This is a genomic window from Rhizobium sp. R711 (assembly GCF_002211365.1).
Lineage (GTDB): Bacteria > Pseudomonadota > Alphaproteobacteria > Rhizobiales > Rhizobiaceae > Rhizobium.
Genome location: NZ_LOKZ01000023.1, coordinates 1 through 393,020 on the forward strand (window position 1 = coordinate 1; position 393,020 = coordinate 393,020).

General features: G+C 59.0%; 345 protein-coding genes and 27 pseudogenes. 216 read left to right on the top strand and 156 right to left on the bottom strand.

All coding sequences use genetic code 11. The features are described 5' to 3' along the window. Positions 1 to 185 precede the first annotated feature (185 nt). The gene (locus ATY80_RS18180) at positions 186 to 1,103 is read left to right on the top strand and encodes a recombinase family protein (RefSeq protein WP_088693760.1); all 918 of its coding nucleotides are present in this window, start codon (positions 186 to 188) and stop codon (positions 1,101 to 1,103) included. Positions 1,104 to 1,166: 63 nt separating this feature from the next. After that, a pseudogene (locus ATY80_RS18185) lies at positions 1,167 to 1,901 on the top strand (site-specific integrase); the annotation flags it as partial. Positions 1,902 to 2,426: 525 nt separating this feature from the next. Here the strand turns inward: ATY80_RS18185 and ATY80_RS18190 are convergent. Further along, positions 2,427 to 2,840: a type II toxin-antitoxin system VapC family toxin gene (locus tag ATY80_RS18190; RefSeq protein WP_088693761.1), complete on the bottom strand. Its 414-nt coding sequence runs from the start codon at positions 2,838 to 2,840 to the stop codon at positions 2,427 to 2,429. Next, positions 2,837 to 3,085 carry a type II toxin-antitoxin system VapB family antitoxin gene (locus ATY80_RS18195; protein ID WP_088693762.1) on the bottom strand — a complete coding sequence of 83 codons (249 nt, stop codon included), beginning with the start codon at positions 3,083 to 3,085 and terminating at the stop codon, positions 2,837 to 2,839. The genes ATY80_RS18190 and ATY80_RS18195 overlap by 4 nt, the downstream gene beginning before the upstream one ends. A gap of 386 nt (positions 3,086 to 3,471) precedes the next feature. Here ATY80_RS18195 and ATY80_RS18200 point away from each other — a divergent pair, with 386 nt between their 5' ends. The 9 genes and pseudogenes from ATY80_RS18200 to ATY80_RS18240 all read left to right on the top strand — a co-directional run. Next, the gene (locus ATY80_RS18200; RefSeq protein ID WP_088693763.1) at positions 3,472 to 3,690 is read left to right on the top strand and encodes a hypothetical protein; all 219 of its coding nucleotides are present in this window, start codon (positions 3,472 to 3,474) and stop codon (positions 3,688 to 3,690) included. Between the two features lie 111 nt (positions 3,691 to 3,801). Next, positions 3,802 to 4,044, top strand: a complete 243-nt coding sequence (locus ATY80_RS18205; RefSeq protein WP_088693764.1) for a hypothetical protein — start codon at positions 3,802 to 3,804, stop codon at positions 4,042 to 4,044. 456 nt (positions 4,045 to 4,500) lie between these two features. Continuing rightward, a complete protein-coding gene (locus ATY80_RS18210; RefSeq protein WP_088693765.1) occupies positions 4,501 to 5,334 on the top strand; it encodes a transporter substrate-binding domain-containing protein in 834 nt (277 codons plus the stop codon). A gap of 24 nt (positions 5,335 to 5,358) precedes the next feature. Further along, on the top strand, positions 5,359 to 6,105 hold the full coding sequence (locus ATY80_RS18215; protein ID WP_088693766.1) for an amino acid ABC transporter permease: 747 nt from the start codon (positions 5,359 to 5,361) through the stop codon (positions 6,103 to 6,105). Between the two features lie 41 nt (positions 6,106 to 6,146). After that, the gene (locus ATY80_RS18220; protein ID WP_088694066.1) at positions 6,147 to 6,884 is read left to right on the top strand and encodes an amino acid ABC transporter permease; all 738 of its coding nucleotides are present in this window, start codon (positions 6,147 to 6,149) and stop codon (positions 6,882 to 6,884) included. A gap of 13 nt (positions 6,885 to 6,897) precedes the next feature. After that, on the top strand, positions 6,898 to 7,686 hold the full coding sequence (locus ATY80_RS18225; protein WP_088693767.1) for an amino acid ABC transporter ATP-binding protein: 789 nt from the start codon (positions 6,898 to 6,900) through the stop codon (positions 7,684 to 7,686). Positions 7,687 to 7,691: 5 nt separating this feature from the next. Then, positions 7,692 to 9,050: an MmgE/PrpD family protein gene (locus ATY80_RS18230; protein WP_088693768.1), complete on the top strand. Its 1,359-nt coding sequence runs from the start codon at positions 7,692 to 7,694 to the stop codon at positions 9,048 to 9,050. A 14-nt stretch (positions 9,051 to 9,064) separates the two neighbouring features. Continuing rightward, positions 9,065 to 10,375, top strand: coding sequence for an LLM class flavin-dependent oxidoreductase (locus ATY80_RS18235; RefSeq protein ID WP_088693769.1), 1,311 nt, complete (start codon positions 9,065 to 9,067; stop codon positions 10,373 to 10,375). A gap of 125 nt (positions 10,376 to 10,500) precedes the next feature. After that, positions 10,501 to 10,755, top strand: a pseudogene (locus tag ATY80_RS18240) (IS630 family transposase); the annotation flags it as partial. A 480-nt stretch (positions 10,756 to 11,235) separates the two neighbouring features. On the opposite strand, the gene ATY80_RS18245 reads toward ATY80_RS18240, so the two are convergent. Next, positions 11,236 to 12,294 carry a GSU2403 family nucleotidyltransferase fold protein gene (locus tag ATY80_RS18245; RefSeq protein ID WP_245306894.1) on the bottom strand — a complete coding sequence of 353 codons (1,059 nt, stop codon included), beginning with the start codon at positions 12,292 to 12,294 and terminating at the stop codon, positions 11,236 to 11,238. Positions 12,295 to 12,462: 168 nt separating this feature from the next. On the opposite strand from ATY80_RS18245, the pseudogene ATY80_RS18250 reads away from it, so the two are divergent. From ATY80_RS18250 to ATY80_RS18280, 7 genes and pseudogenes are all read left to right on the top strand, one after another. Further along, positions 12,463 to 13,776: pseudogene (locus ATY80_RS18250) on the top strand (coniferyl aldehyde dehydrogenase); the annotation flags it as partial. Between the two features lie 153 nt (positions 13,777 to 13,929). Beyond that, the gene (locus ATY80_RS18255) at positions 13,930 to 14,130 is read left to right on the top strand and encodes a type II toxin-antitoxin system VapB family antitoxin (RefSeq protein WP_088693771.1); all 201 of its coding nucleotides are present in this window, start codon (positions 13,930 to 13,932) and stop codon (positions 14,128 to 14,130) included. Further along, positions 14,127 to 14,510, top strand: a complete 384-nt coding sequence (locus tag ATY80_RS18260) for a type II toxin-antitoxin system VapC family toxin (RefSeq protein ID WP_088693772.1) — start codon at positions 14,127 to 14,129, stop codon at positions 14,508 to 14,510. The genes ATY80_RS18255 and ATY80_RS18260 overlap by 4 nt, the downstream gene beginning before the upstream one ends. A 159-nt stretch (positions 14,511 to 14,669) precedes the next feature. Next, positions 14,670 to 14,927, top strand: a pseudogene (locus ATY80_RS18265) (hypothetical protein); the annotation flags it as partial. 58 nt (positions 14,928 to 14,985) lie between these two features. After that, a pseudogene (locus tag ATY80_RS18270) lies at positions 14,986 to 15,346 on the top strand (type II toxin-antitoxin system RelE/ParE family toxin). After that, complete coding sequence (locus tag ATY80_RS18275; protein WP_088693773.1) at positions 15,336 to 15,659, top strand: DNA-binding transcriptional regulator; 324 nt, start codon at positions 15,336 to 15,338, stop codon at positions 15,657 to 15,659. The pseudogene ATY80_RS18270 and the gene ATY80_RS18275 overlap by 11 nt, the downstream one beginning before the upstream one ends. 151 nt (positions 15,660 to 15,810) lie before the next feature. After that, positions 15,811 to 16,086 (top strand): annotated as a pseudogene (locus tag ATY80_RS18280) (CoA transferase); the annotation flags it as partial. A gap of 118 nt (positions 16,087 to 16,204) precedes the next feature. On the opposite strand, the gene ATY80_RS18285 reads toward ATY80_RS18280, so the two are convergent. The 3 genes and pseudogenes from ATY80_RS18285 to ATY80_RS18295 form a co-directional block, all read right to left on the bottom strand. After that, positions 16,205 to 17,428 (bottom strand): ATP-binding protein, encoded by a 1,224-nt coding sequence (locus ATY80_RS18285; RefSeq protein ID WP_088693774.1) that lies wholly within the window; start codon positions 17,426 to 17,428, stop codon positions 16,205 to 16,207. A 353-nt stretch (positions 17,429 to 17,781) separates the two neighbouring features. Continuing rightward, positions 17,782 to 18,102: pseudogene (locus ATY80_RS18290) on the bottom strand (IS30 family transposase); the annotation flags it as partial. 144 nt (positions 18,103 to 18,246) lie between these two features. Beyond that, a complete protein-coding gene (locus ATY80_RS18295) occupies positions 18,247 to 19,401 on the bottom strand; it encodes an AraC family transcriptional regulator (protein WP_245306869.1) in 1,155 nt (384 codons plus the stop codon). On the opposite strand from ATY80_RS18295, the gene ATY80_RS18300 reads away from it, so the two are divergent. Then, positions 19,283 to 20,020, top strand: a complete 738-nt coding sequence (locus ATY80_RS18300) for an SDR family oxidoreductase (protein WP_088693776.1) — start codon at positions 19,283 to 19,285, stop codon at positions 20,018 to 20,020. The genes ATY80_RS18295 and ATY80_RS18300 overlap by 119 nt on opposite strands. A 204-nt stretch (positions 20,021 to 20,224) precedes the next feature. Here the strand turns inward: ATY80_RS18300 and ATY80_RS18305 are convergent. Both ATY80_RS18305 and ATY80_RS18310 read right to left on the bottom strand, forming a co-directional pair. Beyond that, a pseudogene (locus ATY80_RS18305) lies at positions 20,225 to 20,742 on the bottom strand (aldehyde dehydrogenase family protein); the annotation flags it as partial. A 104-nt stretch (positions 20,743 to 20,846) separates the two neighbouring features. After that, a pseudogene (locus ATY80_RS18310) lies at positions 20,847 to 21,071 on the bottom strand (aldehyde dehydrogenase); the annotation flags it as partial. 297 nt (positions 21,072 to 21,368) lie between these two features. On the opposite strand from ATY80_RS18310, the gene ATY80_RS18315 reads away from it, so the two are divergent. From ATY80_RS18315 to ATY80_RS18330, 4 genes and pseudogenes are all read left to right on the top strand, one after another. Further along, a complete protein-coding gene (locus tag ATY80_RS18315) occupies positions 21,369 to 21,653 on the top strand; it encodes a type II toxin-antitoxin system prevent-host-death family antitoxin (RefSeq protein ID WP_088693777.1) in 285 nt (94 codons plus the stop codon). Next, complete coding sequence (locus ATY80_RS18320; protein ID WP_088693778.1) at positions 21,650 to 22,027, top strand: PIN domain-containing protein; 378 nt, start codon at positions 21,650 to 21,652, stop codon at positions 22,025 to 22,027. Before ATY80_RS18315 ends, ATY80_RS18320 begins: the two co-directional genes overlap by 4 nt. Before the next feature lie 6 nt (positions 22,028 to 22,033). Then, positions 22,034 to 22,291 (top strand): prevent-host-death family protein, encoded by a 258-nt coding sequence (locus ATY80_RS18325; RefSeq protein WP_189637203.1) that lies wholly within the window; start codon positions 22,034 to 22,036, stop codon positions 22,289 to 22,291. Further along, positions 22,288 to 23,055: pseudogene (locus ATY80_RS18330) on the top strand (site-specific integrase). Before ATY80_RS18325 ends, ATY80_RS18330 begins: the two are co-directional and overlap by 4 nt. 144 nt (positions 23,056 to 23,199) lie before the next feature. Here the strand turns inward: ATY80_RS18330 and serA are convergent. From serA to ATY80_RS29685, 3 genes and pseudogenes are all read right to left on the bottom strand, one after another. Continuing rightward, complete coding sequence (serA, locus tag ATY80_RS18335) at positions 23,200 to 24,438, bottom strand: phosphoglycerate dehydrogenase (RefSeq protein ID WP_088693779.1); 1,239 nt, start codon at positions 24,436 to 24,438, stop codon at positions 23,200 to 23,202. A gap of 128 nt (positions 24,439 to 24,566) precedes the next feature. Then, positions 24,567 to 25,127: pseudogene (locus tag ATY80_RS29680) on the bottom strand (hypothetical protein). Between the two features lie 70 nt (positions 25,128 to 25,197). Then, a complete protein-coding gene (locus ATY80_RS29685) occupies positions 25,198 to 25,686 on the bottom strand; it encodes a hypothetical protein (protein WP_245306870.1) in 489 nt (162 codons plus the stop codon). A gap of 298 nt (positions 25,687 to 25,984) precedes the next feature. Here ATY80_RS29685 and ATY80_RS18345 point away from each other — a divergent pair, with 298 nt between their 5' ends. Next, positions 25,985 to 26,509, top strand: coding sequence for a DUF305 domain-containing protein (locus ATY80_RS18345; RefSeq protein WP_245306871.1), 525 nt, complete (start codon positions 25,985 to 25,987; stop codon positions 26,507 to 26,509). A gap of 671 nt (positions 26,510 to 27,180) precedes the next feature. Here the strand turns inward: ATY80_RS18345 and ATY80_RS18350 are convergent. Next, the gene (locus ATY80_RS18350; RefSeq protein WP_088693780.1) at positions 27,181 to 28,476 is read right to left on the bottom strand and encodes an MFS transporter; all 1,296 of its coding nucleotides are present in this window, start codon (positions 28,474 to 28,476) and stop codon (positions 27,181 to 27,183) included. Positions 28,477 to 28,780: 304 nt separating this feature from the next. Here ATY80_RS18350 and napE point away from each other — a divergent pair, with 304 nt between their 5' ends. The 6 genes from napE to ATY80_RS18380 are packed head-to-tail and all read left to right on the top strand — an operon-like array spanning position 28,781 to position 33,426. Next, positions 28,781 to 28,975 (top strand): periplasmic nitrate reductase, NapE protein, encoded by a 195-nt coding sequence (gene napE, locus ATY80_RS18355; protein WP_088693781.1) that lies wholly within the window; start codon positions 28,781 to 28,783, stop codon positions 28,973 to 28,975. 9 nt (positions 28,976 to 28,984) lie between these two features. Beyond that, a complete protein-coding gene (locus ATY80_RS18360) occupies positions 28,985 to 29,482 on the top strand; it encodes a ferredoxin-type protein NapF (protein WP_088693782.1) in 498 nt (165 codons plus the stop codon). Next, on the top strand, positions 29,475 to 29,759 hold the full coding sequence (locus tag ATY80_RS18365; RefSeq protein WP_088693783.1) for a chaperone NapD: 285 nt from the start codon (positions 29,475 to 29,477) through the stop codon (positions 29,757 to 29,759). The genes ATY80_RS18360 and ATY80_RS18365 overlap by 8 nt, the downstream gene beginning before the upstream one ends. Further along, positions 29,734 to 32,241, top strand: coding sequence for a periplasmic nitrate reductase subunit alpha (napA, locus tag ATY80_RS18370; RefSeq protein ID WP_088693784.1), 2,508 nt, complete (start codon positions 29,734 to 29,736; stop codon positions 32,239 to 32,241). The genes ATY80_RS18365 and napA overlap by 26 nt, the downstream gene beginning before the upstream one ends. Next, positions 32,208 to 32,711 carry a nitrate reductase cytochrome c-type subunit gene (locus ATY80_RS18375; RefSeq protein WP_088693785.1) on the top strand — a complete coding sequence of 168 codons (504 nt, stop codon included), beginning with the start codon at positions 32,208 to 32,210 and terminating at the stop codon, positions 32,709 to 32,711. The genes napA and ATY80_RS18375 overlap by 34 nt, the downstream gene beginning before the upstream one ends. Positions 32,712 to 32,718: 7 nt before the next feature. Continuing rightward, positions 32,719 to 33,426, top strand: coding sequence for a NapC/NirT family cytochrome c (locus ATY80_RS18380; protein WP_088694069.1), 708 nt, complete (start codon positions 32,719 to 32,721; stop codon positions 33,424 to 33,426). 326 nt (positions 33,427 to 33,752) lie between these two features. Here ATY80_RS18380 and ATY80_RS18385 read toward each other — a convergent pair whose 3' ends face one another. After that, positions 33,753 to 38,000, bottom strand: a complete 4,248-nt coding sequence (locus tag ATY80_RS18385) for a hypothetical protein (protein WP_245306872.1) — start codon at positions 37,998 to 38,000, stop codon at positions 33,753 to 33,755. A 791-nt stretch (positions 38,001 to 38,791) separates the two neighbouring features. On the opposite strand from ATY80_RS18385, the gene ATY80_RS18390 reads away from it, so the two are divergent. The 3 genes from ATY80_RS18390 to glf are packed head-to-tail and all read left to right on the top strand — an operon-like array spanning position 38,792 to position 43,336. Next, positions 38,792 to 40,846 (top strand): hypothetical protein, encoded by a 2,055-nt coding sequence (locus ATY80_RS18390; RefSeq protein ID WP_088693786.1) that lies wholly within the window; start codon positions 38,792 to 38,794, stop codon positions 40,844 to 40,846. Positions 40,847 to 40,876: 30 nt separating this feature from the next. Continuing rightward, the gene (locus tag ATY80_RS18395) at positions 40,877 to 42,130 is read left to right on the top strand and encodes a hypothetical protein (protein ID WP_088693787.1); all 1,254 of its coding nucleotides are present in this window, start codon (positions 40,877 to 40,879) and stop codon (positions 42,128 to 42,130) included. A 54-nt stretch (positions 42,131 to 42,184) separates the two neighbouring features. Beyond that, positions 42,185 to 43,336 (top strand): UDP-galactopyranose mutase, encoded by a 1,152-nt coding sequence (gene glf, locus ATY80_RS18400; RefSeq protein ID WP_088693788.1) that lies wholly within the window; start codon positions 42,185 to 42,187, stop codon positions 43,334 to 43,336. Between the two features lie 81 nt (positions 43,337 to 43,417). Here the strand turns inward: glf and ATY80_RS18405 are convergent, their stop codons facing one another. Then, the gene (locus tag ATY80_RS18405) at positions 43,418 to 43,699 is read right to left on the bottom strand and encodes a hypothetical protein (protein WP_088693789.1); all 282 of its coding nucleotides are present in this window, start codon (positions 43,697 to 43,699) and stop codon (positions 43,418 to 43,420) included. 309 nt (positions 43,700 to 44,008) lie between these two features. On the opposite strand from ATY80_RS18405, the gene ATY80_RS18410 reads away from it, so the two are divergent. From ATY80_RS18410 to ATY80_RS18450, 9 genes are all read left to right on the top strand, one after another. After that, a complete protein-coding gene (locus ATY80_RS18410) occupies positions 44,009 to 44,284 on the top strand; it encodes an acylphosphatase (protein ID WP_088694070.1) in 276 nt (91 codons plus the stop codon). Positions 44,285 to 44,437: 153 nt separating this feature from the next. Then, a complete protein-coding gene (locus ATY80_RS18415) occupies positions 44,438 to 45,088 on the top strand; it encodes a Rieske (2Fe-2S) protein (RefSeq protein ID WP_088693790.1) in 651 nt (216 codons plus the stop codon). Next, entirely contained in the window at positions 45,088 to 45,933 is an 846-nt protein-coding gene (locus ATY80_RS18420; protein WP_088693791.1) for an aromatic ring-hydroxylating dioxygenase subunit alpha, read from the top strand. The genes ATY80_RS18415 and ATY80_RS18420 overlap by 1 nt, the downstream gene beginning before the upstream one ends. Next, complete coding sequence (locus ATY80_RS18425; protein ID WP_088693792.1) at positions 45,930 to 46,586, top strand: glutathione S-transferase family protein; 657 nt, start codon at positions 45,930 to 45,932, stop codon at positions 46,584 to 46,586. Before ATY80_RS18420 ends, ATY80_RS18425 begins: the two co-directional genes overlap by 4 nt. Position 46,587: 1 nt before the next feature. Continuing rightward, positions 46,588 to 47,967 (top strand): amidohydrolase, encoded by a 1,380-nt coding sequence (locus tag ATY80_RS18430; protein WP_088693793.1) that lies wholly within the window; start codon positions 46,588 to 46,590, stop codon positions 47,965 to 47,967. A 24-nt stretch (positions 47,968 to 47,991) separates the two neighbouring features. Next, entirely contained in the window at positions 47,992 to 49,089 is a 1,098-nt protein-coding gene (locus ATY80_RS18435) for a BMP family ABC transporter substrate-binding protein (RefSeq protein WP_088693794.1), read from the top strand. A 4-nt stretch (positions 49,090 to 49,093) separates the two neighbouring features. Further along, a complete protein-coding gene (locus tag ATY80_RS18440) occupies positions 49,094 to 50,614 on the top strand; it encodes an ABC transporter ATP-binding protein (RefSeq protein WP_088693795.1) in 1,521 nt (506 codons plus the stop codon). Beyond that, positions 50,611 to 51,708, top strand: a complete 1,098-nt coding sequence (locus ATY80_RS18445; RefSeq protein WP_088693796.1) for an ABC transporter permease — start codon at positions 50,611 to 50,613, stop codon at positions 51,706 to 51,708. Before ATY80_RS18440 ends, ATY80_RS18445 begins: the two co-directional genes overlap by 4 nt. Further along, positions 51,705 to 52,622 (top strand): ABC transporter permease, encoded by a 918-nt coding sequence (locus tag ATY80_RS18450; RefSeq protein WP_088693797.1) that lies wholly within the window; start codon positions 51,705 to 51,707, stop codon positions 52,620 to 52,622. The genes ATY80_RS18445 and ATY80_RS18450 overlap by 4 nt, the downstream gene beginning before the upstream one ends. A 262-nt stretch (positions 52,623 to 52,884) precedes the next feature. Here the strand turns inward: ATY80_RS18450 and ATY80_RS18455 are convergent, their stop codons facing one another. The 5 genes from ATY80_RS18455 to ATY80_RS18475 all read right to left on the bottom strand — a co-directional run bounded on the left by ATY80_RS18455 (position 52,885) and on the right by ATY80_RS18475 (position 58,129). Next, a complete protein-coding gene (locus ATY80_RS18455) occupies positions 52,885 to 53,679 on the bottom strand; it encodes an ABC transporter ATP-binding protein (protein WP_088693798.1) in 795 nt (264 codons plus the stop codon). A gap of 1 nt (position 53,680) precedes the next feature. Further along, a complete protein-coding gene (locus ATY80_RS18460; RefSeq protein WP_088693799.1) occupies positions 53,681 to 54,529 on the bottom strand; it encodes an ABC transporter ATP-binding protein in 849 nt (282 codons plus the stop codon). Beyond that, a complete protein-coding gene (locus ATY80_RS18465; protein WP_088693800.1) occupies positions 54,522 to 55,433 on the bottom strand; it encodes an ABC transporter permease in 912 nt (303 codons plus the stop codon). Before ATY80_RS18465 ends, ATY80_RS18460 begins: the two co-directional genes overlap by 8 nt. Before the next feature lie 4 nt (positions 55,434 to 55,437). Continuing rightward, positions 55,438 to 56,439: an ABC transporter permease gene (locus ATY80_RS18470; RefSeq protein ID WP_245306896.1), complete on the bottom strand. Its 1,002-nt coding sequence runs from the start codon at positions 56,437 to 56,439 to the stop codon at positions 55,438 to 55,440. 85 nt (positions 56,440 to 56,524) lie between these two features. Next, the gene (locus tag ATY80_RS18475) at positions 56,525 to 58,129 is read right to left on the bottom strand and encodes an ABC transporter substrate-binding protein (protein ID WP_088694071.1); all 1,605 of its coding nucleotides are present in this window, start codon (positions 58,127 to 58,129) and stop codon (positions 56,525 to 56,527) included. A 121-nt stretch (positions 58,130 to 58,250) separates the two neighbouring features. Between ATY80_RS18475 and ATY80_RS18480 the strand changes: the two genes are divergently transcribed. The 3 genes from ATY80_RS18480 to ATY80_RS18490 are packed head-to-tail and all read left to right on the top strand — an operon-like array spanning position 58,251 to position 61,029. Beyond that, on the top strand, positions 58,251 to 58,961 hold the full coding sequence (locus tag ATY80_RS18480; protein ID WP_088693802.1) for a GntR family transcriptional regulator: 711 nt from the start codon (positions 58,251 to 58,253) through the stop codon (positions 58,959 to 58,961). Positions 58,962 to 58,969: 8 nt separating this feature from the next. Then, positions 58,970 to 59,878, top strand: coding sequence for a dihydrodipicolinate synthase family protein (locus ATY80_RS18485; protein WP_088693803.1), 909 nt, complete (start codon positions 58,970 to 58,972; stop codon positions 59,876 to 59,878). An 11-nt stretch (positions 59,879 to 59,889) separates the two neighbouring features. After that, positions 59,890 to 61,029, top strand: coding sequence for a mandelate racemase/muconate lactonizing enzyme family protein (locus ATY80_RS18490; protein WP_088693804.1), 1,140 nt, complete (start codon positions 59,890 to 59,892; stop codon positions 61,027 to 61,029). Between the two features lie 186 nt (positions 61,030 to 61,215). Here the strand turns inward: ATY80_RS18490 and ATY80_RS18495 are convergent, their stop codons facing one another. Next, positions 61,216 to 62,268: an S-adenosylmethionine:tRNA ribosyltransferase-isomerase gene (locus tag ATY80_RS18495; RefSeq protein WP_088693805.1), complete on the bottom strand. Its 1,053-nt coding sequence runs from the start codon at positions 62,266 to 62,268 to the stop codon at positions 61,216 to 61,218. Next, positions 62,265 to 62,984, bottom strand: coding sequence for an SDR family NAD(P)-dependent oxidoreductase (locus ATY80_RS18500; protein WP_088693806.1), 720 nt, complete (start codon positions 62,982 to 62,984; stop codon positions 62,265 to 62,267). The genes ATY80_RS18495 and ATY80_RS18500 overlap by 4 nt, the downstream gene beginning before the upstream one ends. An 86-nt stretch (positions 62,985 to 63,070) precedes the next feature. Here ATY80_RS18500 and soxR point away from each other — a divergent pair, with 86 nt between their 5' ends. Then, on the top strand, positions 63,071 to 63,505 hold the full coding sequence (soxR, locus tag ATY80_RS18505; RefSeq protein ID WP_088693807.1) for a redox-sensitive transcriptional activator SoxR: 435 nt from the start codon (positions 63,071 to 63,073) through the stop codon (positions 63,503 to 63,505). A 308-nt stretch (positions 63,506 to 63,813) separates the two neighbouring features. On the opposite strand, the gene ATY80_RS18510 is transcribed toward soxR, so the two are convergent. Next, complete coding sequence (locus ATY80_RS18510) at positions 63,814 to 64,269, bottom strand: VOC family protein (protein WP_088694072.1); 456 nt, start codon at positions 64,267 to 64,269, stop codon at positions 63,814 to 63,816. A gap of 385 nt (positions 64,270 to 64,654) precedes the next feature. On the opposite strand from ATY80_RS18510, the gene ATY80_RS18515 reads away from it, so the two are divergent. Beyond that, positions 64,655 to 66,799, top strand: coding sequence for a hypothetical protein (locus tag ATY80_RS18515; protein ID WP_088693808.1), 2,145 nt, complete (start codon positions 64,655 to 64,657; stop codon positions 66,797 to 66,799). 21 nt (positions 66,800 to 66,820) lie between these two features. Here ATY80_RS18515 and ugpC read toward each other — a convergent pair whose 3' ends face one another. Both ugpC and ATY80_RS18525 read right to left on the bottom strand, forming a co-directional pair. Further along, a complete protein-coding gene (gene ugpC, locus ATY80_RS18520; RefSeq protein WP_088693809.1) occupies positions 66,821 to 67,969 on the bottom strand; it encodes a sn-glycerol-3-phosphate ABC transporter ATP-binding protein UgpC in 1,149 nt (382 codons plus the stop codon). A 257-nt stretch (positions 67,970 to 68,226) separates the two neighbouring features. After that, a complete protein-coding gene (locus tag ATY80_RS18525; protein ID WP_088693810.1) occupies positions 68,227 to 69,429 on the bottom strand; it encodes an ROK family transcriptional regulator in 1,203 nt (400 codons plus the stop codon). Positions 69,430 to 69,584: 155 nt separating this feature from the next. Here ATY80_RS18525 and ATY80_RS18530 point away from each other — a divergent pair, with 155 nt between their 5' ends. The 3 genes and pseudogenes from ATY80_RS18530 to ATY80_RS18540 form a co-directional block, all read left to right on the top strand. Beyond that, entirely contained in the window at positions 69,585 to 70,577 is a 993-nt protein-coding gene (locus ATY80_RS18530; protein WP_245306873.1) for an ROK family protein, read from the top strand. Beyond that, complete coding sequence (locus ATY80_RS18535; RefSeq protein ID WP_088693811.1) at positions 70,574 to 72,343, top strand: GH116 family glycosyl hydrolase; 1,770 nt, start codon at positions 70,574 to 70,576, stop codon at positions 72,341 to 72,343. Before ATY80_RS18530 ends, ATY80_RS18535 begins: the two co-directional genes overlap by 4 nt. After that, a pseudogene (locus ATY80_RS18540) lies at positions 72,301 to 72,690 on the top strand (IS481 family transposase); the annotation flags it as partial. The gene ATY80_RS18535 and the pseudogene ATY80_RS18540, both read left to right, overlap by 43 nt. 104 nt (positions 72,691 to 72,794) lie before the next feature. Here ATY80_RS18540 and ATY80_RS18545 read toward each other — a convergent pair. The 3 genes from ATY80_RS18545 to ATY80_RS18555 are packed head-to-tail and all read right to left on the bottom strand — an operon-like array spanning position 72,795 to position 75,801. Beyond that, complete coding sequence (locus ATY80_RS18545; RefSeq protein WP_088693812.1) at positions 72,795 to 73,613, bottom strand: carbohydrate ABC transporter permease; 819 nt, start codon at positions 73,611 to 73,613, stop codon at positions 72,795 to 72,797. Next, positions 73,610 to 74,563, bottom strand: coding sequence for a sugar ABC transporter permease (locus ATY80_RS18550; RefSeq protein ID WP_088693813.1), 954 nt, complete (start codon positions 74,561 to 74,563; stop codon positions 73,610 to 73,612). The genes ATY80_RS18545 and ATY80_RS18550 overlap by 4 nt, the downstream gene beginning before the upstream one ends. Next, positions 74,560 to 75,801: an extracellular solute-binding protein gene (locus ATY80_RS18555; RefSeq protein ID WP_088693814.1), complete on the bottom strand. Its 1,242-nt coding sequence runs from the start codon at positions 75,799 to 75,801 to the stop codon at positions 74,560 to 74,562. Before ATY80_RS18555 ends, ATY80_RS18550 begins: the two co-directional genes overlap by 4 nt. A gap of 217 nt (positions 75,802 to 76,018) precedes the next feature. On the opposite strand from ATY80_RS18555, the gene ATY80_RS18560 reads away from it, so the two are divergent. After that, entirely contained in the window at positions 76,019 to 77,320 is a 1,302-nt protein-coding gene (locus tag ATY80_RS18560; protein ID WP_088693815.1) for a glycosyl hydrolase family 28 protein, read from the top strand. Positions 77,321 to 77,341: 21 nt separating this feature from the next. Here ATY80_RS18560 and ATY80_RS18565 read toward each other — a convergent pair whose 3' ends face one another. The 5 genes from ATY80_RS18565 to ATY80_RS18585 all read right to left on the bottom strand — a co-directional run bounded on the left by ATY80_RS18565 (position 77,342) and on the right by ATY80_RS18585 (position 81,377). Continuing rightward, on the bottom strand, positions 77,342 to 78,253 hold the full coding sequence (locus tag ATY80_RS18565; protein WP_088693816.1) for a homocysteine S-methyltransferase family protein: 912 nt from the start codon (positions 78,251 to 78,253) through the stop codon (positions 77,342 to 77,344). Between the two features lie 92 nt (positions 78,254 to 78,345). Next, positions 78,346 to 79,035 carry an ABC transporter permease gene (locus ATY80_RS18570; RefSeq protein ID WP_088693817.1) on the bottom strand — a complete coding sequence of 230 codons (690 nt, stop codon included), beginning with the start codon at positions 79,033 to 79,035 and terminating at the stop codon, positions 78,346 to 78,348. Positions 79,036 to 79,047: 12 nt separating this feature from the next. Further along, positions 79,048 to 79,767: an ABC transporter permease subunit gene (locus tag ATY80_RS18575; RefSeq protein WP_088693818.1), complete on the bottom strand. Its 720-nt coding sequence runs from the start codon at positions 79,765 to 79,767 to the stop codon at positions 79,048 to 79,050. A gap of 12 nt (positions 79,768 to 79,779) precedes the next feature. Beyond that, complete coding sequence (locus ATY80_RS18580) at positions 79,780 to 80,553, bottom strand: transporter substrate-binding domain-containing protein (protein WP_088693819.1); 774 nt, start codon at positions 80,551 to 80,553, stop codon at positions 79,780 to 79,782. A gap of 44 nt (positions 80,554 to 80,597) precedes the next feature. Beyond that, on the bottom strand, positions 80,598 to 81,377 hold the full coding sequence (locus ATY80_RS18585; protein ID WP_088693820.1) for an ATP-binding cassette domain-containing protein: 780 nt from the start codon (positions 81,375 to 81,377) through the stop codon (positions 80,598 to 80,600). Between the two features lie 164 nt (positions 81,378 to 81,541). Here ATY80_RS18585 and ATY80_RS18590 point away from each other — a divergent pair, with 164 nt between their 5' ends. Both ATY80_RS18590 and ATY80_RS18595 read left to right on the top strand, forming a co-directional pair. After that, positions 81,542 to 82,021, top strand: a complete 480-nt coding sequence (locus ATY80_RS18590; protein ID WP_088693821.1) for an Lrp/AsnC family transcriptional regulator — start codon at positions 81,542 to 81,544, stop codon at positions 82,019 to 82,021. A gap of 572 nt (positions 82,022 to 82,593) precedes the next feature. Further along, complete coding sequence (locus tag ATY80_RS18595; RefSeq protein ID WP_088693822.1) at positions 82,594 to 83,232, top strand: hypothetical protein; 639 nt, start codon at positions 82,594 to 82,596, stop codon at positions 83,230 to 83,232. A 93-nt stretch (positions 83,233 to 83,325) separates the two neighbouring features. Here the strand turns inward: ATY80_RS18595 and ATY80_RS18600 are convergent, their stop codons facing one another. Continuing rightward, on the bottom strand, positions 83,326 to 83,763 hold the full coding sequence (locus ATY80_RS18600; protein ID WP_088694075.1) for a hypothetical protein: 438 nt from the start codon (positions 83,761 to 83,763) through the stop codon (positions 83,326 to 83,328). A 290-nt stretch (positions 83,764 to 84,053) separates the two neighbouring features. On the opposite strand from ATY80_RS18600, the gene ATY80_RS18605 reads away from it, so the two are divergent. Both ATY80_RS18605 and ATY80_RS18610 read left to right on the top strand, forming a co-directional pair. After that, on the top strand, positions 84,054 to 84,578 hold the full coding sequence (locus ATY80_RS18605; RefSeq protein WP_189637206.1) for an ATP-binding cassette domain-containing protein: 525 nt from the start codon (positions 84,054 to 84,056) through the stop codon (positions 84,576 to 84,578). Positions 84,579 to 84,895: 317 nt separating this feature from the next. Further along, positions 84,896 to 86,113, top strand: a complete 1,218-nt coding sequence (locus ATY80_RS18610; protein WP_088693824.1) for an SfnB family sulfur acquisition oxidoreductase — start codon at positions 84,896 to 84,898, stop codon at positions 86,111 to 86,113. 71 nt (positions 86,114 to 86,184) lie between these two features. On the opposite strand, the gene ATY80_RS18615 is transcribed toward ATY80_RS18610, so the two are convergent. Together ATY80_RS18615 and ATY80_RS18620 are read right to left on the bottom strand one after the other, a co-directional pair. Continuing rightward, a complete protein-coding gene (locus ATY80_RS18615) occupies positions 86,185 to 87,384 on the bottom strand; it encodes an acyl-CoA dehydrogenase family protein (protein WP_088693825.1) in 1,200 nt (399 codons plus the stop codon). Between the two features lie 72 nt (positions 87,385 to 87,456). After that, a complete protein-coding gene (locus tag ATY80_RS18620; protein WP_088693826.1) occupies positions 87,457 to 88,500 on the bottom strand; it encodes a substrate-binding domain-containing protein in 1,044 nt (347 codons plus the stop codon). Positions 88,501 to 88,731: 231 nt separating this feature from the next. Here ATY80_RS18620 and ATY80_RS18625 point away from each other — a divergent pair, with 231 nt between their 5' ends. From ATY80_RS18625 to ATY80_RS18655, 7 genes are all read left to right on the top strand, one after another. Continuing rightward, positions 88,732 to 90,207 carry a sugar ABC transporter ATP-binding protein gene (locus ATY80_RS18625; RefSeq protein ID WP_088693827.1) on the top strand — a complete coding sequence of 492 codons (1,476 nt, stop codon included), beginning with the start codon at positions 88,732 to 88,734 and terminating at the stop codon, positions 90,205 to 90,207. Beyond that, the gene (locus ATY80_RS18630; RefSeq protein WP_088693828.1) at positions 90,204 to 91,256 is read left to right on the top strand and encodes an ABC transporter permease; all 1,053 of its coding nucleotides are present in this window, start codon (positions 90,204 to 90,206) and stop codon (positions 91,254 to 91,256) included. The genes ATY80_RS18625 and ATY80_RS18630 overlap by 4 nt, the downstream gene beginning before the upstream one ends. A 116-nt stretch (positions 91,257 to 91,372) precedes the next feature. Next, a complete protein-coding gene (locus ATY80_RS18635; protein ID WP_088693829.1) occupies positions 91,373 to 92,383 on the top strand; it encodes a sugar ABC transporter substrate-binding protein in 1,011 nt (336 codons plus the stop codon). Positions 92,384 to 92,443: 60 nt separating this feature from the next. Then, positions 92,444 to 93,991 carry a sugar ABC transporter ATP-binding protein gene (locus tag ATY80_RS18640; protein WP_088693830.1) on the top strand — a complete coding sequence of 516 codons (1,548 nt, stop codon included), beginning with the start codon at positions 92,444 to 92,446 and terminating at the stop codon, positions 93,989 to 93,991. Continuing rightward, on the top strand, positions 93,981 to 95,000 hold the full coding sequence (locus tag ATY80_RS18645; RefSeq protein WP_088693831.1) for an ABC transporter permease: 1,020 nt from the start codon (positions 93,981 to 93,983) through the stop codon (positions 94,998 to 95,000). Before ATY80_RS18640 ends, ATY80_RS18645 begins: the two co-directional genes overlap by 11 nt. Before the next feature lie 2 nt (positions 95,001 to 95,002). After that, complete coding sequence (locus tag ATY80_RS18650) at positions 95,003 to 95,980, top strand: ABC transporter permease (protein ID WP_088693832.1); 978 nt, start codon at positions 95,003 to 95,005, stop codon at positions 95,978 to 95,980. A 35-nt stretch (positions 95,981 to 96,015) separates the two neighbouring features. Next, entirely contained in the window at positions 96,016 to 97,407 is a 1,392-nt protein-coding gene (locus ATY80_RS18655; RefSeq protein WP_088693833.1) for an LLM class flavin-dependent oxidoreductase, read from the top strand. A 48-nt stretch (positions 97,408 to 97,455) separates the two neighbouring features. On the opposite strand, the gene ATY80_RS18660 is transcribed toward ATY80_RS18655, so the two are convergent. The 6 genes from ATY80_RS18660 to ATY80_RS18685 are packed head-to-tail and all read right to left on the bottom strand — an operon-like array spanning position 97,456 to position 101,685. After that, entirely contained in the window at positions 97,456 to 98,259 is an 804-nt protein-coding gene (locus tag ATY80_RS18660) for an IclR family transcriptional regulator (protein WP_088693834.1), read from the bottom strand. 14 nt (positions 98,260 to 98,273) lie between these two features. Continuing rightward, complete coding sequence (locus ATY80_RS18665) at positions 98,274 to 98,663, bottom strand: RidA family protein (RefSeq protein WP_088693835.1); 390 nt, start codon at positions 98,661 to 98,663, stop codon at positions 98,274 to 98,276. Positions 98,664 to 98,680: 17 nt separating this feature from the next. Beyond that, positions 98,681 to 99,451, bottom strand: coding sequence for an amino acid ABC transporter ATP-binding protein (locus ATY80_RS18670; RefSeq protein WP_088693836.1), 771 nt, complete (start codon positions 99,449 to 99,451; stop codon positions 98,681 to 98,683). A gap of 12 nt (positions 99,452 to 99,463) precedes the next feature. Beyond that, positions 99,464 to 100,123: an amino acid ABC transporter permease gene (locus ATY80_RS18675; protein WP_088693837.1), complete on the bottom strand. Its 660-nt coding sequence runs from the start codon at positions 100,121 to 100,123 to the stop codon at positions 99,464 to 99,466. 4 nt (positions 100,124 to 100,127) lie between these two features. Further along, positions 100,128 to 100,790 (bottom strand): amino acid ABC transporter permease, encoded by a 663-nt coding sequence (locus ATY80_RS18680; RefSeq protein ID WP_088693838.1) that lies wholly within the window; start codon positions 100,788 to 100,790, stop codon positions 100,128 to 100,130. 55 nt (positions 100,791 to 100,845) lie between these two features. Next, positions 100,846 to 101,685 (bottom strand): transporter substrate-binding domain-containing protein, encoded by an 840-nt coding sequence (locus ATY80_RS18685; protein WP_088693839.1) that lies wholly within the window; start codon positions 101,683 to 101,685, stop codon positions 100,846 to 100,848. A 460-nt stretch (positions 101,686 to 102,145) separates the two neighbouring features. On the opposite strand from ATY80_RS18685, the gene ATY80_RS18690 reads away from it, so the two are divergent. The 10 genes from ATY80_RS18690 (at position 102,146) to arsH (ending at position 111,333) form a co-directional block, all read left to right on the top strand. Next, a complete protein-coding gene (locus ATY80_RS18690) occupies positions 102,146 to 102,457 on the top strand; it encodes a metalloregulator ArsR/SmtB family transcription factor (RefSeq protein ID WP_088693840.1) in 312 nt (103 codons plus the stop codon). Between the two features lie 95 nt (positions 102,458 to 102,552). Beyond that, complete coding sequence (locus tag ATY80_RS18695; RefSeq protein ID WP_088693841.1) at positions 102,553 to 102,957, top strand: PAS domain-containing protein; 405 nt, start codon at positions 102,553 to 102,555, stop codon at positions 102,955 to 102,957. A gap of 245 nt (positions 102,958 to 103,202) precedes the next feature. Next, the gene (locus tag ATY80_RS18700; protein ID WP_088693842.1) at positions 103,203 to 104,375 is read left to right on the top strand and encodes an efflux RND transporter periplasmic adaptor subunit; all 1,173 of its coding nucleotides are present in this window, start codon (positions 103,203 to 103,205) and stop codon (positions 104,373 to 104,375) included. After that, positions 104,372 to 107,530, top strand: a complete 3,159-nt coding sequence (locus ATY80_RS18705; RefSeq protein ID WP_088693843.1) for a multidrug efflux RND transporter permease subunit — start codon at positions 104,372 to 104,374, stop codon at positions 107,528 to 107,530. The genes ATY80_RS18700 and ATY80_RS18705 overlap by 4 nt, the downstream gene beginning before the upstream one ends. 283 nt (positions 107,531 to 107,813) lie before the next feature. After that, entirely contained in the window at positions 107,814 to 108,173 is a 360-nt protein-coding gene (locus ATY80_RS18710) for a metalloregulator ArsR/SmtB family transcription factor (RefSeq protein WP_088693844.1), read from the top strand. Then, positions 108,161 to 108,601 (top strand): arsenic resistance N-acetyltransferase ArsN2, encoded by a 441-nt coding sequence (arsN2, locus tag ATY80_RS18715; protein WP_088693845.1) that lies wholly within the window; start codon positions 108,161 to 108,163, stop codon positions 108,599 to 108,601. The genes ATY80_RS18710 and arsN2 overlap by 13 nt, the downstream gene beginning before the upstream one ends. A 16-nt stretch (positions 108,602 to 108,617) precedes the next feature. Beyond that, positions 108,618 to 109,145 (top strand): arsenate reductase ArsC, encoded by a 528-nt coding sequence (locus ATY80_RS18720; RefSeq protein ID WP_088693846.1) that lies wholly within the window; start codon positions 108,618 to 108,620, stop codon positions 109,143 to 109,145. A 1-nt stretch (position 109,146) separates the two neighbouring features. After that, positions 109,147 to 110,205 (top strand): ACR3 family arsenite efflux transporter, encoded by a 1,059-nt coding sequence (arsB, locus tag ATY80_RS18725; RefSeq protein ID WP_088693847.1) that lies wholly within the window; start codon positions 109,147 to 109,149, stop codon positions 110,203 to 110,205. Continuing rightward, positions 110,202 to 110,630: an arsenate reductase (glutaredoxin) gene (gene arsC / locus ATY80_RS18730; RefSeq protein ID WP_189637207.1), complete on the top strand. Its 429-nt coding sequence runs from the start codon at positions 110,202 to 110,204 to the stop codon at positions 110,628 to 110,630. Before arsB ends, arsC begins: the two co-directional genes overlap by 4 nt. Next, positions 110,623 to 111,333, top strand: coding sequence for an arsenical resistance protein ArsH (arsH, locus tag ATY80_RS18735; RefSeq protein ID WP_088693849.1), 711 nt, complete (start codon positions 110,623 to 110,625; stop codon positions 111,331 to 111,333). The genes arsC and arsH overlap by 8 nt, the downstream gene beginning before the upstream one ends. 2 nt (positions 111,334 to 111,335) lie before the next feature. On the opposite strand, the gene ATY80_RS28675 is transcribed toward arsH, so the two are convergent. Further along, positions 111,336 to 111,521, bottom strand: a complete 186-nt coding sequence (locus ATY80_RS28675; RefSeq protein WP_141105574.1) for a hypothetical protein — start codon at positions 111,519 to 111,521, stop codon at positions 111,336 to 111,338. A 272-nt stretch (positions 111,522 to 111,793) separates the two neighbouring features. Here ATY80_RS28675 and ATY80_RS18745 point away from each other — a divergent pair, with 272 nt between their 5' ends. The 8 genes and pseudogenes from ATY80_RS18745 (at position 111,794) to ATY80_RS29700 (ending at position 118,359) form a co-directional block, all read left to right on the top strand. Beyond that, the gene (locus tag ATY80_RS18745) at positions 111,794 to 112,060 is read left to right on the top strand and encodes a hypothetical protein (protein WP_088693851.1); all 267 of its coding nucleotides are present in this window, start codon (positions 111,794 to 111,796) and stop codon (positions 112,058 to 112,060) included. Continuing rightward, positions 112,047 to 112,769: a LuxR C-terminal-related transcriptional regulator gene (locus tag ATY80_RS18750; protein ID WP_088693852.1), complete on the top strand. Its 723-nt coding sequence runs from the start codon at positions 112,047 to 112,049 to the stop codon at positions 112,767 to 112,769. Before ATY80_RS18745 ends, ATY80_RS18750 begins: the two co-directional genes overlap by 14 nt. 560 nt (positions 112,770 to 113,329) lie before the next feature. Beyond that, positions 113,330 to 113,539, top strand: coding sequence for an SMP-30/gluconolactonase/LRE family protein (locus tag ATY80_RS29690; RefSeq protein WP_245306874.1), 210 nt, complete (start codon positions 113,330 to 113,332; stop codon positions 113,537 to 113,539). A gap of 63 nt (positions 113,540 to 113,602) precedes the next feature. Further along, the gene (locus tag ATY80_RS29695; protein ID WP_280950696.1) at positions 113,603 to 113,866 is read left to right on the top strand and encodes an SMP-30/gluconolactonase/LRE family protein; all 264 of its coding nucleotides are present in this window, start codon (positions 113,603 to 113,605) and stop codon (positions 113,864 to 113,866) included. Positions 113,867 to 114,660: 794 nt separating this feature from the next. Then, positions 114,661 to 115,293: pseudogene (locus tag ATY80_RS18765) on the top strand (ferric iron reductase); the annotation flags it as partial. Continuing rightward, a pseudogene (locus ATY80_RS18770) lies at positions 115,290 to 116,520 on the top strand (MFS transporter). The pseudogenes ATY80_RS18765 and ATY80_RS18770, both read left to right, overlap by 4 nt. Further along, complete coding sequence (locus tag ATY80_RS18775) at positions 116,517 to 117,677, top strand: ABC transporter substrate-binding protein (protein ID WP_088693854.1); 1,161 nt, start codon at positions 116,517 to 116,519, stop codon at positions 117,675 to 117,677. The pseudogene ATY80_RS18770 and the gene ATY80_RS18775 overlap by 4 nt, the downstream one beginning before the upstream one ends. Positions 117,678 to 118,020: 343 nt before the next feature. Continuing rightward, on the top strand, positions 118,021 to 118,359 hold the full coding sequence (locus tag ATY80_RS29700; RefSeq protein ID WP_245306875.1) for an iron chelate uptake ABC transporter family permease subunit: 339 nt from the start codon (positions 118,021 to 118,023) through the stop codon (positions 118,357 to 118,359). A 514-nt stretch (positions 118,360 to 118,873) separates the two neighbouring features. Here ATY80_RS29700 and ATY80_RS18790 read toward each other — a convergent pair. The 5 genes and pseudogenes from ATY80_RS18790 to ATY80_RS18810 form a co-directional block, all read right to left on the bottom strand. Then, positions 118,874 to 121,015, bottom strand: a complete 2,142-nt coding sequence (locus ATY80_RS18790; RefSeq protein WP_088693855.1) for a TonB-dependent siderophore receptor — start codon at positions 121,013 to 121,015, stop codon at positions 118,874 to 118,876. Positions 121,016 to 121,577: 562 nt separating this feature from the next. Beyond that, positions 121,578 to 121,993 (bottom strand): annotated as a pseudogene (locus ATY80_RS18795) (NUDIX hydrolase). A 135-nt stretch (positions 121,994 to 122,128) separates the two neighbouring features. Continuing rightward, a complete protein-coding gene (locus tag ATY80_RS18800; RefSeq protein WP_088693856.1) occupies positions 122,129 to 122,965 on the bottom strand; it encodes an inositol monophosphatase family protein in 837 nt (278 codons plus the stop codon). A 31-nt stretch (positions 122,966 to 122,996) separates the two neighbouring features. After that, positions 122,997 to 124,049 (bottom strand): annotated as a pseudogene (locus ATY80_RS18805) (ABC transporter ATP-binding protein). After that, positions 124,012 to 124,462: pseudogene (locus ATY80_RS18810) on the bottom strand (iron ABC transporter permease); the annotation flags it as partial. The pseudogenes ATY80_RS18810 and ATY80_RS18805, both read right to left, overlap by 38 nt. A gap of 510 nt (positions 124,463 to 124,972) precedes the next feature. On the opposite strand from ATY80_RS18810, the gene ATY80_RS29040 reads away from it, so the two are divergent. After that, entirely contained in the window at positions 124,973 to 125,332 is a 360-nt protein-coding gene (locus ATY80_RS29040) for a hypothetical protein (RefSeq protein WP_189637208.1), read from the top strand. A gap of 437 nt (positions 125,333 to 125,769) precedes the next feature. On the opposite strand, the gene ATY80_RS18825 is transcribed toward ATY80_RS29040, so the two are convergent. The 4 genes from ATY80_RS18825 to ATY80_RS18840 form a co-directional block, all read right to left on the bottom strand. Continuing rightward, entirely contained in the window at positions 125,770 to 126,591 is an 822-nt protein-coding gene (locus tag ATY80_RS18825) for an oxidoreductase (RefSeq protein WP_088693858.1), read from the bottom strand. A gap of 558 nt (positions 126,592 to 127,149) precedes the next feature. Beyond that, a complete protein-coding gene (locus ATY80_RS18830; RefSeq protein WP_088693859.1) occupies positions 127,150 to 127,794 on the bottom strand; it encodes a TetR/AcrR family transcriptional regulator in 645 nt (214 codons plus the stop codon). Positions 127,795 to 127,823: 29 nt separating this feature from the next. Next, positions 127,824 to 130,937, bottom strand: a complete 3,114-nt coding sequence (locus tag ATY80_RS18835; RefSeq protein WP_088693860.1) for an efflux RND transporter permease subunit — start codon at positions 130,935 to 130,937, stop codon at positions 127,824 to 127,826. Continuing rightward, a complete protein-coding gene (locus tag ATY80_RS18840) occupies positions 130,937 to 132,046 on the bottom strand; it encodes an efflux RND transporter periplasmic adaptor subunit (protein WP_088693861.1) in 1,110 nt (369 codons plus the stop codon). Before ATY80_RS18840 ends, ATY80_RS18835 begins: the two co-directional genes overlap by 1 nt. A gap of 96 nt (positions 132,047 to 132,142) precedes the next feature. Here ATY80_RS18840 and ATY80_RS18845 point away from each other — a divergent pair. Next, positions 132,143 to 132,726: pseudogene (locus ATY80_RS18845) on the top strand (TetR/AcrR family transcriptional regulator). A gap of 70 nt (positions 132,727 to 132,796) precedes the next feature. Next, positions 132,797 to 133,010 (top strand): annotated as a pseudogene (locus ATY80_RS30160) (beta-ketoacyl-[acyl-carrier-protein] synthase II); the annotation flags it as partial. A 353-nt stretch (positions 133,011 to 133,363) separates the two neighbouring features. Here the strand turns inward: ATY80_RS30160 and ATY80_RS18850 are convergent. The 3 genes from ATY80_RS18850 to ATY80_RS18860 form a co-directional block, all read right to left on the bottom strand. Next, complete coding sequence (locus ATY80_RS18850) at positions 133,364 to 134,386, bottom strand: ABC transporter permease (protein ID WP_088693862.1); 1,023 nt, start codon at positions 134,384 to 134,386, stop codon at positions 133,364 to 133,366. Next, the gene (locus ATY80_RS18855; RefSeq protein ID WP_088694076.1) at positions 134,370 to 135,890 is read right to left on the bottom strand and encodes a sugar ABC transporter ATP-binding protein; all 1,521 of its coding nucleotides are present in this window, start codon (positions 135,888 to 135,890) and stop codon (positions 134,370 to 134,372) included. Before ATY80_RS18855 ends, ATY80_RS18850 begins: the two co-directional genes overlap by 17 nt. A gap of 161 nt (positions 135,891 to 136,051) precedes the next feature. Beyond that, positions 136,052 to 137,038: a sugar ABC transporter substrate-binding protein gene (locus ATY80_RS18860; RefSeq protein ID WP_088693863.1), complete on the bottom strand. Its 987-nt coding sequence runs from the start codon at positions 137,036 to 137,038 to the stop codon at positions 136,052 to 136,054. A gap of 330 nt (positions 137,039 to 137,368) precedes the next feature. On the opposite strand from ATY80_RS18860, the gene ATY80_RS18865 reads away from it, so the two are divergent. Then, a complete protein-coding gene (locus tag ATY80_RS18865; RefSeq protein ID WP_088693864.1) occupies positions 137,369 to 138,379 on the top strand; it encodes a LacI family DNA-binding transcriptional regulator in 1,011 nt (336 codons plus the stop codon). Between the two features lie 121 nt (positions 138,380 to 138,500). Here ATY80_RS18865 and ATY80_RS18870 read toward each other — a convergent pair whose 3' ends face one another. The 8 genes from ATY80_RS18870 to msuE form a co-directional block, all read right to left on the bottom strand. Then, positions 138,501 to 139,748 (bottom strand): SfnB family sulfur acquisition oxidoreductase, encoded by a 1,248-nt coding sequence (locus ATY80_RS18870; protein WP_088693865.1) that lies wholly within the window; start codon positions 139,746 to 139,748, stop codon positions 138,501 to 138,503. Positions 139,749 to 139,773: 25 nt separating this feature from the next. Further along, entirely contained in the window at positions 139,774 to 140,550 is a 777-nt protein-coding gene (locus tag ATY80_RS18875; protein ID WP_088693866.1) for an ABC transporter ATP-binding protein, read from the bottom strand. Between the two features lie 70 nt (positions 140,551 to 140,620). After that, on the bottom strand, positions 140,621 to 141,955 hold the full coding sequence (locus ATY80_RS18880; RefSeq protein ID WP_088693867.1) for an ABC transporter substrate-binding protein: 1,335 nt from the start codon (positions 141,953 to 141,955) through the stop codon (positions 140,621 to 140,623). Positions 141,956 to 142,054: 99 nt separating this feature from the next. After that, positions 142,055 to 143,095: a branched-chain amino acid ABC transporter permease gene (locus ATY80_RS18885; RefSeq protein ID WP_088693868.1), complete on the bottom strand. Its 1,041-nt coding sequence runs from the start codon at positions 143,093 to 143,095 to the stop codon at positions 142,055 to 142,057. A 1-nt stretch (position 143,096) separates the two neighbouring features. Next, positions 143,097 to 143,993 carry a branched-chain amino acid ABC transporter permease gene (locus tag ATY80_RS18890; protein ID WP_088693869.1) on the bottom strand — a complete coding sequence of 299 codons (897 nt, stop codon included), beginning with the start codon at positions 143,991 to 143,993 and terminating at the stop codon, positions 143,097 to 143,099. Further along, positions 143,993 to 144,922, bottom strand: coding sequence for an ABC transporter ATP-binding protein (locus ATY80_RS18895; protein WP_245306877.1), 930 nt, complete (start codon positions 144,920 to 144,922; stop codon positions 143,993 to 143,995). Before ATY80_RS18895 ends, ATY80_RS18890 begins: the two co-directional genes overlap by 1 nt. 102 nt (positions 144,923 to 145,024) lie before the next feature. Beyond that, positions 145,025 to 146,128: a dimethylsulfone monooxygenase SfnG gene (sfnG, locus tag ATY80_RS18900; protein WP_088693871.1), complete on the bottom strand. Its 1,104-nt coding sequence runs from the start codon at positions 146,126 to 146,128 to the stop codon at positions 145,025 to 145,027. Between the two features lie 24 nt (positions 146,129 to 146,152). After that, a complete protein-coding gene (msuE, locus tag ATY80_RS18905; protein ID WP_189637210.1) occupies positions 146,153 to 146,746 on the bottom strand; it encodes an FMN reductase in 594 nt (197 codons plus the stop codon). 309 nt (positions 146,747 to 147,055) lie between these two features. Here msuE and ATY80_RS18910 point away from each other — a divergent pair, with 309 nt between their 5' ends. Together ATY80_RS18910 and ATY80_RS18915 are read left to right on the top strand one after the other, a co-directional pair. Further along, entirely contained in the window at positions 147,056 to 149,350 is a 2,295-nt protein-coding gene (locus ATY80_RS18910; RefSeq protein WP_088693873.1) for a bifunctional diguanylate cyclase/phosphodiesterase, read from the top strand. Between the two features lie 142 nt (positions 149,351 to 149,492). After that, complete coding sequence (locus tag ATY80_RS18915) at positions 149,493 to 149,789, top strand: hypothetical protein (protein WP_088693874.1); 297 nt, start codon at positions 149,493 to 149,495, stop codon at positions 149,787 to 149,789. A 275-nt stretch (positions 149,790 to 150,064) separates the two neighbouring features. Here ATY80_RS18915 and ATY80_RS18920 read toward each other — a convergent pair whose 3' ends face one another. Then, entirely contained in the window at positions 150,065 to 150,928 is an 864-nt protein-coding gene (locus ATY80_RS18920; protein WP_088693875.1) for a DMT family transporter, read from the bottom strand. A gap of 87 nt (positions 150,929 to 151,015) precedes the next feature. On the opposite strand from ATY80_RS18920, the gene ATY80_RS18925 reads away from it, so the two are divergent. Next, positions 151,016 to 152,431, top strand: a complete 1,416-nt coding sequence (locus tag ATY80_RS18925) for a PLP-dependent aminotransferase family protein (protein ID WP_088693876.1) — start codon at positions 151,016 to 151,018, stop codon at positions 152,429 to 152,431. A gap of 36 nt (positions 152,432 to 152,467) precedes the next feature. On the opposite strand, the gene ATY80_RS18930 is transcribed toward ATY80_RS18925, so the two are convergent. Then, on the bottom strand, positions 152,468 to 153,244 hold the full coding sequence (locus ATY80_RS18930; RefSeq protein ID WP_088693877.1) for a DUF1194 domain-containing protein: 777 nt from the start codon (positions 153,242 to 153,244) through the stop codon (positions 152,468 to 152,470). A 264-nt stretch (positions 153,245 to 153,508) separates the two neighbouring features. On the opposite strand from ATY80_RS18930, the gene ATY80_RS18935 reads away from it, so the two are divergent. Beyond that, on the top strand, positions 153,509 to 154,474 hold the full coding sequence (locus ATY80_RS18935) for a trypsin-like peptidase domain-containing protein (protein ID WP_088693878.1): 966 nt from the start codon (positions 153,509 to 153,511) through the stop codon (positions 154,472 to 154,474). Positions 154,475 to 154,609: 135 nt separating this feature from the next. On the opposite strand, the gene xdhC is transcribed toward ATY80_RS18935, so the two are convergent. Both xdhC and ATY80_RS18950 read right to left on the bottom strand, forming a co-directional pair. Beyond that, positions 154,610 to 155,464, bottom strand: a complete 855-nt coding sequence (gene xdhC / locus ATY80_RS18940; protein ID WP_088693879.1) for a xanthine dehydrogenase accessory protein XdhC — start codon at positions 155,462 to 155,464, stop codon at positions 154,610 to 154,612. 519 nt (positions 155,465 to 155,983) lie between these two features. Further along, on the bottom strand, positions 155,984 to 156,991 hold the full coding sequence (locus ATY80_RS18950) for an AraC family transcriptional regulator (protein ID WP_088693881.1): 1,008 nt from the start codon (positions 156,989 to 156,991) through the stop codon (positions 155,984 to 155,986). 150 nt (positions 156,992 to 157,141) lie between these two features. Here ATY80_RS18950 and ATY80_RS18955 point away from each other — a divergent pair, with 150 nt between their 5' ends. The 8 genes from ATY80_RS18955 (at position 157,142) to ATY80_RS18990 (ending at position 165,874) form a co-directional block, all read left to right on the top strand. After that, the gene (locus ATY80_RS18955; RefSeq protein WP_088693882.1) at positions 157,142 to 157,909 is read left to right on the top strand and encodes a 3-hydroxyacyl-CoA dehydrogenase; all 768 of its coding nucleotides are present in this window, start codon (positions 157,142 to 157,144) and stop codon (positions 157,907 to 157,909) included. A gap of 25 nt (positions 157,910 to 157,934) precedes the next feature. Next, positions 157,935 to 159,122 carry an acetyl-CoA C-acyltransferase gene (locus ATY80_RS18960; protein ID WP_088693883.1) on the top strand — a complete coding sequence of 396 codons (1,188 nt, stop codon included), beginning with the start codon at positions 157,935 to 157,937 and terminating at the stop codon, positions 159,120 to 159,122. A gap of 21 nt (positions 159,123 to 159,143) precedes the next feature. Next, entirely contained in the window at positions 159,144 to 160,271 is a 1,128-nt protein-coding gene (locus ATY80_RS18965) for an acyl-CoA dehydrogenase family protein (RefSeq protein WP_088693884.1), read from the top strand. A 70-nt stretch (positions 160,272 to 160,341) separates the two neighbouring features. Further along, positions 160,342 to 161,574, top strand: coding sequence for a 3-methyl-2-oxobutanoate dehydrogenase (2-methylpropanoyl-transferring) subunit alpha (locus ATY80_RS18970; RefSeq protein WP_088693885.1), 1,233 nt, complete (start codon positions 160,342 to 160,344; stop codon positions 161,572 to 161,574). 1 nt (position 161,575) lies between these two features. After that, complete coding sequence (locus ATY80_RS18975; RefSeq protein WP_088693886.1) at positions 161,576 to 162,589, top strand: alpha-ketoacid dehydrogenase subunit beta; 1,014 nt, start codon at positions 161,576 to 161,578, stop codon at positions 162,587 to 162,589. Between the two features lie 3 nt (positions 162,590 to 162,592). After that, positions 162,593 to 163,849 carry a dihydrolipoamide acetyltransferase family protein gene (locus ATY80_RS18980; protein ID WP_088693887.1) on the top strand — a complete coding sequence of 419 codons (1,257 nt, stop codon included), beginning with the start codon at positions 162,593 to 162,595 and terminating at the stop codon, positions 163,847 to 163,849. 5 nt (positions 163,850 to 163,854) lie between these two features. Continuing rightward, complete coding sequence (gene lpdA, locus ATY80_RS18985) at positions 163,855 to 165,252, top strand: dihydrolipoyl dehydrogenase (protein ID WP_088693888.1); 1,398 nt, start codon at positions 163,855 to 163,857, stop codon at positions 165,250 to 165,252. A gap of 94 nt (positions 165,253 to 165,346) precedes the next feature. Further along, positions 165,347 to 165,874, top strand: a complete 528-nt coding sequence (locus tag ATY80_RS18990) for a hypothetical protein (protein WP_088693889.1) — start codon at positions 165,347 to 165,349, stop codon at positions 165,872 to 165,874. Between the two features lie 50 nt (positions 165,875 to 165,924). Here ATY80_RS18990 and ATY80_RS18995 read toward each other — a convergent pair whose 3' ends face one another. Together ATY80_RS18995 and ATY80_RS19000 are read right to left on the bottom strand one after the other, a co-directional pair. After that, positions 165,925 to 167,685: an acyltransferase gene (locus ATY80_RS18995; RefSeq protein WP_088693890.1), complete on the bottom strand. Its 1,761-nt coding sequence runs from the start codon at positions 167,683 to 167,685 to the stop codon at positions 165,925 to 165,927. 312 nt (positions 167,686 to 167,997) lie between these two features. Then, the gene (locus tag ATY80_RS19000; RefSeq protein ID WP_088693891.1) at positions 167,998 to 169,014 is read right to left on the bottom strand and encodes a LacI family DNA-binding transcriptional regulator; all 1,017 of its coding nucleotides are present in this window, start codon (positions 169,012 to 169,014) and stop codon (positions 167,998 to 168,000) included. A gap of 441 nt (positions 169,015 to 169,455) precedes the next feature. On the opposite strand from ATY80_RS19000, the gene ATY80_RS19005 reads away from it, so the two are divergent. The 10 genes and pseudogenes from ATY80_RS19005 to ATY80_RS19050 all read left to right on the top strand — a co-directional run bounded on the left by ATY80_RS19005 (position 169,456) and on the right by ATY80_RS19050 (position 178,095). After that, complete coding sequence (locus ATY80_RS19005) at positions 169,456 to 170,349, top strand: PaaX family transcriptional regulator C-terminal domain-containing protein (RefSeq protein WP_088693892.1); 894 nt, start codon at positions 169,456 to 169,458, stop codon at positions 170,347 to 170,349. Between the two features lie 286 nt (positions 170,350 to 170,635). After that, positions 170,636 to 170,827, top strand: a pseudogene (locus ATY80_RS19010) (3-oxoadipyl-CoA thiolase); the annotation flags it as partial. 25 nt (positions 170,828 to 170,852) lie between these two features. Further along, positions 170,853 to 171,857: a 1,2-phenylacetyl-CoA epoxidase subunit PaaA gene (paaA, locus tag ATY80_RS19015; RefSeq protein WP_088693893.1), complete on the top strand. Its 1,005-nt coding sequence runs from the start codon at positions 170,853 to 170,855 to the stop codon at positions 171,855 to 171,857. Positions 171,858 to 171,913: 56 nt separating this feature from the next. Continuing rightward, positions 171,914 to 172,198: a 1,2-phenylacetyl-CoA epoxidase subunit PaaB gene (gene paaB / locus ATY80_RS19020; protein ID WP_088693894.1), complete on the top strand. Its 285-nt coding sequence runs from the start codon at positions 171,914 to 171,916 to the stop codon at positions 172,196 to 172,198. After that, positions 172,198 to 172,977: a 1,2-phenylacetyl-CoA epoxidase subunit PaaC gene (gene paaC / locus ATY80_RS19025; protein WP_088693895.1), complete on the top strand. Its 780-nt coding sequence runs from the start codon at positions 172,198 to 172,200 to the stop codon at positions 172,975 to 172,977. Before paaB ends, paaC begins: the two co-directional genes overlap by 1 nt. Positions 172,978 to 172,992: 15 nt before the next feature. Beyond that, complete coding sequence (paaD, locus tag ATY80_RS19030; protein WP_088693896.1) at positions 172,993 to 173,517, top strand: 1,2-phenylacetyl-CoA epoxidase subunit PaaD; 525 nt, start codon at positions 172,993 to 172,995, stop codon at positions 173,515 to 173,517. 26 nt (positions 173,518 to 173,543) lie between these two features. Continuing rightward, the gene (gene paaE / locus ATY80_RS19035) at positions 173,544 to 174,620 is read left to right on the top strand and encodes a 1,2-phenylacetyl-CoA epoxidase subunit PaaE (RefSeq protein ID WP_088693897.1); all 1,077 of its coding nucleotides are present in this window, start codon (positions 173,544 to 173,546) and stop codon (positions 174,618 to 174,620) included. Between the two features lie 25 nt (positions 174,621 to 174,645). Continuing rightward, positions 174,646 to 175,401 carry a Phenylacetic acid catabolic protein gene (locus tag ATY80_RS19040; RefSeq protein WP_088693898.1) on the top strand — a complete coding sequence of 252 codons (756 nt, stop codon included), beginning with the start codon at positions 174,646 to 174,648 and terminating at the stop codon, positions 175,399 to 175,401. A gap of 16 nt (positions 175,402 to 175,417) precedes the next feature. After that, a complete protein-coding gene (gene paaZ / locus ATY80_RS19045) occupies positions 175,418 to 177,475 on the top strand; it encodes a phenylacetic acid degradation bifunctional protein PaaZ (protein WP_088694077.1) in 2,058 nt (685 codons plus the stop codon). A gap of 5 nt (positions 177,476 to 177,480) precedes the next feature. Beyond that, positions 177,481 to 178,095 (top strand): transferase hexapeptide repeat family protein, encoded by a 615-nt coding sequence (locus tag ATY80_RS19050; RefSeq protein ID WP_088693899.1) that lies wholly within the window; start codon positions 177,481 to 177,483, stop codon positions 178,093 to 178,095. Positions 178,096 to 178,378: 283 nt separating this feature from the next. Here the strand turns inward: ATY80_RS19050 and ATY80_RS19055 are convergent, their stop codons facing one another. The 6 genes from ATY80_RS19055 to ATY80_RS19080 form a co-directional block, all read right to left on the bottom strand. Next, positions 178,379 to 179,386 carry a ScyD/ScyE family protein gene (locus tag ATY80_RS19055; protein WP_088693900.1) on the bottom strand — a complete coding sequence of 336 codons (1,008 nt, stop codon included), beginning with the start codon at positions 179,384 to 179,386 and terminating at the stop codon, positions 178,379 to 178,381. Further along, a complete protein-coding gene (locus ATY80_RS19060; RefSeq protein WP_088693901.1) occupies positions 179,365 to 180,105 on the bottom strand; it encodes an SUMF1/EgtB/PvdO family nonheme iron enzyme in 741 nt (246 codons plus the stop codon). The genes ATY80_RS19055 and ATY80_RS19060 overlap by 22 nt, the downstream gene beginning before the upstream one ends. A 16-nt stretch (positions 180,106 to 180,121) precedes the next feature. After that, on the bottom strand, positions 180,122 to 181,183 hold the full coding sequence (locus tag ATY80_RS19065) for an ABC transporter ATP-binding protein (RefSeq protein WP_088693902.1): 1,062 nt from the start codon (positions 181,181 to 181,183) through the stop codon (positions 180,122 to 180,124). A 5-nt stretch (positions 181,184 to 181,188) separates the two neighbouring features. After that, positions 181,189 to 182,064 (bottom strand): carbohydrate ABC transporter permease, encoded by an 876-nt coding sequence (locus ATY80_RS19070; protein ID WP_088693903.1) that lies wholly within the window; start codon positions 182,062 to 182,064, stop codon positions 181,189 to 181,191. Beyond that, the gene (locus tag ATY80_RS19075) at positions 182,061 to 182,984 is read right to left on the bottom strand and encodes a sugar ABC transporter permease (RefSeq protein ID WP_088693904.1); all 924 of its coding nucleotides are present in this window, start codon (positions 182,982 to 182,984) and stop codon (positions 182,061 to 182,063) included. The genes ATY80_RS19070 and ATY80_RS19075 overlap by 4 nt, the downstream gene beginning before the upstream one ends. A 122-nt stretch (positions 182,985 to 183,106) precedes the next feature. After that, a complete protein-coding gene (locus ATY80_RS19080; RefSeq protein ID WP_088693905.1) occupies positions 183,107 to 184,366 on the bottom strand; it encodes an ABC transporter substrate-binding protein in 1,260 nt (419 codons plus the stop codon). Positions 184,367 to 184,804: 438 nt separating this feature from the next. Between ATY80_RS19080 and ATY80_RS19085 the strand changes: the two genes are divergently transcribed. Together ATY80_RS19085 and ATY80_RS19090 are read left to right on the top strand one after the other, a co-directional pair. Next, positions 184,805 to 186,208, top strand: coding sequence for a nodulation protein NfeD (locus ATY80_RS19085; RefSeq protein WP_088693906.1), 1,404 nt, complete (start codon positions 184,805 to 184,807; stop codon positions 186,206 to 186,208). Positions 186,209 to 186,233: 25 nt separating this feature from the next. Beyond that, positions 186,234 to 186,995 (top strand): slipin family protein, encoded by a 762-nt coding sequence (locus ATY80_RS19090; protein WP_088693907.1) that lies wholly within the window; start codon positions 186,234 to 186,236, stop codon positions 186,993 to 186,995. A 90-nt stretch (positions 186,996 to 187,085) separates the two neighbouring features. On the opposite strand, the gene ATY80_RS19095 is transcribed toward ATY80_RS19090, so the two are convergent. From ATY80_RS19095 to paaG, 4 genes are all read right to left on the bottom strand, one after another. Beyond that, complete coding sequence (locus ATY80_RS19095; protein ID WP_088693908.1) at positions 187,086 to 187,682, bottom strand: TetR/AcrR family transcriptional regulator; 597 nt, start codon at positions 187,680 to 187,682, stop codon at positions 187,086 to 187,088. A gap of 107 nt (positions 187,683 to 187,789) precedes the next feature. After that, positions 187,790 to 189,100, bottom strand: coding sequence for a phenylacetate--CoA ligase PaaK (gene paaK / locus ATY80_RS19100; RefSeq protein WP_088693909.1), 1,311 nt, complete (start codon positions 189,098 to 189,100; stop codon positions 187,790 to 187,792). A 30-nt stretch (positions 189,101 to 189,130) separates the two neighbouring features. Continuing rightward, on the bottom strand, positions 189,131 to 189,580 hold the full coding sequence (paaI, locus tag ATY80_RS19105) for a hydroxyphenylacetyl-CoA thioesterase PaaI (RefSeq protein WP_088693910.1): 450 nt from the start codon (positions 189,578 to 189,580) through the stop codon (positions 189,131 to 189,133). Next, positions 189,577 to 190,371 carry a 2-(1,2-epoxy-1,2-dihydrophenyl)acetyl-CoA isomerase PaaG gene (paaG, locus tag ATY80_RS19110; RefSeq protein WP_088693911.1) on the bottom strand — a complete coding sequence of 265 codons (795 nt, stop codon included), beginning with the start codon at positions 190,369 to 190,371 and terminating at the stop codon, positions 189,577 to 189,579. The genes paaI and paaG overlap by 4 nt, the downstream gene beginning before the upstream one ends. A gap of 217 nt (positions 190,372 to 190,588) precedes the next feature. Here paaG and ATY80_RS19115 point away from each other — a divergent pair, with 217 nt between their 5' ends. Further along, positions 190,589 to 192,649 (top strand): 3-hydroxyacyl-CoA dehydrogenase NAD-binding domain-containing protein, encoded by a 2,061-nt coding sequence (locus ATY80_RS19115; RefSeq protein WP_088693912.1) that lies wholly within the window; start codon positions 190,589 to 190,591, stop codon positions 192,647 to 192,649. A gap of 80 nt (positions 192,650 to 192,729) precedes the next feature. Here ATY80_RS19115 and ATY80_RS19120 read toward each other — a convergent pair whose 3' ends face one another. Then, positions 192,730 to 196,368 carry a hydantoinase B/oxoprolinase family protein gene (locus ATY80_RS19120; protein ID WP_088693913.1) on the bottom strand — a complete coding sequence of 1,213 codons (3,639 nt, stop codon included), beginning with the start codon at positions 196,366 to 196,368 and terminating at the stop codon, positions 192,730 to 192,732. Between the two features lie 89 nt (positions 196,369 to 196,457). On the opposite strand from ATY80_RS19120, the gene ATY80_RS19125 reads away from it, so the two are divergent. The 6 genes from ATY80_RS19125 (at position 196,458) to ATY80_RS19150 (ending at position 200,361) form a co-directional block, all read left to right on the top strand. Further along, positions 196,458 to 196,979: a winged helix DNA-binding protein gene (locus ATY80_RS19125; RefSeq protein ID WP_088693914.1), complete on the top strand. Its 522-nt coding sequence runs from the start codon at positions 196,458 to 196,460 to the stop codon at positions 196,977 to 196,979. A 316-nt stretch (positions 196,980 to 197,295) separates the two neighbouring features. Beyond that, positions 197,296 to 197,664, top strand: coding sequence for a hypothetical protein (locus tag ATY80_RS19130; protein WP_348626649.1), 369 nt, complete (start codon positions 197,296 to 197,298; stop codon positions 197,662 to 197,664). A 165-nt stretch (positions 197,665 to 197,829) separates the two neighbouring features. Then, a complete protein-coding gene (locus ATY80_RS19135; RefSeq protein ID WP_088693915.1) occupies positions 197,830 to 198,342 on the top strand; it encodes a copper chaperone PCu(A)C in 513 nt (170 codons plus the stop codon). A 50-nt stretch (positions 198,343 to 198,392) separates the two neighbouring features. Continuing rightward, positions 198,393 to 198,761, top strand: coding sequence for a copper homeostasis periplasmic binding protein CopC (gene copC, locus ATY80_RS19140; protein WP_088693916.1), 369 nt, complete (start codon positions 198,393 to 198,395; stop codon positions 198,759 to 198,761). Then, entirely contained in the window at positions 198,758 to 199,636 is an 879-nt protein-coding gene (copD, locus tag ATY80_RS19145) for a copper homeostasis membrane protein CopD (protein ID WP_088693917.1), read from the top strand. The genes copC and copD overlap by 4 nt, the downstream gene beginning before the upstream one ends. A gap of 122 nt (positions 199,637 to 199,758) precedes the next feature. Next, positions 199,759 to 200,361 carry a HupE/UreJ family protein gene (locus ATY80_RS19150; protein ID WP_088693918.1) on the top strand — a complete coding sequence of 201 codons (603 nt, stop codon included), beginning with the start codon at positions 199,759 to 199,761 and terminating at the stop codon, positions 200,359 to 200,361. Between the two features lie 36 nt (positions 200,362 to 200,397). Here ATY80_RS19150 and ATY80_RS19155 read toward each other — a convergent pair whose 3' ends face one another. Together ATY80_RS19155 and ATY80_RS19160 are read right to left on the bottom strand one after the other, a co-directional pair. Further along, the gene (locus ATY80_RS19155; protein WP_088693919.1) at positions 200,398 to 201,183 is read right to left on the bottom strand and encodes a glucose 1-dehydrogenase; all 786 of its coding nucleotides are present in this window, start codon (positions 201,181 to 201,183) and stop codon (positions 200,398 to 200,400) included. Between the two features lie 27 nt (positions 201,184 to 201,210). Then, positions 201,211 to 201,888, bottom strand: a complete 678-nt coding sequence (locus ATY80_RS19160; RefSeq protein ID WP_189637211.1) for an FCD domain-containing protein — start codon at positions 201,886 to 201,888, stop codon at positions 201,211 to 201,213. Between the two features lie 119 nt (positions 201,889 to 202,007). Here ATY80_RS19160 and uxuA point away from each other — a divergent pair, with 119 nt between their 5' ends. Next, positions 202,008 to 203,195 (top strand): mannonate dehydratase, encoded by a 1,188-nt coding sequence (gene uxuA, locus ATY80_RS19165; protein WP_088693921.1) that lies wholly within the window; start codon positions 202,008 to 202,010, stop codon positions 203,193 to 203,195. A gap of 25 nt (positions 203,196 to 203,220) precedes the next feature. On the opposite strand, the gene ATY80_RS19170 is transcribed toward uxuA, so the two are convergent. After that, positions 203,221 to 203,637 carry a response regulator gene (locus tag ATY80_RS19170; RefSeq protein ID WP_088694079.1) on the bottom strand — a complete coding sequence of 139 codons (417 nt, stop codon included), beginning with the start codon at positions 203,635 to 203,637 and terminating at the stop codon, positions 203,221 to 203,223. Between the two features lie 546 nt (positions 203,638 to 204,183). Here ATY80_RS19170 and ATY80_RS19175 point away from each other — a divergent pair. From ATY80_RS19175 to ATY80_RS19185, 3 genes are all read left to right on the top strand, one after another. Continuing rightward, positions 204,184 to 209,661 carry an alpha-2-macroglobulin family protein gene (locus tag ATY80_RS19175; protein ID WP_088693922.1) on the top strand — a complete coding sequence of 1,826 codons (5,478 nt, stop codon included), beginning with the start codon at positions 204,184 to 204,186 and terminating at the stop codon, positions 209,659 to 209,661. Next, positions 209,658 to 211,739, top strand: coding sequence for a penicillin-binding protein 1C (gene pbpC / locus ATY80_RS19180; protein ID WP_088693923.1), 2,082 nt, complete (start codon positions 209,658 to 209,660; stop codon positions 211,737 to 211,739). The genes ATY80_RS19175 and pbpC overlap by 4 nt, the downstream gene beginning before the upstream one ends. Before the next feature lie 589 nt (positions 211,740 to 212,328). Then, positions 212,329 to 213,582, top strand: coding sequence for a polysaccharide pyruvyl transferase family protein (locus tag ATY80_RS19185; protein ID WP_088693924.1), 1,254 nt, complete (start codon positions 212,329 to 212,331; stop codon positions 213,580 to 213,582). Here the strand turns inward: ATY80_RS19185 and ATY80_RS19190 are convergent. The 5 genes from ATY80_RS19190 to ATY80_RS19210 form a co-directional block, all read right to left on the bottom strand. Next, entirely contained in the window at positions 213,565 to 214,536 is a 972-nt protein-coding gene (locus ATY80_RS19190; protein WP_088693925.1) for a glycosyltransferase, read from the bottom strand. The genes ATY80_RS19185 and ATY80_RS19190 overlap by 18 nt on opposite strands. A 17-nt stretch (positions 214,537 to 214,553) precedes the next feature. Beyond that, positions 214,554 to 216,020 (bottom strand): oligosaccharide flippase family protein, encoded by a 1,467-nt coding sequence (locus ATY80_RS19195; protein WP_088693926.1) that lies wholly within the window; start codon positions 216,018 to 216,020, stop codon positions 214,554 to 214,556. Between the two features lie 219 nt (positions 216,021 to 216,239). Next, a complete protein-coding gene (locus ATY80_RS29240) occupies positions 216,240 to 216,419 on the bottom strand; it encodes a hypothetical protein (protein WP_210190817.1) in 180 nt (59 codons plus the stop codon). Positions 216,420 to 216,421: 2 nt separating this feature from the next. Next, the gene (locus tag ATY80_RS19205) at positions 216,422 to 218,848 is read right to left on the bottom strand and encodes a glycosyl hydrolase family 28-related protein (protein ID WP_245306879.1); all 2,427 of its coding nucleotides are present in this window, start codon (positions 218,846 to 218,848) and stop codon (positions 216,422 to 216,424) included. A gap of 182 nt (positions 218,849 to 219,030) precedes the next feature. Then, positions 219,031 to 220,269, bottom strand: coding sequence for an MraY family glycosyltransferase (locus ATY80_RS19210; protein ID WP_141105575.1), 1,239 nt, complete (start codon positions 220,267 to 220,269; stop codon positions 219,031 to 219,033). A 426-nt stretch (positions 220,270 to 220,695) separates the two neighbouring features. Between ATY80_RS19210 and ATY80_RS19215 the strand changes: the two genes are divergently transcribed. Further along, positions 220,696 to 220,935, top strand: a complete 240-nt coding sequence (locus tag ATY80_RS19215; protein WP_245306880.1) for an alpha-hydroxy-acid oxidizing protein — start codon at positions 220,696 to 220,698, stop codon at positions 220,933 to 220,935. 55 nt (positions 220,936 to 220,990) lie between these two features. Here the strand turns inward: ATY80_RS19215 and ATY80_RS19220 are convergent, their stop codons facing one another. Both ATY80_RS19220 and ATY80_RS29045 read right to left on the bottom strand, forming a co-directional pair. Continuing rightward, positions 220,991 to 222,187, bottom strand: a complete 1,197-nt coding sequence (locus tag ATY80_RS19220; protein ID WP_088693929.1) for a glycosyltransferase family 4 protein — start codon at positions 222,185 to 222,187, stop codon at positions 220,991 to 220,993. Positions 222,188 to 222,430: 243 nt separating this feature from the next. Further along, positions 222,431 to 222,748 carry a hypothetical protein gene (locus tag ATY80_RS29045; protein ID WP_088693930.1) on the bottom strand — a complete coding sequence of 106 codons (318 nt, stop codon included), beginning with the start codon at positions 222,746 to 222,748 and terminating at the stop codon, positions 222,431 to 222,433. Between ATY80_RS29045 and ATY80_RS29710 the strand changes: the two are divergent. Both ATY80_RS29710 and ATY80_RS19235 read left to right on the top strand, forming a co-directional pair. Then, positions 222,714 to 223,125: pseudogene (locus ATY80_RS29710) on the top strand (dienelactone hydrolase-related enzyme); the annotation flags it as partial. The gene ATY80_RS29045 and the pseudogene ATY80_RS29710 overlap by 35 nt on opposite strands. Before the next feature lie 10 nt (positions 223,126 to 223,135). After that, the gene (locus tag ATY80_RS19235; protein ID WP_245306881.1) at positions 223,136 to 223,417 is read left to right on the top strand and encodes a hypothetical protein; all 282 of its coding nucleotides are present in this window, start codon (positions 223,136 to 223,138) and stop codon (positions 223,415 to 223,417) included. An 8-nt stretch (positions 223,418 to 223,425) separates the two neighbouring features. On the opposite strand, the pseudogene ATY80_RS19240 reads toward ATY80_RS19235, so the two are convergent. Together ATY80_RS19240 and ATY80_RS29715 are read right to left on the bottom strand one after the other, a co-directional pair. After that, positions 223,426 to 223,748 (bottom strand): annotated as a pseudogene (locus ATY80_RS19240) (conjugal transfer protein TraH); the annotation flags it as partial. Between the two features lie 114 nt (positions 223,749 to 223,862). Beyond that, positions 223,863 to 225,410, bottom strand: a pseudogene (locus tag ATY80_RS29715) (GMC family oxidoreductase); the annotation flags it as partial. A gap of 172 nt (positions 225,411 to 225,582) precedes the next feature. Between ATY80_RS29715 and ATY80_RS29720 the strand changes: the two are divergent. The 5 genes and pseudogenes from ATY80_RS29720 to ATY80_RS19265 all read left to right on the top strand — a co-directional run. Next, positions 225,583 to 225,946, top strand: a pseudogene (locus ATY80_RS29720) (transposase); the annotation flags it as partial. Between the two features lie 450 nt (positions 225,947 to 226,396). After that, positions 226,397 to 227,221, top strand: coding sequence for a response regulator transcription factor (locus ATY80_RS19250; RefSeq protein ID WP_245306882.1), 825 nt, complete (start codon positions 226,397 to 226,399; stop codon positions 227,219 to 227,221). Between the two features lie 253 nt (positions 227,222 to 227,474). Further along, positions 227,475 to 228,842 (top strand): glutamate-1-semialdehyde 2,1-aminomutase, encoded by a 1,368-nt coding sequence (locus ATY80_RS19255; protein ID WP_245306883.1) that lies wholly within the window; start codon positions 227,475 to 227,477, stop codon positions 228,840 to 228,842. Between the two features lie 150 nt (positions 228,843 to 228,992). Beyond that, complete coding sequence (locus tag ATY80_RS19260; protein WP_088693932.1) at positions 228,993 to 230,042, top strand: NAD(P)-dependent oxidoreductase; 1,050 nt, start codon at positions 228,993 to 228,995, stop codon at positions 230,040 to 230,042. 9 nt (positions 230,043 to 230,051) lie between these two features. Continuing rightward, on the top strand, positions 230,052 to 231,386 hold the full coding sequence (locus ATY80_RS19265) for a DUF4910 domain-containing protein (RefSeq protein ID WP_088693933.1): 1,335 nt from the start codon (positions 230,052 to 230,054) through the stop codon (positions 231,384 to 231,386). Here ATY80_RS19265 and rfbC read toward each other — a convergent pair. Next, on the bottom strand, positions 231,383 to 231,925 hold the full coding sequence (gene rfbC / locus ATY80_RS19270) for a dTDP-4-dehydrorhamnose 3,5-epimerase (RefSeq protein WP_088693934.1): 543 nt from the start codon (positions 231,923 to 231,925) through the stop codon (positions 231,383 to 231,385). The two genes, ATY80_RS19265 and rfbC, sit on opposite strands and share 4 nt — an antisense overlap. 298 nt (positions 231,926 to 232,223) lie before the next feature. Here rfbC and ATY80_RS19275 point away from each other — a divergent pair, with 298 nt between their 5' ends. The 10 genes and pseudogenes from ATY80_RS19275 to ATY80_RS19315 all read left to right on the top strand — a co-directional run bounded on the left by ATY80_RS19275 (position 232,224) and on the right by ATY80_RS19315 (position 241,054). After that, positions 232,224 to 233,519, top strand: coding sequence for a class I SAM-dependent methyltransferase (locus ATY80_RS19275; RefSeq protein ID WP_088693935.1), 1,296 nt, complete (start codon positions 232,224 to 232,226; stop codon positions 233,517 to 233,519). Further along, positions 233,516 to 234,322, top strand: a complete 807-nt coding sequence (locus ATY80_RS19280; protein ID WP_088693936.1) for a sugar phosphate nucleotidyltransferase — start codon at positions 233,516 to 233,518, stop codon at positions 234,320 to 234,322. Before ATY80_RS19275 ends, ATY80_RS19280 begins: the two co-directional genes overlap by 4 nt. After that, entirely contained in the window at positions 234,319 to 234,972 is a 654-nt protein-coding gene (locus ATY80_RS19285; protein ID WP_189637212.1) for a PIG-L deacetylase family protein, read from the top strand. The genes ATY80_RS19280 and ATY80_RS19285 overlap by 4 nt, the downstream gene beginning before the upstream one ends. A 129-nt stretch (positions 234,973 to 235,101) precedes the next feature. After that, positions 235,102 to 235,809 carry a response regulator transcription factor gene (locus ATY80_RS30050; protein WP_189637213.1) on the top strand — a complete coding sequence of 236 codons (708 nt, stop codon included), beginning with the start codon at positions 235,102 to 235,104 and terminating at the stop codon, positions 235,807 to 235,809. Between the two features lie 47 nt (positions 235,810 to 235,856). Then, a complete protein-coding gene (locus tag ATY80_RS29245) occupies positions 235,857 to 238,058 on the top strand; it encodes a polysaccharide biosynthesis tyrosine autokinase (protein WP_088693938.1) in 2,202 nt (733 codons plus the stop codon). Between the two features lie 89 nt (positions 238,059 to 238,147). Then, positions 238,148 to 238,390 (top strand): annotated as a pseudogene (locus ATY80_RS29730) (polysaccharide biosynthesis/export family protein); the annotation flags it as partial. After that, positions 238,391 to 239,338 carry an SLBB domain-containing protein gene (locus tag ATY80_RS19300; RefSeq protein ID WP_245306900.1) on the top strand — a complete coding sequence of 316 codons (948 nt, stop codon included), beginning with the start codon at positions 238,391 to 238,393 and terminating at the stop codon, positions 239,336 to 239,338. It begins immediately after the preceding pseudogene. A gap of 327 nt (positions 239,339 to 239,665) precedes the next feature. Then, on the top strand, positions 239,666 to 239,971 hold the full coding sequence (locus ATY80_RS19305) for a hypothetical protein (RefSeq protein WP_141105576.1): 306 nt from the start codon (positions 239,666 to 239,668) through the stop codon (positions 239,969 to 239,971). Positions 239,972 to 240,241: 270 nt separating this feature from the next. Next, positions 240,242 to 240,526, top strand: a complete 285-nt coding sequence (locus ATY80_RS19310; protein ID WP_245306884.1) for a hypothetical protein — start codon at positions 240,242 to 240,244, stop codon at positions 240,524 to 240,526. A 141-nt stretch (positions 240,527 to 240,667) separates the two neighbouring features. Then, positions 240,668 to 241,054: a PIN domain-containing protein gene (locus ATY80_RS19315; RefSeq protein WP_245306885.1), complete on the top strand. Its 387-nt coding sequence runs from the start codon at positions 240,668 to 240,670 to the stop codon at positions 241,052 to 241,054. Positions 241,055 to 241,347: 293 nt separating this feature from the next. On the opposite strand, the pseudogene ATY80_RS19320 reads toward ATY80_RS19315, so the two are convergent. From ATY80_RS19320 to gmd, 3 genes and pseudogenes are all read right to left on the bottom strand, one after another. Further along, a pseudogene (locus ATY80_RS19320) lies at positions 241,348 to 241,704 on the bottom strand (transposase); the annotation flags it as partial. 230 nt (positions 241,705 to 241,934) lie between these two features. Beyond that, complete coding sequence (locus ATY80_RS19325) at positions 241,935 to 242,915, bottom strand: GDP-L-fucose synthase (protein ID WP_088693940.1); 981 nt, start codon at positions 242,913 to 242,915, stop codon at positions 241,935 to 241,937. Next, the gene (gene gmd, locus ATY80_RS19330) at positions 242,899 to 243,969 is read right to left on the bottom strand and encodes a GDP-mannose 4,6-dehydratase (protein ID WP_088693941.1); all 1,071 of its coding nucleotides are present in this window, start codon (positions 243,967 to 243,969) and stop codon (positions 242,899 to 242,901) included. Before gmd ends, ATY80_RS19325 begins: the two co-directional genes overlap by 17 nt. A gap of 309 nt (positions 243,970 to 244,278) precedes the next feature. Between gmd and ATY80_RS19335 the strand changes: the two genes are divergently transcribed. From ATY80_RS19335 to ATY80_RS19345, 3 genes are read left to right on the top strand one after another with little or no spacing between them, the layout of a single operon-like run. Next, entirely contained in the window at positions 244,279 to 245,538 is a 1,260-nt protein-coding gene (locus ATY80_RS19335) for a glycosyltransferase family 4 protein (protein ID WP_088693942.1), read from the top strand. Next, a complete protein-coding gene (locus ATY80_RS19340) occupies positions 245,535 to 246,791 on the top strand; it encodes a glycosyltransferase family 4 protein (RefSeq protein WP_088693943.1) in 1,257 nt (418 codons plus the stop codon). The genes ATY80_RS19335 and ATY80_RS19340 overlap by 4 nt, the downstream gene beginning before the upstream one ends. Before the next feature lie 52 nt (positions 246,792 to 246,843). Continuing rightward, entirely contained in the window at positions 246,844 to 248,001 is a 1,158-nt protein-coding gene (locus ATY80_RS19345; RefSeq protein WP_088693944.1) for a glycosyltransferase, read from the top strand. Here the strand turns inward: ATY80_RS19345 and ATY80_RS29735 are convergent. The 3 genes from ATY80_RS29735 to ATY80_RS19360 all read right to left on the bottom strand — a co-directional run bounded on the left by ATY80_RS29735 (position 247,983) and on the right by ATY80_RS19360 (position 250,501). After that, complete coding sequence (locus ATY80_RS29735; RefSeq protein ID WP_245306886.1) at positions 247,983 to 248,336, bottom strand: putative colanic acid biosynthesis acetyltransferase; 354 nt, start codon at positions 248,334 to 248,336, stop codon at positions 247,983 to 247,985. The two genes, ATY80_RS19345 and ATY80_RS29735, sit on opposite strands and share 19 nt — an antisense overlap. A 238-nt stretch (positions 248,337 to 248,574) precedes the next feature. Beyond that, positions 248,575 to 249,873, bottom strand: coding sequence for an O-antigen polymerase (locus ATY80_RS19355; protein ID WP_348626652.1), 1,299 nt, complete (start codon positions 249,871 to 249,873; stop codon positions 248,575 to 248,577). 31 nt (positions 249,874 to 249,904) lie between these two features. Next, a complete protein-coding gene (locus ATY80_RS19360) occupies positions 249,905 to 250,501 on the bottom strand; it encodes a YdcF family protein (RefSeq protein ID WP_189637214.1) in 597 nt (198 codons plus the stop codon). An 814-nt stretch (positions 250,502 to 251,315) separates the two neighbouring features. Here ATY80_RS19360 and ATY80_RS19370 point away from each other — a divergent pair. From ATY80_RS19370 to ATY80_RS19415, 8 genes are all read left to right on the top strand, one after another. Then, entirely contained in the window at positions 251,316 to 251,948 is a 633-nt protein-coding gene (locus ATY80_RS19370) for a sulfatase-like hydrolase/transferase (protein ID WP_245306888.1), read from the top strand. Positions 251,949 to 252,480: 532 nt separating this feature from the next. Further along, positions 252,481 to 252,735, top strand: coding sequence for a type II toxin-antitoxin system Phd/YefM family antitoxin (locus tag ATY80_RS19375; RefSeq protein ID WP_088693948.1), 255 nt, complete (start codon positions 252,481 to 252,483; stop codon positions 252,733 to 252,735). Beyond that, positions 252,735 to 253,142: a type II toxin-antitoxin system VapC family toxin gene (locus ATY80_RS19380; protein WP_088693949.1), complete on the top strand. Its 408-nt coding sequence runs from the start codon at positions 252,735 to 252,737 to the stop codon at positions 253,140 to 253,142. Before ATY80_RS19375 ends, ATY80_RS19380 begins: the two co-directional genes overlap by 1 nt. Beyond that, on the top strand, positions 253,139 to 253,321 hold the full coding sequence (locus ATY80_RS30165) for a hypothetical protein (RefSeq protein WP_088693950.1): 183 nt from the start codon (positions 253,139 to 253,141) through the stop codon (positions 253,319 to 253,321). Before ATY80_RS19380 ends, ATY80_RS30165 begins: the two co-directional genes overlap by 4 nt. A gap of 227 nt (positions 253,322 to 253,548) precedes the next feature. Continuing rightward, entirely contained in the window at positions 253,549 to 254,202 is a 654-nt protein-coding gene (locus ATY80_RS19395; protein ID WP_245306889.1) for a hypothetical protein, read from the top strand. 319 nt (positions 254,203 to 254,521) lie between these two features. After that, a complete protein-coding gene (locus tag ATY80_RS19405) occupies positions 254,522 to 255,061 on the top strand; it encodes a sigma-70 family RNA polymerase sigma factor (RefSeq protein ID WP_088693952.1) in 540 nt (179 codons plus the stop codon). Beyond that, positions 255,048 to 255,815, top strand: a complete 768-nt coding sequence (locus ATY80_RS19410; RefSeq protein WP_088693953.1) for an anti-sigma factor — start codon at positions 255,048 to 255,050, stop codon at positions 255,813 to 255,815. The genes ATY80_RS19405 and ATY80_RS19410 overlap by 14 nt, the downstream gene beginning before the upstream one ends. A 23-nt stretch (positions 255,816 to 255,838) precedes the next feature. Further along, positions 255,839 to 256,555, top strand: coding sequence for a Bax inhibitor-1/YccA family protein (locus ATY80_RS19415; RefSeq protein WP_088693954.1), 717 nt, complete (start codon positions 255,839 to 255,841; stop codon positions 256,553 to 256,555). Between the two features lie 135 nt (positions 256,556 to 256,690). Here the strand turns inward: ATY80_RS19415 and ATY80_RS19420 are convergent, their stop codons facing one another. The 3 genes from ATY80_RS19420 to repA form a co-directional block, all read right to left on the bottom strand. Next, on the bottom strand, positions 256,691 to 257,815 hold the full coding sequence (locus tag ATY80_RS19420; RefSeq protein WP_088693955.1) for an RHE_PE00001 family protein: 1,125 nt from the start codon (positions 257,813 to 257,815) through the stop codon (positions 256,691 to 256,693). A gap of 169 nt (positions 257,816 to 257,984) precedes the next feature. Then, positions 257,985 to 258,968, bottom strand: coding sequence for a plasmid partitioning protein RepB (repB, locus tag ATY80_RS19425; RefSeq protein WP_088694085.1), 984 nt, complete (start codon positions 258,966 to 258,968; stop codon positions 257,985 to 257,987). Beyond that, entirely contained in the window at positions 258,965 to 260,161 is a 1,197-nt protein-coding gene (gene repA / locus ATY80_RS19430) for a plasmid partitioning protein RepA (RefSeq protein WP_088693956.1), read from the bottom strand. The genes repB and repA overlap by 4 nt, the downstream gene beginning before the upstream one ends. A gap of 196 nt (positions 260,162 to 260,357) precedes the next feature. On the opposite strand from repA, the gene cobF reads away from it, so the two are divergent. From cobF to ATY80_RS19455, 5 genes are all read left to right on the top strand, one after another. Continuing rightward, complete coding sequence (gene cobF, locus ATY80_RS19435) at positions 260,358 to 261,125, top strand: precorrin-6A synthase (deacetylating) (protein WP_088693957.1); 768 nt, start codon at positions 260,358 to 260,360, stop codon at positions 261,123 to 261,125. Between the two features lie 67 nt (positions 261,126 to 261,192). Next, positions 261,193 to 262,554, top strand: a complete 1,362-nt coding sequence (gene cobG / locus ATY80_RS19440; protein WP_088693958.1) for a precorrin-3B synthase — start codon at positions 261,193 to 261,195, stop codon at positions 262,552 to 262,554. 2 nt (positions 262,555 to 262,556) lie between these two features. Beyond that, a complete protein-coding gene (locus ATY80_RS19445; RefSeq protein ID WP_088693959.1) occupies positions 262,557 to 263,189 on the top strand; it encodes a precorrin-8X methylmutase in 633 nt (210 codons plus the stop codon). Beyond that, positions 263,186 to 263,917, top strand: a complete 732-nt coding sequence (locus tag ATY80_RS19450; RefSeq protein WP_088693960.1) for a precorrin-2 C(20)-methyltransferase — start codon at positions 263,186 to 263,188, stop codon at positions 263,915 to 263,917. The genes ATY80_RS19445 and ATY80_RS19450 overlap by 4 nt, the downstream gene beginning before the upstream one ends. Continuing rightward, positions 263,914 to 264,678 carry a precorrin-3B C(17)-methyltransferase gene (locus ATY80_RS19455; RefSeq protein ID WP_088693961.1) on the top strand — a complete coding sequence of 255 codons (765 nt, stop codon included), beginning with the start codon at positions 263,914 to 263,916 and terminating at the stop codon, positions 264,676 to 264,678. The genes ATY80_RS19450 and ATY80_RS19455 overlap by 4 nt, the downstream gene beginning before the upstream one ends. Here the strand turns inward: ATY80_RS19455 and ATY80_RS19460 are convergent. Then, positions 264,642 to 265,412 carry a cobalt-precorrin-6A reductase gene (locus ATY80_RS19460; protein ID WP_088693962.1) on the bottom strand — a complete coding sequence of 257 codons (771 nt, stop codon included), beginning with the start codon at positions 265,410 to 265,412 and terminating at the stop codon, positions 264,642 to 264,644. The genes ATY80_RS19455 and ATY80_RS19460 overlap by 37 nt on opposite strands. Between ATY80_RS19460 and cbiE the strand changes: the two genes are divergently transcribed. Further along, positions 265,411 to 266,643 carry a precorrin-6y C5,15-methyltransferase (decarboxylating) subunit CbiE gene (gene cbiE / locus ATY80_RS19465; RefSeq protein ID WP_088693963.1) on the top strand — a complete coding sequence of 411 codons (1,233 nt, stop codon included), beginning with the start codon at positions 265,411 to 265,413 and terminating at the stop codon, positions 266,641 to 266,643. The two genes, ATY80_RS19460 and cbiE, sit on opposite strands and share 2 nt — an antisense overlap. Before the next feature lie 10 nt (positions 266,644 to 266,653). Beyond that, positions 266,654 to 267,415 carry a precorrin-4 C(11)-methyltransferase gene (cobM, locus tag ATY80_RS19470; protein ID WP_088693964.1) on the top strand — a complete coding sequence of 254 codons (762 nt, stop codon included), beginning with the start codon at positions 266,654 to 266,656 and terminating at the stop codon, positions 267,413 to 267,415. A gap of 14 nt (positions 267,416 to 267,429) precedes the next feature. Here cobM and ATY80_RS19475 read toward each other — a convergent pair whose 3' ends face one another. Continuing rightward, positions 267,430 to 268,242, bottom strand: a complete 813-nt coding sequence (locus ATY80_RS19475; protein ID WP_088693965.1) for a TIM barrel protein — start codon at positions 268,240 to 268,242, stop codon at positions 267,430 to 267,432. A 678-nt stretch (positions 268,243 to 268,920) separates the two neighbouring features. Between ATY80_RS19475 and ATY80_RS19480 the strand changes: the two genes are divergently transcribed. Continuing rightward, positions 268,921 to 269,697: a response regulator transcription factor gene (locus tag ATY80_RS19480; RefSeq protein ID WP_088693966.1), complete on the top strand. Its 777-nt coding sequence runs from the start codon at positions 268,921 to 268,923 to the stop codon at positions 269,695 to 269,697. 302 nt (positions 269,698 to 269,999) lie between these two features. Here ATY80_RS19480 and ATY80_RS19485 read toward each other — a convergent pair whose 3' ends face one another. Further along, entirely contained in the window at positions 270,000 to 271,010 is a 1,011-nt protein-coding gene (locus ATY80_RS19485; RefSeq protein WP_088693967.1) for a sterol desaturase family protein, read from the bottom strand. Between the two features lie 33 nt (positions 271,011 to 271,043). Here ATY80_RS19485 and ATY80_RS29050 point away from each other — a divergent pair, with 33 nt between their 5' ends. From ATY80_RS29050 to ATY80_RS19530, 9 genes are all read left to right on the top strand, one after another. Beyond that, the gene (locus tag ATY80_RS29050; RefSeq protein WP_189637215.1) at positions 271,044 to 271,196 is read left to right on the top strand and encodes a hypothetical protein; all 153 of its coding nucleotides are present in this window, start codon (positions 271,044 to 271,046) and stop codon (positions 271,194 to 271,196) included. 844 nt (positions 271,197 to 272,040) lie between these two features. Next, a complete protein-coding gene (locus ATY80_RS19490) occupies positions 272,041 to 273,432 on the top strand; it encodes a nucleotide sugar dehydrogenase (RefSeq protein ID WP_088693968.1) in 1,392 nt (463 codons plus the stop codon). 109 nt (positions 273,433 to 273,541) lie between these two features. Beyond that, a complete protein-coding gene (locus ATY80_RS19495; RefSeq protein ID WP_088693969.1) occupies positions 273,542 to 275,212 on the top strand; it encodes a glycosyltransferase in 1,671 nt (556 codons plus the stop codon). Then, positions 275,209 to 276,339, top strand: coding sequence for an HlyD family efflux transporter periplasmic adaptor subunit (locus tag ATY80_RS19500; RefSeq protein WP_088693970.1), 1,131 nt, complete (start codon positions 275,209 to 275,211; stop codon positions 276,337 to 276,339). Before ATY80_RS19495 ends, ATY80_RS19500 begins: the two co-directional genes overlap by 4 nt. A gap of 80 nt (positions 276,340 to 276,419) precedes the next feature. Then, positions 276,420 to 280,160 carry a NosD domain-containing protein gene (locus ATY80_RS19505; RefSeq protein WP_088693971.1) on the top strand — a complete coding sequence of 1,247 codons (3,741 nt, stop codon included), beginning with the start codon at positions 276,420 to 276,422 and terminating at the stop codon, positions 280,158 to 280,160. After that, positions 280,157 to 281,323: an alginate lyase family protein gene (locus ATY80_RS19510; protein WP_088693972.1), complete on the top strand. Its 1,167-nt coding sequence runs from the start codon at positions 280,157 to 280,159 to the stop codon at positions 281,321 to 281,323. Before ATY80_RS19505 ends, ATY80_RS19510 begins: the two co-directional genes overlap by 4 nt. After that, complete coding sequence (locus tag ATY80_RS19515; RefSeq protein WP_088693973.1) at positions 281,320 to 284,262, top strand: SEL1-like repeat protein; 2,943 nt, start codon at positions 281,320 to 281,322, stop codon at positions 284,260 to 284,262. Before ATY80_RS19510 ends, ATY80_RS19515 begins: the two co-directional genes overlap by 4 nt. Before the next feature lie 270 nt (positions 284,263 to 284,532). Further along, positions 284,533 to 287,406 (top strand): SEL1-like repeat protein, encoded by a 2,874-nt coding sequence (locus ATY80_RS19525; RefSeq protein ID WP_088694086.1) that lies wholly within the window; start codon positions 284,533 to 284,535, stop codon positions 287,404 to 287,406. Between the two features lie 23 nt (positions 287,407 to 287,429). Then, positions 287,430 to 288,722, top strand: coding sequence for an SEL1-like repeat protein (locus ATY80_RS19530; RefSeq protein ID WP_088693975.1), 1,293 nt, complete (start codon positions 287,430 to 287,432; stop codon positions 288,720 to 288,722). A gap of 34 nt (positions 288,723 to 288,756) precedes the next feature. Here ATY80_RS19530 and ATY80_RS19535 read toward each other — a convergent pair whose 3' ends face one another. Then, entirely contained in the window at positions 288,757 to 289,914 is a 1,158-nt protein-coding gene (locus ATY80_RS19535) for a hypothetical protein (RefSeq protein ID WP_245306890.1), read from the bottom strand. A gap of 127 nt (positions 289,915 to 290,041) precedes the next feature. Between ATY80_RS19535 and ATY80_RS19540 the strand changes: the two genes are divergently transcribed. The 8 genes from ATY80_RS19540 to ATY80_RS19575 all read left to right on the top strand — a co-directional run bounded on the left by ATY80_RS19540 (position 290,042) and on the right by ATY80_RS19575 (position 298,259). After that, positions 290,042 to 290,413, top strand: coding sequence for a hypothetical protein (locus ATY80_RS19540; RefSeq protein ID WP_088693977.1), 372 nt, complete (start codon positions 290,042 to 290,044; stop codon positions 290,411 to 290,413). A 365-nt stretch (positions 290,414 to 290,778) separates the two neighbouring features. Next, positions 290,779 to 291,816, top strand: coding sequence for a LacI family DNA-binding transcriptional regulator (locus ATY80_RS19545; RefSeq protein WP_088693978.1), 1,038 nt, complete (start codon positions 290,779 to 290,781; stop codon positions 291,814 to 291,816). Positions 291,817 to 292,109: 293 nt separating this feature from the next. Further along, complete coding sequence (locus ATY80_RS19550) at positions 292,110 to 293,144, top strand: Gfo/Idh/MocA family oxidoreductase (protein ID WP_088694087.1); 1,035 nt, start codon at positions 292,110 to 292,112, stop codon at positions 293,142 to 293,144. Positions 293,145 to 293,155: 11 nt separating this feature from the next. Further along, a complete protein-coding gene (locus tag ATY80_RS19555; RefSeq protein ID WP_088693979.1) occupies positions 293,156 to 294,061 on the top strand; it encodes a sugar phosphate isomerase/epimerase in 906 nt (301 codons plus the stop codon). 61 nt (positions 294,062 to 294,122) lie between these two features. After that, entirely contained in the window at positions 294,123 to 295,355 is a 1,233-nt protein-coding gene (locus ATY80_RS19560) for a sugar ABC transporter substrate-binding protein (protein WP_088693980.1), read from the top strand. Positions 295,356 to 295,465: 110 nt separating this feature from the next. Continuing rightward, a complete protein-coding gene (locus ATY80_RS19565) occupies positions 295,466 to 296,368 on the top strand; it encodes a sugar ABC transporter permease (protein WP_088693981.1) in 903 nt (300 codons plus the stop codon). Continuing rightward, a complete protein-coding gene (locus ATY80_RS19570; RefSeq protein WP_088693982.1) occupies positions 296,365 to 297,192 on the top strand; it encodes a carbohydrate ABC transporter permease in 828 nt (275 codons plus the stop codon). Before ATY80_RS19565 ends, ATY80_RS19570 begins: the two co-directional genes overlap by 4 nt. Continuing rightward, positions 297,189 to 298,259 carry an ABC transporter ATP-binding protein gene (locus tag ATY80_RS19575; RefSeq protein WP_088693983.1) on the top strand — a complete coding sequence of 357 codons (1,071 nt, stop codon included), beginning with the start codon at positions 297,189 to 297,191 and terminating at the stop codon, positions 298,257 to 298,259. The genes ATY80_RS19570 and ATY80_RS19575 overlap by 4 nt, the downstream gene beginning before the upstream one ends. A 40-nt stretch (positions 298,260 to 298,299) precedes the next feature. Here ATY80_RS19575 and ATY80_RS19580 read toward each other — a convergent pair whose 3' ends face one another. Genes ATY80_RS19580 through ATY80_RS19590 form a run of 3 tightly spaced genes read right to left on the bottom strand, consistent with a single transcriptional unit; the run spans position 298,300 to position 303,098 of the window. Then, complete coding sequence (locus tag ATY80_RS19580) at positions 298,300 to 299,331, bottom strand: aldo/keto reductase (protein ID WP_088693984.1); 1,032 nt, start codon at positions 299,329 to 299,331, stop codon at positions 298,300 to 298,302. A gap of 49 nt (positions 299,332 to 299,380) precedes the next feature. Continuing rightward, complete coding sequence (locus tag ATY80_RS19585) at positions 299,381 to 301,279, bottom strand: ABC transporter ATP-binding protein (protein WP_088693985.1); 1,899 nt, start codon at positions 301,277 to 301,279, stop codon at positions 299,381 to 299,383. Continuing rightward, on the bottom strand, positions 301,272 to 303,098 hold the full coding sequence (locus ATY80_RS19590; RefSeq protein ID WP_088694088.1) for an ABC transporter ATP-binding protein: 1,827 nt from the start codon (positions 303,096 to 303,098) through the stop codon (positions 301,272 to 301,274). Before ATY80_RS19590 ends, ATY80_RS19585 begins: the two co-directional genes overlap by 8 nt. 448 nt (positions 303,099 to 303,546) lie before the next feature. On the opposite strand from ATY80_RS19590, the gene ATY80_RS19595 reads away from it, so the two are divergent. Next, positions 303,547 to 304,953 carry an FAD/NAD(P)-binding protein gene (locus ATY80_RS19595; RefSeq protein ID WP_088693986.1) on the top strand — a complete coding sequence of 469 codons (1,407 nt, stop codon included), beginning with the start codon at positions 303,547 to 303,549 and terminating at the stop codon, positions 304,951 to 304,953. Here ATY80_RS19595 and ATY80_RS19600 read toward each other — a convergent pair whose 3' ends face one another. From ATY80_RS19600 to cyoA, 5 genes are read right to left on the bottom strand one after another with little or no spacing between them, the layout of a single operon-like run. Next, positions 304,954 to 305,709 (bottom strand): SURF1 family protein, encoded by a 756-nt coding sequence (locus ATY80_RS19600; protein WP_088693987.1) that lies wholly within the window; start codon positions 305,707 to 305,709, stop codon positions 304,954 to 304,956. Between the two features lie 44 nt (positions 305,710 to 305,753). After that, complete coding sequence (gene cyoD / locus ATY80_RS19605; protein WP_088693988.1) at positions 305,754 to 306,155, bottom strand: cytochrome o ubiquinol oxidase subunit IV; 402 nt, start codon at positions 306,153 to 306,155, stop codon at positions 305,754 to 305,756. Continuing rightward, complete coding sequence (gene cyoC, locus ATY80_RS19610; protein WP_088693989.1) at positions 306,152 to 306,772, bottom strand: cytochrome o ubiquinol oxidase subunit III; 621 nt, start codon at positions 306,770 to 306,772, stop codon at positions 306,152 to 306,154. The genes cyoD and cyoC overlap by 4 nt, the downstream gene beginning before the upstream one ends. A gap of 4 nt (positions 306,773 to 306,776) precedes the next feature. Next, positions 306,777 to 308,780: a cytochrome o ubiquinol oxidase subunit I gene (gene cyoB, locus ATY80_RS19615; RefSeq protein WP_088693990.1), complete on the bottom strand. Its 2,004-nt coding sequence runs from the start codon at positions 308,778 to 308,780 to the stop codon at positions 306,777 to 306,779. A gap of 46 nt (positions 308,781 to 308,826) precedes the next feature. Next, the gene (cyoA, locus tag ATY80_RS19620; protein WP_088693991.1) at positions 308,827 to 310,002 is read right to left on the bottom strand and encodes a ubiquinol oxidase subunit II; all 1,176 of its coding nucleotides are present in this window, start codon (positions 310,000 to 310,002) and stop codon (positions 308,827 to 308,829) included. A gap of 381 nt (positions 310,003 to 310,383) precedes the next feature. Between cyoA and ATY80_RS19625 the strand changes: the two genes are divergently transcribed. Beyond that, on the top strand, positions 310,384 to 311,715 hold the full coding sequence (locus ATY80_RS19625) for an MFS transporter (RefSeq protein WP_088693992.1): 1,332 nt from the start codon (positions 310,384 to 310,386) through the stop codon (positions 311,713 to 311,715). A gap of 75 nt (positions 311,716 to 311,790) precedes the next feature. Here the strand turns inward: ATY80_RS19625 and ATY80_RS19630 are convergent, their stop codons facing one another. From ATY80_RS19630 to ATY80_RS19675, 10 genes are all read right to left on the bottom strand, one after another. After that, positions 311,791 to 312,261: a cyclic nucleotide-binding domain-containing protein gene (locus tag ATY80_RS19630; RefSeq protein ID WP_088693993.1), complete on the bottom strand. Its 471-nt coding sequence runs from the start codon at positions 312,259 to 312,261 to the stop codon at positions 311,791 to 311,793. Between the two features lie 92 nt (positions 312,262 to 312,353). Next, a complete protein-coding gene (locus ATY80_RS19635; RefSeq protein WP_088693994.1) occupies positions 312,354 to 315,068 on the bottom strand; it encodes an ABC transporter ATP-binding protein in 2,715 nt (904 codons plus the stop codon). 196 nt (positions 315,069 to 315,264) lie between these two features. Beyond that, a complete protein-coding gene (locus ATY80_RS19640; RefSeq protein ID WP_088694089.1) occupies positions 315,265 to 316,398 on the bottom strand; it encodes a glycosyltransferase in 1,134 nt (377 codons plus the stop codon). Next, positions 316,395 to 317,642 carry a glycosyltransferase gene (locus ATY80_RS19645; protein ID WP_088693995.1) on the bottom strand — a complete coding sequence of 416 codons (1,248 nt, stop codon included), beginning with the start codon at positions 317,640 to 317,642 and terminating at the stop codon, positions 316,395 to 316,397. The genes ATY80_RS19640 and ATY80_RS19645 overlap by 4 nt, the downstream gene beginning before the upstream one ends. A 12-nt stretch (positions 317,643 to 317,654) precedes the next feature. After that, complete coding sequence (locus ATY80_RS19650) at positions 317,655 to 318,863, bottom strand: glycosyltransferase family protein (protein WP_088694090.1); 1,209 nt, start codon at positions 318,861 to 318,863, stop codon at positions 317,655 to 317,657. A 91-nt stretch (positions 318,864 to 318,954) separates the two neighbouring features. Continuing rightward, positions 318,955 to 320,127, bottom strand: a complete 1,173-nt coding sequence (locus tag ATY80_RS19655; protein ID WP_088693996.1) for an ABC transporter permease — start codon at positions 320,125 to 320,127, stop codon at positions 318,955 to 318,957. Continuing rightward, entirely contained in the window at positions 320,128 to 321,126 is a 999-nt protein-coding gene (locus tag ATY80_RS19660; protein WP_088693997.1) for an ABC transporter permease, read from the bottom strand. Between the two features lie 3 nt (positions 321,127 to 321,129). Further along, positions 321,130 to 323,040, bottom strand: coding sequence for an ABC transporter substrate-binding protein (locus ATY80_RS19665; protein ID WP_088693998.1), 1,911 nt, complete (start codon positions 323,038 to 323,040; stop codon positions 321,130 to 321,132). Further along, positions 323,034 to 324,926, bottom strand: a complete 1,893-nt coding sequence (locus ATY80_RS19670; protein WP_088693999.1) for an ABC transporter ATP-binding protein — start codon at positions 324,924 to 324,926, stop codon at positions 323,034 to 323,036. The genes ATY80_RS19665 and ATY80_RS19670 overlap by 7 nt, the downstream gene beginning before the upstream one ends. 153 nt (positions 324,927 to 325,079) lie before the next feature. Then, positions 325,080 to 326,426 (bottom strand): adenylate/guanylate cyclase domain-containing protein, encoded by a 1,347-nt coding sequence (locus tag ATY80_RS19675; RefSeq protein WP_088694000.1) that lies wholly within the window; start codon positions 326,424 to 326,426, stop codon positions 325,080 to 325,082. Between the two features lie 431 nt (positions 326,427 to 326,857). Here ATY80_RS19675 and ATY80_RS19680 point away from each other — a divergent pair, with 431 nt between their 5' ends. Beyond that, positions 326,858 to 328,210 carry a nucleotide sugar dehydrogenase gene (locus ATY80_RS19680; protein ID WP_189637216.1) on the top strand — a complete coding sequence of 451 codons (1,353 nt, stop codon included), beginning with the start codon at positions 326,858 to 326,860 and terminating at the stop codon, positions 328,208 to 328,210. Here the strand turns inward: ATY80_RS19680 and ATY80_RS19685 are convergent. Then, the gene (locus ATY80_RS19685) at positions 328,200 to 329,378 is read right to left on the bottom strand and encodes a DUF3095 domain-containing protein (protein WP_088694002.1); all 1,179 of its coding nucleotides are present in this window, start codon (positions 329,376 to 329,378) and stop codon (positions 328,200 to 328,202) included. The two genes, ATY80_RS19680 and ATY80_RS19685, sit on opposite strands and share 11 nt — an antisense overlap. A 125-nt stretch (positions 329,379 to 329,503) precedes the next feature. Here ATY80_RS19685 and ATY80_RS19690 point away from each other — a divergent pair, with 125 nt between their 5' ends. Further along, a complete protein-coding gene (locus tag ATY80_RS19690) occupies positions 329,504 to 329,983 on the top strand; it encodes a class I SAM-dependent methyltransferase (RefSeq protein WP_088694003.1) in 480 nt (159 codons plus the stop codon). On the opposite strand, the gene ATY80_RS19695 is transcribed toward ATY80_RS19690, so the two are convergent. Together ATY80_RS19695 and ATY80_RS19700 are read right to left on the bottom strand one after the other, a co-directional pair. Next, a complete protein-coding gene (locus tag ATY80_RS19695) occupies positions 329,984 to 330,862 on the bottom strand; it encodes an FkbM family methyltransferase (RefSeq protein ID WP_088694004.1) in 879 nt (292 codons plus the stop codon). Continuing rightward, the gene (locus ATY80_RS19700) at positions 330,859 to 332,580 is read right to left on the bottom strand and encodes an adenylate/guanylate cyclase domain-containing protein (protein ID WP_088694005.1); all 1,722 of its coding nucleotides are present in this window, start codon (positions 332,578 to 332,580) and stop codon (positions 330,859 to 330,861) included. The genes ATY80_RS19695 and ATY80_RS19700 overlap by 4 nt, the downstream gene beginning before the upstream one ends. A gap of 187 nt (positions 332,581 to 332,767) precedes the next feature. Here ATY80_RS19700 and ATY80_RS19705 point away from each other — a divergent pair, with 187 nt between their 5' ends. Together ATY80_RS19705 and ATY80_RS19710 are read left to right on the top strand one after the other, a co-directional pair. Then, positions 332,768 to 333,856 (top strand): glycosyltransferase family 4 protein, encoded by a 1,089-nt coding sequence (locus ATY80_RS19705; protein ID WP_088694006.1) that lies wholly within the window; start codon positions 332,768 to 332,770, stop codon positions 333,854 to 333,856. Next, entirely contained in the window at positions 333,853 to 334,602 is a 750-nt protein-coding gene (locus ATY80_RS19710) for a polysaccharide deacetylase family protein (protein WP_088694007.1), read from the top strand. The genes ATY80_RS19705 and ATY80_RS19710 overlap by 4 nt, the downstream gene beginning before the upstream one ends. On the opposite strand, the gene ATY80_RS19715 is transcribed toward ATY80_RS19710, so the two are convergent. From ATY80_RS19715 to pcaD, 11 genes are all read right to left on the bottom strand, one after another. Continuing rightward, a complete protein-coding gene (locus ATY80_RS19715; RefSeq protein WP_088694008.1) occupies positions 334,599 to 335,429 on the bottom strand; it encodes an MBL fold metallo-hydrolase in 831 nt (276 codons plus the stop codon). The two genes, ATY80_RS19710 and ATY80_RS19715, sit on opposite strands and share 4 nt — an antisense overlap. Positions 335,430 to 335,778: 349 nt before the next feature. After that, positions 335,779 to 336,495 carry an ABC transporter ATP-binding protein gene (locus ATY80_RS19720; protein ID WP_088694009.1) on the bottom strand — a complete coding sequence of 239 codons (717 nt, stop codon included), beginning with the start codon at positions 336,493 to 336,495 and terminating at the stop codon, positions 335,779 to 335,781. Beyond that, entirely contained in the window at positions 336,476 to 337,240 is a 765-nt protein-coding gene (locus ATY80_RS19725; protein ID WP_088694010.1) for an ABC transporter ATP-binding protein, read from the bottom strand. Before ATY80_RS19725 ends, ATY80_RS19720 begins: the two co-directional genes overlap by 20 nt. Next, positions 337,237 to 338,247, bottom strand: a complete 1,011-nt coding sequence (locus tag ATY80_RS19730) for a branched-chain amino acid ABC transporter permease (protein WP_088694011.1) — start codon at positions 338,245 to 338,247, stop codon at positions 337,237 to 337,239. The genes ATY80_RS19725 and ATY80_RS19730 overlap by 4 nt, the downstream gene beginning before the upstream one ends. Position 338,248: 1 nt before the next feature. Continuing rightward, complete coding sequence (locus ATY80_RS19735; RefSeq protein ID WP_088694012.1) at positions 338,249 to 339,112, bottom strand: branched-chain amino acid ABC transporter permease; 864 nt, start codon at positions 339,110 to 339,112, stop codon at positions 338,249 to 338,251. 100 nt (positions 339,113 to 339,212) lie between these two features. Continuing rightward, complete coding sequence (locus ATY80_RS19740; RefSeq protein ID WP_088694013.1) at positions 339,213 to 340,385, bottom strand: ABC transporter substrate-binding protein; 1,173 nt, start codon at positions 340,383 to 340,385, stop codon at positions 339,213 to 339,215. 126 nt (positions 340,386 to 340,511) lie between these two features. Beyond that, on the bottom strand, positions 340,512 to 341,564 hold the full coding sequence (locus ATY80_RS19745) for a 3-carboxy-cis,cis-muconate cycloisomerase (RefSeq protein WP_088694014.1): 1,053 nt from the start codon (positions 341,562 to 341,564) through the stop codon (positions 340,512 to 340,514). Positions 341,565 to 341,637: 73 nt separating this feature from the next. Beyond that, complete coding sequence (gene pcaG / locus ATY80_RS19750; RefSeq protein ID WP_088694015.1) at positions 341,638 to 342,252, bottom strand: protocatechuate 3,4-dioxygenase subunit alpha; 615 nt, start codon at positions 342,250 to 342,252, stop codon at positions 341,638 to 341,640. Then, positions 342,252 to 343,001, bottom strand: coding sequence for a protocatechuate 3,4-dioxygenase subunit beta (gene pcaH, locus ATY80_RS19755; protein WP_088694016.1), 750 nt, complete (start codon positions 342,999 to 343,001; stop codon positions 342,252 to 342,254). The genes pcaG and pcaH overlap by 1 nt, the downstream gene beginning before the upstream one ends. A gap of 12 nt (positions 343,002 to 343,013) precedes the next feature. After that, positions 343,014 to 343,418: a 4-carboxymuconolactone decarboxylase gene (gene pcaC, locus ATY80_RS19760; RefSeq protein WP_088694017.1), complete on the bottom strand. Its 405-nt coding sequence runs from the start codon at positions 343,416 to 343,418 to the stop codon at positions 343,014 to 343,016. Further along, complete coding sequence (gene pcaD, locus ATY80_RS19765) at positions 343,415 to 344,224, bottom strand: 3-oxoadipate enol-lactonase (protein ID WP_088694018.1); 810 nt, start codon at positions 344,222 to 344,224, stop codon at positions 343,415 to 343,417. Before pcaD ends, pcaC begins: the two co-directional genes overlap by 4 nt. Positions 344,225 to 344,373: 149 nt before the next feature. Between pcaD and pcaQ the strand changes: the two genes are divergently transcribed. The 3 genes from pcaQ (at position 344,374) to ATY80_RS19780 (ending at position 347,612) form a co-directional block, all read left to right on the top strand. Then, positions 344,374 to 345,300, top strand: a complete 927-nt coding sequence (gene pcaQ / locus ATY80_RS19770; RefSeq protein ID WP_088694019.1) for a pca operon transcription factor PcaQ — start codon at positions 344,374 to 344,376, stop codon at positions 345,298 to 345,300. A 69-nt stretch (positions 345,301 to 345,369) separates the two neighbouring features. After that, positions 345,370 to 345,798 (top strand): lipocalin-like domain-containing protein, encoded by a 429-nt coding sequence (locus ATY80_RS19775; protein WP_088694020.1) that lies wholly within the window; start codon positions 345,370 to 345,372, stop codon positions 345,796 to 345,798. A gap of 221 nt (positions 345,799 to 346,019) precedes the next feature. After that, a complete protein-coding gene (locus ATY80_RS19780; protein ID WP_088694091.1) occupies positions 346,020 to 347,612 on the top strand; it encodes an adenylate/guanylate cyclase domain-containing protein in 1,593 nt (530 codons plus the stop codon). 87 nt (positions 347,613 to 347,699) lie between these two features. Here the strand turns inward: ATY80_RS19780 and pobA are convergent, their stop codons facing one another. Beyond that, positions 347,700 to 348,872 carry a 4-hydroxybenzoate 3-monooxygenase gene (pobA, locus tag ATY80_RS19785; RefSeq protein ID WP_088694021.1) on the bottom strand — a complete coding sequence of 391 codons (1,173 nt, stop codon included), beginning with the start codon at positions 348,870 to 348,872 and terminating at the stop codon, positions 347,700 to 347,702. A 110-nt stretch (positions 348,873 to 348,982) separates the two neighbouring features. Here pobA and ATY80_RS19790 point away from each other — a divergent pair, with 110 nt between their 5' ends. After that, positions 348,983 to 349,870 (top strand): helix-turn-helix domain-containing protein, encoded by an 888-nt coding sequence (locus ATY80_RS19790; RefSeq protein ID WP_088694092.1) that lies wholly within the window; start codon positions 348,983 to 348,985, stop codon positions 349,868 to 349,870. Here the strand turns inward: ATY80_RS19790 and ATY80_RS19795 are convergent. From ATY80_RS19795 to ATY80_RS30170, 3 genes are all read right to left on the bottom strand, one after another. Further along, positions 349,867 to 350,622, bottom strand: a complete 756-nt coding sequence (locus ATY80_RS19795) for an IclR family transcriptional regulator C-terminal domain-containing protein (protein ID WP_088694022.1) — start codon at positions 350,620 to 350,622, stop codon at positions 349,867 to 349,869. The genes ATY80_RS19790 and ATY80_RS19795 overlap by 4 nt on opposite strands. 473 nt (positions 350,623 to 351,095) lie before the next feature. Continuing rightward, positions 351,096 to 352,910 carry a chloride channel protein gene (locus ATY80_RS19800; protein WP_245306892.1) on the bottom strand — a complete coding sequence of 605 codons (1,815 nt, stop codon included), beginning with the start codon at positions 352,908 to 352,910 and terminating at the stop codon, positions 351,096 to 351,098. A gap of 279 nt (positions 352,911 to 353,189) precedes the next feature. Further along, entirely contained in the window at positions 353,190 to 353,507 is a 318-nt protein-coding gene (locus ATY80_RS30170; RefSeq protein ID WP_348626654.1) for a hypothetical protein, read from the bottom strand. Between the two features lie 402 nt (positions 353,508 to 353,909). Between ATY80_RS30170 and ATY80_RS29055 the strand changes: the two genes are divergently transcribed. The 6 genes from ATY80_RS29055 to pcaF all read left to right on the top strand — a co-directional run bounded on the left by ATY80_RS29055 (position 353,910) and on the right by pcaF (position 358,742). Further along, positions 353,910 to 354,062 carry a hypothetical protein gene (locus ATY80_RS29055; protein WP_189637217.1) on the top strand — a complete coding sequence of 51 codons (153 nt, stop codon included), beginning with the start codon at positions 353,910 to 353,912 and terminating at the stop codon, positions 354,060 to 354,062. A 391-nt stretch (positions 354,063 to 354,453) separates the two neighbouring features. Next, on the top strand, positions 354,454 to 354,711 hold the full coding sequence (locus tag ATY80_RS28690; RefSeq protein ID WP_141105577.1) for a hypothetical protein: 258 nt from the start codon (positions 354,454 to 354,456) through the stop codon (positions 354,709 to 354,711). A gap of 236 nt (positions 354,712 to 354,947) precedes the next feature. Then, positions 354,948 to 355,370 carry a helix-turn-helix domain-containing protein gene (locus ATY80_RS19815; protein WP_088694024.1) on the top strand — a complete coding sequence of 141 codons (423 nt, stop codon included), beginning with the start codon at positions 354,948 to 354,950 and terminating at the stop codon, positions 355,368 to 355,370. A gap of 742 nt (positions 355,371 to 356,112) precedes the next feature. Beyond that, a complete protein-coding gene (locus ATY80_RS19820) occupies positions 356,113 to 356,820 on the top strand; it encodes a 3-oxoacid CoA-transferase subunit A (protein WP_088694025.1) in 708 nt (235 codons plus the stop codon). Further along, the gene (locus ATY80_RS19825) at positions 356,817 to 357,521 is read left to right on the top strand and encodes a 3-oxoacid CoA-transferase subunit B (RefSeq protein WP_088694026.1); all 705 of its coding nucleotides are present in this window, start codon (positions 356,817 to 356,819) and stop codon (positions 357,519 to 357,521) included. The genes ATY80_RS19820 and ATY80_RS19825 overlap by 4 nt, the downstream gene beginning before the upstream one ends. Positions 357,522 to 357,536: 15 nt before the next feature. Further along, on the top strand, positions 357,537 to 358,742 hold the full coding sequence (pcaF, locus tag ATY80_RS19830; protein WP_088694027.1) for a 3-oxoadipyl-CoA thiolase: 1,206 nt from the start codon (positions 357,537 to 357,539) through the stop codon (positions 358,740 to 358,742). A 59-nt stretch (positions 358,743 to 358,801) separates the two neighbouring features. Here pcaF and ATY80_RS19835 read toward each other — a convergent pair whose 3' ends face one another. The 5 genes from ATY80_RS19835 to ATY80_RS19850 all read right to left on the bottom strand — a co-directional run bounded on the left by ATY80_RS19835 (position 358,802) and on the right by ATY80_RS19850 (position 361,548). Beyond that, positions 358,802 to 359,596, bottom strand: coding sequence for an SDR family NAD(P)-dependent oxidoreductase (locus ATY80_RS19835; protein ID WP_088694028.1), 795 nt, complete (start codon positions 359,594 to 359,596; stop codon positions 358,802 to 358,804). A gap of 93 nt (positions 359,597 to 359,689) precedes the next feature. Beyond that, positions 359,690 to 360,421: a glutathione S-transferase gene (locus ATY80_RS19840; RefSeq protein WP_088694029.1), complete on the bottom strand. Its 732-nt coding sequence runs from the start codon at positions 360,419 to 360,421 to the stop codon at positions 359,690 to 359,692. A 28-nt stretch (positions 360,422 to 360,449) separates the two neighbouring features. Continuing rightward, positions 360,450 to 360,764, bottom strand: coding sequence for a plasmid stabilization protein (locus ATY80_RS19845; protein WP_088694030.1), 315 nt, complete (start codon positions 360,762 to 360,764; stop codon positions 360,450 to 360,452). Between the two features lie 119 nt (positions 360,765 to 360,883). After that, the gene (locus tag ATY80_RS29060) at positions 360,884 to 361,057 is read right to left on the bottom strand and encodes a hypothetical protein (protein ID WP_189637218.1); all 174 of its coding nucleotides are present in this window, start codon (positions 361,055 to 361,057) and stop codon (positions 360,884 to 360,886) included. A 239-nt stretch (positions 361,058 to 361,296) separates the two neighbouring features. Further along, positions 361,297 to 361,548: a DUF2934 domain-containing protein gene (locus tag ATY80_RS19850; RefSeq protein WP_088694031.1), complete on the bottom strand. Its 252-nt coding sequence runs from the start codon at positions 361,546 to 361,548 to the stop codon at positions 361,297 to 361,299. Positions 361,549 to 361,792: 244 nt separating this feature from the next. On the opposite strand from ATY80_RS19850, the gene ATY80_RS19855 reads away from it, so the two are divergent. The 10 genes from ATY80_RS19855 to ATY80_RS19900 all read left to right on the top strand — a co-directional run bounded on the left by ATY80_RS19855 (position 361,793) and on the right by ATY80_RS19900 (position 371,624). Beyond that, positions 361,793 to 363,256, top strand: a complete 1,464-nt coding sequence (locus ATY80_RS19855) for a phospholipase D-like domain-containing protein (RefSeq protein WP_088694032.1) — start codon at positions 361,793 to 361,795, stop codon at positions 363,254 to 363,256. Positions 363,257 to 363,348: 92 nt separating this feature from the next. After that, on the top strand, positions 363,349 to 364,179 hold the full coding sequence (locus ATY80_RS19860; protein ID WP_088694033.1) for an endonuclease/exonuclease/phosphatase family protein: 831 nt from the start codon (positions 363,349 to 363,351) through the stop codon (positions 364,177 to 364,179). Positions 364,180 to 364,309: 130 nt separating this feature from the next. Beyond that, entirely contained in the window at positions 364,310 to 365,395 is a 1,086-nt protein-coding gene (locus ATY80_RS19865; protein WP_088694034.1) for an alpha/beta hydrolase, read from the top strand. 232 nt (positions 365,396 to 365,627) lie between these two features. Beyond that, on the top strand, positions 365,628 to 366,050 hold the full coding sequence (locus tag ATY80_RS19870) for an acetyl-CoA carboxylase biotin carboxyl carrier protein subunit (protein ID WP_088694035.1): 423 nt from the start codon (positions 365,628 to 365,630) through the stop codon (positions 366,048 to 366,050). After that, positions 366,050 to 367,450, top strand: coding sequence for an acetyl-CoA carboxylase biotin carboxylase subunit (locus ATY80_RS19875; RefSeq protein ID WP_088694036.1), 1,401 nt, complete (start codon positions 366,050 to 366,052; stop codon positions 367,448 to 367,450). The genes ATY80_RS19870 and ATY80_RS19875 overlap by 1 nt, the downstream gene beginning before the upstream one ends. Continuing rightward, complete coding sequence (locus ATY80_RS19880) at positions 367,437 to 367,904, top strand: acetyl-CoA carboxylase biotin carboxyl carrier protein subunit (protein WP_088694037.1); 468 nt, start codon at positions 367,437 to 367,439, stop codon at positions 367,902 to 367,904. Before ATY80_RS19875 ends, ATY80_RS19880 begins: the two co-directional genes overlap by 14 nt. Further along, complete coding sequence (gene pxpB, locus ATY80_RS19885) at positions 367,901 to 368,611, top strand: 5-oxoprolinase subunit PxpB (protein WP_088694038.1); 711 nt, start codon at positions 367,901 to 367,903, stop codon at positions 368,609 to 368,611. The genes ATY80_RS19880 and pxpB overlap by 4 nt, the downstream gene beginning before the upstream one ends. Further along, entirely contained in the window at positions 368,608 to 369,600 is a 993-nt protein-coding gene (locus ATY80_RS19890) for a biotin-dependent carboxyltransferase family protein (protein WP_088694039.1), read from the top strand. Before pxpB ends, ATY80_RS19890 begins: the two co-directional genes overlap by 4 nt. A 9-nt stretch (positions 369,601 to 369,609) precedes the next feature. Continuing rightward, positions 369,610 to 370,377 (top strand): 5-oxoprolinase subunit PxpA, encoded by a 768-nt coding sequence (locus ATY80_RS19895; RefSeq protein WP_088694040.1) that lies wholly within the window; start codon positions 369,610 to 369,612, stop codon positions 370,375 to 370,377. Between the two features lie 44 nt (positions 370,378 to 370,421). Further along, the gene (locus ATY80_RS19900; protein WP_088694041.1) at positions 370,422 to 371,624 is read left to right on the top strand and encodes a pyridoxal phosphate-dependent aminotransferase; all 1,203 of its coding nucleotides are present in this window, start codon (positions 370,422 to 370,424) and stop codon (positions 371,622 to 371,624) included. Here the strand turns inward: ATY80_RS19900 and nac are convergent. After that, positions 371,621 to 372,532: a nitrogen assimilation transcriptional regulator NAC gene (gene nac, locus ATY80_RS19905; protein WP_088694042.1), complete on the bottom strand. Its 912-nt coding sequence runs from the start codon at positions 372,530 to 372,532 to the stop codon at positions 371,621 to 371,623. The two genes, ATY80_RS19900 and nac, sit on opposite strands and share 4 nt — an antisense overlap. Positions 372,533 to 372,681: 149 nt before the next feature. Between nac and ATY80_RS19910 the strand changes: the two genes are divergently transcribed. From ATY80_RS19910 to ATY80_RS19955, 10 genes are all read left to right on the top strand, one after another. Next, on the top strand, positions 372,682 to 373,440 hold the full coding sequence (locus ATY80_RS19910) for an SDR family oxidoreductase (protein ID WP_088694043.1): 759 nt from the start codon (positions 372,682 to 372,684) through the stop codon (positions 373,438 to 373,440). Then, positions 373,437 to 374,144, top strand: a complete 708-nt coding sequence (locus tag ATY80_RS19915) for an amino acid ABC transporter permease (RefSeq protein ID WP_088694044.1) — start codon at positions 373,437 to 373,439, stop codon at positions 374,142 to 374,144. Before ATY80_RS19910 ends, ATY80_RS19915 begins: the two co-directional genes overlap by 4 nt. Then, positions 374,141 to 374,899: an amino acid ABC transporter permease gene (locus tag ATY80_RS19920; RefSeq protein ID WP_088694045.1), complete on the top strand. Its 759-nt coding sequence runs from the start codon at positions 374,141 to 374,143 to the stop codon at positions 374,897 to 374,899. Before ATY80_RS19915 ends, ATY80_RS19920 begins: the two co-directional genes overlap by 4 nt. Next, entirely contained in the window at positions 374,896 to 375,663 is a 768-nt protein-coding gene (locus tag ATY80_RS19925; RefSeq protein WP_088694046.1) for an amino acid ABC transporter ATP-binding protein, read from the top strand. Before ATY80_RS19920 ends, ATY80_RS19925 begins: the two co-directional genes overlap by 4 nt. Before the next feature lie 111 nt (positions 375,664 to 375,774). Next, positions 375,775 to 376,524, top strand: coding sequence for an ABC transporter substrate-binding protein (locus ATY80_RS19930; protein WP_245306901.1), 750 nt, complete (start codon positions 375,775 to 375,777; stop codon positions 376,522 to 376,524). A gap of 92 nt (positions 376,525 to 376,616) precedes the next feature. After that, on the top strand, positions 376,617 to 377,291 hold the full coding sequence (locus ATY80_RS19935) for a 4-carboxy-4-hydroxy-2-oxoadipate aldolase/oxaloacetate decarboxylase (RefSeq protein ID WP_088694048.1): 675 nt from the start codon (positions 376,617 to 376,619) through the stop codon (positions 377,289 to 377,291). 10 nt (positions 377,292 to 377,301) lie between these two features. Continuing rightward, the gene (locus tag ATY80_RS19940) at positions 377,302 to 378,249 is read left to right on the top strand and encodes a 2-hydroxyacid dehydrogenase (RefSeq protein WP_088694049.1); all 948 of its coding nucleotides are present in this window, start codon (positions 377,302 to 377,304) and stop codon (positions 378,247 to 378,249) included. Positions 378,250 to 378,257: 8 nt separating this feature from the next. Then, positions 378,258 to 379,289: an L-idonate 5-dehydrogenase gene (locus ATY80_RS19945; RefSeq protein ID WP_088694050.1), complete on the top strand. Its 1,032-nt coding sequence runs from the start codon at positions 378,258 to 378,260 to the stop codon at positions 379,287 to 379,289. 10 nt (positions 379,290 to 379,299) lie between these two features. Beyond that, positions 379,300 to 380,055 (top strand): SDR family oxidoreductase, encoded by a 756-nt coding sequence (locus ATY80_RS19950; protein ID WP_088694051.1) that lies wholly within the window; start codon positions 379,300 to 379,302, stop codon positions 380,053 to 380,055. Position 380,056: 1 nt separating this feature from the next. Next, on the top strand, positions 380,057 to 380,560 hold the full coding sequence (locus tag ATY80_RS19955; RefSeq protein WP_245306893.1) for a gluconokinase, GntK/IdnK-type: 504 nt from the start codon (positions 380,057 to 380,059) through the stop codon (positions 380,558 to 380,560). A 250-nt stretch (positions 380,561 to 380,810) separates the two neighbouring features. On the opposite strand, the gene ATY80_RS19960 is transcribed toward ATY80_RS19955, so the two are convergent. Both ATY80_RS19960 and ATY80_RS19965 read right to left on the bottom strand, forming a co-directional pair. Further along, on the bottom strand, positions 380,811 to 381,521 hold the full coding sequence (locus ATY80_RS19960; protein ID WP_088694052.1) for a CBS domain-containing protein: 711 nt from the start codon (positions 381,519 to 381,521) through the stop codon (positions 380,811 to 380,813). 229 nt (positions 381,522 to 381,750) lie between these two features. Further along, a complete protein-coding gene (locus tag ATY80_RS19965; RefSeq protein ID WP_088694095.1) occupies positions 381,751 to 382,308 on the bottom strand; it encodes a threonine transporter RhtB in 558 nt (185 codons plus the stop codon). 128 nt (positions 382,309 to 382,436) lie between these two features. Here ATY80_RS19965 and ATY80_RS19970 point away from each other — a divergent pair, with 128 nt between their 5' ends. Then, positions 382,437 to 382,655 carry a hypothetical protein gene (locus tag ATY80_RS19970; protein WP_088694053.1) on the top strand — a complete coding sequence of 73 codons (219 nt, stop codon included), beginning with the start codon at positions 382,437 to 382,439 and terminating at the stop codon, positions 382,653 to 382,655. A gap of 674 nt (positions 382,656 to 383,329) precedes the next feature. On the opposite strand, the gene ATY80_RS19975 is transcribed toward ATY80_RS19970, so the two are convergent. From ATY80_RS19975 to ATY80_RS19990, 4 genes are read right to left on the bottom strand one after another with little or no spacing between them, the layout of a single operon-like run. Further along, on the bottom strand, positions 383,330 to 383,749 hold the full coding sequence (locus ATY80_RS19975; RefSeq protein WP_088694054.1) for a hypothetical protein: 420 nt from the start codon (positions 383,747 to 383,749) through the stop codon (positions 383,330 to 383,332). Further along, on the bottom strand, positions 383,746 to 384,675 hold the full coding sequence (locus ATY80_RS19980) for a U32 family peptidase (RefSeq protein WP_088694055.1): 930 nt from the start codon (positions 384,673 to 384,675) through the stop codon (positions 383,746 to 383,748). Before ATY80_RS19980 ends, ATY80_RS19975 begins: the two co-directional genes overlap by 4 nt. Before the next feature lie 4 nt (positions 384,676 to 384,679). Continuing rightward, a complete protein-coding gene (locus tag ATY80_RS19985; RefSeq protein ID WP_088694056.1) occupies positions 384,680 to 385,657 on the bottom strand; it encodes a peptidase U32 family protein in 978 nt (325 codons plus the stop codon). Then, the gene (locus ATY80_RS19990) at positions 385,648 to 386,154 is read right to left on the bottom strand and encodes an SCP2 sterol-binding domain-containing protein (protein WP_088694057.1); all 507 of its coding nucleotides are present in this window, start codon (positions 386,152 to 386,154) and stop codon (positions 385,648 to 385,650) included. The genes ATY80_RS19985 and ATY80_RS19990 overlap by 10 nt, the downstream gene beginning before the upstream one ends. 102 nt (positions 386,155 to 386,256) lie before the next feature. On the opposite strand from ATY80_RS19990, the gene ATY80_RS19995 reads away from it, so the two are divergent. Both ATY80_RS19995 and ATY80_RS20000 read left to right on the top strand, forming a co-directional pair. After that, positions 386,257 to 387,765 (top strand): UbiD family decarboxylase, encoded by a 1,509-nt coding sequence (locus ATY80_RS19995; RefSeq protein ID WP_088694058.1) that lies wholly within the window; start codon positions 386,257 to 386,259, stop codon positions 387,763 to 387,765. Continuing rightward, entirely contained in the window at positions 387,749 to 388,405 is a 657-nt protein-coding gene (locus tag ATY80_RS20000) for a UbiX family flavin prenyltransferase (protein WP_088694059.1), read from the top strand. The genes ATY80_RS19995 and ATY80_RS20000 overlap by 17 nt, the downstream gene beginning before the upstream one ends. On the opposite strand, the gene ATY80_RS20005 is transcribed toward ATY80_RS20000, so the two are convergent. After that, positions 388,343 to 389,023: an NnrU family protein gene (locus tag ATY80_RS20005; protein ID WP_088694060.1), complete on the bottom strand. Its 681-nt coding sequence runs from the start codon at positions 389,021 to 389,023 to the stop codon at positions 388,343 to 388,345. The two genes, ATY80_RS20000 and ATY80_RS20005, sit on opposite strands and share 63 nt — an antisense overlap. A gap of 308 nt (positions 389,024 to 389,331) precedes the next feature. On the opposite strand from ATY80_RS20005, the gene ATY80_RS20010 reads away from it, so the two are divergent. From ATY80_RS20010 to ATY80_RS20025, 4 genes are read left to right on the top strand one after another with little or no spacing between them, the layout of a single operon-like run. After that, positions 389,332 to 389,874, top strand: a complete 543-nt coding sequence (locus ATY80_RS20010; RefSeq protein WP_088694061.1) for an iron transporter — start codon at positions 389,332 to 389,334, stop codon at positions 389,872 to 389,874. Continuing rightward, positions 389,874 to 390,218: a cupredoxin domain-containing protein gene (locus ATY80_RS20015; protein WP_088694062.1), complete on the top strand. Its 345-nt coding sequence runs from the start codon at positions 389,874 to 389,876 to the stop codon at positions 390,216 to 390,218. Before ATY80_RS20010 ends, ATY80_RS20015 begins: the two co-directional genes overlap by 1 nt. Next, complete coding sequence (locus ATY80_RS20020) at positions 390,215 to 391,066, top strand: FTR1 family protein (protein WP_088694063.1); 852 nt, start codon at positions 390,215 to 390,217, stop codon at positions 391,064 to 391,066. Before ATY80_RS20015 ends, ATY80_RS20020 begins: the two co-directional genes overlap by 4 nt. After that, positions 391,063 to 392,448, top strand: a complete 1,386-nt coding sequence (locus tag ATY80_RS20025; protein WP_088694064.1) for a 4Fe-4S binding protein — start codon at positions 391,063 to 391,065, stop codon at positions 392,446 to 392,448. Before ATY80_RS20020 ends, ATY80_RS20025 begins: the two co-directional genes overlap by 4 nt. A 60-nt stretch (positions 392,449 to 392,508) precedes the next feature. On the opposite strand, the gene ATY80_RS29745 is transcribed toward ATY80_RS20025, so the two are convergent. Next, positions 392,509 to 392,730: a DUF454 family protein gene (locus ATY80_RS29745; protein ID WP_088694065.1), complete on the bottom strand. Its 222-nt coding sequence runs from the start codon at positions 392,728 to 392,730 to the stop codon at positions 392,509 to 392,511. A 69-nt stretch (positions 392,731 to 392,799) separates the two neighbouring features. Beyond that, positions 392,800 to 393,020 (bottom strand): annotated as a pseudogene (locus ATY80_RS29255) (hypothetical protein); the annotation flags it as partial.

The window sequence follows — 393,020 nt, forward strand, 5'->3', positions numbered from 1 at the left end:
GGATTTTCCGCCACAGAAGCCCACTGACGCGCGTTTGCCACTGCGGATGCTCCATTGCTCGTCCGCGATGCCATTTCGAGTCCAACGGGCCGCTATTCGGTGCCTAAAACACGCTTGCAACTGACCGATTTCTCGCGCATTCCTTATCTGTACAAATCACCTCGAAATGGGCCGTTAAAAGCGCGATGGCGAAGCGACAAACAGTTAACGTCCAACGGCCTCTAAAGCGGCTGATAGGCTATGCCCGCGTCTCGACGGACGACCAGGTCCACGATGCCCAGATCGACGAGTTGCGAGCCGCCGGCTGCCACCGGATCTATCAGGAGCATGGCTCCGGGGCATCACGTGCCAGGCCAGTCTTGACGCGACTGCTCGGAGAGCTCACCGCGGGAGATGTCCTCGTCGTTGTCCGCCTCGATCGATTGGCCCGATCGGTGAGCCATCTCTTGGCAGTGATCGAGGATCTCGAACAACGAGGGGTTCATTTTCGATCTATCCGCGATCCGATCGACACCTCGACTCCGCAGGGCATGTTTTCCCTCCAGGTTCTCGGTGCGGTCGCGCAACTCGAGAGAGCGCTGATCGCCGAGCGCACCAAAGCCGGCATCAGGGCGGCGAAGGCGCGCGGCAAGCTTCCTGGAAACCCTGGCCTGCGAGAACGACGACCTGAGGCAATCAAGGCAGTCTCAAACGCACGCGAGAAACTCTATCTCGATGAGCTCATTGCGTCCGCGCAGACGTGGCTGCCGATGGTGCGGCAACTCCGGCCCCAGCACAGTTGGGACAACGTCGTGCGGGTGCTCAATCGCCGCGGCCACGACTGGACCGTCGAGCGCCTTCGTCGCGCCGTTCATCGCCTGGTCCGCGAAAAGCTCGCAGAAAAAGAACTCTTGGCCCGGTCCCCTCGCCGCGCGCCCGAAGACCATCTGATGAAGTTGGTGGCGGCGATCGCTATTGCCGATCCCGATCTGTCGCTTCGCGACATTGCCGCTCAACTGGACCAGATGGGAGAGCGCCCAGCTCGCGGCGGGCGCAGGTGGCAGGCATCTTCTGTTCGCCATCTCCTGGACGAGGCCCGTCGGTTTGGCCTCATCCGTTACTGAGAACACGGTTCAGCAGTTGTCGCTTTAGGCTTCAAATAGTACGGCTGCATAGTCAGTTACGTGCTGGCCAGCTGGTCGACGCTGACCCAATGGTGTGGCCTTCACGGCGCCTTCGCCTCCCCTGCCCTGAAGGCGGCACTTCGTCTTGCCGTCCGCGCTGTGCCGCGGCAACGCCGCCGCAAGAGCGCGAAAGCGGTGACAGCAGATGTGCTGACCAGACTATTGGCGACCTGTGGCGGCGACAGCCTGCGCGATCTGCGCGATCGCGCCATCCTGATGGTTGCCTTTGCCTCCGGCGGTCGCCGGCGCAGCGAAGTGGCCGGCCTCCGGAAGGAGCAGCTGACGAGCGAGCCGCCGGCGACCGGCGAGGGCGGAAGCCCCCTCCCCTCGCTGTCGATCCATCTCGGCCCCACCAAGACGTCAGGCGCCGACCAGGATGAGATCGTCTATCTCACTGGTCGGCCCGTCGAGGCGCTGAACGCCTGGCTGGCCGCCGGCAAGATCGATAGCGGCAATGTGTTTCGGGCGATTGATCGCTGGGGCAACATCTCCCGCCGGGCGCTCGATCCGAAAGCGGTCAATGACATCGTCAAGCAGCGCGTGAGAATGGCGGGTCTCGAGCCGGCGGAGTTTTCGGCGCACGGGCTGCGATCGGGCTATCTCACTGAAGCGGCCAATCGCGGGATACCGCTTCCTGAGGCAAGGGAACAGTCGCGCCATAGATCGGTCCAGCAGGCATCCAGCTATTACAGCAACGCGACGCGGAGAAGCGGTCGTGGGGCTCGTATGCTCGCGTAGGAAAAACAGCCGCGTTACTTACAGTATTGACAAAGTGCCGAAGTAGGCCGTGGAACCTGACTGTACTTGCGAAAAATTGGACCCTGTTTCCTGCCCCGCGGATCTGACCCGGGATCGCTATGGTCGACCTGGCAAATACAGCGACAAGAGGACCGTCGAAGTCTCACGGCTATGCTCGGCCGGACTTGATGGTGTCGATCCCACAGTTTGCGGATGCATTCAACACCTGGCTAGAGGAGCGATGCCGCCACCGTCAGCGCCACAGGTTCTGGAGCGAGAGCGAGCCGATCGGAGAACGGCAGCGCAATCAGCAAGCTACTGCAACGACGCGACACGCCGCAGCGGTCGGACGGCCCGCATGCCTTGAACTGCATGACCCGCTCAGTGATTGATCTCCTGTCGCAAAAAGGCGAAAGTCGCCTTGGAATACAGGCAGCAAAGAGTTCAAAGAAAAGGCTGTCGCCTATTCTCCAAGGGAGCAAGCGTCGCAAATGCGGCCAACGAAAGCTGATCCATTCGAATGGGTTAAAAATCCCACGGATTGAGGAGGCTAAGACCTGTCGTTTCGAAATCCTTGAGATTGCGCGTGGCCAAGCGTCCGCCGTTCACGCGCGCTATTGCAGCGATCATTGCATCGGGCGCTGACATTGCCTTCCCCTGACGAGCCGCCTGCCCCATGATTTCACCGTAAGCGAGCGCGGCTTCTTCTGTGAGACCAAACATTCGCTCGGCAAATCGACGACGCCACTCCGCCAGCCCCTGTTCCAAACGCTCGGCCCTCTGGTGCGGCCTGATCTTTTGAATGCCGAAAGCAATCTCGGCAATTGTCACTGTGGGCAATGCCAACTCCGCGTCGAACCGAATCAGCCAAGCCATGACAGCTTCGTCAGGATCCTTCCGCAATGTCTCCGAGACGACGTTCGTATCAAGAAAGATCAAAGCTCAATGCCCTGGTGAGGGCGACGGCTTTCACGGATGACGGTTTCCAAATCGATATCCGTGGCAGCCTGCGCGTTGACGCGCGCGTAGAAGCTTGCCGCTGGTTCGCGACCCGCCTGGCGCGTCTCGTAAGCTTCAAGCGCCCGTTCGACCACTTCGGCAATCGAACGGTTTTCACGGCGCGCCAGTCGATGTGCGAGATCCTTTGCCTTGGAACTTCGAACTGAGAGTTGAGGTGCGGCCATTTCAGTCTCCTTTGCGAAAAATATAAGCTCTTAGTGGGCTGCCATCAAGATGGCAGATGCGTGCTTGCCATCGCGCGGGCCACCTTGACCAGTTTCCCCCGGCGAAAAACCGGCGCAAGGCCGCTTGGATCATCCGCTGCTCGGTCACACTATAAGCACCACCGCGCTCAGGGATGACGATTCGCCAAAAAGATCCTACTCGCCGAAATTCTTTGCGAGATTTCAAATCGTCAGAACGACCCGAAACGGAAGCCCGCTGCCGCCATCGCGCTAAAAATCGCCTATGGAGTTGATCGTTTCGGTCGGTTCAGGTAGCGCCTACGCAAACCCAGTGCGCTGGCGCCCCTAGCCAGTCAACTCTGACAAATTTTTGGAAGGAAACTGCCATGGAAACCGACACCGTCACCATTGCAGGCCGCAATGATTTTGCCCAATGGGCGATCGAGCGGGCTCGGGCGATCGTCGCCGAGCAAGGCGGGAACCTGGCCATCGCGGCTCGCGACATGGATGAAAAGGCGATTGCCGAGAGCGGAAATGCGCTCGGCGCAGCAATTACCGAGGCCCTCCTCGAGGTCTTTGACGGCCTCATGCCCGAAAGCGACTAGACGAACTCGACCCGTGTGCAGCCTTGCCGGTCGCCCACGACGGAGAAGCCTTCCGAGTTCGTTTAATCCCCTTGCCCATGAACCAAGCGAGAAGAGACCGTGGAGCACCGCATGAAGTCAGGTTTGGGGACCATCACCATTGCTGATGATGGCTACGGCGAACATGTCGCCTACGAGCTGTCCGAACGCTCCGGTCTGCTATTCGCACGCCAGGAATTCCTGATCCGGGCAAAAGGCGCGAAGGACGTCCGCCTGTCGCTTCTGACAGCCCGAACCGAGTATGTGATCCGCATTGGCAGTGTCGAGGCAAGCTGCGCTAATTTTTCTATCCTGCGGGATATCAATCCGTCCTAACCAGGACGCCAGCGCCGTTTGTGCCTACGAAACCGTTGCAAGCTTCGCTTACCCCATTTCCGCCTTGCCAGATTCTCGTCCCGATATACTTTGCGGGAACTGGGCTTCGCGTGAAGTGTCGAAGACGGTACTTACGGCGAGCAAAACCGATGCCAGCAATGCCTTCTTGCCGCATCCGATCAGCGTTTTAGCGGCAACGAAACGCTGATCCGGTCCCGACCGTTTGCCCTTGTACGACAGACCTCTCCCTCTTGGGGCCAGTCTCCATGACGGCCCTGCCGCTGGAAGCAGACACCCGGCGCAGCCAGATATTTCCAGCACCTCAGCATAACATATTTTCTATGGATTTAGCGCATTACAGGATAGCAGTTTCGCTCTCACCTCGAAGAGAGGATGCAATTGCTCGTGGCAACGGAGGGGCTCCACTAGGTTCTTGGTCGAATAAAGGAGCCCAGAATGTCATCCACCAAACTCACCAAGTTATTCTTCGGACTTGCTCTCTCAATCTCCGCACTAACGTCGCAGGCGTCTGCGGATGACACATTGGACCGCATCAAGGGCCGCGGCACGCTGACCGTCGGCGTGATCCTGTCCGGTGCGCCGTTCGGCTATATCGATCCTAAGACCCAGGCGCAGAAGGGTTTCAACCTCGACATCGCGCAGGCGCTGGCCGACGACCTCGGCGTCAAGCTGGAGACCGTCACCGTAACACCGCCGAACCGCGTGCAGTTCCTGCAGCAGGGCAAGGTCGACATCCTCATCGCCAACATGCAGTACACCGAGGACCGTGCCAAGATTCTCGACTACGTACCAACGCCCTATGACCGCAGCGGTGGCGCTGCCGTGGTGCGCAAGGACAGCGGCCTGAAGGACTGGGTGGACCTGAAGGGCAAGCCGGTCTGCGTGTCGCAGGGTTCCAACTACACGCAGCCTCTGATGGAAGAATACGGCGCGGTGGTGAAGGCGTTGCCGAGCCAACCGGAATCGCTGCTCGCACTGCAGGGCGGCAATTGCGTTGCGGCCGTGCATGTCGGCGCGACCGTCGGCCTTCTACTGCAGGATCGCGCGGAAGAATGGAAGGACTATGCCATTCCCTTCCCCACCGAGCTGATCCCATCGGATTCGGTGATCTGGTTGCGCAAGGGCGAGAAGGACACGCAGGCTGCCCTCGACGCCGGAGTCAAGAAGCTACACGCGTCCGGCAAGCTCCTGGAATTCGCCAAGATCAATCGCCTCCCGAACACCGAATACCTGCAGGAGCAGAACAAAGTGCTCTCCGCCAGCAAGTAAGTCGGAAGGGACCGGTAGAACGACATGCAGGACATAAACCTGACCGCCCTGTTCGTCAGTCTGACGGGCCGGCTCGGCCTGAACTACGAGTTCCTGGCGACGGGATACGAGGCGCAGATCTGGCGTGATGGCTTTCTAACCACGCTCTATCTTGTCGTCCTGCTTATCCCCGTCAGCCTGATTTTCGGCCTGCTGTTTGCCACCTGCCTGACGTCTGGGAGGCTGTGGCTTTCGGCGCCGGTCAGGGCCTTCGTGGAGATCACCCGCAACACGCCGACGCTGGTGCAGCTGATGTTCAGCTTCCTGGTCCTCAACACGGTCGTCTCGAACCTCGTGGGCGGGGCGCAGAATAATCCGCTATCCCCTTTCTTCTGGGTGGTCGCGGTGGTCGGCCTGCATATCGCCGCCCTGCATGCGGAGGCGATCCGCGCCGGCATCGAGGCGGTGCCGGTCTCCACGGTGGAGGCGGCGCGCGGCATCGGCTTCAGCCAGCTGCAGATTTTGCGATACGTCGAGGTGCCGCTGGCCTTGCGGGCATCTTTGCCGTCGATCGTCAACAACCTGATCAATCTCGTGAAGCTGACGACGGTGGGCAATGCGATCGCCGTAAGCGAGATCACCTACGCCTCGATCATGGTCTGGACGCAGCGCGACAATGTCGTATCGCTGATGATCGTCATCCTGTTGTTCTTCAGCATTATCAACCTGGTCGTTGCTCGCGTCGGCCTTTGGGTGGAGCGTAAGCTCGCCGTTCCGGGGTATGGCTTGTGACGACTGCGACACTTCTTGAACCGCTCAAGGGCAGCGATCTTCTGCGCAACATCGGCTTCGTGGCGCTGCCGCTCGTCATCCTCGTCTGGTCGCTCGTCGATCTGACGCTGGGCCGCGAACTGATGGAATGGATCCCCTATCTCGCCTCCGGTTTCGCGATGAACATCGTCATCAGCCTCTCCGCGATGGCGCTCGGGACCGTCGTGGGTACCACGTTCGGCATCCTGGAACTCGCGCCCTACCGGCTGGTACGCTATCCGGTCGTCGCCTATGTGCAGGCTTTCCGCAATGCCCCGCATCTCGTGCTGATCTTTGCGACGACCTACATCTTTCCCTTCGAGATCGTCCTGTTCGGCAACTACCTGGCCTTCCCGGACTGGGTGAAGGCGGTGATCGGCCTCGCCATTCCGGCCAGCGCCTACGTTGGCGAGATCACACGCGGCGCCATTCTCTCCATTCCGACTACGCAATGGGAGGCGGCGCAGGGGTTGGGTTTTTCGCGCGGGCACGCACTGCGCTGGATCATCCTGCCGCAGTGCCTGCGGCGCTCCCTGCCGCCGTGGATGAACGTGCTCGCCTCGATCACCATGGGCACGGCGCTCGCCTCGCTGGTGGGCGTGCATGAACTGCTGCATGCCGCCACCGATGCCAGCACGGCAGTGCGCCGGCTCGATTTCACGATCATCGCCTATATCGTTGTGATGGCCGCCTTCTTCACGCTTTGCTACCCCATCGCCCGCTTGACCCGCCGCCTGGAACGCCGGTTCAACGCGGCCTGAGGATTTCGAGACGATGCATACATTCGCCAACAACGTGATCGTCCGACTGGAAGACGTGCACCTGTCCTTTGGCCAGACGGAGGTGCTGAAGGGCATCAACCTGACCGTCAACAAGGGCGACGCCGTTTCGATCATCGGCCCGTCCGGCTCTGGCAAGTCGACCATCCTGCGCTGCATCAATGCGTTGGTGACGCCGCAGAAAGGCCGCATTACCGTCGATGGTACCCGCGTCGACCAGCTGACCAAGGAGAGCGAGCGCATCGCACTGCGCAAGCGCGTCGGCATTGTATTCCAACAGTACAATCTCTTTCCGCATCTGACGGTGCTGGACAATATCGTACTGGCGCCGACCCGCATTCTCGGTGTCGAGCGGCGCGATGCGGAGAAGTTCGCCCGCGAACTCCTCGATAAGGTGCGCCTTTCGGAGAAAGCTAACGCCTATCCAGGCCAGCTGTCCGGTGGCCAGCAGCAGCGCGTGGCGATTGCCCGGGCGCTGGCGATGAAGCCGGAACTGGTGCTGTTCGACGAAGTCACCTCGGCGCTCGATCCCGAAACCGTCGGCGAAGTACTGTGGGTGATCCGCGATCTCATTCGCGACGGCATGACCAGCATTCTCGTGACGCACGAAATGCGCTTTGCCGAGGAGATCAGCGACACCGTCGTGTTCACCGAAAACGGCCGCATCGTCGATCAGGGCTCGCCCGAGCAGATTTTCAGCACCTCCGACAACCCCCGCATCCGCCAGTTCGTCGGCGGGCTTTCCGGGGCGCGCGGTTCGGTGCGCAACGGCGAGGGTATCTAGTAGAAATGACGACCGCACCCGCCCCGCTGACCCATGGCTTTGCCCAGGCGATCATCACGTCGGACCCGAAGAAGGATATTGCCGCGATGGATGCGGGACGCACGGCGATCATCGATTTTCTCGCCTGCACGATCGCAGGTTCCCGTGACCGCATGACCGACCTCCTTGCCGAGGCCGTTGGCGCCAAACTGCCAGGAGAGGCGATCCTGGTCGGCGGCGCGCGCCGCACTGATCCGCTGGTTGCCGCCGTGGTCAACGGCTATGCCGGCCATGTGCTCGACTACGATGACGTGCACGCCAGCGTGCGCGGTCATCCGACGACGGTGATCATTCCGGCGCTTCTGGCACTAGCCGCCGAGCGGGAGTTCTCGGCTGAAACGCTGGTAGCGTCCTATGTCGTCGGGCTGGAGGCTATGGCGCGGCTGGGTCTCTCGATCGGTTCGAAACACTACGAGAATGGTTTCCACGCGACGGCAACGCTCGGCACAATCGGTGCAGCGGCGGCGATTTGCCATCTGATGGGTGTTTCGGTTCAAGAGACGGCGGTCGCGCTCGGTCTTGCGGCAACGCATTCCTCCGGCCTGAGATTGCAGTTCGGCTTCGACGCGAAGCCGTATCACGCCGGCATGGCATCGCGTTCCGGGCTGTTGTCGGCGCGGCTGGCAGCCGCGGGTTTCGGTGGTGCGCCGGACTTTCTCGACAATCCGATCGGTTTCCATTTGGCCTATTCCTTCGGCGCCGTTCGGCTGCAGGCCGTGACGGAGAACTGGGGTGCACCGTGGCAGATCGTGGCGCCCGGGCTGACGCTGAAGGCCTATCCCTGCTGCACCGCCAGCCACCCGGTCGCCTCTCTTGGCATCGAACTTAGTCGCGAGGGGCTGGCAGCGGATACAATCGAGACCATCACGTTCACCTATCCGCCGGGCGCCGATGCCGCCCTGGTCGTCAGCAAACCGACCAACGGTATCGAGGCGCGCTTCAGCCCCGAATACGTATTTGCCGCGGCCCTCATCGACGGCGCCCTGCGGCTCGATCATTTTGACGACCGGCCGGTCGAGCCGCGCCTGATGGCGCTTGCCGGGCGCGCCAGCCGCCGCCATGACAACAGTGCGCCACGCATGTCGAGCGATCCCAAAACCCGGTTCGTGGTTCTTGATGTTGCACTGCGCGACGGCAGCACGCTCACCCGCCGCTTCGATGGTCTTCCCGGCGTGATCGATCCGACGACAAAATTCCGCGACGCAACCGCCGGCCATCCGGCCTTCGCCGACATTCCCTCGCTCGTCCGCACCATGAGCAGTCGCGCCGACCTTCGCCGGTTGCTCGCACTTCTCAATCAGGACGCCATCCAGATCCACGCTTGACGAAAGACTTTGCCATGACCCGCAAGAGAGAAATCCATCTGGGCCTGTTCCTGCAGGGAGCCGGTCATCACGTATCCGGCTGGCGGCATCCGCATGCAGAGGCTGGCAGCGAGAATTTCGATCTTCTGCGCCGCGTGTCGCAGATCGCCGAGGCGGCCAAGTTCGACATGGTGTTCCTGGCCGACGGACTTACCAGCGGTGTTGACGCCCATCCCTCGACGATCGCCCGATTCGAGCCGCTGACGCTGCTATCGGCGCTGGCGCTGGTGACCGACAAGATCGGACTGGCTGCGACATCGTCGACGACCTATGGCGAGCCCTATCACACTGCCCGCGCTTTCTCCTCGATCGACCACCTGAGCCAGGGCCGCGCCGCCTGGAACATCGTCACTACCTCCTATGCCCGCACCGCCAGCAACTTTTCGAAGTCGCACCCAGAGCATGACGAGCGTTATGCCGTCGCGGAAGAGTTCGTCGACGTGGTGCGCGGGCTGTGGGACAGTTGGGACGACGACGCGTTCGTCAAGGACAAGCAGAGCGGCGTCTATGCCGACCCGACCAAGCTCCGAACTCTCGACCACAAGGGCAGGTATTTCTCCGTCAAAGGGCCGCTGAACATTCCGCGCCCCCCGCAGGGCCACCCGATCCTGATCCAGGCCGGCTCGTCCGGGCCGGGCCAGGATCTTGCAGCCCGCACCGCCGACGTGGTGTTCACCGCGCAGCAGAGCCTCGAAGAGGCGCAGGCTTTTTACATAAGCCTCAAGGGACGTGTTGCTCGTTTCGGACGCCAGCCGGACGAAGTCGCCGTCATGCCGGGCTTCCTGCCGGTGATTGGACGCACCGCCAGAGAAGCCGCCGACAAGCTTGCAGAGCTCGACAAATGGACGGACATCAAAAGCGCCATGCCGCTTCTGGAAGAACGCATCGGCCATAGCCTTGCCGAGTACGACCTCGACGGGCCGCTGCCCGATCTTCCGATCTCTGATCAATTGCGCAGCCGCGCCGAACTGCTGACCGCGCTGGCAAGACGCGAGAACCTGACCATCCGACAACTCGCGCTGCGGGTTGCCGCCGGCCGCGGCCACCATATCGTCCTCGGCACGCCGGTCGAAATCGCCGACAGAATGCAGCAATGGTTCGAAAGCCGCGCCGCCGATGGCTTCAACGTCATGCCACCCTTTTTCCCCGGAGGCCTGGAAGACTTCACGCAGCTGGTCGTGCCGATCCTGCAGGAACGCGGCCTGTTTCGCACCGAATATAGCGGCTCAACTCTGCGTGACCATCTCGGACTTGCCAAGCCCGCGCTAGTTCGCCCAGGGTCATGAGCATCCGATATGAGGGACCTGACATCGCTGTTGAAAAGCGTGGATCCGAACTACACCCGAGTTGCATGGTCTCGACAAATAACAAACCGTTGGCGCTGCATTTTGATCGAATACTCGGCGCTGACCGCAACGGCACGACATCCCTGTTCGCCGTGATCGGCCAGTACTACCCACCTCACCGGGCGACTGAATCCCTCGACATCTTGAAGCGGATTGACGCCGAGATGCCCAAGGGACCGGACGCGCGTTTGGTGATGGACAAACTATGCGACCCACAAGACGCCGAGGATCAAGGCCTGGCTCGCACGCCGCCCGTCACACAAACGACCACCTCCTGGATCAATGAGGTCGAGCGGTGGTTTGCAGCGCTGACACGCAAGTAGTTGCAAAGCGGCGTGCATCGCTCCACCGCAGAACTACCACAGGCGCCCTCACCATAGGTTGTAATAACATTTAATTCAATACCTGCGCTTTATTTCACGCACTGGATTTATACAGGGATCGTATGCACTTGAAATGGATCAAGGTTGCGCGCCAATCGATACGGACCCTACTATCGCGCCCAAACCGACAGCTCGCCAATCAATGTGTCGCGATACCGATACCATCCTCTGGACGACGTCGCCTTGATGGGATACGAACTGGCGACCTGCACGTTTCTCGCGCGTAAGTGCGCCTGATGTCGTGCAACAGCACCATGGTCGCTTTCTTCCGCAGGACAAGTCAGCATTGGCCGCCACGATTTCGAACTAGGTCCAGAAAGCAGCGTGAAGAGCTGAGTCAGACAAAACTTAGGCCCAGCGCAACCTGATGCGAATGAGCGTTGTCATATGGCCTGCCTTTTCAAGCGGGCCTAACCTTTATCTCTTGAGAATGCCAACCATTCGATTGATAGCGCCCCAATATTCCTTGTGCATGGTTTCGGCTGCTTCCGAGATCGCCAGCTTCCACGCAGGCCCGCGATCCCATGCCTCTTCCAGAGCGTAAACCAGTGAAGGCCCATGGCCCGTGACCGGCAGGGCGTCGAATAGCATTCCTGCCTGTCTGAGGTCTTTATCCCGTTTGGCCTGGCCGCCGGCGTCATTTTGACGGCGACCGGCAATGATAAGCTTGTGCACCGCGTACCTGCAAGGATCAGGGATGACAACTGAGATACCGGCACCATGTAGCAAGATCGAACGAACGGGATCGCGGATCAAGAAATCCATGAATCTTAGCGGTTCGGCTGACGCACCACCGAGAGCGGGCATCTTGGCGGGTTTGTCCGAATATTCTTCGGCTCCCCTGTTAGTCGTCATGAACTCGACCCTGTAACCGGTTTGATTTCGGAAGGCATGAGATCGAGAGCTGCCGCTGATATGCGGCACGGCGCGGAACGTTGGATCAAGCCCTTTTAGGAGATCGAGGATCGGCGGCAGCGAATCCGCCACCTCAGCGGAGATCGCGAAATCCTGGGCTATGTCTGCATCACCTGTTAGGATCGCCGCCGAAGGCAGACGGATGCCAAGATATGCCGAGTAGCATTGAAAAGCGACGGTGCCGATAAGAACACCGCGCAGCCGGAAGAGACCGGCCTTGGCAAGCGCCTGCACTATATCGCCGGTAAAGTGATCAGCGGCAATCAAACCGGCTTCGCGCGTTAGCGTGGAAACGAACTTGCGGCGAGCCTTATAATCTGACTTCTTACCCTTGAAGGTTTCGACCCGTTCCGAAATCAAGGGATCGTCGGCAGGTCCGACATACCGGCGCTTCTGCCCACCCCCACCATCTGGTTGGTCGAAATACCAATAACGCCGACCATCGACTGCCACCGGCACGAATCTACCCGATGGGGGAAAATCTTCCGCCCAATCATCGTCAAATGCCCGCTGCTGGAGTTCCGCGACCATGGTGCGGAACATGAGATCAATCTGCTTAATCACGGCGGCCTCTATATCATTTTCACAAATATAGTATAGGTACGACCTGCAAGCAAGCTTGGCGGCTTTTGCCCCGTGGACGCTGCCCGCCCTCTCCTCGAATAACAGTCATTCCCACTCGATCCTAATTATACTAATTTTCAAAATCTAGTATAGCGCGGCTGTTGAGACCGCGTCATCGCCCTTCTCGTCGATCATAAGGATGCGATTTGCCGCGGCGCTGTCGGAGGATTTCAGCAGCCGCAGCGTCGAGGCGAGCCTGCTTCTCGATGTCTTCACCTGCATCGGCTCGCTTAAATACGCCAAGGCCCACCTTGCCGATTGGCTGAAGCCGGAAGAGCACGAGGCCCTGTTCCCGGATGCGGTGGCCGAGTGATCTATCAGCCGAAGGGTGTCGTCGGCATCCTGAGCCCCTGGAATTTTCCCTATCAGCTCGCACTTGCGCCGCTCGCCGGCATTCTGGCCGCCGGCAACCGCGCGATGATCAAACCGTCGGAGGTGACGCCGGCGGCCTCCGCGCTGATGGCAGAGCTGATCGCCCGCACCTTCGAAGAAACGGAGATCGCCGTCGTGCAGGGCGGCCCGGCGACGGGCACTGCCTTCACATCGCTTGCTTTCGACCACCTGATCTTCGCCGGCGGCACCGCAATCGCTCATCATGTCATGCGGGCTGCGGCGGAAAACCTGACGCCGCTCACCCTCGAACTCGGCGGCAAATCGCCCGTCGTCGTCGGTCGCTCCGCCGATCTCGCGGACGCGGCGCGCCGCGTCATGACCGTCAAGACGCTGAACGCCGGCCAGATCTGCCTTGCGCCTGATCATGTCTATGTGCCCGAGGAAAGCGTCGAAGCCTTTGCCGAACATGCGGTGGCGGCGGTCGGCGCGATGTATCCTACGCTGAAAGAAAATCCCGACTACACCTCGATCGTCAATGTCCGTCATCACGCCCGCGTCCAGGGCTTGATCGATGACGCCAGGGCCAAGGGCGCGCATGTCATGGAGATCAATCCGGCGGCGGAGAACTTCTCTCAGCAATCGGCCCATCGCATAGCGCCGACTCTGATCCTCGATCCCACCGACGACATGCGCGTGCTGCAGGAGGAGATCTTCGGGCCTGTGCTGCCGCTCATTGCCTATCGCGATATCGCCGAGGTCGTCGATCGCATCAATGCCGGGACGCGCCCGCTCGCCCTCTATTATTTCAGCCAGGATCGGGAAGAGGAGCGCCGCGTCCTCGACAATACGACCTCCGGCGGGGTGACGGTCAACGACTGCATGAGCCACGTGACGGCGGAGGGCCTGCCCTTCGGCGGTGTCGGCCGCTCCGGCATGGGCGCCTATCGCGGCAAGTTCGGCTTTCTCGCCTTCTCGCATCCGCGCGCCGTCTATCACCAGAGCAAGTTGGTGGAAGCGGAATATATGATGCGGCCGCCCTATGGCGACGCGATGCGCGGCTTCCTGGCCGCGATGATCTGCAAGTAATCCCAAGAAATCCGTCCAGGGCGCCGCGACCGGGCAAAATATCACGTTGCTGGATTTGCACATCCGACAGCGGACGTATCAGAGTGGAGACCAGGCGTAGATTTCATCACCAAATGGTGCTATCTATAACACCAAAATCAGGAAACCCAAACGATGCGATCGACTATCAATCTCGACGACGCCCTCATGGAAAGGGCTAGGTCCTTAACCGGCACGAAAGAAACCGCCACTCTGGTCCGCCAAGCGTTGGAGACGCTTGTTCGTGTGGAGTCGGGAAAACGCCTCATCGCCCTCGGCGGAACTATGCCGGATGCGGAGGCAGCCCCACGCCGCCGGAGCGCAGCTGCCAAGTGATACTTGCCGACACTTCCATCTGGATCGATCATTTCCGGCATGCCGATTTAGAGCTGGGTAGAATTATTGAGGACGATCGTCTCTTATGCCATCCAGCCGTGATCGGAGAGCTCGCACTTGGTAGCCTTCGGGATCGCAGTAGCGTAATAGCTTTCCTGGTGGCCCAGCGCGCAGCGTTCGTCGCGACGCACGACGAAGTCATGATGATGATTGATCGCCACGCCATTTTCAGTATGGGCATTGGCTACACAGATGCCCATTTGATGGCCTCAGTTCTCCTCGATCAACGAGCGGCCTTATGGACCAGGGACAAGCGTCTGCGGGCAGCGGCCGAAAAGGCGGGAGCTTCACTGCACACCCCTGCCAACGCGCGAAACTAACTGCAGTATCGAAGTGCTCATGCTGGTCGTGAGCCCGCCGAAGCGCAGAGTTCCCATCGATACATTATGCGACCATTTTGGCGCCTAGAACATCAACAACCTGGCAACACGCCGTGCAGCGGCGCCGTAAACCGCCGTCTCGCGGTTTCATTGAAAATTTGGCGGACCGCGATCCAACGCTATGGGATCTACAATCCGTACACTGGCCGTGGCGCCATCAAGGGTTTGCTGCCGCATGGCCCCCACAATGTCCGAGACGTTCTTGCCACCCATGTCCTCAAGCAGACCGGATCCTATGAGCAGGCGAGCTACGCAATCCAGGACACACCGGAGATGGTCGCTAGTCACTACGGTCGGTTCCTGCCCCAGGCAGCGCTTGCCGCCCGGATTTTGAATCAGGTACGGGAAGCGGCGTAGTCAAAGCGATTCTACCCGAGCAACTTGATAGGCGTAGCACTAAGTGCTATATGACGCGATCTCAGAACGGACTTTCAAAACGGCCTGGTTTTCCAAAGCAGCGAAGAAAGCGCGGATCTCCGACAAAGCCCTTTTGCAAGGCGATTGCGCAAGTCGCACGCGGACAGGCTGATGATCTCGGTGGCGGCGTGTTCAAGAAGCGGCTCAACGACAACATGCATCGTTCGATCGTTCTGGCGAAAGCCGGTGAGTACTGGGTGTTCGCGTATTTGTTCGCAAAAAAGGATCGCGCAAACATCGATGACGACGAGCTCCTGGCTTTCCGGAAGCTCGCCGATCTTTATCGGCGCAAGACGCAGGCCGAGCTTGATGTCGAAATCGAGACCGGCGCGTTATTGGAGATTTGCAATGGCAACTAAGCGCAAGTTTAAGAGCGATGCCTTTGAGGCGATCCATAGCGCCGTCGAAGACATGTATAGGGCAGGCACGATCGATAAGGCGACCATGAAGACCTTCGATGACACTTGCCTGTCCATCCCGCAGGAACTGACGCCAAGCGAGATCAAGACGCTGCGCGAGAACAATCATGTCAGCCAGCCAGTGTTCGCGCGCTATCTAAATACCAGTGAATCGACGGTGCAAAAGTGGGAAACCGGCGCCAAACGGCCAAGCGGCCCAGCATTGAAGCTACTTTCAATCGTTCAGAAGCACGGTCTCGAAATGCTGTCTTAGGATACAGCCGCGAACACCAGCGCTCGCGGTTGCAGTCGATACATTATGCGATCTTTTCGGCCCAGAGGGTGAACATCACAGCAACAAGGCTTGCAGGGCTCGTGGAAGCACAGTTCGCGTCCACGCTTAGGTCTACAAATGGCCGAAAGCAGAACTGATCGTTGCACTCGAAAGGGCGGGTATTCCAGGAGGGCCGATCAATAGCGTCGCCGAGGCGATCGACGATCCGCAGATCAAGGCACGTGGGCTCAGGATCGCTCCGGAGGGCTTGCCCGGTTTAAGAACGCCAATTGGCTTCTCCCGCAGCCCCCTCACGCTCGACGGGGCCTCGCCGATTTTGGGTGCGGGAAGCTGGAGGTTTTCTCCGAAAAGTCGGAAACAGACACGAAATGACGATCGAAGCATCGGAAGGCTGATGTCAGATTAGTATAGCCTCATTCAAATCGCACGCCTTGAAGGAAATCGAACCTGGTCGCATTTTTTATCGAAACGTCGAAGTTCCAAGGATGCTCGGTGGCTGGAGACTGAAGCGAAAGTCCGACAGGCTAGCGCCACAATGCCGATATTGGAACAGCGGACAAACGTTCCCCGAATGGGATCACCTTATGATGATCATACAAGACCATGCCGGAAACAAACCGTTCTCCGCATGCTTCGGCCAATATTCGCAGCCCCGAAAAATCGGAATTCGACACGGATGCTGCCGCCTTTATCTCGATACCGACGATCCGTCCTCTTCTATCTTCGATGACGATATCGACTTCGTTCTGCTGCTTGTCACGAAAATGCGAAAATTCGAAGCGGGTTTGCCCGCCGCTGGCGAGTTTAAGGATCTCGCTAAATACGAAAGTCTCTAGCAATGCGCCGAACTGACCCCTGTCGTCGCGCAGGCGGTCGAGAGAGAGGTCACGAAGGGATGCGAGAAGACCAGAATCGAGGAAGTGTATTTTCGGCGTCTTGGTCAGGCGTTTCAGTTTGTTCGAAAACCAGGGTTGCACGGTTCGAGCGAGGAACAGGTTCTCGAAGATGCCAACGTATTTTTGCGTTGTGATGTGGTTCATTCCGATGGCGGCGCCAATCCCGGAATAGTTCACGAGCTGTCCAGAATGTTCTGCCAGAATGCGTAACAGGCGCGGCATTTGAGCGATCTGCTCGATGTGCGCGACATCGCGAACGTCACGTTGAACGATCGCCTGGACATAATCCGCATACCAGTCCTGTCTGCGGCTCAAGGTTTTGCGAGCCGCAGCCTCGGGATATCCACCTGCCAGAACCACGGCCATCAGGTCGTCTCCGACGATTGGCTCTCCGGCCTTGGCTTCGTTTCGAAAGGCGTCGCGCAGGAAGTTGCTTCCGGCGGTTCTGATCTCGCTTTGTGCAAGCGGCAGCAATCGAACGACCTCCATGCGCCCTGCGAGCGAATCCGCCACGCGTGGCAGCGTCATGAGATTGGCCGAACCGGTCAGGAGGAAACGCCCTGGACGCTGGTCCGTATCCACACTTTCCTTGATCGCCAGCAACAGCTCGGGAGCGCGCTGAATTTCATCGATGATGGCGCGATGCATACCTCTTACAAATCCAACTGGATCCTGTCGCGCTGCGTCCAGGGTCGTGGCATTATCCAGCGTGTAATACTCCATCCCCTCGTTGGCCATTTTCTTGGCCAATGTCGTTTTTCCTGCTTGTCGCGGACCTACGATCAGTACGACCCGCGTGTCTGACATGGCGTCGGCAACGCCTTGCTCAACGAGCCTTGGATATAGCGCCACAGCTTCCTTCCCTTCGATGACTGTTTGAAACTACGACTGCGACCAATTGAAAGTCAAGGAATGACCATTTGAAATCTATATGGCGGCGGATTGAAACGAGAAAGTCAATGTCGTGCCAGCTTGCGGCATGAGGAAGGCGAGAGGCCGCGCAGGCGCTGCTGAACTTTCACTGATTGGCCTCTGGAGTTGACCCAGCTGATCCTCAACGGAGGGGTATCTGATCAGGAGCGTAGCAAAAGCGAATTTGTGTATATCTCCATCACATCGCCAGAACGGAATGCAGTCTTGAATAGAACCATTGACCGTATTGGAGAAGCTAACCCAAGTGCATCATGCCGTCATGCGGAGTAGGATCATGCGCCTTCCAGCAAATGCGTGGCAAAAACTTCTGCGGGAGTTCTGTATCCGAGGCATTTTCTTGGCTGGTCGTTGAGCATGCGCGCCAGTTGATTGAGGGTTGCTTGTGACAGGAGAGCGAGGTCTGTATGTGCGGGCAGGAAGCGACGAATGCTTTTGTTAGCGTTCTCGACAGCCCCTTTCTGCCAGGGCGCACTGGGAACGCAGAACCAGCTGCGCGCACCGATGCCATCTTCCAAAGCCCTGAATCCGGCAAACTCGGTTCCGCGGTCAAAGATAAAGCTTCGGCGGGCGAAAGCGGGTAACGGCGCATAGGCCGGCTAGTATCGCCGCAGTGGCTAAGCAATTGCATATCCGAGGGCGTCACATGAAACGGACACAGCATACGCTAAGGGTCTCGGGTGTCTCTGAATCACCCATTTTTCGCACATCAACGAGATCGGCAGCATTGGACTGAGCCGCTACTCCCGTTCGCCAGTTGAATGCACAGATTGTCTTGTCGCGACTTTCGGGGAGCAACCTTTGATGCGCTTGAAAGCAGTTCCGAATGCACTCTGAGATGCATAGCCAAGCGTTGCAGCGACGTCAGCGATGCCCAAACCTTGATGAATGAGATCTTCACCGACTTGCATCCGCCACCGGGTGACGTAATCGATCGGGGTCTGCCCGATCGCGGCATGGAAGGCGTCTGCGAAGGACGTACGGGACATGCCGGCGACCTCGGAGAGCGCCTTCACGGTCCAGTGTCGCCCGGGTTCAGCATGGATGCGGTCAAGCGCCGCGCCGAGACGTGGATCGGTCAGCGCGCCGATCCAGCTCCGGTCCGGCGGCCGCCGATCCATGCCCTGCACGTCGCGCTCGGCAAAGGCGCGTAGCATCTGCACGAGCAGCATATCAGCGAGATGGCGCCTGATCAGGTCCGATCCCATCCGGATCTGACGGAACTCGCCTTCCATGATCTCCAGGGTCCGGCTCACCGTCGATGCTGCCGGGACATCCCGAGGCAGGAGCATCAGATGCGGCAAGGCCTCGGTCAGCAAGCGTTCGTGCAGCGGGTTCACGCGAAAACTGCCGCCCAGCAGCACCGTGTCTGCCCCGCCGTAGCGCCCAACGTCCGAACCTTCCCAGTCGATCACCTTCGCGCCGTCTTCTGGAACAAGCTGCGGATCGCTCGCCAGAATATAGGCGGGGGTCTGGGACAGCAGGAACACGTCGCCCTGCGCCATCTTCACGGGGGGATGATCGGGATGCAGCATCCAGCACTCGCCCTGGATCACAGCTGCGAATTTCAGTGCCAGCTTCTCGGGAAATCGCAAGGACCAGGCGCCCGCCGCTTCGAGCCGTGTGCAGCGGGCGCTGCGCAGATCGAGGAGACTGAAGATCGAGGTCAGGGCATCCGGCATATTTCGGACGATCTCAACAAAAACACGGATCGAACGATATAGATAAGCCGCATCGCAGGCAATACCTTTGCTCCAGTCGAAATGGAGAACGGCGATGGAAAACGTAAAGAGCAAAGTGATCGCAATCACAGGGGCGAGCAGCGGGATCGGACGTGCCACTGCTTTGCGGCTGGCCTCCCACGGGGCAATGCTGGTGCTTGGCGCGCGCCGCACCGAACAACTCGAAGCCCTTCAGCGTGAGATTGAGGCGGCCGATGGAAGCGCCACCTTTCGCCAGACGGATGTGCGGGACCGCACCTCGATGCAGGCGCTTGTGGACCTGGCCTGCAATGAATTCGGGCGCCTCGACGTGCTGGTCTCCAACGCCGGTATCGGCCCGATTTCCAAGCTCGACGAATTGCAGCTGGACGATTGGGACGCGATGATCGACATCAACTTCCGCGGCGTGCTCTATGGCATCGCCGCTGCCTTGCCGGTCTTCCGGCGCCAGAAGGCGGGGCAGTTCGTGACCATCATCTCAACAGCGGGCCTACGGATCGTGCCCGGCCAGGCGGTCTACGCTGCGACGAAGAACGCCGTGCGCACGCTGCTGGAAGGGTTGCGTCAGGAAGCCGGACCGAAACTGCGCGTCACCGGCATTTCCCCAGGCTACGTGCGCTCGGAATTTGGCAACAGCATTCGCGATCCGGCGCTGCGCGACCAGGTCGCGCGTGGGGTGGAAACAGTGGCGCTCGATCCGGACGCGATCGCGGGCGCTGTGGAGTTCGCCATCGCCCAGCCCACTGACGTAGACGTCGGCGACATCGTAGTGCGTCCAACAGCCCAAGGATAGGCGAATGGCTAGCTCCGCTAGGTGCGGCCGTTTTCGCGTTGATTGGCGAAGAGCCGGGATTGGTTATCGTATATTGCGTGTCTCATCGGTTGACGACCGGCAGTCGGTCGACCTGCCGCCTTGAACGGATCAGAACTGGCGGTCCCGCTTCTAACCACGCGATATCAATGACCTACGGAAACTTGGCAAAGACAGGGGGCAGGATCAACTAACGCCGTTGAATACCACCATCTTGTCGTCGGCCATCTCTTCCATCGTCCATGGAATGCCCCCGACACCATATCCCGACTGCCTGCGTCCGGCGAAAGGCATCCAGTCGGTGCGAAAGGCTGTGTGGTCGTTGACGAGCACCGCGGATGCATCGAGATGCCTTGCAGCCTTGAGAGCGACGGCTATGTCGGAGGAAAAGACACTCGCCTGAAATGCATACGGCAGCGAGTTGGCTATACGGATCGCCTCGTCAACGTCGCAATAGCCATAGACACAGGTCAGCGGTCCGAAGACCTCGAGCCGTGATACCTTGGCGTCCACCGGCGGATCGAGCAGGACGGAAGGCAGAAGCGTGGTCTCAGACAGTCGCCCTCCCCCGAATTGCCTTGCTCCCGCATCGGTCGCTTCCTTGATCCAGCTTGCAACGCGATCCGTCTCGCGCGGCAGGATCAGCGGCCCGACCTCCGTCTCCTTCGCGTGGGATTACCCACCTGGAGGCTTGCCACCTTGGCTATCGAACACCCGCCGAAGTCTTTCGTCAAAAACTGCTCGCCCAGATCAGACGTACTGGTTAGGCTCTGAATGTCCGCAAGTCGCGGTTGAGCATGAACTCACGGCCGACGATCGCGTCGACCTTTGCACTGCGATCGGCGATGACAGGAGCTGCTCCGCCGTGTTCCAGCGCGCATCGCATGCCGGGAGGCAGCTTGCCTTTCAGATACCAGCCGACTTTCGCCGAGTCGATGAAGCTCATGAAGGCAAAACGCTGATCCGTGGCGAAGCTCGCGGCAAGAGCGTTGTCATCGGTGATGAACGTCTGGCACCAGCGCACGTCCAGTCCAATCGTATGGCCAGTGCGTTCGAGCACGATGATTTGCAGCGAGCGCTGGCCCGATGACGAGAACCCTCCTCCACAGTTTCGATCCGCCCTCGGCCAGCCGATCACCGGCGCGACCGTCGACTTCGATGTCGCGGACATCGTCCCAATCCGCTTCATAGACCAGCGGATTGCGCTCCGTCGCGCGGCAACCTTTAACTGTCGATAAGCACGGCTCATCGGAAGTGAGGTGTACATCATAGTTGTACGTTCGCTGATACGGTGCTATAAAGCCGCCAGGAAGGCGTATCGGAGGGCTCGATGCCCCAGACCAGCTACAAGATCAGCGAAGCGCGAAAAAATTTCGCCGAGGTGCTCGCGCGCGCCAACCAGGGCGAGGAAATCGTCATCATGCGCGGTAACGAGATCTATGCCCGCATCGGCCCGGCCGACGGCGGCAAGCGCCCGTTCGGCCTGCTGCGCCAGCGGGGCTTGCCGGATGATCTGTTCGACGACAGCGATACGGACCAGGCCGCGATCGACGCCGGCGACTGGAATGACGACGTCGGTGTCTGGCAGGGCGGGCATTCCGAGACAAAGGCGTGAAAGTTCTGCTCGACAGTCACGCGGTCTACTGGTGGACGATCGGCAGCGACCGGCTTTCCTTAAAGGCCCGAGCCCTGATCGAGGACAAGATGAACACCGTTCTCGTCAGCGCCGTCTCCTTCTACGAACTCGACAACAAGATGCGGCTGAAGAAGCTCGACCTAAAGCCGCAGGAATTGCGGGCGGCAGTGGCTGCCAGCGGCCTGCAGACGCTCGCCATCAGTGATCTGCACGCCGAACTGGCGGCAAGCTTCGATTGGGAGCACCGCGATCCCTGGGATCGGATCCTTGCGGCGCAGGCGCGCCTGGAACATTGCCACTTCGTCTCCACCGATCTCGCATTCGACACGATTTTGCATGAGCGTATCTGGTAGAGCGCAATGGCGATGACGATTGGGGTCGACATTGCCGAGGCAGCGGAGCGACTGGATGAATTGATCGACCTTGCCCTGAGCGACGATGAGGTTGTCATCTGTTCTAACGGACGCCCCGTCGCTGTCATCGAGACAATGCCTGGGAGGGGTCAAGGCAGGACCGATGCCGTTCGTTTTGACACTGGCTGCCGAAACTCACCCGACGATCACTGGCAGACCTCAAATCACGAATACGTCCATGACCTGAATGGGCTGCCGAAATGAGCAAGTCGTATTCGAGTTCGATCGAGAAACGCGCCGAGGAACTCGACACGATCGCTGCGGTGCTGCCGATCGAGCGCCGCGACGAACTTGCCGAAATGCTGACCGATCAGGATGTGGAAACGCTACGGCATCCCGTCAACGCCAACGCCGCTGTAAGAGCGCCAAGGCGGTGACCGGTGACATCCGGCGAAGCTGTTGGCGACCTGTGGCGGCGACAGCCTGCACGATCTGCGCGTCGCGCCATCCTGATGATCGCCTTTGCCCGGCGGTCGCAGGCGCAGCGAAGTGGCCGGTCTCCGGAAAGAGCAGCTGACCAGCAAGCCGCCGGCGACCGGCGAGGAGGGAAGCTCCCTCCCCTCGCTCTTGATCCATCTCGGCCGCACCAAGACGTCAGGCGCCGACCAGAATGAGATCGTCTATCTAACTGGTTCGCCGGTCGAGGCGCTGAACGCCTGGCTAGCGGCCGCCAAGATCGATAGCGGCAGTGTGTTTCGGGCGATTGATCGCTGGGGCAACGTCTCCCGCCGGGCGCTCGATCCGAAAACGGTCAATGACATCGTCAAGCAGCGCGTAAGAATGGCGGGTCTCGAGCCGGGGGAGTTTTGGCGCACGGTCTGCGATCGGGCTATCTCACGGAAGTTGCCAACCGCGGCATCCCTCTCCCCGGGGTGATGGAGCAGTCGAGGCATCGATCCGTTCAGCAGGCGTCGAGCTACTACAACAATGCCACGCGGCGAACTGGGCGCGAGGCCCGGCTGCTATAATGAGTGAGGCGTTTCACGTTCGATGCGGGGTCGATCCAGACCTTAGCACCTCACATCGAACATCTATGGTCTTTTCCTACGAAAAGCCTCCCCTCGCCCACCTTCGATATCAGTCACCCAGACAACGCAGCACTGCTCAATGCATCAATAGAGCAACCGCGCCCTGATCGTTCCCGGTATGCCACGTAGCGCCTGCAGGATCTCGTCGGCTGTACCGGACATGTTCTCGACTTCGATGACCACATAACCTGTATCACCATGGGTCTGCAGGAATTCGGCAACGATGTTGAATCCGCGCGAAGAAAAGATCTCGTTCAGCTGGATGAGCATGCCGGGACGGTTTTCGTGAACATGAATAAAGCGCGTGCCGTTTGGGCGCTCGGGCAGTTGAACTTGTGGGAAGTTGACGGCACCCATCGTAGATCCGATGTCGGAATACTCGACCAGCTTTCTTGAAACTTCCCCACCGATGCGTTCCTGGGCCTCCTCGGTGGAACCGCCGATATGCGGTGTTAGGATTACGTTGCTCAAGCCCTGCAGCGGCGTTTCGAAACGGTCCCTATTCGATGCTGGTTCCTTCGGAAACACGTCGACGGCAGCACCTGCCAAGTGGCCTTCTTTCAGCACTTTCGCAAGCGCATCGAGATCGACCACAGTTCCACGGGAATTGTTGATGAAGATGGCGCCCTTCTTCATACGGCGGAGTTCCGCTTCGGCAATCATATTTTGGGTCGATGCCGTTTCGGGAACATGCATTGTCACGTAATCCGAAATCTCGAGAAGCTCACCGAGTGTAGCCATCGATTCTGAATTGCCTCGGCGCAGCCGATCGGAAAGATCGAAATACCGAACCACCATCCCCATGCTCTCCGCAAGAGCACTCAGCTGCGAGCCGATATTGCCATAGCCGACGATGCCGAGTGTTTTTCCGCGGACTTCGCGGCTGCCGACAGCGGATTTCTCCCAGCCGCCCTGATGCGCGGACGCCGAACGCGGGAAGATTTGCCGGGTCAGCATGATGATCTCGCCGATCACAAGTTCGGCCACCGAGCGCGTGTTCGAATAAGGTGCGTTGAAGACAGGTATGCCGCGGCGGCGCGCCGCCTCCAAATCGACCTGGTTTGTGCCGACGGAGAAACAGCCGACGGCAATCAGCTTCTTGGCGGATTCGAAAATCTCGTCCGTCAGCTGCGTTCGGGAGCGAATGCCGATGACATGGGCATCGGCAATATGGCTTTTGAGATCCTTGTCGTCGAGCGCCGTCGGCAGGTGAACGAGATTGGTGTATCCACACGCCCCAAAGTAATCCACTGCGCTCTGACTGATGCCTTCGAGCAGAAGTACAGAAATCCGGTCGCGGGAGAGGGAGAGTTGGCGGGTCATGATGAGACTTTCGATTTCCGATTAAAGCTGGCCAAAATCGTTTCGAGGCCACTGCGGCGCTCTACAACATGGCTTTGCGGCTATCCGACAAACAGTGCAAGCACAAATACTATTATTGTCCGCTTCTCTCAGACGTTCCTCACTCCCATCAGTTGCTGCGCAAGGCCGACGGCGGTCCTTCGGATTGAGACCGAGATCGCGCACTGCTCTTCGCCTACGGATTCCGACCATGACCAGATGCCGGAGGAAAGCGACTTGATCAGGTCCTCGGGCAGTTCGAGCTCCTTGCCGACATCGCGAATGGCGCCTTTGGCGCGATAGTGGGTCACCATGGAACATAGGGCGGCCTTGTCATGCCCGTAGGTCTTCTAGATCCACTGGATTACCTCATGCTTTCATGTTCGAAATCGACATCCATGTCGGGCGGCTCGCCCCTGAGAGACGAAGCGCTCGAAGAGCAAGTCCTTGGTTTCGCGGTCGATCGAGGTGATGCCGAGCACGTAGCAGACGGCGGAATTCGCCTCCAATCCCTGCCCTGGCAGAGAATGCCCCTGCGATCGGTCATAGCGGACAATGGAGAATACGGTAAAAAAATAGGGGGCGTATTTCATCGTCTCGATCAGATCAAATTCATGCCGGATCGTCTTCTCGACATGCGCCGGCAGCCCTTCCGGATAGCGCGTCTTCACGCCTTCCCCAATTATAATGCTCAAGCGACTGTTGCGCCGTCATGCCCGCGACCAGCGCTTCCTCCGGATACTAATAGACAAGCTCTTCCAGACTGAACCTGCAGCGCTCGACGATTTCCATAGTGCGTGCCAGCGCTTCCGGGTAGCGGGGAAACAGACGCGACATTTCTTCCGATGGTTTGAGAAAGCGATCGGCGTGCCACTCGTGCTCGAAGCCGACATCGTCGATGGTGGTTGCGAATGCAGGTGACGACATCCTGCAGCTGCCGCCTGCCGGGCTCGTGAACCAGCACGTCATTGGTGACCACCGTCTCACCCGGTGCTGTGCCGCGAGGTTTGACACAACCAATGCAGCCGCCTCTGGTCGGCTGCTGGCAAGACAGAGCGAAACATGGGCCCGGTCACCGAAGATTTCTGCCATCTTCCTGAGCTGCACGGCGAAGGTATCGTGCGGCATATCCGGGACCAGGATGCCGATCAGGGCCTCGGAATAGAGCACCACGTCATCGAAATGAAGAATGCAGTTTGCCTTCCCGCCCCCGCCCTTGCCCAAGGTCAAGAGCCGCGTCAGCCGCTATTCGGAATTTCTTTCCCATAACAGATCCAAACCGTGGGGCTTAATTCAGGTTTCGCGCTATGTGCTGCGTCGGCCTGCAGCAGCAGGTCACATCAACGGGTGAGTGGCATCAGAGTTGGCAGGCTATCGGTGGTGCCCCTGTCCTGGCCTGCAATTCAGGGTAACAGGAACCAAACTGGCCAAGCGATGTTAGGATAAAATACCCCCTAAAACTGGGCGCTGCCCACCCAAAAGCTTGCCACACCACGGCCCGGTGCCCGCGACCCGAAGGAGGTCCACAATGCGCGATCACGAACCTGCGGGATATGACGGGATGAAAAGGCATCCCTATGCCATGTTCGCCATCAATATGGTTCTCAGCCTGATCGTCATGTATTTCGTGATGTTCTCGATGATCGACGGATGGAACGATTTCCGCAACAACTTCAATATGCTCTACATGGCGCTGACGATGGTGGCTCCGATGGGCATCATCATGCTGACAACCATGGGGCACATGTACAGCAACAAGAGGCTGAACACCGGAATTTGTCTCATCCTGGTGATCCTGTTCGCCGCCGCTTTCGCTGGCACGCGCAGTCAGGCCTTTATTGGCAATCGCCAATTCATCGCCTCTATGGTCCCCCATCATTCCGGTGCGATCCTCATGTGCCGCGAGGCATCGCTAGGTGATCCGGAATTGGTCAGGCTATGTTCCGATATCTCGCAAAGCCAGCGCCGGGAAATCGAACAGATGAATGCGATTGAAGCTCGCCTCGCACGTCAGCTGCCGGACCGAGAGAGAACTGAACCGTTGCTTGCATAGGCCAGAACACTCGGATTGCGTCTGAAGATTGGCGCTGAACCTTGGCCCTGCAGCCAGCATCAAAGTCGCTACACGTCGTCTCGTTCGGGTATCTGTTCGGCGGCAAGCTGCACTCCGGGTCGACCGACAGGATCCGCGCAATCTGTTCGACGTGAAGCTGCTCTACGAGAACGAGGGGCTGACAGACGCGCTGTCCTCCCCATCCACGTGGCAAGCTCCGGGCGCCCGCCGCATGAGCTGGTCAGGCCCTGCCTCGCCGAAATTGACGACGCGTTCGTCAAGAGTTCAAGCACGACGAACGAGCCGGTGGGCCTGGAAGACCTGAAGACGGCAAGAAACGAAGCTGACGAGTGACCTGCTATACGGCTCGCCGGCAAGGCGATGCGCTTCTTGCTGTCGCTGCACGACGGTGAACCGGACTTCGAGGCAAGCGGCCAACCTGCCTGCTGTTCGCTGGAAGATGCTCAACGTCCAAAAGCTGAAGCAGCAGAGCCCCGCGAAACTTGCTGAGCAACGGCAAGAGATGGAAGGACTCTTGGCCCGGCTCTGTCGGCGGCGCCTGTCGAGCAATTGCAAAGGGATCGGAATCTGGACAACAATGCCGCGAAGATTCACAATCGATCTATCCATCAAATGCCGGAGACGACGCAGACAAACCTCTTTGAGCTTTTCTACACGATGACTTTGGAATCGTGAGAAGTTGCCGGCGGGCCCAAGATCTGCCCAACGATCAGGACGAGAACCGCAGCCAACGTGAGACAAAAGGCGAGGAAGAACATCGGCGCAATTGTGCTGCCGGTTGTATCCTTGATCCAAGGGACAACGTTTTGTGCTATGAAGCCTCCGAGATTCCCCACCGAGTTGATGGCGGCAAGTCCGGCCGCTGCCCCCGCGCCCCGCAGAAACCTTGATGGCAGGCTCCAGAACACCGGCTGCCCCGCGAAAATCCCAGCCGCCGCCATACATAGAAACAGGAATTGCACCGTGTGATTAGGGACGATTGCCGACAATACAAGGCAAATGGCACCCACGAGCGCGGGAATGACGATATAGGGTGTCTTCGACGCTGCTCGGTCGGCAGCGGCAGGCACGGCATAAAGAGCAATGGCGACCAGGACCCAGGGGATGATATTTAACAGACCATTGGTGGTGTTGCTGACGCCAAAGCCCTTGACGATCGTTGGGAGCCAATAGCTCAAACCGTAGGCTGCGAGGGGAAAACCGATGTAGCATAGCGACATCAACAGGACACGCGGGTTGATCAGCGCTTTGAATCCGTCGCCTGACGACTCTTCCATGCCGGCATTTTCCTTGGCGAGACGGTCTTTCAGCCAAGTCTTTTCCGCATGGCTGAGGAACGGCGCATCGTCGGGTCTGTCTGCCAGGTAAAACAGGGTCACAACGCCCGCAATAACGGCCGGTATTCCCGTTGCAATGAAGACCCATTGCCATCCCGCAATTCCATAAAGCCCGTCCAGATCCAGCAACACACCACCCAATGGTGCGCCGAGCGCATTGGCGATGGCGCTGAAGATCATGAACAGACCAACCATGGTCCCGCGATAGGCTGAAGGATACCACAGTGTCAGCAGATAGAGGACACCAGGAAAGAACCCTGCCTCGCACGCTCCAAGCAGGAAGCGAAGAATGTAAAACATCGTCGCATTCTGCGTGTATGCAAGAGCCATTGTGACCGCGCCCCACGAAACGAGAATGCGGGCAAACCACCTGCTGGCACCAAATTTGTCGAGAAGGAGATTGCTCGGGACCTCGAATAGGAAATATCCGACAAAGAACAGAGATGCGCCCAGCCCGTAGGCGTATTCGCTCATTCCAAGAGCCCCGACCATATCGAGCTTGGCGAAGCTCACGTTCTGGCGGTCGATGTAGGCAATCAGATATAACACGCCAAGAAACGGCATGAGCCGCCAAGTTATCTTGGAAATAAGTTGCTTCTCGACAATCACGCAGCTTCCTCCCTTTTCGATGAGTGACATAGCAAAGATAGAGCGCCAGCACGTTTATCAACCCAAAAGTGCGTCTATCAGACAACATTCGAGGGTGCGCACAACCTTATGAAGATACCCGCTGCAATTTTACCTCGGATTTCAGCGCAACGACCATGCGATTGCGCAGGGCTAGCGACCACGAAGGGCGCTGCCTTACGAGAAGCTCGGCGCCACCTCACGGGTTCTCATGGAATGACGAATTACAAGCAGGGCTACCCATGATGACATTGCCATGATATCGTCGGTTGCGAGGGGAGTAGCTATGTCTGAGCTTTTGCAAAGAGCCCCAAACAGTGACGGCCCGCGTTCGCGGCGACGACTGGAATTGCTGACTTTTCTTATACTGGCGTTCGGAATCTGGCCCTTGGTCGCAGTCGGCGTCGTAGGCGGCTACGGCTTCATCGTTTGGATGTTCCAAGTCGTATTCGGCCCCCCCGGGCCACCAGCAGCGCACTGAGGCGGCGCCATGAGCCCGATCTTGAGACGCCAATTCCTTTCTGGTCGCCGGGTACCTGCATATGTCGGCCCTTGCCCGCCCGGTGCGTCCGGCGCCACAATCGCAGACGCATGTACGGGTTGCGGCAGATGCGCGCAGCGATGCCCGACGGGGATAATAAGCATGGCAGGCGGTCTGCCATTCCTGGACTTCTCGCAAGGCGAATGCACGTTCTGTGGGGAATGCGCTCAAGCATGTCCAGAACCAGTCTTTTCGGCCAAGCGCGTATTCCGACTTCCCCAGGTCGCGACAATAAGCAATGATTGCCTCGCGCAGCGATGCATCACATGCCAGTCCTGCGGCGAAGCATGCCCAGAACAAGCCATTCGTTTCCGTCCCCGTATCGGCGGTCCCTTCGTGCCGGAGCTCGACAATACAAAGTGCACTGGATGCGGTGCATGCCTCAGCATCTGTCCGGCGGACGCGATTTCGTTTCAGGCGCTCACCGCGGAGGCGACGAATGTCTGACGGGCGGTCACATTATCACGTATCAAGTGCTGTTGTTGCCACCGTGCCACCCAGCACCGAGCGTGTGCTTGCCGCGCTCGGCAAGATGGAGAATGTGGAAATCCACGGCCATTCCGGCGGCAAGATTATCGTTGTCATCGAAGGAACGAGTACTGGCCAACTGGGTGCGTGTCTGTCGCAAATTTCTCTGCTGGACGGAGTGATCGCGGCAAACATGGTGTTCGAGCATGTCGAGGAGGAGACGCAGTTCAATGACGGGAGAATTGACAAGGCGTGACATTCTGAAAGCTCAGGCTGCGGCCATGGCTGCTGCTGCAGCGGGCATTGGGCTTCCTGCTTCAGCCCAGCCCGTGCCTGGCGGCGTCAGCGCTCTACAGATCAAATGGTCGAAGGCTCCATGCCGTTTCTGTGGGACTGGCTGCGGCGTCATGGTCGGCGTCAAGAATGGCCAGGTGGTCGCGACCCATGGTGACATGCAGGCGGAGGTCAACCGCGGCCTGAACTGCATCAAGGGCTACTTCCTGTCGAAGATCATGTACGGCGAGGACCGGCTGAAAACGCCGCTTTTGCGCAAACGCAACGGTGTCTATGCCAAGGACGGCGAGTTCGAACCCGTGAGCTGGGACGAAGCCTTCGACGTAATGGCCGCACAGTGCAAAAAAGTGCTGAAGGAAAAGGGGCCGACGGCCGTCGGCATGTTTGGCTCGGGACAGTGGACAATCTTCGAGGGTTACGCAGCCACAAAGCTCATGCGGGCGGGGTTCCGTTCCAACAACCTCGACCCCAACGCACGGCACTGTATGGCGTCGGCCGCCTATGCCTTCATGCGCACTTTCGGCATGGACGAACCGATGGGCGTCTATGACGATTTCGAAAATGCCGATGCCTTTGTGCTTTGGGGATCGAACATGGCGGAAATGCACCCGATCTTGTGGACACGCGTCGCCGACCGCCGGCTCGGGCAGCCGCATGTCCGCGTCGCAGTGCTTTCGACCTTCACCCATCGCAGCATGGATCTCGCCGACATCCCGATCATCTTCAAGCCGGGAACCGATCTTGCTATCCTCAACTACATCGCCAATCACATCATCCAGACTGGTCGCGTCAACCAGGACTTCGTCGAGCGGCATACACGGTTCGTGCGCGGCGTCACCGACATCGGCTATGGCCTGAGGCCAGATAACCCGTTGGAAGTGGCCGCTAGCGGCGCTGCCGATCCGACGAAGGTGGAACCGATCGACTTTGACGCCTTCAAGACATTCGTTTCCGAATATACGTTGGATAAAACGGCAAAACTGACGGGGGTCGATTCAGGTTTTCTCGAGCAGTTGGCGGAACTTTACGCCGATCCCAGCCGCAAGGTGATGTCGCTCTGGACCATGGGCTTCAACCAGCATGTACGTGGCGTCTGGGCCAATCAGATGATCTACAATATTCACCTTTTGACAGGCAAGATATCCGAGCCCGGCAACAGCCCGTTCTCCCTGACTGGCCAGCCGTCCGCCTGCGGTACCGCACGCGAAGTCGGAACGTTTGCACATCGTCTTCCAGCGGACATGGTGGTAACCAATCCCGAGCATCGCAAGCGGGCAGAAGAGATCTGGCGCATCCCGCACGGCATCATCCCCGACAAGCCGGGCTACCACGCCGTGCAGCAGGATCGCATGCTCAATGACGGCAAACTCAATTTCTACTGGGTGCAGACCACCAACAACGTTCAGGCCGCCCCCAACACAAGCAACGAGACCTGGAAGGGCTATAGAAACGCGGACAACTTTATCGTCGTCTCCGATGCCTATCCAACGATTACTGCGATGAGCGCCGACCTGATCCTGCCGGCGGCCATGTGGGTGGAAAAGGAGGGGGGGTTCGGCAATGCGGAGCGCCGCACCCAACTCTGGCGCCAGCTCGTCCAGGCTCCCGGAGAGGCGCGCTCGGACCTTTGGCAAATCGCGGAATTTTCAAAGCGCTTCACGACCGACGAGGTCTGGCCTGCAGACATTCTTGACGCAAATCCGGATTATCGCGGCAAGACGCTCTATGACGTGGTCTTCCGCAACGGCGAGGTGGATCGCTTTCCGCTTAGCGACACCGATCCCGGCTACGACAACAGCGAAGCCAAGGCCTTCGGCTTCTACATCCAGAAAGGCCTGTTCGAGGAATATGCCACCTTCGGGCGCGGTCACGGCCACGATCTTGCGCCCTTCAACATGTACCACGAAGTGCGCGGACTGCGCTGGCCGGTGGTCAACGGCAAGGAGACGCTCTGGCGTTATCGCGAGGGATTCGATCCTTTTGTGCAGCAAGGCGAGGGCGTGAATTTCTACGGTCAGCCGGACGGCAAGGCGGTCATCATCGCCGTGCCCTACGAGCCACCGGCCGAATCGCCGGACGAGGAATTCGACTTCTGGCTTGTCACCGGCCGCGTCCTCGAGCACTGGCATTCCGGGTCGATGACGATGCGGGTACCCGAGCTCTTCAAGGCCTTCCCTGGCGCGCGCGTCTTCATGAACGCCGATGACGCACGCAAGCGCGGCATCAACCAGGGTGCGGAAGTCCGCATCATCTCACGCCGCGGCGAGATCCGCTCGCGTGTCGAAACCCGCGGTCGCAACCGCATGCCGTCCGGGGTTATCTTCGTCCCCTGGTTCGATGCCAGCCAGCTCATCAACAAGGTTACTCTCGACGCCACCGATCCTATCTCCAAACAGACGGATTTCAAGAAATGCGCGGTCAAGATTGTTCCCGTGGCCGTCTGAGGCGGCCTGAATGGATGACGGTCGCGGCAGGTTTGCTGTTGTTTCTCGCAACAGCCGCGATTGCTCAGGTGATATCCACGACGGCACCCCAGCTGGTCGGACGGACGCCCTCGATGGCGTTGGGTCCGGCTGCACCCTTGCCGAAATGGATTGTTGACGACCAGCGCCGAATGCGCGCCTATCCCGACCAGCCGCCGATCATCCCTCATTCGATCGAGGGCTACGAACTGTCGGTGAACGCCAACCGATGCATGTCCTGCCACAAGCGCGAGTTCACCCAGGAATCGGGGGCGCCGATGATCAGCGTGACGCACTACATGACGCGTGACGGCCAGATGCTCGCCGACGTTTCGCCACGGCGCTACTTCTGCACCGCCTGTCACGTGCCGCAAGCCGATGTGCGGCCGCTGGTAAACAATGTCTTCAGGGACATGAGCGAGATGGGCGTAAAGCCCACCGGAAGCGAGTGACGCCATGATCACGAGGATCTGGAAAGTCTTGCTCCAGGCGTGGCGGATCATGACCACGCCGGCCGCGACAATCGGTCTTGGCGTGCTGACGCTCGGCGGGTTCATCGGCGGCGTCATGTTCTGGGGCGCGTTCAACACTGCGCTCGAACTTACCAACACGGAGACGTTCTGCGTCTCCTGTCATGAGATGCATGACAACGTCTATCAGGAGCTTTCGCGCACCATCCATTTTTCCAACCGCTCTGGGGTGCGCGCGACCTGTCCCGACTGCCACGTACCGCACCAATGGACGGACAAGATCGCGCGGAAGATGCAGGCGTCAAAGGAAGTCTGGGGCAAGATATTCGGCACGATCAACACGCGGCCGAAGTTCCTGGAGAAGCGTCTGGAACTCGCCCAGCACGAGTGGGCCCGCATGAAGGCCAATGACAGCCTTGAATGCCGCAACTGCCATTCCTCGGTGGCGATGGACTTGCAGAAGCAAACGCAACGTGCAGCGCAAATACACACTCAATATCTTCTGTCCGGTCGGGCGACATGCATAGATTGCCACAAGGGCATCGCCCACGAGCTACCAAACATGGAAGGGATCGATCCTGGCTGGAAGATGCCGAAGGAACTTGAAGGCAACAAAATGGTAAATTCTACACCGATCGACGATCTACAGGACGCAATTGCGAGAGCCCATAATTCCTCGGCTGTGGTCTTTGAGTAGCATGGTCAAGATGGGTATTCACGTAGAAGCGATTGCACTGACGCTTTGGTAGGTACTCGAAGCGTGGTCGTCGAATACTCCGTGCTGGTGGGAGCTGTTAAACAGCTGCATGGTTAGCGAGGGGCAGCCAAGGCAAGACCGGTCTTGTGTGTCGTAGCGCAGCTTGTCCTTCGATCCATGGCTTTGAACTGACGGCCAAAGAACGGGAGCTTGCTGCAGCTGCTTTCGCATGCTCCCAGGTGCGGCGCAGGCAATAGAGCCGCAGACAGATGCCAAATGAGATGAGCGGGGCGATCATGACCATGATCGCCCCGCTCCGCCATATCTTAGATCGCGTGGTATGCCGCGATAATCGCTTCCACCTGAGAGGTGTTAAGTGCTGACACCTGCGTCGTGGTGACGGCCAGTAGCTGGTCGCTGGACAGATGCGCGATGTCGTCTGTGGAAAGACCGGCCATCGCGCTCGACTTGATCGCCGCAATATCGGCGGTCGAGAAGGTCGCAATATCATCGGTGGACAAGGCGGCGATCTGTGCCGAGCCGAGCGCAGCGACCTGTCCGGTGGTCAGGGCCTCGGCCTGAGCCGTGCTCAGAGCACCGATCTGAGTGGTCGTCAGCGAACCGACTGACTTGGTGTTCAGCGCGGCGATCTGATCGGTCGACAGGGCTGCGAGATCGTCCGTGCTCAGTACCGACACCTGGGCGCCGGACAGGGCATTGATCTGCGACGAACTCAAGGCACCGATCTGAGCGGTGGTGAGCGCCGCGATCTGGGTGGTCTTCAGTGCGGCAACCTGGGTGGTCTTCAGCGCCGCAGCCTGATCGGTCGACAGGGCTGCGAGGTTGTCAGTCGAGAGCCCCGCAAGCGCAGTGGCTGTGATTGCAGCAACATCGCCCGTCGAGAAGGTAGCGATGTCTGCGGAAGACAGCGCCGCGATCTGTGCCGATCCGAGGGCAGCGACCTGACCGGTGGTCAGGGCCTCGGCCTGGGCCGTGCTCAGAGCACCGATCTGAGTGGTTGTCAGCGAACCGATGGCCTTGGTGTTTAGCGCGGCGACCTGATCGGTCGACAGGGCTGCAAGATCATCCGTGCTCAGGGCCGCCACCTGCGTGCCGGACAGAGCATTGATCTGCGACGAACTCAGGACGCCGACCTGGGCGGTCGTCAGCGCCGCAACCTGGGCCGTCTTCAGCGCGGCAATCTGGGTGGTCTTCAGCGCTGCAGCCTGATCCGTCGACAGGGCTGCGAGGTTGTCGGTCGAGAGCCCCGCAAGCGCAGTGGCGGTGATTGCAGCAACATCGCCCGTCGAGAAGGTGGCGATGTCTGCGGACGACAGCGCCGCGATCTGTGCCGATCCAAGCGCCGCCACCTGACCGGTGGTCAGGGCCTCGGCCTGGGCCGTGCTCAAAGCACCGATCTGAGTGGTTGTCAGCGAACCGACAGACTTGGTGTTCAGCGCGGCGACCTGATCGGTGGAGAGTGCGGCAAGGTCGTCGGTGCTCAGGGCCGCGAGCTGCGTGCCGGACAGAGCATTGATCTGCGACGAGGTCAGGACGCCGGCCTGGGCGGTCGTCAGAGCCGCAACCTGGGCCGTCTTCAGTGCGGCAATCTGCGTGGTCTTCAGTGCCGCAGCCTGATCGGTCGACAGCGCTGCAAGATTGTCGGTGGAAAGGCCCGGCAGGGCAGCCACCGAGATCGCCGCAATATCGGCGGTCGAGAAGGTGGCAATGTCAGCGGTAGACAGGGCGGCGACTTGCGCCTGGGTCAAGGCGGCGACCTGTGTCGAGGTGAGAGCCTCGACCTGAGCGGTGCTCAGGGCGCCGATCTGAGTGGTCGTCAGCGAGGCCAGGGATCTGGTGTTCAGCGCGGTGACCTGGTCGGTCGACAAGGCTGCGAGATCGTCGGTGCTCAGGGCCGCGAGCTGGGTGCCGGACAAGGCACTGATCTGCGACGAGGTCAGGACGCTGGCCTGGGCGGTCGTCAGCGCCGCAACCTGCGCCGTCTTCAGTGCGGCAATCTGGGTGGTCTTCAGCGCTGCGGCCTGATCCGTCGACAGGGCTGCGAGGTTGTCGGTGGAAAGACCCGCCAGGGCACCAGCCGAGATCGCCGCAATGTCGGCCGTCGAGAAGGTGGCGATGTCTGCGGAAGACAGCGCTGCGATCTGGACGGAGCTCAGTGCTCCGACAAGGGCAGAGGTCAGGGCCTCGGCCTGGGCCGTGCTCAGCGCACCGATCTGAGTGGTCGTCAGCGAACCGATGGCCTTGGTGTTTAGCGCGGCGACCTGATCGGTCGACAGGGCTGCAAGATCATCCGTGCTCAGGGCCGCCACCTGCGTGCCGGACAGAGCATTGATCTGCGACAAACTCAGGACGCCGACCTGGGCGGTCGTCAGCGCCGCAACCTGGGCCGTCTTCAGTGCAGCAATCTGCGTGGTCTTCAGTGCCGCAGCCTGATCGGTCGACAGGGCTGCGAGGTTGTCGGTGGAGAGCCCCGCAAGCGCAGTGGCGGTGATTGCCGCAATATCGGCCGACGAGAAGGTGGCGATATCTGCGGAAGACAGCGCCGCGATCTGTGCCGATCCGAGGACAGCCACCTGACCGGTGGTCAGGGCCTCGGCCTGGGCGGTGCTCAAAGAGCCGATCTGAGTGGTCGTCAGCGAACCGACAGACTTGGTGTTCAGTGCTGCAACCTGATCGGTGGAGAGGGCGGCAAGATCGTCCGTGCTCAGAGCCGCCACCTGGGTGCCGGACAGGGCATTGATCTGCGATGAGCTCAGGACACCGACCTGGGCGGTCGTCAGCGCCGCAACCTGGGCCGTCTTCAGTGCGGCAATCTGCGTGGTCTTCAGTGCCGCAGCCTGATCGGTCGACAGCGCTGCAAGATTGCCGGTGGAAAGACCTGCCAGGGCAGCAGCGGAGATCGCCGCAATATCGGCGGTCGAGAAGGTGGCGATGTCTGCCGAAGACAGGGCTGCGATCTGTGCCGAGCCGAGCGCAGCGACCTGGGCGGTCGACAAGGCTTCGGCCTGGGCCGTGCTCAGAGCACCGATCTGGGCGGTCGTCAGCGAGCCGATGGCCTTGGAACTCAGCGCGGCGACCTGATCGGTGGAGAGTGCGGCAAGGTCGTCGGTACTCAGGGCCGCGAGCTGCGTGCCGGACAGAGCACTGATCTGCGACGAGGTCAGGACGCCGACCTGCGCTGTCGTCAGCGCCGCAACCTGGGCCGTCTTCAGTGCGGCAATCTGGGTGGTCTTCAGCGCTGCGGCCTGATCCGTCGACAGGGCTGCGAGATTGCCGGTGGAAAGGCCTGCCAGGGCAGCAGCCGAGATCGCCGCAATGTCGGCCGTCGAGAAGGTGGCGATGTCTGCGGAAGACAACGCCGCGATCTGTGCCGATCCGAGGGCAGCGACCTGTCCGGTGGTCAGAGCCTCGGCCTGGGCCGTGCTCAGAGCGCCGATCTGAGTGGTCGTCAGCGAACCGATGGCCTTGGTGTTCAGCGCGGCGACCTGGTCGGTGGAGAGCGCGGCAAGATCATCCGTGCTCAGGGCCGCCACCTGCGTGCCGGACAGAGCATTGATCTGCGACGAACTCAGGACGCCGACCTGGGCGGTCGTCAGCGCCGCAACCTGGGCCGTCTTCAGCGCGGCAATCTGGGTGGTCTTCAGGGCTGCAGCCTGATCCGTCGACAGGGCTGCGAGGTTGTCGGTCGAGAGCCCTGCCAGGGCAGTCGCGGTGATCGCCGCAATGTCGGCCGTCGAGAAGGTCGCGATGTCTGCGGAAGACAGCGCCGCGATCTGGACGGAGCTCAGTGCGCCGACAAGGGCAGAGGTCAGGGCCTCGGCCTGAGCCGTGCTCAGCGCACCGATCTGGGTGGTCGTCAACGAGCCGATGGCTTTGGAACTCAGCGCGGCGACCTGATCGGTGGAGAGTGCGGCAAGATCGTCCGTGCTCAGCACTGCCACCTGGCTGCCAGACAGGGCATTGATCTGCGACGAACTCAGGACGCCGACCTGGGTGGTGGTCAGCGCTGCGATCTGGGCGGTCTTCAGTGCGGCAACCTGCGTGGTCTTCAGTGCCGCAACCTGATCGGTCGACAGGGCTGCGAGGTTGTCGGTGGAAAGGCCTGCCAGGGCAGCAACGGAGATCGCAGCGATATCGGCAGTCGAGAAGGTCACAACGTCATCAGTGGACAGGGCCGAGATCTGCGCCGAGGTCATGGCACCGACCTGCGAAGAGGTCAACGCTTCGACTTGGGATGACGTCAACGCGGCAACTTGTGTTGAATTCAGTGCCGCAACCTGAGTCGACGCCAGGCTTTCGATCTTCGTGGTGTCGAGAGCTGCAAGCTGGCTGAGCGTCAAGCCAGCGACCGAGGTGGCCGCAATGGCGCTCATCTGCCCGGTGGAGAAGGCCGCGATATCGTCGGTGCTGAGCGCCGCGATTTGGGCCGAGGAGAGAGCCTTGACCTGAGTGGTCGTCATCACCGCGATGTCGCTGGTGGTCAGCGAGGCGATCGTGATGGTCGAAAGGGACTTGATCTGATTGGCGCTAAGGGAGCTGATGATGGAAGTCATGGACGCGAGCCTTCGAGGTTGATCGTTTGTGGACATCACCGGTGCTGCCGACCACGAGACAAACGCGGCGACCCCCTCGTCCGAGGCTCAGCTACGTAATGCGCGTGCCATATGCGGCGCCCGTTCATCTCGACGCGAAAACTTCGATCGCTAAAGCGTCCCGATGAACGGAAATGTCGGATTGAGGACATGGCTCGCAGGAGCCCTAGCGCAGGAAGGCTTCATGCAGACAGGACAAAAGCATCCTGCTTCCTACGCCCACGAATGAGGTCCCCTCCTGAAAGGATTGGTCCATTCATTTTGCCGAAGTCTCACCCAGTTGCAAACTGTGGACTTCTGAGAGAAGAGGTAGCGGCCAAGGTTAAATTTTGAGTTAACGGGCCGAATCCAAGGACAAATTTGTCTCAGACTTGGACAGGGCAAATTCTGTTGGATCGAGAAGGTTCAAGCAAAGGCTTGCTTCCGACACGGAGCTAAGCCGCTGACCCGATTTGGCAACATATCGGCGAGACGCAGGCGTCGAAAGTCTTCCATAGGACCTCAGATGCACGATTCCCCCTGCTTCGAGAGCCAAAAAGCCAGATAAAACAACTTGATGGTATCTGCGCTTCGCGGGATGACGACTTCCTGTGTTCTATTCGGGGGCGGGCACTGCGAATGATGCCGGTCCCTGACGGAATAGAAGAGGCAAAACTGCGCGAGCAATGAAAGCACAAGCCCAAAGCAAGCTAACGCGACTATGACCCTTCAAAACATGTTCTCAGTGTCGGCCGCCTGTCATCGGAATTTCTATGAACATCAACACAAATCTTGCCTCAGAGCCTCTTTTGCCATTCCCTTCTCTACTTGAACGCGCACGACAACAGCAACTTTCGGTGACGGAGCTGTTTCAGTGTGCCGAGAGCTTGAATTCCGCCGGACAGAGGGAGCAAGCCGGGGAACTTTACAGGTCTTGGATTGCGTACAACGATTCCAACCCCCTACTGCATCTGGTCTACTTCAATTATTCCGTTACGCTGCGGCAGCTGGGCGATCTGAGCGGCTCGATCAATGCGTTGCGCGCTGCATTGAAGATCGAGCCGCGATTCGGGCAGGGCCATATCAATCTTGGCCGCGCCCTTGAGGATGCCGGACTGACCGGACAGGCAATCCAGCAATGGCAGGCCTTTGCAGAGATGACGGCCGAGATCACACCCGAACGCGTTGGCCATCGTCTGATGATTCTGCAGCATATTGGTCGCGTGCTCGAGAACGCAGGGCTTATGGAAGAGGCGGAAAAGACCCTTTGGCAGGCAATGGAGTTGCGGCCCGAAAAGATCGAATCAGGTCAGCATTGGACCTCTTTGCGGCAACGCCAGTGCAAATGGCCGACATTGGTCCCTTCGGAACACGTCTCCGCGCGACAACTCTTGGACGCGTTGTCGCCCCTGACCCTCGCCTGCTATGCCGACGATCCCATTTTCCAGCTTGCCAAGGCGTATCGCTATTGCACGTCGCTTGTCGGTCGGCCCGACTTGACAGGGTTTGCGCGCATTGCCCCTCGTCAAAAATCCAATACCGCGCAACGGTTGCGTATTGGATATGTGTCGTCTGATCTGCGCGACCACGCGGTCGGCTTTGCCCTCAGCGAGGTCTTCGAGACGCACGACAAGAGCACCGTCGAGATCTACGCCTATTATTGCGGTGAAGCGCGCACGTCGGATGCAACACAATCGCGCATAATGAATGCCGTCGATTGCTGGCGTGATATTTCGATGATCGGCGACGAAGATGCCGCAAGGCAGATCGTCGCAGACGAGATCGACATTCTTGTCGATGTCAACGGCTACACGAAGCATGCGCGTACCAAGATCTTTGCCTATCGGCCGGCGCCAGTGATCGTCGCCTTCTGTGGCTATCCCGGAACCATGGGCAGCCCATTCCACCAATACATCATCGCCGACGAGCACATCATCCCGCCGGGCCACGAGATCTATTATTCGGAAAAAGTGCTGCGGATTCCTTGCAACCAGCCCGTCGACCGCCAGAGGCAGATCGCACCTCGGCCGGACCGTGCGGACGTAGGCCTTCCCGAGGATGGGTTCATATTTGCCTGCTTTAACGGTATGCAGAAGATCACCGCGGCCTGCTTTGCTCGTTGGATGGCTATCCTTGCGGCAACACCGAACAGCGTCCTCTGGTTGCTCAGCGGAGGCGAGAATGTCGATCAGCGGCTCAGGCAGACGGCCGAGCAACACGGGGTGTCGTCGGAACGGTTGATTTTCGCGCCCAAGGCTCCCAACCCGAAGCATCTCGCCCGCGTTGGGGTGGCCGATCTCTTCCTGGACACCTTTCCTTACGGAGCGCATTCCACGGCAAGCGACGCCGTTACCATGGGATTGCCTGTCCTAACCTTCCCCGGCAATGGCTTCGCATCGCGCTTCTGTGCCAGCATCGTCGCTGCGGCCGGTGTGCCGGAACTCATATGCGATGGGCCGGACGACTACGTTGTAAAAGCTATCGCTTTTGCGAAGGACCGTGAGGCCCTTACCGCGGTAAGGCAGTCCTTGGAGCGGCAGCGCGACGCCAGCGTTCTTCGCGACATCCCGGCTCTCGTTCGCCGTCTCGAGCAATTGTATTGGCAAATACAAGGCGAGTGCGAGCGTGGCGAAACACCCGTGCCCGATCTGAGAAACCTCGACGTCTACTACGAGGTCGGGGTGGAGATCATGAACGAGAACATCGAGTTCGAAGACAGCGCCGCCTACCGGCAGCGTTATTTCCAGAAACTGGCAAACTGGCACGCCTTTTCCCCGATCCCGTATGACGGCCGTCTGTGGACGCCAGAAACTGCTCCTATTCGATGAGCACAACCAACTCCAGGAAACGAGGCTGAAATGGCTCCAGTTATACTTGTCACCTTTGCAGGCAGACAGAAGAGAATGGAAATCCTGACCCGATACATTCACTCGGCCATGGATGCCGGAATCATAGACGAGTGGCATGTCTGGGATTTCACACGCTCTCAAGAAGACCACGAATGGGTCACGCGTGAATTTGGCCCGGTTCGTTTCATGGGGGCGGACGCTGCGTATCAATCGAAGGGGTCGGTGGCGCCCAATCAGCCGCTACGCCTCAGCGCAACGATCACCAACGACCTTCATATCGCAATCATTCCCAATGACGGTGGCGAAGACTATTTCGAGCTGGTGGTCGGCGGCTGGAACAATTCGCACTCCGCCTTGCGCAAGCTGCCGCGCAGCGCGCTTACGAATTTCGATCGTGACGGTATTCCTGCACTCTGGATGAGAGCGACCCCCGGTATTCTGTCGCCTGGCACTCCAAACCAGATCGTGCTCAACGTCGATGCGGCGGGTGCTCCTTCGCTCCATGTCAACAATGTGGCGATCGGGAGCTGGAGTGACCTTAATATCTCTGCCGGTGCGTCGATCATGGTGCGCGGCGGCTGGGGTGCCTCCCTGGAGCTCGGGAACGTACGGTCGCGGATACAACGCTTCGTGGGGAACCCGAACGAGCATATCCCCTATTGGCAAGCCTATAACTTCTACGCGACCCGGCTGCAGGCGTTCTCGGAGTCGATATTCCTGAAATGCGACGACGACATCGTCTACATGGATATCGAAAAACTCAGCGATTTCATCGAGTTCCGGAGAACAAACCCAAAATACGTGATCGTTTCGGCCAATGTGGTGAATAACGGGGTCTGTGCTCACTGGCAGCAACTGGCCGGCTCCATTCCCGAATATGTCGGTCATTTCGAGCGGCCGCCAGGTGGGTTCGGTGGAAGCCTGTGGCAAAGCGCGGAGCGCGCCAACGAGCTCCACGACTACTTCCTGCAGACCAACAGCAAGCATCTGCCGTTGCCGAGTAAAGTGATCGAATGGAAGGAACGTCAGTCGATCAACTTCATTGCCTGGCTTGGCAAGGATCTCGTGCATATGGCCCTGCCGAAGGGCGACGACGAGCGCGCACTGACAGTTGATCTGCCGGAACTTCTAGGCCGCCCGACGGCGATTTATTCCGATTTCACGGTCAGCCACCTCAGCTTCGGCCCCCAGGAGCAGGGCCTGGCTTTGGATCGTTTGATCGGTGCTTACGACGAACTGATGCGCAGCTCGATTGCGGCGTAACACCTTTGGCTGTCCCCCTAGAGTTTTCTCGATACGAGACTGGAGCGTCCTGGAATGCGGGTAAATGGAAGAATTGGCATCGTTGGCGCAGGATTGTCCGGTGCGATCATCGGCCGGGAACTTGCGGTGGCGGGCCATCAGGTCGAGATCTTTGATATGCGCGCCCATATTGCGGGAAACTGCCATACCGAGCGCGACCAGGAAACGGGGGTGATGGTGCATGTGTACGGCCCGCATATCTTCCATACGGATGACATTGAAGTCTGGGAGTATGTGAACCGGTTCCAGACCTTCATGCCCTATAAAAACCGGGTGAAGACAACGTCGAAGGGCAAAGTCTATTCATTGCCCGTCAATCTGCACACGATCAATCAGTTCTTCGAGAAGACCTTCCGGCCGGACGAGGCCCGTTCCTTTATCGAGACCCAGGCCGACAAGACGATCGAGGACCCGACAACCTTCGAAGAACAGGCACTCCGCTTTGTTGGCAACGACCTCTACGAGGCATTTTTCAAAGGATATACGCAAAAGCAGTGGGGTTGCTCGCCAACGGAATTGCCGGCGTCCATTCTCAAACGGCTTCCCGTGCGCTTCAATTACGACGATAATTACTTCGCGCATAAATACCAGGGAATGCCTGAGAACGGTTATACCGATATGGTCGGCCGAATTCTGGACCATCCCAACATCCAGGTGAGCCTCAACACCCACTTTCTCCGCACGCAAAAAGAAGATTTTGCGCATGTGTTCTACTCCGGCTCGCTCGACGGCTATTTCGATCACGAATTCGGGCCATTGGGATATCGAACGCTTGACTTCGAGCGCTTCGACTATGACGGCGATTACCAGGGCTGCGCTGTCATGAACTATGGCGACGTGTCCGTGCCTTACACGCGCATCACCGAGCACAAGCATTTCTCACCCTGGGAGGAACATAAGGGTTCCGTTTGTTATCGAGAATTCTCCCGAACCTGCGGCGATGAGGACATCCCCTACTATCCAATCCGGCTCGTCAAAGACAAGGAACAATTGGCTCAGTATGTTCAACGTGCAAAGGACGAAACATCCATCACCTTTGTTGGGCGGCTTGGAACCTACCGTTATCTTGATATGGATGTGACTATTCGTGAAGCGCTCGATACTGCGCGGCTTTACCTCAGCGGAGTGTCAGAGCGGATGCCTGTCTTCTATCACTCGCCGATTTAAAGCCACGGGCCGTCAAGCGGTCACCTGCGAGCCGGCTGCACAATCGCCACCCAAGTGCCCGGCGGCAACGTCACCGCACGCCTAATTCCGGGTCCTTCCACGATGCATCCGATCCTCGAACGACGCCACGAGCGAGATCCCCTGCTCCAGGAGGATGGTCGCCGCCCTCAGCTCGTGTGGCGACAGATCGCTGATAAGCCCGCGGATCGTGTTCGCAAGACAGGTCGAATTGTCAACGTAACGGATGTCGCCAATTTCCTGGGCCTGTCCTGCGGTCACTTCCAGTGCTTCGGCGACCATCGACATAATACTCGATCGTTCGCGCAGCGTCATTTCATCAAGCGTCTTACCAGGTTCCTGCATCGAGAACTCCCAAACGGGCAGGCCGCGAGGCGACCTTTCAGCACTGCACAATCCTTCTCACGGGCCGGCATTTTTAGGCGAGATCGCCTGCCCCATAGATGGACACCACGGCGCATTGAGACAAGGCATGGCTTCCATGCAGGCGGCGCATGTCAAGTCCCGCGGCCACAGCGAGATCGCCGCCGTCGATGCGTGAGGGGTGCCAAGGCAGGTGGGTCGCCACCGCGGCTGCAGACAGGCTCGTCCTGGGGGCTTTCGCAAGTTTACCCAGGCGCTATGCTGTCATTGAGGCAAAAGCGCGAGACCTTCATCATGGAACAGCATCAAAGCCACCCGCAAGAAAGGATGACGATCCTTGGCGATCTTGAGGCGGCCTCCTTCATTCCCTGGATTCGCCGTCACGCGGCAAAGCTTGGCCTGTCGCAAGCCATATCTTACAGCAGTGCCGATCGGGTCGAGCTGGAGGTTGCCGGGCCGGCGGAATTGATCGACATGATGGAGATGGGCTGCTCGCTCGGCCCGATCGATGTCTGGGTGGAAACGATCCTGCGCACGCCCGTCGTGATCGACGCAAAACAGCGGTAGGGGTACTCGTCCATCTTTCCAATGCCTTTTATTTAATCAGCGTTGCCAATGCGAAACTATTATGCAAACGTGATGCCCGTCTGCGACGAGCCAAGGATTCCAATATCACGCGTAGCGCAGGCAATATATTGATAATGCTAAGAAAGTTTAGCCATGCGATCCGATACGACGGGCATCTGGACGCCAGTCGCCCTTTCCGCGGATTTGCCGTCAGGAACGGTCATGCCGGCCCGCACGCCAGCCGGCCCCATCGCCTTATGGAGAAGTGCATCGGGGCGCCCAGCAGCAGCGGCAGATCGCTGTCCTCATCGTGGCATGCGATTGTCCCACGGCTTTGTCCGCGGCGAAGCACTGTCTTGCATCTATCACGGCTGGAGTTACACAAGGGCAGGAAACTGCCTGCGTATTCCTGCGCATCCGGGCCTCGTGCCGCCCGACACAATCCGCGTAACGACGCAGAATGTGGAGGAAGTCGACGGCGTGATCTGGGTGGCCGCTGGAGAAACGACGGAGCGACCGCCGCGATTTGAAGATCTCATTCCCCTGCGTTCGCTGACGGCAAATGCCGGCATTGGCGCCATTGAAGCGGTTGCCGGCGCCAAGACCGGCACCGACGGCCTTCTGCGACCATCCCGCAAGTGGCCAGACCTGGGATTGTTGGTTGTTTCACAGGAGCAAGATCAGACGCTTATCCATATCCTGCTCAAGGGTGATGTTTCTACATCCCAGCGCATCTCGGCATCACGGAGCACCGAAGCCTTGCGGCGGGCGGCAGAAGACGTTCAGGCAAGAGGGCTCGCGTGATGGAACTGGGAGCGATGCTCAACGAATGGTATCCAGTCGGCCTCTTCAGCCAGCTCGACGACAGTGCATATGAAACCGCCTTGATGGGCGAACCAGTGGTGGTCTCGCTCGACGCCGACGGCAAGGCCAGGGTGGCATCTCAAGGCGGGCGCGAACTGCCTGTTTGTGTTCGTTATGGACACGTTTGGTCCTCGATCGGCACGCCTCAAAAAGAACTGTTTGCAATACCCGAGGCTGACCAGCCCGGTCGCCGGTTTGTCGATGTCGGCGTCGTTCGCGTGCGCTGCTCGCCGCTTCGCGCCGTCGAGAACTTTCTCGACATTGCGCATTTCCCGTTCGTGCACACAGATATCCTTGGCGCAGAGCCCCACACGGAGGTTCAAAACTACAAGGTCGAAATCCGGGACGTCGAGGACGAGGTCTGGGCAACGCAGGTCAAGTTCTATCAGCCACAGGCTGCAAAGTCCGCAAGCGGCGGCATCACGACGGAATACATGTACCGCGTGCCGGCTCCCACCTGCTCCGTGCTCTACAAGACCTGCCCGCCCCACCCCAGCGAGTGGGATGTGATCACCCTTTTCGTGCAGCCGCTGGCTGAGGATCTATGTGACGTATGGCCATGGATGGCGCTGTTTGACGACGTCACCCCGATGACCGATCTGATCCACTTTCAGCAGACGATCTTCCTTCAGGACCGGTCGATCCTGGAAAACCAGATTCCGCGACTTCTCCCACTTGATCCAGGGATGGAGATACCCACGCGCGCCGATCTGACCTCCGTGGCGTATCGACGCTGGCTGAAACGCCACAACTACACCTATGGGGCACAGCTGGTGGCGCAATGAAGCTCTACGATTACATACTCTCTCCAAGTTGCTACAAAGTGCGACTGATGGCGGCTCTTGCGGGTGTCAGGCTTGATCTCAGGCCAGTGGACTTTCACCCTGGTGGCGAGCATCGCGGGCCCGAGCTCCTGGCGCTTAACCCGGCCGGCTCCATTCCGATCCTGGAAGACGCAGATCTCCTGCTGACCGAATCGTCGGCCATGCTCGTTTATCTTGCCGCAAACAACGCTCCGGAATGGCTCGGCTCGACAGCCGAGGAAGCCGCACGAGTGCAGCAGTGGCTTTCCTTTTCACATCGGCTGACTGCAAACCTCGGAGGCGCACGTCTTCACGAGATGTTGCACCGTCCGGGAGATATTGCCCTCCTGCAGACACAAGGAACCGCTGCGCTGCGCGAGTTGGAGGCCGGGCTCGTTGAACAAAACCTGCGCGGCAAGTCGTTCCTCGCATCAGCGCGTCCGACAGTGGCCGATATTGGCTGCTTCCCTTACGTGGCGCTTGCACCAGACGGTGGCGTCTCGCTCGATCCCTACCCCGCGATCCGCCTCTGGTCGCGCGCCATACGCGCGCTCGACGCGTTCATCGAGATGCCAGGCATCCACCGGCTGCACGAATTGAAGCCCGAGCCGCAGATTGCTCCGGAAGACGAATAAGATGACCGGCTACCTCCTGAAGAACTGCGCAGCCGTGATTGTCGACGAGGGGATGGGACCGACAGTCCGGCGCAACGTCGATGTTTTGACGACCGGCCCGGCGATCCGGGCGATCGGCAATCACCTTGACCAAGACAAATTGCCTGTTGGCACCGCGATCCAAGACGCCACCGGCTGGTTCGTCTATCCTGGACTCGTCAATACGCACCACCACTTCTTCCAATGCTTTGTGCGCAACCGTGCAGATCTCGACTGGACGAAGCTTTCGGTTATCGAGTGGCTCGAGCGCATCTATCCGATCTTCTCGCGGCTGAACGAGGATTGCTTTTATCATTCCTCGGTAACGGCGATGGCCGAGATGATCAAGCATGGCTGCACCACGGCCTTCGACCACCAGTATTGTTTCCCGCGGCATGCCGGAAAGCGACTGATCGACCGCCAGTTCGACGCAGCCGACCTCATGGGCATGCGCTTTCATGCCGGTCGAGGCGGCAACACCCTGCCAAAGTCTGAGGGATCGACGATTCCGGATTCGATGCTGGAAACGACCGACGAGTTCATCGGTGATTGTGCGCGCCTGATTGACACCTACCACGACGCCAAGCCTTTCAGCATGCGCCAGGTGGTGGTGGCGCCTTGCCAGCCGGTCAATTGCTACCGCGAGACCTTCGTCGAATCGGTCGCATTGGCACGCGATCGCGGCGTCCAGATGCATACGCATGTTGGCGAGGGTGAAAGCCCGGCCATTGAAGCCCGCCATGGAATGCGCACGGTCGATTATTGCGCCGAACTCGGTTTTGCCGGATCAGATGCCTTCTACGCCCATTGCTGGGAGTTGACGCATGACGAACTCCGCAAGATGGCGGCAAGCGGCACCGGCGTTTCACATTGCCCCGAGCCGGTCTATCTCGTTGGCGCCGAAGTGACCGACATCCCGGCCATGTCCGCCTTTGGCCTGCGGGTCGGGCTCGGCTGTGACGGGGCTGCATCAAATGACAACTCGAACCTGATGAATTGCGTGCACTCAGCCTATATGCTCCAGTGCCTGGCCGCATCGAGGCGCCAGCACTGCGTTCCGCCTCCGGTCGATTTCCTTGGCTATGCGACCACAGGCGGGGCAAGCCTGCTAGGGCGTCGCGACATCGGTCGACTTGCACCGGGCTTGGCTGCGGACCTTTTTGCGATCGACACACGGCGCATGGACTATGTGGGCACGCGACACGATCCGTTGAGCCTGATTGCCAAGGTCGGCATCGGAATGCCGACCGATTTGACCATGATCAATGGCCGTATCGTCTGGCACAAGGGCGAGTTCACGGGGCTCGATGAAGCCAGGCTGTTTGCCGAGGCTGAAGCCGCTCTCGCCACTGTGGAATTTTAAGCCACCAAGAAGGGGAACCAAGACATGACAAAGATTTCTCGCAGAAGATTGATGCAAGGGGCCGCAGTTGCGGGTCTCGCTGGTGCCCTTGGCGGGCGTTCAGCGATCGCTGCCGGCGGACCGCTCGGCATCACCCTCGTTGTTCCCTCTCCCATCGGTGACGTCGGCTGGGGCCGGGCGCTGCAGGACGGCCTCGAGCCGGTCAAGGCCGCCTATGGCGACAAGGTGAAGGTCACCGTGCTTGAAAACATCGCCGAAGGCCCGGACGCCGACCGCATCATGAACAAATCTGTTGCGGACGGGAACAACTTCCTGATCGCCGGTTCCTTTGGCTATCAGAACGGCGCCCTGCAGATCGCCCGCCGCAACCCGAAGGTCACCGTGCTGCATGCCTCCGGCTTCCAGGTTGCGCCGAACTTCTCGCCCTTTGCGGCGAAAAATTTCGAAGGCACCTACCTGCTCGGCATGGCGGCCGCCGCTGTCTCAAAGACCGGCAAGCTCGGCTCGGTATCCGCATTTGCAATCCCGGAACTGATTGCCTCGATCAATGCGTTTACGCTCGGCGCCCAGGCAGTCAACCCGAAAGCTGAAGTCTCCGTGGTCTGGGTGAATTCGTGGTTCGATCCGGCCAAGGAACAGGAAGCGGCCAAGGCTCTGATGGCGCAGAGCTGCGACGTGATCTTTTCCAACGCACAAGATACGCCGTCGGTTGTTTCGGTTTGCGAAGCGGCCGGCATCTATGCCTGCAACCTGAACTCGTCGATGAAGAAATACGCCCCGAAATTCTACCTCGGCTGCGCCGCGACCGACTGGTCGCCCTTCTTCAAGGCTTCGGTCGATGCCCATGTCGCCGGCACCTTCAAGGGCGCCAACGCGTTCCTTGGCATGAAGGAGAAAGTCGTTCATATCGCTGACTGGAGCCCTGATGTCCCGCCAGACACGATGACTAAGATCAAGAGCATCGAAGCCAAGATCGCAGATGGCAGCGGCTCGCCATTCGCAGGTCCGGTCACCAAGGCCGACGGCAGCGAGTTTGTGGCCTCCGGTGCGACCATGAGCGATGCCGACATCATTGCCATGGACTGGCACGTCAAGGGCGTGACCACGCCGCTGCCGAAGTAAGCTCGTGACCGTCCCGCTCCTATCGCTCCGCGGCATTTCGAAATCCTACGGCCAGATCAATGCCAACCGGTCTATCGATCTGGATGTGGATGCGTGCTCGATCCATGCCATCCTTGGAGAAAACGGGGCGGGCAAGTCGACGCTGATGAAACTCATCTACGGCGTCGAGCAGCCAGACGACGGAACCGTCGTCTGGAAAGGGGAACCGCTTGCCTTTGGCTCCCCTGCGGAGGCCAGGCGTAACGGCATCGGTATGGTCTTTCAGCACTTCTCCCTGTTTGAGACACTGACGGTCGTGGAAAACATCCAGCTCGTGGTACCCGGCAAGAAGGCTGATCTCGTCGGCCGTATCCGTACGCTCGGGCGCGACTTCGGCCTCGAGGTCGATCCGCTTGCTTATGTGCATGCACTATCCGTCGGCGAACGGCAGCGCGTCGAGATCATCCGATGCTTGATGACCGATCCGAAGCTCCTGATCCTGGACGAACCGACCTCCGTCCTACCACCGCAGCTGGTCGACAGGCTCTTCGACACCTTGCGGCGTCTTCGCGACGGCGGGGTGTCCATCCTCTTCATTTCCCATAAGCTCGAGGAAATCCGGGCGATCTGCGACCGGGCAACCATCCTGCGCGCGGGCCGCGTCACCGGCAATGTCGACCCACGCGAACACGACGCCCACGATCTCGCCCGCATGATGATCGGCCGCGACATGCCGGAGCCGATGCCAGCTGTGCCCCATTCCGGCGGGGAAAAGCGCCTTGAGATCGTTGCTCTCGACCACCATCCGGACGATCCCTTCGGCGTGGCTCTTTCCGGCATAAGTCTCACGGTGCGTGCCGGCGAGATCCTGGGAATCGCCGGTGTTTCGGGCAACGGTCAGAGCGAACTCGCCGCACTGATTTCCGGCGAGCAGATGCTTTCGCGCTCGCGTGAGAAGATCTTCATGATGGGCCAGGATGTCGGTAGGCTCGATGCGGCCGCCCGCCGTCGGCTTGGCTTTGCCTTCGTGCCGGAAGATCGTCTTGGACGCGGTGCGGTGCCGGAGATGTCGCTCGTTCTCAACAGCCTGTTGACCGCCCATCCGCTAAACCTCTTGCGACACGGGCTAGTCGACAAGGCACAGGCAACAGGCTTCACCAACGATTGCATCCGCCAGTACGATGTCCGCACACCGGGCCCTGATGTCGAGGCCGGATCGCTGTCGGGCGGCAATCTGCAGAAATTCATCGTCGGGCGCGAGATCATGTTGTCGCCGAAGCTGCTGTTCGTCGCTCAGCCGACATGGGGTGTCGACGTCGGCGCCGCTTCGGCAATTCGCCGCAGACTGGTTACACTGCGCAACGAGGGCATGGCCATCCTCGTCATTTCCGAGGAGCTCGAGGAGCTTTTCGAACTCAGCGATTCTATTCAGGTGCTCTATCACGGCACCTTGAGCAAGCCGCTCATCCCACGAGACACGAAGCCCGAGGAGATCGGCCGATACATGATTGGGGCAAAGGCATCACCAGAGAAGGCCCTGGCATGAGCGTCTCGTCCGCAGCCTTCCTTCCGACCCTCGTGCGACGGGAGCGCGCCTCGCTCGTCGCCACACTTTTGGCGCCCGCAATCGCGCTCATCGTCGCCACGGCTCTCAATCTTTGCCTTTACGTGCTGATGGGCCGCGACCCGGCCGCCGTCGTCTATGCCATGCTGCTCGAACCTTTCCTGTCCTTCGCCTCCTTTTCGGAAGTGCTCCTGAAGTTCGCACCACTTCTGCTCATTGCCCAAGGGCTTGCGATCGGCTTTCGTGCCAAGGTCTTCAACATCGGTGCCGAAGGTCAGTTTATCCTCGGGGCCATCTTCGCCTCCGCCATCCCGATCTACTTCCCGCAGGCGACAGGCCAGTGGATCTGGCCGGTGATGCTATTGCTTGGTGCGCTCGGCGGCGCGCTGTGGGCGTCGCTGACCGCCTTCTGGCGCGTTCGCTTTAACGCCAACGAGATCCTCGTCTCGCTGATGCTGAGCCTCGTCGCGGCACAATTGCTCTATTACCTGCTCCTTGGTCCTTGGAAGGATCCGAACGGGTTCAATTTTCCCCAATCCGTGATGTTCCAGTATGACGCCATGGTGCCGCTCCTGATCGAAGGCACACGCGTCAACGTCTCACTGCTCTTGACGCTGGCGCTTTCGCTTGCCGCCTTTGTCTTCATGCAAAGAAGCTTCATCGGATACAAGCTGCAGGTGGGTGGTCTCGCGCCGCGCGCGGCCGGCTACGCCGGTTTCAGCGAAGGCTCCGCGATCTGGCTTTCCCTTCTCATAGGCGGTTTCGCCGCAGGTCTTGCCGGTGCCGCTGAAGTCGCCGGACCGCTTGGCCAGTTGCAGCGCTCGATTTCCACCGGTTATGGCTACGCCGCCATCATCGTTGCCTATCTCGGCGGGCTGCATCCAATCGGCATCGTTTTCTCCGCACTGATCATGGCCGCGCTTTATATCGGCGGCGACAATGCCATGGTTTCCGCAAACCTGCCGATCGCCGCAGTTCGCGTCTTCCAGGGGAGCCTGCTGCTCGCCTATCTCATCGCCATTGCCTTCGTTCGCTATCGCCTCGAATGGCCGCGCGCGCACCGGAGCCCATCATGAGCGCCATCGAGTTCATCCTGTCCGGCATGCTTGCAGCCGCGACCCCGTTCCTGCTTGCCGCCCTCGGTGAGCTGGTGGTCGAACGCGCTGGTGTCTTGAACCTGGGAGTGGAAGGTTTGATGGCCTTTGGCGCCGTTCTTGCCTTCATCATCGTCTATCAGGGCGGCGGCCATTTCCTTGGCTTCATCGCCGCCGGGGCGGGTGGCGCCATCCTGTCACTGATATTCGCCTTTATCGCACTGGGGCTCAGAGCAAACCAGGTGGCGACGGGGCTCGCCATCGGCATTCTCGGCCAGGGTCTCTCCGCACTTTTCGGCAAGAGCTACGAGGCGCTGACCGTTACCGGCATTACGAAGATCGCCATTCCGGGGCTCTCCAAGATACCGGTCATCGGCGGCCTGTTCGTGCAGGACGTCGTCGTGTGGCTGTCGCTGGCTGCCACCCTCGCCATCTGGGGTATGTTTTCCTACACGAAGACCGGACTTGTCGTTCGGGCAGTCGGTGAAAATCCCAAGGCTGCCCACGCCATCGGATACAGGGTGCTAGCCGTGCGCGTCGCCACTGTCGCCTTCGGTGGAGCAATGGCCGGTTTTGCCGGCGCCTACGCCTCCGTGGTCTACACGCCACTGTGGGCCGATGGCATGATCGCCGGACGTGGCTGGATCGCCATCGCGCTCGTCGTCTTCGGCACCTGGCTCACGGGTCGCATCTTTCTCGGCGCCTGCCTCTTCGGCGCTGTCTCGCTAATGGGACTTGCCGGCCAGGCCGTAGGCGTGAACCTGCCCTCACAACTTCTCTCCAGTTTGCCCTATCTCGTCACGATCATCGTGCTCGGCGTCATTTCCGCAGACCGTCGCCTGCTCAAGCTGAATGGTGTCGCCTCGCTCGGAGAACCCTTCGAACGCTCGCCCTGACGCAAAGCGGCTTGTTGCAAAATACGGCACCTTGACGGATGCGAACCGCCGACCTGACCAGAAATCGGTTAGCAAACAAAGCTGCTTTTCTGGCCTGGCGAGCTAAAGCCAGTGATCGCTTTGCTGGGCATGCTCGGCAAGCGACTTCTACTCACCGCGACAGGCGTGGATGACGAACATAGCACGCAACCATAAACCGACGATCCCGGTCGCGAATGAATTATCGATCGGAACAGCGATCGAGACGTTCGGCTCCTAGGTTTCAGCCTTTAGCGACATTGGGTTCAACATTACGAGTGCGGATCGGAGCGATATATCCACGGCTCCCATCGAGCAGCATCTGCGTATAAGGGTGGCGGACATTGTTCGACAGCAGTTGATCCCGCGTCGCGATCTCCACGAACATACCGTCCTGCATCACCGCGACGCGATTGCACAGGTGCGCGATGACAGCCATGTCGTGACTGACAAGGATATAGGTCAGCTTCTCGCGCTCACGCAAATCCTTGAGCAGGTTCAGGATTTCAGCCTGGATCGAGACGTCGAGCGCCGAGGTTGGCTCGTCCAACAGCAAGATGCGCGGTTTCAGGATCAGTGCTCGCGCAATTGCGACGCGCTGCCGCTGCCCGCCGGACAACTGATGCGGGAAGCGATGTCTGAAGCGGTGCGGCAGACCGACGTCCAGCAGGACCTGCTCGACGCGATGCTGTCGATGGTCGAGGCCATGGATTTCAAGCGGTTCCAGCAAGGTGCGCCCGATCGTATGACGCGGATGCAAGGAGCCGAACGGGTCTTGAAACACCATCTGTTGTTTGGCGAGCTGCGAGCGGGACCGCTTCGGACCGACCGTCTCGCCGTCGATCGAAACCGAACCGCTCCATCCCTTGATACGGCCGGCCAGCGCACCGAGCACCGTCGACTTGCCACAACCGCTTTCGCCAACGAGGCCGAAGGTCTCGCCCGGCGTAACCTCGAAGGCGACGCTCTTGACGACCTGCTTGAAGTCATTGCCGCTGCCGAAAGAGATGGCGAGATTGTTTACCGATATGATGGACATGTCACGCCTCCGCCCAGCTTGCCTGACGCTGCAGTACTTCCAGACGATCCCGCGGATGATCAAGACTGGGCAGTGCCGCCAGAAGGCCGCGGGTGTAGGGATGCGTGGCCTCCTCAAGCCTTGCGGCTTCGAGTGTTTCGACGATCCGGCCCGCATACATGATGATGACGCGATCGCAGAAACTCTTCACGAGGTTGAGGTCGTGCGAGATGAAGATCAGGCCAATATCACGCTCGATGATCAGATCATCAAGGATAGACAGCACTTGCTGGCGCACGGTGACGTCGAGGGCCGAAGTCGGCTCGTCGGCGATGATCAGCGAGGGCGAGGAAATCAGCATCATCGAGATCATGATGCGCTGCCCCATGCCGCCCGAGACCTCATGCGGATAAAGATTGAAGACGCGCTGCGGATCGCGGATATTGACCCTGTCCAGCATGGCGAGCGAACGCTCGCGCGCCTGGCTCTTTCCGATCCGCTCATGCAGGATGACGGTTTCGGCGATCTGCTCGCCGACGGTCATCACCGGATTGAGCGAGTATTTCGGATCCTGCAGGATCATCGAAATACGGCTGCCGCGAATTGAGCGCATCTTAGCCTCGCTGGCAGCCAGAAGATCGATATCCTCGAAGCGCATCTCGTCGGCGACGACACGAGCGGTTTGCGGCTGCAGCCGCATGATCGCGCGTCCCGTCGTGCTTTTGCCCGACCCGGATTCGCCGATGATGCCCACTTTCTCGCGGCCGACATCGAAGCTGACATTCTTCACGGCGTTGACCACACCGGACAGCGTCGGAAACTGCACCGACATGTTCTTGACCGAAAGGATCGGTTTTGACTGTTCAGGCATTGCGGGGATCCATGATGTCGCGCAGTCCGTCGCCAAGCAGGTTGAAGGCGAGACTGACCAGAAGAATGGCGATGCCTGGAACCGTCGTCAGCCACCAGGCATCGAGGAGATACTGCCGGCCGGAAGCGGCCATGGCGCCCCATTCGGGCATGGGCGGTTGCGCGCCAAGCCCTAGGAAGCCAAGGCCGGCAGCCGTCAGGATGACGCTCGACATGTTGAGCGTCAGACGGATGATGATCGAAGGCGCGCAGAGTGGCACGATATGGCGAAACAGAATGCGTCCCATTCCCGCCCCCTGCAACTCGGCGGCGATGACAAAATCGGCAGCGCGGAAGGTCAGTGTTTCGGCGCGGGCCAAGCGCGCGATCGGCGGCCAGACGGTAAGCGCAATGGCGATGACCGCATTTTCGATCCCCGGACCGAGGCCGGCGGAAAAGGCAAGGGCCAGCACGAGACTGGGAAAAGACAGGAAGATATCGGTAATGCGCATCAGCACAACATCGATCCAGCCGCCGAGATAGCCGGCGGTCGCACCGATGGCAAAGCCGATCGGCGCCACGATGACAGTTACGAGAACGCTGATATAAAGCGTCGTGCGGGCGCCATAGACGAGGCGGGAGTAAACGTCGCGCCCAAATTCGTCAGTGCCGAACCAGTTGACCGACGACGGCGACTTCAGTGCCATCGTGAGATCCTGCAGGATTGGGTCGTGGTTAGCCAGGAGTGGCGCCAATCCCGCCACCAGCACCAATACCAGGACCACCAACAAGCCTGCGAAGGCCAGCGGATTGGCGATCAGGTTCAGCCAGAGGACATACGCCTTGTGAAGGCGCGCCTGGCGCATCGAGGAAAATTCCTCGTTGATCAACCAGTTGTGGAGATTGTCGAGATAGCGCGTCGCCATGGTGTCACCGGGTGCGCGGATCGAGGAACCGATAGGTCAGATCCGACAGAAGATTGATGGCAATCGAGATGATGCCGATGAGGAGTACGCTGCCGAGCACCGCGTTCATGTCGGCGAAAAACAACGCCGAGGTGAGGTACTGGCCAAGGCCCGGCCATGCAAAAACCGTCTCGATCAGAACGGTACCATCTAGTAGACCGCAATAGGCGAGCGCGATGATTGTCAGAAGCTGCACACGGATGTTGCGGAACGCATGGCGCCAGACGATCGCACGCTGATCGAGGCCCTTGGCCTTGGCGGTCAGCACATAGTCCTGGCGCAACTGCTCGAGCATGAAGCTGCGGCTCATGCGGCTGAGGTAGGCCATCGCGGCATAGCCGAGGATCAGTGCGGGCGCTGCGACATGCAGCAGCGCATCCCAGAATACCTCCCACTCGCCGGCGAGGATTGCGTCGACAAGGATGGAGTTCGTCGGCCCTTCGACAAGCCCTTCGTTATAGACATCGAGACGACCGCTGCCGGGAATGAGGCCGAACTTGGCGTAGAAGACGAGAATGACGATCGTGCCCAGCCAGAAGATCGGCGTCGAGTGGCCAAGCAGGCCGACGATGCGGGCAAGGTGATCGACCCACGTGCCCTTGCGAACCGCGGAGATGATACCGAGAGGGATACCGAGGCCGGCACCGATGATCGTCGCCAGCGTGGCGAGCTCCAGCGTTGCCGGGAATACGCGGGCAAGATCGCTGGCGACTGGATTTTTCGTCACATGCGACTGGCCGAAATCCAGATGCGCGACATCGCCGAGATAGGTGGCGAACTGTACATAGAGCGGCTGATCAAGCCCCATCTCCTTGTAGACGCGCTCATAGGTCTCGTGATCGGCCTGGTCACCGATAATGGCGATAACGGGATCGGCCGGCACCATGCGACCGACGACGAACGTGATCACGAGGAGGCCGAGCAGCGTTGTCAGGATGACGGCAAAGGATGCCGTCACCTTGCCCAGCGCGCCAAGCGCTGCGCTGGCGCCTGCTTTCGCGTTTCCATATGTCTGCGGGATACTCAACGTCATTCTCCTCGACGGGAAGAGCTTATTCGCCCTTCGAGACGGTGTCCCAGCGGGTGAGCCAGGTCGAATGACCGACATAGCCCTTGACTTCCTTGCGCACCGCTTTCGCATCGGTACGCTGGAAGGAGGTGATGAGAGCCGGCGAAGCGCCAAGGTAGGCCTTATTGATTTTGGCGTAGAGATCGGCGCGCTTCTGCTGGTCGGTTTCATGCGCGGCCGCCCTGACCATGTCCTGGATGTCCATTGGAACCTCCCAGGCGGAGCGCCAGGCGATCAGGCCCGAAAGCTTGGCATCGTCGGCATTGTTCGGGTTTGTCGCATAGGATGCTAGAACCGCATGTGGGTCGGGCAACCGTTCGCCGGTGCGCGCCGAAAATATCTCGAATTCGCGGTTGCGGAACTTGCCGATGTGATCGCCGCCCTGCAGATCAAGCTTGATGCCGGCCTTGGCCGCATTGGCCTGCAGCGACTGCGCCACTTCGTATTCCGGCGTGACTGGCGTTGCGTAATAGACCTTGGAGAAGCCGCTTGGATAGCCCGCTTCCGTCAGAAGTTGCTTGGCCTTGTCGATATCGAGCTTGTAGGGATTGTCGGCGCTGGCGGCGCCTGGCAGACCGCCGGGGATGATCGTCTGCTGCTTGATACCGTAATATTTCATCACCGTGTTGGCGAGACCGTCATAGTCGATGAGGTAACGGAAGGCCTCGCGGACTTTCGGGTTGGAGAGGATCTCGTCCTTCTGATTGAGCGCCAGATAATAGAAGCCGAAGCCCGGCGTCTTCTGGATGTCTGCCTTGCCACTGGCTTCGATCGCCGCCAGGTCGGTTGAAGAAAGACGCGTCGCGACATCGACGTCGCCGGCTTCCAGCTGGAGTCGCTGGCCGGACGATTCCGGCATATGGCGAAGAATCACCCGGCGCATTTTCGGTACGCCCTGCCAGTAATCCTTGAAGGCATCGGAAATCAGCAGGTCGTTGACGCGCCAGGTTCTCAGCGAATAGGGGCCGGATCCGGCATCATTGGTCTGAAGGTATTCACGGCCCATGTCGCCGTTCTTCTCATTTTCTGCGAGAAGCTTGCTGTCCAGGATCGAGGTCGAGAAGCTGGCAAGCGAGAACAGGATCAGGTTCGGGTTCCAGACCTCGGGCGTCTGCAGCACGACGGTCGCATTGTCCGTCGCCTTGATCAGTTCGTCGGCATTCTTGTCGGTGATGCCCCATTGGCGCAGATCGACCGATGGCGCGAGGCCGAGCTTCACCAGACGGCGAAGCGACCACTCGACATCCTTGGCCGTCAACTTGTTTCCGGAATGAAATGTGACACCGGAGCGGATCTTGAACGTGAATGTCTTGCCGTCATCCGACACAGTCCAGCTTTCGGCAATGCCCGGCTGCGGTTTGGCGATGTCTTCGGCGGAAAGCACGATCAGCCTCTCGTAGAGGTTGGCGACGATTTCCGCCGATTCCAGCTGGTTCAATTCATTTGGATCCAGGCCGCGCATCGAGGACATATTGGTGGCGATCACCAGCTGGTCCTTCGGAGTGGCCGCAGTTGCGGCAAGCGGCATCATCAGGCTTACGCCTACCAGCGCCGACGAGATCAACAGCGCGCGTCTGCGGATTGTCATTTCCATTCCCTCCCATGTCTGTGATCGCGTCAGAACGATTTTTCATATCGACATCGATCTGAAATCTGGTATATCAGATCTCACAAAATGATTTTGTCGTCAACGGGAGAATTTTCGACCTATGGGAAATCAGCTGGAGAGCGGCGCAGGCGACGACCGCATCGAAAAGATCGATCCCCGGTTCCTGACGACCCTTCGCGATCATGTTCACAAGACATTGCGGGCAGCGATCCTGTCCGGCCGCTTTCGCGCCGATGAGCGCGTCAACGAGCGCCAGCTCGCCGAGCAGCTCGGCGTTTCTACCACTCCGATTAAGGAGGCTCTCCGGCAACTCGAGACCGAAGGGCTTGTCGAGACCTTGCCGCGGCGCGGCGTGCTGATCCGTTTCAATGCCGGATGGGCGGAAGAAATGATCCTGGCGCGCGCTGCGCTGGAATCGATGATTGCCCATCTCGCCGCCAAGCGGATCACCAAGGATGAGGCATTGAAGCTCGGTGAGACGGTTGCATTGATGAACGCCGCCACGGAAAACGGCGGTGCGGACGACCTCATTGCACTAAACGAGACCTTTCACGAAAAGATCCATGTCGCTTCGCGGTGCCAGTATCTCTCGCGCATGATCGAGCGTCAGCAATTCTACGACGCGAGCATTCGTCGCGTCATCCATTCTGACACCAAGGAACGCGACAAGGCTCTCGCCGAACACACCGCCATCGCCGCCGCCATCGTCTCAAACGACAGCGACCGGGCCGAACGGATGATGCGCGATCATGTCGTGCGCTCCGGCGAAACTTACCTCAGCATCGTATTCAGGAAAAAAGAGGACATTTGACCGTGACAATGGACAGAATTCGCAAGGCGCTGACCGGGATTTCCGGCGTGCCCGTAACCCCCTACAAGGCGGATGGCAGCATCGATCTTGCAAAGCTTTCCGCATTGATCGCCGGCCTCGCCAATTCCGGGGTCCACAATCTCATGGCAGCCGGCAATACGGGCGAATTCTTCACCCTGACGATGGACGAGATTAAGGCAGTTCATGCGGCCACGATCAAGGCTGCAGATGGCAAGTCGCTGATCAGTGCGGCCGTCGGTCGGTCGTTGACGGAAGCCAAGGCACTCGCCCGTCACGCGATTGCCGAGGGCAGCGACGCGATCATGGGTCACCATCCTATGGATCCCTTTGCCGGGCCGAGTTACCAGGCGAAATACTTTCTCGAGCTCGCCGAGACGTCGACGGTACCAGTGATTGCCTATGTACGCAGCGATACGTTCTCGGTCGCCGACTTCCGTAAACTTGCCCTGCATCAAAACATTGCCGGGATCAAGTTCGCTTCCGGTAACCTGATGCTGCTTGCCGAGGTGATCCGCTGCACGAAGGATGCGCCGGCGATCTGGGTCTGCGGTCTTGCCGAGGGCTGGGCGCCAGCCTTTTACGCCATGGGGGCGCGCGGCTTCACCTCAGGCCTTGTCAATGTCTTCCCCGAGCGCTCGCATGCCATTCATCGGGCTCTGGAGGCTGGCAACTACGCGGCAGCACGCGCACTGATCGATGACATTGCCGGTTTCGAAGCGCTGCGCACCAAATATCTCAACGGCGCCAATGTCACGGTCGTCAAGGAGGCGCTTGGCATGCTGGGAACCGATGTTGGCCCGGTGCGTCTGCCTGGTGTCGAAAGCCTGACCGAGGCGGAGCGTTCCGAGCTGCGCGGCATCGTCGACAATGTCAGGACCAAGAGCCGCGCCGCCTGAGGAAGAAATTCATGCAGATAACCGGCTTCAAAACCTATATGCAGCGCGTCGACGACCGTCCGCGCCTGCTTTTGAAAATCGAAACGAGCGAAGGTATCTCCGGTTGGGGCGAATGCTACAATCATGGCCCCGACTGGGCCCTGCCACCGCTTTTCGATTACCTCTTCCACCAGATTGCGGGCGAAGATCCTCGCCGCGTGGAATTCCTGGTGCTCAAACTCAATCAGCAATGCCGATTTCCGCCTGGTGCGCTGGGACTTGCGGCGATTTCTGCGATCGATCACGCGCTTTGGGACATAGCCGGCAAGGCGGCCGGCCTTCCCGTCTACATGCTTCTCGGCGGCAATGTTCGCGATCGGGTACGCGTCTATTGCGGCGTCTATACCGCCCCTGATCCCCAGGCCGCACAGGACCAAACCCTCGAACTCAACGAGATGTACGGCTACACGGCGTTCAAGCTCAGCCCCTATCGCCGCGATCTGCATGCGGGCCGCTGGGGCGAGCTTGTGAAGGAAACCGGCGATTGGTTCGCAAGGATCCGCGAGATTACCCCGTCGCATTTCGAGTTTGCCTTCGATGCCCATGCAAAGATCTTCGAACCCTATCAAGCAGTGCAGCTTGCTGCGGCCATCGCGCCGAACGATCCGCTCTTCTACGAAGAGCCGATCCGGCCGGAGCATATTCCGGCATGGGCGGAGCTGAAATCAAAAATCACCGTTCCACTGGCGACGGGGGAATCTCTCTATAACCGCTTCGAATTCCTGTCACTGCTGTCTGCCCGTGGCGCCGATATCATCCAGCCCGACATCTGCGTCGTCGGTGGGATCACGGAAATGCGCAGGATCGCGGCAATCGCCGAAGCCCACTATGTAACGGTTGCGCCGCATAATCCGATGGGGCCGCTTGCGACAGCCGTCAACGTCCACTTCTGCGCCGCACAGCCGAATTTCAAGATCCTGGAATTCAAGCCGCATGTGCATGCACCCTGGGCTGCCGATCCCTACATGCCCGTCGACGGCCACATGGAGTTGCGGCCCGACCGCCCGGGCTGGGGGCTGGAAATCGATGAGAAGGCACTCAAGACGCAGGACTACATTCACTGGGAACGGAAAGTCACCCGCAAGCCAGATGGTGCAACAGCATATCCGTAATCCACCGACGCCCATGCTTTCGCGGAACTTGGACCATTTAGCACGGCATTCAGCCGAAATGACCGGCTGCATCGATTGGATGCGTGTGCAGGGCTGCCGCTCGGTCGATTGGTGACCGGCGCGGCACTGCCACCGCTACTTGTCTCGCATCGGCGGGATTCTTTTGAGCGACATCGGGCGAAAAGCTCACAACTGGCCGGCTTGAACGGATGCGAAACGCTGGCGATTGACCAGCATGGAATCGCCGAACTCATGCGCGCGGTAGCGGTTCGCGGCGAGGATTGTGGAGGCCCTGGCAAGGAGAGCATCGTCGACGAATGCACGCAGGAGCTCGAAATGGCTTTCGCCGGGCTGGTGGATGCCTGTGACAATCGCATCGGCGACGCGAAGCGGCGTGTCGCGCCCGATCCGGCCCGTCGCAATACCATTTCCAGCACGCACGCTGCCATCGGGATTGGCGGCTGCCTCAAGCGCACGCACGACGCTCGTTCCGACCGCGATGATGCGGCTGCCACAAAGCTTTGCCCGCGCGACCTCTGCCGCGGCATGCTCAGGGATGCGATACGGCTCATCGAAGGGAAGGTTCAAATCGAGCACCGGATCGCCGGTGGAAGAAACGCCTGCGGCATGTGTGAGTGTTACGAAACCAACGGCGCGCCGATGAAAGGCTTGAAGCGTGCGCCAGTCGAGTGCGAATCCCGCCGATGGCGCTTCGAACGCGCATGGTCGGGCGGCAATCTTCGTCCAAATATCCCACGGTGCCAATGGTTCGGGAACATGGGTGTATTGGATCGGCCGACCGTATCGCGCCAATTTTGCTAACACCGCTGCGCGGCTGCCTCGGAAGCGCAGTTCAAGAAGGCGCGGATGGCGGACAAGGCCCTCTATAACGGCTTCGAGCGGGCCGAGCCTGAGACGATCTCCTGCTGACAACGGAGGTGGCGGTAGGCGGTCTTCCGTACGTGTGCGGTGATCGCCCGAGCCGAAAGCAATTGCTAGGAAGCGGGTAGGATCGAAAGGTGACAGCCAGCCTGCCAGCCGGATCTCTATTGCCTCGTCGCTGGGCAGATGCCTCCCGTGCAGGCTCGCAGGCAAGGTCGCGGCGTCATTGGCCACCACGAGATCACCAGGGTCAAATAACGTCTCGAGATCAGCACGGGCCAAGTCGCGCATCCCGCCGTCCGCCTGGACGACGAACAGCCTGGCGGAGCGCCGATCGTAACCGTCGTCGGAAATCATGCCTGTTCTCCGTCGAGAAGCCTTGCGCCTACCGGCACGTCGAGCATCTTTTCGATGATCTCGGTGGCGGCCAGCTCGGGCTTTTTCAAGGTCGACGGATCGGCGTCAGGAAGCGCCAGCGCATGCAACGGGGTATCCATATCTCCTGGGTCGAGCGCTAGGAACCTTACGCCGTGGGCTTTTGCCTCCTCGTCCCAAATCGCCGTCAGGTGGGCGAGAGCGGCCTTGCTTGCCCCATAGGCGCCCCAGCCGGGATAGGCATTGACCGCCGCATCGCTTGAGATGTTGATCACGAGGGCGCCGTGGCCTTCGCGTGCGGACGCGGCTAGCGCACCGAAAAGCGCTTTCGTCAGCCGGAACGCGCCGACGAGGTTGACCGCAAGCGCCGCTTCCAGCTCCTCGCACTCGGTATCGGCAAGAAGCGCCAGAGGAGCAGGACCAAGGCTCGACGCATTGTTGATCAGGACGTCGACCCCGCCAAGAATGGCCGCAATCTGCATCGCTACCGGGTAGATGTCCTCCTTCTTGCCGACGTCGCCAACAATCCCGTGTGCGCCCGTTTTGTCAGCGACGCGTTCGATGTTCGCAGCGGTTCGAGCGACGAAGGCGACGCACGCGCCACTTGCGGTGAGCTGTCGCACGAGCGCCAGTCCTAGGCCAGACGTGCCACCGGTGACCGCCACGCGAAGTCCCTGAAGATCGATATTCTTGTGCATCGTCGCTGCTCCTTCAGTCGGGAAAGAGCCATTGCTACAAGTTCAAGTTAACTTGAAGTCAAGAGGAATTCGTGCTTTCCTGATGCATGGATTCGATGCTGACCATAAGCGATGTGTCGCGACGCGCCGGCGTCGCCTCGTCAGCCTTGCGTTTCTACGAGGAGCGCGGGCTGATCGCGTCCGAACGGGCCGGGTCGGGGCACAGGCGCTTTCACCGGTCCGTGTTGCGCCGGATCGCATTCATTGTCTTTGCGCAGCGCATTGGTTTGACGCTTGAGGAGATCGGCGCCGAACTCGGCAAGCTGCCGGTTGATCGCCTGCCATCACGTCGGGATTGGTCGAGGTTGTCAGGTGCGTGGGCAAAGCGCATAGACGAGCGCATCGCCGAGTTGCAGCGACTGCGCTCCGGGCTTACCGAGTGCATCGGTTGCGGTTGCTTGTCGATCGACCGGTGTAGTCTGGCAAATCCTGCTGATGTGGCAGGGCGCAGAGGGCCCGGACCGAGATATTGGCTTGGGTGAATGGGGCATCGACGACACGGGTGCCACTCGCATGACTGAGCAACTACCAACGGGTATCACGAATGCAGGCAGGCCTGGAGGTTGCCTGCCTGGCGAATGTTGTTCTGTCAGGGGCAGGTGGCAAAAGCGGGACGCTTATGGCCCGTCTACTGAACCATTATAGCGCAAAGAGATGAGAAGGACGACCAAACGGAGCCAATTGCAAACCCCAACGCGAATCATGGGCGGCGTTCTTGGTAGGAGTGTTCTAAATGACTTTATGCAGCTGGCGGCTTACGATTTATGAAACCTGCGGGTAGATGCATGGATCATTCGCTCCCACCGGTCCTGCTAACGGTGATTAGACTCCGCCAACTATGTTCCGATTCCAGATCCCGGGGGCGATACGCGGCTGTATTTGGTTCAAACAGTTCAATCAAATTCCGCGACGGATCTTCCAGCAATATCTGCTTCTGACCGACGCCCTGGATGGCTTCGTTGCGGAAGCGGCAGCCCGCCGACTTCAGCTCTTCGACCACTTTGTCCAAGTTCCCGACGGTGAGGTGAATGCGGTTCCAGCCGCCCGGCACCTGCTGTTCTCCCGAGGGCATGGAAGCGCCGCCGCCCCTTGGACCTGGCTGACTGAAATAAAGATGCATGTCGCCGTGTGAAATTTCTGCGAACGACGGCGCAGGATGCATTTCGAACTTAAAACCCAAATGTTTGATGTAGAAATCAATCGCGGCAGCGACATCCTCGACGATGTATCGGAAGCATGCGGCCATGATCTGCGCCTGCGCCGTTGTTGTCGCTTTCAGCTTACGTCTCAACGGAAAAATCGCAAGCAGGCAGCCAGCTGGCAACCAGGTGCAACCCCAGCGAGGCGGCTTTCTCGCGCTTGAGAGGAATTTTCACCACGAATCGCGCGGGAGCTCGACGAGCCGTCGTGCCGGCGTTTGATCTTGCGCGTTCGGTCGCCAATTCGCCGCTTGCGATCCCGCATTGCGTGTAGCGGCCTCAATTCCCTTTAACCGGCATTTTGCAACAAGACCGATATAAGCGCAGGTCGCTCTCGTGAAACTTGCAAAGCGCGCGCCACCTCGTTAGTCAGGGCAACGAACCGTTGTCAATTTTGATGGTGAAAGGACGAAAACCGTGCGGCAGTCGCAAATGAGGACCGGCAGTGTTGGTCGCAAAACGTTTTGGTCCATTGCGGCGGTGATCGCGCTGACGCTTGTTGGGGTGACCGCCGGCAAGTTCATGCTCGAAAAGGCGGTCGACAGCTTCCTTGTCGCGCGCGGCGGCAAGGCGAGCTCGGTCGAAGCGGACCTTCTCGGACGCATTCACATGCGTGACGTTACGCTTCCGACGGCCAGCGGCGGCAATGTCCGCGTCGCGGCGATCGATGGCAGGCCAACGCTCTTGTTTCTGAAAGGCAAGCTCGAGGTGAAAGGTCTTGAGCTCGACATGGCAATGGGCAAGCTGTCGGTGCCGCAAGCAAGCGTCGAGGAACCCGATTTTATCGCTGCCGCTCTGATCGAGAGCGGCGGTCAAACCAACCTCACGCTGCTCAAGCGCATTGAACGGTTTGCCGCAAAGCGTGTCATGGCGCCGGAGGTTGCGGTCAGCCAGCTCGCCGCCGGTTCCGAACAAAAGACAGTCTACAAGGATGTTGCTTTGGAAGACATCGCCGGCGGTCGCGTCGCGCGTTATTCCGCCAGTGGGGCGAGCTTCAAGTTTGCGCTGGATCTTCCGGACGGCGAGGGCGCAACGAAGCGGGAGGAGATGAACGGTTCGATGGGCGCCGTCACCGGAAAGGATTTTGACGCAGCCTATCTCGTTCGGATGTACGTAGAAAAGGCCGGTCCCGACAACCGGGAGCCTCAACCGCTCTATGGCCCGATGTCCGTCAGGAACATTAGCTTTTCGGACAACAAGTCGCGCTTCAGTTACGACGAGGTGCGTAGCAACGGCTTGAGTGTTCGCATGCCGAACGAGCCACTTCTTGAAACGCTTCAGAAACTGCAATCGGCCAATCCCGAGGCACTGCCGCCGGGCGAACGCCAGGCATTTTTCAAACGTGTCCTGTCGCTTGCTGATATCATTGGCAAGGCCGACATCGAGATGCTCGGTCTCAAGATGGAAGTCCCCGAAAAGATCAATGGTGGCGACGGCAAGGCGGTCAAACTGACCGTCGACAAGATGGCATTCCAGCTTGACGGCCGTACCTTCGACGGCGCCTTGCACGGCGTTTTTATGGGCGAAGGTGCCGATTACGCCAGGTTCTCAGAGGCGAGCATCAAGGGTTTCTCCTGGGATCCGACGATGGAGGCGCTGACGAAGATGGCTGGATTGGACGAAGATCAGATCGAGAATTTTCCTTTCGCGACGCTCATGCCAAGTTTCGGAACGATCCGGGTGGCGGGGCTGGACGTCGACATGCCTGGGTCGGAAGCGGCAAGTGCGTTGAACAGCGAAATCGGCGAGGACGAACAAAGCGCAAACGGCAGCGAGACGGATCCATCTTTAAGCACCGGACCGTCGCCGGACGCGGGTTTGACGAACGAAGCCGACAACCAGGACGCTCCGTTGAGCGAGGCACAAGTCGACCAGGCGACCCTTCCCGCCGTTCCAGAACGTATCCGGTTCACGCTCGACAATTACGAGCTCGCATTGGGCAAGCCTTACAACGGCATCCCGACCGATATTCGCATCAGCTATCGGGACCTCAGCGTGCCGATCCCCTCCGACACCAAGGACGAGGGCTCCGAGGCGCTGCGCAAACTTGGCTTTGACAAGCTCGTCCTTTCCTCCAACGTAGAACTGGCTTGGGATGAGCCGAACGAGAACCTCCTCGTCAAGGAGATTTCATTGAGCGGTAAGGACCTGGGCGGCTTTTCCTTCTCTGGGCGTATGGGCGGTGCGACGAAGGACTTTTTCTCCGGCGACATGACTGCTGTGCAGATGGCCCTGTTCGGCCTGACGGCAAGGGAAGCCAAACTCAAGATCGAGGACAAGGGAATCGTGGCCAAGGGCATCAAGCTCTATGCCGATGAGAACAGCATGACGGAAGACAGCGTGCGCGGCATCCTTGTCCTGATGGTGACTGCCGGCTTGCAGCAATTTGCATCTACCGAGCCGAAGCTGCAGGAGGCTGCGACCGCACTTTCGCAGTTCATCACCAAGCCCGGAACCTTCACTCTGACGGTCAGGGCCAAGGACGCAGCTGGCATCGGAGCGCTCGAGCTGGCCGGGGCCACGGAGAACCCCGCACTTCTCCTCGACAAGGTCGATCTCGAAGCGACCGCACAATAAGGTCAACTGGCCGGTGAGGCTCTATGCTCTGGCGTCAATGGCCTTGACGAGATTCTCCGCGACGAGTGGCAATTTCGCAAAGGAGCTGCCGGTTTCGGCTCGAAACAGATGAAAGCGCGCGGGTTCGACGATAAGGCCAAGCGATGACTGGTCTTTGACCGAGACGTGATCCGGCAGATGGACGATCGTTGCCGTCCGGCTACCCTCGACCACTCCATATATATAGGTGTCGGTGCCGATGCTTTCTGCATAATCGACGTCCAGCCGGATCGGATACCCGTTTGTGCCGTTGCCTTTACCCAGTTCGAAATGACTGGGCCGTACACCAAGGATCACAGCCTCGCCGACAGCCGCCTCCCCGAGCTCGACTGGAATTTTCAGACGGCCGAAGCCCGGCACATCGACGGCGACATGACCCGGACCCGCGTCGGCAAGCGTTCCGTCGAAAAAATTCATCTGAGGTGAGCCGATGAAACCTGCGACGAACTTGTTGGCCGGAGCTTCGAAGAGCTCCAGCGGAGTGCCGACCTGCTCGACCCGTCCGGCATTGAGGACAACGATGCGATCCGCCATGGTCATCGCTTCGATCTGATCGTGTGTGACATAGATCATTGTCGCGCCGAGCCGTTTATGAAGACGGCTGATCTCCCCTCGGGTCTGAACGCGAAGCGCGGCATCCAGGTTGGACAGCGGCTCGTCAAAAAGAAACAACTTGGGGTTCCTGACGATCGCTCGGCCGATCGCCACCCGCTGCCGCTGGCCGCCTGAGAGTTGCTTCGGCCGTCGGTCCAGAAGCGGCTCGATTGCCAGCATTCTTGCCGCTTCGATCACGCGTTGGTCGATCTCGCTCCGGCTCATCTTTAGGTTCTCGAGACCGAAGGAAAGATTCTTCGCAACGGTCATATGCGGGTACAGCGCATAGGATTGAAAAACCATCGCGATGCCGCGATCACCAGGTGATGCGACCGTCACATCGCTGTCACCGATGATGACTTGGCCGGCGGTCACGCCCTCGAGCCCGGCAATGAGGCGAAGCAACGTCGACTTACCGCAACCGGAAGGGCCGACAAGGACGACGAATTCGCCCTCGCCGACATCGAGATCCACACCGTGAAGGATCGCGTGATGGCCGAAGCTTTTCTTGACGTCCTTCAACTTGAGACCGGCCATGTATCCATTCCTTGTCCTGCATCTGGGCAACCACGGGCGCACCGAGCGCTCAAATGCCGTTCCTTTTTGTCGAGCGCAGTTTGCGTGGAAGCAATTAGTTCGTCAAGATGACGAACGTAATTTTCTATGGCGCGGGTCGGACCCGTCCATCCTCTGCGGACAGGATTTTCTCCGGCGCCGGCACTGGCAAAGTCATTAAGAAGATTGCTACCGGCACCGAGAGCGGCTTTGACGAGCACGTATCGCGAGCTAGACAGTCACAGCGGCGGCGGCGGGAGACGCCGCTGCTCCGGCAAGGTCTGCGGCGAAAAGAGCAGATTGTGGACATGGTTCAGACCAATCGCCAACGCCCCCAGGAGTGTCGCCTTGCCACCTAGCACACTGGCCTTGACGTCGATTGCGCGGCGGCTGGCCTTTGCAATGCCTTGGCGAACACGTTCGGCGATCAGCGGATGGCGCCCGATACTACCGCCGAGAACGACGGTCTTCGGATCGACGATCGCGTTCACTGAAACGACGAGGAGCGCAGCGATGTCAGATATTTTGCCGATGACATCGACAGCGATCGGGTCGTCATTTTCGGCAAGCGCCAGGATGTCGCGAACCGATGTATCCTTTGCGCCCCCTGTGCGGGCATAGAGCTCGCTGATCCCTTGGGCGGCGATCGCGCACTCCAAGGCGCCGCGCTCAAGGCTGTCCTCGGCGTATGGATCTGCTCCGAACGGCATGTAGGAAATTTCGCCGGCCGCCCCGCTTGCGCCGCGCATCAGCTTTCCATCCTGCAGCACACCCAGCCCGATACCTGTTCCCAGTGAAATGAACGCCACGGAATCGATTGCGGTTGCGCATCCCTGCCAGGACTCGCCGATGACGGCTGCGTTGACATCGTTTTCAAGGACGACAGGACAGCCAAGCCTGTCACTTAGCGTCCTGCCGATATCGATCCCTTCGATATCGACCAGATTTGGCGCCATGGAGAGAGCGCCGGTAGTCGGATCGACGACGCCCGGCGTCGCGATTGCCGTTACAAGCACCCGTTCTCGGGCGATACCCATGTCGCCAAGCGTTTTCGCCAGCATCGCGTCCACCTGATCGATCAGGTGGTAACCGCCGCGGCGGTCGGAGGGATAATCGATTTCACCGACGATGCTTCCGACAATATTGCCGAGCACGATACGTGTCGTCGTCGCGCCCATGTCGATTCCGACAGCATATCCGGCCTCGCCATTGACCTCATAGGTAATGGCGGTTCGGCCGATGCGCCCGCTTGTGACGCCCTTTTCTCGAACCCACCCGGCTTCTTCCAGCGTCCGGATGACCTCAGACATCGTCTGCTTCGAGAGGCCCGTAATCTTGGAGAGCTCCGCTCGCGACGTGGGGCCTGCGTGAAGCAGAACATCCATGACGGCGCGGACCGAGATCTGCCGCAATACGGGAGGCGCGTTTTCGGTTAGTGCCATGGTCGAGCCATCCCGCCAGATCCGTCTTTATCATTGTATCGGTGATTTGCTTCTTCCATGAAAGCTCGCCGATTTCAAACTGCTTGTTGACAGTCTTCTGACGTACCCATAATAAATTCGTCAACCTGCCGAACAAATATCGCAGAGGACTGAGTTTGTCAAACATTTCAACCATTGCGTCTGGCTTGCGACAGGCACATCACGCCCATCGGGCCGACGGCGCGGGCATCGTTGCGGGCGTCGATCTCGGCGGGACGAAGGTGCTTGTCGGCCTCGCCAATCTTGAAGGCCGGATTTTGGCAAAGGCCCAAGAACCGACCGAACATGGCTCTGATGCACCGGTATTGAGGCAAATTCCTCGGATGATAACGTCCCTATTGCAACAGCATCGGGACCTTGGGCCTCTGCTGAAGGCAGTGGTCGGCGTACCGAGCGCCGTTTCCCCGTTGACAGGGCTGGCTTCACTTTCTCCGCATCTGGCAATCCCCGCGGATCGGCCACTTGCCGGGCTTCTTGGGAGGGCCCTGCCCTGCCCTGTCATGGTCGAGAACGATGTTAACCTGGCAGCTTACGCCGAGGCCACGCTTGGCAAGGGCCGCAATAGGGATTCTCTCGCATTCATTGCCTTTGGAACCGGTGTCGGAATGGGGCTTGTTGTCGGTGGCATGCTTTTCCGTGGTCGACATGGGCGGGCGGGGGAACTTGGCTTGCTGCCACTTGGTGCCAATCCGCATCAAACAGCACCGCAGGCCCGCGCTGGCCTCTTTGAGGACCAGGTCGATTCACCGGCAGTGCGCAATCTCTATGGCGACGGCACCGTGTCGGTGGCCGAGATCTTCGCTCGCGCCGCAACCGGAGAGGCTCAAGCTGCCGCAGTCATAGAGACCCTCGCGAGATCGGCTTCGGTTGGCATAGCTTCCGTGCAAGCTCTCCTCGATCCCGCGGTCGTCGTGCTGGGAGGCGGCATTGGCTCGCGGCTTGAATTTGTCAGCGCGGTGACACGGCACCTATCGGTTCTGCTGCCATTTGCGACACAGATAGAGGCAACTGGCATTGGTCCAGAAGCCGGCATGCTTGGCGCTCTCATGCTTGGTCTCAACGATCCCGCAAGCAGTGACAATCTTGAACAACGGGAGGCGCTCCAATGAGCGAGCCACAAGCAAACCCACAGGTTCTGACACCGCTCGTCGATGGACAGCTTCGTTCAACGGAAGCGTTGCTCGTTCCCTTCATGGCTCCGCGCCTGCAGGGCGACTGCCGGCCGACGGGCAAGCTCGAGCTTTCGCTATGGGGCTCCGGCAAACTGGCAAATCTGACATTTACCGGATGGAACGCCCCGTTTACCTATGCCCCGAACCGCATTGAAGCGGATGGTGGTGGGCTCTATGTGGCCCAATCGGCGCCAGCAGTTTTCCTGAAGGGCGCAAGGCTCAGGACCTTTATTCCCACCAGGCGCTGCGCCTGGTGGGGCAGCGTGGCGAAACGCGAACCGGTGGAGCGGCAGGGCAATCGCCGCATTGCCCGCACCGGGTGGGGTGTTGCAATCGCCGAGGAGAGATCGAGCGGGATATTCGTGACCGCCGGCGCGACGATCGAAGAAGCCGAGACGGCTCTCAAGCTGGACGAGACACAACTGATCTCCGAGGCGCACGCCTATGTGGGGCGCTGTGATGCAATGCCGGAGGCGGATCCTTTGATGCGCAGCATGATCTCGCAGAGCCTGCATGCGGCCCTGTCCAGCATACGGCGGGACGAGCATGGCGCCTTTGCCGGCCTTGCGGCCGGCCAGGCCTATAGCGCGCCGGCTCGTACATACTATCGTGACGGCTATTGGACACTCCAGGCGCTTCTCAGCCTGGAGCCCGAGGCGGTCCGCGCTCAGATCGATCTTCTCGCACGGGGCGTCCAGCCGAACGGAGAAGCGCCGAGCGGCGTCATCCTGACGGGCAAAGGACAGGCTGAAGCATGGGAGAAGGTGCGGCAAACGCATCCAAGGATCAAAGAGGAGCACCTTCGGCCCGGAGATTGGTGGAGCGATCACTTCGACAGTCCGCTCTTCTTTATCCTGACGATCGGAGACTATATCAGGGCAACCGGTGACCGTGCCCCCCTTTCTCTCTATTGGGACAAGGTGGTGACCATCTTCAATCGCTATTGCGGCTTTGACGGGGCATCAAATGGCTTGCCGATGAAGCCACGGCACGACCGCGACTGGGCCGATAACGTCTACCGCCATGGCTACGTTGCCTATGACCTCGGCTTGTGGATCGGCGCGCTCGACGTCATTGCCCAGCATGGCTCGTCGCTTGATCAGGCAGTTGCATCAAGTGCGGCTGCCAAGGCACAACAGGCGCGCGCTTCGTTGGACGAGGCGCTGTTACAGCCGAGCGGCACCTACGCAGACTACGGAACAAAGTCGGATTTCGTCGAGGATCACCTGACGCTTGACAGCTTGACGCTGCTTCGTTTCAAAGCAGTCTCCGTTGAGAGAGCAAGGAGCGTGCTCACCCGCGTCCGGGAGACCCTGGAAAGCCGCAACAACAGCCAACAGCCCTACGGCGACTGGGGCGTTCTTTGCGCCTTCCCTCCATTCAAGCGTGCGAAAGATACCCGTGAGAAGTCCTATTTCGCCTACCGCTACCATAATGGTTCGGATTGGCCCTATCTTTCGGGCCTTTATGCGGAGCAACTGCTAAACTATGGCATGGATGGCGCGGACTACCCGCTTTTGCGCTGGTGGAAGACCTGCCTCGAGGAGGGCTGGGTGGGCGCTGTCGAATATTTCTCACCTCCCTGGGGGCGCGGCTCGCTGCTTCAGGGATGGAGCAGCATGCCGGCAGCTGTAGCACTTTCCTGCAAGGACAAATTGCCTTCATCGATCCGACCGGTGATGGCTGGACACCAGAAGATATAAAGATCATGCGCCGGGACAACGCGCCCTTTCGCTACCATTCGTTCGAACTGGCATGTGCTGATCTCGATATCGAGCATCGCCTGACGAAGCCACCGCATCCATGGACCAATGGTCAGGTGGAACGGATGGTTCCCATCATCAAGGACACGACGGTAGAGCTTTCAAACGAGGACGACGATCAGCGACGCAGGTATATGACCGACTTTATTGACGCCTGCAACTTTGGCCCTCGGCTGAAACCGCGGCGGGGTCGAACACCAGACGAATTCGTCTGCAAAATCTGGACAACAAAGCCGCAAGGATCCACAATCGATCCCATCCGTCAAATGTGGGGACTAGACATTTAGGTTTCCCCGACTGGCCGCCCCCAGGGGCGGCTTTTTTTGTCGGAGTGTCACGGTCAAAAAGCCGCCTTGAGGACGGGTCTTGACGTTTGCTCGGAGGCGCAATCCTATTCCTTTGTCGCGCCCGCCATCAGGCCGCTCATCAGCATGCGCTGCAATGCCGTAAACATCACAAGAACGGGCAGCACCGACAGCACCGACATGGACAAAAGCCGCGGCCAGTTGATACCGAAGCGCCCGACAGTATTGGCAAGTGCTACCTGGACAGTCCATTTATCCTGATCGCTGATGATGAGGAATGGCCAGAGATAGTCGTTCCAGCGCCATACGAGATTGAAGGCCAGCAGCGTGCCGATTGCGGGTATGGCAAGCGGTACAATGATCCGCCACAGGATTCGCCACTCCGGGGTCCCGTCAAGGCGCGCCGCCTCCAGAAGACTGTCTGGAATGTTGGTGATGTATTGGCGCATGAGGAAAACTCCGGTCGGGGTTGCCGCCGGCGCGATAATAATGCCTGCCAAAGTATCAAGAAGATTGAGATCCCGCAGCACCAGAAAGACCGGAATCATGACGATCTGCAGCGGCACCATCAGCGACGACATGATGAGCAGGAAGAAAAGCGTATCTCCCTTGAACCTGAACTTCGCGAGCGCATAGCCGGCCATGACGCTGATGGTGACCGAAAGAAACGCCGAGAGCACTGAGACAACGGCGGAATTGCGAAAGAAAACAAGAAACTTCGCGCGCGACACGGTGTCGATGAAGTTCTGCAGCGTCGGCTGCGCCGGAAAAATGGTCGGCGGCCACTGGAAGATCTCCTGCTGCGACTTCAACGACGACAGGAACAGCCAGGCCGGCGGCATCACGAAGACGAACAGCGTCAGCGCAACGAAGATCAATCGCCAGGGCGTGTAGATGCGCGTCATTTTTCACCCCGCGATATGCGTAGCTGGAAGATCGTCAGAAGCAACAGGATGATGAACAACACCATGGACTGGGCGGCCGCGACACCGGCCTGCATGGGCTTCTGGAAGGCAGTGTCGTAGATTGTCTGAATGAGATAGACGGTCGCCTTGCCTGGACCGCCGCCGGTCAAGGAAACGACGAGTTCATAGACCTTGAAGGCCTCGATCGAGGACAGCACCAAAACGACTGCCAGCGTCGGCTTGAGGAGCGGAAGGGTGATATGGGTGAACTGCCGCCACTTGCTGGTGCCGTCGATCGAGGCGGCTTCGTAATAGTCGATGGAAATTGCCGTCAAGCCGGCGATGAAGATCATCATATTGAACCCGGCTTGCGCCCAGACCCAGGCTATTACGACGGCGACCTGGGCCATCGTGTCCTGCTCCAGCCATGGCACTGGGGCAATTCCGACCAGCGAGAGCAGGTAGTTGACCAGGCCGTTGTTGAGTCCGAAGAGCCACCGCCAGGCAACTCCGATGATCAGCAGGCTGATCATGGAAGGGAAAAAGACAATTGTGCGCACGACCGCAAAAAGCTTGGTCTGGGGCGACAGAAGAAGAGCCAGCGCCAACGAGACGACAATGTTCAGCGGCACTGCAATGACAACGAAAAGGACTGTCTTGAGCAATGAATTCTGGAAATCGGCATTGCTTAGGAGCCCAACGAAGTTTTCCAGCCCGATATATTGCGGAATGGTACTTGGCACCTGTGGAACAACGACCACGCCGCGCTTGAAAAAGGCCATGAACAGACCCTGCACCAGCGGATAGAGCGTGAAGGTGACGAGGAGTGCCAATGTGGGCAGCATGAGCAGGTACGGCCAACTTAGGCTCGCCAGGCTGCCTCGCAGGCCTTTCGGCACCGGGTGGGAACCCGGTGCCGGACGGCTATCTTCCAGCATGGCCGTCGTCATTTTCCGGCCTCAAGCGAGGCATCGGCTGCCTTCTTGATCTGCGATACGGCGTCTGCGGAGGAGATCTGGCCAGCGACGGCCTGAGTAACGGCGGTCTTCACCGTACCCCAGACAGCCTGCATTTGCGGCCAGGCCTGGTCGGTTGCCGCGTAGGCTGGGCTGGCGTTCAGCTCGTTCTGCATTGCCTTGATCGCTTCGGTCGCCGCCGGATTGTCATACTTGACGGCAGGCGCCTTCAGATTGGCCGGGATCATGCCGAAGGTCTTGGCATACTGGGCCTGAATGTCCGGCGACGTGATCCATTTGATGAACTCAACTGCTTCCGGAAGGTGCTGGCTCGTATTGAAGGCCACAATATAGTCGCCGCCGTAGATCGACGACGCAACGGTGCCGCGCGGTGTCGGGCCGGCCTGCCACGCAAAATGAGCATTGTCGGCCAATCCGGCGATTTGCCAGCTTCCCGACATATAAGCTACAGCCTGACCGGCTGTGAAGATTTCCTTCGGATTGTCGGAGCTTGCGCCGGACCAAAGACCGGGCGGCATCGCAGCCTTGGTGATGTCGATGAACTTGTCGAGCGTGCTCGTCCACGCTGCCTCGTCCATAATCACCTTGACTGGTTCTTTCTCGGTATAGATGTGATTGCCGTACTGGTACTCGTGAACGATCCAGCGACTGGCCGAGACGTCCCATACCAGAGGATAACGGGTCCCTGACTTTTCGGCGACTTCCTTGATCTTCGGAATGAATTCATCCCAGGTCCAGCCGGTCGCCTGATCCGGGATCGCAACGCCGGCCTTCTTGAAGGCATCGGCGTTCAGAAAGATGCCGGTCGAGGTTACGCGCAGCGGCGCGGCGATGACCTTGTCGCCGAGCTTGGCGCCGTCGCCCCAGCCTTTTACGAAGTCCTTGATCCAGTCAGGACCGATCTCCTTGCTGAGATCGACGAGGAATGGACGGATGACCGGTTCCATCGATGAGGTCAGTGACAAATCCGGCATGATGCCTGATGCCGCATATTGTTGGAATTTCTGGATCATTCCATCATACGGAGTGATTTCGAGATCGAACGTGGTATCGGGATGCAGCTTGGTATATTGTTCAAGCAGGGCACGCGTGTTGGCCTCTTCCTGGTCGTTGTCGACGTACCAGACGATCTTTAGTTCGGATGCTGCCGCCAGCGAGATCGTCATCGCCATTGCAGCTGCTGTCATCATCAATGTCTTGAGCGGTTTCATAGGGTTCCCCTTCTTGGCTCCTCACTTTTCACGAACTCTGCGAACGATCGGCCCATAATTCACTCCCACTGGGCGGACATTTGTTCGTAACCATGACGAATTAAATACGAGTTTTCGGCGGAGTCAACACAAACAAACTTGCACCGCCGAATTAGTTCGTCCTGTTGACGAATAAAGTCGTGTACCCTAGTTAGTGAAGAAAATAAGAGGACGCGCAATGGATATTTCCGTCGAACCAAATGACGCTGATCTGCAGCCATACATAGACAGACTGGCTGCCGTCGGCGGGGGAACGCTTCTGTTGCAAGCGGGCCGGCATGTTTCGGGGCCGATCCGGCTTCGCAGCGGCATAACCTTGTCTCTTGATACAGGCTCAACGCTCGAGTTCGTTCCAGACTATCAGCTTTATGCCCGAAACTCGGTAAGCGTCATCGCGGAGGGATCCGATCGCGCATATATCGTGGCGCAGGACGTCGATAACATTGCGATCCTTGGCAAAGGGAAGATTGTTGGGTCGGCATCCGCCTTCAACACCGGCTTCGACGAGACCGTCGGCACCTACACACCGAACGAGAAGCGCCCAAGGGTCATTGTGCTCGAAGATTGCAGCAACATCAGGCTCGAGGGCGTCACCATCGAGGAATCCCCGATGTGGACTGTTCACCTCGTCCGCTGCAATGATGTGATCATCACTGGCATAAAGGTGCTCAATAATCGGCAACTCCCGAACACGGACGGTGTCGTTATCGACAGCTGCGTCGACGTTGCAGTGAGTAAAGTCGTCATCAGCACGGCTGACGACGGCATCTGCCTTAAGACCAGTCGGAGCGAAAAGGGCACCGGACGTTGCGAGAATGTCGACGTCTCGGATTGCCTCGTCGAAAGCAATAGCTGTGCGTTAAAGATCGGCACTGAGAGCTTTGGCGACATCCGCAATGTTCGGTTCATGCGCTCCAAAGTGCAAGAATCGAATCGAGCGCTCGGCATTTTCTCGCGCGACGGCGGAACCATCGAAAACGTGGTCTTCTCGGATATCGAGATGGACTGCCACGAGACGGTCGATGGCTTCTGGGGCTCAGGGGAGCCGCTAACGATTACCCAGCTTGATCGGCGCCCGGAGGTTCCTGCTGGCGTCGTCAGGAATGTCAGCGTCGAAAACCTCAAAGGTCGCAGCCACGGCCCGATCAACTTCTTCGCAGAGCGAAGCGGTGGGATCGCCGGAATAACCCTGCGCAACGTGCAATTGACGATCCAGGAAGGCCCACTGGGAACCGCCAGGCAATATGACCTGCGTCCCACGAATGCCGACCTGTCCCCACCCAAGGGCATCGAGGGTCGAGGTAATGCCTGGCTGCGCGGCACCGATGGAAGGATAATCGGCCTGGTCGATTATCCGGGAGGCATGCCCGCCGTCTTTGCGCATAATACGTCAGACCTCATACTGGAGGGCCTTGATGTCGTGCGTCCGGCCCCCCTTCCAAAAGGCTGGAACAGCATGGCCCTTTGCATTAACGACTGAACGCCGCGCCGCTCATCGTGATCATTCGTTCCTTAAGGCTCTACGCAGACGGTGAATATGCCCAGCGCCGATCCCACAACAACCGCCGACCATGGTTGCGCCGGCCTCCACCCATGAACAGGCAAAGCGCGAATAGATGTCGTCGTCAAGGTCGCTCCGGGTCTTATGAAGGCCTTGGTTGGCCGCAGCATCTGCTTGCTCGCCTTCGAAAGCATTCGCATATACGCCTATTTTGATGGGCGAGGCGTGAGCCTTGAGGATCTGGGCTGCCGCGTCGACGGCCGCGCGCATGACTTCAGGCTTGCTACAGTTGAAGAGGAGCGCCTCAGCACCCGATTGCACCGCCCATGATACAGCCTGCTCGACCAGTTCCCCCGAGCGCAGTTTTGGCGAGCCACCCCCTGTCTGTGCGGTATCATCGCTCAAGGTGAATGAGATCCAGAAAGGTTTGCCGGTCTTGATGACCGCGGCACGAACGGCATCCCCCTCGGCGATGAGGCTCAGTGTTTCGCCGAGCCAGATATCAACAAAAGGTGCGAGATTTTGCACGAATACAGCGAGATAGTCCTGTACCCGCAAAGGGTCAAAATTTTGCGGTTCATAGGAGCCGAAGATTGGCGGTAGCGATCCGGCAACCAGGACCTTGCGATCGCTGCAGGCATCGGCAGCCTCACGGGCAAGCGTCCCCGAGCGGGCGAGCAATGCAGCGCCCTGCTCCCAAAACCGGTCCTCTCCGATGTGGAATGGCACGAGAGCATAGCTGTTGGTCGTAATGACGTCGGAGCCGGCGGCAACGAATTCATCATGGACCTTGCGGACAATGTCAGGCGAATCGATGAGCGCAAGAGCCGACCATTCCGGTTGCTTCAACTCTGCGCCAAGGCGCAGAAGTTCGCGGCTCATGCCGCCGTCGAGGATGCAGACTTTATTCATTTGAGCGTTCCGAACCTGGATCAGGGGGTTGTCGGGAGAGAGCGGCAAACATCCTTACAGCCGCTGGAAGTCGAAAGGACATGTGCCTCTTGTTACCGTCGCACTGGCACCTCTGCCTCAAGGCGGCGGAAAAAGCGGGCAATCATGGCGGTTAGAATGAGATAGAACACCGTCACCACGATCAGTGGCTCATAGACGAGCAATGTGTCCTGTCGGACTTTGGTTGCGACCGCATAGAGATCCATTACCGTAACGGTGAAGGCAAGCGGGGTCGCTTTCAACTGCATGACGATTTCACCACCGATTGTTGGCAATGCGATGCGGATGGCCCGTGGCAGCCAGACGCGCCGGGTCAACGTGAAGCGCGACATTCCGAATGCGCGGCCTGCTTCCAATTCGCCTTTGGGTACAGCAAGCAACGCGCCGCGCAAGATCTCCGCCTCATAGGCGGCGTAGTTCAAGGTGAAACTGACGGCTGCAAAGAAGAACCCCTCGCGCAGCATGGGCCAGAACAGGCTCTGACGGATACCGGGGATCATCGGGAGCAGCGAACCGACACCATAGTAGAGAAGCCAGAGCTGGATGAGCAGGGGCGTGCCACGCAAGAAGGTGCAATAGCCCTTGGAAAAATACTTGATGATGGGGCCCCCGCTTGTCTGCGCAAAGGCAAGGCCGATCGCAAGTGCAAAGCCGAAAACAACCGAAATCACCAGGAGCAGAACGGTCTGCGCGGCACCTGCAAGGAGAAGCGGCCAATAGGAGGCCATCCATATGAATGTCATGCTGTGCACTCCTCAGGCTGGTTGGGCGCGCCGTACATGACGTTCGATCAGGCCGAAAACGACGTTGGAGACAAGTGTGATGGCGAGGTAGAGGAGCGCTGCCGCCAAAAAGAAGATGAAATAGTGCTTGGTGCTTGCGCCGGCCAGTCGGGTGGCGAGCGCGAGCTCCTGGTAACCGACGACGGCAACCAGCGCGCTGTCCTTGGTAATCGACATCCACAGATTGGCAAGGCCCGGTAAAGCGTTCGGCAAGAGGGCCGGCAGGATGATGCGCCGAAAACGCAATTGCGGTCCCATGCCGAAGGCCTTCGCTGCCTCGATTTCGCCCGCGGGAATGGCGAGGATCGCTCCCCGCAGCACTTCCGTCATGTAAGCACCCTGCACAAAGCCGAGCACTGCAACGGCGACGACGAAGCCATTCACCTCGATCACCGGCAGGCGAAATGTTGCCATGAACCGATTAAGCCCGTCGATGCCGGCATAATAGAGCCCGACGATTAAAATGAGTTCCGGAATAGCTCGAACAGCCGTTGTATAGAGGTTGAGCAGCAGGCCAAGCGGTCGGTTGCCGGAGAGCTTGCCAAGAGCGCCTCCCGTCCCGAGCAGAAGCCCGATCAGGAAGGCGCCCGCAGAAATCGCGATCGTGGAAGCGGCACCGGCGAGCAGCGTCCCACCCCATCCGGGTGGATAGGGTGAAAGAAGCTCGAAGATCCCCTGTCGGGCCGCCGCCATCGTCGGGACCGCCTACTTTGCGCCGTAGATATCGAAGTCGAAGTACTTCTTGGTGATCTCGTCGTACTTGCCGCTGGCGCGTACCGCAGCGATCGCGGCGTTGAGCTTTGCCTTCAGCTCGGCCTCGTCCTTGCGTAGGCCGCCGGACACCCCTGCCCCGAGAATCTCCTTGTCATCTACAACATCACCGGCCTTGCCGCAGCAATCCTTGCCGCTATCGCTTTTCAGGAAGGCATCGAGCGCAAGCGAATCGCCAAATACGAAATCGATGCGTCCGGCAGCGAGGTCCTGGAACGCCTCATCGAGCGTCTGATAGGTCTTCTCGTCTGCGACACCGGCAAAATACTTCTTGAAGTAGTCCGACTGAATGGTGGAGACTTGGATGCCGATGGTCTTGCCTTTCACATCGTCTGCGCTTGCGCCGACTTTTGCATCCTTTGGCCCGATCAGCGTGCTGGGCGTGTTGTAATATTTGTCTGTGAAATCGATGACCTTCGAACGCTCAGGCGTGTTCGACATGGACGACCAGATAACGTCGAACTTCTTGCTCTGCAGGGCGGGAATGAGGCCATCCCAGGACAGCTCTACAATTCTGCATTGCTCTTTCATCTCTTCGCATACGGCATTCATAAGGTCGATTTCCCAGCCTTGCCATTGGCCGGAGGCATCCTTGGCGAAGAATGGCGGATAAGATTCGTTCATGATGCCAAAACGGACCTCAGCCTGAGCGGTGATGGCCGAACAAGCCAGCGCAGCGCTGGCAAGAAGCATGGGGAGCAGTTTCATTTTCAATTTTCTCCTGATGTTGTTGTAAGTGAAAGCGCCAGGGATCAACGGGTCAGCATGCCGGTGAACTCGCGGCAGCGCGCGCTAAGGGGAGCGTCGAAGATCTGCTCCGGGCGTCCCTCTTCCTCGATCCGCCCCTGGTGAAGGAAGAGGACGTGGCTCGAGACATCGCGCGCAAAACGCATTTCGTGGGTAACGATCAGCATGGTTCGCCCCTCCTCGGCGAGGTCGCGTATGACTTTGAGCACTTCGCCGACCAGCTCCGGGTCGAGTGCGGACGTCGGCTCGTCGAAGAGCATCACGGACGGCTCGATGCAAAGTGCACGGGCAATCGCCGCTCTTTGCTGTTGGCCACCGGAGAGAAAAGCGGGATAAGCATCGCGCTTGTCGTAAAGACCTACCTTGGCGAGGAGCGCTTCTGCCTTCTCGATCGCCTCCCGGCGCGCAACGCCAAGGACATGAACAGGAGCCTCGATAATGTTTTCGAGCACTGTCTTGTGTGCCCAAAGATTAAAACTCTGGAAGACCATGCCGAGGCCAACGCGCATACGCTCGATCTGTCGCCAGCTCTTTGGCTGCAATTGCCCCTGATGCCTCCGCTTCCAGACGACTTCCTCCCCATTCACGACGATACGACCGCGGTCGGGAACCTCCAGCAGATTGATGCAGCGCAGAAAAGTACTCTTTCCCGATCCGGATGAACCAATGATTGAGATCACGTCGCCCCGACATGCCTTGGCCGAAACGCCCTTGAGGACTTCGTGCGAGCCGAAGCTCTTGTGTAGATCATCGACACGCAGTGCCTGGGAGGACGGTTCTGTCATTCACAATTCCATAAGCAATCTGGGCAGAATATCTCGAAAGTTCGCGATTTTTGCGCGCAAAGCCAGACCAAATTGCATATTGTGCGCAAAAATCTCTTCTCATTGCGGGTTTTCGGATAGAATGAACGAAACAGTTTGTGGCTCGATCGTCGAAGGAGACAAAATTGGAAAAACCGGATCACTTTGATCGCGACATTCTCGAGCTCGTCCAGCGCAACTGCCAGCTCACGGCCGAGAGCATTGCCGAAGAGGTCGGCCTTTCGACCTCGGCGGTTCAACGGCGGCTGAAGCGCCTGCGCGAAGAGGGGGTCATCAAGGCCGAGGTTGCGATCGTCGAGCGCAAGGCGACCGGCACGCCCATGGTGTTCATCGTCGGCATGGAAATCGAACGGGACAATTACGACGCACTGGCGAAATTCCGGCTTTGGGCGGAAAAACAGGATCACATCCAGCAGGTCTACTATGTCACGGGAGCCGTGGATCTGATTGCAATTATCACCGCGCGTGACGTCGAGCACTATGACGACATCGCAGCCCTGATCATGGCGGAAAACCCTCAGATCCGGCGCATGCATACCAACGTGGTGCTTCGCGATGTCAAGCTCGGTCTCTTTGTCCCGCTTTCTGCTCACGCCGGAGACTGATTGGGAACTGCGCGCATGTGGCATTCGTTGCAAGTTGTCAAATGAGCGGCGTAGACATCGTCTCCGGTGCTCGTGCGTCCGCTTACCGGACGGATAAAACGACGACGATCGATCAAGGCAAACAGGCAATAATACTGCGGCCGCCTCCTGGCGATCGCGCGTGGAGTATGACATCAAAACCAGTAACGCATCCTGGTTGTCGCCTTTCCGCGGTGAAAAGCATATTTCACGCCTTTGACAGATCTTAAAATCAGGGTTTACCCTTTCCCTCAGGGGAACAGCTGACGAAGGCCGACCTGTGCTTGCTGCCACACCCTGTGCGATCGATGATATGCGTAAGATCGCTGGCTCTGCCCCCATCGGCAGACCTGCCGGCTCTTAAAAAACTCGAGGCCCATGCGGTCGTTTGCCCGATCCGATGTCGCTCGCTACGCAGGAATTGCAATCTCACTGAACGCCAGGCCCGGGCGAAAGGCTGTGGAAAGTCATCCTGCCACACCCTATCTACAGCTATGCCGGGTTTCCGATGCCCGATGCTGTGATATTGCCCGATCTCATTCGGGAGAGATTCGATGGCCTTGATCGATATTCTGACGTCCGTGGCTCTCGCGGCGACTGCAACCGTCACCGCGTCCATTTCACCGGCTCAGACGTCAACTCCTACCTTCCGTCCATTCGGCGTTTCACAGGACGCCCTGCCCTCCGCGCTCGGCTGCAAGCCGATCTACGGCAATCAGCCGGACACGACAGGACAATATACGTGCAGCAGCTTGCCGGCCGGAAACGACCTATTCGACCAATATGTCCTCGCCTATGTCAGCGGGATGGGGATCTGCAACGTCGTTGCCGTTTCTCGCTACATCGACGATGATCAGCGTGGCACGACGACGCGGCAAGTCTACAAGGAAGCTGCTTCCTTGCTCGCATCCCAATTTGGTCCCGCAGACGAGAAGATCGATCATGTCGCTACGTCCAAGTTCGGGAAGGACGGAATGTTCAAGGAAGCGGTTATTTCCCAGGAGCGGCAGATCTTCGAGCAATGGGACAACCTGAGCACAAGGTTTCAAAATGCCCAATCTGCTAGCGTTACCATTTCGGGAAGCGAGGACGCGGGGTTGGCCGTCTACAGCATTCTCCGCTTCTCCCACAACGATGCGTGCCTTGCCAATCTTGAGCAGCAGACGGGGCTGTCCGGAGACGATGCGCAGTAATTGGTGCTGGCGAAAGGCTTGAAAAAAGGCCGCCAACTGGCGGCCCAAGGCGAAACAGCTCAGGCGTCCAATCGAGCCCGACCACGTTCCTGGTCAGGATATGAACAGTGCCCGCAAGCGAGAGAATAAACCCGGCCGTTCAGCACCGAGAATTCCGCGCACATGATGGGCTGCCGTTGCGGCGTTGACCGTCGCGCCGAAATGGCAATAGCAAAGAATATTGTGTAGTTCACCGTCGGTGAGACTGAAGAATTTTCTGGCCTGACCGTAGGTGTCATCTTCCAATCCGGCAGCCCGCAGGAGCGGATCTTCGAAGGCGACCGAAATCGGCGAGTTTTCACTTCGCAGGAGCGATAAGACTGACGTCGGCTGATGCTCCGTCTGATAGAGGGTCGCCAGCCGCCGATGCGGGTTCAACTCGAGAAGCTCCACCCAGCGCTCGAGACGTTCGGTTCGCGACATGATGCGGTGCGGATATGTTTGGTCGATATCCGCAATATTTTGCAGTTGCTCCAATGTCTGATGTTTCATGGCGGACTCCATTCGGCTGAAATCTGCGCAGCCCCATTCACGCGTACGCTCTGTATAATTGAGCTAGGGGAGGCGAAAGCCCAATCAAGATAGCTTCGAAAGGATTTATGCAGACCGAAGCAAGTTGAATGACAGGCTGACTTGATGCGACACGCTGCTTACTGGCGCACGCGGCTGGCGACCGGCTCTTTGGTCCGGCTAATCGGTCCAAAGCAGCCCACGTTGTCGGAAACGAGGCGACTGAAAGCCGCACGGCGCATGATGTTACTGCGGCGGAGATTGACCTGACATTGGAGAGCGGACGCGTCTATGGACTCGTGGGGCAAAGCGGCAGCGGCAAGAGCACAAGACAGATCGCGCCGACAGCGGGTACCATCGACCTGAAAGGAGAGGTGCCTGCACGCTGGGGCGGCAGAACCTTTGCCCGTCAGATTGCCTACATGCCGCAGTTTTATGCCGACAACCGACGGCATGACGGTTCGCGAACTGGTGGCGCCCGGCCGCTTTCCCTGGCATGGAACGCTCGGCCGGTTTACCGGCAAGATCAAAAACTGGCCGATGAAACCATCGACCGCACCGGTCTTAAGCGTTTTGCCGACAGCTCGGTCGCCCGTAGTCCGGCGACGAGAGGGCAGCGCGCCTGGATTGCCATGATGCTCGCGCAGAATGCGCAATGCCTGCTTCTCGATGAGCCGACCTCGGCGCTTGACGTTCTGCACCAGGATGGCGTTCTGGCGCTGTTTCGTGAACTCAGCCACGAGCGCCGGCTGACAGTCGTCGTCCTCCACGATATCAATCTCGCCGCCCGCCTTTAGCGATGAAATTGTGGCTTTGAAGAATGGCCGCGTCCTGCCATGCGGTGCGCCTACCAAGATCGTGAATTGCGACATCGGTGAAATCGGTCTTCGATCTCGAGATGGGCGTCGTTGCGCATCCGCTTAGCAACGAGCCGATCACCTACATTCATTAATCAACGGCGTGCGTGTTCCACCGCCCCCGTCGAAGGTAAAAGTCTATTTATTTTATCGATTAAGAAATTCGCTGGCGTCACGGCCGCCAAATAGGAAAAGTCTTGCCTCGAAGCCGCTTTCCCGATGCTGCATGGTGACGCTGAACAGAACGGGAGTAAGCCATGAACGCGCAACTGCATCACCTCGTACCGGACCGATCCGCAGCAATTGCTCTTGAGAATGAACACCAGGCGATCGCTGTCGCGCAGGAGCTGGCGAAACGGTTTCAGACAAGCGCATCAAGGCGAGATCGCGAGAGGTTGCTCCCTTTCGCGGAGCTCGACGCCCTGTCGCAATCCGGCCTGCTCGGCATTACGGTTCCGGAGCAGTATGGCGGGCTTGACGTGTCCAATTCGGTGTTGGCCGAGATCACTGCCATTCTTTCCGAAGCAGACGCATCGATCGGTCAGATCCCACAGAACCATTTCTACATCTTGGAGGCGCTGCGCACCGACGGAACGGAAGAGCAGAAGCGCTTTTATTTCAGCCGCGCACTTGCCGGCGACCGCTTCGGCAATGCTCTTTCAGAGCGCGGAACAAAGACTGTCGGCCACTACAATACCCGCATCACGCGCGAGGGCATCGGCTACCGCATCAACGGGCAGAAATACTACTCGACGGGCGTCCTGTTTGCAGACTGGATCGCGATCTTCGCGCTTAATGAGGAAGAGCAGCTGGTCATGGCCTTGGTGGCGAAGGGCATTGGGGGTGTAGAGATCATCGACGACTGGGACGGCTTTGGTCAGCGCGTCACCGGCAGTGGCACGACCGTTCTCGACGACGTCCATGTCCGCGCTGATTGCATCGTACATCATCAAAAAGGATTTGAGCGTCCGACGACCATCGGCTCTGTCGGACAGATCATTCATGCCGGCATCGATCTCGGCATAGCTCGCGCCGCCTTCGGAGAAACGCTCGATTTCGTGCGCAGCAAGTCTCGCCCCTGGACAAACAGCGGCGTCGACCGCGCCTCGGACGATCCTTTGACGATCGCCAGGATCGGCCAGATCGCCATTCGGCTGGAGGCGGCAGCCGCGACGATCGAACGGGCCGGCCGTAAAGTCGACGCGGCACAGATCGACATGACGGAGGAGAAGGTCGTGGCAGCGACGCTTGCGGTGGCGGGTGCAAAGGTTCTTACGACCGAAATCGCCCTTGAAGCCACCAATACCCTCTTTGAACTGGCCGGGACAGCTTCGGTGAAGCTGGAACTCAATCTCGATCGGCACTGGCGCAATGCACGAACCCACACCCTGCACGATCCGGTGCGTTGGAAGAACCATGTCGTAGGCAACTATCACCTGAACGGTGTCTTACCGCCAAAAAGTGGCGCCTTGTAATTGGATCAGTCAAAGCAGAACCCCATTTCCACACCGAAATGGGGTTTGTCGTTTCATGAAGGCGACGCCTCTCAGCTGTAGAGGCTGACCTCGGGCAACCTGTCATTTAGAACGAATTCACCGACTTCCTTGGCCTTGTAGAATACCGGGTCATGGAGTGTGTGCGTGCGCACGTTTCGCCAGAATCGATCGAACCGATATCGCTGCGCCGTCGAGCGCGCACCTGTCAGCTCGAAGACGCGCGACGTGATATCGAGCGAGACATGGGTCGCGTGGACCTTGGCGGCGTAGGCTTCGGCTGCCGCTTCGCCGCGCTCGCGCTCCGTCACGTGATGCCCCTTGGCAAGGCCCGTCTGCACGGCTGTCGCGGCAGCGTCCGCCAGTGCAGCCGATGCTTTGAGCGCTGCCGTAAACTCGCCGATGCGCTCGAGAATGTAGGGGTCGTCGGCAGCGCGCTCGACGCCTGACGTCACCCACGGTCGGGTCGTCGTTTTGACGTAGTCGATCGCTGCCTGCAGCGCTCCTTCGGCCGTACCGAGATAGAAATTGACGAAGACCAGCTGAATCAGCGGCGTATTGAAAGTGGCAAGCACGGGCGACGCTTTACCCGGCGCGTCGACGAAATCCTCCTCGTAGATGGGGAAGTCGTGAAACTCGACGCTGCCACTGTCGGACAGGCGCTGGCCGAAATTGTCCCAGTCGTCATTGGCGGTGTAGCCCGGGCGGTTAGTCGGAACCGCAAAGCCAACGATCTTATCGTCCAGGCTTGCATTGGCGTTGATATAATCAGAGATGTGCGCCGCCGTTGAGAAGGACTTGCGACCGTTGAGCACATAACCGCTGCCGCGACGCGTCAGCACAAGGCCGGGATCGCGCGGATTGACGGCGGCTCCCCAATACAGGTTCTTGGCGGTCGTCTCCGCCCCTAGACTGCGGGCGCGGGCTTCGTCGAATGCCCAATAGACGTACTGGCTGTTGACGAAGTGATAGCCAAGCAGCTGGCCAACTGAGCTTTCGCCGCGTGCGAGAATGCGCGTGAGCCGCAAACCGTCCACCCAGTCCAGTCCGCCGCCGCCGATCTCTGACGCATGGAGGGCATTCAAAAGGCCAGAACTCTTGAGTTTGACGATCTCGGCAAGCGGTGGGCGCCCCTCGCGATCAAGATCGGCAGCGCGCCTGGAGAGATCGGCGGAAACGATCTCGGCGCGGGAGAATAGATCCTCTCGGCTGATACTGCGATTGGTGGCAAAAAGCACCTTGGGCTGGCTCATGGGGCGGACTCCGTTTCTTGAGGTGGCACCGGCGGGGCATCATTGCCCCGCCGAGGGATCGAGGCGGGCGACCTAAAAGAGCTTGTCCGGAATCCAGCTTGCGCTCGCCGCGTCGCTCGTGCTGAAGGCAGGCACCTTCTGCGCCAGGTCCTCAATCGTCTTGACGCCGGCCGCGCGCAGGCTTTCCTGGGTCAGTAATGTCGGCTTGACGGTGATCCGATGGGGAATTTCCTGGCCCGCGACCTGCAACGCCGCGGTACGAACGGACACGGCCCCGACGACTGCAGGATTGGTCGCAACGGTTGCCACCCAGGGGCTGCCCTCTTCCGTGATCTCCTGAATGTCTGCAGTGGAAACATCGGCGGAATAGATCTTGAGCCTGTCGGCAATGCCCAGATCATTTGCCGCCAGCTTCACACCGCGCGCGAATTCGTCATATGGCGCGAAGACGACCTTGATGTCGGGATTGGCGGAAAGGACGGCCTTCGCCTGATCAGCTGTCGAGGTGGCTGTCGTATCGTTGACGACACCGAACCGCGCCTTTTCCACGACACCGGAATTGTCCGATTTGAACTTCTCCCAAACCTCGTTGCGCCGATCGAGCGGCGCGAAGCCGGCAACATAGGCGTAACCGGCCTTGAAACTCTTGCCATTGTCTTTGGCCGCCTGATCGAGGGCAAGTTGCGCAAGTTCGTGATCGCTCTGCTCGACCTGAGGGATCTTCGGATTATCGAGATTTACGTCGAAAGCGACGACCTTGATGCCCTTGTCGAGCGCCTGCTGGGCGACGTCACCTAAAGATTCCGGCAGGCCGTGATCGAGAACGATGGCCGATACGCCGAGGTTGATTGCCTGCAATACCTGTTCACGCTGTTTTGCTGCATCCTGGCGGCCGGGAAAGACACGCAGATCGACATCAAGCGACTTCGCCTGCGCTTCGGCCCCTGCCTGATAGGACTGGAAGAAGTCGCCAGCGGAAATGTAGCTGATCAGGGCAATCGTGACGCCGCCCTTGTCGAAGGGAGCGGGCGCACCGGCGAGGCCGCCGGCAAGGGCCGCCTCGCAGACGAAGAGTGGGATGGCAGCGCTCAGGGCCAGCCGGGCAAGACGTTTCATCGTCACATTCCTCTAAACAATCGCAAGCGTCGTCTGACGGAGGGGAGTTTTTCTGCGACGCTCAAATAGTTAGTTATAAACTCTATGTTTTTAGTAGACAAATTTATCCGAATTGTCGGTCTTCCAGAGATTCTTTGTTTCACCGGGACGCCCTGCCCGACAAAGGCCTGCCTGGAAGTTCGCCCATCCTCCAGGCCAATATCAGCCGCCAACAGCTGATCGGTACCCACGATGCCACTCCTTCACATCGAAAACCTCACCCATAGTTTCGGCGCCACGCGCGCGCTGAGGGGGCTAGATCTTTCGATCGAGCGGGGAGAAATCGTCGCATTGATGGGCGCTAACGGTGCCGGAAAGTCGACCCTGGTAAAGATCCTGTCAGGCGTGCTTGCTGCAGATGGTGGCAAGATCAGCCTCAACGGGCATGCCTTCGCTCCCCGTACGCCTTCCGAGGCCAGCAGTGCCGGTATAGGGACCGTTCATCAATCGACGGATATTGTTGGCGCTCCGGGACTGACGGTCGCGGATGCGCTGCTCCTGCATCGCTTCGCCGAACCCAGTACACCGTTCTTCGTCTCGCGCAGCAGCCTGCGTCGCCAGGCGCAGGCAATGCTCGATGCTGCGGGCTTTTCGCTGCCGCTCGATCGCGACTTCGGCGATCTACTTGCGGCGGATCGCCAGCTTGTGGCCATCGCTCGCGCACTCTCGGGCAGGGCTGATCTGTTGATCCTCGACGAGCCGACTGCCGGTCTTTCTGGCGACGAAAGCCGACGACTATTCGATATACTCCGGCAACTGCGTTCAACGGGGCGTGCGATCCTCTACATATCCCATCGCACCGCCGACCTCGAAGCCGTCGCAGATCGAGCCCTTGTCATGCGCGGCGGCCGGGTGGTCCGCAGCTTTGGCCGACCGATCGACTTCACGAGCGCCATCGAGGCGATGATCGGCCGTCGACTGCAAGCGGCACGTCCAGACGCGCGCCGCCAGGCTGGAGGGCTGGTCCTTGAGATGCGTAACGCGCGACTTATGCCGACAAGCGTGCCCTTTGATCTGGCGATCCGGGAAGGAGAGGTCGTCGCAGTCACCGGGGCACTTGGTGTCGGCAAGAGCCGGCTGCTGTCGGCCATCTTCGGCGTGCGCCCGCTGGCAGGCGGCAAGATGCTGCTCGACGGGCAACCGCATGCGCCGAGATCACCGGCAGAGGCGATTGCATCTGGCGTCGCAATGGCTGCGGAAGACCGCCACCGCTCATCCTTGATGCCCGCCGGTTGGCCGGGGCAGTCGCTTGCGGCCACGATCAGCCTTCCGCATCTGAAGAAATGGTATCGCTGGGGCTTTCTCATCAGCGAGCGCGAACGGCGCGAGGCAGGGCAGGCAATTTCCCGTCTCGGCATCAAGGCTTCGGATCCGTTCGCCTCCGTCTGGAGCCTTTCCGGTGGCAACCAGCAGAAAGCCGTGATCGCCCGCTGGCAGGCCGAACCAAGCCGACTGCTTCTTCTTGACGAGCCTTTCCAGGGCGTCGATGTCGGCGCGCGCAGCGATATCATTGCAGCGCTGCGAGCCAGCAACGACCGCGCCACACTGATCGCAACCTGCGATGAGGAGGAGGCCTACGAGGTCGCCGATCGGATCCTGAGCATCGATCGCCATACTCTGCAGCCAATCGCGACCGCCAACAAAGCCAATTCAGGGGAACACGCATGACGATGATCGGTGAGACTGGCCTGTCAAAAGAAGCAGACAGGCCCGGAGACAATCATCGAGGTGACCGCAGCGCCGGCGCCATTCTGCGCTCGGGCGCGGTTTTCATCTTGCTCGGCCTTATGCTTGTCGGCTTTGCAATCGCGCAGCCAGCCTTCATCACCATCGCCAATCTAATGAGCATCCTGCAGGCAGTCTCCGTCGTCGCGATCCTCGGAGCCGGCGTCACGGTCACATTGGCTGTCGGCGGCTTCGATCTCTCGATCGGCGCCATCGCCGCCTCGAGCGTCATGGCGGCAAGCTACGCCATGATCGTCTGGCAGCTTGATGCCTTTGCGACGGTACCGCTTGTGCTGACCTTCGGTGCTGCAATCGGACTGATCAACGCGGTCCTGATCGTACGCCTGCGTGTACCAGATCTGCTGGCGACGCTTGCCACCATGTTCCTTTTGTCCGGCTTGCAGCTCATTCCGACGGCAGGCCGCTCGATCTCGGCCGGTCTGGTTCTGCCGGATGGCTCGAAGACGGCAGGCGCCTATGATCCAGCCTTTCTCCTCATCGGTCGTTACCGCGTCCTCGGCACCTTGCCCGTCTCGGTCCTGCTGATGGGGCTTGTGGCCTTTGTTCTTTTCATCCTCACCGAGCGCACCCGCATCGGCCGCTTGCTGTTTGCAACCGGCGGCAACGAAGTGGCGACCCGGCTGGCGGGCGCATCGCCCGCGCGGTTGAAGACGTTTGCCTATGTGATTTCAGGCGCGCTTGCCTCCCTTGGCGGTATCGTGATCGCTGCCCGCGTCGGGCGTGGGGATGTTTCCTCGGGCGGTTCCCTGCTGATGGATGCGGTGGCTGCCGCTCTGATCGGCTTTGCCGTCCTCAACCTTCGCCGTCCCAACGTGATTGGAACTCTGGTGGGGGCCGTCTTCGTCGGTGTGCTCTTGAACGGACTGACGATGCTGAATGCGCCCTATTACACACAGGACTTCGTTAAGGGTGCGGTGCTGATCGGCGCCCTTGCACTCACCTACGGCCTTGGCCGCGACCAGGATCGCTAAAGGACGGGTTGCGGCCTTCCGAAATTTTCCCGACAGGGTGTGCTTTTGGAATGACGTTCCTCCTTAATTATTTAAATCCATATATTTTGTGGATTAACAACGAGAGGGCTATTTCCATGACCGAAGAAACTGTATCCGGCTTCGGCCGCCGCGAGATCTTGAAGCTTGCGGCGGTCGCCGGAGCAACATTTGCAGGCGCTGGCGTTTTTGCTTCGTCATCAGCCAGCGCTGTGGAAGACGGGCTTTCGCTGAAAGGCAAGCGCGTCGCGATCAGCGCTACCGGCACAGACCACTATTTCGATCTGCAGGTCTACAACGCCCAGATCGAAGAGGTGAAGCGGCTTGGCGGTGAGCCGATTGCCGTCGATGCCGGTCGCAACGACGGCAAGCTGGTTGCTCAGCTGCAGACGCTGGTGGCACAGAAACCGGATGCGCTGGTGCAGATTCTCGGCACGCTCAGCGTCATTGACCCGTGGCTGAAGAAGGCTGGCGACGCCGGCATTCCAGTGCTGACCGTCGATGTCGGTTCGACCAATTCGCTCAACAACACGACCTCGGACAACTGGGGTATCGGCAAGGATCTCGCCCTCCAACTTGTGTCCGACATCGGCGGGGAAGGCAACATCCTCGTCTTCAATGGCTTTTACGGCGTAACGCCGTGTGCCATCCGCTACGACCAGCTGGTCAACGTCATCAAGTACTTCCCGAAGGTGAAGATTCTTCAACCGGAACTGCGCGACGTCATTCCCAACACCGTCCAGGACGCGTTCACCCAGATCACTGCGATCCTCAACAAATATCCGCAAAAGGGTTCGATCAAGGCCGTCTGGTCGGCCTGGGATATTCCGCAGCTCGGCGCAACGCAGGCGATTGCCGCGGCCGGTCGCAACGAGATTAGAACCTACGGCGTCGACGGCAGTCCCGAGGTTCTGCAGCTCGTTGCCGACCCCAAATCTCCGGCAGGTGCTGACGCCGCCCAGCAGCCAGCAGAGATCGGGCGCGTCGCCATCCGCAACGTCGCCAAGCTGCTTGCCGGACAAACACTGCCACGCGAAACCTACGTTCCGGCTCTTCTCGCAAACAAGCAGAATGTCGGTGAGATCACCAAGAGGCTCGGCATCGGCTGATACCTGTCTCGCGGTGCGGCCAGGCCACATCGCATTTTTATCCTGTGAAGAGCGAACAACATGACCGCACCTGCTGCTGCTGAACAAGCCGGGCACGACGACATCATTCGTTTTGACCGGATCGTAAAAGGCTTTGGAGGCGCGCAGGCGCTTAAAGGCGCCTCGCTTGCCGTGCGACGTGCCACCGTGCACGGCCTCGTGGGCCAGAACGGGGCCGGCAAATCGACACTCGTCAAGATCCTTGCCGGCCTGCATCGGCCGGACGAAGGGCGCATCGAAGTCGAAGGGCGCAGCTATGAAAGCCTGACCCCGCATCTGTGCGAAGAGCTTGGCATCCATTTCATCCATCAGGATCGGCTGCTGGTGCCGACCTTCACCGTCGGAGAAGCGCTTTTTCTCGGCCGCGAAGCGCGCCTAGCCGGTACGCCCTTTCTTGATCGCCGTGCCATGCAGCAAAGAGCAGACGAAACCCTTCTCAATTATTTCGGAGTGCGGCTGCCGAAAGATGCCCTGATCAGCGAGCTTTCCACCGCCGAACGGCAGATCGTGCAGATTACCCGCGCCCTGCTCAACCAACCGAAAGTACTCGTCTTCGACGAGCCGACGGCCGCGCTGGTGCGTCGTGAAGCCGAAACGCTTTTTCGGCTGATCCGACGCCTTCGCGCTGAGGGCGTCACCATCATTTATATCTCCCACTATCTTAACGAGATCGAGGAACTATGCGACCAGTTGACAATACTGCGCAACGGGCTAGACGTCGCCTCGCTGGAGATGGCTCAAACCTCGGCGAAGGCCATCACCGGCCTGATGATCGAGCGCGACATCACCGAGATGTTCCCCAAGTCACATGTCGGGCCGGGCGCTGAGATCCTCAGGGTCGAGGCTCTTTCGGCACAGAACCGTTATGACAATGTGGGCTTTACGTTGCGTCGCGGCGAAGTGCTTGGCGTCACCGGCCTGCTTGGATCCGGAGCCAAGGATCTCATCCGAACGCTCTTCGGGCTCGAACAGCCGGCGTCCGGCACGATCGAAATAGACAACACGTCTGCGCAGTTAAAAAGCCCCACCAAAGCCGTCAAACGAAGCATCGCGTTGGTGCCGGAGGATCGCCGTGGTCATGGAGTGGGTCTTGATCTCAGTCTCTGCGAGAATATCACGCTATCGAGCCTTGCCCGATATACCCGTTTCGGCTTCCTGAAGCGGAAGCGCCAACGCTCGGACACCGACGATCACATCCGGCGGCTGCAGATCAAGACCACCGGGCGCGAGGCTCTGGTACGCACGCTTTCGGGGGGCAACCAGCAGAAGGTCGCAATCGCCAAATGGCTGAGCCGGCGATCCGAAATCTATCTCCTGGACGAACCGACGGTGGGCGTCGATATCGGCTCAAAAGTGGAGATCTACGCACTGATTGGAGAGCTGGCCGCCGGCGGTGCCGGCGTCATCGTGTTGTCGTCTGATCTGCCCGAGCTTGTCGGCATTACCGATCGGATCCTCGTTTTCTTCCGGGGCCGCGTCGTGCGCGAACTCGTCTCCTCGGATACCACAACGGATGAAGTGCTGGCGGCATCGACAGGCGTTTCGGAAGGGGTTTGCCATGTCGGCTGATATTCAGTTCGCTTCCCTGAGTGCCGTTGCCGACAGCAACACGCAAAGATCGAAGGGCAATCTTGCAGCCGCAGCCCTTCGCTTCGGCTCGTTGCTCGTCTTCGCCTCCATTCTTGTCGCCTTCTCGCTCACGGCCCCCTATTTCCTTTCGATCGGCAACATTGGCAATGTTCTCGGTCAGTCGGCCATCGCAGGCGTTCTTGCGATCGGCTGGACGATTGTGCTGATTGCCGGCGGTTCAAACGTCGTCACTGGCGGCATCGATCTCTCGCTTGCCGCCAATATGGGCCTCAGTGCAGCGCTCTACGCCTCGCTCCTTCGGCTCGGCTACGGCGATGCGACTGCCGCCGCAGGCGCAATCCTCACCGGGCTTGCTATCGGTGCCGTCAACGCTGCCGCGGTGGTGCTAGCTGGCATCGTGCCGCTTCTGGCAACGCTTGCCGTGATGAATGTTGTCGCCGGCCTTGAACTGGTTCTGACCGAGAATACCGTGATACCGGCCTCCACCGACGTACTGACCGCGATTTCGACGTCCGACCCCTTCGGCGTGCCCATCCTCGCCTATATTCTCATCGGCTTCACCGCGTTTGTGACAGCTGTCATCCAGTATACGCCGCTCGGCCTGCGGCTTTATGCGGTCGGTGAATTTCCGGACGCAGCCCGTGCGGCGGGCCTTCCCCTCAAGCGTCTTGTCGCCGGTGCGTTTATCGCAAGCGGTCTTTGCGGCGGCCTTGCCGGTATCCTCTCGGTGTCCTACCTCAGCGGCAGTACGACTGGTTCGGGCGAAATGCTCTTGCCCGTTGTCGTCACCGCCCTGCTTGGTTCGGTGTTCTCGCGCCGCCTTGTGCCGACCATCACGGGCACGCTGCTATCGGCGCTCTTCGTTGGCTTCCTCGTCAACGGCTTCCAGCTTCTGAACCTTCCGAGCACCCTCGTCAGCGGCGTGCAGGGTCTCCTGATCCTCATCGTCGTCTCCGCCACGACGCTGCTGCGCAAACGAAAGATCTGACCGTGTCTGCCCCTAATCCCGCCGGACGACCGCTCGCCAGGCTCTCCCGGTACGGCCTGATATTGGCCCTCGTCAGCGTTTTCTCGATCTTCTCTGCTGCCGCTCCGAGCTTCCTGACGCCAGGCAATCTGCAGAGCATTCTCGTCAACAACGTCACGCTTCTTGCCATCGTCTCGATTGCCATGACGCTTGCGGTATCCGCCGGCGGGATCGACCTGTCGGTCGGCACGGCAGCCGACTTTGCAAGCTTCGCCTTTGTATCGCTGGTCCTTGCTGGAAAGCCCGTGGCTCTGGCGCTGCTTACAGCCCTTTTGGCCGGCGCCCTGGTTGGAGCCTTCAACGCGATCCTCATCTGCGCGATCGGCGTCTCGCCGTTCCTGGCAACGCTTGGCACCCTATTCATCGGCCGCAGTATCCAGCAGCTGCTGACGAATGGCGGCAACCCTGTCTACCTACCGCCAACCGGCGTCCCAGATGCCTTGCGTTGCCTGGGCCACGGAACGATTGCCGGCATCCCCGTTTCACTGCTGGTCGCGGTGGCCGTCATGGCGGGCGCCGCCGTGCTGTTTTCCCTCACCCGTTTCGGGCGGGTGGTGCTCTCGATCGGGATCCAGCCGAGCGTCGTGCGCTATTCCGGCATCGGCCTTGGCTCGCATGTCGCCGTTATCTTCATTCTTGCGGGCACGGTCGCGGCAATCGCCGGCATCATTTTGACATCGACAGTCACGGTCTACATCCCCTCCTCAGGCAATGCTTTCCTGCTGAATGCCATTGGCGCCACATTCATCGGGACAACTTTCTCGCCATTTGGACGGCCGAATGTCGCCGGTACCGTACTCGGTGTTCTGCTTCTTAGCGTCGTCGCCAACGGCCTGCTTCTGACCGGACTGAGTTTCTATTGGCAGCAGGTCTTCACCGGCAGCCTCATATTCGCAGTGCTGGCCTTCAGCTTCATCAACAGGAAAGCGGTCAGCGCGTGAACGCGGCCGAACTAATCGAATGCAGGAACTCTGACATGAGCCGAGAAATCAGGCTGAACGCCTTCGACATGAACTGCGTCGGACACCAGTCGCCCGGCCTCTGGCGCCACCCACGCGACAAATCCTGGACCTACAAGGATCTCGATTACTGGGTCCATCTTGCCAAGACCTTGGAACGCGGCAAGTTCGATGGGCTCTTCATCGCCGACGTGCTCGGTGTCTACGACGTGCTAAACGGAAACGTCGATGCGGCGCTGCGCCATTCGGCTCAGGTGCCTGTCAACGATCCACTGCAGCTCATCCCGACCATGGCCTACGAGACCGAACACCTCGGCTTCGGCCTGACGGCATCGCTCTCCTTCGAGCACCCCTACACCTTTGCGCGCAGGATCTCGACGCTCGACCACCTGACGAAGGGCCGTGTGGGCTGGAACATTGTCACCTCCTACCTTAACAGCGGCGCGCTGAATGTCGGCCAGCCCGCACAGACGAACCACGACGATCGCTACGATCTTGCGCAGGAATATCTCGAGGTCTGCTACAAGCTTTGGGAAGGCAGCTGGGAGGAAGACGCCGTCGTAAGGGACCGTCAGAAAGGGGTCTTTACCGATCCGCGGAAAGTGCATCCCATCGGTCATTCGGGCAAGCATTTCACAGTGCCGGGGATCCATCTCAGCGAGCCCTCGCCCCAGCGTACACCAGTGCTCTATCAAGCGGGCGCCTCCAGTCGCGGCAAGGACTTCGCTGGTGCTCATGCGGAGTGCATTTTTGTTGCCGCGCCATCGAAAGCCGTGCTCAAGCGCTATGTCGCCAATGTCCGTGAGGCCGCCGAGCGGGCCGGCCGCAACCCTCGCGAAATCCTTGCCTTCAATCTGCAGACGGTCGTCCTTGGCGAGACCGACGCCGAAGCGCAGCGCAAATTCAAGGAATACCGGCAGTATGCATCCTTCGAGGGCGCGCTGACGCTGATCTCCGGTTGGACGGGGATCGACTTCGGCCAGTTCGGGCCCGACGAAGTGCTGCGCCACCGCCATACCAATGCCGTGCAGTCTGCCGTCGAGACGTTCACAACGATCGATCCGAGCAAGGCATGGACCGTGCGGGAAATGGCTGACTGGGTCGGTGTCGGCGGCTTCGGGCCGGTCTTCGTCGGCTCACCGTCGACGGTCGGGGACCTGATGCAGGAATGGGTCGAGGAAACCGACGTCGACGGTTTCAATCTTGCATACGCAATAACTCCGGAGAGTTTCGAGGACGCGGTCGAACTGCTGGTGCCGGAACTGCAAAAACGCGGCGTCTACAAGGCCGAGTATAGACAGGGAACCCTTCGCGAAAAGCTGAAAGGCGAAGGTCCCCGCCTGCAGGCGCCGCATCCAGCCGCCGCTTATCGCAACCTTGGAAACAGGTTGTCAAAGCTTGCCGTCTGAGCTTCAGGACGCCGCCGCGTTGACCTCGGTTTTTCCCAGGCCACCAGCTCAGCGCGCAACACGCCGGTTTGAATTGCGTGAATAGCCGAGCTTCTCGGATATTTCCGAGGCCGCGTCGAGAAGGCTCTCAAGGTAGCTCGCCCGATTACGCAAACCATCTTCGCGCGGCGCGACCAAGCAAAGCGTCGCGATGCATGCGCCGTCCGCCTGATGGATCGGCACGGCGAAGCAATGGGTAAAGTTCTCGACTTCGCTGTTGAAGGTGAAATAGCCGTCTTGCGCCGCATCGCGGACCTGGCGGATGAAGTCGGCCGGATCGAGCCGCCTGCCGTTCGGCAGGACGAAGTCGTCGGCCGGAATGAGATCAAGGATCTGGCTGTCGGAAAGGTGCGATACGAGCAGTCGCCCCGAGGCCGTCCAGGGTATCGAGACAAGTTCGCCGACATTCGAGGAAATGCGGAACGGACGGATGCCTTCCCGCATCATGGCCACCGTATACTTCCTACCCTCGAGGACGCACATCTGTGCCGTCTCCCGGGTTTCCTCTGCGAGGCGGATCAGCATGCGCTCGCATTCGCGCATCAGATCGAACTGCTCGGCATAGGCGGTGCCGAGGAAATAGAGCCGGCGACCGAGATAGACCCGGCCGTCGTCCTGATAGTAATCAAGCATGCCATGGCTGAGCAACAGGTTGACGAGCTCGTAGACCGAAGAGCGCGGCGCGCCGATTTCGGCAGCGATCTCGTTCGGCCGCATGGGCTGGCGCCTGATGCGCAGAAACTCGAGGATCTCGAAGGCACGATCCAGTCCTCGGGTGCGCCGCGATACTGTGTCGACACCAGCCTCAGCCATACTTCTCTCCGATATTAGGCGCGGTCCGCGCGATAAGCCACGCAGTCGACTTCGACCTTGCAGTCGACCATCATGCGTGATTGGACGCAAGCGCGCGCCGGAGGGTTTTGGCCGAAATAGTCGGCATACACGCCGTTAAAGCTCCAGAAATCCCGCGGATCATCGAGCCACACGCCCACGCGTACGACGTCCTCAAGGCTGTAGCCCGCCTCATTGAGAATGGCAATCAGGTTCTCGATCGCCTTGCGAGCCTGGGCAACGATTCCGCCACCGACGATCTCGCCTTTCTCCATGGGGACCTGTCCGGACACATATAGCCAGCCGCCTGCTTCAGTTGCCCGAGCGAAGGGAAGTGGTTGTCCGCCCGCGCCTGTTTCACCTGCCCCATAACGCTTGATCGTCATTCTTTTCACTTTCTTTTCTAGTTGAAGCTGGAGGTCTTGAGGAATTCAGTCAGGCGCTCCGTCCTGGGCCTGACGAACATCTCCTTTGGGTCACCCTCCTCGCAGATGACCCCTTGGTTCATGAAGATGACGCGCGACGACACTTCGTAGGCAAAACGCATCTCATGTGTAACCAGCAACATGGTCATGCCATCGGCCGCGAGACCCTTGATCACCTGCAGCACTTCCCCCACCAGTTCGGGATCAAGAGCCGAGGTCACTTCGTCAAACAGCATCAGGCGAGGTGACATTGCGATTGCACGAGCAATTGCCACACGCTGTTGCTGACCACCGGAAAGTTGGCCCGGGTAATGATTGGCTCGCGCCGATAGCCCGACGCGGTCGAGCCACCGCTCGGCGATCAGGCGCGCTTCGGCTTTCGGCATCTTCTTGACCTTGATGAGGCCAAGCATGACGTTTTGCGCTGCAGTCATGTGCGGGAACAGGTTGAACTGCTGGAAAGCCATCCCGGTGAGCGCGCGTTGGCGGGCGATCTCCTTCTCGGTCTTGCGCCGACGCGTCGATCCTTCGACGTGGTAGCCGATCTCTTCCCCATCGAGGCTGATCGTGCCGCCCTGGAATTCCTCCAGCATGTTCACGCAACGCAGCATCGTGGTCTTGCCCGAGCCGGACGAGCCGATGATCGAAATGACCTCGCCTTCCTGCACGGAGCAGTCGACGCCTTTGAGAACCTCATGTTGGCCGTAAGTTTTGCGCAGGCCCTTGATTTCAAGCATTGTCTTGGCCATCGATCGGCCTCCTCAGGATGGAAGGGCAGTCTTGCGTTCGACGAATTTGCCCAAACGCTCGATACCGAAGTTGACGACGAAATAGAGGGCCCCTGCCAGGAAGTAGAACTGCAGGCTCATGAAGTTACGGGAGATGATCTCCTGCGTGCGCAGCAGCAGTTCCGCTACACCGATAACCGACAGGAGCGTCGAAGCCTTGACCATTTCCGCCGCCGTATTGACCCAGGCTGGCAGGCACTGGCGCAGGGCCTGGGGCCACAGGACGGAGGTGAAAGTCTGCGTGAACGTCAGACCGATTGCTTTTGCCGCTTCGGTCTGCCCCTTCGGGATGGCCTGCAGGGCACCGCGAACGATCTCACCGACGTGCGACGAACAAAATATCGCCAGCGCCAGAACGCCCGCTGCGAACGGTCCCAATGCGATGCCCACGGCGCTCGAGACGTAGTAGCTGGCGAGGACGAGGACCAAAACCGGTGTGCCGCGGATCACGTCCGTATAGGCTCTCACGATCAGGCGTAGCGCACCGCTTCCATAAACCAGGGCCAGACCTACGAATACCCCGAGCACCGAGCCTGCGAGAATGGCCAGGAAGGAGATCGATACCGTCATCGCGACACCATTCAGGATGACATGGCGAGCGATCCAAAGTTGATCGAGAAAAGTTTGAGACATTGGTTTACCTCGGCAACGCCAGACGCCGCTCGACAAGGCGCATCAGGGCGGCAATGAGGAAACAGGTGACGACGTAGAGACCAGATGTGACCATCCACGTCTCGATGACACGGAAGCTCTCGACGTTGATCTTGCGCGCTGCGAACGTCAGTTCGGGCACGGCGATCGTTGCTGCAAGCGATGTGTCCTTGAAGAGAGAGATGATTGTCGAGGATAACGAAGGCAGAACGTTGCGGATCATCAGTGGCGCTATGATCGAGGTGCGTATCTGCATCGACGTCAGGCCAATCGCCATTCCGGCTTCCGTCAATCCCTTTGGAATCGACAGAAGGCCAGCGCGGAAAACTTCCGCCAGATACGCTCCCGAGTAGAGCGACAGAACCAGGACGAAGCTCTTTATCTTGTCGAGCCGGAAGCCCATCTGAGGCAGCGCAAAGAACGCAAACAGGACGAGCACGAGGATCGGCAGATTCCGGATCACCGTGACATAGGAGCGCGCCGGCACGGCGGCGAGGCGGTTCTTCGAAAGCAACGCGAAAGCGACAAAAAGACCGAGGAAAGCCCCGATCAAGATCGAGATCACCGCCAATCCAAGGCTCAACATCAAGCCGCTAAGCAGGAAATCGAAGTTGCGCCAGACTGCAGCGAAATTCAGCGTATAACCCATTGCAGGCCGCCCCTCCAGAAGCGGGAGCGGGATGGGACCCGCTCCCTTGGGCCAGTTACTTGTATTCGACCGGGAAGCCGATTTGCGGAGGCGTCAGATCCTTGCCAAACCAGGTTTTGAACGATTTGGCATAGGCATCGAATTCGACGCCGGTCATGGCTTCGTGAAGGGCGGTGTTGACGAAATTCAGCCAATCCTGGTCGCCGCGCTTGACACCGCAGGCATAGGTCTGCGGATTCCAGCCGAAGCCCGCATCCTTATACTTGCCGGGGTTCTGGGTCATGTACCACGCCAGCGAGGACTGGTCTGTGGCGACGGCATCGGCACGGCCGGATTCCAATGCCTGATAAATCAGGTCCACGGAGTCGTACTGGTCGACGGTCGCTTCCGGAAGCGCGGCATGAACCATCGCTTCCGCATAAACATTTTGCAGGACCGAAATTGTCACCGACGAGCCGGCAGCCTTAAGCGCGGCGTAGTCGGCATACTTGCCATCAGCCTTCAGCATCAGGCCGACACCTTCGCGGTAGTACGGAATCGTGAAGGCGATCTGCTGGGCGCGCTCACCCGTCACCGTCATGAACTGGCAAGTGATATCGACTTTGTCGGTGGTGATATTCGGAATGCGGGCGTCTGAGGACTGGTTGACGTACTCGATCTTCTCGGGGTCGCCAAAGAGAGCCTTTGCGATGATGTGACCCATATCGACGTCAAATCCCTGGAGCTTGTCATCGGCGCTCTTGAAGTGCCAGGGCGCATTGGTGCTGCCCGTCCCCATGACGAGGTGACCGCGAGCAAGCACCTCGTCGAGCTTGCTGCCGTCCGCGAGAACCGGGCTGGAAAGGATTGTGGCTGCGGCCAAAGCGATCAGGCCGACACGAAAAGAAGATGTCATGGTGTTCCCCTTGCGAACATTTTGCCTTTGTCCAATATTCCGGACACATGTCCGTTTTATTGGATTTTAATAGGAAGCTGTATCGGCGCTGAATTGTCAAGCTGCGCCGCCAAAAAAAGCTGCAAACGACCAATGTGACTGCTTTTGGGCAGCGCAGCATTGTACTTTGTTTCGAGGTAGCCCCTGTCCTTCGACGAGCCTCCCCCAATGCCGCTTTTTGCAAGAGTGGCCGGCCGAGGTCTGCCCGCCAGACAACCATGATCATGGAAATCTCAAACTTGGACGATTGCACGCGCGCATACGCAGGGCCGTGGCCGCTGCGAATTCACCGCAATCACGGTTGGCCAACAACGGACGCCTATTCACCTAAAGTCGATCAATCTCGATCAGATTACCATGGCAATCTCGCCATCTTACGTTTAAGTAAGCACGAGTTTTTGAAGTAAGGTGAAATCCCGAAATGCGCAGCAATACAAACTTCCATGAAGAGGCAAGACTGCTTGCACTTCTGGCAAACGAAAAAAGGCTCCTGATTGCCTGCCTCCTCCTGGACAATGAATTGAACGTAGGCGAACTCGCCAAACGAGTCGGTCTCTCGCAGTCGGCTCTGTCGCAGCATCTGGCGAGGCTGCGTGCGGGCAGCATCGTAAAAACGCGACGTGACGCCCAGACAATCTACTATTCGACAACCCACTACGGCGTCAGGAAGATCCTTTCGACCCTCAATGAAATCTATGCTCGCCCGAATTCGGGTGTCGGTAGTGCGAACTAAACCTCTGGGAAGAGCCCGACTACTGAGAAGTGCCAACTTGCGGAAGAATACGGACTGCACCATCTTCTCCTCATAGCGGTCTTTGAGGAGCGGCCATGATACCCGAAGGCGATCATCTGTTTACCACGCAGATCTCAGACGAGCCGATGCCGGATGCAGGATTGTTTACGTGGGACCTGCGCAGCAACCTCGTCTACGCCGATAGCGCGCTTGCGCAGTTGTTTGGGCTCGAACCCGACGAAACAGAACACGGCCTGCCGCTACAGACCTATATGGAGCGCATTCACCCTCAGGATGCACCGGTTCTCGCCAAACAGATCAACGACGCCATCGTTGCGCAGCATCCAACGGTGCAGAACTACCGCGTCCTGAACCAGGATGGGATCTATGTCGCCGTTTGCGCGTTTGGCCGGTGCTTTCGCGATCGAAAAGATGTCCCGGTTCATTATGCGGGCATCGTCGTGCCCGCCGAGACCTTGCCGGACAGAAAGCCGCACTAGCGATCGCGACTTGTCGTCGCCAACCATCCCTGCGCTCTGACCTATTCGCCTGCGATTGGACCAAACTGGACGAAAGCGTCCGAGGTTCGCAGCCAAGCGGAGACCCTGGCGTCATTGGCTGGGAGCAATGTCTCGCCAAGCATTGCCTGTTGTCACGACTATTGGTAGCATTTGTGGCTACCGCTGATCTGCAGTTCGCGATGCCTTGAATTGATAGACATCCTCGTATTCGTGGAGACTGGTCGATGAAAGTGCCCCGTCGAGTTTCACCGATCTATCTGAGCGCACTCCTCGCAACGCTTCTGTCACTGCCTCAAGGCGTTCTGGGGCAAACAGTCCCAACTGTCGGCATCGCGAGCGTTCAGATCGAGGATGTCTCCCCAAAGCATGAATTCGTCGGACGTGTGGAAGCCTTGAATGCGGTTGACATCCGCTCACGGATCGAAGGCTTCCTCGACAGGCGGCTGTTTGAAGAGGGCCAGATTGTCAAAAAGGATCAGGAACTTTTCCTGGTCGACAAGCGATCACTCGAAATCTCGCTGCAAGACGCCAACGCTTCCCTTGCGAGCGCCCAGGCGACCTTGGCAGATGCGCGACGAAGGCTCGAACGAAATCAGTCGTTAAGCTCACAGACCGTATCGCGCGCCACACTGGAAGAGAGCCAAGCAGCGGTGGAAACGGCTCAGGCGAATGTCTTGTCGGCGCAGGCACATGTGGGGCAAGCAGAACTGAACCTCAGCTACACTCGTATAACCTCCCCGATCGCGGGCCGCATCGGGGCAGCCGGGTTGTCGGTTGGGAGTTTCATAAGCGGCAGTTCTTCGACCCTGGCACGCGTCGTCGAAATGGATCCGATCCGCGTCGTCTTTTCCGTCAGCGACCGGTCGATCCTTGAGCTTAGGACTGCCGCGGGCGGCGCAAGCAAAGATGATCTGGCAAAAAAATACGAGCCTGGCTTGCGTCTCTCCAATGGCCAGCAATATCGCGAGACAGGCAAGATCGAGTTTTTCGGGAATGAAATCGACGAGACCACGGGAACGCTGGCAATCCGAGCATTGTTCAACAATCCAGAGAACCTGCTCATTCCAGGCCAGTTCGTGACAGTGATCATATCGGAGGCGGAAAGGAAGATGCGTCCGGTGGTCCCCTTGGGCGCCGTTCAGCAGGACCGGGAGGGCAAATTCGTCCTGCTTGTCGATCAGGAAAAGCGCGTCGCGCTGCGGCGGATAAAGGTCTCCCAGCAGGTCGACGAAAACTGGGTCGTAGATGACGGTCTCAAAGGCGGCGAGAACCTCATCGTGGAGGGACTGCAGAACATCTCCGAGGGAGTGATTGTCAACGCCACGCAGGTGGCTGCGGTCGAAGGTAGCCCTACCTCACCCTCGTCCGATGCGCCTCAAGCTGGATTGCAGCAATGAATGTCTCCGCACCCTTCGTCGCCAGGCCAAGGTTTGCAATGGTCATTGCGATCGTCATGATGATCGCGGGCACCGTCGCCCTTTTTCTGATACCCGTCGCGCAATTTCCTCAGATCACACCTCCGGAGGTGCAGGTAACTGCGAGCTACCCCGGCGCCAATGCCAGCGTCATGACAGACAGCGTGGGAGCACCGATCGAGGACCAGGTGAACGGCGTCGAAGACATGCTCTACATGTCCTCGTCCAGCACCAACAATGGCACGTACAGCCTGACGGTGACCTTTGCGGCGGGAACAGATCCTGCAATCGCCCAGGTCAATGTGCAGAACCGCGTAGCCATGGCAACGCCGCGGCTTCCAACTGCGGTGACCCAGACGGGTGTGTCGGTAAGAAGCCGTTCATCGAGCATGCTTCTCGGTTTTGCAATCTACTCGCCAAAAGGAACGAAAGACGAAATCTTCATCAGCAATTACGCGACGATAAATATTCGCGACGCCATCGCGCGCCTGCCCGGCGTCGGAGAAGCGAGCGTTTTCGGTCCCGCCTATAGCATGCGGATATGGATGAATCCCGACCGCATGCAGGCGCTCGGAGTAACGGCCGCCGATCTGACCGCAGCCATTCAGGCACAGAACGCACAGGCCTCAGCCGGGCAACTCGGATCACCGCCGTCGACAGCAGGTCAACAAATGCAGTTGACGATTACTGCCCGAGGACGGCTCGCGAGCGAAACCGAGTTCGGCGACATCATCATTCGAACCAATCGGGACGGCGCAATCGTACGTATCCGCGACGTTGCCCGCGTGGAACTTGGCGCACAGTCTTATGACACCGCCTCCACCTTGAACGGGCGGCCCAGCGCGACGGTGGTCGTCTATCAATCGTCGGATGCCAATGCGTTGGCTGTGTCTACTGCCGTCCTCGATGAATTGGAGAGATTGTCGAAGCAGTTTCCCGACGACATCGCCTATACAGTGGTTTTCGATACGACCGCTTTCGTTCGACAGACTATCCACGAGATTCTTGTGACGCTCGCCATTACCTTTGCTCTCGTGGTCGCGGTGGTTTTTATCTTCCTGCAAGACTGGCGCGCGACGGTCATCCCTACATTGACCATCCCCGTTTCGCTGGTGGGCGGCTTCGCGGTGCTCTACCTCATGGGATATTCCGCCAACACGATTACCCTGTTTGCGATGATACTCGCCATCAGTCTTGTGGTGGACGATGCCATCATCGTCGTGGAAAACGTCCAGCGGGTGATGGGCGAAGCCCACGTTGGCGTGCGAGAAGCCACCTTGCGCACGATGAGCGAAGTAACCGGTCCGATCGTTGCCACCACGCTCGTCTTGGCCGCCCTTTTCATCCCCGTGGCGTTCCTTGCGGGCATCACAGGTGAACTCTACCGGCAATTTGCCGTAACGATTCTGGTAACGATCACTTTCTCGACGATCAATGCGTTGACGTTGAGCCCTGCCCTTTGCGTTCTCATGCTGCGGCCAGCACAGCAGAGCCCATCACTGTTTTTCCGAAAAGTGAACCGGGGGCTGGAGGCGTCACGAAACTTCTATCTGCATTTGCTCGACGCCTTTTCCCGCAAGCTGGTTCTGGCTGCCCTGCTGCTCGTCGCCGTGTTCGGCGGGATTTATGGCTTCTATCGTGTCCTGCCGACCGGGTTCGTTCCTGCCGAAGACCAGGGCTATCTCTTCATGAACGTGCAATTGCCAAGCGGTGCGTCCCTGGAAAGGACGCAGCAGACAATTGCAACGGTCAGTTCAGTGCTCCAGCAGACCCCTGGGGTTGCCAATACGATCGGAATCGCCGGCTCGAGCATGGTGGGCGGCGGTGGCTCCAATTCTGGAATGGTCATTTCTGCACTGCGTCCCTGGAACGAGCGTGGAAGCGATCAAAGCGTCTTTGCGCTCATCGACCGGCTACGCGCTGAATTCACAACGATTTCGACAGCGTCGGTTGTCCCCTTCAATCCACCAGCGATTCCCGGTCTCGGCACGACAGGGGGGTTTGACTTCCGGCTTCAGGCGCGCGCCGGCCAAAGCCAGGCGGAACTGGCCGAAGCGATGCGCGGCCTGATCATAGCGGCAAACCAGACGGGAAAGACGACGAGTGTGTTCAGCACCTTTTCCGCCGATACGCCGCAAATCCACCTCGACATTGACAGGAAACGCGCCGAACTTTTCGGCGTGTCTCCAGCAACGATTTTCAGCACGCTTCAATCTCATCTCGGATCGTCTTATGTCGACGACTTCAACATCTTCTCGCGGGTTTACCAGGTACGCATTCAGGACGAGCCCAGGTTCCGAACACGGACTGAAGATATTCAACGATTGCGGGTGCAGGGTCAGTCCGGCAATCTCCTTCCACTGCAGGGACTGCTTTCGATTTCGACAGTCTACGGGCCGAACTCCGTCAACCGCTATAATCTCTTCCCGTCGGCTGCGATCAACGGCCAGGCAGCGGCCGGATCCAGCACCGGCGATGCGCTGGAGGCCATGGAAACGCTCGCGGCGGAAAAACTGCCACCCGGATTCGGCTACGAGTGGACCGGATTGGCGCTGCAGGAGCGGCAGGCAGGCAATCAGACGGCTATCATTCTCGTCATGGGCATCGTGTTCACCTACCTTTTCCTCGTCGCTCAGTATGAAAGCTGGAGCGTGCCTGTGGCGGTGATGTTGTCGGTAACGGTAGCTGTCGTCGGAGCGTTGGGCAGTCTCGTGATTGGCGGGATCGATCTCAATATCTACGCGCAAATCGGGCTGCTTCTGCTTATCGGACTGGCGGCGAAAAATGCGATTCTCATCGTGGAATTTGCAAAGGAACGCCGCGAGTCTGGCCTCAGCATCAGGGAGGCAGCCACCGCGGGAACGTCACAGCGCTTTAGACCCGTTTTGATGACGGCGATGGCGTCAGTGCTGGGTGTTGTGCCTTTGGTCGTCGCCACGGGAGCGGGAGCAGCCAGCCGGCAGGCGATCGGTACGACAGTGCTGGGAGGACTACTCGTCGGCACGATCGTCGGCCTCCTGGTTATCCCGCTTTTGTATATCCTCGTCCAAACTGTCAGAGAGGCTGTCAAGCGCCGAATTTTCGGCCATGGCCGCGATGAGGCCCGCGGAGCTTTGAGTGCTATAACTCCTGAATAGATGGCCCGCCTCTAAAACTGGGTCAGGGACTGAACGGCCTTATGCATCTTTCTTGAATCGTCAAACCGCTTCGTTCGGCTGACGTTCGGGCCCGCTCGTTCATGAGGGATGTAGGCGATGGTGGCGACGCGGTCGTATCCCAGGTGCCAGGTCCGTCGCGATGCAGGCAGGCGCGCCTGTATCCGGCCAAGGCGCCGGCGGCGGCGTCAATCGAATTTGCAACAACCGACGTTGCCGCAACGAAGCCGATTGACACCAATATTGCATCCATTAATCTGGATATATGGAACTTAAAAACGCAATCGCGGTTCTGGCCGCACTGGCGCAGACAACGAGGCTCGAAACCTTTCGTCTCTTGGTGAATTCGGAGCCGGGCGGCGTTCCGGCCGGCGAGTTGGCGCGCCTCCTTAAGGTGCCCCAAAACACCATGTCGGCCCACCTGGCGACATTATCGAGGTCAGGCATCGTGAAGAGCGAGCGACACGGCCGCTCCATCGTCTATCGTGCAGATCTTGAGGGCTTCCGGGCTCTGACCCTTTTCCTTCTCAAGGACTGCTGCGGCGGAAACGCAAAGTTGTGTGCCCCTCTCATCGCCGACCTTACGCCCTGTTGTTCGTCGGAGGCGGAGCCATGCGTGAACTGAAGCTTGATCCGACATCGGCAGATCAGGAATTGAAGGACGCGCTGAGCGCCGCCTTGCTGCCGACAGACGATATCGACGATCCCGGGCGATCATACTTCCGCTTGAGGAACGCAGAAAACAAAGTCATTGGCTACTCCGGTACCGAAATGTGGCCCAACAATGCCGTTCTCCTGCGCTCCATGGTGATCCTACCGGCATTCAGGTCTCGGGGATATGGGAGACGTCTCACGGAAATGACAATCGCGCGAACGCCCCCCGCCTCCGACATCTATCTCGTGACGACGACCGCCGCATCGTTCTTTCAGTCCATGGGCTTTACGGAAGTTAGCCGTGATCAGGTGCCGCATGCGATCCTTTCCAGCCGGCAGATGTCGGGTCTCTGCCCAGTGTCGGCGACCATCATGAAACGAAACCGACCTGCGACCTGACAACGGAAACACGACCATGACCGACAAGACCTACAACGTGCTCTTCCTGTGCACGGGCAATTCCGCACGCTCCATTCTTGCAGAATCTATCCTCAACAAGGAGGGCGCTGGACGCTTCAGAGCCTTCTCCGCAGGCAGCCAGCCCAAAGGAGAGGTGAACCCGCATGCTCTTAAGGAACTGGCCGCACTCGGCTATCCATCGACCGGGTTGTCGTCCAAGAGCTGGGATGTCTTCGCCGAACCCGGCGCACCTGAGATGGATTTCATCTTCACAGTCTGCGATAGCGCCGCCGGCGAAGCCTGCCCCGTCTGGATCGGCCATCCGATGACGGCGCATTGGGGCGTCGAGGACCCCGCCGCCGTCGTCGGCAGCGAAGTCGAAATCCAGCGCGCCTTCGCGCAGGCCGCCCGCTTCCTAAAGAACCGCATCACCGCCTTCATCAACCTGCCACTAGCCTCCATCGACCGCATGGCGCTCGAACAGCATGTCCGCCAGATCGGCTCGCTCGAAGGCGCGTCCGTACAATCCGCAAAGGCTGAGTGATATGTCGACCTTCGAACGTTACCTGACCGTCTGGGTCTTTCTCTGCATCGTCGTCGGCATCGCGCTCGGGCACGTGATGCCCGGCATCTTCCATGCCATCGGGGCGGCCGAGATCGCCAAGGTGAACATTCCGGTCGCCGTGCTGATCTGGCTGATGGTCATCCCGATGCTGTTGAAGATCGACTTCAGCTCGCTGGCGAAGGTCGGTAGCTATTGGCGCGGGATCGGGGTGACCCTCTTCGTCAACTGGGCCGTCAAGCCGTTTTCGATGGCACTATTGGGCTGGCTGTTCGTCGGATGGCTCTTCCGCCCACTCCTGCCTACCGACCAGATCGACTCGTATATTGCTGGCCTGATCATTCTGGCGGCCGCTCCGTGCACGGCCATGGTGTTCGTATGGTCGAACCTCACCAAGGGCGAACCCCACTTCACTCTCTCGCAGGTCGCGCTCAACGACGCCATCATGATCGTCGCCTTCGCTCCCATTGTCGGCCTGCTGCTGGGGCTGTCGGCGATCAGCGTGCCGTGGGATACCCTGACGATCTCCGTCGTCCTCTACATCCTGATCCCGGTCGCCATCTCCCAGATCGTCCGCAAGCGTCTGACGGCCGACGGCACCACACGATCGCTGGATGCGCTTCTGGCAAGGCTTCAGCCTCTTTCCCTCGTCGCCCTCCTCGCCACCCTGATCCTTCTCTTCGGATTCCAGGGAGAGCAGATCATCGCACAGCCTGCCGTGATCGGCCTGCTGGCTGTGCCGATCCTGATCCAGGTCTACTTCAACTCGGGTCTGGCCTACCTCTTGAACCGGATGTCGGGCGAACAGCATTGCGTCGCCGGGCCGTCGGCTCTCATTGGAGCCAGCAATTTCTTCGAGCTTGCGGTCGCTGCTGCCATCAGCCTCTTCGGCTTCCAGTCAGGCGCGGCGCTTGCGACCGTCGTCGGGGTCCTGATCGAGGTTCCCGTGATGCTATCGGTGGTCTGGATCGTGAACCGCACCAAGGGCTGGTACGAGGCCGCACCCGCCGTATCCCGACACACCGTCACCGAAAGGACATGACCATGGACGTCACCATCTACCACAACCCCGCCTGCGGAACGTCGCGGAACACCCTCGAAATGATCCGCAACGCTGGCATCGAGCCGACCGTGATCGAATATCTCAAGACGCCCCCGTCCCGAGCCGAACTCGTGAAGATGATCGCCGATGCTGGCCTGACGGTACGCCAAGCCATCCGCGAGAAGGGAACGCCGTACGAAGAACTCGGCCTCGACAATCCGGCACTGACCGATGACCAGTTGCTCGATGCCATGCTCAAGGAACCGAGCCTGATCAACCGTCCGTTCGTCGTCACGCCGCTCGGCACCCGGTTGAGCCGGCCGTCCGAAGCGGTGCTCGATATCCTGCCTGAAACCCATCAAGGTGCTTTCACCAAGGAAGACGGCGAGAAGGTTCTCGACGAGAAGGGGAAGCGCATTGTCTGAGGCATTTCCCGCTCTCGAAGAGCGGCATCTGCGCCAGCCTGACCTGGATGCCCTTCGCCCGCAGTTCTCGTCACATAAGCCGCGCATCCTCATCCTCTACGGCTCGCTCCGGGAGGTCTCCTACAGCAGGCTTCTCGCCCACGAGGCGCGCCGTCTGCTTGAGCGCTTGGGATGCGAGGTCAGGGTCTTCGATCCCAAGGGCCTTCCCTTGCCCGATGAAGCTCCCGTGACCCATTCCAAGGTGCAGGAACTCCGAGAGCTGTCCGAATGGTCCGAGGGCCAGGTGTGGGTCAGCCCCGAGCGCCATGGCGCGATGACAGGGATCATGAAGTCGCAGATCGATTGGATTCCCCTTGCCGTAGGCTCGGTGCGGCCGACGCAGGGAAAGACACTCGCGGTGATGCAGGTATCCGGCGGCTCGCAATCGTTCAACGCGGTCGGACAGCTTCGCATCCTCGGTCGCTGGATGCGGATGATCACAATTCCCAACCAGTCCTCGGTTGCCATGGCCTACCGGGAATTCGATGCCGAAGGACGGATGAAGCCGTCGTCCTACTACGACCGTGTAGTGGACGTCTGCGAGGAGTTGGTGAAGTTCACGCTACTGACGCGCGATACCTCTTCCTACCTGACGGACCGCTACAGCGAGCGGAAGGAAGACGCTGCCAAGCTCGAACCGCGGGTTCAGTTGACATCGATCTGATCTCAGCTCCAGCGGCGGCGAGGCTCCGGCTCGTCTCCATCGCTGGCGAAGACGGCCATGCCGGCAGTACCGAGGGCCGCCGTGGCGAACAGGAAATAGGCCGATACCAATACGCTCCATGGCCATCGCGAAGACGAAAGGCGCGGCGCCCACTGCGAGCCGCGCCGCCGGGTTGGCCGAAGCGACATTGATGGCGCCCCTGCGGGCAAACAAGATCTCAGGTCGCGCACCTCCGACCACTCGGACAAAAAGATTCGAGGTAATCAGCGTAGCCGCGCCATCGAAGCAAAAATCGTTTTTCCAGTGGAGGTTATGTGCGTCAAGTTCGCGCCAATTTGGGTGGTCATGCGGCTTGGCGCAGAATGAGCTTTTCGTACTCTCCTGGTCGTCCATATTGATGTAACGGTGGGTCTCCATCGAGGTCCAAAAAATTGGGGCAGACAAATTAACGATTGAAAAAATGGCGATTACGACGACTAATCAATCAACCAGAAACCACCAAATGCAGCTGGTGATCGACACTCTGTTGTCGCAAATCGCCGGCTTCGTCGGACGTGAATCCGGCAGGTTTCCTCGAAAGCTAGACCTTGCGGCTACGACGCTGTTCGAAGCGACAGACGGGCTTCTGGTACGGTTTGTTGCTTATGCTGATAGCGCTCTCTTAACTGTTTCTCCCCAGAATGGTCAGTCACTTGGTTTTCAAAGGGATCGGGATGGCCTTCAATGAGCGCGTAGGCGACATCACACGCTACGCTGATTTGTCTTCGGTTCCGACGGTCCGGCGACTGCGCGATAACGCGCTCGTCGAAAGACTGCGGAAAGCCGTTTCATTCGAGTACGTGACCATCGGCGGTCTGGATCTGGAAGGCTACGAATTCGGCCTCAGCCAATCGATCGACAGCGATATGCCTCCGCATTACATGGAGGCCTATTTTGCTGAAAAGATGAGTCCACGAGACCCGTTGGTTGCCGTGGGCAAGACAAGGAAGACGACCTACACCGAGGAAGAGGCTTTCGATCTGATCTCGCCGCCGCAGAGACTGCTTTATCTTTCTCGCGCCCATGGGGTTCGAAACAGAATTCTGTTTCCACTGTCCAGGAAAGACATCGTTTACGGCGCTGTCTGCTTCACCAACGCCCGGCCATTCACGCAAGGCGAATGCGAGTTTTTGTCATTGATGGCCGAACCATTGCACACGGCTGTCACCAAACCCATCATGGACAGATTTGCTGCCGACCAGCTTCGTCTGACCAAGGGCGAACTTCTTTGTCTGAAAATGGCCGGCCGGGGTTTGACGAGTGAAGAGATCTCCAACGAGTCAGACTACGCATTGGAAACAATCAACAGCTACCTCAAATCGGCGACCCGCAAACTTGGAGCATCCAACCGCCTCCAGGCGGTCGCCGAAGCGATCAGAAGACGTCTGATCGACTGAATTGCTGAAGTCGGATTGCCTCCACGGACGCCTGATCTGCGTTGCGCAGGTGACGCACGCGCCAGCTTGCCTGCGAGCCGCTGCTTCCCTTTCTGGTCCGTTCCATCGGCTTTGGTGTGCGACTGATACGTGTCGGCGTCAGGTCTAAGCAACGCAACGCCCAGCAGGCAGAAGCTTGCTATATGCTCTCCGTCGTGTGGACGAGGATGGCGGCGGCCGCACATGGCAGCCTGATCGCCGGCTCGCTCTATGACAAGCCGCCGAAGGCTTAGATTTTTTGTTCTGGAGTGTCGGCGCGACCGAAGGTCCTGCGTCCTGGGGAGGTGCAGCTGACAAAGGAGACGCACATGCCCGCAAATGTATTGTTGCAAGGAAGTGGACTGGTCGAATGCCCGCGTTGGCATGAGGCGAGCTGAGCCGATTGGACCGGTGGCGAGATCCGATGCCTTGAAAAGGCAAACCAATCGCGGCTAGTCGTTCCTGCGAACCCTCCACCGCTGTCATTCGATTTCAGCTCGGGGAACGAGCTTTTCGTGGTCCAGTCCGGCTCGGCATCACTCATGCGTTTCGATGGCGAGTGGTTGAAAGAGTTCGCCATGATGGGTCCGGGCACTTGGAACGAAATCGTCATTGACGCTGCAGGCAGGATCTATGTCAACGGTCCTTCAATCGCGCTGATCCTGCCGGATGGCAGCGTAGAGAAACAAGCCGAGGGATTTCAGTTTCCCAATGGGAAAGTTGGGCCAAGTAGCTCACTGCTTTCGACGTAGCGCCTGACGGTCGGCTGTGTAACCGGAGGATCTGGGCAAAGCTTCCCGGCCCCCCTCGACGGAATATGCTTCGACAGCGAGGGAGCTATCTGGTACGCGGATGTTCCCAATGCCTATTGCTGCCGCGTCCGAGAAGGCGGCGAAATGCTTGATGAGGTCAAGGTAGATCGGGGCGCTTTCGCCTGCATGCTCGGCGGCGACAATCGGTCGACCCTCTTCGTTACCACGGCACGATGGTTTGGCATGGACAAGATGGATCAGATGGCCGGAACCGGTCAAATCGTCTCTGTCGAAGTGAACGGCTCCCGGGGCCGGCCGTACAATTAAATGCTCGCTTCGCGCAGGTCAGCGTCGGTGGCAGTATCGGCAAGCAACGAAATTCGGCTAGCGCGCTGGATTGCCACTCGGCGCTTATGATGTATCGCCTCACGCTGCGGGAATGATGAGCGCCCCTTTAAGGGGATGCAACATGTCGAACCACGCCGCGGACAGAATCGGAAGATTCGACGTCGATGGAACCGCCATTCGGCTTCAGCTGGCTCCAGAAGTTCTTCTCGCCTCTCACGCCCCGCCGGCCCGACGCCGGGCTTACGCTGCAACCAATCCATGCGTCGAACGGACCGTGTTTGGCAATGAATTCCGGGCTCGCCACCAGCACCTGCTCACTCGCGCTAGATTGCGTACGACAGGTTGGAGTCGTCCAGGCTCGGTCTGATCCTCAGGGCGACGTCATATCCATCTGCGATCACATTCACGCGCCGGTTTGTCAAATCGAGTTCAAGCTGGGCCGTCGGATGTGCCTTCAGACACTTGCCTAGCACCGACGCAAGGGATCGTGCTCATTGATTTCCATCTCCTCTTGAGGCTCGACGAAACGATCCGATGTACCCGTTGCCACGTGCAACGAAGCAAGACTCAACGTCCGTCAACTTGCCGACCCCTTAAGGTCAGGTCTTCGGGAAATCGACAGGCACTGCGAGAACCATTCGTTGACAAAGTTGCAATGATCGCGTTAAAGGTGCGATATAACATGACTAATATAATCAAGTTTTGGGCGCTGTATCGTCAAATTGGACACCACCAAGAGGTAGCTAACATCATGAAATTTCATTTTCTATGCCCTGGCTGCAAGTCCCGTCGATGGACGGCCGCTGATCTGCGAACTGATCGCGCGCATGGGCAATGATCGGCCAGCGGCTGCGAAGTTCTTTCGCAGCTATGTCGCAGTCGTTTTGAGGCCAACGATTGCCATGTATCTTTTGTATGGCATCGCCTTCGAAGCTCACCAGCAGAACAGCACGGTCCTCTTCGATCCATCAGGGTGCGCGCAGCGGATGCTCATTCGAGACTTCGGTGATGGCCGGAGCTTCGCCCCCCTGTTCGAGGCCCGAGGATATCAGCTGAAGCCCTTCAGCCGCGCCGGTATCTTGCCGACCACCTTCAACGACGACATCGCTCTTGTTCGCTCGTTCGTCATCGACGCCTGCTTCGTTTGCCATCTCCATGAAGTGGCGCTTTGCCTGAACGAACATTTCGGGCTCCGCGAAGCATGGTCGATCCTGAGGCAGAAGACGGAAGAAGCGTTTGACCGGGTACGACCCCGCATGCTGTCCGAAGAATTTTGGCTGGAGGAGCGGGAGGCGTTTCTCAATCGCCCTTGGCCGACCCGTTCCGTCTTGCGCATGCATCTCGAGCGATATCGCGACTATCGTCTGGAGCATGAACTGCCAAACCCGCTGACCAAGACGCCATGACGGGGACTGTTGCGGTGATACGAGGCTTCGGGCCGGTCTTTGCTATTCTCTTCGGCCTACAGTTCATCTCCATGGGAGCCATGGAGGAGCGGCCCGTTCTGGCCACTGCGCATCGAGGAATTGTCGTCGTCAGGCGGAATTTTCGCACTGGCGGGAATCGGCGTCTATGTGTGCCCAATGGTCGGCGTCTCTCTTACCAGCGCTCTCTGGGGACGGATGGGTGACCGCTACGGCAACCGGCTGATGATGGTCAGAGCGCTTGCCGGGCTTTCGATCACACAGCTCCTCGTTTCCTTTGCTCAGGACATCTGGCTGATCCTGCTCCTGCGGTTCCTGCAGGGATGTTGCGCCGGCTATATCGCGCCAGCCCAGGCCTATGGCATCCAGATTACGGGCGGCCGTAACCGAGGGGTGCTTCTGACCTGGCTTCAGGTGGCGACCAATGTCGGTTCGCTCGGTGGCGCTTTCCTGGGCGGCCTCATCCTGGATGCATCCTCCTTCACGACGATCAACCTGGCGGCCGGTTTCATCTGCGCCGTCTGTGCCATTGCCGCTTGGGCGATCTTGCCGCGACCGTTGGCGGAGGCGAGCAGAACTGACCGAGCCCTGGTGCGGCAAGATCATGTCGCCAAAGGCCGCGCCACAGCGCCCGTCTGGGGCCTGTTGGCACTGATGGGAATGATGCTTGCTAGCCGAATGGTTTTGCAGGTGCCTTTCGCGCTGTACATGGCTGAGGTGTTTCGTGCTCCTCACTGGGTCACTGGCTTCAGCTATGGCCTCCTGGCGCTCGGCTTTGTCGTGGCGGCTCCGCTCTGGGCGCAATTTTTCAATGACCGTTCGGCAAGCTTCGTCCTTGGTTGGATGGTCCCGATTGCCGGCGGATGCGCCTTGCTCACCATTCTTGCCGGCCTGACCCGCGCGGTCGAATATTTCGCCGTGATCTATCTGTGTTGGGGCAGCCTGTTGGGCGGTACGACACCCATTCTCGTGGCGCTCATTTCCGCAGCTGCAGCCGATGGTCGTCAGGGCTCGGTGCTAGGCACTGCCCAGTCCTGGCAGCAGGTGGCGTCCGTGGCTGGCATCGCCATCGGAGCTGGCGCTACGCAGATATTCGGACTTGTAAGCGTTTATCCTCTCGTGTCGCTGCTCTATGCAGCATCGCTCTTTGCCGCCGTCGGGCTGTGGTTGTCTGCACGCTCGCGCCTACCTGTTGGAGAACCCCTGTGACGTGCCTTCGCCCCTACGCGTTTGCGATAATCCTCTTGCTCACGCTGTTCGCTACGCTCTCTGCTCGCGCCGAAAATGACGCAGCTTTGCAAACGACGATCACCGTCAAGGATATTGCCGGGCGCGACGTGCAAATCAACGTGCCCGTCCGCCGGATGCTGCTTGGAGAAGGCAGGCAGCTCTACCTGGTCGCCTCGCTCGACAGAGAGGATCCGCTACAGCGCATCGTCGCATGGCGTAACGACCTGATCGAAGCCGATCCTGCCACCTACAAGCAGTATCTCGACAAATTCCCCGCGCTCGCGAAATTGCCGACCTTCAAGGGAAATGAAGGAAGCCTGATCGATATCGAATCCGCGATCGTCAAGAAGCCCGACGTGGTTCTCCTTAACCTCGAAGCCAAACGGGCCAATGAAGATGCTCAGTATATCGAAAAGCTCGCGTCGCTCGATATACCGGTCCTCTACATCGATTTCCGGCACTATCCGCTTCAAAACACGGACCCCACCATCCGGTTGCTCGGCAAGATCATGGGGCGCGAGCAGCGAGCGGAAGATGTGATCGCGTTCCGCAAACAGGCCATGGAACGGGTAGAGGATGTGCTTGCGAAGGCGAAGCCGGACCGTCCGAAGGTTTTTATCGAACGTATCGGCGGATATACGGAGGACTGCTGCCTGTCGTTCGGCGCCGAGAATTTCGGCAAATATGTCGAACTGGCTGGCGGACACAATATCGGCGATGATTTTCTGCCCTCGACGTTCGGTCAGCTTAGTCCCGAACAGGTGGTCGTCTCCAATCCCGATCATGTCATTGTCACCAGCACCGATTGGCAGGCCTACATGCCTGGCGGCCGCTGGATTCCGGTCGGCCCAAACGCAGATCTGGATGCGTCGAGGAAGAAGCTCGAGTGGTACACGACGCGGGATGCCTATGCCGGGACCACGGCGCAGACCAAGCGCAACTTTCACGCCATATGGCATCAGTTTTATAACAGCCCCTATGAGTTTATCGCGGTCCAATGGATTGCAAAATGGCTTCACCCGGATCTCTTCGCCGATCTCGACCCAAACAAGACATTCGCCGAATATCACAAGCTCTTTCTGCCGATCGTGTATCAGCCCGGCTACGCCGTCAGCCTCGATACCCAAGTACAATGACCGAAAGCCAGACAGCCATGGGCCGCGTCAAGCGGTCGGCCGCCAACGCCTTGCCAGTCTCAGAAAACATCTTTTGCTTTGCCTGCTGCTTAGCGCCGTGGTCCTCGTCCTTCTCGTCGATATCCCCACCGGTCCGACATGATGGGGGGATTGGGAAATGTTCTGGAGACGGTGCTGATGCCGTCAGAAGCGCGGCCGCAGATGCGCGTCGTTGTCTGGTCCCTTCGCATGCCATCGGTCCTCGTGCCCGTTTTTGTCGGAACGGCGTTGGCTACAACCCGCCGTCGAACCGGGCAGCAAGCTTCGGCGCGGCGCTCGCTCTCGCTTCCGGTCGCCGGCGAATATGGGCAGTCTGACCAAAGCAACCCGGCCGAGGTTTGCGGTGACAGTCGCTGTCCTGGTTCTCACGATTCCGATCTTCGTCTATCGACGCTCGCAGTTGACGGCGCTTAGGCTCGGAGAGGCCAGCGCGACCTCCTTCGGAATCCCGGTTCGTCGCTGCGACTGCAAAACGCTCGTAGCCCCCATGCGGCGGAAGAGAAATCATCGCGCCGCTCGACGCCGTCGCGGCTGGCAAGTCAACACCTCTGCGCCGCATAGCCGGCATATTTTCTGGCACGGAGGAGCTGGCGGGCGTCGATTCTTGCGAAACTGCGATCGGATATATGCCGCGCTGCTTTGACCGTCTTCGAAACCAGGCTCTCGACGCTTAAGCAGACCAGTGGCTGAAGCTGGCTAATGCAGACCTTCATGAGGTCGAGCAGGCATGGCCGTTTTGCAAATCGCAGATCTCGCCCCCGACCATGTTTCGGAAATGGAGGCGGTCAGCTAGCTCGTTGCGCTTGCTCAATGCATCGTCCGCGCTCCCACAGTACCTCTTCTCGACGAGTAGACGAGTGCGCTTGATCTCCATCGTCGACGCCATGGGGCGTGTCGGGTCGCTGGCAAAGCAACAGGGACTATTCGTCATCGCCGTCCATGACCTGAAGTGGGAGACGAAATCCCCGACAGATCCCTGTTCTTGCGTATGGAACGCTGCATGCGTTCGGCCAGCCCACCGAAGGCTTGACGCCCGCAAATCTCGAGACGGCTTTTCGAGTAAAAAACTGTCTCGAGATATGGTCTCAAGGCAAACTTCATCTGATCGTCGATGATGCAATGTGAGGTTTGGCCTTCAGTGAGAGCGTCCGACCGCCTTAAAAATCGGTGGTCATCGATACCTTGAAGGTCCGCGGCGCACCCTGGGCAACTGTGCTGAAGCTTGCGACCCCCGACCAGTAATCCTTATCGAAGACGTTTTCGACGGCGGCCCTGAACGTGACGGGCCTGTTTTCGATCTCCGTCTTGTAGCGGGCGCCCAGGTCAAGCCGCGTCCAGGAAGGAATCTTCAAGGTGTTCGTCGCGTTGATATACTGCTCGCCGGTGTGAACGACATTGGCGGTCAGCGTCAGGCCGTCGAGCAAAGACGTATCCCATTCCGCCCCGATGTTCGCCTGGATCTTGGGCACGCCAATAGGGCGCTTGCCTCGGGTCGCGGCGCTCGATGTATTTGTCAATTCGCCATCCATCAGCATCAAGCCGCCAAGCAAGCGCAGATCATCCGTGACCTCGCCAAACACGTTGAACTCAACGCCACGATTGCGCTGTTGCCCACCAGCGGTGAAGACCTGGCCGCTGCCCGTTGGCTCCAACTGGCCGAAGGCCTTCTCGATCTGGAATGCGCTGACAGTCATGGCAATCTGGCCGAGGTCGATTTTGGTGCCGATCTCGTACTGGGTCGTTTTATAAGGAGGGAGTGTTTGCCCGGCATTGATGGCCGTGGCGGGAGCCGTATCGCCGATGCTCAGGCCTTGCGCGTAGTTGGCATAGAAGGAAACCTCATCAAAGGGGCGGACAACGAGGCCAACAAGCGGCGTGATGGCGTCCTCGTCCGAGGACGACGAGACAGCACCCGTCGTTGCATTGAAGTTCCTTGAGTCGATCTGCTGGAAGCGACCGCCAAGAGTGAGCTGCACCCGATCGTCCAGCATCGACAAGGTGTCGGACAAGCCTGCACCAGACAGTCTGGCTTCCGAGACTTTTGGCACTGAACTGGGATCAGCGACGAACTGCTCGATGCGACGGATAGGGTCGTACATGTTGCTCAACTGAGCGGTGCCTGAAATGATCGCGCGATCGAGGCTCTGGTGGAGATAACTCGTCTGCAGGGTCATCGTGTGGGAGACCGGCCCAGTGTCGAACTTGGCGCGGATACCCGTTTCCGCCGTAAGTCTGTCGACGTCGAAAACCGCATTTTGCGGCGTGATGCTGACGTCGCCATCCGGGTTGAGGATGGTGGGCAGACCAAAAAGGCGATGCACGTGAGAATTGCCGCCGCCGGCGGCGCCAAACCAGGTAATATCGTCGGTCAGATCATATTCCACCCGGCCCAAAACCGAACGGTCCGCGCTCTTTGACCACTCCCACGGTTCCTGGACGTTGAGCGACCCGTCGGGTGCCCTCGGCACGACCAAGCCGCTCGTCTGGAAGAAGGGACGCTGTGGCGCGTCGAAAGTTTCGCGCTGTCCGATCACGTCGAGTGTGGCCCGAAGATCTTCTCCTTGATAATCAAGAGCCATGGCTCCGACATAAAAGTCTCGTGTCTGATCGTCTATCGGCGTGTCACCACCGTGGGCGCTACCGTTCAAACGAATGCCAAATTGCCGTTCATCGCCGAAGCGGCGCGATACATCGACATGAACACCGCCCTGCAGGTCGGACGCGTAGTCGGTTGTCAGCCGCGTAAGATCCTCGTCGAGCGCACGCTTCGGAACGATGTTGATGGTGCCGCCAACGGCGCTGTTAGGAGAGATTCCGTACAGGAAAGCTGTCGGTCCCTTGAGCACCTCGACCCGCTCTGCATACTCGGTAAAAACGCGGTAGGTGGGAGCGATCCCATAAATCCCGTCAAATGCGATTTCGCCGGCGTTTCCTTCACCGACCGGAAAGCCTCTGATGTAGAAGGAATCCAGCATCCCACCCGAGGAGTGAGTATTTCTGACAGATGGATCGTTGTCCATCACCTCGCCGACGGTCTGGGCATCCTGATCTTCGATTGTCTGGGATGTATATGCAGTCACATTAAAAGGGATCTCCATCAAATCCCGGTTTCCCAGAGCCCCCAAGCGTGCGCCCTTTGCGACCTGGCCGCCTGCGTAGTCGCCCGGGAGGTTTCCGATCGTGGAAGTAGCGTCTTCCGCGGTTATCATGATTGGTGCCAACTCGGTGGCACTCTGCCCGTACGCGGCACCGTTTGCCACAGCGGTCATGACTGCTGTGCACCCTAATATAGACTTCATGCAAAATCCCCTAACCAATCGACGCCTGAGCTCGCGAGCTGCGACCATCGGCACAAACCGCTAAATAACATGATAAAAGTTGTCAAGATTTAAGATGGTGCATATGTGCCTGAAGCCACGGTGGAATCACCGTCTTCACGGTCGGCCCTGCTGGCATGATCTCTTATGCGCAAACGCCAAGGGCGCCTGGCTGCGACGACTTGTTTACGCTGGTATACCCATGCGATTGGAAGCATTTGTCATGATGCTGGACGCCGACGACGCCTCAACCCGGGGACTGATGAGAGCCGGGGGGCAGTACTATCGATCCATATCTATCCGCACGACGAACCCTTGAGCCGCCAGCTTTTCATCAGGGTTCGGGCTGAATTAATGACCTATCGGAGGCGATGGCGGCCTGGCATTCGCCAGCTTGCCAACGGTCGCGATCTAGGCGAGATCCAATCGAGCTTCCATGACGACCGAACTCTCGACAATCAGATGCCCGGAATATGATCAACAGGCTTTGTCAGCCAAAATCGTCCTTCTTGCGGCCGCGGACCTTGAAGTCCACCAAGCCATTCTAGTCGACCTCGCAAATGAGTCGCGCCGCCCCATCAGGGCCGACCCATTCGAGAATACGCTGGCCCTGCTCCTTGAAGGCGTCACCAACCTCGGTGACTTCGACCTGAAACATGTCAACGATGCAGGGGCGGCTTCGTCGTCGGCGAATTCTTTCAGGTAGGTACAGCGGCCGACCGGTTTCTTCCGTTCCGCTCCGCGAACGCCTGCTTCCTCCCAGACTTCGATCGCCGCGGCTTCGAAGGGCTTTTTACCTTTCATCGCCCATCCCTGCGGAATGACTCGGCGCGCACTTTCCCCGCGAAGCGATCACCAGGACTTGGATCCCGCCTTCAACCTCGGTGTAGCGGAAGCAGAGAGCGCCGTATTGTTGACGGAACGACGGGAAAACGGGTCGGTGGCGAGCGGCCGGAGCAACGGCTGAGATTTGTTCGGTCACATCGTATGAAGACTCCAAAAAAACCGGCACGCCCGCTTCCCCTCCCTGAGAGCACGTTCATGACACATGATTACAATCTTTCGCGGGCAACCAGCAACCGGACACGGGCAAGGCTAACCATCCGCCCTCTCACCATCCGGATCGATTGCCGCCGTTATATAGTGGATCTTCAACAACTCAGAATAGGCCGAAACGTTGCTGGCCAAAACAGGCTGCCCCTTCAGCAAATCTTCCCCCTCAGTCGAAAACGGCAGATATTCACCTCCGGCTTCTTTGACCAGGCAGTAGCCCGCCATGCAGTCCCAGGCCCGCATATGCGGTTCGTAATAGCCGACCAGTCGGCCTGCTGCCACATAGGCAAGCATGAGCGCGCCGGAGCCGTTTCGGATAAATGTGCCGCCAGTGCTGAGCAAGGCCGTTATGATGGAGCCGACACGCTCCGGGGCCACATGCGTGTTGCAGCCGATACCAGTCATCGCATTCTGTATCGTGCGGGACGGATCAAGGGACAGCATCTCTGCGTTCAAGCTCGCGCCAAGGCCCAGAGCGGCAGCATAGAGCTCATTGGCGCATGGCACCTGGATCACGCCGATGACGGGAATGCCGCCACGCAGGACAGCGATCGAAACGCACCAGGTCGGCATGCCGTTGACGAAAGGCGCGGTCCCGTCGATCGGATCGACCACCCAAGTGTAGCCCGAGTTTCCGCTTTGGTGGCCATACTCTTCACCGAGAAACCCGTCATCGGGAATTGCGGCGGCAACCTGTTCGCGCAGGAAAGTCTCAACGTTCCGATCCGCTATCGACACGACATCCTGAAGATCGCGTTTTGTCTCGATCACGAGAGTGTCCCGCTTGTTGAAATAGTCAAGCGCAAGCGCACCCGCTTTCTCAGCGAGAGATTTTGCGAGAGCGAAACGCTGCTCCAGGTCTGTATCATGTACGATCATACTACTATTCCTTAATTGAACTTCGCAAGTTTCAGGCATTGATCAGCGCAATATCACGGCTCTCGAACCCGAGTGTGACATTGCTCGCCGGCGAAGGATCCCTCTCTACGGTGTTATCGATGACCAAGAGCGTTCCAACGTCAGTTTCAACCTCATATTCCATATGTCCGCCGAGATAGCGCAGTGCCCTTTATGATGATCGAACTAGGCCTAGCAGCAAGTTTCGCCAGGCCCGGTTTTGCCACGCGCCCTTTCAGGCGATGGTTCAGACCGGCTACGCGGATGACGGCCTCGCCATCGTCGATGCGGATCACCTCGCAGGGGATGACATTGGCTTCCCCCATGAAGTCGGCGATGAAGGAGGACACCGGCTCTTCGTAAAGCTCACGTGGTGTGCCGACCGGGCGATCTCGCCATCCTTCACGACGATGATGCGGTCGGACACCGCCAGAGCCTCATCCTGGTCGTGCGTGACATAAACGACGGTGAAGCCAGAACGCTGCTGAAGCTCAGCGGATGTCCGTGTGAGCCTTGCGGCGCAAGCGCGCATCCAGATTGGAGAGCGGCTCATCGAGCAGCAGCACCTGCGGCTCCAGCACCAGTGCGCGGGCAACAGCAACGCGCTGCTGCTGGCCGCCGGAGAGTTCGGCGGGAAGGCGATTGCCCACACCGACAAGGCCGACGAGCGCCAGCCCCTCATCCGCTTGTCCCGCGCGTCCCTTCGACTGAGGCCGGAAGATTCCAGGCCATAGGCGACGTTGTCGCGGGCATTCACATGTGGAAACAGCGCATAAGACTGGAACACCATCGAGACATCGCGCTCATTGGCCGGCAGCATCGTGACATCCTTGCCGCCGATGAGGACTTTTCCGGCCGAAGGATGTTCGAGGCCGGCCAGCATGCGCAGCGTCGTTGTCTTGCCGCAACCCGAAGGGCCGAGCAGGGTGAGGAGCGTGCCGAACTCGATGCTCAGCGATAGCTCTGGGATGGCAGTGAAGCCGCCGAACGTCCTGCGCACGTTCTGACGGAACCGGCTTTCTGGTTGATCATGCGACTTTCTCCTGACGAGACGAAGCGGAGGCAGCAAGGCCGGCAACGCGGTTTTCACGGCGCAGACGGCGCTCGCCCACAATGAGTTGGAAGCCGGCGATGACGATGATCATCACGACGATCAGCATCGAGGAATTGGCGTTCGCCACGCCATATTCGCCATTCTCGACGAGGCCGACGATGTAGGAGGTCGCCATGTTGTATTGCGCGCTGACGAGGAAGATGACGGAGCGGTAGAATGACCTTGCGGATTGTGCGGAAGCTGTTGGCGCGGAGCGTCAGCGAGGCTCGTCCAGGCTCTTGTCGAGCTGACCGATCGCCGCAATACCACCGCGCACGCCGACCGGCATGTTGGGGAAGACGAAGCAGGCGAACAGGATGAGCGCCGAGCCTCATTTCAAGCGGCGGCAGATTGAAGGCCATGATGCAACTGACGCCGATGATCGAAGGACAAATGAGATGAAGTCAGGATGTTGTCGTCCTGCTGAAGCTGATCAGCTTGCATGACCAGGAGCTGGAAAGAGCTCTGAATTAGCAAGACCGAAATTGTCCAATCCATCAAAAGAAGCGTCGCCTCCGGCATTGCCAGAAAAGACAATGCCAAGACCGAGCCGCGACTACACCGACGCAATCTATTCAATTTCATCGTCAATGGGCTATGTCGGCTGATCGGGGTCGCAATGGATCATGAAGGCCTTTTCGCCTCCGCACTCGACGAGGCTGCTTCGCTGTCGCCGATCGGTCGAAAGGCGATTTACGTGACGCCGACGATCCAAAACCCCACTACGAGTACTATGAGTTTGTCGCGGTGCCAAGATTTGTCGGCGACGCGACATCACCATCGTCGAGGACGACGTTTACAGGCTTGGCCCGAAGGCGTTGCTGTCGCCCTTGGCTTTGCTCGCCCCCGAATGAACGCTGTACGTCAACAGCGTATCGAAAACCGTGAATCCTGCCTTGCGTATTGGGGAACTGATCGTTCCCAATGCCCATCACACCGCAGTCGAAAACGTTCTGGCGTCGACGGCGCTGATGATTTCGCCGTTTACTTGCGCGGTCCTGGAGCAATGGCTCCTTGATGGGATGGCCGAAACCATCAATAAAGCAGTCCAACAGGAAGCGCTTCGGGGATATGCCCTGGCCTGTCCGGCCCTTGGTTCCGCAATCCTCCTGTCGGACTATAGCGGATATCATGTGTGGCTTCCGATGCAACGCGGCGACGCTGTGCGTTTCGAGACCGAGGCACTTGCGAATGGGATCATTGTCACACCACCGCTGTCGACGTTAACGCCCCCGCGTCCGAGGAAGGCGGAATAAGGCTTTGTATCGGAGCTCCAACTACACTCGCGTTGAACTCTGGGTTGGGCGTCGTCAGCAAGCTTCTTGAAGGAAAGGAGTAAGACGAACGACGGTTTCGGGCCGTCAGCGCCGGTGAGCGAACTTTCTGAGTGCGACTGTAAGCTCTTCCACGCTTCAGGCTTCTCATCCACCATGATCTCGATCGCTCGGGTCACCGAAAGCAAAGGCTTACACAGCTTTGATCGCGGGTAGTGCTGCTCGGCGCCACAGGTCGTCAGCCCTCCATGCGTTGAAGGGATATGAACGGGCGACCCGCGAAGAGACTTGCATGGTCATAGCATTGGTTTATGGAACATACGTTGGGGCTGCCGCCCATCCCATGGAATTGAATGGGCGGCCAAGGCAGAGGAGAAAAACGTGGGGGCAAGGCCCTCCTCCGCGTCGTTATACCGGCACTAGGATAGTCTCCGCTTGCCGAAGCCGAATGTTTTCCGCAGGCTGCTGTCGACTGCCTTTGCCGGCATGAATCTGCGCAACCGGCTTAGAAGCGCAGCGTTGCCGCCGGCCGGCTGACGCATGCGATACGAACCATTGATCGTAGCGAGGATCTTGTCCGCGACTGCCTGCGCTGACGGCGCCCGCTTGATCTGATCCACAACCGCTTCAATGGTCGCATGTACTTGGGCTTCATAGACCCCTAAAGGCGCCTCGGTATGTGCCGCATTTACATCGAGCTTCGTGTTCGTGAAAGTAGGTTCCAGCAGGACTACACGCACGTTGAACTCACGAATCTCATGATCCAGGGACTCCGACAGCCCCTCGAGCGCGTGCTTGCTGCTGGCGTAAATTCCCATAAATGGTGCAGGCAAGAAGCCCAGGACCGAGCTTATATTGATAATAAGCCCACCGCGGGCAGCGCGCATCGAGGGCAAAGCAGCACGCATCATGCGCAAAGGGCCGAACACGTTGGTATCGAAGACTTTGTGGGCTTCCGACGTCGACGTGTTCTCGACAGGACCAACCAATGAAACGCCGGCATTATTGATCAGAATATCAATTCTCCCTGCTTCGGACAAAACCCATTCGACGAAGTTCGAAACGGATGTTTCGTCGGTTACATCGACAGTCCCAAAGCGAACGCCAGCAATTGCGCTTGCACGGTCCAGGTTGCGTACGCCTCCAAAGACCTGGAAGCCGTTTTGCGCAAGAAGACGCGCCGTGGCTTGTCCTATGCCAGAGGATGCTCCGGTGATAACGACAACTCTATTTTCAGCCATATATGCTCCATAAGATTTAGATCGACATCTAAATGACATTTAGATGTCGACCGTAATAAAAATCAAGGATTTTTTCCACTAGAGGATTATTTTGAACACCGCATGGTGCAGCTGCGGTCTCTTCACGCCCCTAAATACCACGGCAGGCCATGGGCAATATCCCATGCTCTCAAGGTCACTGCTGGCTCTGCCCTCGCTTGCAGAGTTGAGTCGTCCGCTCCTTGTCACGCCCGTAAACAATCGAAAGCCTGCCTTAAGAGGATGCTCCGCGACGCTCCTGCACAACCAGCGAAAAAGATCCGGCGCTTGCCGCGCAATTACAGTACCGACTTCGCCGTCTGCGAGCCCACCCGAACGGCGCAAACTCCTCGGCGAGAGACGCGAACGGCCCACGCGCCAAGCCGGAATGCTTCATCAATCATGATACGTTTCAGAAGGAGCGGAATACGAGACATGACTCCTTTGCCGGCAAGCCAGCATGTGCGATGCGCTCGCGCATGCCCACCAGCATCACCGCTCTTCATTGGAACCGATCCGCGTCGAGCCAGGTCGCTTCGGTTATTCCTCCAGCACCTCGAGCGCCCGCATAATAAAACGCACGTGAAGATCCAGATCCGCGTCGATATCTCCACCGTCGAAAACCCGTTGCTCGACAAGGACCGGGTGGAGGAAAGGGGTCATCGCCGTGATGATGCTTTGCGCAGTTTTTGATGGATCTGTCGCAGGAATCTCTGATGCCTTTTGGCCATCACAAATGACGGCCTCGAGATCAGCCCTGAGGTGCTCAAGATAGGAGCGCGTGACCCTCCAATTCTCGCCGGCAGCGGCAACGAACAAGGCATGGATATTTCTCTCCTCCGCCAGCTGCCGTCGGGTACGATGATGAAGGGTCTCTAAGATCGCGACGAGCTTGACCCGAGCCGGTGCAGTGCTTCGCGCGATGTCACGGATGGCCTCGAGCGCCTGTTCAGCAAACCGCGCATAGAGGCTATGGTCGATGGCCGCCCTTGTGGGGAAAAAACGGTAGACACTCGCCCGGCTCATGCCGAGCTCGTTGGCGATGTCAGCCACGTTCGTCTTCTGGTGGCCGACGTGGCGGACATGTTTCTCCGCGACATCCAGGATCCTTTCACGAACCTCAGCTCTTGTACTATTGTCCGCCATTTCCACTCGTTTGCAGTTCACTGAATCGGGGGAAGGCATCGAATGCCTCCCTCCCTTGTGTGAAGGAATCACTCGGCAGCCAAACGCAATGGCGGTTTTGAATGGTCTGCCTTTTGATCCTCGTGTTGTCTGTCTTCTGTCGGCTTGATGCGGAACCAGGCGGCGTAGAGCGCTGGAAGGAAGAGCAGGATCATCACCGTGCCGACAGCCGTGCCACCAATCAGCGTGTAAGCCATCGACCCCCAGAAGACCGAGTGGGTCAATGGAATGAAGGCAAGAACAGCTGCCAACGCCGTCAAGATTACCGGTCGTGTTCGTTGCACGGTCGCTTCGATGACAGCGTGATAATCATCAAGGCCGGCTCTTTGGTTTTCTTTGATCTGCTCGGTCAGAATGAGAGTGTTTCGCATAAGGATACCGGCGAGGCCAATCAGTCCCAGAATGGCGTTGAAGCCGAAAGGCTGGTTGAAGAGGAGCAATGTCGGCACCACGCCGGCGAGGCCAAGTGGCGCAGTCAGCATGACCATCATCATGGTCGACAGGCTGCGAACCTGGAGGACGATAACGATCAGCATCGCCGCAATCATGATCGGAAAGATTTTGACGAGTGCGACGTTTGCCTTGAGCGACTCCTCAATGTTGCCTCCCATTTCGATTCGGTAGCCGACCGGAAGCGAAGCGATCAATGGCTGCAGCGCCTTCATGACAGCTTGCGAGACTTCAGGCGGCTGCGTCGCCTCGTTGATATCCGAACGGATAGTGATGACCGGCGTCCGATCACGGCGCTTCATGATCGGCTCTTCGAAGCTGACTTCGGAATGACCGATCTGATCAAGCGGGATTGCCCTTCCGTCCCTGCTGATCAGCGAAAAGTCCGCCAGTCTCGAGGGATCCAGACGGTTTTCGCCGCCGCTGCGCGCAACCACCGGGACGTTGCGAATGTTTTCACGGACCTGGGTGATCGGAACGCCGGTCAGCAGAAGCTGCAACTGTTGAGCTGCCTGTGCCGGCGAAAGGCCTATGAGTTTAAGCCTCTCCTGGTCCGGGATGAAGCGGACCACGGGTGTTCGGTTGCCCCAGTCGCGGTTGGCCTGGCGAACGTCCGGTACGGTTTTCATGATCGAGAGGGCTTCTTGCGAGATCTGATAGAGCTTTTGCGGGTCAGGTCCCATGATTCGAAACTCAACGGGGAACGGCGTATAGGGACCAAACACAAGTTGGGTGACACGCACGGACGCTTCCGGAGCAAGACCCTCAGCAATGGCGGCGCGCAGGCGATGCTTGAGCGCTTCACGGGCCTCGGCATCGGCGGTTAATGCCACGATCTTGGCAAAAGATGGATCCGGCAGCTCAGGCGCCATCGCAAAGAAGAAGCGCGGCGCGCCTTGGCCGATATAGCTAGTGACGATCTCCGACTCGGGCTGCGCCTGCAGCCAGCCTTCGAGCTTTGCAACCGTCGATGTGGTCGTTTCGATGCTCGTGCCTTCCGGTAGTCGCACCTCGACCAGAACTTCGGGGCGGTCCGATGTCGGGAAGAACTGCTGCTTCACTCTGCCCATCCCCACGACGGAAACACCCATTGCGATGACGACCACGGCGCAGGTCATGAACTTGTGACGCACGGCAAACTTGATGACTCCGCGCAGGCGCTGATAGTTCGGGGTTCCATAAATTGCCTCGTGACCGCCGCCGACCGGTTTGATGTCGGGAAGCATCTTCACACCGAGATACGGCGTGAACACCACTGCAATGATCCACGAGACGATCAGTGCAAACCCCACGACCCAGAAGATATTGCCTGCGTATTCGCCAGCCGTTGACCTCGCAAAGCCGACCGGCATCAGTCCGATGATCGTCACGAGCGTGCCGGAGAGCATCGGCGCGGCCGTATGGCTCCAGGCATAAGCCGCCGCCTTGATGCGATCCATCCCGTCTTCCATCTTCACCACCATCACCTCGATGGCGATGATGGCATCGTCGACCAAAAGTCCGAGCGCGAGAATGAGAGCCCCGAGCGTGATGCGATCGAAGAAGCGCCCCGTCTCCAGCATGATGAGGAACACGACGGCAAGCGTCAGCGGAACCGCCAGGGCCACCACAATGCCGACACGCCAACCAAGGCTGACAAGGCTGACGAACAAGACGACACCAAGCGCCATGGCGAATTTCAGCATGAACTCGCCGACGGCTTCCTGGATGTTGACAGCCTGATCGCTAACTTTCGCCAGCGTCATGCCGAGAGGCAGCGACTGGGCGATCGCGGCGGATCTCTCTTCGAGCGCCTTGCCGAGCTCAAGGCCGTTCCAGCCCGACTGCATCACCGCGGCAAGCATGATCGCAGGCTCGCCCTCATGACGGATCATGTAGGTGGCAGGATCTTCGTAGCCGCGGCGAATGTCCGCGAAATCGGAGAGCTTCAGCGTGCGGCCACCTGCCACGATCGGCGTGTCAGCAATTGCCTGGATATTGTTGTAGGCGCCGTTGAAGCGGATATAGACCTGCGGGCCGCGTGTATCTATCGAGCCGGCTGGTGTGACGTTGTTCTGATTTTGCAGGGCAGAGGCGATGTCCTGCGCTGATATGCCAAGCGTAGCAAGCTTGGCAAAGGAGAATTCGACAAAGATCTGTTCGGGGCGCTCGCCGAGGATGTTGATCTTCTTCACGCCGGGCACATGCAGAAGATCCTGCCGGATTGTTTCCGCCTGACGAACAAGATCACGCATCGGCATGCCCTTGGCTTTCAGCGCATAGAGGGCAAAGCTTACGTCCGAATACTCATCGTTGACGAAGGGTCCGAAGACACCGGGCGGCAGGTTTCTTGCCTCATCGCCGAGTTTCTTGCGTGCTTGGTAAAATTCTTCCTCGACTGCGTTAGCCGGTGTGCTGTCTTTAAGCGTTACCGTCAAAAATGCGTAGCCGGGGCGGGTCGTCGTCTCCACCCGGTCGTACCAGGTGAGCTCCTGAATGCGTTTTTCAAGTGGTTCGGCGACAAGGTCCTGCATTTCGCGCGCTGTTGCGCCCGGCCATACAGCCGTGACAGTCATCGTCTTGATGGTAAACGACGGGTCCTCCGCGCGTCCGAGCTTGACGAATGCGTAGACGCCGGCCGCGGCCAAAAGGATGATGAAGAACAGGGTAACAGCTCTCTCGCGAACCGCGAGTGCGGATAGATTGAAGGTCATCAGTTTGCCGCCTCTGCCTGTTCTGCCTTGCTGCGTACGCTCGCGCCGTCCTGCAGCAGATGGGCTCCAAGAGCGACGACGGGCTCGCCTGCCGTGACGCTTGAAACGATCGCCTCTTCTTCGCCGAGTTGTTCGACTTTCACTTCCCGGAAGTGAACGCTCGACGATTTCTCGTCGAAGACCCAGACGCCCGTACGGCTGCCGTCGTCTATAAGAGCCCCCACCGGTACCTCGGAATGCGAACGGGCGTCCTTGTTCGGTATTTTGATCGTGACGGTCGCGCCCAACGGCGCGGCAGCAGCCGTTCCCTCCAATACCCAGCGCGTCTCATATGTGCGTGTTTGAGGATCCGCTGCTGCGGAGAGCTGGCGAAGCACCGCCTTATTTTCCGCATCACGGCCGTAGATGACGGCTTGGGCTTCCGCCCCGATTTCCGGCCTAAGGTTTTCCGGCATCCAGACCAGGGCTTCACGCGGTCCCGCCTTCGCAAGCCTGATGACCGTCTGGCCAGCAGCAACAACCTGGCCAGGTTCGCTCAGCGTCTCAACGATGGTGCCATCAGCATCTGCCAAGAGCAGGGTGTATGTTGCCTCGTTTTCAGCAACTCTCGCCTCTGCTTGAGCAGATGCAAGTTGCGCGGTGGCGGTGTCCAGCGCGGCTTTGGCCTTTTCGTACTGTTGAGTGGACGTTGCCAGGTTTTTAACCAGAGCGGCAAATCGCTTTTCATCGGCTTGAGCCTGAACGAAGACGGCCTGGGCTGCTGCCACGGCGTTGCGTTTGGCTGTTAGAGCCAGGCGAAGATCCGTTTCGTCGATCCGCATTAATGGCTGTCCTGCACGCACTTGGTCGCCGAGATTCACCAGCCGTTCAACGATCTTGCCGGGGACGCGGAAGCCGAGGTCACTCTGAACGCGCGCCGCGATGGTTCCGGTAAAGCTCCGGGAAACGGCATCGGGGGTCTTAGCCTGAACGATGCTCACGAGCGGAACGGCGCTTCGAGGATCAGCTGCGGCCGAAATCTTCTCTGTGGGCCAAAATACGAAAGCGGCTGCCGCAATGCCGGCACCGGCCAGCAGAGCCGCTGAGGAGAGGAGAAAGTTCTTTTTCATATGCTGACCCTTCTTGACGGTCGAGGTATTCGGAATAGATTTCAATCTAACTCTAAAATGCATATAGATGTCAAATGAAATCTAAAAGAGGCCGAAATGAGAGCCAGTCGGGCCCAGGCCGGGGCCAACCGGGAAGCCGTGATCAATGCGGCGAGCAGGCTCTTCCGCGAGCACGGATTTGATGGCATCGGTCTCAAGGATCTGATGAAAGGGGCAGGCCTTACTCAAGGCGGCTTTTATAAGCAATTTGAATCCAAGGATGACCTAGCAGCGCTTGCCTCAAGACGCGCCATGGAGAATGCAATCCGCAGATGGAACTCCGTGGCAGCCTCCAGCTCCGAACCGCTTCGCGCGGTCGTCGATCTCCACCTCTCTGCCGGCCACCGCGAAGAGACCGGGGATGGATGCCCTCTTGTCGCGCTGGGCTCGGACGCTGCTCGCCAAGGCCATGTGGTTCGAACGCCTTTTCAGGATGGCATCAAGGCTCACCTGCAGGTGTTGGAGGAATTGATGCCGGAGAAAGGCGAGCCAGAAGCCGACGAGAAGGCCATGGTGGTTCTGTCGCTTATGGTCGGAGCCGTGACACTCGCCCGGATATGACGGATGCGGATATGTCGGAGCGACTTCTTCAGGCAGCAGCCAATCAAGTCAAGCGTCTCGCCCCTCTCCATGGAGAGTAGGACGGAGCCATCCCGCTCCCGCCAAACCAGAAATATGTGCAGTCGTCACGTGTCGTGAAGGCCTATCTCAGAAGAGGATCGCCTCCGAACGGCGACGATCATCGCTCGGGATTGGCGGCTTTCCTGCCATTACACAAGCGCGGCTCGGATCGTCGACCAGAAGGGCCGCGGCGCTTGTCGCCCTTTACCATTCCATCGTTTCTGGTCGATTCGCAGCGGATCAGGTCTCAATCCGGCATGGGTTCAAAGGCCCCTCGGAGCCTTCGACGGCATGTGCTGCGACTGCGGACCTCGAACTCCCTAAACTCGCTAGGCCGGCATCGTGGTTCCTGTGTGGGACCGACGATACGTGAATCGGATCGTTGCCCGAAACGACGAGGTCGTCATTTGTCGTGAGGGGATCCCGTTGCTGTCGTCGTGGCCACTCCTAAGACGGACCAAGGCATGATCGATGACTTCTAGCATTGGCAGCCGAGGGTCGCTGAATTGGGGCAACCAGCCCCTGGTGCGTCCAGCTGGTCGGAGATCCGCTGCTGAGGCGCCCCGACCGGCCGTTCTTAAGCGCAGTTCTCCTGGCCTTGGGGACAAGGAGAAGCCAAAGTGCCCTACCAGATTGGATCTCGAGCGTCGCGAGCGATCATCGCGTTTCCAGTATCCGCATCAATCGGCCGCGATAGCTATCCAGGATAACCGCCAACACGATAACGGCACCGATGACGATCGGTTTGATGTTGTCGTCCGCCCCCAAAAGCTGCAATCCCGTTGACAGAACCTGCAGAATGCATGCACCCACCAGCGTGCCGATGATCGAGCCCTTTCCGCCCGCCAAACTGGTCCCCCCGATAATGACTGCAGCAATGGCATTCAGTTCGTAACCAATACCGGCAACCGGACTGCCGACATTGAGGCGGAGCAAATAGACCATGGCCGCAACGCCTGCGGTCAGCCCGGAGATCGTAAATACGGCCATCTTGTATCTTTTAGGCTCGTGGCCCGACAAGCGGACTGCCTCCTCATTGGTGCCGATCGCAAAGACGAAGCGCCCGAACACGGTGTAGCGCAGTACAAACCAGCCGATAAGGACGACGACGATCGCAATCAGGAAGATCGAGGGAAAAATGCCCCAGAAAATCAGGTTCCCGAAGTCAACGAACGGCTGAGGCAGGCCGGTAATCGTGGAATTGTCGCTGACCACACGCGCCAGTCCGCTTGCGACGTTCAGCATGCCGAGAGTGACGATGAAGGAAGGAAGCTTCCACTTCTCGCATATCCATCCGTTGATGGCGCCAAGGACTGCGCCGGTGCCCATCGACGCAAGAGATGCGAGAACGATTGCCTGCCAAGGAGAGAACTGGGGATTGATCATGATCGTTGCGCCGATGACCGTGCAAAGCGCAAGCAGCGACCCGACCGAAAGATCAATGCCGCCGGTAAGAATGACGAAAGTCATGCCCGAAGCAAGCACGGTGTTGATTGCGATCTGCACGAAGATCTTCAGAAAGTTCTCTGGCGTTGCGAAATAAGGCGCTGTCGCCGAGAAAAACACCAGAATGAGGACGAGCGCGATGGCGACGCCCGCTTCCTTCATCGAGATCCGAATGAGCTTGTCAAACAAGCTGGTTTCTTTCGCATCGGTCTGTTTTTCAATGCTGGCGGACACGGCTATACTCCTTATAAGCGAGCGAAAGGATCCTGCTCTCGTCAAATTGCTCTCGAGGTATTTCGCCGGCGATCTTGCCATCGGAGAAAACGATGATGCGATGGCAAATGCCGATCAGCTCGGGCAAATCCGAAGACACGACCAGAACACCTTTTCCTTCGGATGCGAATTTCCACAAAAGCTCGTAGATCTCGGCTTTGGCACCCACGTCGATTCCACGGGTCGGCTCATCGAAAATCAAGACCTTCGGGCCGCGGAAGAGCCATTTCGCTATGACGACCTTTTGCTGATTGCCGCCGGAAAACGTTCTGACGGCCTGGTGGACGGAGGGTGTCTTTATGCGCAGCTCACGCACGAGGCGCTTCGCTTGGTCATCCTCCACCCTTCGGGCGAGCAAACCGTTGCGGGAGATCTTGCCGAGATCCGTTATGGTGGCGTTTTCAGCGCAGCTCATATCGAGCATCAAGCCCTGCATCTTGCGGTCTTCGGTTGCAAGGCACAGCCCCGCAGCAACGGCATCCCTTGGCGAGTTGATCTTTATCGGTTCGCCATTCAAGCGAATTTCGCCGGCAGCCTTGGCGTCGGCGCCGAATATGGCGCGCACTGCCTCTGTGCGACCACTGCCGACAAGGCCTGCAATGCCGACGATTTCTCCCTTTGCCACCGAAAATGACAGTTCCGGGCTGTTGTGCGTCACCTTCAACCCGGAAATACCGAGCGCCTCCCCGGACACGACGCTGTCGCTGTAAAAGACGCCGTGATCCGAAAGCTTGCGCCCGACCATCAGTTCGACGATATCGGGTATGGTCAATCCCGAGAGCGGGCGAGTGATCACATGCTGGCCGTCGCGCAGCACCGTCACATCGTCACCGACTTCGAATATCTCCTCCAGCCGATGAGAAATGTAGAGCGTGGTAACGCCACGCCTCTTCAGCCGCTTCAAGATTTCAAAGAGGCGATCGACCTCCTTGGAGGTCAGGGTTGCGGTCGGTTCGTCAAGAACCAGAAGCTTGCTTTCGTAGCAGAGCGCCTTGGCTATCTCGATCAACTGAAGCTGCGCGACGCTGAGGCGATTGGCAGGCGTCGTCGGCGCCACGTCAAGGCCAACCTCTTCCAACAGTTCGGCCGCCCTCTTGTTCATCTGCTTATAGTTCACCAACCCGTATCGGCGCGGCAGATGCTCGAAAAGCAGGTTTTCTGCCACCGTCAGATTGGAAAGGGGATGCAGTTCCTGATGAATGACACGAATGCCTGCCTTGAATGCCTCCAACGGCGAGGAGGGATCATAATGCTTGCCGTCAAACAGGACGTGGCCGTCATCCGGCTTGAAGACACCGCCCAGGAGATTGATCAGGGTCGACTTTCCCGCACCGTTCTCGCCTAGAAGAATGTGCCCCTTGCCGCGGCCGATGCGCATGGAAACATCTCTGAGCGCCACCACACCGGGGAAGCGCTTGCCGATCCCTTCCAGCTTCAGGATGTCGTCATCTGATACGTCTGACACGTCCACCTCTTGTGTGGTCTATTTCAATGGGAGATGGCCGGCCTCCACGCAGCACCTATCCCGAGGTTCGAAAGCGACCTCGGTGACGTGATCAACACGGAAACCGGTTTGTGGTGAGCGCCGGCCTTCAGCCGGCGCCTCTCTTTTAGCCTTACAGTCGGCTATTTGAGGTCCTTGGCGGTGACGAGCTTGACATCCGTCTTCACCCAGCCTGTGAATTTTTCACCGGCAAGCTCACGCAGACCATAGTCGATGCCCATGACCGCCATCTGCGCACCGTATTGCTCGACGGTCGCAAGCATCTTGCCATCCTTGATCAGCGGCTGAACCGGCGGGATATTGTCGAAGCCGACAACCTTGATCTTGCCGCTCTGGCCGGTCGCATCGAGAGCCTTGACGACACCCAGCGCCATGGAATCATTGGCTGCCATGACACCCTGAATGTCCTTATATTTCGTCAGGAAATTCGTCATGACGGTATTGGCTTCTTCCGTCTCCCAATGAGCGGTCTTGCTGTCGAGAAGCTGAAGCTTGCCGCCGTTAACGGCAGCCATGAAGCCTTCCTTGCGCTCCTTGGCGTTGTCGGCCTCGGGGTTGCCCTCCAGGATGACAACCTTTGCGCCGGATCCCAGATCCTTGGCAAGCGCGTCACCCGCAAGTTTTGCCCCTTCCCGATTGTCAGGCCCGAAGAAGGCGAGGTCGATACCGGCTGCCTTCTTGGCATCGGCATCGAGCGGCACGTCGATGTTGATAACCTTGACACCGGCCTTTACGGCTTTCGCAAGGGGAGTGGCCATGGCCTTTGAATCGGCCGGCGCAACGACGATGATGTCGTATTTCTGTGTGACGAAGTTTTCGACGGCGTCGACCTGTGCGGCGAAGTCGCGTTCATCCTTCATGCCGACGGCCTTGAAATCGAACTTGTTCTTGTTTTCGGCCGCATATTTGTCGGCTCCCGCCTTCATCTGCTTGAAGAACTCGTTAGACAAGGACTTCATGATCAAGCCGACCTTGGGCTTGCTCGTCGCAAAGGCGGGCGACACGCCACAGGACAAAGCCAGCATCACCGTGCCGGCAAGCCCAAGCTTTACCGCCGCACGACGCGACGCACTGATCAAGACGGAATCACGCTTTATAGAATTGAACATTTTCTTTCCTCCCGAACGGTATCAGGCTCAGCTCCACGTTGCCGACGATGAACCGTTTCCAACGATTATTGGGTAACAGCGCCATCGAAGACTGTCAAGTCGTAAGGGTGGGCGTAAATCGGCATGAAACGAGCGCGAACACGTCTTTGTTGACGCCGAGCATATGAACCGTTTCCATTGAACATCCGCAATGGCGATGCTATGACAGACCAGCGGTCAGAATTACGATGTAGCCTTTGACTAAGGCGTTGGAGACCATTAGCTGAAAGCGCGGATCAGGCGCCTTTGGATGTCCCCGAAGGCAAAGATGAAGGGACGTATGTTTCTGCTATGCCAAAGGTTGGAATTCGAGACGTTGCCAGGCTCGCCGGAGTTTCTACCGGAACCGTCTCAAGAGTTTTGAACGATCATCCCTCTGTTACGGATGAATTAAGAGCACGCGTCAGAAGCACTATCGAAGAACTGAACTACCTGCCCGATCCATCCGCCAGAAGCATGCGCAGCAAGGTCAGCCGCCTCATAGGAATTATCATTCCTGACCTGACCAATCCCTTCTTCTCGGAGCTCGTCCAGTCCGCCGAACAAGCGGCGGCAGACCATGGCTATGACATCATCGTCATGACATCCCTTGATAATGCGGTAAAGGAGGCTGATCGTATCGGACAGCTGACAAGCCGGAAGGTGGACGGCATAATCCTCGTTCCCAGCAACGATTTCCATACGATCATGCCGCCGAAGGGATTGCCAATCATCGTTGTGGACCGTCTCATGCCAGGATATTCTGGCATAGCCGCTGACCATCGCAACGGCGTGCGCCTGGGTGTTGAACACCTTCTGAAGCTTGGTCACCGCCGCATCGGCTTCATTTCAGGTCCAAAAGATTCCGTCCCGGCCAATGACCGCCTTATGGGCTACCTTGGCGCAATGGAGCAAATTCACGGTGACAGGCAAGCGGCCAGTCCATCCCTTATAGCCGAGGCGGCCTTTGACTATGAGAGCGGCCGCCTCGCAGGAAACTATCTTCTTGCCCGTGCGCGCAACGAACGCCCGACTGCGATCTTCGCAAGCTCGGACCAGCAGGCAATCGGCTGCATGCGGGCGGCACACGATCTCGGAATTCCGGTACCGGCAGCGCTTTCGATCATGGGATTCGACGGCATCCCCCTCTCCAACATGACGACGCCGCGCCTGACGACAGTTAAGCAACCGATTCAAAAGATAGCCGCGGTTGCTGTGGCAATTCTGCTAAACAAGCAACCGGTGCCCGATCTCGACCATCCGATCCTGCTTGCTTGCGAGATTTTGGATGGCGAAACGACCTCGAAGCCACAACCCGACTGAACAGGAACGGTTGCCGGCCCCACCGAACGCTCGTGTCGCAGGAAGATTGGACAACGGCCAACACCACAATTCAAAAAACCAAAGTAGCGGTGCGCCAGATTTCTGACGCACCGCTTCCCAATCAGCTCCAAGCATGAAGAGGTGGATTTTCACCGTTGAGGAAATACTTGCCGAGGATGGCGTATTTCCACCGCACGGGATCGTGCAGTGTGTGGGTACGCGCATTGCGCCAATGCCGGTCGAGATGGTGTTCGGCCAGTGTGGAACGGGTGCCGGCTAGCTCGAACAACTTGTTGCTCGCTGCGATGGCGATTTCCGTCGATAGGATTTTTGCCTCGGCGGTAACAATCTGGGCTTCGGCGACCGTCTCGGCATTGGGTTTTTCTACGGCGCGGTCGATAGCGTGGCCAGCCTTTTCCAAAAGGGCCTGCGCCGCATGGAGACGGAGCGTCAGGTCGCCGATGGCCTGGATCGTGTAAGGATCGTCCCAGGCATGCTCGAGACCACTGTCGACCCAGGCGCGGCTCTTGGTGCGCACGAAGGTCACAGTTTCGTCGATTGCCGCGCGGGCAATGCCGGTATCGACAGCCACCTGAATGATCTGGAAGATTGCACCGTCCGCCGTCGGCACCTCATAGCCCTTGTAGCCTGGCACCAGATGGGTCTTTGGCACCTTGACATTGTTGAGGATCACCGTGCCTGAAAGCGTCGTGCGCTGACCGAAGGAGGACCAGTCGTCAATAACGGTGAGACCAGGCGCATTGCGCTCAGCAATTGCATACCAGGCGCGGCCTTCCTCATCGAGCGCAACGATGGGCACGAGATGGGCAAGCAGCGCGCCAGAGGCGTAGAACTTCTGTCCATTGACGACGACGTGGTCGCCCGCGTCCGTAAACTTGGTTTCGAAATCCACCGCACGCTTGGAGCCGAATTCGGAGAAGGCATTGCCGAAACGTGTACCACGCAGCACCTCGGCAAAAAGCAGCTTTTGCTGCGCTTCATCGGAGACGGTGCGGATCGCAGCGACGACGCCGAGATGGTTCTGCGCGATCTGACCGATGGAGGAATCCGCCGCAGAAACGATCTCGATTACTTTGGCCAGCGTCGCGTAGGAGACGTCCGGTCCACCGAACGTCTTCGGCACGTTGATCGACCAGAGACCGCTTTGCGAGAAGGCATCAAGTTCCTTTACCGGCCAAATGCGGTCGCGGTCTCGGATCGCGGCGCCGGGCGCGATCTCGGATGCGACCCGCCTGGCAACAGCAATCGCCTCGGCATCGGTCTTGATGACGTGCGCCGGGTCGCTCGGTCGCGGCACTGCGGGAACCGCCTCGGCGGCATTGCTTGTATTGACGTTTGAAACAGTCACGGCATGTCTCCTTTTTTGGGTTGGGTCAATTGGCAAGACGGGCGGCGGCGACGGGTTTCTGGCCCAGATAAAAGGCCTTGATGTCGTCCCGCGCCTTGAGTTCTGCAGCACTGCCTGAAAGCACGCTGACGCCGTTCTCAAGGATGACGGCCCTGTCGGCATAACGAAGCGCGACTGCCGAGTTCTGCTCGGCGACGAGGATTGAGAGCCCCTCCTCTCGATTGAGGCGTCTGAGCGTGCGAAAAATATCCTCCACGACAAGCGGCGCGAGCCCCATGGACGGCTCGTCAAGGACGAGCAGCCGTGGGCGTGACATCAGCGCTCGTCCGATCGCCGTCATCTGCTGCTCGCCGCCCGAGGTCAGGCCTGAAAGTACCCGGCGCTTTTCGACAAGCCGAGGGAAATGGGCGTAGACCTTTTCAAGATCGGCGGCGATCTCGGCGCGCGAGGCGGAACGACCGAGGCCACCGCAAACAAGATTTTCTTCTACTGTAAGCGTCTTGAAGCAATGGCGTCCCTCCAGCACCTGGACCAGGCCGAGCCGAACGAGGCTTGCTGGTGTCACGCGCGTCACGTCATGGCCTTCAAACAGGATACGGCCCGCCAGCACCTGCCCACGCTCGGCCGGCAGGAGGTTCGAAACCGCCTTCAGCGTCGTCGTCTTGCCGGCGCCGTTGGCGCCGAGAATGGCGAGGACCTCTCCGCGCCCGAGCGAAAAGGTGACGCCGTGCAAGGCCGTAATCGAATGGTTGTAGGTCGCATGGAGGCCGTTCATGGTGAGCAGCCTGCTTTCCTCGGTCATCTCGGTTTCCTTTAAGGGCGCTTTTAAACCAGGCGGGTCGGGAATGGCCCTCAATGCCCGGCTGCAGCTGTCAGTTTGTTACGACACCGGCATCCTCGGCCGTGCGAAGCTTGATCCCCTTTTCCGCCGCATAAGCTTCGGATGACTTCTCGATGATCGGACGCAGCAGGGCCCAATCCGGCGCGATCCAATCGGAGACCACCTTCCACTTCTTGCCGTCCCACTGCTGGAAGGTCACGTAGCCATTGCCCTCGTGATTGTCCCAGGTGACGTTGATAGAGTGGAAGAGGTCCTTGGCCCCGAGCGCCTCGACACGCGCCGGGTCGAGTTGCAGGTGCTCGAAGCCCCAGCGCACTTCGTCACCGGTCAAGGTGCGCTTTCCGAACTTCTCCTGGGCGATGCGCACTGCCTCGACGTTCAGGATGCCATTGACGATGCCGAGGTTATGATAGACCGAGCCGATGCGGCTCCTGTCTTCGAGATTGCCCTTCCCGGCCTCGTAAAGGGTTCTCACGATCTCCTTGACGACCGGATACTCGGCGCCCGAAGCCTGGGTAGTAATTGCCGTATAGCCTTTGGCTGCGTCACCCGCCGGGATCACGTCCTCTTCCGAGTTCGACCAGACGTTGCCGATGATGTGGTCTACCGGGAAACCTGTCTTGGCAGCGGTCTTCAATGCGACCGGGTTCATCACGCCCCAGCCGCGCAGCACGACGTAATCCGGCTTGGCGCGGCGGATTGTCAGCCACTGCGACTGCTGCTCGTTACCAGGATGAGGAACTTCGATCTGCTGCAATTCGAAGCCGTACTTCTTGGCCAGAAGTTCGTAGATCGGGATCGTCTCCTTGCCATAGGGCGAACCATGATAGAGTACGACGATCTTCTTGCCCTTGAGTGCTTCGAGACCGCCTTCTTTCGAGGCAATGTAGTTCACGATACCGGAGGTCTCGCTGTAAGGGTTCAGCAGCAGCGGGAAAACGTAGGGGAAAACGCGCCCGTCTGTGGAATCTGTGCGTCCGTGATTGATCGTAATCAGCGGCACCTTGTCCTGGGTGATGCGGTCGATCATGGCATAGGCGATGCCGACCGATAGCGGATTCCAGGCAGCGATGCCCGGATTGCTTTTCAGGCGCTCATAAGCCTCGACGCCGCGCTCGACCTCGTACTGGGTTTCGGCTTCCGACCAGGTCAGCTTGACGCCGTTGACGCCGCCGTCGCGGGTGTTGATGAGGTTGAGATAGTCGATGAAGCCGCCGAAAAAGCCGGTTCCACCGGCCGCATAGGGGCCGACGCGGTAGCTCTGCAGCGGGAAATGCTGCTCGTCGGCCTGTGCCTGGAAAGCGATGGCGGCGAGGCCGATGCCGGCGGCAAGAGCAGCTGCTCTGATCTTCGTATAAATGGTCATATCTGGACACACTCCGTCTTTTGGCTGGCGCTCGGCCACCCGCTCTGGTTTCAAATTTTCAATGGCTTTTGTTGTTGGAAGCGCTGGGCTTCGAGTATCTCACGCCTGCCTGACGGCAGATGCAATGCGCAACCTCAAGCGATCCCATAACGATACGAGGCCGTCGGGCTCGAGGATCAGGAAGAGGATGATGAAGGCACCGATGACGATGCGCTGCGTCATGTCGAGGACGCCGGAATCGAAGATATCCCCCAAGAGGAAGGCGCCGAGCCGGGAAAGAACGAGCGGGAAAATGACGATCAGTGCGGCGCCGAAGAAGGCACCTCGGATCGACGCGAGCCCGCCGATGATGATGATGAAGAGGATCTGGAACGAGCGATCGAGATTGAAGCCGGCTGGCTCGACCGTGCGCAGATAGGCGAAAGCCCAGAGCACACCGGCAACCCCGATGATGAAGGACGAGATCGCGAAGGCGAGCAATTTTGTTTTGAGCACAGGCACCCCGATTATGCGTGCAGCTGTCTCGTTGTCACGCACGGCGATGAAATTTCGGCCGGTCTGCGACGACACAAGACGAAAGGCGAGAAGGGTGATGACCGCCACAACCGTCAGCGCGAAGAGATAGCGACCGACAGGCCCCTCGAAGGCAATGCCGGCGAGCGACAGCGGCGGCGCATCGATCACGCCCGAGGCGGAATTGTTGGAGAACCAGCTGAATTTCGTGAGCACCCACTGGACGAAGAACTGCGCGGCGAGCGTAGATACAGCGAGGTAGAAGCCGCGCAGGCGAAGGCTCGGCAGACCGAAGACGACACCTATGACGGCAGCAGATAGTCCGCCGAGCACAGTCGAGACGATCAGCGCAAGGCCGTCGATCCGAAGATTGAAATTGTAGGCGGCAAAGGCACCGACGGCCATGAAGGCGGACGAACCCAACGAAACCTGGCCCGCATAGCCAGTAAGAAGGTTCAAGCCCATTCCGGCAAGGCTGAGTGCGAGAAACGGCAGCAGGATTGCCTCAAAGAGATAGCTGGTACCAAAGAACGGCACGAGGAGATAGGCAACGGCAAGTACTGCGGCTGTCGCGGCGTGACGGGACGGGGAAAGGGGCCAAAGGCGTTCGGTCGCGAAGGCGGACATGTCAGACCCTTTCCACGAGCTTCTGGCCGAACAGGCCGGAGGGGCGAACAAGCAGGAAGGCGAGCGCGACGACATAGGCAAACCAACCCTCAATGCCGCCGCCGAAGTAGTCGCCGATGTAGACCTCGGCGAGCTTTTCGGATGCGCCGATCAGAAGGCCACCGACGATCGCGCCGAGAATGGAATCGAAGCCGCCCAGAATGAGCACCGGCAACGCCTTCAGCACCACCAGCGACAGCGAGAACTGGACGCCGAGGCGCGCCCCCCACAGCAACCCGGCGACCAGCGCCACAAGACCGGCAGCTGCCCAGACGCTTGCCCAGATCAAGGGCAGCTTCAGGCCGACGGCAAGGGCGGCGAACTGGTCGTCGGCGACGGCGCGAAAACCGAGACCAATGCGAGTGTAGCGGAAGAAGACTGAAAGCAGCGCCACCATAGCGGAGGCAACAACAGCGGCAAAGATGTCGAACTGGCTGACGAACACGCCACCGACATCGAATGGAATGTCTTCGATGCCGAGGTCAAGACCGTGAACCTGTGTGCCCCAGATCAGCTGTGCGCCACCTTCAATGATGTAGGAGAGGCCGAGCGTCGCCATGAAGAGCCTAATCGGCGCCTTGTTGGTGAGCGGCCGCAACACCGCGCGTTCGATCGCGATCCCGATGAGCCCCATGGCAGCGAAGGTGATGGCGAAGGCAACGGCGAAGGGCAAGCCCCGCTCGACAAGGCTGACAAAGGTCAGCGCGGCAAAAAGGAGGAGCGCGCCCTGCGAAAAGTTCAGCACGCCGGACGTTTTGTAGATCAGTACGAAGCCGAGCGCGACGAGCGAATACATGACGCCGGAGAGAAGTCCGCCAATCAACACCTCGGTGAAGAAAAGCCAGTCGAAGTCGGCCATCAGATGCCCTCCCCGTCTTCGTTTTCCGGCGTGACGCCGAGATACGCATCGATCACGCGCTGGTCCGCAGCGATCTCCTGCGGCGTGCCGTCGGCGATCTTGCGGCCGTAATCGAGCACGGCGATCCTGTCGGAAAGGCCCATGACCACGCCGATATCGTGCTCGATCAGCACCACCGTGATCGCGTATTCGTCGCGCGCTAGACGGACATAGTCGGAAAGCTCGTTCTTCTCGGTTGCCGTCATGCCGGCCATCGGCTCGTCGAGCAGCAGGATACGCGGTTCGGCGGCGAGCGCCCGGGCAAGTTCGACGCGCTTCTGCAGGCCGTAGGGCAGCGTGCCGGCAAGCCGGTCGGCATAGGGGCTCAAGTGCAGGAAGTCGATGGCACGGCTTGCCCGCTCGCGCGCATCAGCCTGCTCGCGACGCGCAGATGGCAGACCGATCATCTGGCTCAGGAAATTTGTTTGCCCGACATAGGCCCGCCCCGCGGCAACGTTGTCGAGTACGCTCAGTCCCTTGAACAGAGCGAGGTTCTGGAAGGTGCGGGCAACGCCCAGACGAGCAAGCTGCTGCGTAGGGACCGGCTGGAAGGCGACACCGTTTATCGCGACAGATCCGTGGTCGGGACGATAAAGGCCGGAAATGACGTTGATCAGCGAGCTTTTGCCGGCGCCGTTCGGGCCGATGATCGCGCGGATTTCGCCCCGCTGCACAGCAAGATCGACATCCCTGAGGGCCACGAGCCCACCGAAGGAAAGGTTGATGCCATGCAGCTCCAGGGCGGGCGGCTCATCCGGACCCGGCGCGACCCGGTCCGAGCCCGCAGAAGCGCCGCGAAGGGCGAACTGTTCCGCGATGCCCGGCTGCAGGGCCACGTCGCTGCCGAGGGCAACAAAAGGTAATTTCAGAGCCGACATAATTCGTCCCATGCTTCGTCTCTATGGACACGAGGTTCAGATCGCGGGCGCGATGGCGCCCCGCGTTGTAGGAAGCGAAAGCGCCGCCGCCGCTCCCTCTCAATTTTCTTGGCCCTACTCGGCTGCGATCGCTGCGCTTGCTTCCAGCTCTTCCAACTCGCGCACGAGCGGAATGACGTGCTTGCCAAAATACTCGACTTCTTCCTGGAAATGCAGGAAGCCGAGCAGAATGAGGTCGGCGCCGGCGCGTTTCAAGCGCAAGATGCGTTCGGCCACCTGTTTTGGCGTACCGATCAGGTTGGAACGGAACCCGTCATTGTATTGGACAAGATCCTCAAAGCTGGACTTCGCCCAGTTGCCCTCGCCCTCCGGCGAAGCCTTGCCGGCATTTTTCACCTCGTGGCCGAAGGCATGAACCGCCTCTGGATTGGCTTTCTCGATAATCTCGGCAAGGACGGCCTTTGCCTCTTCCTCCGTCTCGCGGACGATGGCGAAGGCATTGACGCCGACCTTGACCGAATGGTTGTTCTCCTTGGCCTTGGCGCCGATGTCGTCGACCTGCCTGGCGATTTCCTCCGGCGTGTTGCCGTTGGTGAAGTACCAGTCGGAGACACGGGCGGCCATGTCGCGCGCCGCGCGTGAAGAGCCGCCCTGGAAGATTTCCGGCTGCGGCTCGAGCGGCTTCGGCTTCAGGGAATAGTTGTTGAACCGGTAGAAGTCGCCGCGGAAGGTGAAGTTGTCTTCCGTCCAGATGCCGCGCAGAGCCCGGATGAACTCTTCGGAACGACGGTAGCGCTCGTCGTGGTCGAGCCAAGGTTCGCCGATGGCGTGGAACTCGCCCCGAAACCAGCCGCTGACGATGTTGACCGCCACTCGGCCGTTCGTCAGGTGGTTGATCGTGGCGATCTGCTTTGCCGCGAGCGCCGGGTTCCACGGGCCTGGCAGAATGGCAGCGATGACCTTCAATGTCGTGGTCGCCTCGAGCAACGAATGGCTGAAGGAAACGGATTCGTGCTGGAATTCCGCGCCGTAGCCGGCTGTGAAGCGGATCTGGCTGAGGGCGTAGTCAAAGCCGCTTTCTTCGGCGATTTTGGCGAGCTTGCGGTTATAGTCAATCGTCCAGCTGGTTCGTTGCTCGATGTTGGAGATCACCAGGCCGCCGGAGACGTTTGGCACCCAATAGGCGAATTTCACGCGTTCCCTGTTGCGCTCGGTCATGGATAAAGTCCTCTCTTCCTGATGTCAGTTGGCGGCCGTTTCGCGCAAGACGAGGCGGATGGCCGGATGGGCAAGATCGCCGCCGGCAGGGCTCGCGGCGGGCAAAAGGTCGAAGAGTTCGGCTACGGCGCGCTCGATGCGTGCTTCAACAGCCGGATTCGTCAGGGCGTATTCGGTAAAGTCGCTCTCGAGCGCGTAAACCGTCGTCGGGATGGTGACGGCACCGAAGAACCCGAACAGCGGCCGGAACTGATGCTCCAGCATCAGGCCATGAAGCGGCGTGCCGCCGGTGGCGGCAAGAACCACCCGTTTGCCTTCAAGCGCGCGGAAATCGACAAGATCAAAGAGATGCTTCAAAGCGCCGGTGTATGACGCCCGATAGACGGGTGAACCAACGACCAATATGTCAGCACCTTCAACCGCCTCCACGATTGCGCGCCCGTTCTTGCCCAGCTGATCTGCTCTCAATGCTTGAAAGAGGATGGGTGCTGCCTCGGTCAATTCGACAACTTCTGTCGTGGCGGTCACACGCTGGGCGATACGAGCAAGTAGTTCTGCGACCAGCGTAGCGGTACGCGAAGGTTGTTTGACGCTGCCGTTTATGCCTAAAATTCTCACGCTGGAGCTCCAACATCGTTTATACGTAATATCCATAGATTTTATAGATTATCAAACATGGATGTTCCAAAGTCGGCTCGATTTTTGGAATGCAATATTCACGCTGGGATTTCACGCGCAATTCAAATGAGATTGCTCACATTGCCCGACGCCGATCCCGCCGAGGCCGCCCTGGTCGTTGCCTTGAGCCCCAGACACTATCCACGTGCGGATGGGCCTGCTGGTTCTATCTGCGGGCGTCGTGATTTTTAGGGTTGCCTTAAAGAAACTATGCCAGGATGCAGGCCTGTCCTTCTTACCGGCAAACTGATGAAAAAAAATCGATCGCGCGGCTTCGCTAGCTCCGCAATAGGCCATACCAGCGCATTTGCTCCAGCATTGTTTGCAGCAACCATCGCAGTGATCGTCGTCTGTGCTGCAACGAACTGGCGGCGGGAACGATCACTGGCCGATGAACGCTCGATCGTTGCCGGCGAGCTTGCCATTATATCGTCCCGGCTTCAGACGAACCTGAACAGCAATGTGAAGCTGTTGCAAGGCCTTGCGGCGGGTATCTCAGTCAATCCGGCGATGGACCAGAAGGCCTTTGCCAAGCTCGCAGCGCAAATCCTGCAGCCCGATTCACAATTGCGAAGCTTTGCCGCAGCGCCGGGAATGGTGGTCAAGTGGGTTTATCCAGAAGAAGGCAACGAAAAGGCGATCGGACTGGACTACCGATCAAACCTGATGCAACGAGATGGCGCGATGCTGGCGCGCGACACCCACAATATCGTTGTGACCGGGCCGGTGAACCTCGTCCAAGGTGGAACGGCCTTCGTGGCGAGGTGCCCAATATATATCAATGACGGAAGAAGCCAGATCTTCTGGGGCCTTCTTTCGGGTATCATTGACATACCAAGGCTATATCAAGATAGCGGCCTGGGATCGTCCGACCTTGAGATCGCCATCAGCACTGTACCGGAGCCGAGCTCGCCCAAGCAGGTTTTCCTCGGGAGCCTGGAAACCTTTTCGAGGCAACCGGTCGTCGGATCCGTTGATATGATGTATGGCCGTTGGACCCTTATCGCTGTGCCAAGGGGCGGATGGGGTCAGAATAACGGCATAGCCTCGTTTGAGGTTTTTGCAGGCCTGTTGTCACTGTGTGTCGTTGCGCCGATTGTCTGGGTCGGCTTTCTGACCAAATCACGCCAAAGAACCATTGAAAAGCTCCGCTTTCACAAAAAAAAGCTCGTTCGGGCACGCCAAAGGCTGGAACACCTGTCGTTGCATGACGCGCTGACGGGTCTTCCCAATCGACGTTTCGTAGACCAGATGATCACGCGACCACAGAGACCTGGCCCAACGGATTGCCTGATACTCATTCATGTCGACCTGGATCGCTTCAAGGCGATCAACGATACGAAAGGACATGCGGGAGGCGACGCTGTGTTGCGGGCAACGGCTTCACGCCTCAGCAATTTGGCTGGTCCGCACGAGGTTGCAGCACGGATCGGTGGAGATGAGTTCATCTTCGCGAGTTGGAGTGCCACTCCCGAGCAAAGAGCAAACGAATTGGCCCAACAGATTGTCGCCGCGCTGGCGCAGAGCGTTTTCATTGACGGCTGGGAGTGCGTTGTCGGTGCAAGCGTCGGCGTTGCTTGGGAGAACGAGTGTGTGGACGCCCAGGGCCTTGGTCAATTGCTTCTAAATGCCGATCTGGCTCTATACGAGGCGAAGAAAGCTGGCCGCGGCCAAGCCGCCATTTTCACCGAAGAGCTTCGCAGCGCTGCAATCCAGTCGAAAGAATTGGCTGACGAATTCAACACTGCGCTCGACCGCGACGAGCTCGTCGCATTCTTCCAGCCGCAGTTTGACGCAGACACATTGGACATCGCCGGCGTCGAAACCCTTGCCCGCTGGGATCACCCGCTGAAAGGTCTGCTCGGCCCGGACAAGTTTCTAGACGTCGCAGAAAGCCTTGGGCGTTCCGGTGACCTGGACAGACTGATCCTGCAAAAGGCCCTCTTCGAGCTTGCAAGATGGGACAGCCTGGGACTGCGCATCCCACGTGTCTCAGTCAATATTTCAGCCCGTAGGCTGGCGGATGCAAATCTGGTGGCCGAGCTGTCCAGGCTTCCCTTGGCGAGAGGTCGCCTGTGTTTCGAGCTTCTTGAGACAATCTCCTTCGACGATCTTCAACCGGTTCTCAATGAAATAATACCCGCTGTCAAAGAACTGGGTATTGAAATCGAGATTGACGATTTTGGCACCGGACATGCCAGCATCCTCAGCCTCCTCAGATTCGAACCAAGAAGGCTCAAAATCGATCGGGAAATTATTAAGCCGATCGTCACGTCTCAGTCGCAACGCCGTCTGGTTTCCTCGATTATCGAAATCGGCCGGTCACAGAACATCGACATCGTTGCGGAGGGAGTGGAGACAATGGAGCATGCGACGATACTGAAAGATCTTGGTTGTCATCTGCTGCAAGGTTACGCTCTTGCACGGCCAATGGCCTCGAAGCGGTTGATCGAATTTTGCCGTGCGCGGGACAAAGGCGTTACGCAAGATGAAAAGCTCGCCTCGGCCCCGTACGCCGCCCATGCGGCGATCAATCACGCGTAACGCCGCAAAGGAGATTGATACGTCTTGTCGTTCCCCTGCCCAAGAGCCGGGCAGGGCCGATCTGTCTGATTTAAGGGAACATCGGCTATTCACCATCGTTTCAAAACAAGTTGCAATCAAGCAACGTCACATGGAGGATGTTATGTCCCTGAAAATCATCGCGACCTCGCTGCTTGCCATTGGTCTTGCCAGCTCTGCCCTTGCACAGTCGAACCCAGCTCCGGCCGGATCCACGATGGACAAGAACCACGGTAATGCCACGAGCACGACGAACGGCATGAAGATGAAAAAGATCGACAAGACGACCACCGGCAGCACGACTCACAATCTCAACAAGGAAAACTGCAAGTCGCTTAAGGGTAAGGGTTCGCTGCAGACCCAGGGCGGCAACAGCAACACCGAGAATACCGAGGACACCTGCGCCGACAACAATAACTGATCCGATGGACAGAGCGTGTCACGACGGCGTTGTGAGCAGCACCGCCGTCCTGACACTTTTCGGTTTTCCCGAGCTTGCGCAATTGTGGCGGTTTTCTTGAGGCGAGAACGCGCGAGGAAGGATCGGTCGCCGGTGGACTACCAGTGTCGGACGTTCGATCTTCGTCAGCTCGTCGGTGGTGCCGCCATAGCAACGACAATAGAGCATATGCGATCTCGTCGCGTCGACGACGCAATATGGGGCGAACACCGGAGAGGAGCGGCAAATATCGACCCCTATCGGGCAAATTTTCGGGCTGCCGCCACGCAGGCAACAACGGCGGCGGTGACGGCAAACATCGTCCACGTCACCGTTTCATGCAGCAACGTGGCCGCCAGGATGAGACCGAAGAAGGGTTGCAGCAACTGCAACTGTCCAACGCTGGCAATGCCGCCTTGGGCAAGCCCACGATACCAGAACACGAAACCAATCAGCATGCTGAAGAGCGACACATAGGCCAGGCCTGCAAGCGCTGGCGCATCGATGTTTGCGAAGCTTGACGGCATGAACCAGATCGACGAGGCGATTGTTAGCGGGAGCGACAAGACGAGTGCCCAGGATATGACCTGCCATCCCCCCAGCCTTCGCGAAAGCCTGGCCCCTTCGGCATAGCCGAGCCCACAGGCGACGATCGCCGCCATCATCAGCGCGTCTGCGACGGGCGCTGCACTCAGCCCCTGCGCCAAGGCGAAACCGCAAACCAATGCACTTCCCGTCACGGCAAACAGCCAGAAGACCGGTTTCGGGCGTTCTTCGCCACGGATGACGCCAAAGACAGCTGTCGCCAGAGGCAACAGCCCGACGAAGACGATCGAGTGCGCCGACGTCAGATGTTGCAGGGCGAGCGCGGTCAACAGCGGGAAGCCCACCACCACGCCTGCGGCGACCACCGTCAACGACAAGACATCGCCTCCTGCTGGTCGCTTTTGCTTGAAGAAGAGCAGCAACAAAAGCGCCAGCGCACCCGCGATCCCTGCCCGCGCGACGGTCAAAAATACCGGATCAATCTGCATCACCGCCAAACGCGTGGCGGGCAGCGAGCCGGAGAAGATCACGACGCCGATCAGGCCGTTAAGCCATCCAGATGCTGTGCGGTCCATACGAATTGCCTTTCTCAACTGCCGTCCTTGTCGGACAAAAACCATGGCAACGCCAGCGACGGTCTGATACAGTTTGGAAAAACTGTTATGCTAAAGGTTGCAATACAGATGGATCAAAAGGGGTCACACGCCGTCACCCGGGTGACGAGGGTCATGGCGACGATCCGGCAGCGGATTGCCGGCCGCAATTTGACGCCAGGCGCCAAGTTGCCTTCGGTTCGGGCAATGGCCGCAGCAGCGGGCGTATCCACATCGACGGTCGTCGACGCCTATGAGCGCCTGGTCGCCGAAGGTGTGATCCTGTCTCGACCCGGCTCGGGTTTTTACGTCGCAGACCAGACCGCGCCCTTTTCGCTTGCCGACGTTGGCCCGAAACTTGACCGCGCCGTCGATCCGTTCTGGATATCGCGACAGTCGCTCGAGGCCGGGGAAAACGATCTGAAGCCAGGCTGCGGCTGGCTGCCGCCATCGTGGCTTCCGGAAGACAGCATCCGACGGGCGCTACGAACCCTTTCGCGGGCCGACAATACGGCACTTGCCGACTACGGGTCGCCGCTCGGATTGCCGCCGCTGCGCCAGCACATCGCCAGACGCATGGCGGAGCGAGGCGTGGAGGCCTCGCCGGATCAGATCATGCTGACGGAATCCGGCACGCAGGCAATCGATCTCCTCTGCCGCTTCCTCCTCGAACCGGACTCTGTCGTGCTGGTCGACGATCCCTGCTACTTCAATTTCCAAGCGCTGCTGCGGGCGCATCGAGCCAGAATCGTCAGTGTTGCCTACACCCCATCCGGCCCGGACGTCGAACTGTTCGCCGAGCGCGTCGCAGAACACCGGCCGCGCCTCTACATCACCAACTCGGCCATTCACAATCCGACCGGCGCCACCCTTTCTCCCGTCGTCGCTCACCGGGTATTGAAGATTGCCGATCAATTCGATGTCACGATCCTCGAAGACGATATCTTTGCCGACTTCGAGCATACGCCAGCGCCGCGCCTTGCGGCCTTCGACGGCCTGGACCGGGTCATCCATATCGGAAGCTTTTCGAAAACCCTGTCAGCCGCCGCCCGTTGCGGCTTCATTGCCGCCAGACGAGAATGGGTCGACGGGCTGATCGACCTCAAGATCGCGACCTCGTTTGGCGGCGGGCGGTTTTCGGCTGAGCTTGTCTACAAGGTGCTCAGCGATGGTTCCCATCGCAAACACACCGAGGCGCTTCGCAGCCGGCTGTCGAAGGCGAGGTTCGAGGTTTCGGCCAGGCTGAAGGACATGGGAATAGTACCCTGGCTCGAACCTTCGGCAGGCATGTTCCTCTGGTGTCGCTTGCCTGGAGACAGCCGCGCCACCGATATCGCCCGCGCGGCATTGGAAAGGAAGATTGTGCTCGCGCCGGGCAATGCGTTCAGTCTTTCCCAGACGGCCACGAACTTCATGCGTTTTAACGTGTCCCAGATGCTTGATCCGCGGGTCTTCGATGTGCTGCGCGAGATCCTGAAGCACTGAATGGAGGAGATGTCGCGCCGCCGGTTCCCTCCCCCCTCAGCGCTCAAACATGTCTTGCCATTGGCGCTCGCCGATCAAGCAGTCGGTTGCCGACTGATCAGCAATCTTGCCAATCGTCGGCGTAGGGGCAAGCCCGCTGACCTCAAGGACAAGCTTTCGGCGCACCGCCACAGCGAAGTCCTCGATCCTGTAGACCGGCAGGACGAATGAACCCGGGCCACCGATGACGCAATCTGCATAATATTTGTCGAGCCCTCCTGGTGCGCCAGAGGGGCGCAACATCAGCGTCAGTCCATTGATGATGATACCAGCCTCTACCGCCTTGTCGCGGGTTGGTGCGACCGGATTGCCGGAATTGTTCGTACCGTCGCCTGAGACATCGATCACCTCCCGCAAGCCCGAATAGGGGCTGGAGACGATCATTGCAGCACCCTGGATAATCGCGGTGGAGATGGACGTGCGGCGCTCAGCGATGAGCGGTCGCTGTTCAAGCTTGTTGGCAAAGGCAACTGCATCCTGCTTTGTCTCGATCAAATGCCAGTCGATGACGGAATCCGGCACAACATAGCCGGCCCATTCAAAGTAGCTGATCGCGATGCGACCAGTGAGGCCGCCCCTCACCGCCTCGATGAATTCATTGTGCTTGAGCGCCTCGACATAACCCTCGCGCTGAATGCGAACCTCTTCCTGATCCATCGACCTGGAGGTGTCGACTGCCAGAACCAACTTCACATCAACGTCGCTCGTCCCAAGTTGCGCAGCAACCGGAATCGTACCGGAGAGGCTTACGATCATCGCAATGGCTGCAAACATTTGCGTCCAGTCCCGCTTATGTGACGCGTGAAAATGTAACACAGTCTGCAGGCGACGTCCCTTGCGCGCGTTACGTCAACTTTCGGTGATCACATGGCGCGGCATCGACCGGCGAGCGAACAACACACCTGGGCTTCACTTGATTTGAGTTGTGCGCAATCTCATCTGAATAGGACTGTTTCAACCTGTCGAACCGACAGCCCCTCGCCTCTGCAGCCGCTGCCGCTTCCCAATGCGACGCTTGCCCGTCGGAAAGGGTTATTCATGGGATTCTTAGATCGTGATATCCAGCCGTCTCAGGACGCCAGCTTGCTGGATGCCTATTCCCATTCCGTATCGAACGCGGTTGACCTCGTTGGCCCCGCCGTCAGCCGCATTGAACGGGCAGGTGGTCGCGCCGGGCATGGTTCCGGATTTGCGATTTCGCCTGATGGCCTGGTCGTTACCAACAACCACGTTGTCGACGATGCCAGGACTGTGCGGATCAAAACGCCCGATGGTATGGTGATCGAAGGCAAGGTGCTGGGCCGCGATCCGGACAGCGACCTTGCGCTCATTCGTGCCAACGACTGGTCGGGCACCTGGGCCAAGCTTGGAGATTCCAAGATGCTGAAGCGCGGGCACATCGCAATCGCGATCGGCAATCCTCTCGGTTTCGAATGGACGGTAACGGCCGGCATCATATCGGCACTCGGCCGATCGATGCGGGCTGCCAGCGGACGCCTGATGGATGACATCATCCAGACCGATGCTGCGCTCAATCCGGGAAATTCCGGCGGCCCGCTTGTCTCCTCGGCTGGTGAGGTCATCGGCGTCAACACGGCCGTCATTCAAGGCGCACAAAGCATTGCTTTTTCCGTCGCGTCCAACACGGCCAAACATGTCGTGTCGGAACTTCTGCGCTTCGGCCACGTGCGGCGCGCCTATATCGGCGTTTCGGCCGATACAGTGGAACTGCATCGTCGCGTGGCGCTGGAAGCCGGCCTCGTTCAGACAACGGCCGTGCGCCTGCGCCGGGTAGACGCCGAAAGCCCGGCAGCGCGAGGTGGACTTCAGGAAGGAGACTATTTGCTGGCAATAGACGGCGAGCCTACTTCGGGTGTCGACGACGTGGTCAGGCTTATGGATGGCGACAAGATCGACGCGGATGTCGAGGTATTGATCTTTTCGGTTGCCGGTCGGGTCGAACGTCATACGGTGCGCCCAACGCATCGACCTACGTCGCCTTAGCCGACCGAGGATACTGTTTTGCGAAGTGATCGCTGATCGGGCTGCGGGCCGAAGACCCTTCGAGTTGGCGACACCGCAGGTGTGGCCGATTTCCTGCGTCCTGCAGATGGGCGAGGACAAAAAGCAGTCACAGCATCATCTGCTTGCCTTGAGCGCCGGCCCTCCCGTTTTGGCCGCCGCGACGAAGGATAATGCCGCCACCGTGATTTCGGCGGCGGCCAATGTCGCAATGACGGTGGGACGCTTGTCCTTGATTGCAGTGCCGCCGATCGGGCAGACGAGCCGATCGAGAAGATCTGGCCGTGCAACCTCACGTAAGAGCCATTTCTTGAAGGTCGCACGCTTTGTCTTCGAGCCGATCATGCCGACATAAGCGGCATCGTCCCGACGCAGAGCTTCCGCGGCAATCAAAAAGTCGAGCGCGTGGTCGTGGGTGAGGATGACAAAGGCGCTCCCCGCGGGCGCATGGCGCACGATCGCCTCGGGCATCGCGGTCAGGCACGTTTCGATGCCCGACGCTTTCGACGCGGCAAGTTCGTCTTCCCGGGTATCGATCAGCACCGTGCGCAGTGGCGCCAGCGACAGCGACGCGGCTAATGCATCACCGACATGACCGGCACCAAAGATATAGACATGCGGACGCCGGGCAATTTCGGCATCGGTGAGCAAAATCAATTCATCGGCCAGTTCGCGCGTTACTGCTGAGAAGGAAAGCCCGACCCGACCGCCGCAACATTGACCGATATCCGGTCCGAGAGGAATGCTCATTGTTGCGATCGGCTGGGAGTGGCGAAGCGCCCGTCGCGCCTGGTCAATTGCCATATACTCCAGTTGCCCGCCGCCGATGGTTGAAAAGGAGCGGTTTTTGGAAACCAGCATCCATGCATCGGTATCACGCGGCGTCGAGCCGACTGCTCCGGTCACCTCGACGAGGATACAATCGCGCTCGTCGCGCAGGAAGTCCCGCAAATCGTCGTGACGGGCAGGCATGGCGTTCAACCTTTCCTTTCAACAACTCGCATGCGTTCGCCAGCCCTCGACGCGCGCTCCGGTGTGAGGGCTGAGAGATGGAGGCAGGAGCATGATAGTCCGCAACGCGCGCGTCCGCCATCGCGATTGCCTCGATCGGCGAGCTGGCGCGCGTCATCGGTGGCATGCCGACGGCCTGCGCGCAACGAACGATCTGCCCGTTCACTGATCAACAACGCGACCGTTGACCATACCTGGCCGATCCCACGGTCGTCGTGCCGGGAACCGGCAAGCCGGTCGATCTCGATGTGCCGCCGCATCGGCGCGTTTCACCGTTCCTCCAGCGGCCCGGCGACTGGCGGTTCGCAAACACCATCTCTGGCGACCCTTGATTGACAGCAACCGTCTCGACCGAAAAAGGAGATCGGGCTTCATCCTGAAGATCATCGCCGTCTTATACTCGTGAGGACAACAGTGCGCCGTTTGGAATACCATCGCCGCCGGTGAATTTCCACGCCGCCTGCGGCGCTTATGTCCACTCTACTCCGAGATCACGCGGCCTTCACGCCGAAACGCGTCGGGGCTCTTCGACATCCATTTGCGAAACGCACGGAAGAAGGCGCTCGGCTCTGAATAACCAAGCTGGGCAGCGATATCGCCTGTCGTCTTGGATGTCTTGAGCAGCAGATCGACGGCAAGATCACGGCGTATGTCGTCCTTGATGCCGGCGTAGCTTTGCCCCTCGTCACGCAACCGGTGACGCAAGGTCGAAGGCGGCATGCGCATCTCTGCGGCCAGATTCGAGAAGGTTTTCCATGCGGCGGGAGGCATTTTGTCCAGCCGTCGCCTGACACTGGAGGCAAGCCCTGCATCGTAGCGGTAGCGAACAAGAATATTGGCCGGCGCCCCGCGTAAAAACTGCTTCAAGGCCTGCTGCGTGCGCATGACCGGCAGATCAAGCATCGCACTGTCGAAACCAAGGCGACTTGCGGGCTGCGCGAATCTGACCGGCGCGCCGAAGAACAGCCTATAGTCTGCCTCCTGTTTGGGTTCGGCGCAGCGGAAATCGACAAGCCGGATGGGAATGCGCCTGCCAACCAGCCAGCAGGTTATCCCATGGATGAGGATCCAGTAAGTACGATAGGCGAAAGCTGAACGCGGTGGACCTGCATCGGCCAGCTCGATTTGGGCAAGCCCATCTTTGACGACAAGCTGGCCGAGCGGATCGTCCAATACGGCATTGAGGAACCGCAAAGCCCGGCGTAGCGCATGCCCAAGTGTGGGCGCATGCAGGACGCAATGGCAAAGCAAGGTGAAGCTACCTCTGCGCATCGGACGCCCGCCCATCCCGAAAAATTCGTCGTCGAGCTCGTTGGCAATCGCAAGCCAGAGTGCGCCATAGCTCTCGGCCGACACAGGTTGATCGACGATGGCCGGCAGCCCGATCGACGACAGCAGCGGCGCTGTCGGTCGTCCGATACGTCTTAGACTGTCCAGCGCCTCCTCAACGAAGGCCGGCGCGATCATGCGCCTTTCTATGTCGGCCACCAGCTCCTCCTATGGCAAAACTGTCCGAAACAATGCAGCACTTTCGTCATCGCTTGCAATATGGCGACGGAATAGAATCGATCGGCTTGGTCGTGCCTTGAGAAGGCCGCGCTTCCCAAGCGACGATCGCAAGGTGATGGGAGCGAACCGATGCTGATCCGTGGAGGAACCTTTATCGTCACCGGCGGTGGGTCGGGCCTCGGAGCAGCGACGGCGCGCATGCTGATCGAAAAGAGCGCACGCGTTGTCATTGCCGACCTCAACGAGGTAGCCGGGGAAGTGCTCGCCGCAGATCTCGGTGCGAATGCCCGCTTTGTCAAAGCCGATGTGACAAGCGCAGAGGACGGCGCTGCTGTGATTGCAACGGCGCTGGAGTCTTTCGGCAGCCTGAGTGGACTGGTGAACTGCGCCGGCGTCGCACCGGGCGAGAAGATCATCGGTCGTGACGGCCCACACGGTCTTGACAGCTTCGTGCGGACAATCGGCATCAATCTTGTCGGCACATTCAACATGATCCGCCTTGCCGCCTCAGCCATCCAGCATCAGCAACCCGATGGCGAAGGCGAGCGTGGCGTCATCGTCAACACCGCTTCGATCGCTGCCTTCGATGGACAGGTCGGGCAGGCCGCCTATGCCGCCTCCAAGGGAGGCATTGCCTCGATGACGCTTCCGATCGCACGCGAGCTGGCCCGTCACGGCATTCGCGTCGTGTCGATTGCCCCTGGAGTTTTCGAGACACCGATGATGGCGGGTATGCCGCACGAGGTGCAGCAAGCGCTTGGCAAGAGCGTACCGTTCCCACCCCGCCTCGGCAGGCCGGCGGAATTTGCAGCACTCGTGCACCATATATGTGAAAACAGCATGCTGAACGGCGAGGTCATACGCCTCGATGGCGCACTGCGAATGAGCGTGCGCTAGAGCATTCGGCATAGGAGGTTTGAACATGGTTTTGAAAGACCCAGTCGTCATTGTCGCAGCAGCGCGCACCCCGATCGGCGGTTTCCAAGGTGAACTCAAGGAGGCAAAGGCGCCCGAACTTGGAGCGGCTGCCATCCGCGCAGCACTTCAACGTGGGAAGGTGGCCCCGGATGCCATCGACGAGGTCGTCTTCGGCTGCGTGCTTCCGGCCGGTCAGGGACAAGCGCCCGCCCGGCAGGCGGCAATTGGCGCAGGTTTGCCGTTTTCCACGGGGGCGACCACGGTCAACAAGATGTGCGGTTCCGGCATGAAGGCAGTGATGCTGACCCATGACCTCCTTTCCGCCGGAAGCGCCACCGTCGGCGTCGCCGGCGGCATGGAAAGCATGACCAACGCGCCCTATCTTCTTGATCGTGCCCGTGGCGGTTACAGGCTCGGCCACGGACGCGTCATCGATCATATGTTCCTCGACGGGCTGGAGGATGCTTATGACAAGGGACGTTTGATGGGCACCTTCGCGGAGGACTGTGCTGAAGCTTACCAGTTCACGCGCGAGGCGCAGGATCGTTACGCAATAACCTCGCTCACCCGCGCTCAAAAGGCCATCGACGCCGGTCACTTCGATGCCGAGATTGTGCCGGTCACACTGGCCGAGGGAAGGGCTGAGCAGACGGTGAGGCGGGATGAACAGCCAGGCAAGGCGAAGATCGACAAGATCCCCCTCCTCAGGCCAGCCTTTCGTGACGGCGGTACCGTAACAGCTGCCAATTCCAGCTCGATTTCCGACGGCGCAGCCGCCCTCGTGCTCATGCGTCGTTCCGAAGCCGATCGCCGCGGATTGCAACCCCTTGCGACGATCACCGGCCACGCCACGCATTCGCAGGCGCCCAGTCTTTTTGCCACAGCTCCGATCGGTGCCTTGCAGACACTCTCAGATCGCACTGGCTGGCCGCTTGACACCGTCGATCTCTTCGAAATCAACGAGGCATTTGCCGTTGTCGCCATGGCTGCAATGCGCGACCTGCGGCTTCCGGAAGAAAAGGTAAACGTCCATGGTGGGGCCTGCGCGCTTGGCCACCCGATCGGCGCCTCGGGCGCGCGCATTCTCGTCACGCTGCTTGCCGCGCTAAAGCGCTACGATCTTAAACGCGGCATGGCAGCTTTGTGCATCGGCGGTGGCGAGGCAACAGCCCTGGCGATCGAGCGTCACTAGGAAGGGCCGGGAGAGACCAACATGATCCTTTCCGAACTGCAGCAGCAAATCCGCGATCTCGCCAGAGATTTCGCCCGCGAGCGGCTCTGGCCCGGAGCGGCTGCCCGTGACAGGGAACACAGGTTTCCGCGCGATGAGCTCGATGAGATGGGCGATCTCGGCCTGCTCGGCATGCTGGTTCCGGAACAGTATGGTGGCTCCGACACCGGAACGCTTGCCTACGCAGCCGCATTGGAGGAGATCGCCGCGGGCGACGGGCCATGCTCCACCATCATGAGCGTTCATAGTTCCGTCGCCTGCGTGCCGATCCTGAAGTTCGGCACGGAAGAGCAGAAGCAGCGTTTTCTTCCCAAGCTTGCCAGTGGCCAATGGATTGGCGGCTTTGCGCTGACGGAACCGCAAGCGGGTTCGGACGCATCCAATCTGCGCAGCCGCGCCCGCCGCGACGGCGATCATTACGTCCTCGACGGTGCCAAGCAGTTCATCACCTCGGGCAAGAACGGCCAGATGATCATTGTCTTTGCGGTGACCGATCCGGACGCCGGCAAGAAGGGGATCACCGCCTTCATCGTACCGACCGACACGCCCGGCTACGAAGTCATCCGCGTCGAGGAAAAGCTTGGGCTGCATTCGACGGACACCTGCCAGATTGCCTTCAATGGCATGCGGATCCCTGCTGATTTGAGATTGGGCGACGAGGGCGAGGGATACCGGATCGCATTGGCAAACCTCGAAGGTGGACGTATCGGCATTGGCGCTCAGGCCGTCGGCATGGCACGCGCTGCCTTTGAAGCGGCACGCGACTACGCCCGCGAACGCAAGGCTTTCGACAAGACGATCATCGAACATCAGGCTGTCGCCTTCCGGCTCGCGGATATGGCAACCCAGCTCGAAGCAGCCCGCCAGCTCGTCTTTCACGCAGCCGCACTGCGCGACGATGGACTGCCGTGCCTTTCGCAGGCCTCGATGGCAAAGCTCTTTGCGTCCGAGATGGCAGAGCGGGTCTGCTCGGATGCAATCCAGATCCATGGGGGTTACGGTTACATGTCCGATTATCCGGTCGAACGAATTTATCGCGACGTACGCATCTGCCAGATCTACGAAGGAACGAGCGATGTGCAAAAAATGGTGATCGCGCGCAATCTATAAGAACAAGATCATGCGGGCGTTGCGCTTCAAGGGAGAGAAGCCAACATCGCTGCTGGGAGGGAAAGACGATATGACGGACGCTGCTCTACTGAGCCTCCATGTTCCGGAACCTGCCGTCCGGCCGGGCGGACAACCCGATTTTTCCAACGTCAAGATTGCCAAGGCCGGCCTTGTGCCGCGTCCCGAGATCGACGTTGCGCCCGAGGAAATCCGCGATCTCGCCTATTCGATCATTCGTGTGCTTAACCGGGAAGGCGAGGCTGTCGGCCCCTGGTCAGGCATGCTTTCCGACAATGAGCTGCTGATCGGCCTGCGCAACATGATGAAGCTCCGCGCCTTTGACGCTCGCATGCTGATGGCGCAGCGCCAGGGCAAGACGTCCTTCTACATGCAGCATCTCGGCGAGGAGGCCGTAAGCTGTGCCTTCCGCAAGGCGCTCCGAAGGGGCGACATGAATTTTCCGACCTACCGGCAGGCGGGTCTTCTGATTGCCGACGACTACCCGATGGTCGAGATGATGAACCAGATCTTCTCCAACGAGAGCGATCCGCTGCATGGACGCCAGCTGCCAATCATGTATTCGTCGAAGGAGCACGGTTTCTTCACGATCTCCGGCAACCTTGCAACGCAATACGTGCAGGCTGTCGGCTGGGCCATGGCCTCTGCCATCAAGAACGACAGGAGGATTGCGGCAGGCTGGATCGGAGACGGTTCCACTGCCGAATCAGACTTTCACTCCGCACTGGTTTTTGCCTCCACGTACAAGGCGCCGGTGATCCTCAACATCGTCAACAATCAGTGGGCAATTTCCACCTTCCAGGGCATTGCGCGTGGCGGCTCCGGCACCTTTGCCGCACGTGGACTTGGCTTTGGCATTCCGGCGTTGCGTGTAGACGGCAATGATTACCTTGCCGTCTATGCCGTCGCCTGCTGGGCGGCCGAGCGTGCAAGGCGAAATCTCGGCCCAACGCTGATCGAATATGTCACCTACCGTGTCGGTGCACATTCGACGTCCGATGATCCGAGCGCCTATCGACCGAAGACAGAGTCCGAGGCCTGGCCCTTGGGCGACCCTGTCCTGCGTCTGAAGAAGCATCTGATCGTCAGGGGAGTGTGGTCGCAAGAGCGCCACGTGCAGGCCGAAGCCGAAATCATGGACGAGGTCATCGAAGCCCAGAAGCAGGCCGAGTATCACGGCACGCTGCATGCTGGCGGCAAGCCCTCGGTTCGCGACATCTTCGAAGGCGTCTACGCCGAAATGCCACCGCACATACGTCGCCAACGGCAAAAGGCGGGGTTCTGAGATGGCCAGAATGACGATGATTGAAGCGGTGCGCAGCGCCATGGACGTCTCGATGGGCCGCGACGACAACGTCGTCGTGTTCGGCGAGGATGTCGGATATTTCGGGGGCGTCTTTCGCTGTACCCAGGGGCTGCAGGCGAAGTATGGCAAGACACGCTGCTTCGACACGCCGATTAGCGAATCCGGAATTGTCGGGACCGCCATCGGCATGGCCGCCTATGGGCTCAAGCCTTGCGTTGAAATCCAGTTCGCCGATTACATGTATCCGGCCTACGACCAGATCACACAGGAGGCGGCACGCATCCGCTATCGCTCGAACGGCGACTTCACATGCCCGATCGTGCTGCGCATGCCGACGGGGGGCGGCATCTTCGGCGGCCAGACGCACAGCCAGAGTCCAGAGGCGCTGTTTACGCATGTCTGCGGCTTGAAGGTCGTCGTTCCCTCCAATCCTTATGACGCGAAGGGACTGTTGATCGCGGCGATTGAGGATCCGGACCCGGTGATGTTCCTGGAGCCCAAACGGCTCTATAATGGGCCGTTCGATGGCCATCATGAGCGGCCTGTGACACCTTGGTCGAAGCATGAACTCGGCGAGGTGCCTGAGGGACACTACGCCATTGCTATCGGCAAGGCGGACGTGCGCCGATCGGGTTCGGCCGTGACGGTGATCACTTACGGCACGATGGTGCACGTCGCGCTGGCCGCTGCCGAAGACACGGGCATCGACGCCGAAGTGATCGACCTGCGCAGCCTGCTGCCGCTCGACCTCGATGCGATCGTGCAATCGGTCAACAAGACCGGACGTTGCGTGGTCGTTCACGAAGCGACCCTGACTTCGGGGTTCGGCGCGGAGATCGTTTCCCTCGTGCAGGAGCATTGCTTCTACCATCTCGAGGCACCGGTCGTGCGCGTTGCCGGTTGGGATACACCTTATCCGCACGCCCAGGAATGGGACTACTTTCCCGGTCCCGGGCGGGTCGGACGCGCCCTTGCCGAAGTCATGGAGGCCTGACGCATGGGCGAGTTTGTCATCAAGATGCCCGATGTCGGCGAAGGCGTGGCCGAGGCCGAGCTTGTGGAATGGCACGTCAAGGCGGGTGACCCGGTCAAGGAGGATATGGTCATCGCTGCCGTCATGACCGACAAGGCGACGGTCGAGATCCCATCGCCGGTCAGCGGAACCGTCGTCTGGCTTGGTGCTGAAATCGGCGACAGGATTGCCGTCAAGGCTCCGCTGGTCAGGATCGAGACGGGTGGCGGCGAGGCGAGCGACCGCGTCGAAACGCGCCCTGGCGAAATTCCCGCCAAGGCGGCCGCAAGCCCACCCCCGGCTATTGCGCCAGCCCCCCCACCTGCGCCGATGGCCGAAAGTGCGCGACGCCCCGAGGCTGAGGCTCCGGTAGAAAAACCGCTGGCATCACCATCGGTGCGGCTGTTTGCCAGGGAAAGCGGCGTCGACCTGCGCCAACTCAAGGGATCGGGTCCCGCCGGGCGCATCCTTCGCGAGGACGTCGAACAATTCGTTGCGCGTGGCGAGCCGTCTTCCATTCAGCCAGCCATGGCGAAGAAGATATCGACCGAAGAGGTCAAGCTCACTGGCCTCAGGCGCCGGATCGCCGAGAAAATGTCGCTGTCGACCTCCCGCATTCCTCACATCACCTATGTTGAGGAAGTCGACATGACCGCGCTTGAGGAGTTGCGAGCGACGATGAACCGCGACCGCAAGCGCGAGCAGCCGAAGCTCACGGTGCTGCCCTTCTTGATGCGGGCTATCGTAAAAGCGGTCGCCGAGCAACCGAACGTCAACGCCACTTTCGACGACGAGAGGGGCATTCTGATCCGCCATGGTGCTGTCAATATCGGTATTGCCGCGCAGACACCTGCCGGGCTTGTTGTCCCGGTGGTGAAGAATGCCGAGGCACGCGGCATCTGGGATTGCGCCAGTGAGATGGGCCGACTGGCGGAAGCTGCACGCGCCGGCACTGCGACCCGCGACGAACTTTTCGGCTCGACCATCACCATCAGTTCGCTCGGGGCGCTCGGCGGCATCGTCTCGACGCCTGTCATCAACCATCCGGAAGTCGCGATCGTCGGGGTAAACAAGATCGCGGTGCGACCGGCGTGGGATGGAACGCAGTTTGTCCCGCGCAAGATGATGAACCTGTCCTCGAGCTTCGACCATCGCATCATCGACGGATGGGATGCAGCCACCTTCGTCCAACGTGTCCGGGTTCTTCTTGAAACCCCCGCCCTTATCTTCATTGAAGGCTAGGATCCATGAAAGAGATCGTCTGCAAGCTTCTCGTCGTCGGCGCCGGACCGGGCGGCTATGTCTGTGCTATCAGGGCCGGACAACTCGGCCTCGACACCGTAATCGTTGAAGCCGACAAACCCGGCGGCACCTGCCTGAATGTCGGCTGCATTCCCTCAAAGGCCATCATTCACGCAGCCGAAGAGTTTGGGGCCACAAGACAAATGCTGGCCGGCAGGAACGCCATGGGCATTCGTGTCGAGGCTGCGTCGATCGACCTTGCAAAGACCATGGCCTGGAAAGACGGTATCGTTGGCCGGTTGAATGGAGGCGTCTCTGCCCTCCTGCAGAAGGCAAGGGTCAAGATCGTTCACGGCCAGGCGGCCTTCCGTGACGGCAAAACGGTGGAGGTCGAGACCGAAGTGGGCCTGCAGGTCATTCGCGCCGAGACGGTGGTGATTGCGACAGGGTCCGAACCTGTCGAACTTGCTGCCCTGCCCTTCGCAGGTCGGGTTATTTCGTCCACGGAGGCGCTTTCGCTCGCCGAATTGCCAAGGCAGCTCGTTGTCGTGGGTGGAGGCTATATCGGCCTCGAGCTTGGCACGGCATTCGCCAAGCTGGGCTCGGATGTAACAGTCGTTGAAGCCATGCAGCAGATCCTGCCGCAATATGATGCCGATCTCGTACGGCCGGTTGCACGACGCCTCGGCGAGCTTGGTGTTCGCGTCCTGACAGGCGCACAAGCGAAGGGCCTGTCGGACAATGGCGATGCGCTGGCCGTCGTAATTTCGGACGGCCAGCAACAATTGCTTCCTGCCGATCGCATACTGGTGACCGTTGGTCGCCGGCCCAAGATCGCCGGATCCCGGATCGACGAGCTCGATCTCGATCGTACCGGACCGTACCTGCGCATCGACGATCGTTGCCGCACCTCGATGCGGGGCGTCTACGCGATCGGCGATATTGCCGGTGAACCGATGCTCGCTCATCGTGCCATGGCACAGGGGGAAATGGTCGCAGAGATCGTTGCCGGAAAGAAGCGCGCCTGGGACAAACGCTGCATCCCGGCAATTTGCTTTACTGATCCGGAGATCGTAACGGCGGGGCTTTCACCGGATGAGGCTCGTGCGCAAGGCTATGCGATCCGTGTCGGGCAATTTCCGTTCAGCGCAAATGGCCGCGCAATGACGATGCTGTCCGAGGAAGGTTTCGTGCGGGTCGTTGCGCGTGCCGATACCGGTCTTGTTCTTGGCCTGCAGGCCGTCGGTGCCGGCGTATCCGAACTTTCGGCTGACTTTGCGCTGGCAATCGAGATGGGCTCGCGGCTGGAAGACCTCGCGGGCACGATCCATGCGCATCCGACGCGCAGCGAGGCTATCCAGGAAGCAGCGTTGAAGGCGCTGGGGCATGCGTTGCACATCTGAACGCCGTTTTGGCGCACTGGAAGCACGACAGCTGTTTGGACATGCCGCGTTTTTCTGTTAGCTAGCGCTCCAATCAAGACCGGAGCAATTGGGAATGTCCGTCGCATTCTACCGAGACTACGTCGCTGACTTGAAAGCCAGGATCGACGACCTTCACGCCAACACAGATCGCTATCAGACCTATGAGCTGACGATGGAACTCCTGGCACAGAAGAACCTCGTTTCCTACACCGAGAAGAAGGCGAAGGGGCAGACAGAGGGCTTGTCTTACCGTCGCGACTTCACGACGGGCCAGGCGGTCCAGATGCAGCAGCAAAACGCCTATGCCCTGTTCAGCGGTTTTTTCAATCTCGGCCAGTTTCTGGCCTTCACGGGACAGGGACGCCAGCCGGACGCGAAGCAGTTTGCCGAGCTTTTGACCGATAACTGGCGGTATCCGACTTGCGCCGTATATTTGACTTTCCGCCAAAAGGGACAGCCAAAGACACCCTCGATGAGGATGCACTTCGTCGGGTTGAACGGACAAGCCGACGCAGCAGCCTACGAGCGGAAGGCGGATCGAGCAGACAACCTGGTGGCGCAGCGGCCATTTTCATCTGCTGTGTTCTGGGAATGGAAGTAACCGTGGGCCTCGAGGTCGGTTCGAATGCGTCACAGTTGCGCCATCAAGATCTAATGAAGGGCTGCTAACGCCGGATCCGTGAATATGCGTTGGGCGAAATAGATGGCCCCTGGCTTTGTCAGGTGGACCCGGTCCTGCGAAAGGAAATGGCCGTTTTCATCGAACACTGGCAGCGTCGTGCCATCCCTGCCGACAAGGTGCAGCAGATCGACGAACTTGCCGCCCGGCGGAAGCGTCGCGCGCTGGATATTGTTCTCATCAACGACGGACGGAAGCACCTTGGCTCGCGCGGCCGCGCGTTCATCAGACGGGATTCGCAGGAAGGGATTGAGGTTGTAGCCGAAATGTTTCGGCCCAACAACGATCAGCTTCTTTGCGTTCCCAGGGCCGATATCCGCGACCAGTTGGCCGGCGCAAGGGGCGGCGATATAGACGATAATGAAGAGGTCGGCCTCGTCGAAAAGCCGGGTGAGTTTGGGGGAAGGCGGTGCCTTGCTTGGGCATTCATAGTCGTCCCGATAGATCAGGTTATAGTCTCTTTGTCGCCTGGCTTCCTCGATGATGTTGACGAAATCGCGCCCCGTGCTGTCGCCCATCACCAGCACGTTTCGTCTTCCGTTTTTCGGAAACTCGTCCTCCTTGAAGCGGAAGACAGCCGCATTGTAAGCGATGAACATCCCACGCTCGTCGGTGCCGTTGAAGACACGACCGGGGAAGCCGTGGCTGAAGTGCGCCCCGAGGCCGACTGAAAGCAGGACTGTCGCAACCGTAGCGAGCGCTGGCGCAAAGAGCCGGATGGGCGTAACGGATCGATCTCGAAACGGAGTCTCGACAAACTTCCAAGTTAACCAGGCCAATATCAAGGTTGCTGCGACGAGGGCGGACATGATGGCGGGGCTGAGGGGATCGAGGCTGTAGGTCCGCGCAAAGGCAAACAGCGGCTGGTGCCAGAGATAGACGCTATAGCTGATCAGCCCAATGCCAATCAGCGGCGGCAGTGAAAGCATGCGGCAAGCGATAGTCCCTTGACGCGCAAACAGCAGTACCAGCGCAGTGCCGACGACCGGCACGACCGTGAAAAGCGAGGGAAAGGGAACGTTCTTATCGTAGAGGAAAATCGAGAGGGTTATCAGAAGCAGGCCGGCAGCTGAGAGCACTTCATTGCTTCTCCTCGATAGATGCAAGCCGACGAAGGCACAGATCGAGCCGACGAGGATTTCCCATGCGCGCGAGGTCGTCAGATAGAAATTGAGTTGCGGGGAGAGATGGCCGCCGATCTCACAGATTGTGAAACTTGTCAGCAGGATGACCGCCGTGACTACCAGAGCGGATTTGCGTCCCCAGCGCCACAGGATCAGCAGTAGCAAGGGGAAAAGTACATAATATTGCTCCTCGACGCCGAGGCTCCAGGTATGCAGAAGCGGCTTGAACTCCGCTTCCAGATCCCAGTAGCCGCTCGTCTTGGCAAGCAGCAGGTTGTTGGCAAAGAGCAAGGTTGCGACAACGCTTTGCCCGAAGTTCTCCAACATGTCCGGCAGCATCCAGTACCATGCGAAGGGGACGCACGCCACGACAACGACGAAAAGTGCCGGAAGGATGCGCCGGGCGCGGCGTTCGTAGAACCGCGTAAGCGAGAAGCGTCCTTCATCAAGTTCGTGAATAATGATTCCCGTGATAAGAAATCCCGAGATGACGAAGAAGATGTCGACGCCGACAAACCCTCCGCTGAAAGGAGCAAAACCGGCGTGCCACAGAACGACCGGCACCACGGCAACAGCGCGAAGCCCATCAATCTCCCGGCGATGTTCCATAGACTTGGCCCTACCCGCAAATCTTTTGCCTACGCCCCGGACTGCCTCGGTACGCGGCGAACTATTGCCGACGCCGGCGGGCCTGTCCGCGCCTACGCAAAATTCGTATCACGGGCACGTCCGGCGGATAATTTGAACAAATGGCGTACGGGCACGATCGGCCGCTGTCGAACGCGGTAGCGGCGGACGGCCGCATACGCCAGCGAGCTAAATTTTGTTGGGAAGCCTTGCCGCTAAAAGCTTTTCTAGGAAGAGTGGGGAGCGCTTGTCCATCGGCACAACAGCTAGCGTTTCAGAGCAAAGTGGAAACTTCTAGCCACCTCGAATCGACCCACGCCAAACCAGTTCGGCATGAAGTCCGATCGACTGTCCGTGAATGGCGTCATCGTTCTCCGCCCGCGGACGTGAAAGCCAGTCGACCGTTTTGAAAGCGATTGCCGAAACCGGCTGGGCGAAAGTCGTCAGGTTATACGAAGACCATGACGCCTGCTCAATATCATCGAAACCTGCAATGCATAGCTGGTCGGGTACCGACATTGAAAACTGATGGCGGGCAGCGTCCATAAATCCGCAAGCAAGGAGGTCGGTCGCGCAGAAGACGGCGTCCGGTCGCTGCGTGTGCGTCAACATTCGCTGTGCCAGGACCTTGCCCGCGTCGTAACCCGTCCAGCCATAACGTTCGACGGAAACCTCCATTCCGAGCGCATTCGCCGCTGCGACGAACCCTCGCTCACGCGCCATCAGACTCGGCGTTCCCACTTCCGAGTTGGCAAAGGCCAGCTTTCGGCATCCTGCTCGGACAAAGGCGGTGACCACACGTCCGGCCGCCTCGTAATCGTCGAGGTTGATCCGCAAAGGACCGGGCTGTTCATCGTCGCGATTGATGAGAACAAGCCGCTGTCCGCTACGCAGGCAGAGTTGCGCAATCGACCTGTCCGGCATGCCTGAAAGAATGATCGATGCATCGGCGCGGTAGCGGATCGCCTGGCGAAGTGCACGATCAACGCTGCCGTCCGAGCGATCCGTATTGATTAGCATCGCGACCTTGCCGGCCTTCTGCAGCAGCAAGGTCAATTCGCGCAGCAGCGCAGACCGGTAAGGTGTCGCGACATCGGAAACGATCAGACAGACGATGCCGCTCTCATTGCGCATGAGACCGCGCGCAAGCTCATTGACATGGTAGCCAAGCGCTTCGGCAGCTTCGAGAACCCGCCGTCGCGTCTCTGCTGAAACGCTGGCACCCGGCGTGAACGTCCGCGACACGGCAGATCTGGAAACGCCTGCCCTGTCGGCGACCTCCTTTGCGCTCACAAATACCTTTTCTGACACGCGGTTCAATCTCCGTTTGCAGCGACTCTGCACATTGCTGCAAAAGTGTGCAAGCACATGCATCAAGGCGGATGCGTGAAACTTTTATGAACAAGAGCACTGACGCGACAAATGACGTGGCTTGCAACTGCACACGAGTGCAACAAAAGCATCGTTGTCACGTGCGGCGATCGGAGCTCGGACCAACCTGTGCGACTGCTTCCTGGCATCCGCATCAGCCGAGATCATGGTCGGTCATCGCACTGTCATATCGTTTCCTCTATCGACCTTCGAGGACTGGATAGCTGCGATCCGGGAACCGTGATGGGACGGCGACCAGATCGGCGGCTTTCGAAAAAAACCTTTACCGCGATTTCCGCCAAAGGCATCCTCATCTCGTGGTGGGGTGCTGCGGCGTGCCTAATATGATAGATCGCACCGCCACTATCGAAGGAGGAGCCGGTGACGGCAGCGACCAATCGGGCAGATGCCGGGGCTAGCGAACTGATCCGACGGATTCTTGCCGAAAGCCCGCTTAAGGCAGCCGGTTTTATCGTGACGATCTACGGCGACGTCGTCGAGCCGCGTGGCGGCATCGCATGGATTGGCAACCTGATCGAGACATGCGCAGACGTTGGCATCAGCGAGACGCTCGTGCGCACTGCCGTGTCACGGCTCGTTGCTGCAGGCCAGCTTTGCGGTGAGAGACAGGGCCGGCGCAGCTATTACCGACTGTCGCGCTCGGCCGGCAGCGAGTTTGCCGCTGCAGCGCGCGTGCTGTTTGGCACTCCTGAGGAGGGCAGTTGGCAGTTCGTCCATGTTTTTGGGCCCTCCGTCGAAGAGGCCATGCAAACGCTCAAGCGCAAAGGTCATGCCCGTATTGCCTACCGCCTGGCGGTCGGGCCTGAAAGACGTTCGGCCGAAGCAATTCCCGGCTTGGTATTTCGCGCAGACGCCCCGCTGGATCACGACGCCCTTCAGGCCTTTGCCCTGGAAAATTGGGATCTGGCGGCCCATGCGCGCGCTTATGAAACATTTCTGGAGCAGTTCGGCTCGATGTCCGATCCGGCCGAGGCTGTTGGGATTTCACCGGCGACGGCGCTTATTATCCGGCTTCTCCTGGTGCATCGGTTTCGCACCGTTCACCTTCACGATCCAAGGCTGCCAAGCGCTGCCCTGCCCGGCGACTGGCCAGGCAAAGCGGCGCGACAGCTATTTTCTCAAGTCTATCGACGTTTCTCGCCCGCGGCCGATGCGTTCATCGCCCGAACATTCCTGACGGCCTCCGGCCCGCTTCCAGCCTCAACGCCGACAACCAATCGTCGCCTTGAGACACTTACCAGCGAAGCCGGTTAACTCGAGCTTTCCCATGCTTTTCAGGCCGGTGTGCTGCTTTTGTGCTAGAATATTCCAAAGGACATTAAACATCACACATCTACGAGAAAAATCGATTGATCTGTGACATTTCGCATGATAAATACATAACCGATCGGTCGGTTAATTAATGCGGCTCGATGAGCCCTCGGAGCAGAGGAAGTTGCGCATGTTGGAAGCGTTCATCTGTGATGCCGTTCGTACACCCATCGGCCGGTATGGCGGTATGTTGGCAACGACGCGCATAGACGATCTGGCAGCCCTGCCGCTGCCGGACGATGCGCCCCATGTCAATCCGAATGGGGGCGCCATCGCGATGGGCCATCCGCTGGGCATGAGCGGCGCCCGACTATTCACGACGGCAAGGTATCAATCGCACCGCCAGGGCGGTCGCTATGCGCTTTGCACCAGGTGCGCTGGCGTCGGTCAAGGCATCGCAATCATCCTCGAGCGCGTCTGACGCGCGAAGGCCAAGGAGACGAACCATGTACGCGCAGATGGTCAGGACCGACAGCGCCCGCGTCAAGACGCTCGATGAGATGGATCCGGTCGAACGTGCCTTCCAGGAGCGCATCGACGCTGGCCAGAAGATCGAACCGAAGGAATGGATGCCGGAAGGATACCGCAAGGCGCTGATACGCCAGATCAGCCAGCATGCGCATTCCGAAATCGTCGGCCAACTGCCGGAGGGCAACTGGATCACCCGCGCCCCGACGCTCGAGCGCAAGGCAATATTACTCGCCAAGGTGCAGGACGAGGCCGGTCACGGTCTCTACCTCTATTGCGCTGCAGAGACGCTCGGCATCAGCCGGGACGAGATGTACGAACAGCTGCACAGCGGCAAGGCGAAATACTCCTCGATCTTCAACTATCCGACGCTGAGCTGGGCCGATATCGGCGCCATCGGCTGGCTGGTCGATGGTGCGGCGATCATGAACCAGGTGCCGCTTCAACGCTGTTCCTACGGGCCTTACGCCCGCGCCATGGTTCGCATCTGCAAGGAAGAAAGCTTCCATCAGCGACAGGGCTTCGACATCCTGATCAAGATGGTCAGGGGCACACCCGCCCAGAAGGAAATGGTCCAGGACGCATTGAACCGCTGGTGGTGGCCGTCGCTGATGATGTTTGGCCCCTCCGACGACGCATCGGTGCACTCGGCCCAGTCGATGTCGTGGAAGATCAAGCAGAACTCGAACGACGAGCTGCGCCAGAAGTTCGTCGACCAGACAGTCCCACAAGCTGAATATCTCGGCCTGACGGTGCCCGATCCTGATTTGAAGTGGAACGAGGAAAAGGGCGGCTACGACTTCGGCGAACCCGATTGGACCGAGTTCTTCGCCGTCATCGCGGGCAACGGCCCGTGCAATGCCGAGCGCCTCGGTGCCCGCCAGAAGGCGTGGAACGACGGCGAGTGGTTCCGCGATGGTCTCGTTGCCCATGCCGAAAAGATGAAATCTCGAGGCTCTACCGCGTCGATGTCGGCCGAATAAACAGCATGGCGTCAGAGGGCGCCGCTCTAATCAGTTGCAAGCAGGGAGAAACACCGATGTCCAGCGAATGGCCCCTCTGGGAAGTCTTCATCCGCGGCCAGCACGGCCTCAATCACCGGCATGTTGGCAGCCTTCACGCACCCGATGCCGAGATGGCTGTCAACAACGCCCGCGACGTCTACACCCGTCGAAACGAGGGGGTGAGCATCTGGGTGGTTCGTTCCAGCGACATCACGGCCAGCGCGCCCTCGCAAAAGGGTCCGCTGTTCGATCCGTCGAATTCGAAGGTCTATCGCCACCCGACGTTCTTCGACATTCCCGAAGAAGTGGGGCATATGTGATGAGTGCGATCTCCAATGTGTCGGTCAGCGACGCGGCGCTTTTTGAGTTCCTGACCCGCCTCGGCGACAATGCCCTGATCCTCGGCCATCGCGTCTCCGAATGGTGCGGGCATTCGCCAGCACTTGAAGAGGACATTGCGCTTTCCAACACGGCCCTTGACCTGATCGGTCAGACCCAGCTGTGGCTCGGCCTTGCCGGCGCGATCGAAGGTCGGGGTCGAAGCGCCGACGATCTCGCCTATCTGCGCGATGCCCGCAACTTCCACAACGTCCTGCTCGTCGAACGTCCGAACGGCGATTTCGGCAAGACGCTGATGCGTCAGTTCCTGTTCGACGCCTGGCATTTCCTGCTGTTGAAGGCACTGTCGTCATCGACAGACAAACGCATCGCCGACATCGCACAAAAGGCCTTCAAGGAAGTGGCCTACCATCTTGATCGCAGCCGCGATCTGATCATCCGTCTTGGTGATGGCACCGCCGACAGCCATCGGCGAATGCAGGAGGCACTTGACGAGCTATGGGCCTATACCGGCGAATTCTTCATCGGCGACGCGATCGATGCCGAGCTTTCTTCAGCAGGCATCGCACCACGGCCTGAAAGTCTGAAAGTAGAATGGGACGAGCTGGTCGGCGAGGCCCTGAGCGAAGCGACGCTCAAAAAGCCAGCCGATGGTTTCATGCACAAGGGCGGCAAGCGCGGTGTACACACCGAACACATGGGTTTCATTCTGGCTGACCTGCAGTTTCTGCAGCGGGCCTATCCGGGCGCGACCTGGTAACGGAAGGAGGCGGTTATGACGACCGCAACTTTGCCATCCACGGCCGATATCTGGCAGTGGCTCGGGGAGGTTCCGGATCCCGAAATTCCGGTGATCTCGCTGGTCGATCTCGGCATTATTCGCGATGTCGCATTTGAGGACGACACATTGGTCGTGACGGTAACACCCACCTATTCCGGCTGTCCGGCAACGGCAATCATCAACCTCGATATCGAGCAGGCGCTGAAAGAAAAAGGGATCGAAAAGCTGCTGCTGCGGCGCCAGCTTTCGCCCGCCTGGACGACGGACTGGATCAGCACGGACGGTCGCGACAGGCTGCGCGACTACGGCATTGCCCCGCCGGTCGCCGGCAGCGCGACAGACGGCATCCTCAACCAGCGCATTAACCGTCTGTCCGGCCGCTCCAATCTGACAATCGCCTGTCCGCGTTGCGGATCGACGAACACGGAAAAGATCAGCCAGTTCGGCTCGACCCCCTGCAAGGCGAGCTATCGCTGTGCCGACTGTCTTGAACCATTCGATTATTTCAAGTGCATCTGACCCTTTGCTTGAGTGAGGTCCGCAATATGGCACGTTTTCATTCTCTTCAGGTCACTGACGTCAGGCGCGAAACGCGCGATGCCGTGGTCGTCACCCTTGCTCCGCCGGACGAGGACCGTGGTGCGTTCGATTTCACGCAGGGCCAGTACCTGACGTTCCGCCGCAAGTTCGACGGCGAGGAGCTGCGCCGATCTTATTCGATCTGTGCCGGGCGCAACGAAAGTGTTTTGAGGGTCGGCATCAAGCGGGTGGATGGCGGCTGTTTTTCGACCTGGGCAAATGAAGAGTTGCGGGTCGGTGATACGCTGGAAGCGATGCCGCCGATGGGTGCATTCTTCACCGCGATCGAACCTGAGGTTTCCAAGAGCTATCTCGGATTTGCCGGCGGCAGCGGCATCACGCCGGTGCTGTCCATCATCAAGACCACGCTTGCGCACGAGCCCCGTTCACGCTTCACCCTCGTCTACGCAAACCGTCAGATCAGCTCGATCATGTTCCGTGAGGAACTGGACGACCTGAAGAATACCTATCTTGGCCGCCTGTCGATTCTGCATGTGCTGGAAAGCGAAGCCCAGGATATCGACCTTTTCACCGGCCGGATCGACGCGCAGAAGTGCAAGGCGCTCTTCAAGCACTGGATCGATCCGAAGTCGGTCGATACCGCCTTCATCTGCGGTCCAGAACCGATGATGCTGACGATCGCCGCCGCCCTTCGCGATCACGGCATGCGCGACGAACAGATCAAATTCGAGCTCTTCGCCTCCTCCCAGCCCGGCCGCGCACGCCAAAGGATCGAAAGCGTTTCTGCTTCCGACAGAGAGACCGCGTGCGAGGCGACTGTAACGCTCGACGGCGCCACCCGTGTCTTCAAGATGCCGAAGCAGGGTCAGACGCTGCTGGAAGCGGCTCTCGAAAACAGCATGGACGCCCCCTATGCCTGCAAGGCAGGCGTCTGTTCGACTTGCCGGGCCAAGGTGATCGAAGGCGAGACCGAGATGGAGGTCAACCATGCTCTCGAGGACTATGAGGTCCGGCAGGGCTACGTCTTGACTTGCCAGTGCTATCCGCTGAGCGACCGTGTCGTGGTCAGCTATGATCAATAGTCCGCGATAGAACGGAGACCAATCAATGTCCGATACGATGCCGATCGAGGAATATCTGCTCAAAGGGGGCGTGCTGACGTCGCCCGACAATGCGCCTCCTCGTTATCGCGGCGAGCTTCTGCGCCTGATGGCGAGTTTCGTCGACAGCGAGCTTGCCGGCGCTGCCGGCTTTGCCGACACGATCAACGATGCGCCCGGGATCAAGGAGCGCATCGCGTCTGCCAAGATCGTGCTCGAAAAGACCGATCATGCGGGTCGCGTGCTGGAGATCATGGGAAGCTTCGGCGCCGATACCGGCCGTTATGCGATACATCATCCGTGGGATGCGCGCCTGGCACGCGATGCCGACATCGGTGCTGCGCGTCAGGGCGGCGACATGCGCCTTTCGGTTTTTCACTATCCGCTGCAGGGCTGGATCGACGCGGTCGTCATGAACGTGCTGATGGGCACTGCAAGCACTTTCCAGCTGCGCGAACTCACACACGTTTCCTATCAGCCACTTGCCGACGTGTTCCGCGCGATCCTGCCGCGGGAGGCCCATCACACCGACCTTGGCATCGAAGCGCTGAACCGGATTGCTGAAAGTGAAAATGGCGCGAGGGCGGCGCGTGAGGCGATCGCCTATTGGCGCCCGCGCGTTGCCGCAAGCTTCGGGCTATCTGCCTCGGCCCGATTTGAAACGCTGGCTCGCTTTGGCCTTCGCCACACACCCAACGAGGCGCTGATGTCTGAATGGCGAGCGGCCATTGATGCGCGGCTTGCTGCGTGCAATCTGAACTGACCGGAAGGATAAAATGATGGACGTTCTGGTAAACCCGCCGCGTCGCCTCGAAAGCTACGTCTATGGCCGCTGGGTTCGCGGCACCAGGGATGGCGCCGAACTGCGCGACGCCTCCACGGGCGTACCGGTGGCATGGATTGATTCGACCGGCGTGGACTTTGCTGCGTCTCTCTCCTATGGCCGCCAAAGCGCGGGCCCGACGCTGCGCCGCATGTCGTTTCACGAACGTGCCGCCATGCTGAAGGCGCTTGGCCAGGCGCTGATGGAGCGCAAGGAGGAGTTCTACCTCCTTTCGTCGGCAACCGGTGCGACGAAGGCAGACAGCTGGATCGATATCGACGGTGGTATCGGCACGTTGCTGTCCTATGCCTCAAAAGGCCGGCGCGAGCTGCCCAATACCCGTGTGCTCATCGATGGCGACGTGGAAACGCTGTCGCGCGATGGCACGTTCGCGGCGCGGCACATCCTGTCGCCGCTGCAGGGTGTCGCAGTTCACATCAATGCCTTCAATTTTCCGGTCTGGGGCATGTTGGAGAAGCTGGCGCCGACCCTGCTTGCCGGCATGCCGGCGATCGTCAAGCCGGCAAGCCAGACGGCCTATCTTACCGAGCTGGTTGTCCGCCGTATGGTCGAAACCGGTCTTTTGCCCGAAGGCGCCGTGCAACTTGTCTGCGGTTCTGTCGGCGACCTCCTGGACCACGTCGACGGACAGGATGTTGTCACGTTTACGGGTTCGGCGCGGACCGGCCGCAAACTGAAAACGCATCCGGCGATCATCGACAATTCCGTGCGCTTCACCATGGAGGCAGACAGCCTCAATGCCTCAGTCCTCGGCCTTGACGCCGGACCTGGCACCGTGGAATTCGACCTTTTCGTCAAGGAAGTCTCCCGTGAAATGACGGCAAAGGCCGGCCAGAAGTGCACCGCGATCCGCCGTATCATCGCACCCCGCGTTTATTGCGACGCGCTGATCTCCGCCCTTGAGGAACGCCTTGGCAAGACAGCACTTGGCAACGCGGCCGATGACAACGTCCGCATGGGTCCGCTTGCAAGCCTTGCCCAGCGCGACGAGGTCCGTGCCCGCATTGGCGATCTGCTTGCCGACGCCGAAATCGTCGCCGGCGACCCTGACAATCCGTGTATCGTGTCGGGTGACGCCGATGCCGGCGCCTTCCTCAATCCGGTTCTCCTTTATTGCGACAAGCCATGGGAAGCCAAGGCCGTTCACGACGTCGAGGCCTTCGGCCCCGTTAGCACGGTGATGCCCTATGAGAGCGCTGAAGAGGCCGTCGACCTTGCCCGTCGTGGCAAGGGAAGCCTGGTATCGTCGGTCTTCACGAACGATCCAGCCTTTGCCGAAGACGTCGTCCTTGGCATGGCGCCGTTCCACGGTCGCGTGCTGATCGGCAACCGCGTGAGTGCAAGGACGTCGACTGGACACGGCTCTCCGTTACCGGGCCTGGTGCATGGTGGCCCCGGACGCGCCGGCGGCGGCGAGGAGCTCGGTGGACTGCGCGGGGTAAAGCACTACATGCAGCGAACCGCCGTGCAGGCTTCGCCCACACTTTTGTCGGCTGTCACCGGCCGCTGGGTTGCGGATGCCGAGGTGCGCAAGGATGGCGAACATCCGTTCCGCAAGTCGCTGGCCGAATTGCGCGTCGGCGACCAGCTCGTCACCGGCACGCGCGTGGTCACGCTCGAGGATATCGAGCATTTTGCCAACTTCACCGGTGACACCTTTTACGCCCACATGGACGAGGAAGCCGCCCGCGCCAATCCCTTCTTTGACGGGCGTGTTGCCCACGGCTATCTGATCGTCTCCTTCGCTGCTGGCCTGTTTGTCGACCCAGCTCCCGGTCCGGTCCTTGCTAATTATGGCATCGACAACTTGCGTTTCCTCACGCCGGTCAATTCGGGGGACACCTTGCAGGTGCAACTGACCTGCAAGGAAATCAATCCGCGCATCGGCGCTGAGCATGGTGAGGTGCGCTGGGATTGCAGGGTGACCAACCAGAACGGTGCGACGGTCGCGCAATACGACGTGTTGACGATGGTCGCCAGGACAAGGAACTGAACGAGATGGCGCAGGTCTACTCCTATGACGGCGTCGTGCCCGTCATCCATCCGACGGCCTTCATTCATCCAGCAGCGGTTGTGATCGGCGATGTCATCATCGGCCCCGCCTGCTATGTCGGCCCCTGTGCCGTGCTGCGAGGTGATTTCGGACGGATCGTCATGGAACGCGGCTCAAACGTCCAGGAGACCTGCGTTGTTCACAGCTTTCCCGACGTCGAGGTGGTGATTGGCGAAGGCGGCCATATCGGCCACGGAGCGGTTCTGCACGGCTGCCGGATTGGTCGCAATGCCATGGTCGGGATGAACGCGGTCGTCATGGACGAAGCGGTAATCGGCGAAAATTCGATCGTTGCAGCCATGGCTTTCGTCAAGGCCGGGGCCGATATCCCCCCAAACAGCCTTGCGGTCGGATCGCCAGTCAGGGTCATTCGCGAGCTCAGCGAAAAAGAGATCGCCTGGAAGCGCCAGGGAACCGGAATCTATCAGCGCCTTGCCCTGGAGGCCAAAGATAAGCTTCGACCCGTTGAGCCGCTGAACGAACCGGAGGCAGACCGTCAGCGGATCGAGGCTCCGAAATATGATCCGTTGATCCTGGAGCGGCTTAAATTCGTTGACTGAGCCGATCCTGTTCCACCAGCAAGCGAGATCTGATCGATCGCGATTTAGCGCCGAGCGCGTCGCTACCGCATTGTTTCGACAGCATTAATATACGACAAGAGACCGGGAACTAGGTAGATCCTGTGAGGAAGGTGAATAGCGGCCGGCGCTCCGGATCGGTGCGCTGAGATAGGCATGCTTGCCTCCGAGGTGGGGTGTTTGTGGTGGTGAAGCACCTCGCCCTGCCACAGGGCTGGTCGCTATAGCCTCCTCATAGGATCCAACCAATTCCGCAAAGCCACGGTCAGCGAGCAGATACACGCGTCAAGACGTGAAGGTTGCCGCCCAGCTCGGAAACGACGATCCGCCGTTCATCCCAGACAAGCACAGACACTGGGCGGGTCAGGCCCTCGAGAATAGTCTTCCGTTCCCGCCCCACTTTATCGAACTTGAGCAATCTTCCGCTCGCCTTGCGAAAACCATCCTTCTGGTCGTAGGTGCCGTGTTCGAGAACAAGCATTTCTCCACCCTTGTCGAAAGCAACACTTACCGGCGCATTGAGAGCTTCTACCTCAATCTGCGGCGTTGACTGATCGCCAGCTTCGGGAAGCGAAACGATCTTTCCACCTCCGGCAAGGAAAGGAAAGCCGCCGAACAGCGCTATGTAGAGGCGCCCTTCGTGAAGGGCGATACCAGTCGGCACAGAATCGGTTTCGTAACTGTTGCCTTCGGCGAACTCCGTCGGGGAAAGGCTGCGGAGCGCCGTTGGCGCCTGGCTCATGCGGCGGAATGTCAAAAGCGTGCTTTTCCGGCCGTCGGGCCGTATGCGCTCGAGACTGTTTCGTGCGGAGTCGACTACGTAGTAGCTTCCGCTCGCTGCAATGAAGTCGAACGGATTCCAGAAATCACTGCTGATGACATGGACCTGACCGGCGGCGTCGATCGAAACGAGCGCGTGGTCGAATGGCCCCTCCTTGGAGCCGACCGGCGTCCATCCCTGGGCGACGACAACGCCATCGCCGGTACGGACCACACGATAGGGACCCGTCGGGTCGCCGATCACGTCGAGGCCATGGGGAAATACCGGACCGAATGCGACAAGCTTGCCGTCCGCGCCGCGCCGGTAGAGCCGGCCGCTGGCGAGATCGCTGACGAGCAAGCCTCCGGCATCGCGAGACAGGCCGGCGAAGGCGGCACCAGGCGTGTTGAAGGTCTCGAGCGTGTAGCCGGCCGACGCCGTCGGCACGGCACCGGCGCCAGCGGCTAGGAGTAGAAAAGCGGCTACGACAATCAAGGTGCAGAACGCACGCATCTGAAACCACCATTGGCTGAGAACCGGAATTCAGGCTCATAGGCGAGGCGATATGTCGTTGTCAGGTGGCTTGGATCGCTGTTCCAGGAGCCACCACGAAGCACGCGGTATACCCCGGTGTTCTTCGCCGCGGTCCCACCTTCATACGGGGCGTAGACATCGCGAGTCCACTCCCAGACATTGCCGACAAGATTGAGGACGCCCTCCTTGCTTGCGCCATCGGCAAAGGACGCCGCCGGTGCGGTCATCGGATACCCATCGCGCGCGTCTGCGGAACAACAGACATCGGCTCCGGCATTTGTCCGCGCAATGCCTGGTGGGACCTCGCCCCATGGAAACGCGCCGCCCTTCGTTCCTCGCGCCGCCCGTTCGTACTGTCGTTCCGATGGAAGATCCAACCCGTAGTGACGGCAAAATGCATCGGCATCTCCCCAACTGACCCCGACGACCGGTCGGTCGTCCAATCCGAGGATTGGGTGATTGGCATAGAAGGCCGCACGATGGCCGGTCTCCTTGACGAAGAGCTCATATTGCTGGTTTGTAATCTCGGTGCGATTGATCGCAAACGCCTGCCCCTCCAGTTCCAGCCGCGGGCGTTCGTTTTCAGGGCCGTCGTCGCGGCCGAAGATGAACGTCCCGGCAGGAATTTCAATCAGCGGATTTTCAGCGGTGAAGCGGCCATCGGCAGCACTCGCACCAAATGCCAGGGTGATCACCATCGCCGCCGTCCAAAGGCTAGAAGTCAACACGGTCGTTAGTCCGGCCATCGAACAGAAAGACGCGATCCGTCGCGACCTTGACGCCGATCTGCTGGTCGATCTGACCCGTGAAATTCTTGTCGGCACGCAAGGTGACGAGTTGACCTCCCAACCGCAGGCTCACAAGCGTATTCTCGCCGGTGAGTTCCGCCGAATAGATCGGCGCCATCAGATTGACGTCTGCATCGCCGGCATCAGTGGGGTGGACGTCCTCCGGGCGGACGCCGAGGACCGCTGAAGAGACGTTTGCCCGGCCGATACCGGTAACCCTGAGGCCGGAACTGGCGAACACACCGTCTCTCACTTCTCCCGGAATGAGGTTCATCGGCGGCGAGCCGACAAAGCCGGCAACGAAGAGTGTGCGGGGATCGTTATAGATTTCCCGCGGCGTCCCAAGCTGCTCGACGACGCCATTATTCATCACGGCCACTCGATGGGCCAGCGTCATCGCTTCTATCTGGTCATGGGTGACATAGATCGTCGTGACCTTAAGCTCATGCTGCAGATGCTTCAGCTCGGCGCGCATCTGCGTGCGAAGCTTGGCGTCGAGATTGGACAGCGGCTCGTCCATCAAAAATACGCGTGGCGTGCGTACGATAGCGCGGGCAAGTGCCACGCGCTGGCGCTGACCGCCGGAAAGCTCCTTCGGCAGCCGCGACAACATCGGTTCGAGTTCCACGCGCCGTGCGACTTCGGCTATTCGTCGCTTGCATTCAGCCGGCGGAACTTTGCGGATCTTTAGCGGGTAGCCGATATTGTCTTCGACGGTGAGGTGTGGATACAAAGCATATGACTGGAATACCATGGCGACGTCGCGATACTTGGGAAGGACACCATTGACGCGGTCCTCGTCGATGTAGATGTCGCCGAGTGTCGCTTCCTCCAGCCCCGCAACCATCCGCATGGTCGTTGTTTTGCCGCAACCGGAAGGTCCGAGCAAAACGAGAAACTCGTTGTCCCTGATCTCGAGGTTGAAATCACGAACGGCAACGAATTCACCGAACTTCTTGCAAACGTTGTTGAATGTGACGGATGCCATAGGCCTCAACCTTTGACGGCGCCCAGGGACAATCCCCGGACGAGATGCTTCTGGACGATGAAGGCGAAGATGACGATTGGCACGCATGCCATGAACCCCGCCGCGCTGATTTCACCCCAATATGTATTGTACTGCGTTACTCGCCCGGCAATGCCAATGGGCAGCGTCTGCGACTGCTCGGTGAGCGTGATGATGAGGGAAAGTAGAAACTCGTTCCACGAAATGATCACGCAGAAGATCGCGGTGGCTGCAAGCCCGGGCCGGGCAAGAGGCAGCGCCACATGCAGGAATGCACCCCACCGTGTGTCGCCGTCGACGATCGCCGCCTCCTCCAGCTCGACCGGAAGATCTTGGAAGTAGCTCTTCATCATCCAAGTCGCGAAGGGGAGATTGAAGGCGGTGTAGGCGACGATGAGAGCCGACTTCGTGTTGAGCATGTCGAAGTAGTTGAAGAACAAGTAGAGCGGAATGATGCTGACGATGGGCGGCATCATGCGCGTTGACAGGATCCAGAACGAAATCTGCTTCCGCCACTGCCAGGGATAGCTGAACCGGGCCAAGGCATAGCCGGCCATTGTGCCGAAGGTTACCGAAACGGTCGTCGTTCCTACGGCGACGAGCAAGCTGTTTAGCGCGTAGCGCAGGAACGGACGCTGGATAAACGCTTCATTGTAGTGTTTTAGGGTGGGGTTGCGGGGCAGCCATTCAGGCGGTACTGCGAAAATGTCGATATCATATTTGAACGAGTTGGTCGCAATCCAGTAGATCGGAAAAAGTGTGACGACCAGCGCGACAACGATCGTCAGATAGGCCAGCAGGCGGATGAGAACCTCCTTGGTCCGGCTGCGCGCGTATATGGTTTTTGGCAGTGTCATGGTCATTCCGCCAACCGCATGCGTTTCATGAACCAGCTGCTTAAGATGATCGTTACGAACAGCACGAAAAGCGACATCGCGGCCGCGTAGCCTGGATCGGCGAAGCGGTAGGCGACCTGATAAATATAAAGGCTCAAGACCTTGGTCCGGTCAGCCGGGCCCCCTCCCGTCAGTATGAAGACCAGATCGAAAAGACGCAGTGCATCCATGACACGCAGGAGAAGCGCAATGGCGATGACCGGCTTGAGGAACGGCAGCGTCAGGTCCCGGAACTGCTGCCAGGACGATGCTCCGTCGAGCGCAGCGGCCTCATAGGGCTCGACTGGCAAGCTTGCCAACCCCGCCAGCATTAGAAGAAATATGAAGGGTGTCCATTGCCAGACATCGGCAACGATGATCGAGAACATCGCAAGGTTGACGTCGCCCGCCCATGCCTGCAATGGCAGGCCAAGGCGGAACATGATTTCGTTGAGGACGCCGAACTGAGGTTCATAGATCAGCTTCCACGTGATCGCGACCGCGATCGGCGGCAGCATCATCGGGATCATCAGGACGGTCTTCAAAAAGGTCAGCTTGCGGATGAATTTATTGAGGAGCAGGGCCAGGCCGAGACCGAGGACGAATTCCGCCGTTACCGCCACGACTGCAAATATGGTGGTATTCCAGAGCGCCACGTGAAATTGCGTGTCGGACAAAAGCCGCGCAAAATTATCAGCACCGACGAAGGTCCAGGGCAGATCGGGATTCGGGCTGATTTTGTGAACCGCTGCATAGAACATGTAGACGCTGGGAAAGATCGTCAGGCTTAGAAGCATAAGGACTGTCGGCGCAAGCATGAGGAAACGCAAATGCCGCTCCACCCATTGCTCCAGACCGGCGCCCACTCGAGGCGGCGCGGCCAAGCTTTGACTTTGCGACGTCAACATTGACCTCTCCCGTAAGCCCTGCCACGGCGCGCCTGAATTCTCGGGTTACCGGCACATCGGACGCGGTTGCCGGCGCAGTCAAGGGAGCGGCGTTTGAAAACCCCGCTCCGAACGGCTGTCGCCTAGTAAAGGTTCGTAATCCGTGAGACCGCCTCCTGCGAGTTCTTCAGAGCTTCTTGCGGCGTGATCGTGCCTGCGACCACCTTGGAAAGCTCGATGCCGAAGGCATTCTCGATCTCTGGCCACTTCGGGTGACGCGGGCGGGGGGTCGAGGCCTGGATTGCCTGCATCAACACCGGATAGTGCCGGAACTTCTCCTGCGAGGTCAGTTCCGGGTCGGTGAAGACCGAGGTCCGGACCGGCGGATTGCCACGTAGCGCCGAAATCTTCATCTGTTCGGGCGAGGTTGCCCACATCATGAAGTCGAATGCTTCCTGCTTATTCTTGGAAGCCGACATGATGCCCATGGTCCAATGGCCGATTTCCGAGCTGCCCGGTTTCGTTCCGGCGGGAATGGGACTGTAGGAAATCTTGCCGACCATCTTCGATTGCGTCGGATCCTCAAAGGTCGCAACCCAGTTCGGCCAGTTGATCGATGAAGCAGCGGTACCGGCGGCGAGCGCGGTGCCAACCTCGTTGGCGTTGTAGCTCTCCACGCCCTTCGGCGAGACATCGCGTAGCGCAATGAATGTCTTCATCGCAGCCGCCCCTTCTGGCGTATCGATCGTTACCTTCGTTCGGTCAGCGTTGAACATATCAGCGCCATAGGACCAGAAGATTGGCATGAAATCGGCAACCACCGGATTTCCTTGCCCGCCTCGGAAGACGTAACCGAAATAGCGGCCACCTCCGCCTTCTGTCAGCTTCTTGCTCGCCTTCAACACGTCATCCCATGTCTTTGGAGCATCGACGCCGGCTTCCTTGTACTTGGCGGCGTCATAGAAGAACATCTGCGCGTTCCCCACATAGGGTAGACATACGTAGGGTCCCGTATTGTAGGGATTGCGGCAGACCGCCAGGGACTTCGAAAGGAAGTCACTGTCCGGCCCTTCCATTCCGGCCTTCTTGAAGTAAGCGGTCAAATCCTCCAGATGTCCGTTCTCGGCGAAAAACGGAATCCACGGATCGTCCATGAGGATAATGTCGAACACACCGGACTTGGTCGCACCCGCATTGGCGCCTTGCTCGAAGACGTTGGCATAAGGCGCCTGTACGGCCTCCACCTTCGTGCCCTTCAACTTTGCGTAGTCCCCGGCAGCGGCCCTCAGACCGTCGCCCTCGCTGCCCGACGGCACGAGGATCGTGATATCGGCCCATGCGGCTCCATTGATTGCGAGTGCGGACGTCGCAATAGCCAGGGTGAGAAACAATCTGCGAAGCATTGTACACCTCCCATTCCGAGATGTTATCGCGAGGCCCCGGAGAGGGGCTTCACCTTTCCGGCATAGCGGAAACGCCGCCTTGGCACCCCGGCAAACCGCTTTGCGAAAAGTCGAAACATCGCCCGGCATCTCATCCTCGAGCGAGTTGCAAATTTTATCACATCGGGGGTTTTATTTAGAGTGTCTGTATCCGCATTTTTTTTGATTTTTCACCGGTTCTCGCGCAGTTCCGGCGGCGGCTTTGCGCTTGCGAAGCTGTCTGATGAAGGGATAGCGGCAACAAGCGACATTGCCCTCAAACGTCCATCTGAGACTTGAGCCGTCACGCTCGCAAGCTAAGCTGACCTCGAGCGAAAGCTTGAGCTTTACGTCCGTCTTTGGGGCACGCACCTGCGGGGCTTCCTTTCTCTTTGGGATTTCTGACATATATTAGAAATCATGAGCGTTCCGGAGGTGGTAGCGCTGAGTTTAAGGTGTTGGCGATGGCTATCGCCAATGCTGATCTTGTTGTTCACGCTGTTCTCAACTCCTAGCATCTTCACACTATCAGCGTCGCAAACCAACCGCGCTGCGGTCGTCCTCAAGGTGAGCGGCGCCATTGGGCCTGCAACAGCAGACTATGTGACACGGGGCATTCAGCGGGCTGGCGGAGCGGGCCTGATTATCCTTGAGATGGACACGCCCGGCGGCCTTGACACCTCCATGCGGGTCATCATTCGCGCGATCCTTGCCTCGCCCGTGCCAGTCGCCGGCTTCGTCGCACCGAGCGGTGCGCGGGCTGCGAGCGCCGGCACCTATATTGTCTATGCATGCCACATTGCGGCGATGGCGCCAGGCACCAACTTGGGAGCAGCGACACCGATCGCGATCGGCGTAAATCCTTTTGGCGGTGATACGAAACCCGAAAAGGAACCGGGCAAACAAAACGACAAGCCAGCCGAGGCTCCAGGCAGCGCCAGCGACAAAAAACTCATCAACGACGCGGTAGCCTATATTCGCGGGCTTGCGGAACTGCGCAATCGCAACGCCGACTGGGCAGAGCGTGCCGTGCGGGAAGGCGCGAGCCTTTCATCGACTGCAGCCGTGCGCGAACATGTCATTGATTTCACAGCGGTTGATGTCAACAATCTGCTTGCGCAGGCACAAGCGCGCATCGTGCAGGTCGGCCAGACCGACATCCAAATAGATACCACCGGTTTAGCTGTCCAGGAATTCGAACCGGACTGGCGCACGCGACTGCTTTCGGTAATTACCGATCCGAACATTGCAATCATCCTGATGATGGTCGGCATCTACGGTCTGATCTTCGAATTTCTTGCGCCGGGGACGATGCTTCCCGGCACGATCGGCGGCATCTGCCTCCTTCTCGGTCTTTATGCCTTGGCACTGCTTCCGGTAAGTTTTGCCGGCATTGGGCTTATCGTCCTCGGCGTGGGATTGACGGTTGCCGAGATCCATTCGCCAAGCTTCGGCGCCTTTGGCATTGGCGGCGGGATTGCCGTGATCCTGGGCGCAACCATTCTGTTCGATACGGATATGCCGGGCCTTCAGGTTTCGCGTCCTTTACTTGGCACAATCGCTCTTGCATGCCTTGCTTTCAGCCTTCTCGTTGCTCGCCTGGCATTTACCTCGCGGCGGCGCGACGTCGCGACGGGCGCAGAGCAGATGATCGGCATTTCGGGCAAGGTCGAGAGTTGGGCTGGAGCGACGGGTTACGTCATCGCGCATGGCGAGCGCTGGAAGGCTATTTCCGCCGATGCGCTTACCGCAGGGGACCCTGTCAGCGTAATTGCCCGCAACGGGCTGATGCTTAAGGTCGAAAGGCGCATCAACGAGACTTAGCGGCTTGAAGGCAGGAGAAGACGTCATGGCTATGTTTGCAGATCTTGCGTTTTATCTTGTGGCGATCCTGATTTTGCTCGTCATCATTGCATCCGCGGTCAAGATCCTGCGGGAATACGAACGCGGCGTCGTTTTCACATTTGGCCGCTTTACCGGCGTCAAGGGACCCGGGTTGATACTCCTTGTGCCCTACGTCCAGCAGATGATACGGGTCGACTTGCGCACGCGCGTACTCGATGTCCCCAGCCAGGACGTTATCTCGCACGATAATGTATCGGTGCGCGTCAGCGCCGTGATCTACTTCAGGGTCATCGATCCCGAGAAGTCGACGATACAGGTCGAAGACTTCATGATGGCCACAAGTCAGCTTGCCCAGACGACATTGCGCTCTGTCCTTGGCAAGCACGACCTCGACGAGATGCTGGCAGAGCGCGACAGGCTCAACCTGGACATTCAAGAAATCCTTGACACGCAAACGGATGCCTGGGGCATCAAAGTTGCCACGGTCGAGATCAAACATGTCGATATCAACGAATCGATGATCCGTGCAATAGCGCGCCAAGCGGAAGCCGAACGCGAGCGCCGGGCAAAGGTCATCAATGCCGAAGGTGAGCAGCAGGCGGCTGCAAAGCTCCTCGAAGCGGCCGAAATACTCGCCAAGCAGCCGGAGGCCATGCAACTTCGCTACTTAAGCACCCTGAACGTCATCGCCAGCGAGAAGAACTCAACCGTCTTGTTCCCGTTTCCGATGGAACTCGGCAACCTCATGTCCGGCAAACCGAAATAATCAATCGTTCAGGCGCGCCACTTATCATCCTCTGTGACGGTGATCTGCCGATAGCGTGCCGTCGAAATCAAGTGTGATAGTACGATGCGCTTAGCGGACCGCCTTGACGCCCTCGAGGATAAGGGTGGTGGCGATGTCGGCATATTCGTCGCGGCTGACCGGACCGCCTGGACGAAACCACATATAGACCCAGTTCATCATGCCGAAGAGCGACATGGTCACCGGCATCAGCAGCGGCTTGTTCGCATTGAGATCCGGGTTGATCTCGATGATGGTATTCGAAAACCGCTTGACGATCCGCCTTTCGATTTCCCGCAGCTCGTCGAGTTGTTCGCGGGAAAGCGCGCTGGTACCGTTCAGTTGCACCTTGTGCTCGTTGTCGGCGCCGCGATAATTTTCCAATACCTGACGGACGAGGAGCCGCAATCTCTCCTGAGGAGAGACTGCGGGTTGATCTGCGGCAGCAACGGCAGCTTCCAACTCCTCGAGATGGTTGCGAATGATATCGAAGATCAGGGCATCCTTGCTCGGATAATAATGATAAAGCAGGGCTTTAGAAACATTGCTGCGCGAGGCGATGTGAGCCATGGAGGCTTTCTCCATTCCCATCTCGGCAAAAACGGCAGCAGCGCTGCTGAGGAGGCTGCGTTGTTTCTCTTCAAAGTCGATCGCGCGCGTTCGTGCCATATGATCCTATGTTCCTGTTCTTCCTGCGCGCCCTCCACGCGACGAGATTGTGACAACATTTGAATAGGTGCTTCCCGGAATGATCGTCACGCCGGAACGAACCGCTTTTATTCCTTTGGTCGGTTGTCGACGACCCGTTTTGCCTTGCCTTCGGAGCGTGCGACTCCACCCGGATCGCGAATCTCGACCTTTGTGGTAACACCAACGACGCTCTTGATGTAGTGGGCAAGGGATTTTGCCGAGGAGGCGCGCGCAATTTCGTCGGCTGCCTCAGACGTACATTCGACATGGACAGTCATCTGGTCCATGCGGCCGGACCGGCTGAGCTCGATCTGGAAATGCGGCGCAAGCCCTCGACACTTCAGGATCTGCTCCTCGATCTGCGTCGGAAAGACGTTGACGCCGCGAAGGATCATCATGTCGTCGCAGCGGCCGGTGATCTTTTCGATCCGCCGCATGGAGCGTGCCGTTCCAGGCAGCAGGCGCGTCAGATCGCGGGTGCGGTATCGGATGATTGGCAGGCCTTCCTTGGTCAGCGTGGTGAAGACCAGTTCGCCCATTTCGCCATCGGGAAGAACCGCACCGGTCGCCGGATCGATGATCTCCGGATAAAAGTGGTCTTCCCAGATATGCAGTCCGTCCTTGGTCTCGACGCACTCACTGGCAACACCGGGGCCCATCACTTCCGAGAGACCATAGATATCGACCGCATGCATGTCGAACGACTGCTCGATTTCCAGGCGCATTGCATTTGTCCAAGGCTCGGCGCCAAAGATACCGACCGCAAGCGAGCATTCGCGCGAATCAATTCCTTGCCTGCGGAACTCGTCCAGGATGGAGAGCATGTAGGAGGGGGTCACCATGATGATGCGCGGCCTGAAATCCTCAATCAAGGTGACCTGCCGCTCCGTCATGCCACCCGACATCGGCACGACAGTACAGCCAAGCCGCTCGGCGCCATAATGAGCACCAAGGCCACCGGTGAAGAGCCCGTAGCCATAGGCGACATGCACCATATCGCCGGGACGACCGCCGGCGGCCCGGATCGAGCGCGCCACCATGTCCGCCCAGGTGTCGATATCCTTTTGGGTATAACCGACGACGGTCGGCTTGCCTGTCGTGCCCGAAGACCCATGAATGCGAACCAGTTTTTCCCGCGGCACGGCAAACATCCCGAACGGATAGGTGTCGCGAAGATCCTTCTTCGTCGTGAAGGGGAATTTCGCCAGATCGGCCAGCGACTTCAGATCCGAGGGATGGACACCTGCCGCGTCAAGTCGCGCACGGTAAAAGCGTGAGTTCTCGTAGGCGTGGCGCAGCGACCATTTCATCCGCTCAAGCTGAAGCGCAGCAATCTCGTCGCGAGAGGCCGTCTCGATTGCGTCGAGATCGCCAGGGCGAGGTGATAGGTCTTCCATGTCTGTCTCCTCCGAAACGAATGACCGGCTTCACGCCTTTTGCGGCAAAAGGGTGCCCTTGACGGTGCGCGAATGGCCACGAAATTCGGCTATGTGGTCGCCGTTCTGATTGGTCACGTTGACATCGTAGATGCCGCCGCGTCCGCGCCGTGAGACCTCGCGCGCGCAAGCTGTCAACCGGTCCTCGGCAAGGGCCGGTGCGATATAGGTTACCGAGCAATGCTGCCCTACTGTCCGCTGGTTGTAGGTGTTGCAGGCAAAGGCGAAGGCGGAGTCGGCCAGCGTAAAGACATAGCCGCCATGGCAGCTTCCGTGACCGTTGGTCATCTGCGGCTTGACGACCATGGAGATGACAGCCATTCCGGGCGCCACGCGCTCCATGACCATGCCGAGGTGACGGCTGGCATTATCCTCGCGCCACATGGCATCCGCGCAGGCATTGGCAAGCTCCTGCGCTGTCTGAACGAACCTGTCGCTCATTGTCCCTTGAACTCCGGCTTGCGCTTTTCCAGGAACGCGACCACGCCCTCGGCGTAGTCGGCGCTGCGTCCCGCCTCGCGCTGCAGATCGCGTTCAAGCTCAAGCTGCTCATCAAGGGAGTTGGTCGCCGCAGCCTGGATGGCACGCTTGGTCATGCCGAGGCCCATTGTCGGTCCGGCTGCGAGTTTCATGGCAAGATCCTTGGCCTCGTCAAGAAGTGCAGCATCGTCGACCATCTTCCAGATCAGGCCCCAGCTTGCCGCCGTTTCGGCATCCAGAGGCTCGCCTGTCATGGCCAGCGCCTTGGCGCGCGCTTCACCAAGCAGCCGGGGCAGGCTCCAGGTGCCGCCGGAATCAGGCACCAGACCGATCCTGGCGAAGGCCTGAATGAACTGCGCCGAGCGCGCGGCCAATGTGATATCGCAAGCAAGCGCGAGATTGGCGCCAGCCCCTGCAGCAACGCCGTTGACGGCACAGACGACCGGTTTTTCGAGGGTCCTGATCAGACGGATTAGCGGGTTGTAAAAAAGCTCGATCGTGCGTCCAAGGTCCGGCGCCGTCCCATCCTTGCGCGGATCGCGGTCGCCCAAATCCTGTCCGGCACAGAAGCCACGCCCGGCACCGGTCAGAAGCAGAGCCCGCACGGATGCATCCTGATGAGCGCGTTGGAAACCGGCGCGCAATGCCAGATGCATCTCTTCGTTGAAGGCATTGAGCTTGTCGGGACGGTTGAGGGTCAGCGTAAGGACGCCGTCGGCAAACGCCGATAGGATGGTGTCAGATTCCAACATGTTTCCTCCAGTTCCGCCAGGATCGGGCGGTTCACGAAAAAACTCTTGCATAAACCGACCGGCCGGTCAATTATAAATCCACAGCTTGAGAGGAACGTGAGATGGATGGCCTTTTTGACTTCCGCCCAAAGGCGGCTGGCCGCATGGAACCGGGGCCAGCCCAGGTCCTGAGCGCCGATTGGGGCATTCGCGAAGCCTAGCTGGGATAGGATATTTCATGGCCGTGACCATCGAATTCAAAAGCGATATTGCCGTCGTCACCGTTGACAACCCGCCCGTGAACGCCTTGTCGCAGTCGGTGCGGCAAGATTTGTGGAAGGCAGTTGAGAGGCTGGACGCCGAGCCCTCGGTGCGGGCAGTGGTGCTGATCTGCGAGGGGCGGACATTCATGGCCGGTGCTGATGTCAACGAATTCGGCAAGCCGCCTCTACCCCCTCACCTTCCCGATCTCATCGCTCGTATCGAAACAGCGACCAAACCATGGATAGCGGCAATTCATGGCAGCGCGCTCGGGGGCGGGTTCGAGGTGGCGCTCGGCTGCCGCTTCCGGATAGCCGTGTCATCGGCAAGCGTTGGTCTGCCCGAAGTCCGGCTCGGCATCGTTCCGGGGGCTGGGGGTAGTGTGCGCCTGCCGCGGCTGATTGGACCGGCGCTGGCAACGGACATGGTTACAACAGGCACACCGGTGACAGCGGCAAAGGCCCGATCGCAGGGGTTGATCGACGCCATCATCGAGGGTGATCTGGAAACGGGCGCGATCGATTTTGCGCGCGCTGCCGTGGATCAGTGTCTTCCGCTTCCACTGCGCCAACGAAGCGTGCCAGTCGTTGACGCGACATTCTGGGAAGCAACCGAGAAGGCCGTTGCCAGTCGCGCAAAGCGCGAGGATGCGCCACTTCGGGCTCTTGCCTGTGTGCGTAAGGCGGCAGAGTCCGATTTCGACACCGCAATGGCCTTTGAGCGCCGGACGTTTCTTGAACTGCGCAGCTCACCCCAGGCTTCCGCCTTGCGCCATGTCTACTTTGCTGAGCGTAGCGCGACACGGCCTCCCGAGCTTGCTGGTATCGAACCGCGCCCGATCCGTTCTGCCGCCGTCGTCGGCGGCGGCACCATGGGCGCAGGAATTGCCGCAGCCCTTCGCGATGCGGGCCTGCCGGTTACGCTCGTAGAACGCGACGAAGTGGCGGTCGAGCGGGGGCTATCGAACCTGCGTTCGATTTTTGAAAGCGCCGTCAAGCGCGGCAGAACGACGTCCGAAACGGCGGCTGAACGTCTATCCGGTATCATCGGCACGACCGACTACGGGGTTCTTGCTCGGGTGGACATCGTCATCGAAGCGGTGTTCGAAGATCTCGATGTGAAGCGTGAAGTCTTCGGCAAGCTTTCCACGATCTGCCGTTCCGATGCCGTGCTCGCAACGAACACCTCCTACCTTAATCCCGAACAGATTTCGGCCGGCATCAAGCACCCGGAGCGCTTTGTCGGGCTGCATTTCTTCAGCCCGGCTCATGCCATGAAGCTGCTGGAGATCGTCCCGACAGCTCAAACCTCTCCAGCTACAGTTGCGACGGGTTTCGCGCTCGCCCGCATGCTCAAGAAGATTCCGGTGCGCGCCGGCATTTGTGATGGCTTTATTGGCAACCGGATCCTGAAGGTCACCCGCGCCCAGGCCGAACGCCTGTTGCTGGCAGGCGCGACACCTTGGGCGGTCGATACGGCCATGCGTGCGCTTGGCCTTCCGATGGGACCATTCGAGGCACAGGACCTCGGCGGCCTCGACATTGCCGCTTTCCAACGCAGGGCGGCGCGCGTCCGCGGCGAGACCCCGTTCGCGCCGATCGCCGACCGGCTTTGCGCGCTGGGACGCTTCGGTCAAAAAAGCGGTGGCGGCTGGTACGATTACGCAAAGGGCGACAAGCGCACGCCTCGACCCTCGGAAATCGTCGCCGGCATTATTGCCGAGGAAGCCCGGGAAACGTCGCAGCGAAAGTGGGATGAAGCCAGCATCATCGACTGCATTGCCCTGCCGATGGTCAACGAGGCCACGAAGATCCTGCATGAGAAGATCGCGCTACGAGCTGAGGACATCGACCTCGTGGAAATCCATGGATATGGCTTCCCGCGATGGCGCGGTGGTCTGATGCATTATGCTGAAGAGCGCGGCATTGCTGGCGTCGTTGCCGCACTTGAAAGACTGGTTGCCGAAGGCCTCGCCGAGGACCCGTCTGATCTGCTGCGCCGGAGCGCAGAAAGTGGTCAATTCGTGTCCAGGGACTAATGCCAAGGGACTATCCGCCTGGCCGGTTTTCGGACGGCTGGCGCTATTGCCCAACGACACGCATGAGATCCGTTGGCCTGTCACGGCAAAGACGTGCCGAAGCCACCGGCAGTCGGCGTCGTAACGGTTACCGCTTCCCCCGCTTCCAAGATTGTTTGATCGCTTGCCCTTAATGTATCAACACGACCATCCAGACGTCGAACCGTTGTGGATCCGGCTTCTCCGTCGTGACCACCATTGCAGCCCTTGGGCGGCCGGTTGCGGTGAGACGACAGGATTGCGCATTCCATACGTTCGAGAAAACGGATCGTTCGTTTTGTGCCATCGCCTGCGTTCCATTTTCCCCGCCCTCCCGAGCCTTCCCTGATATGAAAGTCTTCGAGCAGGACCGGGAAACGAAGCTCAAGTACTTCAGGATCCGTTAGCCGGGAATTGGTCATGTGGGTATGAACACCGGACGTCCCGGCAAAGGCGCGACCGCTGTTCATCTTTCCTGCCGGAGATCCCGAGCAGATCGTCTCGTAATATTGGTAGCGATCATTGCCGAAGGTCAGATTGTTCATTGTTCCCTGGGCGTTGGCCATTGCTCCCATCGCCCCGAAAAGCGCGTTCGTGACGTGCTGCGAGGTCTCGACATTGCCGGCCACGACAGCGGCGGGATAGGCGGGCTTCAACATGCAGCCGTCCGGAACGACGATTCGGATAGGTCTGAGGCAGCCAGCATTCATCGGGATATTATCCTCGACCATCACGCGAAAAGCGTAAAGCACGGCGGCTCGTGTTACGGGTTCCGGAGCATTGAAATTGTTCTTCTCGACTTTTGATGTACCGGTGAAATCGACCGTCGCCTCGCGCTTATCTCGGTCGATCGTAATCCTGACCTTGATGGTCTGGCCCGTGTCGGTCGGATAGTTGTATTCAGAAGCATCAGGAAGGCGTTCGAGGACGCGGCGCACGCTCTCTGCGGCGTTATCCTGGACATGGCCCATATATGCCTCAACGACGGAAAGCCCGAAATGAGCAACCATCTTGCGCAGTTCTGCCACACCCTTCTCGTTCGAGGCAATCTGCGCCTTGATGTCACCGATGTTCTGATGCGGATTGCGGGCGGGATAGGGATGTCTGGTCAAGAGATCGTGTAACTGCCTCTCGCGAAACTCACCGCGATCGACGAGTTTGAAGTTGTCGAAAAGAATTCCCTCCTCCTCGACCGTCGTCGCAAGTGGTGTCATGGACCCAGGCGCGGTTCCCCCGATGTCGGCATGGTGCCCACGCGACGCGACATAAAACAGAATGTTGCGTCCTATCTCATCGAAAACAGGCGTCACAACCGTAATGTCAGGCAGGTGAGTGCCGCCATTGTAAGGCGCATTCAACGCGAAAACATCGCCGGGACGAATGCAGCCCCGGTTCAAATGGATAATCGCCTCGACCGAACGGTCCATTGAGCCAAGATGCACCGGCATGTGCGGAGCGTTGGCCACCAGCGCCCCGGTACGATCAAAGACCGCGCAAGAGAAATCGAGGCGCTCCTTTATGTTCACGGAATAGGCGGTATTCTGCAGCGTTACGCCCATCTGCTCGGCGATCGACATGAAGAGATTGTTGAATACCTCCAGCATGATCGGATCCGCATTCGTTCCCAGCGCCGCGGCGTTTTGTTTCTTCTCGGTCCTTTTCAGCAGCACGTGATCCTTGCACGTGATCTCTGCTTGCCAACCCGGCTCTACGACAATCGTCTGATTGGCTTCAATGATCAGCCCCGGGCCTGTGATCGACGCTCCAGGCGACAGATCGGCTCGTCGGAAAACACCCGCGTCCTGCCATGCCCCCTCAACGAAGATGTTCCGGGTTTCGCGCGGAGCAGCAACTCGGCGGTCCATTGTTCGGTCACTCTCGCCGTAGGTGGCACTGCTTCTGTCAGTGCCTTCGACGCAAACGGAGTCGACGACAATTTGCTTTGCGTCATAGATAAAACCGAACTGCGCCTTATGAGCGCGTTCAAAATTGCTCCGTACCCTATCAACCAATCCATCTGCGAAGTTCACCGGCAGCGTCGTATCGGTTCCGTCGTAGCGTATGTGCAAAACAGACCTGAAATCGATTGCGTTTCTTGCAACGCCTTGAGCGATTAATTCCCCAGCGACCTCATGGCTAAGGGAAGCAACCAAGTCGTCAATCGCGGGCTTGGCCTGATCGGACAACGGCTGCAGGAATGCCTGTTGGCGAGAGGCAAACACCGAAGAAAGGCCCATACCATAGGCTGACAAGAGGCCGGAATACGGATGGATGAGCACGGCCTGCATGCCGAGCGCGTCGGCAACGAGACAGGCATGTTGGCCACCGGCACCGCCGAAGCAGTTCAGCAGGTAGCCAGTGACGTCGTAGCCACGCTGGACCGAAATCTTTTTGATCGCATTCGCCATGTTTTCGACAGCGATCCTGATGAAGCCCTCAGCCACGCTTTCCGGCGTATGTTCGCCGCCGGCCTTGGCGGCAAGTATCTGAAATTTCTGACGGACAATGGCAGCATCGAGTGGCTCGTCCTGGTTCGGGCCAAAGATCGACGGAAATAGATCCGGCTGCAGCTTTCCTAACATGACGTTTGCGTCGGTCACCGCCAAGCCGCCGCCCCGGCGATAACAGGCCGGTCCCGGATTGGCGCCAGCAGAGTCCGGGCCGACACGAAAACGACCCGCCTCGAAGTGAAGGATCGAGCCGCCGCCGGCCGCGACCGTATGGATCCGCATCATCGGCGCGCGCACCCGCACGCCCGCAACTTCGGTATCAAACGCGCGCTCGTATTCGCCGTCATAGTGGGCCACGTCAGTTGAGGTGCCGCCCATATCGAAACCGATTACTTTGTCGAAACCGGCAAGTTTTGCGGTTTCCACCATGCCGACCACGCCGCCCGCAGGACCCGACAGAAGCGCGTCTTTGCCCTGAAACAGGTCAGCGGCAGTCAATCCGCCGGATGACATCATGAACTTCAGTCGCGGCGCACGGTCGGTGGATTTGCCGATCCCGAGCTCCGCACCAACCTGCTGTACATAGCGCGACAGGATAGGAGAGAGGTACGCATCAACAACCGTCGTATCTCCCCGTCCCACGAGCTTGATCAAGGGCGAAACCTGATGGCTGACGGAGATCTGCCGAAATCCAATGGATTTGCAAAGTTCGGCAAGCGCATCCTCGTGTTGCGGATATTTCCAGGAATGCATGAAGACAATGGCCACCGCATCGATACCATCGGATTTGGCCGCCTCGATCTTGTCCTTCACTGCCAAAAGGTCGAGCTGGACTTCGATCGAGCCGTCGGCGCGAACGCGCTCATCCACTTCGATAACCCGTTCATAGAGCTGCTCCGGAAGAACGATCTCCTTCGCGAAAATATCCGGCCGTGCCTGATAGGCGATACGCAGGGCGTCCCGAAAGCCCTTGGTGATAAGAAGGAGGACCCTGTCACCTTTGCGTTCAAGAAGCGCGTTGGTGGCCACCGTCGTCCCCATGCGGACATCACCTATCAGCCGGAACGGGATGGCGTCTCCCTTGGGGACACCGAGAAGGTCACGGATGCCTTGGATGGCGGCGTCGCGATAAGCTTCCGGATTTTCCGACAGCAGCTTGCGTGGGTGGAGGCTACCGTCAGGAGCGCGCCCAATCACATCCGTAAAGGTGCCGCCACGATCGATCCAGAAATCCCAAACACCATCCCTCATGTGCCGCCCATCCTTGGTAGCGCTTCCTAAACAGCTTCAATTTCTATAATTTGATGATAAAATATCGACAAATTGTGGGTGACGCAAATATGAAAAGCGGCAAGCATTCCATCGGGCCGGTCGTGTCGGCATCTCATCTCGCAGAAGGTGCGATGCCGGCGCTATCGGAGATGGAATTTGCATTGACGGTTGCCGGCAATGCATTTCAGCGATGGATCATTCGATGTATGGCGGCGGCAGGCGCGCCCGGTCTTCAGCCCACAGACGTGCTCATCCTGCATGCTGCCAATCACCGCGGCCGCGAAAAAACCCTCGCTGACATCGCTGTCATGTTCAACATCGAGGACACGCATATCGTGACCTATGCAGTGAAGAAGCTGCAATCAATGGGTCTGGTCGAAAGCGGTCGACGCGGCAAGGAAAAGACCATACGGGTAACGGACGAAGGCTGGAGAATCTGCCGGCGCTACCATGAAGTACGCGAAGCTCTTCTGGTCTCCGGAATAAAGTCGCTGGCAATTGACGAAGAGGCCGTGAGCCAGTTTGCAGCCCTTATGCGGCTTCTATCCGGTCAATACGACCAGGCTGCGCGGGGCGCCGTCAGTCTTTAGACAATAAGACGGATAGCGCCTCTGGCTTGCGCGGTTCGGCCAGGTGTCGGACGCGCACGGGGGCTCTTTATCGGGACCTTACTGGAATTCCTCGTTGGCTCGAAAGAGCGTGCGCCCATATGATGTGCCGCGCATGGAAAGGGTCCACCCCGGGCGTCAAACCCCGGCGCCCGGTCCTGCAACCAAAGGTCCCTTCGCGCGTCAGCTGCCAGCAATTGCCGCATTGAGGTTTGCGAGAATCTGCCGTAGAGCTTCTTGCCAACTGGAGGAGCAAAGGCTGCAGTCGGTCGTTTGTCCAAGATTGACGGGGTGGTTCGTGCGGGTAACCTGCGCGATAGCACTGCTGTTTGTGGGCCTCACCCATCAGGTCCCGGGCATTGCGAGTGGCGCTTTTGCCTCCTCGGCGTTGGCCGATCAGGTTCTGCCGGATGGCACATTGCCTGTCATCTGCACTGACGGCAGCAAGCGCATCGTCGACCACCATGGAAAGATGCATGGCCATGGCTGTGAGGCATGCCGTATTGCTGCCTCGACGCTCCTGCCGTCGCCCGATTTGACCGACGTCGTGAGGCTTCGGATCGACACCGAGGTCACTCAACCATCGATGAGAGAGGCAAGCAACGAGGAACCGTTTGCTCCCAATAGGGGCCCGAGGGCTCCGCCCCCTATCCCGGTTTTCGGGTAGAGCTGAGCCGCGGTCGATACCGTGACATCAGTCCATAGCAGTCGTCAATTCCCGGTGCGCCGGTCGACTTCGTGGTTAAATCCCGTCGTTTCGTTTCATTCACACAGGGCACGTCAACGTGGTCGGCATGATCCGCTCACAAAGGCCAAACCGAGAACAGCCATCATGAAAAAACTTAAAATCTTCATCGCCAGCCTCCTGTTTGCTGGTGTGTTTGCTACATTTGCCGCGGCTCATGACGTGAAGGTCGGCGACATCGACATCGGCCAGCCGCACGCGCGGGCCATGGTGCAAGGCGCCAAGGTCGGCGGCGGCTATCTGACACTAACCAACACCGGTTCGATCGACGACAAGCTCCTTAGCATCACGTCGGACCGGGCCGCGACAACTGAAGTCCATCAGATGACCGTCAACAACGGCGTGATGACCATGCGTCCCGTCGCCGGCGGGCTCGTCATTCCAGCCGGCCAAACCGTCGAACTGAAACCGGGCGGCTTCCACCTCATGTTCATGGGGGTTGAAAGACCCTTCAAGGAGGGCGAGACGGTCAAGGCGACCCTGACATTCGAAAAGGCAGGTTCCGTCGAGCTTGAATTTGATGTCGGAAGCGCTGGTGGCGCCAGCACCAAAGATCACCACTCCGACATGGGCGGGATGGATATGTCCAAACCGCAATAAGGCCACCGCGTCGATCGCGAAGCCATCATCTGAATCGAGGAATTAACAACATGTCGACACTTTCCCGCCTTGTCGCATTGTCCACCGTTGCGGTCCTGGGCTTTGCCGGACAGGCCCTCGCGCATGCACATCTGATAAAAACCATGCCCCCGGACAAGGCGACGATGGCCGCCTCCCCTGGCGAACTCGACCTGCATTTCTCGGAAGAACTCAATATCAAGTTCTCCGGCGTGAAAATCACTGGCCCGGACAAGGCTGAGGTCAAAACTGGTGATGCTAGGCTGATGGATGAAGGCAGGACCCTGATGGTCCCTCTTCCCGAAACACTCAGCCCAGGCGCCTATGCGGTGGAATGGCATGTTCTTTCGACGGATGGTCACAAGACCAACGGTACCTATGGCTTCACGGTAAAGCCGTGACGCCGGACGCTGCCCTCATCCTGTGCCGATTCGTTTTTGATAGTGGCGCCATTTTCCTGTGGGGTGCATCAGCTTACATCTGCTGGGCTGCACCTGCAGACTTGGCGCAGCAGGTGAGCCGACGACTCTGGCATTTCAATAGCCTCGCAACCCTGTTGGTCATCGGCACAACCGCAGCTCTTCTTCCGCTGCGAGCGGCAACGATCGGGGACGGCTGGGACGATGCGCTTGCACCGCAGGTGCTGCGATCAATCCTTACGCAAACCAATGTCGGGCAAGCTTGGATTGCCCAGGCGGCGGCCACCATTCTCGTGGTTGCCTCCGGCCTGGTGCCAGGACGGTTCGGACAATGCGCCCGCACGATCAGCGCCGGGTTGCTGCTCATCAGCCTCACGATCAGCGGCCATGCGGCGATGGACAGCGGCTGGTTGCTGACTATGCATCGCCTCAACGATGGCCTTCACCTCCTGTCTGGCGGCGCCTGGATCGGGGCGTTGGTGCCGGTCGCCGTCACCTTGCCGATGCTGCGTGACGCGCAATGGCAGCAGGATGCACGCACGGCAATGACGCGCTTTTCGACCGCCGGCCATGTTGCGGTGGCACTGGTCATTGCGACCGGCATCATCAATACTATCCTGATCGTCGGATCCGCTCCGCTCGATTGGCAGTTCGATTATCAGCTCCTGCTTAGCATGAAGATCCTGATCGTGTTCGTCTTGGTGGCGCTTGCGATAACCAATCGCTACCTTCTTGTCCCAAGGCTCGTTCGCGACCCATCGCTCGAGCCGCTCAAGTGGACGACCGGCACGGAAATCGTGTTGGGGTTCGCCGTGCTTGGCCTGGTCTCTGTGTTCGGTACGCTGCAGCCGACCTGAAGCGACCGGACGTTTTGGAAGCGACCTACGTCAAATGACGGTGTCGCCGCCTTTTTTGCTTTATCCTCTTGAACAGGCGTGCCATTTTCGGTCCCGACATGAAAAAAGAGTAGGGGCGGCCGGTGTTTTCCAAGATCTCGAAATTCTATGCAATACTCGCGGCTTGCGTCCTTGTTCCATCGCTTGCCTTCGCTCACACCGGCGTTGGCCAAACGGTTGGCTTTGCTCAGGGTTTCACGCACCCCATTTCGGGTCTCGATCACGTCCTCGCAATGGTTCTTGTCGGCGTTCTCGCCTGGCAGCTCGGCGGCCGTGCGCTGTTTGTCGTGCCAACAAGCTTCACCTCGGTGATGGCTGTCGGCGGCGCCCTCGGTATCATGGGAATATCGCTCCCCTTTGTCGAAGCAGGTATCGCTTTCTCCGTCATCATCCTTGGAGCCGGTGTCGCGCTCGGCGTGCGTGCTCGCGTCGCTGTCGCGGCAGGGATCGTTGGCCTTTTTGCCATCTTCCATGGTCACGCACATGGCTTTGAAATGCCCGCAGCGGTCGGCGGTGTTTCCTATGCGGCGGGTTTCCTGCTGGCGACGGCAGTGCTGCACATTGCAGGCATGGCGCTGGGTTATCTGATTGGCAGGGTGAGCGAGCAGCAGGGCGCGATTGTCATCCGATCGGCTGGCGGTATTGCTGCACTGGCCGGCGTGGGCCTGCTCACCGGCCTCATCTAGGAGGTCTGCGGCCCGGCCAACGAACCCCGCAGGCCCTCAGCGCACGCCAATACCGGCCGTCAGACCTCCATCAATACGGTGATCCGATCCGGTAATGAACGCAGCCTTGTCCGACGCCAGGAAGGCCGCAAGTGCGGCTACCTCTTCGGGTTCACCAATGCGACCAAGCGGATGCGCCTCCCCGAAGCGTCGAAATACGGCATCGATATCGGCATTTTCTCCTTCGAATGTGCGCGCCGCCAGCTCCAGGATCGGCGTGCGCACGGAACCGGGGCTGATCGACACGACGCGTATATTGTCGGCAGCAAAGTCGATGGCCATCGCCCGCGTCAATGCGTGGATCGCCCCTTTTGAAGCGACGTAGGCAGAAACGCCGGGCTGGCACGCAAAGCCCTGCACGCTCGAGATATTGATGATCACGCCCCCGCCTCGCTTGCGCATTTCCGGCACACCATGCTCGGCTGTCAGATGGATCGAGCCAACGTTTACCGCCATGCAACGCATAAACGTCTCGAAGGGCGTATCGGTAGCATTGCCATAGGGATGCACCGCCGCCGAATTGACGATGATATCCACGCCTCCGAAAGCGGAGACGGCTTGCGCAAAGGCGTCAGCCACACTGTCGGGAACGGAGACATCCGCATGGATGACGCGAAGGACCAGTCGATCCAAAACAGCAGTCTCCGCAAGCTCGGCGTTCGCCTTGCCATCTATGCCAAGGCAGGCAACCGCCGCGCCTTCGCGCGCCAGCTGCAATGCGATCGCACGCCCGATTCCAGTTGTCCCAGTGATTATTGCAATCTTGCCGGTAAATTCCCCCATCAGCCTCTCCCACACTTCTCGGCATGCTCATTTAGAAATGAATTCAAGACCGGCGCTGAGATGCCGATCCATGTGATAGACGAAAGCGATCCGGTCGCGGTCGCGCAGGGCCTGAAGGATGTCGCAGTGCTCGGCCACAACCGTCTCCAAAGTCAGTCGTTGCGATTTTCCGGCGAGCATCAAGCGCTGTATGACAGGCTTCAGCATGCCATAGGTTTCCGACAATGTGCGATTGCCGGCGGCATCCACCAACAGGCGGTGAAACTGGAAATCGAGCTCGGAGGCACGCTCGGCGTCTTCCGTTGACAGGATGGCTGCATTGACTGCTTCCATCTCGACGAGAGCCTGATCGGTCAGACGGTCAGCAATCAGATCGAACAGGTTCATTTCCGTCAGCCGCCTGTAGCCCTGTATGTCGCGGAAGGCATCGACCGAGATCTCCATGGCGAAGGAGAAGAGATCGCGCATCGCGCTTTGATGCTGATCTGTGAGGACAGCGCCGACCTTTTGCCTGGATTCAGCGATGCCGTAGGCCTTTAGCGTGCGGAAAGCCTCGCGCACCGTATTGCGACTGGAATCGAACATCGTGGCGAGTTCGACTTCGCTCGGCAAGACATCGCCGACGCCAAGTCCCCGCTCTCGGATCAGAACGCGGATCTGCCGGACGACGTCATCCACCGCCGAACCGCGATTGCTTGACTCCACAGTAACCTCCATTTCCTAAAAGCCTAATATGTTGGCCTTATCTTGACAACTATCGCTTTTGCCTTGCTCGCAACGATAAAAATGCGCTTAATTGTCCAACATTTTAAGGAGGTATTGCGATGTTGGAAAGTTGGCGCTGGTTCGGACCACAGGATCCGGTCGCATTGTCCCATGCCCGTCAGGCTGGCGCGCATGGCATCGTAACCGCCCTCCACCACATCTATGACGGCCGGGTCTGGACCCTGGACGACGTTGCGGAACGCATGACGCTCGTAAGAAATGCCGGCATGGACTGGTCGGTCTGCGAATCCATCCCTGTCAATTCGGCGATCAAACTGCGGAACGGAAACTGGCGCCGTTATGTCGACGCGTGGAAGCAGAGCCTGGCCAATCTCGGCAAAGGCGGCGTGCCTGTGGTCTGTTATAATTTCATGCCCGTCGTCGACTGGACACGCACGAACCTGCTCTATCCAACCCCCGTCGGCGGCTTGGCGCTTCGCTTCGACATGATCGATTTCATTGCCTATGACGTCTTTGTCTTGAAGCGGTCTGCAGCCGAAGAGAGCTACGATCCCCAGCTCGTCGAGACGGCGCGTGAGCGATTGGCGGGTATGGGTGAGGAGGATGTGGAAACACTCGAGCGGAACATCATTGCTGGCCTTCCCGGTGGCGAGGACAGTCACACGCGCCAAACCATCCGCGGGCAGATTGCAGCATTCGACGAACTATCCGACGACGACATGCGCAGCAATCTGGTCGAGTTTTTGAAAGAGGTCGTGCCGGTCGCCGTGGAAAACGGTGTGCGCCTGGCAATCCACCCCGACGATCCGCCGTTCTCGCTGTTCGGGTTGCCGCGGGTCGTATCGAAGTCCGAAGATATCGAGACCATCCTCGCGGCGGTCGACCACACAGCCAACGGCATAACCCTTTGTGCCGGGTCCTACGGCTCGCGCCACGGCAATGACGTCGTCGGCATGGCGAGCCGCTTTGCCGAACGCATCCACTTCGCGCACCTGCGAAATGTTACGAAAGAACCGGATGGCTCCTTCATGGAATCCGAGCACCTCGGTGGTGATGTCAACATGGTCTCGTTGATCTCGGTGTTGCGCCGCGAGGAGCGCCGCCGGGCCGCATCCGGCAGAGCAGACAGCGTCATTGCGATGCGACCCGACCATGGCCACCTTTTGATCGACGACCAGACGAAGACGGTCAATCCGGGTTACTCCTGCATCGGCCGGCTCAAAGGACTGGCGGAGCTCAGGGGTGTGATTGCCGCGGTGGATCAGTTGGACGTTCGGGCTGCGTGAGTGCCGAGGCCGGCACATCGGGCGATCACAAGGGCCGCCCCGGGGCGGAGCGCGCCGAGAGCGCGTGCTTTAGCGAACTGCGCACAATCGAAGGCGTTGTCGGCTTACTCACGACGCCCGTCGCTCCTTGAACACGTCCGACGACCGCCTCCGGGTTGCCGGTCATGAAAACCACCGTCACACCGAATTCCTCAACGAGACGTCGCCCGATTTCGGGGCCGGTTGCCCCGTCAGCAAGGTTGACATCGACAAACGCGATATCGGCCATAGGTGCCAGCCTCAACGCTTGTTCCTTGTCGGTTGCAAAACCGATCACGTCGAGCCCCATGTCCTTGACTATCGATTCGAGGTCAATGGCAATGAGGAACTCGTCCTCAACGATCAAGACGCTTTGATTGGCAACCCCGTTCGTCGGTGGATTGCTTTCGACATCGCTGCCCATAAGTCGTCCCTTGTTCTGTTCTTTCGCAACACTTTTTACGCTCAACTTCATGTTGACCGAGAGATAACGACGTTTGGGTCGATATGTTCCAGGTTGGAGCGAAATAACTTCAGGGCAAACCACTGTTAACATTGACAAATCATTAATGGCAAATTGCCATTCACGTAAGATCCCAGCTGATCTTGCCGGAATATCAACCGGTTGCCTTGAAGGCTGGAACCGATTTTCCGCGAAAATCGCGCAGAAATACCACCTCAGGTTCTCTATTTTCGGCGGCTTTGACAGCAATGCGAGGACTGGGGGGTCGGGCAGACCGGCTTTTTTAGGGGAGCTGGTGGCCATGTCGAGGTCTCCCGGATTGCTGATGGTAACGATTGTACACGCTCCGCCACCAAACAAATCAAAAGCCGGTATCCCACGCCTATGTGGGCCCGCCGCGGCCGCCCTTTGGCTCATTCCGAGACAGGGCCTTGGCCGAGTTGACAACCGGTTGTGGAGTGCGGAGAGTGCACCCCCGGACCAGCGCCAGCACCTTTGGGGGACTTAATGTCTGTACGCGCGTTTTTTGCCATCGCTGCAGTTGCTCTCGCGTCGATCACCGCAAGCCTTCCGGCATTTGCGGCGGACACGAAACGCGAAATCCAGACAATTCAGGACGCGGACTACTTCGGCTTCGATTTGCGGACCGAACAGAACCTTACGTTGGATCAGTGCAAAGCTTCCTGCATCGGCGACAGGTCCTGCAAGGCCTTCACCTACAATCCGAAGGTGAAGTGGTGCTTCCTGAAGTCCGACTTCAAGACGATGAACGCATTCCCGGGCGCCATCGCCGGAAAGATCGTCGAGACCGCCGCCCAAAAGCAGGAGCCGGATATCGGCGCCGCTCCCCGCTTGAGCTTCCTGTCGGGCGATGTGATCCAACAGGCGCGCGACGACAAAGCCAATCTCGAAGTGGCCGACGATCAAGAGGGCCAGAGCGCCGACAGCCTGATTGCCAACGGCCGCCTCGACCTGACGGCAGGCAATGCGATCGACGCGGTGAAGTCTTTGCGCAGTGCACTGGCGCTTTCCCCCGACAATGCCGACCTTTGGCTGGAAACGGCGCGCGCCGGCGACAGCTTCGCCAAGACCGACGACAATAATGGCAGCGAGATCTACGGACAGGCGGTACTGGCCGCCGTCAATGGCTATGACTTGACACGGACAACCTCTGCCCGTGCCGAGGCGCTTTCCGTACTTGCCGCCGCACTCGACAAGAACACCAACTATCGCGCTGCCCTCAACGCCTACAAGGCAAGCCTGGCGCTGGTGAATTCCAAAGAGGTCCAGGCGGCCTTCCTGCAGCTGAAATCGACGCAAGGGTTTCGCATCACCGAGCATACCGTCGACGCTGACAATGCAAGTCCGCGCGCCTGCGCGACGTTCTCCGAGCCTCTCATCAAGACCCTGGACTATACGCCTTTCGTGACGCTGAACGGTGCTGCGCCCAAAGCACTCGAAACCAAGGACAAGCAGGTCTGCATCGAAGGACTGACCCACGGCGAAAATTACAAGATCAGCTTCCGCACCGGCCTGCCCTCCTCGGTCGACGAGGTCCTCGAGGCTCCGGTCAACCTTGACATCTACGTCAAGGATCGTACGGCCAGCGTGCGCTTCACCGGCGACAGCTTCGTGTTGCCTTCGACCGCGCGACGCGGGATCCCGATCGTTTCCGTCAACATGACGTCGGCCAACCTCAAGCTTTACCGCATCGGTGACCGTGGCATCGCACCGCTTTTGACGAGCTCGCAGTTCCTGACCCAGCTCGATGGCTACAGCGCACAGCGGATCGAAGACGAGAGTGGCGAACTGGTCTGGCAAGGCGCAATCGATATTGCCAACGATCTGAACAAGGATGTCGTCACGAGCTTCCCGGTGGACGAGGCACTGCCAGAGCGTAAGCCGGGCGTCTATGTATTGACGGCAACGGCACAGAACGCCCTGGATCAGGACTGGAACGCCCAGGCAACGCAATGGTTTGTCGTTTCCGATATCGGGATTACGACGTATGCGGGTACCGATGGCCTCAACGTGTTCACCCGCTCGCTTGCCTCGGCAAAGCCGATTGCTGGCATTGAGCTGCAGCTTCTGGCGAAAAACAATGAAGTGCTTGCAACTGCAACGACGGATGAGAACGGTCGGGCGATGTTCACCGCCGGCCTTATGCGTGCAACGGCTGCCCTGGCGCCCGCTGTGATTACCGCCAGGAACGGTGACGCTGACTACGTGTTCCTCGATATGACGCGCGCTGGCTTTGATCTGTCCGATCGCGGCGTCACCGGTCGTGCCTCGCCTGGCGCCATCGACGTCTTGAGCTGGACGGAGCGCGGCATCTACCGCGCCGGCGAAACGGTTCATGCGGCTGCCCTTGCCCGCGATAGCGATGGCAAGGCCATCGAGAACCTGCCGCTGACCTTCATCTTCCTGCGTCCCGATGGCGTCGAGGACCGCCGGATCGTCAGTCAGACCAGCAATGTCGGGGGCTATGCCATCGACCTGCCCGTTCAGGAAAACGCCATGCGCGGCACCTGGACGATGAACATCCACACAGATCCTAAGGGTTCGCCAATCGCGACCAAGACCTTCCTCGTCGATGACTTCGTGCCCGATCGCACCGACATGGAGATCAAGACGGAAGCCAAGGTCATCGGCCCTGAAACGGCCGCGACAATCAACATCAGCGGCAAGTATCTTTATGGGGCGCCGGCGGCCGGACTGTCACTTGAGGGCGATGTCGTCATCAAGCCGACGCGCCAGGCAGACGCCTTCCCCGGCTATGTTTTCGGCCTCGCCGACGAGGAAGCAAGCGAAGACACACGCCAGACGATCGAAGGCCTCCCCGAACTTGACGAGAATGGCGAAGCTGTCACGGAGTTGACTGTCGGTGATCTGCCGGCGACGACGCAGCTTCTCAATGCCACCGTCTATATTCGCATGCAGGAAGCCGGCGGTCGCGCCATCGAGCGTTCGCTCGTCCTTCCCGTCAAGAACCAGGGTCCGATGATCGGTATCAAGCCGGAATTCTCTGGCGACCTTGGCGAGAATTCGATCGCCAACTTCACTGTCATCGGCGTTGATGCTGGCGGGGAAAAGCAGGTGATGGGCGGCCTTCGCTGGAAGCTCTCTAAACTGGACCGCGATTACCAATGGTATCGCGACGGCACCGCCTGGAAATACGAGCCGATCTACACCGCCAAGCAGGTTGCCAATGGCAATGTCGACGCGTCCCTCGACGGAGCGAAGATATCATCTCCCGTCGCTTGGGGACGCTACCGCCTCGAAGTCGAAAGCACGGAGACCGACGGCCCTGCTTCGAGCGTGGAATTCGATGCGGGTTGGTTCGTCCAGGCAACATCGACGGAGACCCCTGACGGGCTTGAAGTCGCGCTGGACAAGGACAGCTACAAGATCGGCGAGACAGCCAAGCTGAAGGTCTCGTCGCGCTATGCGGGCGAATTGATGATCGCAGCCGGCACGGAAAATCTCGTCGCCGTCCAGAACGCGTCCATTGGCGAGAACGGCGGTGAAGTCGAAATTCCAGTCACCTCCGAGTGGGGTGCCGGCGCCTACGTGACGGCCACCCTGTTTCGCCCCGGTGACACGCAGGACAGCCACATGCCGATGCGTGCCATCGGCGTGAAATGGCTGAAGGTCGAGCCGGCAGAGCGTGCATTGCGCGTCGCGATCGACACACCGGAGAAGATGCTGCCGCGCGCACCGCTGCCAATTGCGCTTGCCGTTTCCGGTGCCGGCGCCAACGAGGAAGCCTATGTGACCGTAGCCGCCGTCGACGTCGGCATTCTCAACCTGACCCGCTACGAACCGCCAAACCCCGAAGACTGGTATTTCGGCCAGCGCCAGCTTGGTCTCGAAATCCGGGATCTTTACGGACGGCTGATCGATGGTTCGCTCGGCGCCACCGGCAAACTCAGGACCGGTGGTGACGGCGGTGCGGTGGCGCTTCAGGCAAGCCCGCCGACGCAAAAGCTCGTCGCCTTCTTCTCCGGCCCGGTCAAACTTGACGCCGAGGGCAAGGCAAATGTCAGCTTTGACATCCCGCAGTTCAACGGGACAGCCCGTGTCATGGCGCTCGCCTGGTCGAAGGCCGGCGTTGGCCATGCGACAAAGGATGTCATTATTCGCGATCCGGTCGTCGTGACAGCGAGCGCGCCGCGCTTCCTCGCACCCAAAGACAGGTCCGAGCTTCGCCTCGATATTGCCAATACCGACGCGCCAGCTGGGGACTTCAAGCTGACCGTTTCCGGTAACGAGGCGGTGGGTGTCGACCAGGCGTCGCAGACGATCCATCTTCCAGCCGGCGCGAAAACTGCCCTGACGCTCGCCGTCACCGGCAAGCAGCCGGGCAATGGCAGCGTTTCGATCAAGCTTTCTGATGCGGCTGGCCTGTCGCTCGATCAGACAGTCGACGTCCCTGTCCGACCGGCGGTTTTGCCGATGACCGAACGCCGCGTGCTGGCTCTCAATCCAGCCACCAAGCTTACTGTCGACAAGGCATTGCTGGCAGACAGCGTACTGCCAGGCGCCTCCGTCAGCGTCAGCGTCACGCGTTCGGCCGCTTTCGACATTCCAGCTCTGCTGATGTCGCTTGATCGCTACCCGTTTGGCTGCGCCGAGCAGACGACGAGCCGTGCCCTGCCTCTGCTTTATCTGAGCGAGCTTGACAGGCAAGCCGGCCGGGAAGATGACGCTGACGTCAAGAAACGCGTTCAGGACGCAATCTACCGGGTGCTCTCCTATCAAGCCTCGGCGGGAAGTTTTGGCCTCTGGGGGCCTGATAGCGGCGATCTCTGGCTCGATTCCTATGTCACCGATTTCCTGACGCGCGCGCGCGAACAGAAATATGACGTACCGGATCGCGCTTTTGCGCAGGCGTTGGAAAACCTTCAAAATGCCTTGAGCTACGACGTCAATGTCAAGGATCAGGGCGACCAGATCGCCTATGCGCTCTACGTTCTCGCCCGCAACAAGAAAGCGGCGATCAGCGACCTTCGCTACTATGCCGATACGATGATCAACGATTTCCCGACGCCGCTTGCCAAGGCCCATATCGCGGCGGCACTGGCCCTTTACGGCGATGCGACGCGGTCGAAGAACATCTTCGTCGATGCCTTGCAGATGTCGGAACAGTCGATGGTGACGCGCGTCAATCTTTCGAGAACGGACTACGGCTCGATCCTGCGCGACGGTGCCGCAATCCTTGCTCTTGCCGCAGAAAGCCGCCCCGTCCCGCCGGTGGTTTCTGAACTCGCAAAAGCTGTCGCCAAGGAATGGAACCACAGCAAATACACAAGTACGCAGGAACAGGCCTGGATGCTGCTTGCCGCGCGAGCCATTCAGGGCGGCGACGATTCGATCAAGATCGACGTCAACGGCGCGCTGCACAACAGTGCCTACATGGCCAAGATGACCGGGGATGCCTTGATGGGCAATGCGCTGACGCTCACCAACCAGACGAGCGAGCCCGTCTCAGCAGTCGTCACGACGGTTGCCGCCCCCGTCGTGCCACCGCCCGCCGGTGGGGACGGCTTCGCCATCGAGCGCACCTACTACACCCTGGATGGCGAAGAGGCGAATGTGACCGAGGCCATGCAGAACGAACGCTATGTCGTCGTCCTGCACATCACGGAAAGCAATAACTGGCCATCGCGCATCGTTGTGACGGATCTGCTACCGGCCGGCTTCCAGATCGACAATCCAAGTCTGGTCGACAGCGCGCAGCTGACCAACTTCGATTGGATCGGCGAGGTCACGGCCGCCCACACCGAATTTCGCAATGACCGCTTCGTGGCCGCATTCAACCGCTCGGCGGACGACAATCGCGAAATCAACGTCGCCTATGTCGTACGCGCCGTCACACCGGGCACCTATGATCATCCGGCAGCCGCCGTCGAGGACATGTATCGACCGCAGCTTTCTGCGCGCACGGCAACCGGCAAGATGGAGGTCACCGCAGCGTCGAAATGAGTGTGCAGAAGAAGCTCGCGATCGCAGGCCTCGCCGGCATCCTCATTGCCGGCGTCGGGCTGGCCTTGCTCGACGCTGCCGACCGGGCCTATCCGCCGCCCCTCGACAGGGCGGACACCGTCTCTGCGGAAGTGCGCGACGCTGACGGCCAGTTGCTGCGCGCCTTTGCAACGCCTGAGGGTCTCTGGCGTCTGAAGACCACAGCGGCCGATGTCGACCCGCAATTCCTAAAGATGCTTGTCGCCTACGAGGACCGGCGGTTCTACACCCATGCCGGCGTCGATCTGCAGGCAATAGGTCGTGCCGCCATCCAGCTCGTCACCAACGGCCACATCGTTTCTGGCGCATCGACGCTGTCGATGCAGGTCGCGCGGCTGATCGAACCGCGCCAGGGCCGCTCGCTGTCGGCCAAGCTCCTGCAGATGGCGCGCGCCCTCCAGATCGAACGACGGCTCTCCAAGAAGCAGATCCTTGATCTGTACCTGACGCACGCGCCCTATGGCGGCAATCTCGAAGGTGTGCGGGCTGCAAGCCTTGCCTATTTCGGAAAAGAGCCTCGGCGGTTGACTGTCGCTGAGGCCGCCCTCCTTGTGGCGCTGCCGCAGCTACCGGAAAAGCGGCGTCCGGACCGCAATCTCTTGACCGCCGAGGCAGCGCGCAAACGTGTTTTGGAACGCGTCGCCGTCGCCGAGACTGTCGGTGAGGGTGAGGCGGCACGTGCCGAAATCGTGCCGGTGCCGTCTCGGCGCATGCAGCTTCCAGCGCTCGCCGCGCACGTGGCCGAAGCGGCGCGACGCAAGGATTTAAAAGCGCTGCAATACCAGACGACCTTAAAGAAGCAAGTGCAAGAAGGGTTGGAAGCCGTTGCCCGCGCCTCCGCATTGAAACTCGGCCCGAAGCTGTCGATCGCAATGGTCATGGCCGATGCAGAGACCGGTGAGATCGTCGGCGAAGTTGGCTCGGCCGACTACTTCGACACCAGCCGTTCAGGCTGGATCGACATGACGCGTGCCAGCCGTTCGCCTGGCTCGACGCTGAAGCCGTTCATTTATGGCCTTGCATTTGAGGAAGGCCTGGTGAGCCAGGAGACGATCATCGAAGATCGTCCGGCCGATTTCTTCGGATACCGGCCACGAAATTTCGACATGAGCTATCAGGGCGACGTCACCGTGCGCGAAGCTCTGCAATTGTCTCTGAACGTACCCGCCGTCAAGCTGCTCGATGCCGTCAATCCGGCCAAGCTGCTGATCCGCTTTCGCCGTGCGCAGGTGCGTCCGCTTTTGCCCCCGAACGAAACACCCGGGCTTGCAATCGGCCTGGGTGGCCTCGGCATTACGCTGAAGGATCTGGTCCAGCTTTACACCGCGCTCGCCAATCGGGGCCAGCCGGTGCAGATCGGCGATGGCGTCAACGACCAGCCTGGCAAGATCGATGGCGAGGGCATGCTTGACCCGGTGGCTGTCTGGAATGTCGCCGATATCCTGTCGGGTGTCATTCCACCTGCCGGCGCTCCCAAGCAGGGGATCGCCTACAAGACCGGCACGAGCTATGGCTATCGTGATGCCTGGTCCATCGGCTATGACGGGCGCCATGTGCTTGGCGTATGGGTCGGACGTCCCGACAATGGCGCTGTGCCAGGATTGACGGGTTACGGCACCGCGGCACCCATACTTTTTGAAGGATTTGCAAAATCAGGCATCGCAACGACGCCCCTTTCCCGTGCACCTTCGGGAGCAATGCGGATCGCCCAGTCCGAGCTACCGATCAGCCAACGTCGTTTTGCCATCAATCCAAGCGGCCTGTTGGCAACCTCCGGCCGTGAACCGGCGCCGCAAATTGTCTATCCGCCCGAGGGTGCGCATGTCGATCTTGGGGCGAAGAACGGTGAACTTTCGCCCTTGATGCTGAAACTACAGGGCGGACGCGCTCCCTTCCGCTGGCTTGCCAACGGCAAGCCGTTGACGGATCTGTCGCGGCGTCGCACCAATCAGTGGATACCGGATGGCGGCGGCTACTCGAAGCTCACCGTGATTGACGCCATGGGCCGGGCCGCAAGTGTCGGCGTTTTCGTCGAGTGATCACGTGCAGGGAAAACTAAGCACAAAGGTCGCCGGTTGTGAGGGGAAATCGAAAGTACAGCCAAAGCTAGACTTCGGCTGGAAAGTGGTGGCCCTTGTAACGATGAGAGATCGGCCGGGCGGGACCCGTGGTCATGGCAGCAACTATCACCGTAATCCTAAAGGCGATGCTTCACCGATCGGAACCCCTTGCGCTCGACGAGGTGATTCAGGCGACGACGATCGGCGAGGGTCGGTTGCGAATAGCATCGGGACATGCCAAAAATCTTCAAAGGTAAATCTTTGAAATCCTTGAGATCATTGGCATCTCGCACGCGCTTAAGAGGGCATCCGCGCGGATCCAATGCGGAGAAGATCAAAGATCAAGGGCGTGATCTGGCCGGAGTGCTACCTGTTTGGCGTGTCAGGATGGTGCAAAACTAAGTCTTTTGACCCATCGCAAACCTCCCAACGGCTAGGTGGCAATCGACAGGCACTTTCTTCCATAGTTGTTGCGATAACAGGCGATCTGTGCCTGCGGGGCCTGAATTCGGCCGCTTACCCTGTCGCCCGCGCGCGTTTTTCGTTGGCTAGCAACGTAGGAGCTTCGATGAAAATCGGATTATTCGGCCAGTTCGGCAGTGGAAACAGCGGTAACGACGGTTCCCTCGAAGCAATGTTGAATTTGCTGCGCGAGCGTTGCCCTGAAGCCGAACTCCTTTGCATCTGTTCCAATCCGGATCTCGTCAGGAAAAAATATGGGGTTCCCTCTGTCGGTCTCAGCGGCACGATCTCCGGCAGTCCGCGAGCGGATAGGTTGAACCGCATCCTGGGAAGAGTGCCGCATCGACTCGCACGCATCAGGTCCCTTTTCAAACAGGTCAAAGTGCTCGACCTCATCATCATACCGGGAACGGGGATCCTTGATGACTATCAGGAAACGCCCTGGGGATGGCCGTTCGTCATCTTCCGATGGTGCCTGGCCGCCAGGCTGCGTAACGTTCCCGTCGCCTTCGTCAGCATCGGCGCCGGCCCGATCTCGCATCCGCTCAGCCGATTCTTCCTCAGAACCGCCGCGCAAACCGCCAAGTACCGATCCTACCGTGACGATTTCTCGCGCCGATACCTAGAAAACATCGGCATGGATGTCGCTCAGGATTTCCGATTTCCCGATATCGCCTTCCGCCTGCCGGCACCGAAGACTGCCCGGGTCACCGAGGGGCCGCACCGCACCGTCGGTCTTGGTGTCATGCATTATCGGGGCTGGGCCAAATCGAGCCGTGATGGGAACACGATTTATCGGACCTATATTGGCAGGCTTGCAGAGTTCGTCATTTGGCTTGCAGGCGAAGGTTACCATATTCACCTGCTGACCGGCGATCTGCGCGACCAGATCGCTGTCCACGACCTGATGAAGAAAATTAAGGATATGGATGGACAAAGCGCGCTCGACCAGGTGGCCGTCGGGCTCGGCGAAACCCTGCACGATCTCATGCGCGAAATCGAACAAACCGATGTCGCGATTGTCTCGCGCTACCATAACGTCGTCTGCTCGCTGAAACTTGGCCGACCGATCATTTCACTCGGATACGCTCAAAAGAACGACGATCTCCTGGCGGAGTTCTCGCAGGATCAGTATTGCCAGCACATCGAGACGTTCGATCTGGACATGCTCAAGCTGCAGCTCCACCAGATACTGGCCAATTTCGATGATATCCGGAAGCAGATTAAAGACGGCAACGACAGGGTTCAGAAAAGCCTTGCCGAGCAAGACGAGCTTCTGACGGAACGCCTGCTTGCGCCGCGCAACGCGAGAGGAAAACGCCCAAACCCGATCGGCAGCGATTCACGAGCCCTTGGCTGATAAAGCGGCATGTCTCTTGAGCGCCCGATCCTGCAGCATCTTCGCCGCCAGATAGCGCACGGGAGGAAAAATCGCAGCGGTCGGCCGCAGCCGGATCGCGTGCAGCAGGAGTTCCATGGCGCCAAGCTCGCCGCGGCTCAGGCTGGAAAGGGCGGAACCGTAGGATCGGTCGCTCAGAGCACGTTTCACCATCCTCAGCATCTCCGAAGCATTGTGCAATGAGGCGCCGTCTCCGCGAAAGAAAGAGCGGTAGGCGGCTTCGAACTGCAGGTTCCATTGGTGAGTGGTCTTGACGGAGGAGGACTGGTTGAAGGAATGCACTCTGGCGATCGCCTGGTGACTGCTCGTGTGCGCCACCTTGCCTCTGGCCGCTATGCGCAACCACATTTCGAGGTCGTCAGTGTGGGTAAGGCTCGGATTGTAGTGGCCGACGGCTTTCTGGATCGCGGTTCGAACCACGACCGTGGGACCGCTGATCGGATTGCCGCCGCTCCTGCACAGTCTTTCGATCAGGGCGGTCCCTTCTTCGACGGACCATGTCGCGGGCTGCGGATCGATCACGCGTGTATCGACATCTTCCGGCTTCAGGAAGAAGGCCTCTCCATAAGCCAGGTTCACTTGAGAATATTGCTCCATCACGCTCACCGCATTTGACAATGCATGCGGCGTCAGCAGATCGTCGGAGCAAAGGATGAGAAAATAATCCGACTGCGCCCAATCGATGCCTTCATTGAAGGATGCGTGAGGGCCAAGGTTTTGCGAGCGCAGGCGAAGCTCTACCCGCGGATCCGCCGCGGCGAGCCTCCGTGCAATCTGGGCGCTGTCGTCCGTGGATGCGTTATCGATGATCAAGACACGCAACGTCTCGATCTTCTGTCGAAGTATGCTGCGGACACAACCTTCCAGGTAGTGACCGTAATTGTAGTTCGGAATGGCGACATCAAGGCTGGGCATGACACTCCACTCACTCGTTATGCCGCTGCGCTGGGTTTTCGGATCCACCGCCCAAGTATTCTTTCCAGAATCGCCGGCAGCTCATCGAGCAGAGGGTGTCGAAAGACGATAATCCCGGTCATCCATCCAGTCGCCGCGAGAAAAATGCAAAGCGCGCTCTCAGCAAGCGAAAGGCCGAAGTCGAAGCCGCTCAGCGCGACTATCATGAGGGGACCTGCGATCGCCATCAGCGTAATTACGCCGCTTCTGGCAAGAACGGCGAGCAATCCCTTCCATTCGAACGGAACGCGCCGCCGGATGTAGCGAAAGGAGATGTACATCTGGAACGGCAGCGAGATGAACTGGCTCAGCGCCAGTGCGACAAGCCCGTGAAAGCTTGCAAAACAGATGATCACAGTCGAAACGCCCCGCCCCACGAAATTCGCCGTGAACGCGTCCCTGTTTGCTCCGAAGGCGACGAGCACGGGATAGGTCAGGATATTGGCAAACGAGAATATGGTTGCGCAGCACAATATCCGCAGGATCGGCACGACCGGCAGCCAACCGTGCCCGAGAACGATATTGACGATGGGATCGGCCAGAATCGCGAGCATCAGGGACGACGGCCAGAAGAGAACCGAGATGTAGCTGACCATCCTCAGATAGGTTTCCTTGATGGCACGCTTGGCTCTCACTTCGGCGGCGAACGCAGGAAACGCGACGGAAAAGGCCGCCGACAGCATGAGCTTGTCGGGAAGACCACAGACAAGATTGGCACGGTTGAAGATACCGACGGCCGACGGAAGCATGATACGCCCCAGGACGAGCTGCGGAAGCGATTCATATACGCGGTCAAGAACCGACGAAGCACCCTTGTATCCACCGAAGCCAAAGATGGACCTGCTGCCGACAAGGCTGGGGCGAAACATCCATATCTCCGGCTTGGCATGGAGTGTCAGGACAGCCCTAACGGCCGCCGCCGCAATCACGGCGATCGCCAGGCTCATGAAGCCGTAGCCCTGCCATGCCGCAACCAGTGCCACGATCGCATTCGCAACAGCACCGGCAACATTGATGCGCGTGAGCGAACCGAATTCGATTTCTCGACGCAGCAACGCGGTGTGGGGACTGACCAGCCCGTCTATCACGCCTGAAACCGCCACCAAGCAGATGAATGCCTGCAGTGAAGGAATGCTATAGAACGATGCGATGAAGGGCGACAAAAGGGCAAGGCCGACTGCGATGATGGTCGACAAGCCGAAGACAAGCGTCGTCCCCGTTCTGACATCGGCCGGCTGGAGCTTTTCGCGCTGGATCAGGAATTCCGATGTCGCAAACTCGCGCACCGTGAATGCGATGGTCCCGATGCTCAGGCCGATGGCGGCGACACCGATCGCGGTAGAGTCGAGCAACCGGGAGAGGACTGCGATCAATACCACGCTGATGACAATTTGGCAGTATTGATCCAACGTCGCCATAAAGAAGGCACGGCGAACAGTCCCCATAGAACGAGATCCTTGATTCTGTTACAGGATTCTTGTCCGGCGACGAACGCTCGCACTGCAGGCAGGCATCGCCGGGGTTAAGTCTATTTGCGGCGGAGGACAACTATGCCGAGATCTTCAGCGATGTGCCTGATTGTCGCCCTCACCAACCTTCACGCGCATTATGTGGTATTCGGGTTGGGGGACAAGTGAGCCATTTGGCGTAGGCCAGGCTCGGACTCAGCCAAACAGACCATTGAAAATTGCCGCGGTCCCGCCGCTGGGTGCCAGCTTCACGAAAATGCTGCGGATAAGAATCGCGACGATGCTTTCTGCGGGCGCGTAAAGACGGGCCGTTGGCGAGTTTGCAGGCTCATTTTTCGACCAGCCGCCCCAATTACGCCCGGCAAGCTTCCGCATCGTCAATCGGGAAGAGACTTGGTGACTATGGGTCCGTCATTGCCTGAGGCGAAATCCTTCCATGTCGAGCCGACATTCAGCCAACTATTCGAAGGGTGGCGCGTGACAAAGCCGACACTCCCGTGAGCAGCGGCCGAGCCTCGATCAAAGTCGTTCTCATGGAGAATGGTGTTCACCTTCATTGAATGACTGCCCGGTGCAGATTTGAACCGACCATCATAGGTCCATATCAGCTGGTAGGCGTCCACGAAGCCATAGGGGACATTCTTGAAGCGGTTTCGCTCGAATACGGTTCCGTTGTAGTCCGAACCGTCGTGCGCCCAGGTTTCGTATTCGACTCCTATGTGGGTAAGGTTCTCAAATCTGTTGTTGCGATAGACATTGCCAAGGCCACCCCAAATACCTGAGTTACCTGAGTCCGCGAACGTCGTCCCCACATAGAGACCGCTGTTGCTGTCGCTGACGGTATTGTTTGAATATTGCAGGAAGTATGGGGCAAGGCCACGCGTCGAGTCGAGTGCGATAGTCATCATTCCATGCCGCATCCTGGAAATGCGGTTGTTATCGATGACCGCGTCATAAACGTTCCCAAAAAGCAGAACGCCCGTGGAATCGGAATCATGTTTGCTGTAGGTCGAGCGTCCATCAAAATTGTTGTCGTAAATCGCAACCCTTGACGCGATTGCCGCCAGTGCAAAGCGGCTGGTCTGATCAGGAACGACATTCCATGGAGCATCAAGCGTTACGGTTGAATCGGCGGAGGCAACGATATGCCGATGCTGACCAGCACCCCTGCCACCGACCACAACGAGGTCCTGGCCGCCTGGCATTACCTCACCCAAATCCGAGAGCGATTTGAAGGATACGGTATCTGCTGTTGCCGTCACAAAATCGCTTTTGATTTTGCTGCCGACTATTTCAAAGCAGATCTGTTCACCCTTGTTGCAATCGACCTTGTCGCAATCATGCGGCGCGGCGTTTCTCGACGTGTTGTTGCCCCAGTAGAGATTGCGCATACTTCCAAAATGCGCTTGGCCGACAAAAAAGCGGCCAATCCCGTGGCCGTCGTCCTGGCTCTCATCGGCATTTGAAAGCTCGTTGCCAACCATGGAAAAATCGCGCCCACCCCATAAAGCCGCCACGGATTCACCATAGCCCGTCATCCGGAACTTATTGCCGGACAAGAAGACCTGCCTGCTGCTTCCGTAGAACGAGCCATTTTCCACCAACTCGGAGTCGCTTATGTAAAGACCTGAGGCGCCGTTGGCCTCCAGCGCCGCCACACCCCACGCATTGAGCCTGACGGAGGCGATCCGAAGATCCTTGGCCGAATATACCTGCATCAAGACGTGGTTACCGGTCTTGCGATTTGCGTTAAGTGTTAGCCCTTCGAATTGTACGTTTTCGCCGGCGATCTCGATCATGCTGTGGTCGATGCTATGATCAAGACGGATCTCCGTCATGTTCATGCCATTGCCAGCCCATCCAACATTACCGGGTACCGTCAGGAAAGAGGTTACAAGGTAGGTTCCTGCGGGGAAATAAACGGTCGCGGGTGCAGCAGTCTTTGCTGCCTCCAGAACTCGCTGCAATGCGGCCGTATCGTCAGTGATGCCGTCGCCCGCAGCGCCGAAACGTTTCACATTCAGCAAATTGCTTTTCTGATCCGCCCACGGTGATCGGGCGAGAATATCAAGCTTCAGCGGACCGCTCCAGCCGAAGCCGCCGCCATGGCTGTTGTGTATCCAAACCTCATAGGAGCCGCCCGGCATGTCCGGAATCGGAAAGTCCACCTTAAAGGGGTTGACCGCAATGGGCTTGACATAGCTGCCGCTGCCACCCGGCGGCTTGATATATAGATAGGATAGCGACGTTCCGTTGCCGCGGGTAAGGTTGCGCCCATAGACGGAAATGAGAGTCCCAGGCGTTCCCTTGTTCGGCCCAAGCCACCACGCCTCAGTGCGATTGATGGCAATAGGCTGGCCGCGGTCCCCATTCCTGTTAGGCCAGATGAGATACATCGACCATTCTGGCAGAGAGACGGGCAAAAGAACTGTCGCGGCAGTCTCATCGGCGCGCAGCGAGCTGACGGCGGTGATTTCCCCTTTTACCTCGGACGGCGCCTGGGAAAAAATCTCAAAATTCGACGAACGATCCAGCTGCACGCCGGTCATCGAGACGATCTCATTGCGGTCTGCGGTCCTCGAGAACTCTGCAATCGCGGGCGACGATCTGCTGACGCGAAGCAATGGAGGATTGAAAGGATCTGCTCCCCCGGGCAAGGGTGGTTCAGGAGTTGGAACAGGCATGCCGAAGTCACCCGGCCCCACGGCTCCTTTCGCCGAGGAGGCGCCATATAACGCGGCATCGTGCAAGCCGATCGTATCGCCGGTTCCACTTTGGGCAACTGCCATCCCGATCAGCGTCAAAGCGACAAGCGATGCAAGTACAACCGACGCGAATATCCTCATCATCGCCCCCTGCTGATGGACCCGATCGGAAACGGGCATTCATAGATGCGCTGCCGTCGCAGCATTCCCCGCACGGGAAACCAGAAGATCATGGCGGTCTACGCAACGACGACGAACCAATCCATGGAACACTGGCAAGTTCAAATCTTCACATTGGTCTTGCGCGGCATGATTACAGCTTGTGGCTTGTCGCCCGCTGTGGCATCTCCGACCGAAGCACGGCTTTTCGACAGGGCAGTTCGCAGTCTGGCAATCGAACGGCTGGCGATGGTAACGAAAAGCGTGTGAATTCCAACCGGGATCACCAGCCCGGCCATCATGACTATTTCCGGGACATCGGTGCGAATTCCGAGATAGCCAATGCCTCCGCAGACGGCCGATGCCACCATTATGATATTGGTGGTCGCCATCGGCGTATAGCCGGCGTCGAGAAGGAGATGATGCAGATGCCAGCGATCGGCTGACATCGGGCTGCGACCTGCCAGGACACGCCGGATCATCAAGCTTAAAGTATCTGTCACCGGAATGATGACGATCCACAAGAGTGCCATAAATGGAGCCGGAGATTTGTCGGATGCAAGCAAGAGAATGCCGTAAGCGATTGTCGCCCCAAGTGCCATGCTGCCGGCGTCACCGAGAAAGATGCTCGCGCGCGTTCGCCACGGGCTGCGCATATTGAAGATTAGAAAACCACAAAGGCCTGTCAGCAAGAGCTCGAACGGCAGTATCAGCTCGCCCATGTCCTTCACCTCAGCGACCAGCATGAGCCATATTAATGCGACAACTGCCGCTCCGCCCGCCAGTCCATCAACGCCGTCTATCATGTTCCAGGAATTCATGAGACCGGCGATGAAGCAAAGCCCGACGACGACGATGAGAGCCCCTGCCGAGGCTGCCACGCCCGGTGCAAATTCGGCAGACGAAATCTGCCCGATATTCAGTCCTCCGATCAAAATCGCGGCCACAAGAAACTGCATAATGAGGCGCAGCGAGGCCGGTAGCGGGTGACGATCATCAAGAGTACCAACCGCGACGACGACAAACAGTCCGACCCAGAAATTCAGACCGAACGCATGCATGTGACCGCTTAGAAAGTTGACCACAGCAAAGGTCGTAAAGATCGCAATACCACCGCACAACGGAACCGCGCCGATGTGCTGTTTGCGGGCATCGGGAAGATCCACCAGAGCGAGCGCGACTGAGGCTCTACGCAAGACGACGATAAGGGCAACGCACAATACGAAGATTGAGATATTGCTTATCACTACTTCCATATCAGCCCCCCTCGGCCACGCCAAACCCACGCCCAAGTCAGTTGGACGGTGCAAAATGCTTTGACGACAATATAAGAGGGGCCCTACACCGGCATATTCGCACAATCGATCTCCAACATTCACCTTATTGGTAAGGAATTGGGTTGGATCTCCACCCTTCACCTTATTGATACGGGGTTAGGTCTGGACTTAGCTGGCTCATGCTTAAGGAGAAGAGAGGCGCCAATTCCGTTGTCAACACGCGAGGCGAGGCGCGGCGGAGGCGGTTGGCCGGCCAGAAGGTTCGCGCGTAACTCCGTTGGAGAATAGGGAAGAGTTATACCCTCCACCATCGCCTCGATAGACACGCGCATCAGGTTCCGTCAGCGATAACGGGACAATTGGTGTGTCGCGTATCGGCCCAGGGAGGAACTGACCAGCGACGAAAATGCCGAACCGGACAGAGACGACAGATACGTCCCGACGCCTTCGCAACGCGCTATCGCTCGACGATTTCGAAGCTCTAGCCCGGCGGCATCAGCAGTCAGCTGGATGCTACGATATCGCCGCTGCGCGTCCGGCCAAGGGTTGCTTGAGGCGGTCGGCAGCAAGATGACTGTGAAGGTCGACGGTGGAATCCGCCGCCGAACCGACGTTTTGAAAGCACTTGTACTCGGAACCGAGTTCGCCTTCCTCGGTCGCCCTTTCCTCTATGCAACGGCGATCGGCGGCCATGCGGCTGCGATGAAAGTCGCCGCGATATGGCGCTGCTGGATGTCACCGGTTCGATGAGCGACGCCGGATTTCCTTGAGTGTATTTAGCCGAACAGGACCGCAGCATGACCGCCTACAGCCTCTCCCGCATGACGCGCAGCCAATTCTTCAATGGACCCGGAATATAGGTCCTCAGGCCAGGACGCAAACCTGGTGGCAAAGACCAGTCATCGAGATCAAGGGGGGGCGAAAGATTTTGACTTTCGGCCTTGATCGACCCGATGACCTCGTAATATCGACGTGCCATCTCATCAGATGTAAACCTCTCGGCGACCTTCCGCCTCGCCGCGGCCGACATCTGAGCCAGCAAGCTGCGATCACGCTCAAGACCGGCAATGAGCCGAACCGCCTGCCCATAATTGCCGACAGGGAAAAGCAGGCCATCCTGACCGTCATGAACGATCGTATCCGTAACGCCACGAATGTTCGATACGACCGGGACACATCCCGCCGCCATCGCCTCGATAAGCGTCATCCCAAATCCCTCGAAACGCGAGGGCATAATGAGCACGTCGTGGCGCGCGACCAGTTCGGGAACCTTATGCGGACTGACGGCCCCCTCATAGAAGACGCGCGCGTTGTGCGGAGCACTGAACCTTGCCTTCAATCTTGCAAGGTCCGGTCCGTCGCCGGCTATGGTCAGCATAACGGTATTGGGCAAGCCCTCAAGAATGGGTGGGAGCCACAGCACTCCTTTGGAAGCATCTTCGATCCTGCCGAGGAAGAGCACGCGCAAAAGCGATTGCGCTGACGGCTTGCGCTCGACTTGAGCAAATTTTGACCTGTCGAGCGCGTTCGGAATTGCGAATGTGGACTCGGGTGAAAAGCCGTGGCGGGCAATGAGATCGCTGCGACAACGCTCCGACACGCCGACGGTCGCGTGGACATAGTTGCGAATGGAAGTCGCAGCCGCATAAGTGCCGGGGGTAATATTGTGCACGATCATAATGCGCAGAATATCCTCGCGAAGATAGCGCGCGATATTCGTCTGCATGCGATCGCCGAGTACATTGATGAAAACGCCGTCATAGCCCCGGCTTTCAATCGCCGCAGCAAGGCACCGAGCACACGTCCGCTCGTCAAGCGTATCGGGCATATTGAGAAGTGTTCCAAACGCCATCTCGTCGCGCAAGTCAGGCGTTAGCGTGTGCCCGGTGCCCTGCGCCAGCCAGCCAACATCGATGCCAAAATCGGCCAGGCCATGCCGCAGTTGCTTGAAGACAGAGTATGTGCCGCCGATGTGTGGCAGAGCGAAATATGCAAACCTCACCGCATTCTCTTTCGAAAGTCGCGCTATCGTTCACGGCGCAATCGTTTGCGATATCGAAAACAATAACCGCTTCATCTCTGCGCCATAGATGGATGCTTGGCGGAGAGGTGTCCCCCTTCGAGGGAAGCAGAATGCAGACGCCGTACATTCGGACTAGGCGATTATACGAAAGGCCACCTTCCCCATTTTGTCTTCGATCGCATGCGATATCGTGAAGAGCGGCTGCCGGCCCAGGTCCTGCGCCTATTGGGCGAGATCAAAGGCCCGTGTCTTCTGCGAGCCTCCCATACCCGTTCTACACTTCACGATCATTGGATCTTGCCCGAATGCCTGGGTTTTTGAGCGGCTCCCATTGCCGTCTTGTTGAGCAGACAGTCCTTCCGCCTCTTTCGCCAATTCCCGGATGCGCTCATTCAGTTGGGCCTTGCGCCCAGTCTTTGAAGACAATCGGATTTCGAAGAGACGCTGCTCGCTGTTCATAACTGCGGCAACTTGCTCGTTCTCAACCTTTAGGCTTTTCGGAAAGATGCGGCGGGCTTCGCCGTCCGGAAGAAAACTCATCCGCTGGCTGAAAAGTGAGGGCTATCGAGAAATCTCCGTCCTAGGCATGAGCCTCGGTTCCTGGGTCGCAGGATTGATTGCCGCACATGATCCGAACGTTTCGAAGGTTCGCTGTTTCTGACGGGTGGAAGCCTTGCGGATATGGTTTGGACGGGTCGCGCTACACGAACTATCCGAAGCAGCGCCTCGAGCCAGAGATCGAGCTGGCTGATCTCAGGAGCGCGTGGGGTCCACTCAATCTCGAAAACTACGTGCATCGTTTGGCGCGGCCGGATCTCGATGTCCAGATGGTGCTTGCCAGGAGAGACACGGTTGTGATGCCGGAGCTGTCGGAGAGCCTGTTACGCAGTTTGAAGAACGCCGGCGGCCGAAGCCACAGGCGGCAAAATGCCGGTGAATTCCGATGCCAAGGGTGACAAGAATTCCGACTGGTTCGAAAGCTGGATTGCGCCGTTATCAATTACGTCCACTAGATCGCCAAGGAAGCCGGACTTTCCGGCATTCGACACGGTCCGCGGGGTGTTTCCCGAAAGTGATGAGATCTACGATGGCGCTCGCTTTCACGAGCGTACCCACACGCAGATCGACGTTCGCAATGACGCGTGTATCAAGGGCTTTTTCCTGCCGCGAGGCGAAACACCAGCGCTCACCTCTCCGGTTTCGCCCTAGCGCTGCCCCCGGGCGACCTTTGCAAATATCCCTGTCCCTGTTCGCAAATTCGCGCAGGCGTCGAACATATCTGGCTGGAGCTGTGATGCGTCTTCGACGCCAACACCCGCCGGAAACTGGGTGATGCCGACCCGTACGATGGCATGACCGACATAGTCTTTGACCACATCCATGGCCTCGTCGGGTGAACGAAGTTTGCGGATGGGAACCAGCCGACCATCTGCCTTCACGGTGCGGCGAGCGGATCGTCCGAACCGGCTGAAATGAACTGTTCGACGATAGCGGGGGTAAGGTTTGGATCGGCGCATTTCGCAATGAGGGCTGCGTCCATGGTCTTTGCTCCAGACGGAACATTGGGCGCCATTTGAAGTTGCCGTCGATTGACCGGGCCGGGACTGCCGAGACCATATCGCGCCTTGATATGGTCGGCGAGACGCAGTGCGAGCGCAACGATGGTCAACGTGGGCATGTCATTGCCGCACGTCGGAAAGATCGAACTACCGGCAACGTGCAAATTGTGCATGCCATGCACCTTGCAGTTCTGGTCGACGACGCCCTGCCGCGGATCGACATGCATGCGGGTGGTGCCCATGTGGTGGGCGCAGCCGATGACCGAGAGCGGATGCCCTTTGTCGGCATCTTCGAGATCGACATGGCCAAGGCCCGATCGAGCGAACTCATCGCGGACGAGTTCGAGCATGCGCAGGTGCGTACGCTTTTCCTGGTCGCCAATGCGCCAATCGAGATGGGCGCGATGGAGGCCGAGGCGATCCCGTTGTGACGAAAGGGTAACGCGGCTCTCACGGTCCGGCGCCGGCTCGACAACGGTCTCGATCTGGAAATGGTCCGATTTAGCCGCCAGTTTCAGGCGTCGATAGAGCAGCGACGTCACCAGGTTCGGGCTGTGTCGGACGACGGCGGCATAGGTCTGTAGCTTGATGTCCCGAAAGTGGCGCCAGCGGACAGCGTTATAGAGCTCGTGGAACTGTTCGGTGAGTGCACTGTCCTCGCCGGATCGGCATGCTCGGAAATAGGTCCGGCATTGCAGCAGCCGTTCACGCCGCTGGATCTGTTCGGATAGAGCAAGATGCGCGCTTGCGCTAGTGCCATCCACCGACAGACGAGGATTGTGATAGGTGAACCGAGCGTCGTAGAAGCGGAACAGATCAGCGCTCCGCGCTGGCGTCATGCGACCATGGCGAATGCGCGGATGCTCCATGAAATAGCGACCGACGAGGTCGTGCTGGTTGCCGAGCCCCCGCGCATCGACACTGTTTGACAACAAAAGAAGCCGCGCATTTTCGATGCCGCCCGCAGCAAGAATCGTGTGTTTCGCCCGCACGAAGAAGGCGGAGCGCGATGCCGACATCACATGGACGCCGTGCACGGTAGTGGCGTTGCTGCATGTCGCGAGCTGGACCGCGTTGGCATTGAGAATGACCTTTGTGTTCTTTGCCGATACCAGCTGCGCGTGATAGTGTCGGCCGAACCGCGTCGGTGGGCTGAACTTGCTGATGACTGTTTCGAGGGCCTCGCGGTCAAGCTCAAGCAACCCTATCGGCTTGTTCAGCTGGCTATGCCAAAACGCCGGTTCGAATCCATGATGGTTGACCTGAACGAGATCGTCGGCGCGCCGGTAGTAGGGTTCAACCTCGTCAAGGTGGAACGGCCAGCCGCTGTTTGGTATCCAGTCGCGCTCCTCGAAGTCGATGCTAATAAAGGGACGTATCCAGCCTCCCCAGCAATTCGAGCTACCACCCAGCCGCCGGGTGCGTGTTGCCTGCATATCATAGGGAAGACCCACATTCTCGCCCTGGTAGAGGGCTTGCGATTTTGTGCTTGGCTTTAGGCCACCACCTTCCAATACGCATGTGGCGATGCCCTGGCGGTCGAACTCGAGCGCAAGTGTGATACCCGCGACGCCGCCCCCAATGATGCAGATTTCCGCATCCAGGGTGGAATCGCTCGGCAATAGTCCAGCCTCGATCAACATGATTGACCTGCCCCCTCAATCCGATTCTCTATTGTTTGTTTCCAGCTACATCCCCTGATAGGCGCCATCTGTACATCTTGCTTGGGGAACGCTGTAATTTACATCTGTACATCGGAATATTGGGAGTACCCAACCGATGGATGCATAATCCGAAAGTTTTAGGGTCGCGGCGCGATGGGCACGCAGGGGGACAAGGCCCTCGGCACCACTCGATCAACGCACGATGTGGACGTCCATCATCGGAGCCATCTGCCCCGACAAGGGCTCATGCCGTGCTGATCGTTGATCAGGCTGGATGGCACGCCGGAACTCAAAGTACGCGACAACATCACGCTGCTGTTCCTGCCACCGTGGTCACCCGAATAAAACCCTGTCGAGAACCTGTGGCAATTATGAGAGAGAACTGGTTGTCCAACCGGATATTCAAAGACTACGAGGACATCGTTTCCCATTGCTGCGACGCATGGAACAACCTGCTCGCACAGCCATGGAAGATCGTGTCGATCGGAATGCGCGATTGGGCGCACCGGTTTTGATCAGCGCTCATTGGTATAATACTTAATTTTGTAGTAGAGCGATGAAGTATCCGCGATAATATATCTCAAGGAAGATCAATACTCACCCACCACCTGAATCGTTTTTGCTATTTGCGCCCCACAAGGATTCGCGCTCGTTTATCCAATCGATTTAACTTGTCTTAGTAACTAAGTCTAATGTCGCCTATAAAATAGATTAACTCAAATATCATATGATAATCGATAGATTCCAAATCACCTCTGAACGTATCATGCAGGTATATAACTTTTATATTCAATATTTCTGAAGAATGGTGCTATATGAATTCCATCTCACCAGGGGAAACCTCGAGAAGGTCCACAACGACAAATGTAGGCATCGCAACGGAAATCCGAAAATGACTTTCTGATGAAACCATGCGGCTGTACAGAATACTGTCGACGGAACCCGTTACTGCCTGTCCGATCGCATTGGCAACTGCGCGTCGGGAAACAGGGAAGCGTGTCATCAAACGCATTAAGGGCGGCGGCGTACAAGTAAAGGGGGTGCTAATGTCTGGCATGGTCAACGGGAACAACCAATCACATCTTCACAAAACGGACCGATTTCGCGTCACATCGAGGACAATCAAAAAATCGGCGGCGGAGACCCATAACGCGAACACACTCGCGATCATCGACGATCACGCACTTGACCGAGAACGTTTGGCCAAGAGTCTGACTGCCCACGGGCTCGATTTGGACATAAGGCTCTTCGCCTCGATCAATGATTGGATCAAATTGCCCGAACACGACTTCGCAGGCATCTTGATCAACACTGGCCACAGGGAATTCTCTGAGAAGAACATGGTCGAAGAGATCCGGCAACTGGTCGGCCAGTTTCCGAACGTCCCGATCGTCATCCTTTCGGAAAATAACGATCTGAGACAGGTGATTCTGGCCCTGGAAGCCGGCGTCAAAGGCTATATACCGTCCGCAATCGGGCTGCCCATTTGCGTCGAGGCGATCGGGCTAGCTTTGGCGGGAGGGGTCTTTATTTCGGCGGAAAGCCTGACGGATCTGCATAAACTTGTCGCGACCGCTGAGCACAAGGAGCGTCAACGCGCCGAACTCTTCACACCTCGCGAAGAGGAGGTGATCGATGCACTTAGCCAAGGCAAGCCCAATAAGATCATCGCCTATGAACTTAAACTGCGCGAAAGCACGGTGAAGGTTCATGTCCGCAACATCATGAAGAAGCTCAATGCCAGCAACCGGACCGAGGTCATGTTCAAACTGGGCGACCTCTTCAACTGATTGCTAGTGATGATTGTCTGCATAGCATGGCGGCCCGGACGGGCTTGCCCTTAGACTTGTCCATTCTGCGTAAAGGACGACCGAAGGGCAAAGCTCAGCCTCCACGCAGGATGATACGATCTGCGATTTTTTGGGCATGTGATTTCGCCTTCTAAGCCTTTAGGCTAGCCTGACACGCCAAACGGCGAGAATGATCCGATGCATCAATTTTGCCATACTGGCCCGACGTCAATTGAGCAGACCGAGGGCGCAGGTGAACGGCTTCATTCAGAATTTTGAGATTTCCGACCATCTTCGCAAACGCGCCAAAGCGCTTATACCCGGCGGGGCCCATACCTATGCGAAAGGTGACGATCAATATCCCATCCTTTCCCCTGGCTTTATCGCCAGAGGGAGCGGCTGCCATGTATGGGATGTCGATGGCAACGAATACATCGAATATGGCATGGGCAATCGCGCCGTGGGGCTCGGGCATGCCTATACGCCGGTGCTGGACGCGGTACGGCGCGAACTTGAATTCGGCTGCAATTTCACGCGCCCGTCGAAGATAGAGGTCGAATGCGCGACGGCGTTCCTTCAAACCATCGCAACCGCCGACATGGTCAAATTTTGCAAGGACGGGTCGGATGCCACGTCTGGCGCAATGCGTTTGGCCCGTGCCGTCACCGGGCGTGACCTGATTGCACGTTGCGAAGACCATCCGTTCTTTTCGACCGACGACTGGTTTATCGGAGCGACGGAGATGAATGCCGGTATTCCAGCCGTCGTTCGCGAACTCACCCTTGGCTTCAAATACAACGATCTTGAAAGCGCGCGCAGGCTGTTTCAAACCCATCCTGGCAAGATCGCCGCATTCATGCTGGAGCCGACGCGGGGCGAAAACCCCAGAGACAATTTTCTGCAACGGCTGCAGCAGCTCTGCCACGAAAACGGCACGCTGCTCATTTTTGACGAAATGATTACAGGCTTTCGATGGCATGTCGGCGGAGCGCAGAAACTCTATGGCGTCACACCCGACCTATCGTGTTTCGGCAAGGCGCTCGGTAATGGTTTCTCGATCTCCGCACTTGCCGGCAAACGCGAGTTCATGGAACAGGGTGGTATCGACCAGGCATTTCTGCCTCGCGTCTTTCTCCTCTCGACGACACACGGCGCGGAGACGCATGCGATGGCGGCCGCGATGGCCACAATGCATGTCTATCGGCAGGAGCCGGTGATCGAGCGCTTGGTGCAACAAGGCAAGTCGCTCCAGAGCGGAATTGAGCAACTTATTACTGCGCACGAGCTGCAGAACTTCTTTTCCGTTGTCGGTCACCCCGCCTGCCTCAGCTACACGACGCGCGACGTCGATGGAAAGCCCTCGCAGGCATTTCGCACGCTGTTCCTGCAGGAGATTATTCGCCGAGGGATTCTGGCTCCCTCCCTGGTGGTGAGCTACACCCATGCCGACGAGGACATCATTCGCACGATCGATGCGTTCGATGGCGCCCTTCGCGTTTACAGGCTTGCCCTTGAAAACGGCGTCGAAGACTATCTTGTCGGACGGGCCTCGCAGGTCGTGTTCCGCCGCTTCAACCATCCGCTCCCGACAGAGCAATTGCCGATCGCACGTCACTACTGACCGGATCGGAGCGGCGGCTGCTGTAGATTTGGGTGACGCCGCATTTAGCCCATTCATACTGCGGTCGATACCAACCCGCGCGATGAGCGCCACCAAGACGAAACGCCGATGTGCCCGGGCACAGGGCTCGAACTCAGAAAGGGAAAGACAATGAAGGTATTGGTCACCGGACATCGAGGCTACATCGGATCTGTCATGGTCACAATCCTGCGCAAGGCAGGCCACGAGGTTCATGGTTACGATTGCGAATTGTACCATCGCTGCCACTATGCACCCGGCGGCGATCTGCCCGCCGTGCCCGGTGTAAAAAAGGATGTGCGGGACATATCGGTGTCGGATCTGAAGGGCTTCGACGCCGTCATCCATCTTGCCGCCCTTTCGAATGATCCGTTGAGCAACCTCAATCCGGAGATCACCTATGAAATCAATCACCGCGGCAGCGTGAGCGTTGCCAAAGCGGCCAAGCAGGCAGGAGTGAAGCGCTTTCTCTTCGCCTCGTCCTGCAGCAACTACGGTGCTGCAGGAGAAGGTCTCGTCGACGAAACCGCGGACCTCAAACCCGTTTCCGCTTATGGAACATCGAAGGTTTTTGCCGAACGCGACATTGCGCAGCTCGCCGACAATGATTTCTGTCCGACCTATCTGCGCCCCGCAACTGCCTACGGGCTCTCCCCGATGCTGCGCTTCGACATCGTACTGAACAATCTGGTGGCCTGGGCCGTAACCGAAGGCCAGATCCTGCTCAAATCCGACGGCACACCGTGGCGGCCTATCGTTCATATAGAGGACATCTCGCGGGCTTTTCTTGCCGCCCTCGAGGCACCTACCGCCGTGGTTCACAATCAGGCTTTCAACGTCGGCCAGGCAGCGCACAATTACCAGATCAGGGAGATTGCCGAAATCGTCGCCAAGACCGTCCCTGAGTGTCATTTGGCCTTCGCCGCCGACGCCAGTCCGGATACACGGTCCTACCGAGTCGATTTCAGCAAGATTAGCCGCCTGCTTCCGGCCTTCAAGCCAACCTGGGATGCGGCTGCCGGTGCCGCTCAACTTTACAACGCCTACACCAGCGCCGGCCTGACGCTTGCTGAATTTGAAGGCCCCCGTTATCAGCGGATCGCCCAGCTCAAACAGCTCCTTGCCGATCACGAATTGGATGAAAATCTGCGCCCACCGGTTGCCGCCGCGGCGGCAGAATAGGTCTGCGGCATGGACTCTGCTCTGCCGCCCCGACCCAACCACCTAGCAGACAGCAGCGAGGGCATAGGTCCAGCGATCTACGCTCTCGCCAGCCGCCTTTTTCCGATCTGCCGCAGCATTACCGGAAGTGGGGTTCGTAAGACCATCAACATTCTGCGCGAATATGTCGATATCGAACTCCACGAGGTCGCGACAGGCACCCAAGTGTTTGACTGGGTCGTTCCACCCGAGTGGAACATAGGGGATGCATATATAAAGGATGCAGTCGGCCGAAAAGTCGTCGATTTCGCTCGCTCGAACCTTCACGTCATGAGCTACAGCCGGAATGTTCGCAAGGTAATGCCGCTGAGCGAGCTGAAGGACCATATCTATACGCTGCCGGCGCAACCTGACCTCATCCCCTACAAGACAGCCTACTATATCGACGACTGGGCGTTTTGCATGCAGCACCAGCAGTTCCTTGCGTTGGCTGACGGCGATTATGAAGTCGTCATCGACTCGACGAAAGCCGATGGGCATCTGTCCTATGGGGAGTATCTCCATCGAGGAACGAGTGGCCGAGAGGTTCTGCTATCCGCCCATATTTGCCATCCATCGCTTGCAAACGACAATTGCTCGGGCCTTGCGGTATTGATCCACCTTGCTCAGCGGTTGCGGGGCAGGAATACGCGCTACAGCTACCGCTTTCTCTTTGCTCCCGGCACGATCGGATCGCTCACCTGGCTTTCCCGGAACGAAGATCGCCTCGGCAGCATCGACCATGGCCTGGTTGTATCCTGCATTGGCGACGGAGGCGGACCGATCTACAAGAAAAGCCGACGGGGAAACGCAATCATAGATCGCCTGATGGCACGGATATCCTGTGCTGAAAAGCCGATGACCGTTGAGGACTTTAGCCCTTACGGCTACGACGAGAGACAGTTTTGTTCGCCCGGCTTCAATATGCCGGTTGGGCTTTTGCAAAGAAGCGCTTTCGGGACCTTTGCGGAATACCACACATCAGCGGACAATCTTGATTTCATACGCCCTGAACATCTTGCCTCATCATTCCAGATGCTGATCGATGTAATCGATGCGCTCGAGGGCAATTGGATTCCGCTCAATCTGTCCCCCAAAGGCGAACCACAGCTTGGCAAGCGCGGGCTCTTTGCGACGGTCGGTGGCCACAAAACCAACACTGCGCAAACAATGGCTTACCTATGGGTGCTGAACCTGGCCGATGGCAAGCATTCACTGTTGGATATCGCCGAGCGGGCGAATATGGTGTTTTCGGAGATCTCGGAGGCGGCTGCGAGGCTGAGGGATGCGGGTTTGCTTGCAGACCTTGGCCCCGCCGAAAACTAGACCGGATCGCACAGAGGCAGGAGCGGCCAGCTTTTATCCTTGTCGGACATGACGGTTGGATCTGCAGGCCAACTGACGCCCACGGCCGGATCGTCGAAGCGTATGCCGCTGGCGGCAGTGGGCTCATATGGCGTGGAAATCAGATAAGACACGACGGCATCATCGGTGAGTGATTGGAAGCCGTGGGCAAAACCCTTCGGAATATAGAACTGCACGCGGTTTTCGCTGGAAAGTACTGCACCTGCCCACTCGAGGTAGGTTGGAGACTCTGGCCTTAGATCCACTGCGACATCCCATATTGCCCCCTGCGTGCAGGAGACAAGCTTGTCTTCTTCATGCGGCCTCTTCTGGAAATGAAGGCCGCGGATCGTATGCTTCTGGCGCGAATGCGAATAGCTGTGCTGGACAAAGTCCTCGATGAGCCCGTGTTGAGCGAACTCCTGCTTGCAGAAGGTTCGCGCAAACGAACCACGACTGTCCGTCGATGGTGTGGGCTCGACGATCCAAAGGCCCTCGATTCTCATCCTATTGAAACGCATCCGATCACCGCCCATTGCTGAAACGCATCCGATCTGTGGGAAAAACCCAACACGGAAGTCTCTTCATGAGACAATACTTCGATATGAGTCAATTCAGAATTGTTACTTAATATTACATTGATGCAACAATAGTCGACTACAGAATTACTGCGTAAAAACAAAATAGAATTCATACGGCTTTTGGACGATCTCCGTATTGCGGTATCGTTTTAATTGTTCCCGGCAGATACTTTTGCCAACCATGACGGGCTCTTCAGGTCCGCGATTGAGTCATCTTGGATCATATAGGGGACGGGGCATGAATCTTCAGGCCAGCCAGAGCTCATCGATGACGGCTGCCATTCGCAGTGCCCGGCTTTGCCGGCTCTGCGGCGCGGCTCTGCAGGATACTTTCGTAGATCTCGGAATGTCGCCGCCATGCGAAAGTTTCGTACCGGCGGCTGAAATAGGCAACATGGAAGCCTATTATCCCCTCCATGCTTTTGTCTGCCGCGAGTGCCTTCTGGTCCAACTTGAGGAGCACATCAGCCCGCAAAACATATTCGAGGAGTATGCTTATTTTTCCTCCTATTCGGACAGTTGGGTAGAGCATGCCCGTCGCTACTGCGACATGGCAACCGATCGCTTCAGTCTCAACTCGGGAAGCCTTGTCGTCGAGCTTGCCAGCAATGACGGCTATCTCCTGCAGCACTTTGTGCGCAAGGCGATACCGGTGATCGGTATAGAGCCGGCATTCAACGTCGCTAAGGTTGCGATCGAAAAGGGGGTGCCCACGGTAGCACGCTTCTTCGGAAGATCGCTCGCCCGCGAAATGGTTGCCGAAGGCAAAATGGCAGATCTCATTGTCGGCAACAATGTCCTGGCACAGGTTCCGGATCTCAATGACTTCGTTGCCGGGATGAAAATTCTCCTGAAACACCACGGCGTGATCACTCTCGAATTTCCCCATATTGCGACGCTAATTGCGGAAAGCCAATTCGATACGATCTACCACGAGCACTTCTCGTACTTCTCCTTGATTACAATCGAGAAGATGGCACGACGTCACGACCTCACGGTGTTCGATGTCGAGGAGTTGCCGACACACGGCGGCTCGCTGCGCATTTACCTTTGCCACAGTGAAGAAAATATGCGTCGGGAAGCACGAGTCGATGCGCTGCGAAGGTCCGAGTTCAAGGCAGGTTTGGACATGGTCGAGACCTATACGTCTTTTGGCGAAGCGGTGCGCATGAAGAAACGCAATCTGCTTTCCTACCTTATCCAGTTGAAGGACGCAGGCAGAAGCATTTGCGGCTACGGCGCGCCCGGCAAGGGCAATACGCTTCTCAACTATTGTGCAATAGGCACCGATTTTCTCGACTTCACGGTCGACCGCAATCCCTACAAGCACGGTCGTTTCACGCCTGGCATGCACATACCAATCAGACCGGTCAATGAAATCGACGCGCATAAGCCAGATTACGTCCTCATCCTGCCCTGGAACCTTAAAGATGAAATCGTCAAGCAGATGAGACATATCGGCGACTGGGGAGGGAAGTTCATCGTTCCAATCCCCCACGTGGCCGTCATCGATCCAACGGAGAGCCAGCAATGAAAGTCGTCCTTTTTTGCGGTGGCATGGGAACCCGGATTCGCGAGTATTCCGAGAGCCTGCCGAAGCCTCTTATCCCGCTGGGCTCGCAGCCGATCATGCGCCACGTCATGCAATATTATTCGGATTATGGTCACGATGAATTCATTCTTTGTCTCGGCTATAAAGCCAATGTGATCAAAGACTTCTTCCTGAATACCAAGCCCCAGGCCTTCTCAGATTGCGTCGTATCGGGTTCTGGCGAGGTCGAATTGCTGGGCGAGATGCATAAGGAGTGGCGCGTTTCGCTGATCGATACCGGCATCTGGCGCAATATCGGCGAGCGGCTCTGGGCTGTGCGCGATCACGTCAAGAATGAGAAGATCTTCCTGGCGAACTATAGCGACGGGCTGACCAACGTCGATCTCGACGACATGATCGCCCGCTTTGAGGCCAGCGACAAGCTTGCCTGCTTCCTCGCCGTGCGGCCGCCCCTTACCTATCATCTCGCCGATATCGAAGAAGACGGCCGAGTGCGCGAATTCAGATCATCAGACAGATCCGACATCTGGATCAATGGCGGCTACTTCCTCATGCGCGGCGAGATCTTCGACTACATGCGTGAAGGTGAGGAGCTTGTGCTGGAACCCTTCTCCCGTCTGATCGCAGAAGACAAGCTTATGGCCTACAAACACGAAGGCTTCTGGCGGTCCATGGACACCCTTCGTGATTGGCAATCCCTCGAAGAGATGGTCGAGCGGGGAGATATGCCCTGGACGTATCACGGCAGGTCTATGGATCGAAGACGAATGGCGAAGCTGTCATGAAGAATCTGTCACTCGCCAGATCCGGGGAACGGTTATCCGTTCTGTGCATCGGCGCCCACTCCGACGACATCGAGATTGGCGTGGGCGGTACTCTCCTGCGGCTGTTGGCGGAAGGCGTCAAGCTGGATGTCCATTGGTGCGTCCTGAGTGCTTCGGGCAATCGAGGCGAGGAAGCGCTAAGTTCGGCGCGTGCATTCCTTGAGCAGGCACAGTCGCAGTCGATTGAACTTGCCTGCTTCGAGGACAGCTTCTTTCCCAGCCAGACTCGCGAAATCAAAAACTGGTTGCTAGCCATCCGTGACAAGGTCGTTCCGGATATCATTTTCACACATAGCCGCGAGGACGAGCATCAGGACCACCGCGAGATCAACCGGCTGACGACCAACGTGTTTCGAAATCATTTCGTTCTCGAATACGAGATCCCGAAATGGGATGGCGATCTGATCCAGCGAAACGCCTACGTTCCGCTCACCGCAGACATCATGGAGAGGAAGGTCGCGTTGCTTTTGCGGCACTTCGCCACGCAAAGATCGAAAGATTGGTTCGACGGTGACACATTTCGAAGCCTTGCGCGCCTGAGGGGAATGGAATGTCGTGCTCCGGCACGTTTTGCAGAGGCCTTCACCATCCGGAAAGTTCTCCTGGCCTGAGGAGGGTCGCGGTCACCGCGAAATGCAGTAGCAGCATGTCATGAGTATCTACGGCAAATCGAAGGGTATGGGGTAAAAATGGGCGAAGAAGCCATTGATTATGAGCAGACCATGCTGGAGGCATCAAAGATGCTTTCCATTTCCGTCGAGGACCAGGTTCCTTTGCCTAGGAAATCTGCCGGCGAAGACTACCTCGCTCTTGTCGATCGACGCATGCTGGAGCGGGAGTGCCTCGCTCAAGCGCTGAATGTGTATCGCCTTGACATGAAAATCATGACATTTGCCGATCTCACAGCGTTGCAAGAGGCCCAAGGCGCGGTGGGAAGGCCACGGGCGATCCTATTCAATGCCGGGAATGGCAGGCTGGAAGACAGTCGGCTGGAAACTGAAATCCGCGAGCTGGTGGCAGCAACGACACCCACGCCGATTGTCGTTGTGTCTGACAACCAAACCCTTTCGGACATCCTCAATACCATCGCGCTCGGCGTTCAGGGATATATCCCCAGTTCTGTTGGCATCGGCGTATGCGTACAGGCAATCGGCCTGGCAATGGCGGGCGGCAAATTCGTCCCGGCAAGCAGCGTCATGCACATGCGCGCTTTGCTGGAGGTCAGTTCGACCGTCCGCACCAACTCCAGATTTACCGAGCGTCAGTCCGCGGTCGCGAAAGCCATCCGGCGTGGCCTGGCGAACAAGGAGATCGCTTTGGAACTCGATCTGTCCGAAAGCACTGTCAAGGTTCACGTCCGAAATATAATGAAGAAGCTGGGAGCGACCAACCGGACAGAGGTTGCTTACAAGATAGGTGGTGTCGCAGATGGCGACCGACCGACTTGAACCCTCGCGAAAAAGACAATCGAATTAGTCGCATCGGTGTAACGTCCATGATTTTGTCGCATGATCCGCCAGATGGCAACGAAATGGGTATGTATCGCGTCCTTTCGATATTGAAGGACCGAAGACGAACCGTGCTGGCCTGCATAATCTTCAGTCTGGCTGTCTGCGCTATCGGCTATTTCAGGACAAAGCCGCTGTACAGGTCAGAAGCGATCCTGGCGCTGGACGGCAGAAAACTTCAGGCTCTTCCCATCGAGGCCGTTGTCTCTGCGCTTCCTCAGGAAAGCCCGGTCCTTCGTACGGAACTCGACATCATCGGCTCGCGTACCATGGCAGAGCGTGTCGCGAGCCGGTTGGGGGCCCTTGGCATAGGGGTGGAGAGTACAAAACAGGGCGGCCCCAGGCAGAGCCCAAGCGTTTTCGTACAAGAAGGGGACACATCTGCGGAAGAAGGGAGCGCTGAAAACGAGGAATTAGTCGACGAGCTGATGTCGAACGTTCACGTGGCAAATGACGGCCGCTCATACACGATCTATATCTCCTTCATTGCTCCCGATCCCAATTTTGCATCCGTGGCTGCCAATGCCTACGGCGAAGCATATATCGACTATCAGATCGACGTCCAAACTTCGGCAACCAGGCGTGTGAGCGAGTGGCTCGGCGAGAAGCTAGTTGACCTCAGAACCAAGTTGGAAGAATCCGAGCGGCTGGCAACCGATTTTCGTGATACCGCCGGCATCGTCAAAACCGATGGCACCACTCTTCAATCACAACAGATTACAGGGTTGAACAACGAACTCACGGTACTGCGCAGCAAGGTTGCAGCCGCAGAAGCGCGGCTATCGACGGCCGTCGACGGGCTGCGGAACGGCAGCGATCTCGAACTTTCTGAAGTCCTCTCCTCATCGATGATCCAGCAACTCAGGACGGAGGAAGCGCGTGTCAAACGCGCTATTACCGAAATCGATCAAAGTGGCGCGATAAAGAACGTTCAGCTTGTACAATTGAACTCGCAACTGGTTTCCCTGCAGGAGCAAATCAAGACAGAAATAGCGAGAGTCATCGAAAGTCTGCGCAATGAAATTGAGGTAAACCGACGGCAGCAGGCAGGTCTGGAGGAAAGCATCAAAGAGATGCGCGCCGCGATGACGACCAACAGCCAGAGTCTCGTCCATGCCGATCAGCTTGATCGCGAAGCCAGCGCAAATCGCGCGATATATGAGAGCTATCTGGCCCGGTACAAGCAGACGATCGAACAGGATGGCATCGCGACCGCTGAAGCGCGGATGATTTCACGAGCGACGCCGTCACCGAAGCCGACAACCCCAAATCCTGTCATATGGGCGTTGGCTGGTGTCGTCTTCGGCCTCACCGGGGGCATTGCCGCCGCCTTTATCCGACATTTCACGGACAGGAAGGTGCGTTCGGCGGAGTCGTTGGAGGCAAAGACGGGCCTTGCCGTTATCGCGAAGGTGCCGCGGATCAGGCTGGGGCACAATGCGGATGCTTCGGCGCTTGTTCATGATCATAACTCGTCTCTCGGCCAAGCCATGGCCGTCATTCAATCGGAGCTGCGATTGTTTGCCGATGCCGAAGCGTCCTCCGGAAGGATGAAACGCGCGATCGCGATTACGCCGGTTTCCAGCAGCAAAGGAAAGCCTCATATCGTAGCAAATCTCGCTCGGCTGGTCGCTGCAACGGGATTGAAGACCATCGTTATCGAAGCAAACCTGCGAAATCCAACCCTTGCAGAACAGTTTGAGGTGTCCAACGCTGCCCATCTCAATCAAATCGTCACCCAGGAGCTTCCTTTTGGCGATGCCATCCAAACCGATCCGAAATCGATGGTTGATTTCATCCTGGCCCAGCACAGCAAGGCGCCGGAACCGATCCTGGCCAATCAACGATTTGCCCAGCTGATCCAGGAGATGAAGCGACGCTACGATCTCGTGCTCATCGACATGCCTTGTGCTTCCAATGGCTTCGACCTGATGCGCGTCGCTTCCTTCTGCGAAGACGTCATTCTTGTCGTTCGTCCGAAATTTACGAGGATCCTGGATCTGGAAGCATGCATCAAAAAGCTGCGGGCAGCCAATCGCAACATAGCCGGGATCGTGTTCGACAGCGCCTATCGCTCAAAACCAGCCACAGCGTCGCAACCGGGGACGACTCCTCATCAACAGGATCTCAGCGGCGTCCGGCGAAAGCGGAGTGGCGATCAAGTAAAGCCCCTCGCAGCCAGGGTATGACACGGGAGCGGAAAGTGTTTCTTGCAGCACGAAATCAAATTCAGTCCAGGCCGCTCAAGTCGGCGATATGCATCATCCCGATGCTGGCAATGCTTCTGTCATCCACCTCAGTGATAGCGCAACCGCAGCAATACAAGGTGACTTCCGGCGACGTCCTGTCTGTCGTCGCCTATGGCGACCCGCAGTTGACCGGCCTCTTTCCCGTAAGCACGGACGGCACGATCGGATATCCGATTCTCGGCAATATAGTGGTGACGAACAAAACGACGGAGGAGATTGGCGCCGCGATCACCGCATCACTGCGAGAGCACGTTGCCAATCTCTCCGTTGCGGTGTCGGTCAAGGAATACGCACCGGTTTTTATCCTTGGCGACGTTAAGAACCCCGGCAAGTACGAGTTCCGACCCGGAATGATCGCGTTGGAGGTTTTCGCCCTCGGCGGTGGTTTACGTCAACAGCCCGACCGGGTTCTCGACTCCGGGGTTCAATTGGTGGCTGCGCAGCAAGAATATGACGATACTGCGCTTCAGCTATTGTCGCGGGATGTCAGGCGCGTGCGGCTGGAAGCAGAAATTAATGGCAAACCGTTTGAATACGCGGCAGACCCAGCCAGTACCGGCGTGCGCGATGCCGCTACGACCCAAAGCGTCATCGCTGCCGAACGCAGCCTTTTTGAACTGCGACTTTCCACTCTGGAAAGCGACAGGAGAAATCTCGAGGCACAGCGCCACAACTATGAGGAAGAAATCACGATGCTCGAAAAGAGCTCGGGTTTGAGAAACGAACAGTTCAATCTGACGCAGCTCGACGTGGAGGCATCACAAGGCCTGGTCAGCAGGGGAGCGGCCCCTGAAGCCGCCTTGCGCGAAAAAAAGCGGGATCTGCTGGCAATGAATCAACAAGTCCTCGAAGCGGGATCCTTTCTTGCGCGCGCTCGCCAGAACAAGAATGAAGTCGAGCGCAGGATTCGAGAACTCGACGACAAGCGAAAGAACGACGCCGCTGGTGAATTGCTAGAAATCACCGTCGATATGCTGCGCCTGAAAAAGAAGATGACCGCTAAGGTTCAGACGATGGCCGAAATCGGCGCCGCCGCACAGCGGGTCAGCAGGCTCGAGGAAACCGTGAAAATGAAGTTCTCCGTCGTTCGCATGGTTTCTGGCGACTACAAGGAACTGCCGATCGATGAACATGCGAGCCTCAACGCAGGCGATATCGTTCGCGTTGAGCTCGTTCCCGCGGTGCAGGCCATCGCGAGCCAGAGCGGAACCGAAAACTAGATCGCAACGCATTTGAGATGCGATCCCATGAAAAGTAGGCAGCGGTCTTCCGACCGAGTTGTCGTAAAGTCAAAAAGTTAGAGCGGTTCAGCGTTTCCATCAGGCTCGAACGCTCTTCTCTGGCTGTGTGTGGCTTTTACTTAGCCATTTCAAGCGGGAAAACGTCATACGACGGTTAGGTTTAGCTGATAGACGAAGGGTGATTTTCCGCTAACGATTTCAGCGAAACATCCCTTTGCCAAATCGATTTCAAAATCGAACGCCAACGTCGGCTCGCGCGATTGCTGAAGAGTACTGGGCCGACGGAAGCTGAAAGAATGGCTGGCCTTGTACTTCAACGTTGCGCATCGAGACAGCCCGGAAACTGGATGTGTAATGCCTGCCATGAGCGCGGATGTCGCGCGTGCGGGCGATGATGTCCGCGTTACCTATACCAGGAGGATCAAGGTTCTGGTTACGAAAATCGCCGAAGTCTTGGAAGGTGAAACCAACGACCGCGAGCGGAAGGCGTGCAACCTGATCGCTTTGATGATCGGATCAGTTTCCGCCGCGCGTGCTATGTCCGACCGAGAATGCGCAAAAGCCGTCCTCAATTTTGGCTTGGCATCAGCGATGGCTCAAATCGGCGCCTGAGACAAGAGAGTGACGCTCCACGAACCTACCCCGCCCCTGTCCACTATCGGGATCTGTTTTACCATCACTCTTGGAGGCCCCGAATTGAAGCTCTTGATGAGCTTCCAACCTGTCGCAACGCAGTCGAATGGATCCGATATTTGATTTACAGATGAAATTCTGAGCGGCTTCGGTCAGACGGCCAAATCCCTTAACTCGCATTTCGTGAACTTTCAGTTATTTCAGTTATTGGCGGCGGGCACTATATTGGGGATATTAGGAGATATTGTCATGGCCAGCCAAATCGTCCACTTCGCCGGACTGTCGGATCGCGATCGCAAGGCAGCCTCGCCTCTGCCGAAACTGGCCGCTGGCGACAGGCTAGAACTTCATATTCATCATGAAGGCGGGAAGGAACGGACCCTCTCGATACCGCCCTCGGCCGCCGCGGCAGTTGAGGCGCTTTTGGTGCACATGCTGCGCGGCGAACGCGTTGCCGTGCTGGCCGAAGACCAAGCCCGACCGAGGCGGCGTCTATTCTCGGTATCTCTCGTCCCCTCGTCGTCCTGCGTATGAATCGAGGTGATCTCCCATTCCGCTACGTGGGCAAACACCGCCGCGCTCTTCTAAAGGATGTGCTCGGGCTGAAATCCAAGCTCGACGTCCGTCAAGCGGTGGATGCGCTGGCCGAAGATACCGAGGACCTAATACAGACCCATGGCCTCTAAACCGCCGGTCGCGGTCTATGATGCCTGCGCCCTCTACCCCCTTTCATCTGCGAATGTCCTGATTCGGTGCGCCTTTGATGGCCTTGTCGAGGCGCGCTGGACCGACGAAATCCATGGCGAGTGGATGCGCAATCTTGCCGCCAACACTCCGGGTTTATCTATGGAACGCCTGGAACTCACGCGTGAGCGAATGAAGGCCGTCCTGCCGGAGGCGGACGTGGTGAACTATCGGCCGTTGATCGTGAACCTGAAACTACCTGATCCTGACGATCGGCATGTGCTTGCCGCTGCTATTGCTCATCGTAACCTGGAACCTCAAGGATTTTCCGAGACGAGACCTGCGTCCTTACGGCATGACGAGCAAGTCGCCAGATGATTTCATGGCTGACCTTCATAATATGCTTCCCGAGGCGCTTCTTTCGAGTGTGAGATTTGCGCGGCTTAATCTGCGCAAGACGACGACAACGGTTGAAGGGTTCATCGACACGCTTCAGCAAAACGGCCTGAAGAAATTTGCAAGGATGCTCCGCCAGGACATCGCCTCGCTGAACTGATCCGGATTTGCGGGAAGCCGTCGATCGTGAAGAACTCGCTTTCAGGCAGATTGCAGCGGCATTGGTCGGCTCTGGAACGTGAAGAGTAGTGCGGCGAACAGACACAAAAGTTGCCGCCCATGCGCTGCCGCCAGCGCGTCATCGAGGAGCGGTCGAACGATAGGGCGTGCCGAAAGAACTCCTCGCCGCACAGGTACTGAAAGTAGGGGTTCTCCACCCAGCGCTCGCACAGCGCCTCGTCCGACAGGTTGAACCTGTGCTTCAGAATGGCCAGCCCCGCCATCAGCCGCGTCGACAATGGCGGCATGCCCGCTCCGTCCGAATAGACCGTCCCAAACCGGGCTTCCAACACAGGCCAGTCAATAGCCTGCGCCAGACGCACCAGTTCGTGCTTCATATTGATGATCTGGTCGAGCCGGGATCGGAATAAATCCTGTTCACCCGTTTGGCGCCGTTCGCGTGGCTTACCCATTCCTGGCTCTTCGATTCACCGCGATAAACCCAGTGAATCACGCTTCGCCAAGCAGGCAAACCTCAAACTGATTTTGCAAGCAAACAGCCTGTTCGGCGGCCGTTTCCGGCAATTGGAAGATCTGCAGATCCTTCGATTCTTACGTCAAATCAGCAGCTTCCGAGTTCTTCACGGCCGATGGGAAGCCATCTATTCCGCGCGACGCAGCAGGCTGCCTATCGAGTTGTAAGTCACGCAACTTGTGAGATATTATCCAGTTGCTGCCGCCATGCTGCATAAACAGCGCCGATACCAGCCTCGAGCTCGATCTTCGGTTGCCATCCCATTGACCGGATACAGGAACTGTCAAGAAGCTTACGGGGCGTTCCGTCAGGCATGGCGGAGTTGAATATGATGCGTCCTTCGTAACCAAGGACCTCCGCAACAAGCACAGCCAGGTCGCCGATGCTTATTTCCCTACCGGATCCGATATTGACTATCCTTGGACCGGCATATCTCACCATCAGGTGAACACAGGCATCTGCAAGATCGTCGACATGAAGAAATTCGCGTTGAGGCGCTCCCGTACCCCAGACCTCGACAGTGCTCGCGCCGCCAGCCTTGGCGTCATGGATCTTTCTGATAAGAGCGGGCAGGACGTGCGAACTTTCGAGATCGAAATTATCGTTCGGTCCATACAAGTTGGTCGGCATGGCGGAGATCGCCTGCATCCCATATTGCTTCGCACATGCCTCGGCCAGCTTCAGCCCGGCGATCTTCGCAATCGCATAAGGCTCGTTGGTCGGCTCCAGGCTCCCTGTCAGCAGCGAATCCTCGGTGATCGGCTGGCTGGCGAATTTCGGGTAGATGCAGCTCGAACCCAACCATAGAAGCTTTTCCACTTTTATATCGGCCGCCGTCTTGATCACGTTCATCGCGATCATCGTATTGATATAGAGAAAATCGACCGGATATTGCGCATTTGCTTTGATGCCGCCGGCAAGCGCGGCAGCGACAAAAATTGCGTCCGGACGGTTACGCCGCATCCAGTTTTCGGTCTCGCTTTGTCGGGTGAGGTCGAGTTCACGGTGCGAAACCGTCAGGATTGCGCAGTCTTCCTGCTGCAACCGTCTCACGAGTGCGGAGCCAACCATTCCGGAGTGACCTGCAACCCAGATTCGCTTACCCCGTAGATTGTAAGCAGGCCTGTTTGCCTCAGCCGTAAAAATCATTGCGGCCCTCCTCCTTCATGATTGTTCTGAGATCCGCCTCGACCATTTCAGAGACAAGGGCATCGAACGAAACCGAGTGCTGCCAATTTAATTTTTTCCTGGCCTTTTCCGGATTCCCGAGAAGAATATCGACCTCTGTCGGCCGGAAATAGACAGGATCGATCTCGATGATAGGATCGCCGCTTCGACGGTCGAAACCGACCTCATCAACGCCGTCGCCTTCCCACGCAATGTCTCTGTCCACAGCCTTGAAGGCGCGCTCGACAAATTCTCGCACGGTATGCGTCTCGCCTGTCGCGAGTACGTAGTCATCCGGTGTCTCCTGTTGCAGGATACGCCACATACCATCGACGTAGTCGCGCGCATGCCCCCAGTCGCGCTTGGCGTTGAGGTTGCCCAGCCGCAGTTTCTTCTGCAATCCGCGCTCGATGGCCGCGACACCGCGCGTAATCTTGCGCGTGACGAAGGTTTCACCGCGCAGGGGGCTCTCATGGTTAAAGAGGATTCCGTTTGAGGCATGAATGCCGTAAGCCTCGCGATAATTGACGGTAATCCAGTAGGCATAGAGCTTTGCAGCCGCATAGGGACTACGGGGATAAAACGGCGTTCCCTCATGTTGCGGTACCTCGCCCAATCCGCCAAAAAGCTCGGACGTCGAAGCCTGGTAGAACCTGCAGGTTCTTTCCAGCTTCAGTATCCGCATCGCCTCAAGCAGACGCAGGACGCCGACCGCGTCGGCATTGGCTGTATATTCGGGTGTTTCGAAGCTGACCTTCACATGGCTCTGGGCGCCAAGATTGTATATTTCGTCAGGCTGGACGTCCTGTATGACGCGGCACAGATTGGTGCCATCCGTCAGGTCGCCAAAATGCAGATGGAATCGCGAGCTGTGTTCGTAGCGATCGTGAAAGAGATGATCGACGCGCGCCGTATTGAATGACGAGGAGCGTCTTTTCAGGCCATGCACATGGTAGCCCTTGGAGAGAAGCAATTCGCTCAGATACGCACCGTCCTGGCCGGTGACGCCAACAATCAAAGCAACTTTCTCTGACATCGATATTCCCCTCTTCCGGCCCGCGCATCCGTCCAGCCTTCCCTTGGACAATATAAAGTCACCGCAGGCGTGGCACTTTGCCAAAAAGGTGTAGTTCGCCAGTAGTTAGCCCGCGGGGGTGGAATTGTGCATCGCCGAAGGAACTCCGAAAGTCGCAGACATCCCGCATAAGGGGTAGCAAAGGCCCTCTTGGGTGCATCCGCCTATTGCCTTTGGCGAACTTGCGAGCAGTGGGCCGCCTGCCACAATGAGCACACGGCTATCCAGCCCGCCGGACATCTCTCGCGCCCGGATGCTTAGGAAATCGGTATGAGGATTGTTTTCGCCAATCGCTACTTCTACCCTGATCAATCCGCCACCAGTCGGATGGTATCCTCCATGGCGTTCGCCCTTGCGCAGCGTGGCTTCGACGTCACTGCGCTGGCCGGTCGAAGTCTGCACAACAGACAGGATACCCTCTTGCCCGCGGAAGAAACGATCTCAGGCGTGAGGGTGTGCCGCCTGACCACATCTCGTTTCGGCCGGCAATCGGTCGTCGGCAGATCGATCGACTATCTCTCCTTTCATGCACTCGCGCTCTGGTGGTTCCTCAGAAACGTGTCCAAGAATGATGTGGCAGTCATATGCACGGATCCGCCATTCCTTTCGGTCAGCAGCGCCATTGCGCTCAAGCTGCGAGGGGCTCGAATGATCAACTGGATCATGGACCTGTTTCCAGAGACAGCGATCGAGCTCGGATATATGAGGAGACGTCGATCCCTCGGCCGGCTCGCAAAAGCCATTCGAGATTGGTCGATCAGGAAATCCGCACTGATCATCTGCCCAACGAAGACGATGGCGGACTACATGATCGAGCAGGCTCTGCCGCAGGAGAGAATTGCCGTTCAATACCATTGGTCGAATGAGGATGAGATCTATCCTGTAGACCCGGAACATAACGGCCTTCGTCAGGAATGGGGTCTCGGCGAGGATTTCGTGGTCGGCTATTCGGGCAATTTCGGTAGAGCGCACGAATTCACGACAATCATTGAAACGGCCGAACTCCTCAAAGATCGCAGGGATATACGCTTCCTTCTGATCGGCAGTGGTCATCAGCATGCCGCAGTTCAGGAAGCCGTTCGAGAGCGTGGCCTCCGAAACGTCATCTTCAAACCGTTGCAGCCGGCAGAGCGCCTGGCTGAAAGTCTCGGCGCGGCCGATGTCCATCTTGTTTCGCTGCTGCCGCGCCTCGAGCACTGCATTCTACCGAGCAAGATTTACGGTATCCTGGCAGCGGGCAGGCCGACAATTTTCATCGGCGACAACGATGGCGAGGTTGCGCGCATCTTGGCTTCGGGGGCATGTGGAAAAACGATTGCGATCGGAGATGCCGAACAGCTTGCCCTCACTATTCGTGAGCTGAAGGGTTCTCCAATCCGCCGTTCTGACATGGGCGCCGCTGCACGACATCTGGTCGAAACCGCTTACTCCCGCCATGCAGCAATAGAAGCCTGGTGCACGCTGTTCGAGCAGCTGGGGGAACGGGCGCCGGCCCCTTCCCATGACGAGATGCAGAGGCAGTTTTCATGAGTGGAAAGGTGATCGTCAGCCAGCTCGGCGCGCGCATGCATTATGCGGTGCCGGCCATATTCGCGTCTCAGGATCGCCTTGCCCATTTCTATACGGATATCTGTGCAACGAAGGGCTGGTATCGCTTTGCGACCGCCCTTCCTGCAGCGCTTACGCCAGCTGCCGTCCGGCGTTTCGCCGGACGGCAGCCGCAGAACATCTCTCCAAACCTGATTACGATCTTTCCTGCTTTCGGAATCCGCTCGGCTTTGCGACGCATGCGCGGGAAGGATGTCGTCGACGAGACCTCGCATGCCCTTTGGGCCGGCGCATATTTTTCGCGTCTCGTCGCCCAAAGCGGCTTCCACGGAGCTGATGGAATCTACGCCTTCAGCGGCGACGCGCTCGAGCAAATGCGCGCCGCCAAGCAGCAGGGCCTTTGGACAGCACTCGAACAGATGATTGCTCCGCGCGATGTGCTCGAGCAACTCGTGCAGGAGGAAGCTCAATCCTTTCCCGACTGGACAGGCCCGCTTCCAAAGAACGCCTTAGCCCGCATCTTTGCCCACCGTGAAAAGGCGGAATGGAATATCGCGGATCTGATCATATGTCCGTCCGAATTCGTTCGCCGTCACGTCGTTGCCTCTGGCGGCGACGAGAGCCGTTGCGTCGTCGTTCCCTATGGGGTCGACGCCAGATGGCCAGTGACGCGGCCGCGGCGCTTGCCGGGGCCGATGCGCGTTCTTACCGCGGGTGCGGTGGGTTTGCGAAAGGGCTCCCCCTACGTCGTCCAGGCTGCCCAGCTACTCGGTGAATCAGCAACATTTCGCATGGTCGGTCCCTGCAATCTTCCCGAGACGCTGCAGAACACGCTCGCCAGTTCCGTGGAACTGGCCGGTATCATTCCGCGCGCGGCAATGGCAGAGCAGTACCGATGGGCGGACATCTTCCTGTTGCCCTCCATTTGTGAGGGCTCGGCGACCGTCATCTACGAAGCGCTTGCGGCAGGTCTGCCGGTTATCACGACAGAAAATGCAGGAAGCGTGGTGCGCGACGGCGAAGAGGGCTTCGTCGTTCCGCTTCGCGACAGCCAGGCTATTGCGCAGGCGATCGAAAGACTGGCGAGGGACGAAGAGCTAAGAGCCGAGATGTCGGCAAATGCCTTGCGCCGGGCGGCGGATTTCACCGTTGAAAAATATGGCACTCGCTTGCTCGCGGCGATCGAATCCCTTTCCTCCAGACGGGTACAGCATCGCCCGGGGCTGAAACGATGAACTGGAGAATGGTGGTCCTTCTATCCCGTGCACCACGGAGATTTCGCGCATCATGAAGATCGTTCACGTGATTTCGTCAATAGATCCGGCAAAGGGAGGCCCCCAGGCTGTCGTTGCACGAATTGCAGCCGCCCAATGTATGCTCGGGCACGACGTGCATGTCATCAGCTATGCCGGCACCACGGTCCAGGAAAAGGCATTCCGAACGGCTGCTGGCATACCGGAGTTCGAAAAGATCCGATGGCATCTGTTGCCCGACGCGGATCGCTTCGAGCGCATCACGAGCATAAAGGGGGCGAAACTGATCAGCAAGGTGCTGCGGTTTGCCGATTTCGTTCATCTCCATGGCATATGGGAACCAATCCTGCTGCGATCTGCCTCCAAGGCAAGAGCTGCGGGAATTCCGTATTGCGTAGCTCCACATGGCATGCTCGATGTCTGGAGCCTGCGACAAAAAGCCTGGAAAAAGCGCCTTGCCCTGTCATTCGGCTATCGCCGTATGCTGCAAAATGCGAAGTTCATACACGCGTTGAACAGCGATGAAGTGCAACTGATGCGGCCGCTGGGCCTCAATGTGCCGATGGTCGTCATTCCAAACGGCGTCTTTCCGCAGGAATTCGAGCAGCGCGGCTCGGAAGCGCCCTTCCGTAAGCAGATCGGAATGCCAGCCGATCGCCGCTTTGTTCTGTTTCTTTCTCGCCTGCACTTCAAGAAAGGACTGGATCTGCTTGCCCATGCCTTCCAGTCGGTCGCTTCAAGATGTCCCGAAGTTGATCTCGTCGTTGCGGGACCGGATGATGGTGCTCAAGACGGATTTTTGGCGATCATCCGGGACCTTGGCATCGAGCATCGCGTTCGGTTGACGGGACCCCTTTACGGCACATCGAAGCTGCAGGCTTTTTCTGCAACCGCCTGCTTTTGCCTGCCAAGCAGACAGGAAGGCTTCAGTCTTGCAATTACCGAAGCAATGGCCTGCGGCGCGCCGGTCGTCATAAGCGATGCCTGCCATTTCCCCGAGGTCGACACGGCCGGGGCGGGATCTGTAACACCTCTTGCGCCCGCCGCAATCGCGAACGCGCTAGTAAAAGTCTTGGAGAATGATCGTCTGGCCAAAAAAATGGGCGAAAACGGACGCCGATTGGTGATGGAGAATTTCACCTGGCCGGTCATTGCCGGAAAGACCATAAGCAGCTATCGCTTGTATGCGTAGCAGGCGGCGGCAGCCGGGCTGCGTCGACCGACAGGCCTTGCCGGATTGCCCACATAGACCGTCCATGCTTCGAGCGATTTTGCCGCAACCCCTCTCGCGCCAAGGACAGCCCCCTCTCCGACAATGACATCCGGCCCGACGAAGGCTTCTGCCGCGACCCAGCAATTCGCCTGAAGCGTAATCGGTTTGCTGATCAACGGGAATCGGCTGTCCTGAATATCGTGGGTTCCGGTACACAGATGTGCGCGTTGCGAAACGATCGCATGGTCGCCAATCGTCACGCGGGCGACATTGTAGCAGATTACACCAGGGCCAATCAAAGCGAACTCCCCCATGACGAGGTTGCCGGGCCACCAGATTCTAGCCCTCCCATTGACTAAGGCCGTCGAATGAACGCGCGCACCGAAGCAGCGTAGCAAGCTGAGCCGCCACCACCCCATCTGCCGCGGCGTCCACGCAGCGAGCATAAACCAGCATATCGCCCACAACAGGCGCATGGCTCGAAACTTCACTGAAAATGTAGCTCCCCCGAACCTCGGGAGAAGAACGTCGGGACTGTCGAAGTCGATCTGCTCACGGTTCATAATATGCGGTCTCCTTCGAAACAAACGGTATATTCGACTTCCCATTGTCGCGTCGGGCTTTCGTTTGCGGCGTAGTGCGGGCAAAAGCCAAGGACGGTACAAGAAAAATCAGCATATGAACCCAGACCATCAATACCCAATCCGTCGTATGAGAAACCGCGTGCATGGCGGGGACTATGGAAAGCATATAGACCACTTGTGCCGATGCCTCTCCTGCATTCGCCGAAACCCAGATCCGGTGCATCAAGTAGGACAGGAGGAAAAATTTCAGCGCACCAAAATACCAGAAGGACTGAAAAGCATCCGCCATTCCTGTCTCGGTAGTCCCGGTCAAGGGATTGTAATCGCGCGGGGGAACAGGCATCTGTAGCATCAATGCGCTCTTGAACCTGCTGCCAAGAAGCTGGGCGGGTACATAGCTAAAGATCAAGCGATTCCAGTGGAATTTGCCGTAATCGAAATCCAAGGTGGTATCGGTGTTGTTTATCAGGAGCACTGCATTTCGCATCTCCGGCCCACCGTCCCTCAAGACCTGGGTGATATTGCCAACCACATCAATTCTTTCTACATCGTCCCAGACCGGTGCGCCATTCGCCCGGGTGATATTGCGATAATCGCCCATGCTGAACATGCCGACTGTCCCAAGCAGCAAAACGGCAAGCGTCAGCACACGCGGGAGCATCCAGCCGCGGTAAAACCAGAAGGCCAGCACGAAGATGAAGCAAAGCTCCACGGCCTCGGCGCGTTTTCCTGTTACGAGAATTCGATCGAGATAAAAGACAAGATCGAGCGCGATGATGATGAGCGCCGCAAATGACATACGTCTTGCAAAGCAAAGTACCGCGATGGCGAGACCATAGCAAAGTAGTCTCGAGAAAAAGACATACATCACCGAAACGCCGGTCATTTCCACACCGACGAGAGAATCGGCCGGCAGGCGACTGAGCTGGTAGTAGAAGTAGGCGCCTAGGAGAGAAAGAACAAAGGCAACGATAAGAAGACGCTTTTCCGAAAAGTCGTGACGAAAGATGGAGACGGGCTTAACGCGGGATATGTAGCCCAGCCAAGTCATCAGGAGACAAAGAATGGTGAAGCCGATGGCTTTCGCGAATGCATTTTCCGGCAGGAAGCGATCGTCGGCGAGAGCGGGAACCTGCGGCAGGAGAAAGGCGAAGGTGATGACGCCCGTCAGGAACGGAAATTGATAAAGGTTCACGCGCCTAACCATGCCAACGCCCAACAGGCTGAAGACGACGACGACAAGAATGTAGGTCAACCACCAGTTCATCGCTTTTACCCAAACGTCTCCCGCTCGCCGCCTATAACGGATCGGCCAAGAAGAACCACAACTTGTACAATGGCAGTTTCAGATATTCCTTGGCGATCTGAAGCCCCGTCTGATTGAAGATAAGCTTCCGATACGACATGCTTCGTTCCGCGGGCCAGGACACCCAGGTGATTTCCTTTGCGGCTGTTGCGAAACAATCGAACGCTCGTCTGGAATGAAACCAGCTCGTGACCACAGCGCCACGGTGTATATTCATCGGCTTCAGGAGCCGTGCCGAAAATTCCGCGTTTTCCCAGGTATTGGCCGATTGGCATTCGACGCTGATCGCCCCTGCCCCAATGCCCTGAGCCATCATCGCGTCCCTAATCGACAGGCAATCTCCGCGGCCGCTGACGAGAATACGTGGTGCGAGCCCTTCCCGCCAAAGCTCGACGGCACGGGCGGCCCGTGGAGGGCCATCGCCACCCAGCACAACGATGATATCGGTTTTCGCGAGAGGATCGCCAACGGCAAGAAGCTCATCCGAGGCGATTAGCGCGAGGACATAGAAGCCTGCAAGCAGCGTTGCCACGACGCAAACGCCCCCTGTGATATACCAACGTCTGGAAGTTGCAGTTTGCGACGTCATGCGGGCAATCCGCGCGCGTGCAGCTGTAGCTCCAATGTTTTGATCACGATCGTTCATTCGTATGCCGCGATCATTCGGCAGTAATGATAGCCTCTGATGCCATCAAGGAATCCGCCGCCCAGAAAGTACGTGTATCTCAATCCGCGTCGACGAACTTCCGATCGCGAACTCAGTATCGCGCTCCAGGGAATGGGTCCATTCCGGAGACATTCGGCTGTTTCGCGGGCTTCCGAGGACGAATAGCGGTTGCGCTCTTCGTTCAAAGGAAGAATGCATACTGAGATCACAGGCTTACTCCCCAGCTAACAATTGCCGTTGCAATTCACTCGTGGTCGCCGGTGACGGGCGCAGTTCTGATGACAGGTTAAGATCGAGCGAGACGTCTGGACACGTGGAAAAATGGAGCAAGGCATCCGCTAAATGGGGAATTGGTCGTATTGTGTGATAGCCACCACCTCCTTTGGGAGGAGGCGTTCCGCCAGTCGAGATACGTGGAGACACGCCTGACAATTGCAGCAAACGGCAGGAGATGGAAGACAGTCACTCCCGTCGCTTTGCGAGCCTGATGTGGACCGGCATGGCGTCGTGCCAATGCCTTCAGGGCTTTGAGGTGGAAGCGAGCACTTTACTTAGTCATCTCAAACCGCAAGAGATCGAGGCAATCATCGGCACGACACTGGGAGAGGAGACCCCCACTTGCACCTGCCGTCGCCGGCTATCCGAAGATCCGGGTACCTGACAGCTCATCCACTCGCCTTTTGTACAAATCGCATAGACAATGCCAAGATGCTGATGCCCGTTCGAAACGTGCGGCATGCGCGACAATACGCTCATTGTCTTTCACAGTGACAATGGCGGCGTGATCAACGCTTTCTTTGCTGGGGAAAGCGATGTCAAGGGCAAGCTTCCGGCCGACAACGGTCCTTACCGCGAGGGCAAGGGGACGACCTATGAAGGAGGTACGCGCGTCGTTGGCCTGGTCAACTGGCCGGGAAAGATCGAGCCTGGCACGGCCGACGGAATGATGCATGTCGTTGACATGTACCCGACCCTGGCGTCTCTGGCCGGCGCTGAGCTCGGCAAGAACAAGCCGCTGGACGGGATGGACATGTGGCCGATGCTGGGTGAAGGAAAGCCATCGCCACGCACCGAGATCGTCTACAACATCGAACCAATGACGGCCGCCGTGCGCCAGGGCGATTGGAAGCTGGTGTGGAAGACGACGTTGCCCCCGAAAGTCGAACTCTTCGATCTTTCGAGGGATACGTCGGAGACCACAAACCTTGCCGATCAGAACCCCGAAATGGTGCAGAAACTGCAGGCGCGGGTCCTCGAGCTCGCCTCTGAGATGTCTCCTCCCCTCATCCTGCAGGACGCCGTGCGATTGCTCTTGCACTCGGACACCGTGCTGCCCGACGCGGCCGAAATGTTCAATGTCGGAGATTGAGTGATTGGGCGGTTCATTCAAAGGGCGAGCGGCGTGCTGCGACCGTTCGTTCCTGGTCACCATGCGTGAACAAGCTCCCTGCCACTTTCTGACCCGCAAAAGGGGCTATGACACCGGTCGCTATGGAGAACCGGTTCGACTTCTCGAGCCAACATCTTAATCGTGATGACGCGTGTGGCTTTCATATGTCGTTTCAAACCGGCAAATGTCATTTACTCGTTAGGATTAGCCGATGGGTTCGAAACGACCTTCCGCTAACGATTTCACCGAACATCTCTCCTTGCTCACCCCCTTCATGACCGAAGATCTACGCCCGCTCGTGCGATTGCAGACGAGCAGTGGTCGACGGCGCTGTGATTGGACAGGATTCTTGACGACGGTGTGGTCCCAGGCAGACCGCCATCACGCGTGCCGCAGCCGAACGAGGTCCGCTGATTGAAGCAAGATCGCTCCGGCGGGCTATTTGCGGCTTTCGTCCCGCCGGCAAACTGCGCTATATAGCTAGACAGGCTAGCTAGTTTGGAGCAAATGCATGGAATGGCAGCTGCAGGACGCTAAGAATCAATTCTCGAAAGTGGTGCAAAAGGCGCGCCACGAAGGACCGCAGATCGTCACGCTGCGCGGCGAGCGTACGGCCGTCGTGCTGTCCGCCCGCGACTACGACGTTTTGCGCGCCGGCCGACCGACGCTGGTCGACGATCTGCTCGGCGGTCCCGCCTGGGACGATGAGCTCGCCGAGGCGGTTGAAGTGCGCCCCAAGAGCCCAAGCCGCGGCGTTGCCTTCTGATGTATCTGGTCGACACCAACATCGTCTCGGAGGCACGACGCGGCACGCCGCAAGCGGTCGCCTGGCTGCGCTCGGTCGACCCGTTGAGCATCTATCTGAGTGCGCTGACCCTCGGCGAAATCATGCGCGGCATTGCCCTCAAGCAGAAGTCGGATCCAAGGGCCGCGTCCCACCTCGCCGAGTGGCTGCGCAAGCTGCGCCACGACCATGGCGACCGCATCCTGCCGGTGACCGACCAGATCGCCGTCGAATGGGGCCATCTTGCCGCGATTCGGCCACGCGGCGATATCGACGGACTGATCGCGGCCACCGCGGTCGTTCACGACCTGATCCTCGTAACCCGCAACGTCAGGGATTTTGAGGACACGGACGCCGCCGTGATCAGTCCTTGGGAGACGCCGGCATGAGCCGTCTCGTGACGGAGCCGGAGCCGCCAAAGGGCGATCTCGCCCACCCGCTCGATGCTGCGGTCGACGCGAATCCTGTTGGCGCTGCCTTCCCCTTCCCTTCCAGAGGCACCGCCGCGGTGCGGCTTCGATGGACACCGGACGTCAAGTGGCGCCTTGGCGGAATGGCTTGCCCATGATTTGCCGCGACGCTTCGAGAGCCGAGTCGTTCCGGTCGAAGAGCCTGTCGCGCTGGCTTGGGGCGACCTCATCGCGCTCGCCAGGCGAAACGGTCGATCGCCACCACCGCAATCGCCCCACGATCTTTCCCTTGCGACATGCAACACAAAGGATTTCAAGAGCTTCGGGCTCGATATTATCGACCCATGGAACAGCTGACTTCACGTTTTCCCCATCAACGGAAAGGATGAACTGCGTGCTCTCCTACAGCCTGCTGAAAAACCATGCCGGCATCCTGCTAGCCGGCGACCACACATCCCTGGCCTGGCTGCATGAAGTTATTCATGACGTTAACGACAGGTCGCCGCTTGTCGTCGACAAGGAAGGTGCGTTTCTTGGGCTGGCCTACGATGTGCGCAAAGCGTTCGAGCAGCAACGAGAAGTTCTCCAGCCGCCAAAACATTTCGAAGAAATCGGGGTGCGATATGGCGTAAAGATTCTATGGCCAGTCCTGTTGCTCCAGCACAGGCTGTTACGGCAATCTCTCGCGTTCCTCAGCCACACGGCCAAGACACAATCCGTCGCCTATGCCTTGGAAGCCGTCATCGAAGATGCGCTAAGCGAGGATTTCGGGGCGCAGGCAGAACGCGTCATCGATCTCTGGCAACGTCTCGATCCGGCTCAGCCCGAGGTGTTCGACATGATGGACAGCCGCAGCGGAATCTATTGCTCGTGGACGAAAGCGCAACGGAAGGCGGGCTTTGCGCAACTCCTGACAAGTTTCGATCCGATGTATGATCGCTACTACGCCATCCGGCTGCAGAATGGTGAAAAGAACCTGATCTCTCCGAGAGATTTTGCAGCTTGGGAAAATGCAGAGTGGCCGGATCCTCGGTGGTAGATCACCCTTCGCATCGGTCCCGATCTCAGGGGCGAGTGCCGATGTGAGGGAACTGACGCAAGCGAAATTGACAAGGATCGACCGCAAGATCCGCGAATTCACAGGGCTGCGCCGAACATTGGAAAATCCGCTCCGCGTGCCACGGCAATAACAGGCCGGATTGTCCGATCCTCGAGGAACTGTCGGACGGTCGGGCCGAATAGGCATAGGCATATTTCGGCAGAGCTTGCCTTGGCCTTCGCCGACTGTCGGGGCCGAGGTTCGATCGATTTTTCGAGATCGCTGGAATAAATACACGCGCACATCCGTATACTCGGTCATGGAACGGAAAGAACGCTCATTCGATGTCATCAGCCAGCTCGCAGCGCTCCGGCGTTATGCGCGCTCGCTCGTGCGCAATGCGGATGATGCGGAAGACCTCGTTCACGACGCATTGCTGCGGGCCTACGAGAAAAAGCAGAGCTTCCGCCGTGGCGGCAACCTGCGCACCTGGCTTTTATCGATCATGCACAATACGCACATCGATCGCCTCCGCCACGACCGATCCTTGGCGCGCCGGCATGACGACGCAGCCGTTCAGACGGAACAGTCGCTGCAGGCTGGCCAGGAACACGCCGTTCGTCTCCAGCAAGTGCGAGATGCATTCTTCCGTCTCCCCGACGAACAGCGCGAGGCGCTGCATCTCGTGGCAATCGAGGATCTCTCCTATCAGGAGGCGGCATCGGCTCTCGGGATCCCGATCGGCACCTTGATGTCGCGCATTTCGCGCGCCCGCGTCCAGCTTCGCGACTTCGAAGAGAAGGCACCGCGCGCTGCGCAGCTGAGGCTAATCGGAGGGAACGGCAATGAAGGCAGTTGATCCTATCATCGACGCTGATCTCGATGCTTACGTCGACGGCGAACTCGACGTGGCGCGCCGCATTGAGGTCGAATCCTTCCTTTCAGAGAACCCAGCGATTGCCGCAAAGGTCATGGCCGACCTCAGTATCAGGGGTGAGTTGCGCCTGGCACTTGCCAGCGAAAGCGCATTTGGTCGCCCGGAGGCGCGTGACGCAGCTCGACGCCTCGAGCGTGGTCTCACCTCCGGAAGCATCTTCCATTCGATGCAGCGGATTGCGGCTGTCGGCGTTCTTATCGCTGCAGGCTGGGTCGCGCATACTTCCTTCGGCGCATTTACGGCAACCGAGGTTGCCGCTTCGGTGCCGGCGCCGGCCTATGTCGAAGATGCGGTGCGCGCTTATCACACGGCAATGCTGCGCCAGTCCGTGCCGTCCCAGCCAGTTGCGACCTACAAGGCGGAGGACATTCGCGCAGCAACGGCAATTGTCATGCCGCAACTGCCTGAAGACTGGAAGATTTCCGATGTGCAGATTTTCCCGTCCGAGTTCGGCCCGAGCGTCGAGATGGCCATCAAGACGTCGCAGGACAAGCAAATCTCGCTGTTTGCTGTACGACCGGGTGCATTCGCCGTGCAGCCCGTCAAGCATGTCGCGCTCGACAGGGCTGAGGCAGCTTTCTGGCAGATTGGCGATGTAGCCTATGCGCTTGTGGCCGGCGATCGCGACATAAATCTGGATACGCAAGCCGATCGGCTTGCCCGCACGCTCTACTAGTTCGTTCAACCGAGGAGATCAGTATGAACCCGACCAATCCGCGTTTTGGCTACGGCTCGGCCGCCGGCTCCCAGGCGCTTTTCGACGAAGGCCTGCGTCAGCATATGCTGCGCGTCTATAACTACATGGGCCTTGGCCTCGTCATCACGGGCATCGTCGCATTTGTCGTCGGTAGCACGCCGGCGCTCTACGTGCCGATCTTCCAGTCCCCGCTGAAGTGGGTGGTGATGCTGGCGCCGCTTGCCTTCGTCTTCTTCTTCTCATTCAAGATCCAGACAATGTCGGCTAGCGCTGCACAGATGACCTTCTGGGCCTTCTGCGCGGTCATGGGCCTGTCGCTCGCATCCGTCTTCCTGGTGTTTACGGGTACGAGCATTGCACGCACCTTCTTCATCGCCGCGACCATGTTCGGCGCGACCAGCCTCTACGGCTATGTGACCAAGCAGGATCTCTCGCGCTTCGGCTCGTTTCTGATGATGGGTCTGATCGGCGTCGTCATCGCGAGCATCGTCAACATCTTCCTTGGCTCGAGCGCGCTGCAGTTCGCGATTTCGGTGATCGGTATCCTCGTCTTCGTCGGCCTGACGGCCTATGACACGCAAAACATCAAGGAACAGTATTCGGAAAATTACGATCAGGAATCGAACCAGAAGCTTGCCGTCTTCGGCGCGCTGTCGCTCTACCTGAACTTCGTCAACATCTTCCAGCTTCTGCTCAATTTCACGGGCGAGCGGGAATAGGAACAAGCGCTTCTGGGGGCAATGGAAGCGCTAAGGGCGCCCGGTCGGCACTCTGTGACAGGATGCGCGGATCGGGTGCCCACTCAACGGAAGCGGCTGGGTCACCACACCCGGCCGCTTTCGTTTAGATCCCCATCAGATGATGCCCCAGGCGCGGTAGCGCCCTCGCCCGGTAATTTCCCGGATGCCGATGTCGTTGAGCAGATTGAGCGCGCCGCGGCTCGTTACCCGCAACTCGCGGGCCACCATTGCCGAAGACACCATCGGCCGCGACAGAACAAAGTCCGCAAGCTGCGGCAGGCTGCTGTTCGAGCGGCGATCCCTGAAGCGGATTTCCATTTGCGTGCGCGCCAGCGAAAGACGGTCCATTTCCTTCAATCCGGCGGCCGCGCTTTCCACCATGGCCTCAAGAAACGCCTGCAGCCTCGTCAGCCGGTCGCGCGCACGCCGCCGCTCATGACGTATTGTCTTGAGGCCGGCATAGAAGGCAAAAAGATGTGACGTGACCTTGCCACGCGCGCGCAGATAGCTGGCAACGAGAAGACCTCCTAGCCAATGCTGTCGACGAAGGGGCTCGATCCTCTCCCAGGCATCAAAGATCAGAGCGGCCCCAAGCGTGGCGGGCAAGCCGTCGGCGATCACAACAGTCTTGCGCCATGCGCGCAAGCGCGCCGGCTCGTCCCATTCCTCGTCATCGAACAGGCCGAGAGGATCCTCGCCCCGTTTTTCGCGAACCGGGTCTGGCGTTTCATGCAACTCCAGCACATCGAGACGGCTATGGCTATCCAACAGCCGCTGCGACCTCTCCAGGATCGCATCGATCTCGGCCAGCTCGGCCGACAGAGGACCATCGTCTGCATCCTCATCGACCATAATCTTTGCGCTTTTGATGTCGAGGGCTGCCCCCTCCCCTTCCATGCCGCCTGCCAGAGCTGACAGTCCCGAGGGAGCGAGTGCCCAGTCCGGCGCCGCCGCCCAGATGCGCCGTCGCACCCGCAGGATTAAATGGGCTATCGTCAGTTCGTGGCTTGGCGTGCGGCTATCCATGCGGGCGTCATGCAGAACGAGGTCTTCGACGTGGACCAACTCACCGGCGACCCAGAGGGCTCCGATCGCATCGAAGAAATGCCTGCGCTCGGCAAAGCCTTCCGCGACCGCTGCGCGTGCCGCCCGCTCATCCAGCCTTGCCAAGCCATCTTCGGCCTCGACAATCGTCGGCAACAGGCTGACCAGCAATGGACTGTCGATTTCATAGCGCATTGTTAGCTATTTCGATTTCCCAGTAACGGAACTCAAATCACGCTTAACTTCCGTCATGTATGGCATGATTGGTCTGCGCATTCAAACGCCGGTGGCTAAAATATATCGCCAGGCACAAATGGCACCATAGACCTGTCAGTTGAAAGCGAATCTCAGTTGGCTGCAGACACTATCTCCCAGCCTTGAACGCGTCGTAGAGGTCGTCGAGGCGGCGCGAGATGTAGTCTCCAAACTCCGCTGCATCACCCGTTTTTAGTGCGATGGTGAAAGAGCCGCCTTTATTGCGGATGCGGCCTCTGACCTTACCGGCTCCCTTCGGAACCCATTCATACTCGCTCCCCGCCTGGCTGTCGGGCTTCCTCGCCAGTTCGGCGATAACGAGTTCGAAGCGCCGATCGCTGTCCTGGGCGATGAAGTCAGCCGAGCCAAGCAGATCCCGCAGGCGGGACGCAGTCGCGTTTGTCCAGTCCTGCGCGAGCGCAATCCACTTGCGGCGTCCGGCGGAAGGCGCCGCACCGATCGCCGTGATCGCGTCCATCGGTATGCTTCTGGCAACCGAAATCAGTTTCGACAATTCCGTCTTGTCCGTCGAAAGCGCCTTCATGATAACAGTTCGCTCGAACCCCTTGCTCTCGAGATTGAAGGCAAACACGGCCCGTTCAATATAGGACAAGTTGCGCCTTGCAGAATTCTCGATGCCTTGCGCAATGACGACGTCCACATCATCAAGCTTTCGGATGATCGCCTGGACCTTGCGCCCAAGCAGTCGCAGTGCCTGAAGCCGCCGGTGCCCATAGACGACCTGGTAGCGAGTAGCGTCCATGGGATGCTGCCGAACGAGAATAGGGACCTCCTGCCCATTCTCTTCGATTGACCGCACCAGCTCGTCGGCAAGATCCTGCGGCAACTCGGCCAGCCGATCCCTGACGAAGGACATGTCCATGAGATCAGGATCGAGTTCAACAATGCGCTCGCCGGACAGCAGCGCGTCCTGCATCGCCCTGCTCTCTTCTTCCATGCGCCCGAGCGTCAGCGCCATCGAACGGACCGGACCGGCCGGGCCGCGCACCGGCGCGCCATCTTCCGAGTTGGCCGCGGCCAACTCCTGCGCGGTATCGTCGAACAGGCCCTTCAGTCGATCCCGTCTGCTCATGTCCGGCTCCATGCTTTGTGAATTCCTGCCAGCACCTCGCCATTGGCGGCGTTGACCGATTCCAACGCGCGGTCGTAGGTCGAACGCCGAACCTGACCTCTTTCGATCTCGTAAAGTGACTGTTTCGTCAGTCCGGCATCGGCGATCGCCGTGGACTTTACGATGGTTGCCGTCAGGACGTCGTCGCTAAAAAGGTTGCGCAGGAGGGCAACGATCTGCGACTGCGGCGCGTCGAACGGTTCGTGGCGCGTGACGACATACTTGATGAAATCGTGCTGCAGGTCACCGCCAGCCTTGCGCACGACCGATAGCAAATCGGAAGTCATCAGCAGGAACTGCGACATCGACGCGACGTCAACCATCTGCGGGTGAATCGTGATGAGAAGCGATGTCGCCGCACAAACGGCGCCGAGCGTCAGATATCCGAGTTGCGGCGGACAATCGATAACGACAATATCGTAGTTGGCCTCGACCTCGGAGATGGCAACCCCAACGCGCCGGAAGAACACCTCCCCCGTCCGCTGGCGATCTGAAAGTGCGCGCGGCGTCTCGTGTTCGAATTCCATCAGTTCGAGATTTCCCGGCACGAGGTCGAGCCCGTCGAAATAGGTCTTGCGTACCACGTCCTTCAGCGAGCGGCGGCTCGTATCGTAGCGGATCGCACCGTAAAGCGTATCCCCGTCGCCCAGATCGAACTCGGGCTGAACGCCGAGCATCGACGACAGCGATGCCTGCGGATCGAGGTCGATTGCCAGGACGCGGTAGCCGTTCAGTGCAAGATACTGAGCGAGGTAGAGCGTTGTCGTGGTCTTTGCCGAGCCTCCCTTGAAATTCGTCACAGCGACCGTTTGCAGTTTTTCGCCTGGCCTGCGCCATGGAAGGTAGGAAAGCGCATCCTTCGGCTTTATCCGCGCCATATGGTGCCGCAACTCGTTGATCTGACCGAGCGTATAGGAACGCCGACCATTCAGCGAAACCTCCGGCTGCGGTCCCTTGCCATCGAGCGACAGCTGGCGCAGGTATCCGTCGGATACGCCGATCATCTGCGCGGCTTCCCCGGATGTGAACGTCCGCAATGTCTTCTGTGACAGTGGCGGAAAGAGCTTCTCGCGAAGAAGCTTCAGCTGACGCGATAGTTGGTGGGCGTGCCGCTCGATGCGCGCGTCCGTCGTCGATACGCTAATGTTGTCCAAAACACCCGACCCTCATCAATGCGCTTTTCTGTCAACATCGCGCTAAAAAGCGTATCGAAGATGCCATGATTCGCGAATCGCGACAACAACAGCCATTCTCGCGCTGGCAAAGTTGGCCGCGGCCAACATCTCGCCCTGGCCCTTGCAGAGATCGGCTGGCTGCGCCAGAAACGATCAGAACATCAGAGGAAAAGACGTGCGTCATATCCACATCATCGGCATCGGGACGGGCAATCCCGAGCATCTGACTGTCCAGGCGATCAACGCAATGAACGCCGTGGATGCCATCTTCATTCCGACCAAAGGAGCCGAGAAAGACGGACTTGCAGCTGCCCGCCGAGAAATCTGCAGCCGCTACCTTGCAAACAACAACACCAAGCTCATCGAGTTTGCCGTACCGAAGCGCGCCGCCGCTGGCCGGACCTATCTGGAGAGCGTGGATGAATGGCATGCCGCCATTGCCGGGACATACGCCAATCTCATTGCAGATCTGCCGGATACCGGTGCGGCCGCTTTCCTCGTCTGGGGCGATCCCAGCCTCTATGACAGCACCATCCGCGTTCTCGAGCGCGCCCGACAAGCTAGCGGACTTGCCTTCGAGTTCAGTGTCATTCCGGGCATTACGAGCGTTCAAGCACTTGCCGCAAGCCACCGTATTCCCGTCAATCTTGTTGGGAAGCCACTTGAAATCACGACCGGTCGACGCCTCCTCGCGAAAGGCAATCAGGCGACAAGCACGATCGTGATGCTTGATGGCGAGACCGCTTTTTCGAAGATCCATGACCCTGACGCGGAGATCTTTTGGGGTGCTTACCTCGGAACCCCGGACGAGATCACGCGCGCCGGACGGCTGGCTGACGTTGCAGACGAGATTGTCAGGCTCCGGGCTGAAGCACGGGCACGTCACGGCTGGATCATGGACATCTATCTCCTGCGCAAAGGGCATGATTTCGACGATCTTTGACTTGGATCATGGTTTTGCGCTGATCGCGCCGATCCTGTAATGACGTGATCAAAGGGAAGCGGTAACGATGGCATTTGGTGAGCAGACGGGGCGCAGCGCAAGGGAGGAGGCACCCTCAGCCTTTATGCGTCGTGGCGCCTGTCCAACGCTCGTTCAACCCATGCGAACGGGCGACGGTCTTTTGGCACGGCTGCGGCCCACTGGTGGTATTTTTTCCATCCGGCAATTCATCCAGCTGGCTGAAGCCGCGCAAAGACACGGAAATGGAATCCTCGAGATCACGGCGCGCGGCAGCCTGCAGATCCGCGGCCTCCGGGGAGAGACCGTCCGACCGTTTGCGGCAGATCTCGACGCTGCCGGCATCTCGGTTCCCGCCGGCCCTATGATCGAACTTTCACCGCTGCATGGCATCACACCTGACGAGATCGGAAATCCTCTTGAGATTGAAGCGCGGCTGCGCGAAAAGTTCGCCGCGGAGCTTCTCTCACCCCTGCTGGCCCCGAAGTTGTCAATTCTGATCGATGGCGGCGACGGCTATGGCCTTGCTCATGTCACCGGCGACATTCGTGTGACCGCGGTCTCCCGTGGCGTCTGGCGGGTCGCTGTTGACGGCGATGAACAAACGGCCTTGCCCTTGCTGACGGGAAGCGCAGATGCGGCGGTTCACGCAATAGGAGATCTGCTTCATCTGCTTGTTTCGCTTGGCCAACACAAGCGCTGCCGCGATATCGAACGCAGACGTCTGCTGGCTGTTTTCCCGTCGACGGAGGAGGTGCTTGCAACAGCGCCCGAGCGCAAAGGCCCCTTGGTCGGCACCCTCGCCCTGGCCAACGGTTCCGCGATTCTTGGCCTAAGGCCTCGATTCGGGCAGCTAAAGGCCGCCGAGCTTATCGCATTTTTGGCTGCAACCGAAGCGCTCGGCGCAACGCAAGTCAGGCCAAGCCCCAGGCGTATTTTCTTTCTGGCGGGGCTCCATTCTCAATCAGCCGCGAGCCTTACGGACATAGCAGCCGGATACGGCCTGTCCGCCGACATCGATGATGCGGCGGCGCATATCGCTGCCTGTGCCGGCGCCGGTGCCTGCGCTTCAGGTCAATTTCAGACCAAGGCTCGCGCCGAGAGGTTGGTCGCCATTGCTGGCGAGTTGCTGGACGGATCGATGGTTGTTCACCTGTCAGGCTGCGCCAAGGGCTGCGCCCATTCGAGACGCACCCTTTCCATTGTCGGTACTGACGAGGGCTACAATCTCATACTGGATGGGGTAGCGTCGGACACTCCCGATGCACAGTTTGCTGGCGGCGGCATCAATTCCGCTATAGAGAAACTCGCTCGCTTCATCAAGAACGAGAGACAAGCTGGCGAATCGACTGCTGCCTGCCTTAGACGGTTCGGCAAAGACGACGTCATAAAGGCGATGCGACAGGAATAGGAATGCCTGACTACGACTATATTCACAGCGGGGATGCTATATACGAGCGATCCTTTGCGATCATCCGCAGCGAAGCCGACCTTTCGCGGTTTTCCGTTGAAGAGGCCGATATTGCCGTGCGTATGATCCACGCATGCGGGCTCGTTGAAGCGGCAGAGCATTTCGTGTTTTCGCCCGGCTTCGTCAGCGCTGCGCGCGCAGCCTTAAGCGATGGTGCGCCGATCTTTTGCGACGCGGAGATGGTGGCACACGGTGTCACGCGCACGCGTTTGCCGGCGCACAACGATGTGCTCTGCACATTGCACGATCCGCGCACGGCCGAGCTTGCAAAGCAGAGTGGCAACACCCGCTCGGCAGCAGCGCTCCACCTTTGGCTGGAGCGGATCGCAGGCAGCGTCGTTGCCATCGGCAATGCTCCGACAGCCCTCTTCCACCTGCTTGAACTGCTACGGGACGGCGCTGCGAAACCGGCAGCGATCATCGGCATGCCCGTTGGCTTCGTCGGAGCCGCGGAATCGAAAGATGCGTTGGCGGAAAACCCCTACGGCGTGCCGTTTGCTATCGTGCGCGGCCGCCTCGGCGGCAGCGCCATGACGGCAGCCGCCCTCAACGCTCTTGCGAGGCCAGGCCTATGAAGAATCCAGGCCGTCTTATTGGCGTTGGCACGGGTCCCGGCGACCCCGAACTTCTGACGGTCAAGGCCGTCAAGGCGATCGAGACAGCACATGTCATTGCCTACTTTGCCAAGCAGGGCAGGGGCGGAAACGGCAAGGCGATCGTCGAGCATCTGTTGAACGCAGAAAAGACCCTGTTGCCACTTTATTATCCGGTGACAACCGAGATTGAAAAAACAGACGAGGCCTACCGGAGCCAGATTACCGCCTTTTACGATCAATCGGCCGCTGCAGTGGCCGCAGAGTTGGACAACGGTCGCAGCGTCGCTGTGCTGAGCGAGGGCGACCCGCTGTTTTACGGCTCCTACATGCATCTGCATATCCGGCTGGCGAACCGCTATCCGACCGAGGTCATCCCCGGAATCAGCGCCATGTCAGGATGTTGGTCGCTCGCCGGTATTCCAATCGTCCAGGGAGATGACGTGCTCTCCGTACTGCCGGGTACGATGACCGAGGCTGAGCTGCAACGCAGACTATCGGACACCCAAGCGGCAGTGATCATGAAGGTGGGACGCAATCTTCCGAAGATCCGCCGCGCGCTGGAGGCATCCGGGCGCCTCGCCGAGGCCGTCTACGTGGAGCGCGGCACAATGGCCAATGCGGTGACGACAAAACTTTCCGATCGCCCCGATGGTGAGGCACCATACTTTTCGCTGGTGCTCGTGCCTGGTTGGGAGGCTGCTCGATGAGCGGGAAGCTCTTCGTGATCGGGACGGGACCGGGCAAACCGGAACAGATGACACCGGAGGCTGCTGCCGCTGTCTCCTTGGCAACAGAGTTTTATGGGTACGGACCCTATCTCGATCGGCTGAACCTCAGATCTGATCAGCGGCGACAGGCTTCCGACAACCGAGAGGAACTGGATCGAGCATCGGCTGCTCTGCGTGCGGCAGCAACCGGTGCGACCGTATGCGTCGTTTCGGGTGGTGATCCCGGCGTCTTTGCAATGGCAGCAGCCGTTTGCGAGGCCATTGACAGCGGTCCAGAAGAATGGCGCGAAGTTGATTTGGCGGTGCTGCCGGGGATTACGGCCATGCTTGCAGTCGCCGCCCGCATTGGCGCGCCACTTGGCCACGACTTCTGCGCCATTTCTCTTTCTGACAACCTAAAGCCTTGGAATATCATAGAAAATAGACTGTCCATGGCTGCACGCGCGGGCTTCGTCATCGCGCTCTACAACCCGATCAGCAAGGCGCGCCCATGGCAATTGGGTAAAGCCTTCGAATTGCTGCGCTCGGACCTGCCTGCGACAACGCCCATAATTTTCGGCAGGGCGGCAGGACGCCCGGACGAATGCATCACGATCCAACCGCTCGGAAAAGCCGACGCGGCGAATGCGGATATGGCAACCTGCGTCATCATCGGCTCGCCCGAGACAAGAGTGATCGCGCGAGACGGCAAGCCGGATCTCGTCTACACGCCCCGGTTCATCGCAGGGGGAAACAGGTGAGCGATCGCCGCCAGCATCGCTTCGATCGTTGTGACCGTCTGCATGGCAGCGGCGGGCGCCCGAGCGACCATGATCACCTCGATACCCAGCCGGCGTGCCGCTTGGATCTTCGCATAAGTCGCCGAGCCACCGCTGTTCTTGGTCACCAGGGCCTCGATACGATGGGCGCGAAGCAGCAAGGCTTCGCTTTCGACATCGTAAGGGCCGCGATCGAGGACCATGTGAACCTCGGGGAGATCAAGCGGCGGCTCGACAGGATCGATGCTGCGCACGAGATAGAAGTGATGAGGAGCGACTTCAGCGCGATGCGCTTCCTGACGACCAATCGCCAGGAATACCCGGCGAGGGGAGGGGCCGAGCTTCTCGATCGCTTCCGTGACGGTCGTAACATGCGTCCACCGATCGCCTGGTTCGGCGAGCCATTCCGGCCGGCGCAGCGCGAATGTGGGAATGCCGACCGCCGCCGAGGCGTCGCAAGCATTTCTGGAAATGCGAGATGCAAAAGGATGCGTTGCGTCGATCATAAGGTCGAAGCGACCATCACGCAGAAACGCAGCCAGTCCCTCGGCACCGCCAAAACCGCCGATGCGAACAGGAACCGGCTGATCGGACGGTATTTGCGTTCGCCCGGCGAGCGAGTGCAAGACGTCGTACCGCTCGTTGTCAGCAAGCGCTTTAGCAAGGGCGCGCGCTTCGCCAGTGCCACCCAGCATGAGAATGCGGATTTTGCCCATGTCTGATACGCCCTATGCACCCAGCCAACGCTGGCTGACTATTATCGGCATCGGGGAAGACGGTCCAGACGGGTTGGGTGACGAGGCGAAACGGCTGATTGCAGCCGCGACTGTCGTCTTCGGCGGTCGGCGACATCATGAGCTGGCCGCAATGATGACCACGGCCAAGAGGCTCGCCTGGGAAAGCCCTTTCGAGAAGTCGGTCGAAGCGGTCGTCGCGCACCGGGGCTCTCCGGTCGTCGTCCTGGCCTCAGGCGATCCGTTTCTCTACGGCGTCGGCGCAACACTGTCCCGGCGTATTGACGCGACCGAAATGCATGTCATCCCTGCCCCATCCTCGTTCAGCCTGGCCGCCTCGCGTCTTTGCTGGCCGCTGCAAGAGGCGATCAGCATGTCGCTGCACGGCCGCCCGTTGGACCTGATCCGGCCGCACCTGCATCATGGCCGGCGCATCATCGCATTGACGTCGGACGGCGAGGCACCGGGCCAGCTCGCGGAGCTCCTCTGCATTGCCGGCTTCGGCCAATCCCGTTTGCACGTCCTTGAGGCGCTTGGCGGGGAGCGCGAACGAAAGCGTCATGCCTTGGCCGATCGCTTTGACCTTGTACAGATAGACCCGCTGAATGTCTGCGGGATCGAGGTCGTGGCAGGAAAGGGGGCGCGAACGATTGCCTTCACGCCGGGGCTTGATGACGCCCTTTTCGAACATGATGGCCAGATCACCAAGCAGGAGGTCCGTGCGGTGACGCTTGCCGCATTGGCCCCGCGCCATGGCGAACTGCTCTGGGACATCGGTGCGGGCTCCGGCTCGATCGGCATCGAGTGGATGTTGGCCGACGCATCTCTGCGGGCAATCGCCATTGAGCAATCGAGCGAGCGGGCCGCGCGCATTGCAAGAAATGCGCTTGCCTTTGGCGTCCCCGGACTTGCAATCGTTGAGGGCCAGGCCCCAGAAACGCTTGCGAACCTGCCCGAGCCCGACGCGATCTTTGTCGGCGGTGGCGGCAGCGACGCAGGGGTGCTTGATGAAGCGCTTCAGGCCCTGAAGAGGGGAGGGCGCATCGTTGCCAACGCCGTCACGCTTGAGATGGAGGCGATGTTGCTTTTTCTGTATCGGCAGCATGGCGGCACGTTGACACGCATTGACATCACACGCGCAGCCCCACTTGGCGGTATGAATGGCTGGCGTCCGGCCATGACCGTTACGCAGTGGTGCTACATAAAGAAGTGAGACAAAGCAGATGACGACAGTTCATTTCATCGGCGCGGGGCCGGGTGCGGCCGATCTGATTACGGTGCGTGGCCGCGATCTCATCGCCAGGTGCCCCGTGTGTCTGTATGCGGGCTCGATCGTGTCCCCGGAACTCTTGCAATACTGCCCTCCCGGCGCGCGCATTGTCGATACGGCACCAATGTCGCTGCACGAGATCGAGGCCGAGTATCTGCGCGCCGCCGCAGCCGGTGACGACGTTGCGCGATTGCATTCGGGCGACCTTTCCGTCTGGAGCGCCGTTGCCGAGCAAATTCGCCGACTCAAAAAGCATAACATCCACTATACGATGACGCCGGGCGTGCCTGCTTTTGCAGCAGCGGCGGCGACCCTTGGCAGGGAACTGACCATTCCGGCCGTTGCGCAAAGCCTTGTTCTCACACGCGTTTCGGGTCGTGCATCGCCGATGCCGAACGAGGAAACAATGGCGAAATTTGGCGCGACGGGCTCAACATTGGCCATTCACCTCGCCATTCATGCGCTGGAACAGGTCGTTGCGGAACTGACACCGCTCTATGGTGCCGACTGCCCCGTTGCGATCGTCGCGAAGGCGTCCTGGCCGGATGAACAGATCATTCGGGGGACGCTTGGCGACATCGAGGCAAAGCTGATCGCAGAGCCCATCGAAAGAACGGCAATCATCTTCGTCGGCCCATCGCTTTCGGCCAGCGATTTTCGTGATAGTTCGCTCTATGATGCGGCCTACCAGCGACGTTTTCGTGGCCGACAATAGGGGCAACGATGGGCTCAGACCTGCACCGAAAGGTAGTCCATGCTCGCACGCAGCGCGCTTGCCGGATCTTTGAGCTCGTGCACCTCGGCTGCGAACGGTTCAAAGGAGAACGGTCCGGCATAACCCGCCTCCATAAGGGCACGCATCTGCCCGACATTGTCCAGACGATCGTCCGTTGCAACCAGCACGCGGTGGGGATCGCGCATATCCACAACGGAAACGGCGGAATCTGCGACACCCGAAATGTGGACCAGTCCGGTCAGGTCAGGGAAGAGTTGGGGTTCGCCGGCAAGATGATGATGGAAAGTGTCATGGACCAGCTTGAATGTCGATCGGCCCGCGACGGCCTCGATTGCTTCGACGGCTTCCACCTTTGAGCGTAGCGAGCAAATCTCGAAGCCCAATGGCTCGACAAGCCCTATGATCCCGGCGGCGTCGAGCATTGGCTTTAGTAAAGCCAAAGACTGGTGCAGCTTCTCCTGGCGCTCGCCATCGGCTCGGCCGGTGCCGTCGTTCTTGGGAACAAGGACGAGCGCCCTGGCGCCACACGCTTTCGCATAGCCAATCAACGCCTGCGCCTCCTCGGCACGGGCGGCGTTCCATTCATTGAAGCGCTGCAGCGCGTTGATCGAGAGAATCGTCAACCCGTGTTGCCGGGCGGCCCGCGCGACCGCCTCCGGCGCGGTTCCATCAAGGATCGCATTGCTCGTGAGATCGTTGCGTATCTCCACTGCGTCGATGCCAAGCGAGGCGGCCAACGCAAAGAAGTCTTCAATCGGCAGCGCCGGCGCCGCCATATGGTTGAGGGCAAAACGAAGCGACGGCATTTCAGGTATCCTCCTAAGCTTTGAACATCCCGAAAGGGTGCTCTTGCCTTCGTTTCTTTACCCAACCGCCTGATGCGATCCACCCCCTTTGCATAGAGGCCAACCTTCATCCTTGAGAGAAAATCATCGCTTTATGATGGAATAACCTCATTACGCTGAAACGGAACGCGCGTCACAAAGACCATTGGTGAACTTAATGGCAACCGTGGCGACAGTAACGGTGCCCAGAATGGCAACGCCGAAAGTAGCGCAACTTACAACATTTGACTAAATTGAAATGCATCCCATGGGCGCGGTTTCACCAAGAAAGCGAAATTTTAATAACATCTGTAAGGAATTTTATTCCACCTACGATCACTTTTACCAACTGCACACCGATATACTTCCAGTGAAGAGAAAATACATTCCGAGGACAGCAAAAACGAAGCATGTTTTTATATAGTATAAGGTTCCGTATTAACTTTCTGAAATATTTTTGTATTGCTTATTAGCAATCATGTATGTAGTTTCTTAATAAAGTAGAAACCATCCGATCAGCAGATTTTTGATTGGACGTATGCAGTACTTCTACTTTGGAGGCATACTAAAGGGGATCATCAAATCGTTCTAGAGACGTCGCAAGGTATTGCGCTCATTACGCACGACTATTCTCCAGAACCATAGAGGTATGAGGCTAGTATGAATTACGTACCTTCGGAATTTGAAAGCGGACGAATACCACTGGGCACGCTTCGGCGTGAGATGGGGGCGTCGGGGACAAAAACGGACTTCGAGCATTCTAACGGCGTGCACGACGACGATCGCTGCGTGCTGATTGTCGATGCCAGAACGCTCGAACGGGAATGCCTTGCAACGACTTTGAAAGCAAATGGTCTTGGCATGACGGCTCACGCCGTCGGCTCGATCGCAGAATGGCAGCGAAAGAGGGATACTTGCCGGCCTGTTGGCGCGGTCCTTCTCAACATCGCCGGCCGCAAGGCAGATGAAGCCGCCCTGTCAGAAGAGATCGCGACGATCACCTCGGAGCTGGCACCGGCTCCCGTCGTTATTCTTGCCGATGGCGACGATCTCGGCCAAACGCTGAAGATGCTCCAATACGGTGCTCGTGGTTTCATTCCGACATCCGTCGGAATCGAGGTATGCGTCGAGGCGATTGCCTTGGCAGTTGCAGGCGGCACCTTTATTCTCGCGGGCAACAGCTTTTCCCCGGGGGCAGCAGCAACGGTCGAGAGCAGCCAGCAGCAACAACGACCGAAGGAGCTCACGCGCATCTTTACGCTGAGACAAGCCGAGGTCGTACAGGCGCTTCGCAAGGGAAAGGCGAACAAAATCATCGCCTATGAACTCAATCTGCGCGAAAGCACGGTCAAGGTCCATATCCGGAACATCATGAAGAAGCTGAAAGCAACGAACCGGACGGAAGTTGCTTACAAGCTGAATGAAATGCTTCAGTAAAGGCAGGCTGAGAGACAGCTTGGCCGATCAATTGTGAGCCGCGGCATCAGACGCGGCTCACAATTGGAGTTGCAACATTTGTGCTCCTGCGCGAGGAGACGCACGGCCAGAGGCGAATGCCCCGGTACTGCTTGAGAGCAGAAACGACTTCCAGAACCAGCCGTATCCGCCAATAGTCCCGACCTGCAATAGGAGCGGTAGGCTTCCGGCGGCGATCGCAAGTGTACGAGCGCAGTCCGACGGGCGAGGCCATTCGGTCGGGTCATCATCAGGGCCATCGGCTGTTCTCAGGGCGGCGTTTCTTAACTGCTTCGCGTGAGAGACCGGTCTTCGTCAAGTTCGCGTTCAGTTCGCGGCGCATGGTCCATGTAGAGATTGGCGCCAATCGTCGGCTGGCTGACAGAAGCGGGCTTGCGACCAAGGATCTGCCTGAACCCTTTGGCCGAAAAGGGCTGCACGAGCTGAGCCAAGAAGCCCTCGGCAATTCGTCCGCTGATGCCGATCTCAGCTGGCGGCCGACGTGCGGGATTGAAATAGGTGCCAAATAATTGGTCCCATAACACGAGATTCTCGCCATAGTTGGTGTTCCCTTCGGCAAGGATCTTTGAATGATGCCACCGATGCAAGCGGGGTGTGCTGAAGATCAAATCGAGCGGGCCGGTCCTGACATCTATGTTGCAGTGGGTGAGAAGACCGATGAAGGCGGTCACGGCGCTGATCCAGAGAAAGACAGCCAGGGGAGCGCCGAGAAGATAGAGAGGGACCTGACTAAGCGCGATCTTGAAGAGCGAATCGACCACATGAAAGCGACCGGTGTTGACGACCCAAAGCCGCTCGACACTATGGTGCAGGGCATGAAACCGCCACAGCGAGATGATCTCGTGGGCGGCGCGATGCGCGAGATAGAGACCAAACTCGGCGATGATCAAACCCAGTCCGACTTGGACGACAAGAGGCCAGTGATCCGGCCACGTTGTCATTGGCGATGCAACAAAAGGTTGAACGACGGTCGCGACCGCCATTGGGGCAGACGCTCCTACGGCCGCGGCAAGTTGTACACCGCCCTTGGTCAGGAGCGTATGGGCGATATCGTTGAAAGTTTCGCCATCATGCGTCAGCCATTCGTGTTCATAGGGCATCAACCGCTCGAAGCCCGCGATCACGGCGACGATCGACAGATAGACAATGTTGAACCACAACAGTGGCGCGCCTCTGTGAAAAGCAAAGCCCGCCCCGATCAACCCCACCGCGAGGATCGTTGGCCATAGCGCCCACGATGTCGCCATGTAAAGCGCCGACTTGCCCTCGTTCATAACACACGCCCTTTGCCTGTCCCGACACCGCTGATGATACAGCGCACTTGGATCCGCAAGGCAAGCCCCGAAGGCGATGTGCCACAAGGCCGCACACCTGAAGCAGCGGCAAGGCCGTTGCAGAACGAAGAGTGGGAGGACGCCCTTGGCGGCCGACAGCGGCTTTGCAATATCGATTTCTCGTGATTGTCACGAGACAAGCCTGCCGATAGGCCCCAGACGGCGACCGGTTGCATGCAACTGCGAACAAAATGACGGCACATCAGGCTTATTTCAACGAGCTGACGCCAGGACGTCACGGGAGATTCGAGGCGCAAATCCACTTGGCGTAAGGCCCGAAACTGTTCAGACAAACCGAGCCACCTCTGCTTAACGTGGCGATACACCCAATGGACATTTCCTATGGCGACAACTTCGAGGTCCCGATAGGAGTGCGCTGGTTCGCTCACAATCGGCAATCAGCGTTCGTCGCGTCTCAGTGTTCTTCGAACCCAATTGACTTGCCCAACGGAGGAGGGCGTAGGGATGCTGGCCGCAGCGGCGGCCTAAAGTCGGCTAACCGCATCGGGTGTCTTGATACTCGGCGCTCTATGGCAAGCTCTTGGCACCAGAAGCACGGCCAGACGTAATACTTTGTCTGAATAGTATCTGTGGGCATGGCAATGATCTTAAAAGGTCTCAGCTCACGATAATTTCATATCTACCGTTTCAACTGCAAAATAGCTGATGTTTAGTTCGTCAAAATCATAGACTTTGCCTTGAGCACCCTAATATAATTTCTATCGACATGCCATCGTAATCGGTTGATTTAACTTGCCTATTTTGCACGATAACATATGATCCCAAGATTTATATTAGTGTTAGCTAATTTTTGTCTATTGCATATAGCGTTATTTGCGCCTAGCATCGTTTTACCGCGGCATCAAAGACGGTTAACAAACTGCGTCTGTGGGGGTTTCCTTAGACTGTAAGCATGTGTCCCGACGAAAGAATTTGTCGGGGACCTAACTGTGCGCAGACGAGGTTCCACATGGAAATTGAACTGAATTCAGTCCACCTTGCCGGCAAACAAAAAGCTGCTGTTCCAGACAATTACTATCCGAACACCGACACTCGTCGATATCGAGTAAGCGTGTTTGGCGCCGGTTACGTCGGTTGCGTTTCCTGCGCATGCCTCAGCAGGGATGGCTTTGCCGTCATCGCTGTTGATCCCGACCGGTTCAAAGTCGAGCGTCTTGCCGGAGGCGAAGCTCCGATCGTCGAGCCGGGATTGAATGAATTGCTGCAGAGCGCCCACGCAAGCGACCTGTTGAGCGCAACGCACTCCGCCGCCGATGCCATCACCGATACCGACATCTCGTTTTGCTGTGTCGGAACGCCAAGCCTGCCGGACGGCACGTTGAATACCAATCATGTTCGTCAGGTCTGCGAAGACATCGGCAAGGCCCTGCGACATAAAGCCGAGTTCCATATCGTTGTGATGCGCTCGACCATCCTTCCTGGGACAATGGAAGAGCTTGTCATTCCAACTTTGGAAAAAGCCTCGGGGAAGATTGCCGGACGTGATTTCGGCATTGCCTACTACCCCGAATTCCTGCGTGAAAGCACGGCAATCGCCGATCACGACAAGCCTGGCGCCATCGTCTTTGGCCAGTATGGAGACGACATGCGCTCCATTGAGGTCCTCAAGGTTCTTGTCGGCCATAGCGGGGTCACACCGCATGTCATTCCAATGCGCAGTGCCGAAATCGTCAAATATGCGAACAACTGCTGGCATGCCGTAAAGATCAGCTTTTCGAATGAGATCGGCAATATCTGCAAGGCCAAGAGCATTGACAGCCATGTCGTCATGGACGTGCTTTGCTCGGATACGCGTCTGAACATATCGCGGGCCTATATGACGCCGGGTTTCGCCTATGGCGGCTCTTGCCTGCCCAAGGATCTCAGGGCTTTGACCGCGCTCGGCCGTTCGATGAACGTGCCAACACCGGTGTTGGACGCAGCAAGGCTCGCCAATATCATGCAAATCGATCACGCCCGTTCGCTCGTCGAAGGCGCATCGCACGAGGCAATCGGCTTCATCGGCGTGACCTTCAAGGCCGATACGGACGACCTCAGGGAAAGCCCGCTGCTCGAACTCGTCGAAGGCTTTCTTGGCAAAGGCAAGGACGTGTCGATCTACGATCCGAACGTTGCCAGGGATGCGAACCAGGGCCGCAACTTCCTCAAGCACATCGCGCCGCTGCTCCACGAAACCATAAAGGATGTCATCGCGCGATCCGAGGTCATTGTGGTCGGCAACAAGTACCCCGGTCTCAACGATGCAATCGAGACCGCCGGCAAGCCGGTGACAGTCATCGATCTGGCACGTATCGACAAGCCCGAGAACAAGAACGTCATCTACCACGGCCTGTGCTGGTGACGCGACGCTGGTCGCCCGGTGCGGCCGGCGCTCCTGTTCAAGCAGACGCAAAATGGGAGTCCGAGCACTTCTCGTCGCATGGTTTGCAGGAACATCGAGGCAGAAACCTATGGCAGAAACGCAATATGCCGATGGCTATGGACCGATTGCCACACCAGTCGATCGTCTGCTGGCGTCACCGTCCGGCGCACGAGGTGCCGCCGCCGCTTCGGGTTTCGTCGCCTGGAGCGAAGGTCTCGAAGCACATCTCGCTTACATTGCTCTGCTCTTGAGCATCGCCTGCATCACGCCCCTCGACAGTCTTGTCAGTGCTCATTCCGGCGCCCTCTTCGGCTTCGGTCTCCTGGCGGTCTGGCGCTACGGTTGGGGCCTCACGCATTTTGTGCGCTCCAACGTCTACCGCTCGATTGTCTTTCCGAAGATGCGCGCCAAGGCCGAGGATGCAATGCGCAAGAGCGCCACAATGCTCGGCGATCAGCACGTCTTTTTCCTTGTCACCAGTTTCCGCATCGACAGCGATACGACGGCCGCCGTTTACCGCGCTGCATTCGAAGCAGCAAAGTGCGCGCCAGGTGGTGCGACCGTGGTGGCTTCAATTGTAGAGATGGGAGATCAGCGCCTCATCCAGTTGCTCTACAAGCTGATCTGCGGCGAAGACACTGATATTCGCCTCATCATCACCCGCATAGCCGGCACCGGCAAGCGTGATGCCTTGGCTTACGCGTTCCGCGCCATTTCGCGACAGGAGCCCAAGGCCGACGACGTGGTGGCCGTCATCGATGGCGACTCGATCGTTCCGCCTGATCTTGTCAGCAAATGCGTGGGCTTTTTTCGGACGGACGACAATGTTGGCGCGCTTACAACGGATGAGGTCTCACGCGTCCACGGTAAGGCAAGGTTCCACATCTGGTACAGCCTGCGCTTTGCCCAGCGCCACATTCTCATGTCGTCGAACGGGTTGTCGCAAAAGGTACTGACATTGACCGGGCGCATGTCGATGTTTAGGGCGTCGATCATCTGCAATCCCGATTTTGTCAGGCAGGTCGAATCCGATTACGTCGATCACTGGCGGTTCGGCCGCCTGAATTTCCTGACCGGGGACGACAAGTCGAGCTGGTTCTGGTTGCTACGCAACGGCTACAGAATGCTCTATATTCCCGACGTCGTCGTTGCCACCGTCGAGGAGCCTCCGTCCAAACTCTTCTTACTGGCTGCGACTCAACTGATGGTGCGCTGGTTCGGCAATATGCTGCGCACGAATTCACGGGCGCTTGCATTAGGCCCGTCGAAGGTCGGCTTCTTTACATGGTGGACGATCTTCGATCAACGCGTCTCGATGTGGACCTCGCTGGCTGGGCTGGCAATGGTGCTTCTCGTCGGCCTGTTCGAGACACCCTTTGCCTTTCTGATCTACCTTCTTTGGGTGCTCGCCACGCGTTACCTGTTGACGCTAATGCTGTTCAACTCGCGCCGCCGCGTTTCGGCCTTCTATCCCTTCTTCATCTATTTCAATCAGATCTACGGATCGATCATCAAAACCTATATTTTCTTCCACCTGAACAAGCAAAGGTGGACGCGCCAGAAGACCACACTTGAGGACGGCAGGACACGTTTCGACGGCCGCGCACGCGAAGTTTCTTCCGCACTTGTTCATGTTCTCGCCATCACGCTTTTCATAACGATTGTCGCTCTCGTTCTGGGGCAATTGGAAATTCCAAACGCATCCATACTTGCAATGGCCTACGGGCTGGACCCCGAGAAATTGAGGGACTGGATATGAACGTCGTCAAATTCGAAGCGGATGTACAACGCCAGCACGCGCGCTACAAACTCCCGTTGAAATGCGTCATTGACGGGTACCGATACAACTGCCTCGACTGGTCGGTCGGTGGCATAGGCGTCGCTACCGGAAAGACAGTCCTGCCCGAATTCAAAACGTTCCCGATCGATCTTGAATTCCCTTTCGATGGCTTTGTCTTCACGTTAAGGGTCGACGCCCAGGTTCGCTATTGTGAACCTACGAAGGGACGCACCGGCTTTCAGTACATGTCCCTGACAGAGGAACAGCTGCGTTTTTTACGCTATGTGCGCGATGCTCATCTGTCTGGCGAAGTGGTCGCGCTCGACGATATCCTCGACCTGTCGAGCCGGTCCATGGACCCCCGCACTCGCAAGAAGGAACCCAGTCCGCAGGATCAGTCCGCCGGTCGGAGGTACAAAGCAGCTGCCAAGCAGTCGTTGCGCATCGCGTTGCCGGTGGCACTCGGCCTTGGAGTAGTGTTTTTCCTGTGGGGCGCGATTTATCAAAAGCTCTGGACCTTCCGCGCCGATCAATCGCTTGTGACCATTGATTCGGCGGCCATGATCGCGCCGTCGGACGGTGTCGTGACAAATATCGTGACACAAGGGGCCGTGAAGGCGGGTGATCCGGTGGCGACGATCCTGCCGACCGCCAATAACCGCAGCGTTACCGTGCTGGCCCGCTGTGACTGCGTCATTCAGGACGTTCAGGTAGGATTGGACAGCCAGGTCCGAGCTGGACAACGACTTCTTTCTCTCAGCATGCAGAATGCCAAGCCACACATCGTGGCAATGGTCGATTATTCCCAAGCGCTACGCCTCTATATGGGCGCGCGTGTTCTGGTCGAGTTGCCGCATGGCGGTAAACTCTCGACTGCAACCATCCGGCAGTTGCCGAAGCTTACAAGCACCGATCTGACGTCTGGAAACAAGATCCCGATCAACATCGACGTGGGTGAAGCCGATCTCTCCTCGATCGTGGGGACGCCTGTATCAGTGCGATTTGTGCAGTCGCCGCGGGCGAACGCAAGCCTTTTCAAAATGCTGAAGAATGTCATTGGCATAACCGGCACAGCGAGCCATCAGGTTGGCGAAACAAACGGATGAGGGAGAGTTCCTGTCGGTGAAATGGCATCGGAACGATCGACAATCCGCCAAGGGCGAGGCAGGTTAGGGAGTGAACTCGAATGAGCACAAAACAATACTTCGCCGGACTGACGGTGTCGGTTTTGACCGTGGCCGCGCTCTTCGGCACAGTCGGGACGTATTGTGCATTGGCTCAGGCATCGGATAGCGTTCAGATCGTCGAGAAAATCCGGCAATCCGTTCTGGATGTCGACAAGGCCAGGACACCTGCCGAGCGGATCAAGGCCTATGACCGCACCCGCGACCAATTCGCTGCCCTTTCTGTAAGCGCGAAAGGAGGAGATGAGGCAGCCAAAGCGATCATTGCTGATCTTGAGGCAGACGGCATTACTGCCGACGTCCTCACAACAGGAACGCTCAGTGCCATGCTCTCGAGCCTCGCAGACAAGGGCGCCGATCCAGACGCTCGGGTGACGGCGAGGCTGAGAATCGATGACCTTATCGATGCCGTATCGGCGCCAGTACTTAAGGTATCGGCGCTAGCGGACTATGCACGACAAATCGCAAAGGACCATGACGCCGCTTTGATCCTCTTGGAAAGGGCACTCGATACCGGCACAAAGATTGCCTCGGCTCAAGAGAAGAATGCCGCGCTCAATAACATCGCACAGGTCGGCGCCTACGTCGAACCGAAGCTGACGTCGAACATCGTAAACAAGGCCGTCGGCAGCATGTGGCCGGCACGCATGCGTGGATTTGCCCGCTATGATATCGCCCTCAGGCTGCTTGGGGACAAGAAACTCGGCAAGAAGGACATCAAGGACGCCAAGTTCGACGACATCTCGGCTGCGATAAAAGCCGAACTCAAAGCTGGCGGGATCGAGGAAGCCTTGCTTCTGGCGCTCGCCGTCGATCCGGAGTCTTCCGAACACCGCGCGGATGCACTCAACAACGTCTTGAGCGAAGCGCTCAAGACAAATGCAGTGAACCTGTTTCCGGTTTTTGCCACAAGCCTTGCCGATCGAAGCGATCAGGAAGATCTCATCGTGCGCATCGTCAAGAACCGTGTCGATGCTGACCGCCTGATCGACGCGACCGCAATGACCGACGCGATGGAACCCGGGCCGGCGCTTGCTGAAATCGACTTTACCCTCGCCGCCGAACTCGGCGATCGTGGCCTGGCGAAGATGGCGTCGCAGCAATATGACCTTGGCGCGAAGATTGTCGAAACGCTCGACGGCGACGCCAGGGAGGCAGCGCTGATTGCCGCGATCAACGGAGCAACGGGCCTCAAGCGCTTCGATGACGCCCAAGCCTTCGCAAGTCAGCTGAGGGACGTGAAGGGGGCGTCGAATGCCCTTGGCAACCTTGCCAAGGCGTTGGCAGACAGCGACGATTTGAAGAAGGCTGAAGCACTCCTTCCGCGGATCGCTGCCCGCAAAGACCATGAGCAGGCGCTCTCGGGGATCGGCCGCGCCAAGGCGCGCCAGGGCGACCTCGATGCCGCAACGAGGATCGCCGGCGAGATAACAAACGACGAAGACAAAGGCCGCGTACAGTCGGAGATCGTCCGTGTCTTGGCGCGCAATGGCAAGATCGACGATGCAATGGGTCTGGCAAGCTCCATCGAGCAACCGGAATATCGCGTCGAGGCCCTTCTTCGGCTTGCCAAGGAAATATCTGGTAAGAATGGAGAACGAAAGGCAGCTGATGTCGTTGACCAGGCGATCGCCTTTGCCGGGGCCGTTGACACGCCAGACCAACGTGATGGCTTGTTCTTTGACATCATCGACTATCTGTCGAAGTCCAACCAGATCGAGCTTGCCAAGAAGCTTGTGACGAAGATTTCCGACGAGAAGTTGAAAGCGAAAGCAGCAGGTCGCATCGCAAGCCGGGCTGCGCTGTCCGGTGACACCAAAAGCGCCATCGCCTATTTCGACAGTCAGCCTGCCCGCGGTGACGAGCGATCGAAAGCCGAGGTGTTGATCGCCGCCGCCAGCGATCCTGACTATGTCAAGACGGCCATTCTCGCCACCCGAGATATTCGCGATCCGATGCTGCGTGTGCGCACGTTTCGAGCAATTGCACAGGCGCAGTTGCGCCATCTCGACCGCCTGGGCTTCGGGACGGGCAAGGGTGAGCCCTCAGACTATAAAGACCGGCTGAACAAGGTGTCATCGAAGGTGGAAAACGAAGGTCTGCAGAGCCCTTCACAGGCCCTCTTCAGTGATGGCCTCATGTCGCTTCGTACGACAGCCTTGCTGAGCGCTCCGCCCGGTCAATATGGATATCCCGACATAGGCAAGACGGCGGCGACGACGCGCTCGATGCTACCGCTGCCGACCCCTGGTCGAATATCAATCACACTGGGAAATCTTAGTCCTTATGAAAGCAAGTTCATGGAGGATCTTGCCGGCGGATTTACAGGCCTTTCTCATGCCGCCCGTGCGCAAGGGCTTCTCTATCCACGGATAATCGTCATCCAGAGCGGCACCTATACGCTTGGCAGTCTGGCAATGCAGCTGGACAGCGTTGCAGGACAGCCAATGGTCGTACGCGAGGGCGATATCGTCACCCTTCGCGCGCCACTGCTCGTTGGCGAAGGGGCGGCCTTGATCCTGTCGGGGCAGGAGGCATCCATCTATCGCTTGTCGGCGACCGCTGGTGCCTTTGTCGCGGTTGCCGGTAAGCTCTATATCCAGGACACGACCGTAACATCATGGGATGAGGTGCTGCAGAAGCCACGCAATTCCACCAAAGACACACGCGGGGTATTCCGGCCATTCATCGTTGGCTGGAGTCATTCGGAAATGTATGTCGGCGGATCGGTTCTCGATTCCCTGGGATATGCAGCATCCAAGTCATTCGGACTGACCTTTTCGGCCGGGCCGAAGACAATCGCCAAGGCTCGAGAGCAATTGCCAAATCCGACGGGCATTGTCGTCGAGAACTATTTTCATAACTTCGAGTACGGCTTTTATTCCTACGAAGCCGATGACATCTCGCTCATTGGCAACGAATACGCAAACAACGTCCTTTACGGCGTCGATCCGCACGACCGCTCAAAACGACTCCTGATCGCGCTTAACACCGCGCATGACACGATGGTGAAGCACGGCATCATCATTTCTCGCAGCGTCGATGCCAGTTGGAAGGTCGGCAACGTGGTGTTTCACAACAAAGGCTCCGGCCTGATGCTCGACCGCGACAGCGTGGACAATCTTGTCTACGGCAATCTTTCCTTCGAGAACGACCAGGATGGCCTGACGTTCTTCGAGAGTAGCTGCAATCTCGCTGTTGCCAACGCCTTCATCGAAAATGGTCGCTCCGGTGTGCGAATGCGCAATAGCTGGGACATCGCCGTCTACGACAACTCTATCGTCCGCAACAAGCTTGAGGCGATCAGCGGCTACATCAGCGACCTGTCGCTTGCAGAAGGTGAGCACAAGCGCGACCTCGTCATGGACCCCTATGTGCCGCTGACGACCTTTACCGCGTCGGGTAATGTGATCTCGGGGAATGGCAAGGGAATAAAAGCTGCCGGTGTCTCGGGTCTCACATTGGCAAACAATGAATTCCGCAACCAGGAAGGGCGTCTGCTGGACGGTGACACACGCCCGTTCGAGGGACACGTGCTGCGGTTCAACGAAGACCAGAACGTGTCGATCGCATCTACTTGCCGTCCGCAGCGGCCGCTCAACTACGAGTGTGCTTTCCGGCAGGCGGGATACCTCGGAGAAAACGACGCCCTCTTCTTTGACAGCAAAAGCTCCGGCAACTGCACGGACGCTCGCGGCTCCGTACAGTTCGAAAGTTTCCATGGAAAAGGAGACAACAGTTGAAGAATGCGGCTCCTTCCATCGTCAAGGCACGTAGCCGGATCGCCCTTGCCGCTGTCATTGTCAGCGCAACGATGTTGCCGGACTTGATAGAGGCGTCAGCAACGCAGACGTCGAACGGCGGTTATCAAGGTCTGTTTGACGTGCAGGCACGCAAAGCCTTTCTCGCACACAATCCATCATCCGATGCGCGAAAGGCCTGTCTTGCGGTCGACGCCGACGCCAAGTGGCTGAGCATCGATATCATCAAGGGTCTAACAACCACAGAGGGATACGGCACGGACCGATCCGGCAACGAGTACGCATGGGCGATCATGGTCCTGTCCGGGCGAGCGCTCGCTGGGGACCAGGGCGCCGAGGAAATGCTCAAGACCTTTCTTCTGAAATGGGCTGACGCCGGCGCATTCTTTGAAACCGAGAAAATTCATGATGCCTATTATGCCCTGAAGCGCTTGATGCTGCCGACTGTGGTGGCCTTCTCGATCATCCGCGACGGGCTCAGCGATGAGGAAACGCAGAAGCTGATCGCCTGGATCGATCCGCTGGTTCGACGCACTGATCAGATTTTCGAGGGAAGCGTCGACTACAATAATCACCGCTATCTCGCTGACAGCGTCCTGATGGCCTGGGGAAGCCTGACAGGCGACCAGGAGCTCTACCAGAAGGGGCTCGACCGCTTTCGTGTCATTTTGGACGATGCACGGGTCGATGGCAGCCTGCCTCTCGAAACCCGTCGCGGCGCCCGCGCACTCTGGTACATGCGCCAATCGCTGACCAGCATGACGGTCATGGCCGAAATTGCAGCAGGCGGGCAAAACGATCTCTTCGACGCCACGGCGACCGATGGAAAGAAGACGTCGATCTGGACGGTCCTCTCCTACTGGATGAATGGCATGACCAACCCGATTCTGGTCAAAGCCTACTCCGCCGAAAACTACATTCCCGGACCAGAATGGGATTTCACGCGGCCGGATTTCGGCTTCCTCGAAAACCGGGGCAACGGACGGCACTATCTGGCGTTTCTCGAAGCGCTCGCCGTTCATGCGCCAGCAAACTTCACGCAACGGCGCGCCGCAGCCCTTCTCGAAAGAGAAGGAGCAAACGAGCGTCCTCTCATCGATGAATTCGCCGGCGGCAACGCCACATGTTTCTGGAGGTTGGGATGACAACAGGCCAGAAGCAGCTTTCGGTTTTGCTTGCGACCGCCTGTCTGGCCTTTTCACCGCCGGTTGCGGGACGCGCCGAACTGATGCCGACGCCGACCGAGCAGGTCGATTTGCTGATCCAGCAGAACGATGGTGAAGGACTTTTGAAACTCGCCAGGCAGCTGCGGGGCGGCGTGGCAGTTTCGGCCGACAATTCGCTAAGGGTCCCAAACTTCGCGAAGGCGCGCCAGGCGCTTGAGAGCGCCGTGACCCTACCCGGTGTGAGGCAGGCGGAAGCAAAGTTGCTGCTCGCCAAAATGATGCTGGCGGGCGAGGGAGGTCCCGTTGACGGCGATCGCGCCGTGACACTGTTGGCTGATGTCATCAGGACAGGCAGTGCCGAAGCAGCCTTTATCCGCGGTCAGAAGCTGGCGTTGTTTCCCAACCGGGTTCAGGAAGCGCGCGACAACCTCAATCTTGCCCTTCGTCTTGGTGATGGCGCTGCGGCATTCGAACTGGCGAAGTTGGCCGCCACCCCGGCCGAGGCCGCGGCAATGACGGACTTCGGCATCAAGGTGCTGCGTCAACGCGTCGCAAAGGGCGATGCAGATGCTGCCTTCGATCTCGGCGGATATTATCGAAGGCTGTCGGACAAGCCCGAGGATCAGAAAGAGGCTCTGGCCTGGTATCGAAAGTCCGCGCAACTCGGCCGTATCACGGCAGTTGTCTGGGTCGCACGTCTGCTCGGCGAACCTGAAACGCCACTCTTCGATCCTGTCGCCGCTGTCGAGCAATACCAGGCGGCCGCCAACGCCGGATCGATCGAGGCCGCGCAGGAGTTGGTGCGCGACTTTGTCGACGCCGGTCCGTTGAAAGTGCCGCCGCATGTCTATGATATCTGGATTTCCAGGCTGATCGACGCCAAGGACGCGACGGCGGTCCTTTATTATTCCCAGGCATTGCACGAAACGGCCGAGCAGCGACGGCGCTCGTCGGACCAACTCTACGAAGCGACGATGGCCGGCGATGTCGCCAATGAGGATCTGATCCGGATCGGCGAAAGCTATCGCGACGGGGCAAATGTCGTCATCGACCAGATCCGCGCTGCAAACATTTTCCGGCTCGGGATCAAGAACGGATCCAATTCCGCCCTCACCAGATTTGCCCATCTGGTCATTGAGGCCCCATCGCTCAGAAGCAGGGAAAACGTTCAGCTTGCAGTCGAAAGGCTGAACGAGCTGGCTGCGAAAGGAAGCGTCACCGGCCAGTTGCTGCTTGGCGACATGTATGCCAAGGGCGTCCTTGGAGACATCGACCAGACGAAGGCCATTGACCTTTATCGCCGAGCCCTTGCAGGGGCCGAGTCGGTCGAGGTGCTCAATCGCCTGGCCGATGTCTATCTCTCATCCGCCGATATCGGCATGCGCAAGAATGCCTTTCCCTATATCGAACGCGCGTCGCGCGCCGGCAGCGAGAGCGCCATGCTGAAAGAGGCCAAGGCCTATGCCGATGGCGAAATCGTCGCCCAGGATTTCGACCGGGCCGTCACGCTATACAAGAAAGCGATCTCGCTTGGCGCCACCGATGCGCTCGTCAGCCTGGCCAACCTTTACCTCTCGCGTGGTGGAGAAACAGCATTTCACGACGCCCACGAGGCCTTTTCCGATGCGATCGCAGCCGGGAACCGGGAAGCGCCGGTTGAAATGGCGCGGTTCCTCAAGGCAAATAGCAAGCTGGACGAAGCGATCGCGCGATTGACGATTGCCGCGCGCAAGAACAACAGCCAGGCCGCCGTCGAGCTCTACGAATATGTGTCCGAGCGCGCGCAAAATCCGAATGTCGGGACGGAATGGTTGCGCCTGGCCCTAAGGACGGTGAGCGATGTTCCGCGCGAGAAAGTGCACCTGGCAAGCGCTATGCTGATGCCATCGGATATTCGCCTGAACCTTCAAGCAGCCTCGATGCTGCGCGAACTCGCCGGCGCCAAGATCCCCGGCGCTGCCGTTGCGCTTTCAAATGTCTACATCGAAGGCAAGGGGGATGCCAAAGATGTCCCGGCCGGCCTCGAGCTCTTGGAACAGGCATCCCAAAAAGGGGACGTCGATGCACTCCTGAAACTTGGCGACCTTTACATGGACGGCAAGTATGTGGACGGCGATGGCGACAAGGCCATCGGTTACTACCGCGCGGTGATTGCACTTCATCCCGATGAACCGGCCGCCAACATGCGCATGGCCCGCGCATATCGGGAGGGGCGCGGTGTCGAGCGTAATCTCGCCGTTGCGGCGACTTACCTGAAAATTTCCTCCGATGCGGGGAGCCGCATGGCAACGCGCGACCTTGGCCTCGCCTATATGTGGGGCAGTGGCGTCAAACCGGATGAAGACAAGGCCGTGCAATTGCTGCACTCCGCAGCCGAGCATGGCTATGCATTTGCCTGGCACGACCTTGCGGAGACTTATGGTGCAGCGATCGGGCCTGAAGTCGATGCGTCGCAGAATTTCCGGCTGAATATGCGCGGAGCGATGGAAGGTCATGTATCGGCGATGATCGGAGCCGGGATCGCGCTTCTGTCCGGCTTCGGAACCCAGCGCGATCCCGAGGCAGGGATCCTTTGGCTGGAACGGGCATCGGCAAGCACGGGCTGGGACGCTCCCGATGCCATGTACAGGCTGGCCGAGGTCTACAAGCACGGCATCGGTGTCGAGAAGGATCCGAAGAAGGCACGCGAATGGGAGTTGCGAGCTGCGAATGCAGGCAGCACGACTGCAATGTTCCATCTCGCCCTTGAACTCGAAGCCGACAATACCGACGCCAGCAAGGCCGAAGCGATCAAGTGGCTGCAGAGCGCCCGTGCTCTGCAGCATGTCCAAGCTGCAAAGAGGCTTAAAAGAATGGGTGCGGAGGATATGTCTTCCGTATCACTGCAAGGGGTCGAAGATGATGGTGTGGAAGAGTGAGCGCCAACGCAGCGTCACATTTCGCAGGCGAGTACCACGCCTGACGTTGGGAGGTTTGGACCTGCAGGCAGGCCGGGCGAGCCCCTCACGCGTGCTCGCATGCACGGCGCTCATCGTGCCCGCCAGAAACGATTGTGAACTTGGGCCAACCCCTGACTGGGTCGTCCTGGTCACAGACGAGATTATCTCGCGGGCGCGCCAGCGCATGCTCGATAAAGCGAGAGCGGCACAAGACAAGAGCGACAACGGTCCGAAGCAATGAGCCTTTCAATGTCCAAGGGAAACGAGATGTGGAACGCGGCAGTCGCGCGCCGGCTCGGACGTTTCCGAAGAACCGCGCTTGTCGCAACACTTGCCTTCTGCGTGCCTGTTTTTTCGACGAACGCCATCGCCGCCATGCAGGCCTTGATCCCTCTTAGCCCGGATTTCGACTACGCGCGCATCTGCGTCGCGCCGCCGCCGGTGCCTGCGCCGCGAAACTGGAGCCATTGGGACGGCAAGACCCCGAGCACGATCTCGCCCGACGACATGCTGCTCGATGCGCAAACGCTCTTCAGTCCCTATAGTCTTTATCAGAGAAGCCCGGCGACAGCTGAACGCATTGCCCGCTACCTGAGCCAGGTACCCTTTGCCGGAGCGGGCCGCGCACTTCATCTCTACGGCCGCATTCTTGCCGACGACGACAATGCCTTGCTAAGCGTCGATGAAATCATCAGGGTCGAGACGGAGGCGATCAAGCGCGGGACGATCGAGGCGGGAACCTTTCTTGGCCGGCTCTATCGCCAGGGCGAGCTCGTGCCGGTCGATCTGAAGAAGTCGCAGGGATATCTCACGGCGGCAGCAAATGCGGGCGATCTGGCCGCCGAACTCGAGCTTGCCCGTCTTTACTACCGCAATCCACAACTCGCGGAAAGCGCCGACGCCAGTCGCCTTTATCTGAACCGTGCGATCTCGAAGATGTCCGATCGGTTGGGCGCGGGCGATTGCAGCGTCCTGACCGGCTTTGCCGACATACTTGTCGACCCAGATCTGGGGCTCGAGGACCAACAGACCTCGGCACGATGGCTTCAGGCTGCCGCAAAACTCGGTGATATCAGGGCGATGTCAACACTCGCGCGCCGTTACTTGCAAGTCAGCGGCGTTGGAGCCTATCGGCAACGTGCAATCGAGCTCCTGAGGCAGGCCTCGGCGCTCGGGCATTCAGCAAGCCGGCTGGCCCTTGCCGACCTTTTGCTTTCAACCCCACCCGAAGGAAGCGGCAAGAACGAAGCATTCAAGCTGCTGGCGCAGGAAGCAGAGCGCTTCAACCCGCGCGCCTTTGAAATCAAGGCCGCTTACTATCGCGGCCGTTACGGGGCTGGAGCCGATGCTGGTCTCGAGCTGCAGAGCTTGCAGAAGGCAGCCGCGCTGCCGGACGTCAGCCTCCAAACGCTTGAGCAACTTGGGGTTATCTACGCGAGCGGCAGCGCCGGCGTCCCGAATTTCGAACTCGCCAAGCAGACGCTGGTGAAGGCTGCCGATCTTGGCTCGTCTCGTTCCGCCTTCGAACTTTACAAACTTGCGTCGGGTGAAAAGCCGTCGATAAAACTCGACACGGATCCGCTGGCATATCTGAAGGCAGCAGCCGACCACGGCCTTGGTACTGCGATGAGCGAATTGTCATCGCTCTACTTCTGTGGAAAGGGCATTGAGAAGGACCGTGCAAAGGCGCGTGCCTGGCTCGAGAAAGCCGCTGCGGCTGGCAACGCAGCAAGCCTGTTGACGCTTGCTAGCGAGGCATCTTTGAAGCGCACATCTGGTGGCAACGCAACAGCACTCGAGTTGCTGATAAAAGCGGCCGCGCAAGACGACGTCGAAGCCATGATGCGGGTCAGCCTGTCTTACCGTGACGGCCGGGGTGGGCCAAAGGATGCGGCTGCGGCCAAGATCTGGCACCAGCGCGCCATGACCGCTGACCCTGGCCTTGCCACGCTGACGGAGGCGCGCGCGGCACTGTTGCCTGATGTCCCAGAGGAGCGCGACGCCATAAAGGCGAGAGCGCTTCTGGAGGCATCGGTCGCAACCGGAAATCCAGACCTGCTCTTCGAGTTGGCCAAACTTTACATCGATCCTGATCCAACGCTCGAGCCGGATCCCAGGAAGGCCACAGCCCTCTTCGTCGAGGCAGCGTCCAAAGGCAGCATCCCGGCAATGTTGCGGCTGGTGGACATGAAGGTTGCCGCCGCTGACGGTGGTGGGGCGGATTGGCAGCGATGGCTCACCCGCGCGAACGCAACGGGCGACCTCCGTGCGCTCCTGAAACAGGCAGAAGTAGAAAGCGATGGCACTCGCCAACGGGCCATTTTCAAGGCCGCCCTCAGCCGGCCTCTCTGCCAGGAGAAGGAAAAGATACAGGTAGCATTGGCGATACGAACCGTGCCGCAGTTTAAGCAGGATTATCTCACACTCTTCGATCAGGTGATGGCCGAGCCAATGAAGGATCCAAGCACGGAATACCAGGTTGCCCGTTTCCTGCTTGACGAGCGGCCGGATGAAAAGACAAGGGCGATTGCGCTGATGAAGGCGGCTGCCGAGGGTGGAAAGCGTGAGGCCATGCGCGAAATCGGCCGCATGTACAGTACCGGCGAGGGTCTCACGATGGATGAGCAGAACAGCTACATTTGGCTGCTGCGAAGCGCGCGGCTCGGCGACGAAGGCGCCCTGGAAAGTCTGGTAAGGGAAATTCTGTCGCAGCAGACCACGCTCGACGACCCGTCGAGCGGCGACGAGAAGGTGAAAACGCTGCTCCATGATCTGGCCGCGCAGAACTCCCCGCAGGTCGCAACGCTGCTCTCAAGGCTCTACCTGCGGCTCTCCGAGGGCAGCCCTGCGTTCACGCAAGCCGCAAAGACCTGGACCTTGAAGGCAGCAACGCTCGGCAATGGCGCCGCCATGCTCAAGGTGTCCGACTTCTACGCGGCTGGCACCCACGGGTTCGAATATTCCGATTTCAAGAGCACCGAATGGCTGGCAAGGGCGGCGCATGCTGGCTATCGCGGCGCCTTTGAGAAGTATGCAATCGCGCTGCAGATCGGCTTCGGCACAAAAGCCGACACCGCCGAGGCACAACGCTGGCTAAACAAGTCGACTGACGTAGCAAACTGAAGGGCAATGCAGGAGTGGGAGTCATGAAGACGATCCTTTGCATATCGCTGACGGTGCTGATGGCAACGGCAACGATCGCGACCGGCGCGGCAGCGAAGGTCGCAAAGCCGACGCCGCGACCGGTCATCGTGACCTACGCGAATTGGGAAGAGCTGCGGATTGCGAAAGGCTGGCCCAAGGTCGATGTGGCTGTCAAGCTGCCCTTGCCCAAGCGTCTGTTGATCGCCACGGCGGCCTTGACCGCACCCGAGCGAAAGGTGCGCGATCCCAATTACGGTTTCGCTCTTCTGCTTGCTGGTCCAACGTCAAGAGATGCCACGCGGCTTCTCGCCAAAGGCGTCCTCATGAACGACTATGTCTTTGGGGACAAGACGCCGGCTGTCCTGCGCTCACTCGCGGCAGAGGCGATGCGAGGCTGCAAGAGCTGTGTGGCGGCCTACGGAATGATTCAATACGCCGGGCTGGATGTCCCACAAAATGACGCGGTTGCCTACAGGTGGTACCGATGGGCAGCCGTTGTCGGAAATGCCAAGGGTATCGAGGCCACGTCGCTTGCGCTCGCCGAGGGTCGCGGTACGCCCAAGAACATCCCCGAGGCGAAGAAATGGGCCGCTCGCCTTGAACCGGCACGCCGGGCGAAGCTTTACACCGAGATTGCCAAGCGCATCGTGCTCAGCAAGACGCCCGAGGATGAGGCGGCAAGCTCCGAGTTGCTTCTGCAGTCGATGGCGATCAACCCGCTGGACGCAGGCAGGCCCGCCAAGCAATTGCTCAATCTCGATTACCCTCAGTCCGTACAAGACGAAGCATTGGCTGCCATTCGGGCGCAGGGGCGAGCAGCCGACCCGAATGCACTCAAGATCATGGCGCAGGTTTTGTGGAAGAGGGACAGGCCGGAGGCTGTCAATGAGGCGATTTCGATATTCCAGACCCTGGCGGAACGCGGCAACGCCGATGCCATCGACTACCTCTCAAAGGCTCTCGCACGCTCGGATGTCGACAAGAGCAGGAAGGATCTGATCGTTGCAAGTCTCCAATCGGCTGCAGCCAGTGGATACGCGTCTGCTTCCAAGGTTTTGGGTGATGCGTATTATTACGGGACGGGCGTTACGGCCTCGCTTGCAGCAGCACAGAACTACCGCGAAAGCGCAGCCAAACAGAATGATCCGGAGGCTCAATACCTTTTGGGGATGATGATGCTTCAGTCGAGCGACAAACCAGGGGATGACGCCGCCGGTCGACAATGGCTGGAGAAGTCGGCGGCGGGCGGATATCCGCTGGCGCGCGCTGCGCTCGAAAAACTGTCGTCCAACTGAGCTGATATATAGCGGCTATCCACAAAGGCCACGGTCAACAGCCAGCCAGCGGCTCGAGCTGAACCTTGCCCTTCTTCTTTTGCTTGTCTTCGGAGTTGCTCTGCGAAGTGTTGCCACACACCTTTCCTTGCGGCCCACGTTCTGCGCGCACGACCGCTACACCGACCTGGCGAAACGTATTGCCGTAAACATCGTTGTTGATACCATCCCTGTCGCTGTCCCCGCCGAGGCGCACCCCAGCGCCGCGCACGTTGCTGACGGTGTTGTAGCGGAAAACGTTGTTGTTACCGCGAGAATCGAAGCCACCGGAGTGCTTGTCCTTCTGACCGGAGCATTGGTTATGCTCGACGACATTGCGGCTTGATCCTTCCTTGATATCCACACACTCGTTGCCTTTGGTGTCGATAATATTGTGATGAACATGGTTGGCATCCGAGGCATCGACGGATCTATCCGGAGCCCCGTTAAGGCCTCGCTGCTCCGGTGCGGTCCCGATGTAGATGCCCTCGCCATTCTTACCGCCGTCCTGGAAAGCGAAGTCGTAACGGCCACAATTGCTGATCTGCGAATAGGCAATCTCGTTTCTTTGCGTCTGGTAGCGAAGCCTGATGCACTCGCCCCCCGCATTCTTGATGGACATGTTCAGTATGCGCAGGCCCGTCACGCCGTCTCCCTGTGTCTTGCCGATCACGTAGATCAGCTTATCGCGGTAGCTCCCCCTGGTGTTGCCGGCGCCAAACTTGCCATCTACGGTGAAGCCGCGCAGTTCTGTATAATCGTGGTTGATTTCGATCACTCTCGGCGCACCCGCTCCCTTGACGATTGCCGAGCGCGGACCGCTGATCACGATCGGCTTTCCGGGCTTGCCGTTTCGCACCGTCTTGACATCTTGATAGTACACTCCGGGCTTCAGCCGGATCACGTCGCCAGGTCCTGCTTTGTTAAAGGCGGCCTGGATACTGTGGGGTGGCGAGGGAGAAACATCGATCGTGGCCGCGAAACTCGCACTGGCGAACGCCGCGCAACTGCAGAAAACCGATAAGCGAGCCATAAGAAGAGATGCCAAGGATCCGTGAGTCATTGTGAACCTCTTCACAATCTTCAAAGATTTAGCCCGCAGTGGAAGAAGCCCCTTCCAAGGCAAGCCAAATACATGCTCTTGCCATTTTGATGTATTGTTGGAATTTCTCATATGACTATGTCAAATCATTGATGAAAAATTAGACGAAGTCTCGTTTTATTCTTAAAATTCGAAAAAATCTTGTCGATCAGGATGAGCTAATATAGTTTTGTTTTCTTGATGATGAAGGATCTGGACCATGTCGAGACTATTCCTTGTTACCTCCGCCCTGCTGTCATTGTCGGTATCCAACGTCTTCGCTGACAGCCCCTGGTACCGGATTATTCCGGTACCAAATGCGCCCGGCTGCAAGGTCCTTGCCGACGCAGGCGGCCGGCCTATTCAACAGCATTACGAAAAAGGCGGCGCTCGCATCTATGCCATCGGTGGCAAGGCATGCCCGGACAAATTTCCGGGAGAGAACTACGCCACGATTTCGACCGCGCGATCGATTACGACCGATGGAAATTTCGCGCGCATCACGACCAAGACCCGCAAACTGGTGGTCACCCGCGCGGGCACGGGCAGCAACTATACGTTCGCAATAAACAAACTGGACGTACCGAGATAGCCAGCGACCGCCAGAACCGATATCTTTGGGCTTGCAGCGAGCGCCTCGCCGCGTTGAGATGAGGTCTGTCAAGATATCCGCATAGATATGGATCTTCTACGAAGCGAGAGCTGCCGGGTCGCGGAACAACAATTTAACGCGCCTTTTATCAAGCACTGATCTGGAACGATACCGTTCCGGCTGGCCGATCGCATGCCTACCACTTTTACGCAGCCGCCGCCCCGGGCCTTCGCAGCAATTGCCGTGCTGTCTACCTTCACCGTGGCCGCGAATTACGAAGAGGCAATCAACCGCGCTTTCCGGAAACGTTTTAGTATGGCAAATAGGAAGGCAAGGCGTTCAATCCGGGAGGACGATTGCCGCAGATGAAGGGAATTCGCCAACTCGCCAAGCATCTCGACATTTCGATCGGGACGGTTTCGCGCGCGCTGAACGGCCGGCCTGACGTCAATATCGAGACGCGCAAGCGCGTTCTGGCGGCAGCCGAAGAGCTTGGTTATGTGGCGAACCAGTCCGGACGCAGCCTCCGCCAGGGAACGACAAATGTCATTGGACTGATGATCGAATCCAGCAAGGAAACGGTCGAAAACAGCGACAACTTCTTCCTTGGCGTTACCGGCGGTCTGCAGAGCGTACTTTCGCGTCACAAGCTCGACCTCCTGATGCTGCCGTGCCCGAATGACGAGGATCCTCACGAGTATTTGAAGCGGATGGTTGCGCGGCGGATCGTCGATGCGATGATCATTTCGGCCACCCAACGCGTCGACAAGCGCATCGACCTTTTGGTCAAGGCCAAGATCCCCTTCGTCGCGCTCGGGCGCAGCACGTCGGGCGGCAACCACACCTGGATCGATCTTGATTTCGAGGGCGTCGCCGCTTGTGCTGTCGACCGCCTGGTGTCGAAGGGACATCGCCGTATCGCGATCGCTGCGCCGTCCAACGACATTAATCTCGGCTATATCTTTGTCGACGCCTATCGCCAGGCGCTCGAGCGGCACGGGATTGCCTATGATCCGTCGCTTATCATTCGTGTCAAATCGAGTGAGCAGGGCGGCTATCAGGCCGGTCATGAAATGCTGCGGCTCGACAGCAAACCGACCGCGATCATCCTGATCTACGAGCTCATGGCGATCGGCCTTTATCGTCGTCTCAACGAGGCAGGCATCGTTCCTGGCCGGGATCTCGCCGTCATCGGCTTTCGCGAGGAGCCACGCGGCAAGTTCCTGCAACCATCGCTGACCTGTTTTCGCATGTCGCTGCGTGATCTCGGTGTCGAGCTTGCCGAAACCTTGCTGGCGACAATGCCGGCCTATGCCGAGCATTACCCCAAAGGCGCACGCAATACGATCTGGCCACTCGAACTGGCCCCCGGCGAGAGCGATGCTTTTTCGCTGAGCGTCTAGCCAGGAAAGCGCTGCGTTCTTTCTTGCCTCGAGATGCGGGCTCGCTAAGCGATCAGCTATCGCCTGTCTCTACCTGGAATGTGCTCGGCTATCGCGACGCGGATTTTGCAGAGATTTTTCATGCTGCAGCGCGATAGGAATATGCCTAAGGCCCGGCATTCGCAGGTGTTTTTCGCAGCATTTCGTTCCAGTTCGGCCACTATTGACAGCAGGAAACGTTTCCGCTTAGTATCGTAAACGTTTACGGGATGCGTTTCGGGAGGAAAACCAGAAACGATCCACCGGAGGAAATCGTGATTTTGAATGCCGTTCTATGCGGGTGCGGAGCCATGTCCAAGGGTTGGTTGCGCGCCATCAAGGAAACCCCGGCTCTTGCAGCCGCCATCGAGGTCAAGGGCCTTGTCGATGTCAATCCGGCGGCGGCCGGCGCACTCGCTGCCGAATTTGGCCTTGAGGACGCGGTCATCGGAACCGATCTCGCCGACGTCATCGCCAGATCCAAGGCCGACATCGTGTTCGACGTCGTTATCCCAGCGGCCCGTTTCAACGTCGTCTCCACTGCGTTGAACGCTGGTTGTCACGTTCTCAGCGAAAAACCGATGGCGACCTCGCTTGCCGAAGGGGCCGCGCTGATCGATCTCGCTGCCGAAACCGGCAAGATCCACGCCATCATCCAGAACCGTCGCTTCATCTCCGGCGTGCGCCGGATGCGCCGCTTCGTCGAGGGCGGAGCGATTGGCGAGCTGACCGCCATCCATTGCGACTTCTTCCTCGGCCCGCATTTCGGCGGTTTTCGCGAGGAAATGGACAACGTCCTCTTGCTCGACATGGCAATCCATACCTTCGACGCCGCCCGCTACGTCGCCGACAAGAAGCCGCTCGCCGTCTATTGCATCGAGCGCAATCCGAAGGGCTCCTGGTACAAGCATGGCGCCTGCGCCAATGCCACCTTCGAATTCGCCGATGACGTCGTCTTCACCTATCGTGGCTCGTGGTGTGCGGAAGGCGAGCGCACGAGCTGGGAAAGCGAATGGCGCCTTGTTGGCTCAAAGGGCATGCTGACCTGGGATGGCGCCGACGTCTTCAGTGCGGCGGTTGCCGGCAAGGACCCGGGTCTGCTGCATGGCTCCACACCCGTAAGCGTGCCCGAGCCCGCGCACGAGGAAGAAACGCACGGTCATGCCAGCGTCATTGCAAGCTTCGTCGAGGCGATCATGACAGGCAAGCGGCCAGAAACGGCAAGCTCCGACAATATCAGAAGCCTCGCCATGGTCTTCGGCGCGATCGAAAGCGCTAAGACCGGCAAGCGCATTGAAATTTCAGCATAAGGATTAATGACGTGAGCAACCCCGCCAAATCCATTCGTATCGGTACCATGGTAAGCGCCTCCAAGGGGGGCGCCGACAAGCGCATCGGCCAGATTGCCGATATGGGTTTCGAAAGCTTCGAACCCTTCTTCTGGCAGACGACCAACGGCCAGGACCTGGCCGAACTCGGCAAGCGCTGCCTCGACGCAATCGGTGATCGCGACATCACGATCTCGACGCTCGGCATGTTCGGCAATCCGCTGGAAACGACCGAGATCGACCTGCAGACGCTCAAGGGCTGGAAAGACTGCATCGACAATGCGCACCATTTTGGCGCGACCTGCGTTGCCGGTTTTACCGGCCGCATCCGCAACAAGCCGCTGACAGACAGCCTGCCGCGCTACAAGGAAATCTGGAGCGAGCTATCAAAGCGCGCCGCCGACAAAGGCGTCAAGATCGCTTTCGAAAACTGCGCCATGGACGGCAACTGGGCGACCGGCGACTGGAACATCGCGCACAACCCGGATGCCTGGGAACTGATCTTCAACGAAACCCCGGACGATCATATCGGCCTTGAGTGGGAGCCCTGTCACCAGATGGTCTATCTGATCGAGCCGCTGCCGCAGATCCGCAAATGGGCCAAGAAGATTTTCCACGTGCACGGCAAGGACGCGACGATCCGCTGGGACGTCATCAAGGAGCACGGCATTTTCGGCAAGGAGAAGTTCGTCTTCATGCGCACCCCGGGCTTTGGCGACAGCAACTGGACCGACATCATTTCGGAACTGCGCCTTGCCGGCTGGTCCGGTTCGATCGACATCGAAGGCTGGCATGACCCGGTCTATCGCGACGCCCTGGAAATGACCGGCCAGGTCTATGCGCTCAACCATCTCAAGCATGCCCGGGGCGGCGATTTCGTTGTCGATCCGGCCGGATGAATCGTGGCCGGCGAGGAGGAATCGCCGGCTTTTGACAGGATAACCACAAAGGAGGAGAACTATGGCTATCCGCAAGTATGCAATGATTGGCGCCCTGGCGCTGGCAGGCGCTTCTCTCTTCGGCCTTGCCGCCAAGGCCGAAGATGTCACCTTGACCCTCTGGTCGCTGGACAAGGATGTCCAGCCGGCACCAAACCTCATCAAGGAATTCAACGCACAGAACAACGGCATCAAGATCGAGTATCGTCTGATCCAGTTTGATGACGTCGTCACCGAAGCAATGCGCGCCTATGCGACAGGTCAGGCTCCCGACATCATCGCCGTCGACAATCCCGAGCATGCGATGTTCGCCTCGCGCGGCGCCTTCCTCGATATTTCCGACATGATCAAGAAATCATCGGTCATCAAGCCGGAAAACTACTTCCCTGGTCCGCTGAAGTCGGTCGAATGGGACGGCAAATACTACGGCGTGCCAAAGGCAACCAACACGATCGCGCTCTACTACAACAAGGATATGTTCAAGGCGAAGGGCCTCGACCCGAACAAGCCGCCGCAGACTTGGGATGAGCTCGTCGAGGACGCGCGCAAGCTGACCGACCCGGCCAAGAATGTCTATGGTCTGGCCTTCTCCGCCAAGGCAAACGAGGAGGGCACCTTCCAGTTCCTTCCCTGGGCCCAGATGGGAGGCGGAGGCTACCAGAACATCAATGCCGAAGGCGCAGTCAAGGCCCTTGAGACCTGGAAGACGATCATGGACGAGAAGCTTGCTTCTCCCGACACCCTGACGCGCGGCCAGTGGGATTCGACCGGTACCTTCAATTCCGGCAATGCCGCCATGGCGATCTCCGGTCCCTGGGAACTCGATCGCATGATGAAGGAAGCGAAGTTCGACTGGGGCGTTGCCCTGCTTCCGGTTCCGAAGGAAGGGGCCGAACGCTCTTCGGCCATGGGCGACTTCAACTGGGCTATCTTCTCCAGCACGAAGCACCCGGCAGAAGCCTTCAAGGCACTCGAGTACTTCGCCTCCCAGGACGACAAGATGTTCAAGAACTACGGCCAGCTTCCGGCCCGTTCCGACATCACCATCCCGCAAACCGGCGAAAAGCTCAAGGATGAGGCGCTCAAGGTCTTCATCGAGCAACTGAAATATGCCAAGCCGCGCGGCCCGAACCCGCAATGGCCGAAGATCTCAAAGGCGATTCAGGACGCCATCCAGGCTGCCCTGACCGGTCAGATGAGCCCCAAGGATGCGCTGGATCAGGCTGCCGACAAGATCAAGGCAGTACTCGGCTAATCACTGCGCGTAACCGGATGGCTTTCGGGCCATTCCTACCATTTCCTCCCGGCAGGGGCTGTCTTTGAGCGCAAGCTTCAGGCAGCCCCGTTCGGAGTATCGGAGGATCGATGAAACGGATTTTCTCAAGCGTCAGGGACGGCCGCGGCTTCGACATCACGCTCGTCGCCCTTCCACTGGCGTTCCTGTTTTTGATGGCGGGACTGCCGCTCATCTACAATGTGGTGATGAGCTTCCAGGAGGTCGATATGTTCAGCCTCGGAACCTTCTCGCGTCCTTTCGTCGGTTTCAAGAACTATACCGATCTCTTTGCCCAGCCGGAAACCTGGCCGATCCTCGGCAATACCGTGATCTTCGTCATCGGCTCGATCGCCGGGCAGTTTCTGATCGGTTTCGGTCTCGCCTTGTTCTTCTGGGTCAATTTCCCCGGCGCCTCGTGGCTGCGCGGCCTGTTCCTCGTTTCCTGGGTCATGCCCGGGCTCGTCGTCGGCGCAATCTGGAACTGGATCCTCTCGGGCGATTTCGGTGTCCTCAACTTCATCCTGAAGGAGAGCGGCATCATCGGCGGCAACATCTTCTGGCGCTCCGATCCACACTTTTCGCTCTATGCTGTCATCATCGCCAATGTCTGGTTGGGGACTGCCTTCAACATGATCTTGCTGTCGGTGGGCCTGTCGGGCATTCCCGGCGACCTCTATGAGGCCGCTGAACTTGATGGCGCCAACGCCTGGCAACGCTTCTGGACGATCACGCTGCCGATGATGCGTTCCACGATCGGCGCCATCATCGCGCTCGGCCTGATCTTCACGCTGCAGCAGTTCGACCTCTTTGCCGCAATCACCTCGGGCGGTCCGAACAACTCATCCAACGTCACGCAATACTGGGCCTGGGATTTGTCCTTCCGCCAGTATGATTTCGCCAAGGGCGCGACCATTTCCGTCATCATGATCATCTTCGTCATGTTCGCATCGGTCGTTTACGTCCGCTCCACACGCCATGAGGTGCGCGGATGAGTGGGACGACACGCAACCGCCTTATGCTGGTGATCGCCATCGTCATGGCGGCGATCTACCTGTTCCCGCTCTACTGGATGTACATCACGGCCCTTAAGGGCGGATCGGAGATGTTTGCGACGCCGCCGAGCTTCTGGCCGGGCGATCCGCAATGGGGCACCTTCGGCTATGTCTGGGAAAGCCGCGGCATGGGCCGGTATCTCTGGAATTCGCTGGTCATCGCCGTCGGAGCCGTCACGTTGATCACCGTCCTCGGCGTCGGCTGCGCCTATGTTCTGGCGCGCTACCGCAACGTCTGGGTGGATGTCGGCCTCTTCCTGATCCTGATGCTGCAGGTGCTGCCGGCATCGCTGATGGTGACGCCGATCTTCGTTGGCTTCTCGCAATTCGGCATGCTCAACTATCCGCGCCTTGCCGTCATCATTGCGATTGCCGCCAAAAGCATGCCCTTCTTCGTCGTTCTGGTGCGCGCCACCTTCATGGCGGTACCGATGGAACTCGAGGAGGCCGCGCTTGTCGATGGCAACAGCCGCGTCGGTGCCTTCTTCAACATCGTGTTGCCACTTGCCCGCAACGGCATTCTGGTCAGCGCCATCCTGATCTTCATGCAGGCTTTCGGCGAATTCGTCTATTCGAAGTCGATGATCCAGGCGGTCGATCTTCAGCCGGCGAGCGTCGGTCTCAACTCCTTCATGGGACCGAACACCAACGAGTGGAACAACATCATGGCCTATGCGACGATGTATGTGACGCCGATCCTTGCCATCTTTGTTCTCTTGCAGCGCCGCATCGTATCCGGCCTCACCTCTGGAGCCCTCAAATGACCAATCAGATCGAGCTCAGCGGCGTCAACAAGCACTACGGCGCATTCCACGCGCTGAAGAATATCAATCTGTCGATCGCCAAAGGCACGTTCGTCGCGCTCGTCGGTCCGTCCGGCTGCGGCAAGTCCACCCTGCTTCGTTCGCTCGCGGGCCTTGAAAGCATTTCCGAGGGCGAATTGAAGATCGCGGGTGAACTGATGAACAACGTGCCGCCGCGCAAGCGCGACGTCGCCATGGTTTTCCAGTCATATGCGCTTTATCCGCACATGACTGTCGAGGAGAACCTGACATACAGCCTGCGCATTCGCGGTGTCGCCAAGGCTGACGCCAGGAAAGCAGCCGAAGAGGTTGCGGCGACCACAGGCCTGTCGCATCTCTTGAAGCGTTATCCGCGCGAGCTTTCAGGTGGCCAACGCCAGCGTGTCGCGATGAGCCGCGCCATCATCCGCCATCCGAAAGCATTCCTGTTCGACGAGCCGCTCTCCAACCTCGATGCGGCACTGCGTGTTCACATGCGCAAGGAAATCCGCGCGCTTCATGATCGCCTGGGTGCTACGTCCGTCTATGTTACCCACGACCAGATCGAGGCAATGACGATGGCCGATCATGTTGTCGTCATGCGCGACGGTGTGATCGAGCAGCAGGGCAAGCCGCTCGATCTCTACGACAAGCCTGCCAACAAGTTCGTTGCAGGCTTCATCGGCTCTCCCGCCATGAACTTCGTCCCGGCTGTTGTCAGCGAAGACGGCAAGAGCTTGACGGTTAATCTCGGCAGCGTGAAGCACAAGATCGCGATCGACCACCAGATTCAACCGGGCAGCAAGGTGACCGCCGGAATTCGCCCGGAGCATATCGGCGTAACGGCGCCGGGGCAGGGCACGTTCGACGTGCCGGTGGCAGTGGTGGAATCGACCGGCTCATCCACCTTCGTCACGGCAGAGACGACACCCGAGCTGACGATCGTCGAGACAGGCCGCGGAACCGCACGCGCTGGCGAGACGATCGGCGTGATCGTCGATCCGTCACAGCTGCATCTTTTCGACGAGACAAGCGGCGTGCGTCTCTGACCAATATGGCGGCCGGAAATTCCGGCCGCCCCGCTGATCCCTATCGTCCACCTTCGATCTTGCGATGCCGCTGGTTGGTGCCGCCGGCGCCGTAGGGGTAGTCGGCCACTTGCGGCTGGCTGACGTCGTTCAACGTCGCCATCTCGTCTTCGGAAAGGACAAGCCTTGCCGCAGCGAGATTGTCCGCGAGCTGCTCACTCGTTCGCGCTCCAAGAATGACCGACGTCACAGCAGGTCGTGCCGCCGTCCAGGCAAGCGCCACCTGCGCCATCGTGACGCCACGGGCCTTAGCGATGGCTTCCACCGTCTCGATGATCGCCCATGTCCGTTCCTGCGCATTTCGTTGCGCATACGATTCCATACCGCGGCTCGGGTTCTCCCCGAGCCGGGTAGCACCCGCCGGCATGCGGTCGCGCTGGTACTTGCCCGTCAGCCAACCGCCCCCCAGCGGTGACCATGGCAACAGGCCCATGCCGGCATCCTGGCATGCGGCAACGATCTCCAGTTCGATGTCGCGTACCAGCAAATTATATTGCGGCTGCAGCGTCACTGGCCGACTGTAGCCGCGCGCCTTTGCAACCTCGACAGCCTTGGCGATCTGCCACCCCAGGTAATTGGAAAAGCCGTAATAGGCGATCTTGCCGGCAGAGACGGCATCATCGAGGAAGCGCAGCGTCTCCTCGATCGGCGTCAGGCCATCCCAGGCATGCATCTGATAGAGATCTATATGCTCGACGCTAAGGCGCGCAAGCGAGGCGTCGAGTGCCTTGTTCAGGTGGCGGCGCGAAAGGCCGATGTCGTTCGGACCAGGCCCCATCGGGAACCTTCCCTTGGTCGCGATCACGGCTTGCTTTGCTTCGGTCGGGCGCGCCTTGAGCCAGCGTCCGATGATCTCTTCGGACGTGCCGGCACTATAGACGTCGGCAGTGTCGATGAAGTTTCCGCCCCAGGCAAAATAATCGTCGAGCAGCTTGTGCGATGCAGCTTCGTCGGCTTCCGCACCGAATGTCATGGTGCCGAGGCAGTAAGCGGTCACAACTGCCCCGCTATGGCCAAGCTTGCGGTAATCCATGGAAGATCCTCCTCTTCGAATAGTGGCGGTGGTGCTTGGAAGGCTGGTTTTAAGTCGCCAAACCGTTCGCCGTCGTTTCTTCGAGTACGGCGTCCGGAATGTCGTCGAAAGACGCGTAGTTCAGGTTATAAAGCCGCGAATAGAGCTTGCGGCTCTTCATCAGCTGCTGGTGGTTGCCGCTCTCGATCAGCTCGCCGTTCTGCAGGACGATGATGCGATCGGCCTCTCGGATGGTGGCTAGACGATGGGCGATGACCAGCCCGGTGCGGTTCTCAAGCAACTTGACGAGCGCCTTCTGGATCAGCATCTCCGTATAGCTGTCGATATTGGCGGTTGCCTCGTCGAGCACCAGGATTTTGGCATCGGCAACCAGCGCGCGGGCAAAGCTCAAAAGCTGGCGCTGGCCGAGCGAAAGATTGCCGCCGCGCTCGCCAAGCATGCTGTCGTAGCCCTGCGGCAGGCGCATAATGAAGTCATGAGCGCCGACGGCCCTTGCCGCGTCGATGACCCGTTCGCGGGTCGCTTCGGTCTTATGATAGCGAATGTTCTCGAAAACCGTGCCTGTGAACAGGAAAGGCTCCTGAAGGACCATGGCGATCTGGTTGCCGAGCGAATCCTGTGTCAACTCGCGCACATCGTGCCCACCGACCAGGACTTGTCCCTGCTGCACATCATAAAAACGGTGGATCAGCGACATGCAGCTCGATTTGCCGGAGCCCGTCGGCCCGACAAGGGCGACCGTTTCGCCCGGATTCACCTTGAAGCTCACATGCTTCAAAACCGGGTGCTGGGGATGATAGCCGAAGACCACATCGCGAAACTCCACCGAGCCATGCATATCGGCGGAAAGCTCCTTCGCACTCGGCGCGTCCCTGATCTCGACGGGGACGTCGAGAACCTCTGTCAGCCGCTGACCGGAGGCCATGGCGCGCTGCATCACCGAATATTGCAGCGTCAGCGAGCGGATCGGATCGAAGAAGCGCTGGATGTAAAACAGGAAGGCGACGAGCACGCCGACGTCGAGGGCCTGGTTGAGGACGCGTGCTCCACCCACGACAATGACAAGCGCCATGGCAACACCGGTCAAGGAGTCCACGATTGGCACCATTACCTGGGCGTAGCGCGCTGCGCTCAGGTGCGTCTTCAGGTTTGCCTTGGCCTTGTCGTCATAGAGCATGAAGTTGACGCCCTGGCGGTCCATGCTCTGGACGGCACGCACACCATGAATGGCTTCGGCCAATGCGCCGTTGGCCACCGAGTTGGTCTCGTGCGCCGCCATGAAGGACTTGCGGGCCAGCGGCAGCCAGAAGAGGCGCACGACAAACAGGATCGGCAAGACCGAGAGCGTCAGAAGACCGAGCTTGAAGTCGAGGCAAAGCATGACGAAGACGATACCGAACAAGAGCGCGATATCACCAACCGACAGGACCGAGGTTTCCAGAAACTCCTGCATTGAATTGACGTCACCCTGCAGACGCGACATGAGACGCCCGACCTCGGTCTTGTCCATGAAGGAGAGCGACACGCGCTGCAGGTGCGAAAACATCGCCCTGCGAATGTCGAAAAGGACCTCCTCCGCGACGTTGCCCACCAGCGTCTCCTGCCAGTAGCTGGCGCAGTAGTTGATCAGGATCGCGACGAGAAAGGCGATCATCGCCCATGTCAGCGCTGAATGACGTCCGCCCGGCTGCATGCCGTGATCGATCGCGTAACGGATGATCAGCGGGATCAGCAGTTGCATGGCCGTGAACGTCAAAACCGCGGCCACCGACAATAGAACCTGCCGGCGATAGGGGTGCACGAACGCCCAGATGCGCTTGACGACATTGCCGTCGAAGGCCTTGCCGAACATCTCCTCCTCGACGCGGTGGGAGCCGACGACCGCGCGTGGTGGCCGGCGTCCATCCTCGCGAACGTCGGAGCGCTCGGTTTCCAGTTCCTCAGCCATTTATTCCTCCTCGGGCGCTATTGGCTTCGTCACCCGGTCGCACCTGCAGATCGTAGAGCGCCTTGTAGCGTCCGCCCTGAACCAGCAATTCTTCGTGCGTGCCACGTTCGACGATTTCGCCGTTCTCGACGAACAGGATCTGGTCGGCATGCATCAGCGAACTCAAGCGGTGTGCGACGATGATCGTCACGCGATCGGCCGCATATTTGCGCATTGCCGCGCGAATGCGCTGTTCGGTCGCCGCATCGATCGCCGCCGTCGAATCGTCAAAGACCGTGACGGCGGGTTTCAGCATCAGCGCACGGGCGATCGACAGACGCTGGCGCTGGCCTCCCGACAGCGATACGCCGCGTTCGCCCACCACCGTGCCGTAGCCGGTCGGCAGACCAAGCACGTAGTTGTGCAATTGGGCACTTTCGCTCGCGCGCTCGATGCGGCTTTCCTTTGCCCAAGGGTCTGCGTAAGCGATGTTGTTTTCGATCGAGGTGGTGAACAGGAAGGAATCCTGCTGGACAACGGCCACCGCCCGGCGAAGCGACTGTAGCGTCGTCTTGCGGATATCCTGGCCATCAATGGTGATCTTGCCCTTGGTGACGTCGTAAAAACGCGGGATCAGATGGGCAAGCGTCGACTTGCCGCTGCCCGGGGGCCCGACAATGCCGATCGTCTCGCCGCATTTGGCCTCGAAGGAGACATTGCGCAGCACGTCATGCATCGGCGAGCTCGGATAGGAAAAGCTTACATTTTCGAAGCGAAGCGTGCCGTCGGTCAGCACCAGATCCTTGGCATCGGGTGCATCACGCACGGCAATTTCCAGGTCGAGCAGGTTGAACAGGCGCGTGCCGCAGGTCGAGGCGCGTGCAAAGGCATTGACCATGAGGCCTAGCTGACGGACCGGCATCTGCAGGATCGTCATAAAGGTCAGAAACGATGCGAGCGTGCCAACGGTCATTTGGCCGGACATCACCTTGCCGCCGCCGATCCAGAGCACGAGACCCATGGCTGCAAAGAAGGAGAACGTCATGGCGCTGGTATTGACGACGCGAATACCGACGCGCTGGTGAGCAAGAAAAAGGGCGTTCTTCGAGGCCGTCTCGAACTTCGTCATCTCGTGCGCCTGCGCGGCAAAGGCCCGCACCACTCGGATACCACCGAGATTTTCCTCCATGATGCGTGTCAGCACCGATAGCCGCTCCTGCAGGTCAAGCCAGGTCGCGCGCAACCGCAATTGCGTGAGAGAGGAACGCCAGGCAACGAAGGGCACGAAGCTCAGGGCAAGCAAGCCGAGGACGATATCGGTGGAGAGCAGCATGTAGGCGCCGATACCGATCAGCATGGTCAACAGCACCATGCGCACCAGCGCCGTTGAGAAATACATACGCACACCTTCGAGGTCGAGCAGACCGACGGTAATCAGATCGCCCGAGTGAACGCTGTCATGAAAACTGAAGGAGAGGCGCTGGATTTTCTCGTAGCAGGCAAGGCGCAGCTCATAGCCTAAATGGTGGCCGACACTCTCGCTGTAGTAGTTCTGGATCATCGTAAAGATGCCACGCAGGACACTCGCACCGAGCAGCATCAGCGCCGTTGTCATGAGCGCATCCTGCGCGATCTGCCCCGCCTGTCCGCCTTGAATTGCCACCTGCGTATGATCGACGGCTTTGCCGAGCAGGCGAGGGATCATCAGCTGGAAAGTGGAGGCGACAAGGGTCGCGCCGATGGCCAAACCGGATTGCCAGGGATGGCGAAACGCCATGACGGTAATGCGAACGAGCGTGAAGAGGCCCTTGCCCCAGCCTGCCGCGGTCACTTTCGCCATCGAAGCCGAGGGCGTCGCACGTGTTAAAGCATCGCTGCTCACGGTCATGTTCCAAGACAGAAAGTGTGGTCGGACGCAGGTCCGGAAAGACGGCGAATCCATGAAAGGATTGATTAGCGCCCTTACTTTTGCCGATTCCCTTCGGCCCTTCAAGTCAAGAATTCACCAATTGGTTATTTTATCGTGAGCCTTGCGAATATAGGAAGCGGCGTCGATACGGCGGCCTTCTCGATCGAAAGATCCAAGCAATTTCCACGGGTTATCCTCAACAGACTGCAGGGACTGGAACAAAAGGCTTGCCTAAATCGTCTTTTGGAGCTTTGATACACGACCAGTTTGATAGACTAATGAGCGGTTCAAAACCGCGTGAACCAGCAAGACGCGCGACCAATCTTTGCCGCGTTGAAACCAATCGAGACACGATGCGACAGGTCGCAGGGGAGTTGAGATGACGGTTCAAGGCCTGTTTTCTTCGAAGTCAGCTGCGGCGGCACAGATCTCCGCCACGCCCCGTTTTGCCATCGTCGGACGCGGCTTTTCCGGGATGATGACGGCGATCGCGCTGATGAAGACGGTGCGTAGGCCTTTTCATCTGCAGTTATTCGACCCCAATTCTTCGGTGAGTGGTGGGCAGGCGCTCTCGTCGGCACGTGCCTCGACGATCCTGAACACGCGCGTACGCGATCTTTCTGTTTCCGCTGGCGATACGGACGACTTCAACGATTGGCTCTGTAGCAACGCACAATTCCGCGCCGCCGTACCTGCGGCAATCCCGGGGTTCCGCCAGATCTTCGTGCCCAAGGAGATTTTCAGCGACTACGTCTACCAACGGTTTTCCGAGGCCCTGTCCTCTCGCAAGGACATTACCGTCCAGGTTTGCGCCGAACCGGTTGTCGCGATCCGCAGGAGCCACGGCAACCGCTTTCTGCTTGAGAGCACCAATCCAGCCAATCCCCTCTTCGACACGGTTATCCTGGCCACTGGCTACGGCCTGCCGGAAGCCGAGGAGCCAGAGCAGGATCCGTCTCCCGTCAGGGCCCAGCGTCTGATTGCGCGCCCCCACACGGTGCTCCTCGGCAGCGGCATCAGGGTCGTCGATCAGCTCCTGCAACTGCGCGACACCGGCTACATGGGTCAGGTCACCATCCTTTCCCGACACGGCTTTCTGCCGCAGAGCCACACACCAAACGCCGCTGATCCGGTTTTCCCGGCGCATCCTCTGCCGTCAAGCCTTGCCGACATCCTGCGCTTCATCCGCGGCGCCTGCCGACAGGCAGAGGAGGAGGGCCGGAGCTGGCAATCGATCATGAACGGATTGCGCAAACACGCCCGCTCTTTGTGGCGTGCGCTGCCGGCTCATCAGAAACGTCAGTTCAATCGGCATCTTCGGGCCATCTACGACAGTCACCGCAACCGACTGCCCGAAGCCATCTACACGCGCTTTCACAGCGAATTGGCCGGCGGCAATACGGTTCTTCGCCGTGGTATCGCGGGGCGACAAGGTTTAGGCGGTCTCTTTTTCCGGCCAGCCGGCTCGCAGTCGGACGAGATCGTGCACGCCGAGCGTATCCTTGATTGCCGTTGCCGTGGGCCGCAATTGACTTCACCGCTGCTTGACAGCCTGCTATGCGCAGGACTGGCGCTGCCGGATGAACTATCGCTCGGACTCGCTGTCAATCAGCGCGGCCAGCCTTGCCTTGACGATGGGTCCGTGGTTGAGGGCCTGTTTGCCGTCGGCCCGCTCGGCCTTGGCAGCCTGCCTGACATCGACCTTGTTCCCGAAATAGTCAGCCAGGCTTACGCTGTGGGAGACCATGTTGCCCAGCGTTTCTATCCACGCAGCAAGGCGATCTGATCAGGCTTCATGGGCCCGCATTTCTCCGCGAATGACGAAAACAAGTAGTCCCGCAGTCATGATCGCCAGGCCGAACCAGGTAGTCGCGTAAACCAGGTGATTGTTGGAAAAGGCGATCTGCGTCAGCCCGCCGAGCGGCAGGCCGCCTGGATTGGGCCTCGCGTCAGCGTCGATAAAGTAGGGGGCGACATCGCCGATGTGGCGGCGCTCGGCGATCGCGGCCACATCGCGTGAATACCAGCGATCATTGGCCGGATCGTTGGATTTGAGCAGAATGCCTTTCGGCTCCGTGATCCGCAAGAGTCCGGTGATTTTCGCCGGCGTCGCAATCTGCCCTTCGCTGCGCGTCGCTGGGTCGCGCCGTTGTGTCGGGATAAAACCGCGGTTGATCAGGATCGAGGTTTCGTCAGCGAGCTTGAGAGGCGTAATCACCCAATAGCCGGCACCGAGCGTCGTCGACGCATAGATCAGCGTTTCCTTGTCGTTTTGCAGAATGCCTTCGGCTGTCACATGACGATATTCGTCCGCGCCACGGGTGACCTGTTTCCATTCGGCGCGCACTGGCGCCGCAACCGGATCCGCATGAACGCGCTGATCGACACGGGCAATCAGATCCTCCTTCCACGACAGCCGTTTGACCTGCCAGAGACCGAGCGAAACCAGAGCGGCAATCAGCACCACCATGAGGCCGCAGAATATGGTGAGCCTGGCGGCACTGTGCTGTCTTCGCGCATTTTTGGAGGGAACATCGGCCATGGCCAAAACCTTGACGGGCGGCGTGGCGCCGCCCGCTCCTGCCGTTAAGGCATATTCTTCATCATTTCCGGGCTCATCGGCATCATGTTGGTATTCAGGTGATGCATGACCCAGAGAGAGCCGGCAAGCGCAATGGCAACGAGCAACAGCGTGAAGATCAGCGCCATCATCGTCCAGCCACCTTCCGAGCGCGGGTTCATATGAAGGAAGAAGATCATGTGAACGACGATCTGCACGGCGGCCAGCCCCATGACCCATGAGGCCGTTATCGAGGGATTTTCGAACACGCCGGCCATGACCAGCCAGAACGGGATTGCCGTCAGGATAACCGACAGCACGAAGCCGATCATATAGCTCTTGAAGGTGCCATGGGCCGCCTCGTGTCCGTGGCTGTGGCCGTGATGGGCCTCGTGAGCATCTTCGGTTGCGGGTGCATTGGAGGTCATCCGAGAACTCCCATAAGGTAGACGAAGGAGAAGACGCCGATCCACACGACGTCGAGGAAGTGCCAGAACATCGACAGGCACATCAGGCGGCGGCGATTTTCCGGGATCAGACCGCGCAGCTGTACCTGCACCATCAACGTTATCAGCCATACAATGCCGAAAGTGACGTGCAGACCGTGCGTGCCGACCAAGGTGAAGAAACCGGACAGGAAGGCACTGCGGGTCGGACCTGCGCCCTCGTGGATCAGGTGTCCGAACTCATAGAGTTCGATCCCAAGGAAGGCCAGACCGAAGAGGCCGGTAATGGCAAGCCAGAAGAGCGTCGCACTCTTTTCCTTCCGCTCCATCTGCAGCATCGCAAAGCCGTAGGTGATGGACGACAGAAGCAGCATCGACGTGTTGATCGCCACCAGCGGCAGATCGAAGAGATCGGCCGGGGACGGTCCGGCCGCGTAGTTGCGGCCGAGAACGGCGTAAGTCGCAAAAAGCACCGCAAAGATGAGGCAGTCGCTCATCAGGTAGAGCCAGAAGCCCAGCATCGTGCTGCCTTCCGGATGGTGCTCCTCGGTCAGATAAAATTCAGGCTTGTTGGCCTTGTCGATCGCAGTATCGCTCATGGTCTTACACCTGCTCGGCAAGCAGCGCCGTGCGCTTGCCTTCCGTTTGCGTGACTTCCTCGGCGGGGATGTAGAAGTCGCGTTTGTAGTTGAAGGTGTGGCCGATCGCGACCGCAATCATGGCGACGAACGACAGGAAGGCGAGCCACCACATGTACCAGATGAGGCCGAAAGCCAGTCCGATGCTGAGAACGCCGAGGATCACACCGGTCCCGGTGTTCTTCGGCATGTGGATCGGCTTGAAGCCTTCCAGCGGGCGAGCATAGCCGCGCGCTTTCATGTCGTACCAAGAATCATGGTCGTGGACGACGGGCGTGAAGGCGAAGTTGTAGTCCGGCGGCGGCGAGGAAGTCGACCATTCCAGCGTACGCCCATCCCACGGATCGCCAGTCGTGTCGCGCAGCTCTTCGCGCTTGAAGAAGCTGACGACCAGCTGGATGATGAAGGAGGCGATGCCGATCGCGATCAGGACGGCGCCAAAGGCGGCGATGATGAACCAGATCTGCAAGGACGGATCCTCGAACTGCGACACACGGCGGGTCACGCCCATCAGGCCGAGCACGTAGAGCGGCATGAAGGCGAAGTAGAAACCAATCAACCAGAACCAGAAGGACATCTTGCCCCAGAACGGATCGAGCTTGTAGCCGAATGCCTTGGGGAACCAGTAGGTGACTCCAGCCATGAGGCCGAACACGACGCCGCCGATGATGACGTTGTGGAAGTGGGCGATCAGGAAGAGCGAGTTATGCAGCACGAAGTCTGCGGGCGGAACTGCCAAGAGGACGCCGGTCATGCCACCAATCACGAAGGTCACCATGAAGCCGATCGTCCACAGCATCGGTACTTCGTAGCGGATGCGTCCCCGGTACATCGTAAACAGCCAGTTGAACATCTTTGCTCCCGTCGGGATCGAGATGATCATCGTGGTGATGCCGAAAAAGGAGTTGACGCTGGCGCCCGAGCCCATCGTGAAGAAATGGTGCAGCCAGACGAGGTAGGACAGGATCATGATCACGCAGGTGGCGTATACCATCGAGGCATAACCGAAGAGGCGCTTGCCGCAGAAGGTGGCAACGACCTCCGAGAAGATGCCAAACGCCGGCAATACCAGGATGTAGACCTCCGGGTGCCCCCAGATCCAGATGAGGTTGACATACATCATCGGATTGCCGCCGAGGTCGTTGGTGAAGAAGTTCGTGCCGGCATAGCGATCGAGCGACAGCAGCGCCAGGGTCGCCGTCAAAATCGGGAAGGTCGCGACGATTAGAATATTGGTGCAGAGCGCTGTCCAGGTGAAGACCGGCATCTTCATGAAGCTCATGCCGGGGGCACGCATCTTCACGATGGTCGCAATCAGATTGATTCCTGACAGGGTCGTGCCGACACCGGCGACCTGCAAGCCCCAGATGTAGTAGTCGACGCCGACGCCCGGACTGTAGTCGGATCCCGACAGCGGCGGATAGGCGAGCCAACCGGTTTGGGCAAATTCGCCGACGAACAGCGAGATCATGATGATGATCGCACCTGCGGTCGTCATCCAGAAGGAGAAATTGTTCAGGAACGGGAAGGAAACGTCGCGTGCGCCTATCTGTAGCGGCACCACAAGATTCATCAGGCCGGTAACAAACGGCATCGCCATGAAGAAGATCATGATGACGCCATGGGCGGTGAAGACCTGGTCGTAGTGATGCGGCGGCAGGTAACCGGCCGATCCATTGAAGGCAAGCGCCTGCTGCAAGCGCATCATGATGGCATCTGAGAAGCCACGCAGCAGCATGATCAGCGCCAGGATGACGTACATGATGCCGATCTTCTTGTGATCGACGCTCGTCAGCCATTCACGCCAGAGATAGCCCCAGAGCTTGAAGTAGGTAACAACACCCAGAAGCGCGATACCGCCAAGGGCGACGACGGCGAAGGTCACGACCAGGATCGGCTCGTGATAGGGGATCGATTCTAGGGTCAACCGACCGAAGATGAACTTCAGGAGGTCAGGATTGGAAAACATGGATTAACCCGTTCATTGATGTCGTATCGACGCAAAGCGCCAGGTCTTAATTGCTGTTGGATTGCGCAGGCGTCGTCTCGCCGCCGCTTTTGCTGTCCATGCCAGGCATCGCGTGACCGTCATGTTGCATTCCGGGCATGTCTTGCATGTCGTTGGTATCCTCAGTGCCGCTCGTTGCGTCTGACGGCTTGACTTCGTTGGCATCATGGCTTTCGCCCGTAGACGCCCCGTGTTCGCCACCGGCCTGATCGGCGTGACGGTCGTCGTAGCGCAACTTCTCGCGATTTTCGGCGCTTTCTTTGCCGCCACCGCCCATCATGTCGATGTGCATCATCTCGTTCATGCACATCTTGCCTGGTGCCGCGCACATGTTGAGGATTGCGTTGAAGAGATCCTTGTCGACCGACGAGAAGTAACGCACCGGCTCCCTCTCACTCGGCCGCTCGAGCTTCAGATAAGTATCCCGGTTCAGCGCAGTGCCCTTTTCCTTGACCTGCGCTACCCACTGATCGAAGCCCTTTTGATTTACGCCATGGAACTTGAAGCGCATGTGCGAGAAGCCTGCACCGCTGTAATTGGCCGAAAAGCCGTCGAAGACACCTTCCTGGTTGATGACGGCATGCAGCCTGGTCTCCATGCCTGGCATCGCATAGATCTGGCCGGCGAGCGCGGGGACGTAGAAGGAGTTCATCACCGACGAGGAGGTAATCCTGAAGCTGATCGGAACGTCGATCGGCGCCGCCATTTCATTGACGGTCGCAATACCGAGTTCAGGATAGAAGAACAGCCATTTCCAATCCAGTGCGACGACTTCGACAGTCAGCGGCCTGGTATCGGCCGGGATGGCGCGCTCAGCGTCAATCCGATCGAGAGGGCGAAAAGGGTCGAGCTTGTGCGTGCTGATCCAGGTGATCGCCCCGAGTGCGATGATGATCGCCAGCGGCGCTGACCAGATGACCACTTCGAGACGTGTGGAATGGTGCCATTCCGGATCATAGGTGGCGGCCGTGTTGGAACGGCGATAACGCCAGGCAAACAGCAGTGTCAGAAAGATCACCGGAACGATGATCAGCAGCATCAAAACCGTCGACACGATGATCAGGTCGCGTTGCTGCATGGCGATATCGCCCGAAGGCGACATGACCACCAAATTGCATCCTGCCAGCGCCAAAAGCAGTGGCAGAACGAGGAGATGGCGGGAAAACTTTGGCAGTTTTTGCACGTCTCTATGCTCTTCTTGTTTCGTCCAAACCGCGACTAAACCAGTGTACCTGATAGCAACATGAGGTGTTTGGTCGCAGTGCAGCAGAAATGCCGCACTGCGGGATAGGCCACGTGGCGCAGGATGTCAAAATCCTGAAAGCAAATTCGAAGGATTTTTGCGCGCAACTTTTCGATGGGCTAATATAGCCGCGAAGGTCGATCATGCCAGCCTTTTGCAGACCAATTTCGCGGCGCTGACGGGGATTTTTCCTCCACATCCAATTTTCGGGGAGGTGGGGTGAACAATTTATGTCGATCGGGCTTGATAAGCGCAGTGGTTTGATCAAGATCGCTTGTGAGGCGCTTTGCCACAGAGTGCCTCAACGAGGGAGGCATTTGAATGGCGAATACCACACACTACGGACCATCGTCGACATCGATGGAACAGGACGCGCGGCGGATTCATGCAGACAAGCCGGTGTCACCCGGCAGCATCGCGATCGGCGTCGTTATCGGGCGCATGTCCGAATTCTTCGATTTCTTCGTCTACGGCCTGGCATCCGTGCTCGTCTTCCCTCAGCTTGTCTTTCCTTTCGCGCCCGACCGCCTGACAGCAACGCTTTATTCCTTTGCGATCTTTTCGCTCGCATTTCTTGCGCGCCCGGTCGGATCGGTCGTGTTCATGACGATCGACCGCATCTACGGCCGCGGCACCAAGCTGACGGTCGCATTGTTCCTGCTCGGTGGCTCCACCGCGTCAATCGCATTCCTGCCCGGCTATAACGAAATCGGCGCCTGGTCGATCGCCTTGCTGGCCTTGTTCCGGCTTGGCCAGGGTTTTGCGCTCGGCGGTGCATGGGATGGCCTGGCCTCGCTGCTTGCCCTCAATACACCGCCAAACCACCGCGGCTGGTATGCGATGATCCCGCAGATCGGCGCCCCTGTCGGTTTTGCGCTGGCAAGCGTGCTGTTTGGATATTTCATCGCCAACCTGTCGAACGAGGATTTCCTCAGCTGGGGCTGGCGCTATCCGTTCTTTGTCGCCTTTGCGATCAACGTCGTTGCGCTTTTCGCCCGCTTGCGCCTCGTCATGACGCCGGAGTTCGGTTCAGCACTGGAACAGCATGAACTGGAGGCGGCACCGATCCGCGACGTGCTGCGCGTTCATGGGCGAGATATCCTGCTTGGCGCCTTTGTGCCGCTTGCAACCTTTGCCATGTTCCACCTGGTGACCATCTTCCCGCTTGGCTGGATGTACCTCTACGGGACCCAACCGGTCGGCGCTTTCATGGTGGTGCAGATCATCGGCGCCATGGTCGGCCTGGTCGCAGTCGTCGTCTCTGGACTGATTGCAGATCGCATCGGCCGGCGCGCCCATCTTGGCATCTGCGCGGTCCTTATCGCGATCTTCAGCTTTGTTGGTCCGATCCTGATGGGCTCGGGTTCCGACGGGCAGGATGCGTTTGTCATCATCGGCTTCGGCGTACTCGGCCTGTCATTCGGCCAGGCGACCGGCTCGATTTCGTCGCGCTTCGGCAGGGGCTATCGTTACACCGGCGCGGCTTTCACGTCCGACCTTGCCTGGCTGGTCGGTGCCGGCTTTGCGCCGCTCGTCGCGCTCACCCTGTCCAGCCGTTTCGGCCTGCCGTTCGTCGGCTACTATCTGCTGTCTGGCGCGTTGTGTACCCTTGCTGCACTGGCATTCAGCAGGGCACTCGAGCAGCGGGACTGATCGTGCAAACGACAAGAAGGCCCGCCCTACGATCACCAGGCGGGCCTTTTTTTGCATTTAGAGAAAGGCGGAAGGTTACATTGCCGCTACTTGCGGCTTCTTGGCCGCACGCGCTGCCGTCAGCTCAGCCGTCGTGTGGTTGAGGCGATCTGCAAGCACACGCATGATCTCGACGGCCATTTCAGGGAAATCGCTCAGCAATTTCAGGAAATGTTCCTTGCTGATGCGCAGAACTTCCAGCGGCGATGTCGCGCGAACTGTCGCGGTACGGGAGACATCGCACAGAATGGCGATCTCACCGACAATTGAGTTGGGCTCCACATCGGCCACCTTGATATCACCGGCGGAGGAGTGGACAAGAATGTCGGCGGTACCGGACAAGACGACATAGGCGGCGTCCCCTGGATCGCCCTGATGGAAGAGGTCCTGACCGATATTGTATGTCATTCGATCGGAAGTGAAGGCCAACAGCTTGAGTTTCGCAGGCGCAATCCTCGCAAAGATCGGCACGCGCCGCAGCATTTCGACTTCGTCTCTCAGCAGCATATGCGTACTACCCCCTGCCGCACTGTACGGTGCGCGGCGCTAGACCGTGGCACCTCTCAAGGGGCGCCATCTTATTGTCCCCCCATAGAGTATTACGATAACAGTTCCTTGAACATACCGTTTTGTTCGGAAAGCTCCGGAAAGTTACCGGCTTCGGCCAAGGCGCCTCTGTCGAAGAGCAGGATTCGATCAAAGATTTCGGCCAGCTTCGCGTTCGACAACACCCAGATGATGGCCGGCCTTTCGCCCTCCTTGTGCAGTCCTTCGACAATGTTGTGAGTGATCTGATCCTGCACACGCTGGTCAAGGGCCGATAGCGGCCTGTTGAAAACGAAATAGTCCGAGCGCTTGAGGAGCGCGCGAGCAAGGTTCAGCTTCTGCCGCTGCACCATGGTCAGGCGCTTGCCGCCGGAACCGACATCGAATTCGAGCCCGATGGACAAGACGTCGTCGACGAGCTCGAGCGCTTCGAAGAGTTCCCCCATGATGGCCCGAATGCGATCGGAGGCGTCGGCCTGCTGATAGGCAATGCGCCCGAACAGGACATTGTCCATCAAGCTTGCCGAAGAGATGAAGTGCTCCGGATCGTAGCGCTCGATCACGGCTGAAAGATCGTCTGGTATGTTCTCATGGAACTGCTTGCGGGCGCTGACGATCTTGTCCATCAGCTCGTCGGTCAAAAGACCAAAACGATGTCGAGGTTCGATATAGGCAAAGCTCAAGCGGATGATGGCCGAGCGCTCCTCGGGGGCTGCGTCATCGAAGCGTCGGCTCTGCAGCTTTTGCAGCAGCGCCTGATAGGTCGGGATGTCATCGGCCGTCATGAAGGTGAGCTGCTGGAAGAACGGATGGTCTGGCGGCAGATCGTGGAAGAGTTCGACTGCGTTTTCCGCAATCTCCAGACCCATGGCGTAAAGATCGTTGCTAAGGCCGGTCTCCCTGAAAAGCGCCTGAAAATAGGGATGCGCCGCCAGCCGACGATTGGTCATCATCGGCCGCCTCATCGACCCGAAGAGCAGGTTTTCACCAACTGTTGCCTGAGGATTGTAGGCGTCGAAATCGAACGGAACGACAATGTTGCCAAGTTCGGACGCCTGCATGCGCTGGCGCAGCGCCGTGCGCAGATCGACAATGTGGTCGGCAAGCGCGACATGCACGCTGGTGTTGACCGTCGAGCGCAATGCGAGATCAAGAATGTCCTGCGAAATCAGGACAGCATCGAGAACCGGACGGATCGCCGTCAGGATATCTTGCGGACCAGTTGCGCCGGCGGCCTGGTAGTCCACCCAGTCACTGTTGATATCCATCGTCGGATTGCCGGCCTTGAGTGCCTCCTCAGCGTGCCACTTGGCCTCTTGAGCCTCCTTGCCGTCATACTTCGGTTCTCGCAGCGGGGCATGTTTCAAGCCGTAAAGCAGATTGTCCTGCAGCGATCCGTGGAAGAAGTAGGTGTCGGCAGACGCGTAGGAAATGCGCCGGCCGGTAATGGATTCTGGCAGATCAAGAAGGTCCTTGCCATCGATGGTGACACGGCCGGAATCGGGCCATACCAGCCGCCCGAGCGCTTCCGCGAAGGCTTCGGCGCCACTTGAATTCGGGCCCACCACCGCGACCGTTTCATTCGGCTTGATCTCGACGGAAACGTGGTCGACGAGCCGCGCACCGCTATCGTCGCTTACCGTCAGGTTGGTAACCACCAGCGGAGCTGTCAAAGCGCCGATCGCCTCTGGAGACAGGTTCTGGATCTTGCCGTCGATCAGTGGCTCGACATTGAACTGCTCGTAAACCTGCTGGTATTTGACCTGTACGTCCTGGCGCATCTGGTCCCAGTCGATCAGCTCCTTGAGGGGACCGGGCAGATCCTTGTAGGCACTGATGACGGCGACGAGCTGGCCGATATCAAGTCGGCCCTGAAGTGCGAGATAGCCGCCGATTGCGTAAAAGAGGAAAGGTGTGACCTGCGCAAGGAAATTGTTGAGGAACTTGACCAGGAACTTCCACTGATAGAGGTCATAACGGATCGAGAAAATCAGCCCGAGCCGGGTTGCGATGTCGGCGCGCTCGAAATTCGATGTGTCGTTGCCGTGGATCGTGCCGATGCCATCGACGATTTCTCCGACGCGACCGGAGAGCTCGCGAGCCGTCAGCTGCCGTTGGCGCCCAAGCTCGAGCAGGCGCTTTCTCATGCGCGGAATCACGACCGCCTGTACGCCGACAATTGCCGCGGCAATCATGCCGAGCCAGAAATTTTGAACGATGATGAAGGCAAGCGCCGTCAGCGCCTGACCGCCGAGCAGAGCAGGAGACACGAAGGCATCGCCGGTAAAGCCGCCCATCGGTTCGACTTCATCCTTGATCATCGTCGCGATTTCAGCCGACTTGACGCGCTTGAAATGGGCTGGGGGAAAGCGCAGGACCCGGTCGATCAGCTCGAAGCGGATGCGTCGCAACATCCGCTCGCCAAGCCGCCCCTTGTAGGTGTTGATATAGAATTTGAAGAGGCCGTTAAGAACCACGAGCGCAAGAAAGACGAGGCTCAGTCCCATCAGCATCTGCAGCCGGTCGAGTTGAAGACCCTTGAAGAACTCGACTTCGCCAATGATGGGGAACGTATAGGCCAGACGCATGAAGGTCTGCGTTGCGCCTTCGCCCTCGAAACCCGAGCCCTGAATCGGTCCGTTGACGATCTGCTTTGGCAGATCGAAGGACAGAAAGTAGGGAATCATCGAGACCGCAACGACTGCCAGGATCCAGAGCTGCTGCAGCCGCGTGTTCGACCAGATGTAACGCGCGAGGCTTTTTTCCATTGCTAACCGTCAGTTGCCTGGGAAATCTGGGGGCAGTGAACCTGCGGCAAGACAAAGAAGAATGCCGAAAACAGGACCATGCAACCGGACCGCCGGATCTCATAATGAAAACAAGGCGAATCGGCCTGCCTTCGGCATGCCCGATTCTCGCCGGGATGTTGTTTATATCACATGACTTTCGCAAAGTGCGAGGGTTTCAGCCAGTCATTGAACGAATGATTGCCGCTGTTGCCTCAGCACCGGAGAGATTGACCGACGCTTTTGCCACGCGCGGCGTCGCAAGTGCCTTCTTGACAGCGTTTGCAACGATCTGCGGGCTCAGGCTTGCCTCTGGCAAAATGTCTGCAAGCCCGAGGGCCTCCAGCCGCCTTGCACGAACCGTCTGCTCTGTTTCTCCACCGGCAACGAACGGAATGAGGATTGCCCTGCAGTCGGTCTGCAACAGATCGCCCACGGTATTGTAACCGGCCTGTGAGATGGAAACGCGTGCGCCGCGCAGCAGCGAGGGGAAGTCCTTGCGGAAGCGGGCGAGAGTCACATTACCCGGCCTTGCATTCTCCAGGCTGGCGAAATCGGCCTCCGGAAGATTTGGTCCGCTGATGAGCAGCCACCGCAGGTCCGCCGGCAGTATGGCAGCGGCTGCTTTGGCGGCTTGAAGTAGATCGAGACCAACGGCACCGCCGCCTGCCGAGGCTATGACGTCGAAAGTCTCCCGCGGCAAAGCCGCGCGCGGAGCGGCCACGATGCCTGTGTAGTGAATTTTGGAGGCGATATCGAATGTCAGGGGAAAGGTTTCTTCCAAACGAATGAAATTCGGATCGCCGTGGACGAGAACGCCGTCAAAATGATCCCGAACCAGTGCGACCGTCTCTTCGTCGCGTCCGGGCTTGCGGTTTTGCTGCAGGATATCGCGCACGGAGCTAAAGAGCTTCGGCCTTGGACGCGCCTTCTCGATTGCGTCGAGAAGGGGAAGCAGCTCGAAGCGCATCTGCCGACGGCCAAAGGGAAAGGCTTCAATGATGACGACGTCGGGCGCGCAATTGCGAAAGGCCGAGAGCAAGCGATCGCGCCGCTGGCTCAAAAACGCCTCGTTTGCGGCAACGCCATTGCTGTCGGCAAGTCCCGAGAAACCTGCATTGCTGGCGACGACCGGCGGCAGCGCCACCGTCTCGATGCCGTCAGCGGGAAAGCCCGGCACCGGTAGACCGCCGGTGACGACGGTGACATCGAACCTGTCGCGCGCGAGCGCGCCGGCAATGCGACTTGCCCGAGCGATATGCCCGATGCCAAGCAAATGCTGAACGTAAAAGAAGACGCGGGGCATGCTCATGAGGCTTTCTGCCATTCCTCTTCAAACAGCCGGCCAAGCTGATCGATACTTGCCGCGTGATCGAAATGCGCGCGCACGCGCCGTTCCGCTGCATCGCCGAGCCGCAATCTCAAGGCAGGATCCCTGATTATTTTCTCAAGTGCTGTCGCAAACGCTGCGGGATCCTGCGGCGAAACCACCATCCCGTTTTCACCGTCGACAAGAAGTTCTGGCACGCCCGATACCGAGGTCGAGACGCAAGGCAGGCGCTGGCTTGACGCCTCGACCAGGACATTCGGCAGGCCATCGCGATCGCCGTCGGACGCAATCCGACAGGCAAGCGCAAAAGCATCCGCGCGACGATAGTGGTCAAGCACATCTTCCTGCGCGAGCGCGCCTTTCCAACTGATCCGATCCGTCAGTTTGAGCTCCTCGGCAAGAGCCTTCAGCCGAGGTAACCTGTCTCCGCCGCCGACGTGTTCAAATCGCCAATTCAGATCGGAAGGCAAGAGAGCAAGTGCTCTCAAAAGCGTTTCGTAACCCTTCTTCTCAACTGCCCGTCCAACGCTGAGAATGAGCACGGGGTCGGCCGGATCGCTGCCATTGCGGTCAGACCGCTCGCCTCCGAAGTGGGCGAAGCGCGCAAGGTCGAGGCCATGATAGCTCAAATGCACCGCTTCCTTGCGGGGCGTCAGCGTGCGCATATGTTCATAGCCGTTTTTCGTACAGGTCACCGTCCAGCGTGCACTGCTAAGCTTCTCGTGCAGGTCCCAATCGGGCGAAGTCCAGATATCCTTGGCATGGGCAGAGCATGTCCAGGGCACGCCGGTGAGGATGCTTGCATACTCGGTAACCGATGCCGGCGTATGAATGAAATGCGCGTGCAACCATTCACCCTGGTCAGGCCACTCGCGGCCGAGCACCAGGGCCTGCCCCAGGCGTCTGAAGCGATTGCGAGAGACGTCGCGCGGCAGGTCCTTCAAGAAGCGCTTCCACAGCGCCTTGATCCCCGGCTTGCGAAAGCTTGCCAGAAAGCCCTTGAGGACGCGGACCGGCTCCTCGTGCAGATACTCCGGCAGATAGAGGATACGGGCCCTGATCTCGTCATGCACCGGATGCCGTTTCTTGTCAGTCGGACGGCGCATCGAGATCAAGGTCAGGTCGAAACCGGCCCTCTCCAGGCCGAGCAGTTCCTGGGCGATAAAGGTTTCCGAAAGGCGCGGATAGCCCTTCAGCACGACGAGAATCTTACGGCGCTGCAACACGGGTTCTGGCCTTCACTCGGCTCCGACGACAGACAAATGACGACCGCGACCGTCCAGCCAATGGCCAACGGTATGCGAGATATGGTCCAGGCCCTCTAATTGCAAGGTACAGCCACTTTCAGACGGTGGCGCGCGATCGGGCAATCGCTTCAGGGCCTCGGACATGACCCTTGGATTTGCAGACTGATCCGGCAGCAACACGTCGATCAGGCCGAGCTCGCTTGCCCGTCGGGCCCGTAGCAGCTGCTCTTCTCGCGGCTTCACCCGCGGCACGATCAGCGCAGGTTTGTCGAACGACAGGATCTCGCAATAGGTGTTGTAGCCGCCCATGGCAACGACGGCGGTTGCACCTACCATCAACTCTTCCATGTGATTGTCGAACTCGATCACCTCGATATAGGGAATGCGGCCTCCCTTGGCGACCAGCTTGGCGCGCTCGGCTGCGGGCATATACGGGCCGAGGACCACAAGGGCCTTTTGTTGCAAGGTGGGATCATGCTCATAGGCATTCATGACATCGTGCACGAGATCGGATCCGTCGCCACCACCGCCGGTCGTGACCAGAATGTAGTTGTCCGATCGCGCGTTGATCGAGCTCTTGCTCGTGGAGACACTGCGTTGCAGGAAGCCGACGAAATCCATTTTCCGGCGCACGCTTGCCGGAACGTCGAGGCCTACCAGCGGATCGTAAAAATCCGGCGGGCCGTAGACCCAGATTGAATCGTAATACTGATCGATCTTCTGCATGACGCCGTTACGCTTCCATTCGGCATCAAGCAGGTGGGGCGCGTCCATAATCTCGCGCAAGCCAAGCACGAGGACAGCGCCCCGCGCCTTGAGATAGGCGAGCGTATCCTCGACCTCCCCCTTCAGTCCCATCGGCTCCTTGTCGACGATGAAGATGTCGGGCTGAAAGGTTTCTGCGGTGTGGCGAATACTTGCCTCTCGCATCTTTAGCGTTTCATGCAGATCGATATGGCTCGCCATCGAGGTATATTCGCCGTTGCGAAGCTTGATCACGCTTGGAATCTTCACGAAATCGACGCGCGCACGATAATCGAAGGCGCCGGCGATCGTCGCACCGGAGATGATCAGAATGTGAAGCCCTCGATAGTCCTCGACCAACGCATGCGCGATCGCGCGACAACGGCGCAGATGACCGAGGCCGAACGTGTCGTGACTGTACATGAGAATGCGGGCGTCTTCCAGGCGCCGTGCCATGGGCACTCCTTCTGCGCTGTCGTTCATACTAGCACCGCCGGTTTCCGCTGGCCGTCCAGAAGACAGAGCAAAGCTCCGCCGGGGGTGGCCGCTATTTGTAGGGATCTGCCGCATCGCGCAAGCCGTCTCCCAGAAAGTTGAACGCCAAAATCACCAGAACGACAGGTATAATCGGAAAAAGCAACCAAGGATAGAACGCGATGACGCTTACGCTCTTGGCTTCTGTCAAGAGAATGCCCCAGCTGGTAATCGGTGGACGCAGACCCAGACCAAGAAAGCTGAGCGCGGTCTCGCCGAGAATCATGCCCGGGATCGAAATCGTGGCCGAAGCGATCAGGTGGGACATGAAGCCGGGCACAAGATGCCGGCCGATGATGCGCGGTGTGCTGGCGCCCATCAACTGGGCAGCCTGGACATAATCCTCCTCGCGCAGGGCCAACAGCTTCGAGCGTACGGCTCGCGCCAGTCCAGTCCAATCGATGATCCCGAGGATGACAGTGATCCCGAAATAAATGACAATCGGACTCCACGTCACCGGCATGATCGCCGCCAGTGCCATCCACAGCGGCAGGCTCGGCAGCGACTGCAGAACCTCGATGAGACGTTGGACGATCAGATCGAAGACGCCGCCCCAATACCCCGCCAATCCACCGATGACGATGCCGAGGCAGAAGCTGATGGCGATACCGATCAAGCCGATCGTCAATGAAATGCGTGCGCCGTAGAGAATACGGGAAAGAACGTCGCGGCCAAGACGATCGGTACCAAGCAGGAACATCTGCCCGCCGACTGCGGGACAGACGAGGTGCAGGTCGGACCTTACCAGCCCCCAGAATTTGTAGGGATCCCCACGACAGAAGAAGCGGATCGGCTGCACATCGTTTGGCCGGTCGGAATAGATACGATGGAGCGTATCGAGGTCGAGCGACATGCTGCGTCCATAGACGAACGGGCCGACAAACCTGCCATTGTCGAAGAAGTGGACCCGCTGTGGCGGCGAATGGATGAAGTCGACGTTCTTGGTATGCAGCCCATAGGGTGCAATGAATTCGACGATAATGATCATGACATAAATGGCGAGCAGGAAGATGGCGGAGACAAGCGCCAGCCGGTGCTGCTTGAACTTCCACCACATCAACTGCTTCTGCGAGGCGAGGTGGATACGCGATTGCGCAGCCGTCATCCCTTCCGTCGCCATCGGATTGAAGGGTGCGGTCGAAACGTAGTGCGGCATCGGCGCGCCGGGCGGTGGCAAGGGCGACATTTATTTGGTGCTCCTGCCCTGGAGGCGGATACGTGGATCAAGGAAGCCCAGCGCGATATCGGAGACAAGCACCCCGATCACGTTGAGGAAGGCGAGGAACATCAGGAACGACCCCGCGAGATACATGTCCTGGCTTTGCAGAGCCTTGATGAGCATTGGACCGGTCGTTTCCAGCGACAGCACGATCGCGACGATTTCGGCGCCCGAGATGATCGAAGGCAGGATCGAGCCGATATCGGCGACGAAAAAGTTGAGTGCCATACGCAGCGGATATTTCACGAGTGCACGAAGCGGATGAAGCCCCTTGGCGCGCGCCGTCACGACATATTGCTTCTGCATCTCGTCGAGCAGATTGGCCCGCAGCCGCCGGATCATGCCCGCCGTTCCCGCCGTGCCGACGATAATGACTGGAATCCACAGATGCGAGAGAATCGACCGGGCCTTTTCCCAGCTCATCGGCTCGTTGAGGAACTTCTGGTCCATCAAATGCCCGATCGAGACTCCGAACCAGATGTTTGCAAAGTACATCAGGATCAAGGCCAGCATGAAGTTCGGGATGGCGATGCCGAGCAATCCCAGAAATGTCAGCCCGTAGTCTCCCCAGCTGTACTGGTGGGTCGCAGAGTAGATGCCAATCGGAAACGCGATCAACCACGTCAACAGGATCGTGGAAAAGGAGACGAGGATCGTCAGCCAGAGGCGATCGCCAACGACTTCCGACACCGGCAGCTGGTATTCGAACGAATAGCCGAAGTCTCCATGAAGCATGCCGCCGACCCAGAAGAAGTAGCGAACGATCTCAGGCTTGTCGAAACCGTATTGCTTTCGCAGCTCCTCGATTTCCTGAAGATTGGCGCTCTCGCCCTGGGCTCGCAGCTCGGCGATCTGGCTCTCGAAGAAATCACCTGGCGGCAGCTCGATGATGGTGAAGACCAGCGCCGAGATGATGAACAGGGTGGGCACCATCGCTGCAATGCGCCAAAGGATGTATTTCAGCATCTCTCAAGCCTCCTTGAACCAGAAGGCATCCGGCATATAGAGGCCGAGATAGGATGTTGGGTCAAAGCCATAAAGGGCCTGCTCCGGCACGTTCTGCAATTTCGCCGATCTGACGATCGGCTGCAGCGTGCTGTTGATGAGGCCGATCGAGAAGACCTGTTGCGTATAGAGCGCCAGCATCTGATGCCAGATTACTTCGCGCTCCTCAAATCTCGACGTATTACCCCACTGCTCGAGAAGATCGACCAACTGCTGCACTTCCTTGAGGTCGGGCGCGCTGCCTTCCTGCCCGGCAGACAGGTGATACATCCCCCAAAGCGGCCATTGCAGTTGATCGTCGAGGGTTGGGGCGAGCTGGCCCGGCGACATATCGGCGGTTGCGACGCCGTTTTCCAAGCCGTACCAGATAGACATCATGATCGTGCCGCTCATGGCGCGGCTGCGGAACACGTCGCGCTGCGAGGTGCGGGTGTAGAGCGCAAGACCGATCTCAAGCCAATGATCACGCACCAACTCCAGGACGTCAGTGTCGAGGTTGCTTTCGCCGGCGGTTTCCACTGTGATTTCGGCGCGGCGCCCGTCCGGCAACAAGCGAATGCCATCGGCACCGCGGCTCGACAGGCCGAGCTCGTCAAGGAGCCTGTTTGCCTCGTTCGGGTCGTGGGTGATGAAGGCCTGCGCATATTCGTCCCTGAACAGGGGGCTATCGGGCAAAACGGTATCCGCGCTTGCCTTGCCAAGACCATAGAAGGCCACCATGTTGATCTCATGCCGATCGATCGCCATCGACAGCGCGCGGCGGAACCGGACCTCGCGAAAGAGGTTGCGCCAGACCTCATCGGCGCAATTGAGGTTCGGCAGCAGCGCAACACGCGATCCGCGCACCTGCTTCCACAGGTTGACCTTGACCGGAAACCGCTTTTCTGCGTCCTTCAGGAAGGTGTAGTCGCTGAAGTCGACGCCGGTGGCCTGCAAGTCGGATTCACCCGCACCTGCCTTGGCGGCAATGATCGAGGACGAGCTGACGTTGAGGATGAACTGGTCGATATAGGGGAGTTGCACCCCGTTTTCGTCGACACGATGGAAAAACGGATTGCGGACGAAGACGAATTGTTCGGCCGGCAGCGGCGTGGTGTTGCGCCACGGATCGAGCGTTGGCAAGTCCGGGTTTTCAGGGCGCGAGGCACGCGACATCTTGATGTGCAGGTCCGCCCACTTCTTCACGCGGTTTTCCTTCATCAACGCCGAAAGGCGGAAATCGTCCTGATATTTCTTGTGGAACTGCTTGAGGTAGTGCCCGGGTCCGAAGATCACCAGCGGTAGCGGACCGGCGAGCGCCGGCATGAACATCGGATTGGGCCGCTCCCAGGTGTAGCGAACAGTCAAAGTGTCGACGACTTCGAATTTCGGCAGACTGCCATGCGGTCTGAGCTCGAGCGCCCCGCCACCCGGCGTCAGTTCCTTGTTGAGGATCACATCTTCCCACCAGTAACGGAAGTCGTCGACCGTGAACGGCGCGCCGTCAGACCAGCGGTGTCCCTCGCGCAGATGAAAGGTGAAAACCGTATCTTCCTTGGATTCGAAACCAAGCAGAATATCCGGTTGGAACATCAGGTGCTTGTCATAACCGACCAGGCGAGAATAGCCGTAGACGGTCATGTAGCGAATGTCCTTCTGGCTGCCGATGATCGTGCGCACCGTGCCGCCGTAGACGCCGGGCTGGCGCCCGGCTTCCTTCATGTTGACGATCCGTGGATGGGTCGGCAGGCGATCCACCATGGCGGGTATACGCCCGGCGCGCAGCCAGTCCCTGAGGAATTCAGGCTCGATGTCGCGATCAGCCGCCGCCTTGACAAGCGAAGGCAGCACCGCCGAACCGACAAGACCACCGAGAAACGTGCGCCGCGTTACCATGAACGGAGCTCCTTTGCGTCCGCACCCTTGCGGGCCCGCACGAAGTGGCCGTTGCCGAGATCTGCATAGTCCAGTTCGGACGCGTCATCATGCTCGGCCGTAAAGGTGATACCCCAATTCTGCTTGTCCGCAGCGCCATTGCGTCTCAGCGCCTCGAAATCGAGCGGCCGGTTCAGGTCGGGGAAGGGGACCGCCGCCAATAGCGACTTGGTATAAGGATGCACGGGATCACGCAGAATGATCTCGCGTGGCGCGATCTCGACGATGCGCCCCTTGCACATGACGGCGATGCGGTCGGCCATGTAGTCGACGACCGCCAGATTGTGCGAAATGAAAAGATAGGTGAGCCCGAGATCCTTCTGCAGGTCCTTGAGCAGGTTGAGGATCTGGGCTTGAACGGAAACATCGAGCGCTGAGACCGGCTCGTCGAGAATGATAAGCTTCGGCCCAAGTGCCAACGCACGCGCGATGCCGATGCGCTGACGTTGGCCACCCGAAAAACTGTGCGGATAACGGTTCAGATAGCGCCGGTCGAGACCAATGGCGCCCATCAGCGCCTCCACACGCTGTTTGCGCTCCGCGCCGTCCCCGCGGTCGTGAATCTCCAGAGGCTCGCTGAGGATGTTGCGCACCGTCATGCGCGGTGACAGCGAGGAAACCGGATCCTGGAAGACCATTTGGATCTTGGTGCGCAATTCCTGCAGATCGTCACCCGAGACGGACAAGACGTCGATGACATCCTTGCCGTCGTTGAAGATCACAGAGCCGCCATCCGGGGTTACGGCACGCATCAATATCTTGCTGACGGTGGTCTTGCCACATCCGGATTCACCGACAAGCCCAAGACACTCGCCGCGCCGGATATCAAAACTGACGTCGTCGACGGCGTGAACCAGCGCGGCCTCGCGTGTCCCAAACAATCCGCGGTTGCGGGTCTTGAACGTCTTTGACAGGTTGTTGACTGAAAGCAGGATTTCGGGCCCCTCCGCCTTCACCTTCTTCTTGCCGATCAGGGATTCGAGGTTGACAGGCACGTCGCGCAGCGCCTTCAGGCGCTCACCAGGCTTCATGTCGAAGTGCGGGACGGCCGCCATCAGGGCCTTGAGATACGGATGCTGAGGATTGCGGAAGATCGACTCGACCGGCCCCGCCTCCATGATCTCGCCGTGATAAATCACCACGACCTCGTCCGCCATGTTGGCGACGACGCCGAGATCATGTGTGATCAACAGCATCGCCATTCCAAGCTTGTGCTGGAGATCGCGCAGCAGTTCCAGGATCTGCGCCTGGATGGTCACGTCGAGCGCAGTTGTCGGCTCGTCGGCGATCAACAGCGCCGGATTGCAAATCAGTGCCATTGCGATCATCGCGCGCTGGCGCATGCCGCCCGACAGCTCGAACGGGTACATATCGAAGGTGCGCTTCGGATTGGCAAAGCCGACGAGACCCAGCATCTCCTCGGTTTTGTCGCGCGCTTGCTTTTTATCGGCGTCTGTGTGGATGAGGAGCGCTTCGCTGATCTGATTGCCAACCGTGTGAATCGGAGACAGCGAGGTCATCGGCTCCTGAAAAATCGTCGCCATGCGGCGGCCGCGCAGGTCACGCATCTCCTCGCTGTCGCGCGAGTAGCGCAGAATGTCCGTCGTCTTGCCGTTCAGGGGGTCGGTGAAAAGAATACGGCCCTCGGCTACGGCCGGATTCGGGAGGATGCCCATGATGCTCTGACTGATCACGGATTTACCTGAGCCGGATTCTCCGACGAGCGCAGTGACCTTGCCCGGCAAAATACGAATATTCGCGTTCTTTACGACGCGCAGGCGATCGCCGAAAACCGAGAAGGAAACGTCGAGGTTCTCGATGCGCAACAGATCCGAGGCGGACGCCATACCAATGAAATTCCCCAGTTTTTCTTTGTTCCCGTCAAGGCACACTATCGTACCGCAATCGGGGTGTCCAGTTGATGACGGACACGGAAAAACCGGCGCATTTGCTGTGCAGCGCGAGGTAAAATCTGGACCTGTTTTGAAGGCGGCGAACCGCTACTGCATGAACTTCTCGATCGTTGGTTTATTGGCCTGCTTGCGAGCATCGCGATGAAGCAGAATGACCTGCTCTGCCTCTGAAAGGCCGGTCGGAGCAACCTCGCGGAATTTTTCCTCGACATGGAGGACGGGTGCCGGCACGTGTGGCTGCAGAACCGTGACCTTTTGGCGAACGCCGCGCAGCTTTTCCTCTCCCAAGGTGCGCCAGTCACCACCGCAGTAGCCGGCAAATGCCTGACTTGCGATCACCTCGCTCGCATATTTCTTCGTCAGCGACTGTAGACGCTGAACCTCGTTGACAGCCGAGCCGAACGCAGAAAAGGTCAGCCGGTCTTTCAGGCCGACATTGCCGAACATCACGTTGCCGACATGCAGGCCGATCCCGTAGGAAACCTTGCTAAGGCCGGCATCCAATCGTTCGCGGTTCAGTTCCGCAACCCGCGCTTGCGCCTGATGGACGGCGGAAAGGGCCGCCTGACAGGCAATCTTCGACGGATCCTTGTGCCGACCGCAGGGATAGACCGCCAGGAAGCCGTCCCCGAGGAAACTGAGGATCTCGCCACCATTGCGGTTGAACGGCGCAGCGATCGCATCGAAGAACTGGTTCAGCGTTTCGATGTAGGCCTGCCGGCCTTCCTTTTCGGCATACATGGTCGACTGGCGCATATCACCCATGACGAGGGCAGCCCGGATTGTCTCGCCGTCACCACGACGGATCTGGCCGTTCAGCACCCGCTTGCCCGCATCGCCCCCCAGATAGGTCGTCAACATGTTGTTGGCGAGCTTGCCGAGAACCGCCATCTTGGCCGCAACGGCAAGGTGGTTTTGCATACGAAGCAGCGCATCGATCATGTCGTCGGAAAAGCCGGCAGGGCTATCGGTCGACCATGATCCCATCATGCCCTGCACCGAACCATCGCCGAAAGGCTGAACGAAAGCCAGATAGTCGGTGATGCGCTCCTGCCTGAGATCGACGAAGACCGGAAACTCAGCCGGCCCATCAGCCGGAATCCGGCGGCGAATATGCTGCAGATTGTTGTCCAACAGATAGTAGTAGGGGCTCTGCAGAAAGCGGTCTGGTTTTTGTCCTGCCGCGGTGTGGCGAAACCCCTCGATCGTGACGCCGCTTGCCCGTCGCCATGTAAAGCTCAATGCGTCGTAAAGCGGGTGCAGCATGGAAAACGTCAAATGCACGCGCACGATGGGCAAGCCTGCTGCCGCAATGCGCTCGCAAAATCCACGAACGATGTTCTCGAGGTCGTCGCCAGCCAACGACGAATTCGTCAACCATTCAGCGACCCGATCCAGCAAAATAGTGGAGACGGTGGATTCGATCGTGCCCATTCGCGGTAGTATCCTCATTAAAGCACGTCCATTCCCGAAAAGCGTCGGCACCCTGCCTGCAGCAACACCGTGCGCAGGGCGGGGAAAGAGGATGGACGAGCGGTAATATTGTGTCAACGATTTGCCGTGAGCCGGCAGCAGCACCTGTCAAACCCTTATTATAACGAGCCGAACAGGTAACCTTTCTCGCAGTTCGCTATTATCCGTAAATAGGCATGGGCCCGTCGCCAAACAATGGCATCTGCACATTTTCTGACGTTGCGATGGAATGTCTAGCAGTATCCGGGTCTTTTTGGTCACACCGGCAAAACGCCCGGCCAATGGATGCGCACCTCGCAGGACGGTGCGTTTCACCATCTCGTCAAAGGGCGGTGACCCCGGGTTTCAATTGCTCCGCTCTTCCATTAGATCAAAGGACCTTCAGCACTGAGATGAGACCTGCCTTGGCCAGTTCCTCCGCCTTTGACATTCTTTCAAACAAGATCGAAACGCGTAGCGCCCGAGCCGGGGTCATAGGACTTGGCTATGTCGGCTTGCCTTTGGCAATCGCCATTGCCCGCAGCGGCTTTGCTGTTACCGGCTTCGACATCGACCCCAAGAAAATCGTCTCCCTGGATGCGCAGCGCTCCTATATCGATGCCGTCGCAAGCGACGATCTCGCTGCCGAAATCGACGCCGGGCGCTTTTGTGCCACAACGGAGTTTGCCGGTCTCGCCGCTTGCGACATCATCGTGATCTGCGTTCCGACGCCGCTCACAAAGCACCGTGACCCGGATCTTTCCTTTGTCGAGGCGACGTCCCGATCGATATCCGAGCATCTGCGGTCCGGTCAGATTGTGGTTCTGGAATCGACGACCTATCCGGGCACCACGGATGATGTCGTCAAGGTCATCCTGGAAAGAACCGGCCTCAAATCGGGCAGGGATTTCTTCGTCGGCTTTTCCCCGGAGCGCGAGGACCCTGGCAACCAGCACTATCACACGGCAACTATCCCGAAGGTCGTTGCTGGGGACGGCCCGCAGGCCTTGGCGCTGATGAAGAGCTTTTACGGCACAGTGGTCAAGACCGTGGTTCCTGTGTCTTCGAACGCCACGGCTGAGGCCGTCAAGCTGACCGAAAACATCTTCCGGTCAGTCAACATCGCGCTCGTCAATGAGTTGAAGACTGTCTACGCCGCCATGGGCGTTGATGTCTGGGAGGTGATCGAAGCGGCAAAGACCAAGCCGTTCGGCTACATGCCTTTTTATCCCGGACCAGGACTCGGCGGCCACTGCATTCCGATCGATCCCTTCTATCTGACCTGGAAATCCCGCGAATACGAGCTGCCGACGCGCTTCATCGAGCTCGCCGGCGAGATCAACTCGGCAATGCCGCGCTACGTCGTCGGCAAGCTTGCCGAAGCACTTGACATGCGCTCCGGCAAGGCCCTCAGTCGCTCACGCGTGCTGGTTCTTGGCCTTGCCTACAAGAAGAATGTCGCCGACATTCGCGAGAGCCCTTCGCTTCGCCTCATGGAGATCATCGAAGAGCGGGGCGGCAGGGCCGACTACCACGATCCCCATGTTGGCGAGATACCCTCGACGCGCGAGTACCAGCACTTAAAAGGCCGCAAGTCGGTCGACCTCGCACAGGAAGGGTTGGGAGCCTACGACGCCGTCCTGGTGGCGACTGATCACGATCACATCGACTACGCGATGATCGCAAACAGTGCACCGCTGATCGTCGACACCCGCAATGTCTTCGCGCGTCTCGGACTATCCGCCGCCCACATCCTCAAGGCGTGATATCCACGCCCGACAGCTGCTTTCCCGTGATCTGGCTCGCCGCAACAGCGTAGCCGCCGCTGGCCCCGTCGATGAAGTGCACATGATCGCGCGAGAGCGGTGTCGGAACGAAACAGGTCATAAGCGCAGAAGACTGCCGGTGCAGGCCATAGCGGGCAATTCCCTTTACCTTTGCCTCCTCCAGGAGCGCCTGAATACGACAAAGATGGTCCGCGTCGACGTCAATCGTCATCTTCAGGCCGTCGTCGAACTTGCGAAAATCGGAATTGCCCGAAACGTCGCGCGTATAACGCCGGGCATCAAAGCGACCGAGCTTGGCACCGAGCTTATGCAGGACGATCACAAGGACGATCTGAAGGAGGATGAACAGCTTCTGTCTCAAGCGCTTGTGCGGGGGAGCTATCGCCCGCGCCTCGCGATCGACGCCTTTCATCGAAAAGGCAAATTCCGGACCGTCCGCGGGGATCGGGTGGCCGCCGCGCCCCTGCTCGGCGGAGATCGCCACGACGTCCATCACGAGCTTGCGAAATTCTGCGGTCGGCCGACCGCCTTCGGCCGGTACGGCGATGATGGAGACGATTTCGCCGTTGTGCGCCGCGATCGGGCTCCAGCGGCACGACAGGCCGGTCAGATCCGGCCGCGCGCCTGACGGTGCGGGTTCGATGCCATAGCGGCCATTTTTCATCTGGCGCTCGGCCCAGCTCGCTCCACCCCCGGCAAACATTGCATAGCTGACGAACGGACTGGCGGCATGACGCGCGACGCGAACGTCAAGACCTTCCTTGCGAATATCTGCGATCGGTACAACTGCGATGCGCAGCGTCAGACCCATTTCCTCCTCGACAAATCGCTGCGCCGCCGCAAGTGCACCGCGCGCCGAATTTTCCAGTTTCCCAGGCAGTGCGACCACGGCACCGTCGCCGCCGAACACGAAGGGGTAGTCGCCCTTGTCAACCGCATTCAAGATCGCTGAAATGACGCTGGCGCCAGCCATGTTTACGTCCTTGTAACGGCCGGTCGCAATCGCCTGCGTCGAGCTGACGATGTCAGCCAGCGCCAGGAACCAGCCATCCGGCAGCGGGTGATAGTTGCTCGTGTCCGTCACCCGCTCGAAATCGGTGAAGACGGGTACATCGGCAAAGAATCTCTCGTTCGATACGTCGGTCATCTCAAAAGACTAGCACAGACGCCTGCTGTGACTGCAACGCCATTTTGCAACTACGGCAATCGACTTCCTGCAGTTTCATGTGCTAGCACCGCTGTCGAAAAACGATTGAATGGACAAGACCATAGATGAGCCGTCTGGACAGCTTCATCCGCCGTTTGGCGGCCCAGCGCGATATCCTCAATGCGATCGTCGAGCTTGTGAACGGCACCGAAGGCCCGGTGCTGGAATTTGGCCTTGGCAACGGCCGCACCTACGATCACCTGCGCGAGCTTTTTCCGGAACGTCGCATTATTGCCTTCGACCGCGAGGTTCGCTCGTATTCGTCTTCCACGCCGCCGGCAGAGAATATGGTAACAGGCGATATCCGAACATCCGGCCAGGCTTTCGTCGGTATCGGGGCAGCGCTTGCGCATGCCGATATCGGCACCGGTCATGACGATATTGACGCTGTCACACTGACATGGCTTCCGCAACTGATGGCCGGCGTCCTTGTTAAGGACGGAATTGCGGTCAGCGGTCTGCCGCTGGACCGTCCGGAGCTTGCCCCGTTGGCGCTTCCTGCAGGTGTGAAGGAAGGCCGCTATTATCTCTATCGACGGAGATAATCAGGGAAGAAACAGCACGTCGTACTGTTGAATGCTGCCGGGCAGGTCGACGACCTTCATTTCCTGTTCGTCCCCCTCGAAAAAGACCAGACAATTCTCATAGAAACTGGCAAGGGTCTCGATGAATTCACGCGTCGGCTCCGGGCCGTAGAAGAGGGGCGTGAACTCCATGTAAAGTGGGACGCGGCGCGACAGGAGCGGCAGCATCGAGCGACAGGCGACCGGCTCATAGCCTTCGATGTCCATCCAGACGAGGCCTATAGCGGCAGGATCGATAGAAAGCTCGTCGAGGACCTGCGTCACCGGCTTGACCGGGACGCTTGTCTTCTCATCGCTGGCGCTCTTTCGATAGACGCTGCTTTTTCCATGATTGTTGGCGTTCATGAAGAAGTCGATCTCGCCGGCGGTTGCTCCAGCGGCACAATTGACCAGCGTCACCATTCCATCGAGCTTGTTTTGGCGGATATTTTTCCGCAGCAGCGGGAAGTTGCGCGGATCGGGTTCGATGCTGACGATGCGGGCATAGGCGCCGCTCAGCGCGAAGTAGACGGTCTGCGTTCCGATATTGCCACCAATCTCGAGAAGATAACCGTGCTTGCGCATGAGGCCGCGCTCACGCAGCACCGTGATCAGCCGGTCGACATGCTCCCGCTCGAAGTGCCCCTTTCGAAAGATCTTGCGGCCGATGTAGTCGGACGGCGAAAAGGTCATCAGATGATCGCCCGCATCGACGGTCATCGATACGACCCGTGGCCCGATGTTCTCGATCAGCAGACGCCTGCCGGTGCGGGTATTGAAGAACCTGCTTGCGACAGCATTGCAAGCCTTACGCAGGCGCTTGTGCCAGAATTTGGCCTTGAGCCAGCCGCGGCTCCTCATGCATCATTTCCTTCGACCAGTGCGCCGGCTTTTTCACTCGGAATGACATAGACTTTCAAGGGCAAAGCACGACCGCGCACGCTGATTTCGCGACTTTCCACACCGGCCATATCAGCGCCTGAAAGGCTCGCGACCGTTTCGGAAATGACGATGGCTGCATCGAATTCCTTTGCAGCTGTCTCCAATCGGCTTGCAACGTTGACCGTGTCTCCGATTGCGGTCACGCTGCGCACCCGACCATAGCCGAGCGTTCCGACGACCGCGGGGCCTGTGTGAATGCCAATGGCAATGTGAAGCGGCATGGAGAGTTCGTCCGAAAGTTCTGCTCCAAGCTTCTTTATGTCACGAACGATGGTTGCAGCGGCGGCAAGCGCCTGGCGACAGGCCTCTTCCTGGGAACTGCCAATGCCAAAAAGCGCCATGGCGCCATCGCCGATGAACTTGTCTATCCGCCCGCCAGCTTTCTCGACGGCATTGCCGACCAAGGCAAAATAGCGGTTGAGCAGAAATACGATGTCGAAGGGGAGTCGCGTTTCCGTCAATGAGGTGAAATGACGGATATCGCAGAACAGGACGGTGATCTCGCGTTCACGTCCCGGGCTCGTCTCCTGGGTGTTGGGCGGCGATGTCGTCTCCGGTGCTGCAACGAGCAGCGGTGCAACAGTCACGTCATGCGTCGGTCGCAGCTGACAGGCAAGGCGCACGTCGGACGCGGCCTTGATCCTTTTGAGCGTCGATTGCTCCAGCTTGTCGGGCGGCGGCAGATCGTCATTGCGAGAGAGAATCTGGACGCGGCAAGTCGAACATTGCCCCTTGCCGCCACAGACGGAATAGTGCGGCAAACCGCCAAGCCTGCTTGCCTCCAGAACCGTGAAGCCGCGCGGCACGCTGATCGCCTCGCCGCCTGGGTATCGCACGGTAATTTGATTGACCCGCTCCCTCCACCGTCGCCAGGTGCGTGCACCGACGACGATCAGCAGCGCGCCGGAAAACGACCCGTAAAGGCCGGCCCGGATCATCGCGATCTGCCGCTGTGCTTGCGGGTCGGAATAATAGCGGATGTTGAGATTTTCCTGATAGCGCTGCGTATCGACCATGCCCTCGTAGGCAGGTTCGGCAATCGTGCGACCCATTTCGATAAAGCCGAGCAAGCCAAGCACCGGCAGGAGGATCGCAACGGCGAGCAGCATTGCGGCGACACTGTCGTACCAGGGCCGGTAACGCAGCCAGAAGTGCAGGCCGATGCAGCCGTGGATCCAGACGGCAATGAGCGCAATGACCTGACGCCACCCGTTACCAGGCGAGGTGATCCAGAGCAGGCGAACGATCGTCTCGTAGTCGTCCCGATGCTGAAACAGCGTATGGGCAATGCGTGTGCCGACGACATGGTCGATCAGCAAAAGCGGAATGGAAAGCCCGAGCACGATCTGGGCCATCTCGGCGGCCGGCATGACCAGGCTCCGGCGCCTGTATACAGAGCGCAAAACCAGCATGATATGGACAAGGACAGCCCCGTAAAACACCAGCGTTCCGACAGGGTTGCGCCAGATCGCCAGGAAGATCCTTCGTCCGTCGTCGGCTGCCGAGACCGAAATCAGGCCGAGCGCATGGTTGGACAGATGCAGCAGGACAAACAGAAACATGACGAGGCCGGAACCAAGTCTGGCTCTTCTGATCGAGCGCTCTGAAAAAATACTGGTGGCAGCGACCGTCGCCATTCATTCCCGTTCTTGAATACCAGATGACAAATACAATAGAGAGGACGGAATTGAGATGGAATTGCCGCCACTCCGATTGCGATCGCCCTTCACATGCTTATCAGCAGAACTTAAGGAAGCCGATAGCGGAATTTCTAGTGGCAAGCACAGATATCGATTGAACAGTGTGTCGGCGGGGGTGCTGTAAATGCGGGTTGCGTTCTACGCACCGTTGAAATCACCAAACCACCCGGTGCCATCGGGCGACCGGCTGATGGCACGTCTGCTGATGCGAGCTCTCGAGCTTGCCGGACATTCGGTCGAAATAGTGTCGGAGTTTCGCAGCTTTGCAGCGACCCCGCAAGAGGCGACCGCCCGGCGCTCTGCCGGCGAAGCAGTGCTGACGCGCCTGCGGCAAAACTGGACAAGCAAGCCGCACCCTGATCTCTGGTTCTGCTATCATCCCTACTATAAATCGCCTGACATTTTCGGCCCGGTCCTCTGCCGGGAATTTTCCATTCCATACGTCACAGCCGAGGCATCCTATTCCGAGAAGAGAGATGCGACGGAATGGGGTCAACAACAAAGACTGGTCATCGATGGCGTTCGCCAGGCAGCCGTCAACATCGTTTTCACCGCGCGTGATCGGGCGGGGCTTGCCCAAGCAATACCGACAGGTTCATTCGCAGCCTTGAAGCCCTTCATCGACACAACACTTTTCGAGACCGCGCCGCCTGAAGCGAAGCCGCAGCGCCTGATCACCGTCGCGATGATGCGCGCCGGCGACAAGATGCAGAGCTACACGATGCTTGCAGAGGCACTCCGCCTCATTGCCGATCGTCGCTGGACCCTCGCGATCGCCGGGGATGGACCAATGCGGATCGACGTAGAGCGGCTGTTTGGCTCCTTTGAACCGGGGCATATCGAATGGCTCGGAGAGCTCGGCGCTGGCGAAATCGCCCATGAGCTCGGCCGCTCGGGCATTTATGTGTGGCCGGGCTGTGGGGAGGCCTACGGGCTTGCCTATCTGGAGGCACAGGCGGCGGGATTGCCGGTCATCGCCCTGAAGACTGCGGGCGTTCCCGAAGTCGTTACCGACGGGATAACCGGCTACCTGACAGCGCCTGGCGATATAGCGGCGTTTGCGGCGGCAGTCGCGGCTCTGCTTGACGATCCCTTGGAGCGATCGGCGATGGGCGCAACCGCGCGTCACTTCGTGCTGGAAGAGCGCTCGCTCAAGGTCGCAGCCAAAGCGCTCGACGACATCTTGCAAACCTATGTGAGACGAAAAGAATGACTTACGAGGAAACCTGGCTACCGTTGCGGCGGGAACTCGCCCGCTGGCAGTCGGCGGGTCGACGCGCCCGGTTCTGGTTGCGCGACGACGACGCAATCGAGCCGACCGTGGCACTGGAGAGCCTGCTTACGATCACCCGTCAGGCTTGCGTTCCGGTGACGATTGCGGTCATTCCGGCATCGACTGGCCAAGCATTGGCGACGCGCCTCCTGCGCGAAGATCACGTTCTTGTTGCGGTCCACGGGTGGTCGCACGCAAACCATGCCAGCCCGGAGGAGAAAAAGCAGGAGCTTGGTCGCCACCGGCCGGCGGCAGTCGTGCTTGAGGAATTAGGCACCGGCTTCGACACACTTCAACGCCTTTATGGCCAAAGGCTCGTCCCGATGCTGGTGCCGCCCTGGAACAGGATCAGCGAGGAACTGGTTGCGCAGCTTGGCGGGCGGGATTTCAATGCACTGTCCGTATTCGGCAGAGCCAGAGCCGGCAGTCCGATCCGCCTGCTGAATACGCATGTCGATATTGTCAATACCCGCCGACAGCGCGGGAACCGTCTACATTCGGATCTGGTCGCGGAAATGGTAGCGCAATTGAGCGCCCGCTTTGCTGATGACGAGGAACCGATCGGCATACTGACCCACCATCTGGTGCATGATGCGTCTGAATGGGAATTCCTCACCCAGCTTTTCAAGGAGACTGCTCATCATGCCGGTGCCACCTGGACGTCGGCGCGCGATCTATTGAGCTAGATTTCCAGGACCTGATTGTCCCTGGCGGCAAACGCTCCTGGGAATATCGCCCGGGCCTCCCGTTCCATCTGCTGCAGCTGTGTGTCTGTTCGCGACGGCGCATGGTGGAACATGGCAAACTGCTTGGTGCCGGCAATTTTCGCGAGTTCGACGCCATGCTGCCAAGTGGAGTGGCCGAAGCCCTTGAAACGCTGCATCTCGTCTTCGTTGTAGGTGCAGTCGTAGACGGCGAGATCAACGTCCTTCATCATTTCAAGCGCAACCGGATCATAGACGCCAGGGGTATGTTCTATATCGTAGATCAGCGCCACGGAACGTCCCTTCCATTCAACGCGGTAGCCGATCGCCCCGCCTGGATGGTTGAGCATGAAGGTCTTGATCTTGATCCCGGGGCGCGGCTCCAGCGTCTGGCCGGCATGAAAGTCGCGGAAACTCATCGTCGCCTGACAGATGTCGGTTTTGACGGGGAACCATGGCGGGCTGATGAACTGCTCGATCATCTCGCGCGTGCTCATCTTGCCCTCGAGATGACCGGACCAGATCGTCAGGTCGATGGTGGGATAATAGATTGCCTTGAAGAAGGGCAGGCCGATGATGTGGTCGTAGTGACAGTGGCTGAAGAAGAGATCGACGTCCCTGACGTCCTCGTTGAGCATGGCGAGGCCTGCTTCGCGTACGCCAGATCCGGCGTCGAAGACCATCCGGTGTTCACCGCAGCGGATTTCGATGCACGAGGTGTTGCCGCCATAGCGATCGAATTCGGGGCCCGAGACCGGGATGCTGCCGCGAACGCCCCAAAACTTTACCTGAAACAGATCTTTACTCATCTCGTCTTCAAAATGGCCGACCCAACAACGCTATCGCAATCATATGATGATTAGCAAGCGAAGCGTGGATTTCCATGGGCGACCCCCGTATCGTTGGTATCGTTTCTACCGGCTATCAGTTCAATCGGTAGATTTTCCTAAGCAATCGATTTTTGCTTCGGAAAGCAACTGCCTATGGTTTGTTTTCGGTAAACGGACCAGGACGCTCGGACAGGAGAGTACAGACACGTTCCGCATTTTCTGTCTATTAGATGGTTGCTCGGCCCTTCAAATACAATTGTCGCCTCCTTCGCCAATAGTATGAGGATGCTTGGGTTGTACCGGCGATGCAACGATCGCATTGCCCGGGCTAGTGAAGTCCGCCGACGCCGAGCAGACGCTCTACCGCGTCGTGATCGTCCGACAACGCCTTTGGCGTACCCGCCCATGCAAGACGCCCGCGCTCGAGAACGATGACGTGATCGGCAAACCCCAGAGCGCTCTGGATGCGTTGCTCGACGAGGAGAATGGTCATGTCGCCGGTCCTTGCAAGTTTGGCAAAGGCGGCCATCAGTTCCTCGCAGATAACAGGCGCCAATCCTTCGAGGGGTTCGTCAAGGAGAAGCACCGACGGGCGACCAAGGATCGAGCGCGCGGTCGACAGCATCTGTTGTTCGCCGCCAGAGAGCTGGTTGCCGAGATTGCGGCGTCGCTCCTTCAGCCGCGGAAACATCCCGTAGGCTTCCTCGAGCGCGCTCCTTGGCCGATCCTTCAGTCCGACGAAAAGGTTCTCCTCCACGGTCAATGTCGGAAAGACCCATCGCGCCTGCGGCACATAACCCAATCCCTTGCGCGCGCGCGCTGCACTCGGCATTGGCGTTACATCGGCGGCACCGATGCGTATCGTGCCACCGTAGCGCTTGGTCTGTCCGGCGAGCGTCGCAAAAAGTGTAGTCTTGCCCATGCCGTTGCGACCGAGAACGGCGAGGCGCTGGCCGGCGGGAACGGAGAAGGAAACGCCTTCGAGAACGCGTGTCGGTCCGTAGCCGGCCGACAGGTTTTCGACCTCAAGCGACGTGGCTGGCATTGGCATAGCTCCCGAGATAGGCCTCGCGAACGCGGGCATCCTTGGTGACGTCGGCGGGCGATCCATCGAAGATGATCGCACCCGCAGCGAGAACGACGACGCGCTTGGCAAAACGGAACACAAGATCCATATCGTGCTCGATCATCAGGACAGCGAGATCGGCGGGCAGGTCGGCAAGCGCCTGCTCGATGCGGCCGGTATCGCTTTGGGGAACACCGGCGGCTGGCTCATCGAGCAGGAGCACCTTCGGCCGCAGCGCCATGGCAACGGCGATCTCCAGGAGGCGCTGCTGGCCGTAGGCAATCTCGTTCACCCTGCGATGCATGAGGTGGGCTATCCCCAGCGTAGCCAGCAGATCGCTGACCTCATCCATGATGGCGGTCATCGCAAGAAAATTTCCGAACATGCGACCCGTGCGTCCCTGACGCTGGAGGATGGCAAGGGCCACATGCTCGGCCGGCGTCATCTCGAGGAAGAGCCGGGTAACCTGGAAAGACCGAACCAGGCCGCGCTTGACGCGGCCGTTGGCCCCAACCTTTGTGACAGTCTCGCCCGCAAGCCGGACATCGCCGAAATCGGGCTGCAAGTTGCCGGTCACCAGATTGACGAATGTCGTCTTGCCAGCTCCGTTCGGTCCGATCAGCGCCACGCGGTCGCCTGGCGCCATCGACAGTGAGACGTCATTTGTAACGGCAAGGCCGCCGAAGGATTTCCTCAGGTTGATGACTTCGAAGACCGCGCTCAATGTCCCGCCTCCTTCTTGCGGTTCAGGAGGGCGGCAGCGGAGCCATAGAGCCCCTTCGGCGCAAACAGGACGACGCCGATCAGCAGCGCGCCGACCATGGTCAGCCAGTGGAACGGGTTTGCCGCCGAGACATAATCCTCAAACAGCATGAAGATGACGGTGCCGGAGAGCGCGCCAAACAGCGAGCCTGTACCACCAAGGACGAGCATGACCAGCGATTCGGCTGACAGCGTGAACGATAGACTGTCGAGGCCGACCACTTGTGTGGTGATGGCGTTAAGCGCCCCACCGATGCCGGCAACAGCACCCGAGATCACGTACATCTTCATCAGCGCTGCCTTTGGCGAGGCACCCATCGCGCGGATACGCACCGGATCCTCCTTGATGCCGCGACACAGCATGCCGAAGGGCGAGCGAACCATGAGGCGCAGGACGACGAAGACGATCAGCAACAGGATAATCGCGAAGACGTAGGCGGTATGACCATAGAGATCAAATTCGAAGTAGCCGAAGATCGGATCAGCCGAGATGCCCGAGAGGCCATCGCTGCCGCCGGTCCAGCTGGATGCCTTGTTGGCGAACTCGTGGAAGAGATTGATGAGCGCGATCGACAGGACGAGCTGCGGCAGTCCATGGCTACGCAGGATAACGGCGCCACCGACCAATCCGGCTGCAGCCCCGCCGACGATGCCTGCAAGCGTCATCAGCAGCGGATCGTTGATGCCATAATGAGCCGAGATGATGCCGGCCGCATAAGCACCCGAGCCGAACAGCGCCGCATGGCCAAGTGTTGCAATACCGCAATAGCCGGTGACGAGATCGAGCGATAGCACAAGCATGGCGACCGCAACGATGCGCGTGAGCAGCGCCAGATTGTCCGGAAACAACAGGTAGCCGATTATGGCAAAAACGAGTATGACGGCCACGCCTGCCACATCGCGCCCCATTGAGCGGCGCGGGCGGGCTAAGGTGGACATTGCTGCTTCCGTATTCATGACGACAGCCATTCTATTTCGTCCTTCCCGCAAGGCCACGCGGGAAAATGCAGATGATGGCAATGACCGCGAGATAGAAGAAGAATTCGCCGAACTCCGGCATCAGGTAGCGTCCGGTCGTGTCAATGCCACCAAGCAGGAGACAGGCCGCGAGCGCTCCCGGGATGGACCCTGCGCCGCCCACCGAAACCACGACGAGGAAGGTCACCATATATCGAAGCGCATAATAGGGTTCGACCGGCAGCATCTCCGCGCCGACGACGCCGCCAAAGGCAGCAAGCCCGACAGCGACGGCAAAGCTCAGCGCATAAATGACTTCGGTGCGTACGCCGAGCGCTGCCGCCATGGCGGCATTGTCGACTGAGGCGCGCAGCTTGACGCCGAAGCTCGTCCTTTCGATTGCGTACCAAAGGCCGCCGGCAACGGCAAGACCACACAGGATGGCAAAGAGGCGATGGACGGGGATCGTGCGGAAACCGAGATCAGCGGAACCCTGAAGGTCTTGCGGCAAAGGGATTGTTTTCAGGGTCGGACCGAAAACGTAATTGGCAATGCCGATAATGCAGAAGGTGATGCCAATCGTCATCAGCACCTGCGTCAGCTCCGGCGCTCCGTAGATGCGTCTGTAGAGAAAACGTTCGATCGGAATCGCGATGATGACCGTTCCAATGACCGCGGCGATCACTGCAACGCCGTAGCCGAGCCCGAGATCGCGTGCCGCATAGGACGCAATGTAGCCGCCGATCATGGCAAAGGCGCCGTGCGCGAGATTGACGACGCGCATCAATCCCATCGTCACCGACAGCCCGATCGAGATGACGAACAGCACCATGCCATAGGCAAGCGCATCGACGGCTATGCTGAAGACTGTTTGCATGAGGCTATCCCGATGCTGTTGGAGCGGCCGGCATTGCGGTGCTTTAAGCGCGCCTGGCGCTACAAGCATTTTCTGGTACCGCTGCAGATATCAGAGGCCTTTACTTCGCAGCCGCAAGGCCAGGGTCGCCCTGCTTCTCGAATGTCTGGACTTCCTTGTTATAATAAGTGCCATCATCGGCCTTGGTCACTTCACGCAGATAGATGTTCTGCGTGATGTGGCGGCTTTCCGGATCGATTAAGACCGGACCCCGCGGGCTGACCCACGTCAAACCCTTGACGGCGTCGACGGCCTTTGCCGCGTCCTGCTTGCCGCCAGTTGCTTCGATCATCTTGTAGATAACATGCATGCCGTCATAGGCGCCGACGGCCGGGAAAGACAGCTCTGCCTTGTTGCCGATTGCCTTGGCCGCAGCTTCGACGAACGCCTTGTTTTCAGGAGAGTCATGCGAGACCGCGTAATGGAAGCTCGTCCTTATGCCGAGCGCTGCATCGCCAAGTGCGGGAAGGTCGGATTCCTGCGTCAGGTCGCCCGGCGCGAAGAACTTGATGCCGGCAGCCTTGAGGCCGTTTTCGTTGTAGGCCTTGACGAAGCCGAGCGTGGTCGGACCGGACGGCAGGAAAGCGAAAACGCCCTGAGCGCCGGAATCCTTGATGCGCTGCATGATCGGGCTGAAATCGTTTGTCGACAGTGGCATGCGGATCGCCTCGACGACCTGACCGCCTTCCTTCTCGAAGGCTGCCTTGAAGGCATTTTCCGCGTCGACGCCCGGACCATAGTCGCTGACAACCGAAATGACCTTGCTGACGCCAGCATCGTGGGCAACCTTGGCGATCGGCGTCGAGGTCTGCCACGTCGTGAACGAGGTGCGCACCACGAGCGGGCTCTTCGTCACGATCGCCGATGTGGCCGCGTTCATGATGACGAGCGGCGTATTCGCCTGCTTGAGAATCGGTGTCACGGCCATGGCGTCAGGCGTGAAATAAAAGCCAGCCAGGTACTGGACCTTTTCCTTGACGACCAGTTCCTGCGCCAGTGCCTTGGACTGCGCCGGATCAGCCGCTGGAAGATCGCGATAGATCACTTCCACGGTATTGTCGCCGACTTTGTTGCCATTGAGCGCCATGTAAGCATCGATGCCAGCCTTGAAGTTCTTGCCTTGCAAGGCGAATGGACCGGAGAACGGCCCGACGACGCCAACCTTGATGGTATCGGCATAGGCCGCTGTGCTCATGACAATTGCCGCAACGGCGGCCAGGACAAACCGTTTCATAAAACCTCCCATTGACGACGGCGCACTCCTACGCCGGATTAGCCCAGAGCTAAAATCTCAGCGATAGTGTCTCATTCAAAACGGTAATGTAAAATGAAATAAAAGCCGAATATCATACATCCAGGGTTATGAGTTGCGCTGCCCAATGCGTTTGATGTTGCCGGCCAGTTCAAGCGCCAGACGAAGCGAAGCGGCGGTCGCCATGACCATTTGCGGGAGTATCAGCCATTCAAGCATCCAGGCGGAGCCCGATCGCTCCTGTTCATGGACCAGCGCCTGATGGCAACCCGAAAGCTGGGTTGCATTGAAGCGTGCAAGGGCAACCAGTGTTTCAGCCGCAACCGGATTGTGCTTGTGCGCCATGGCGGACGAACCGCCGCCGCCGGCAAGTTCGATCTCATCGCCGGCCTGCGCCAGAAGCGCAATATCCTGACCGACCTTGCCGAGGCTGCCACTGATGAGCGAAAGCAGATTGGCGAAATCTGCGATCATGCCGCGTTGGCTTTGCCATTGCCGCGTGTCGGAAAGGCCGAGCTCCTGGGCAAGGGCAGCGCGTATTGCCGGCGCCTGATCCTGAAGCTTGTCGAGCGTGCCAGCAGCGCCGCCAAACTGGACAGGAAACCGCTGTTCGGTCAGCCGGTCGCGATAGCCATCAAGGGGTGCCTGCCAGGCTCGAAGACGATCCGACACGGTGATTGGGATTGCCGCCTGCATGCGGGTCCGTCCCATCAGGACTTTCCGTCCAAACCGGGCGTCGAGATCGTCGAACGACCTGGCAAGATGCGAGAGCCGATTTGAAAACAAAAACGCGACAGCCTTCAGCCGAAGCATCAGACTGGTGTCGATGACATCCTGGCTGGTGGCACCGAGGTGAACACAATCCAAATGCGGGCTTCCGACTGCCTTGCGAAGCTGTTTGACGAGATCGGCAACAACAACTCCATCGCGAGCCGTACCGGCCCTCAGTTGCGTCCGATCCGGCTCGAACGTCGCGCAAACGGTGTCGATATGGCGTGCGGCCTCGTGCGAAATCACACCATGGACAGCCTCGGCTCTCGCGAGTGCTGCTTCAAATCCGAGCATGGCGCGAATATCCGCCTGCGCGGAGAAATATGGCGCCGTCTCGTCGTCGCCGACAAGACCGGAGAGAAAGGGATGGTCGAAGGCTGAGATTGTCATCGGTGTCTTTCTTGCAGGAGCCGATAACTGCGCCTGCAATCGTCGCGTTGCAAGGTCCTCCGCACTGCCAGCGTCAGATATCCAGGAACACGGTCTCCCTGTCGCCTTGCAGCCTGATGTCGAAGGTGTAGGTCGAGCCCTCGCGAACGGCAATCAGCGTGTCGACGCGCTCCCGGTGCTCGATGCGCAGGAGCAGCGGATCGGCGTTGTTTGCCTTCCCCTCCTCGGGAAAATACATGCGCGTGTGCAGGCCGATGTTGATGCCGCGGGCAACGATCCAAAAGGTGATGTGCGGCGCCATCTTGCGGCCGTCCTTGAATGGAACGGGACCTGGCTTGACGGTGTCGAAGATGTAAACGCCGTCTTCGGTCCTCGTCGGACAGCGGCCCCAGCCGGCAAAGTTCGGATCTGCCGTGCCACCCATTTCAGATGGGCTGTTATAGAGGCCGGCGCTGTCGGCCTGCCAGATTTCGATGACGGCATCGCGCACCGGCGCGCCGGCACCATCAAGAACGCGGCCGGTCACCGTGATGCGCTCGCCGAGTGTCTTGTCGTTGACCATCACCGTGCCGAGGTCGGTCTCATAGACGCCGTTGATATCACAGAAGTTCGGGGTCAATCCGATATGGACGTAGGGGCCCGCCGTCTGCGAGGGCGTTTCCTTCAGGTAGCCGAGTTCCTGTACCATCAGTTCCCCTCCTTGCGGTTTTCGAACATGGTCGAGCGGCGCCCGCGCAGGACGATGTCGAACTTGTAGGCGCGCGCATCCATTGGGATTGTGTTGCCCCAGTCGAGTGGTGCAATCAATTGCTCAATGGCCCGCTTGTCCGGGATCGTGCCGACGATCGGGCATTTCCAGATCATTGGATCCCCCTCGAAATACATCTGCGTGATGAGACGCTGTGCAAAGCCGTGGCCGAAGATCGAAAAGTGGATGTGGGCCGGCCGCCAGTCGTTGACGCCATTCGGCCAGGGATAGGCACCCGGACGAACGGTCCGAAACGCATAACCGCCGTCATCGTCGGTTATGCAGCGCCCGCAGCCGCCGAAATTCGGATCGATGGCAGCGAGATAGGTTTCTTTCTTATGGCGGTAGCGGCCGCCGGCATTTGCCTGCCAGAACTCGACAAGGGCAGCCGGTACCGGACGTCCGCGCTCATCGAGCACGCGACCATGAACGACGATGCGTTCACCGATGGCACTCTCGCCTGGCTTGGCAAAGTTGTGAATGAGATCATTGTCGAGCTCGCCAATGACAGAATGGCCGAAGACCGGCCCTGTGATCTCCGAGATCGTCCCGTCGAGTGATAGTAAGGCTCGCTGCGGCGAGCGCAAAACCGAGGTCTTGTAGCCGGGGGTAAGGGCAGGCGCGTGCCACGCGCGGTCGCGGGCAAAGAAGGCACCGGTTTCAGGCTTGTTGTTGGTGAGGTCGGACATGACATGTGCCTTTCAGGCCGGCTTTGCGGCGTCCATCTGTTCGAAAACGTGCTTGGCGATCTTGATGGCGTGGTTGGCTGCGGGAACGCCGGCGTAAATTGCCACGTGCAGAAGTGCCTCGCAGATGTCATCTCGTGAGGCGCCAGTATTGGCGGTGGCGCGCACATGCATCGCCACCTCGTCATCCTGCCCGAGTGCAGCAAGGAGGGCGATGGTGACGATAGAGCGTTCGCGGCGCGTCAGCGCAGGCCGCGACCAGACGTGGCCCCAGGCGGCTTCCGTGATCAGGTCCTGAAAAGGCCGGTCGAATGGCGTCGAACTTGCTTCGGCCCGATCGACATGGGCATCACCCAACACGGCTCGACGTGTCGCCATCCCTTGCTCAAAGCGCTCCGACGGCTCGTGGAGTTCACTCATGGGCTCTTTTCTCCGTGCAATGCAAAATCGATGAACGCGCGGATAATTGCCGTCAGCGCCTCGGGCTGCTCCACGCAAGGGATATGGCCGGCGTCGCGAATGATCTCGAAGCGGGCGTTGGGAATGAGCTTGGCCGTCGATTTCACCAGGTCCGGCGGCGTCGAACCGTCCTGATCGCCAACGACGCAGATCGTCGGAACGCTTATCTTGGCGGCGGCCTCGGTGTAGTCGGCATCCCGGACTGCTTCGCAGGTGGCGAGATAGCCTTCCACCGGCTGGCGAACGAGCATATTGGCGTAGCCGTGATAGGCCGTATTCTCGGGTCGCCGGAACGTCGGCGTAAACCACAACTTCATGACGCCATCGACAATGCTGCCGATACCCTTGCTGGCCACGGTTGCAATCCGCGTATTCCAGCTATCGTTGGTACCGATCTTGTGCGCGGTATCGCAAAGGATCAGTCCCTGCACCATGTCAGGACGGGCCTTGTAAAGCGCCTGGGCAATCAAGCCGCCCACCGAAAGCCCACAGAAGAAGGCCTGCTTGACCGCCAGAAGATCGAGCAGTCCAGCAAGATCGGAAGCATGATCTTCGATCGAATAGGGAACCTGACCGACATCGGAAAGCCCGTGGCCACGCTTGTCATAGACTACGATCGCGTAATCTCCGGCCAGTCGCATGATCACGTCGCGCCAGATGCGGAAATCGGTACCAAGCGAATTGACAAAGACAATGACCGGCCTGTCGGCGGGACCGCCGATCAGCTGATAATGGATCGCGATGTCGTTGATACGAGCAAACTGCATGGCGGATCTCCTCTCCGCACCGATCTCCCCCAAGCCGCAATCGACTGGCCAAGAGAGTCTGCACAGACCCAGCTTCAAACTGGATGTTTAATCTGGTTAGGTAAAATGATATTTCGTGGCATTTCAATAACTCGGGAGTTATGAAAACCATGATCGACAATCGCGTCAAGTTTCGTCATCTGCAGACATTTGTCGAGGTCGCTCGCCAGAAAAGCGTGATGAAAGCAGCCGAACTGCTGAATGTCAGCCAGCCGGCGGTGACGAAGACGATCCGCGAGCTGGAAGACGTGCTGGGTGTTGCCGTATTCGAGCGCGATGGACGCGGTATCAGGATCACCCGGTATGGCGACGTCTTTCTCCGTCACGCGGGGGCGGCGCTGACAGCACTGCGCCAAGGGCTCGATTCGGTTTCGCAGGAGCGCTTCGGCGAGGCGCCGCCGATCCGCATCGGCGCATTGCCGACGGTATCGACGCGGATCATGCCCCGCGCCATGGAGCTTTTCCTCAAGGAGAATACCTGGAGCCGCATCAAGATCGTAACAGGCGAGAATGCAGTGCTTCTGGAGCAGTTGCGTGTGGGAGATCTCGATCTCGTCGTCGGACGCCTGGCCGGCGCCGAAAAGATGGCGGGCTTCTCCTTCGAGCATCTCTATTCCGAACAGGTCGTCTTTGCCGTTCGTGCCGGTCATCCGCTCCTGACGTCGCGCCAGTCCCTGTTTGCGAACCTCAGCGAATACACAGTGCTGATGCCTACACGCGCCTCGATCATCCGCCCCTTTGTCGAAAGCTTTTTGATTGCCAACGGCGTGGCGAGCCTGCCGAACCAGATCGAGACGGTTTCGGATTCCTTCGGTCGCGCCTTCGTACGTTCGAGCAACGCCATCTGGATCATCTCCACGGGCGTCGTCGCCACCGACATTGCCGACGGTTTGCTTGAAGTCCTGCCAATCGACACCAGCGAGACAAAAGGGCCGGTTGGGTTGACGATGCGCACTGACGCAATCCCCTCGCTGCCGCTCTCGATCCTGATGCAGACGTTGCGGGAAGCAGCAACGGAGGTTGCCGCGAAAGCCTGAGCGACCCTGTTCCCGATACGGCCTGCGTGGTATCGTCAAGCTCGTGCAACTGCGCGTGGGAGCCACACTATGGGAAGTGCAGCCGCGTTACACGGAACCTGGCGAATGGTGTCTTGGAAACGCAGGATCGCAGCGTCCGGCATCGTTTCAGACGCGATGGGACCAGACCCGATCGGTTTCTTGTCGTACCAACCCGACGGCAGAATGATGGCATTGGTCGTCAGCAGCGAACGGCCAGTCTCCAACGGCAAGATGCCGACGGATTCCGAAAAGGTTGCTCTGTTCGATAGCATGCTCGCCTATGCCGGTACCTACACCTTCGATAACGGCCGCGTTATCCACCATGTCGATGCCAGCTGGAATCCGGCATGGGGCGTGACCGACCTGATCAGGCCTTTCTCCATCGACGGCAGCAGGCTGGTGATCAGGGGCGCGCCGGGCGTGGATCCCACGACTGGTGAGGAAGTCGTTTACGAACTCGAATTCCGCAAGATATGAGCCGTCCGCCGAGCGTCGCCCAAATGCCTCCAAAATTGGCGGCTGCAGCGGTTGACGGCACGAGCCACGCATGCTCCTTCTTTCGACATGGTCCGTCTGCGAAGAGAGCTTCATGTCCAGATGTTTGAGAGATCTTGTGGCGAGCGGCGGAGGCGAATGGCGGCCCGGCTTGCGCAACGCGGCTGAACGCCTGGCCAACTCAGTTTTCGTCGAGGCTTGCAGTGACCTACCAGGCTGATCGCGACCGTACCGCGCGAAAGACCGGATATTTCATCAGTTTCCTGATTCTGGCTTTGCTGGCCGGCTTGCCGATCGCGGTCTGGATGGATGTCAGCGCACTGTCGCAAAACACAGTGAAACGCCAGGCGCAGGACATGAGTTCGCTGGTCACCAGTATCCGTTCCTATTATGCAAGCAATGTGGTCGGGCGCATTCTGGCGGCACATGCCGCCGGCGGCGACGTCGGCACGGTCGTAACGCATGATTACGCGGACATACCCGGCGCCATCCCGATTCCAGCGACGCTTTCCCTCGAACTCGGCGATGTCATCCGCCAGCAGCAGGCCAACATCACCTATCGCTTCCTCTCCGACCTGCCGTTCAAGCGGCGCGCGCCGCATCCTCTGGACGCTTTTGAAACGAACGCTCTGTCGGCACTTCGCGCCGATCCCAAGCAGATGCCGACGGAACTCAGCCGTAGCGGCTTTACGAACACGTTTCGGCTTGTGACCCCCGTCGTGATGGGCGCGGCCTGCGTCACGTGCCACAACACCCATCCGGAAAGCCCGAAGACGGACTGGAAGGTCGGCGATGTGCGCGGCATTCAGGAAGTTATCATCAGGCAACCCTTCGCGCGCAACGTCTTCGCATTCAAATATCTGCTGCTGTATTTCCTTTGCATGGCGGGACTTGGCATCGGCTTCATCGTCTTCCAGCAGCGCCAGAGGGTCCTGATCCAGGGCGTCAACCGCGAGCTGGAATCGGCGAACGAGTTTCTGGCCAGCGTTTCCATGAAAATCTCGCGCTATCTGTCGCCTCAGGTCTACAAGAGCATCTTCAGTGGTCAAAAGGACGTCGTTATCCAGACCGAGCGCAAGCGGCTGACGATTTTCTTTTCGGATATCAAGGATTTCACGGCGACTACCGAGCGGCTGCAACCGGAGGCGCTGACGGAGATGCTGAACGAATATCTGACCGAGATGTCGGCTATTGCGCTGAAGCATGGCGGCACGGTCGATAAGTTCATTGGCGACGCCGTGCTGGTGTTTTTCGGCGATCCGGAAACGAATGGCGCGGTTGAAGACGCGAAGGCCTGTTTGCGGATGGCTGTCGACATGCAGCATCGCCTGGGCGAGCTGAAGGAGAAGTGGCGCCTTGACGGCACCGAGGAACCGTTCGTCGTACGAATGGGGATCAATTCCGGTTATTGCAACGTCGGCAACTTCGGCAGCAATGATCGCATGGACTACACGATCATCGGCGCAGAAGCCAATCTCGCCGCGCGGCTGCAATCCATCGCCGAAGGGGGAAAGATCGTGATCAGCTATGAGACCTTCGCGCTCGTGAAGGACATTGTCGATGCAACGCCCCTGCCACCGATCACCATGAAGGGCATTCACCGCGAGGTGGTGCCTTACGCCGTCAATGGATTGCTGGGTGGCGACCGGAACCTGCGTGTGCTGAGCGAGCACTTTGCTGGCCTCGACCTGCACCTCGATCTGGCGCAGCTTGACCCGGATGAGCGTGAACGCGTGCGTGCCGCGCTTGCTGAAGCGATGGCCGCGATCGACGCGCAGCCGCCGCGCACCTCCTGATACCTTGCAGAATTTGGGGCGAGAGGCGGTGGGACGCATGAACCACCGCCCCTCTCCATGTGCTCTTCCGTGGATAGCGGAAGAGACCTAGTAGGGAAGGCCGACGTAATTTTCCGCAAGCGACGTCGAAGCTGCGCGTGAATGCGTGAGATAGTCGAGTTCGGCCTCCTGGATCTTTTGGTCGAAGTCACCGGTATCAGGAAACCGGTGCATCATCGTGGTCATCCACCAGGAGAAACGAACCGCCTTCCAGACCCGGGCGAGCGCCCTTTGGGAATAGGCATCGATGCCTGCGTTCGAACGATCCTGGTAGTGTTCGATGAGGCCAGAAAACAGATAATGGACATCACTCGCGGCGAGATTGAGACCCTTGGCACCGGTTGGCGGGACGATATGGGCGGCGTCGCCAACAAGGAACATGCGGCCAAAGCGCATCGGTTCGGCCACGAAGGAGCGAAGCGGCGCGATCGACTTTTCGAAGGAAGGCGCGGTAATCAACGTCTCGGCGTGGTGGGCAGGCAGACGTCGGCGCAATTCATCCCAGAAACGGTTGTCGCTCCAATCCTCGATCCTTTCGTCGAGTGGACACTGGATGTAGTAACGACTGCGGTGCTCGGAACGCATGGAACAGAGCGCAAATCCCCGCGGGTGGTTGGCATAGATCAGCTCGTGATTGACAGGAGCAACGTCAGCCAGAATTCCAAGCCACCCGAAGGGGTAGACCTTCTCGAATGTTTTCAGCGATCTTTCCGGCACCGCCTTGCGGCTGACGCCGTGAAAACCATCGCAGCCGGCAATAAAATCGCAATCGATGCGCTGGGTGGTGCCGTCCGTCTCGTAGGTGATGTAAGGGGTCGCTCCATGAAAGTCGTGCGGTTTGACATTCGTCGCCTCGTAGATCGTCTGCGCGCCGCTGATTTTGCGTCGCTCCATCAGGTCGCGGGTGACTTCCGTTTGCCCGTAGACCATGACGCGCTTGCCGCCGGTCAGGCCGAAAAGGTCGATGCGGTGATCGCGCCCGTCGAAGGCAAGTGAAAAACCGTCATGCGGCAGGCCCTCGGCATGCATGCGCGTGCCCGCCTTTGCTTCGTCGATCAGACCGACGGTACCTTCCTCCAGCACACCGGCGCGTACGCGGCCAAGAATATAGTCCTTTCCCACACGGTCCAAGATGACGTTGTCGATACCGGCCTCCGTGAGCAGCTGGCCGAGCAAAAGTCCCGCTGGACCGGAGCCGATGATGGCGACCTTGGTGCGCATGGTGTCCTCCCTTGTCTTTTGTCAAATTGTGACGAGGCAACGGGCAATCAACAATGGACAATTCCGCCATGAAATTGCACAAATCGAACATGCGACGGACGGAAGCGGTAATGACGAGAATTGTTCCGACATACGAGCTATATGGCGAGAACACCGGTAGAAAGCCGGATTTTTGGCTTCATTGCGAAACAATTCCATCCCGCAGCAGCCTGCATCACTTTGAGATCCGGCCGCATCGCCATGACAGTTTCTTTCAGATCTTATACATAGATAGCGGGTCCGGCGAAGCGCTATTCTCAGATGCCTGGCTTCCGATCAAAGCGCAGTCGGTGATCACCGTTCCCCCGGCCCAAGATCACGGTTTTCGCTTCTCCAGGGACATCGACGGCTTCGTCATTACGGTATTGAGTTCGCATCTGAAGGCGATACCCGGCGACCGCAGCCGTCTCGGCGGGTGGATGGCATCGCCGCATCTGACGAACCTCGACATGGGAAATGAGGACGCCCGTTACGTCGCGGCTTGCCTGCAGCGGCTCGGGCGCGAGTTCTCCCAACGCCGGGCCGGACGCAATGATCTGCTGGATGCTTATTTGACCACAGCTTTGCTGCTGACGGCGCGCATTTCTTCCCAAACACAGGAAGATCGGCCCGCTGCCGATGAAAACGAGCGCCGCATGGAGCTCTTGCATGACCTGCTCCAGCGGCATTTCAAATCACATCAGCCGGCAGCTTTCTATGCTAAGGCGCTCGGCATCTCGCCAACGCATCTGAACCGCATCGTGCGCGCCGCGACCGGCCACGGCGCTCACGACCTCATCGCTCGCAAGCTTGTCGACGAGGCAAAGCGCGAGCTGGTGTTCACCTTTGGCAGCGTTCAGGAAATTGCCTATCGGCTTGGTTTTTCGGACCCGGCCTATTTCTCGCGCTTCTTCCTCAAGCAGGCTGGCCAGACACCCCGGTCATGGCGCATGGCGCAGCGTGCAAAGCTCGGCGTCTAAGCCAACACCAGGCGTAGCGCCTTCTGCGTCTCCCTAAGCAGCGACAGGTAGCGATCCGGCATTTCCGCAGCCGGCGCATGCGCGGCCGGCGCCCCGATGTTGATTGCCGCCACCGTTTGCCCGCGATCATTCACAACGGGAACTGCAATGGAACAAAGGCCGATCTCCAGCTCCTGGTCGATCACGGCGTAGCCCTGCTCGCGCACGCGGCGAAACTCCAACAGCAGTTCCTCGACATCTGTCTTGGTGTTCGGAGTATTCGGCTTGAGGTTGGTGCGGGCAAGGATTGCCCTGGCATCGATCTCTGGAAGCGCTGCCAGCAGAACACGTCCCATCGAGGCACAATAGGCGGGAAGACGGCTGCCAGGCGTCAGATTGATTGACATGACACGGCGCTGCGAGGCGCGGGCGATATAGACGATCTCTGTGCTGTCGAGCACCGAGGCCGATGCGCTCTGCCCTGCTTTTTCCGACAGCTGATCGAGATGCGGCTGAATGAGGACGGGCAGGGGCGTTGCCGAGAGATAGGCATGACCGAGCCGCAGAATCTTTGGCGTCAGGGCGAAGAACTTGCCGTCATAGTCGGCATAACCAAGTTCGGCGAGGGTCAGCAGCGACCGGCGTACCGTGGCCCGATCGAGCCCGGTCAGCTTCGCGGCGTCCGCAATCGAAAGGCGCTGGCGCGTCTCCTCGAAGGCTTCGATGACCTTCAGTCCTCTGGCGAAGCCGCTGACGAAATCAGTCTCGCGCATGTTTCCCCGATCTGCTCCCCGAGATGTTTGGATCCGCCGGTCACGCTGGTCATCCAATTTTGCTTTGTCCCAGCCCCCATTTTATGGCTGTTTTTTGCGCTTGATGCGAGAAGGTTTGGCCGTCTTATCCCAATTGATTTGTCGTTCGATATTGCTGCAAAATTGCCCGAGCCAGCGGCCGATCAGGATAGTGGCCGTCTGCCAATGGCAAGTGCGCCTTGGCATAGATTAAACGGCTGCGCTGATCCTGCAGCCTGCGGACCGGATCGGACCGAGGATTGATCGGCTGAGGAAGCTCTCAACATGGTTCGGATTGCCTGGCCTTCGTCTGAATAGCTCTTGGGGGCACTCGTACGAAAAGTGCTCGTCGGCGTGGATTCTGCTGGCAACCCTTAAGCACGAGGGGAGAACGCCAGACAATTCGATCCGTGGTAAGCGCCCGGATCACCGATTACCACGACAGAGATGGTGGATCACTCCGCAGCTTTACTGTTTGCCGGAAGGAACGGGCGGCGGTCGAGTTCGTTGGCTCTGAACGAACCCCTCAGTCGCAAAAGGTCCTTTCGCGCGATCAGGCCGACGAGCTTTCCGGATTGAGGGTCCACGATCGGGACGCGACCCATGTCGGATGAAAGCATGAGGTCGGCTATGAACCCGACAGTATCGTCGGGGTGGCCAACAGGGATCGAGTGATCCGACACGCTCTCGCCGAGCGTTTGGAGCGCGAGTTCGCTGTCGTCCTGCCAACGCAGGATATCAGAGCGGGTTACGATGCCCGCGAGAGCGCCGTTCTCAGTCACGACAGGATAGACACGATGGACTTGCCCGTCCTGCAAGAAGAACGAGCATGCATCGCCGATCGTCATCGATGCGGACAGGGCATCGACGTTCGCGATCATGATTTCCCGCGCTCTGGTCAGTTCGAACGGATCCACTCCATATTCGCGGGTAATATGTTGGCCACGGCGCGCGATTTTTTCCGTCAGGATAGACCGCTTAAGCAGCAGGACGGTAATGGCATACGCGGAGACGGTGGCGACGAGCAGCGGCACCAGAGTGCTCGAGTCGCCTGTGATCTCAAAGGCGAAGAATGTGCCGGTCAAAGGCGCTCGCATGGTGCCGCCCATCATGGCGGCCATTCCCAGAAGGGCCCAAAAACCCGGTTCTCCCGGAAAAGCGAGGCCGACAAGCCAGCCAAGCGCTCCGCCGAGAATGAGGAGAGGCGCGAGAACCCCGCCGGAGGTTCCCGACGAAAGCGCGATCAACCAGATGGCAGCCTTTACAATAAGAATTGTGAGGACGGCTTTCGCCACTATATGGCTTGCGAGCAGATCAGAAATGATGTCGTAGCCGACGCCAAGGACGCGCGGCTCGATCAGCCCGCCGAGCCCGATGAAAACACCACCCAGAGCTGGCCACCACATCCAGTGGATGGGAAGCTCCTCGAAGGCATCTTCGATCTTGTAAAGCAACGTCGTGAGGAGCCCAGATTGCAGGCCGGAGACGATGCCCATTAGCGCGCACAGCAGAATGCCCCACCAAGCGAAGTTGATGTGGAAATTCGTCGGAAAGAGCGGGCCACTGCCGAAGAGAAGAGGCCTCCAACAGATGGAAACAGCGGCCGCAACGGCGACAGGAATGAAACTGCGGGGTTTCCACTCGAACAGAAGCAGCTCCACGGCAAGCATCACCGCAGCGATCGGCGAGCCAAATATCGCGGTCATGCCAGCCGCCGCGCCCGCCACCAGGAGCGTTTTCCGCTCTGCGGCGCTCAGATGGAAGAACTGAGCGAAAAGTGATCCGATCGCCCCACCCGTCATGATGATAGGGCCTTCCGCACCGAATGGTCCCCCGGTTCCGATCGAGATTGCAGACGACAGCGGCTTGAGAAGGGCGACCTTCGGCGACATCCTGCTGCCACCGATCAGAATGGCCTCTATCGCCTCGGGAATACCATGGCCCCGAATTTTTTCCGAGCCAAAGCGCGCCATCAACCCGATTACCAGCCCGCCGATGACAGGAGCCGCGACCATCCAGGCGGACCGCGAAGCGTTCGCAAGAGATGTCGGTTCCACGCTGAGATTTCCGAACCAGACAATATTGGTAACCAGGGAAATCAGATTGACCAGCAGCCAAGCGGCAAATGCTCCGCCCGTTCCCACTATGACAGCCATGGCGACGAGAAGGAGGACCCTTCTGTCGGTCGTAAAATCCCCGGCTTCCCGGCGAGCCAGGCCGCCGGTGAAGTCGTGAGGTCGGTTTTTCGATGCGAATGTCGTTTTGGACAAGTTCTTCTCCACCAGGGGGCAAGCTCAGCTGGTGGCGACATATATCGTAGCACGACATAAATCAACTCGGATTTTGGCGTAAGCGGCCCGGCTCCCTTAGGCGACATCCGTAATGCTTCAGCGAGTTCGTTGGCTCAGGATACTCGGCCAGAGTTTGTCCAGGTACGAGCCCAGACCGGCTATCAGATCTTCGTCTGCCTCAAGACCAATTGACATCTTCGGCAGCCCATCGCTAATGCCGGCGGATTGGCGCGCCTCGGCTCCCAATTCCGGCATGCATCATGGTCGCCGGACGCGCCACAAGGGAGCCGATTCCTCAAAGCGGCTCCGCAAGCGTGATGATCCGAAACTTGGCCACGAACTTCTGTACAGCTTCGATAGCTCCGCCCGGTTCGAAACTGAGCATTGCGCCAAAACCGGCTTGCTGGCGCGCCGATGAGATTTGCGAAGCGCGGCCAGGCGATGGTACGTTCCTCCGTGGCAGTCGTGCCGAGCGAGCACTCGGCCGTTGGGCTCCAGACTGCTCAGCGGGAGGTGAAGCGATTCCATTCCCGACGACGTGACGACAGCGGCCATGCGGCCCTCGAGCTTCGCCAATGTCCAGGCCAGCAGATCCCGGGTTGGATTGGATGTCCGGGAGTATTCGTAAGGCTAAGCTGCTTCGAATTGGCGGAACGCGAAGTTGCTGCAGAAATAAATCGGAGGCGTAACCCGCGCCAAAGGTATCGGCCGCGATCCCACCGCCCGAGCTCGGAAAACGTCTGCGGGTATTGGCAGGGCGCGGCGAAGCCTATCGAGGATCAGGTCTGGACCGAGAAGATCGCGGTGGGGAAGCAACAATAGCTGCGATGACCGATTTGGGCTTTGTCAATTCCAACGCGTACTGACAGTTTCACCCGTACCCTATTGATGTTTTCACCAGCATTCTATTGGCACTTTCACCGCTCCCCTATTACAACTTTCCCCATATCGGTTTGCTCAGAAAATGAAGTGACCATCATGGACGACGAGATTCCGCATTTTCGCTGGATCGTTTCCAAAGAGGGCATCGCGGAGCTCGCTCGTTCGCACGCGGCACCTAATGTTTCCCTTGAACTGCATTTTCGCCCGAGCCGCAGTGCATCGGCTCCTTTTCAGATTCTCGCTTCATAGGATGTCTGGTACGTGGCCGAACTTTCACCGCAACCAAATTCTTATGTTCGGGACCGCAGCCCCACTTCTGTCGTCCCGCGAAGGAACTGTTCTCACATGTCTCACTGCAGCCGTCTCGGCAGCCTCTCTGTCAGGGAACTCTTCAGGTAACACGACATCTTCCTTATCCCAGCGGGCACGAACTCGATGAGAGCGGAAGTCGTAAAATAATTCGAGATTGATCGTTTCCATGATGGTTTCCTCTGGGCGCTTATCAAGCACTCTCCGCCGTAGTCCTTGCGCGCACGGGTGCAAGTACAAGTATATAACCTTCCGCTGTCTTTGCGGACTTGAATAATATCGCATTACGATACATATATTAATCTCGATCCCATTTTATGGCAGGCCCCAGATGGCAACAGATCTTCAAACACAACTTAGTGAGTTTCAGAACCGGCTCGAGAGCTTCGGACGCCGCCAAGGCCGTCGCGCTTTGAGCGCTTCCACTCTGTCCGGCCCGCTATCGGAGCGTCTTCGCAAACGTCTCGACCTGCATCGGGTAGATACCAAGCTCTTGTGGCTGGAATGGCAGTACGACATTTCGCTGCTGGTCGAGGACTTTCGTCGTTGGCTGGGCCGGGTGGATCAGGGTTTTAAAAAGAAGCAGTAGCGAGTCCCCGATCCTCACCTCTGCACGCAAAGCCCGGGCAGGCCCCGCATCCTGCAAGAGTCGGACAATTGCCATCTTCCGTTTTTTCGGGTGTCCGGCATTAGGTTCACGACCCAGCTCTGTAGCGTTCCTAAATACACGGTCGTTTGGCTGGGTATCGACTGAAACCCTTTTAACGGATAAAAAGTTTTACTCGCCTACGATCCGCGTTTTGCCCGGCTTGGGACCATTGATTTATGAAACCTGCAGAAGACCGGTTGACCGCCGTCGACTACAAGGCGCTTGCCGATTTCCGACATGCCCTTCGAAAGTTTCTGGATTTCAGCACCTCCGCGGCGCAGAGGGAAGGCGTACCGCCGCAGCAGCATCAAGCATTATTGGCGATCAAGGGGGTTGACGAGGGAGAGGTTCTGACAATAGGCGCATTGGCAGAGCGATTGCTCATAGCCCCCCATACGGCCACAGAACTCGTCGGCAGGCTCGTTTCCGGAGGCTATCTCACCCGAGAAACTGACAGTACTGATCGGAGGCGGCAGACTTTACACCTAACTCCATTCGCTGAGGAGGTACTGCAGAAGCTCAGTTCCGCCCACTTGCACGAGATACGCGAATTGGCTCCGCACCTCATCCAGATACTCGACCATTTCCGACCATCCTGACTTGGGGGCGAGCGAAATTTACCGGAATAAGCGCCTCAATCTTCTTTTTCCGGAATGCCTTTTACGCCTCTCGAGCCTGTTATCAGGTGCGGCCACGAACGATGCTACGAGGTTCGCGCGCAATGCCCCAAAGGCAAGGCGTGCCGCCCGGGAATTAACGGTCACCGGCACCGTCTTTGCCTTTCCGAAGATGGGCCTTCCGCGACATCGTTATGCGCCTCTGCTTTTCTCCCGCGACCTTGGATGCCAAAGGCGAGACCGCCTTGGGTGTTCCTGATGACGATGCGTGAGGCCACGCCTTGCGGTGCGACGACATGCAGGTCAAAGGCGTTCACCGACAGCAAACATGTCGGAGGCCCAGCCCGAAAATAGAAGAAGGACCGCATCGATCAGCTTGAGGCCCGACACCAAACTTCAAGCGGCTGACGGCGCTCGCGATGCGGCAGAAGACACCGTTTGGGCGAGCCGTCGAGTGGACCACGAGCCTGCGTCGCCTACGCCGAGGACGGCTGTGAAGCATGGGAATTTGGATCGACCACCCACGCGAACGAGCATTTCAGCTACGACCTCGGCTTGGGTGCTGACCACAAGGCCGACCCAGCTTCAACTGCCGCATAATAATGTGCGATATACGAACAAATATCAATTATCGCACAAATTTCTTGCCGGCCACGCCGCCTCACTTTATCCATCAGGTGAGCAGCGGACCGACGGATCTATCGCGGGCAAGGAGTGATCCAGCATGGACAAGACGATCGGGAGCACGGCCGAGGCCGTCTTTGAAATCGGTGATGGGGCGACCGTCATGATCGGCGGCTTCGGCGGCTCGGGCGCACCGATCGAACTGATCCACGCGCTGATCGACAAGGGGCCGAAGGACCTCACGGTGATCAACAACAATGCCGGCAACGGCCGCATCGGCATTGCCGCGATGATCGACGCGGGCATGGTCAGGAAGATGATCTGTTCCTTCCCGCGGTCGTCGGACCCGCGCGCCTTCACGGAAAGATATCTGGCCGGTCAGATTGAGCTCGAGCTCGTGCCGCAGGGAACGCTTGCCGAGCGCATCCGCGCCGGCGGCGCCGGCATCCCGGCCTTTTATACGCCGACCGGCTACGGCACCGAGCTTGCAAAAGGCAAGGTCATCGCCGAATTCGACGGCCGGCACTATGTCCAGGAGCGCTGGCTGAGGGCTGATTTCGCCATCGTCAAGGCGAATGTCGGCGACACCCACGGCAATCTCACCTACAACAAGGCTGGCCGTAACTTCAATCCGCTGATGTGCATGGCCGCGGCAAAGACCATCGTCCAGGTCTCCAGCATCGTTCCTGCCGGTGGCATCGACCCTGAGCATGTCGTGACCCCCGGCATCTTCGTCGACGGTGTCGTCGAGGTCACCCACCCCGCCCAGGAAGAAGAGCTCGTTCGAGCCGGAGCATCCTATCAATGACCGTCGACATCAGCCTCGTCAACACGCGCGAAGACATCAAGCTTTCCAACGCCAGCATTGCCTGGCGCGCCGCCCAGGACATCGCCGACGGCGCCTATGTGAACCTGGGCATCGGCTTTCCGGAAATGGTGGCGCGCTACCAGCCGCCCGGCCGCCAGGCGGTCTTCCATACGGAAAACGGTATCCTCGATTTCGGCGAGGCGCCAGCCGTTGGTGAAGAGGACTGGGATCTGATCAATGCCGGCAAGAGGCCGGTGACACTGAAGCCGGGCTCGGCCTTCTTCCACCATGCCGACAGTTTCGCCATGGTGCGCGGCGGCCATCTCGACGTCGCGATCCTCGGCGCCTACCAGGTGGCGCAAAACGGTGATCTGGCCAACTGGCGTGTCGGCGCCAAGGGTGTGCCGGCTGTCGGCGGCGCCATGGACCTCGTGCACGGCGCCAAGCAGGTCTGCGTCATCACCGAGCACGTCACCAAGAACGGCGAGCCGAAGCTGGTCGACAAATGCACCTTCCCGCTGACCGGCGTCGGCTGCATTACCCGCGTCTATACGAGCCATGCCGTCATCGACATCGTGAAGGGCCATTTCGTGCTGCGCGAGAAGCTCGCAGCCATGACGGTCGAGGAATTGCAGGCGATGACGGGCGCGCCGCTCCATATCGACGGCCCCCTCGCCGATCTCGTCGTCCCGGACCTCTAACGGAGGAGAAGCCTGATGATCGAAGCCTATATCTGCGACTATGTCCGCACCCCGATCGGCCGCTTCGGCGGTTCGCTTGCCGCCATCCGCGCCGATGATCTCGGCGCCGTGCCGCTGAAAGCGCTGGTCGAGCGCAACCGCAGCGTGGACTGGGAAGCCGTCGATGATGTCATCTTTGGCTGCGCCAACCAGGCCGGTGAAGATAATCGCAACGTCGCCCGCATGTCCTCGTTGCTTGCGGGGCTGCCCGTTTGCGTACCGGGCACCACGATCAATCGCCTTTGCGGCTCCGGCATGGATGCTGTAATCGCGGCAGCGCGGGCCATCCGGGCAGGCGAGGCCGAGCTCATGATTGCAGGCGGCGTCGAAAGCATGTCGCGCGCGCCCTTCGTCATGCCGAAGGCGGAGGCTGCCTTTTCGCGCCACGCCGAGGTCTATGACACGACGATCGGGTGGCGGTTCATCAACCCCCTGATGAAGAAGCAGTATGGCGTCGACTCCATGCCCGAGACTGGCGAGAATGTCGCCGAAGACTATAAAGTGTCACGCGAGGATCAGGACGCTTTTGCCGTTCGCAGTCAGGCAAAGGCTGCGGCCGCGCAGGCAAATGGCCGACTTGCCAGAGAAATCACCTCCGTGACCATCCCACAGCGCAAGGGCGAGCCTGTCGTCGTCGAAAAGGATGAACACCCGCGCGCGACCACGATGGAAGCACTTGCAAAGCTCTCCGCGCCCTTCAGGAAGGAAGGCGGAACGGTGACGGCCGGCAATGCCTCCGGCGTCAACGATGGAGCTGCGGCGCTTATTGTCGCCAGCGAGGCAGCTGCAAGGAAGCATGGCCTGACCCCTATCGCCCGCATTCTGGGTGGCGCCTCGGCCGGCGTGCCGCCGCGCATCATGGGTATCGGCCCGGTTCCGGCGTCCCGCAAGCTGATGGTCCGTCTTGGCATGACGCAAGACCAGTTTGACGTCATCGAACTCAACGAGGCCTTCGCCTCACAGGGTCTCGCCGTTCTACGCGAACTTGGAATAGCCGACGCTGATGGCCGCGTGAACCGCAATGGTGGCGCCATCGCGCTTGGCCATCCGCTCGGAATGTCGGGCGCGCGCATCACCGGCACGGCAGCTTTCGAATTGCGGGAAACCGGCGGACGCTTTTCGCTGTCGACCATGTGCATCGGCGTCGGACAGGGGATTGCCATCGCGCTCGAGCGCGTCTGATTTGAGATCGCACAATGAAAACGGCGCGGACATGTCGGCGCTGTCGTGCAAGCCGATGCTTACGGCATCAGCTGGCCGCCATTCACCTCGATTATCTGACCGGTGACGTAGCCGGAAAGGGTTGGCGATGCCAGGAAGAGATAGGCGCCGACACAATCCTCCGGCGTCCCGACGAAGCCCATCGGGATGGACTTGCGCTGCAGTTCCATCTGCTCGTCATTGGTGTAGCGCTCGTGAAACGGCGTGGCGATGACGCCTGGCGCTACCGCATTGACCCTGATCCGGTCAGGAACGAACTCCTTGGCATGGCCGCGTGTGATCGTCGAGACGAAACCCTTCGATGCCGCATAGAGCACGGCACCATTGCCGCCGCCATTGCGCGCTGCAATCGAGGTCGTGTTGATAATGAAACCGCCCTGCTTTTTCAGCCATGGATGGGCAGCGCGGGTCGCCGCAAGAACCGAGCGGGCATTCAGATCCATGACTTTCGTGTAGTGCTCGTCGGTATATTCAGCGGTTGGCTTGCGGCCGAGCATGCCGCCGGCATTGTTCACCAACCCGTCGAGATGTCCAAAGGTTCTGGCAGTCTCTTCGACGACACGTTCCGTCTCGCCCTCATTTGACACATCGCCGTGAACGAGGTGCACGGCGCCCCCGGCGCCCCGGATTTCATCGGCAAGCGCTTCGGCCGGCTCCCGGCTCGCATTGTAATGAATGCCAACTTTCATTTCCTGGGAAGCAAAGGCGCGGGCGAGCGCTGCGCCGATACCGGTCGAGGCGCCGGTGATCAGCACCGCCTTGCCAGCCAGGTCCGGAATTTTGATGGATGCAAGCAATTGAGCAAGATTTGCCATGGTAGCGGTAGCCTCCAGGAATGCTATTGGGTGTATAAGGGCGAGCTACAGGGAGCTTATCAGCCTGCATCGATGCGGGGCAATGCCATATCGCTACCGGGCAAGATCAAGTTCCGGGTAGTGCCGAAAGATTCCGTCCTCATTGAAGGCAAGCCGGCGGTCCGACTGTAGGTAGGCAGCGATATTCGGGCGCCTGGCGACGGCATCGTGCAACGCTATCAGCCCCGGATAATCCGTCGCACGGGCTTTCATCGCTTTCGGAAAAGCATACCGCAATCCCTCGACGACCTGGTACAGCGACAAGTCGACGTAGCTAAGCGCATCGCCAACGATGTGGCGTGGCCCCCAGGGATTTTGTTGCAGCACCTGCTCGAAGTAGCCGAGAAACTTTGGAATGCGCTCGCTGATGAAGGAGGCGGAGCGGGCTTTCGCCTCCTGCTTCTGCTCCTCATAGTAGAGAGAGGTTGCGATCGGGTGATGCGTGTCGTGCACCTCTGCTACCAGATCCGTGATTGTCAATTGCAGGCCGTTGGCGATGAAGCGCAACTTTTCATCCTTCGGCGAAAGGCCAAGTTTTGGACCAAAATAAAAGAGAATGTTGGCGACATGAGAGACAATGAACTCGCCGTCCTTGAGAAACGGTGGCGCAAAGGGAATGTAGGGTTCGCGCTTGCTGTTCATCAGTTCCAACATCGCTGCGGTGCCCATCCCGCGCCCGGACTGCCTGGCGACGTCGACATACTCGGCCTGGGCTTCTTCCAACGCTAGGCGAACGAACTCGCCGCGGCCAAGAATGCCATTCCAATAATACAGTTCATATGCCATGAGGTCCCTCCCGGTGGCATGCTCCTTATCAGTGATGCGCGTGCTGGGCGTTGCGCTTGCGAGTGGCTGCGGCTTTCTTGGCCGAAGCCGAGCGCTCGGCGGCAGAACGCGCCGCTGAGGCGCCACCACCTTTGCGCCCGCCCTTTTCTGACGCCTCGTGGGTATCTTGCTTGCCCCGACCGGACCCGGACTTGTTGCCGCCACCGCTCTCCTTGTTGACCGTCGCCCAGGCCCGCCGTTCAGCCTCCTTCGTGGAAACGCCACGGTCTTCGTAGCCTTCCTCGATATGTTCGGCTTTCCGTTTCTGCTTATCCGTGTAAGCGGATTTGTCGCCTCTTGGCATGATGCTTGCTCCTTGTTGACAGAGAAAGGGCAACCGACTGATGCGCAAAAAGTTCCAGCCTCGCACGAATGCGCACACAAGCAGGCAACTGAGAAAGAAGCGCGCCGACGAGGTAAGGCCTATTTGCGATGATATTTGCGCGACGCCGCCAAGATCTTTTCGACGGCAGGGATATGCGGCAATACGGCTGAACGCGCATCAGGGAAGAACAATGCGACAAGATTGTCGATCGCATAGACAAGAACCAGGGCGAGGCCCAGATAGGCTAACGCGGCAATGACAAGAACTGTCATTCTATCCTCAAACTTGCAATGAGGAGGTAGCAACCCGCTACGACCAATCTATGAACATCCGAGCCCAATTTTGGTTCCGTCGCGGATTGCCACAGCGGCATTTTTTTCTGCGAGGTAACCGTTAGGCGCATTCCGACGCAACCGCCGTGCCGCCTTGGAGATCAATAGAATAGAAGCAATGCAATCATGTGACGAACGGCGTCGTCGTGACGCCATTCGTCACAAAGGAACGCAGGCGATCACGCCGATTTTCGGCTCGCCGTTTTCCTTGGAGCGGCGGGCTTGGCGGCGCCATTTGCTTTTGGCGTGGACGTGGTGCGCTTGCGCGTCTTCACCTCCTTGCCATCCGGAGATGCGGCGGATCCTTCAAGCGCCAGGCGCTCCGTCCAGGCTTGTTCCCAATGTACGAAATCTCGTCCCGTTGGACGCCCTTCCTCTTCCCAAAGCGCATAGGCGCGCTTCCTGATCCACTCTTCTCGAGTTTCTGTCATCGCCGATCTCCTCAGATAATGCCCGTGGTTTAACGCGATACTGGTGCTAGAGTTCCAGAGGAACCACCGTGTTTCAAGCAAAATTTGACACACTGCAAAAAGAAATTCTGCGCCGCAGCATTCAACCATTGTGCGGCGCGCGCTTCATTGTGTCCGGGGAACCGTTTGAGGCAAGAAAGACGGGGGGCTCTACGTCCATGGTGCCCAATTGAACGCCGCAGCTTTAGCGTTATAGTTCAACGCGATGTTTTATCTCATATCGACTTATTGGCCGCATATTCTATTTGTTGTTTCGCTCGCCATGGGCGCTGCGGCAGCGATCCATGCGGCGATGACAAAGGAAGAGGTCCGCGCCGCGATCGGCTGGGTCGGGGTGATCATCCTCTCACCGATCATTGGCGCCGTGCTTTATGCGATCGCTGGCATCAATCGTATCCGCCGCGCCTCGCTCAGCCTGCGGCGCGATGCGCTGATCCCAGAGGCGGACCTCGACGAACTCGAAAGCTTCGACGCCGACACGGATGTCGTCATCAGCGGCTTCGGCCGTCGTTTCGCCGCCCTTCAGACACTCGGTGATCGTGTCTCCCGCAGTCCGCTCGCAACCGGCAACACGATCGACATGCTGGAAACGGGCGACGACTGCTATGCCGCTATGCAGGCCGCCATCGACAGCGCCGCGCGAAGCGTTCTCCTCGAGACCTACATCTTTGACCGCGACCCCATCGGATTGAGGATCGCCGATTGCCTGATTGCAGCAGTCAAGCGAGGCATCGAAGTGCGCGTGCTGATCGATGCCGTCGGCGCCCGCTATTCCGTGCCGAGCATACTTGGATACCTTGCCGATGGCGGTGTCAGCGTCTCTGTATTCAACGGCAACGTCATCATGGGTTTGCGTTTGCCCTATGCAAACCTGCGCACCCACCGCAAGATCGTCATCGTCGATGGACGCATCGCACTGACGGGCGGCATGAACATCCGGGCCGGCTTTACGCGCGAAATGGCGGGGGAGGCCTTCGCCCGCGACACCCATTTCAGCGTCACCGGACCGGTTGTTGCCGATCTCTTCAACGTTGCGGCCGAAGACTGGCGCTTCACGACCGGCGAGATCCTGCAAGGGGAAGCATGGCGAACCGCGATGCCGGAGCGGCAGCCAGGCGATCCAGTCTTCATGCGTGTGGTCGCATCCGGACCCGACAAAAGCATCGAGACGAACCACAAGATGCTTATGGGCGCCTTTTCCATTGCACGCAAATCGATCCGCATCATGTCCCCCTACTTCCTGCCGGACCGCGAGCTCATCAGTGCGCTGGCAACCGCGGCCCGGCGCGGCGTCGAGGTCGATATCGTCGTTCCGTCCGTCAACAACCTCGTCCTCGTCGACCGTGCCATGACTGCCCAGTTCGATCAGATCCTCAGCAGCTATTGCCGGATCTGGCGCTCCAGCGGCGCGTTCAGTCACTCCAAGCTCTTGTCGATAGACGGGGTCTGGTCCTATGTCGGTTCGTCCAACCTCGATCCGAGATCGCTGCGACTGAATTTCGAGATCGACCTGGAAGTGCTGAACGAAGGCTTTGCCAACGAGATCGACGAGCATATCGACGAAGCCATCAAGTCGGCTTCGCCGGTTACTCTGCAGGGGTTGCGCGCGCGTCCTTTTCCGATCCGGCTGCTTGAGAAGATCCTGTGGCTGGGATCGCCTTACTTGTAGCGGATTTCTGGGGTTATGACGTGGTAACGTCGCTCACCCGGTCTATAATCCAGTCAGAATCTCGTCGGTCAACAAAGCGCCAGTAAACTGCGATGCATGCCAGAAAACAAAGCCTGCCGGCCAACATCCTTGCCTCGATCCGCAATCGGAAAAAGCGGCTGGATGCGGCACATTCGGAGGACAAACCGCGGTCGGATGGCACTTTAATCGCTTCCTACAACGTCCATAAATGCGTCGGCAGTGACCGCCGGTTCGACCCAGAGCGCACCAGTCGCGTCATCCACGAAATCGACGCCGACGTGATCGCGTTGCAGGAAGCCGACACCCGGTTTGGCGAGCGTACGGGCATCCTCGACCTTGGCCGACTGGAACGGGAGACCGGACTGATCCCAGTGCCGGTCAACGACATGGCAAAGGCTCACGGCTGGCATGGCAACGTCGTGCTCTTCAAGAAGGGCCTGGTGCGCGATGTTCACCAGATCAATTTGCCTGGGCTCGAACCGCGCGGCGCGCTTGTCGCCGAACTCGATCTGGAAAACGGCGGGGGCTTGCGCATTATCGCCGCCCATTTCGGCCTGCTTCGCCATTCGCGCGCCCAGCAAGCCAAGATGCTGGTCGAGCTGATGGGAAGAAAGAGCGAGATCCCGACCATCCTGCTCGGTGATCTCAACGAATGGCGGCTTGGCGACCGTTCGTCGCTGCACACCTTCCAATCCGCGTTCGGGCCTCAGCCCATGGCAGTTCCGAGCTTTCCGGCACGCCTTCCCATACTGGCTCTTGATCGAATAATGGCAAATCGCAAGGGCGTCGTGACCGCGGTCGAGGCCCACGATACGCCACTTGCGCGCGTCGCTTCCGATCACCTGCCGGTCAAGGCCGTGGTCAATCTCAAGCGGGTCGAGGAACTGAGCACGAAGAGTTAGACTTTCTCGACGAGCTCTGCGCCGCTGCCACCCACAGCATCCTCGTCATCGCAGTCCTCAAACCTTGACACCGCCTGCGGTCATGGCAGTTTCTGCTGATCTCGACAGACAGCTTGGATGAGGAGGTTGCATGGTGCTTGTAGCCGGGGCTTTGGGTGAACGGGCCGACGTGGTGCGATGGCGCGGATCGGCGGTGATTTCAGCCGCGATGACAAAGGGCAGGGTCGCGTGGCTGGTGGTTGGCCTCGCAACGGCACTCTTGGCGGCACCCGCCCGGGCTGAGGATATGCCGCCCCAGACGGTAGCCTCGACACAACAGATCCAAAAGCTCGTCGAAACATGGGGGCAGTTCTTCCAGAAAGCCGACAGTCTTCGCGACCGGCGGCAAGCGTTCGAGGATCTGATGGAATCCACCCCCGAACCGTCGCGTGTGCAAATCAGGTCCGTCGATGCAGGCGGTATCGATGCACAGCTCATCTGGCCGGCGAGATTGCATCATCCACTCGGCCGGCGCGCCATTCTCTATGTACATGGCGGCGGCTTCTATAGCGGTTCATTGCGCACGCACCGAGCAATAGCCGGCGCTTTGGCCAAGGCGGCATCGGCCGATGTGCTTCTCATCGACTACCGGCTCGCGCCCGACAACCCCTATCCGGCTCAGGTCGATGATACGCTGGCCGCTTATCGCTGGCTGCTCGATTCTGGCTATGAGGCCGACAATATCGTGCTTGTCGGCGAATCGGTTGGCGGGAACCTGGCGATCGAAGCAACGCTGCGGCAGATGCGGGTTAGGGAACCCCTGCCGGCGGCAGTGGTTGCCATGAGCCCCATCAGCGATCTGGCAGCAACAGGCGCTTCATTGACGGCCAATGCCGCCACCGACCCGCTGATCGATGCCGTTCAACTCGATCTCATCCGCAAGGCCTATCTCGGAACACGTTCGCCGAGAGATCCGATGGTCTCGCCTCTTTATGCCGACCTGACCGGATTTCCGCCATTGCTCTTACAGGTTGGAGCGGGTGAAGCGCTTCTTGACGACAGCCGGCGGCTGGCCGACAAGGCCCGCGCGGCCGGGGTTGATGTCGAGATCGAGATCTGGCCAGGCATGATCCATCAGTGGCAGATCTTCCCGTTCTGGCTCGATGGTGCAAGGCAATCGAACCAGCGCGTTGCGGACTATGCGATCAGGCATTTCGCTGACAAACCACAGCCGTGAGTTTGTAGGGTATCGGCCACCGTCCCGGGCGAGACGTCTGTCATCTAGCCTTCGATATGCCATCGGCACGCGTTCTTTATGTGCCTGAGGGCGGCTCTATTCCGCTTGCAGGGAGCCGTATTCAAAGTTTGTCTGCCCCCATCAAACGGGATGCTGTGTAAGATTTCCCCATTCGAACCAGGAAGATGTCAGCCCACCCGGGCGGCGCTCCGGTTTATGCTTGGGGAACCGCATGGATCTGCAAAAGATCAAAACACTATTGGATTTCGTCGGGCGTTCACGTGTTTCGGAGCTGACTGTCAGCGAAGCCGGCACGACTGTCATCGTGCGCAATTTGCCACTCCTGTTTCAACCCAAGCCTTTGGTGACGCCTCGGGAAAATGTGCAGATCGCGCCGGCGGCGCCGGAGGAGCAGCCTGACCCGAGCCATGTCCACGCGCCGCTGTCAGGCGTGGTGCACCAGGCCAACAGCCCCGGCGCGGCGCCGCTCGTTGCAATGGGGGACGTTATCGAGGCCGGGCAAGCGCTCTGCATCGTCGAAGCCATGAAGGTTTTCACGACAGTTCCCGCACCTTTCGGCGGTGTGGTCAAGCGCATCTTCTTCGAAGACGGCCAAGAAGTGAGCGTCGGCGATCCACTTGTGGAGATCGGCTGATGCGCGGCCCTTTCGATGCAGCCCTTGAGGGCGGCGACCATCGCTTCAGATCCTTGTTGATCGCCAATCGCGGCGAAATCGCCGTTCGCATCCGGCGCGCCTGCCTCGAACTGGGACTGCGTCCCATCCTCGTCGCGTCCGAGGCCGACCGGGCTGCAGATGGGGCTTGCCGAGAGGACGGTCCGCTCTCCATCGGTCCATCGGCGCCGGCAAAAAGCTATCTCAACCAGGCTGCGATCCTGCTTGCGGCGCGCGTCACGGGTGCTGAGGCCGTCCATCCGGGTTACGGGTTCCTGTCGGAAAATGCCGACTTTGCCGAAGCGGTCGAGAAGGCGGGACTGGTCTTCATAGGCCCGCCGGCTTCGGCGATCCGCACCATGGGCGACAAGATCGCTGCCAAACGGGCGATGATTGCAGCCGGGGTACCCTGCGTGCCGGGGCCCAGTGAGCCGCTGCCTGGGGATGGCGAGGCGGTGCGCGCCATCGCGGAAGAGATCGGCTATCCGGTCATCATCAAGGCGGCCGGCGGCGGGGGCGGGCGCGGCATGCGCGTCGTGCGCGAGAGCGCGCAGGTCGCCGACGCGATCGCCATTACCCGCGAGGAGGCGCGCCGTGCCTTCGGCAAGCCGGAACTCTATATGGAGAAATTTCTGGAGCATCCGCGTCATGTCGAGTTCCAGGTGCTGTGTGACAATCACGGCAATGCCATCTGGGTCGGTCATCGTGACTGCTCCATCCAGCGGCGACACCAGAAAGTTGTCGAGGAGGCGCCTGCGCCCGGCATTGCGCCGGAACTGGCGCACAGGATCGGTGAGCGCTGTGTGGAGGCGTGCCGGCAGATCGGCTATCGCGGCGTCGGCACGTTCGAATTCCTCTATGAGCACGGGGAATTCTACTTCATCGAGATGAACACGCGCCTGCAGGTCGAGCATCCCGTCACGGAGATGACGGCTGGTGTCGATCTCGTGCATGAGCAGTTACGCGTAGCGCAGGGTCATATCCTCAGTCCGTCCCGCCTTTGCGGCGAGGCGCTTGGCCATGCCTTCGAATGCCGCATCAATGCTGAGGATCCAGCGACCTATGTCGCAGCACCCGGACGCATTAAAGCGGTGCACTTTCCGAGTGGACCGGGAATTCGCATCGATACGCATGTGTCGGCCGGATACCGTGTTTCTCCCTACTACGATTCCCTGATCGCCAAGCTGATCGTGCATGCGCCAACCCGTGCGGCGGCGATCCGGCGCATGCAGGTCGCCTTGTCGGAAACGCGCATCGAGGGCATTTCGACCAACCTTGCGCTGCATGAAAGGATCTTCGCCGATCCCGATTTCGTGCAGGGCTGTGTCGATATCCACCATCTTGAAAAACGGCTGAGGGAGGAACCCCGTGTCCAGGCGTGACCGCTCGGCAGGCAAAAACACGATCGGCGACCTTTCCGATCCCGCTCTCATCTCCACACTCACCGACTGGCTGGAAGCCTCTGGTGCGCGCGAGCTGGAAATTCTCACAGGGGCTGGCGAGGCATTGAAGATCGTCCTCGGTTCCGGCGCACGCTCGGCGCATGCGCATGAAACCGCCCCTAAGATGCGCCCAACCCTGCCCGAGGGCCGGTCCGTCAAGGCGCCGATGGCCGGTCTCTTCCGCAGCGCCCATCCGGGCAGCGCCGACGCTTCGCCGCTTGCCGAAAAGGGTCGGGCGGTCGACGCAGGCGCCATCATCGGCTTCGTCGAGGTTGGGCCAGTGCTCTTGCCCGTCACCGCGCCCGAAGCGTCAGTCGTCGCCGAAGTCCATGCCCGCACAGGAGACCTCATCGGCTACGGTGATGCTGTTTTCGCGACGGAGCCCTGCCGATGAACCTGCCGCAATCGAGCCCGCTCGCATCGCCAGCCTCAATCGTGCCGGACACGGACGCACTGGCGAAAATTTCCTTTATCGGCACACGCGCCTTCCTCGTGGAAGCGCCCGGCGCCTTCGACCTGGCGAACCAGCGACGCATCTGGGCGCTGTCACGTGCCCTCCAGGCACGGGAGGAAATCGCCGAAATCGTGCCGGGCATGACGAACCTGCTGGTAATCCTCAAGCAGACGCCGGAGGCGCCAGACATCGTCGTTCACCAGCTCCAGGAGGAATGGAAGCGGGCACGCGGCGTCGATCTTGCCGGCCGGGACATCGAGATCGCCGTCACCTATGGCGGCGAACATGCGACTGATCTGCCGGCGCTCTGCGATCTTTCCGGCCTCAGCGACCGGGAGGTCGTGCGCATCCATCACGAAGGCACCTACCGGGTCTTTGCCCTCGGCAGTGCGCCGGGTTTTGGCTACCTTTTCGGGCTTGATGCGCGCATCCATATGCCGCGCAAGACGGTGCCCTCGCTCAGCATGGCGCGAGGCTGCGTCACGATCGGCGGCATGCAGACGGGCGTTGCGGTGCTGACGGGACCGAACGGCTGGAATTCCATCGGCTTTGCCGAACTCCAGATGTTCGATCCGTTGGCTGCTGCTCCGGCCGTCATGGCTCCTGGCGACACCGTGCGTTTCCGTCCAGAGAGGATCGAACTGTGATCGATGTTGAGGCAACAGGACCGCTTAACACCATTCAGGACCTTGGGCGTCCAGGCTATCGCAATATCGGGGTCACGGCCTCAGGCGCGATGGACACGCTTGCACTTTCGATCGGCAATATTCTCGTCGGCAATACGCCTGAGGCTGCGGGTATCGAGGTGCAAACCTTTCCTTTCCGCGTGCGTTTTTCCGCGCGAACCGCGTTTGCGATCACCGGCGCGGATTGCCGCGCAACGCTCGACGGGATCGGCGTGCCGCCCTGGTGGGCTGCGCAGGCCGAGGCCGGCCAGCTTTTGGAACTATCGCCTCCACTCAAGGACGCAAGAGCCTATCTCAGCCTTGCCGGTGGTGCGGATGTCACGCCTGTGATGGGTTCGCGCAGCACGTCGCTGCGCGGCGGTTTCGGCGGTCTTAACGGCAGGGTGCTTGCGACAGGCGACGCGGTGGCAACGGGCGCGGCAACGGCGACCTTTCTTCCGAAGGGCGGATTCGGCGTCGTACCTCCGGCAGTGGCATTGAAGGACGTCTTTCCAGCCGGTGAGGGTGGCGCGCTCATGATCCGCGCTCTGCCAGCCGGTGAGCATGATCTTTTCGGTGCCGATGCGGAGCGTTTCTGGAGCCAGCCCTGGAAGATCTCAGCGCGCAGCGACCGGACCGGTTATCGGCTAAGTGGCGATCCGATCCATCCGCTGGAGACGGTGGAGATGCGCTCGCACGGCGTCGTTCCCGGCGTCGTCCAGGTCCCGCCGGCAGGCGAGCCGATCGTCCAGATGAGCGACGCCAATACGGCGGGCGGCTATCCCAAAATTGCGGGTGTCATCGAGGCCGATCTCTGGCGGCTGGGGCAGGCACGCATCGGTTCGATGCTGCGTTTCGTACCGGCGACACATGCGCAAGCAAGGGCCATTGAGCGGGCGCTTGGCGCCTATATCGACGACGTCAGGCGGACCGCTCGGCTGGTCAGTCAGGCGCTCAGTACCATGGCATAGGAGCATTTCATGAAGGTGGATCTCAATTCGGACATGGGCGAGGGTTTCGGTCCGTACCGGCTATGCGACGACGAAGCGATGATGGATATCGTCACCTCCGCCAACATTGCCTGCGGCTTCCACGCCGGCGATCCCGAAACGATGGCGCGCATGGTGCGCCTTGCCCGGGAAAAGGGGGTGGATGTCGGCGCCCATCCGGGCCTGCCGGACAGGCAAGGTTTTGGCCGCCGGGAACTGCCCTTCGGCCCGGACGAGCTGCGCCAGCAGATGCTGTTCCAGCTCGGCGGGCTGATTGCGATCGCCAAGGCCGAGGGTGTGACGGTTTCGCATGTCAGCTTCCACGCTGCTATGGGAAACATGGTCAACCGCGACCCGGCGCTGGCCGCTGCAATGATGGCGGCGATCCGTGCGGTCGATCCCGATCTCATCGTTTTTGGCACGGCCGACAGCATCATCGAGCGCGCTGCAATCGAGGCCGGGCTGAAGACGCTGACCCTTTTCCTTGCCGACCGCGCCTATGATGCGCAAGGAAAACTCGTGCCGCGCGGCCAACCGGGCGCACTTGTCAAGGAGGAGGCCGCGGTACGCACGCGCGTGCGGCAGTTCCTCCTTGACGGCACCGTCACCGCTATCGACGGAGCCGTCGTCCCCATGCGCGCGCGCTCCATCCTCGTGCACAGCGATACGCCCGGCTCGCTCGACCTCGCCCGCGTCGTGCGCAGCGAGATCGAGGCAGCCGGCGGCGCGGTGACGCCGGTATCCAAGCTTGTGCGATGAGCCCCGTCGCAGACCCCTCATTCCTTCCATCGAGAGCAACGATCATGCCCGCCATTGCCGACCGCCTGAAGAACGTTTCCGTTTCCGCCTCCGCCGCCATGACCCAGCGCGCCCGCGATCTGGCGGCCAGCGGCATCAAGGTCATCAGCCTTTCATCTGGCGAACCCGATTTCGCAACACCGGCCAACGCCATCGAGGCGGCCCATGCGGCAGCCCTTGCCGGCGATACGAAATATCCGCCGCTCGACGGCACGCCGGCGCTGCGCCAGGCCATCGCCCGCAAGTTCAAGCGGGACAACAATCTCGACTACGATCCCTCGGAGATCGTCGTTGCCGGCGGCGGCAAGCAGATCATCTTCAATGCCGTGATGGCCACCTGCAATCCCGGCGACGAGATCGTCATCCCAACGCCCTCCTGGATCAGCTATGCCGATATCGTGACGTTCGCCGGCGGCGTGCCGGTGCCGGTCGACTGCCCACAGCAAAACGGGTTCAAGCTGCGCGCCGAAGATCTTGATGCGGCGATCACGCCGCGCAGCAAATGGCTGTTCCTCAATTTCCCAAACAACCCGACGGGCGCTGCCTGCTCGCAGACGGAGATGAGGGCCATCGCACAGGTTATGCTCAAGCACCCGCACGTCTGGATCATGACCGACGACATGTACGAGCACCTCATCTATGACGGTTTCGAATTCTGCACCATCGCGCAGGTCGAACCACGTCTCAAGGATCGCGTACTGACGGTCAACGGCGCTTCCAAAGCCTTTGCCATGACCGGATGGCGGCTCGGCTTCTGTGGCGGGCCAAAGGACCTCATCAAGGCGATCAGCAACGTCAACGGCCAGAACAGTGGCGGTACGTCGACCATCACCCAGGCCGCCGTTGCGGCTGTGCTTGACGGGCCACAGGACCTGCTCAGGGAACGGGCGGCGATCTACCGGGAGAGGCGCGACTTCGTCGTCGCCCGACTTGGCGAGATCGAGGGCATCCGCTGCCACAAGCCGGAAGGGGCGTTCTACGTCTTCCCAAACATTGCCGACCTGATCGGCCGGACGAGCAGCGGCGGGCGGAAGATTGAGACCGACACCGATTTCGTCCTGGCGCTGCTCGACGAGCATCACGTGACGACCGTGCAGGGCGCGGCCTATGGGATGAGCCCTTTCTTCCGTATTTCCTACGCCACGAGCATGCAACAGCTGGACGAAGCCTGCGGACGCATTGCCGAGTTCTGCTCCGGCCTGCGCTAACTTTGCCCCTTGAGGCGCGCGGTTAGATCCATGAGGATCGACCGCACCGCCAGCGCCGGCTCCGACAGCTCGCTCTGGTCGGAAACGCAGAGCGACAGAGTTTCCTCAATCTTCGGCGCGATCATGCACGAGACAAGCGGCTCGGGGGATTCCGCGATGATCCGCTCGACGATGGCGCGCGGCATGATGGTGGCGCCGACGCCGCTTGAAACGGCGCGCGCCAAGGTGCGGACAACTTCCACCTCCGCCACGACGTTAAGCGAGACGCGGGCGCGAGTGAAGGAAAGATCGATGGCGCGGCGCACGAAATTGTAGGGCGGCGGCAGGAGAAGCGGCAGGTCGTTGAGCGCGCTCACCGGCAGCGGCGCCGCACCTGGCTCGATACGGAAATCGCGGTGGGCGACAAGACGGAACTCCTCTACAAAAACCGGTTCGAAGCGCACACCCTTGATCGGACCCGTGCCATGGATCAACGCCATTTCCAGCCGACCATTCATGATCATCTGGCTGTAGGTCTGACCGACGCTTTCGGTCAGGTGCAGCAGAATGCCGGGATGGCGTTTGCGGGTTTCAGTGAGGAGATCGACGGACAGCGTTGCCGCGCTCGAAAAGGGCACGAGGCCGACCGAGACGCGCCCGACGAGCGTCGAGCCGGCAGCCTTCACGTCGGCCTGCGCCTGCTCCATCTGGCGCAGGACGATCTGGGCGTGGCGATAGACGGCCTTGCCGGCCTCGGTCATGGAGACGCCCTGCTGACTGCGGATCAGGAGCTTCTGTCCGAAATGCTCCTCGAGCGCAGCAAGCTGCTGGCTGAGCGCGGGCTGGGCGATATGCAAAACGTCGGCGGCACGCGTAATGCTACCGGTGTCGACGATGACGATGAAGGATTTGAGACGCCTTGTGTCCATATGCGAGCCTGCCTTGTTTGGCCTCGCATGTTACAGGCCGAAGAGGCCGCGGCAAGCCCATAAGCCTTGCTTATCCATCCAGATTCAAACGGTCTTATCCAGAGCCGGAAAGCTTCGCTACTCTCTTTTCCAACAACAGGGGAACTCCAATGTCATTTTCCGATTACAAAACGGCACTCGTGACCGGAGCATCCTCGGGGATCGGAGCTGCGGTCGTCGAACGGCTCCGGCGCGAGAACCTTAAAGTGCATGCTGTCGCCCGCAGCGCAGGGGCGCTCCAGGAACTGGCCGAACGTACCGGCTGCATTCCCCACGCCATCGACGTCACCGATCGCGCCGCACTCGCCAAACTCGCCGGCGAAATGGAATTCGACATCCTGGTAAACAATGCCGGCGTCGACCGGCCGAAGACGTTCCTCGAAGCAGAGGACGGAGACATCGACCTCCTGGTCGACGTCAATCTGCGTGCGGTCCTCCATCTCTGCCGGCTGATCGTGCCCGGCATGGCTGCGCGCGACCGCGGCCATGTCGTCAACATCTCGTCGATTGCCGGACTCTACAATTTCGGCGGTAACTCCACCTATCACGCGACCAAGGCCGGTGTCAGCATGCTGTCGAACCAGTTGCGGATCGATACGTTCGGCAAGCGTGTTCGGGTGACGGAGATCTGCCCCGGTCGTGTTGCAACCGACATCTTCAGCCACGTGCACGGCAATGATCCGTCGGTGCGGGAACGCTTCATCGACGGTTTCGAGCTGCCGCAGGCCTCCGACATTGCTGAGGCCATCGCCTTCGCGATTGCAGCACCCATTGCCGTCAATATCGGTCACATGGAAATCACCCCGACGCTCCAGGTGATGGGCGGCCTGCAGACGGCGCGTCCGCAACCCAAGGAGCCACAGCCGTGAAGGGCTTCGATCTCGCCGACATCCTCGCCAATCCGGACTATGTTGCCATGCTTGTGCATGGCATCGAGATGACCTTCGTCATCGCCATCTCGTCCTGGCTGCTGGCAATGGGTCTCGCGCTGCTGCTGCTCGCCATCCGCTTTGCGCCAGGCCGCATCGGCAATTCGGTCGTGGCAGCCTACGTTTCCTATCATCGCAACGTGCCGACGCTTGTGCAATTGATGCTCTGGTATTTCGGCATCTATACGATCTTGCCTTCAGGACTGTCCGACTGGCTTTCTGCGCATTTTGCGGAGATGATCTTCGCGATCATCGGACTCGGTCTCTGCCAGGCGGCCTATTTCAGCGAGGACCTGCGCTCGGGCCTGCGCTCGGTCGATCCGGGCCAGATGGAAGCGGCGCGCGCGCTTGGCCACGGCTACGTCTCGGCCATGCGCTTCGTGCTGATCCCGCAGGGCGTGCGCAACGCGCTGCCAGCCCTCGTCAACCACAGCGTGTCGCTCTTCAAGAACAGCAGCCTTGCCATCGTGATCGGGGCCCCGGAACTCAGTCATGCCATCAAGGAGATCGACAACCTTAGCTTCCGTACGTTCGAGATCTACCTGATCGGCACGCTTCTCTACCTCGTCTTCTCCCTGATGATCATGGCCGCCGGCGCCTACCTCACCTGGCGGGCCGATCCCGCGAACGGAGCCGGACGATGATCCACGACCTGATCGCCATCATCGACGACTACTGGCTGCTGCTCCTCATCGGACAATATCCGAACGGACCACTCGGCGGCCTTGCCAATACACTGATCCTCTCGGCCTTGAGCATCGCAATCGCCTTTCCGTTCGCCATCCTGCTCGCCTTCGCGCGCCTTTCGACATATCGGATGCTGCGTTGGCCGGTGACGGTGCTGGTCTATGTGACGCGTGGCGTGCCTTTGTTGATGCTGGTGCTGTGGAGCTATTTTCTCGTGCCGCTTCTGACGGGTGCCGACGTGCCGAGCTTTTACACCATGCTCGCCACCCTCGTCGTCTACCAGGGCGCGTTCCTCAGCGAAATCATCCGCGCCGGCATTGTCGCTTTGGGGCAGGGGCAAATGGATGCGGCCCGCGCCCTTGGCCACAGCTACTTCGGCGCGATGCGCTACGTCATCCTGCCGCAGGCGCTCTACAACATGATCCCGAGCATGCTGTCGACCTTCGTCGCAACGATCAAGGACACGACACTCGGCTACGTCATCAATGTGCCGGACCTGACCTTTGCTGCCAGCCAGGTCAACAATCAGCTCCTCACGCAGCCCTTCCAGGTCTTCCTGATCCTTGCGCTGACCTACTACGTCATCTGCTGGTCCCTCACCGCGCTCACCAATGTCATCGAGCGGCGGATCACGCGCCGGCGCGCAGGGCTTGCCTCGAAGCGCCGCCAACTTGCGATTTCCCTGACACCCAATGCGACGGAGCAGCCATGACCGCTTCACTATCCACATCCCGGAGGGATCAGACGATCCGGCTTGCCGATGTCCGCAAGAGCTACGGCGACTATGACGTGTTGAAAGGTATCGACGCTACGGTTTCGCGCGGCGAAGTGGTCGTCATCTGCGGACCGTCGGGCTCGGGCAAGTCTACGCTGATCCGCACCGTGAACCGACTGGAAGAGATCAACAGCGGCTCGATCTTCTTCGAGGGTGAGGACATTCACGCGCCGATGAGTGGCCGGGAGTTGAACCGCCTGCGCAGCCGCATCGGTTTCGTCTTCCAGAGCTTCAACCTCTTTCCGCATCTTTCCGCAGTGGACAACATCGCCATGTCGCCGATCCGCGTGAAGGGCGTAGCGCCCGCCGAAGCGCATGAAAAGGCGCTGAAGCTCCTCGATCGCGTCGGCCTTCGCGAAAAGGCGGACTCCTATCCAGCGCAACTCTCCGGCGGCCAGCAGCAGCGCGTAGCGATTGCCCGGGCGCTCGCGATGGAGCCGCCTGTCATGCTTTTCGACGAGCCGACGAGCGCGCTCGATCCGGAAATGGTCGGCGAAGTCCTGAACGTGATGAAGTCACTGGCGGCCGACGGCATGACCATGATGTGCGTCACGCATGAAATGGGTTTTGCCCGCGACGTCGCCGACCGCATCTGGTTCATCGACAGCGGCCAGATCATCGAAGCGGCAACGCCGGACGAATTTTTCAAAAGCCCGAAACATCCCCGCGCGCAGCGGTTCCTCGCAGACCTGCGTCACTGATACAAACCACGAAGGAGAACAGTTATGAAGTGCAGGCATCTCATCCTCTCGGCGACAGTCGCGGCGGCCGCGCTCGCCGGCCCGGTCAAGGCCGACCAGCTCAACGACATCATGACGAACAAGACGCTGCGTTGCGCGACCTTCGCGGACGTGCCGCCATTTGCTTCGCCCGACGCGAAGACCCGCGAAATGGTCGGCTTCGACGTCGACCTTTGCGGCGCGATCGCCCGCGAACTCGGTGTGAAAGCCGAGATCAAGCCGGTTTCGGTCGAAGCCCGCGTTCCCGAAGTCAAGCTGGGTCGCGTCGACATCACCGTGGCAAACCTCGCCTATACCAAGAGCCGTGCCGAGCAGATCCAGTTCAGCGATCCCTACTACCTCGCCAAGGAAATGCTGATCGTGCCGGCAGATGACCCAGGCAAATCGAAGTCCGACTATGTCGGGCAGCGCATCGCATCCACCAAGGGCTCGACCTCGGAAATGTCCATCAAGCTCAACAAGTCCGAACCGCTGACCTTCCAGGACACCGCCTCGGCCTATCTGGCCGCCCAGCAGGGCAAGGCGCGCGGCATGGTCGCCAACACCATGACGACGACCAAGCTGGTCAATTCTTCGAAGACAAAGGGCAAGGAGATGCGAATGATCCCCGAACCGATGTTGTTCCAGCCGATCGGCATCGGCATGGCAAAGGACCAGCCGGCGCTGACGGCCAAGATCAACGAGGTGCTTCACAAGCTCGATGACAGCGGCGAGATCAACAAGATCTGGGATAAGTGGCTCGGCCCGGACACCGAATACAAGATGACCCGCACCGACAAGGTCGCGCCGCTCTCCGAGCTGAAATTCGACCCGATCCCCTGACAAACGGTCTGGCTGCCCGTTTTTGCGAATGGATCGAACACCTCAAACGGCGGGCTCTATGCCCGCCGCGACGTCCAACCGTGGGAAAAATCATGACGCATATCAAGAAAATGCCCGTCCGCCGGCCCGCCACCGAAATCGACGCGCTCGCCAAATTCTCGCCGGCAACCATCCACGAGGCGCAGGGGCGCCGCGGGGCGCTCTCCTCCCGCATCAAGCCGGTCGACTACCGTATGAAGCTATGCGGCCCGGCTTTCACCGTGCGCTGTGCGCCGCGCGACAACATCATGCTTCAACTCGCAATCAATTATGCCCAACCCGGTGACATCATCGTCGTCTCGGCGGGTGAGTATGAGGAGGCGGGTTCCTTCGGCGACGTGCTCGCCAATGCCTGCCTTGCAAAGGGTATCGGCGGACTGGTGACGGACAGTGGCGTGCGCGACACACTGCAACTGCGCGAGCTCGGCTTTCCGGTCTTCTCGCTCAGCGTCTGCATCAAGGGGACCGTCAAGGAGACCTTGACGTCCACCAACGAACCGATCGTCGTCGGTGGAGAGCTCATCCATCCAGGCGACATCATTGTCGGCGATGCCGACGGACTGGTCGTCGTCCGCCAGGAGGAGGCACGCGAAGTGGCCAGGCTTTCGAAGGCGCGTGAAGAGGCCGAGGCCGAATACATCGCCGCCTACAAGGCAGGCAAATCGGTGATCGAAGTCAGCAAGCTGGAGGCGGTGCTGAAAGCGAAGGGTCTTATCGTCGAGGCGTAGGGACAAAATCATGAGCAAAATTGAGCTGTTGCAAATCGGACCTTACCCTGCATGGGACGAAGAACGGTTGAATACGACCTTCACCATGCACCGCTATTTCGAGGCTTCGGACAAGACGGCGTTCCTTGCATCGCACGGCGCCGGCATTCGCGGCATCGCCACGCGCGGCGAGCTTGGGGCCAACCGCGCCTTGATCGAAGCGCTGCCGGAGCTGGAGATCATCTCGGTCTACGGCGTCGGCTTCGACGCGGTGGACCTTAACGCGGCGCGCGAACGCAGCATCCGCGTCACCAATACGCCTGACGTTCTCACCAAGGACGTCGCCGATCTCGGCGTCGCCATGTTGCTTGCGCAGGCACGCGGCGTCATTGGCGGCGAACGTTGGGTCAAGAGCGGCGACTGGGCGAGGAAAGGCCTTTATCCGCTGAAGAGCCGCGTGCACGGCAAACGTGTCGGCATTTTGGGCCTCGGCCGCATCGGCTTTGAGGTGGCAAAACGCCTTGCCGGCTTCGAAATCGACATCGCCTACAGCGATACCGGCCCGAAGGATTACGCAAAGGATTGGGCCTTCATCGCCGATCCGGTGGAACTTGCCGCCCGTTCCGATTTCCTCTTCGTCACGCTCGCCGCCTCTGCCGAGACGCGCCACATCGTCGGCCGAAAGGTCATCGAGGCGCTTGGCGAGGAGGGGATGTTGATCAACATCTCACGCGCCTCTAACATCGATGAAGAGGCTCTGCTCGATGCACTGGAAAAGAAGGCCCTGGGCTCGGCGGCGCTCGATGTCTTCGAGGGCGAGCCGAAGCTGAACCCGCGCTTCCTTGCGCTCGACAACGTGCTCTTGCAGCCGCATATGGCATCCGGCACGGTTGAGACCCGCAAGGCGATGGGCCAGCTCGTCTTCGACAACCTTTCGGCCCATTTCGAGGGCCGGCCGCTGCCAACCCCGGTTCTGTGAGGACCACGATGAAAGCAATCGTCATCCATGCGGCAAAGGATCTCCGCATCGAGGACCGGGAGCCGGAAAAGCCCGGTCCCGGCGAGGTGGAGATCCGCCTTGCCGCCGGCGGAATCTGCGGCTCTGACCTGCATTACTACAATCACGGTGGCTTCGGCACGGTGCGCCTGAAGGAGCCCATGATCCTAGGCCATGAAGTTGCCGGCCATGTCGCGGCGCTCGGCGATGGCGTTTCAAAGCTTGCCGTCGGCGACCTCGTCGCCGTCTCTCCATCGCGCCCCTGCGGCGCCTGCGACTATTGCCTCGAGGGCCTGCCCAATCATTGCTTCAACATGCGCTTTTATGGCTCTGCCATGCCTTTCCCGCATATCCAGGGTGCCTTTTGTGAACGGCTCATTGCCAGGGCCAGCCAGTGCGTGAAGGCCGACGGCCTTGACGCCGGACAGGCGGCGATGGCCGAACCGCTGTCGGTGGCGCTGCATGCCACTCGTCGCGCCGGCGAGATGCTCGGCAAGCGGGTGCTCGTGACCGGCTGCGGGCCGATCGGTACCTTGTCGATCCTTGCTGCCCGCCGGGCGGGCGCCGGTGAAATCGTCGCGGCCGATCTTTCAAAAAAGGCGCTCGGCTTTGCCCGCACGGTCGGCGCGGACCGTACGGTCGACCTGTCGGAAGACCGGGACGGCCTTGCCGGCTACAGCCAGGACAAGGGCTATTTCGACGTCCTCTACGAATGCTCCGGCGCCGCGCCGGCGCTCGTTGCCGGTATCCATGCTCTGCGCCCACGCGGCGTAATCGCCCAACTCGGCCTCGGCGGTGAAATGAGCCTTCCGATGATGGCGATCACGGCGAAGGAACTGGACCTGCGCGGCTCCTTCCGTTTCCACGAGGAGTTCACGGTCGCCGTCAGACTGATGCAGGGCGGCCTGATCGACGTCAAACCGCTGATCACCCATACGCTGTCGCTTGTCGATGCCCTGAAGGCCTTCGAGATTGCCTCGGACAAGGGGCAGTCGATGAAGACGCAGATCGCGTTTGCTTGAGGAAGGACAGATGAGCATTCAACTTTTCGACATGACGGGCAGACGGGCCCTCGTCACCGGCTCCTCCCAGGGCATTGGCTATGCGCTGGCAAAAGGTCTTGCCGACGCTGGTGCCGAGATCATCCTCAACGGCCGCGACGAGGCGAAGCTGAAGGCGGCGGCCGCAAGCCTCGGCGTGAAACACACGCTCGCCTTCGACGCCACGGATCATGAGGCCGTGCGCAAGGCTATCGATGACTTCGAGGCGCAAGTCGGTGCCATTGACATCCTTGTCAACAATGCCGGCATGCAGCACCGCACACCGCTTGAAGATTTCCCCCCCGATGCCTTCGAGCGATTGTTGAAGACCAACATCTCCACGGTGTTCAATGTCGGCCAGGCGGTTGCGCGTCACATGATCAAACGCGGTGCCGGCAAGATCATCAATATCGCCAGCGTCCAGACCGCGCTTGCCCGCCCCGGCATCGCGCCCTATACGGCGACCAAGGGCGCCGTCGGCAACCTGACCAAGGGAATGGCGACCGACTGGGCGAAGTATGGTCTGCAATGCAATGCGATCGCCCCGGGCTATTTCGACACGCCGCTGAACGCTGCCCTGGTCGCCGATCCGACTTTCTCAGCCTGGCTGGAAAAGCGCACGCCGGCCGGCCGCTGGGGCAAGGTGGAGGAGCTGGTCGGCGCCTGTATCTTCCTCTCGTCTGACGCTTCCTCCTTCGTGAACGGACATGTGCTCTATGTCGACGGCGGCATCACGGCCTCACTCTGAGATGTTCCGGCGCATCGTGCTGATGGGCGTCGCGGGCTCGGGAAAGTCCGCCGTGGGTGCGGTGCTTGCCGCTCGTCTGAGTGCGATCTACCTTGATGGCGACGACCTGCATCCGCCCGAAAACATCGCCAAGATGAGCCGCGGCGAACCACTGACCGACGAAGACCGTAAGCCATGGCTTACCATCGTTGGCCACAGGCTTGCAGAACCGCATGGCACCCTCATCGTCGGCTGTTCGGCGTTGAAGCGTCGCTACCGCGACCACATACGCACGCAAGCGCGTGCACCTGTCATCTTCGTCCATCTCGCCGGCAGACAGGAGCTGATCGCCGCCCGCATGGGCGCCCGCTTCGGCCACTTCATGCCGATGAGCCTCATCGACAGCCAGTTCGCAGCTCTCGAGCCGCCAGAAGCGGACGAAAACGCAATCACCGTCGACATCGACTATACGATCGAAGCGGTTGTTGCCGCCATCGCAGCCAGGCTGGAAGATCTTTTGTCGTAGCGATCAATTTGCCCGATCGGCTGGCCGAACCATTGCCTGGCTCTATCGAAGTTCGAATAGACGCCAGCGAAGCAACGGCAGCTTCGAGTAACAGAAACAGATCCCCCCGGCCCCCAGCAAGGCCAGCAGGACGACGAGGAGTGCAAGGGTCATCATGGAATTCGTCCGCAGGTTTTGACTGTGCTTAAGCTGGACGGCCGGTCGCAAGAAGGACCCGACGTTGCGCTCTTATGGCAGAAGGATGGTCCGTTCAGTTGATGGTTTCGCAGGGCAGCAGTATTCCGTAACTGGGATCGATCCATGTGAGTTCGTCCTTGATTTCAGAGACGCCGGCAACGTTCTCTGCAGCCACCCGTGCGGCGGCTCTGACGCGCTCGTCGACGATCGTCCCGCTCAGGGTGACAACTCCATCCTCGACACCGACATGGATGAGGCCGTTACGAGCCCACTGCTGGGTGCGCAGTTCCGCCTCGACATTTGATCGGATTGTCTGGTCGTCGATCGGAAACACGCAGACCGCGCGAGTCTGCCTGAGTGGCTTCAGAAAGTCCTTCGTCGTAACAATCCCGACGAGGTGACCTCCCACAACGACGGGCAGTCGCTTTACCCGCGTTTGCTCCATCAATTCGGCGGCTTCGGCCAAGGTGGCATAGGGCGACACCGTGACGAGTTGCCGGGACATGACTTCGCGGACCCTCCTGCCGTTTGCACTCACGTACTCGTCGACGACCTTGCCGGGGCTCGTGAGAAGCTGGAGCCACCAGGAGCGGCGCTTCTCGGTTTGCACTTCGGCGCGTCGCAAAAGATCGGTGTCGCTGATCACGCCAACCAGTGCCCCGTTGCGATCAACAACCGGGAGTGCGCTTATGCGGTGGGTCAGCATCAGTTCGGCGGCGTCGATCACGGTTGCTGCTTCATCGATAACGATGACGTTGTCTGTCATGATGTTGCTTATGCGCATTGTCTCATCCTTACGAGGATCTGGCGCCTGTGCCCTGAGACTGGCACGAACTCGGCCCACATGCTTTGAGTGGCGGTCCGTTCTCGGCTGAAAGGCAAAATGCCAGTTCGCCGTCATTTGCGATCATCGCGCTCCTCCTGTCCGCATGCAATGACTATTAGCCCGTCACGCAAGGCGCTCATTGACGCAGCGCAAACTAGTCGAAAGTCCAAGCTGGACGGCCATGGGGTCAGAAGGCGCCGACTGTCAGCAACACGCAAAACCCAAACAAAGCCGCAGATCCACAACGTCTGGCGACGAGCGGCATTTCGTCAGCGTCTCCGAGCACGGCGCGACCGATCGACAGCCAAATGCACGAGGCTCCAGTTGCCGCGATCAGGAACGCGGTCAGTACGTCGAAAGCGATGATGCTCCGGGGTGGAAGCATCGTGAGCGCGATGATGATCGCTTTCGGATTGAGGAGTGTTGTCGTCACAAGCTGCCTAACACCCAGCCCGGATGGATCGACCTTGCCATGTATGCCCCACAGCTTCAATGCGAGGTAAAACACCCATGTGGCTGACGCTAGCTTGACGCCTTGGGATACGGCCGGGTGATGTTGAAGGAAAGGACCTGCGAATGAGGAAATGGGTAGGATAACGACGAGATAGGACAGAAGAACCGCGGCCACCAGCACGCCCATACGCGACAGTGTCAGCCCGAGCGAGGTCATTGCCAGGATCGCGTTCGTCGGGCCAGGCAAAACAAGGAGTGCGAAAACACTAGCTGCAAACGCGAAAATATCCATTCGGAAATCCTTGAACAATTCTCGGCGCTCTCTTGCACGCTTTCCGCCAGCTGTAATTGACCTAAATCATTTACCGAGGAACCTTTCCTCTTTTGTTCGCTTCATGCGATCGAACCGAAGGTGCTGCAATGCCTCGCTTGATCTGGTTTATCCTCACCCGTTTCATGACAGGATTTGCACTCGGCTGTGCGACGGGTCTTTGGATCTGGAACATGTATATCTGCGGCTCTGAGCACGGAATGGCGTTGTCAGGTTCCCTGATTGCTCAAGTCTTCTTCACCTACCTGTTTGCCAGCACGATGGGCATAGGCTACATGGCGACGGCGCTCTGGACGGAAGAACTCTAAGGGGCGCGAGATGCAGTTTCCGTTGTCCATACTGGCTCGACGACGTCTGAAGCCGCCAAGCTCTGCATCGGCTTTGCGGTGACGCGAGCCGGGGGCAGCAGTCATTGCCCAACCGCGAGCGCCTCACGACAGCGATCGCGCCTGGTTAGTGATCGAGCCTCACGTCGTGCGGCTACTGGCCGTTGCCCCAGTCCGATGCGCTCGCAGCATGCCGACGGCGCCAACGCCGTACGTCTTCTGCCGTCAGTTCCAGGGGGCGAGCAAGGTTTGCGTCTGGGCACTTGTCGAGCGCAATGTCGCGAAAGATCTGGATGCATTCCAAGAAACGCTCGGCCGTGGCTCGGGGAGGCGATGCGACGCTTAGAATCCCTCTTCTCGTCACCGTCACTGGCCGGGATTTTCGGTCCTCAACGCTGAGAACAAACGACCCTTTTCGACTGAGCGGATCGAATGCGACGACGCCCACACTTCCTGCAATGAACTCACTCATCGGCAAAGCCCCCGTCTTGCCGTAGTGCTTGATACTACGGCAGATCTGTTGAAAACGTAGCTGCGCCAGGCGTCTGCGTGGGAAAGAAAAGCTTCCAACGTCGCCTGTGGCTCTCCGGCGGCAGACGCGCCGGAACCAATGAACTCCAGGATGTCGATGCGCCGGTTCTTATTCCTGTCATCCATCACAGTGACCTCGCCGATGCTTGAGGCAGCCTGGTCGCGGCATCGCGCAAGTCCGATCGGTTGTAGGAGAACGCCCTCAATAACTGCGAACCGAGACGCGCCTGCTCGGCCATGTCGTCGAAAATCATTGCTGCCTCTTCGATTTCGCCCTGATCTGTTGCCGGACCGAACTGGTCCAGTTCCATCAGCAGTTCCATCAGCGTGGTGACCTTCGTGCGCTGCCGCACCGCCGACAAGAAAAGCTCGGCGACGACAGCCGCGCGCTCTTTGGGCCGCAAGTTGAGCAAGACCTCCCCGACGACCGACGAGCAGCCACAGTCGAGGTCTGGCCTCCTCGCAAACGCCTTGATCTGGCGCAGGGCGGAACGCGTGCGCGCATCGGCGGCGCCGGCGCCGGCCTTTTGATGTCCTTTGGTCATCGCGCCAATCCTTCTGCGTTTCTAAGCCGCGCTATCCATTCTGCCCCGGCGCGACCGTGGTGGAATCCGTTGGAGAGCGGGAGGTCGGGATGAATATCTCGCAGCCTGAAGGCTGCTTGTTTGGATCCGATGCTGCTATCGAGAAGGTCGCGGTATACCCTCGCAACGGCGCTCATGTCGCAATTCTGGGGAGACAGCCTCAGCGACCGGATGCCGAGGGAGAGCGTTTCTCCGGGCTCGTCGAGGAGTGCCTGACAGGAGTGCGAGACGGTCTGCACTCCGTTGAGAGCAAGGAAGGGTTGCCCGGAAAGGGTGTTTACCAGCAGCCCGTCAGGGTCCTCTTGGCAGACAAACTGACAGTTGTCCTTGGTGCGGCCCTTCGATCTGGCATGAGCGCAGCGCGCCGAGATCGCGAGCGGGATCCGACCGAATGCGAAGAGCTCGAAACCAATCCCGGGGCAGGATTTCGTGATCTGGGCGACCGACGCCGCCGGCAATTCCGGTGGCAGGCAGATTTCTCTGGCCCCGTTTCGCGCCAGGACCTTCGCGGCCGCACCATTATAGACGTTGACGAAAGGTCCGATTGCATGGGACCGGCCCTTCAGCATCTGCAGCGCAGATAGGTCGTTTGCTTCGACCAGTCGGGTATCGTCGTCCACAAGTGATCGTTGGTAGCTCGCTTCCCGATCGAGGGTCACCAAGGCAAGGGTCGAGAGCCTTACCTCTTTTCCGGCGGCTTCAAGCCGCTCGACCACCGCTGCGAACTCGGACTCCATGAAATGAAGCCGCTTCGAACACACAGTCTCCCCGACGACGACGACGTCGACCGGCGCTTCGTCAGCGATCTGAAAATAGAAGTCACGCCAGCGGGCCGTCGACCAGAGGTAGAGCAGGGGACCGAGCGTCAGTTTAAGGGAGGACGTCATGCGATCATCTCCAGCGTTTCTCGTAAGCGCCATGGGTCGTTTGCTGGCCTTCGCTCAATGCTTTCAGACGGCTCATCAGAGCGGCGCGCTCAGGCGCAGCAGCATTCAGCGTCGCGCGCAGGGTAGAAACGACCTCCGATATGTACGCCTTGCCACGCTGTCGCCCTTCGACCTTCAGCGCTTTCACTCCGGCTGCACGGAGCTCGTCGAGCTGATCCATCACGTCCAGTGACACGGGATCCTCGAAAGCGTAGGTCTTGCTTTCTGCGATTTCGAAGCGTCCCTTGCACAATGTCGGGTAGCCTGTCGGCTCGTTCGCCGAGAACCTGTTGATCGTGAAACTGCCGAGCTCCGACATCATGTCACTGCCCGCCTGGCGATACCTGACGTGGCTGGCCGGTGAGCAGACGCCGTTCATGTTTGGCGACTTGCCGGTGGCGTAGGAGGAGAGAGAACAACGGCCCTCCGCCATGACGCAAAGGCCGCCGAAGACGAAAACCTCGAGCTCGCAAGCCACACGCCGGGAAATGCGCGCAATATCCGATATGGTTAGGGTTCTCGGCAGAACGACGCGCTGAGCGTTGAAGTTCTCGACGAGGTAGCTGAGTGCGTCCGGGTTGGAGGCTGACGCCTGAACGGAAATGTGCAAGCGCTGCTGCGGAAGCCGTTCCGCCACGTGGGCCATAAGGCCAAAATCGGCGACGATCAGAGCGTGGGCGCCCGCATCCGTTGCTTCGTGTGCTCGCCGATACCAGAGGTCCTCTTTCCCGGCGGTCATGAAAGTGTTCAGTGCAACGAACGTCTTCACATTGCGCGCTCGCGCATAGCCGATTGCTTCGCGAAGCTCGGAAAGCTCGAAGTTCAATCCAGGGAAGTTGCGCGCATTGGTCTCGTCACGAAAGCCGCAGTAAACGGCATCGGCGCCTGCCTCGACGGCTTCGCGGAACGAGGAGGGGGTTCCGGCAGGGCAAATCAGCTCCATGCGACACCGTGCGCCTTCAGGGCCTGTCGTCTGATTGACGAGAGGAGGCCCGACACCGAAGACTTCAGTGGCCCGGAAAAGCTCCCGACCGTTTTCGCCAGATCGATCTCGTTGTCATCGAGTGCGTTTCGAAGCGCCAGGATTGCTTCCATGTCGCCGCTTACCGCAAGCTTGCGTCCAAAGAAGATTGCGTCTCCATCGACACGCCCTTCCGCAAGAGCCAGCATGAGGAATAAAGGGCCGGTGATCGTTGCGTCAGTGGCAAGCGCGGCACCTCGCCGAACTGTTTGAATGTCGCGAGACCCCGGCCGGATGGAGAAGGCGAAGGGAAGATCGGTCGGGACGAATCCGAAACGGGACTGGCTATATTCTCCCAACCGGTCGAACAAATTGGGGTGGGTTTTAAGAACCTGCTGGAAGAGCATGGATGCGATGCGCGCTGCGATCGGCAACGGCACCATATGCACTGGGGCCATCAGACGGTGGAAGGCAAACATTGAGGCCTCTTCAATTGGACGAGGCATCCTAGGGTCAATTGCACCGCCGCTATTTGATCTGTGACAAAGACAGCGCTTGTTTCCTCATTGATTGCATCGTCAATGCGCAACGACGATTTCAAAATTCAACGGCACAGCGACTTGCAATCTTTTCTGCGGGAGCTCGATCAGCGCCGACTGCTCGTTGTCGTGAACGAGCCAGTTTCCCTCGTTCACGAAATGACCGCGCTGCATCAAAAGGTTCTCAGTGAGAACGGCCCTGCGCTTCTCTTCAAGAAACCGATCGATGCAGATGGCCGGTGTTCTCCGGTGCCGGTCGTTGCAAACCTCTTCGGCACCAGGGAACGCATCGCGCTGGGGTTTGGTCTTGGGGAAGGCGGACTGCAGCGTTTGGGGGATGAACTCGCGCAGATGCAGCGTCCCGAGCCACCGAAGTCGCTCTCCGATGCCTGGAGCAAGCTCCCCATGCTGAAGGCAGCCATCAGCATGCGGCCGCGACATCGACGAGCAGCGCCGTCCCAGGACGTCGTCTACCAGGGCAAGGATATCGATCTTGGAATGCTCCCGGTGCAATGGTGCTGGCCGGGCGAGCCTGCTCCGCTCATCACTTGGCCCTTGGTCATTACGCGAAGCCCTGACGACCCGAGCGACATCAACGTCGGCATTTACCGCATGCAGGTTCGAGACCCGGCTTCGCTGATCGTCCGGTGGCTTGCCCATCGCGGCGGCGCAAAGCACCATCGACAATGGCAACGAAAGGGATTGGACATGCCGATTGCGATCGCGATCGGGGCCGACCCTGCCACTTTGCTTGCGGGCGTCATTCCCCTGCCAGAAGGTATGAGCGAGCTAAATTTCGCCGGTCTTCTTCGGGGAGCAAGGACTGACGTCAGCAAGGCAGTGACGGTCCCGCTTCCGGTACCGGCGAACGCCGAAATCATCCTTGAGGGCGTGGTGTCCGCCAAAGAGACGGCACCGGAAGGGCCCTATGGCGACCACACCGGCTACTACAATTCGGTCGAATCCTTTCCCGTCGTGCGATTGTCCGCCATCACGACCAGGCGTTCACCGGTCTATCTGTCGACCTATACAGGTCGCCCGCCCGACGAACCCTCGCGCCTGGGAGAGGCAATGATCGAGCTTTTCGTCCCGATAGCAAAACGCCAGTTTCCCGAGATAGAGGATCTGTGGCTGCCGCCGGAAGCCTGCTCGTACCGTGCAGCCGTCGTTTCGATCGACAAGAGGTATCCGGGGCAGGCCCGCCGGGTGATGATGGGCCTTTGGGGGATGCTTTCCCAGTTCAATTACACCAAGCTCATAATCGTCGTCGATCCCGACATCTGCGTGCGTAGCTGGGAAGACGTCATGTGGGCGGTATCCACTCGTTTCGACGCTGCCAGAGACCTCGTCGTCATCGAAAACACCCCCATCGACTATCTGGACTTTGCTTCGCCCAAGGCCGGATTGGGAACTAAGATGGGGATCGATGCGACAAACAAGATCGCGGCCGAGACTGAAAGGGAATGGGGCCGCGAGCTTCGGATGTCGGATGAACTGACCCAGAAGGCATCGGTAATGTGGGATAGGATCAAGCATGACATCATCGGATGAACGCCTCAATGTGGTTCTCGCAGTTACCGGAGCCTCCGGTGCAGCGCTCGGAGTGGCCGTATTGGACCAGCTTGCCGATATCGGCGCTAAGGTTCATCTGGTCGTGTCGGACGGCGGCAAGCGAACGCTCGCGCACGAAGTCGGGACCGAGGCTCACGGCAAGATGCTGATCAAGGCCCACCGACATTACGACAACAGGAACATTGGGGCTGCAATTGCCAGCGGCTCCTATCCTGTCGCAGGCATGATCATCGCTCCGTGTTCGATGAAAAGTCTCGCAGCCATCTCGACCGGTCTTTCAGACAGCCTGGTGGCACGCGCTGCCGATGTCCAGCTCAAGGAACGTCGCCGCCTTGTTCTCATGACACGCGAGACGCCCTTGCACCTGGGACACCTGCGAAATATGACGTCAGCGACGGAAATGGGGGCAGTCGTGATGCCTCCGGTCCCCGCGTTTTATAATCGACCTCAGGTGATCGAAGACATCGTCGATCACCTTGCTCGCCGGGCAATCGATCTGCTCGGGCTACCGGTTCCCCGCCTCGCGACGGCGTGGCAGGGAGAATCAAACGCTCGCTCAGCCGATGACCGCCAGGGGGTCGGCTCCGAAAAGCATGCTGTGGCCGCCGCCCAAAAGTAGCCAGGCGACTGTTAGGCCAGCGAAAGCTGCGGCGAGCAGAAGGGGCCGGTCGACCGCTGGCCGCGCCCCTCGTAGGAAGGCTGCGACTGGCCAGATTGACGTTTGTGCGGACAACAGCGCCCAGTCTTTGCCGAGCCGTCGCTTGGCCCGCTTTTCAGCCATCGGAATAGAGGCCAGAGCGAATGCTGCGAATCCGCCGAACAACAGCACCGACCGCAAGTCACCGTTAGCGACCAGGTGTCCGATCGCCCAGAGCGCAAAGCCCCATAGAACCGGATGCCTCGTAATCCCCGTGACTGCTTCAAGATTGGAGCCTGAGCGAACCGAAACCGACAGCGGGTTCCCACTCAGTAGTCCGGCCAGCACCAGAAAGATGCCCAAGGGCGCGAGGACGAACGTGACGCCCGCATGCCATGGTCGAAGCTCCCAAAGTGGAATGTAGTCAAGGGATAGAGCGGCTGCGAAGACCCAGATCAGCACAATCGTCGAAACGAGGGAATAGCCGACAAAATAGGTCGGCCTGCCGACGCGCGCTATGATGCCCGTACGGATCGCCGGAACCGCCGGGACTGAGTGGAGAATTAGGAAAACCGCGAATGCGGACACGAATGCGATCATGTTACCTCCTTTTCTACGGCAGTCGTAGCAGATACGCGCGATGCTCATTTTGATCAGGGTCAAGCAGAGGTAGAACTTGAATTCACCAGTAAAAGAAAGGAGCCGGCACCGCGTTGCGCTTCGCAGGGCATTAGTCGCCAATCGTTGGTCAACGCTTGCAGGTGTCTTAGAAGCCTTTGCCAATCGGTGCCCGGCGCGGGCGAGGTGAGACCTCGACGCCGCGTTACCCGTCTTTGCGCCAGCGCAAAGATCTGGCCCTTTTCCCTGATAAAGGTGACGAGATTAGTCATCTTTAAGGGATCATCGTCATGTTTCGTGCCTCCTGCCTTTGCTTTGCTCCAATCCTTTATGCGGCGACACCTCTCGTCCTGCACGCCGCAGAATACCCAATTGGCGAACCAAAGGTCTTTTCCGGCATGGAGGTCGCGGCAGTCTATCTGCAACCGATCGAGATGGATCCACCCGGAATGATGCCGCCGGCCGATCAGTCGGATATTCATCTGGAAGCCGACATACACGCGACCGAGACCAACACGAACGGGTTTGCGGAAGGCGACTGGGTGCCCAATCTTCACATCGAATACAGCGTCAAGAACGACGACACCGGAAAGGAGGAATCCGGCGCCCTTGAAGCCATGGTAGCCAGCGACGGACCGCACTATGGCGACAATGTGAAACTTTCGGGGCCCGGCCGCTATACGCTGGCACTGACTGTCCATCCCGGCGGACATGGAGACATGGCATTTGGTCGCCATGTCGACAAGGAAACCGGCGTCGCGCCGTGGCCCGAGGCGTTTACGCTGACCTACGAGTTCGTCTTCGCCGGCGTTGGCAAGAAGGGAGGCTACTAATGAGCCAGCTGGCTTTCCCGTCCTTCCTGGCCGGTTTTGTGCTTGTTGCGGCGACGCTTCCAGCAGCGGCAGATCAGGAATATCCAACATTCGAGGTACACTTCAGCAATGGTATCGTATCGCCGTCCGTGATCGAGGTGCCGGCCAACAGTCGCTTCAAGTTGGAACTGCGCAACGAGGGCTCCACACCCATCGAATTTGAAAGCACCGCGCTGCGCAAGGAAAAGGTGCTCGCGCCGGGAGCCTCGAGTTTCATAGTCTTCCACCCATTGGATCCCGGAAACTACGCTTTCTTCGATGATTTTCATCTGGACATGCCCCCTGCGAGGATTGTCGCCAGATGACCCTCAGCATGTCCGCGCAATCCTTCCAGATCGCGTTCGTGGTCTGGCGGGAATCTCTTGAAGCGCTTCTCGTCGTCGGCATCCTGGTGACATGGTCCTTGAAGAGCGCGCCCGACAAGGGCCGACTGGCCATGCGCGCAATTGCTGCCGGCGTAGTATGCGGGCTGGTGCTCGCGACTGCCCTTGCGGCTTTGACCAACCATGCCGCGAGCGCGTTCAACGGCCACGTCGAGGACATCGTTCAGATGCTCATAGCCTTCGCGGCCTGCCTTCTTATCATAAGAATAGTATTTTGGATGCGTCGCATCGAGAAGGGCGCCACCGACGACCTGTGTGCCCAGGCGATGGCTCGCACCAGCGGCCAAGATTGGCTCGGCCTTGTTGCGCTAACGGCACTTGCCATGGCGCGGGAGGGTGCGGAGACGGTCCTCTTTCTTTATGGCATACTCTCACCGACAGAGGTTAATCTTGGACGCGGCGTCTTGCCCGCAGGTGCAGGCCTGCTGTTTGCTGCGGCCACCTATTGGTCCTTCAAGCTTGGTTCTTTCGGCATACCGAAGAGGACATTTCTTGGCGTCAGCCAAGGCTTGCTGCTGGCCCTGGGAAGCGGTCTCATGATGACCGCTATCGACAAGGCGATTTCCATTGAACTCGTCTCCCCGATGTCCGCGCCCCTATGGGATTCCAGTTGGCTTCTCGACGACTCCAGCGGATTTGGCGCGTTTCTGGCCGGCGTCATCGGCTATCGTTCGCGACTAGAGCTGTTGCCGGTCCTTGGAATGGCAATTTACTGGGCAACGACCTCCTTTGCCTTTGTCCGACCAATTGATGCAAGGCTTTCGGCATGAGCCCTATGAGAGCGAGGGCCGACGCGCTGGTCGCGGGTGTCGGAGATCTGCTTGTGCGCCACAAGGCATTCATCCGACGCCTGCAGTGGACGACGATTGTCCTTTACGCTGTTCTCCTCGTGCTGCCCCTGCTTTTACCGCTTCCCACGAACCGGGATTTCATGTGGAATAACCTCACGCGCTTCGCGCAATTCGTCTTCTGGGGACTCTGGTGGCCGTTCGTGATCCTCGGAACCGCTCTGATCGGTCGCTTCTGGTGCGGACTTCTATGCCCCGAAGGAGCCCTTTCGGAGTTCGCTAGCGAAAGAGGTGCGGGAAGGGCGATCCCGAGCTGGATGAAGTGGTCGGGCTGGCCGGTCGTGTCATTTATCTCGACGACCGTCTATGGCCAGCTTACAAGCATCTATCAGTATCCCAAGCCTGCCGCATTATTGCTGGGCGGATCCACTTTGGTCGCGATGGTCGTCGGTGCGCGCTATGGCAAGGCCAAGCGGGTCTGGTGCCGGTTCTTATGCCCGGTGAGCGGCGTCTTTGGCCTCGTAAGCAAGATCGCGCCCTTGCATTTCAAAGTGGAGACCGAAGTCTGGAGGCGGCCCGCAACACAGGTTGGCGCGATCGCCGCCGTCAACTGCGCTCCCTTGATACCGATCAAAACCATGCAGGGCGGCTCGGCCTGCCACATGTGCGGACGGTGCAGCGGTCACAGGGGTGCCATCCGGCTTGCATGGCGAAGACCTGCCAATGATATCGTGTACGCCTCGGGGAGGGCCGCCACACGCTTCGAGACGTTTCTGATCGTGCCGGTGTTGCTCGGCCTCGTGCCAGCCGCGCTCCACTGGTCCAGCAGCAGCCTGTTTGTGTCCATCAGACAATGGCTGGCGGAGCTGTGTGTGAGCGCGCACTGGATCTGGCCGCTGTCGGTTCGCCTGCCTTGGTGGGTGCTCACAAACTATCCGTCGGCAAGCGACGTCATGACGGTCATTGATGGCCTGTCGCTGCTGGTGTTGATCGCAATGTCTGGCGTGCTGGCGTCTATCATGTTCGTTGTTGCGCTGGTTGTTTGCTCTTTCGTCCTTGGCCGGGGCCGCCATGTCATCCACCATCTTGCGCAAGCACTGATCCCGGTGGCGGCCGCCGCGCTCTTTTGCGGCTTGCTGTCATTGACGATCACGCAGCTCCGCTCCGATGGCATCGATCTGCTGTTCATCGACCGAGGCCGGGGGATCATCGTACTTCTTGCCGGCGCCTGGTCGGTGGCAATAGCCAGTCGAATAGCGGCACTGTACACCGCAAGCGTCCCGCGCCGAGCGCTCGCAACGACGCTTATATCCATTCCGACGATTGCGTTCTCATGGGGATGGCTCGTCGTCTTCCTATCCTAATTTAGCAGGGCGAGTTTCAAAAACCTCGAGACGGATCCAAACCAAAGGCCCGCGACGCCGTCAACTGGCGGAGCTATGCCGATGCCGGGTGACTATGAAGAGGGCGCACGACATCATCCCCGTTCCAATAGCAGATGTCACCAAGAGGCTGGACGCAGCTACCCAAAGTGTGATTCCAAAGCTCAGTCCCATGGTTGTGACTGCAGCAAGCTTAGCCTTGCGAGGAATGGCGCGATTGCGACGCCATGCCTTTACTGATTTGCCCGACGTCGGATGCGACAGGAGCCACCTTTCAAATCGAGCGAGGTGCGGGCGAAAATGGCCGCTTGTAGAGCGACAATCTGGATGAGATCAGCGCGACAATCTGGATGAGATTCTGGTGTCGCGGTCGTCGGCGACGGTATCATGGTGATTGTCGCTTGCAAGGGCCTCGTCGGCTTCTGAATGTCGCGCAGCGTCAATCTCGGCGGCATTTCTCATTGTTGCGAAGGCCGCTGGCCTGCCGCGCTGACGTTTGGCTTCCATGGCGGATCGACGCCGGTAGCTTTCGACATTCATCTCAAAGATGGTCG

Coding starts and splice junctions, on each gene's coding strand:
- ATY80_RS18180 (WP_088693760.1), top strand. CDS start 186: ATGGCGAAGCGACAAACAGTTAACGTCCAACGGCCTCTAAAGCGGCTG.
- ATY80_RS18195 (WP_088693762.1), bottom strand. CDS start 3,085: ATGGCCGCACCTCAACTCTCAGTTCGAAGTTCCAAGGCAAAGGATCTC.
- ATY80_RS18200 (WP_088693763.1), top strand. CDS start 3,472: ATGGAAACCGACACCGTCACCATTGCAGGCCGCAATGATTTTGCCCAA.
- ATY80_RS18205 (WP_088693764.1), top strand. CDS start 3,802: ATGAAGTCAGGTTTGGGGACCATCACCATTGCTGATGATGGCTACGGC.
- ATY80_RS18210 (WP_088693765.1), top strand. CDS start 4,501: ATGTCATCCACCAAACTCACCAAGTTATTCTTCGGACTTGCTCTCTCA.
- ATY80_RS18215 (WP_088693766.1), top strand. CDS start 5,359: ATGCAGGACATAAACCTGACCGCCCTGTTCGTCAGTCTGACGGGCCGG.
- ATY80_RS18225 (WP_088693767.1), top strand. CDS start 6,898: ATGCATACATTCGCCAACAACGTGATCGTCCGACTGGAAGACGTGCAC.
- ATY80_RS18230 (WP_088693768.1), top strand. CDS start 7,692: ATGACGACCGCACCCGCCCCGCTGACCCATGGCTTTGCCCAGGCGATC.
- ATY80_RS18235 (WP_088693769.1), top strand. CDS start 9,065: ATGACCCGCAAGAGAGAAATCCATCTGGGCCTGTTCCTGCAGGGAGCC.
- ATY80_RS18255 (WP_088693771.1), top strand. CDS start 13,930: ATGCGATCGACTATCAATCTCGACGACGCCCTCATGGAAAGGGCTAGG.
- ATY80_RS18275 (WP_088693773.1), top strand. CDS start 15,336: ATGGCAACTAAGCGCAAGTTTAAGAGCGATGCCTTTGAGGCGATCCAT.
- ATY80_RS18300 (WP_088693776.1), top strand. CDS start 19,283: ATGGAAAACGTAAAGAGCAAAGTGATCGCAATCACAGGGGCGAGCAGC.
- ATY80_RS18315 (WP_088693777.1), top strand. CDS start 21,369: ATGCCCCAGACCAGCTACAAGATCAGCGAAGCGCGAAAAAATTTCGCC.
- ATY80_RS18325 (WP_189637203.1), top strand. CDS start 22,034: ATGGCGATGACGATTGGGGTCGACATTGCCGAGGCAGCGGAGCGACTG.
- serA (WP_088693779.1), bottom strand. CDS start 24,438: ATGACCCGCCAACTCTCCCTCTCCCGCGACCGGATTTCTGTACTTCTG.
- ATY80_RS18345 (WP_245306871.1), top strand. CDS start 25,985: ATGCGCGATCACGAACCTGCGGGATATGACGGGATGAAAAGGCATCCC.
- napE (WP_088693781.1), top strand. CDS start 28,781: ATGTCTGAGCTTTTGCAAAGAGCCCCAAACAGTGACGGCCCGCGTTCG.
- ATY80_RS18360 (WP_088693782.1), top strand. CDS start 28,985: ATGAGCCCGATCTTGAGACGCCAATTCCTTTCTGGTCGCCGGGTACCT.
- ATY80_RS18365 (WP_088693783.1), top strand. CDS start 29,475: ATGTCTGACGGGCGGTCACATTATCACGTATCAAGTGCTGTTGTTGCC.
- napA (WP_088693784.1), top strand. CDS start 29,734: ATGACGGGAGAATTGACAAGGCGTGACATTCTGAAAGCTCAGGCTGCG.
- ATY80_RS18375 (WP_088693785.1), top strand. CDS start 32,208: ATGCGCGGTCAAGATTGTTCCCGTGGCCGTCTGAGGCGGCCTGAATGG.
- ATY80_RS18385 (WP_245306872.1), bottom strand. CDS start 38,000: ATGACTTCCATCATCAGCTCCCTTAGCGCCAATCAGATCAAGTCCCTT.
- ATY80_RS18390 (WP_088693786.1), top strand. CDS start 38,792: ATGAACATCAACACAAATCTTGCCTCAGAGCCTCTTTTGCCATTCCCT.
- ATY80_RS18395 (WP_088693787.1), top strand. CDS start 40,877: ATGGCTCCAGTTATACTTGTCACCTTTGCAGGCAGACAGAAGAGAATG.
- glf (WP_088693788.1), top strand. CDS start 42,185: ATGCGGGTAAATGGAAGAATTGGCATCGTTGGCGCAGGATTGTCCGGT.
- ATY80_RS18405 (WP_088693789.1), bottom strand. CDS start 43,699: ATGCAGGAACCTGGTAAGACGCTTGATGAAATGACGCTGCGCGAACGA.
- ATY80_RS18415 (WP_088693790.1), top strand. CDS start 44,438: ATGCGATCCGATACGACGGGCATCTGGACGCCAGTCGCCCTTTCCGCG.
- ATY80_RS18420 (WP_088693791.1), top strand. CDS start 45,088: ATGGAACTGGGAGCGATGCTCAACGAATGGTATCCAGTCGGCCTCTTC.
- ATY80_RS18425 (WP_088693792.1), top strand. CDS start 45,930: ATGAAGCTCTACGATTACATACTCTCTCCAAGTTGCTACAAAGTGCGA.
- ATY80_RS18430 (WP_088693793.1), top strand. CDS start 46,588: ATGACCGGCTACCTCCTGAAGAACTGCGCAGCCGTGATTGTCGACGAG.
- ATY80_RS18435 (WP_088693794.1), top strand. CDS start 47,992: ATGACAAAGATTTCTCGCAGAAGATTGATGCAAGGGGCCGCAGTTGCG.
- ATY80_RS18445 (WP_088693796.1), top strand. CDS start 50,611: ATGAGCGTCTCGTCCGCAGCCTTCCTTCCGACCCTCGTGCGACGGGAG.
- ATY80_RS18450 (WP_088693797.1), top strand. CDS start 51,705: ATGAGCGCCATCGAGTTCATCCTGTCCGGCATGCTTGCAGCCGCGACC.
- ATY80_RS18455 (WP_088693798.1), bottom strand. CDS start 53,679: ATGTCCATCATATCGGTAAACAATCTCGCCATCTCTTTCGGCAGCGGC.
- ATY80_RS18460 (WP_088693799.1), bottom strand. CDS start 54,529: ATGCCTGAACAGTCAAAACCGATCCTTTCGGTCAAGAACATGTCGGTG.
- ATY80_RS18465 (WP_088693800.1), bottom strand. CDS start 55,433: ATGGCGACGCGCTATCTCGACAATCTCCACAACTGGTTGATCAACGAG.
- ATY80_RS18475 (WP_088694071.1), bottom strand. CDS start 58,129: ATGACAATCCGCAGACGCGCGCTGTTGATCTCGTCGGCGCTGGTAGGC.
- ATY80_RS18480 (WP_088693802.1), top strand. CDS start 58,251: ATGGGAAATCAGCTGGAGAGCGGCGCAGGCGACGACCGCATCGAAAAG.
- ATY80_RS18485 (WP_088693803.1), top strand. CDS start 58,970: ATGGACAGAATTCGCAAGGCGCTGACCGGGATTTCCGGCGTGCCCGTA.
- ATY80_RS18490 (WP_088693804.1), top strand. CDS start 59,890: ATGCAGATAACCGGCTTCAAAACCTATATGCAGCGCGTCGACGACCGT.
- ATY80_RS18495 (WP_088693805.1), bottom strand. CDS start 62,268: ATGATTTCCGACGACGGTTACGATCGGCGCTCCGCCAGGCTGTTCGTC.
- ATY80_RS18500 (WP_088693806.1), bottom strand. CDS start 62,984: ATGCACAAGAATATCGATCTTCAGGGACTTCGCGTGGCGGTCACCGGT.
- soxR (WP_088693807.1), top strand. CDS start 63,071: ATGGATTCGATGCTGACCATAAGCGATGTGTCGCGACGCGCCGGCGTC.
- ATY80_RS18510 (WP_088694072.1), bottom strand. CDS start 64,269: ATGGCCGCATGCTTCCGATACATCGTCGAGGATGTCGCTGCCGCGATT.
- ATY80_RS18515 (WP_088693808.1), top strand. CDS start 64,655: ATGAGGACCGGCAGTGTTGGTCGCAAAACGTTTTGGTCCATTGCGGCG.
- ugpC (WP_088693809.1), bottom strand. CDS start 67,969: ATGGCCGGTCTCAAGTTGAAGGACGTCAAGAAAAGCTTCGGCCATCAC.
- ATY80_RS18525 (WP_088693810.1), bottom strand. CDS start 69,429: ATGGCACTAACCGAAAACGCGCCTCCCGTATTGCGGCAGATCTCGGTC.
- ATY80_RS18535 (WP_088693811.1), top strand. CDS start 70,574: ATGAGCGAGCCACAAGCAAACCCACAGGTTCTGACACCGCTCGTCGAT.
- ATY80_RS18545 (WP_088693812.1), bottom strand. CDS start 73,613: ATGACGCGCATCTACACGCCCTGGCGATTGATCTTCGTTGCGCTGACG.
- ATY80_RS18550 (WP_088693813.1), bottom strand. CDS start 74,563: ATGACGACGGCCATGCTGGAAGATAGCCGTCCGGCACCGGGTTCCCAC.
- ATY80_RS18555 (WP_088693814.1), bottom strand. CDS start 75,801: ATGAAACCGCTCAAGACATTGATGATGACAGCAGCTGCAATGGCGATG.
- ATY80_RS18560 (WP_088693815.1), top strand. CDS start 76,019: ATGGATATTTCCGTCGAACCAAATGACGCTGATCTGCAGCCATACATA.
- ATY80_RS18565 (WP_088693816.1), bottom strand. CDS start 78,253: ATGAATAAAGTCTGCATCCTCGACGGCGGCATGAGCCGCGAACTTCTG.
- ATY80_RS18570 (WP_088693817.1), bottom strand. CDS start 79,035: ATGACATTCATATGGATGGCCTCCTATTGGCCGCTTCTCCTTGCAGGT.
- ATY80_RS18575 (WP_088693818.1), bottom strand. CDS start 79,767: ATGGCGGCGGCCCGACAGGGGATCTTCGAGCTTCTTTCACCCTATCCA.
- ATY80_RS18580 (WP_088693819.1), bottom strand. CDS start 80,553: ATGAAACTGCTCCCCATGCTTCTTGCCAGCGCTGCGCTGGCTTGTTCG.
- ATY80_RS18585 (WP_088693820.1), bottom strand. CDS start 81,377: ATGACAGAACCGTCCTCCCAGGCACTGCGTGTCGATGATCTACACAAG.
- ATY80_RS18595 (WP_088693822.1), top strand. CDS start 82,594: ATGGCCTTGATCGATATTCTGACGTCCGTGGCTCTCGCGGCGACTGCA.
- ATY80_RS18600 (WP_088694075.1), bottom strand. CDS start 83,763: ATGAAACATCAGACATTGGAGCAACTGCAAAATATTGCGGATATCGAC.
- ATY80_RS18610 (WP_088693824.1), top strand. CDS start 84,896: ATGAACGCGCAACTGCATCACCTCGTACCGGACCGATCCGCAGCAATT.
- ATY80_RS18615 (WP_088693825.1), bottom strand. CDS start 87,384: ATGAGCCAGCCCAAGGTGCTTTTTGCCACCAATCGCAGTATCAGCCGA.
- ATY80_RS18620 (WP_088693826.1), bottom strand. CDS start 88,500: ATGAAACGTCTTGCCCGGCTGGCCCTGAGCGCTGCCATCCCACTCTTC.
- ATY80_RS18625 (WP_088693827.1), top strand. CDS start 88,732: ATGCCACTCCTTCACATCGAAAACCTCACCCATAGTTTCGGCGCCACG.
- ATY80_RS18630 (WP_088693828.1), top strand. CDS start 90,204: ATGACGATGATCGGTGAGACTGGCCTGTCAAAAGAAGCAGACAGGCCC.
- ATY80_RS18635 (WP_088693829.1), top strand. CDS start 91,373: ATGACCGAAGAAACTGTATCCGGCTTCGGCCGCCGCGAGATCTTGAAG.
- ATY80_RS18640 (WP_088693830.1), top strand. CDS start 92,444: ATGACCGCACCTGCTGCTGCTGAACAAGCCGGGCACGACGACATCATT.
- ATY80_RS18645 (WP_088693831.1), top strand. CDS start 93,981: ATGTCGGCTGATATTCAGTTCGCTTCCCTGAGTGCCGTTGCCGACAGC.
- ATY80_RS18655 (WP_088693833.1), top strand. CDS start 96,016: ATGAGCCGAGAAATCAGGCTGAACGCCTTCGACATGAACTGCGTCGGA.
- ATY80_RS18660 (WP_088693834.1), bottom strand. CDS start 98,259: ATGGCTGAGGCTGGTGTCGACACAGTATCGCGGCGCACCCGAGGACTG.
- ATY80_RS18665 (WP_088693835.1), bottom strand. CDS start 98,663: ATGACGATCAAGCGTTATGGGGCAGGTGAAACAGGCGCGGGCGGACAA.
- ATY80_RS18670 (WP_088693836.1), bottom strand. CDS start 99,451: ATGGCCAAGACAATGCTTGAAATCAAGGGCCTGCGCAAAACTTACGGC.
- ATY80_RS18675 (WP_088693837.1), bottom strand. CDS start 100,123: ATGTCTCAAACTTTTCTCGATCAACTTTGGATCGCTCGCCATGTCATC.
- ATY80_RS18680 (WP_088693838.1), bottom strand. CDS start 100,790: ATGGGTTATACGCTGAATTTCGCTGCAGTCTGGCGCAACTTCGATTTC.
- ATY80_RS18685 (WP_088693839.1), bottom strand. CDS start 101,685: ATGACATCTTCTTTTCGTGTCGGCCTGATCGCTTTGGCCGCAGCCACA.
- ATY80_RS18690 (WP_088693840.1), top strand. CDS start 102,146: ATGCGCAGCAATACAAACTTCCATGAAGAGGCAAGACTGCTTGCACTT.
- ATY80_RS18695 (WP_088693841.1), top strand. CDS start 102,553: ATGATACCCGAAGGCGATCATCTGTTTACCACGCAGATCTCAGACGAG.
- ATY80_RS18700 (WP_088693842.1), top strand. CDS start 103,203: ATGAAAGTGCCCCGTCGAGTTTCACCGATCTATCTGAGCGCACTCCTC.
- ATY80_RS18705 (WP_088693843.1), top strand. CDS start 104,372: ATGAATGTCTCCGCACCCTTCGTCGCCAGGCCAAGGTTTGCAATGGTC.
- ATY80_RS18710 (WP_088693844.1), top strand. CDS start 107,814: ATGGAACTTAAAAACGCAATCGCGGTTCTGGCCGCACTGGCGCAGACA.
- arsN2 (WP_088693845.1), top strand. CDS start 108,161: ATGCGTGAACTGAAGCTTGATCCGACATCGGCAGATCAGGAATTGAAG.
- ATY80_RS18720 (WP_088693846.1), top strand. CDS start 108,618: ATGACCGACAAGACCTACAACGTGCTCTTCCTGTGCACGGGCAATTCC.
- arsB (WP_088693847.1), top strand. CDS start 109,147: ATGTCGACCTTCGAACGTTACCTGACCGTCTGGGTCTTTCTCTGCATC.
- arsC (WP_189637207.1), top strand. CDS start 110,202: ATGACCATGGACGTCACCATCTACCACAACCCCGCCTGCGGAACGTCG.
- ATY80_RS28675 (WP_141105574.1), bottom strand. CDS start 111,521: ATGTCGCTTCGGCCAACCCGGCGGCGCGGCTCGCAGTGGGCGCCGCGC.
- ATY80_RS18745 (WP_088693851.1), top strand. CDS start 111,794: ATGGCGATTACGACGACTAATCAATCAACCAGAAACCACCAAATGCAG.
- ATY80_RS18750 (WP_088693852.1), top strand. CDS start 112,047: ATGGCCTTCAATGAGCGCGTAGGCGACATCACACGCTACGCTGATTTG.
- ATY80_RS29690 (WP_245306874.1), top strand. CDS start 113,330: ATGCGTTTCGATGGCGAGTGGTTGAAAGAGTTCGCCATGATGGGTCCG.
- ATY80_RS29700 (WP_245306875.1), top strand. CDS start 118,021: ATGGGCAGTCTGACCAAAGCAACCCGGCCGAGGTTTGCGGTGACAGTC.
- ATY80_RS18790 (WP_088693855.1), bottom strand. CDS start 121,015: ATGAAGTCTATATTAGGGTGCACAGCAGTCATGACCGCTGTGGCAAAC.
- ATY80_RS18800 (WP_088693856.1), bottom strand. CDS start 122,965: ATGATCGTACATGATACAGACCTGGAGCAGCGTTTCGCTCTCGCAAAA.
- ATY80_RS18825 (WP_088693858.1), bottom strand. CDS start 126,591: ATGGCTGAAAATAGAGTTGTCGTTATCACCGGAGCATCCTCTGGCATA.
- ATY80_RS18830 (WP_088693859.1), bottom strand. CDS start 127,794: ATGCCTTCCCCCGATTCAGTGAACTGCAAACGAGTGGAAATGGCGGAC.
- ATY80_RS18835 (WP_088693860.1), bottom strand. CDS start 130,937: ATGACCTTCAATCTATCCGCACTCGCGGTTCGCGAGAGAGCTGTTACC.
- ATY80_RS18840 (WP_088693861.1), bottom strand. CDS start 132,046: ATGAAAAAGAACTTTCTCCTCTCCTCAGCGGCTCTGCTGGCCGGTGCC.
- ATY80_RS18860 (WP_088693863.1), bottom strand. CDS start 137,038: ATGTTCAATTCTATAAAGCGTGATTCCGTCTTGATCAGTGCGTCGCGT.
- ATY80_RS18865 (WP_088693864.1), top strand. CDS start 137,369: ATGCCAAAGGTTGGAATTCGAGACGTTGCCAGGCTCGCCGGAGTTTCT.
- ATY80_RS18875 (WP_088693866.1), bottom strand. CDS start 140,550: ATGACCGAGGAAAGCAGGCTGCTCACCATGAACGGCCTCCATGCGACC.
- ATY80_RS18880 (WP_088693867.1), bottom strand. CDS start 141,955: ATGACCATTTATACGAAGATCAGAGCAGCTGCTCTTGCCGCCGGCATC.
- ATY80_RS18885 (WP_088693868.1), bottom strand. CDS start 143,095: ATGTCCGCCTTCGCGACCGAACGCCTTTGGCCCCTTTCCCCGTCCCGT.
- ATY80_RS18890 (WP_088693869.1), bottom strand. CDS start 143,993: ATGGCCGACTTCGACTGGCTTTTCTTCACCGAGGTGTTGATTGGCGGA.
- ATY80_RS18895 (WP_245306877.1), bottom strand. CDS start 144,922: ATGGGACGAATTATGTCGGCTCTGAAATTACCTTTTGTTGCCCTCGGC.
- sfnG (WP_088693871.1), bottom strand. CDS start 146,128: ATGACCGAGCGCAACAGGGAACGCGTGAAATTCGCCTATTGGGTGCCA.
- ATY80_RS18910 (WP_088693873.1), top strand. CDS start 147,056: ATGAAAAAAAATCGATCGCGCGGCTTCGCTAGCTCCGCAATAGGCCAT.
- ATY80_RS18915 (WP_088693874.1), top strand. CDS start 149,493: ATGTCCCTGAAAATCATCGCGACCTCGCTGCTTGCCATTGGTCTTGCC.
- ATY80_RS18920 (WP_088693875.1), bottom strand. CDS start 150,928: ATGGACCGCACAGCATCTGGATGGCTTAACGGCCTGATCGGCGTCGTG.
- ATY80_RS18925 (WP_088693876.1), top strand. CDS start 151,016: ATGCTAAAGGTTGCAATACAGATGGATCAAAAGGGGTCACACGCCGTC.
- ATY80_RS18930 (WP_088693877.1), bottom strand. CDS start 153,244: ATGTTTGCAGCCATTGCGATGATCGTAAGCCTCTCCGGTACGATTCCG.
- ATY80_RS18935 (WP_088693878.1), top strand. CDS start 153,509: ATGGGATTCTTAGATCGTGATATCCAGCCGTCTCAGGACGCCAGCTTG.
- xdhC (WP_088693879.1), bottom strand. CDS start 155,464: ATGCCTGCCCGTCACGACGATTTGCGGGACTTCCTGCGCGACGAGCGC.
- ATY80_RS18955 (WP_088693882.1), top strand. CDS start 157,142: ATGCTGATCCGTGGAGGAACCTTTATCGTCACCGGCGGTGGGTCGGGC.
- ATY80_RS18960 (WP_088693883.1), top strand. CDS start 157,935: ATGGTTTTGAAAGACCCAGTCGTCATTGTCGCAGCAGCGCGCACCCCG.
- ATY80_RS18965 (WP_088693884.1), top strand. CDS start 159,144: ATGATCCTTTCCGAACTGCAGCAGCAAATCCGCGATCTCGCCAGAGAT.
- ATY80_RS18970 (WP_088693885.1), top strand. CDS start 160,342: ATGACGGACGCTGCTCTACTGAGCCTCCATGTTCCGGAACCTGCCGTC.
- ATY80_RS18975 (WP_088693886.1), top strand. CDS start 161,576: ATGGCCAGAATGACGATGATTGAAGCGGTGCGCAGCGCCATGGACGTC.
- ATY80_RS18980 (WP_088693887.1), top strand. CDS start 162,593: ATGGGCGAGTTTGTCATCAAGATGCCCGATGTCGGCGAAGGCGTGGCC.
- lpdA (WP_088693888.1), top strand. CDS start 163,855: ATGAAAGAGATCGTCTGCAAGCTTCTCGTCGTCGGCGCCGGACCGGGC.
- ATY80_RS18990 (WP_088693889.1), top strand. CDS start 165,347: ATGTCCGTCGCATTCTACCGAGACTACGTCGCTGACTTGAAAGCCAGG.
- ATY80_RS18995 (WP_088693890.1), bottom strand. CDS start 167,685: ATGGAACATCGCCGGGAGATTGATGGGCTTCGCGCTGTTGCCGTGGTG.
- paaA (WP_088693893.1), top strand. CDS start 170,853: ATGTACGCGCAGATGGTCAGGACCGACAGCGCCCGCGTCAAGACGCTC.
- paaB (WP_088693894.1), top strand. CDS start 171,914: ATGTCCAGCGAATGGCCCCTCTGGGAAGTCTTCATCCGCGGCCAGCAC.
- paaC (WP_088693895.1), top strand. CDS start 172,198: ATGAGTGCGATCTCCAATGTGTCGGTCAGCGACGCGGCGCTTTTTGAG.
- paaD (WP_088693896.1), top strand. CDS start 172,993: ATGACGACCGCAACTTTGCCATCCACGGCCGATATCTGGCAGTGGCTC.
- paaE (WP_088693897.1), top strand. CDS start 173,544: ATGGCACGTTTTCATTCTCTTCAGGTCACTGACGTCAGGCGCGAAACG.
- ATY80_RS19040 (WP_088693898.1), top strand. CDS start 174,646: ATGTCCGATACGATGCCGATCGAGGAATATCTGCTCAAAGGGGGCGTG.
- paaZ (WP_088694077.1), top strand. CDS start 175,418: ATGGACGTTCTGGTAAACCCGCCGCGTCGCCTCGAAAGCTACGTCTAT.
- ATY80_RS19050 (WP_088693899.1), top strand. CDS start 177,481: ATGGCGCAGGTCTACTCCTATGACGGCGTCGTGCCCGTCATCCATCCG.
- ATY80_RS19055 (WP_088693900.1), bottom strand. CDS start 179,386: ATGCGTGCGTTCTGCACCTTGATTGTCGTAGCCGCTTTTCTACTCCTA.
- ATY80_RS19060 (WP_088693901.1), bottom strand. CDS start 180,105: ATGGTGATCACCCTGGCATTTGGTGCGAGTGCTGCCGATGGCCGCTTC.
- ATY80_RS19065 (WP_088693902.1), bottom strand. CDS start 181,183: ATGGCATCCGTCACATTCAACAACGTTTGCAAGAAGTTCGGTGAATTC.
- ATY80_RS19070 (WP_088693903.1), bottom strand. CDS start 182,064: ATGACCATGACACTGCCAAAAACCATATACGCGCGCAGCCGGACCAAG.
- ATY80_RS19075 (WP_088693904.1), bottom strand. CDS start 182,984: ATGTTGACGTCGCAAAGTCAAAGCTTGGCCGCGCCGCCTCGAGTGGGC.
- ATY80_RS19080 (WP_088693905.1), bottom strand. CDS start 184,366: ATGCTTCGCAGATTGTTTCTCACCCTGGCTATTGCGACGTCCGCACTC.
- ATY80_RS19085 (WP_088693906.1), top strand. CDS start 184,805: ATGAGCGTTCCGGAGGTGGTAGCGCTGAGTTTAAGGTGTTGGCGATGG.
- ATY80_RS19090 (WP_088693907.1), top strand. CDS start 186,234: ATGGCTATGTTTGCAGATCTTGCGTTTTATCTTGTGGCGATCCTGATT.
- ATY80_RS19095 (WP_088693908.1), bottom strand. CDS start 187,682: ATGGCACGAACGCGCGCGATCGACTTTGAAGAGAAACAACGCAGCCTC.
- paaK (WP_088693909.1), bottom strand. CDS start 189,100: ATGGAAGACCTATCACCTCGCCCTGGCGATCTCGACGCAATCGAGACG.
- paaI (WP_088693910.1), bottom strand. CDS start 189,580: ATGAGCGACAGGTTCGTTCAGACAGCGCAGGAGCTTGCCAATGCCTGC.
- paaG (WP_088693911.1), bottom strand. CDS start 190,371: ATGTTGGAATCTGACACCATCCTATCGGCGTTTGCCGACGGCGTCCTT.
- ATY80_RS19115 (WP_088693912.1), top strand. CDS start 190,589: ATGGCCGTGACCATCGAATTCAAAAGCGATATTGCCGTCGTCACCGTT.
- ATY80_RS19120 (WP_088693913.1), bottom strand. CDS start 196,368: ATGAGGGATGGTGTTTGGGATTTCTGGATCGATCGTGGCGGCACCTTT.
- ATY80_RS19125 (WP_088693914.1), top strand. CDS start 196,458: ATGAAAAGCGGCAAGCATTCCATCGGGCCGGTCGTGTCGGCATCTCAT.
- ATY80_RS19135 (WP_088693915.1), top strand. CDS start 197,830: ATGAAAAAACTTAAAATCTTCATCGCCAGCCTCCTGTTTGCTGGTGTG.
- copC (WP_088693916.1), top strand. CDS start 198,393: ATGTCGACACTTTCCCGCCTTGTCGCATTGTCCACCGTTGCGGTCCTG.
- ATY80_RS19155 (WP_088693919.1), bottom strand. CDS start 201,183: ATGGGGGAATTTACCGGCAAGATTGCAATAATCACTGGGACAACTGGA.
- uxuA (WP_088693921.1), top strand. CDS start 202,008: ATGTTGGAAAGTTGGCGCTGGTTCGGACCACAGGATCCGGTCGCATTG.
- ATY80_RS19170 (WP_088694079.1), bottom strand. CDS start 203,637: ATGGGCAGCGATGTCGAAAGCAATCCACCGACGAACGGGGTTGCCAAT.
- ATY80_RS19175 (WP_088693922.1), top strand. CDS start 204,184: ATGTCTGTACGCGCGTTTTTTGCCATCGCTGCAGTTGCTCTCGCGTCG.
- pbpC (WP_088693923.1), top strand. CDS start 209,658: ATGAGTGTGCAGAAGAAGCTCGCGATCGCAGGCCTCGCCGGCATCCTC.
- ATY80_RS19185 (WP_088693924.1), top strand. CDS start 212,329: ATGAAAATCGGATTATTCGGCCAGTTCGGCAGTGGAAACAGCGGTAAC.
- ATY80_RS19190 (WP_088693925.1), bottom strand. CDS start 214,536: ATGCCCAGCCTTGATGTCGCCATTCCGAACTACAATTACGGTCACTAC.
- ATY80_RS19195 (WP_088693926.1), bottom strand. CDS start 216,020: ATGGGGACTGTTCGCCGTGCCTTCTTTATGGCGACGTTGGATCAATAC.
- ATY80_RS29240 (WP_210190817.1), bottom strand. CDS start 216,419: ATGCGGAAGCTTGCCGGGCGTAATTGGGGCGGCTGGTCGAAAAATGAG.
- ATY80_RS19215 (WP_245306880.1), top strand. CDS start 220,696: ATGCTACGATATCGCCGCTGCGCGTCCGGCCAAGGGTTGCTTGAGGCG.
- ATY80_RS29045 (WP_088693930.1), bottom strand. CDS start 222,748: ATGAGTTTTCTTCCGGACGGCGAAGCCCGCCGCATCTTTCCGAAAAGC.
- ATY80_RS19235 (WP_245306881.1), top strand. CDS start 223,136: ATGCCGGTGAATTCCGATGCCAAGGGTGACAAGAATTCCGACTGGTTC.
- ATY80_RS19260 (WP_088693932.1), top strand. CDS start 228,993: ATGAAGGTATTGGTCACCGGACATCGAGGCTACATCGGATCTGTCATG.
- ATY80_RS19265 (WP_088693933.1), top strand. CDS start 230,052: ATGGACTCTGCTCTGCCGCCCCGACCCAACCACCTAGCAGACAGCAGC.
- rfbC (WP_088693934.1), bottom strand. CDS start 231,925: ATGCGTTTCAATAGGATGAGAATCGAGGGCCTTTGGATCGTCGAGCCC.
- ATY80_RS19275 (WP_088693935.1), top strand. CDS start 232,224: ATGAATCTTCAGGCCAGCCAGAGCTCATCGATGACGGCTGCCATTCGC.
- ATY80_RS19280 (WP_088693936.1), top strand. CDS start 233,516: ATGAAAGTCGTCCTTTTTTGCGGTGGCATGGGAACCCGGATTCGCGAG.
- ATY80_RS19285 (WP_189637212.1), top strand. CDS start 234,319: ATGAAGAATCTGTCACTCGCCAGATCCGGGGAACGGTTATCCGTTCTG.
- ATY80_RS30050 (WP_189637213.1), top strand. CDS start 235,102: ATGCTTTCCATTTCCGTCGAGGACCAGGTTCCTTTGCCTAGGAAATCT.
- ATY80_RS29245 (WP_088693938.1), top strand. CDS start 235,857: ATGATTTTGTCGCATGATCCGCCAGATGGCAACGAAATGGGTATGTAT.
- ATY80_RS19310 (WP_245306884.1), top strand. CDS start 240,242: ATGGCCAGCCAAATCGTCCACTTCGCCGGACTGTCGGATCGCGATCGC.
- ATY80_RS19315 (WP_245306885.1), top strand. CDS start 240,668: ATGGCCTCTAAACCGCCGGTCGCGGTCTATGATGCCTGCGCCCTCTAC.
- ATY80_RS19325 (WP_088693940.1), bottom strand. CDS start 242,915: ATGATTTTTACGGCTGAGGCAAACAGGCCTGCTTACAATCTACGGGGT.
- gmd (WP_088693941.1), bottom strand. CDS start 243,969: ATGTCAGAGAAAGTTGCTTTGATTGTTGGCGTCACCGGCCAGGACGGT.
- ATY80_RS19335 (WP_088693942.1), top strand. CDS start 244,279: ATGAGGATTGTTTTCGCCAATCGCTACTTCTACCCTGATCAATCCGCC.
- ATY80_RS19340 (WP_088693943.1), top strand. CDS start 245,535: ATGAGTGGAAAGGTGATCGTCAGCCAGCTCGGCGCGCGCATGCATTAT.
- ATY80_RS19345 (WP_088693944.1), top strand. CDS start 246,844: ATGAAGATCGTTCACGTGATTTCGTCAATAGATCCGGCAAAGGGAGGC.
- ATY80_RS29735 (WP_245306886.1), bottom strand. CDS start 248,336: ATGGGGGAGTTCGCTTTGATTGGCCCTGGTGTAATCTGCTACAATGTC.
- ATY80_RS19355 (WP_348626652.1), bottom strand. CDS start 249,873: ATGAACTGGTGGTTGACCTACATTCTTGTCGTCGTCGTCTTCAGCCTG.
- ATY80_RS19360 (WP_189637214.1), bottom strand. CDS start 250,501: ATGACGTCGCAAACTGCAACTTCCAGACGTTGGTATATCACAGGGGGC.
- ATY80_RS19370 (WP_245306888.1), top strand. CDS start 251,316: ATGCGCGACAATACGCTCATTGTCTTTCACAGTGACAATGGCGGCGTG.
- ATY80_RS19375 (WP_088693948.1), top strand. CDS start 252,481: ATGGAATGGCAGCTGCAGGACGCTAAGAATCAATTCTCGAAAGTGGTG.
- ATY80_RS19380 (WP_088693949.1), top strand. CDS start 252,735: ATGTATCTGGTCGACACCAACATCGTCTCGGAGGCACGACGCGGCACG.
- ATY80_RS30165 (WP_088693950.1), top strand. CDS start 253,139: ATGAGCCGTCTCGTGACGGAGCCGGAGCCGCCAAAGGGCGATCTCGCC.
- ATY80_RS19395 (WP_245306889.1), top strand. CDS start 253,549: ATGAACTGCGTGCTCTCCTACAGCCTGCTGAAAAACCATGCCGGCATC.
- ATY80_RS19405 (WP_088693952.1), top strand. CDS start 254,522: ATGGAACGGAAAGAACGCTCATTCGATGTCATCAGCCAGCTCGCAGCG.
- ATY80_RS19410 (WP_088693953.1), top strand. CDS start 255,048: ATGAAGGCAGTTGATCCTATCATCGACGCTGATCTCGATGCTTACGTC.
- ATY80_RS19415 (WP_088693954.1), top strand. CDS start 255,839: ATGAACCCGACCAATCCGCGTTTTGGCTACGGCTCGGCCGCCGGCTCC.
- ATY80_RS19420 (WP_088693955.1), bottom strand. CDS start 257,815: ATGCGCTATGAAATCGACAGTCCATTGCTGGTCAGCCTGTTGCCGACG.
- repB (WP_088694085.1), bottom strand. CDS start 258,968: ATGAGCAGACGGGATCGACTGAAGGGCCTGTTCGACGATACCGCGCAG.
- cobG (WP_088693958.1), top strand. CDS start 261,193: ATGGCATTTGGTGAGCAGACGGGGCGCAGCGCAAGGGAGGAGGCACCC.
- ATY80_RS19445 (WP_088693959.1), top strand. CDS start 262,557: ATGCCTGACTACGACTATATTCACAGCGGGGATGCTATATACGAGCGA.
- ATY80_RS19450 (WP_088693960.1), top strand. CDS start 263,186: ATGAAGAATCCAGGCCGTCTTATTGGCGTTGGCACGGGTCCCGGCGAC.
- ATY80_RS19455 (WP_088693961.1), top strand. CDS start 263,914: ATGAGCGGGAAGCTCTTCGTGATCGGGACGGGACCGGGCAAACCGGAA.
- cbiE (WP_088693963.1), top strand. CDS start 265,411: ATGTCTGATACGCCCTATGCACCCAGCCAACGCTGGCTGACTATTATC.
- ATY80_RS19460 (WP_088693962.1), bottom strand. CDS start 265,412: ATGGGCAAAATCCGCATTCTCATGCTGGGTGGCACTGGCGAAGCGCGC.
- cobM (WP_088693964.1), top strand. CDS start 266,654: ATGACGACAGTTCATTTCATCGGCGCGGGGCCGGGTGCGGCCGATCTG.
- ATY80_RS19475 (WP_088693965.1), bottom strand. CDS start 268,242: ATGCCGTCGCTTCGTTTTGCCCTCAACCATATGGCGGCGCCGGCGCTG.
- ATY80_RS19480 (WP_088693966.1), top strand. CDS start 268,921: ATGAATTACGTACCTTCGGAATTTGAAAGCGGACGAATACCACTGGGC.
- ATY80_RS19485 (WP_088693967.1), bottom strand. CDS start 271,010: ATGAACGAGGGCAAGTCGGCGCTTTACATGGCGACATCGTGGGCGCTA.
- ATY80_RS29050 (WP_189637215.1), top strand. CDS start 271,044: ATGATACAGCGCACTTGGATCCGCAAGGCAAGCCCCGAAGGCGATGTG.
- ATY80_RS19490 (WP_088693968.1), top strand. CDS start 272,041: ATGGAAATTGAACTGAATTCAGTCCACCTTGCCGGCAAACAAAAAGCT.
- ATY80_RS19495 (WP_088693969.1), top strand. CDS start 273,542: ATGGCAGAAACGCAATATGCCGATGGCTATGGACCGATTGCCACACCA.
- ATY80_RS19500 (WP_088693970.1), top strand. CDS start 275,209: ATGAACGTCGTCAAATTCGAAGCGGATGTACAACGCCAGCACGCGCGC.
- ATY80_RS19505 (WP_088693971.1), top strand. CDS start 276,420: ATGAGCACAAAACAATACTTCGCCGGACTGACGGTGTCGGTTTTGACC.
- ATY80_RS19515 (WP_088693973.1), top strand. CDS start 281,320: ATGACAACAGGCCAGAAGCAGCTTTCGGTTTTGCTTGCGACCGCCTGT.
- ATY80_RS19525 (WP_088694086.1), top strand. CDS start 284,533: ATGTCCAAGGGAAACGAGATGTGGAACGCGGCAGTCGCGCGCCGGCTC.
- ATY80_RS19530 (WP_088693975.1), top strand. CDS start 287,430: ATGAAGACGATCCTTTGCATATCGCTGACGGTGCTGATGGCAACGGCA.
- ATY80_RS19535 (WP_245306890.1), bottom strand. CDS start 289,914: ATGAGAAATTCCAACAATACATCAAAATGGCAAGAGCATGTATTTGGC.
- ATY80_RS19540 (WP_088693977.1), top strand. CDS start 290,042: ATGTCGAGACTATTCCTTGTTACCTCCGCCCTGCTGTCATTGTCGGTA.
- ATY80_RS19545 (WP_088693978.1), top strand. CDS start 290,779: ATGAAGGGAATTCGCCAACTCGCCAAGCATCTCGACATTTCGATCGGG.
- ATY80_RS19560 (WP_088693980.1), top strand. CDS start 294,123: ATGGCTATCCGCAAGTATGCAATGATTGGCGCCCTGGCGCTGGCAGGC.
- ATY80_RS19565 (WP_088693981.1), top strand. CDS start 295,466: ATGAAACGGATTTTCTCAAGCGTCAGGGACGGCCGCGGCTTCGACATC.
- ATY80_RS19570 (WP_088693982.1), top strand. CDS start 296,365: ATGAGTGGGACGACACGCAACCGCCTTATGCTGGTGATCGCCATCGTC.
- ATY80_RS19575 (WP_088693983.1), top strand. CDS start 297,189: ATGACCAATCAGATCGAGCTCAGCGGCGTCAACAAGCACTACGGCGCA.
- ATY80_RS19580 (WP_088693984.1), bottom strand. CDS start 299,331: ATGGATTACCGCAAGCTTGGCCATAGCGGGGCAGTTGTGACCGCTTAC.
- ATY80_RS19585 (WP_088693985.1), bottom strand. CDS start 301,279: ATGGCTGAGGAACTGGAAACCGAGCGCTCCGACGTTCGCGAGGATGGA.
- ATY80_RS19590 (WP_088694088.1), bottom strand. CDS start 303,098: ATGGCGAAAGTGACCGCGGCAGGCTGGGGCAAGGGCCTCTTCACGCTC.
- ATY80_RS19595 (WP_088693986.1), top strand. CDS start 303,547: ATGACGGTTCAAGGCCTGTTTTCTTCGAAGTCAGCTGCGGCGGCACAG.
- ATY80_RS19600 (WP_088693987.1), bottom strand. CDS start 305,709: ATGGCCGATGTTCCCTCCAAAAATGCGCGAAGACAGCACAGTGCCGCC.
- cyoD (WP_088693988.1), bottom strand. CDS start 306,155: ATGACCTCCAATGCACCCGCAACCGAAGATGCTCACGAGGCCCATCAC.
- cyoC (WP_088693989.1), bottom strand. CDS start 306,772: ATGAGCGATACTGCGATCGACAAGGCCAACAAGCCTGAATTTTATCTG.
- cyoB (WP_088693990.1), bottom strand. CDS start 308,780: ATGTTTTCCAATCCTGACCTCCTGAAGTTCATCTTCGGTCGGTTGACC.
- ATY80_RS19625 (WP_088693992.1), top strand. CDS start 310,384: ATGGCGAATACCACACACTACGGACCATCGTCGACATCGATGGAACAG.
- ATY80_RS19630 (WP_088693993.1), bottom strand. CDS start 312,261: ATGCTGCTGAGAGACGAAGTCGAAATGCTGCGGCGCGTGCCGATCTTT.
- ATY80_RS19635 (WP_088693994.1), bottom strand. CDS start 315,068: ATGGAAAAAAGCCTCGCGCGTTACATCTGGTCGAACACGCGGCTGCAG.
- ATY80_RS19640 (WP_088694089.1), bottom strand. CDS start 316,398: ATGAGCATGCCCCGCGTCTTCTTTTACGTTCAGCATTTGCTTGGCATC.
- ATY80_RS19650 (WP_088694090.1), bottom strand. CDS start 318,863: ATGGCACGGCGCCTGGAAGACGCCCGCATTCTCATGTACAGTCACGAC.
- ATY80_RS19655 (WP_088693996.1), bottom strand. CDS start 320,127: ATGTCGCCCTTGCCACCGCCCGGCGCGCCGATGCCGCACTACGTTTCG.
- ATY80_RS19660 (WP_088693997.1), bottom strand. CDS start 321,126: ATGCTGAAATACATCCTTTGGCGCATTGCAGCGATGGTGCCCACCCTG.
- ATY80_RS19665 (WP_088693998.1), bottom strand. CDS start 323,040: ATGGTAACGCGGCGCACGTTTCTCGGTGGTCTTGTCGGTTCGGCGGTG.
- ATY80_RS19670 (WP_088693999.1), bottom strand. CDS start 324,926: ATGGCGTCCGCCTCGGATCTGTTGCGCATCGAGAACCTCGACGTTTCC.
- ATY80_RS19675 (WP_088694000.1), bottom strand. CDS start 326,426: ATGGGCACGATCGAATCCACCGTCTCCACTATTTTGCTGGATCGGGTC.
- ATY80_RS19680 (WP_189637216.1), top strand. CDS start 326,858: ATGAGACCTGCCTTGGCCAGTTCCTCCGCCTTTGACATTCTTTCAAAC.
- ATY80_RS19685 (WP_088694002.1), bottom strand. CDS start 329,378: ATGACCGACGTATCGAACGAGAGATTCTTTGCCGATGTACCCGTCTTC.
- ATY80_RS19690 (WP_088694003.1), top strand. CDS start 329,504: ATGAGCCGTCTGGACAGCTTCATCCGCCGTTTGGCGGCCCAGCGCGAT.
- ATY80_RS19695 (WP_088694004.1), bottom strand. CDS start 330,862: ATGAGGAGCCGCGGCTGGCTCAAGGCCAAATTCTGGCACAAGCGCCTG.
- ATY80_RS19700 (WP_088694005.1), bottom strand. CDS start 332,580: ATGGCGACGGTCGCTGCCACCAGTATTTTTTCAGAGCGCTCGATCAGA.
- ATY80_RS19705 (WP_088694006.1), top strand. CDS start 332,768: ATGCGGGTTGCGTTCTACGCACCGTTGAAATCACCAAACCACCCGGTG.
- ATY80_RS19710 (WP_088694007.1), top strand. CDS start 333,853: ATGACTTACGAGGAAACCTGGCTACCGTTGCGGCGGGAACTCGCCCGC.
- ATY80_RS19715 (WP_088694008.1), bottom strand. CDS start 335,429: ATGAGTAAAGATCTGTTTCAGGTAAAGTTTTGGGGCGTTCGCGGCAGC.
- ATY80_RS19720 (WP_088694009.1), bottom strand. CDS start 336,495: ATGCCAGCCACGTCGCTTGAGGTCGAAAACCTGTCGGCCGGCTACGGA.
- ATY80_RS19730 (WP_088694011.1), bottom strand. CDS start 338,247: ATGGCTGTCGTCATGAATACGGAAGCAGCAATGTCCACCTTAGCCCGC.
- ATY80_RS19735 (WP_088694012.1), bottom strand. CDS start 339,112: ATGCAAACAGTCTTCAGCATAGCCGTCGATGCGCTTGCCTATGGCATG.
- ATY80_RS19740 (WP_088694013.1), bottom strand. CDS start 340,385: ATGAAACGGTTTGTCCTGGCCGCCGTTGCGGCAATTGTCATGAGCACA.
- ATY80_RS19745 (WP_088694014.1), bottom strand. CDS start 341,564: ATGACAATCTCAGCCTTCGACCATCCCTTTCTCTCCGGTCTTGTCGGC.
- pcaG (WP_088694015.1), bottom strand. CDS start 342,252: ATGGTACAGGAACTCGGCTACCTGAAGGAAACGCCCTCGCAGACGGCG.
- pcaH (WP_088694016.1), bottom strand. CDS start 343,001: ATGTCCGACCTCACCAACAACAAGCCTGAAACCGGTGCCTTCTTTGCC.
- pcaC (WP_088694017.1), bottom strand. CDS start 343,418: ATGAGTGAACTCCACGAGCCGTCGGAGCGCTTTGAGCAAGGGATGGCG.
- pcaD (WP_088694018.1), bottom strand. CDS start 344,224: ATGCAGTTTGCTCGTATCAACGACATCGCGATCCATTATCAGCTGATC.
- pcaQ (WP_088694019.1), top strand. CDS start 344,374: ATGATCGACAATCGCGTCAAGTTTCGTCATCTGCAGACATTTGTCGAG.
- ATY80_RS19775 (WP_088694020.1), top strand. CDS start 345,370: ATGGGAAGTGCAGCCGCGTTACACGGAACCTGGCGAATGGTGTCTTGG.
- pobA (WP_088694021.1), bottom strand. CDS start 348,872: ATGCGCACCAAGGTCGCCATCATCGGCTCCGGTCCAGCGGGACTTTTG.
- ATY80_RS19790 (WP_088694092.1), top strand. CDS start 348,983: ATGACGAGAATTGTTCCGACATACGAGCTATATGGCGAGAACACCGGT.
- ATY80_RS19795 (WP_088694022.1), bottom strand. CDS start 350,622: ATGCGCGAGACTGATTTCGTCAGCGGCTTCGCCAGAGGACTGAAGGTC.
- ATY80_RS29055 (WP_189637217.1), top strand. CDS start 353,910: ATGGACGACGAGATTCCGCATTTTCGCTGGATCGTTTCCAAAGAGGGC.
- ATY80_RS28690 (WP_141105577.1), top strand. CDS start 354,454: ATGGCAACAGATCTTCAAACACAACTTAGTGAGTTTCAGAACCGGCTC.
- ATY80_RS19815 (WP_088694024.1), top strand. CDS start 354,948: ATGAAACCTGCAGAAGACCGGTTGACCGCCGTCGACTACAAGGCGCTT.
- ATY80_RS19820 (WP_088694025.1), top strand. CDS start 356,113: ATGGACAAGACGATCGGGAGCACGGCCGAGGCCGTCTTTGAAATCGGT.
- ATY80_RS19825 (WP_088694026.1), top strand. CDS start 356,817: ATGACCGTCGACATCAGCCTCGTCAACACGCGCGAAGACATCAAGCTT.
- pcaF (WP_088694027.1), top strand. CDS start 357,537: ATGATCGAAGCCTATATCTGCGACTATGTCCGCACCCCGATCGGCCGC.
- ATY80_RS19835 (WP_088694028.1), bottom strand. CDS start 359,596: ATGGCAAATCTTGCTCAATTGCTTGCATCCATCAAAATTCCGGACCTG.
- ATY80_RS19840 (WP_088694029.1), bottom strand. CDS start 360,421: ATGGCATATGAACTGTATTATTGGAATGGCATTCTTGGCCGCGGCGAG.
- ATY80_RS19845 (WP_088694030.1), bottom strand. CDS start 360,764: ATGCCAAGAGGCGACAAATCCGCTTACACGGATAAGCAGAAACGGAAA.
- ATY80_RS29060 (WP_189637218.1), bottom strand. CDS start 361,057: ATGACAGTTCTTGTCATTGCCGCGTTAGCCTATCTGGGCCTCGCCCTG.
- ATY80_RS19850 (WP_088694031.1), bottom strand. CDS start 361,548: ATGACAGAAACTCGAGAAGAGTGGATCAGGAAGCGCGCCTATGCGCTT.
- ATY80_RS19855 (WP_088694032.1), top strand. CDS start 361,793: ATGTTTTATCTCATATCGACTTATTGGCCGCATATTCTATTTGTTGTT.
- ATY80_RS19860 (WP_088694033.1), top strand. CDS start 363,349: ATGCATGCCAGAAAACAAAGCCTGCCGGCCAACATCCTTGCCTCGATC.
- ATY80_RS19865 (WP_088694034.1), top strand. CDS start 364,310: ATGGTGCTTGTAGCCGGGGCTTTGGGTGAACGGGCCGACGTGGTGCGA.
- ATY80_RS19870 (WP_088694035.1), top strand. CDS start 365,628: ATGGATCTGCAAAAGATCAAAACACTATTGGATTTCGTCGGGCGTTCA.
- ATY80_RS19875 (WP_088694036.1), top strand. CDS start 366,050: ATGCGCGGCCCTTTCGATGCAGCCCTTGAGGGCGGCGACCATCGCTTC.
- pxpB (WP_088694038.1), top strand. CDS start 367,901: ATGAACCTGCCGCAATCGAGCCCGCTCGCATCGCCAGCCTCAATCGTG.
- ATY80_RS19895 (WP_088694040.1), top strand. CDS start 369,610: ATGAAGGTGGATCTCAATTCGGACATGGGCGAGGGTTTCGGTCCGTAC.
- ATY80_RS19900 (WP_088694041.1), top strand. CDS start 370,422: ATGCCCGCCATTGCCGACCGCCTGAAGAACGTTTCCGTTTCCGCCTCC.
- nac (WP_088694042.1), bottom strand. CDS start 372,532: ATGGACACAAGGCGTCTCAAATCCTTCATCGTCATCGTCGACACCGGT.
- ATY80_RS19910 (WP_088694043.1), top strand. CDS start 372,682: ATGTCATTTTCCGATTACAAAACGGCACTCGTGACCGGAGCATCCTCG.
- ATY80_RS19920 (WP_088694045.1), top strand. CDS start 374,141: ATGATCCACGACCTGATCGCCATCATCGACGACTACTGGCTGCTGCTC.
- ATY80_RS19925 (WP_088694046.1), top strand. CDS start 374,896: ATGACCGCTTCACTATCCACATCCCGGAGGGATCAGACGATCCGGCTT.
- ATY80_RS19930 (WP_245306901.1), top strand. CDS start 375,775: ATGACGAACAAGACGCTGCGTTGCGCGACCTTCGCGGACGTGCCGCCA.
- ATY80_RS19935 (WP_088694048.1), top strand. CDS start 376,617: ATGACGCATATCAAGAAAATGCCCGTCCGCCGGCCCGCCACCGAAATC.
- ATY80_RS19940 (WP_088694049.1), top strand. CDS start 377,302: ATGAGCAAAATTGAGCTGTTGCAAATCGGACCTTACCCTGCATGGGAC.
- ATY80_RS19945 (WP_088694050.1), top strand. CDS start 378,258: ATGAAAGCAATCGTCATCCATGCGGCAAAGGATCTCCGCATCGAGGAC.
- ATY80_RS19950 (WP_088694051.1), top strand. CDS start 379,300: ATGAGCATTCAACTTTTCGACATGACGGGCAGACGGGCCCTCGTCACC.
- ATY80_RS19955 (WP_245306893.1), top strand. CDS start 380,057: ATGTTCCGGCGCATCGTGCTGATGGGCGTCGCGGGCTCGGGAAAGTCC.
- ATY80_RS19960 (WP_088694052.1), bottom strand. CDS start 381,521: ATGCGCATAAGCAACATCATGACAGACAACGTCATCGTTATCGATGAA.
- ATY80_RS19965 (WP_088694095.1), bottom strand. CDS start 382,308: ATGGATATTTTCGCGTTTGCAGCTAGTGTTTTCGCACTCCTTGTTTTG.
- ATY80_RS19970 (WP_088694053.1), top strand. CDS start 382,437: ATGCCTCGCTTGATCTGGTTTATCCTCACCCGTTTCATGACAGGATTT.
- ATY80_RS19975 (WP_088694054.1), bottom strand. CDS start 383,749: ATGACCAAAGGACATCAAAAGGCCGGCGCCGGCGCCGCCGATGCGCGC.
- ATY80_RS19980 (WP_088694055.1), bottom strand. CDS start 384,675: ATGACGTCCTCCCTTAAACTGACGCTCGGTCCCCTGCTCTACCTCTGG.
- ATY80_RS19985 (WP_088694056.1), bottom strand. CDS start 385,657: ATGGAGCTGATTTGCCCTGCCGGAACCCCCTCCTCGTTCCGCGAAGCC.
- ATY80_RS19990 (WP_088694057.1), bottom strand. CDS start 386,154: ATGTTTGCCTTCCACCGTCTGATGGCCCCAGTGCATATGGTGCCGTTG.
- ATY80_RS19995 (WP_088694058.1), top strand. CDS start 386,257: ATGCGCAACGACGATTTCAAAATTCAACGGCACAGCGACTTGCAATCT.
- ATY80_RS20000 (WP_088694059.1), top strand. CDS start 387,749: ATGACATCATCGGATGAACGCCTCAATGTGGTTCTCGCAGTTACCGGA.
- ATY80_RS20005 (WP_088694060.1), bottom strand. CDS start 389,023: ATGATCGCATTCGTGTCCGCATTCGCGGTTTTCCTAATTCTCCACTCA.
- ATY80_RS20010 (WP_088694061.1), top strand. CDS start 389,332: ATGTTTCGTGCCTCCTGCCTTTGCTTTGCTCCAATCCTTTATGCGGCG.
- ATY80_RS20015 (WP_088694062.1), top strand. CDS start 389,874: ATGAGCCAGCTGGCTTTCCCGTCCTTCCTGGCCGGTTTTGTGCTTGTT.
- ATY80_RS20020 (WP_088694063.1), top strand. CDS start 390,215: ATGACCCTCAGCATGTCCGCGCAATCCTTCCAGATCGCGTTCGTGGTC.
- ATY80_RS20025 (WP_088694064.1), top strand. CDS start 391,063: ATGAGCCCTATGAGAGCGAGGGCCGACGCGCTGGTCGCGGGTGTCGGA.